The sequence below is a fragment of the Niallia sp. 03133 genome (genome assembly GCF_052663225.1).
This window is the reverse complement of the sequence record NZ_JBQTCY010000004.1, coordinates 1-400,225: the sequence shown is the minus strand read 5'-3', so window position 1 is coordinate 400,225 and position 400,225 is coordinate 1. Positions and strand designations below refer to the sequence as shown.

Below are 400,225 nucleotides of genomic sequence, written 5' to 3'. Positions count from 1 at the left end.
TCTATTCTTTGGATTTGCCCAAAGTATAAGCATTGTAGGGGGCAGTCTTCCATTCCTGGACAATGTTCCAAGCGTTTATTTATTAATCGCTCCATATGTATTAACGATTGTAGCGTTAACAGGATTTATTGGACGTGCTGACGCTCCAAAGGCTGCAGGTATTCCTTATATTAAAGGTAATAGATAATAGACTAATTTATATTAAGATTAGCAGCACATACCAAGGTCATGGTTTGTGCTGCTTTTTTTGAAAGTAGGCTTGAAGAATAAGTCATGACAGCTGCAGAACCATGAGATACAATTTTACTGGTAATTTTGTTTCTAGTGTAGTATTTTTAACAAGATAAAACGGAGGGATGAATATGGGGAAGAATATTATATTTGACTTGCATACACATCATGATCGATGTGGTCATGCAACTGGAAAGATAGAGGATTACATAAAGGCGGCAATCGATAAGGGGCTTCATTATATCGGCATTTCTGATCATTCTCCGCTGTTTTACAGTGACAAAGATCAAATGTGGCCAGGGTATGCAATGGCAAAAAGTGAACTTGGAAATTATGTAAAGGAAGTTTTGAAACTTAAAGAAGCTTACAAAGACAAAATTCATGTATTGCTCAGCATGGAAAGTGATTATATTCCAGAGCATTTCGAATTATATCAAAAAAGCTATCAAAATTATTCTTTTGATTATTTAATAGGTTCCGTTCATTTTGTAGATGGAGTAAGTATATTTGATCGGATGCAATGGGATGGGTTAAATGAAGAAGAGTGTATTAATCTAAAAGATAACTATTACAAGCTTATTCAAGAATCAGCTAGATGTGGTCTATTTCAAGTACTTGCCCATATAGATGCGATGAAAGGATATTACCCAGAATTTTCGAAGATTGACACACCTATTATTGGTGAAACACTTAAAGTTATTGGTGAAGAAGGTGTTGCAATTGAGGTTAATACATCTGGTAAAACGAAAGACTGTGGAGGGTGGTATCCTTCAAACGAAATTTTAGAACGTGCCTTATATTATGGCGTGGATATCTCCTTTGGATCAGATGCCCATACATATGAGCGTATTGGAGAAGATTATTTTGAAGTTCAGAAGCAGTTAAAGGAAATCGGTTTTAAAGAAATGATTTTTTACGTAGAAAAGAAAAGACAGATCGTCACTTTATAATAAAGAAAAGTTGAAATAATAACTTGCGATATAATGAATAAGAAGAGTGAAACGATAAGCTTTATCGGAAGTCCAAAATTAAGAAATAAAAAATTAGTTAGCTTCTTATTAAAAAAAGATGTCAGGTTTTATGACAAAAGTATAGACTTATAGGAACTATTAATTTAATATTAAGAAAAGTTAATGATTCCACTATGGTTATAGGAGAAATATTCTCGAATCAAGTAAAGAACTATCTTGCAGAAAAACGTTTTTCAATAAAATAATAGGAAGAACTTTTTTGCACAAGCAAAGTAAGTAACTATTTTAATCAAAACAAGATACTATTCTTTTGAATAGAAAAACGTTTTTCTAAAAAGAAAACCGGGATAATCGTTTCTGGATAAAGAAAACAAGATACTATTTCTTGTAATAGAAAAACGTTTTTCTATTACAAGCAAAGAAGATTACTATTTTTGAACAAAAAAATGTTTTTCTATAATATAATAAGGAAGAACGTTTCTGTATTAGTAAGGCAAGATATTGTTTTTTAAGCAGAAAAACGTTTTTCTAAAAAGAAAACCGGGATAATCGTTTCTGGATAAAGAAAACAAGATACTATTTCTTTGAATAGAAAAACGTTTTTCTATTATAGGACAAGCAAAGAATCTGTAATATAATAAGGAAGAACGTTTCTGTATTAGTAAGGCAAGATATTGTTTTTTTAAGCAGAAAAACGTTTTTCTAAACCAGAGCAATGCTATCTAAACCGGTAAAGGGTGAGATTATGAAAATAACAATTAAGGATGTGGCAAGGAAAGCAAATGTGTCCATTTCTACTGTCTCAAATGTTATTAACAAAAGCAAAAGGGTAAGTCCAGAGGTAACGGAAAGAGTATTAAAAGTAGTGAATGAGTTTGGGTTTAGTCCTAACGTGATTGCACGCAGTTTAATTAAGAAAGAAACTTTGTCCATAGGTGTGCTAATTCCAGGTATTGAAAATACATTTACATCTAATTTTGTGAGAGTAATTGAAAAAGAACTTTTTAAACATAACTATTCAACATTACTTTGCAATACGGAGCTTGATATGGATATTGAGCTGCATTATTTAAAGTTGATGAAAGAAAAGTATGTAGATGGAGTGGTACTGCTAACTTCTACTTTGCAGCAAATGCATATCGATTTTTTTGAGGAAAATTCTATTCCTGTTGTATTAGCAAGCCTTACCGACAAGAATGGCAGATTTTCCTCCGTTAATATCGATGATTACCAGGCTGGTTATGATGCAGCCCAGTATTTAATTAAATTGGGACATCGGAAAATTGCATGGTTCGGCGGAGATATAAAACATGATCATTCAATTCTAAGGTTTGAAGGATATAAACAAGCACTTGATGATTATGAAGTTGTCTACGAAGAAAATGTTTTTTTTAATGAAGAATATCAAATTAAATCAGGCTATGAGAGAGGAATGGAAATTTTCAGGAAGGAAAACCGTCCTACTGCTGTATTCTGTATCAGCGACGTGATTGCTATAGGGACCATTCAAGCAGCAGAAGAATGCGGACTTCGGGTTCCAGAAGATATTTCGATTATGGGATTTGATGATATTCCAATTGCTGGCGCTTATCGACCTGGAATAACGACCGTTCGACAACCAGTTTATGATTTGGGAGTTCAAGCAGCACAAATGCTGCTACAACAAATTAAGGAGAAAAAAAGCTATAAAAAAGAAGCCAGAATTCTTCCGCATGAAATAATAACGAGGGGGAGTTGTAAAAATATTAAGAAAAATAGTGAATAAAGGATGACCAGTCATTCTTTATTCACTATAATTCGAATATTCCAAATAAACAGAATAATAAAAATTTTTTTAGAAAGAAAAACGTTTTTCTAAATAAAATAACCAAAGTATAAAGGGGGTGTTTATTAAATTTAAATTATCCGTTTGAACTATTGTTCCATTAAACCTGAAAAAAATAAAAGGAGTAGGATAAAAATGAAAAAAATACTAAAAATGTCTTCAATAACAATGATCATTCTGCTTTTACTTGTGGCTTGTAGTAAACCTAATTCATCTGATCAATCTGGGACAAATACAAATGATGGAAATGACACAGCAACACCAACCGACTTAAAGCCAGAGCCTGGTGCAGAATTGCTTTTTTGGACGATGAAAGATCCATTGGTTGAATCAGCAGTGAAAGAATTTGAAGAGAAATACAACATTAAAGTAAATGTGGAAGAAGTGCAAACCTGGGATACTGCTGACCGAGTGAAAACAGATGGCCCTGCTGGATTGGCAGCTGATGTAATTGGTATGGTATCCGACAATTTAGGAGCTACTGTGGACGCTGGCGTTGTAGTGCCTAACGATTATTTTGAAAAAGATACAAGAGAAAATAGTAGTAAAGTTGCTTTAGATGCCTCTTCTTATAAAGGAGTACTTTATGGTTATCCTCGAGATGTTTATACTTATTCGCTATACGTTAATAAAGATTTGGTAAAAGATGCAAAATTAGAAACATGGGATGATATTAAAGCTTTTGCAAAGAAATATAATAACGTTTCAAAAAATCAGTTTGGATTTATGTATGATGCAAAAAGCTGGTACTTTAATTCTTCATTTATTTTAGGATATGATGGTTATATTTTTGGGAAAAATGGTACAGACGTAAATGACATTGGTATTAATAGTGCTGGTGCAGTTAAGGGGATGGAGTTCTATCATTCTCTAAAAGAAATCTTACCACTTAAATTGCAAGATATCAGTAACGATGTCAGATTACATCTGTGGGAACAGGGGAAATTAGCGATAAACATGGATGCTACTTGGAATCTTGGTCCTAATAAAAAAATGCCATTTGAGGTTGAAGTTCTTCCGTTGCCAGAGATGTCGGATGGCAAAACACCAGTAGCTCTAGTAGGTAGTACAGGATATTATGTGACTTCATATACTAAATATCCAAATGCTTCAAGGCTATTTGCGAACTTTCTTACTTCCAAGGAGAAACTAGGAGAACTTTATGAATCCACAGGAAGAATTCCAGCACTTAATGGATTTGAGAATGAGGAAAAGTATAAAAATGATCAAATGCTGCAGGGATTCCTAACTCAAATTAATAATGGTGCTGCACTACCAAATGTTCCGGAAATGAGTAACTATTGGAAAAGTTTAGAATCGGCTACTATGGAAATTTGGGATAATGATGCAGAAGTTAAAAAGACGTTGGATAACGCTGCAGAAGATATGAAAAGCGGAATTAAGACAAGTAAGTAAAAATAGCTCGGATAAATGATATTCATTATATTAAACTAGGTACTTTAGCTTTAGCAGTGTAACAGCAATTTATTTTTAATAAATTATTAAATAGTTTGTGAAATAGCCATAAGTTGGAGTGATAAATGCCAACTTATGGTGACCTCACTATTTATCATTAATGGGGGTTATAGACCATGGCAGGATTGCGTTTTGAGCATGTGAAGAAAAAATATAAAAATGATGCTTATACAGTTAAGGATTTTCATTTAGAAGTGAAAGATAAAGAGTTTTTAGTACTTGTGGGTCCTTCTGGTTGTGGCAAGTCAACAACCCTTCGAATGATAGCTGGGTTGGAGGATATAACAGAGGGAGACTTTTATATTGGGGATAAACTAGTGAATGATCTTGCTCCAAAAGATCGTGACATTGCGATGGTTTTTCAAAATTATGCTTTGTATCCTCATATGACCGTATTTGAAAATATGGCATTTAGCTTAAAACTGCGAAAAGTGCCAAAGAAAGAAATTGAAAAGCAAGTCCATGAAGCAGCAAAAATCTTAGATTTAGACCATCTTTTAAAACGCAAGCCTAAAGCTCTTTCAGGTGGGCAAAGACAGCGGGTTGCTTTAGGACGCGCTATCGTTCGGAATCCACAAGTATTCTTAATGGATGAGCCTTTATCCAATCTAGATGCCAAACTTCGTGTGCAAATGCGTTCAGAAATAAGCAAGCTGCATAAACGTTTGGAAACGACATTTGTGTATGTGACACATGACCAAACGGAAGCAATGACTATGGGAGATAGAATTGTTGTTATGTATAACGGAGAAATACAACAAGTAGCAACACCAACTGACATATATGATTTCCCTGTTAATAAATATGTTGCAGGGTTTATAGGATCACCTGCAATGAATTTTATAGAAGGAACGATTATAGAAGAGGGCTCGAATCTTTATTTTAGTACGCAGGGAGTCAAGGTCCAAGTTTCTAAAAAAGATGACTACATCCTTCGCTCGAAAGGATATGCTGGCCAAGAAGTGATCCTAGGAATCAGACCTGAAGACTTCTATATGGAAGCAATTAATATAGATACTTATGAAGAGTTATCGGCAGAAATTGAAGTAGTGGAAAATATGGGATCAGAGCTGTATTTATATGTTAAAAATAACTCTATTCCTCTAACTGCAAAGGTGAAAAATAAAGGGGAATACAACAGTGGTGATCATATCACATTGGCCATTGATATGAATAAATGCCATTACTTCGATATGGAAACGGAAAAAGCAATAAGATAAAGAAAGCACTGTGTATATTCAATTAAAAAAATTCGGGTTTTTTAAACTCATATTCTATTAAGTAATAACAGTACTTTTCTAATTTAGAAAAACAGGAGTTGAATCTTCATGCTTCAAAATGTAATTAAGTCTACCAAACAATCTAATAACTCCTATCGAAGGAATGCAGCGATTTTATCCATTTTAATGATGGGACTAGGTCAAGTTTATAACAAACAGTATATAAAAGGGATCTTTCTTCTTGCTATTCATGCCTTTAGTATGTATACAGCCATATATCGCCTTCCTTATACACTATGGGGTTTAATAACCCTGGGAGAAAAAGAGATGCACCTAGAAAAAGTAGGAGGGATCTATCAAAGTGTAATGGGAGACCATTCCATTTTGTTAATGGTTGAAGGCCTTATTACGCTCTTTATTTTTTGTATTATCGTATGTATATATATTCTAAATATTAAAGATGCGTATATAGTAGGAAAAAGTCGGGAAGAGGGAATAAAGCCTAATACGATCGTTCAAACAATAAGATATATAACAGAATACAGATTTCCGCAAATTATCTTATCGGTTCCTATGCTTGGTGTATTTTTCTTTACTGTATTGCCAATCATTTTTATGATTTTACTCGCATTTACTAATTATACAAGGGAAAATATGCCGCCTGCTCATTTGGTTGATTGGCAGGGATTTAAGACATTTCTCGATATCTTTAAAATAAAGGCATGGAGTCATACATTCTATGGTGTGATGATCTGGACGTTTATATGGGCTGTTTTTGCGACTCTTTTTCCTTTCATCGGTGGGTTTGGGATTGCATTGTTAGTTCAGAAAAAGGTGATTAAGTTTAAAAAGGTGTGGCGCACCATTTTTATGCTTCCATTTGCAATTCCGATGTTTGTATCTGTACTTATTTTCCGAAATATGTTTAACGGACAATTTGGTCCAATTAATCAGTATTTAGGGTATCTGGGTATTTCGAAAGTACCTTGGTTATCAGATGTTATGTGGGCAAAGTTTACGGTTGTGTTAGTGAATTTTTGGTTGACCTTTCCGATCAGCATGTTAATGATTATAGGGATTTTGACGACTATTTCAGCAGAATTATATGAAGCAGCAGATATAGATGGTGCAAATGGATTTCAAAAGCTTCGTTTAATTACGTATCCTATAGTTATGAAAACAATGGCACCTTTACTTGTTGTTACCTTTGCTCAGAATATAAATAATTTCAATGTTATTTATTTGTTAACAAATGGAAATCCAGCAATTGGAGATTATAAATTTGCAGGGGGCACAGATATCTTACTAACATGGCTTTACAAGCTTTCCATGGAGCAGGGGCAATATAATTTTGCTTCCGTTATTGGAATATTTATTTTTATTATATTATCAATTTTTACTATTTATAGAATAAAGCAAACAAAATCGTTTAAAGAGGAGGATACACACTGATGAAAAAAACGAAATCATTTCTCGATATCTCTTTTAGCTATTTAACTTTAATCATCGTTGCGGTCATCTGTATTTATCCTGCCTTATGGGTAATATTGTCTTCTTTTCGTCCAGGAACGTCATTGTTCAGTGAAACTTTGATTCCTGCTCATTTTACGTTTGATCACTATGTAACACTTTTTAAACAATATCCATTTGGACAGTGGTATTACAATACAATTAAAATTTCGGTAATAAGCACATTTTTCGGTACCCTTTTTACATTGATAACAGGGTATATATTTTCAGTTTTTCGTTTTAGTGGTAGGAAAAACTTAATGAATACTCTGCTTGTTTTACACGTGTTTCCTGGTTTTATGAGTATGATTGCTATCTATATATTGCTTAGCCAGATGAATCTTTTGAATACTCATACTGCACTCATATGCGTTTATGTGGCAGGAGCACCGCTTTGGTTTCTATTCTCGAAAACTTATTTTGACACAATGCCAAAAAGTGTTATTGAAGCTGCCAGAATAGATGGAGCAGGTCACTTAAGGATTTTCACTCAAATTATTTTGCCAATGTCAAAACCATTAATTGTATTTACCTCCCTTATGACATTTAATACAGCATTTACGGATTTTATTTTTTCAAAGCTAATTTTACGTTCACCTGAACAAAAAACGCTTGCTGTTGGTTTGTTTGATATGATTAATGATAAAGTTGCAGGTCAGCTTCCCTTCACATTATTTGCAGCAGGCTGTGTTATGGTTGCCTTGCCTGTAACGTTATTGTTTATGTTTATGCAGCGATACTTGATAGACGGGCTAACAGCTGGAGCTGATAAAGGATAAAAAATAAATTCAATACTGGATGGCTAAAAGCGGTGCAAGCCATATCACATCAAATAAAGGAGGGAAAAGGATAAATGATGAATGATAGTAAAAACCATAAGAAGCATACTACCAAAATTGCAATTATAGGGGGAACATACCTTAAAAGTGTCATGTTGGATTCCGGTCTACTGGAAGAAAAACCTTTTATTATCGAGACTCCTGTAGGTAGATCACCTGAAATATGGAATGGAAGTTCGAAAAACATACCATTTTATTATGTTCATGATCATGGAAGTGGCAAGTTTGTAGAGACTTGGGCTGCTCTCTATCAATTGGGAGTGAAGGAAGTGATTGGGGGGGCGACTGCAGGTGGCATTAATCCAGCAATGAAAACTCGTGATTTTGTTGTTCCTAATGATTTTATTGATTTTAATTTCGAGCGTCCACGCTCACTTCCACACGCTATCTTTAATGATGATGGGTTAATTTTGCCGCGATATACACCTGCAACTGATCCGTATCTTGACGAAATACTTCTTAGTGAGACAAAGAGGCGCTTGGATAAGGATAGTGCTTTCCGCTGATATCCATGTACATAAGGGTGGGGTTGTGGTACAGGCAGCGGGAGGCCGCTTTGAAACACCTGCTGAGATTAGGATGTTCCAGCAAATGGGCGGTGATTTAGTAACAATGAGTATTGGCACCGAAATAGCATATGCAAGAATGGCAGGCATAAATTATTCCTGCTTAGTAATTATATCTAATCCAGCTGAAGGGTTAGGTGACTGGAAGTTTAATAGTTTGTTAGACATTTATCAGTCTCTGAATACGGTGTCTCTAGACGTTTTAGTTTCAGCATTACCTCATATTGCAAATTTGGAAGGGAAGTCCCGAATAGGCGATGAGTTGCGTATCCATCCCTGAAAAGCGATAGGGATAATTACCGGGGAGTTATTTTAAAAGAAAAACGTTTTTCTTTTTTTGGATAGCAGTGGTTAAATTTCAACTTCTCACCTTTATAAAGTTAAAGGAGAATATTAGGAAGGAAATGGTTGCAACATTTCTAATTTGGAGGGTTATTATGCAGCGAGATATAAAAAAAATCATTTCACAAATGACTTTAGAAGAGAAAGCGAGCTTATGCTCTGGATTGGATTTTTGGAAATTGAAGGGGATTGAGCGATTAGGGATTCCTTCGATTATGGTAACAGATGGTCCCCATGGACTGAGAAAGCAAAAAGAAGGAGCAGATCATTTAGGGTTATTTGATAGTGTACCAGCAACATGTTTCCCATCTGCAGTTGGACTGGCAAGTTCATGGAACAGAGAGTTAATAGAAAAAGTCGGGATAGCTCTAGGAGAGGAAGCACAAGCCGAGGATGTAGCTGTCCTTCTTGGACCAGGAGTAAATATAAAACGCTCTCCTCTATGCGGAAGAAACTTTGAATATTTTTCAGAAGATCCGTATCTATCATCTGAAATGGCGGCATATCATATTAAAGGTGTTCAAAGTCAGGGCGTTGGAACTTCTCTGAAACACTTTGCTGTGAATAATCAGGAGCATCGAAGAATGTCAACCGATGCAGTTGTAGACGAAAGAACGCTGCGGGAGATTTATTTGGCTAGTTTTGAAGGAGCTGTTAAGCAGTCTCAGCCATGGACAGTTATGTCGGCATATAATAAGGTAAATGGAACATTCGCTTCGGAAAACAAAACATTATTAAATGATATTTTGAAAGAGGAATGGGGCTTTGAAGGATTTGTTATTTCCGATTGGGGAGCTGTTAATGAGCTTGTTGACGGAATAGCTGCTGGTTTGGAGCTTGAAATGCCTTCAAGTGGCGGAATTGGTGAACAAAAGATTGTAGAGTCTGTAAATAGCGGCAAGCTATCGGAAGAAAAATTGGACCTTGCTGTAGAGAGAATGCTGCGAATTATATTTAGAGCAATGGATCATAAAAAAGAAGATGCAGTCTACGATTCAGAAGCACACCACGTACTTGCAAGGGAAGCTGCAAAAGAATGTATGGTGCTGTTAAAAAATGAAGATTGCATTCTGCCGCTGAAAAAAGAAGGCACTATAGCTGTGATTGGAGAATTTGCCAAAAAACCAAGATTCCAAGGGGGCGGAAGCTCTAATATAAAGCCAACAAAACTAGAAAATATTCTAGATGAAATTCATATTATTGCTGGCGATAATATGAATGTATTATATGCTGATGGCTATAACCTTAAAAATGATGCTATTGATGAAGCAAAAATTAATGAGGCAAAAGAAACCGCAGCTAAAGCAGATAAAGTGATTCTATTTGTTGGGCTGCCAGATCGCTACGAATCGGAAGGGTATGATCGAGAACATTTGCGTATGCCTGAAAATCATCGTCAATTGATTGAATCGTTAGCTCAAGTCAACCGCAATATTATTGTTGTTTTAAGTAATGGTTCTCCTATTGAAATGCCTTGGCTCCCAAATGTAAAGGGAGTGCTTGAAGGTTATTTGGGTGGTCAAGCACTCGGAGGCGCCATTGCTGAGTTGCTATTTGGAGAAGCAAATCCAAGTGGGAAATTAGCGGAAACTTTCCCTAAGCAATTAAGTGATAATCCATCTTATCTCTATTTTCCTGGTGAAGGAGACCAAGTGGAATATAGAGAAGGCATTTTTATCGGCTACCGCTACTACGATACAAAAGAAGTAGAACCATTATTTCCATTCGGTTATGGACTAAGCTATACAAGCTTTGAGTATAGTGATCTATCAATAAGCAACAAAGAAATTCAGGATACAGATCCAGTAACGGTTAGGTTAAAGGTGAAAAATATTGGTGACAGAGCTGGTAAAGAAGTAGTACAGCTTTATGTAAAAGATGTAGAAAGTAGTGTTATTAGACCTGAAAAAGAGCTGAAAGGTTTTGAAAAAATAGAACTTCAGCCAGGTCAGGAAAAACTAGTTACTTTTGCATTAGATAAACGTTCATTTGCTTATTATCATGCTGGAATAAAAGATTGGCATGTGGAAACGGGAGAGTTTGATATACTGATCGGTAAATCTTCTAGAGATATTATTCTTAAAGATAAAATCCTTGTTCAATCGACAAGACCTATAAGCAATCCAATCCATCGAAATTCCCTTGTTGGAGATTTACTTGCAGACCCAGTATTGGCACCATTAACACAAAAGTTTCTAGCGAAAGCAAATGAAAATAATCCGTTAGCAGCAGAAGTAGATGATGAAAGCGAAAATGCTGAAATGATGGCTTCCTTAAATAAATATTTGCCTTTGCGTGCATTAGTTAGTTTTAGCGCAGGTTATTTTACAGAGGAAATGCTAGAAGATATGATAACGCAATTAAATGAAGTATTAACGAAAGAAAAGAATTTAATTGCGAAATGAGGGAAGTGATACAAAATGGAGAAAAAATGGTGGAAAGAAAGTGTTGTCTATCAAATTTATCCAAGAAGCTTTATGGACAGTAATGGAGATGGAATCGGTGATTTAAAAGGAATTACATCAAAGCTTGACTATTTGAAGGAATTAGGTGTTGATGTCATTTGGCTATCACCAGTGTATAAATCACCAAATGACGATAATGGTTATGATATTAGTGACTACCAGGATATTATGGATGACTTCGGAACAATGGAAGATTGGGATGAATTGTTGAAAGAGCTTCATAGTCGTAACATGAAACTTATGATGGATCTTGTTGTAAATCATTCCTCAGATGAACATCAATGGTTTGTTGAATCACGTAAATCAAAGGATAATCCGTATAGAGATTATTATATTTGGAGACCCGGTAAGGATGGACAAGAGCCTAACAACTGGGTATCCGTTTTTAGTGGATCAGCCTGGCAGTATGATGAAAAAACTGAGGAATATTATTTGCATTTATTTAGTAAAAAACAACCTGATTTAAATTGGGAAAACCAAAAATTAAGAAAAGAAGTCTATGATATGATGACATGGTGGCTTGAGAAAGGCATCGATGGATTCCGTATGGACGTTATTGATATGATCTCTAAGGTAGATAGCTTGCCTAGTACAACTAGTGGAAAAAGGTACGACTGGGGAGGAGAGTTCTTTATGAACGGTCCTCATGTACACGAATATTTGCAAGAAATGAATCGGGAAGTACTCTCTAAGTATGACATTATGACAGTGGGAGAGTGCCCAGGAGCAACAACAATAGATGCTAAACAATTCTCAAATAGCGAAGGAACAGAATTAAATATGATTTTTACTTTTGAACATGTTTCTCTAGATTCTGGTCCAAAGGGAAAATGGGATATAACACCCTGGAAACTTGCAGATTTAAAGCATGTGATGACGAAGTGGCAAAAAGACTTAGAGGGGAAAGGCTGGAACAGTCTGTACTTAAATAACCATGATCAGCCAAGAATGGTTTCTCGTTTTGGCAATGATAATCAGTATAGAGTAGAATCGGCAAAAATGCTTGGAACCTTTCTTCATATGATGAAAGGGACTCCTTATATTTATCAAGGAGAAGAGATTGGCATGACTAATGTTCGCTTTGAATTATTAGAGGATTATAATGATCTAGAAATTCACAATATGTACCATGAAAAAGTGACAGTAGGATCTGAAGATCATAATAAAGTGATGGAAGCAATCTATGCAGTAGGTCGTGACAATGCAAGAACGCCAATGCAGTGGGATGAGAGTGAAAATAGTGGATTTACGATAGGAACTCCATGGTTAAAATTGAATCCGAATTATACGGAGATTAATGCAGCGCAAGCTCTGCAAGATCCCAATTCTGTGTTTTATTTTTATCAAAAACTAATAAAGCTTCGCAAAGAAAATGACATTATCGTCTATGGAACTTATGACCTTATTCTAGAAAATCATCCAACTATTTATGCCTATACTCGTAAGTTAGGCAACGAGATATTACTAGTAATATGCAACTTCTCAGAAGAAGCATCACTGTTTGAGTTTCCGGAAAATCTTACATTTGCAGCTTCTAGGCTGCTGATTAACAATTATGAAATTTCTAATGATGATTCACTTGATTCCTCCATTGAATTAAAACCATATGAGGCAAGGGTTTATCTTTTAAGTTAATGAAGAGAAAGAAAAAGGTTAAATGAATCGAAATTCAAAATATAAGTGTTTTACAACTTTGAGTGTTCTTGTTTTCTAGATGATTTATTGATTTTTTCTTGAATATCAATGTATCAGAAGGGAGGGGCAATGAGTAATCTAGAAATAGACATGTTAATAAAGCTTGGATTATCAGCAGTGTTAGGGATGATTATCGGATTAGAGCGCGAATTAAAAAGAAAACCTGTTGGGTTAAAAACAAGTCTTGTCATTTGTATTGTAAGCTGTCTTTTAACCGTAGTCTCGATTGAGTCAGCTTATATGTTTCCTAAAAACGAAAAAATTAATATTACTATGGATCCGTTACGTTTAGCTGCACAAATCGTTTCAGGAATAGGCTTTTTAGGTGCGGGGGTTATATTAAGGAGAGGGAATGACAGTATTTCCGGCTTAACTACTGCTGCTCTTATTTGGGGAGCAGCAGGTATAGGCATTGCAGTTGGTGCTGGATATTATTTAGAATCCATTATCGGAGTAACTTTATTAATAATTAGTGTAAAGTTCATTCCTTTCCTTATGAGCTTAATTGGCCCAAAACAATTACGTGAAAAAGAAATTACATTAAAGCTGCGAGTTGCCAAAAAAGAAAATATAAAATATATCATTTCATTTATACAAGATCAAAAAATTTCAATCAAGAATATTAGAATTAAAGACTTAGAAGGAGGAGAACATCTCATTTATTTAAGAGTTATAGTGGATTATAGAAGAAAAACGACTGATGTTTATTATAATGTTTCTGCAATAAAAGGGATTCGACAAATAGAAATTGAGAATTTGCACTAATATCATTACTTAAATTATCTTTTAGCATGGTATTTGTTTGTTTCTCACGTTATAAAAAAGATAAAGCCATGGATGTTTAAATAATACTAACCCGTGGCTTTGAATAAAAGCTAATAATAAAGAAGGCTAAAGAAATTATTTCATAGAAATAGTATAATTGTATATAGCCATTTTTCCAAAAACCTCTATTCCATCTTCCGATAAACCCCAGGTGAAACACCATACTTTTTCTTAAAAACTTTATGAAAATAAGGATAAACACCAAAGCCGCAGTTTTCTGCGATTTGTTCCAGCGTCAATGTTGTGTACTTCATCTGATTGATGGCAGCCGAGAGACGGATTTCCTGAGCATATTCTATCATCGTTTTACCGAAATTGCTTTTAAACAAATGGACAGACCGAGACACACTGAGGCCAACATGTTTTGCAACATCTTCTATTACTAATCCATTCATGGCATTTTCTTCTATGTATCGCATCATTTGGGTAACAGTAAAAGGGCGGTTAAAGGCAGGAGATGTTTCGGTTATAGCACGCTCCAAAGATAAACAAAGTGCTTGCAGCAAGTAGCTGGAAAGTTCTTTGTTTTTATCGAAGGCTAGCCGTCTTTCTTCCATAATAATGTGGTTCCAAAGATCCAATAAATTTTTATCTAAATTAATTTTAGAAAAGGTTGGTTTGGATGAACGATTCCACCATTCTTTAATCCAATCTCCATCACATAACAAGTGATAGTCACCACTTTTTTGATCTCCTTCAATTCGAATATCATAGAAGTCTCCGGGCTTCACCAAAATAAGATCCCCTTTTTTTATTTCCTTTTTGACTCCATTTACTATTACTTCAGAAGATCCCTCTGTTTGAAGGCGGAAAAGAAAATTAGGAAAGCCTGTTTTATATTGATCAAAGTATGGTGTTATGTGATAAGAATAACCACAATATTTAATAATGTTTTCCACAAAAAATTCTCCTTTAAGGAAATAGCAAAATAGTATATGTTTTTAATTATATCATTTATGTTCAACTTAATGAGATTATTATAAGATGTAATCAGATAAGTTATATGTTTTTGCAGGGAATGAGATAAGCATTTTACGGCATATTTGTCGTCTATTCTGCCAAAACATTACATAATTTTTTCATTGTTTTCATAAGGATGAAATCATATCAAGTCTTTAGATAGGAGGAAACCATATGAAAAAAATTCCTATAGCTGTGCAAATGTATTCTTTACGCAAGGAATGTGAACAGGATTTTGCTGGGACTTTAACAAAAGTAGCGGATATTGGTTTCGATGGAGTAGAACTTGCTGGCTATGGCGGGAGTACATCAAAAAAAGTAAGCGTTTTACTAAAGGATTTGGGTCTTCAAGCTGCTGCAAGCCATGTACCACTTGACGAGTTGCAAAGCAAGCTGCCTCAAGTAATAGAAGATCAGCACATCCTAGGCAGCAGGTATGTTGTATGTCCATATCTTCTGCCAGAACACCAACAGGAGAAAGATTACAAAGAGCTTATCTCCTTTTTAAATATTGCTGGTGAACAGTGTAAGAAGGAAGGGATTACACTTTGTTATCACAATCATGATTTTGAACTGACTGCCCTTTCTGATGGAAGAAAGGCACTGGAAACCATTTTTGACAGTACGAATGAAAGCAATGTACAAGCAGAATTAGATGTATATTGGCTGGCGAAAGCAGGCGAAAATCCGGTAGCTTGGCTAAACCGCTATCAAAAAAGAACACCACTTGTTCATTTGAAGGATATGACTACAGATGAAGAACAATTTTTTGCGGAGCTTGGAACAGGCGGAGTAGATATTGAAGCAATAGTAAACGCTGGAGAGGATGCAGATGTTCAATGGTGGATTGTGGAACAAGATGAAAGTCGCCGAACTCCATTTGAAAGCATCGAAATAAGCATGAATTATCTTAAGAAGAAGCTGAAAATTTAATAAAGCAGCAATTATTTTAGGATATATATTAATAAATATTCATCAATATTAAAAAATTAAGCGCTTACTTTTGATGAGATGCTTATAGAAAGGAACTTTGTTCCAATAAAATTTTAGGAGGAAATAAAATGAGTACATTAAAAATCGCAGTAATAGGTTGTGGAAGCATTGCAAAATATCGTCATATACCTGAATATAATACAAATAAAAATGTGGAAATTGTTGCTGTTTGCGATATTGTTTCCGAACGCGCGGAAGAAATGGCGGCGAAATATGGTGCAAAAGCTTTTACTGATTATAAAGAAGTTTTGGCTTTGGGAGAAATCGATGCAATCAGTGTTTGTCTGCCGAACTACCTTCATGCACCTGTCTCTATTGATGGATTAAACGCTGGCAAACATGTTCTTTGTGAAAAGCCAATGGCGACATCAAAAGAAGAAGCAGAAGCAATGATAGAAGCAGCAAAAACAAATGGAAAATTATTAATGATTGGTCATAACCAACGATTTGTTTCCTCCCATCAAAAAGCAAAAGCAATCATCGAAAGCGGCAAGCTTGGCAAAGTATACAGCTTCAAAACAACTTTTGGCCATGGTGGTCCAGAAGGCTGGAGTGCAGACGGCAAAGCGAGCTGGTTCTTTAAGAAAGAAAAAGCATTTATCGGTGCTATGGGGGATTTAGGTGTTCATAAAGCAGATTTAATGCGCTATCTATTAGGCGAGTTTTCAGAAGTAGGTGCATTCATTGAATCCAATGCAAAAGAAAACTCCGATGTAGATGATAATGCAGTTTGTATTTTACGCACAGAAAGCGGAGTTATTGGAACATTGGCTGCAAGCTGGGCATATGTTGCTGGGGCTGGTGATAATTCAACTATTATTTATGGAGAAAACGGTACGCTTCGATTAGAAGATGATCCCCAATATTCTTTAATAGAAGAATATCGCAATGGAGAAGTGATCAAACATCAGCTTGATAAAATTCAAACAAATGAAGAGGCTGGTCAAACTACTTCTCATGTGATTAATCACTTTGTCGAAAGCATTTTAGATAATAAACAACCATTGATTACAGGCGAAGAAGGAATGAAATCACTGCAAGTTATTTTAGGCGCTATCCAATCCCATGAAACAAAACAAATTGTATCCTTAAAGCAGGAGGTGCGAGTGCAATGAGATTAGGTGTATTTACTGTATTATTTGGGAGCAAACCTTTTGAAGAAATGCTGGACCATGTAAAAGCTGCAGGCCTAGACGCTGTAGAGATTGGCACCGGCGGATATCCTGGCAATGCACATTGCCCCCTTGATGAACTATTAGAGGATGAGCAGAAACGCAAGGACTACTTAGATGCCGTTACATCACGCGGTTTAACCATCAGTGCCTTTAGCTGCCACGGCAATCCAATCTCACCGGACAAAACATTCGCAGAAGAATCGGATGCTACTTTGCGAAAAACGATTAAACTAGCATCACTGCTTGGGGTGCCGGTAGTAAACGCGTTTTCCGGAACAGCTGGCGACAGTGAAGAAGCAAAGCAGCCAAATTGGCCAGTAGTAGCTTGGCCTACAGAATACAGCGATATTTTAAACTGGCAATGGGAAAATAAATTAATTCCATATTGGAAAGAAATCGGCGAGCTGGCAGAGCAGCACCAAGTGAAAATTGGGTTAGAGCTTCATGGAGGATTCCTTGTGCATACACCATATACGATGCTGAAGCTTCGCGAGGCGACATGTGATGCAATTGGAGCAAACTTAGATCCAAGCCATATGTGGTGGCAAGGGATTGATCCAGTTGCAGCCATTAAAATTCTTGGGGAAGCTGGCGCTATCCATCATTTCCATGCGAAAGACACTTATATCGACCAGGATAATGTGAATATGTATGGGTTGACTGATATGCAGCCATACGGCATATTGCAGACACGTGCTTGGACGTTCCGCAGCGTAGGATGTGGACACAGCATGCAAGAATGGTCGGATATGATGAGCGCCCTTCGTTTATATAACTATGACTATGTTGTAAGCATTGAACATGAAGATGCCCTAATGTCAACAGAGGAAGGGTTTAAACGAGCAGTGAAAAACTTAGATGATGTCTTAATCCGTGAACCTAATACCGAAATGTGGTGGGCATAAGGCAAGAAATTAGGAGGAGATCAAATGACAAGCAAAATCTATCAATTAGTAATTGTCGGATATGGCGGCATGGGAAGCTATCACGCTAAATTACTAAAAGATGTTCAAAATATTAACGTTATTGGAACATTTGACATCCAAGAAGAGAAAAGAGTAGCTTCCTTAGCTGATGGATATAAAGCATATGACAGTCTTGCAGATGTTCTGTCAGATGCGACAGTAGACTTTGTTCTTATTGCTACACCAAATGATGTTCATAAAGATATAGCTATCGCGGCATTGCAAGCAAAAAAACATGTTATCTGTGAAAAACCAGTAACAATAAAAAGCAATGATTTAAAAGAAATCATGTATGTGGCAGATGCAAATAATCGCCAATTTATTGTGCATCAAAACCGCAGATGGGACGAAGATTTTCTTACTGTTAAGAAAATATATGATGACAATATTATTGGAAATGCCTTTCATTTTGAATCAAGAGTGCAAGGTGCAAATGGTATTCCGGGGGACTGGCGCCATCTTAAAGCACAGGGCGGAGGGATGCTCCTTGACTGGGGTGTTCACTTATTAGACCAACTGCTGTTTATGGTTGACAGCAAAATCAGTAGTGTCTATTCTAATTTGAGCTTTGTATTAGGGGATGAAGTGGATGATGGGTTCCAATCGATTATCACATTTGAGAACGGTATTACAGCATTAATTGAAGTTGGCACAACAAACTTTATCCAGCTTCCTAGATGGTATGTAAAAGGGACAACAGGAACAGCGATCATAAATGATTGGAACTTGAATGGTAAAATCATTACCCAAAATTTTGGTGTCGAGATAGAAGCACCAAAACCAATTCAAGCTGGAAAAGGGTTGACTAAAACAATGGCGCCGCCTTCTGAAACAGCGATCAGCATTTCCCCATTGCCTAGTTTTGATGCAACGATGGAGAGCTTTTACAGCAATGTTGTTTCTGTCGTAGAAGGAAAGGCAGTGCCAATTGTAAAAAATGAAGAAGTTTTACGTGTATTGCGATTAATCGAAACAATTTTTGTTTCTGCAGAAAGAAACGAAGTAATCAAAAATTTTGATTCGTTAATTGCTATTGCTGAATAATGCAAATTGTACATGTAATCCAATAAATAAAAACGGCGGAGTATTAGAACACCACTTGCTAAGAAAATGTATTACTAGAGGAGAGAAGCTGAAATGATAACAATCTGGAATGAAAATCGTCATGAAAAAAAGAATCCACTTGTTGCAGAAATATACCCAAATGGAATACATGGAGCAATTGCTGGCTTTTTACAAGAGGCAGGATATGAAACAAATACCGCTACATTAGATGAACCAGAACATGGTTTAACAGATGAAGTATTAAATAAGACAGATGTATTAATCTGGTGGGGGCATTTGGCTCATCATGAAGTAGAGGATGAAATTGTGGAAAAAGTGAAGCAGCGAGTATTGGATGGAATGGGATTAATTGTCCTTCATTCTGGTCACTTTTCGAAAGTTTTTAAAGCATTAATGGGAACAAGCTGCGATTTAAAATGGCGGGAAGCAGATGATACAGAGCGCCTATGGGTAGTAGCACCCAACCATCCTATTGTAGATGGAATTGGTGAATATATTGAATTGGAAAAAGAAGAAATGTATGGAGAACATTTTGATATTCCTGCCCCAGAAGAGTTGATTTTCACAAGCTGGTTTGAGGGTGGAGAAGTGTTCCGAAGCGGCTGCACATACGCAAGAGGAAACGGAAAAGTATTTTATTTCCGTCCGGGACATGAAACATATCCAACCTACCATCATGCAGACATTCAAAAGGTTATTGCAAATGCAGTAGAGTGGGCGAAGCCAGTTAAACGGAAACGTCCAGTTTATGGAAATGCACAACCGCTTGAAAAAATATCTGCAAAACAAGTGGAAGTATAATAAAGTAAACTTCCATCAGTGGGGGTTTTCCTCATCCCCCACTGATGGTTAGTTGCACTTATCGGACCTTTACGGGCTGTTATCCCCACCTAGCTTCCTTGATTTCTCGGCATCCCCGAGGTGGGGGTCTTACAGCCCGTAAAGCGTGGGATAAAAAGTAATTGTTTAAAGTAAATCCTCTTGCAAAATGCTATTTGGTATTATGCAAGGGGATTTTTATCTGCTTGCTGGTTCTATGTATTTCCATATATAGAGATAAACATTTACTAATTTCTAAATAAATATTTAGTAAAAAAAGTAAAAATAATTACGTAATAATAAGTGTCTATTACTAGTGAAAATGCAAGATGCATAGTATGGTAGAAAAAGATATGAAAGCGTTTGATAATTAACGTCAATATGCTGCAAATAAGGAGAGGGTCTAATGGTATATCAAGCAGTTGGAAATCGATATGAATCGATGAAATATAATCGGACTGGGCGTTCTGGTTTATTACTTCCGGCAATTTCATTAGGACTTTGGCATAATTTTGGCGGAGTAGACACATATGAAAATGGTCGAGCCCTGCTTAGAAGAGCATTTGATTTAGGTATTACACATTTTGATCTTGCCAATAATTATGGTCCCCCTGCAGGCTCTGCAGAAGAAATGTTTGGGAAAATGTTGAAAACAGATTTTGCTCCTTATCGAGATGAAATGATCATCTCCTCTAAAGCAGGGTTTTATATGTGGCCAGGCCCATATGGAGAATGGGGCTCTAAAAAGAATTTGATTGCAAGCCTTGATCAAAGCTTAAAAAGAATGGGACTTGATTATGTTGATATTTTTTATTCTCACCGTCCTGATCCTGATACTCCATTGGAAGAAACAATGGGGGCGCTTGATCAGATAGTGCGTCAAGGAAAAGCATTGTATGTAGGCATCTCCAGCTATAGTGCGGAACAAACGAGAGAAGCAGTAAAAATCTTAAATGAATTAGGAACTCCCCTTCTTCTCCATCAGCCCAGCTATTCCATGTTTAACAGATGGATTGAAGATGGACTGCAGGATGTTTTAGAGAAAAATGGCGTTGGTTCTATCGCTTTCTGCCCGTTGGCACAAGGTTTATTAACAAATAAATATTTGTCAGGAGTGCCAAGGGATTCGCGAGCAGCAAAACCAACAGGGTTTTTAGGAGAAAATCAAGTCACAGAAGAAATCATACATCGTGTAAAAAAACTGAATGAAATTGCAGGTGAGCGAGGTCAGAGCCTTGCACAGATGTCCCTTGCGTGGGTGCTTCGCGGTGGAAAAGTCACATCTGCTTTAATAGGAGCAAGCAAAGTCAGCCAAATTGAAGATAATGTAGCAGCTTTACAAAATCTTGATTTTAGTAAAGAGGAGCTTGCAAGAATAGAAGATATTTTAAAATCTTAATAGTTAAGTAAGAGGAACGAATCAATGAGTGAATAGGTTCGTTCCTCTATTTAATTTCTGCACTATCTAAAGATTATGCTTCTTTCATTAATTCAGACAAAACATTCCCAATAATCTCTCCAGCTGTTTTTGGTGCAACTTTCGCAGGCAAGCCTAATGCCCATATCGTCTTGATTCCTTTTTCTTTGGCAAAAGCAAAGTCCGTTCCCCCTGGCTTAGAAGCTAGGTCAATAATAAGGGCGTCTTTTGACATGCTGGAGATAATGGAAGCATCTAAAATACAAAAAGGAATCGTGTTTAGGAAAATATTTATTTCTCGAGCTGCAGTGGAAAGATTTTGTACAAACACTGGAATCAAACCCATTTCGATCACACGAGCAGCATCTGCAGGATTTCGAATGCATACATGAACCTTTGCTCCAACTGAAGAAAACAGTCTTGCTGCTGTTATGCCGACTCTGCCAAAACCTAATATCATTACATTTGCATTATGTATGGTAAAGGAAGTATGCTGTATGGCAAGCATTAAAGCTCCTTCTGCAGTAGGGATGGAATTAAATATAGCCACATCATCTCTATTAAACAAAGCAACTAGTTTTCTATTTGTTTCTTTTTGCAGACGATCCAGAAAAGGAGTAATAATCCCCGTATAAAGGATACAATCTTTTTTTGTTTGTTCCACCATTTCTTTTTCCAAAAAAAGATCCGTTGAACAAAAACTAGATTCAATTTTTCCTTTTTCATTAACCCCTGGAACGGGCAAAAGAATCGCATCAAATATACGAAAATCTGTTTGCAAAAGATTTAGATAAAAAACATTTTCTTTTTTAAACTTCCATTCTTCAAAACCAACTAAATAAACGGCTGCTTGCATTTCGGCTAATTTTTTTATTACTTCTACTTGTCGGAAGTCTCCTCCCATGATTAAAATACTTTTTTCCTTTAGCATAAACTTCCTCCTTGCTGCATTTTCTTTATTATAAAGGATACCTACTAAAGTTTTGATCAAAGTGTTTTATATTCTTGTAACATCTTCATATTTACAAAAATTTCTATTTTCACAAAATCGTCAATGTTTATGAGGGTGATTTGTAGTATAACAGAAGAGAGATAATGAAATCTGTATATGTCTGTTTCGCTTTAATAGGGTTAAATACTGGTACAGCCGCCTAACAAATAAGGACAAAAACTAATTCGTAAAAAACAGGCTAACTTTTCCTAGGGGGAATTTCTATGTCATGTACAAAAGAAAATAATGCAGAAGCAATTGCTAATTTAAAAAATACGATGATGTCTTTGCTTGTAAAAAAAGATATACGTTATATAAAAACAAAAGAAATTACAGAACAAGCACATGTAAGCCGCAGTATAATGTTTCAATACTATAAGGATAAATACGCTCTTTTTAACAATATTGTAGAAGAAATGAAAATAGAATTAAAACAAACTGTTGCGAGCACATATCAGGAAAAGAAAGGGGCAGGAGTAGAACAATTAAATAAAGAAATGAATTCTGTACTGCATTTTGTCACAAAAAATCATCTTTTTTTTCAGACATTGATGGATAGAGACGTAGAACCATATGTTGATTTTTATCAATTTTTTCTACAATCGTGTCAAAAAGAAAAGGTAGATTATCCTTCGAAGAAAGGTGATTTCTCGGCATATTATCAGGCTCTTTATTATTACGCGATAAGTTTGTATTGGTTAAAAGACGAATGCCGATTTTCTTCTGACTATATTTGTGAAATGTTTCACAAATATAGATGTGATAAATCGATCTACTGGTTTAAGGAAACGGACATTAGGAAGAAAAAATGCACGAACCCCTGCAGAATTCATTTAGAAGAAGCAATACAAAATGCGTTTATTGAACTAATGATGGAAAAAGAAAGTTATATGTCGATCACAATCTCTGATATTACCAAAAAAAGCAATGTGCGAAGAGCATCTTTTTATAATTATTATGCTAGTAAAGAAGAGTTGTTTAAGGCTATTATTGAAAAAGAGTGCACAGAATTGTTAAAATATTGTGTTGTTGAGAATAAGGGGGAAACTCTTACAATAAAACAAATGGAATGGGTTATTAATCAATTGTTCCTGTATTTATCTGACCATAAAACGATTTTTTATTTTATGGATAAGGATTATGGCGTGCCTAATCTATTAACGGAAATGTTTTATCAATTTAGCGGTTTTTACACACAAGACAGCTTTGAGGAGAAAGGAGATACAAGATTGTATTCGTATTATATAGCTGGAGTATTAATAGCTCTGATTCTGTATTTTGTACATCATCAAATAGAACAGACGCCTAACCTGATGGCACAACAGTTGAGACAATGGATAGAGTTGAATTTTCAGAAGGATCTTTGAAATAGATAGATTTAACAAGGAATAATATAAACTTCCAGGATATTTTTCTAGAAGGAAAGGCCATTTATATGTAAAATAACCATATAAAGCAGGCTTTCGACGAACATTCTCTTTCTTTGTTGTTCTCTTTAATCGGGTACATTTTCGAGTAGCATGAAGTTTGTGCGAGTAAAACTTTGTCTACACTCTGATTTATATGTAAAATAATAATATAAAGTAAAATATCTTTGTGGAGGCATAATGTGGAGTCAAGAAAAGCGGAAAAAAAACCACCTAAAAAACCTATTAAACTGTCATTTATACTTCAATTAATTCTAAATATCTCATTAGTGCTTCTTGCTATTACATTAAGCATATTAATGAGTAAAGAAATGGTTTATTTTATTCATTCCTCGATTTTTCTGCAGGAACATGCTAATTATGAAGTATTGATGGAACGAATATTAGTATTCTTTTTATACTTTGAGTTTATTGCTTTAATAGTAAAATATTTTCAAGAAAATTATCACTTTCCATTGCGGTACTTTCTTTATATTGGGATAACAGCTATGGTGCGATTAATCATCGTGTATCATGACAACCCAGTGAATACACTTTTATATTCATGTGCAATCCTTGTATTAGTGATAAGCTACTATATCATCTCATCCAGATCAAAAAAAGAAAAATTATAACAGGCTGAAGCTTGGCGAATGATACTTTGTCTACACTTTGTATCGATATATTTTACTTATAATAAAAAGGGACAACCCATCCTGTTGTTTTTGATGAGACGGTCCCTTTTTGATGGGGATTGCTAGGAACATATTATACGAAAAAAACTACTTGCTCTCCCGGAAAAGAAAGGATCTATCAAGAATATGCGTCTGAAGGTTGATAAAAAAGCCTAGAGTAGGAACAGAGGAGTAGGGGCTGACTAAATGGAAGGTCAATCATTTCACTTTTTAACAAAATGGCTACCCTGAAAAGTGTGGTGTTCTTGTGAGTAGTCCGCAGCCGGCATACACTTCGCTTTCCATGGGGCGGGCGTCGAGCCTCCTCGGAGCTTTCGCTCCTGCTGCGGGGTCTCGGCTGTCCCGCTAATCCCATAGGAGTCTTCGTGTATGCCGGCTGCTCTGCGCTAAAAAATAGGGATACTGCTTCTTTTCATGTGCCGTGGTGCGAATCTTTATTTGCATAAGTGACTACTCTGAAAAATAAAGACCGCAGTCTGAATACACTTCGCTTCACACGGTGCGAGCGCCGTGCCCGCTTCGTCGTCGTCATACTCCTGCAGGGTTTCGCCTGTCTTGCAATTCTCGCAGACGCCTTTCCAAACCAATAGATATGTGTCTTTAAACGCCTTTCAGCATTTTTATATGAATATATTCAACTATTTTTTCTATCATTTATTGAATAGAATACTTTTTCAGTGGTCACAGCAAAACCGATGAGGAAGGCTTGACAGTTCGTCTGCTACTGTTGTGTGGATTATCTTGAATATTAACATGGTGGTTTTACAGATCCAAAAAAATAAGAAAATGGAACCTATTTCTGCATTTATTCCGTCAAAGCTTTATTCAACCTGTTTATAAACTCTTTTGAAATTCTTGATAGTGCCTTGTTTTTCGGATAAACATAGCCAAAATAATAGGTTTTGTATAATGGCTCTGCAAAATTAATGGTTACATATTCATCGTTGTTGGAAAGTCCTGTCACCGTTTCAAATGAATAATCAAAGCCAATATTAATGGCTGTATTTTTTTCTAATGCATATCGGATGGTTTCGACATTATTGGTAGTAAACAAAATCTCCATATTATTGGCAAGAAAATCAAAATCTTTAATAAAGTTGATAATGCAATGATCATTATATAAAATAATAGGTTGATTTTCCAACTGCACTTCGGTGATGATCTCTTCTTTCGCGAGTGCTGAGTTTTTATTGACAGCAACAATCATATGGCCATCTATAAGTTTATTAAAAACAAGATGCTTATTTTTTTTTATGTCATTGTCTGTGTAGATAAGCAATCCGATATCGACTTCATGCTGATAAACCTTCTCCAGAATCGTTTGTGAATTGTTTTCTTCAATGGATGCTCGTATAAAAGGATATTCTTGTCTAAAAGCAGTAATTAGTTCTACAAGTACTTCCATTGGTCCTGGGAACGTAGCAATCTTAATTTCTCCTTTTAGTGTATTTGTATAATTTTCTGCTTCATCTTTAAACTCTTGTAGCTTTACTAAAACCTGCGCTGCGATATCGATGAGGCGCTGGCCTTCTTCTGTAGGATAGGAGCCATTTCTTGATCGATGAAATAATTCAATATTTAGTTCCTTTTCTAATTTCGTTATGGCTTGGCTTAATGCCGGGAGTGTGATGTTTTGTTTTTGAGCAGCTGCCTTTAAGGAGCCAGTTTCTGCTGCTTCTACGATATAATATAATTGTTCGATATTCATTAAACCATTCCTCTTAGTTCATTATTCCTTAACTAAAGTTAAATATTATTAAATTTACCCTAATCAATATATATACTATAATAATAGTGTTTCCTAAAGTTGGAAAGACTTAAAGGCCTTTAAGTGATGAATAAAAAAATTATTGTTTCATTAAATAGTTAATGTAAACGCTTTAACGATGTTTTGGACAGCAAAGGGGATGTAAGAACGTGAAGGCATTAAGATGGCATAACCAAAAAGATATACGCTTAGAAGAAATAGAAGAACCACAAGCATCACCAGGAAAAGTGAAATTAAAAGTAAAATGGTGTGGAATTTGCGGAAGTGATTTACATGAATACTTAGGAGGACCTATCTTCATTCCGGTTGATCAGCCGCATCCGCTGACAAATGAAGTTGCACCAGTAACATTAGGTCATGAATTCTCTGGTGAAGTGGTGGAAGTTGGTGAAGGTGTCTCCAATTATAAAGTTGGAGATCGGGTAGTGGTAGAACCGATTTTTGCAACACATGGACACCAAGGAGCATATAATTTAGATGAAAACATGGGCTTTTTAGGGCTTGCTGGCGGCGGGGGTGGTTTTTCAGAATATGTTTCCGTAGATGAGGAACTGGTATTCAAATTGCCTGACGAGCTGTCTTATGAGCAAGGCGCTTTAGTAGAACCATCGGCTGTAGCTTTGTACGCAGTTCGTTCAAGTAAAATTCAAGCAGGAGATACTGCGGCAGTGTTTGGTTGCGGGCCAATCGGGCTACTTGTAATTGAAGCATTAAAAGCAGCAGGTGCTACTGATATTTATGCGATTGAAATTTCTCCTGAACGGCAAGCGAAAGCAAAAGAGCTTGGAGCGATTGTCGTAAGTCCTGCAGAATATAAAGATGTCGTAGCAGAATTAGCAAGTCGTACAAACGGCGGAGTGGATGTATCATTTGAAGTAACAGGGGTGCCGGTAGTCCTAAAACAAGCTATTCAATCGACCTGTATTTCTGGTGAAACGATCATCGTAAGCATTTGGGAAAAAGGTGCCGAAATCCTTCCGAATGAGCTAGTTATCAAAGAAAAAACAGTAAAAGGAATTATTGGATATCGTAATGTTTTTCCATCTGTTCTTAATTTGATGAGAAAAGGCTATTTCTCTGCAGATAAACTAGTAACAAAAAAAATCAAGTTAGATAATGTAGTAGAAGAAGGCTTCGAATCACTCATCACGGAAAAAAATCAAGTGAAAATATTAGTTAGTGCAGAATAAAAATTTAAGGTAATTAATGTGTATCGTGAAAGAATATAAGAAAAATCTCGATAAAAACGAGGTTTTTCTTTTTTTTTGAATAAAGATGTATTTTTAATATATATTATTTGTCGTTTATGGTTGCGAATGGTTAAAACACTGAACTGAATAGATGAAAAGTTGTCTTGAAAAAGCTAAATTTAGGGTCTGAACATAATTTGACACAATAGGAATAAAGTCATATATTTTAAGCAAGATTTTTACAATATTAAGTATATTTCGACAAAAAAACAATTTATAGAAAACAAGGATCTTCGATAATGGCAAACTTGTTGAAAGGCAAGGACGCAAAGCTACGGGCCTACAGAAAACATTTTCCAAGGCAGCCGGGCTACCGAAAAGGTTGGATTTTGTGTGGTGCTAGAAGAAAATAAATCTTCTACATGCTATTCGAAGTAACACCCTCCAATCTTTATTGGAGGGTGTCCTTTTTTTACCTGATGAAACCGGTTTTAATTCAAAAGAGGAGAATGATGAAAATGAACGCAAGTAAAATAAAAAGGGTACAAAAAATCAAAAAAACAGATTATGAAATGTTAAATAATATGAATAAGAGTGCTACTGTCATTTATCGGAAAATGTTTAATGAAATAGCTAGCCCCTTTATAGGAAAAACAAAACAGTCTGTTTATATGGAATATAAGGGAATTAAAATGATCAAAAATATACCCTTTTATTCTATTTCAAGTGCAAGCTCTATTAAATATTGGAATTTATCGGTCGGATTTCTGAAAAATGAACAAATAAAGGATATTTGCCAAATTGCACGGATACTCGAATATATTCCCATACACATAGATAATCTAGAAAAACTAATAAATCTTATTGCTTCTCGAATGAGTGAACTGTGCTGCTTAAAAGGAGTAGTTGTACGGATGCAATTGATTCAGGAATTTTTTCATCAGACTTCAAAAAAAAGTTTTCCGCTAAGCAAAACGATAAAAAAAGGAATCTTTCAGCAAAACCAATCATTAGTTGATCTATTTGAACGTGCATTATAATTATAAATCAAAAATGGAAATGAGAGAGGAAGCAAAGGATAAGAAGGAGAGAATTTATATCAATGCTCATAAAATAGGAGGGAGAATAATGAGAAGTATCATATCAAAGGGCAAGACAGTTGAAGATGCATTGAATGTAGGTTTGAAATTATTAAATACATCGATAAATAACGTCAATATTAGAATCATCCAACCCGGAAAAAGGTCAATATTATGGTTTAGATCAAAAAAAGCGGAGGTTGAACTGATGATAAAAGAAGAAATCAAGGAGCTGCAAGTAATAAAAGCACACAATATCAATGAAAAAAAGTGCGATGATAATGATCTATTAGAAAAAACAGAAGCAACCAAGTTCGATTTAGAAGGGAAGGTTTGGGTTAAGGATGGGAAGCTATATGCACAGCCAACTGCAAAAATTATTCCTATTGTAACGTTGGAAAATGGAATTAAGTTGTTTAAAGGAGAAGAGATGATGGAAGGGGAGAATATTCCTCTAATTAAAAGTGGTGAATACTCATTTAGGATAGAAACAGAAACAATAGAAACAACTTGGAATATAAAAATAGATAAAAATAAATTGAACGTAAGCTTAAAGGTTAATCCAGGCTATAAAATAATTCGATCAATTTCAGATTACGAACCTGACAGTACACTAAAAATAAAGCTGAATGAGAAGAAACAAATCGTAAACTCACTAGAATATAAGGCAATTATAAAAAAACTGGAAGAATTAAAAGTCAGCTATGGCATTCAGCAGCCAGAGATAATAAAAGCTATGGAAACCATGGAGCCAGGAGAGTTTGAAATAGCATTAGGCATAATGGCACAAGAGGGAAAACATGGATGGGTAGAAAACAAGGTGAAAACAGAAGTAGAAAAGGGATTTAAGGAAATGGAAAATGGCCAGGTTGATTACAGAGAGATCGCTACTTTTCCGACTGTAGAGAAAGGGGCCATAATTGCTGTTATTCACCCGGCTATACCAGGGAAAATGGGCATTACCGTAACCAATGAACCATTGCCGGCAAAACAAACATTTCCCATCATCCCTAATTTAAGCAATGAAGTAATAATTGTGGATGATAAGGTTATCGCGATGGAGGACGGGAGACCGTCTATTGAAGTAAAAGGACAATTAGTTAAAATATCAATTTGGAAAAAATTAACACAAGAAGGAAATGTGAGCTTAAAAACAGGAAATATTCGCTTTAAAGGGGATGTTGAAATAAAAGGGGATGTTGAAGAGAAAATGGAAGTGGAGGCAGGAGGAAATATATTTGTAAAACAGGCAGTACATCAGTCATCCTTACAAGCTAACGGTTCTATTATTTCGAAAGGAAGTATTAATAATTCAAAACTTATAGCAGGTGAAAATCACTTAATTTTTAATGAATTGTCAATATTACTTCAACAAATTTCTACTACAATAGACAGTATAGTTGTTTTATTAGACCAGGTTATTTCGGCTCCTAATTTTAATAAAGAAAAGTATAATAAAAGAGGACTAGAATCATTAGTTAGGAGGTTAATAGAGAATAGATATGGTCATTTTCCTGTACTTGTAAAAAAGTATGTCCAAATGACAAAAAGCGATGAGTATTTTCATGTTCCTTCTTCCTATATAGGAATAGCTGAATCTTTAAGCAAAGTATTTCTCTCTTTGTCTCCAACATTTGTAGGAATAGATAATATGATGGATTTAGCTGAAAATATAAAAGAACTTCCAGTCATAAACGAAAATAAAGATATGGAAAGTGCTTTTATAAACGTTCCCAGTGTATTTAATAGTTATCTAAACTATTCTGGAAATGTTACTGTCTATGGACAAGGAAGTATAAATACTAGAATTTATGCTGCAGGGGAAATAAAAATTTTAGGTGTATTACGAGGTGGGAAAATATATGCAAAGGAGGGAGCAAACATTAATGAAGCCGGCACAAATAGTGGTATAGCAACCTCTATTATCGTTCCAGTGAATCAAAAAATCATCATAAAAAAGGTTTTGGAAGGAACAACAATTGTGATTGGCAATACTCGATATACATTTAAAGAAGATAAATATCATGTTTACGCAAGCTTAAATAAAAATGAAAAAATAGTAATAACACAGACATGAAAAAGGGAGGATTATGTATAGTGAGGAGGGCGTATTCTGAAAGTCGTTATTGTTGAAAATGACCGCATCATTAGAAAAATGGTAATGTTATACATAAAAAAATGTCCTGAATTTCAAATAGTAGGATCAGTAAAAAATGGAGAAAATTGATAGAAAATATCTTACATGAAAAGCCGGATCTTGTTTTAATGGATTTAGATATCTTATCGAAAGATGGAATCGGTACAATAAAAACTTGCAAAAATATTCAGCCGCTTCTTCATGTGATTTTTATTACTAGTAAAGAACATTACGCTGTGCAAGCATTTGAAATCGGTGCAATTGATTTTATAGTAAAACCATTTAATAATTCCAGATTGTATATGGCATTAGGGCGATTTTTACAATATAGCACGAATAATAAGGTGCGAAAAAGCAAGCTGATATTAAAACAAAAAAATAATCTTATATTTCTCCCTCTAGATGAGGTTATTTTTGTTCAAAAAATTGAAAAAAATTCCTATTTTCATACAAAAAATAAGGTATTTGAATCCAAAGAAACACTCACGACTATTAACCACCTTTTAGACTCCCGTTTTCTTTTGTCACACCGCTCCAATATTATTAATATGGATAAGCTGTTAAAAATTGAAAAGACATCACAGTTATATCTTGCTCATTTCTTCAATTATCATAAAACAGCAAAGGTTTCTAAGTATAAATTAGATATGATTCAAAAATATATGTCGTAATGAATGAATTGCAAAAAAATAACATAAATGAAAAACCCTCTAGCTTCTTTCATAGAAATTAGAGGGTTTATTAAGGTTTTAATGTTGATTCATGATAAATTTTGATTTTATCCCACGCTTAACGGGCAGTAAAACCCCCACTGATGGAAGGTTCACTTTATTACAAAGGGAGTAATGATCTTTACTGAAATGCTCCTATTCAGCTTAGCTTATTTTTGATTCCGTCTTCGCTGATTGATTTGTTTCATCAGCAGGAATTGCTCGTTTCATAAAGAAGGAAAGCAGAATAGCAACAACAACGATTCCAACGGAAATGAAGAAGGCATCATTAATCCCTTCTAGCATCGCTTTCATCTCAATTGCTTTTTTTGCTGCCGCAATCGTTTCGGCGGAAGGCTGAGTGGCTGCATTTCCTATCGATTTCATGGCTTCTTCCGCTAATTCTTTAGCATGTGTTTTTGTGCGGTTGGACATAATGGTAATCATCAATGCAGAACCAATTGCGCCAGAAACTTGCTGTAACGTATTATTCATAGCAGTTCCGTGAGGATTTAATCGTACGGGCACTTGGTTTAATCCATTAGTCATAACAGGCATCATAACCATGGACATTCCAAACATGCGAAAAGCGTAAATAATAATCAATGTTGTGTAGCTTGTTGTCATCGATAGATTGCTGAATAAATAGGTGGTAACAGCGGTAATGCTGATACCAGTAATGGCAAGCATGCGAGCCCCATATTTATCGAATAATTTTCCCGTAATTGGCGACATGATTCCCATAATAATGGCACCTGGAAGCAATAATAATCCAGAGTGCAATGGAGAGATGCCTCTAATTGTTTGGACATACATAGGCATCAGCAGCATACCGGAAAATAAGGTTATGTTAATGATAACCGAAACGCTTGCAGATAATGCAAATAAAGGATATTTAAAAATCCTAAACTCAAGCATGGGATTGTCAATTTTTAATTGACGTACGATAAATAATACGAGCGACAGTAGTCCAATAATCAAGGTACCATATACTTCAAGTTTGTCCCAACCTTTGCTGCCTGCAGAGCTGAATCCATATAACAACCCGCCAAATCCAATGCTGGACAAGACAAGTGAAAGTTTATCTATTCGGATCGCAGCAATTTCTTTTGTTTCTTTTAATTTAAATATAGCAACTAATAAAACGAAAGCGGCAATCGGTGTTATGACATGGAAAAGCATTGTCCATCTATAATGTTCCACAATGTATCCTGACATTGTTGGACCTATTGCCGGGGCAAAAATCATTACTAGCCCAAAAATCCCCATTGCCTTCCCACGCTTTTCAACAGGGAAGTTTGTCAGTAAATAGTTCATGAGTAACGGCAACATAATGGCTGAACCGGTAGCTTGCACCATTCTTGCAGCTAATAATAAGGAAAACAGATTGGAAGCTCCAGCGACGATTGTTCCAAATGTGAATAATCCCATCGCCGTTATAAATAATCTGCGCACAGAATATTTTTGAATCAAAAATGCTGTTGTTGGAATCATAATTCCGTTTACAAGCATATAGCCAGTGACAAGCCATTGCCCAATAGATGCCTCAATATGAAAATCTTTATTGATGGACGGCAAAGCGATATTTAATAAAGTAGAATTTAAGATAGCGACAAAAGCGCCTGCCATTAAAATAACTATAATGCCATAAGACGGTTTTGTTGTATGATTTTCTGCATGGCTAACCATTTATATAGTTCCTCCTTATGAACTGGTGGTTCATTTTTTATACAATTGTTCTAGGCTTTAATAATAATATACCGATAGTATAAAATTTTCAATAGAAAAATTTCGTGAGTCTAATAATATTTTAGGAAGAGAAGAAGGGATGCCGAGATGATTATCAAATAGTGTAGAGGAGGAGTTTGTGTCTTTGTGTCCTAATAGAAAGGCTGTATATATTGTATTTCCCATTTAATTACGGTAATATACGGTTTGGACAAGCAGTCTAATTTTTCTCTAAGGTGATCGAGATGAACAATCGGAAGAAATATGTGTTGAATAAAGCACATGAATTATTTATAGAAAAAGGATTCCATGCAACATCTATACAAGAAATATTAGAAACTAGCGGAATTTCCAAAGGTACCTTTTATAATTATTTCACAAGTAAAAATGAACTCCTCATATCGATTTTTGAAAACGTTTATTTCGAAGTAGGAGAAAAAAGAAAAAGATTGTTAATAGGACAAAATAAAAAAGATATTGATATTTTTGTTAAACAAATTGAAGTATTGATTAAAACTAATGATCAGTTAAAAATTATATCCTTGTTCGAGGAAATATTATTTACTAATGATGATGAATTAAAAAAATTTCTAAAATTAAGAAGGATAGAAGAACTTAAATGGCTGTATAATCGTTTATTGGATATTTGTTCAGTGGATAAAGAACCTTATTTATTAGACTGTGCCATTATGTTGGCAGGAATTCTACACAATCATTTTTTCTATTCTGTTTTGGAAAATGAAGCTGCTCCAGATGTTCAAAAAATTGTCCAATACAGTGTAAATAGAATAATGAATATGACAGAAGAGCTGTCCAAAACAAAAGAACAATTATTGGAGACAAACCTTTTAAAAAAATGGCTGCCAGATGATGGAATAATGAATCTGGATCAAGTGATGGAAAGCAGTACGCAAGAATTAAAAAAATCTATTCGTTTAGATTGTACCTATAAAAGGGAACAATCTAAATATGATCAGTTAATAGAATTTATTCAAGAAGAATTAATGGAAGCTGCAGTACCAAGAAAACACTTGGTGGAATGTGCCCTCCTTACCTTAAAAGATTCATTAAAAGAAAGTAAGTGTTTAAAAGCATTCAATTGCTTTGAAAAAAATGTTTTATTGTTTATTAGCAATAAGGAATAATTTTTGACTTTATGTAAAATAAAATCAATTATTAAGTTTCAACATGCTAGCTTAGTGGAAAGAATGAAGTTAACGAAGTATTTTGGCATACTATGTCGAAAATATGAAAATAGATATAAAATGCTTACAATAATTTTAAGCAATTATATTGTAACAATGTATTTTGGAATGTATGTGAAAATTTGTTAAAAAACAAGTGTATTGTTTGTTTTTCAACAAAGGGAAAATCAACTAAAGTATAAAGATAGAAAGAGGTTAGATGACGTGGATTTATTTTTAGCTATCCTTCCTGCCATTTTTTGGGGAAGTATTATTTTATTAAATGTAAAAATAGGGGGTGGACCGTATAGCCAAACCTTGGGAACAACCATTGGAGCATTGTTGTTTTCTACAGTAGTTTATTTTATCGCCCACCCTCAATTAACACCTACCATTTTTGTTGTTGGGGTTGTATCTGGAATGTTTTGGGCTCTTGGGCAAAGCAGTCAATATAAATCGATCCAATATATTGGTGTTTCCAAGACTATGCCTATTTCAACTGGGCTGCAAATCGTTACTATTACCCTCGTCGGTGTATTAGCGTTTCATGAATGGAACAGTAAGACCACCATCATTTTGGGCGTTACTGCAATCATATTGATTTTATGTGGAATTATTTTTACGTCCTATGATAATAAAACCAGCGAAGATGAAAACAAAGCGTTAAAAAAGGGGATTATTACCCTTCTTATTTCAACAGTAGGCTATGTTGGATATGCTGCAATCGGCCGTGTATTTGGAGTGGTTGGCTGGTCTGCGCTATTTCCGCAAGCGATTGGAATGGTTATTGGCGGTATTATTATTACATATAAACACAAACCCTATAATAAGCATGCTCTCTATAATATTTTCCCGGGCCTTTTTTGGGCGGCAGGAAACATGTTCTTATTTATCTCTCAGCCTAAAGTTGGAGTTGCCATTAGTTTTTCTTTATCGCAAACAGGTGTTGTTATTTCAACATTGGGCGGAATATTCCTGTTAAAAGAAAAGAAAACAAAACGTCAATTAATGTTTATTGGATTAGGAATTATCTTGATTGTTATTGGGGTAGTTTGTTTAGGAATTGCCAAAAAATAATAACAGAAATTTTCGTAAAGCAGAAACAGACGCTAAAACGTTCTTTACTACTAAAGTGAAGGTGACAAGCAAAAAAAATGAAACTTCAGTAAAGAGGATTATTACTATTAATATAGGGTAAATCTATATTATTGATAAATTATTTTATTTATTACTAAAGAGAATGTTTATTTTTAAGGAGGAATTATTTTGTATACAGACCTACAAGAGAAAGTGGTTGTTATAACAGGAGCATCTACAGGACTCGGCCGAGCAATGGCTATACGCTTTGGAAAAGAAAAATGTAATGTCATTATAAATTATTACAGCCATAATGAAGAAGCATTAAAAGTGAAAATGGAAGTGGAGAATGCTGGAGGGAAAGCAGCCGTAATCCAAGGAGATGTATCAAAGGAAGAGGATGTTAAAAACCTTGTAAGTTTTGCAATTGAACAATTTGGAGGTTTGGATATTTGGATTAATAATGCGGGGATTGAAAATTCAGTTCCTTCCCATAAATTACCTTTGGAAGATTGGGAAAAAGTCATCAAAACAAATTTAACTGGAGCGTTTTTAGGAAGCAGAGAGGCCATCAATTATTTTGTTGAAAATAATATAAAAGGAAATGTTATTAACATGTCGAGTGTTCATGAACAAATACCATGGCCTACTTTTGTTCATTATGCTGCAAGTAAAGGCGGAGTAAAACTGTTGACGGAGACATTAGCGCTTGAGTATGCTCCAAAAGGAATCCGCGTGAATAATATTGGTCCAGGTGCTATAAATACACCAATTAATGAAGAAAAGCTTGCCGATCCACAAAAACGCAAAGATGTAGAAAGCATGATTCCATTAGGTTATATTGGAAAACCAGAAGAAATTGCAGCTGTGGCTGTATGGCTTGCTTCCACTGAATCAAGCTACGTTACAGGCATTACCTTATTTGCAGATGGAGGCATGACAAAGTATCCTGCCTTTCAAGCAGGAAGAGGATAAATAGAATTTTAGCAGGTCTTATATCTTGTAGTGGTGCAAATGAGTACATATGTCGAGAATTTAGTAAGACATGTTTTTCAGAAGGGGCTGTCTCAAAAGGTTATTCGTTAATAACGACTTTTAGAGTCAGCTTTTTCTTTCCCTTCACTAAATCAATCCCCCCCTTCTAATGGACAGTGTGCTAGAAAATGCAGCAGTTTTGTCCCATACACTCTTATTTGAATTGAAAATAGATTTAAAAAAATCGTCTCGAAGCCTGAAAATCGACTTATGAGACAATCTCTTTTTTGAAGTGATCTAATAATTTGTACAAGTGGCAGTTCTTTTGTTTTCAACGTTAATTATTGCAGATAGTATTTGACTAGTAAAAGTTTTCATTGGTACAATTAATTATTAGTAAGAAAAGAGATAAAATCTTTTTTGAATAGTTACCCAATACAGGTGGAGATAGAATGGAAATTAATCAGCAAAATCGATTATTGGAAAGTTGGCTGTCTTTTTCACAAATTCAAGCTAATTTGGCAAATGAATTGGAAGATGCTTTACAAGAGGCTCATCAATTAACGTTAAGAGAATTTTATGTGCTACTGTTTTTATCACAATCTCCTGATAAAAAATTAAGGCTGCAGCAGCTGCAGGAAATGGTAGGATTAAGCCAAAGTGCCTTATCGAGGCTTGTTGCGAGAATGGAAGCAAAAAACTGTGGTGCTTTAAAAAGGCATATTTGTCAGGATGATAGAAGAGGCATCTACACATCGTTGACTGATTATGGAGAAGAAAAACTACAAAGAGCAAATGCAACCTTTCATCAGGCACTTGCCGGGGCACTTTCTAAGAATAATCTTCAGCAAGATCTAAAAGAAGTAATGCAGCAATTAACCGAAACCTCATAGAAAGAACAGTTTCAAAGGGATGCCGAATGAACTGTTTTTTTTATCGTCTAGGAAATTATAAACGAAATAGAGTGGTGGATAACTTAGCAGTATGGTCCGCTTTCAGCTCCTGCGCCTATCGCCTATCAAACTTCAGGTCATCTCCCTACGATAAGTCAATATCGATTCGCTATCGCTCATCGTGTTTCCTTTATCACGTTATAACGGGCAGTAAGGTATCGTCTAAGAAATGTGAAGTAGGTGAAAAAACTGCCCGTAAAAACCTGATCGACTCAACTAACCATCAGGGGAAAATCGCCCTGATAGAAGGTTCGTCTTATCTCAGTCGAAGCCCTTCCGAAGTACAGGAAGTACAAGTGCCGATGAAGACATAAGGCCGTGGCGAAGTTAATCGGCCAGTTTGTACGGCGATGATCAAGGCGCTTGCGCTTTTGTTTTTTTTGTGGAAAAAACGAATAATCGTGCTTATTATCCCACACTTAACGGGCAGTAAGACCTCTACTGATGGAAAGGTTCACTTTATATGATTTTGTGTATATCTTAAAATTATTGTTGATAAAGAGTGTGATGGTGAAAGACAAAGTTAAACTATATCTAAAGATCAACCATGTATTTAACATACAGGAGGCTGCTGCTTGACGCACAAATGAAAGAATGATAATTTATATGCATGAGCATGCATTTATAAAAAGAAAGAAGGAATTATAAAATGGAACATTTATTCAGCCCCTATTCTAATAAAGGATTAGCATTAAAAAATCGCGTAGTAATGCCGCCTATGTGTCAGTATTCTGTTTTCAATAAGGATGGGATAGCTACAGATTGGCATTATGTGCATTATGTAAGCAGAGCAATAGGAGGCGCCGGTTTAATTATTATCGAAATGACAGATGTTGAGCCAGATGGACGCATATCTGATTTTGATCTAGGTTTATGGTCAGATGAACAAATACCGGCATTAGCACGTATTGTCGATGCATGTCATCAGTATGGAGCGAAAGTCGGTATTCAAATTGCGCATGCAGGCCGCAAAGCACAAGATGCGGAAATCCCAGTTGCACCATCTCCAGTTGCTTTTGATGAAAATTCAAAAACACCGAGGGAGCTTTCAACAGACGAAGTAAAACAAATGGTGGATAAATTTCAGCAAGCAGTAGAACGGGCAGTTAAAGCAGGTGTTGACACTATTGAGCTCCATGGTGCACATGGCTATTTAATTCATCAATTTCAATCGAAGTTAACGAATAAAAGAACTGACGAATATGGGAAAGACTTAACAAAATTTGGAGTGGAGATAATTTCGGGTGCTAAAAAGGCTATGCCTGAAAACATGCCATTAATCATGCGTGTATCAGCAAAAGAATACGTAGAAGGCGGATATGATATTCACGATAGCATCGAATTTTCCAAAAAATATAAAGAAGCAGGAGTAGATATTTTCCATATTAGCGCTGGTGGGGAAGGACCGATCGCTGCGGCCGGAAAACCAGGTACACACGTAGCTTATCAAGTACCATTGGCTAGAATGTTCAAAGAAAACCTGCAAATTCCTGTTATTGCTGTAGGAAGATTAGACGAACCAGCACTGGCAAATGCAGTCATTGGAAACGAAGATGCGGATTTAGTAGCGGTAGGTAGGGGCATGTTGAGAAATCCATATTGGACATTAGAGGCTGCTGCAAAGCTTCAGAAAGAAACAACTATTCCAAAGCAATATGTATTTGGATTCCCAAATAAATAAACCGAAGTGAATAAATAGAATGTAGAAAAGTATCACCACAAACTGCTGGCTGATAAAAACATCTGTATTTCGTTGCGAGAAGCCTTGAGAATGGAGGAGTCAATTTGGAAATAACCTTAACAGCTATTATTAGAGCCCAACCAGGAAAAGAAAAGAAGCTTCAGAAGCTGTTAAAAAACTTAGTAGAACCGTCTCGAAATGAAAAGGGCTGCATAAGCTACGAGCTCAATGAATCGTTAGAAGAAAATGGCTTGTTTGTATTTTACGAAAAATGGAAAAGCAACGAAGCAATCCAATATCATAATAAAACAGCACATTTTATTCATGTTCAGAAAGAGATGGAGCAGTTGGTAGAATCAACAGAAGTATTAAAACTGAAAATAGTATAATGATTAAATTTCAAGCAGCCAACAAAACTTCTATTCTTCTATAAGTAAGTAGATAGAAAAATAAAGTAAACTTCCATCAGTGGGGGTTTTTCCTCATCCCCCACTGATGGTTAGTTGCACTTATCGGACCTTTACGGGCGAGTTTCAACACCTAGCTTCCTCGATTTCTCGGCATCCCCGAGGTGGGGGTCTTACTGCCCGTTAAGAGTGGGATAAAAGAGCATTTTGACTGCTTTTTTTAGGGAGACAGTGTAATATCTTTAACATATACATATAGCTGTGCTATTGGAGATACGAGTTTTTTTAAAAAGAATAATGGGGATTTTTATGAGCGATGAGAAGAATTAGTAGAAGGAGGAAGGAAGATGGGGAAAGCTCTTGTTTTAGGAGGTACAAGGTTTTTTGGCCAGCATTTAGTTGCATCCCTGCTTGATAAAGGCTATGAGGTGACGATTGCTACAAGAGGGTTAACATCGGACCCTTTTGGTGAACAGGTGAACCGTATTTTTTTTGACAGAAATAATTTTGAAAACTTTATGAATTGTTTTGAAAAAACCAATTGGGATATTGTTTATGACCAAATATGCTACTCTTCTAAAGATGCTTTAGATGCAATTAAAGTTTTTAGTGGGAAAACTAAAAAATATATTTTAACAAGCACATTATCTGTTTATGATGCGTCTCCCGATTTTTTAGAAGAAGAAGATTTTGATCCGTATTCTTATCCCATCAAAATATCCCCACGTGAAGATGTTTCTTATCAAGAAGGAAAAAGGCAGGCTGAAGCCGTATTCTTTCAACAAGCACCATTTGAAGTTGCTGCGGTAAGAATACCGATCGTATTAGGCATAAATGATTACACAGAAAGATTATTGTTTCATATAAAGAAAATCATGGCATCAGAAGAAATCTATTTTTCTAACATACATGCTGCAATGGGATTTATTGATGAAAAAGAAGCGGGCAAGTTTATAGCCTGGGCAGGGGAAAAGAACGTAATAGGACCAATTAATGCATGTTCAAATGGAGTGATTTCGATAAAAAAATTGCTTGAACTGATAGAAGAAAAGACGGAGAAACCGTTTATTCTTTCTAACGAAATGCGAGAAGACAATGTATCTCCATATAATATTAATTCCTTTTGGGCGATGAGCAATAAAAAAGCAAAACAACGGGACTTTTCTTTTACAGACTTAAGCGAATGGCTTCCAAAATTAGTGGAAGAATTAATTCAAAAAACAACAATAAAGTGAAATAGGTTAAGGTGGATATTATTGTCTGCCTTAGCCTTTTTTATTATTTTTTTGCGTTAAGGAAACTTTTTTGTTGATGGTTAATATTATGATAGCAGGGGTGATATTGAATGAAACAAAGTGGGCGTATTCAAAATAAAATTTATGCATATTCCTATATCTTTAAATGCTTAGGCATTATAGGAGAAAAAGAATATCAGGATATTCAAAAAAATTTATTTCATAAGAAAAAAGAAAGATAAACAAATTGAACTTATTCCTCTTCTCATATTTTATGAAGCAAATGCAAATAATTTAATTAAACAATGAAAATAAGGAGGAGATAGGAATGGAAAAAGGTCTTTCTGCATGGCAGTTAGCTATGATGGCATTAGGAACAGTAATAGGAGGCTCCTTCTTTTTAGGAGTAGCGATTGGAATAAAGCAGGCAGGTGTGTCCATTCTCCTTTCCTATATTATCGGAGGAGTATTAGTTTATTTCATTCTCGCTGCTCTTTCTGAGATGACCATTTCGGATCCTGCCCCAGGTTCATTTCGAACATTTGCTGAAAAGGCTTTTGGGGCTGGAGTCGGATTTGTAGTGGGATGGGTTTACTGGACAGGTATCGTGCTTGCAATGTCGAGTGAAGCAACTGCAGTGGCTATTTTATTAAGAGAGTGGATGCCAAATACCAACTTGCTGTTGCTAGGTTCAAGTGTGATTATAACTGTTACGTTATTAAATTTATTAGGAGCTGAACGATTAAGCAAATTGGAAAGCGGTCTCGCTGCAATTAAACTGCTTGCTCTCATCGGGTTTATTATATTGGCTGTTTTACTCATTGTTGGTTTTATGCCTGGGGTTCCAAGAGTGGGAGCGGGTATTTTAACAAAAGAAAATTGGTTCCCTGCTGGAATTAGCGGAATTGCCGGTAGCATGCTGATCGTTATTTTTACATATGCTGGTTTTGAAGTTATTGGGTTGGCAGCATCTGAAACAAAAGATCCTCATAAAACTGTGCCAAAAGCGATTCTTTATACTGTTGTCGTACTTGTTGGCCTTTATATCTTTACTATTGCCGCATTATTGCCATTAATCCCCACTGCGTCCTTAACCGAAGAAATAAGTCCAATGGTAGCAGCGCTAACAAGGTATGGAATCGGATGGGCTGGAGCCATTATTAATATTGTGCTTATAACAGCCATATTATCAACTATGCTTGCTTCCATGTTTGGGCTTGGCAGGATGATTCGTTCTCTTGCTGATGAAGGACATGCCCCGTCTTGGGTTAAAAGCAAAAAAGATGTTCCATATAGAGGAATATTATTTTCAGGGGCAGGAATGCTAGGCGGATTGTTATTAGGAACCTTGCTTCCACAGCATGTGTACGTATTTTTAATCAGTTCCGGAGGATTTGCTTTATTGTTTACGTATGTGGTTATTGTGGCGACTCATTATATTTATCGGAAAAAGGAAGGCTGGCTTCCTGAAAAGAGAGAATTTCCAGGGTATCCTTATTCCTCTTATATTGTGTTAATAAGCTTGCTTGCTATTATTGGAAGTATGCCATTAATAAAAGGACAAGGCGCAGGCCTTGTTGCAGGTATAATATTAATAACGATGTATGCTGCTATTTATTTGATAGTTAGAAAAGTTAAATCTTCATCGAAGTATCAGGTCGGGACACAACAGCAGGAACAATTAACAAATTTTCATGCAAAAATGCAGATGGAAATGGCAGAAGAATTGCATCATAAAAAGAAAGAATAGTCATACCTAACAAAATCTGCAATATAACGTTTTTTTGTTGGAGAAGTAATAGCATGAAGTTCAATGGGAAATATTGTTGCTCTTTTATTCGTATATTTTTAAATGGAATACGTTGCAGCAGAATAACTTGCATTGAAGCGAAGCTAAAAAAGAGGATTCATTAATGAAAATAAGGAGATGGATTCTAGAAACAAATAGTCCATCTCTCTCAATAAAAACGGAGAAATTTCGGTCGTTTTTTTATACTTTTGTAAAGTATTGAAAGTAATATACTATTGTCAAATTACTAGAATAAGGAATGATTCCACCATAATAAGGAAGAGGTTATTTGAGGAAAAAGGAATTCTAACTATAGATGCTGAAAAAAAGGCAGAAACATTGAAATTCAAATAACAGTCACAGGAAAAGGAATGGCGAAAGAACAAATAAAACGTCTTGGTTCCCCTTTGTATACAACAAAAGATCAAGGAACCGGTTTAGGAACGATGGTTTGTTTTAAAATTATACATAATTTTCACGGCAATATAAAAATAAGAAGTAAAATAAATCAAGGTGCCACCTTTGAAATCAGTATACCTTGCCTTTAAAAAAAGAGTAAAGTACAACCATTATGGACAGTACTCTTTTATTTTCTTAAAATGTCTTCAAAAACGTGTAGAGATGAGAAGTGAATATTATTTGGAAGAATCTTGACAGGGGAAATGAGAAGTGATATATTTATCTCGAAATAAAGATATTTTAAATTGAAATATTAAATACAGAAAAACTTGATCATCATTTTAAAGTTTAATGGAACACAATATGGATAGACAAAACAATTAGGGGGAGCAATATGAATGGTTTAAAAGGGGTCCATCATGTTACTGCCATAACAAGCAGTGCGGAAAAAAATTATCAGTTTTTTACCAATATACTAGGAATGCGATTAGTCAAAAAAACAGTGAATCAGGACGATATACAAACATATCATTTGTTTTTTGCAGATGACAGAGGAAATGCTGGAACAGACATGACATTTTTTGATTTTCCAGAAATTCCTCAAGGCATACATGGAACGAATGAAATATCAAAATCATCCTTTCGTGTTCCAAACGACGCAGCAATTGAGTATTGGGTGAATCGTTTTGACAGATATGAAGTAAAACACAGTGGCATAAAAGAACAATTTGGCAAAAAAACACTTTCATTTGTTGACTTTGATGATCAGCACTATCAATTAATTTCAGATGAAAAAAATGTGGGAGTTGTTTCTGGCATCCCATGGAAAAAAGGGCCAGTCCCATTAGTATATGCGATAACTGGTTTAGGACCAATATTTATTCGAATAGCCAATTTTGATTATTTTAAAGAAATGATGGAACAAGTACTCCAGTTTAAAGAGATTGCCAATGAAGGCTCCTTGCATTTATTTGAAGTAGGGGAAGGCGGAAATGGAGCACAAGTGATTGCGGAGCATAATGCTGCACTTCCACCCGCTCGTCAAGGGTTCGGAACTGTCCATCATGTTGCTTTCCGAGTAGAAAACCGCCAAGTGTTAGAGTCATGGATTAGTCGGATGGAAAGTTTTGGCTTCCAAACATCAGGCTATGTGGATCGTCATTTTTTTGAATCCTTGTATGCAAGAGTTGCTCCGCAAATTTTATTTGAATTTGCAACCGATGGCCCAGGATTTATGGGGGATGAGCCATATGAAACACTTGGTGAGAAATTATCGCTGCCACCGTTCTTAGAACCTAAAAGAGAACAAATTGAAAAGCTAGTTCGACCTATAGATACCGTTAGGAGCACAATTGAATTTATAAAGGAATAAAAAGGTAATCTGCAGGGAGAAATTTATTTTCCCTGTGGATTTTTTTTGCTAAAGTTTATGGTATAACAATAAAACACAAATTTTCTATATGTTAATAAGTGCTGAATTAGAAGGCGCAAAATGTTAAAATTTGATGGACAATAAAATTTTCGATAAAATAAAGTGAAACGCCAACAGTGAGTGTGTTCTTTCCCCGCTGTTGGCTAGTTAAACCAATCAGGTTTTTAAGGATAGTTCTTCCCCGCCTTTGCATTTTAGTACTCCAAGCATAGAGGAGGGGGATAACTGACCGTTAAACGTGAAAACAAGTAAACTTACGCAAAGAAAGAGGTCCATTACTATGATAGATCATATCGTCCTTGTAAAATTCAGTGAATCGACAACGGAAGAACAATTACATGAAGTGATAAAGCGTTTTCGAACATTACGTAATAAAATTATGGGCATTATAGATTTGCAGGCAGGTTTAAATTTTGCTGAAAGTGGTAAAGAATACCAAGTTATATTAAAAGTACGCTTTGAAGATCGACAAGCATTGGAACTATATAAGCCAAATCCGGAGCATCAAGCGGTTGCTTCGTTTATTCGAGAAGTTGGCAGAGTAGACAGCATTGTAGTAGATATTGAAATTTAGAAAACCTTGAGGATCGTTCCCAATGTCATCAACTTAACATTCCATAAATTGTAATATTTTAAAAGTGATTGGTTTGGAAGTCTGCTCGACTCCTACGGGAATTGCGAGACAGGTGAGACCCCACAGGAGCGTCTGCGACGAGGAGACTCACCGCTCGCCCCATGGAAAGCGAGCGGTGAGTCTCGGAAAACTTACGTATGCTCCCATTTTTTGTTCGATTTCCAATATATTGAAATTAAGCTTGATGACATTGGGATCGTTCCTGTGAACAGCGATGTTGAAAGGCAGTTTCATCCAACAAGTTTAAAATAATAGTAGAAGATAAGCGTATTTTCAAAGCAAAATATCAAAAAAATATGTCTAAACAGTAAATTAAAGTGATTTAAGTCTTAATTGCTAAAAAAAACTCTAAAATTTTGTCATTCTCACATTTATTTTTAATAAAAAAGTGGTATTATATTAAAGGAGTTAAACAAGGGTCAAATGTTAGATTCAATAGTTTGGTTACTATTATAGAATGCTTTCATACCTTATTACATCTTACTTAAATAAGAAGTACTTAAAAGTTTGCGAATTTTTGTGCACATAATCACAAGAGTTTCCGTGAAAAAAACAAAATTATTTAGGCATAATATGCTTATGGAAAAGGAGAATCAGTATATGTCAGAATCAACTACGCAAACAAAAGCTGAAAACCAACTGACAGCTAGTCAAGATTTATTAGATCAACTGCTTAAGCCAGAAGTCCAAGAATCATTGACAACTTTAATAGAACAACTTCCAAAATTAACAGAGTTGGTAAATGTATTAACAAAGTCTTACGATTTTGTTCAATCTGTTTCTACAGATGACGTACTTAAAAGTGATACGGTTGGCGCTCTTACAGAAGTAATGGAGCCAGTTGTTCATTCTGTTAAAGGTGTTGCAGCGACTGCGATTGAAGCAAAAGACCGTGCTGAAAAAAGCAATGAAACAATTGGTCTATTTGGATTGTTGAAATTATTAAAAGATCCGCAGGCACAAAAATTATTCCGATTTACTCAAAGCTATCTTCAAATCATGACAGAACGTGAACAACAAAAATAAGCATTAGAGGGTAGACACCCATGCAACAAAATTTGCACCATGGCGCATGAAAAGAAGCAGATTCTACTATTTACAGTACAGAGCAGGTTGAATACACGAAGACTCCTGCGGGAAAGCGAAGTGTATTCAACCTGCGGACCCACTTTTCAGGGTAGACAAAATAGATTTTGCAGGACCTGCTGGGTGATCGAAAACCTTTCTATTTCGATGCGTGAAGCTTTGGGAGGAGCGCAGTTACCGTGGTTGAGTAATGAGCATCCGAGTAAAGCGAACAACTAGAAACAAGAGCGTTTGTCGACAGCCAGTAAGCATTATTTTTAATTAGGAATAAGGACGGAGGACTAAACTATGTCAAAACATATCGTTATTTTAGGTGCTGGATACGGTGGACTTTTAGCTGCTCAAAATGTTCGTAAATATTATACGAAAGAACAGGCAAAAGTTACGCTAATCAATAAATATCCAACACATCAAATTATTACAGAATTACACCGTCTTGCTGCTGGAAATGTTGCAGAACAAGCAGTGGCAATGCCTCTTGAAAAACTTTTAAAAGGAAAAGATGTAGACTTAAAAATTGCAACGGTTGATTCTTTTTCTGTAGACAATAAAGAGGTTGCTTTAACAGACGGCTCTACACTTACTTATGATGCACTTGTAGTTGCATTAGGAAGTGTTACAGCATATTTTGGAATCCCTGGTCTGGAAGAAAACAGCATGGTACTAAAATCTGCTGCTGATGCAAACAAAATTTATAACCATGTGGAAGAGCGTATTCGTGAATATGCAAAAACAAAAAAAGAAGAAGATGCTACTATATTAATCGGCGGCGGCGGACTAACTGGAGTAGAACTAGTTGGTGAACTAGCTGATATTCTTCCAAAACTAACTAAAAAATATGGTGTAGACTTTAAAGAAATTAAATTATTGCTTGTAGAAGCTGGACCAAAAATTCTACCTGTTCTTCCGGAAAATTTAATTCAACGAGCAACAGAAAGTTTAGAAGCTCGCGGAGTAAAATTCTTAACAGGCTTACCTGTCACAAATGTTGCAGGCAATGTTGTAGATTTAAAAGATGGTCAAAAAATTGTTACAAATACTTTTGTTTGGACTGGTGGAGTTCAAGGAAATCCATTAGTTGGCGTGTCAGGTTTAGAAGTAAACCGCGGACGTGCAACAGTAAACGATAACTTGCAGTCAACATCACATCCAGAAGTATTTGTAGCTGGTGACAGTGCTGTATATTTCCCTGCAGATGGCGATGGTCGTCCAGCACCTCCAACCGCGCAAATTGCATGGCAAATGGGTGAATTAATTGGATACAATCTTTTTGCGTTCCTTGAAGGCAAATCGCTAGATACATTTAAGCCAGTTAATTCTGGTACATTAGCAAGCCTTGGACGTAAAGATGGCGTGGCGATTATTGGTGCAAATTCTACACCACTTAAAGGATTGCCAGCAACATTAATGAAAGAAGCAAGTAATGTACGTTACTTAACACATATAAAAGGATTATTTAGTCTGGCATATTAAGGACTAAATAGGCATTTAAAAGAGGAATTAGTAGACTTATTTTAAGTAGATTAATTCCTCTTTTCTTTTGGCTGTTTTCTCAAAGTTTGTTGTTTTACACATAAAAAAGTGGGAGAAGAGTACTTAGCAGCCTGAATACATGGAGTCTCCTGTGGGAATGGGAGAAAGGCGAGACACATGCAGGAGCGTTTACGAGGAGGAGGATCGACGCTCGCTAAACAGACGAAGTGTATGCAAGCTGCAAATTTAAAAGCAACAATCTATACGAAAACAGCCTTTCTTTTTTACTCGAGCAATTACCGCCGGATTTTACATAAGTCTCAAAAAAATTTTCACTATTTTACCATTTCGTTTAAAGAACGAAGAAAAATGGTGAAAGGAAGAGATTTGATTTATTTATTCCACATATTTCGCCTGCGATGGCTATTTTTAACGATATATGTCGTTTTTTTCCGCTTTTGAGTGCTTTACATTCCTCAAATACAGGAGTAATATCATCCATAGAAAATAAGTTCTTTAATCGCTGAGTTCAATTAATTGAAACGGGGGACCCATTTTTGTACAATTTTGTACTTGGGGTGAATCCTTTTAAATGTAAAGGTAGGGCAAACTCTCCAACTGCCCGAATCCGACAGCTAACTCCGTAAGCGTTAAGAGAGAGGAAATGATTCTGATGATCGTTTATTACGGCCACGGGGTAATCCTCTGTGGTCTTTTTGTTGGGAAAAAAGGAGAAAAGCTTGATTTTTGTGCAAAATACAAAGAAATAGCAATGTTAAAATTTTAAGTGTTATGTTATTGGAGGAAGCAACATGAATAAAACGGTTATAAAAAGAATGCTAATTGGCAGACCATTAAAAACAAGGGAATTAGGAGACCAAAAATTAAATAAGTTAAAAGCTTTAGCCATTTTATCTTCTGATGCATTATCCTCTGTTGCATATGGAACAGAACAAATTTTGCTCGTATTAGCAGGGGTTGGTGCAATAGCCTATTGGTACTCTATACCGATTGCAGTAGGAGTGCTTGTCCTGTTGACAGCATTAATTTTATCCTATCGACAAATTATTTATGCTTATCCACAAGGTGGCGGAGCCTATGTAGTTTCCAGAAATAATCTTGGTGAAAATGCTGGATTAATTGCAGGAGGTTCATTGCTCGTTGATTATATTTTAACAGTGGCAGTAAGTGTAACTGCAGGAACAGATGCAATCACATCGGCATTTCCTGCTTTGCATCATTATAATGTGCCAATAGCATGTTTCCTCGTTTTGTGCATAACAATACTAAATTTAAGGGGAGTTACTGAATCAGCATCCGTTCTTGCCTATCCAGTTTATTTATTTGTTTTGGCACTAATGATTTTATTGGGAACAGGGCTTTGGAAAATAATGAATGGAGAAGTACCAGAAACATTGCATTCGCCAATTGGCACCGTTGTACCTGGACTCAGCTTGTTTTTATTATTAAAAGCTTTTTCTTCTGGATGTTCTGCTTTGACAGGAGTGGAGGCAATCTCAAATGCAGTGCCAAACTTTAAAGAACCATCTGCCAAAAACGCTGTTCGCACTTTAACAATGATGGGGATCATTCTTGCTGTATTATTTTCAGGAACTACTTTTTTAGCTTATTACCTTGGCATTTCTCCTAAGGTAGAAGAAACAGTTATCTCTCAAATTGCATCAGAGGTTTTTGGAAGAAATGTATTGTATTATTTTATTCAGGTAACAACAGCCCTTATATTGGTATTAGCAGCCAACACAGGATTTGCAGCATTTCCATTACTTGCTGTAAACTTGGCTACAGATAAATATATGCCGAGAATATTCACTATACGTGGTGATCGTTTAGGATATTCGAATGGTATCGTTACGTTAGGTGTAGCTTCCATTCTTTTAATTATCATTTTTGGCGGTAATACGGAAATGCTTATACCCCTTTATGCAGTTGGGGTGTTTATTCCCTTTACTTTATCGCAAACGGGCATGATTCTAAAATGGTTAAAAGAAAAACCAGCTGGATGGAAAGTGAAATTAAGCATTAATTTAATTGGAGCAATTATCACATTTACTGTTTTAGTGATTTTATTTACAACTAAATTTACTCAAGTATGGTCTGTACTTCTATTTTTGCCTATTATCGTTTTTGTATTTCACCATATAAACACTCATTATAATAATGTTGCAAATCAGCTGCGGCTTGAAAAACAACATCAAATAAAAAAACTAGAAGGCAATATTGTCATTTTGCCAATTGCGGGAATAACAAAAGTCGTAGAAAATTCTTTAGCTTATGCAGAATCTGTTGGTGATACGATTATCGCTGTATATGTTGCGTTTGACCGGGAAAGTGAAAAAAGAATGGAAGAAAAGTGGAATGCGTATAGACCAGATATACGTTTAGTGACTCTCCATTCACAATATAGAAGTTTAATAAGACCATTACGGCGGTTTATTGATGTAATTGAAGAAAAGGGAGAAGAAAATAATAACAGTGTAACAGTTATTATTCCCCAGTTTATTACCAAAAAAAGCTGGCATAATATTTTGCACAATCAATCAAGCCTTTTATTAAAAGCACATCTTCTTTATCGAAGAAATGTTATTGTAACTACAGTACCATTTCGTTTTAAAAAATAGAAAATAGCTTAAACTTCTGCAGTACTCATCTTAGAGAGACTGTAGGAGTTTTTTTTCGTCGCCCTCCTAATTATGGATCATTGATCTTTTTTTTACATAATAATTAGATCAATCATTTTCTTTTAATAGTAATCGGAGGAGTCAGTCAATATGAAATGGATAAAAATAATGAAAAAAACTGGAAATCTCTCCCCTCCAGTTTTTTCGTTATAAATAAAAGTTAACCAAATAGGATGCCGCCATCAATAATAACAGCTTGTCCTGTCATATAATCAGAGTCAGAAGAAGCTAGGTAAGAAACAAAGTTTGCTACATCTGCAGGTTCTTCTGTCCGTCCTAATGTAATAGATTCTGAAAATTTCTCAAATGCTTGTCCTTTTTCCATCCCCATATACTCAACCATGCCTTCGTCAATGCGATCCCACATATTTGTGCCAACAATTCCGGGACAATAGGCATTTACAGTGATTTTCGAGGAAGCTAATTCTTGAGCAGCAGCCTGAGTCCAAGCTTTCACAGCAAATTTAGTTGCAGAATATGCACCTAAAAGGCTGTATGCTCGATGTCCTGCAATACTGCAAGCGTTAATAATTTTTCCGCCTGTTCCTTGTTTTTTCATCTGTTCAGCTGCTGCCTGTATGCCAAATAAAGTACCAAATACATTAATTTGGAAAATTTTATGTAAATCCTCTTCAGCAATATTTAGAATAGAATCCACTTGATCAATTCCTGCATTGTTGATAAAAACATCTACTTGTCCATATTGTTCAACCGCTTTATCTACTAATGAAATCATGTCTTCTTTTTTACCTACATTTGCTACAAACGCACTGCTTTCAATGCCTTTTTCAATTAACTCAAGTGAAGTCCTGTTAGCACTTTCCTCATTTATGTCACTAATAACAACTGTAAAACCATCTTTACCAAGACGTTCAGCTATCCCTTTTCCAATCCCTTGACCTGAACCTGTAATAATTGCTACTTTTTTTTCTGTCAATCTAAACATCCTTTCTACTTTAAAATGTCTTACTAATTTCATACCCTTTTCATTTAGGAGTAAACGAATGTATGCAAACATTTATAGAAAATATATTTCCCGAGAAATATGTCGAATTTTAGGGGGGATAAGTTTTTTTTGTTCAGAGATAAGAAAGAATAAAATTTTACAACTTAGATGAGTGTCTAGCTCCAGCGCCTATTGCCTATCGAACTTCAGGTCTTCTCCCTACGATAAGTCAACATCGATTCGCTAACGCTCATCGTGTTTCCTTTATCTCAGTCGAAGCCCTTCCGAAGTACAGGATGTACAAGTGCCGATGTTGCAACAGGACGTTGCGTAGTTAATCGGCCAGTTCGTACGGCAATGAGCAAGGCGCTTGCGCTTTTCTTATGTTCGATTGGATTTAAAATAATAGAAGTTTTTTCTACAGTACGGTATGATAAAGAAGTAATTATTTTTAGATGAAAAGAAGAGAGGGTAAAGGCTTCGTGAAAAGTTCTGCGTTAGCGGCGGAGCGGAAATTTAACCGGCTGCCGATTATTTTGATATTAGGGGCATTAGCAGCATTTGGTCCACTTTCAATTGATATGTATTTGCCAGCATTGCCAGCATTAACAGATGAGTATCATACAACTACAAGTTTGACACAACTTAGTCTATCCTTTTTTCTTATTGGCTTAGCTGGTGGGCAGTTGATTGCCGGCCCGTTAAGTGACAGCATGGGAAGGAAGAAACCGTTATTAATCGGTTTAATTGTCTATACGATTACTTCATTATTATGTGTTTTTAGTCCATCGATCTACATATTAATAGTATTAAGACTTCTGCAAGGCATTGCAGGTTCAGCCGGCATTGTTATTTCTAGAGCAGTTGTAAGGGATTTATACAGCGGCAAAGAATTAACAAAGTTTTTTGCTTTAATTGCCTTAGTAAACGGAGCCGCACCTATCGTGGCACCTGTTTTAGGAGGGCAGTTCTTGCGTTTCAGCACATGGCAAGGCATCTTTATTGTTTTATGTTTAATCGGTTTAGTTATGCTTATTTCTGTTCATTTTCTTCTGCCAGAAACATTGCCTGCAGAAAAGCGAATAATAGGCGGGTTGAAGAATACGGTAATCACATTTAAACGAATCTTAACAAATCGGTCCTTTTTAGGTTTTGCACTTTCGCAAGGATTTATAATGGCTAGTATGTTTTCTTACATTTCTGGTTCTCCATTTGTTATTCAAGATGTTTTCGGTGCTTCTCCTCAATTATATAGCATCATTTTTGCTGTAAATGGATTAGGAATTGTCATTGCAACACAGGTAACTGGAAGATTGGCTGGAAAATATGATGAGAAAAAACTTTTTATTTCAGGATTGTTGATTAACTTGATTGGCGGTCTTCTTTTATTTATTGTTAGTTTGACGGATGGTGGATTATTGATTCATTTGCTTCCATTGTTTTTCGTGGTATCAAGTGTAGGTATTGTTACCACCACTGGATTTTCTATGGCGATGCAAACACAAGGAAAAACAGCAGGAAGCGCTGCTGCATTATTAGGAGTGCTGAGTTTGATGCTGGGTGGTTTTATCTCTCCACTTGTCGGTTTAGGAGAAATTAAATCCTCTATACCAATGACTACAGTAATTTTAGGGTCAGGTTTATGTGCTTTCCTATCTTATTTTGCCCTTAGTAAGCAAAAAATTAGGAAATGATGTTTCTTGTAGCTAAAAATGATTTGCTGGATGTACGATTGTAATTACAAGGTATTACGCAAAAATATAGTGAAAGAAAGGGAGATAAAATAATGAATCTTTTTGAATTAATAAAAAATCGACGAACAATAAAAAAATATAAATCCGATTCTGTGGATCCTGCAAAAGTAAAGAAGTGGCTTGAAACAGCTAGGTTTGCTCCTAACCATAAATTGACGGAGCCTTGGGAAATAGTATTTATTGGGTCAGAGACAAGATCAGAACTAAATCATAAGATGAATTTTGGAAATGCACCAGTATTGTTTGCAGTTCTTTCCCATAAAGGTAGAAATGAATTGGAAAGAGAAGAAAACCTTGCTGCAGTATCCTGTTTTATTCAAAACTTTATGTTGTTAGCATGGGATGAAGGGGTAGGGACTTTTTGGTGTTCAATCGGTGCTTCTGAGAGAGGAAAAAAAGTTTTGCAAGTAAGCGATGAATATGATGTAGTTGGTGTAATTGCTGCAGGCTATCCGGAAGAGATTCCAGCTCCAAAGGAAAGAACAGCTATTGATTTAAAAATAAAACAACTTCAATAAAGCTTAGCAAAGGAATGCAATACTGGAATTAAAAGACATAAAGCAGCCCAAGTAGAAGAATTCCTTTTACAAATGAAATTCTGGTAAATAATTAGAATTTCAATTTTGTAGGAGGTTTTTTTAGGGAGGCTTTTTTTGTTTTCTTTTATCCTTTATTAATATAATAAACAGGGGGAAGCATGGGCATAAATGAATGGGAGGGAGGCAGAGAAATGAATACCTGGAAGTTGGTTTATATTTATACTGTTATTGTAATTATTTGTTCCTTTACACCGATTATAGGTCGGTATATTGCGTTGATTAATACATTAATTCATGAAGTTTGCCATGTAATTGCAGCCATTTTTACAGGGCAGAAACTTAGGTTGCGTCATAAAATAAATTTACATTATGATTCATCAGGCATTGCAATCACTCAAATTGATTCATGGTTAGGCCAAATTGTTGTTGCGTATATGGGATATACAGGTGCGTCTCTTGCAACTTATGGATTTTTTTATTTACTGAGCAAACATTACTATACAGCTATTCTTTATATTTTTTTAACGGTTGCATTTCTTTCCACGATATTATGGATAAGAAATATATATGGTTTTGTTTGGATACTTTCCTTTATTGTCATTGTTTGCTGGATTATTTATAAGGATAATTCTTTTTTTATTGTGAACATAAGTATCTTTTTAAGTTGTGTCATGCTTGTGCAATCCGTTCTAACTGCATTTATCATCTTTAAGACAAGTATTCAGCAAAGGAAACATGCAGGTGATGCAACTGCATTGGCAAAAGCCACAAAAATTCCAGCTGTCATATGGGGTACTCTCTTTTTTAGCCAGTCCGTTTGTATCGTCTATTTTGTTTTCAAGCTGTAGGATGCAAAACTCCTTTAATCTAAGTTTCTTCTAATTTTTGTAAAAGCAATGATATTTTTTATTTCTAACGTTGTTAACGGTTTATTGTCTACTGTAATAATAGGATATCCATCATGATAGTCAGTTAATTCTATTGTGGTGGATGTCTTTTTTCTCTTGAGAATATAATCGACTGAAACATCATATAAATCAGCAATTTGTATAAGTGCACGTAAAGAGGGTTCACGATATCCCGATTCATAACCTGCATATGTACTTTTAGCAATTCCGAGCAAATCAGCTGTTTCTTGCAATGACCAGTTTTTTTGTTTTCTAAGTTCATTTAATTTTTGCAGCAACTGCAACACTCCTATTCTTTTAAATAGAATTATAGCATGAGGAATGGTATATTAAAAGAAAAAAGTACGCAAATTGAATACATATATTGCTTTATTGGCAATGGTCATACTATAATACAACTAAATATAAAATGCGTTTCGCGTACATTTGATATACTGATATTTTAGGAGGGAAGAAATGAAAAAAATATTATTGCTTGCTACAGGTGGAACGATAGCTTCAGTGAAGGGAGAAGAAGGATTGGTACCAGGGATGTCTGCACAAGACCTTCTTCAATATTTTGAAGGCGATTCTGAAATTGTAGATGTTACATGTGAGATTTTGATGAATAGAGATAGTACAAATATACAGCCAGAGCATTGGGGTGTCATTGCAGAGGCAGTTGTGAAAAATTATGATTTGTATGATGGTTTTGTTGTTACACATGGTACGGATACATTAGCCTATACATCAGCAGCATTATCGTATATGCTGCAAGGGCTAAAAAAACCAGTTGTTATTACAGGTTCCCAGGTGCCGATAAGCTTTAAGCAAACAGATGCGAAAAAAAATGTTGCGGATAGTATACATTTTGCAATGGAAAATGTCGGCGGTGTGTTTGTTGTATTTGATGGAAGGGTTATTATTGGGACGAGAGCAGTAAAAATGAGAACAAAAAGCTATGATGCATTTGAAAGCATTAACCATCCATATGTTGCTTCTATCCATCAAAATAAAATTACTTATTTTTGGAATCCTAATGATTCAAAAGATACTTTTAACATCGATACTAGTTTATGCCCGGATGTTTTTTTACTTCAGCTTCATCCAGGAACAAAACCAGAAATATTTGATTATTTAAAAACAGCCTATAAAGGAATAATAATCGAAAGCTTTGGAAATGGCGGACTGCCGTTTGAAGGAAGAAACTTGCTGCCTAAATTGCAGGAGCTTGTAGATGAAGGAATTGCAGTTACAATCTCTACTCAATGTTTGGAAGAAGGAGAAGATTTATATTTATATGAAGTAGGAAGAAAGGTTGCGCAATATGATGTTATTTTATCGGCAGATATGAATACTGAAGCCATTGTTGCAAAGTTAATGTGGGTGCTAGGGAAGACTAATAATAGGAAAGAAATAAAAGAACTGATGGAAAAACCAATTGCATGGGATTTATCAGTTGATTGGGAAAGGGAAAAATAAGATTGAGAAAAAAAATAAACGCAAGAAATATTTGGAATTTATTTTTACTTCATGTCGGAGTGTTTCTTATTGCTGTAAATATTCATTTTTTTTTAGAGCCTAATCATTTCGCAGCAGGGGGACTTGGCGGGTTAAGTATAGTATTAAAAGCACTCTTTCCGATGTATTCGCTTGGAGTACTGATGCTCTCATTAAATATTATTTTATTTATCATTGGTTTTGCTTTTTTAGGATTTCAGTTTGGCATAAAAACCATATATGCAAGTTTTCTACTTACTTTTATGGTTTGGATATTAGGGGAATATTATTCTTTAGGTACAGCGATAAGCCATGACTTATTTTTACAGCTTGTAATTGGTACATTGATTGCAGGTCTTGGATTAGTCATTGTTTTTCAACAAAATGCATCAACTGGCGGAATGGATTTAATTGCCATGATTTTAAATAAATATTTTTCTTTTGATATTGGCAAGGCAGTATTAATAGCAGATTGTACGATCAGTGTACTGGCAATATTTGCTTTTGGGATGGAAAGAGGTTTGTATGCTTGCTTCGGAATTTTTTTTAGAGGAATAGTCATTGAGTATTTTAACAGTCAATTAACGACTACGAAAGAAGTTGTGATTATTAGTGAAAAATGTGATCTCATCCAAGAGTTTATCATTCATCAACTGCAAAGTAGTGCTACTATTCATACAGCAAAAGGCGCTTATTCAGAGGATGAAAAAAAAGTAATAACGATTGTGCTGGAAAGACAAGATTTTATAAAATTAAAACGATTTATTTTTCAAATGGATAAGAAAGCTTTTGTTACCGTTCATAATATGAATGAAGTAATGGGAATAGGATTTAATAAGACTGTAAAAAATTAAGAAAGATGGGGGGGAATCTCCATCTTTTTTAAGTAATATTTTTGACAGGGGATAAGAATTTCAAGCCAGCTGAGTGCCAAGTCTGAAGGATTGCCATCAGTGTGGTCGGATGGCTCCTGTGAGAATAATTTCCATTTTGGTAATAATATGTCCATTATTGTTGTAATACCTCATCATAATGGAATCCCCTAATCAAAATAATAATTTTCTTATCAAAATTCTTCCTCTACAACATAAGGTTCTTTCAACTTGCTTTCTATTTCGTAATTAAACGCTTGCATCTTTTCTGTATTGATAGTTCCAATTAATTTATCAAATCAAATGGGTTGACAATCTGTTCATTTTCTTATAAATTTATATTGAATTAAAGATATATTATTTTGAGATTTATTATCCGGATATTTATTGATGAATAATATATTGTAAATTTTTAAAAAGGAAACCAGTAAATAGTAAGATTCCGAAAATGGAATAAACTAATTGAAATGAATTTGAAAAAAGAAAGGGAGATTATTAATTATGGCAAAAGTATTGTATATTACAGCACATCCACATAACGAAACAGTTTCGTACAGCATGGCAACAGGAAAAGCATTTATTGAGGAATATAAATCAGTTAATCCTAATGATGAAGTGGTTCATATTGACTTGTATAAAGAAAATATACCACACATTGATGCAGATGTTTTCAGCGGCTGGGGAAAATTGCAATCAGGCAGTGCATTTGAAACTTTATCTGCAGAAGAGCAAGGAAAAGTTGCAAGACTAGGTAAATTAAGCGAACAATTTGTATCAGCAGACAAATATGTTTTCGTAACACCTTTTTGGAATTTCTCATTTCCTCCTGTTATGAAAGCATATATTGATTCTGTTGCAGTAGCTGGAAAAACATTCAAATATACAGAGCAGGGTCCTGTTGGTTTATTAACAGATAAAAAAGCAATTCATATACAAGCTCGTGGTGGAGTGTATTCACAAGGTCCAGCAGCAGAACTAGAAATGGGACATAAATATTTAACCGTTATTATGAACTTTTTTGGAGTACCTTCTTTTGAAGGGATTTTTGTTGAAGGACAAAATGCATATCCAGAAAAAGCAGCAGAAATTAAAGAAAATGCAATTGCAAAGGCAAAAGATGTAGCACGCACATTCTAATAAAATAAGTTTTATCTGCAAGCTTCAAATTTTATACTCGTCAAGAATGGCTTACAGTTTAGATTAGATAGAGACTCGATTCTTTTTAAGGAATCGGGTTTTTACTATCTTATAAAGGATAGTATTAAATTGCAACGATAATAAGTTTTAATATCATTTCCATTCCTTTCTAAATATGACTTTTCGTATTTTTCTTTTTTAAAAAGGCTGTTTTCTAAAAGTTTGTTGCTTTTTAATAAGGTGAAAAACCTTTTAGAATGACTGATTTGCCTAAATACACGTAGACTAATGCTTAGATTAGCGAGACAGGCGAGAGGAAAGCAGGAGTGAAACGACGAAGCGGCTCGAGGCTCGCCCCGCGGAAAGTGAAGTGTATTTAGGCTGAGGGCTAAATAACAACAATCTATACGAAAAGTACCTTTAAAAAATCAAACTAATTGAAAATATTTTATCCCACTCTTAAGGGGCAGTAAAACCCCCACCTCAAGATGCTGAGAAATCGAGGAAGCTAGGTGGGGGTTTTACTGCCCGTAAAGATCCGAGGGAGGTAGACAAACTAAGGTAGCCACTTCCTGTGGCAACGTTTGTGTGATCCACATCCTGTGGACCTCAAGCTTTCCATCAGTGGGGGATGAACAAAACCCCCACTGATGGAAGGTTCACTTTATAAAATAGGGATTAAAGGATAGTTAATTTAATCATGGAGATAGATACGATGTTCTTATAAGAAACATAGAAGAATTTTATTTAATTTTTTTAGAAATTCACTTATTATAGTAAAGAGATGAATTGCGAAAAGGAGATAAAATAGTAATGAAAATAGTATACAAATATACGTAAAAGTAGCAATATATACCTATGAAACAATTCAAACCTAAAGATTTTGCAGAATGATTAAATGTTTCTGTAAAAACCCTACAAAGATGGGATAGAGAAGGTGTATTAATTGTTTACCAAAACCCAAAAGGAAAAGTTATCTCCAAAAGAAGAAATGATTCAAGATTTCATTTCGATCATTCATGTATTTAGTTGTAGAATATACGGATTAAGAAAATACATGAAAAGATCGCTGAGGAAAAGTCAAAATGAGAAAAGCTTATTTCGTTGAAATCAAACCAACATGGAATCAACTAACTAAAATAAGCCAAACTATTGGTGTATGTAGGTATGTATACAACTTATACTTGGATAAAAACTAAGAAATGTACGAAAAAGAAGGCAAATTTATGAGTGGATATGACTTCTCTAAATGGCTGAATAATATTCACACGAAGGAAAAGAAACAGGACTTGTGGATAAAAGAAGTCTCAAGCAAAGCAGTTAAACAATCCATTATGAATGGTGACAAGGCATTTAAACTTTTTTTAACGGAATATCTAAATTTCCTAGATTCAAAAAGAAAAAGAATCAAGATGTGGCTTGTTATTTCCCGAAAAACAATAAAACAGACTGGACGATAGAGAGACATCGGGTAAAAATTCCAACTATCGGTTGGGTCAGGTTAAAAGAATTTGGTTATATTCCAAAAGAGGTAATGGTGAAGAGTGGAACCGTATCACACAAAGCAGGAAGTTACTATGTGTCTGTTTTATGCGAAGTAGAAACACCCAAACCTAAAACCGAATTAAACAAAACCGGTATAGCTATTGATTTAGGTATCAAGGACTTTGCCGTGCGAAGTGACGGAGAAACACATTTCAATATCAATAAAACGCCTAAAGTAAAAAAGCTAGAAAAGAAATTAAAAAGGGAACAACGTTCTCTGTCGCGTAAATACGAAAATCTAAAAAAGAAAAGAGGGGAATTTGCTGCTAAAAGGAGAACGAATCTAGACAAAAATATTCTTAGAGTGCAAAAGCTGCATATTCGTTTATCCAATATACGATTGGAATATGTGAAATCTATTGTAAACGATGTGGTGAAAACCAAACCACGATTTATCACAATAGAAGATTTGCATGTAAGAGGAATGATGAAAAACAGACACCTATCTAAAGCAATTGCACAACAATGCTTTTATGCCTTCAAAACATGGTTGAAAGCCAAATGTATACAAAATAGCATCGAACTTCGTCAAGTAGATAGATTCTATCCTTCTTCCAAATTATGTTCGACTTGCGGAGAGAAGAAAGTGAATCTAAAGTTATCGGACCGAGTTTACAGATGCAGCTGCGGCAATACCCTAGATAGAGATAAGAACGCATCGATTAACCTTTTACAAGCGAAGGAATATACCATTTTAACTTAACTAAAGGGTATCTATATACGGTGGGCTACATCGGAATTTACGTCTGTGGAGAGCTATAGCAACGATGGTAGCGAGCAACTGGCGAAGTCGGGTTCGCAGAAGCAGAAAAACTCTAAGAATATACATTTGTATATATTTTTAGTAGCAGAAAGTATGACAACATATATAGAGGGAATTCAAAAAAACTTTAAAAAAAGTCAAGAGAACAGAGGAAGATTACTGATTAACTGTCCTGATAAACCTGGAATAGTTGCAGCGGTTTCTAAGTTTCTTTGTTTAAATGGGGCAAATATATTAGAATCTAATCAATATACAACAGATCCAGAAGGCGGAAGCTTTTTTATACGGATTGAATTTGAGTGTTTAGGATTGCAAGAAAAAAAGCAAGAATTAAAAGAAAAATTTCTTCCCATCGCTGAACAATTTTCGATGGATTGGAAGTTAGTTTTAGTAAATGAATTAAAGAGAACTGCTATTTTTGTTTCTAAAGAACTGCATTGTCTACGTGAGTTGTTGTGGGAATGGCAAGGCGGAGATTTAATTACTGATATTGCTCTAATTATTAGTAATCACGAGGATGCAAGAGAAGTTGTAGAGGGGTTAAATATACCGTACTACTATATTCCTGCAAGCAAAAAAAATCGTAAAGAAGCTGAGGCAAGGCAATTACAGCTGTTAGAAGAATATAATGTGGATTTCGTTATTTTAGCAAGATATATGCAAATACTAACAGAGGATTTTATTGCTGCACATCCTAATAAGATTATTAATATTCATCATTCGTTTTTACCGGCGTTTGTTGGAGCAAAACCGTATAATCGTGCATATGAGCGAGGTGTAAAGCTTATTGGTGCAACGTCTCATTATGTTACAAACGACTTAGATGAAGGTCCAATTATAGAGCAGGATATTATGAGAGTGGACCATCGCGATCAAATAGAGGACTTAAAAAAGATTGGTGCATCTATTGAAAGAAGTGTTCTAGTCCGTGCTGTTAAATGGCATCTTGATGACCGTATCATTGTTTATGGAAATAAAACAATTGTATTTTAAATAATAATATACAAAATAAAGATTTATTAATGCATCCATTTGCCTATCATATTAAAAAACGTGTGTTCTTAATTTTAAAAAGATCATATTTAGCAAGTGGAAGGATTGGCACCTGATTTGAAGTCTTCTTTTCACTGGAAAAATAAAAGGTTATAAATACGAGAGAACAATGCTTTAGAAGGAGCGGTGGTTTTTAACAGACTACTCTTCTTCTAAAGTTTTTTTTCTAAGATTGCGGAGCGTCTGTCTCCGAATATAGTTAATAGTACTTTTTGAAGTCGAATTTTTATTACGTTCGCTAATTGTAAGATTTACTTAATTCAATTAAAAAGAAGTGTCTACCTTGTATTATTCCTCTTTTTTTCACTGTTTTACCTTCCGTTCCAATTGAATACAAGTAGTTTATTATTGCACATATCTATTTCTGAGCTTATTGTTAGGATTTTCTATCTTTGCAACATTTTTTTAAAAAGTGGTTCATGAAATTCATGTTAGTTTAATCCAGGTTTAATTACCTGTAATTTTTTTAATATATTTGTAAAGAAAATTAAATATGATAGCAAACACTCTTTTTTTATAATGAAAAAGAAAGAGAAAATATAGGGAAAAAGCGTAAAATAACTATTATTATATAATTCATTTATACAAAAATATGACTATAGTATTATATACGAAGAGATTAATTGGTAATAGTATAGGTATTAAATAATAATATATTTTCATATTAAAAAGTTATACATAAGCTTAATAGGATATTAGTAGGTAAATTATCGTTGGTTCAAATAGACTAGGAGGTAGAGGAAGATGAAAAGGGTAGTTGTACCAGGTTTCTTTTTAGCAGCGTTATCTTCACCAATACTTGTACATGAAGTGCATGCAAATTCAATAAAAGATGAAGAAATAAAAAAATATGTGGTAGTAGATAAAGGTTCTACACTCAATGTTAGAAAATTACCTTCTACATCTTCTAGTGTAATAACTAAATTGAAAAATGGCGAAGAAGTATTCGTTTCCACGGAAGCAAATGGGTGGTCTAAAATTACCATAAATGGACAGACAGGATATGTTTCATCGGAATTCTTAAAGAAATCAGATGCAAGTAAAAAAATATCAACGGTCAGCAAATCCACAACGTCACAAAAAACGATAGTCAAATATATAAATGTTGATAAGGGATCCAGTTTAAATATGCGTACTAAACCAAGTGATAAATCATCCATTATTGTAAAACTTGCAAAAGGAGTTTCTGTCACATATTACTCCGAATCAAATGGCTGGGCAAAAGTAAAAGTCTATGGGAAAGAAGGCTATGTTGCATCCAAATATTTGTCTAATTCAAAAACATTCTCATCAGATTCTAAAAACACGATAAAACAGAGTTCTTCTATTACTGCTACTACAAAAATAGAAATGAAATATGTAAATGTAGATGGAAACTCATTTTTGAATCTACGAAGCAGTGCTAGTTCAAATGGTAGTATTCTAGCAAGATTGAGTAGGGGAGCAAAGGCAGAGATCCTATCTGAGAAAAATGGATGGTCTAAAATCAAAGTTAATAATAAGACAGGATATGTTTCCAGTCAATATTTATCCTTAAAGAAGCCAGTAGATGATACCAAAAAGCCGGCTGCTGTTAGTTCAACAACCATTATGTATGTAAATGTAGAAAAAAATTCGACATTGAATATGCGCAGCAGCGGAACTTCGTCAAGTAAAATCGTTGCTAAGTTAAAAAGAGGTTTAAAGGTTGAAGTATATTCACAGTCAAAAGGCTGGGCAAAAATAAAGACGGATAATAAGGTAGGCTACGTTAATACAGAGTTCCTCACAAAAAACAAAATAACAGATGCTGCATCATCCGAACCAAATCAACAAAACAGTTCAGGGGATAAAGAGAAGACGACTATTAAATATGTAGCTATTAATAAGGGCACCTCATTGAATGTAAGAAAATCTCCATCTACGAGTGCTGATATTATTAAAAAGCTTACTAATAATACGGAAGTTAGTGTATTATCAGAAAAAAGCGGATGGTCCAAGATTAAAGTGGAAAATGTAACTGGCTACGTAAGTACAAGCTTTTTAAAAGATAAAAAAATCCAATCCGAACCTGAAAATAAACCAAATGAAAATAATACAGATGGATCCAATAATAATCAACCTGCTGAAATAAAAATGTTTGTAAATGTCGCCCAAGGATCCAGTTTAAATATGCGTGAAAAACCATCCACTTATGGAAAAATTATCAGTAAATTGCCGGCAAACACACTGGTAGTAGTTTATTCGGTAGAGAAAGGCTGGGCAAAAGTCTCTGCAAATGGAAATATAGGGTATGTCAGCTCAGAATTTTTAAAAGAAGACTTGGCAAACCCTCCCGCAAGCAATGGATTAGTACATACTAATTATCAAAAATATGGTATTACTTTAGATGAAATGACAGGTATACAGATGGATGCAAATCCACAAACTGATAAAAAGTATAATACATATATAAGAGAAGATGCGCTTGTTTTTAAGACTGCTGATTCTACTAAAGGAACTGTTCTTGGAAACGGCTGGAGATTAAGAGGTGGAGCAGGTACAGAATATTGGGTGACCAATAAAGTGAACAGTGGGGAGCAATTAACGGTTGTAGCTAAAGTGAAAGGATCAGACGGCTATTATTGGTATCAAGTAAATAATACTCAAAGCTGGGTAAGTGCAAGCAAGGAAGATACCTCTTATTATATTAATCCAAAAAACTTTGCTGGCGATAAGGTAAGTTCGATGCAATTTCTAAAATTATCAGAAACGGCAAATATTTATGATATAGAAGTAAATGAAAAAATCCTAGCTGGGAAAGGAATTCTTTCTGGTAAAGCATCTGCTTTTGTTGCAGCTGCAAATGCATATGGAATCAATGAAATTTACCTTATATCCCATGCTTTGCTTGAAACAGGAAGCGGCGCTTCGACACTTGCAAATGGCGTTACGTATAATGGGAAAACAGTTTATAATATGTATGGCATTGGCGCATATGATAACAGTGCCATAACAAGCGGAGCAAAGTATGCTTATAATGCGGGCTGGTTTACACCAGAAGCTGCTATTATAGGCGGAGCGAAATTTATCGCGCAGGGCTATATTAATGCGGGTCAGGATACACTATACAAAATGAGATGGAATCCAAATGCTGCAGGAAACGAAGGAGTAGCGACCCACCAATATGCATCAGATATTGGTTGGGCTGCAAAACAAGTAAGTCAAATATATAATTTATATAACTTATTGAATTCGTATACGATAAAATTAGAAATACCAGAATATAAATAAGTTAGTATAGATAAGATGACTACTTAGAAGTGTGGACAAAGTAATTGCACCATATAATGGTTGAGAAGATAAACCACTATATGGTGAAGTAAATAATAGAATAATAGAAAGGGATAAAGAAAGACTGTTTAATGTAAATAGTTTTTCTTTTATCTCTTATTTTATATTTCTGCTGAGATTAGAATCTGCATGTTGTTAGAGGATGTCAGTGAATGGTCGAATCTCTATTCAGTGAATTTTGTTTTTTTAAAGAGTAAGAAAGTATAAGTTTTCTGAAGTCTGACAAGTGTCTAGCGCAAGCACCCTATCGACTTCAACGCTTCCCTCACCTCGTTTGCGTAGTCAACATCGAATCACTACGTTCTTCGTGTTTCCTTTATCTCACTCGATTCAGTCCAGCTTATTCCGTCGATGAGCAAGGGCGCTTGCGCTTTTTTTATTATGAATGTTCATGGAATTTGAATGATTCTGATTAATTTCAAGGGATTGCACTAATCTTGCATGCAATCTTTTTTTATTTATTTGTCTTGTTCTCTTCCTAAAAAAAATGCGTGTGAATATCCACATGAGAACAAGGATGAGTACAATGATGATCATTAGATTGCCCTCTTCCTTTGAAATTTGTATTTTCTATTTTCATCATACTACATCACAGCTCTCTATTAAAAATAATAGAGAGCTCAGGCTGTCGACAAAACGCTCGATTTCTTCGTTGTTCGCCTTACTTTAGGATGCTCATTACTATGGAATAAGGATGAACGACTAAGTACGTATTAAAGGAAAATCTACTAACTTCGCAACGTCCTTATGTCTTCGTCGATTGACTCGCATCCTGCGAGCCTGCGGCAACGTCGTTCTGACCAACATCCTGTTGCCCTCCGCTCCTCGTCAAGAGCTTCACGCCTCGAAATACAAACCGTTTTCGATCAGCCTGCAGTTTGTGCAAATACTACTTTGTCTACACTCTGAGCATTCGATTAAAAATAATAGAGAGCAGTGTGATGTCTTTTTTCAAAAATAGTTTAGCATTAAAATAGAAGAAGCAATGCAAACCATCTAAAATAGAGTAAAGTGGTTCGCAATGCTTCCTTAGCAGAACATTAATTTTTTACTATACACGAATCAATAGAATAGTTTTCAAAATGGATATCTGGAGTTAGTTCTAAGGCATATTTAGCAAGCTGTTGGCCAAGAAAAGGTCCCATTGTTAATCCAGAAGCCCCTAAACCGTTTGCAGCTATTATTCCTTTATAAACCATGAGTCTGCCGAAAACAGGCAAGAAATCAGCAGTAAATGGACGGAATCCAACCCTTGCTTCCAAAAATGTACTGTTTAATAGCCCTGGTGCATATTTTAATGCTTTATCCATCACTTCTTTCATACCGCCAACTGTTAATCGATAGTCAAAGTTGGTGTTATTTTCATGGGTTGCACCAATTACTAGACGATTATTGTCTAAGGAAAGAATATATTGGTCATGTGGAGGCATAACAACAGGCCAGCTGCTGCAATTTGTATTTGGAATTTGGAGATGGATTATCTGACCTTTTTGCTCTTCTACTTGAAAGGTTAACTGCAAAGGCTGTAATAATGGACCAGCCCAAGCTCCTGCAGTAATAATGGTTTCATCTGCTAAAATCTTTCGATCCTCTGTTTGTACACCAACGATTTTTTTTCCTTCTATAATAAGGGAAGCATTTGCCTGCAAAAACGCGGCGCCAAGTTTTTGTGATGTGCGAATAAGTGCATTGCGCAGTGCGAGGCCGTCAACCCTTGCAGCGCCGCTTACATAAACGGCTCCATATCCGTCAGCGATGGGAGGGAATAGGTTTTGCACCTCCTCGGGACTTATTATTTTAGCCACTCCAATTTCAGGTGCTGTTTCTCTTCTTTTTAATGTACGGTCCAACATGGCTTCTAATTTGCTATAATCTGAATGAATGCTTAACGCTCCGACTTTTGCGTATCCAGTGGAATATTCTTCGTATTTGGCTAAATCTTCTATTAGGGCTGGATAGTATTTTGCTCCTTCGCTAGCCAATAAATACCACCTTTTATTTCTCCTTTGTGAAATCCAAGGGCAAATTATGCCTGCAGCCGCTGCTGTCGCCCTGCCTTCATCTTCTCTGTCTATAACTGTAACAGATGCTCCTCTTTTAGCTAATTCATAGGCAGTGGAGGCTCCTAAAATGCCGCCGCCGATGACTATTATTTTTTTCATGATTTTATTCATCCTAACATGTACGTAAAATATTTTTGATTAACACGATTAGTTGCTGCGTTTTTTATTATAGCTTAAAAATAAAATTCTTCATAATGTCGAATCATGCGAAAAATGTCCTATTATGACAAAAAGCAAAAAAAATGCGGATCTTTATAGTTAATAGGACTTTAGAAGTGTAGGTAACGTTTTCAATTTAGGGAAAGGGTTTTCAAAAGGGGTAATCCATCCTTTTTTTTGGCAAAAAAAGAGTTTGAACAAAATGTGAAAAAAGCAATAAAATATTAATTTGAAACATAACTGTAATATTCCTATTACTTAAATGACAAATTATGATGATATACTTCTATTTGTGACGAAAGATGTTTTAAGAAAAACATCTTAGTCAAAAGCACTACAATGAATAGTTTCTGATGGAAAAACAGATTGAAACTTCTCATTGCTAAGATAGGACATAATTTTATAAACATAAATTCATACATAATAGAACGATTGATAAAGAGACAGTAGAGAATGCAGGGGGAAATGGAATGTTGAAAAAGAAACTAGTGGCGCTAAATACAACAATATTGCTTGGATTGGGTAGTTTTTCCGTCCCAGCAATAAATGCTAATGCAGAAACGCAAGCAAATATCTCGCAGCAAAGATCTGATTTGAAAACTCAAATTTCGGATGCTGAAATTAAAATAGTAGAAGCGCAAGAAAAATTAACAGCATTAAATGAACAAATTAAGCGAGTTGATAGAGCTGTTGAAGAGAACACTCAGCTTATTAAAGAAACAAAAGATAAAATTGCAGCTACAAAAAAAGAAGTTGCTGAATTAGAAGCGGAAATAAAAGAGCTAAAAGAAAGAATTGAAAAGAGAAATACAATCTTAAAAGATAGAGCGCGAACTTTCCAAGAAAATGGGGGAAGCGTAGATTATGTTGATGTATTATTAGGAGCAGCAAGCTTTAAAGATTTCGTGGACCGTGTCGGAGCAGTTGCTACAATTATGGAAGCAGACCAAGATTTAATTGCCAGCAACGAAGCGGATAAAAAGGACTTAGAAGGAAAACAAAGCAAAGTACAAGATAAATTAGTTGGATTAAATGATATGAAACTTGATCTAGAGGAAATGCAAAAGCAAATCCTTGCACAAAAAGAACAAAATGATAAATCGAAAAAAGAATTGCAGCAAAAAGAACAAGAAAATAAAAAATTAAAAGCTAAATTAGAACAAAAAGACAATACACTTGCTTCAAAAGAAAGTGAAATTAAAGCAATACTTGCAAAGAAAAAGCAAGATGAATTGGAAGATTTAGTCAGCTTAACTGTAGGAACAAACAATACAGATTCTAGTGCAGGCACTAAAAGAAAAAGCTCAGAAGAAAATAATAACAGCAGCAATAATGACAAACCGACTGTTGTTAATACAAGCAATGAAAATCCTGGTGGCGGTAAATCAACTGTTATCACAGCAGGGTATAAATATATTGGGAATTCAACTTATAAATTCGGAGGCGGGAGAACAGCTTCTGATATAGCAAATGGACTATTTGATTGCTCTGGCTTTGTTCATTGGGCATATGCACAGGCTGGTTATAATATTGGATCAAGTACAGATGCATTAAAAAACCAAGGAACTAGAGTTTCAGCAAGTGAATTGCAGCCAGGAGATTTAGTTTTCTTTAACACATACAAAACAGATGGACATGTAGGTATCTATGTAGGCGGTGGAAAATTCATCGGTTCTCAAAGTTCTACGGGTGTTGCAATTGCTTCCATGACAAGCGGCTACTGGAAAGACGTATTTAATGGCAGAGTAGTAAGATTCTAATATTTGCAAAATGAGTTGAATAGAAGCATTACCTAAAATAGTGTATAAATTAGGTAATGCTTTTTATTATGCTTAATCAATATATACCCACTATTAAAAATAATATGCAATTGTTTAAGTATTTTTTTATCCCACTCTTAACGGGCAGTAAAACCTCCACCTCAAGATGCGGAGAAATCGATGAAGCTAGGTGTTGAAACTCGCCCGTAAAGATCCGAGGGAGGTACACAAACTAAGATCGCCACTTCCTGTGGCAACGTTTGTGTGATCCACATCCTGTGGAACGCAACTAACCATCAGTAGGGGATGAACAAAACCTCCACTGATGGAAGGTTCACTTTATGGAAATACTGTTTTTAATAATATTTTTTAGAATTAGGAATAAGATAAATAGATAAATCTATTGCTTTCTTAATAAAAATAGTATAGAATCAATAATCGTAATCGTTATGATTTAAATAGGAATGACTTTAGGATTATTGTAAAATTTTTAACATTAAATCGTAATCAATACGAAAATAACAATAAAATCATTAGCAATCCAAAAAATGTTGTCCTATAACATGGGATTAGAGAACCTTTTATCCCACACTTAACAGGCAGTAAGACCCCCACCTCAAGATGCTGAGAAATCGAGGAAGCTAGGTGTTGAAACTCGCCCGTAAAGATCCGAGGGAGGTACACAAACTAAGATCGCCACTTCCTGTGGCAACGTTTGTGTGATCCACATCCTGTGGAACGCAACTAACCATCAGTGGGGGATGAACAAAACCCCCACTGATGGAAGGTTCACTTTATTGCTTGAAAATAATTATGATAGAAATGGGGAAAAAAGATGAAACTATTAAAAACAATACTGGCTGTCTTTTCAGTACTTATTTTAATAGTAGGCTGCAGTAATAATAAAGAGAATTCTGATTCGCAAAATACAAGTCAGAAAGATAAACTTCAAATTGTAACAACATTTTATCCAATGTATGAATTTACGAAAAAGATAGCAGGAGAAAAAGCAAATGTTACGCTGCTAATTCCATCTACTATTGAACCGCATGATTGGGAACCTACACCAAAAGATGTAGGCAATATCCAAAAAGCTGATTTATTTATTTATAATAGTACAGAAATGGAAACATGGGTGCCGGAAATAATAGGAACACTTAATGGTGCAAATGTTACTTTTGTGGAAGCAAGTAAGGGTATTACATTATTACAAGAGGCTGAAGAACAACATGAAGGTGAAGACCACGAAGCGTCTGAAGAGCAGCATTCACATGAAGTTGATCCACATGTTTGGCTAAGTCCCGTACTTGCGCAACAGGAAGTGGAAACTATTACAAAAGCCATTATAAAGGAAGATCCGAAAAATAAGGATTATTATAATCAAAATAGTACGTCATTTTTGCAAAAACTCAAAGATTTAGATTCTAAATATAAAACAGAACTTCAAAATAAAACAAGCAACGAATTTATTACGCAGCATACTGCATTTTCGTATTTAGCAAATCAATATGGCCTTATTCAAGTTCCGATTGCCGGTCTTTCACCTGAACAAGAACCTAGTGCAGCAAAGCTGGCAGATTTAAAGGAATTTGCAAAAGAGCATGCTATTAAAGTGATCTATTTTGAAGAATTGGCATCAACAAAAGTTGCTGATACGTTGGCAAATGAAGTAGGAGCTAAAACAGAAGTGTTAAATCCATTAGAAGGTTTAAGTACGAAAGATCAGAAAGAAGGCAAAGATTATATTTCTGTCATGGAAGAAAATCTTGCTCAACTGAAAATATCTCTGTTTAAATAATGATGTGATATAATAAGGAAGCGTGTGCGAAGATAGGTGATCGCACGCGTTTTCTACATAATATGATACTTATAGGCTTTGTTATCACGTAATAAGCTTACAAAGTCTTAATTGGTGGATGATATAAACAGGATCATATAAATGAAGAAGGAAAGGAGTGTAAAAATTGAAACTAGCAACAGTAAAAAATATTAAATTCGGATATGAACATATACCTGCATTAGACGATGTTTCTTTTGAATTAGAAAGCGGAGAATTTGTTGGAATTACCGGCCCAAATGGTGCATCAAAGTCCACTTTATTGAAGCTTTTATTAGGTTTATTAAAACCGTGGTCTGGCAAAATACAAATAAGCAAAACGAACAGCAGCGGGAAAAAATTGACCATCGGGTATGTTCCACAGCAAATCTCTTCTTTTAACGTAGGGTTTCCAAGTACTGTGTTAGAGCTCGTTCGTTCTGGAAGATATCAAAAAAAGAAATGGTTTCATCGTTTAAAAGAAACGGATCATGAAGCTATAAAACGGGCATTGGAAATGGTCGATATGTGGCAGTTTCGCCATAAAAAAGTGGGAGATTTATCTGGGGGACAAAAACAAAAGATTATTATTGCGAGAATATTGGCATCCGAACCAGATTTATTAGTATTAGATGAACCGACCACAGGAATGGACTCTGAAAGCAGAAAAGGTTTTTATGAATTTATGAAGCATCAAGTTAGTCAGCATAATCGTACGGTTGTTATGGTTACACATGACCAAGATGAAGTGGAGGATTACTTGGATAAGATTATTCATATTGAGAAAGGAGAAAAAGGTGGATGGAAATGTTTGACCTTGAATTCATGCAAAGAGCGTTTTGGGCAGGCGGAATGATCGCTATTATTGCACCGATTATTGGTGTCTTTTTAGTGTTAAGAAGACAAGCTTTAATGGCGGATACCTTGTCTCACATTTCTTTAGCCGGCGTGGCAATCGGTTTCTTTTTCCACCAAAATCTTACTTATTCCAGCATGGTAATTGTAATTGTAGGAGCTCTAGGAATTGAAGTGATGAGGAGAGCGTACAACACGTATTCAGAAGTGTCGGTTGCCATTCTGATGGCGGCTGGACTATCTTTGGCCTTGTTTCTTATGAGCATATCAAAAGGTGGAATAACTGCGAGTGTGGATCAATACCTATTTGGCAGTATTATTACCATTACGAAACAACAGGTTACTGTATTAGCAATAGTTACCGTAATTATTCTGGCTTTTTTTATCATTTTTAAACGGCAGATGTATTTAATGACATTTGATGAAGATACAGCGGCAACCAGTGGTGTCAATACAAATCTATTGTCGGTAGCTTTTAGTATTTTAACAGGTATTGCAATATCCGTTATTATTCCTACAATAGGTGTATTATTAGTTTCCGCATTATTAGTTTTGCCGGCTGCTTTCTCCATTAAGCTTGTAAAGGGGTTTAAATGGGTTTTTATTGCAGCAATATGCGTTGCTGTTTTTAGTATATTTATTGGATTAATTTCTTCTTATCAATTAGGAACACCTCCTGGGGCAACCATCACCTTGTTAATGGTCCTTATTTTAGTAGTAGGATTTATAGTGCAGAAGTTATTTATACATTTTAGAAGAGCAGCAAAACAGAAACTGTATCGAAGAATGGAAGGATAATTAGTGCGCCCTAAAAGTTTTTTGCTTTTGGGGGCGCATTTTTTTGTATTAATACATTGTTTTTTCGTTTTACTTAATAACCTTTTTTATAATTTACAAGGTTATTGGGAAGAGAGCCGTCGTTTAAGTAGGATTTTAAATTAGGAATAAATATATCTTCCACAACGCGTTTGCCGTAATGTGCGGTTGAACCGGAAGTATGCGGTGTGATGATAACATTTTCCATTTCCCAAAGTGGGCTTTCCTTTTGTAATGGCTCTGTTTCAAATACATCTAATCCCGCACCTAATATTTCTCCATTTGTTAAAGCAGCAGCTAAATCCTCTTCTTTTACAATTTCTCCACGGCCTATATTAATAAAAAACGCTGTATCTTTCATTCTGCTAAACTGTTCTTTTTGAAATAAATGATAGGTTTCTTCGGTAAGAGGCAATGTTACTACAATATAGTCACATAGCGGTAGAATAGTATTGAGATCTGATTGTTTATACATTTCGTCAACAAAATCAGCTTCTTTACCGGAATGGCGAACCCCAATAACTTTCATTCCAAATGCTTTTGCTATTTTTGCTGTTTCTTGGCCAATTGCTCCAACGCCAATAATACCGATTGTTTTTTCGTGTATTTCTAGCGTTAATTCCTTGTCATCCCAAATTTTTTGCTGCTGATTTTTGACATATGTATGAATATTTCTTGTTAAACTAAGCATAAGCGCAAAGACAGTTTCTGAAATCGGAAAACTATGCACTCCATTAGCACTTGTTACCCTAATATCTTTAGCAGCTAATTCATCCAATGGCAAGGAATTAACCCCAGCACTCCAACTTTGAATCCATTTCACGTTCCTATTTTCCATTAGTTTTTCGTTATTCCATTTACTCTGCCATCCAATAATAATTTCTGCATCACTCATATGTTTTTCCCAATCATTTGGATCTGTAGAAGCATGAATCTCCCAATCAGGAATAACCGATTTTATTTGATCCAGAAGATCAGGCTTCACAGTATGTGTAATGAATAACTTGCGGTTTGTCATTAATCAACACCTCATTTTCGGAATTTTCCTTCTATTATATTGTATCAAAATATAACATAAAGAAGCGAATAAAAGGGGGACCTAAAAAAAGAAAAAAAGCAGGTTCAACATCTTAATTAAAACTTAAATGCTGGAATCAAAAAAGGAAGGAAAAGGTGGGGAATATTGTCTATTCTCAACAGCCATATAAAAGACAGCACAGCTAATTATTGTATAACAAATAGCTGCACACTGTCCAATATCGTTCTATTTCCTATGTTTTGCTGAATTTATTCTGAGAGCCTCTAAATTACTGGCAGACAATACAGATATCCGTTCACTTAGACGATTTTTCTTCTTAAAAATCCGGAAATCGCATCAATCACTGTTACCATCACGATAATCCCCAATAAAATAATGCCAACTCTATCCCAGTCCCTGGATGTTAATGCAAAAATAAGGGGAGTACCTATTCCTCCTGCACCTATTACTCCAAGAATAGCAGCAGCCCGAATATTAATTTCAAATCGATACAACGTATAGGATAAGAATCCTGGCATAACTTGCGGCAATACGGCAAACCATAACATTTGAAAACGATTCGCACCAGTAGAAATTAATGCTTCCGTCGGTCCCATATCAAGATTTTCGATTTCTTCTGAGAATAATTTTCCAAGCATGCCAATCGAGTGAAGGCCAAGTGCAAGGACACCTGCGAAAGATCCTGGTCCGACAGCTTTTATAAATAAAATCGCCATAACAATTTCAGGAAAAGTACGAATAAAGCTCAAAATGAATTTTCCTGTTCCTGAAATTGTTTTTGCTTTACTCATATTATTCGCTGCCCAAAACGCAAATGGAACGCACAAGAGAGCAGAAATAAATGTGCTTAAAATCGCAATGGCAAGCGTATCTAATAGACCACGAAGCAAATCTTCTCCGTCTGGTAGATAAACATAATCCCAATCCGGATGAAAAATACCGGAAAATATGGCTTTGGATATTAGGCCAGCTGAATCTTTTATTCCATTTAACGGAAATCCTGAAAATGCCCAAACGTAAATGAATGCCAACAACAAGAATATGATGGATCTAAAAATATATTTCTTCTTTGGCTTTTTTACTGTACTTGTTGTATGGCTCATAATAATTTCTCCCGTAACTTTGTGCTTATATAGTCTATTATCAATACAATAAGAAGTGTCAAGATAATGATAGATGCTGTTTTATCATATTCAAGAAAACCAAGCGTTTTATCATAGTATTCACCAATCCCACCGGCACCGACAAGTCCAAGAATAGCAGCAGCTCGGATATTTACTTCGAAAGTATATAAAATATAGCTCGTGAAATGTGCGGTTATTTGTGGGATAACTCCAAAAAATATCCACTGTACTTTATTTGCACCTACTGCTGTCATTGCTTCTAAAGGTCCTGGCTCAATTGACTCGATTGCCTCATATAATAACTTTGCAATAAGACCGATGGAAAATACAGATAAGGCGAGCATGCCTGGCAAGGCTCCTAAACCAAAAATAGCAACAAAAATAGATGCTAGCAGTAAATCTGGTATGGTGCGAATCAAATTAAGAATGAAACGAAATGGATAATAAATAAAAGATACACGAAAGATATTATTTGCACATAAAAGAGCAAGTGGTACTGCAATAATTGCCCCTAAAGTAGTACCGATAACAGCCATTCTTATCGTCTCTAACATAGGTTCCAATATTCTTTCGAAATATTCCCAGTTTGGTGGCCACATTTGTACAAGCAAATCAAACATATTTGGAAATCCAAGGGTTAAATCACTGAAGGAAGAGTCTGTTTTATAAGCACTCCACCATAATAAAAGAACAACTAGAAGCACAGTCCATATGTGTTTTGTTTTTGCGGGAGGCGACGGTGCCATTAATATTGAGTGTTTCTTATCGTTTTTGTTCATACTGGTTCACCCAATAGTTCATCTTTTTTGATTGGCCGTCCATAAATTTCAGCAAATACTTCATCTGTAGCTGCTTCTACAGGTCCGTCAAATACCACCTCTCCCGCACGAAGACCAATAATTCTTGACGCATACTCCTTGGCTAAATCGATAAAGTGCAAGTTAACAACGGTTGTAATGCCGTCTTCTTCATTGATACGTTTTAAGTCATCCATTACTTGTTTTGTTGTAAGAGGATCTAGTGATGCAACTGGTTCATCTGCTAAAATTACTTGTGCTTCTTGGGCTAAAGCCCTTGCAATGGAAACACGCTGCTGTTGTCCGCCAGATAATTCATCTGCTCTTGAATAGGCTTTTTCCAGTATGTTGACACGCTTTAATGCATGCAACGATAATTGAACATCTTCTTTTGGAAATAATCCTAAAATAGTCCGCAGTGTATTATGATAACCGACACGTCCAGACAATACATTGCGTATAACAGAGGATCGTTTTACTAGATTAAAGCTTTGGAATATCATGCCAATATCACGGCGTATTTTTCTTAAGCCTGCGCCCTTGGCAGCTGTAATAGATTGTCCATCAATAAGTATTTCACCCTCTGATATTTCATGAAGACGGTTAATGGAACGAAGGAAAGTGGATTTTCCTGCTCCGGAAAGTCCAACAATAACAATAAATTCCCCTTTATTAATGGTTATGTTTATGTTATTTAAACCTTTTGTGCCATTCGGATAAATTTTAGTTACATTTTTAAACTGTATCAATTGACAACCAACTTTCTGCTGTATTTTCATAGGATATAAGAATAAAGAAATAGTTATGTGGAATTTTCTTTTTCTACGAAAAAATTGATTTATTCTTCATCAATTCTTTCATAGAAAAAAAACTCAACCATTCAAACGAGAAAGACTGAATGGTTGAGAGAAGAAAGGTGGATTCAAAAAAGCAATTAAGCAGTAGCAAGATGTGTTAAAAATTATGTAAATGCCTATTACTAAAAGCGATGCTGAAAGATTTGCCAGTATGTCTCCGCCAAACTAGTATACTACTCAGTCTTTACCTTTTTAGAATACTCACGAACGATATCAAATTTGCTGTCGTCTGATACAACATATCCTTCATGTGTATAGATTTCACTGATGATTTTATGTCCTTCATCGCTTTGGCCAATTTTAATGAACGCATCTTGCAGTTTCTTTTGCCAGTCTTTGTCCATATCGGAGCGAACAGAAATCGTATCATTCGGAATTGCTTCCGTTTTTGCAATTACTTTCGTATCATCAAATACTTTTGGGTAGTCAGCTTTTACAATATTACGTGCGTCTTGGAATACAACTGCAGCATCCACATCCCCATTTAATAGGGAGATAACTGCTTGGTCATGTCCTTTAATATTAACACCTTGTACATCTTTTTGTGGATCGATATGATTTTCTATTAATTTAGCAGCAGGCCATACATATCCAGCGGAAGATGTGACATCCTGGAATGCGATCTTTTTGCCTTTAAGATCTGCAATGCTGTTAATATTAGAATCTTTTTTTACAATGAAAATACTATTATAGAAATCTACTAATTGATCTTTTTGCGTTCCATCATCGTTAATTCCTTTACGCTGTGCTTGAAGAATGACGTCAGCAGCGTTTTTCTGTTTTGCTAAAACATAGGCAGTTGGAGGCAGGAAGCCAACATCCACTTTTTTAGAAGCCATCGCTTCAATGATAGTGTTATAGTTAGTAGAAACACTTACTTTTACAGGAATGCCTAACTCTTTCGATAATAAGCCTTCTAATGGCTTTGCTTTTGCTTCTAACGTTCCCGCATTGGAAGAAGGTACAAATTGAACCGTTAATTCTTTAGGCACATATGCATCTGCTTTTGAGTCTTTTTCATCTTTTGAAGACCCACAACCACTAAGCAAGCCAACTGCCAATGACAAAGTAATACCGAATGCTGCTAGTTTTTTTAACATTTTCCAACCCCCAAGTGATGTTATATTTAATTACATGTAAAAATATATCATAAAATTGTCGGAAAGTGGCAAAAAATTTGTGTGAAAAAATTATTTTTTTTTTGTGAATTTGAAATTTACGGAAGTTTCAAATTTGGTATATTTAACCTATTTGTTGGAATGTTGTATTATCAATAGATGATTGTCTGATATAAACATATATTGTAATATATTTATTAGAAATTATTTGCTTTATTGAATAGTTGGGAAAAAAGGGGAAAATATAAATTCTTCTACTATAATAATAAAAGAGTTGGAAAAGTGAGAATCACTATTCTGAGGAGAGGTGCTATCTTGGTAAATACAAAAATAATCATTTTGTTAACTAGTGATGTCCATGGGAATATATATCCAATAAACTATGGGAATAATGAGCAAGCACATGTAGGATTAGCAAAAGTGGCAGCTCTTATGGAGCAGGAAAGAAAAAAAAATAAACATGTAATCATGATTGATAATGGAGACTTAATTCAAGGCACACCATTAACTTACCATTATGTTAATTTTTTAGCTGAGAAAAAAAATCCGATGATAAAATGTCTAAACATGCTGCAATACGATGCAGCGGTTGTTGGCAACCATGAATTTAATTATGGTTTAAATGTTCTTAAAAATGCTGTTTTTGAATCTAAGTTTCCATGGTTGTGTGCAAACATAGTAGATAGCCGAACAGATGAACCTTTTCTTGGAAAACCATACATAATAAAAAAAATTGGAGCCTTTAAACTGGCTATTGTAGGAATAACAACACATTATATTCCTAATTGGGAAAACCCAAACCATATAGAAGGCTTGCGTTTTAAGGATGCACTATCAAGTGCTAAGGAATGGGTAGCAAAAATAAAAGAAGAAGAAAAGCCGGATATTGTGATAATTTCTTATCATGGAGGGTTTGAACGGGACATACAAACAGGTGAACCAACTGAAGTATTGACTGGTGAAAATCAAGGATACAGTATTTGCAGAGAAATAGATGATTTAGATGTGTTATTAACAGGACATCAACATCGTTCTTTAACTGGATCTTTATTTGGAACGGAGATTATTCAGGCCAGCAATAATGGCCAAATGGTTGGGAAGGTAACCCTTATCCTGAATGAAAAAGGGGAAGTTTTGGAGAAATCGTCTGAATTATTATCGGTTGCAGTTGCTGAAGAAAAGAAAGAAATAATCGAAATTGCAATGGAATATGAAAATAGTACGCAAAAATGGCTGGATACACCGATTGGATTCATTGATGGGGATATGATAGTAGACGACCCATTTGCTATTCGTTTAGAAGACAGCAGCTTAATTGAATTTATTAATAAAGTGCAAATGGAAGCTGCAAATGTAAAGATAGCAAATACAGCTTTATTTAATAATGAATCCCCGGGTTTTAAATCGAACGTAACGATGAGGGATATTGTTTCAAACTATATTTATCCTAATACGTTAAAGGTTCTTGCATTAAAAGCAGAAGATATAAAAGCTGCTTTAGAGCAGACAGCAAAATACTTTACATTAAATGAACAAGGAGAACCTTCTGTAAATCCATCGTTTATGTATCCAAAACCACAGCATTATAATTATGATATGTGGGAAGGGATTGAGTATATACTAGATATTTCAAAGCCAATAGGAAAAAGGGTTGTAAAGCTTCTATTTGAAGGAAAGCCATTAGAAGAGAATAAGGTATATGAAGTAGTCATGAATAATTATCGTGCAGGCGGCGGCGGAAACTATTTAATGTTTCAAAATAAGCCGGTGGTACGTGAAGTTCAATTTGATATGGCAGAGCTTATTGCGAATTATATAATGGAAAGAAAAACAGTGGCTGCAACATGTGATCATAATTGGAAGGTCATTTGGTAGAAAAAGTAGGTTTCAAGCACATTGCTTTATCGACAGTTTGCCGACAGGCAGGATAATATTTTTTATAGGAAAAAGATTGACATATTAGTGCTTTAGTCTTAATATTAAAAAAATTAAGATAATAAAGGAAGTTCTATGTTTTCAGTTTGTAGAAGGCTAAAGCAATTCCATCCAATTATTATGAATTAGTTAATTTTAGAAAGGATGAAACATGGTGACAAAAAGACCTGTAATTGGGATAACGAGCGCGTATGTATTTCATAATAAATTTATGGAGGGTGTCTATACCCACCATGACTATCATAAAACAATTGCTAAAAATGGTGGTCTTCCTATTATTTTGCCTTTTGTTCAGGAAGAACTGGCAGAAGAAATGGTGGAACAATGTGATGCTATTTTATTAAGCGGCGGTGAAGATGTGGATCCATCTATGTATAATCAAGATCCCCATCAAAAATTAGGTGCAACTATTCCATTGCGAGATAAAGTAGAGCTGAATATAGTAAAAGCTGCAATGAAGAGAAATCTTCCTATATTCGCTATTTGCCGTGGAATTCAACTAGTAAATGTTGCACTTGGAGGCACCCTGATTCAAGATATCCCAAGTGTTGTGAAAGATAGCATTAAGCATAGTCAAACAGTTGATCGAAGCTGGGATACACATTGGGTAACAGTAGAGCAGAACAGCAGACTTGCGAATATTGTTGGTGAAGCTGCAGTTCGTGTAAATAGTCTGCATCATCAGGCAATTGACCGTGTGGCGGATGATTTAGCTGTGGTTGCACAAAGTGCGGATGGCATAATCGAAGCAGTAGAGCATAAGAACTATCAAAACTTCTTCCTTGGAATTCAATGGCATCCGGAATCAATGGCTGCAACAGATGAAAAAATGAATCGATTATTTGCAGAATTTGTAAAAAGCGCTAAAAAACAGTTTGTTCAATAGAAACGCAGTATATAAGCATGACAATTATTATACATAATCAGGAAAGTAAACTAACTATATTTCATCGTTCAAAATAATAAGCGATGAATACTAGAGAGTATTAAAAAAGAAAAAAAATTAGTATTACTAAGGAAAATCAGCTAAAATAGAACAGTAACACATATTTTACTCGGAGGTATTTTAGAATGAGCGAAAAAACTTTTACTATTATTGATGAGACAGGAATACATGCTAGACCAGCTACTTTATTGGTTAGCACAGCTAGCAAATTTAAATCTGATATGCAAATTGCATATAAAGGCAAATCTGTTAACTTAAAATCCATAATGGGTGTTATGTCATTAGGTGTTCCACAAGGTGGAGAAATTACTATTTCTGCAACTGGGGAAGACGAAGCAGATGCAGTTGCAGGTTTAGAAAGCGCATTGAAAAACGAAGGATTAGTAGGTTAAGTTTTATCCATAAAGAGACCCTCTCTAAAAAAGAGGGTCTTCCTTATTTTATAGACAGTGGAGAAACGCTTTAAAGAATAATTTTTAGAATAATCAATAAACCCATATACATATATTAAATATATTAAAAATAGATATACACAACTTTATCACAATAGAGACTAATAAGCTGTGTTCATATGAGCTAAGAAAATTGGAGGACTACTGATGATTGTACAAGCTGAAGGAGTAGGATTAAAAAGAAGCGGTAACTGGATTTTGCAGAATATTAATTGGGAAATTAAAAAAGGAGAACATTGGGTTTTATATGGATTAAATGGAGCTGGAAAGACCGCGCTGCTAAATATGCTTTGTGCTTATTATCATCCAACTGTTGGTAATGTTGAAGTATTGGGGAAGGTTTTCGGAAAAGCAGAATTAGGTGGAGCATTACGAAGAAAAATAGGCTTAGTGTCTAATAGGCTACAGCAAAATTTATATGCATCGGACAGTGCCTTTGAAATTATTCTAAGTGGTGCTTTTGCATCAATCGGCTTATATGAGACACCAACAGATGAAATTAGGGAAAAAGCGATTGATTTATTAAAACAGTTAGGGTGTTTTAAGTATGCTGACCGTGCTTATAGCAGTTTATCACAAGGGGAGAAGCAAAGGGTATTAATTGCAAGGGCATTAATGCTTGACCCAGAATTAATTATCTTGGATGAGCCTGCAACAGGGCTTGATTTTCTTGCAAGAGAGCAGTTATTAGAATCAATTGATCAGATGGCAAACAGTAAAAATGCACCAACGATTATTTATGTAACCCATCATTTAGAAGAAGTGCTGCCAATATTCAGTCATTCGTTATTATTGAAAAAAGGAACTGTTTTTGCTAAAGGAAAAACAACAGATATGATGTCCAGTGAAAATTTATCGCAATTTTTCGAATTGCCAGTGAAGGTTATATGGAACAATGGACGACCATTGCTGACACGTTCTTAACTGGAAAAAGAAGAACATGTAATAGATTAAATGCTATAGTGTAAATAATTAATTCTATAAGAAGAAAGAATGCACAAATGATTTCATAAGAAGAATCTCTTGTGCATTTTTATTCACAATTGAACGTTGCGCCTTCACTTTTCTTGCTACTCTTTCCAATCTTCATATACTACCACTCCTCCTGTTAGATCTATTGTATTTCTTTCGCCTTTATAAAGTAATTTTCCGTCTTCTTCTACTAGTAAATTTTCATACGTATACACTTTTTTTCCATTTGGGAGTGTAATAACTACTTTCGCTCCTAAATCTTCTTTAGCGGCTGTGGTTTGGTTGAAATAATGTCCTATTATTAGGTGTACAGTTAAAAAAACAGCTGCTGCTAATAATGTTAATAATACATAAAATTTTGCACCGTATGATTTTTTTTTATGTTCATATTTATCTGAACGTTTCATAGTCTCCTCCAAAAAATCGTGCTAGTTACTTAGCGAAAATAGACTGGCTTAGCCAGTATTTAAAGGGTAATATTACCTTTACTGTTGGAGTTTTACTTTATGTAAAGTCTCTGTTAAATTTAATTGTTAGTTTCTGAATGGTCATGGAATCTACTCGCTTTCCGCGGACGAACCGGCAAGCCACCTTGCTCGTACCCGTCTGAGCTGAGGTCTTGCCAGCCCGTTATTTAAGCAAGAGTCACGCAAATTCCCTTCCAAAAAACAACACGATCGTTTAACAAAGACCTTTAAGCTAATAAAATTAGCACCCTGTCACATGAAAAGAAGCAGTTTTTTTAAGTTTATTGTTGTAGTTGAAGCAGGGAGCGGCCTGAATACACGAAGACTCCTGTGGGATTAGCGAGACAGGTGAGACCCCACAGGATCATGCTCCGAGGAGGCTCATCGCTCGCCCCACGGAAAGCGAAGTGTATACAGGCTGCGGAACCCTTTTTTCAGGGTAGCTTAATTAAAAGAACTGTCATTATGGATAAAAGTTATTAGTAATAAAATTCCCATATTAGTAAAATATGAAACTGCTATTCAAAAGATGATAAAAAACAGCCTTAAAAAATAAATGCAACTAACAGAGTTTTTTTGAAAGAATAAATTTTTTGGAAAAATGAAACATTTTTCCCCTTCTTACGTATTAAAGATAACAATGGTACAAAAGGAGGAGTGATAAGGAAAATTACCAGGTTTTCAATAATTGTTTACTTTTCTAGTTTGATAGCCTTACTCAGATGCTCATTATCCAGTCATAAACCTTTTAGCTCCTCTCAAGGTTTTTTACTCCTCGAAATTTAAACGTTTTTTATTAGCCTGTGTTTTTTTATATTTTAAAAATTTTTCTACACACTGAATACAACATATTAATTTGAAGGAGCTGTCATATTAAAAATCAATTTATGGAAAGAGAATGATGTTTATGGAGTTATTTGGCGCTTCTATTAGTTCCATTTATTTAATTATCTTAATTGTATCGGGAATATGCATTTTTTTAACGTTATTAATAGCGGATGTTTTTAGTGCAGATATTGGTTTCTTTAACCCAACGTTAATCTTGGCATTTTTAACGATTTTATCTGCAAGTGGTTATTTGCTTGAGAAATATACAATAATGAACAGCGTATTCATCTTTATTATTTCTTCAATAGGAGCTTTTCTAGTTGCAGCATGTTTGCATTTTTTTGTATTTATTCCTTTATCAAATGCAGAGGAATCGTTAGTATATAATGATGATTCTTTAAAAGGAAGAGTAGGAAAGGTACTTACCTCCATCCCGAAAGATGGCTATGGTGAAATTATGATTGAGAGTTACAGCGGACATATAGTGAAAACCGCCACTGGTTTTTATAACGAAGAAATTAATGGAAGCAGTACCATTGTTGTAATTGAAGTGAAAAACAATATAGCGTATGTCATTGAACAAGCGGATTTATAAGAGACAAGGAGGAAATAGAATATGCTAGATATTTGGATTATTGTCGGAGTTGTTGTTATTTTATTACTTGCCTTAATTAGTATTTTTATAGCCAAGTATAAAACAGTTGGACCAGATGAGGGATTGATTGTAACAGGAAGTTATTTAGGTTCGAAAAATGTGCATGTAGATGAGGCGGGAAATAAGATAAAAATTATTCGAGGTGGAGGAACTTTTATTCTCCCGGTTTTTCAACAATCGGAGCCTTTAAGTTTATTATCGTCCAAATTAGATGTATCCACTCCTGAAGTATATACCGAACAAGGAGTGCCAGTAATGGCAGATGGAACGGCCATTATTAAAATCGGCGGTTCTATTGGAGAAATTGCAACTGCAGCTGAACAGTTTTTAGGAAAAACAAAACAAGATCGTGAAAATGAGGCAAGGGAAGTTTTAGAAGGTCATTTACGTTCTATCCTAGGAAGTATGACTGTAGAGGAAATCTACAAAAATCGGGATAAATTTTCTCAGGAGGTACAAAGGGTTGCTTCACAGGATTTAGCGAAAATGGGCTTGGTGATAGTTTCTTTTACCATTAAAGATGTCCGAGATAAAAATGGCTATTTAGAATCGCTTGGAAAACCACGAATTGCACAAGTAAAAAGAGATGCTGATATTGCTACTGCTGAAGCGGATAAAGAAACTCGCATAAAAAAAGCCGAGGCCGATAAAGATGCGAAAAAAGCAGAATTAGAAAGAGCAACAGAAATTGCGGAAGCGGAAAAAGAAAATCAAATGAAAATCGCGGACTATAGAAGAGATCAGGATATTGCAAAAGCCCGCGCTGACCAAGCATATGATTTAGAAACAGCTCGTTCAAAACAGGAAGTAACCGAACAGGAAATGCAGATTAGAATTATCGAAAGACAAAAACAAATTGAATTAGAAGAAAAAGAGATTTCCAGAAGAGAAAAACAATATGATTCAGAAGTGAAAAAGAAAGCAGATGCCGACCGATATGCCATGGAGCAGGCAGCAGAAGCAAATAAAAGAAGAGAAATTGCAGAAGCGGATGCGAATCAATATCGTATTGAATCACAAGCCAAAGCGGAAGCTGAAAAAGTACGTGTCGATGGTTTGGCCAAAGCAGAAGCCGAAAAAGCGAAAGGGGAAACAGAAGCAGAAATTATTCGCTTAAAAGGTTTAGCGGAAGCGGAAGCAAAACGGAAAATTGCTGAAGCATACGAACAGTACGGTCAGGCAGCTATTTTAGATATGGTTTTAGATATGCTGCCGGAATATGCAAAACAAGTGGCGAGTCCTTTAGCCAATATTGATAAAATTACGGTTGTGGATACAGGAAGTGATGGCAGTAATGGAGGAGCCAATAAAGTGACTGGGTATGCTACGAATTTAATGTCCACCATGCAAGAATCATTAAAAGCATCTGCCGGAATAGATGTAAAAGAGTTGCTTGAAAACCTATCAGGGAAAGGAAATATCCGCCAAAGCCTTGATGGATTAGCAGATGAAATAAGGAAAAACGAAATGCCAGATAAAATAGAAATATAAAAAACGCTCCAAAAAGTATACACTTTTTGGAGCATTTTTGTTCTTATTTTTTTAAATCTTCGATGGAATTAATGTTCATGTAGGAAGGAACTACTAAACCAAGTTTTGTACCTTCTAAGTTTGTTCCCAAGTCTTCAAATTTACCTTCGAATTTTTTTGCATAGTCAGCATGTGTTGTTGGCAGCCATGCTGATACATGTGCATCTAAGCTTCCGTCCGCAACTCCAGTCCAAAGCGGACCTGCTTCTACTTGACTTAATGTAACTTTATAACCTAAATCGGTTAGAACTTTTCCAACTACATTTGTACTTGCAACTTCACTATCCCATGCTACATAACCGATTTTAATTTTGTCGCCTTTTACTTTGTTGACGCCTTTCGTCCACTCAGCTACTTTGTCTGCATTATCTTTTACCCATTTTGCAGCTGCTTTATCTGGATCCGTCCCTTTTGTAATGTCCAACATGACTTTACCCATCTCGTCTGTATCCCAGTGGAAATTATCTAATACTTGGTAAGCTTCCGGTAAATCTTCTTTTAGTCCTTTGCGAGCAATTGTATGAATATTTTCATCTTTTCCAAATGTCCCTTTTGGATCTTCCAAATATTTTAGATCATAGGATGCAAACATCCAATGTGGAGTCCAGCCAGTTACGATAATAGGTTCTTTTTTATCATACGCTTTTTTTAATGCAGCAGTCATTGCAGCACTTGATCCTTCTACGACTTTCCAATCTTTTAAATCATAATCAGTTAATGCTTGGTTGGATGCTTTCATTAATCCAGCTCCTGGGTCAATTCCAACAATCTTTTGATCAACGGAATCTGCAACTGTTGCATTTTCATCTTTTTTCGATCCACATGCAGCGAGTGCAAGTGTTAAAGCTAGTACTAAAAATAAACTAATAAACTTCTTCATCTTAATTAATTCCCCCACTTTTTTTATTTCCTATATTTTGTGTAATTCTATCAAGAATAATAGCGACAACAACAATAGCTAATCCGGCTTCAAATCCTCGGCCAATTTGTATTTGTGTAACGGCGCGGTAAACATCTGCGCCAAGGCCAGGTGCTCCGACCATTGCTGCAATTACTACCATAGATAGTGCAAGCATGATACTTTGGTTGATACCAGCCATAATAGTAGGCATGGCAAGCGGCAATTGAACTTTTAATAATTTTTGTCCTGTTGTACTTCCAAATGCTTCAGTAGCTTCTGTAATATCACTTGGAACTTGCTGAATGCCAAGAATCGTTAATCGAATAGTAGGCGGCATGGCAAATATAACGGATGCTACTACTCCAGGAACGACTCCTATGTTAAAGAAAAAGATGGCAGGTATTAAGTAAACAAATGCTGGCATTGTCTGCATAAAGTCCAGAACTGGGACAACAATTTGTTTTACTGCATTTTTCTGTGATGCCCATATTCCCATTGGTACTCCTATCAAAATGGAAATGATAACAGAAGAAAGCACTAACGCTAAAGTATTTAACATTGGTTCCCAGTATCCTAGATTGTCTACAACAAATAATCCAACTAACGTAAATAAAGCAATTTTTTTATTGGCAAATTTCCATGCAATTAATGCCAAGATAATCATAAATAAATAGGATGGTATAAATGCTAAAATAGTAACTAAACCTTCTACAACAGTTTCAAGTGCTTCTGAAATACCATCAAAGGCTACAGCAAAAGTAGTGGTTAACCAATCTACGAACGAATCAATCCAATCGGCAATTGGCAGTTTAGGCAATAAGTTTCCCATTAGTTATTCACCTCCGTTTTTAGCTGTTCGGCAGATTCTTCTTGCGTATTAATATTTTCATTATTTCCTGCGAGAGCCCCGATTACTGCACCTCTAACAACAAGTCCTTTTAGACGTTTTTCTTCATCGACAACTGCTACAGGAATAGCTGCAGATGAAACTTGATCAAATAGGTCTGTTAATAGGGTTTCTCCTGGCACTGTTGTAATATCTTCGATCAAGATTTCCTGAATGGATTGATTTTGCTCAATTGCACGTTTTGCATCATCGGCAGTAATAGCTCCAAGCAGTACTTTTCGTTTGTTAACAATGTAAATGCTGGAAATTCCCAAGTCTCTCATTATTTGCAGAGCAACACGCGGCCCTTTCTCTACTTGAACAGATTCAGCACGCTTCATTACATGGTTTGCAGTTAATACTTTTGATAAATCAACATCTTCTACAAAACGTTCTACATAATCATTGGAAGGATTCATTAATATTTCTTCTGGTGTTCCTACTTGAACAATGGATCCATCTTTCATGAGAGCTATTCGGTCTCCAATTCTTAACGCTTCATCTAAATCATGTGTGATAAAAATGATTGTTTTTTCCATATTAGACTGCAAATCTAATAATTCATCCTGCATATCTTTACGAATAAGCGGGTCTAATGCACTGAAAGCCTCATCCATTAGAAGAACGTCTGGATCATTTGCCAATGCTCTTGCAAGGCCAACCCTTTGCTGCATTCCTCCGCTTAATTGATCAGGATATTGGCTTTCATATCCTTCTAAACCAACAAGTTTAAGAGATTCTTCAGCACGTTGTTTTCTAGTTTGTTTATCAATACCTTGAATTTCTAAACCATATTCCGTATTTTCTAGTATCGTTCGATGTGGAAGAAGAGCAAATTTTTGGAATACCATGCTGATTTTTTCTCTTCTAACTTTTCGCAGTTCGTCTTTAGACATCTCTACAATATTTTTTCCGTCAATATAAACTTTTCCAATTGTCGGATCTATTAGACGGTTAAGCATACGGACTAGCGTAGATTTACCACTTCCTGATAAACCCATAATGACAAAAATTTCTCCGGCTTTTACTTCAAAGCTCGCTTTGTTTACACCAACCGTTGAACCGGTTTTCTTTAATATTTCTCCTTTTGAAGAACCGTTATTTAATAAAGTTATGGCTTTTTTACTGTTTTTACCGAAAATCTTTGTAACATCTTCAATTTTAACTTTTACCGTTTCTTTCATATTTTCACCTCATTTAATTCCAAGCCGCATTGCCACCAAATAAGTATAAGACTATTGTCTGTCAAGAGGCAAAGTTGATATTTAGCCAAATTCCTTTGTAAAGTACGTACAGAAAAAACTGAACGTACAGAATTATAAAGATGCTTAGTATTCCTCCTATATGCTCGCAGATGCTTTGTGATATCATCCTTTACAAATCTTTAATTCATGATAATCTAATAAAAGAAAATGAATAATATAAAGCATTTTATCAAAGCTATAAAAGTAAATATGTGTGATCCTAAAAAGACGATAATGCTAGTATTTGTTATATTAACGGTTTTATACACGTATACAGCCAAATTTATCAACCTTTTAGGTATTAAGGAAGAAATTCTTTGAAAATAAACGAAGAGTTTATTTTCTACTGATTATAAATATCATAATATGATGGATGTGAAGTAAATCATGGAAGGTAAAGAGCAGTTAGATCATGCTCGAGAAAGAGTTATTGATGCGATTGCCCAGAATATTAATTTATATGGAGTAACAGATTCGATTGGAAGGTTATACGGGATGTTGCTTTTTCAAGAAAACCCAATGACATTAGATGAAATGAAAGAAGAATTGGGAATGAGCAAAACGAGCATGAGTACATCTGTTCGAACATTATTAGACTTAAAAATGGTTGATAAAGTTTGGAAAAAAGGTGTTCGAAAAGATTTATATAAAGCAGAAGATGATTGGTATCAATCTTTCATTGATTTTTTCACCATAAAATGGCGAGCGGGTGTTTCCATGAATGTATATGCAATGGAAAAATCATTATCAGAATTAGAAAAGTTAATCCAACAAGAGAATGTCGAAGAGGAAATCAAGCTGTCAGCCAAAAAGGATATAGAAAAAATACATCATGCACTTGATTATTATAATTGGTTAAATCGTTTTGTAGATAGTTTGGATTCTCATAAAATATTTAATTTTATCCCAAAGACAAAAGATAAATAAGTTTGAACTTACATCTTTTTTTACTTATGGAAAAGCAGTTAATCAGCTTGTAAAGATGGAAATAATACAATTCACAAAACGCTCGGCATTTGGCCCCTTTATAAGGGGTCTTTTTGTGCACTTCAAAATAAGAAGTTTAGGCATACTTATCTTCTTCTAGTGAAAAAACCTAAAAAATGTGCTTTTGACTATCGCACATTTTGGGATATTTGAATAGGATATACAGAATTAAAAAAAGGAGGTAGTTATTCATGGGTGAAGTTGGTTACGGCGGAGGTTTCGCTCTTTTAGTAGTATTATTTATTCTTTTGGTGATCATTGGTGCTTCTTGGGGCTACGGCGGATTTTATTAATTAGAAAAGTTCATTATTCATTATAAAAAAAGGAGGAATAACGTATGTACGGATACGGATCTGGCTGTGGATATCCTAGCTATGGATACGGTTACGGTTGTTGTGGTTACGGCGGAGGTTTTGCTTTAATCGTTGTATTATTTATTCTTTTAATCATTGTTGGTGCAGCTTGTTTTAAATGGTAAGAAAAAAGCACATGAATAGGATGAGCTTTGTCGGTTAAAATGGTTGAAATGAATGTTCAAATGGAAATTGTTAATGTGTCTAAAAAAGAAGAAGTGGACTGAATTCATCTTTTCAGTCTGCTTCTTCTTTTTGCTTGCTCCATGTTTGATTTATTAAATGGAAAAAAATGTTCTAGTGTTATGAAGAAGTTGTGTATAGACTATATCCACTGTCACTTTTTTTAAATTGGCAATTTCTTTTATTGTATGATGAATCATGCTCGGCATGGTTTCCATTTGTTGAAATGGGCCTTCAAACGGCCATGGACCATCTGTTTCAGCCATCATACGGTCAAGAGGATATTTATAGATAAGATTTCGGATTTCCTCTTCATAAAGTACATCTGGTGTAATAGAAACATAGCATTTGTTATTTATTAAATGCTCAATCGTGGAAGAATCACCTTTAAACCAATGGAATTGTGCATTCATATAATTATGTTTTTCTAATAAACGAAGGGCAATTGGTGCTTCATCATAGATGCTGTGCAGGACAACTGGCTTTGCATATTTTTTTGCCAATTGGATAAATTGTTCTAATAATTCTATATACGGTTCTAATGGAAAGAGAGATGGATTTTCTTTTCGGGCATAGTGGGGAAGCCCCACTTCTCCAATTGCTGTCATATTGTGTTGATGTTCGCTTATCCAATGAAATAATGATGTCAATTCATTATCCTCAGGAAGCAGCTGTTCAGGGTGAAAACCGTAAGCTGTATGAACAAAAGGGTACTTCTCTCGCAAACGATCGTTGATTATACAGGATTTTTTATTCATGGATACAGTAAGGACAGCTTCGAGGGAAGTATCATTCTGCATTTTTTCAATACTGCTCTGTTCATATTGATCAAGGTGGATATGGGCATCTATTATTTTTTTCATTTCATAGTGCCCTCCTGGTTTTGCAATAAGAAATATATCTTCTTTTTCCATTCAAGGAATGATGGTTCAAGCCATAAATTCTCTTCCCTTGGTCTGTTAAAGGGTACTGTAATCTCGGTTAAAATATGTGCAGGACGGTTGGATAAAATAAAAATTCGATCGGATAAGAATAGTGCTTCATCAATATTATGTGTAATAAATAAAACTGTCCGTTTATGCTCTTCCCAAATAGATAGCAGCCATTTTTGCATTTCTAATCGTGTAAATTCGTCCAATGCTCCAAAGGGTTCATCTAAGCATAATAGATTTTCAGCGCTTAAAAGTGCTCGGATAAAAGATACACGCTGTTTCATTCCACCAGATAATACATTTGGATAGGCTTTTTCAAAGGCGCCGAGGCCTGCCTTCCTAAGCATGTTTTTTGCTTTTTGTATATCTTTTTTGCCTTTTAACTCTTGTGCTAAAATAACATTTTCTAATACGGTCCTCCAAGGGAATAAGGATGCCGATTGTGGCATATAGCTGATGTATCCTTTTTTTCCAGTAATGTTTTCTGTTTTTAATTGTATTTCTCCTGAATCTGGTGTCATAATCCCGCCAATTAAATGAAAGAGCGTGCTTTTTCCACTTCCTGACGGTCCTAGAATAGAGACAAACTCACCTTCTTGAATGGACATATTTATTGAGTGTAAAACAGCATTTTCTTCAAAAGACATCGAGATATTTTTGATTTCAAGAAAAGTCATTTTCCTGCCTCCTTTCGAGTTCCTTTAATACAGCATTTTTCCAACAGCCGAATAATAAGGAAAAAGAGCATGCTTAATAGCATAATGGCAAATATGGCTACAAATACTCGGTCAGTCCGAAAGGAAGAAGAAGCTAGTTTCATATATACACCTACCCCTTGTTTTGTACCAAGCCATTCCGAAATTACTGCACCCATTACACTGTATGTTGCGGAAATTTTCAGCCCTGAAAAAATGGAAGGCAGTGCATATGGCCATTCTAATTTCCAAAAAAGCTGGCGTCTATTGCTTCCTGACATTATCATGTAGTGTTTTAATTCATTGGAAGTTTGGCGAAATCCATCAAGGCAGGCAATCGTAATGGGAAAAAAGCAGATTAGTATGATAATGATTAATTTCGGCAAAATGCCAAATCCAAACCAAATTATGAGCAATGGAGCTAATACAATGGTAGGGATATTTTGCGATAAGATGAGCAATGGATAAAAAGATTTGCGCAAAAAAGGAATCCGATGTAAAGCGATTGCCATGCCTAAACCACAAATGGTTGCAATAATAAAACCAAACAATGCTAATTGAGTGGTGGAAAGTAAATGAATAGAAAATGAATTCCAGCTTTGGAACATTTCTTTTAAAATATTTAGTGGGGAAGGAAGAATCCAAGCTTCTATGAGAAAAATATGTACAGCTGCTTCCCAGACAATAAATAAAAGAAGGAGAACCAAAATCGGTCTCCAGCTGTTATTGAACAGTTTTTTCATTATTTATATTTCCCTGTTAGATCTTCCATTGCAATTCCAGTTGGCTGATACAGTACTTTGATTTGAGTGATGACATTGCTGCTGCCGATTTCAATCATTTTTTTATTCATATTGCTGATAATGGAAAACAACTCATCCATATCTCCTTCAATCGTTGTTTCCAAAGGATGAACCTCATATTTAACGCCAGACTCTTGAATTACCTTAATCGCTTCATCTACATATGGGATAACATCTTCTCCATTTTTTGTTTTTGGGATAATTTGAATACTTATTAATGAATTAGCCATCGTTTCTCCTCCTTAATTATTTTGGTAGAAAATCATTTGTAAAGGCAGTCTTAGCATTCAGCTTTTTATCTAACAATTTATTATCATACATCCAATTAGCATAATTTTCCCAAACAGATAACTTTTGTTCTCCCCAGCGAGGAGCATCATCTTGATATTTGGAAGCCAGCCATTCTTGGCTTTTTTTCACTAAGTTTTTATCTAGATCCGGAGCAGCTTTTAATAGAATATTTGCAGCTTCATCAGGATTTTTTATGGAATATTGATATCCTTCAGAAGCTGCTTTTACAAAGGCTTTCACTGTATCCGGATCAGAATTTATCATTTTTTCGTTCGTAGAAAGAACAGGTGTGTAATAATCTAATTTATCGCTGTAGTCCGTTAAGTAAATCATATTTAATTTTTCACCGCGAAGTTCTGCTTCCATGCCTGTCCATCCATAATAAATCCAAGCAAAATCAATATTTTTTTTCACGGCTGTAAAAAAGTCCGTGTCTCCTATATTAACTATATCAACATCGTTTACATTGGCATTTTCTTGCTTCATTAAAGAGGATAATACAGATTTTTCTACCTCTGAACCCCATCCGCCATAAGTTTTACCAGCAAAATCTTTTGGACTTTTAATATTTTTTTCCATTGGTGAAGCAAAACCAGATGTATTATGTTGAATAATAGCTGCAATGGATACTATAGGAACATCTTGCATTCTTGCTTGTGTTATTCCTTCTTGGTAGCTTACTCCAAAATCAGCTTTTCCAGAAGCTACTAATGTATCAGCTCCTGCATCACCTGGTGTGATAATATCAACATCTAATCCTTCTTTTTTAAAATAGCCTTTTTCCTTTGCTACATATAATCCAGTATGGTTTGTGTTAGGTGTCCAGTCTAAAACAACAGTTACCTTTTTTAAGCTTTTTTCTGCATTATCTTTTTTAGAATCAGATGAATTGCTGCAGCCTGCCAGCAGAAGAAGTACAGCTATTAAGAATAGTAGTTTTTTCATTTATGTTACCTCCGTTTATTTTGGAAAAGAAAAAGAATCGAAATCAGTCTATCGTCAAATGTATTCTATTGTATATTTCTGCTTTTATTTTGTTTGCAAATAGAACAAAGTGTTATGGTAGGAAGCAGCTTTCACACAAACAATAAAACATCAAAATAAGCGTTCAAGTTTAAGAACCTGAACGCTTTAAAAACATTAGTATGTAAAAATAGGCGTTTCCTACGCTGGTATAAACCAGATCAGGTTCAAAGGGTTTCTAATCTTATGGATCGTTCTCAACCAGCAACACTGGTTCCCCCACTATAATCTTTCTTATTCATTTCCTATTACATTATAACAGAAAGTAGATCGAATACTATTATTTTAAGGGAATTTCAGTCTGTTTCCAAAGCACGCTTTTCAAATGGAAGATAGGCTTAATAATTCATTATTTCTCTTCTGGTCATGTATTGATAAAATAAAGGAAAGCAATAAGAAGAAGGAGGGAATTGCTGTGATAATCGATTTAATAAAAAATGCAAACCATTTAGTAGTTTTTACAGGTGCTGGGATGTCAACGGAAAGCGGGCTGCCAGATTTTCGATCTGCAAATAGTGGGTTATGGACAAAAGAAAAGAAAGCATATTTATCCAGTACCGAGGCGTTAAATACTCATGTACAGGAATTTGTTGCATTTTATCGAGAAAGAGTATTGGGAATTCAGCAGTTCAAACCTCACAAAGGGCATTATATTTTAGCCAATTGGGAGAAAAAAGGACGATTAAAGCGTATTATCACTCAAAATGTAGATGGATTTCACGAGGCAGCAGGCAATAAAAAGGTGGATGAATTACATGGGACATTACAAAAGCTACATTGTGAAGCATGTGGTGAAGTCTTTTCGAGCGAAAAATATTTGGATCAAGAATACAAATGCAAATGCGGAGGTATATTACGGCCTTCGATTGTACTGTTTGGAGAGATGCTTCCCGAAAAGCCTTTTCTTCAAGCAGAAGAAGCTGCCATCCAATCAGATGTATTTATAGTATTAGGTTCTTCTTTAACTGTTTCTCCAGCAAATCAGTTTCCTCTAATTGCAAAACAAACAGGTGCTAAATTAGTAATCGTGAATGGAGAAAAGACGGATTTTGATAAAATTGCAGATATAGTCATTCATAGACAAATCGGAGAAGTATTAGAAGAATGGGATAAAGCAATCGGATTAGGTACAGATATTGGGTGAAGATAATATTATAGAAGAAACTTGGATAATAGCAGTTAGGTTTCTTTCATTTGCCGCAAAACGACCGCATTCGCTTTTGTATTTGCATTTAGGATTGCAAACTTTTTCGTATCAGGCTAATATTAGGGAATGGACTTAAAATGAAAGCGTAAAAAGAGAGGAAAGTAGCATGTCTAACAATTTTAAAGAAAGTGTACTATCTCGTCGCACATTTGCGATAATTTCCCATCCTGATGCAGGGAAAACTACATTAACGGAAAAATTATTATTATTCGGCGGGGCAATTCGCGATGCTGGAACTGTAAAAGGGAAAAAAACAGGTAAATATGCAACAAGTGATTGGATGGAAATTGAAAAGCAAAGAGGAATTTCCGTTACTTCCAGTGTGATGCAATTTGATTATAAAAACGCAAGAGTAAATATATTAGATACACCTGGGCATCAGGATTTTAGTGAAGATACGTATCGGACATTAACTGCAGTCGACAGTGCAGTTATGATTATTGATTCTGCAAAAGGGATTGAAGCACAAACATTAAAGTTATTTAAAGTGTGCCGCATGAGAGGAATTCCTATTTTTACTTTTATTAATAAGTTGGATCGTCAAGGGAAGTCCCCATTAGAATTATTGGCAGAATTGGAAGAAGTAATGGGAATTGAGTCATATCCAATGAATTGGCCAATTGGAATGGGGAAAGAATTTTTAGGGATTTATGATCGATATTATAATCGAATTGAACAATTTCGTGTGGAGGTTGGCGAAAAATATATTTCGTTAAATGCAGATGGAGAAATAGATGGGGATCATCCAATAAAAAGAGATTCTTTATATGACCAAACATTGGAAGAGATTATGCTTCTGAATGAAGCAGGCAATGAGTTTTCAGCAGAGAAAATTAATAACGGTGACTTGACTCCTGTTTTCTTCGGAAGTGCTCTGAGCAATTTTGGTGTGCAGACATTCTTAGAAACGTATTTAAATTTTGCACCTACGCCACAAGCGAGAAACTCTACTTCTGGAAAAATTGATCCACTTTCAGAAGAATTTTCTGGATTCATCTTTAAAATTCAAGCAAATATGAATCCTGCTCATCGAGATAGAATCGCCTTTTTACGAATATGTTCTGGCAAATTTGAACGAGGAATGTCTGTTCAATTATCAAGAACAGGAAAGCAAATTAAACTAGCGCAATCCACCCAATTTATGGCAGATGACCGAAGTACGGTGAATGAGGCGGTAAGCGGTGATATTATTGGGTTGTATGATCCTGGTTTTTATCAAATAGGAGATACGCTAACCTCGAGCAAGACTTCGTATCAATATGATAAACTACCGCAGTTTACGCCTGAACTTTTTGTAAGAGTAACAGCGAAGAACGTATTGAAACAAAAGCATTTCCATAAAGGAATTCAACAGCTTGTACAAGAAGGAGCAATCCAGTTTTATAAAACGGTTAAAACAGAAGACTACCTTTTAGGTGCTGTTGGGCAGTTGCAATTTGAAGTGTTTGAGCATCGAATGAAGAATGAATATAATGTAGATGTTCTGATGGAGAATGTAGGTTCAAAAATTGCCCGTTGGACTGTGGAGGAAGAAGTAAATGAGAATTTGTCGAGCGGAAGAAGTCTATTAGTTGAAGATCGTTATGGGAAAAAAGCCTTTCTTTTTGAAAATGATTTTGCACTAAGATGGTTTCAAGATAAAAACCCAGAAGTAAAATTATATAATCCAATGGATGCTGAAACGGAATAACCGTTATTAAAATCAGAACGCAATGGACATCTGTTGTAAAAAGAGTTTCCTGGTAGTCAGCTAAACTGACTTGCAGGAAACTCTTTTTTTGGAGGTTGAAAAACAGCAGAGTTGAATTTCCTAATAGGAATCCGATGTTAAGCGCCATATAATAATCAATTCCAAAAAAATAAAAAAAGTATCTAAAAATTATTATTTTAAAAACATGATGATATTACTGCGGTATTTACGAATTAACATATTCTTCAAAAAAATAGGTAAATAAAGGATGTATAAAAAAGAAAAATTGTATGTTCTTGTAGGTTTCAATAAGTGAAGTGTAGGTTTTTATCACTTTAAGTCCAATAATATTCTATTTGAATAATATAAAAAGTAGTCACAATAGTTTTTCTTGCGAGACTATTATAAGTATTCGAAAAAAACATTTGTATTTATCTGAAAAATCGGTATAATAAAAATCAAGTTGTTACAAAAGACGACAAACGGTGTTAGAATTTGTAACAATGACTGGAATTTTAAATGGCATTTCCAATTTATGAAATTTTGATTAGAGAAAAAAGAAGAGATTTTATAATGGAAATGTATATTTAATTAAAATGTGTAGGGGGAATTAGTTCATGAAAAAGAGTTTATCCTTATTATTCAGCGTAATGCTTGTATTAGTGCTAGCATTGACCGGTTGCTCAAGCAAAAGTTCAAGTGATGGCAAAAATAATGGCGCCAAATCATCAGCAAAAAGCATGTTGGAAACTGTAAAACAAAGGGGAACATTAAAAGCAGGTGTAAATGATGCACTTCCTGGATTTGGATACATAGGCTCTGATGGAAAAAATACTGGATTTGATGTTGATATTGCAAGAGCAATTGCTGCAGGTGTACTGGGTGATGCTAATAAAATAGAATTCCGTCCTTTATCTGCAACTGAACGCTTTACAGCTGTTCAATCTAAAGAAGTCGATGTTTTAGTCCGCAATACTACATGGACTACAAACCGCGATGCAGAAGTGGGTTTAAGCTTCGCACCGGTAACATTCTATGATGGACAAGGTATTATGGTGCCAAAAGACAGCGGCATTAAAACATTAAAAGATCTTGAAGGCAAAACTATTGGGGTAGAAACTGGAACAACAACGGAATTGAACCTTGCAGACCAAATGAAAGCAGCAGGAGTTAATTATAAAGCACAAACATTTGACAATGCGGATGCTGTTATTGCTGCATATGAATCTGGTAGCATTGATGCGTGGACAACAGATAAATCTGGTTTAGTGTCTCGTCAATCAACATTAAAAAATCCTGATTCACATGTTATTTTAGATGCTACATTATCGAAAGAACCTTTGGCAGCTGCAGTATTAGATAATGATGAAAAGTGGAAAGATGCAGTAAGCTGGATTGTTTATGCTCTAATTCAAGCAGAAGAATTTGGCATTACTTCCAAAAATGTAGATGAATTCAAAAATAGTGACAACCCTGAGATTCAACGTTTATTAGGCGAAAAAGACAATAATCTTGGAGAGCAGCTTGGATTATCGAATGATTTCGCATATCAAGTAATCAAACAAGTCGGCAACTATGGAGAAATTTATGAACGCAATCTAGGTCCGGATACTCCATTTAAATTAAAACGTGGACAAAATGCACTTTACAAAGATGGCGGATTATTATATTCCATCCCATTCCGTTAAAAATAAAAATTTAATTTAAAGGCCAGAAAGACCTGCTAACAAATGCTTTTTATTAGCAGGTCTATTTTTAAAAATAGACAATATACAGGCAGCATGATTTGAAGGTTGTTGCTGGGATTTTAGCATGAACAAAGGTTTTGCAAGCACCGCTGATACTGCAGTAGTGGGAGCAGGTGCAACTTTTACTAGGAAGGGTGATGATAAAGTGAATAAACAAACAACATCCACTCCTTTATGGAGAAACAAAAAAGCTGTACCAATTATTCTGCAATTAATATTTGTAATCATAGTGGGATTTGCACTTTATTTTATGATAAACAATGTTTTATTTGGATTAGAGCAGATTGGGTTGACATTAGGGTTGGATTATTTAAATTTAAAAGCGTCTTTTCCGATTGCTGAAAGTTTAATCTCTTATACTCCTGACGATCCTTATATCCGGGCATTGCTTGTTGGACTGTTAAATACATTTAAAATATCTGTTTTTGGTATTATTATTGCTACTTTATTAGGCGTTTTTATTGGAATCGGCCGGCTTTCCAACAACTGGCTTATCCAAAAATTGTCCACTGTATATGTAGAGGTTTTTAGAAATACTCCTTTGCTAGTCCAAATTTTCATCTGGAATTTTGCTGTATTTTTACCAATGCCTAAGATTCAAGAAGCTCTTGCAATCGGTCCTTTTTATTTCTCAAACAGAGGAGCAGCGATCCCTTGGTTTACTACATACTCTAATACTTTATTATGGTTTATTATTCTATTCCTATTAATAGTGCTTGCTGTTTTCTTGTTTAAGAAACTAATGAACATGGAAATAAACACAGGGAAAAAAATGCATCCATTTTTATATAGTATTGGTTCATTTATAGCAGGTTGTATTATTGTATTTTTTATTATTGGAAATGGCCCTCTTCATCTAACAGTTCCTAAATTGGAGAATGGAGCTTTTGTAGGAGGAACTTCTTTATCGATTGGATTCTTATCGGTATTAATTGCATTATCTGTTTATACTTCTACCTATATTGCTGAAATAGTCCGTGCTGGGATTATGGGGGTGCCAAAAGGACAAACAGAAGCAGCAAAAGCCCTTGGATTTAAAGGATCTACATCGTTGCGCTTAATTATTTTCCCACAGGCCATTCGTATTATTATCCCTCCGTTAACAAGTCAGTATTTAAATGTTATAAAAAACTCCAGTTTGGCGATGGCGGTTGCTTATCAAGATATTGTAGGGATAGGGAATACAGTGATAAATCAAACAGGACATACAATTGAAACGATTTTAATTATTATTGCAGTGTATTTATTGTTAAGTTTACTAACATCACTGTTTATGAATTTCTTTAATAAAAAATTCCAGTTGGTTGAAAGGTAGTGAGGCAAATTGGATAATATTCAACTTAACAACAGTGAGAACATAGCGAGAACTTCACCAAATAAAGAAATAAAAATGTCGCAGTGGTTAAAAAACAACTTATTTAAAGATTGGAAAAATGTGCTACTTACTATTGTTGCTCTTGTTTTTTCCGTGTATATAATTGCCAGGGTATCCAAATTTGTGTTTACAAGCGATTGGGGAGTTGTAGTAAATAATTTTCGGCTATTAATGGTAGGACAATTTCCAGTAGAGGAAATGTGGAGAGTCTGGACTGCGATTATTATTGCTTCTGTGCTGCTGGGGCTATCCTGGGGATTGTGGAGAGGAATAGTCGGCCATGTATCCATCACTATAGGGTCCGTGTTATTGATATTTGGAGTAATCCCATATACGGAAAGCAGTTCGAAAGTATATTTATTTGCAAGCGTAATCGCTATTGCCATCTTTTATTTCATCGGGAGAAAAGTGTCTGTATTAAAAATTCCTACATTGGTTTTGTGGCTTTTGTATATACCAATTTCACTTGGAATCTTAAATGGTTTTGGAGTGGTTGAGCCAGTCAATTCCAATGTATGGGGCGGTTTTTTATTAACACTAATATTAGCTTCCGTATCGATTATTTGCTCGTTCCCTATCGGATTATTGCTTGCTGTCGGAAGAAGAAGCAAACTGCCGATTATAAAGTACAGCTGTATAGTTTATATTGAGATTATTCGAGGAATGCCGCTTATTATGGTCTTGTTTATTGGACAATTATTATTGCCGATGTTTCTTGGCGGGGTTCAATTAGATAATGTGTTGAGAGCAATGATTGCATTCACTTTATTCAGTGCGGCATATTTAGCAGAAAATATCCGTGGAGGACTGCAGTCGATTCCGAGAGGGCAATTCGAAGCAGCCCAAGCATTAGGGCTAAATAATGTCAAGTTGATGGTTTTTGTTATATTGCCACAGGCATTAAAAGCAGTGATTCCAGCAATGGTTGGACAGTTTATCAGCATATTTAAAGATACTTCCCTTGTTGCAGTTATAGGATTAACAGATTTCTTAGGAATTGCAAAAAAAATAGCGGCAAATCCAGCGTATTTAGGGAAATATCTAGAGCTGTATATATTTGTAGCATTTTTCTTCTTTATTTTCTGTTATTTAATGTCCCATGTAAGTAAACATTTAGAAGCATCATTAGGTGTTGGAAAACGATAAAGGGAGGAATGAAAGAATGGAAAGTGTATTTTCAGTTGAAAAGTTGACAAAACCTCTTGAGGAACGAGAAGATATTATTGAAGTGACAAAATTAAATAAATGGTACGGAGAGCATCATGTCTTAAAAGATGTAGATCTAACAGTGAAACAAGGGGAAGTAATTGTTATTTTAGGACCATCTGGATCAGGAAAATCAACCTTTATCCGTACGATTAATGCGTTGGAAGAGTTTCAAAAAGGCGAAATCGTTGTCGATAATATTGCGTTAACTAATGATTTGAAAAATATTGAAGAAATTAGAAAAGAAACAGGAATGGTATTTCAATCCTTTAATTTATTCCCTCACATGACGATCTTAAAAAATATATCGTTGGCACCAATATGGGTAAGAAAATGGAAGAAATCAAAAGCTGAACAAATTGCAAAAGAACTGCTGGAAAGAGTTGGGATTCCAGAGCAGGCTAATAAATATCCAGGCCAATTATCCGGTGGGCAGCAGCAGCGTGTTGCCATTGCAAGAGCTTTGGCAATGCAGCCGAAAATTATGCTTTTTGATGAACCGACATCTGCACTAGATCCAGAAATGGTGAAAGAAGTATTAGATGTAATGAAAACTCTTGCTGAATCAGGCATGACCATGCTTGTTGTTACCCATGAAATGGGATTCGCCCGTCAAGTTGCTGATCGTATTATTTTATTTGATAAAGGGGAAATTGTTGAAATGGGAAAACCAGAAGATATTTTTGACAATCCACAGCATGAACGAACAAAAGCGTTTTTATCTCAGATTATTTAAAAAGAGCCGAGCAGGCTCTTTTTTTGATATCTGATTGGAGTCAGATAGAATCTCTTTTTTTTTTTCATATATACAATAAATAATTCCATAAAAATGGGAATAATAGAAGGTATAGAAAAGTAGATGGTGATACCAATGAAGGACCAAAGTAAGTTGGAGGCAATAATGTGGAGTATCGCACTGCCTGGATTTAGCCAGTTGTTAATGAAAAAATATTGGAAAGGAACATTATTCATTGCACTTGAAATTATTATTAATGTACAAAGTAATTTTAATGCTGCAATCATGCAAAGCTTTTTATGGGATATTGATGAAGCAATAAAAATAATCGACTTTGAATGGATAATGTTTTATCCGTGTTTATACTTTTTTGCGATGTGGGATGCATATAAAGCCGTGATGGATGAAAAGAATGAATATGCATTTTTACCGTTTGTCTTTTCTGCTTATTTTATTACGGTTGGCGTTATATACTCTACAAAATTAAGGGTATTTAATGTTTTGCTGGGACCAGTATTTTTACCCATGCTTTTTGTAATCCCAGGAATAATTAGCGGTCTTATTCTTAAAAATTGTTTGAGGTATTTAAGGAAAAGGGTCTGAAAATTTTTTTTTGGAATTAAGGTAGGGGATTTTATACATAAGTTGCAATAAAATGTTTCTTCTTTGAGAGAACTATCAAAATTTATTATTGGCATTTAGTGAAATTCTGTATATACTAAAATTAAATTAATTGTATACTTACTCAAAGGGGAGTAGCTTTTAGGGGAACCTAAAACAAAGTCGTCATTTCGTGGTTGCATAACCATCGGCTTTGTTGGCATATAAGTGCTTTGCAAGACCTTTGCCAGACGGCAAAGGTCTTTTTGTGCTTTTTTATTCATAGTAAACAAGAGCAAAAATTAAACCATTGCCGATTAGGAGGTATTCACAAAAATTTTAGGAGGCGATAGAAAAATGGATGCAGGGATGATTTTAGAATACGGATGGGTTCTATTAGTACTTATAGGATTAGAAGGAATTCTGGCTGCGGATAATGCGGTTGTAATGGCAGTAATGGTAAAGCATTTGCCTTCCGAGAAACAAAAAAAGGCATTATTTTATGGGTTGTTTGGTGCTTTTATTTTTCGATTTGCAACTTTATTTATGATTTCTATACTAGCTGAAGTTTGGCAAGTGCAAGCATTAGGAGCATTATATTTACTTTTTATTGCAATCCATAATCTTTTTGGGAAATTTGCACACAAAAATAAAAAAGAAAAAGAAAAGATCAGAAAGCAGTCTTCTTTTTGGATGACCGTTTTAAAGGTAGAACTCGCAGATATTGCATTTGCAATTGATTCCATGCTGGCTGCCGTTGCTTTAGCAATCACGTTAACACCAACAGGCTGGTTTACTGTTGGAGGAATTGATGGGGGGCAATTTGCAGTTATGCTATTAGGTGGAATTATAGGGTTAATCATTATGCGGTTTGCAGCTAATTGGTTCGTAAAGCTGCTGCATACAAGACCTTCATTAGAAACAGCTGCTTTTATGATTGTTGGATGGGTGGGGGTAAAACTTGCTATATTTACATTAGCTCATCCGGCAATTTCCGTATTGAATGAACATTTTCCAGAATCAAAAGGCTGGAAATTAACCTTTTGGATTGTTTTAATTGGTATCACAATAGGAGGATACTTCTTCTCCAACATACCAGGAAAAAGGGTAGAAGAGGCAAAATAATAAATTTAGTCCTTTTTAGAACTTAGTTGGATAAGTCCAAATAAAAAATAATAAAGGAAATTTGCCTAAATCATTTTTCTTTTAAACGAGATACCCATGCTAATCAAATTCGCACCATGGCACATGAAAAGAAGCAGTATCCCTATTTTTTAGCGCAGAGCAGCAGGCATACACAAAGACTCCTATGGGATTAGCGGGACAGCCGAGACCCCGCAGGAGCGCTAGCGACGAGGAGGCTCGACGCCCGCCCATGGAAAGCGAAGTGTATGCCTGCTGCGGACTACTCACAAGAAGAACACCACACTTTTCAGGGTAGAAACCCATGCAACCAAATTTGCACCATGGCATGAAAAGAAGCAGCTTCCACTATTTATAGCACAGAGCAGGTTGAATACACGAAGACTCCTGCTTAGAAAGCGAAGTGTATTCAACCTGCGGAACCCTTTTTTAAGGGTAGCCTTTTTAATAAAGAGAAAGATAAAAGGGAAAAATAAAGAGGAAACAGCTTGCTCTCTTTTATTCCATTCTTATTTTTGCTTACCAGATAACTCCGCTTGTGCTTGCTGCACTAATCTTTTTGTTATTTCTCCACCAACTGAACCATTTGATCTTGATACTGTATCTGAGCCTAGCTGAACGCCAAATTCTTGAGCAATTTCATATTTAACGCTATCTAAATATTGTTCTATTCCAGGTACTAAAAGTTTATTTCTTGTAGCCATTTGTTATTTCTCCTTTATAATAAATTTCACAGAAATATTATCTGTATTAATAGTATGGGGGTTTTTCTTTTGTTCATAAGTGGAAAAATTTCGTAGAATGGAAATAGACTCTCCAATTTAATGCTAAATAAAAGCAGGCTTGCATCATGAATGTTGATTTTATATAGAGAAATACTTTCCATATCGAAGAAATGCTTATATGATAGAATAGTAAAAATTAGAAAGGATTTGTTTAAATGCGGAAAACGCTGAAAGAATTGTTGAATAAATTTACTCCTGCACAAATTATCACAGGGTATTATTTATTGGCAGTGAGCGTTTCAGTTTTATTATTATGTTTGCCAGGCGTTCATAAACAAGGAGTATCTGTATCTTTTATGGATACTGTTTTTACCGCGGTAAGTGCCGTAAGTGTAACAGGTTTAACAGTTATTAATATTTCTGAAACATATAGTACATTAGGTGTTTTTATATTGATGTTTGTTTTGCAATTTGGTGGTATCGGTGTAATGACACTTGGAACTTTTTTCTGGATGCTTCTTCGGAAAAAAATCGGTTTAAAAGAAAGGCAGTTAATTATGCTGGATCATAATCAATCTAATTTATCCGGCTTGGTAAATTTAATAAGGGAAATAATTAAACTTATTCTTGTCATAGAATTAATTGGTGCATTGATATTAGGATTGCAGTTTCATCATTATTTTCCATCCTGGAAGGATGCTTTTTTACATGGATTATTTGCTTCAGTAAGTGCAACAACAAATGGAGGATTAGATTTAACCGGATCATCCTTGCTTCCATATGAAAAGGATTATTTTATTCAGTTGGTACATATTATGTTAATAACATTAGGTGCAATTGGATTTCCAGTATTAATTGAAGTGAAAAAATATCTTTTTCCTAAAGAAAATGTACAAATATTCCGTTTTTCGTTATTTACGAAATTAACATCCTTGACTTTTGGGCTATTGCTGGTTTTTGGAACAATTGCAGTGATAGTTATAGAGTGGAATCATTACTATATAGGAATGAACTGGCATCAGATATTTTTTAATGCAATTTTTCATTCTGCTTCCACAAGAAGTGGTGGTTTATCAACAATGGATTTAAATGACTATTCCTTGCCTACTTTATTGATTTTTTGTTTTATGATGTTTGTTGGAGCTTCTCCGAGTTCTGTAGGCGGTGGGATTCGCACAACTACATTGGCATTAAATATTATGTTTATCTACCATTTTGCGAAAGGAAATAAACATATAAAAATCTTTAAAAGGGAAATTCATGAAGATGATATTATAAAATCCCTTGTCGTCACAATTCTTGCAAGTTTTATCTGCATCATGGCAATAATCTTGCTTTCCATTACAGAAAATGCACCATTAATAAAAATAATATTTGAAGTATGTTCCGCATTTGGAACTACTGGTTTATCCCTAGGGTTAACCCCCGAGTTATCGAGTTTGGGAAAATGTATTATTATTGTTTTAATGTTTATCGGCAGAATTGGCTTAACATCCTTTATCTATATTATTGGCGGAAAAGAGAAAAAAGATAATTTCCATTATCCAAAAGAAAGAATTATTATCGGCTAAAAATAAAAATGTCTTCTAAAGGAAAATTATTGTTTGAATGGTAGCTAAAGTGTCTTGTGACTAATAAATGTCACTTGGTGCTTTAGCTTTTTTGTTGTAAAAATAAGGATGGAATAGGCGTGAAAGTACAAGTGAAAAATAGGGGAGTAAGAATAAGAAGGAGTGAACGTCCAGATGAAACGTAAAGCGGAATTTAACGCTGTTAAGAAATATAGTAAAACCCCTAAAAAAAATGTACAAGAAAGTGAATTTTCAACAGAGTTTAGCCAAGGTGAAAATCCTATGAAAGGTGCAAATCGAAATTCCAATCATGGAAGAGAGGGGAAGTAAAATGAAAGAACAGAAGAAAAAGGACAAAGCATCTACTGTTGAATTCGGAATGGAATTTGGAGATATGAATGCAAATAAATTTTACGATGCAGCAGCAAGCAAACAGGCAATGAAAAACAACAAGCAATCAAAAAACAACAAATAAATAAAAAACGAGGCTTCTCTTAAGTGTTGATCCTTAAGAGACAGCCTTGGGCACATTTCATTCAAATAATTTCGCCTTATATCCTTGAAATAGATTACTCCACTTTTTTTGAAGCTGTTGCAATTTCGTTATTTTTAATTCAATAATAGGCTGGGCAAGTGATGTAATCATACTGCTTGACAACAATAAAGTTAATAAAAAGGAAACAGCGATTATCAAAATAAATGATTTTGGCGGGTTTACTAAATCAGTCATGTCGCTCACCCGAAAAATTCGAACGATAAAACCATGCAGTAAATAAACATATAATGTGTTTTTTCCCAGTTTTGTGAAAAAGTACTGTTTGTTAGGCACACAAGCAAAGAAGCAATAAATCATCATACAGCTTAGTACATAAAAGAAAAGTCGAATAAAAATAGCCTGAAATGGATCTTCTGCCAATGATGAATATGATTTAGAACCAAACAGCCATTGGTAGTTAATGGAAGGGGCATGATAAAAGCCGATAAACACTATAATAAACGTTGTAATAGCAGTTAGTCTCGCTTTTTTTGTTCTAATCCATATAAAATGTTCTTTTTTCATATAAAATCCGATTAAAAATAATGGGAAAAATACAAACGTCCTAGTTAAGCTGAGGTAGCTTGTCGTCCAATCTACGAAACCAACAGATAATCCTAATAGCAATGCAATCACAAGACCAAACACTGGCTTTATTTTTGCAAATAAAAGCAGCATCATATTCCAGAAAAATAAACTGATTAAAAACCATAATGACCAATGCGGGTTTAACGGTTCTACATTAAATGTAGATTTACCGTATAGGAAATAATAAAAAACACTGTAAATTAACTGAAAGATAATATATGGCAAGATTAGTTTTTTTGCATATTTTTGGATGTAGCCTTGTTGGTAAATTCCTTTCGCAAAAAATCCAGAAATTAAAATAAAGGCTGGCATATGAAATGTATAAATAACTTTATATAAAGCATAAATACTATTGCTTTCTTTAATAAATGATTGAATAAAGTGGCCAAAGACGACGAAAAAAATCAACAGGAATTTTGCATTATCAAAGTAATATTCACGCTGCTTCATAAATGTCTCCTTTCTTTCTCTTCCCCCTCTTAAAGCTTCCAACGATAGTTACAGTATTTATTTATAGCACAAAAACAGCAGGAATAATCCTGATTCATTCATCTGTTAAATAATTTTCTTTCTTTCTTCATAACCGACATATAAATGTAAGGAAATTGGAGCATTTGTTATATTGTTTCAGCTGAAACTAAAATTTTGCTTAATATTATCTTCTTTGTAATCTAAAAAACATTTCGGAATTCAAAAATATCTTTTTTTTCTTCTAAAAATGTAGAGGTATTTTTAGAATTTTGTAGAATTATGTAATCACTACGTACTCAAGGAGGCTTAGCAGTGACAGGTGTATCTTATATGAAAGAATTACAGCAGTTGCAAAAGAAACTAAGTGATCTTGAACAAGAAAATCTTTATTTAAGAAAATCTTTGTATAAAGAAGAAAAGATGGAGAAAGTGATTCATACTGCTTTCCAGTCAACTGCTGACGGGTTATTGATACTTGATTTAAACGGTGTTATTTTAGAAGCAAATAATTCTATATGCAACATAATGAGAACTAGCCGAAAAAAAATAATTGGCAGAAATGTAACCCACTTTGTTCCTCATGAACAGCGGGAAGAAATAAGGCAGCATATTTCAGGGTTTAAACAAATGAAAACCTATACAAGTTATGTTTTGCCGATTAATAAGAATGAAGGAGAAATTTGTTTAGAAGTTGCTATTAATAAGCTACCCTTTAACCTTGGTTTTCTTGCAGTTATAAGAAATATGACAAAAGATTGGATAGAGGACAAAAAACAGCAGAAACAAGAAATTCTCTATAATGATTTTTTTACAGAAGCGTTGGATGGCATCATATTATGGAAGGAAACAGGTGAAATAGTGTCAGCGAATGAATCAGCACTTCGCATATTTGAAAGCACCTATGAGGAGCTCATTCAAAAAAAATTCAGCGATTTTATTTATAAAAAAGATGAAAAATATGTTTCTATGATTAAAAAATTATACAGAAACAAGTCAAACCGTGAAGAGCTTATGTTTCTAATGCCGAATGGACAAAAAAAATTGTTGGAGTTTACTACAAAGCTTCATTCCGTTGAAGGACTGCACATGAGCATAATCCGCAATGTATCGGAAAGGCATAAAATGGAAATGGAGTTGCGGGAAAGCAAAAGTATGTTTGAGAATATTTTTGAAGAAGTGTTTGACGGAATTATCATTTGGAATGAGGAATTTGAAATCATTGATATGAACAGGGCTGCTGAAAGAATGCTGCTTCGAAAAAAAGAGGAGCTTGTCGGCTTGAATTTATTAAATGTTTTGCCAAATGGGAAAACCATCAATGAGGATATAAAACCAATGCTTTTAGCCTTAAACTTAAAAAACATGGAGCAAAACAGAGGAATTTATACTGCTTCTTTTATAGAAAAAGAATGGAGCCAATTTGAATTTCGCAATAAGCATAATATCTATTCAGGATTAAGTATTACAACATTAAGAGATGTGACGGAAAATGTTGTATTGGAAGAACAACTTAGAAAGTCATCCACCTTAAATGTTATTGGCGAGCTTGCTGCAGGCATTGCTCATGAGATACGAAATCCGATGACTGCATTAAAAGGGTTTATTCAATTATTAGAAAATAATGATCAAACAGATAACAATAAAATGTATTTTTCTGTAATAAAGTCAGAGTTAAACCGAATTGAAATGATAATAAATGAGTTTCTGCTTTTAGCAAAACCTCAAGTCGTTAAGTTTGTCAAAAGCGATTTAACAAAAATCATGAACGAAACATTGGAATTATTGCATGCTCAAGCAGTGTTATATAATGTTCAAATAAAAAAACTATACGATGATTTCCTTCCCTATGCATATTGTGAACCAAATCAAATGAAAAAAGTTTTCATTAATATTATTAAAAATGGTATTGAAGTTTTGGATAACGGTGGGGAAATCCAAGTGAAAATTGAAAAAACTCCGCTCTTTTTTCATATAATGATACAAGATAATGGGAAAGGCATGAGCAAGGAAAAACTGGCTAGATTAGGAGAACCCTTCTATACAACAAAAGAAACTGGAACTGGTTTGGGCTTAATGGTATCTTATCAAATTATTGAAGAGCATAAAGGAAAAATGGAAATAGAGTCTGAAGAAGGTGTGGGAACTACTTTTCATCTTTATATACCGATAAATCAGGGAGAAGGGAATAATTATTAAGAAAAAAGCTTCGGATAAACGTTGTCTTCTATATAAAAGGTATAATGTAGGGAATAAGAAGTTTTTTTTATTAGATGGCGGAACTTTTAATTTATTCCGTTTGGATTAGATAGACCTTGTTGTATAAGCTGAAGGTCTATTTTTATTTGAAAAAAATAAGATTCAAGTGATAAGCTTGACAAAGAATTATAAATTTTATTATTATCTAATTAGATATTTATCTAATTTAAGGAGGAAACGATGCAGCTCGATCGATTAGTTGCTTTTCATAAGACGATAGGTGATCCGACAAGAATAAAAATTATTTCTTTATTGGCTTCAAAGCCATGGAATGGACAAGCATTGGCTGGAAAACTTGGTTTAACAGCGCCGACTATAACACACCATTTAAAAAAATTAAGGGATATAAATGTGGTTTATGAAAGAAGAGATAAAAACACGATTTATTTCTATTTAAATAAATCGGTTATTAGCCAGCAAGCAGATGTTTTATCCAAATTGTTTCAGAATAAACAAGGAGGGAGTTCGATGGAGATTTCAAATGAAGAAAAAGCAAAAATTATTCAAAATTTTTTTACTGCGGATGGCAAACTTAAAAATATACCAGCACAGAGAAAAAAGAAATTAATTGTTTTTAGGCATATAATACGCGGTTTGTCAGCAGGTCAAAAATATGAAGAAAAAGCAATAAATGAATATATACAACAGTTTTTTGATGATTATGCAACCATTAGAAGAGAATTTATTATCAATCATTTTATGTATAGGGAAAATAATGTTTATGAATTAAATCCAGAAGAAATGTGGGCAACCTAATATGGATGAAAACAACAGCGAACCTCCCTAAAATAAGGAGGTTCGGAGTATAGATAAAATATATTTTTGACAATCTATAAAGAATTAACTGTAATAAGATGGTTTTCTGTCTGCAAAAATAGGAATCATTTTCCGCACTTCTTTTACTTTTTCCAACTCAATGTTGCCAAAAACTATTTCCGTTCCTTCTCCTGCCTCTATGATTACTTCTCCCCAAGGATCAATAATCATGCTGTGTCCTGCAAACACATTATTTGGGTCTGTGCCACTGCGATTACAGGCAATAACATAACATTGATTTTCAATAGCCCGTGCAATCAGCAGAGAGCGCCAATGTGCTAAACGAGGCAAAGGCCATTGGGCAACAATAAACAGTGCTTCCGCACCTTTTGTTGTATGTGTGCGAATCCATTCAGGAAAACGAATATCATAACAAATCATCCCTGCAAAATGGTGATTATCCAATGAAAATAATCCATTCGTATTACCGCTTTGCAAATAGATATGTTCATCCATCAACTGGAATAAATGTAATTTATCATATGTATGAACAACTTCCCCGCGATTATTAATAATAATCAAGGTATTATAAATTCCATCCGTTTTTTGATTGGCAATGGACCCGCCAATAAGATGAACATGGTAATCTAAAGCGATTTTTTGCAAAAAGGAAATCGTTTTTTGTGCATTTTTATCTGAAATTTCATTAAGGCGCTTTAAATCATACCCTGTTGTCCACAATTCGGGAAGAACGATAATATCTGGTTTATCAAGGCAAGCTTCCTTTATTTTTTGTTCTGCAACGGAGAAATTCGTTTTTGGATCACCAAAGGAAATATCCATTTGAATAATGCTGATCGATATAGTCATTATTTACACCCTCTATTCCTATTTAGTCAATTACTATAATAATAATCAATTCTCTTTTACAATATGGTATCAGATTTTCGACATACGCTCACTTTACTAGTTTCTTGCATACATGGATGCTCCTTTCCAGGTGAAAGAGGATGAACAAATAAGTACGAATTTAAAGGAAAATATACTACCTATATTTATGTTCTTCGTCCATAGACTTGCATCTCTCATGTCTGTGGCAGCGTCATACTGACGAATATGAATATCCTGCTAAGACATTATAGCTTTTGATACCAAACGTTTGAGATTTACCTGAAGTTGGGAAAATACTTTACCAATACTCTGAAAGCATAGCATATTAATTTTTTTCATTTACACGCTCCTGCTTTCGTTATATCATAAAAATCAAGATAATTAAATATTTTTTGAAAAATAGGTTGCTGCAAATATAACCATGCTAAGCAATCGTGCTGTTTAGCTTTTTTAAAGAATGGCACAGTTAAACGATAATGTTTTTTTGGGGAAGGGAATTTGCGAGGCTCCTGCGGAAATCGAGCGATAAGCTTCGGAAAACCTATTTACATTCATTTTTTAACAATGCTTATTTTCAGGGTAGACATCCATGCTAATAAAATTCGCACCATGGCGCATGAAAAAAGCAGTCTCCCTATTTTATAGTACGGAGCAGCCGGCATATACGAAGACTCCTATGGGATTAGCGGGACAGACGAGACCCCGCAGGAGCAAAGCTCCGAGGAGGCTCGTCGCCCGCCCCATGGAAAGCGAAGTATATGCCGGCTGCGGAACCCTTTTTTCAGGGGAGCCTAATGAATAGAAGAAGGTGGAAAGATGAAAGTTTATTCTCAATCAAAATTATTGGAAAATTTACCTGAACAATTTTTTGCATCCCTTGTTTCCAAAGTTTCTAAGTATGTGGAACAAGGATTTGACGTGATTAATTTAGGACAAGGAAATCCTGATCAGCCAACACCTCCTCATATTGTGAAGAGTATGCAGCAGGCTGTGGCAAAACCAGAAAATCACAAGTATTCACCATTTCGAGGATATACCAAACTCAAAGAAGCAATTGCCAACTTTTATCTTAAAGAATATGGCGTGAAATTGGATGCTTCTTCAGAAGTAGCAATTCTTTTCGGTGGAAAGGCTGGATTGGTAGAAATTCCTCAATGCTTATTAAATGCCGGAGATACTGTATTAGTGCCTGACCCTGGCTACCCAGATTATGTATCGGGTGTTGCTCTTGCGAAAGCGGAGATGCATATGATGCCATTAAGAGAAGAAAATGCATTTTTGCCAAATTACGAGGAACTAAATAAAGATATATTAGATAAAGCAAAGTTAATGTTCTTAAATTATCCCAACAATCCAACAGGTGCTGTCGCAACACAGGCATTTTTTGATAACACCGTTCAATTAAGCAAAGACCATGATATTTGCATCGTCCATGATTTTGCATATGGAGCAATTGGATTCGATGGAAAAAAACCGATCAGTTTTTTACAAAGTGAAGGTGCAAAAGATATTGGAATTGAAATATATACATTATCAAAAACATTTAATATGGCAGGTTGGCGTGTTGGTTTTGCCGTTGGGAATGCAAGTGTAATAGATGCAATTAATTTATATCAAGACCATCTTTATGTAAGTTTATTTGGAGCAGTGCAAGAAGCGGCAGTCACTGCATTAACCAGTTCCTTGGATTGTGTAGAGCAGTTAAACAGCTGTTATGAAAGCAGAAGAAATGTTTTTGTAGATGGCTTAAAAGACATCGGGTGGGATGTGAATGCTCCTGCTGGCTCCTTTTTTGCTTGGTTAAAAGTACCAGAAGGTTTTACTTCGGAAGAATTCACCGATTATCTATTAGATAAAGCTAATATCGCTGTAGCGCCAGGCGTTGGGTTTGGCGAATTTGGGGAAGGCTATGTTCGGGCCGGTTTGTTAACATCAGAGGAAAGGCTATTGGAAGCTGTTAATCGACTAGAGAAACTGCCTATTTTTCACAGCATTTCTGCAGCCAGTGCAAAAAAGTAAATCGACTTTTTAAGAAGTATTGAATTCTATTAAAATGAAAGCTGCTATCTTTTGTTAGCAGTTTTTTCATTAAAATAGAAGAAAGAGAATCTTTTCTAGTCAGTCAAAAAGATGAAAACCCTTTCAATTTTATAGCTATTCATGACTAGTTTTGTAAAAATACATGTCGAAAGCAGAGTAATTCGATGAAGAATACAGTTAAATATACCTATTTTTAGAAAAAAATTGTCTAATATTGCGAATCTATTTACTTTTATATAAATTCTTGTAATAATTCATCAAGTAAACTAATTTTAGGTAACTAATTAGTATTTTTGAATGGATTAGGAGGAAATGTGGTGCGATGTAAGGAGAAAGAGATAATACTTGCTATTCAAAAGAAAAGGGAGGTTATGATAATTTCTGCAAAAGAGACGGGATATACAAGCCCTGAAACGATTAAACATAGCCAAGAGTTGGATGAGTTAATTTTTGAATACCAAATTGCTTATCGGCAAAAGAAGGCAAAAAGATTGTTTGTAAAGGAGTTACATAAACAGTCGATGATCGTGTGGCCAAAACACCTTGTATATAAACATGGAGATATTATGAAATCTTATAATTAATAATATTTAACAAGTAATATAATATGTATTAATTGATGATAGGGTTTATTCATATTTTATATTTAATAATAGATGTTTTGTTTAAATCCTTTTCCTTTATATTATTATGGAATGTAAAATTACAGGAGTGTAAAACATGTTCAAAAACGATGGGAATAACCTTCATGTCATGAAGGGGAAGGGCAGATTATTGATAAAGTTTTCAAATCTATGCCCTTTTATTTTGTTTATTCTTTTGAATAGAAAGTCATCTTACCGATTTTTTAAACTTCAAGATAATTTCCTCGTATATTAAATTCACTTTAATCATGTTTATCTTATACATGGAAAAAAGGAAAAAGGACTACTATATTAGCCTAATCCCCTCCCGAAAAAAAGTGTTATTCAGCTATTGGCAAGATAATATCTACTCTTGTTCCATGATTTTTTTTGCTTGATATAAATATTTCTCCATTAAAGGATTGAATAATTCTTTTGCAAACGATAAGACCTAATCCTGTTCCGGTATCTTTAGATGTATAAAATGGTTCAAAAACCTTTTTCAACTGCGCATTAGAAATTCCCACACCGTTATCGGATATGGTGATTATAACCTCCTTGTGATGAGCGGCGGCAGATAAACTTAAATCACCGCCATTTACCATTGCTTCAAATGCATTTTTGGAAATGTTTAATATAACTTGTTTCAGTTGGTCAGATGTACATAAAATAGGGATTTTTCTTTCTACAATAGAAAAATTGCAATTAACATTATGAAAATTTGCTTCAGATTGTATTAAAGGCTTAAGCTCTGAGATAATTGTATGTAAATCAATTATTTCTTTCTTTAAAGCGGTTGGTTTTCCTAAAAAAAGAAACTGGCTGACGATTTCATTAATTCTATTGATTTCTGTTTGAATGATAGAAAAATAAAATTGATCTTCATTTGATGTATATTTTTCCGTTAATAATTGGATTAATCCTTTTATTCCCGTCAAAGGGTTTCGAATTTCATGTGCTGAACTTGCTGCTAGCTTACCGACTAATTCTAGTTTCTGAAGTTCATTTTGTTTTTGTTCAAACTTCGTTTTTTTGCGCAGCAAATAAAATTGAAGCAATAAAAAAACTAAATGGCTGCATACTAGACAAAAAAATAGAAAGATGCTGCTTTTTTTAATAATAGTAGCTTTATTGATCTCTTTAATTTCCACTTGTATCTTCCAAGGAAGATGATCAATAGGGACAGAAATGGTTTTTTTGTTTGAAGCAATATAAGCATTTACATTCATGATGCTTTCATTATTAGCATTAAGGATGGCTATATTTTCATTAGGAGTTAGGATTCTCATAATATTTAATAAATAGTCCACTCGTAAGTATACAACTAGTATATACTCTAACTTTTTATTTGCATTCATTATTGGTTTTGCCAACCCTATTACTATTTGACCATTGTTTAACATTTGCTGCTTATTGGATATAACAGTGTCTTTGGTTTTAATGACCTCTTCCAAATAATCTGTATTAGAGATAGATGCAATGTTATTATCAGAACCGGTTAACACGCTGCCGGAAGAATCTAATAAATATATTCCTCCGTATGTCGATTCCTGTTTTAGTACATTTTGAAGGAGTTTTTGCGTTTTTTTCCATGATTCTTTATTTGTTTCTAGTGAGATGCTTAATGTATTTAATGATGAAACCGTTTTATTAATAAAGGAATCCCATTGTTTTTGATGGATTGTTCCAATCCAGCTTGCATTATTTCTTTGTCGTTTTATTTCTTCTTTTATGCTTTTATCTATATAAAAATAGGATGCAATTAAAACAGGTAAAACAGCTATTAAAATGTATTGTACGATTAATTGATTTATTTTCATTTTTTGTTCTTCTCCACAAAATCCTACTCTTTTTAAAGGCAAAAGGATATTTTTTTGAATATAGATTGTTGTCTAGATCCAAGATACATAAACGTGTCTGCTTAATCTGCCAGCCCTTATAATGGCCCAAAACGTTTGTGCCACTTTATTCCACTTTTAACGGGTAGTAAGACCTTCACCTCAAGATGCTGAGGAATCGAGGAAGCTAGGTGGGAGATAACTGCCCGTAAAGGTCCGATATTAGGTACACATACTAAGGTTGCCACTTCCTGTGTGTGGGAACGTTTGTGTGATCCACATCCTTTGGACCGCAACCTTTCCATCAGTGGGGGAGGAAGGAAATCCCACTGATGGAAAGGTTCTCTTTATTATAGCATGGAAAAAGGAAAGCACAATCTGCGCATAAAGCATCTACCAAGTTAGTATTATTTTTATATAAGGCTCTGTTAAACGGTAATGTTGTTTTAGGGAAGGGAATTTGCGAGACCCCTGTTTAAAAAACGGGCAGGCAAGACCCCGCATAGAGGTACGGAGGCCATTTGCCGGTTCGTCCCTAGAAAGCGAGCTGATTCCCTGACCATTTAAAATCAACACTGAAATTTAACAGAGCCTTATATAAAGGAAGGTTGACATTTTAACTGCAGAATTGACTTCAAAAAGAGAAATTAGTATAATTAATTTGAATTCAAGACAATTTATACTAAAAGGAATGAATAGGAAATGAGTAATGAAGATATTAATCAATCGTTAAAACTATTTATTGTTTTATCAAGAGCCTATCGGGCGATTAATGAAAATGTGAATAAATTAATTCAAACATATGGACTAAATCCAACTGAATTTGCAGTAATGGAATTGCTGTATCATAAGGGAGACCAGCCTTTACAGCAAATTGGCGGCAAAATCTTACTGGCAAGCGGCAGTATCACATATGTTGTAGATAAATTAGAAGAAAAAGGCTACTTAAAAAGGGTGGCATGTCCATCTGATCGAAGAGTAACATTTGCCCAAATAACGGATGCGGGAAAAGAAATGATCGAATCGATTTTTCCTAATCACGAGGAAAAAATACATGAACTAATGTCTGAACTGTCAAAGGAAGAAAAAGCGACAGTAATTGAATTGGTAAAAAGATTAGGGCTTTCTATTGCAAGCAAATAATAAGATATAATATGAAAATTTTCAACTATATCATTTTTACAAAGAGAGGGAATAGGGCGACTATTTTCCTCTTTTTGATTTGTAAAATAAATCGTGTATAAATTATATTTATAAAATAGTTTGCAGGAAAATGAAGAGACAATGTGTAATATGTATAGGGATATATAAAGTGCCAATTCTTAAAAGGCTGCCCATTAGGGACGATATTTGAGAAGCAATCTGCAGGGATAAACGAAGTCATTTATACAAAAATAGTTTGGGTGAAAAATACATATATTATCTGTATGCGAAATCAAATGGAATAGTGGAGGAGAAGTGAAATGAAATTCTCAGAATTTGCTTATGAAAGACCACAAATAGAAAAGATTACAAAAGAGTTTGAAAAACTATTAGCAAAGTTTAAACAAGCGTCCAATGAAATGGAGCAAATAGAAATAATAGAACAGATTAATAGTATCCGCAATGATGTAGCGACAATGTGCAATATATGTTATATCCGTCATTCAGTTGATACAAATGATGCTTTTTATCAAAAGGAACAGGATTTTTTGGATGATTTTTCTCCACAAATAGAAGGATTGATTACTAAATATTACGAGGAGCTTGTTCAATCGCCATTTAGAGAAGGATTAGAAAAAAAGTGGGGAAAACAGCTGTTTGCTTTAGCAGAAGCTCAGTTAAAAGTCTTTTCAGAAGAAGTTGTTCCATTGCTTCAGCGGGAAAATAAGCTGTCAACTGAATACACAAAACTGCTTGCATCATCGAAAATTATGTTTGACGGTGAAGAAAGAACATTAGCTCAAATGGAGCCGTTTACCCAATCAAATGATCGTCGTATTAGAAAAGAAGCAAACACTGCAAGATTCGCTTTTTTTGCCGAAAATGAAGAGACATTAGATCGAATTTACGATGATATGGTAAAAGTGCGTACGGAAATTGCGAATAAGCTAGGATACAATAATTTTGTCGAATTAGCATATTATCGTATGTATCGAACAGATTATAATGCAGACATGGTCGCTAATTTTAGAAATCAAGTACATCAATTTATTGTTCCTATAGCTACAGAGTTAAAAAAGAGACAGAAGAAAAGGATAGGAGTAGAAGAATTAAAATACTATGATGAGTCGCTAAACTTTTTATCTGGAAATGCTGTACCAAAGGGTGACCCTGATTGGATCATTGAAAATGGGCAAAAAATGTATGATGAATTATCAAAAGAAACGGGTGCTTTCTTTTCTTATTTAAAAGAAAACGAATTAATGGATTTAGTAGCCAAAAAAGGAAAAGCCGGTGGTGGCTATTGCACCTTTATTGAAAACTATAAAGCACCATTTATCTTTTCAAATTTTAATGGAACATCTGGTGATATTGATGTCTTAACACATGAAGCAGGCCATGCTTTTCAAGTGTACAGCAGCGGTAAATTTGATATCCCGGAATATTATTGGCCTACATATGAAGCAGCAGAAATTCATTCTATGAGCATGGAATTTTTTACGTGGCCGTGGATGGATTTATTCTTTAAAGAAGATGCGGATAAATATAAATTTGCTCATTTAAGCTCCGCACTCTTATTTTTGCCTTATGGTGTTTCAGTAGATGAATTTCAGCACTGGGTGTATGAAAATCCAGAAGCATCACCGATAGAAAGAAAACAAGCATGGAGAAATATTGAAAGAAAATATATGCCTCATAAGGATTATGATGGCAATGAATTTTTAGAAAATGGTGGGTTTTGGCAAAGACAGCTTCATATATATACTTCTCCTTTTTATTATATTGATTATACGCTTGCTCAAATTTGCGCATTTCAATTCTGGAAACGATCAAGAGAAAATAAAGAAGATGCATGGAATGATTATGTAAAACTTTGTGAATTAGGAGGCAGCCTGCCATTTACAGAGCTTGTTAAAGAAGCGAATTTATTATCTCCATTTGAAGAAGGATCCATTGAATCTGTTATTGGAGAAATAGATAAGTGGCTGGGTTCTATAGATGATACGAAACTGTGATAATAATTTCCGTACTTATAACGCTGTCTGCTTTAACTAATAAAGAACTGACTCAACGAGTCAGTTCTTTATTTATGATTAAGGAAAGTCGTAGTTTACATTATATTTTTACAGCATCACCTTTCGTGTTCCAATGTTTCTTCCACGATAAATTTGCTATCATTAAAATACCGAAAGCGGCTAAACCAATGAAGGAAAAGGTAAGGAATCCTGATGAATATGTACCTGTAACCTGTTTTAATGTACCTAAAATATTCGGAAGGAAGAAGCCGCCGATTCCACCAGCTGCACCAACAATCCCAGTTACCATTCCAATTTCCTTTTGAAAGCGCTGAGGAACTAATTGGAATACTGCGCCATTTCCCATTCCTAAACACATCATACCAATAAAAAGTAAAGCAATAACAAGGCCAAGAGCAGGAAGAAGGCTAACGCCCATCATGCATATTGCTGCAATAATAAACAAAGTGGATAGTAATTTGACTCCTCCAATTCGGTCGGCAATAAAGCCGCCAACTGGTCGGAAAAAGCTCCCAGCTGCAACACATAATGTAACAAAATCACCAGCTTGTACGGAAGTCAACTGATATTCATCTACAAAGAAAATACTTAAAAAGCTTGCTAATCCAACAAAGCCGCCAAATGTTACCCCATACAGAAGACAAAAGAACCATGTATCTTTAAATTTAAACACATTGAAATAATTAGCGATAGGCTCAGGCTTTGGCTGAGAAGGTGCGTTTTTCGCTAAAACAGTAAACAATATAAAAACAATGACTAAAGGTATAAGAGCAAATCCCATTACACTATGCCAGCCAAAATGCACTGCTAAACGAGGTCCAAATAATGTTGCGATTAACGTTCCACTATTACCGGCACCAGCAATTCCCATTGCCAACCCTTGTAAATGAGGCGGGTACCAACGGCTCGTCATAGGCAAAGCAACAGAGAAGCTAGCTCCAGCTACTCCTAATAAAATGCCGATTGCATATAGTTCAGGAAGAGACTTACCTGCTAAAAATCCCCAAATCAACGGGATCATCGAGACTAACATTCCGATAGTCGCAGTTTTTTTTGGTCCAATTCGATCCGTTAAAATACCTAAAACGATCCGGAAAAAAGAGCCTGCTAATGTAGGAATCGCAACAATAAATCCTTTTTGTGCTGGTGTTAAACCAAACTCTTGAGAAATAAATACACCCAGTGCACCAAGCATAACCCAAATCATAAAACTAATATCAAAATACAAAAAAGACGAGAGCAGTGTTTTCGGATGTCCAGTTTTTCTTAATTCAGATAATTTCATTTTTATATCCTCCTTGGTATTTAATAATGCAAGCAATAGGGACAATTATGTCATCCAATATTACTTTAAAGTGGTAAACTAATAAATAATTTACATGTTTTGATTATAGTAGAGGGATGATATTTGGAAAAGGTTTGTGTAAGAATATCTGACGTAGTATTTTTTGAACATTTGCACAGTGGAAAAAATATAAAAAAAGTACATAAAGAATAAATGCTGTTGTAATAACATTTTAAGCGGTTTCAAGGAAAGTATATTGTTAGATTATCTGACATGTTTATTTTCCGAAAATTTAAATTATGAAATAATAGAAATCATGTATTCTATTTATTACATTTAATTATTGAAAAAAGCAGGGGGTTATAAGTGATGGTGAAACAGAAACTTGTAGTAATAGGGAATGGGATGGCAGGAGTAAGGTGTGTGGAGGAAATCATAAAAAATGACCCTGAAAACACATTTCAAATCACTATTATTGGAAGCGAGCCTCATGCAAATTACAATCGGATTTTATTATCTTCTGTTTTACAGGGGGATATTTCCATCCAAGATATTATATTAAATGACGATATTTGGTATAAAGAACACTTTATTACTCTTTGCAAAGGGGAAAGTGTCATCAAAGTTAATCCAACTGAACAATATGTCTTAACAGATAAACAAAACAAACTATTGTACGATAAGCTTATTTTTGCTACAGGATCTTTGCCATTTGTGCTGCCCCTTCCAGGAAGCTCAAAAGAAGGAGTTATTGCATTTCGAACGATTGAGGACTGTGAAAAAATAATCGATTCTTCGAAAAAATATAAAAAGGCAATGGTCATCGGTGGTGGCTTGTTAGGACTGGAAGCAGCGAGAGGGCTCCTTAATCTTGGAATGAAGGTTGACGTCGTGCATAATGGAGAATATTTAATGCAAAGGCAATTAGACAAAACCGCATCTAAGCTTTTGCAAAAAGAGCTTGAATTCCAAGGCATGAATTTTTTGTTAGGAAAGCAATCAGAAGAAATCCTAGGAAGCACTCGTGTGGAGGGAATTCGCTTTAATGATGGAACTGAAAAGGAAGCGGATTTAATTGTGTTTGCGGTTGGAGTTATTCCGAACATCAAATTAGCGAAAGAAACTGGACTGGAAACAAATAGAGCGATTATTGTAAATGATTATATGGAAACTAGCATCCCTAATATTTATGCTGTTGGGGAATGCGTAGAACATAGAGGAATGGTTTATGGTCTTGTGAAGCCCCTTTACGAGCAAGGGCAAGTTTTAGCGCAAAGAATCTGCGGAATCAATGGAGAACCATACAAAAGCTCCATTCTTTCTACTAAATTAAAAATATCCGGCATCGATGTTTTTTCTGTTGGAAACGTATACGAAGGGGAAAATACAAAATCAATCAAAGTTTTTGATGAAGTGGATGGAGTTTATAAAAAAGTTTTATTGGAAGATGATCAAGTCGTTGGAGCTATTTTATTTGGAGATACAAGATTAAGTGCAAAAATACAGGACATGGTGCTGAAGAAAAAAGATATACATCAATTAGATAGACAGGAATTGTACCAAATGAAAGAGGATGGAGCAAATTCATTTGCTGCAATGCTTCAAAGCGAGATGATTTGCAATTGCAACGGCGTGACAAAAGGTAACATTATAGAAGCAGTACAAGAAAAAGAGTTAACAACAGTAGAGGAAGTAAAGCAATGTACAAAAGCTTCCGCTTCATGCGGCGGCTGTAAATCCTTGGTTGGAGATTTATTGCACTATATTCACAGTGGTGACTTTCATGAGAAAATTGAAAAAAAATCGATGTGTGATTGTACGTCTTTAACAGAAGAAGAAGTAGTGCATGAAATGCAAGTTCAAAATATTATGTCGGTTCAAGAGGTAATGACGAAGCTCCATTGGAAAAATGTTGGCGGCTGTTCAAAATGTGCACCCGCACTTCAGTATTATTTAGGAATGATTTATCCTGAATATGAAAATGTTCAAGGAGTATTCTATGAAAATGAAAATATAAATGCCATTATGCAAAATGATGGCACATACACAATCATTCCTCAAATGCATGGAGGAATGACGAATGGAGAACAATTACAAAAAATAAGCGATTGTATTAAAAAATATAAGATTGATCAAGTAGCTGTCACAAGTGAACAAAGAATCCACTTAATGGGCATTGCAAAAGAACAGCTGCTGGATATATGCCTTCAATTGGATATGCCATTAACTTCTACATTTGGAAACACTGTTCACCCGATTAAAACATGTATTGGAGAGCATATTTGCACATGTGAGAAACAAAAATCGCTGCAGTTAGCTGTTCAACTGGAAAAACAAACTGCCTCTCTCCCTACTCCTTACCGTGTGAAAATGGGAGTTTCATCCTGCATGCATAATGGAGCAGGTTCTACAACAAAAGATATCGGCATAATTGGCATTGCTAGAGGATGGGAAATCTATGTCGGCGGCAGCAGTGGAAGGGATGCACGAGCAGGAGAATTATTATGTGTTGCATCGAAGGAAGAAGAAACGATAGAAATCATTGCTGGATTTATTCAGTACTATCGAGAAACAGCGAATTATTTAGAAAGAACTTGGCAGTGGATAGAAAGAGTGAATTTAGTTCATATTAGAGAGGTTTTATTCGATCAAGATATTAGAAGACTTTTAATAAATCGATTAGAGAAAGAAATGCAGGTAAGAAAAAGCTATGTGGAAAAGACTTTACTATAAAGTGAAGCTTTCCATCAGTGGGGGGTTCTTCATCCCCCACCTAGCTTTCTCGATTTCCGGGCATCTTGAGGTGGAGGTTTTACTGCCAGTTTAGAGTGGGATAAAAGTGTTCCGTATTTTTAATATGCAGCATAGCAGCAATTGAATATACAATCGGCATTATATAAACGCGTGTCATTCCAAGCTAGGGTCAAGGATAGGGTAAGTCCGATGATGGAATAATCATTCAACAAGCATCATGCTAGTTTCGTAATTAAATCTTAGAATGAAAGAGAGGAAGTATGATAATGACGGAAATGTTATTAAAGTATTTTCGAACACAACAAAAGGAAGCTCAATCAGAAAAAAGATTCAATACTCAATGTCCGTTTTGCAGTATGCAATGTAAAATGCAATTAGTGGAAGAATCCATCGTTTCCCGAAAAAAATATACAGTGACGGGGATAGACAATCCAACATCTGAGGGTCGTTTATGCATAAAAGGTTTGAATGCACATCAGCATGTTTTTCAGCATGACCGAATTAAATACCCCTTATTAAAAGTGAATGGTGAGTTTGTACGCATCACATGGAGGGAAGCGTTAAATACTATCAAGCAAAATTTCACGCAAATTCAAAAAGAGGATGGGAAGAATGCGTTGGCGGTATATGGGAGCGCCTCTATTACCAATGAAGAAGCTTATTTATTAGGAAAGTTTGCACGTGTTGCATTGCAAACAAAGTATATTGATTATAATGGACGCTTATGCATGTCAGCAGCTGCAACGGCGGCAGCTCAAAGCTTTGGTATGGATAGAGGATTAACGAATACATTGGCAGAAGTTCCTTTTACACGGGTCATTATTTTAGCCGGAACAAATATTGTAGAATGCCAGCCAACGATTATTCCATATTTTGAAAAAGCAAAGGAAAACGGTTGTTTTATTATTGCGATTGATCCTCGTGAAACAGCAACAACGAAATTAGCTGATTTACATTTAAAGGTAAAACCAGGAGCAGATGCTGCATTAGCAAATGGACTTTTAAAAGTAATCTTGGACGAAAACTTAGTAGATGAAACGTTTATTAAAGAAAAAGCAACTGGATTTGAAGAAGTGAAACAATATATTTCCACCCTTGATCTAAATGAAATTGCCGAATGGACTGGTGTACCTGTCCAAGCAATCTATAAAGCTGCAACGAAATTTGCCAAAGAAGAATCAGGAATGATTTTTACAGCTAGAGGAATAGAACAGCAGACAGATGGAGTAGCGGCAGTTAGGAACTTTTTAAATATTGTAATTGCCACTGGAAAAATTGGAAAGATGTATTCCGGCTATGGTGCCGTTACTGGACAAGGAAACGGACAGGGAGCAAGAGAACATGGCCAAAAGGCGGACCAATTGCCTGGATATCGCAGTATCGAAAATGAAGAACATCGAGCTTATATTGCAGATGTATGGGGAATAAAGAAAGAAGATATTCCTAGAAAAGGTGTATCCGCATATGAAATGTTTGAAAAAGCAGATCAAGGTGAAATAACGGGAATGTTTCTTATGTGCTCCAATCCAATTGTTTCTAATCCAAATGCCAATCTTGTCAAAAGAGCATTAAAGAAATTAAAGTTTTTCGTTGCAGTGGATATGTTTGTTTCGGAAACGGCAAAACTAGCAGATTTAATATTGCCTACATCCTCCTATCTCGAGGACGAAGGGACGATGACAAATTTAGAAGGCAGAGTCATGCTGCGGGAAGCAAGTCGTCCATGTCCAGGAGAGGTAAAGCATGACTGGCAGATTATTTGCGAAATAGCAAACGTACTTGGAAAAGGAGAGTACTTTTCTTATACAAAAGCAGAGGACATATTCAATGAGTTGAGAAAAGCAAGCAAAGGAGGAATTGCAGATTATTCTGGCATAACTTATGAGCGAATAAAAAAAGAAAAAGGAATATTATGGCCATGTTCTGATACAAATCAAAGTGGAACTGCACGGTTATTTGAAAATGGCTTTGCACATGAAGATGGAAAAGCGAAGATGGTGGCAGTGGAAAATATACCGGTTGTTCCAAAAGAGAGCATAAGCATGGAATTTCCGCTGTATTTGACGACAGGAAGGGTTATGGCGCAATATTTAACCGGCGTACAAACTCGAAAAAGCGCTTCTTTATCTGCAAGAAACTTTGAATCCTATATGGAGATTCATCCAGCAACAGCTGAGAAATATAATATTTCAAATAATGTATTGGTGAAAGTGGAGTCAAAACGGGGTAGTATCGTAGTAAGAAGCAAATGGTCAGATAAAATTAGACAAGATACAGTATTTGTACCTATTCATTGGGCAGGGTCTCAAAATGTAAATATATTAATCGCTGGAGATTTGGATCCTACTTGTAAAATGCCTGGATTCAAAGTAAGTGCTGTAAAAGTAAGCTCTTTATAAAATAAAAATTCAAAATAATAACTGCACACTTATGTCGTAAATAAAGACATAGTGTGTTTTTTTTTTTGAATTTCATTTTCTTCCTATTTTCCAGAAAAAAATGATGTGATTTTCTAAAAAAAAATGAGTTTTGAAAGGGGATACAATGTGAATGTTTCAATGTTTTTTTAAATTTGTATTTTTCGAAAAGAAAAAAAATTTCAAAAAAGTGTGTCAGAAAATATAACAAGTATATTAAAAACATCTTTTAATTATGATAAAGTGAATTAAACAAGTATTTGAAAAACATCTTTTAATGATAACAAGTTAAGGGAGTTTTAAAGGGGAGGCATTTTGATGAGCACAAAGAAATTAGTTCTTGTAGGAAATGGGATGGCCGGGGTAAGGGCAGTGGAGGAAATATTAAAAATATCAAAAGAACAATTTGATATTACTATTTTTGGAAGTGAACCTCATCCGAATTATAATAGAATTTTATTATCAAAGGTATTGCAAGGGGATACTGAAGTAAAAGATATTACATTAAATGATTGGGATTGGTATAAAGAAAATAATATTACGCTACATACTGGTGAAACAGTAACAAAAGTAGATGCTGAGAAGAAAGTAGTCATCACCGATTCTGGCAGAGTAGAAGCTTATGATGAACTTATCTTGGCAACTGGATCAGTGCCATTTATGCTTCCTATTCCTGGTGCGGACAAGGAAGGTGTTACAGCTTTCCGTGATATAAAAGACACGGATATTATGCTGGAAGCTTCCAAAAAGTATAAAAAAGCAGCTGTTATCGGCGGGGGATTGCTCGGATTAGAAGCAGCAAGAGGATTGTTAAATTTAGGAATGGATGTAACTGTCATTCATCTTGGACCTTTTTTAATGGAGCGTCAGCTTGATCCGACTGCTGGAAGCCTTCTACAAAAAGAGTTGGAAAAACAGGGGATGAAGTTCTTATTAGAAACACAAACAGAACAATTTTTAGGAAATGAGAGAGTAGAAGGATTAAAGTTTAAAGATGGGTCAACATTGGATGCAGATTTGGTTGTAATGGCAGTGGGAATTAAGCCAAATATTGAATTAGCAGTCAACAGTGGTCTCGCAGTTAATCGTGGAATTGTAGTAAATGACTACTTGCAAACAGATATACCACATATTTATTCCGTTGGAGAATGTGCTGAGCATCGTGGCATACCATATGGACTAGTTGCACCTCTTTATGAGCAAGCGAAAGTATTAGCAAATCATATATGCGGGCAAATTGCTAAACCTTATGAAGGATCGGTATTGTCAACGCAGTTAAAAGTATCAGGTGTAGAAGTATTCTCAGCGGGAGATTTTACAGAAGATTCAGAGAAAAAAGCTATTAAAGTATTTGATGAACAAGATGGAGTCTACAAAAAAATTGTGCTGAGAGGGAATCAAATTGTTGGAGCTGTGCTTTTTGGTGACAGCAGTGAAGGAAATCGTTTATTTTCTATGATTCAAAAAGAAGCAGATGTTTCTGATACGGAAAAAATATCGATTTTGCAGCCAATTGGGCAAGAGTCTGGAACAAGTTTAGTTGCAAGCATGACTGCTGATGAAATTATTTGCGGCTGTAACGGTGTATCAAAAGGAACGATTGTGGAAGCGATACAAGCACAAGGTTGTTCTTCTGTAGATGAAATAAAAGCATGCACAAGTGCTTCTCGTTCTTGTGGAGGCTGTAAACCACTAGTTGCAGAATTATTGCAGCATACACTTGGTTCCGATTTTGACGCAGCAGCTCAAAAAGAAGCAATCTGTGGTTGTACAACTTTATCAAGAGATGAGGTTGTAGAAGAAATTAGAGCGAAAGGCTTAACACATACAAGAGAAGTAATGAGTGTTCTTGGATGGACTAGCCTAGAAGGATGTTCGAAATGTCGCCCAGCGCTCAACTATTATTTAGCAATGGTAAATCCAATAGATTATAAGGATGAGAGAGAATCTCGATTTGTGAATGAACGCATGCATGCAAATATTCAAAAAGATGGTACCTATTCTGTTGTACCACGCATGTACGGTGGAGTTACAAATGCAAATGATTTAAGAAGGATTGCAGATGTAGCAGATAAATATGAAATACCATTAGTTAAAGTAACTGGTGGACAGCGCATCGACTTAATTGGAGTGAAAAAAGAAGATTTGCCGAAAGTATGGGAAGACTTAGATATGCCTTCAGGATTTGCATACGGAAAATCTTTACGTACTGTTAAAACATGTGTTGGTGAACAATTCTGCCGTTTTGGAACACAAGATTCAATGGGACTTGGAATTCGATTAGAGAAAAAATTTGAAGGGTTGCAAACACCTCATAAAGTAAAAATGGCAGTATCTGCTTGTCCAAGAAGTTGTGCAGAGTCAGGATTTAAAGACATTGGTTTCATTGGCATCGACGGTGGATGGGAGCTATATGTTGGTGGTAACGGTGGTACACATGTTCGTGGTGGAGACTTATTGTATAAAGTGAAAACAGAAGAAGAAGTAATGGAAGTAACTGGAGCATACTTACAATATTATCGTGAAACTGCAAACTATCTAGAACGAACTTCTGCATGGATTGATCGAGTTGGCTTAGCGCATGTTCAATCAGTTCTTGATGATAAAGAGAAACGAAAAGAGTTAAATGCACGCATGGAAGAAACGTTATCGGTGTATAAAGATCCTTGGAAAGAAATTATTGAAAGCAAAAAAACGACAAAAGAATTATTTGAAAATGTAGTATTGTCTTAATGATGATGGCTAATAAAAGGGGGACTAATACAGATGGTGAATAAAGAAATAACGAAGGTTTTAGTGTGCGGGCTAGACGAGCTTCCAAGAAGTTTAGGAAAGACTGTTCAATTTAAAGATAAAGAAATTGCTGTTTTTAGATTGTCTGGAGGATCCATACGAGCAGTAGAAAACCGTTGTCCACATAAAGGCGGTGTGTTAACAGAAGGCATTGTCAGTGGTGAGTTTGTATTTTGTCCAATGCATGATTGGAAAATATGTTTAGAAGATGGAAAGGTACAAGAACCGGATTCAGGATGTGTGAAAACATACAAAACAACTCTGGAAGAAAATAATGTCTACCTTTTAATGGAAGAATAAACTATTAATCTAACAATATCAGCATTTGTAAGGCATGATAGGATTTAGAAGTGAAAAATTCATTTTCTCTTTATATCAATAAAATGGTATAGTAGTTTCAAAACTTATTGATATGGAGGTACTGCATTGAAACGATTAGAAGGAATACGAATAGCATTAGCAGGGCAGCGTAAAGCGGAAGAACTTTGCAAATTAATCATTAATTTAGGGGGTATTCCGCTTCAGCGGCCAGCACAAGGAACGATTTATTTAGATGATTCCAATTTAGAAGAAGATATAAAACAATTAGTGGCAGGAAATTATGATTGGTTTATTTTTACTACAGGAGTTGGAACAGAAACACTTTATAAAACGGCTGAAAGAATAGAGCTTGGTGAAGCGTTTATTACCACGATACAAGCAGCAAAAGTGGCAGCAAGAGGATATAAAACCGTTAATATGCTGAAGCGTTTAAATATTGCTCCTCTTGTTCGAGATGATGATGGAAGCACTGTCGGATTAGTAAGATCTCTAGCCTCTCATGATTTGAAAGGGTGCAAAGTAGCACTTCAACTTCATGGGGATCCGGCTCCTAGATTAATAGAGTTTCTGCAGGAACAACAAGCAGAATTCAAAGAAATTCTTCCATATAAGCATATTCCGCCAAATGAAGAGGTATTAGAAAAGCTAGTGGCAGAAATTCTTCATGGAGAAGTAGATGCAGTTAACTTTACCAGCACCCCTCAAGCACGCTTTTTATTTTCCTACGCGAAAGAAAAAGGGGTTTATGACGAAATGCTAAAAGCTTTTTCTAATCATGTAATAGCTGTAGCTGTCGGAAAAGTTACTGCTGCTGCACTCCGAGAAGAAGGAGTGGAAAGGATGGTTATTCCGAAAGAAGAAAGAATGGGAAGCGCCATTATTGCATTAGAACAGTTCTATAAAGAGGAATACCAAAAAAGTTGATTGCGCTTTTGCTCATAGAAAAAAGTAGTTTGACAATGATGATGATGTAAGATATTGGTGAAAAAGTGAATGCCACCCCTTACTTATTACAAATAAAAGTAAAGGTGTAGAGAGGATGACTGCTATGCAGAAAGGAAAAGTTTATTTAGTAGGTGCAGGTCCAGGAGATGCTGAATTAATTACGGTTAAAGGTTTAGAAGCGATTAAGAGAGCAGATGTCATTCTTTATGATCGGCTGATTAATCCAAATCTATTGAACCATGCACAAACGGATTGTGAATTCATCTATTGCGGAAAACTTCCAAATAGGCATTTCCTAAGACAAGATGTAATCAATAGTCTTTTAGTTGAAAAAGCATTAGCAGGAAAGACCGTTGTCCGTTTAAAGGGGGGAGATCCTAGTGTTTTTGGTAGAGTAGGAGAAGAAGCCTTAGCAGTAGCGGAACACAATATTGAGTTTGAAATGGTTCCAGGGATCACCTCTGGCATTGCAGCTCCTCTTTATGCTGGCATTCCTGTAACACATAGAGACTGCGCAGGTTCTTTTGCCATTGTGACTGCCCATGACAAGACACCAAATGGAAAACCGGACATTGATTGGGCAGGACTTAGCAGCAGCATTAAAACAATTGCCTTTTATATGGGAGTGAAAAATTTACAATACATTTGTGATAACCTTATTAAGCATGGAAAATCACCAAATACTCCTGCCATCATAATTCAATGGGGAACGTACGGCAGACAAAAAAGTGTAGAAGGTACATTAGACACAATCGTTGATCTTGCCCAAAAAGAAAATATAACAAATCCTGCAATTACTCTTGTAGGTGAGGTTGTTGCAGCAAGGGAAAGAATAAGCTGGTTTGAGAAAAAAGCTTTATTTGGTCGTCAAATGGTACTGGTTCGAACAGGGACAGAAGAAAGTAAATTAGCTCTTGAGTTAAAAGAAAATGGAGCAGATGTTATTGAATTCCCAAAATGGCGAAAAGAAAAGGCTTATTTTGAACCAACACAGTTAAATAATCTCCGATCTTATGATCAAATATTATTTGCTTCATCAGAAGCAGCAAATGACTTTTTTGACATTTTATCAGAGAATAAAAAAGATCTCCGACTTATAACAGCAGAGTTATATGGCACATCTGTAAAAACAATAAAAGCACTAGAAGCAAAAGGTTTAACAGGATTTTACATTTCTGAAAGAAAAGCAGTTGGAAAGCTCTTAATAGTTGGTGATCAACAGGTAATTGAAGAGGAAGAAAACTATAAGGATAACTTTGGAGAAGTTGATTTATTTATCACAAGCTTTAAATCGATTGATTCGAAGTTTACGCCGATTATTCAGCGTCAGTTAGAGGAATCTGAGATTGATACATTGGTGTTTCCTAATAGTAAATCTGTTCATGTTTTTAAGAAGCAATCTAGCCGTTATGGTATGGGAAATTTACCGGAAACAGTACAAGTTGTATGCATGGGAACAAAAACAAAAGAAACAGCGGAGGCATGCGGAATTTTACCAAATAAAATTCCAGCTAAACCGACAATCGAGGCTTTTATAGAGTGTTTGAAAGAGGAATACCAGTTAGTCAATATATAAAAAGAAGAGGGTAGACAAACCCTCTTCTTTTATTTATTTTGGTTAACAGTAATAGCTGCATTTTTTTCTGCTTCAATTAGAATAGTTTCTTCTTTTAATATCGCTGTTAATCTTGTTGTTTCTGGTTCGTCTAAAATAAAGTCAGCCAAATTATCTTCTAAATGCTCTTGAATTACTCTTCTTAATGGGCGGGCACCAAAACTAGGATGTGTGCCCAATTCTACTAATTTATCTTTTACGTCAGCTGTTATGTTTAACGAGATATTTTGTTCTTTCAACGTAATTGCCAACTCTTCTAATAATAGATCGGTAATCTGTAAAAGATGTTGTTTTTCTAACGATTTGAATTCGATGATTGCATCAAATCGGTTAAGAAACTCAGGTTTAAAGAAGCTTCCTAAAGACTGTAGCAAATTGCTTTCTTCCATTGCTGAATTATTCTCAAATCCAACTACAATATTTTTGTGTCCGACACTTGCATTGCTTGTCATAATAATAACAGAATCTTTAAAGCTTACTGTTCTTCCTTGGCTGTCCGTTAATCGTCCGTCTTCTAGTATTTGCAAGAAGATGGATTGAATATCCGGATGCGCTTTTTCGATTTCATCTAAAAGAATGATGCTGTATGGGTTTCTTCTTACTTGTTCCGTTAATTGGCCAGCTTCTTCATGTCCCACATATCCTGGCGGTGAACCGATGATTTTGCTAATGCTGTGTTTTTCCATGTATTCACTCATATCCAAGCGGATCATGCTGTCTTTGCTGCCAAACAATTCTTCTGCTAATGTTTTCGTTAACTCCGTTTTTCCTACTCCAGTAGGGCCGACAAATAGGAAGCTTCCGATCGGTCTGTTTTTAGCTTTTAAGCCTGCTCTGCTGCGTTTAATTGCTTTAGCCACTTTCTTAACAGCTTCATCCTGCCCTATAACTTTTGCAGCTAAATGATCTGCTAAATATTTCATCTTTTGCTGTTCATCCTGCTGCAGTTTTCCTACAGGAATACCAGTTTTCTTTTCAATTAACTGCTGGATTAATAATAATTCGACAATCGGTTTTTCATCAGTGTTAGGGTTATTTAAAGCTTTTTCTAATGCTTGTTCTTCATTTCGCAGAGCAGCTGCTTGTTCGTAATTCTCTTCTTTCAACGCAAGCTCTTTTTCCTTTGCGATGCTTGCTAATCTAGCATCTATTTCCTCTGTATTTGTATAGTTGGAGGAAAGATTCATTTTCGAACCTGCTTCATCTAATAAATCGATCGCTTTATCTGGTAAGAAACGATCTTGAATATATCGACTAGACAATTCAACGCAAGCGTTAATTGATTCATCTGTATATATAACTTCATGGTATTGTTCATATTTATCTTTAATTCCTTGTAAGATCGCAATTGCAGCTTCAACAGAGGGTTCTGCCACTTGAATAGGCTGAAATCTTCTTTCTAATGCTGCATCTTTTTCAATTTGACGATATTCCTTTAGTGTAGTAGCGCCAATTATATGAAGTTCTCCACGTGCTAGAGCTGGTTTTAAAATATTTCCTGCATCCATAGAACCTTCTGCAGAACCGGCGCCCACTAGCTGGTGAATTTCATCAATAAACACAATGACATTTTTTCTTTCCTGAATTTCATGAATAATCTGTTTCATGCGTTCTTCAAATTGTCCGCGAATACCTGTATTTGTAACAAGCGATGCTACATCTAATAAATAAATTTCTTTATTTTTTAATTTTTTTGGTACAGATCCTTCAACAATTTTTAATGCCAAGCCTTCTGCAATGGCAGTTTTCCCTACTCCAGGCTCTCCGATTAATACAGGATTGTTTTTATTTCTTCTATTTAATATTTCAATTACACGTTCTATTTCATTTTCTCTTCCAATAACCGGATCAATTAATCCAGCTTTTGCAAGGTTATTTAAATTTTTTCCGAATTTTTCAAGTATTGTATTGTTTCCTGAAGGAGCTTGGTTAGCTGACTTCATTGCCCCTGTTTGGCCATTAAATGATTTAAATAAATCATCAAAAGGGGAAGGTTGAGAAAAAAATGAATTAGGATTAGCTGTCATTTTTTGCTTTTCTTTTTGATAACAAGTATGACAAAGGTTTAGTTGATGCTCTTCATTATTCAATACAAATCGTACACTTACACTTGCGTTATTTTCTTGACAAAATTGACATTTCATTTAAATTTCCTCCTTTTGAATTTGATCAAATTTGACCTTTCATAATGTTATTATACTTTGACCTTTTTTGATCTTCAACTTTTTTGCTTATAGAAAATAATGGAAAAATAATTTTTGTACAAAGGAAGATCAAACATTATAGGCTGTTTAAATATAGTTTTCTAATTCTTGAGACAAAACTTTGTTCTATTATGTAAAAATAAAAAAAATAAAGCAATAAAAAAGCTCGTCTTTGTTTGTCTTCTTTTACATATAGTGTAAGTAGGGAGGGGAATATGTGAAAAACAAATGGAGTGCAGCCTTTCAGTTAGCTGCTGTTTATGTTGGAACCGTTGTTGGTGCCGGCTTTGCAACAGGGAAAGAGATTGTAGAATTCTTTTCCCAGTTTGGGGTTATTGGCTTAATCGGCATTCTAATCAGCGGCACTATATTTGCCTATTTAGGTTCGAAACTTATGAGAATATCAGTAAAATTAAAAGCTAGATCTTATCAAGAGTTTACTATTTTTTTATTCGGGAAAGTAATAGGAACATTTATAAATAGTATTATGCTTATTATGTTAGTCGGAGTTTGTGCAGTCATGCTGTCAGGGGCAGGAGCTGTTTTTGAAGAACAATTGGGGATAAGTAAAGGGATTGGAGTCATATTTACAATTAGTTTATCCTTGATTGTCATGATGGTAGGCATGAAAGGGTTATTTGCTGTTAATACATTCGTTGTCCCTATAATGATTAGCTTTAGCTTTATTTTATTTTTTTTATCGGTTCAGCTTCCAGAATTTATAGTGCATATTTTTGCTTTTACAAATAATAGTGGGTGGAAGTCTATTGCTGCACCGTTTTCCTATACCGCTCTTAATTTATCGTTGGCTATAGCAGTTCTGGTGCCGGCTGCTTCTGAAATTGGAGATGATGAAACGGTTAAATGGGGAGGAATAATTGGTGGGATTGCTTTAATGTTCATCTTAATATCCAGTCATTTTACGTTAATAATGCTTCATGATGTAGATGGTTATGCAATACCAATGGCTACTATAATGAAAAATTTGGCTCCACAGCTTTCATGGATATATATATTAGTTATTTATGGAGAAATTTTCACTTCAGTCATTGGAAATGTTTATGGTTTGGAAAGACAATTAAGCGGCTATATAAAACTTCCCAGTATACTTATTATTGTGTTTATTTTTTTCATTTCCTATATGATTAGCTTTATTCATTATGGAACACTTCTTTCTTTTTTGTATCCTTTATTTGGTTATATTAGTTTAGTTTTTTTATTGATCTTATGGATAAAGCCTATTCCACAAGATCAATGGTAAGCTTAATAAAAAAGCGTCATATAATGAAGGAATGAGCCCATCTTTTATCCCACTCTTAACGGGCAGTAAAACCCCTAATGTCATCAAGTTGAACTTCAATTTATTGGAAATAGATTAAAAAGTGGAATAAGCGTTAGGTTTTCCGAGGCTTACCACTCGCTTTCCATGGGGCTACGCTTGAGCCTCCTCGTCGCAGACGCTCCTGTGGGTGTGGGGTCTCGCCTGTCTCGCAATTCCCATAGGAGTCGAGCGGACGCCTCTCCAAACGAACAATTTTTTTATATTAGTACAATTTATGGAATCTTAAGTTGATGACATTGAGTAAGACCCCTACCTCAAGATGCTGAGAAATCGAGGAAGCTAGGTGTTGAAACTCGCCCGTAAAGATCCGAGGGAGGTACACAAACTAAGGTCGCCACTTCCTTATGTCTTCGTTTCTGTGATCCACATCCTGTAGACCTCAAGCTAATCAGTGGGGGATGAACAAAACCCCCACTGATGGGAGGTTCACTTTATGACGCTTAAAGGGATAACAGATGTTTAGTTAATTAGAGCTTGTAATGGAGAAGGAATACGGCCTCCACGATCAATTAATTTTGCAGAGCTGAATGGATTTACACCCATAACTGGAGCTCGTCCTAATAGTCCACCAAATTCAACAATTTCTCCTTCTTTTTTACCTGGTACTGGTATAACTCGAACAGCTGTCGTTTTTTTATTAATCATACCTATAGCGGCTTCATCAGCAATAATTGCAGATAAAGTTGCTGGTGATACTTCCCCAGTTAATGCAATCATATCAAGACCAACAGAGCATACACATGTCATTGCTTCTAGTTTGGATAAGCTCAAGCTGTCATCTAAAATACCGCGAATCATTCCGTTATCCTCGCTGACAGGAATAAACGCGCCGCTTAATCCACCTACATAAGAACTAGCCATTGCACCGCCTTTTTTAACTGCATCGTTCATTAAAGCAAGGGCAGCGATAGTGCCATGTGTTCCAACACGTTCTAATCCAATTTCCTCTAATATTTCGGCAACACTATCATTAATAGCATTTGTAGGTGCAAGGGAGAGGTCCATAATACCGAAAGGAACACCAAGTCGTTCGGCTACCACTCGACCGATTAATTCACCTGCACGGGTAATTTTAAAAGTTGTTTTTTTAATGATATCGGATACTTCGCCAAGGTCTGCTTCCGGGTATTTCTTCAATGCATTCAAGACAACTCCAGGACCGCTGACTCCTACATTAATAACAACTTCGCCTTCTCCAGCACCATGAAATGCACCTGCCATAAATGGATTATCTTCAACTGGGTTGCAGAAAACAACCAGTTTAGCACAGGCAATTCCATTTTTGTCTTTCGTTTTTTCGGCAGCTTCTTTAATGATTTCCCCCATTTGTTTCACAGCATTCATATTGATTCCTGTTCTAGTAGTAGCGACAGAAACGGAAGAACAAACGCGGTCCGTTACAGTTAAGGCTTCTGGAAGTGCATCCAATAATGTTTGATCACCTTTTGTAATTCCTTTATGAACAAGTGCAGAATAGCCGCCAATAAAATCAACATTTAATGTTTTAGCTGCTTTATCCAATGTTTTAGCTAACGTAATGGCTTGTTCCACTGTTGCATTCCCAAGTATTTCAGCGATTGGGGTAATAGAGATTCGTTTATTAATAATAGGAATACCATATTCTTTCTCAACAGCTGTTGCAACTTCTGTCAGCTTACTTGCATAGGAAGTTATTTTTTGATAGACTGCTTCATTTAGTTTGTCAAAATCTGAATTTGCACAATCGTATAAACTAATTCCCATTGTTACTGTTCGGATATCAAGATTTTCCATTTGAACCATATTAATGGTTTCCATCATTTCGTTTAATGCAATTTTCATTCTTTTCCCTTCTTTCTTACACCCGATGCATAGATTTAAAGATTTCTTCTAACTGAATGTTAATTTTTAAATGAAGCTCATTGCCTAAATGATCAAATTGACTGCGCAATTCATCCAAATTCTCATTATTTGTTACATCAACCAACATCATCATGGTGAAAAAATCTTGTAATATCGTTTGACTAATGTCCAGAATATTAATGTTATTCGTTGAAATGACTGTTGTCACTTTACTTATAATACCAACTTGATCCTTACCGATCACGCTTACAACTGCACGTCGCTGCTGCATACTTTCACCTCATTTTTAATATTGCTTTGTTAAAAGTATTTGCTGTACTTTTACTGATACATAAGACAACAATATCTTTAACAAAATAGATGGTTTTCATTAGAAATTTATTTTCATATAGTAAATTGCTTATGATCGACACGCATCATTTAAAAAGCAGGCCAGTTCTATTGTATAAGGAAATGAAAAAAAGACTGGATTTCTCCAATCTTTTCGGTCAGTTATCAGCTAGAATAACGAATCATTACGTAATGTATGTATTAGTTACTCTCCTGTCCTTTTACCTGAGATTGTGAATCCTTCGGTGCCGTAATGTACGGTCTCTCCAGAAGCTGCTCCCGTTATAGTTTAATCCATAACGTTCATCGCGTGCCATTTGTATATGAAATATATTGTGATGTTAACAGTTTTTGCCTTATTGGTCAACAACAAAAAAAGTACAATTTCAAAAGTGGCCATTTTGCTGTTGTTGCTTATCTAGTATGAAATAACAGAATCAAAAAGGAGGGAGGATAAAAACAGAAAAAAAGATTAACCTACTTAATGAGAAAGGAGGGATTATATGTCTAAGTCACAACGAGAACAAGAAAGAGAATGGACAGTTCGAAAGCAAAAACAAAAACCGCACGGGAAAGTAAAAACAAAAAAAGAACTTGCTGAATAAAGAGAAATAAATCATAAAGAGTTGAAAAGAGTGTCTTCCGTATTTTTACTGATTTTGGGAATAGTATTTGCCAAAACGCCAATAATTAAAGAAAGAAAGAACATTAGATTTGGAAGGGGACAGTCCACAGAGTGGAGAGTCCCCGAAGATAGTAAATTGTTTACGTTTAAATATAGAAATAGACACTTATTTAATAATTTTATAGTTTTTATGATTCACAACAGTTCTTTGTTCTAATTCAAGATCACGATAATTGTTCATATAGGTTAAATCGACAATTACGGAGTTCTCATTTACTTTTTCGACTATGCCTTGTAATCCTCTAAACTCAATTATATTCCCAACCTCGGCTCTTTTCACTAACATCCACTCCTTAAATTCCAAATATTATATAAATTCTGTAGTTATAGTTTGCACTAAAAGAATTTATTCGTAAAGAAATATGGTGCCTGGTTGCAGCATACGTGCGCTACACTATTTTTTTGCATTGCTGCAATTTACACATTCACAAACATTAGCTTTATCTAAGGATACATGCTTTGAAATATAGACGTATTGGTCAGCATGCAGTTTGTACTACTTGCTTTCACTCTTATGCTTGTATGTGTTTTAATAACAATATAATATATGTATAATATGATAATAAAAGATAAAAGGTGTTTTTCTTGTCTGAATAATCTAGTAATTAAATGAAAGTGCTTATGATATTGGAAAATAGTATAACATATTAATACCCGCTATAGGCAATTCTAGCTGCTTTTTCTTTTAATTTGCATCAATAAATATTAGCATACTAAGAGTGTCTGTTTACGAAAGTGAGATGACATGGCGTGAGTTTTTTGTGTTATCAATACAAACTAGTTAAATTGAAAAATATTATAGCATAATATTTTTATGTATGATAAAACGGAGCTTTAGACGGATAAAAATGAAATCGAATATCTTTAGTTGAATTCCTATTTTTTTTGGAAGTTTTGCATATTAATTAAAGGAGATAAAAATGGAAAAAGATACTGTTAAAAAGATTCTAGAACAACTAAAAAGTGGAGAAATAGAAGAAGTAATCATTAAAAAAGAAGAATTCTTATCCTTTCGTGAACATCTTGTAAAAAGGGAGGATTTTAAACATTACCGTGGAGTAGCGGAACGAGGTGGAGATGTCACATACCGCTATTTACAAAAGCCAAGAAGTTAAACAAAATTAGCCTATTAATTAAGCGTTTAGACTGCGGACAATAGGCTTTTCTCGCTCAGATGCTCATTCCCCCGCTCCTGCAACTCTTCTCTTTATATTAACCCAAACATGATCAATCAGCCTGAAAGTTTATTAGATCGTGCTTGTCTGACCTTTCAGACTGCTGATAACCGTTTTTTCTCCAGCTATAAGAAACATGTAGAACAGTGCAATGGTTTTCTATTCCACCTTACCGGTATGTTTAGCATAAAGTCTTCTTCATGCTTTGTAAGGATAGGTTGCTGCTGTGCTGGATAGACCTTGTCTTTAAATAAGCTGATTCTCCGGATAAACTTCTATTTGCTAAGTTTAGTTAGTAGATTTTGCATATTCTTTTAATGCTTTTGTAATTCCTTTTTTTGTTTCTTCATCATTTTTCCCTTTATATCCATATAGAAAGTAATCAGACCTTATTTTTTTCCAGCTAATATTTCCAGGTATAGAAAATTCTTTATCGTTTAATATAAAAGAAATAAAGAATAAGAGGTTTTCATTCTTAATAGGTAAATCCAATTCAGATGTAAATTTTAAACCGTTTGGGCTAACATCAATGATTGTTGCTTTACCTATTTTCGATATTTCACCTTCCCTATTTTGGAAGGAGAGTGTGGCCGTAATTGGCTCTTTAAATTGAAAACGGAATGGTTCGTGTCTTTTATAATGCATCTTTTTCACCAATCTTTTTACCTTATAATAGGATATTACTGGCAGGTTGTCGACCTTCGTTTTGTCACTTGTATGGATTTTAGGATGGATATACCTTTGTCATCGGTTAACAAAGTGTTTTTTTCGATTAGATGTTTGCTGACTGGCCGATTAACATAATATATGACAACTTCGTTAATTTTCATGGAATATTTTCTGTATATAAACAATTTTTCATTGTTTCCGTAAAGAAGAAATGCTATTCTTTTTTTGAGATGTCATTTTGCAAAACTTAAATACCTACATACTTATTATAATTCTCTTACATTTTTTTGCTTTTTTTGAAGAAAATATAATAGTCGAACAAAAGATGTGACAAGATAATTTTCTATAAACTTAACATCTTTTTATCTAATGGTTTACAATTGTAACTATTAAATTATATATTAGTTATGGGTTAAACAATTCTTGACTATTATATAAGGTTGTTTAAGTTTCAAAAATAATATAAAGCAGTACATCTTATTTAATTATTTATAAAGGAGTTTGATTTTTCAATGGTAGAAAAACAATTTAAAGTTACAGCTGATACAGGTATTCATGCTCGTCCTGCTACACTTTTAGTACAAGCAGCAAGCAAGTTTGATTCTGAAATTCATTTAGAATACAAAGAGAAAAAAGTAAATCTTAAATCTATTATGGGTGTTATGTCTTTAGGTATTGGTCAAGGTGCAGATATTAAAATTAGTGCTGAAGGCAGCGATGAACAGGATGCTATTAATGGTTTAGCAGATACTTTAAGCAAAGAAGGCTTGGCAGAATAATGAGTTTTTTAAAGGGAATTGCAGCATCCAGCGGAATTGCCATCGCAAAAGCATATCGTTTAGTTGAACCAGATCTTTCTTTTGAAAAAACTTCCATAGATAATGCTGAAAATGAAATTAATCGTTTTCAATCTGCATTAGCAGTTTCAAAAGAAGAATTAGGGGCTATTCGCGATAAAGCAAATCAAGAGCTTGGTGCTGACAAAGCAGCTATTTTTGAAGCGCATTTATTAGTTTTAAGTGATCCTGAATTAATCGCACCTATCGAAGATAAAATTAAGACTGAAGCAGTCAATGCTGAATTTGCATTAAAAGAAACAACGGATATGTTTATTACTATGTTTGAATCAATGGATAATGAATATATGCAAGAACGTGCAGCTGACATTCGAGATGTAACGAAGCGTGTTCTTTCTCATTTACTGGGTGTACACTTGGCTAACCCAAGCATGATTTCTGAAGAAGTAGTTGTAGTTGCAGAAGACTTAACACCTTCTGATACTGCTCAATTAAATCGCCAATTTGTTAAAGGGTTTACAACAGATATTGGAGGAAGAACCTCCCATTCTGCCATCATGGCTCGTTCTTTAGAAATTCCTGCTGTTGTTGGAACGAAAAAAGCAACAGAAGAAATTAATAACGGTGATTTAGTGATAGTGGATGGATTAAATGGGGAAATCCATATTAATCCAACTCCTGAAGTCGTAGCTAGCTACGAAAAAACAGCTGAACAATACGAACAGCAAAAAGCAGAATGGGCTAAATTGGTAAATGAAAAAACAGTCAGCGCTGATGGGGTTCATGTTGAATTAGCAGCAAATATTGGAACACCTAATGATTTAGAAGGTGTGGTTAACAATGGTGGTGAAGCTGTTGGGTTATACCGTACTGAATTCTTATATATGGGAAGAGATCAGCTTCCAACAGAAGAAGAACAGTTCGAATCCTATAAAGCCGTTCTAGAAGGAATGCAAGGCAAGCCAGTTGTTGTTCGTACTTTGGATATTGGTGGAGACAAAGAACTGCCATATTTAGATCTTCCAAAAGAAATGAACCCATTCCTTGGTTTCCGTGCTATTCGTTTATGTTTAGAAGAGCAGGATATTTTCCGTACACAATTAAGAGCGCTGCTTCGTGCAAGTTCATACGGAAACTTGAAAATAATGTTCCCAATGATTGCAACATTAAATGAATTCCGTGGTGCAAAAGCGCTACTTGAAGAAGAAAAAGCAAACTTGCTTGCAAGCGGTACAAAAGTTGCAGATGAAATTGAACTTGGAATTATGGTTGAGATCCCATCTACAGCTGTTCTTGCAGATCAATTCGCAAAAGAAGTTGACTTCTTTAGTATTGGAACAAATGATTTAATTCAATACACAATGGCTGCAGACAGAATGAATGAAAGAGTGTCCTACTTATACCAACCATATAATCCATCTATTTTGCGCCTGATTAAAATGGTGATTGATGCAGCACACAAAGAAGGCAAATGGGCTGGTATGTGTGGAGAAATGGCTGGAGATGAAACGGCAATTCCTTTATTGTTAGGGCTAGGTCTAGATGAGTTCTCTATGAGTGCAACATCGATATTAAAAGCTAGATCACAAATCTTAAATCTTTCTAAAGCAGAAATGGAAGAATTAGCAGCCAAGGCATTGCAAATGTCCACAACGGATGAAGTAATGGAAGCAGTAAAAGCTGCTGCAAAACTTTCTTAAATAAAATGTTTAATAAAAAGAATAATGGGTAAAAATAAAGTAAGCACAGGCGCTTAAGTTGTTAAGTTGCTCAAGCTATTCTCATTTTCCCCTTATTTTAAGAGGCAGTCCTAAAAAAGGTCAGAATGCTCGCTTTTGTTTTATGACTAAAAGCAGCAAGTTCAAACCAATTGGGATTGCCCCTTTTTTTTGTCTTCATAAAATAAATTCTTCTTATTTTAAACTTTAAATTATGCTAAGTTATGTTCATAAATGAGCGTAAAGTTTGTGTAATCATCGGTTATTCATGCTATGATAAAATAGAACTACATAAATTGACATTTATCCCACTCTTAACGGGCAGTAAGACCACCACCTCAAGATGCTGAGAAATCAAGGAAGCTAGGTGTTGAAACTCGCCCGTAAAGGTCCGATAAGTTCAACTAACAATAAGTGGGGGATAAAGGCCCCACAATGATGGAAGGTTCACTTTATACTATTAGATTGGAGTGTGCGTTTTATATGTTATCACAGGAAAATAGTACGATTGGCTTTATTGGAACAGGCGTTATGGGCAAAAGTATGGCGAAAAATCTATTGAATAGCGGCTACCCTGTTATTGTATATAACCGAACAAAACATAAGGCAGACGAGCTGCTTGCATTAGGAGCAGAATGGGGAAGCACTCCAAAAGAAGTGGCGCAAAAAGCCAATATTATTATTACAATTGTTGGCTACCCTGCAGATGTTGAAGAAGTATATCTAGGAGAAAATGGAATAATTGCAAATGCAAAACCAAACAGTTATACCATTGATATGACAACATCTACCCCTAGTTTAGCTAAAAAATTGTATGAAGAAGGAAAAAAACAGCAAATTCATGTTTTAGATGCACCAGTGTCTGGCGGTGATGTTGGAGCGAAAGAAGCAAAGCTCTCTATTATGGTCGGCGGAGATACGGATGCATTTACAGAACTAAAACCTGTGTTTGAAATGTTAGGAACAAATATTGTGTATCAAGGTGCTGCAGGAGCAGGGCAACATACGAAAATGTGCAATCAAATCGCTATTGCCTCTAATATGATTGGGGTTTGTGAAGCAATAGTCTATGCAGAAAAAGCAGGGTTAAATCCTGATACTGTTTTAAAAAGCATATCCACTGGAGCAGCAGGAAGCTTCTCATTAAGTAATCTAGCACCAAGAATGATAAAAGGAGATTTTGCACCAGGCTTTTATATCAAACATTTTATTAAAGATATGAAGATTGCCCTAGAAGAGGCCAAAGCAATGGAAATGGAAACGCCTGGCCTACAGCTTGCAGAAAGCCTGTATAGCCGTTTATCCGCACTAGGTGAAGATGAAAGTGGAACACAGGCTCTGTATAAATATTATCAACAATACAGCAATACGCTATAAAGTGAACCTTCCATCAATGGGGCTTCTTCCTCCCCCTACAGATGTTTAGTTGTGGTCTATATGAAGTGTGGAGATCTTAGTTTGTGTACTTGAGGTGGGGGAGGCTTCCTGCACATAAGAATGGGAAAATAAAAGCTGCAAGCAAAAATTTTTTAATCATTTTGCTTGCAGCTTCTTTAGTAAAACTTATGCGTTGTATTCTTTTAAGTATTTTTCTAATCTGTTGCATGCTTCTTCTAAAGTATCCATTGAATAAGCAAATGAGATGCGAAAGAACCCTTCGCCTAGGGACGAGAAAGCACTCCCTGGGACAGTTGCAACCTTTACTTTATCTACTAAATCTAAACAAAATTCAAAGGAGTTCATATGACCAAAAGGAATTTGGATAAGAAAATAAAATGCACCGTCTGGCATGATTACATGAAGTCCCATGCTTTCTAGTCGATTGAAAATATAATTCCTTCTTTTTTTATACTCCTCATTCATGGGTAAAGCATCGTTTATTCCCACTGTGAGTGCCTGTAATGCCCCCATTTGTGATATGGAGGAAGCGCATGTCACGTTATATTGGTGCACCTTGAGTATTTCTTTGCATATTGATTCAGGAGCGTATAGCAGCCCTATTCGCCATCCTGTCATGCTGTGTGATTTAGAAAGACCGTTGATTACGATTGTTTTTTCTCTAAGCATGCTTGCAATCGAAATATGTTTTTGATCATATACTAATTCACTGTATATTTCATCCGCTAAAATAAAAATATCTTTGTCTGTCAATAATTTTGCTATATCCTGCAACTCTGATTCGTTTAAGCTTACACCTGTTGGATTGGAAGGGTACGGCAAAACGATGCATCTTGTTTTATCGGTAATATAATCTTTTATTAAATCGGCAGTAAAGCGAAAAGCATTATCTCGTATATCTACATAAACAGGTGTAGCTCCGCATAACTTTATGATAGGCTCATATCCAGGATATACAGGTCCAGGAAGAATAACCTCTGCACCATGCTCTAATATTGTTCGAAAAGCTATATCGATCGCTTCACTGGCACCAGTCGTTACGATCACTTCTGTTTCCGGTTGATAATGAAGATTATATTTTTTTTCAACAAAATCAGCAGCAGCTTTTCGAAGAGTAATATCTCCAGCATTATGCGTATAAGTAGTAAAATTTTCATCAATGGCGGCTTTTGCAGCTTCTTTTATATGATCAGGTGTTGGAAAATCTGGTTGTCCCACCGTTAAGGAAAGAATATCTTTATTTCCAGCAACCATATTAGAAAATTTTCTTATTCCTGATATTTCAATATTTTTAACCCGTTTATTTACCAAGTGTTCCATAGTATCCTCCTGAAAAGTCTAACTTATTAAATTTCGTTTAACATGATTATTGGATCAAATAATACAGTCATTATTGTTGATAGGGCAGAAAAAGTGTATTTTCAGGCAGCTCTCCTAACAAAATTCCAGGAGAACAAGCAGTATTCTGCATTTAGTAAATCCAGTGATATTCAAAAGTTTTACGAAAAATGACTTTACTTTATCATATCAAATAAGTAGTAGCATGAAAATGCAGGTAGAAAGAAAAAAGAGTACAAAATAAAGAGATGTCTCCTTACTTGTACTCCAGTTATTCCTGTAAAGTAGCTAATTATGCTTCTTATCAAGTGTTAATAGCCGTATTCCCAATCAATTTCTTTATTCAGCCAAAAAGCTGGTTCGTTTGAATAAGATTTACATGTATTGTTATGATTGTTATTTTCTTTATCTGTATTTTTTTTCGTCTGTAAATTTTGAAAAGTAGCTGCATCAATATTTTCGAAAAAAGAAACAGATAAATCTTTTTTAATAAGGATTCCTGTGCCTCTCAACATTTGTTTTTTGCACCTCTTCTTTTAACTGCTTTGTTATTTTTTAAAGCGTCTTTCCATAATTATAGTATTCTTTCTTTTATAAAAGGTCTAGTTGTTTGTTACATTATTCACTAAATAGTAATAATTAAATATTAAATGAAGAGAAATAGTTCTAAAGGAAATAAGTATCGTATGTAAAAAGATGCTATTTAAGTGGTTATTTTGTGCAAGTAAGGGTTGTTTGATTATTCTTTTCCATTTATTATGTACAACAGGAGGGGAATAAAATGGATGTAAATGTAATAAAAGAAACAGAGATAGAAGAGAAAAATTATGCAGGGTTTTGGATAAGGTTTGGAGCGAGTGTCATTGACACCATTATTCTTGCCATTCCATTGTTTTTTTTAGGAAGTTTTTTCTTTTCCTTATTTTTAGGACCGTCTTCCGAAACTATATCTTTTTTTAATAATCCTAATAATTTTGAACAAGAATTAACAGAAGAACAACTGATGGCTTTAGTAGTACCGATGCTTTTAGCTTTCTGTGGAACAGCAATTATTTGCCTTGTTGTCAATGCTCTGTATTTTGTGATATTCCAATCATCTAAATGGCAGGCGACAATTGGGAAAAAAATACTAGGATTAAAGGTTATGACAGTAAGTGGAGATAAAATTTCCTTTTGGAGAAGTCTAGGGAGATATTTACTATTAAGCTTTTTATCTGGGATATTATTTATTGGATATTTAATGGCAGCATTTACTGAAAAAAAACAGGCTCTACATGATTTGATAGCAGGTACAGTTGTGATGAAAACGAAATAATTCAAAAAGGCGGAAGGGAGATGCTGAATGGAGCATCCAAATAACAATCATACACTGAAAAAGAAAGGTTTTGCCCTGTTTTTTTCACTACCTGTATTATCTTGGGCTTTATATGATGCAGCTAATACAATCTTTTCTTCGAATATAAATACGATTTTTTTTCCATTGTATTTACAAGAAGCAGTTGGATCAAATGAAGTTCAAAGTCAAATTGCCAGTACATTTATTTCTTATGCGAATGCCTTCGCTAGTTTTTTATTAGTCATTTTTTCTCCGTTATTTGGTGTAATGATGGATAGATCAGGAAAGAAAAAGAAATATATCGTAGTATTTACCTTATTAACCGTTGTTTGTACAGCAGCCATGGGAATTTTTGCACAAACGGTCTTTAATAAAACGATTGCGTCTATACCGCTATCTTTAGTATTCGTGATTATTTTATTTGTTTTGGCGAAATTTTCCTATCATTCTAGCCTCGTATTTTATGATAATATGATTTCTGATTTGGGAACAAAAGAGCAATTGCCTGTTATTTCTGGATTTGGTGTTGCAGTAGGATATGTAGGGACGCTTATTGGGCTGCTTGTTTATTTATTTATAGAGGGTAAAGTTTATTCTCAAGCTTTTATGCCTACTGCCTTTTTATTTTTGCTTTTTTCTTTTCCATTGTTTTTATTTATAAAAGATTCACCAAAGGAAATGGCAGCAAAGCAATCTTTCCTTTCTGGATATAAAGAAATATACGATACATTTTTACAAATTAAAACATATCGCAATATTTTTATCTTTATGCTTGCCTATTTCTTCCTTAATGATGCAATCGCTACAACTATAGCAATGATGGCTGTATATGCAAAAGCAATCGTCGGATTCAGTACTGGAAAGTTTATCCTTCTTTATTTAGTGTCGACTGTTTCAAGCATTTTAGGCTCCTTAGTATTTGGTTATATAACAAAAGCAAAAGGGGCATATAATGCTATTAGATATGTGGGCATATTATTGGTGACTGCATTGCTGATCGCAACATTTGCTTGGAATGAGATCTTATTTTGGGTTGCTGGAAGCATGTTCGGTATAGCATTAGGGAGTATGTGGGTAACGACAAGAACTTATATTGTAGAAATAACCCCAGAAGATAAAAGAGGACAATTTTTTGGGTTGTTTGCTTTTTCAGGGAAGGTTTCCTCTATTATAGGGCCGCTTTTATATGGAAGCATTACATTAATATTTGCAGATTTAGGGGATTTAGCTAGTAGAATGGCTTTAGGGTCTTTAATTATTCTAACGGTTGCAGGACTTGCTATTCACGCCATTATTCCTAAGATAAAAGCAGAATAATCAATTCTTATTTCTTCCTATCATTGTTCGGTTTTTCAAGAAGTAAGAAATCTCATAAAAGCTTGAAGCTTGTGAAATTTAAAAGCAGGATGCTCCTGCTTATTTTTTTTAAAAATAACTAGTTTCTCTTTAGTTTAAATAGGAATGGCCGATAAAAAGATTATAATGGAGGCAGCATGCATGTAAAGAGAATGTCAGCTTTTTCTCGTCTTTCGTAGTTGATTCTGGGTTCTTGAAGCTGTTCATTTGGAATACGTAAATTGTCAAATTCTTTTAAATCATGAAAATTAATGCTGATGGGTAAAAGCATCCGAGTAAAGCAAGTCAGTTTGCCGTCTGCCTATAAATTTGGCAATCTTGTATCATATATATGAAGGAGAAAGCGAAAAAATATGAAAAATGATAAAGGGATCTTATTAGAAAGCGGTACAAATGAACTGGAAATTGTTGAATTTTCGATTGGAGATAATAAGTTTGGGATTAATGTCATTAAAGTAAAAGAAATTATTAATCCAGTTTCTATTATTCAAATTCCCCACTCCCACCCCAACGTGGAGGGCATTATGGAATTGAGGGGAGAAGTGCTACCAGTAGTAAATTTAGCAAAATCGCTTGGTTTTGCACCATCCTACACCCCCGAAAAAGATAAATTTATCGTTTCTGAGTTTAATAAAATGAAAATTATTTTTCATGTTCATAATGTTTCACAAATACATCGTATTTCATGGGAAGATATTGAAAAACCTTCAGATATGTATCAAGGTTCTGACAGCCAAATTATTGGTGTTATAAAACTAAATGGAGAAATGATACTATTATTGGATTTTGAAAAAATAGTGGTAGAGATTAATCCGAATTCAGGCATTAACATACAGCAAGTGAAAAAATTAGGGAGAAGAGAAAGAAGTTATAAACGATTAGTTGTGGTTGAAGATTCGCCATTATTAAGAAAATTATTGCTTGATACGCTAACAGAAGCTGGATTTAATCAAATAGAACTTTTTGAAAATGGCCTTGAGGCACTCAACTTCTTACAAAAAACGACAATAGAAGGAAGAAGGGTGGAGGATGTAGTAGATTTAATTATTACAGATATTGAAATGCCGCAAATGGATGGCCACCATTTCACCAAAAGAATAAAAGAAGATGCAGCACTAGCTCATTTGCCGGTTGTAATTTTTTCTTCTTTAATAACAGATGATTTAAGACATAAGGGGCAGAGAGTTGGAGCTGATGCACAAGCAAGCAAGCCGGAAATAGCTGAATTAATTCAATTGATCGATGGTCTAATTGGATAATCATAGAAATAGATAGTTAAAGGGCCTGATCTCACAAATGAAAGTATATTACAAACTTAGTTAATATACATTTTTTGTGGGTTTGACCCTTATATAATATAACCTATTATGAGGAAGATCTAGTAGCTTTCCCCTAGTTTTTTGAATACTGGCTTTACATACTTCTTTTTTCTTATTTGATTGTCTTGCTCTGGCTCTTTAATTCCAGTGTATTGGATTAGGAGTTTTTTTGCTTGATTTAACGAAATGGTTGATTTAGGATTGCGAACGTCATTGCTCAATGACCCTAAATGAGGTAGTTCTTCAAAATCTTTTTTTGTAGGAGGCAAATGGAACATATACTTACCGCATTCGATTAAAATATCGGATTGCTGTTGACTGTTTTTAGGATTACTGGAAAAATGCAGTCCAAGTTTTTTTGCTTTACCTTCATTCATAAGTTTTTTTAGACTATCATGTTTTAATTTATATAGAAATTTTGGATCTGTTGCTGTTTTAGCATGACGATTTACGACAAAAATTGCTTGTGAAAGGTTGTCAACAGTCGGGTTTAAATGGGTTTGGTATTGAGGATACCTATTCATTAGCTTTATACTCCTTTCAAATAGTATGTAGAATACAAGCTATTATACTATTTTTACGGAAGAAATGAAATGGCAGAATTATTTTTTACTTGTCTTAAGAACAGAGGGGATAAAATGGATCGGAAAATAAAGTTTTTGATCAATCCGTTATATTTGCTTCAACCTTTGATTATGTAATTAATTGAATAAATTGCTTAACTTCATCAAAAGAAATGACTCTTTTCGTAAAGATTGTTGTTATTTAACCCACAGCCTGAATACACTTCGCTTTCCGCGAGCCGAGCGCCGAACCGCTTCGTCGTTTCACTTCTGTTTTCTTCTCGCCTGTCTCGCGCTAATCTATGCTGAGAGTCTACGTGAATTCAGGCTGCACAGTACTTCTAAAGGTTGTTCAACTTATTAAAAAGCAACAATCTTTTAGAAAACAGTCAAAGAAATAGATAAATAAGATAAAAATTTCCAATAAGTATCCGTATTTTTTATCATTTAGATGCATAAAGATTAACTAAAGAACTTTTTATGAATGTAATGGCAGATGGGGACAATAGAGCGAATAATAATCACTGCTGTCATCACATCTTCACATTAAAATTAGGTAAGTTTGTATTCGTATACTTATATGCTAATTTAACATCCCTTTTTGGTTAAAATCCCCTTTTTTGAAAGAGAGTTGTCTTTATGTAAATGTATTCGAGTAACAAGTGTCAGCCGATAACCAGAGTGGGGAGAGGCCCCCACCACTACATAAAGGTGATTCTTATTTAATGCTGATTGCTCTTGATTTTAAAGCAATCCATGATTGAATAAATCTCTTTTTATTTACTTTCACATTTTTTTTTCCTGATAAAGGATCATTTAAAAACACATAATTTGCATTAAATCCAACCATTACTACTGCATGTAAATCTAAAGGTGTATTGATTATTTTTCCTTTATGCTCCCAGGACTCCCATCTATCTGGGAGACGGTAATCACCAGTTGTCCATACAACAATTGGAAACCCCTTTTTCACATGATTTTCAAGGGCCGAGAAAGGCTGATTTGTTAAATTAATTTCGCGATTAGGAAGATAATGGTTAACTAATTCCTCCATCGGTTTATCAAAAACGGCATATCCTGCATTTTTTCCAGTCATATCTCCAACAAATCCAATAGAAGGGTCTCCCCATTTTAAAATATTTCCATGTTTTTTTAAAAGGGGATCATTATCTTTTTTGATTTGTTTGTATAAATCCATTTTTGAAATAGTTAATCCTGCATAATGTAAAACCATGGTTAAGCTTGTAACTTCACAGCCATACTTTAATTCAGGGTTTTGTTTAATCAATGGAACATCTAATAAAATTGTTTGATTAGGAGTGAGTACTGGTTGTACTTGTTCTCCATCCATTTGAGAAGAATGCATTAAATTGTCAAATGACTGTATTTTTTCCATTAAATATACTGAAAATAATGGGTAGATGAAAATAGTAAAAAAAACTAACTTTAATGGATGCATATATTTCCTTCCTTCATATGCTGACTCCTGTTATTAGTGTCTTCTATAAAGAGAGCAATATGATATAACATTATTTCCATCCTTTGAGAAGTAACATTTATTAGAAAGGACTTTTTTGATAGGAAACCAAATTAAAAAAACTGTGTTTTTTCAGTTGGCTCAAAAATAAGCAAATCTTGTATAAATAAAGCAGATAAAACATTAATATCACATATTTAGGAGGATTTTTATGTTATAATAAGTCATTATTTAGAGGGAGGCCTTCAAAATATGGATGCTTTGGATATTTTGACAGATTTAGATAATGTCATCCCTTTTTTTCAAGCGATATTTAGTGCAGATGAACATAAGGTGATTGGATATGAAATATTAGGACGATATAGAACACATAATTCCATTGAAAGTTTAGGCCCTTTTTTTATGGACGAAGGAATTCCAGAAGAATATAAACAAGAAGTGGATCATGTAGTTCTGACGAAAGCTTTGGATAAAGCAGTGGAGCTTGATAAAGATGTTTTGCTTTTTATAAATAGGGATGCGGATTTGCTCATGCAGGATGATGGAGAAGTTTTTTTGCAAATGCTGTTATCCTATGAGGAAAAAGGGATTTCATTAAACCGTATAGTGTTGGAAATCTCCGAGAGAAATTATAAAGGGCAGTCTGATCATTTAGATCATCTTCTTATTTATTATCGAACATATGGAATTAAAGTTGCCATTGATAAGATGGGAAGTGATAGCAGCTATTTGGATCGAATTGGCGAATTGGCGCCAGATATATTAAAAATTGATTTATTGGCGCTTCGTTCTACATCTACTTCCCATACTTATCAAAATGTATTATATTCTCTTTCGATGTTAGCACGTAAAATAGGTGCAACATTATTATTTGAAAACATTGAAATGGTTTATCAACTGCAGTTTGCTTGGAAAAATGGCGGAAGGTTTTATCAAGGCTACTATTTGCATTACCCAGAAGAACAGTTTGTTGATCGACATATTCGAAAAACAACTTTACGAAATGAATTTCATGAATTTATTTCGTATGAAAAAAAGAAATTAACAGGGATTTTTCAATTAACCGAATCCTTCCAGTCACATATACAGGAACTATTGGGGAAGTATCGGAAATACAGCACATATGAAGAATTGCTTGAATTCTTAACAATTGAGTTATCAGATGTCGCTTTTAGAATGTATGTTTGTGATGAAGATGGCTTTCAAAAATCGGAGAACATTTTTAAAGAAGATTCCGATTGGATCTTACAATCCCACTATAAAAATAAAAACTGGAGTTGGCGTCCATATTTCCTAGAAAATATTATTCGGATGCGAAATGAAAAAAAGGGGATTCTTTCCGATTTATACAGTGATATTGAAACAGGAGAAACGGTTAGAACTTATTCCTTTCCGTTAAATAGTCATGATTATTTATTTATTGATTTATCGTATAATTTCTTAGACAAAATGGATGTATTATTAAATTAGTATCTTAAACTCGCTCTGTAAAGCTTCTGAGAAGTCAGAATTTTATGAGAGGGAGTTTTTGTACTTAATTTAACGTTTTACTTCTTATAAATAGGGGAAAATAAATAGTACTAATTATTTTGTCAGTTTATAGAGTAATTTTTCGAACGAATGGTCAATTAAAATGAAGGAAAATATTGATACTATAGAAGGAGATAACTTGAACCTTTCCATCATTGGGGGTTTTCTTCATCCCCCAATGATGGAAAGCTTGCGGTCCACAGGATGAGGATCACACAAACGTTGCTACAGGAAGTGGCGACGTTTGTGTACCTCCCTCGGACCTTTACGGGCAGTTGTTATCCCCCACCTAGCTTTCTCGATTTCTCAGCATCTTGAGGTGAGGTCTTACTGCCAGTAAAGAGTGGGATAAATGGGAAAGGGAGAGTAAAATGGGAAAACTAGTTGTAAAAATAGTTGTAATGGCAATTATTATCCTCAAGCCAACTCACTCGTTTGCAAACGATACTTTATCAACCAGAGAAGATGTAATGAGCTTTTTAGAAGATGCATTTTATGCACAAGTTTCCTTAAGTGAAAAGAAAAGAAGCTTACATGACGTCCATAGAGTATTAAACCCTTTCTTTACAAAAGAATATCAAGTATTATTTTTAAAGGAAAATTTAATAAAAGAAAATAACAAATATTTTACGTTTGGCAGTGATTTTGCTGCTTACTCTATTCCGTATTTTCAATTTTCAGAGCATACGCAAGTGAATGTGGGAAAAGATAAAGTGTATGTGTACGAGCATTTTAATGCATCTAAAGATGGACCAGTGGCTTATGATAGTCATTATGAAGGAATATTAATAGAAAAAATAAATAGCAAATGGAAAGTTTCAAAATTATTGAATGATGAAGAGATTTCCACTTATTTAGCGAAAAATCCTATACAAAATACAAGCTTATCTACATTTTATTGGGAAAGTTATTTAACAACGTTAGTTTTTTATAATGATGTGGTGTTTTTTTCAAACTTTAATGCTACGGATTTAACGAAACTAAATAACCAGGTTGGTTTTCAGGACAATCAATACCAACGCAAGATGCCAAATCCTGCCCTCTTTTAATGGGAAATATGTCCCGAATATTGGCGTTTCCTAAAAATTCCTATTTGTGTATTACGTTAAATTTGAAAAAAGGGAAGCTTTTGCCTTTATCGGAACATTACTATTCTTTTTAATCAGAAAAACCTAAGACTTGCTGAAGCTGCTCTAAATCAAATCCAGTGATGACTTTATCCTCAATAACGAAAGTTGGCGTGGAATAAGACTGGTATTTTTTTATTAGTTCATTTTTTGCTTTCGTATCTTGTTGAATATTCTTTACTTCAAATGAAAATCCTTTGTCTTGCAAAAATAGCTTTGCATATTCACAAGGAGGACAATCGGGCTGCGTATAGATCGTAATTTTTTTCATTTTGGTTAAATTCCCCTCTTGAGTATGATAGTATCATCATACTCATTTCCTTTCTTTATTTCAATCATCCTCTAAAGAGTTTGAATATTCACAGTAAAAAATAAATAAAAAAAGATTAGTAAATTTTACACTTTTACTTGGACAAACTACTAACAATCTTTTATTCTGTTATTATTGGCATTTACACATATTGAACTTTAACTTTAAATTTAAAAAAGGAAAGTGTATAGAAACATGCTAATAGTGAAACCTAATGGTAATATATAGGTTTTTTTGAAAGGAGAGAGAGCATGTCACAACTTCAAGGTATTTTGACACGTTTGAAAAATTTACAAGAACAATCCACTGGGGGAGAACCAACTCAACGTTTTTTTGAGGTGAATGGTGAAAGAAAATGTCAAGTAACCTTCCATCCAAAAACCGTTACATTTGAATTGGAAGTATACAATGATAAGGAAAAACCGAAAAGATATCAATTTGACAATATTGATATGATTACGATCGAAATTTTTGATCTAATTCAATAAATGTGTAATGGAGCTGAAAAGCTCCATTTTTTTATGAGATAAGAAAGTATAAGTTTTTGGAAGTCAGAGAAGTGTCTAGCGCAAGCGCCCTATCGACTTCAACGCTTCCCTCACCTCGCTTGCGTAGTCAACATCGACGCTTACGCTCTTCGTGTTTCCTTTATCTCACTCGATTCAGTCCAGCTTTTTTCGTCGATAAGCAAGGGCGCTTGCGCTTTTCTTATATAAAATACATAAAATAAAGCTTGGCTGAAAATGCTAATAGTTGAGGTGAGAAAATGGTCCCTTTTGTAACATGCCCCCAATGCTTTAAACAGGAATCTCTAGAGCATGTATTAACAGCACAATCTAATCAAAATATAATTTACCATTGCCCAAATTGTGACTATATAAAAAGGAATATTGAAACAAGTAAAGGTTAAAAAAAGCATCTTGCCGAAAACTATGTTAAGATATTTATGTAAAAATAAATGAATTGAGGGGTTTTCGGCTATGATCAGCATTCACAGCGGAGAATTTTTAGGCAGCTCATTAAAGGAATTGATGATCCCGTCAGAGTGTGTTGCCCATGTGCAAATTGGAAATAATTTAGAACATGCATTATTAGTACTAACAAAAAGTGGATATTCGGCAGTGCCTGTACTTGATCCATTCTATAAACTGCATGGATTAATTAGCACAACCATCATTACAGAGAAAATTCTCGGGTTGGAAAGAATTGAGTTTGAAAAATTAGAAACGACCAAAGTACAGGAAGTTATGAAAACAGATCTACCGAGAGTGAATAGTAATACCTCCGTTTTGGAGACAATAAAATTTTTAGTGGATCATCCTTTTGTTTGTTTAGAAGACAATGAAGGGTTTTTTGAAGGGATTTTAACTAGAAGCACTATTTTGCAGCGATTGAATGGTCATTTACAAAAATTAAATCATCAATAGGAAAAATCATTTCTTTCGTGCTTTTTTTCTTTTGAAATCGCTTCCTTTTGTTGTTTGTTGTATTATGCTTGATAGAAGATTCCTTTTAAGAGGAGTCTTTTTATTTTTCTATAAATATGCAGGCATCAATAGATGTATTAAGATATACTAATTAAAAAAAGTAAAGAGGAAATCAAAGATGTCAACAATTACAGAACTGCAGTTATTAACTGTGTTAGCTCAAGAAATGAATATGAGAAAAGCTGCAGAAAGGCTTTTTGTCACACAGCCAGCTTTGTCCCAGCGCCTGCAGACAATTGAAAAAGAATGGGGGGCTAAATTGTTTATTCGTTCACAACGAGGCTTGTCATTAACGGCTGCTGGTGAATTAGTCACTAAATTTGCTGCTGAAACAATAGAGAAAGAAGAAGAAGTAAGGGAAGCGATGTTTGCTTTAGAAGAGGAAGTACATGGAACGCTTAAAATTGCTGTTGCCAGCATTGTTGGTCAGAATTGGCTTCCATCCGTATTAAAAAGATTTGTCGCCAAATATCCTCAAGCAAAAGTATCACTTGTCACAGGATGGAGCAGTGAAATATTAAAATCCATTTATGACGATAATATTCACATCGGAATCATTCGAGGATCTTCAGACTGGAAAGGTGCAAAAATGTATTTATTTGATGATCCTCTGTATCTTGTTGATACCGAAATCTCAAGCCTTGATCAATTATTACAAACAGATAGGCCCTTTATCCAGTTTAAAAGTGATTCAAATTATTACGAGGAAATCCAAGTATGGTGGCATCGTCAGTTTCAAACACCACCTAAAAAAACAATTGTTGTCGACCAAATTGAAACATGCAAACAATTATCCTTCAACGGAATTGGCTATAGTATTTTACCATCCATCGCAATAAAGGATGCAGATCAAAACTTATTTAAAATACCATTGTACAATGAGAATAAGGAGCCGATAAAAAGAGAGACATGGCTTATTGGATATGAAGCTTCTTTCCAATTAAAGCAAGTACAAGCATTTTTAGAAATTGTCAATGAATATATTTCAGACCAGCCATTTAATCACAGCTTATTAAAAGAGAAATAATGGGAATTTATGAAGGGAGATGTCTTTTAAAAAAATAAAAGGAAGAATCTTGCGCTGATATAGAAGTTCGATTGAATTTTTGCTTGTTTTCATTTCTTTTGTTTGGTAAAGTAATTTCGAGTATATACATAATGGAGGTAGAAACAATGAAAATGATGGATGCAAATGAAATAATTTCATTTATTCAAAATAGTAAAAAATCAACACCTGTAAAAGTTTATGTAAAAGGTGATTTAGCTGATGTAAACTTTGGAGAAAACGTACAAGCTTTTATTAGCGGAGATTCAGGAGTTGTTTTTGGCGAATGGACAGAAATTAACGCAGCAATTGAAGCGAATAAAGGAAAAATTGCAGATTTTGTTGTAGAAAATGACCGTAGAAATTCGGCAATTCCACTTTTAGATATGAAAAATATCAATGCTCGTATTGAGCCAGGTGCTTTTATTCGCGATCAGGTAGAAATCGGAAATAATGCAGTTATTATGATGGGTGCAGTTATTAATATCGGAGCTGTAATCGGAGAAGGTTCTATGATTGATATGGGAGCGATTCTTGGTGGTCGAGCTACTGTTGGAAAAAATTGTCATATTGGAGCAGGAGCTGTGTTAGCAGGAGTTATCGAGCCTCCATCTGCAAAACCTGTAATCGTGGAAGACGATGTACTAATTGGAGCAAATGCTGTGGTAGTAGAAGGCGTTACGATTGGAAAAGGCTCTGTTGTAGCTGCTGGAGCGATTGTACTAGAAGATGTACCAGCAAATACATTAGTGGCTGGAGCACCAGCTCGAGTTATTAAAGAAATTGACGAAAAAACAAAATCAAAAACAGAAATTATGCAAGAACTTCGTCAGCTATAAAAAGGAAACAAAAGCGTGGATAAAGCAGCATTTCGAACATGTGATAAAAAAGTATGAAATGAATCGTCCAGGCGGAATAAGAGAACTTTACTTTCGGGACGTGACTTCTATCAAGAATAATGATTCGAAGAAGTAATCAAAGAAAGTAGTGGGAAGATTGAGTCTGGAGCGTGGATAAAAGTCCGCGCTTTTGTTTTGCATGAAACGAAGAAATATTGCAAAACAAAGAAAAGCGTTACAAAAAAGGAGGCAGTTATGGGAGAGAGTGCCAGCTTTATAAAAATTCGGAGAGACTTACATCAAATTCCGGAGCTTGGATTTCAAGAAGTAAAAACGCAAGCGTATTTACTTGATTATATCCAAACATTACCTGCTGACAGAATGGAAATAAAAACATGGAAAACAGGCATTTTTGTTAAAGTAGCGGGATTCAATTCTTCTAAACTTATTGGATACCGAGCTGATATGGATGGATTGCCTATGACAGAAGAAACTGGGCTGCCATTTGAATCCACTCATCCAAACAAAATGCATGCATGTGGCCATGATTTTCATATGAGCATTGCGTTAGGTGTATTAACAGAGCTTATGAACAATCCTATTAAAGATGATGTACTCTTTATCTTTCAACCGGCAGAGGAAGGTCCTGGCGGAGCAGAGCCAATGCTTAAAAGCGATATTATGCAAGAGTGGAAGCCAGATATGATCATGGCATTGCATATTGCGCCAGAGTATCCTGTTGGAAAGATTGCATTAAAGCCTGGCCTGCTGTTTGCAAATACATCGGAGCTCTTTATTGATCTAAAAGGAAAAGGAGGACATGCGGCTTATCCTCATCAAACAAATGATATGGTCGTTGCCGCATGCAGTCTGGTGAGCCAGCTTCAAACGATTGTAGCAAGAAATATTAATCCGCTTGACAGTGCTGTAGTAACAATAGGTAAAATTACGGGCGGATCTGTTCAAAATGTTATTGCGGAAACTGCAAGATTGGAAGGGACAATGCGCACTCTTTCTAGTGAATCAATGGAATTGGTTAAACAGCGGGTTCAGTCGCTTGTTAAAGGAATAGAAGTGGGCTATAACTGCGAATGCACCATTGATTTTGGCTGCGGCTATTATCAAGTTTATAATGAAGAACTGCTAACAGAAGAGTTTATGAAGTTTGTTGCAGATCATACAGAGACAAGTGTAATTGAGTGTACCGAAGCAATGACAGGGGAAGACTTCGGCTATATGCTAAAAGATATTCCTGGGTTCATGTTCTGGCTTGGAGTGGATTCACCATATGGTTTGCATCATAATAAGCTAAATGCGAACGAAGAGGCAATTGGAACCGCTATTTCTATGATAACGAAATATATACAGTATAAAGGAAACTAAAAGAAAAAAGCCTTCGATAAGTTAAATAATTCTTATCGAAGGTATTGATTTATTTCCTCAAACAAAAAATAGACATGTTATTTTGGTGCTAAAATAAGCTGGGAAGGTGCAAATTTGATGTTAGTGCGGTCAAGTTCTTCTTTTATCTCTTTCCGAAGTAATCGTTCGATTCCTACTTGTTCATTATTAACGGTTTTTGCAATAATTCGAATAGTAATAGTTCCTGTTCCTAATGTTTGAATACCAGCTACATTTGGGCCGTCTGTTATAAGAGGATTTTGCTTTTTTATAGAATCACAGACTTTTTGCAATACATTAAGTGTTTGTGGGATATCATTTTCAGTAGAAATCATTACATCTACAAGAGCCTGCATGTCCCCTCTCGACTGGTTGCTTAGGGTAGTAATTTCACGATTTGGTATATAGTTTAGGGTGCCATCACCTGACCGGATTTGGGTTGTTCGCAAGCCTACTTGTTCAACTGTCCCGGAATAATTTCCTACAATAACATTGTCGCCAACATCCAACTGTTTTTCCAATAAAAGAAAAAAACCAGTTACAACATCACTTACAAGACCTTGTGCACCAAACCCGACTGCCAATCCGACTATTCCTGCTCCAGCCAAAATTGCAGTTGCTTGTATGCCAAAGGTTTGAAGAATCGTGACAACTAATACAAAAATTAGCAGATAAGAAACTAGATTTTTGGTTAAACTTTCTAAAGTAAAAGCTCTGCCCTTTGATATGGAGTTTTTTTCTTGAAAAGATAAAAATAATCTTGTAATGAATGCAGAGGCCAGTTTTTTAATCATTATGTAAATGAGAATAATTACAACGATTTTTAAAAAGGTAACGCCTGCTTTTATAAGGAGGCCTTCCCAGTCTAAATTAATTAAGTCTTTTCCATATGTGTTAAATTCATCCATTTTTTCACTTCCTTGTTGTATATAAATTGAAAAATTTTTGATGTGCAAGTCATATTATTTTATTCCCCTTCTTCGTTTTGATAAACTTATGATTGAAAAATCCTTTTATCGTTTATACTAAGAAAGACTTGAATAAGAATAGACGATAGAGAAAAAATTTTTGTTTACTTTAATAAAACAAAAATAAAATATTTTCTTTAAACAGTTGATAATGACTAGTTTTTTAAATTAATTATTATTTAATGTTGACTATAAATACTAAACGTTTTATAATGATATTCATTGAGAGATAACAACAAATGAGTTCATACATATTCTCATTTAAATACAATTACATGGAGGGATTATCAATGCCAGAACGTATGGTAGGTAAACAAGCACCAAGATTTGAAATGGAAGCAGTATTTGCAAATAAAGAATTTGGAAAAGTAAGTTTAGAAGAAAATATAAAAAACGATAAATGGACAGTATTATTCTTTTATCCAATGGATTTCACTTTCGTTTGTCCAACGGAAATTACTGCATTATCTGACCGTTATGATGAGTTTGAAGACCTTGATGCAGAAGTAATTGGTGTTTCAACTGATACAATTCATACACATCTTGCTTGGATTAAAACAGATCGTAAAGAAAATGGTCTAGGAGATTTAAAATATCCATTAGCTGCTGATACAAATCATGTTGTTTCACGTGAATACGGTGTGTTGATTGAAGAGGAAGGTATTGCACTTCGCGGATTATTCATTATCAGTCCAGAAGGCGAATTAATGTACTCTGTTGTAAACCATAATAATATTGGCCGTGATGTTGATGAAACATTACGTGTTCTTCAAGCACTTCAAACTGGTGGACTTTGCCCAGCAAACTGGAAACCAGGTCAAGCAACATTATAAGAATCATAAAAAAGGGGGACCTAACGATTTGCTGTTAGGTCTTTCTTTCAATCAAAGTAGGGTATTAAAGGATTTTTAGGCGTTACAGTATAAAAGCAGTATATTTTGGCTAAATTCTCTTTAAAATGTTTGATTACAAGCTATAGCTGAAATGAAAAACTTGGGGGTCAATAGATATGAAATTACGTGAACAGATGCCAGAACTTGCTGGAGCAACAGAATGGTTAAATGGAGAACTTTCTAAAGCTGACTTAGTTGGAGAGAAGCCAACTTTAATTCACTTTTGGTCTGTAAGCTGCTACTTATGTAAAGAAGCTATGCCGCAAGTTAATGAATTTAGAGATAATTACAGCGATAAATTAAATGTCGTAGCTGTTCATATGCCGAGATCCGAAGAAGATTTAAATTTAGAGCAAATCAAAAAAACGGCAGAAGAGCATGGGATTACACAGCCAATTTTTGTTGATAGTGGTCATAAATTAACAGAAGCATTTGAAAATCAGTATGTTCCTGCTTATTATGTTTTTGACAAAGAAGGAAAGCTGCGACATTTCCAAGCTGGTGGAAGCGGAATGAAAATGCTGGAAAAACGTGTGAACCGCGTTTTGGATGAGACAGCTAAAGCAGCAGAAGCAGCTGAATAAGCTTAATATGCAAAAGCGAGGAGATGATTCCTTGCTTTTTTTGCTTTTATAAACTAATTTAAAAAGTTTCTTAAAAAATAAGTGGAAAAATATTTCGAAAACCGTTATATTAAAAATGCGGATTTTTTGTCATATAATTGGAAGTGTTAATGTATATTTTAGACAGAAGAGGGGGAACGTACGTTTGAACACTTTTAAAAAATTAAAAAGTTTTTATTTGCCATTTAAACAATATTTTATCTGCTCTTTATTCTTTTTAGTAATCGTAACATGTATTACAGTAGTATATCCAATTATTTTACAATTAACAATTGATGATGTAGTGAGAGAAGGAAAATATCATTGGATACCCTATTTAGCAATTGGATTTATACTGATTATGATTTTGAAAGGAATAGCTACATATATACAACAGTATACTGGTGATTTATTTGGAATCAGCTCCGTATATCAATTAAGAAATTCTTTATATGAAAAACTTCAATACCTTCCTTTTAGCTACTATGATAATGCGAAAACTGGAGATTTAATGTCTAGATTAACAGCAGACGTTGAGGGATTCCGCTTTTTTTTATCTTATGGCTTTTCTGAATTGCTTCGATTTATCCTACTAATTGCAGTAAGTATTACGATTATGTGTTATTATTCAGTCCCTTTAACAATTGCTTCGTTGATTACCTTGCCCTTTTTAGTTTTTGTAACATTTAAATTTGATAAGGCAGTCCATCCAGCTTTTCGGCTTATACGAAAGTCCTTTGGTAAATTAAATACGAAAGTACAGGAAAATATAAGTGGAATCAACACAGTCAAGTCTCTTTCGAGGGAAGACTTTGAAGTGAAGACATTTAATGACTTTAATGGAGATTATAAAGAGCAGTATTTATTTACTTCGGATATATGGTCAAAATATTTTCCTCTTATGGAGTTTTTGGGAAATTGCAGCGTTGTTTTCCTGATTTCGTATGGTGGTTTTTTAGTAATAAATAATAATCTTCAATTAGGAGAGCTTGTTGCTTTTTATAGTCTACTAGGCTATATTATATGGCCAATTATGAATTTAGGGTTTGTTATAAACCAATTTTCCCAAGCAAAAGCTTCTGGAGAAAGACTGCTGGAAATTTTAGAAGAAGATAATATTATTGAAAATCGAAAAAAAGCTGTTTTTACAAAACGTTTAAATGGAACAGTGGAATTTAAAAATGTGTCATTAAAATATGCAATGAAAGAAGAGGATGCGCTTTCGCATATTAATTTTAAAGTATCTAAAGGAAAAGTAGTTGGATTAATTGGTGGTACAGGTTCTGGCAAAACAAGTATTACACAGCTATTAACAAGGTTTTATGAAGCTACAGAGGGCGAAGTGAAAGTTGATGGTATTAATGTCGAACAGTATGATATCCATGCGTTAAGGAGTAATATAGGCGTAGTTTCGCAAGAATCTTTTTTATTTTCTTCTACTATTAAGAGCAATATTGCTTATGGAAAACCAGATGCTACAATGGAAGAAATTATAGCTGCGAGCAAAAGAGCGCAAGCACATGACTTTATAATGGAGCTACCTGATGGATATGATACGATGCTTGGTGAGAGAGGTATGGGACTTTCCGGAGGTCAGAAGCAAAGAATCGCTATTGCAAGAGCGATTTGTGTTAATCCGAGTATCTTGATTCTAGATGACGCCACAAGTGCTGTAGATATGGAAACAGAGTTTATTATTCAAAAAGAATTAAAAGAAGTGATGAAAAATAAAACAACATTTATTATTGCACACCGTATTTCTTCGATCAAGCATGCGGATGAAATACTAGTTTTAGAAGATGGAAGAATAGTAGAAAGAGGTCTGCACACAGAATTGATTACACAGCATGGCTCATACAAAAGAATTTATAATATTCAATTCCAAGATCAGCAAAAAGTTGCTGAGATTCAAGCACAATAGGGGGAATGCGCTGATGGCATTAAAGAAAGAAAAGCTGCAGGATCATGTGATGAATCGATTTAACTACTCAACGGATGACGTAATTGAAAAACCCTTTAACTGGAAGCAAATGTGGCGTTTATTAAGCTATATGAAGCCGTATCAAAAAAAACTATTGCCACTATCATTTGCCACAGTTTTAATTACAACATTTGTACGATTAATTATTCCTATTTTAATTGGCATATATGTTTTAGACATGGCAATAAAAAATAAGAATGGCAGCCAGCTATTGAGTTTAGTAATACTTATTGCCGCATTATATATCATTTCTTATATTGCGAACTACTTTCGAATAAAATGGATGAATGCATTAGGCCAAAATGTTATCTATGATATTCGAAAGCATTTATTCACACATGTACAAAAATTGTCCCATCGATTTTTTGATGAACGTTCAGCTGGGTCCATACTCGTAAGAATTATGAATGACATTAATTCGCTGCAAGAACTGTTTACAAATGGCGTTATTAATCTTTTAATGGACATTATATTATTAGTTGGGATATTTTGTATACTACTTACATTAAGTCCGGAATTATCTCTTGCTGTTCTGATTATTATTCCGATTATGTTTTTTATTTCTACTGCTTTACGAAGAAAAATAAGAAGGTCTTGGCAAGCTGTTCGGTTAAAGCAAGCAAAGTTAAATTCCCATTTAAACGAAAGTATTCAGGGAATAAGGGTTACACAGTCATCCACCCAGGAAAAAGCAAATATGATGTTTTTTGATGGAATAAATAATGAAAACTTTGAAAGTTGGCGACATGCATCTAAACAAAATGCCATGTTTCGCCCCCTTGTTGAATTAACCAATGCAGTAGGAACTGCTGTGTTAATATGGTATGGTGCCTACTTGCTGAAAACAGATATGAGTATTGGTGTTTTTGTTTCCTTTGCCTTTTATTTAGGTATGTTTTGGGAGCCTATTTCCCGGCTTGGTGTAGTATATAATCAATTATTAATGGGGATGGCATCGTCTGAACGAATTTTTGAATTTTTAGATGAGCGTCCGAATGTGTCAGAAATAGAAAATCCAATCGAGCTGCAGGAAATGAAAGGGGATATTCAGTTTCACCATGTCGAGTTTGCGTACAATGCAAAGCGTAAAGCATTGAATGGGATTGACCTGGAGATAAAAGCAGGTCAAACAGCAGCATTAGTTGGGCATACAGGATCTGGGAAAACAACCATCGCCAATTTAGTCAGCAGATTTTATGATCCGACTAGCGGTTTTATTACAGTGGATGGAATAGAAATAAAATCTATTTCTTTACAGTCTTTGCGCAGTCAAATTAGTATTGTGCTACAAGATACTTTTATTTTTTCAGGAACGATAATGGAAAATATCCGTTTTGGAAAACCTGATGCTACAGACGATGAAGTAATGGAGGCAGCAAAAGCAATCGGAGCACATAGCTTTATTGATAGGCTTCCGAATAAATATTTTACGGAAGTAGAAGAACGTGGGAATATACTTTCCGTTGGGCAAAGGCAGCTATTGTCTTTTTCAAGAGCATTGTTGGCAAACCCAAGAATATTAATTTTGGATGAAGCAACTGCGAGTATCGATACAGAAACAGAAGTAAAAATACAAAAAGCATTAAAAACATTATTAAAAGGAAGAACTGCTATTATGATTGCCCATCGACTTTCCACTATACGGGAAGCTGATAAAATTATTGTATTGGATCATGGAAGCATAATGGAAGAAGGCTCCCATACGGAATTAATGGATAAAAAGGGGATTTATTATCATTTAGTGGAAGCGCAATTCAAAATGCTGCAGGTGATGTAAAATATGGGGATTTTGGTTAATCTAGGCGAACAAAGAAGAAATTGAGCGTTTTTCGCCAGTCTTAACACACTGCTTTGATATAAACGGTGTGTTTTTTTGCATTACTAGCTGTAATCATTCAAAGATCACCTATTCTTTTCATTCTTGGAGATAAGCAATAGTAAACAGTTCTCTAGGATGAAGGGAATATGTTACTATTAAAAAGTATCTTTAAACAAAAAGTACATATACTAAGCGAACGATTGTATGGAGGATTTTACTTTTGAAGAAAGAATTTGCAGTAATTGGTTTAGGAAGATTTGGCGGCAGCATTTGCCGAGAATTAGTCGAACTTGGTATGGAAGTAATGGCAATTGATAAAAACGAAGAAAGAATAAATGAATATGCAAATATTGTTTCCCATGCTGTTATGGGCAATTCTGTTGATGAAAATGTTTTAAAAAGCTTGGGTATTCGAAACTTTGAACATGTTATTGTAGCAATAGGAGAGGATATACAAGCAAGTATTCTTACCACACTTATCTTAAAAGAGCTAGGTGTGAGCAATATAACGGTTAAAGCCCAAAATGACTATCATGAAAAAGTGTTAAAAAAAATTGGAGCAGATTCTATTGTACATCCAGAGAGAGATATGGGGATTAGAATTGCCCATAATATTGTTTCTAATAATGTGTTAGACTATTTGGAGCTATCAGATGAACATAGTATTGTAGAAATAAAAGCAAGCAATAAATTAGATGGATTTACAATGCTTGATTTAGATATCCGAGCAAGATACGGAATTACCATTGTTGCTATTAAAAGAGATAACGAAATTATTGTTTCTCCACAGGCTTCTGAGCCAATCAAAGAAAAGGATGTATTAATAGTAATTGGAGCAGATTCTGATATTAACCGTTTTGAGAAAAAAGTGATGATGTGAATGAAAGGAAAAAAGCACGCAGCTGCGTGCTTTCAGATTGTGTTTTTCTTTTTGTTATACTTCCATAATAATTGGAAGTATCATCGGTCTGCGTTTTGTTTTTTCATATAAGAAAGGTGACAGTGTCTCGATAATTTCATTTTTAATTTCAGACCATTGTGTTGTTTTGCGTTCCATTACTTTATTTAAATGCTTATTAATCAGGCTTTGGGCATCATTTATTAAATCACCTGATTCACGCATATAAACAAATCCTCTTGAAATAAGATCAGGACCTGCTGCAATTTTAAAATCTTTCATGTTGATGCTGACAACAACAACAACTAAGCCTTCTTCTGAAAGGATGCGGCGGTCGCGCAATACAATATTTCCAATATCTCCAATTCCGCTTCCATCTATATAAACATTGCCAGAAGGAATCTTGCCGGCTACATGTGCCGTATCATTGGAAAGAGCAAGAACTTCTCCGTTATCCATAATAAAGCAGTCTTCTTCTTTTACACCGCAATCAATAGCAAGCTGTGAATGCATTTTTTGCATTCGGAACTCCCCGTGGATTGGCATAAAGAATTTTGGCTTCATTAAACGAAGCATTAATTTTTGTTCCTGTTGTCCACCATGTCCAGATGTATGAATATTATTTAATGGTCCATGGATAACTTCTGCCCCTGCACGATAAAGCATATTGATGGTTCTATTTACACTAATCGTGTTTCCTGGAATTGGGGATGAAGAGAATATAACCGTATCGCCAGGAATAATTTGAATTTGACGGTGTGTTCCATTGGCTATACGTGACATAGCTGCCATAGGCTCTCCTTGGCTACCTGTACAAAGAATTGTTACTTGATTTGCCGGCAGGCGATTAATTTGCTGTGGTTCAATAAACGTTTCTTTAGGTGCTTGTATAAAACCTAATTCCAACCCAATGTTGATTGCAGCTTCCATGCTTCGTCCAAATACTGCAACTTTTCTTCCGTGTGCTACAGCAGCATCTGTTACTTGCTGTAATCGATAAATATTAGATGCGAAAGTAGCAAATATGAGTCTGCCATCTGCTTTTCTAAAAATATCTTGAATGCTGTCGCCTACCAGTCTTTCAGATATTGTAAAGTTCGGCACTTCACTGTTAGTACTGTCTGATAAAAGACAAAGGACGCCCTCTTTACCTATTTCTGCCATTTTCGTTAAGTTTGCAGGCTCTCCAACAGGGGTGAAGTCAAATTTAAAATCACCAGTGTGAACAATTTGTCCAGGCGGTGTTTTTACAACAATCCCGTAAGAGTCCGGAATACTATGTGTAGTTCGGAAAAAGGAGACTGAAGTTTTGCGGAACTTAATAATATCCTCTTCCTGTATTTCATGCAATGTTGTTTGTCTTAATAGTCCATGTTCTTCTAATTTATTCCTAACTAATGCAAGAGCAAGCTTTCCGCCGTAAATGGGGATATTTACTTGTCTGAGAAGATAAGGAATACCACCAATATGATCTTCGTGACCATGTGTGATAAATAAGCCTTTAATTTTGTCTACGTTCTTCACAAGAAAACTATAATCTGGAATAACATAATCAATTCCTAAAAGCTCGTCTTCTGGAAATTTTATCCCTGCATCAATAAGAATAATTTCATCCTGAAACTGAACACCATATGTGTTCTTACCGATTTCCCCTAGACCTCCTAGAGCAAATACAGCTGTTTGATCGTTTTTTACAAATTTCATTTATTCAATCTCCAATACTGTAAAGTCTTCATTTAATTGTTCATATTCTAAAAATGCACCGTCAACTTTTGTTACAAATTCAATATTATAAGGTTTATCTCCTAATTTGGTTCTAACATCTCTTTCCGAAATGCCTTCTACATAAATCGTTTTTGTTTTTTCTCTTACAGGCACTTCCATTTTTGAAACTTGGTAATATACTTTAAAAATCATAAAAAATCGCTCCTTAATAGTATTATCTAATTATATTATATAAAAAGTTAACATGTTTTTCATGTTTTTTCTTTTAATAGCAAAACAAGGATAAAAATAGAATCAAAAATTATTGTCGTTGTTAAGGAGAGTGCTCGTTTAGATCCCATTCACAGAGTTCTTTATTAAGATGGACAATTTGCCAACAATCCATAACAAGGAGGCTGGTGGCAAGTAAATTATTTAGTAACTTTATCATTATAATATCAGAAAATATCTTTAGACAGATAACTCTCTTTAGCTCTGACGTACAGAATGTCCTAGTGCCTGCTTTGCTTCATGGCCGAAGGATGTAAGTCAATCGGATGTTTTGTATTTACGTATTTAGACGATTTTCCTGTAACCGCTCATTAAGCCGTACAGCGACCTATCGATTTTAAAGAACTCCTCATCTCGACTAGGATAAGTCAAGCACTAACTCGATAACGCTATTTGTGTTGCCTTTATTTTTGCATGGTACACTTGTTTGTATGATTCTCATACAGTAGAACCCCGCTTTTTTGTCGATAGCCAAGGGCTCTTGTACTTCCCACATGCCTTATAAGACGCTCTCAAGAAAAGATGGGAGCATTGTGGATATCTCAAATAGGGAATATGTATTTTACAATAATAAACCTATATTCTATTTGGATGCAAAGAGAAGTATAGGTGAAAGTAATCGCTTTTATATTAAAAACAAAAGGTCGGACCCCCAGCCACAAATACAATAATAATAATGAACTCTATCATTCATTATTATCTTCATGGTGGCATGTGGGGCCTGACCTTAATGGATAACTTCCGAAATGTTTAGGCAATTGTTTTTTTTCTTAATAAGTCTTTCCACTGTTTTAAGAGCTTTTTTCTTAGCTTTTTCAACATAGTGGATCATCTCCTTACTTATATTTTAAACCATTCTTGTCCAATGTAAAGAGTTCTCCCTTAAATAATCACATAATTTGTCCAAAAATAGTTTATTCACAATAATAAAATGGATGATTTAACGAGTGGATAAATGAAAATTAAACCAACGAAATAACAGCTTTATTATCAAATCGGATGCCTTTATAGAATAGTATGCTGTGATTCATCTCGAAAGAATAAAGGAATAATTGTTAGAGTCTATGCTGTCTTTGCTTAAAGTGTATAGATAATAAAATACTGTTCATAATCTATGCTGCTAATGGAATATTTTATATAATTAGTATATGAAAAAATAGAAAAAATTATCATGGGAAAATTTAGAAGAAAGAAAATAGGCGGGGATAAGCTAAACAAATACCAAAATAGCGTGGTTATTTGTCTAGCTTTGTTTCCGTTCATCCGCAGACAAGAGTGTTTACTATCTATTTTCTTAGGGATTTTATCTTTCAATCGCTATAGCGTCTTCTATAGGGTTTAAAGGAAATTGTTGATTGATATGGTCATAAAACATAACGCCGTTCAAATGGTCAATTTCATGTTGAAAAACAATGGCTGGCAATCCTTTAAGTCGCAGTTTTACTTCGTTATTTTGCAAATCTGTTCCTTTAATAGCAATTCTTGCGTAGCGGGGAACGAAACCTGGAATTGACTCGTCAACAGACAAACAACCCTCTCCAGATGTTAAATACGATTTTTCTACAGAATGGCTGATAATCTTCGGATTAAATAGACTGTAGCTATATTGTTTTCCAGTTTCATCTTTTACATGAACAGCAATCATTCTTTTGGAAACATTTATTTGTGGAGCAGCTAGGCCAACTCCTCCTCGAAGTCCATATTTCTCTGCTGTTTCGGGATTTTGGCTGTTAATGAGAAATTCCATCATGCTTTCAAGCGTTTTTTTATCTTCTTCACTTGCTGGAAGAGATACTTCTTCCGCTATTTTTCTTAATGTGGGGTGTCCGTCACGAATAATATCCTTCATCGTTAACAAACTTATCACTTCCTTTATACAAACATTCCATACAGTTTAAGTCTAACAGACAAATGCTAAAAAGTTAATGAAAAAAGTCGCAAGTATTTTTATAGAAAATAAACGACAATTGCTAGAATAAGTAATATAAAAGAGGACAAGTTCATAAATTGAAATAAGAAATTGAACAGCAGTTGATAGAAAGAGAAAGGAGATTTTATTTGGCTGGTTTGAATAAAACCTGCAAGGAATTCTCTCAGCATTTTTAGTGAGTAAATAAATCAGTGTAATGAAATGTATTTGTAAAAATACAATAGAATATATATAGTTGGATAGAGAGTGAGGAGGAGAAAGGTTGAAAAAAGTGAAAGTGATTCCAGTCTTTGGGATGATGATGTTAACCATGTTTTTATCAGGCTGTTTTAATTTTCAAACCCCTAGTGAAAAAATTTATAAAAAACTAGAAAAAGTAGTTTCTGCTGAAAAAGAATTTGAGCAGCAGCAAGAGCCATTAGTAGCTTTAGAGAAAAAGGAGCAAGTATTATATACGCAAATTGTTTCTCTTGATTTAGATAAAATGGATGAGATTACGAAGCTTTCGAATCAAGCACTTGCTTCTATTCAAAAAAGAAAAGAATATATGGAAAATGAAGTAGAAAGTATAAAAAAATCAAAAGAGACTTTTGAAACAGTTAAGGTAGATATAGAAGATTTAAAAGATAAGCAATTAAAAACAAAAGCAAACGAACTCTATAAAAAAATGATGACCCGATATGAAATCCACGAGGAGCTGTATAAAAATTATTCAACAGGCCTTCAGGATGATGAACAATTATACAAAATGTTTAAAAATAAAGAGTTGAATATAGATGAATTAGAAGCACAAATCAAAAAAATAAATGAAATATATGAGAAGGTACTTCAAAATAATAAAGAATTTAACGCAATTACAAAGGAATACAATAACTTAAAAATAGATTTCTATAAAGAGGCAGGGATAGAAATTAAGGTTCAAGACAAAAATAAAAAATAATGAAATAAAGCAGGTATTCAAATAGAATCGACACTGTAAAGTATGAAGTGGAGAAAGGAAAAAGACAGATGCTTCCTCTAGTCTTAATTTTCTTGTGTCAGACTCTAATAGAGTGCCTTTTTTTTGCTTGTAAAATTTTAACGTATTTTGTTTCATTTTTTGAAAGAGAATTATTAAACAGGGAGGATATAAATGAAGCCTATTTGTTCGCGAGAAATAACATATTCTAGCGGGTACATAATATGGAATAGGGTGAAAATCCCGATATAACAGCATTCGACATGATATGTAAAAAAATTCAAATGATTATTTTTATTATAACACAGTTAACAATAGTAACAACTGTATAATACAGATGCGGATTAATTATTAGTACAGATAGCAAAATAGGAAAAATAAAACAAGAAATTTAACGAAAAAAACATAGTACTTTAAGATTGACGGATAATAATTATCTATATTAAACTTATACATGTATTAAAAGTTGTATTAATAATTTATATTGGTTTATTGATACAGAATATACGGATACCGAATTATTTATAAGACGTTTTTTCTAGCAACTTTTGTGGAAAACTGTATAGGTATGGTTAAATTATATTGATTTAAGTGGTTAAGAGGATTGAGAAAGCGTTCTCTATTGCTTGGTTAGTATGACACGACACAATAATTTTAAGTTAGAGATGGAATTAGTCTTTTAAAAAGAAAGGAAAGGGTGGCTTAAATGGCTTCTAAAACAAAGAAGGCACAGTTAGATGTGAAAGCACAGCTTGAACAAGTGGAAAATCAATTCCAAACACTTCAGATTTTAAATGAAGAGGGCGAAGTTGTTAATGAATCTGCAATGCCTGACCTAAGTGATGAGCAATTACAAGAGCTTATGACTCGCATGGTATATACACGTATTCTTGATCAACGTTCGATCTCTTTAAACAGACAAGGTCGCCTAGGGTTCTATGCACCAACAGCAGGTCAAGAAGCTTCACAATTGGCTTCACAATTTGCGTTGGAAAAAGAAGATTTTATTCTTCCAGGATATCGTGATGTTCCTCAGTTAATCTGGCATGGACTTCCGCTGCATCAAGCATTTTTATTCTCTCGCGGACATTTCTTAGGAAACAAAATGCCAGAAGGAGTAAACGTTATTTCACCACAGATTATTATTGGTGCACAATATGTTCAAACAGCTGGTGTTGCTTTAGGAATGAAAAAACGTGGTGCACAAGCAGTTGCTATTACTTATACAGGTGATGGTGGTGCTTCTCAAGGGGATTTCTATGAAGGAATTAACTTTGCTGGTGCATTTAAAGCTCCTGCAATTTTTATCGTTCAAAACAACCGTTTTGCTATTTCTACACCTGTTGAAAAACAATCTGCTGCAAAAACAATTGCACAAAAAGCAGTTGCTGCAGGTATTCCTGGAATTCAAGTAGACGGTATGGATCCATTAGCAGTTTATGTTGCTACTCGTGAAGCGCGTGAAAGAGCAGTAAACGGCGAAGGACCTACATTAATTGAAACATTAACTTACCGTTATGGTCCACATACAATGGCTGGGGATGACCCAACTCGCTACCGTACAGCAGATCTTGACAGCGAATGGGAAAAGAAAGACCCATTAGTGCGTTTCCGTAAATTCCTTGAAAATAAAGGCATTTGGAATGAAGAAAAAGAAAATGAAGTAATTGAACGTGCGAAAGATGAAATTAAAGAAGCAATCAAACTTGCTGACGATGCTCCAAAACAAAAAGTTACAGATTTAATGAATATCATGTATGAAGAGCTACCAGCGAACTTAAAAGAACAATATGAAATTTATGCTGCAAAGGAGTCGAAGTAAGCCATGGCGCAAATGACAATGATTCAAGCAATCACTGATGCGTTACGCACAGAACTACGTAACGATCCGAACGTATTAGTATTCGGGGAAGACGTTGGTGTAAACGGCGGTGTATTCCGTGCGACAGAAGGTCTGCAAACTGAATTCGGTGAAGACCGTGTATTTGATACTCCATTAGCTGAATCTGGAATTGGTGGTTTAGCTGTTGGTCTTGGTTTACAAGGCTTCCGTCCAGTACCTGAAATTCAATTCTTTGGATTCGTTTATGAAGTAATGGATAGTATTTCTGGTCAAATGGCACGTATGCGCTATCGTTCAGGAGGACGTTATAATTCACCTGTTACAATTCGCTCCCCATTTGGCGGTGGAGTTCATACGCCAGAACTTCATGCGGACAGCTTAGAAGGATTAATGGCACAACAACCTGGTTTAAAAGTTGTTATTCCATCTACACCTTATGATGCAAAAGGATTATTGATTTCCGCTATTCGCGATAACGATCCAGTTATCTTCTTAGAGCATATGAAATTGTATCGTTCTTTCCGTCAAGATGTACCAGAAGAAGAGTACACAATTCCTTTAGGAAAAGCGGATGTAAAACGTGAAGGAAACGACTTATCTATTATTACCTACGGAGCAATGGTTCAAGAATCCATTAAAGCTGCTGAAGAGTTGGAAAAAGAAGGTTTTTCTGTAGAGGTAGTTGATTTACGAACAATCAGCCCACTTGATATCGAGGCAATTATTGCATCTGTTGAAAAAACAGGAAGAGCGGTTGTTGTTCAAGAAGCCCAAAAACAAGCTGGTATTGCAGCTAATGTTGTAGCTGAAATCAATGATCGTGCGATTCTTAGCTTAGAAGCGCCAGTGCTTCGTGTTGCTGCACCTGATACAGTATTTGCATTCACTCAAGCGGAAACAGTATGGCTTCCAAACTTTAAAGATATTATTGAAACAGCTAAAAAAGTTTTAACTTTCTAATATGTCTTGTATTTTTGGATAACATGAAAAATTCGATAACAAAATCGTAATAACTGTAGGAGGTTGAATTACATTGGCTTTTCAATTTAGATTGCCGGATATCGGTGAAGGAATTCACGAAGGCGAAATTGTAAAATGGTTTGTAAAACCAGGCGATAAGGTTCAAGAAGATGATGTACTTTGTGAAGTACAAAACGATAAAGCAGTAGTAGAAATCCCATCTCCAGTTGAGGGTACTGTAGAAGAAGTACTTGTAGATGAAGGAACTGTAGCGGTAGTTGGCGATGTGTTAATTACATTTGATGCTCCTGGATATGAAAACCTTCAATTTAAAGGTGATCACGGTGATGGAGAAGAAGCTCCAAAAGCGGATGCAAAAACAGAAGCGCAAGTTCAATCAAGTGCTGAAGCTGGTCAAGATGTAAGCAAAGAACCAGTTGAAGCACCAGCTGCTGAAGCTGTTGAAGTAGATCCAAACAAAAGAATAATTGCGATGCCATCCGTACGCAAATATGCTCGTGAAAAAGGAGTGGAAATTCGCACTGTTTCAGGATCAGGCAAAAATGGAAGAATTACAAAAGAAGATATTGATGCATTCTTAAGCGGTGGTGCAAAAGCAGCAGCTCCTGCACCGGAAGCGGCTCCTGCTGAAACTGCAGCTCCTGCACCGGAAGCACCAGCAGCAGTTTCAATTCCAGAAGGAGACTTCCCAGAAACTCGCGAGAAAATGAGCGGAATCAGAAAAGCTATTGCTAAAGCAATGGTTAACTCTAAACATACTGCTCCACACGTAACATTAATGGATGAAGTAGAAGTATCCAAATTAGTTTCACATCGTAAAAAATTCAAAGAGGTTGCAGCTGCAAAAGGAATCAAATTAACTTTCTTGCCATATGTCGTTAAAGCATTAACAAGCGCGTTAAAAGAATTCCCAGCACTAAATACATCTCTTGATGATGCTGCTAGTGAAATCGTTCATAAACATTATTACAACATCGGAATTGCTGCTGATACTGAAAAAGGACTATTAGTTCCTGTTGTTAAAAATGCTGATCGTAAAGGCATCTTTAATATTTCAAATGAAATCAACGAACTTGCAGTAAAAGCTAGAGATGGAAAATTGGCTCCAGCTGAAATGAAAGGTGCTTCTTGCACAATTTCAAACATTGGATCTGCTGGTGGACAATGGTTTACTCCTGTAATCAACCATCCTGAAGTGGCTATTTTAGGAATTGGCCGCATTGCTGAAAAAGCAATCGTTAAAGACGGAGAAATTGTTGCTGCACCTGTACTGGCACTTTCTTTAAGCTTTGACCACAGAATGATTGATGGAGCTACAGCTCAAAATGCAATGAATCATATTAAACGTTTATTGAACGATCCAGAACTATTGTTAATGGAGGCGTAAAAACATGGTAGTTGGAGATTTTCCTATTGAAACAGATACTATAGTCATTGGTGCAGGTCCTGGTGGATATGTTGCAGCTATTCGTGCAGCTCAATTAGGACAAAAAGTAACCATTGTAGAAAAAAACGTTCTTGGCGGAGTTTGCTTAAATGTTGGATGTATTCCTTCTAAAGCATTAATTGCTGCTGGACATCGCTATGAAACAGCTAAACATTCTGATGACATTGGAATTACAGCGGAAAATGTAAAAGTGGACTTTTCAAAAGTTCAAGCTTGGAAAGCTGGAGTTGTTAAAAAGCTTACTGGCGGAGTTGAAGGACTTTTAAAAGGGAATAAAGTGGATATTGTAAAAGGCGAAGCGTATTTTGTCGATGCAAACACTTTAAAAGTTATGGATGAAAAATCCTCTCAAACGTATACATTTAAAAATGCTATTATTGCAACTGGATCTACTCCAATTGAAATTCCAGCATTTAAATATTCAAAACGTGTTCTTGATTCTACTGGTGCTCTTGCATTACAAGAAATTCCAGGGAAAATCGTTGTAATTGGCGGAGGTTATGTAGGTACTGAATTAGGTGGTGCTTATGCTAGCTTCGGAACACAAGTTACAATCTTAGAAGGTGCTGACGAAATCCTTGGTGGATTTGAAAAGCAAATGTCTGCATTGGTTAAACGTAACTTAAAGAAAAAAGGCGCAGATATTATTACGAAAGCTATGGCTAAAGGTGTAGAAGAGTCTGACACTGGTGTTGTTGTAACATATGAAGCAAAAGGCAAAGAAGAAAAAATTGAAGCTGATTATGTATTCGTAATGGTTGGTAGAAAACCAAATACAGACGAATTAGGTCTAGAACAAGTTGGCGTTGAATTAGCTGAACGCGGACTTATTAAAACAGATAAACAATGCAGAACATCTGTAAGCAATATTTATGCGATTGGCGACATTATTGAAGGACCGCCGCTTGCACATAAAGCTTCATATGAAGGCAAAATTGCTGCAGAAGCAATCGCTGGACATCCTGCAGAAATTGATTATCTTGGAATTCCTGCAGTTGTATTCTCTGAACCGGAATTAGCTACAGTTGGTCATACAGAAAAATCAGCAAAAGAAGCTGGAATTGAAATCATTGCTTCTAAATTCCCATTTGCTGCGAATGGCCGTGCATTAGCCCTTAACCAAGCAGAAGGCTTTATGAAGCTAATAACTCGTAAAGAAGATGGTCTTGTAATAGGAGCACAAATTGCGGGCCCTAGTGCATCTGATATGATTGCTGAGTTAGGTTTAGCAATTGAATCAGGAATGACAGCAGAAGATTTAGCTATGACAATCCATGCTCATCCAACACTTGGAGAGATTACAATGGAAGCAGCTGAAGTTGCAATCGGAAGCCCAATTCACATCATTAAATAATGTAGTTGAAAAACCCACTAATATTAGTGGGTTTTTTATTGTTGGAAAAAGAATAAAGAGGTGTTTAGAATTTGTATTTTTAAAGCCTTTTAAGGTCGTAGGCTGAGCCGCTTAATCCGTGAGGGTATTTTTTCGAGTGAGTGCAGATTTTAGTCTTATATGAGCTGTTTATCCCACTCTTAACGGGAGTAAAACCCCCACCTCAAGATGCAGAGAAATCGAGGAAGCTAGGTGGGGGATAACTGCCAGTAAAGATCCGATAGTGCAACTAACCATCAAAACCCCTACTGATGGAAGGAGGACTTTATGGAATTATCCTTGAGTCTTGAAACAGGATTAATGGTAGACTAATTTGGGTATTAGTAGGATAATCAATTATTTTACAAATTATTGTATTTTTAGAATTGAAAGCGTTTGTTAAAGACCGACCTTTTTTAAAAGGCAAAAATATTAAAAGGTTGTTCGTCATATACTATATTATATATCTTCTTGCGGTAGAAAAAAGGTGCAATGCTAAGTTTAAAAGGTGGTGAAGTTCCTTGAAGATTTATACGGCAATTCTTTTACAGTTAATTTTATGGAGCGGATATTCCGTTATTGAATGGCTGTCAAAGCATGATTTAGTTATATATAAAATTTTAATGTTTGGAGTCTTTTTATATTTAGCTGTAACGGTTGGCAATTATATTATAAAATCACCAAGGAAAACGATGTTTGCTACCTTTGTTAGTCTTGCCATCTATGGTTCTTTTCAAATGATTATGAATATAATGACGTACACATAAAACGAAACTGCAATCAAATTAGGCATGTCTCAATAGCTAGACTTTCCAAAATCATCTATTTTTACTCGATTATTAGGAAGACTTGTATTGGTCATGCCTATACTTATTTTTTAGGTAGATAAATCTTTTTCTATTGTGAAAAATGGACTATTCTATTTTACGCTTCTTCTTTTTTGGAATCTTCGTAAAATAACTTGCAACAATAGTAGATACCGCAAAAAGAAAGACGAAAATGCAAATAAATGTAAATAACAAAGGGATTGGATGAAAGATTGTCTCTTGTTTTAAAGGAGATTGAAAGCGAATTACTGCTGGATATTGATAATCATCCTGTGGCAAAGCTACTTTTTGCTCAGCGAAAGGGATAGGACCACCAAACACTAATGTGTTTTTTTGATCTAGTGGTTTTTTTTCTATATATTGTTTAAATAAAAATGGAGAAATAAAACTAATAATAAGACTTATCACAGCAATTATAAATACTTTCTTCATTGAAAAAACTCCAATCAAATAATTAAGGCACTTTATTAATGAAAGAACAAAAGGCTATGCATTATCGTTAAACTTCCTTGCTGCACAGCCCTTTAAAGTTAGTGTGAAAATGATTAAAACATAGGGAAGAACTACCTAACGAATGAATTAACTTTATCCCACTCTTAACGGGCAGTAAGACCCCCACCTCGGGGATGCCGAGAAATCGAGAAAGCTAGGTGGGGGGGAACTGCCCATAAAGGTCCGATAAGTGCAACTAACCATCAGTGGGGGATGAGGAAAAACCCCCACTGAAGGGAGTTTTCTTTATTAGGCAGTCTGTCCGCAGTTTCGAACTATTTGAAATGATTCAAGCCCCTGCGTCAATGAGCAAGGGTGTTTCTGGGTGCTTGAGTTCCTTATCGAATGGCGCGATGTTCTTTAATGACCCGAAGCTTTTTGAAATCATAATCTTCTGGTCCTTGTACAGGTAATCCAGCTTCCATATTTCTTTTTATATATTGCAAATTATCTTCTGTGATGATTTCACCAGGAATAAAGATAGGGATGCCTGGTGGATATACCATGATAAATTCAGCGATTACTCTTCCGACAGAATCATTAAAATCGATCAATTCTGTTTCTGAATAAAAGGCATCTCTTGGCGTTAATGCTAATACAGGAATCTTTGGCAGCATGACTTTCGCTTCCACTTTTCCGCCTTGATTATAATATTGTTTAGAAAGCTCTTGTAATGCATGAATTAAAATTTCAGCTTCTTTTTCTGTATCACCAGGTGTAATAATACATAAAACATTATATAAATCAGACATTTCCACTTCAATATTATAATTTTTCCGCAGCCATTCTTCAGCATCATGTCCAGATAATCCTAAATCCTTTACGGAAATGATCAATTTTGTTGGATCATAATCACAAGCAATATGTGATTCTACTATTTCTGAGCCAACACAATATAAGTGGTCGATTTCATTAATTTGTTGACGAATGCTTTGTGCAAGCACAATGGTTTTATCAAGCAGTTGTTTTCCTTCTGTTGCTAAACGCTTTCTAGCTACATCTAGTGAAGCAAGCAATAAATAGGAAGTACTAGTTGTTGTCAGCATACTAAGAATCGTTTGTACTCTTTTATAATTTACAAGTTTCCCTCTTACATTAAGAATAGAGCTTTGAGTCATGGAGCCGCCAAGCTTATGTACGCTTGTAGCAGCAATGTCAGCGCCTGCCTGCATGGCAGATAAGGGCAATTCATCGTGAAAATGGATGTGAACTCCGTGCGCCTCGTCAACAAGCACCGGAATCTCATAAGAATGTGCAAGTTCAACAATCTTTTTTAAATCAGCAGAGATGCCAAAGTAAGTTGGATTAATAACTAATAAACCTTTTGCATCTGGATGCAGCTCTAAGGCATGCTGTACAGACTCTATTGTAATTCCATGTGAAATACCTAAATTTTTATCTATTTCAGGATGTATAAAAACAGGAATGGCACCTGCAAAAATAATTGCAGACATAATAGATTTATGCACATTTCTTGGGACTATAATTTTATCTCCTGGTCCACAAACACTCATAATCATCGTCATAATGGCGCCACTTGTACCTTGAACAGAAAAAAATGTATGATCTGCTCCGAATGCTTCTGCCGCCAAAATTTGCGCTTGCTTAATAATTCCTTTTGGCTGGTGAAGATCATCAAGTGGTCCGATGTTAATTAAATCGATTGAAAGGGCGTTTTCCCCGATAAAATTTCGAAATTCTGGATCCATTCCATTTCCTTTTTTATGTCCAGGAATATGGAATTGAACAGGGTCTTTTTTTGCATGCTCCAATAAACCGTGATATAACGGTGTTTCGTGTTGTGACAATTTATTTACACACCTCTTTATATTTTAAATAGTTATTTTTCATTGCTCCATTTAACATAATGAATCCATAAAACAAATGAATTATAGCATTTTTTATTTTCTTTGCATACAATTAGTTTTTACTATCTGTGAAAGAATTATTTTACCCTATCTTGTTGAGGAGAAAACATTTCATTTTGCAAAGAAAACCAGAACATGTTTTACATAAAAAGATTCATCCTCTACAATATTAAGTATATAATTTAAAGCTTTAAGAAAAGGGTGTTAAAATGGAATATCAATATCCGATTGATATCGATTGGACAACGGAAGAAATAGTAGCTGTTATTAAATTTTTTGAATGTGTTGAACAAGCATATGAGAAAGGAATCAAAAGAAATGTATTAATGGATCATTATCGACTTTTTAAAGTCATAGTTCCTGGTAAATCTCAAGAAAAAAACGTTTGTGACGAATTTGAGGAAAGCAGTGGCTATTCTTCCTATAGAACGATTAAAAAAGCTAAAGAGACAGAAATAGATGCAATCATCAAAATGCCATAATTACAATTGACTTCCCTGATGCTTCTGTTTATTCTGTGGTGAAGTTTGGGTTAAGAATACTATATCTCATAAAGAGTGTCGAAAAAATATATAAAGGAATTTACAGGCTGAATGAAAACCATTCGTCCATCAAGGAACGGAACGACCCTCATTGAGGTGCGGATTTTTTGCTGATGAGCACCTCAATAAATGGGAAGTTGCGAAAAGAACAAATGTTTTTCAACAGCTTAAGGTGCGCTGCAGCTTTTAACAGTGCTCCAATTGTTTTATCGATAATTGATAGAGAGGAAGAAGCGTGTCGAATGTACTTTCAACAACCTGCATAAATGCTTTTCCATCCGCTAAAATAGCATCATCTGCCTCAATATGCCTCCCTACTAAAAATTCGGCTTTTTTAACATCTCTGAATCGAGCCAATGAATTTTCCAGATCTATCTCTTTTAAGCTGACAGCTCCTTTTTTCATATGATCAAGGGAAATGACGAAATCATTTGGTATGGTTGTTTTCAATGTTTGCATATTTTTTAAAAATGTTTCTGCGATTTCTTTTTTATGCGGCAATTCATAAATATAAGCCAGCCAGATAAATACATGATCATCAAATAATCCGATTTGAAAATGCGGATGCTGTTTGTACCCCCGTTTATTAGCTGCAAGCGCCAGCCAAGTATCTTTAGGAGGATTCACGGTTCTTCGTGCATGTCTTGCTATATGTAAAAATATTTCATTTCCTAATTTTACAGAAAGATCGGCGGCAGCTTTTCGGCCGATTTCCTGAAATTTAGGCTGTATCCGCTCTTGTATTGCACGCATTCTTTCATCGAGGCCATCTATGGTAAAAGTATTGAAATCTTGTGAATTAAATCCTTCAAACTGCATGATTTAAGCTCCTTTAGTAAGTTTATATATGGTAAGAATGGGTATAAAATAACAAGCAGAACAAGCAGGCAACCATGAATAGTTTGCTTTTTCCTCATTGCCTTTATCGATCTAACCCTAATACATAGGAAGGTATGTTTGCTTTTGCATGGGGGAGTTAGATGAATTGTACCCGCCGCTTTTCAGCTTGTTTTTTCCCATTTAGGCATCGAAGAGGTATCTTTATGATTTACCAGTGAATAAGCAGTAATTTATGTTCAAGCTTGTTGTTCAATAGTTTACCATATATAGAAGTTTTATCCCACTATTAAAAGGCAGCAAGACCTCCATCTCAAGATGCTGAGAACTCGGAGGAAGCTAGGTGGGGAGGAAGAAAACCCCACTGATGGAAAGGTTCACTTTATAAAATGAAAGTGGACTTTTAGGTTATAACACATATTTGTTGCAAGGAATGTGATTTCAACATATGATAAAAGAAATCATTAGAAACATAAGTCGATGGAAGGGGTGTACTGTCAGTGAAACAATTAATGAATTTAGCGAAGACGAAAGACGTGGAAAGAGAAAAAAGAGCTGTTCTTCGATTAGAAATGGACTATGAGTTGGCTACTTTATTTGATGCTATGAACGAAAAGAATGAAATGCAAAAAAAGGAAAGTAAGCAAAAGCTTGAAAAAATTAGACAGGAGCTTCTGAGACTTAAAGCGTTATAATGTAATAATCGTGGATAATCATAAATGCAATCGGCAGGAATTTGCCGGGAGTATTTATGATTTTTACTTTCATCTGATAGTGAGTTTCTTGTCTATAATGGATAATGTTGGAGAAAAATTACTTGATGCATGATAATCATTACAGTAAGCTAAACTATAAATGAAGAATTTATAAAAAGGCAGGCAGGAGTCTTACATAGAAAAAACGAATTAAGGATGGGGAATATGACTAATTGGCGTGAAGTGGATGCAATTGCAAAAGAATGGATTAAAGAAGCTGGAGAAAGAATTAAACAATCTTTTTCAAAAGAGCTTTTGATAGAAACAAAATCAAATAAAAATGATTTAGTTACAGAAATAGATAAAGCAACAGAAGATTTTCTTATAAAAAACATTAATCAAACATTTCCAAATCATCGAATTTTAGGCGAAGAAGGATTATCGGAAGCTGTGGAAGATTTAAAAGGAGTCGTGTGGATTATTGATCCTATTGACGGCACGATGAATTTTGTCCATATGCAGCGGGATTTTGCCATCTCAATTGGCATATATGAAGACGGTGTGGGGAAAATAGGATTAATATATGATGTAGTGGCTGATGAACTTTATCATGTAATAAAAGGAAATGGTGTATATATGAATGATATTCCATTAGCGCCTTTAAAAGAAACTAGTGTTGAAAAAGGAATAATTGGTTTAAATTCAACATGGGTAACAGAAAATAAGCGGATTGATCCAACCATCCTTGCACCTTTGGCTAGAGATGCGAGAGGGACAAGGTCATTTGGGTCAGCATGTTTAGAACTTGCTTATATAGCATCTGGTAGAATGGATGCCTATATTACCTTGAGACTTTCTCCTTGGGATTATGCTGCAGGAAAAATTATGATAGAAGAGCTTGGCGGAATGGTAACTTCTTTGCGAAATGAAAAGTTAAATATGCTGACACAAAATTCATTTTTTGCTAGTAAACCAGGGCTGCATCAAGAAATATTGGAAAAATATTTAAATAATGGTAAATGGTAAAAATATTTTTTCAGGCAATAGTGCGTTGAGCTAGTTCAGCTCCCTACTATTGCTTTTTTGCCATCTAGGAAATAATGAAATTTCTGGACTTATTGGTAGCATCAAATGTAGTAGATCAGTATCAAAGAATGAAACTAAGTCTTAATAAAAGTAAGCTGACTATGAAAGTTAGAATGAGGTATACAAATGAAAATCGCCATGTTCTGTGAACCGCAGCTAACCATCAGGGAGGCAAGCATTCCCCTGATGGAAGAGTGGGCCTTAACTCTGTCTAGCCCTTCCGAAGTGTGGAATATATGATTGCAGTTGTTTCAATAGATTTAAAAGATGCAAGTTAGTCAAAGGCTGGCGAGTAGTTAATAAGGCAATATGTACGCAAATAAATCAAGGCATTTTCGTTTTTGTTAAATCAAGGGGATTTTTGCAGCAGTTCTTTTTTCCTTAGCTTTCGTTTCTTTCGCAGGGCTAATAAAAGAGTAGCTGAAAATAAAATAAAGAAAATAGCAGCTCCTCTATAGCTGCGCTCTACAATGCATATTCCTGTGCTCAGAAAAGAAGATACAGTAAAAATGATATAATAATAAAATGGGCCAATTTCTTTCTCCATAAATTGCTTCCTTTCCGTTTATTGGTAAAAAATAGCGGATGTTGGTAAAAATAACGGTTCCAATGCATCTTTTTTTATTTTACAATAAAAACACTTTAGGTTTCTACTATATTATATGGTATAATGACTCAGTTATAATGTGTAAAATAGTGAAAAATAGATAGACCATTTAGGTAGGAGTGAAATTTTTGAAAATTAGAGAAGATATTCGTAATATTGCTATTATTGCCCACGTTGACCACGGGAAAACAACGTTAGTGGATCAGCTGTTAAAACAGTCTGGTACTTTCCGTACAAATGAGCATGTAGAAGAGCGTGCAATGGATTCAAATGATCTAGAAAGAGAACGCGGTATTACCATTTTAGCAAAAAATACGGCGATTCAATATAAAGATAAGCGCATTAACATTTTGGATACACCTGGACACGCTGACTTTGGCGGAGAAGTAGAACGTATCATGAAAATGGTTGATGGAGTATTGCTTGTTGTGGATGCATATGAAGGCTGTATGCCACAAACTCGTTTTGTGCTGAAAAAGGCATTAGAGCAAAAGTTAACGCCGATTGTTGTTGTGAACAAAATTGACCGTGACTTTGCACGTCCTGCAGAAGTAGTGGATGAAGTAATTGATTTATTTATTGAATTAGATGCATCGGAAGAACAATTAGAATTCCCTGTTATTTATGCATCTGCAATTAATGGTACTGCAAGTGTGAATCCGGAAAAACAAGATGAAAACATGCAATCATTATATGATGCAGTTGTTGATCATATTCCTGCGCCAGTTGACAACCGTGAAGAACCATTACAATTCCAAGTAGCACTTCTGGACTACAATGATTATGTTGGAAGAATTGGGATTGGCCGCGTATTCCGTGGAACAATGAAAGTTGGACAGCAAGTTGCATTAATGAAGCTTGACGGAACGGTAAAACAATTCCGTGTAACAAAAATCTTCGGTTTCTTTGGATTAAAAAGACAAGAGATAGAAGAGGCATACGCTGGTGATTTAATTGCAGTATCTGGAATGGAAGATATCAACGTTGGAGAAACAGTATGTCCATTTGATCATCAAGATGCACTTCCAGTCCTTCGTATTGATGAGCCAACATTGCAAATGACATTTTTAGTAAACAACAGTCCGTTTGCAGGAAAAGAAGGTAAGTATTTAACTTCAAGAAAAATTGAAGAAAGATTACGTGCACAATTAGAAACTGATGTAAGCTTACGTGTTGAAAATACAGATTCACCGGATGCTTGGACAGTATCTGGCCGCGGTGAACTTCATTTATCCATCCTAATTGAAAACATGCGCCGTGAAGGTTATGAGCTGCAAGTATCGAAACCAGAAGTTATCGTTAAAACAATTGATGGTGTTCGCAGTGAACCAGTTGAACGTGTACAAATTGATGTCCCAGAAGAACATACTGGTTCTGTTATGGAGTCAATTGGTGCTCGTAAAGGGGAAATGCTGGATATGATCAATAACGGAAATGGACAAGTACGATTAATTTTTAACGTACCAGCCCGTGGACTGATTGGTTATACAACAGAATTCCTAACATTAACACGCGGATATGGCATCATTAACCATACATTTGACAGCTACCAGCCAATGGCTTCTGGTCAAGTCGGCGGACGTCGTCAAGGGGTGCTAGTAAGTATGGAATCTGGGAAATCATCTACCTACGGCATTATGCAAGTTGAAGACCGCGGAATTATCTTTGTTGAAGCAGGAACAGAGATTTACGAAGGAATGATTGTCGGCGAACATACTCGTGAAAACGACATTACGGTAAATATTACAAAAGTGAAACAAGCAACAAATATCCGCTCTGCAAACAAAGACCAAACTGCAACAATGAAGAAACCAAGAATTATGACATTGGAAGAATCTTTAGAATACTTAAATGAAGATGAGTATTGTGAAGTAACTCCTGAGTCCATTCGTCTGCGCAAAAAAATTCTGAATAAATCAGAACGTGAACGTGTAACGAAAAAGAAAAAATTAGCAGAATAAGATAAAATAGAAGCTGGCTTCATATATTAAGTAGTTCAGTTTTTGTTAAGATACAATAGAAACAGCATAATTTTAGACCAAATCGAATAGTGATTTGGTCTTTTGCTTTTGTTGCTATAACAATTGAATAAGTGAATAAAGGATTTAGTGGATAGGGGTAGGGCAAAGAAGGGATGAAAAAAAGAACTTGTATAAGTTTACAGGCTCTTAAAAAAAGTTCGCTCTCTTCGTCACCCCCCGTTTTTTGCGGTGCTCATTACCCAAAAACGGTAGCTACGCTCCTCCAATAGCGATTGTAATACTAGGTTCTTCTACAGCATACCAATTAAGAAAGGCAAGCGAAAAAAAGGAAGTATATTGTATGGGGCATCACAACACTACTATGGTAGCAATCGCACCATTCTTATCTTTTTCAATAGGTTTAACATATGCATTTATTGTTGAAAATAATTAGGCAGCACTGATTATGTAGTATTTATTTCCAATTATTTGTATCATTGGACTTATTCTATTATTGGTAGGTACCTTTAAGAAAAAGGAACAGAATATTTATCCCACTCTTAACGGGCATTAAAACCTCCACCTCAAGATGCAGAGAAATCGAGGAAGCTAGGTGGGGGTTAGTTGAAGCAAGATTTTTAAATGTAATGAAAAATGCTTGGATATAAACTGCACCTCCAATTGTTAGCCACAATTCATTCAATTGGAGGTGCATTTTTACTAAGATAAAATAATGTGAATTTTTGATTCTCTCAAACGTTATTTGAACTACTTATCTATATAGCCAAACATCTTTTTGTATGGTGCAAGCTGACCAAGGAGCTTCCGCTTTTCTTGTTGTCACCATTCTTCTTCTGTTATTTTGCTGCGGTATAGGACGAAATTGCCTGAGTCTACCCGTTTTTGTGTATTTTCAGTTATTCTTGTATCGCATTTTTTACACATATACGTATGGATTGGCCGATTTCTAAGTCTTTTTGCTTGAAAAGAGTTTTCATCTATATCTTCAATTGTATCGCAGATTACACATTTTACTTTCAATTCTTGCCACCTCTAATCAAAAAAATATCAAAACTGATTATAGGCTATTATAATATAATTACGTAAAGAAAACGAGTTTAATCCCGCAAGCGATTATTGGATTGTTCGTTTTGATCTTTTTGTAAATCTTTTTCTTCTTTACGATTTAATTTTTCATCAGGATTTTTTACATTCGTTTTAGGATTTGGGTTTATCATATCTGCAGGAACCTCAGGCATCAACCTGCCTGTAATATCAGCCAGTTCATTAAAGATTCCTTGAATTGGTTTTCCGTTCTTAATATCTTCTGAAATTTCTTTTAGTCTTGCTGTTACATCGGGGTCTGCTACAATCATAGCATAAGCTCCATTTGGATCATTTTTTAAACTTTCTGCAACGGAATATTTAATGGATCCTACTTCTGATCGATCAAGATTCGATTTTATATCAATTCCAACAATGGCATATTTTCCAAGTACGATTGCTGTTGCATCATTAACATTTGGAATGCTTGTTGCAAGGGAGACAAGCCTTTCCGAGATATCTTGTCCGGTTTTTCGGTCTACTTCTGTAATATTGGTGTTTTTAACATTCATTAAATGCTGTTCTGATCGATTAGATTGAGACTCATTATGATTATTCACGTTGGCACACCCAACAAGAAGCAGCATAAAAATCAGGGTTAAGGCAGCTTTTTTCATATGGATACCTCCAAAAATAGTTCTTTTTCACGCTTTTTTTACACTTCCTCTGTTTATTGTGCAAAATATCTTCTATCTTTATGCGGTAAAACATATATTTAACCAAGGTTTCTTTCCGTTAAGCGGATAATGCAAGCAATATATGACGTTGAAGCAGGAGGCATCGGTTTGAGTAAAATATACGTTTTAGATACGAATGTCTTGTTACAAGATCCCTATTCCATTTTTTCCTTTGAAGACAATGATGTAGTGATTCCAGCAGTAGCTTTGGAAGAAGTTGACAGTAAAAAACGATATATGGATGAAATTGGGAGGAACGCAAGACAAATATCCAGATTAATTGATAAGCTAAGAGAAGTAGGAAAATTACATGATAAAATCCCGCTTGAAAATGGTGGAACACTGAGAATCGAATTAAACCATCGTTCTTTTCATCAGCTGCAGGAAATATTTGTGGAAAAAACAAATGACAATCGAATATTAGCAGTTGCCAAAAATTTATCGACAGAAGAAAAGAAAAAAGAAAATGGACGAACTGTTATTTTAGTCAGTAAAGATACATTGGTCCGTGTAAAGGCAGATGCAATCGGGTTAATATCAGAAGATTTTTTAAGCGATAGAGTCGTAGAAAATGATCATCTATATACCGGCTTTGCAGATATACAAGTAACGCTGGATTTACTAAATAAATTTTACGAAAAAGGGAAATTGGCTATTTCAGAAATAGGAAATGGAATGTATTATCCTAATCAGTTTTTAATTTTAAAAGATGTTTTAGGCTCTTCCTCATCCGCATTAGGAATGGTAGATTCATCTCGAAAGTATGTAAAAAAACTTGTCTTTGACCACGAACATATTTGGGGAATTAGACCGCGAAATGTCCAACAAACGATGGCAATGGAATTACTCTTAAAAAAAGATTTGCCTTTGGTTACGCTGATTGGAAAAGCCGGAACTGGCAAAACATTGTTGGCATTAGCATCTGGACTAATGCAAACAGAAGATTTTGGAGATTATAAAAAGTTGTTAGTTGCAAGGCCGATTGTACCTATGGGCAAGGATTTAGGGTTTCTCCCAGGAGAGAAGGAAGAGAAATTGAGACCATGGATGCAGCCAATATTTGATAATCTGGAATTTTTGTTTAATACAAAAAAACCTGGTGAACTAGAAGCCATTCTTGCTGGGATGGGATCAATTGAGGTTGAAGCATTAACATATATCCGCGGGAGAAGTATTCCGGATCAATTTATTATTATTGACGAGGCGCAAAATTTAACAAAGCATGAAGTGAAGACCATTTTAACAAGGGTTGGGGACGGCAGTAAAATTGTATTGATGGGAGATCCTGAACAAATTGATCATCCTTACTTGGATGCATTTAATAATGGTTTATCTTATGTGGTGGAACGATTTAAAGATCAGCAAATTGCGGGTCATGTTAAACTGGTAAAAGGGGAACGTTCAGGTTTGGCGCAGCTTGCTGCAGATCTTCTTTGAAAATTAATTTACAGCAAAAAAATATCAGTGGGAGATATGCATTTAAATGCAGATGATGTTTATAAATGCAGAAAACTCCCGCTGTGGGATTTACCTTACTTGGATGCCTTGAATATATTTAACTGGCCTTTGCTCTATTCCTTTATTGCGTACATATAAGTGGACTGGTCCATCTTCTTGAATGGCTTTGCCTTGCCTGCAGAACAATAAGTATATTTCATCCAATAATAATAGAGGAAAAGCTACTTCATCATTCTTTGTATGTATAATGATCTCTTCTGCATCGGGAAATGGTTCAGCATGAGATATAAAAGGAGCAAGCGGCATAAAATAGGTTCCTTTTAGCAAGTCTTCTTTTTTATCTGTTATTTTATTCGCTCTTACCGGAGGGATTGCGGCTCCTTCTGTTATTTCTTTGTCCCAATGACGTGAGATTTCTTTTGTATAAGTCACCAGGGCATCTTCGTTTGGTGATGAAGCAAATAGTTGATTTTCGGTTATTTTTCGTGCATCAAAGATCCAAACGCTTGGATCTATGGTAATGTGAAATGCAACAGCGCCTTTTATTGGAATAATAGGTTCCATTTTTTCCTCCTATAACATTTGTTGATTAAAATAGTTCAAATGAAAAAAAGAAACGCTTTCATTTGATTGCGAAATAAAAATAATTGTTCCTTTAAAGAGCTTGGAATATATTTAGTATAGCTTTAAGCATTTGTCCTGTCATTGTTTTTGTGTAGCAGAAAGTAAGAACGAATAAAGCTTATTCATTTATTGTTCTTGCATTTTTTCTAGGTTGAGTTTAAACTTTATAGAAAGGATAATCGCTCGGAAACGGGGGGATAAGGTTGACTTCTGAAATGATTATTAATCATAAAGAAAAAGCAAATGCATTATTAAAAGCAGATGCAAACAAAATATTGAAGCTTATTAAAGTACAGATGGAAAATTTAACAATGCCACAATGTCCTTTATATGAAGAAGTTCTGGATACGCAAATGTTCGGCTTATCCAAAGAAATAGATTTTGCCATTCGTCTTGGTTTAGTGGAAGAAACTATTGGCAAAAAAATATTAGACGAGTTGGAAAAAGAGCTGTCTGCTTTACATGAAGCTTCTATAAGAAAATAAAAAGTAAACTCAAACAAATGCCAGTCTTGTTTGAGTTTTTTTTAGTAGCAATGCAAAAAACGGTTTAGAAGAGACAGACAAAAGAAGATTGACTATAATAAAGAGATGAAATGTTTTTTCATGAAAAGAGGAAGGAACAGTCTATGTTATAGAGTGTATTAGAAAATGAGCATCCGAGCAAGGCGAATAACGAAGAAATCGAACGTTTGTCGGCAGCCTGCAGCCTATTTTTCTTCTTTTGTTTGGCAGGAAATTACATAACAATAGAGAATGTATAAAGCAACGTAGAAATTAAAAGGGAAGCGGTTTTATGTTTAAAAAAATTTTAAAATCATATGATTATTCCTTAATTATTGTGATGATAGTATTATCTATTTTCGGATTAATTATGGTTTACAGTGCCAGTATGGTAAGTGCAGTGCAATATTATGAACATGACAGCAGTGATTTTTATTATAAAAAGCAGTTATACCATTTAATTGTGGCGGGATTTGTGTTTATAATAGCAGCGCTTTTTCCATATAAAGCATTTCTTAGCAACAGGCTGCTTGTTCCAATGGTGTTTATGTCGTTAATTGGATTATTTGGATTATTTGTTTTAGGACATGTTGCAGGAAATGCACAAAGCTGGTACCAAATAGGAAGCTCTAGTCTGCAGCCAGCAGAATTTGTAAAGCTCGGAGTTATTATTTATTTGTCGGCGGTTTATGCGAAAAAACAGTCTTATATTAATGAGTTTAACAAAGGAGTAGCACCACCTATCGTATATTTACTGTTTGTTTGCGGGCTTGTTGCTATTCAGCCTGATTTTGGAACAGCAGCGATTATTTTCCTTATCGGATCAACTGTTATTATTTGTTCTGGAATGAATCTTCGCAATCTATTAAGATTAGCAGTTATTGGAGCTGCAACATTGGTTCCTTTTCTATTGATTTTCAGCAAAGAGATATTTTCAGCTAAAAAACTGGATCGAATTTTTGTGTTTTTAGATTCTCCTTTTGCTCATGAAACAGCTTCCGGATATCAAATGAGCAACTCGCTGATTGCAATCGGAGGGGGAGGATTAAAAGGAGTAGGGCTTGGACAAGGTATTCAAAAATTAGGTTATTTAACCGATGGTCATACCGACTTTATCATGGCGGTAATTGCAGAAGAACTTGGAATTTATGGAGTTGTTTTTGTTATTGGATGTTTAAGCTATATTGTATTAAGAGGGATTTACATCGGTTTGCGATGTAAAGATTCGTTTGGCAGCTTGCTGGCAATAGGGATTTCAAGCATGATCGGCATTCAATCATTTATTAATATTGGAGGTGTCTCAGGAGTTATTCCTTTAACAGGAGTTCCCCTGCCGTTTGTCAGCTATGGAGGGTCGTCCCTTGTAATTTTAGCCATCAGCATGGGGATGTTGGTCAATATTTCCATGTTTGTTAAATATGAAAAGGTATATAAAAACAGCGCGGAGAAAGTAGCATCAGAAATACCAGAACAGCCAAAGAATAGATTTTTGCAAAACAGATATTAGATGTCTGTCATTTGGTTGTGATGTCAATATTTTTCAACTATTGGAAGCTTATCGACAATATTTTCGTATTACCGTGTAAAGACTTGGATGAAGGGAATTTATCCCACTCTTAACGGGCAGTAAGACCCCCACCTCGGGGATGCTGAGGAATCGAAGAAGCAAGGTGGGGGATTACTGCCCGTAAAGGTCTGATAAGAGGTACACAAACTAAGGTCGCCACTTCCTGTGGCAACGTTTGTGTGATCCACATCCTGTGGACCGCAAGCTTTCAATCAGTGGGGGATGAAGAAAACCCCACTGATTGAAAGGTTCGTTTTATCATGATTGCATAATGAACAGTTGAATATGGCTAACAACAACCAAAGAAGCGAACATATGTCTACAGCCAAATAAAAAGTATGAACTATTTTAACCGAAAGATAGCTATATTTTTATTAAGTAGATGGGGTGTTTTGAATGGTGCAGCAAATTAAAAAGGTACTTGTAGCAAACAGAGGGGAAATTGCAATTCGTATTTTTCGAGCATGCAGTGAAGTCAATATAAGAACTGTTGCGATCTATTCGAAGGAAGATTCGGGCTCCTACCATCGGTATAAAGCAGATGAGGCTTATTTGGTTGGAGAAGGAAAAAAACCAATTGATTCTTACTTGGATATAGAAGGCATAATCGATATTGCAAAAAACAGCGACGTAGATGCTATTCATCCAGGTTATGGTTTTCTTTCAGAAAATATTCAATTTGCGAAAAGGTGTGAAGAAGAAGGGATTATTTTCATTGGACCTGAAACTCGGCATTTAGATATGTTTGGAGATAAAGTGAAGGCAAGAACACAAGCTGTGATCGCTAATATACCAATAATTCCTGGTTCTGACGGACCAATCGGTAAGGTAGAAGAGGTAGAAATGTTTTCTAAGCAGCATGGCTTCCCTATTATCATTAAAGCGTCTCTCGGTGGAGGCGGAAGAGGGATGAGAATTGTTCGTGAGCAAAAAGAGTTAAAGGAAGCATACGAGCGTGCAAAGTCGGAAGCGAAAGCTGCATTCGGAAACGATGAAGTGTATGCGGAAAGATTCATTGAAAATCCAAAGCATATTGAAGTACAGATTATTGGTGATAAACATGGGAATCTTATTCATTTGTATGAAAGAGACTGCTCGGTTCAACGTCGCCACCAAAAGGTAGTCGAAGTGGCTCCAAGTGTTTCGATTTCAAATGAATTAAGAGAGCGGATTTGTGAGGCTGCGATAAACTTAATGAAAAATGTGTCCTATGTAAATGCAGGTACTGTAGAATTTTTAGTTGCCGACAATCAGTTTTATTTTATTGAAGTAAATCCACGTGTACAAGTGGAGCATACCATCACAGAAATGGTTACTGGCATTGATATTGTGCAAACCCAGCTTTTAGTAGCAGAAGGATACGATATTCATTCAAAAGAAATTGGCATTCCAGAACAAGACAGTATTATTTTAAATGGTTTTGCCATACAGTCTCGTGTTACAACAGAAGATCCACTGCAAAATTTTATGCCAGACACGGGTAAAATCGTGGCATATCGTTCCGGCGGCGGTTTTGGTGTTCGATTGGATGCGGGAAATGCATTTAATGGCTCTGTAATCACTCCCTATTATGATTCCTTGCTTGTAAAAGTATCTACATGGGCTTTAACATTCGAGCAAGCAGCAGCTAAAATGAGAAGAAATTTAAAGGAGTTTAGAATTAGAGGAATAAAAACCAACATCCCTTTTTTGGAAAATGTAGTAAAACATCCGAAATTTTTAAGTGGAGAATATGATACTTCTTTTATTGATACGACACAAGAATTGTTTTTGTTTCCGAAAAGGAAAGATAGAGGAACAAAATTGCTTCAGTATATTGGAAATGTTACAATCAACGGTTTTCCAGGCATTGAGGCAAAAAAAAGACCAGTATTTGAATCGCCGAGAGTTCCTTCCATTTCTTCTGATTTAATTTATAAAGACGGGACAAAACAAATTTTAACAAACCATGGTGCAGAAGGATTAGTGCAATGGGTGAAAAATCAAAAAGAAGTGCTTCTGACAGATACTACTTTTCGTGATGCCCACCAATCCTTATTAGCTACAAGGGTACGAACAAAAGATTTGCACCATATTGCGGAGCATACAGTAAAGCTTTTGCCTGAAATGTTTTCTTATGAAATGTGGGGAGGCGCAACATTTGATGTTGCTTATCGTTTTTTAAAAGAAGATCCGTGGGATCGGTTATTAACGCTTAGAAAACAAATGCCAAATGTATTGCTGCAAATGCTCCTGCGATCTTCCAATGCGGTTGGATATAAAAATTATCCTGATAATGTTATTCGAGAATTTGTGGAGAAATCAGCGCATGCAGGTATTGATGTATTTCGAATTTTTGATAGCTTAAACTGGGTAAAAGGCATGGAAGTAGCGATTGATGCAGTGAGACAATCGGGGAAAATTGCTGAAGCAGCGATTTGTTATACAGGTGATATTTCAGATCCGCAACGAACAAAATACAATTTAGACTATTATAAAACGATGGCAAAAGAACTGGAGAGTCAAGGAGCTCATATTTTATGTATAAAGGATATGGCAGGGCTTTTAAAACCGCAATCTGCCTATACATTGATTTCAGCCTTAAAAGAAACGGTTGAATTGCCGATTCATCTGCATACACATGATACGAGCGGCAATGGTATATTTACATATGCAAATGCTATAAAAGCAGGTGTTGATATCGTGGATGTAGCTGTCAGTTCCATGTCTGGATTAACTTCTCAGCCTAGCGCAAATTCTTTATTTTACAGTTTGGAAAACACAGACAGACAGCCAAATCTTAATATTGATCATTTGGAGCAAATTTCGCATTACTGGGAAGATGTCCGCAAATATTATCATGATTTTGAGAGCGGCATATTGGCCCCGCATACGGAAGTATATAAACATGAAATGCCAGGTGGTCAATACAGTAATCTGCAGCAGCAGGCAAAAGCAGTTGGTTTAAGTGAGAAATGGGATGCAGTAAAGAGAATGTATACCATTGTAAATAAAATGTTTGGCGATATTGTGAAAGTAACCCCATCTTCAAAAGTGGTTGGCGACATGGCTTTATATATGGTGCAGAATGAATTGACAGAAGAAGATGTGTTGAATAAAGGAGCAAATATGGATTTTCCTGATTCCGTTGTAGAATTTTTCAGCGGGTATTTAGGGAAGCCGGTCGGCGGTTTTCCAAAACAGCTGCAGAAAATCATCTTAAAAGGCAAAAAGCAAATAGATGTCCGTCCTGGAGAACTGCTAGAACCTGTTGATTTTACCCATATAAAAGAAACATTATATAAAGAAATCAACCGACCAATTACTATTTTTGATGCCATTGCATATGCTTTATATCCTCAAGTATTTTTAGAATATGAAAAAACAGTGCAATTGTTTGGTGATATTTCTGTCTTAGATACCCCAACTTTTCTATATGGATTAAGACTCGGGGAAGAAATAGAAGTAGAAATTGAAAAAGGAAAAACATTGATTGTGAAGCTTGTTTCGATCGGACACCCTCAAGCAGATGGAACGAGAGTGGTTTATTTTGAACTAAATGGGCAGCCTCGTGAAGTGGTGATAAAAGATGAGAGTATTAAAGCCACCGTTCAGTCGAAAGTGAAAGCGGATATGAAAAACCCTCGTCATATTGCTGCTTCCATGCCTGGTACAGTTGTGAAAGTATTGGTAGAAAAAGGAGAAAAGGTGGAAAAAGGCGATCATTTAATGATTACCGAAGCTATGAAGATGGAAACAACAGTCCAATCTCCTTACTCTGGTTATGTGAAAGATATTTTTACGCAAAATGGAGAGGCGATTCAAACAGGAGATTTATTAATAGAGCTGTCTAAATAATAAGAAAAGCGAAAGCGTCTTGCTGAAAGGCGTACGAACTGACATGCTAAGTACGCAGTGAAGGAAATTCGACTAACTGCGCAATATCCTGTTGCAACGTCGATTGACTCGAATCCTTCGAGCCTGCAGCATCGCTTGCTTTTGTATATCTTGTACCTCGGAAGGACTTTTGACCCAGATAAGGTGAACCTTCCATTAGGAGATGTTCTATCCTTTGATGGTTAGTTGAGTCGATCGGCGCTAATGCTAGACAATTATCTAAATAGAGGTACAAATTCTTATATTAAAGGGAGACATATCATACGATTAAGTGTATGTTTTATGTCTTCTTTTTTTGTAAGATCAGCGTACTATGTCAAATACTTTTTTTATTTTTTGGGTAAGACAAATACACCTATCTTATTATATTACCAATTAATGGATAATAATGAAAGCAACTGACAGGAAATTCTATGAAAGCTAACCACCACTTCTCAAGTCTGAAGTAGTGAACCTCGCTTCAATACTGTAGGGATGCAATCTGGCATGAGTACAATCTTTTTATTACATTAACGTACAATTCGCATTTACAGGACGAGGCGGATAATGCTGATCTCCTAGGTCTTAGAGCCTCCAGAAAGTTGTTCCGATCTCCCCTCGACCTCAGAAGTAGTGGTAGCTTTATTTAGATTTTTTTTAAGCAGCTAACGTTTGTATTTTAGGAGTTAATAAGCAAGTGTAGCTTAGTTTTTTGTTTATTTCATGCATGATATTAAAATCTGGTTGCTTAGAAATAAACGGTTTTTTGTCGCGTAACATGGCAAAAGCAATTTTAAGAAACTTATTTCCTAATGCAATAAACACTTTTCTTGCGTGTTTACCTTTTTCTTTCAAGCGCTGTACAAACGGTAATAGGTCTTTATTATGCATAGAAAGGCATCGTCCAACGTTGTATATAATATAGCGTAAATGTGGGTTACCTTGTTTGGAGATACGTCCAAAATAGCCTTGTCCTCCACCTGATTGTTTCATAATCGGATTCGTTCCAGCCTTTTTTATGATTTGGTTTGGATTATCGTAATGAGAAACATCCCCCATTTCGCTATAAAGTTCAGCCGCTGAAACAAGGCCAATACCCGGAACAGTAAGAAGGAATTTCCCATCCGTTTCAAGAAGGAGAGGTTCAATCTCCCTTTCCAAAGCACTTATGTTTTTGTTCAATCTTTCTAGGTCTTGGAGTTTCATTTTCAGGATTAATCTCTCTGAGTTTAACGCTTGAAGAGATTGGGAAAGCGCTTGATTAGCCGCGTATAAAAGTTTTTGGATGGCTTCTTTACGCAATTTTAAATTGTGTTCTTTTGAAAGTTTTCTCAGCCCCAATTCTCCTAATTCAAGAATATAAGAGGGATGCGGGTAATGATTCATAAAATACAGGGAAGACTTCCCCCAAAAGTCACTAAAGATTTTAACCTTTTTTCGCTTATTCCCCTCTTCAACAGCATATCCCTGGTACTCACGCCAAATATGGTCCATGAGTACCCTAATTTCCATTTGAAGAGTAGAACGTTTTCGAATTTCCTGTCTCCTTGCCCGTGTGAGCGTAAGAAGTTGTCATTGAATGCCCTTGGCTAAGGTGAATTCTGTACCCTTATTATTCATAATAGCGTGAGCTATGGCGACAAGGTCTATGTCGTCTGTTTTACACCAGTTTAAAGCACTGGCACGTTCTTCAAAAGTGGTATAGGCATTTAAGATTTGAACACCAAAGCCTTTGTCGCCTAGAAGACGAACAATATCTTCGTAATAATGACCAGTTGCCTCAACCCCAAGAAAAATACGTTGGGCGTTATGATCTTTAATTGCTTTATTAACCTTTGAACACAAGCAAGATATACCATCTGCATTTACTGAAAAGAAAAAGGGTGTTTCAATTACATCCCAAAATAGTTACAGATTAAGGCTTTTTGATGCAGTTTCGCTGCATCTATGGCTACAATTAATACTTGTTCGAGATTTACTCCTCTTAGTTGATCACGAAAACGACTTCCTTTTTTACCTTGAATATGATACTGTTTTGTAGTCCCCATGTGACTTCAACCTCCGATATATAGTGTGTGGGTGGTTAGATTGAAGTTCCCCGTCAGGTACTTTTATCTTACTTGAAGTCGCTGGGGATTTTTTGTGTTTATTAATGGTAATTACATTATTTCATACACCAGAAAGTATAATTTTTTGGAAGTCAGAGAAGTGTCTAGCTCCAGCGCCCTATCGACTTCAACGCTTCCCTCACCTCGTCTACGATAAGTCAAGCACGAATGCGCTATGCTCTTCGTATTTCCTTTATCTCACTCGATTCAGTCCAGCTTATTCTGTCGATGAGCAAGGGCGCTTGCGCTTTTCTTGCTGTATTATTAATAGAGCATAATAGGCTGTTTATGATTATTAGTCAAATGGTTAAATATATTTTGCTGTTAAGCAAAAAACTTATATAATAAAAAGGAAGAAATGTGTCGATATTTGAATTTTAATGGATAATAAACTTTAGTTCTTAAAGACTGGAAAAAGATTAACCGTATATTCTTATGCAGCTTCATTGTGATCTTAAGGATAACTTTTTGCAAAAAGATGCAGAAAAATAGTAGAAAATATGGTTTAATAACAGAAGGGCTGTTTTTCATCATTTTTATATTGTAAATTGTGAAAATCGGCACAAAAGGAAAATATTATGAATGATTTCATTTACATTTGGTAATCAATGATTAGTTGCCATGTTTTTATATAAAAGGGAGGAAAAAACATATGGCGAATTCAAGGGCTTATTCAGAAGCTCAAATAAATGGGGAAAATCTCCAAGAAACATCTGTATGGAAAGATTTTTTAGCATTGATAAAAATTGGCATTGTTAACAGCAATTTAATTACCATTTTTACTGGATTGTGGCTAGCGCTTCATTTCTCTGGAGAGAAGTTCTTGGCAAATATTGATAGTATTCTATTTACACTAATAGGATCAGCCTTGATTATTGCTGGCTCTTGTGCATTAAATAATTATATTGATCGTGACATAGATCCATTAATGGAACGTACAAAATTAAGACCAACCGTAACAGGAAGAGTGAATTTAAAAAAAGTAGCACTTTTAGGGTTTGGTTTTATTGCAGCAGGAACGGTGTTTTTATTATTAACAACCATTACAGCAGCTGTTATTGCTTTAATAGGTGCTTTCAGTTATGTTGTTGTTTATACAATGTGGTCTAAACGAAAGCTTGTTTCCAATACTGTTATAGGCAGCTTTTCAGGTGCAGTTCCACCGTTAATTGGCTGGGCAGCCGTAGATCCAAGTTTGGATGTAATGGCATGGAGTTTATTCTTAATTATGTTTTTTTGGCAGCCTCCGCATTTTTATGCTTTAGCAATCAGAAGAGTGGAAGAGTATAGAGCAGCAGGCATCCCGATGCTTCCTGTAGTAAAAGGGTTTAATACGACAAAAAAACATACGTATGCATGGATCATTGCTCTTTTGCCGCTGCCGTTTTTATTAACATCATTAGGCGTTCCTTTTTTAATCCTAGCTACTCTATTAAACATCGGCTGGATTGCAACTGGCATGTATGCAAGCAAAAAAAAGGATGAAATAAAGTGGGCTACAGCAATGTTTGTTTATTCTCTTCAATATATGACCATTTTGTTTGTTGCAATGGTTATTGTTACTTTGATATAGAAACGATACAATAAGTAGGAATGATAGCGCTAGGCTGTCATTCCTTCCGTTTTATTATCCTGATTGACATTAATTTCTATTGTAAGCTGTCACTAATCAGGCGCTTGCTTTTACTTTTAAAATTATACGATGTAGTGAGGTTTTGATTATGGAATTTACTTTGCCGGTTTTACCAACAATAAGTACATTTTTTATTGTTCTAAGTGCTGTTTTTGTTGCGATAGGATGGAACTTAATATTAAAAAGAAAAATAGATGCACATCAAAAGGTTATGTTTTTTGCTGCTGTTTTTGCAGTAATCTTTTTTGTCATTTACGCATCTAGAACCATTTTTATAGGAAACACCTCATTTGGAGGTCCTGAGGACATAAAAATATATTATACGATATTTCTTATTTTTCATATTACACTTGCTACGGTTGGAGCAGTGTTGGGGATTATCATGCTATATACTGGCTATAAAAAACAGTATGCAAAACACCGGAAATTAGGACCAACTACAAGTTTGATTTGGTTTTTCACTGCGATCACGGGTGTTGCAGTATATTTATTATTATATGTATTCTATCGTGGAGGAGAAACAACTTCTGTCATTAAAGCAATTTTGGGCTTTTAGCATATCTATTAATAAATGTATACTATTTAGTAAATGATGGACATATAATGATAGAAATAATACTAGAGAGGAGGACAACCTCTGAAAACCCTTATCAGAATTTTAGTTATTATTTCTATATTAATTGCTATTGGTTTTTATTTGAATATATCAGATAAAAACAAAGATTCAGATGCATTGGTAGAGGATGGGAAAGATCCTAAAATAACCGATAATATGGCAGGGAAGTCAGACAGTCAAAATAATAGTCTTCCTGTACCATCGAAGGGTTTAGGAAGCTTCATTGGCAGTGATGCTGAAAAATTAGTAAAAGAGTATGGAAAACCCACTAGAATAGATCCATCTTCCTATGACTATGACTGGTGGATATACAATAAAAAAGATACGGAATATTTCCAGGTTGGAGTACAGAGAAATAAGGTTGTTACAATCTTTGCAATCGGTGAAAATGCGGATATTTCTCCATATAAAATTGGACAAGAAGTAGGAGATATTTATACAAAAACACCGATTGAAACAAATATTAGCTTTAATTATGAAGGGTCTTCCTATCGCTTTGAACTCTCAGAGGACGAAATGAATAATCGCCCGCTTGTTCGTATTGGCGATTTTTATGCGCAATTTTACTTTGATAAATTTACAGGAACGTTATCTAGTATCAGATATATGGATGCCAAAACTTTATTGCAGCTGCGTCCATATGAACTTGTGTACAGAGGGGAACTAGTGGAAACTGCTTCAACAGTAGAAGATTCAGAGGAAGTGGAAAAAGGAAGCGAAAAGCAGATTTTGGATATGACAAATGTGCTCCGCAAAAGATTTAACTTAAAAGAAGTTCAATGGGACGAACCTACTGCAAAAGTAGCATTAGGGCATAGTGAAGATATGTATGATACAAAATCGTTTTCTCATACCTCCGAAAAATATGGAGATTTAGCTGAAAGATTAAAAAAGGGACAAGTTTTTTATAAAGCTGCTGGAGAAAATATTGCAGCCGGCTATACAGATGCTGGTGCTGTAATAGAAGGATGGCTTAATAGCAAAGGTCATCGGGAATGTTTGCTTAATAAAGATTTTACCTACTTAGGTGTAGGGGTTTATAAAAAATATTATACACAAAATTTTATAGAGAAATGGTAAAAGAGCTGTCTGAAGCTTTAATCTGTTCTGTTTTTTATAGAAAATATAGAACGGAAGGTTAAAATTTTTTCAGGCAGTTTTTTACTATGATCTATTTGGGTTAAAGTATGGAATGGTTATTTTATCCCACTCTTAACGGGCAGTAAGACCCCCACCTCAAGATGCTGAGAAATCGAGGATGTAGGTGGAGGATAACTGCCCGTAAAGTACCAAAGGAGGTACACAAACTAAGGTCGCCACTTCCTGTGGACCGCAAGCTTTCCATCAGTGGAGGATGAAGAAAACCCTCATTGATGGAAAGGTTCACTTTATATACACATATTTTACCCAGTCGTCATATGGTAATATAGGCAGCTGTAACACATAGAGGTGAACAAAAATGGAAAAGAAAAAACTTCATCCTTCCGTAGAAGAGTTTAAGACCTTTGTGAAAGGAAATCCAAAAATTATTCAAGAAGTGAGAAGTAGAAAAACGACATGGCAAGAATTATATGAGGACTGGTACTTATTAGGAGAAGAAGATGCCAGATGGGATCCATTTCGTGAAAGCAAAGCATCTAATGAGCAACAGTCAGATTCAACGAAAACGGTCTCGATGTCCTCTGTAATGAACTCATTAAAAAACATGGATCAAAATCAGCTCCAAGGGTATATTGCTAATTTAAGCCAGGCCTTAGGAACGATTCAAGGAGTTATTTCTCAATTAGCTCCAAATGGAACTAGCAGTACAAGTACAAAGCAAAGCAGTGGGGAGAAACAGCCAACTGGACCTTTTTCGTTTCGAAAAGATTAAGAAAGGGGCTTTTCGATGAGAGCTGAAATAAAAGAATTTATTTCGCAAAATCATGAATTGCAACAATTTATTCGGGAGCAGCCCTATTGGTATCGGAAATTAACTAGAAATCCAAATGATTTGCAATCATTTGAAGCAGCTTCTTTGCATTATTATAAAAAAACAATCCCTCATCATGTAGAGAAATTTTCAAATGGAGTGCAAATGGCATCCATGATGGTTAGTATGTTTCAAGCAATGAATTCACAGTCTTAAAATCTTTAAATAGAAATCCTTTCTTTAAATGTGTATAGTTAATGGATAAAAAATGTAAATCATGGAGTAAAAAGAAACATTGCAGCGAATACTAAGAAAAAATTATCAGGAGTGTTTCTATTGAAGAAAATACTGATTACTAGTATTCCTGTCGTGTTTCTTTTATTTGCCTGCAGCGATGATATTCCAGATCCAAAAGTAAAGCCTAAAACAGAGTCGGCGCATGAGCATAGAATTCCTTTACAGGCTGTACAAGCATCCTCAGCTTCAAACAATAGGGAGTTTTCGGTTAAGCATATAGTAAAGGGAAACGCTGTTTATATAGAGTGTAAAACAACTTCTGTTTCATTCCGTAAAAATAGTGAAAAAAAACAGGCGAAAATTATACTTAAAGTGGATCATAGGTTAGTAAATGAATATCGTTCTGCTGCATTTGTTGTGCGAAATTTAAAGCCAGGGAATCATAAAATCTCTCTTGAGGTTGTAAATGAAGCAAATGAATCCTATCATTTAGGCAAAGAATTCATGGTCACCATATAATAAGGAGTGCCATTACAAACACAACCCTTTTCTTTCCAAGCCTTTTCAAGTAAAATAAAGGTGGAGGTGAGCGAATACGTGCTTGCTACAACAGAAATCCTGCTAATTGAGGAAGAGGCAAAGGCAATTGCTGAGATGATTATAGCGTCAGACGTTGCAGAACAATATCGTATTTGTTTGTCCAATTTAAATACAAACAAAGAGACAAAGCAAAAGATTTTTGCTTTTAATACAATGAAAGTGCAATATGAAGAGGTTCAGCGTTTTGGACGATACCATCCAGACTATAAAAAGGTTATGATGGAGATCAGACAGTTAAAACGCGAAATGGATCTCGATACACATGTTGCAGCATTTAAATTAGCAGAAAATAATTTCCAGAAGCTGCTGGATGAAGTAAGTGTCATAATTGGGCGTTCAGTATCCGAATTCATTAAAGTGCCAACTGGAAATCCTTTTTTTGACGAACTTTCAGGATGCAGTTCTGGCGGATGCGGTAGTGGAGGCAGCTGCAGCTGTTCTGCGTAATGCGTAAATAAGAGAGGTGGCGAAAGCATCTAGCAAAATAAAAGGCTTTCGTCACCATTTTTATATAAATGAATAATGAAGTAGTATATAGTGAATGTTTGTTTCATCGCAGGCAGGCTAGTCATAAAAGCCTCAGCCGACTATTACATATACATTATTAATGATAAAAATGCCATAAGAATTTGCCAATCAGTATGGTTTGATGAACCAAAGGAAAGTTGGTGGATAGATTGAAAAAGCTTCATGAAACACAGAAAATAGAAGACAATACGAGCACAGATGAAAATAGAATATTTTTTCCACCGGATATTGAGAAATTAAATGATATGGGAGGTGGAGGAATCAAACATAAAAACATAAAGATCGATTCATTGCCTAAAGGAATTAAATATATTGGCTATTTTATTTTTGGAACTATTATTCTTTCTATTTTTCTAGTAGTAGCTTTGAATTTTCTTTTTTAAGTCCCTGATGCAGAAATGAAACATATAACGATTCCATCAGGAAAAAATAAAGATATGTAGAAGGAGTTAATCATGTTAGGGCAGCGACAAGGTATTATTGTTTGGATGTATTCCTTAAAGCAAACAAAAATGTTAAGAAGATTTGGAAATGTACATTATATATCAAAAAGATTAAAGTATGTTGTATTGTATACAAACCAAGTGGAAGTAGAACAAATTATGGAAAAAATAAGTTCCTATTCTTTTGTGAAAAAGGTAGATCCGTCTTATAAACCTTTTCTGAAATTGGAATTTGAAAATTCAAAACCAGATAAAGCAAAGGAATATGATTATAAGATGGGTATATAAAGCTGGAGATAATCCGGCTTTTTATCTTTTTTAAGGCTTTAGCTCGAAAAGATGGGGGAACAATAAGAATCTTTCGTTCAAGATTTATCAATATGAAAAAATTTTAATAATAAAAAAACCTGTAAGCAAATGCTCACAGGGTCCTTCTACATCCTCTATAAGGAAAGAAGGAAAAGGGAGAGGAGAAACCGGAGGAAGAACTTATGGGGAAACGTAAGTCTTCTCCGCGGTTGGCAACAACATCCTCGAATAGATGTTGTTAATAGAAGTATCTCCAGCATTTATTTCCCTTATACATGAAATTCATTTTTTATCTTTCGAAAGGAACAATAAAAACACTCCTAATTTTTTTAATTGGAAAAAGGTTGGAGCTGAATTTTTTCTTAAAAAAGAAATAATCATGCTGTTTTATTTAAAGAAAGCTTGTTGCAATGATGATAAAATGATTATTCTGATAACAAATGGGAAAGAAAGTTGGCTCCCCTTTTTGTTTATGGTAGGATAGGGAAGGTAAAGTTCAAGTTCATTAAGGATTCAGTGGTGATAAAAATGAGAGTAGTTTCTGGAATAAATAAAGGAATTTCTTTAAAAGCTGTACCTGGGAATTCCACCAGGCCCACAACGGATAAAGTGAAGGAAGCCATTTTTAATATGATCGGCCCTTACTTTGATGGAGAAGTTGGGTTAGATCTGTTTGCAGGCAGCGGCGGACTTGGGATTGAGGGATTAAGCAGAGGTTTATCAAAGGTTGTTTTTGTGGATCGTGACGGAAAAGCAATTTCGACTATAAAAAGCAATCTGGCAGCATGCAATTTAGAAGAAAATGCGGAAGTTTACCGCAATGATGCAGACAGAGCGATGAAAGCATTAATAAAAAGAGAACGCAGCTTTGATTATATATTTTTAGATCCTCCATACAAAAAACAGCAATTGGAGCGTATACTTACAACCATTGATAAAGAAAATTTATTAGAACAAGATGGTGTGATTGTATGTGAGCATGGTTCAGAGGTAGCATTGCCTGAATCCATTGGTCGACTTTGCCAAAAAAAGCATGAGAAATATGGAATAATAGCAGTTTCAATTTATACATTGTCAATGGGTTTGGAGGAATAAGAAGGATGGCAAGTATTGCAGTATGCCCTGGAAGTTTTGATCCAATTACATACGGCCACATCGATATTATTAAAAGAGGCGCGAAGGTTTTTGATCAAGTTTTTATTTGTGTTTTGAATAATTCAAGCAAAAAGCCATTTTTTTCTGTGGAAGAGAGATTAGCTTTAATTAAGGAAGTAACAAAGGATATTCCAAATGTAAAGATTACATCTTATGAAGGATTATTAATCGATTATGCAAAAAGTATTCAAGCAAATGCGATCATCCGTGGGTTAAGAGCGGTTTCTGATTTTGAATATGAAATGCAGATAACATCAGTAAACCGTGTATTAAGTGATGAAATCGAAACCTTTTTTATTATGACCAACAATCAGTATTCTTTTTTAAGCTCCAGTATTGTAAAAGAAGTAAGTAAATACAATGGTGATATTTCAGAATTGGTTCCTTCTGTTGTCGAACAGGCATTAAAAAAGAAATATGACTCGTTAAACAATCGTAAATAATTACATAGTGAGAGGGTGTCGACGCGATATTAATCATAAATAATGGATAAAGTCGTCGACACCCTTTTTGTCTTGCTTAGGAGAATGGTTTATATTCCTAGACAGGTTTTTTTCTGCGGGGAAGCCGGCTAAAAAGAATTAGAATATAAAGGCATAAAAAGATAATAGTTATCATTGGTCCAACATTTGTTGACATGTAAAATACTTCCTCTACCCAAGAGATTTTTATATGGATAAAATCAGGAACGGCGATAGTTGGCTTTTCATCACCCAAGAAATGAGTAGTAAACGTATTCCAGCCTAAAAAAGTATACAAGCCGGCAAAACTTGCTTGTAAAATTCTCGCAAAGAAAAAAGGTTTAAAACGAATATCTGTTTGTGCAAGAATGCTGGCAACTTGTGCTTGTACACTTAATCCGCTGAAACCTAAAATAATGCTAGTCAGAATGGCCTGATGCATAAATGCAGCAGTTTCCACATCACTCGTTAACTTGCTGCCAAGAGTAATTTCAAAAACACCGGCAATGAACGGGATGCTTAAATCACTTGAAAACTGAAAGACATGCAAAATCATCTCAATGAATTTTCCTAAAAAAGAGGTAACATGTAAATGGAACAAAAGACGATTAATGACTGAAAAAAGGATGATAAATCCGCCAACCATTAATAAGGATTGAATGGATGAAGAAACGGCATCTCCAAGTAGTTTACCAAGTGGGCGTTTATCATTTATTCTTGTTTCATGGAGTTCATGCAGCGCTCTGCGAATGGAAGGTCTTTTTATTTTAGTTTCTTTTTTATTTGTCTGTTCTGCTTTCCCGTAAAATCGCATGCATAGTCCAACAGTGAAATTCGCTAAGTAATGAGCAATGGCCAATAAAAATCCTAATTTCGGATTATGAAAAAAGGAAGCAGAAACTGCTCCGATAATAAACATTGGATTAGAAGCATTGGAAAAAGAAACGAGTCGTTCCGCTTCTATTTTCGTAAGCTGCTTTTCCTCTCGTAGACGAGCGGTCAGTTTCGCTCCAGTTGGAAAACCAGATACCATGCCCATTGCCCAAACAAATCCGCCAACACCAGGGACTCGGAAAAGCGGACGCATGACAGGCTCCAATAAAACCCCTAAAAAACGAACAACCCCAAAGCCGATTAACACTTCAGATAAAATTAAAAAAGGAAGCAATGACGGAAATACAATAGTCCACCATGTATTGAGACCATTTTTGGAAGCATCGACAGCAACTGCGGGAAAGGATATTAAGGCTAATGCTAGGAGAGATGCAGCCAATGCTAACATGACGGTTTTTACTTTTGCACGATTCAAAAAATGATTCCCTCCTTTTATGTGGCAAAAATCCTGAATCTGCAACGATAACTGCAGATAATAAACAGCCGAAAAAATTTATTTAAGACGTTGGGTAAAAAAATAATGGAAGGTTCACTTTATCCCACTCTTAACGGGCAGTAAGATCCCCACCTCAAGATGCTGAGGAATCGAAGAAGCTAGGTGTTGAAACTCGCCCGTAAAGATCCGATAAGTTTAACTAACCATCAGTGGGGGATGAAGAAAACCCCCACTGATGGAAAGGTTCACTTTATCGTAAAATCGATTATCTCGTCCTACTTATCCCCCTATCATTCAATATACTCATACCAGAAAAAAAAAGACCATAAGATTAATAGAACGAAGAAAATGAATGGAGGGTTTAGGATGCAGCCTCCAAGGATAGGGTTGGCCTTAGGTTCGGGTGGTGCAAGAGGATTTGCTCATATTGGCGTAATTAAGGTGCTAAGAGAAGCAGATATTCCAATTGACTACATTGCAGGAAGCAGCATCGGTGCAATTGTGGCCAGTCTATACGGGGCGGGATTAGATGTAGAAAGGCTATATGATTTATCGAAGTTTTTTAAACGAAAATTTTTTTTGGATTTTACCGTTCCTAGAATGGGGTTTATCGCAGGGAATAAAGTGAAAGAACTTATTCGTTTATTTACATTTGGGAAAAATATTGAGGATTTGGATATACCCGTTGCCATTGTAGCTGCTGATTTATTGTCAGGAGAAAAAGTGGTTTTTACAGAAGGACCTATTGCGGAAGCGGTTCGAGCCAGCATCTCTATTCCGGGCATTTTTGTACCAGAGAAAATTAAAGGACGTTTATTAGTGGATGGTGGAGTGATTGATCGAATACCAGTGTCGGTAGTAAAGGATATGGGAGCTGATCTCATTATAGGAGTAGATGTTGCCAATGTGAAAATAACAACTGAAATCACGTCAATATATGATGTGATTATGAGAAGCCTTGATATTATGCAGATGGAATTAGTTAACAACAGGGAAATTGCCAGTGATTGTATGATACGCCCACAGGTAGAAATATTTAATAGTAAAGCATTTACCAATTTGAAAAAAATAATTGAGCTGGGGGAAGAAGAAACCAAAAAGCATCTGGATGATATAAAAGAATTAATCCGTACATGGCAAGTTGATAAACAGCAGTAGTCGTACATTTCTATTCAGAGAGTAATGCTATTTTCTCCATCCGAAAATAGTTGGATGGAGAAAAATAAAAAAGCAAATGAACTCTGGGAGCCGTTATTTCATGATGGGGGGTTGTTTGTATTCTAATTCACCTAGTTTATACTGATTGGAAAGCGGAGCTCCGAGAGCATAAATAGAAGAGGCTTTAATATCCAAGTCCATTTGGTTATGTTGAAAAGCAGAAAGTTTGCTGACAACAGGCAATAGGAACTCTTGTTTTTTTTCTTTTAAATAGGATCTGCCAGCTTTTGTACTCCCTAATAAACGAATAAAAGCAGGTTCAGGATTTTTCATTTCGTTTTTTTTCGTATTCGTCAGAATATGCAAACATACTCGCTGGAGTCTAGTCCATGTATAGCGTTTTGTCTTTAGCTCTGTTAGAAACTGATGAAAAGATGTTGATTTTTTTACAGCAGCTAGCAGTCTATTTTCCAAGCCTTCCTCTACTTCGTATATTTGAGACAAATCTTCTTTTGAAATTTGCAATAAACGAAATTTTAGATAAGTCCAGTAGTTTTCCCAATGATGAAAGCAGTTATATTCTTCTCGATACTCTGTCAAAATTTTCGCGGTTGCTTCAGGTACAAATGGAAGAATCTTTTGCATCATCTCTTTTTCCTCTGACAGCACATTGCGGATGCTCGTGGCACTTGCAATATGACCGGAATGAAAATGCTGGTCATGGTAATCTGCCTGACTCCGGGAAATCGTATGTAGCTCCATAGGATAAGACATGGAGCAAACAGTTTTTACATATTGGAAGCCTAAAATATTATTTGGCTTTGTTAGGTCAACATAGGATGTATTGTGTTCTTTTCCAATCGTTTGAAAAGAAAGAGAAGCAGCTTTTGGGAAGCTGTTTCCTTTTTCTAAGTTTTTTTTCAGCAGTTCTGAATAAATAGTTTTATTTTCTTCTATTAACTTGTATGAGTCAATAAATGCTTGAATATCGCCAGATTCACTTCCAAAGCATAGGTAATCACACTTTATGCTGTGAAGAAGAGAAACAGCTCCCTTAGAAAATAATTCTGCATGCTGTGTGGCAAAAGCATAGGGAAGCTCCAATACTAGATCTACTCCATTTGTAATTGCCATTTCTGTTCTATGCCATTTTGACACAATGGCTGGTTCGCCTCTTTGCAAAAAAGGACCGCTCATTACAGCAATGACAATGTCTGCTTTTGTTTGTTCTTTCGCCTTTTGTATATGATAGATATGACCATTATGGAAAGGGTTATATTCAACGATAATGCCAACAGCTTTCATGTATAAATTTTCTCCTTTTTTTCATTCCTGAAAAATGGAAAGAATCAGGAAGAGAGGTTAGATAAATAATAAAAATAGATTCTACTTAAAAAAGAATACAACAACAAATCAGAAGAAGCCACCCTCCTATAAAATTTGCAGAAATAATTTATCGAAGGAAGTATTTTTCTTAAATTGTATAGCTTTTAAAAAAACTTCTATGGTATTTGTACAGATGTTTGTTGAAGTTGAAGAAGGGATGAACACATGATGTTACTATACTATGACGTTTAAATTGCACAAAGGTTGCATTTCTTATTTATAAGAGTAAAATAGATAAGAAATGCTGGATATGATCAGATGATTGTCTTCAAACGCTGTAAAGAAAAAATATTGACAAATAATTATATGAAAGCTATAATTACCTTTGTTGCCTTGGGGTGATATATATGAAATGGACGTTAAGCCAGTTGCAAAAATACCGAAGTAAGGAAATGCCTATTAATGAAACAATAAATGCGGAGGGGATCAAAACAGTTGATCCGACTATCAGACATGTATCACCGATGCATATTACTGGTCGAACAGATATTGATTCTACAAAAGTGACTTTTCATTTGAAAATAGAAGGGTCTCTCGTATTGCCTTGCTCTCGTACTTTAGTAGACGTGGATTATCCAATTAATGTTGAAACAACAGAAACTTTTCTCTTAAAGGTTTCCGATTACGAAACAGATGTAGAGGAAGTTCATCAAGTAAATGGAGATGTGATTGACTTAATGCCAGTCATTGAGGAAATTCTTTTACTTGAAGTACCTATGCAAGTTTTCTGTGAAGATAGCAAAGAAGAAGGAGCTCCTCAATCTGGAAATGATTGGGAAGTTATCCAAGAGCAAGAGAAAAAGGACAAAGTGGATCCTCGTCTTGCTGGGCTTGCTAAGTTTTTTGAAAACAAGTAACGAATGCCCGATTAATCGTTGGCAGACAAAAGAAACATTTGAGAATAGATTTTTCTGCTCTCATTACTTTCTTAATACTCTTTAAGGAGGTGGGAAGAATGGCTGTACCTTTTAGAAGAACATCTAAAACTGCGAAAAGAAAACGTCGTACACATTTTAAATTACAAGTGCCTGGTATGGTAGAATGCCCTAACTGTGGTGAAATGAAACTTGCTCACCGCGTTTGCAGCGCTTGCGGAACTTACAAAGGTAAAGAAGTTGTTAGCAACTAATTTTCCTTTTGAATGAAAAGCACATGGACTATGTTCCTGTGCTTTTTTTCGTTTATTTATTTAAATAAAATGGGGGAATTTAGATGATAATTGTCAGCTCTTGTTTAGCAGGTCTAATGGTGCGTTATAACGGAACACATAGCCTGAATCATAAAATACAGCAGCTAATTCATGAAAAAAAAGCGATGGCAGTTTGTCCTGAATTGCTGGGAGGGTTTCATACTCCGAGAGAACCAGCTGAAATAGTAGGAGGAGATGGCCAAGACGTGCTAAATGGAAGAGCGCAAGTGATGGAGCAAAGTGGAGCGGATGTAACAGCTCTTTATATCGGTGGGGCATATAAGACATTAAAAATAGCACAAGAGCTTGGTGCAACAATGGTAGTTTTAAAGGAAAGCAGTCCATCCTGCGGGAGCTCCTTTATTTATAACGGTGCATTTGAGGGAAAGAAAATCGAAGGAATGGGTGTTACGACAGCTTTATTGCAAAGCAATGGCATAAAAGTTATTTCAGAGGAGGAACTTACCTATCTCCTCAAATAAATGAATAAAGACTAGCTTTTTAGGATATAGCAATAAATGTTTTTTTATATTCCGGCATGATATCAGTCTATCTTTTCTAGTAGATGCATATGTATGAATAAAAAACACTAGGAGGGATTTACTGATGTCGACAACAAGACAAGATGCCTGGTCAAAAGATGAAGATATACTGCTGGCTGAGATAGTGCTGCGTTTAATTAGAGAAGGCGGAACACAGCTCCAAGCTTTTGAAGAGGTTGGAAAATTATTAACTAGAACAAGCGCTGCATGTGGGTTTCGCTGGAATTCCTATGTTAGAAAACAATATAAATCTGGAATTGAATTAGCAAAAAAACAGCGGAAATTGCTGAAAAAAGCCAGCATGCTGGTAGAAGAAGAGGAAAAGGAAGCGCCTGTTCCTGTATATACTGAACAAATAGAAGCAAAAAAAGATTTTGAGGAAGTACTTATCTATTTAAAAGAAATATATTATAAATCATTAAAATGGGAAGAGCAGAATGATAATAGCGAATCTAAAGAAAAAACTTTGCTGTTAGAAGAAAAAGTGACTCAATTATCTGCAGAAAATACAAAGCTGCAAAAAGAACTAAATGTAATAGAAGAAGCGTATAAAGCGTTAGTGGAATTAATGGAGAAGGCAAGACAGATGGTTGTTTTAAAGGAAGAGGATAAGCAGCAGAAGGTTTAGAAATGTTTGTTCCAGCAATAGCTGTTCATTAAGACGAAGGAATCACGAAGCGGTCAAAGTCTGCTCTCGGATTCCTTTTTTATTCCTTCTCCTGTTTATGAAAAGGAGAAAAACATAAGAAGAAAGAAATCTTTTCTTAAGGTGTCCACATATAAGGTGTATCCGGATTATCTTTGATCGGTGCAAAATGAAGTTTTTCCCAAAAAGAATGAGAATGATTAAAAGGATATGTTTTGATTGGTTTATTAAATTGTTTAGCAAATGAAATAAACGCTTTTCCTAATCCTTTTTGCTGGTATTCTGGCAAAATTTCTACTTTGCGCAATTCCACACAATCTTCTTGTAAGAATCCTTCCTGCGCAGGATGTTCCAGCACCATTCTGCCGATGAGTCTATCTTGTTCATACATCCCAAAAAAAGAAGAAGAAAGGGAATTTTCCACTAAATCTGTTTGTAATTCAGCTGTAATAGATAAAGGGTCTTTCGATTTCTTATTAAAGTCTTGAAACTCTTCCAATGTTTTATAATTAATTGCCAGTTTCTTTACAATTGTATTCATCCTAATCCTCCTAACCATTTTAAAAGAAAAAAAGGAAACGTTTTCATAATTATTATATTATACATTTTCCTTTTTTGCTCTTTTTAAACACCATATTGCTTAAAAATAGAAGAAGGGGGAATTTTTCTTATATGAGAGGCTTTCAAATTTCTTCGTTGTTCTCATCTTAATTTGATCAGTATGAAGTTTCTGCCATTACTGCCTTTCTGAGATCTACAAAATTTTACTTTATGTTTAATATTAAAGATAAACATTTTCTTCGATTAATGGTAATATGGAACTATCAAATGTTCACATAAAATGAATGAGTAGAGGTTTAATAATGAAAATCGGAATTATTGGCGGTGGAGCAATTGGACTTCTCTGTGCTTTTTTTCTAAAGAAAAGCCATGATGTAACCGTATATGTACGATCAGAGAAACAACTGAAGCTGCTGCAGCAAAAGGGAGTAGCCTATAAAAGAGGAGTAGATATTGAACAAACAATTGTCCGTGCAGAGTCAGTAGACAATTGGTCAGCAAACGAAGATTTAACGATTGTGACAGTAAAGCAGTATCAATTAGAACCTGTCTTTAAACAAATCAAGCAGCATCATGATCATATAAAAGGACTGCTATTTCTTCAAAATGGCATGAGTCATTTAAATATCTTGCAAACGCTATCTACAAATCGCCTGATGGTTGGCGTTGTCGAGCATGGAGCGGTAAAGATAAATGAACATACTGTTCACCATTTAGGAATTGGCGCGATAAAGCTATCTGCACTGCATCCTGTTATGGAACCAATGTTGAAAAAGCTTATACAAGAGGCTGATGCTTCTTTTTTAATAAAAGAGGAACAGAATTATTTATTTATGATGAAAAAGAAGCTGGTTGTTAATAGTATTGTGAATACATTAACTAGTATTTTGCAGGCAAGAAATGGGGAGCTTTTGCAAAACAAGTTCTATTTTCCTTTGATGGAAGCTTTTATGTCAGAAATAGCCGCAATACTTTCATTAAACAAGGAAGAAAAAGATCAATATTTTTCTTATGTACTGGATGTAATAAAACAGACGGCAGACAACAAATCGTCTATGTTAAAAGATTTGGATGAAAAGAGACGTACAGAAGTTGATAGCATTTTAGGGTATCTATTGGAAGAAGCAAACAAAAAAAAGATAAACGCTTCCTTAACAAAAACATATTATTTTATGATAAAAGGGAAGGAGACGGAGCAGGAAGGACTGGGGAAATGATTACGATCACAACATCCATTATAAGCTTTTTTATTATGTTTCCAATTATTTGTTATTTCCTTGTGTTTATTGTGTGCAAACAATGGACAAGAAAACATCGGCTTTCTGTACATCTCGCTTTAGATGTCAGTACCATTTTTTTTATTATTTCTGTTCACTTTTTAATGGAATCAATCTGGGGAAAGTCTTATTTATCCTACATAATCCTCACTATTTTAATGATTGGCATAATCCTCGTTTTTTTACATTGGAAAATAAAAGAAGAAATCAATTATAAAAAAGTTTTCCGCGGCTTTTGGAGAGTAAATTTTCTGTTGTTTTTTTGCACGTATTTACTCTTAATGGTCTATGGATTGATTTATTTTATGCTAACATCGGTTGCTTTCTCGTCATAGGAAGCTAAAGGTTCACCATAGCAAACATGCAAATGAGATGATAGGCAGAGCAGAACTAAATAAAGGTGGTTGAGCCGATAAAACCATCTGTGAACAGTTGGCTACATATAAAGAATACGGCTTTCCGATGTCATTTCTTCCTGTGGAAAAAAGCGTAGTTCCATCCCAATTTTCATAATATAAGAAAGTATAAGTTTTCTGAAGTCTGACGGGTGTCTAGCGCAAGCGCCCTATCGACTTCAACGCTTCCCTCACCTCGCTTGCATAGTCAACATCGACGCTTGCGCTCTTCGTGTTTCCTTTATCTCTTCAAGGAACACAAAACTAAAACCGCCACGTCCTTATGTCTTCGTTTGTGTAATCCACATCCTGTGGACCTCAGCTTTTTACGTCGATGAGCAAGGGCGCTTGCGCTTTTCTTAAAGAAAATCATGAAATCCCAAGCAAAGTTTTTTTCCTTTTAATTTAGGGGATGATATACTCTTTATGTATGCAAAGATTGGATAAATGGTATCTTGTGCATAATCAAAGCAGCCAAAGGCGGTTACTATTATATATAAAGAATGATTAATTATTAAAGGGTATGCATTATCATTTGACATAAATGAAATCTAGTGTTTAAAAAGGGGAGTACATAAATGGAGATGATAAATCTCTCGTTGCAGACGGCGAATAAGTTTGTGACAGATTATTGTTTGCAAACAAAGGGGATCATGAATTTTTTTCATTATTCTTTCCGTGATAACAGCAGTTACGAAGAAAGAATAAAGGAATTAAAAACGCGTCAGTTTATGAGGACTGAAGCAGCTGATTATATCGAGAAATATATGAAGAAATTTCCTTCTTCACCATCTGTTCAACAATCAATAAAGAAACTTCGAAAAAAAGATAGTGTTGTTGTGATAGGTGGTCAGCAGGCAGGGATTTTAACTGGACCGCTTTATTCCATCCATAAAGTAATCAGCATTACTTTGCTGGCAGAGGAAAAGGAAAAAGAATTGGGTATCCCGGTTGTTCCGATATTTTGGATTGCTGGAGAGGATCATGATTATTTAGAAATAAACCATCTTTATACCCCTGGTAAAGAAAAAATGGAAAAAAAGGTTTATTCACAAAAAGTCATCGATAAGAGAATGGCTTCCGATATTCCATTGGATAAGAAAATTTGCTTCGAATGGATAGAAGGTATTATCGAATGCTATGGCGAAACGGAATTTTCTCATTCTTTGTTGAGCTTTTTAAAAGACGGAGTGGCTCAATCGGAAACATTCGTGGATTTGTTTAGCTATATAACAATGGGGCTTTTCAAAGAATATGGCTTGCTGTTAGTTGATTCTGGAGATGAAAATTTACGCTTATTAGAAAAAGAAATATTTTTAAAGCAAATCGAACATGCAGAAATGCTTGCTGAAAGGGTAATAGAACAGCAGGAGATTGTGAAAAAAGCTGGTTATCCCCTTGTCATTGAAATGAGTGAAAATCCCGCCAATCTTTTTTATTATGATGAAGATAAAAAAGAAAGAGTGCTGCTGCAGTTTGATGCCCGGCAGAATATGTTTATCGGAAAAGATGGAACGGTTCAATACAGCAAAGAACAATTAAAGGAAATCGCGAGCGAATTCCCCAACAAATTAAGCAACAATGTTGTTACGAGGCCAATTACACAAGATTTACTATTTCCAACCTTAGCTTTTATCGGGGGGCCCGGCGAAATAGCCTATTGGGCTGAATTAAAAAAAGCTTTTGAGTGTCTAGGGATAAAAATGCCTCCAATCGTACCGAGATTGAATATTACCCTGATGGAGCGTTGTGTGGAAGCAGATATGGCAGAATTGCAGTTAGATATTTCAGAGGTCATTGTCTCTGGAACAAAAGAAAAATGCGATCAATTTTTAGATTCTGTAGGGAATGAAAAAATCAGAGAGATATTAAACCTTGTAAAAGAAAATATCAAAGAGAATTATTCGCGGTTAGAAGAGGAAGTGGCAAAAGATGTGAAAGGGCTGCTGCCACTTTTAAAAAAGAATGAAAACTTCTTAATAAAGCAATTGGATTTTATGGAAATGAAAGTAGACGATTCAGTTAAACAAAAACATGAAGTGATTGTCAATAAATTTAATCGAATTGAACGAAATATGAAGCCAGACGATTCTCCACAAGAACGTATATGGAATATTACGTATTTTCTCAATAAGTATGGCTTGGATTTTTTAGATGAGTTAATGAAGTTTTCCATGGAGTTTGATGGAAATCATAAGGTCATAAAATTATAGCTTTTTGGGAAAGGTTCTCTATTTGGGAGCCTTTCTTTTTTTTGGGGAAGAAAAGAGAAAGGATGTTTTCCTTCTACTCATCCTTTATTTAAGGATAGGTGGATAAACAGAAAAAAGAAGAATCCTTTATCTCACTCTTAACGGGCGGTAAGACCCCCCACCTCAAGATGCCTAGAATTGAGGAAGCTAGGAGGGGATAACTGCCTGTAAAGATCCAATTGGATATATTATTTTTATTTTGGCTGTTTTTTAAAAGTTTGTTTCTTTTTATTAAGTTGAAAAATCCTTTAGAATTACTGAGCAGCCTGAATATACGTAGACTCCTGCGGGACGAGCGACGAGGAGGATCGGCGCTCTCCCCCTGGAAAGTGAAGTGTGGGTTAAATAACAAAAATCTATACAAAAAGAGCCTTCTTTTTAATCCGAAGTAGCCAACACCATCACTTTTATGGTGTGAGGAGAACGAATAAACAGGCTAAAAGTAGAAAGAATACGAAAAGGAAGAAGATTCCTTTTTAAAAATTATACTATTTTTCTTGCAGGATAATATGTAAATAGATAGAATCTAATATATAAGTGGAGGAAAGTGGGGGAATGTGGTACATTGAGGTTAGGAAGTGGGGGTAGCAGGTATGTTTATGGGCGAATATCATCATAATGTTGATACGAAAGGCCGTTTGATTGTGCCTGCAAAATTTAGGGAGGACCTTGGAGAAACCTTTATTTTAACCCGCGGACTGGATCAATGTTTATTTGGCTACCCATTAAATGAGTGGAATATTATTGAAGAAAAATTAAAAGCACTTCCTCTTACGAAAAAAGACGCTCGAGCTTTTACCCGTTTTTTCTTCTCGGGAGCAACAGAATGCGAACTAGACAAACAAGGGCGCATCAATATTGCCTCCCCGTTATTTCAATATGCGAAATTAGAAAAAGAATGTGTTATTTTAGGGGTTTCCAATCGTATAGAAATTTGGAGCAAAAATCTATGGGAAGATTATTTTTCCGAATCAGAGGATTCTTTTGCCGAAATTGCAGAAAATATGATTGGGTTTGATATTTAAAGTTTTTACTGCAAATCAATCTTCCCATTTTGGAGTGCTTTCACCGATAAATTAGGGAAAGTGGAATTTGTGTTAGGGAAAAAGCATCATTTGCTCAAAAATGGTGGAAATCTTTATCCCACTCTTAACGGGCAGTAAGGCCCCCATCTCAAGATGCTGAGAAATCGAGGAAGCTAGGTGGGGGATAACTGCCCGGAAAGGTCCGAGTGAGAGGTACACAAACTAAGAACGCCACTTCCTGTGGCAACGTTTGTGTGATCCACATCCTGTGGAACTCAACTAACCATCATTGGGGGATGCGGAAAAAAAACCCAATGATGGAAGTTTACTTTATAGACATTCCATACATACACATAATTTTATGAAAAAACTATAGACAGGTGGACAACATGTTTAATCATACTACTGTATTACTTAATGAAGCGGTCGATGCTTTAAATATTCGGCCAGATGGAATTTATGTTGATTGTACCCTTGGAGGTGCAGGTCATAGTGAATTGATTCTTTCTAAACTATCAGATAAAGGAAGATTAATCGCTTTTGATCAAGATGATATTGCGATTGCCAATGCAGAAAAAAGGCTGGAGGCGTCAAAAGAAAAATTAACGATTGTAAAAAGCAATTTCGTCCATTTGCAAGATGAGCTTCACAAGCTGGGCATCTTTCATGTTGATGGCATTTTGTACGATTTAGGCGTTTCTTCACCGCAATTAGATACACCAGAACGTGGTTTCAGCTACCACCACGATGCACCGCTTGATATGCGGATGGATCATGATGGAGACGTAACGGCATATGATGTAGTTAATTCTTGGAGTTATGAGCAGTTGGTGAAAATCTTTTTCCGCTACGGCGAAGAAAAATTCTCGAAACAAATTGCGAGGAAAATTGAGGCAGCAAGAAGTGTTCATCCAATTGAAACAACAGGTCAACTGGTGGAGTTGATTAAAGAGGGCATTCCAGCACCTGCAAGACGCAAAGGGGGGCATCCGGCAAAAAGAGTATTCCAGGCAATCCGCATCGCTGTAAATGATGAGCTGGGAGTATTCGAATCATCGTTGACGCAAGCAATTTCTTTGTTAAACAAAGGGGGACGGATCAGTGTCATTACTTTCCACTCTCTAGAAGATAGAATTTGCAAAGCAACGTTTAAAAAAGCCAGTGATCTGCCAAATTTACCGCCTGGCCTGCCAGTAATACCAGACGAGTTTAAGCCGGAACTAAAGCTTATTTCAAGAAAGCCGATTATTCCGTCACAACAAGAATTAGAAGAGAACAATCGAGCAAGATCCGCTAAACTGCGTATAGCAGAAAAAATATTATAGGGAATCTAGGAGGTAATAACATGAGCAATTTAGCTAGAAAGCTTCAAGAAGAAAATTATCAAAGTGAACAGCAGCAGCATACGGTTAAAAAGGTAATTAAACAGACAAACGCATTATTATCTCCTGGAGAAAAGGTGCTTGGTGTAGCTTTTGCAGCGCTTCTCTGCTTTGGTGCAGTAAAAATGGTCGGCAATCAAGCGGATATTTATCAAGTGAATAAAGATATCCAAATTGCTCAAAGCTCGATAAATAAAATGGAAAAATCAAATAAAGAATTGGATATTGAGGTAAAAGATTTAAGCAGCTATGAAAGAATTAGACAGGTAGCAGAAAAATTAGGATTGACATTTAGTAAAGACAATGTGAAGGTTGTGCAATAATGATTCGAAAACAGCCAAATATTAATCTTGGAGCAGCCATTTTGTTTTTACTATTTTGTCTGCTCTTTTTTGTTTTGATTATCCGATTTTTCTCCATTCAGGCAACAGGAGAGGTTTCTGGAGCAGTGCTTGCAGCAAAAGCAGAAAAAAAATATACTTCGGAAAAACGTCTGGAAGCAAAAAGAGGAAGCATTCTTGACCGCAAAGGTGAGGTGATTGCAGAAGATGCATCTTCGTACAAACTTGTTGCAATTACAGACAGCAGCTTAAGTGAAAATGATCCAAAGCACCCAGTTCATGTGAAAGATCCAGAAAAAACGGCAAAAGAGCTGGCCAAGTATATTGATTTAGAAGAGTCGGAGATTTTTAGAATATTAACAAAAAAGGGAGCGAAACAAGTAGAGTTTGGCAGTGCAGGAAGAGATCTTTCTTATGAAGCAAAAAAGAAAATAGAAAATTTAAACCTTCCAGGCATTGCGATTGTAGAAGGGCAAAAGCGCAATTATCCGAATGGAACGTTTGCTTCCCATGTCATCGGCTTTGTTGAAGAAAAAGAAGATGAACAAACCGGCAAGTATACTGAAACAGGAAAGCTCGGTGTAGAACAAAGCTTAAATAAATTATTGACTGGCACAGATGGCTATATGACCTATAAACGGGATATATGGGGCTATATTCTTCCTAACAGCAAAGAAGATGTAGTTCCAGCCAAAAATGGGGATAATGTGTATTTAACGTTAGATAAAAAGATTCAATCCTTTTTAGAAAATACAATGACCAAAGTAAATAAGGAATATAATCCCAAAAAAATAATCGCCATTGTTGCCAACCCGAAAACAGGGGAAATTCTAGCAATGAGCCAACGACCAACCTTTAATTCTGCTACAAGGGAAGGAATCAATCAAACCTGGCATAATGAAGCGATCGAAACATCCTTTGAGCCAGGTTCTACGATGAAGATTTTTACCCTTGCAGCAGCAGTGGAAGAAGGCGTTTTTAATCCAGATGGCAAATATAAATCCGGTTCATACAAGGTAACAGCAAATTCAATACCTATTCATGATCATAATCGAGTGGGATGGGGAACTATTACCTACTTAGAAGGCTTGCAGCGTTCTTCTAATGTTGCATTTGCAAAAATTGCCAAAGAAAAATTAGGGTTTGAAAGCTTAAGAGAGTATTTAACCAAATTCGGGTTGGATCAGCCAACAGGCATTGATTTGCCCCATGAAGCAAACAGTTCGATTGCTTTTACATGGCCGGTTGAAAAAGTAACAACCGCTTACGGACAAGGAACTGCTTTGACGCCTATTCAGCAAATCCAGGCAGTAACAGCCATTGCAAATAACGGCAAAATGGTCAAGCCTCATGTAATTGATAAAATTGTGGATAGCAACACAAATAATGTGGTGAAAAAAACAGCAACTGAAGTTGCCGGCTATCCAATTTCTGCAGCAACTGCAAAGCAAGTCCGCGATTATTTGGAAACGGTTATCACCAGCAAAAATGGAACAGGTAAAAAATATAAGATTGAGGGATATGATGTGGCAGGGAAAACTGGTACTGCATCCATTCCTAAAAGCGGCGGAGGCTATATGACTGGGGAAAGCAACTATGTCTTTTCCTTTATGGGGATGGCGCCGAAAGATGATCCAGAATTAGTGATGTATGTAGCTGTCCAGCAGCCAGAGCTGGAAACCGGTAAAGTAGGATCTGATCCTGTATCAGAAATATTTACTTCTGTGATGAAAAGCAGCCTGCAGTATATGGAAATAAAACCATCCGCTAAACCATCTGTTACTCAGTCGCTTAACGTTCCAGATGTAATAGATCTTTCCTTAAATGAGGCAGAAAAAGTATTAAGAAATCATAGCTTGCAGACAGTAGTAATTGGTAAAGGAGATACCATCACCTCCCAATTGCCACAAGCATCTGAATCGTATTTAGAAGGTGGAAAAGTGCTGTTGCAAACAGATGGAAAAGCAACCATGCCAAATATAAAAGGCTGGTCATTACGAGATGTGTTAAAAGTAACGGAATTAACGGGAGTAAAATTAAAAACAAGCGGCAGCGGATATGTAAGTTCACAAAGCATAAAAGCTGGAACCACAGTAAAAGGAAATGAAACATTAACCATTAAATTGAAAAAAATGGAGTAAGGCTGGAAACGCACTTTTAACAAGTGCGTTTTTTTACATGGTAGAAGGCGAGGAACGCATGAATATATGAGAGACTACAGGAACACTGAGAAATGAAATAAAACAGACAAAAATAATGTAAGAAATGCAAAAAAAGACTGAAATCGACCAAAAACTCAAATAGAAAAAGCTTTCAATTACTACCTTCTCCACACCCTCTCTTCCTTCACACCACTGCTAATACACTTCTTTGAAATGGCGTTCTATTCAAAGTAGTACAAGCATATATTGGAACGAGCAAGTTTTAAAGGAGGTTCTTTCTATTATGCGGGTATCAAACGTAACCGTTCGAAAACGGTTAATGATAGCATTACTATCAGGGATATTGATATTTTTTATTATTGATTTGCGATTGGCATATGTTCAGTTTTTTTTAGGAAATGAATTAACAGCAAAAGCAAAAAGCCTATGGAGCAGACAAATTCAATTTGAGCCGCAAAGGGGAGAAATCGAAGACAGAAATGGAGTGGCGCTTGCAACGAATATAAGTGCACCCACTATCTATATTGTTCCAAGGCAAATTAAAGATCCAGCTGGCGCGGCTGAAAAATTGGCAGGAGTGCTTGAAGCGGATAAAGAATCCATTTATAAGGAAATCATCAAAAAAGAAATGAGTGTACGCTTGCCGGAAGGTAGAAAAATATCTCATGAGAAAGCAAAAAAAGTAAGAGCATTGGATATAGATGGAGTATATATTGGAGAGGATTCAAAAAGGTCGTATCCTTTTGGCAATTATTTGTCCCATGTTTTAGGATTTGCAGGAATCGATAATCAAGGATTAATTGGATTGGAATTAGAATATGATGATGCATTAAAAGGAAAAAAAGGATCTGTTCAATATTATTCAGATGCAAAGGGACAACGGATGAATGATATGGCAGATGATTATGAAGCACCAAAAAATGGGTACAATTTGAAACTGACAATTGATACTAAAATACAGACCATTATGGAAAGAGAGCTGGATATCGCGGAGCAAACATATAATCCAGACTCTATTATCGCCATCGCGATGAACCCAAAAACAGGTGAAGTGCTTGGCATGTCCAACAGACCTGGTTTTGATCCTGCAGATTTTAAAAATGTTTCACCAGATATATACAACCGCAACCTTCCGATATGGAGTGCTTATGAGCCGGGATCAACCTTTAAAATTATTACTTTGGCAGCAGCATTGCAAGAAGGAAAGGTTGATTTGCATAATGACCACTTCTATGATCCAGGTTATGCAGAAGTAGGGGGAGCTAAACTAAAATGCTGGAAGCGGGGCGGACATGGATCTCAATCGTTTTTGGAAGTAGTGCAAAACTCCTGCAACCCAGGTTTTGTCAAACTCGGTGAGAGATTAGGAAAGGATAAATTGTTTCAGTATATCCGCAACTTTGGTTTTGGCGAAAAAACGGGTATTGATCTTCAAGGAGAGTCGAAAGGAATATTGTTTAATTTAGATAAAGTAGGTCCAGTGGAGCAGGCGACAACTGCATTCGGACAAGGGGTTGCTGTTACGCCGATTCAGCAGGTTGCAGCTTTATCCGCTGCAATTAATGGGGGAACACTTTATACGCCATATGTGGCAAAAGAATTAATTGACCCCGTCACAAATGAAGTGGTTATGGAGAAAAGTCCAGTTGCAAAAAGAAGGGTTATATCGGAAGAAACATCCAAAAAAGTCAGAGAAGCATTGGAAAGTGTTGTCGCCCAAGGAAGTGGGGGAAAAGCCTTTGTAGAAGGATATCGTGTCGGCGGAAAAACAGGTACGGCGCAAAAAGCTTCTGGGGGGAAATATTTAGAAAATAACTTTATTGTATCGTTTATCGGTTTTGCCCCAGCAAATGATCCTCAGCTGGTTGTGTATGTGGCAGTTGATAACCCGAAAGGTACCGTTCAATTTGGTGGAGTAGTTGCTGCGCCAATTGTCGGGAAGATTATGGGAGACAGTCTTCGGGCCATGGGAGTAAAAGAACAAAAAGGTCAGCTGGAAAAAAAATATAAATATCCGGATACTCCTTTAATAAAAGTTCCAGATTTTGTTGGAATTGATAAAAAAGAAATCAGCGAAATATTTCTTAACTTGAAAATTGATTCAAGCGGTAGTGGAGATACAGTCATCAAACAATCACCAAAACCAGGGTCCAAAGTAAAGGAAGGATCTACGATAAGAATATATTATAATGATTAAAGGGCGGCGTCTGCACCGCCTTTTTATCATATAATCAGGAATAGACAGATAAAGTGAACCTTCCATCAGTGGGGGTTTTACTGCTCGTTAAGAATGGGATAAAAAGATGACGACTTTCCAAATGGAGCGTTGATATTCGAAAAAGAAGCGGAAAAATAGCAGCCAATGATCATGCCAGACAAAAAATAATAATCAGCATAGCGAAATTTCAACATATCATGTAAAATAAATAGGCTATGAAATTTGTTTTGCTCGGGAATATGCATTCATTTTGGTATAATAGATATCATGTTTAGGCTTAACGAGTAAATACATATGGAGTTACAGAAAAGAGGAATCTAGGAAATGCAATTAAAACAACTACTAAAGAGTTTACAACCGTACACGCCTTATATAGGGGAAGACGTTGATATATTATCAATCGAAAATGATAATCGCAAAGTAAAACAAGGCAGTTTATTTATTTGTATTAAAGGGTTTACAGTAGATGGACATAATTTTGCACAAAACGCATATGAAGCTGGAGCTGTTGCTGTTATTGCAGAAAAATCGTTAAATCTTCCTATTCCTGTGATAGTGGTCAAAGATACAAAAAAAGCAAGCAGCATTTTAGCAGATGCTTTTTACAGCCATCCAACACAAAAGCTGCAGCTAATTGGCATTACAGGAACTAATGGAAAAACCACAACTAGTCATCTTGTGGAAGCAATCTTAAAAGAAGCGAAGCAGAAGACCGGCATCATTGGCACCATGTATACGAAGATAAATGACGAAATACAAGAAACAAAAAATACTACTCCAGAGCCGGTTGCGCTGCAAAAGATTTTTCATCAAATGATCGAATCCGGCGTTGAGACGGCTGTAATGGAAGTTTCCAGTCATGCACTCGTGGAAGGCAGAGTTTTTGGCTGTGATTATGATGTGGCTGTTTTTACTAATCTTTCACAAGACCATTTGGATTACCATGGTACGATGGAAGACTATAAAAGAGCAAAAGGCCTATTATTTACACGCTTAGGCAATACATTTTCGGCTGAAAAACCGAAGTATGCGATTTTAAATAATGATGATACTTGCAGCAAAGAATACAGTGAACAAACAACAGCACTGGTCCTTACATACGGGATTGACAATGATGCAGATGTTTCAGCTGAAAATATTAGCATTACTGCTTCAGGAACTAGTTTTCTTTTACATACACCAATAGGAGATTATCCTGTCTGCATCAAAATGGTTGGCAAATTCAGTGTTTATAATGCACTGGCAAGTATAGCGACAGGAATTGTCTGTGGAATCCCGATTGAGTTGATTATTACAGCGATTGAAAAAGTAGAAGGCGTCTCCGGAAGGTTTGAAACCGTGGATGCAGGACAGGATTTTTCTGTTATAGTCGATTATTCCCACACGCCTGACAGTCTGGAAAATGCATTGAAAACAGTGAAACAGTTTGCTGAAGAAAATATTTATGTGGTAGTGGGCTGTGGCGGTGACAGGGATAAAACAAAACGTCCGCTAATGGCAAAAATTGCTTGTGAAAACGCAACACATGCCATTTTTACAAGTGATAACCCAAGAAGTGAAGACCCTATTCAAATCTTGAATGATATGGAAGCAGGAGTCATAGGAGAAAGCTATAAGGTGATAGAAGACCGAAAAAAAGCCATCTTTTATGCGGTGAATAAGGCAAAAGCAAAAGATGTTCTATTAATTGCTGGGAAAGGGCATGAGACCTATCAGCAGATTGGCGCAGACGTTTTTGATTTTGATGACCGTCTTATAGCAAAAGAAGCGATTGAGGAGCGAAAAAATGGAACTGTCCTATAAGCATATCGCACAAGCCATTCCCGATGCAAAGGGATATGGAGATGACCATATAGTATTTCAAACAGTTTCGTTTTATGCCGATGTAAAGCAGCCGAAAGGGCTGTTTGTGCCGTTATTTGGCAGCGTATCTAAGGAACTGAAAGAAGCCATTGCAAATGGTGCAATTGGGGCAATTTGGGAAAAAGGAACGAATATTCCTTCATATACTCCAAATCATTTCCCAATATTTTATACAAATGATTTAAAGAAAGGCTTAAAAAAAATGATCGAAATTTACGAAAAGCAACGAATGGAACAAAGCAACCAAACAAAATTTATCTATCAAAAAGAAACAAGTCTGAATAAAGATATGGCAACATATGATATAGCTGTACTAGCAGAATTTTTACATTCCTATACAGCAAAAGATCAGAAAGGAGGGGAATAAAATGCTGGAGCAAGTTATCTTTTTCACGATTTTATTGAGTTTTTTAATCACGGTATTAATTTCTCCCATTATTATTCCTTTCTTAAGAAGATTAAAATTCGGACAAAGCATAAGAGAAGAAGGGCCAAAATCACATCAAAAAAAATCGGGAACACCGACAATGGGAGGTGTCATGATTCTTTTATCAGTTGTGGTAACAACATTGGTTATGACAAGCAAGTTTTCGGAGCCGACAATCAAAACGTATTTATTGCTGTTTGTTATGCTTGGTTTTGGTTTGCTGGGATTTTTAGACGATTTTATTAAGGTGGTAATGAAACGAAATTTAGGCTTAACTTCGAAACAAAAATTATTAGGTCAAATTATTGTTTCGGTTGTTGTCTATTTTGTTCTAAAGCAAACTGATTTTTCAACAGCGGTTCATATTCCATTTGTGGATAAAAGCTTCGATTTAGGATGGTTTTATGTTCTGTTTATTATTTTCTGGCTCGTAGGCTTTTCTAATGCTGTTAATTTAACAGACGGTTTGGATGGATTAGTGTCTGGAACTGCTGCTATTAGCTTTGGGGCGTTTGCTGTTTTAGCATGGAGCCAGTCTCAATATGAAATTAGCATATTTGCAGTAGCAATTGTTGGAGGAGTGCTTGGATTTTTAGTATTTAATGCACATCCGGCAAAAGTATTTATGGGAGACACTGGTTCACTTGCACTTGGAGGTGCTATTGCTGCTATAGCTATTCTAACTAAATTGGAAATTATCCTTATTCTTATAGGCGGAGTATTCGTTATTGAAACGCTCTCTGTTATCCTGCAGGTTATTTCGTTTAAATCAACAGGCAGAAGAATATTTAGAATGAGTCCATTGCATCATCACTATGAGCTGGTAGGCTGGTCGGAATGGCGTGTGGTCGTTACATTCTGGAGTGTTGGGCTGTTATTTGCAGTATTAGGAATTTATATCGAGGTGTGGTTGTAAATGAAACAAATAAAAGATTATTATCACAAAAAGATTTTAGTGCTTGGGTTAGCAAAAAGTGGTGTAAGTGCAGCAGCATTGCTGCATAAATTAGGGGCCTTTGTTACTGTTAACGACAGTAAGCCGCTAGATGAAAATCCGGAGGCGCAAGGATTGCTGGAACAGGGGATTACCGTTATCTGCGGAAGCCATCCAATTGAGTTATTAGAAGAAGGATTCCAGTTGATCGTGAAAAATCCAGGGATTCCATACTTTAATCCAATGATTAAAGGTGCGATGGAAAAAGGGATTCCCGTTATAACAGAAGTGGAGCTTGCATATCGTATTTCGGAAGCTCCATTCCTTGCTATTACAGGTTCCAACGGAAAAACGACTACGACTACTCTTTTATTTGATATGCTCAAAGCAGACCATAAAAAACCGCTGATTGCCGGAAATATTGGAATGGTTGCATCGAGTGTCGCTCAAGAAGCTGACAAAGACAATCAAATGGTGATTGAGCTTTCATCCTTTCAGCTAATGGGAATTGATCAATTTAAACCGAAGATTGCCATTATCACTAATATTTATGATGCTCATCTCGACTACCATGGAACACGGGAGGAATATGCCAAAGCAAAAGGCAATATTACAACAAACCAAGATGCAAATGACTTTTTAATTGTAAATGTAGAGCAAGAGGAAGTGATGAACATCGCCCGCAGCAGCAAAGCGGCGGTTATTCCTTTTTCTGCTGTACGACCATTAACGTTTGGTGCGTATGTGAAAGACGGCGGAATTTATTTTCATGATGAAAAAATAATGGATGTAAATGATATCGCCTTGCCTGGAGCGCATAATTTGGAAAATATATTATCTTCTGTTGCCGCAGCTAAATTAACAGGTGTCAGCAATGAAAGTATCTTTACAGTATTGAACACCTTTAAAGGTGTAAAACACCGCCTGCAATATATTGATGAAATTAACGGACGCAGATTTTATAATGATAGCAAAGCAACGAATATATTAGCGACTAAAAATGCACTTGCGGCTTTTGATGCACCAGTTATTCTCCTTGCAGGCGGATTGGACCGCGGCAATGAATTTGACGAACTGCTTCCTTCGCTTAAAAGTGTAAAAGCAATGATTACATTTGGCCAAACAGCTGAAAAGATGGAGAATTTAGGAAGACAGGCTGGAATAAAAAGCATTCAACGTGTCGATAATGTGGAAAAAGCCGTACCTGCTGCTTTTAGTTTTTCAGAAAGCGGGGATGTCATTCTTCTTTCACCAGCATGTGCCAGTTGGGATCAATATAAAACTTTTGAAGTCAGAGGAGACATTTTTATCAATGCGGTGCATAAGCTTAAATAAGGGCTTGTCATGCTGATAGATCGTTGTTTTTGGAATAGAGTGTAAATGGCCATACAACACGAAAACGAACTTGCTATTCTACTTTTTACATTTTAGACGAAAATAAAAGTTCTTGAGTCTTTTGCAAGCCCAAATACTTGCAACTCGAGGTGTGGTAGAAGTGCCGACAAAAAAAGCGACTCCAGATATCATTTTAATCATCCTTACTTTTACACTGCTCGCTATCGGATTAATTATGGTGTACAGTGCAAGTGCTGTATGGGCGGAGTATAAATTTGATGATTCCTTTTTCTTCGCTAAAAGGCAAATCCTTTTTGCAGGAGTTGGAATTGTTGCCATGTTCTTTATTATGAATATTGATTATTGGACTTGGAGAACATGGTCGAAAATGATTGTAATTATTTGTTTTGTATTATTAGTGCTTGTATTGATACCGGGAATTGGAAATATAAGAAACGGTTCACGAAGCTGGATAGGGGTAGGGGCATTTTCCATTCAGCCGTCCGAGTTTATGAAAATGGCAATGATTGCTTTTTTAGCGAAATTTTTATCGGAAAATCAAAAAAAAATTACTTCCTTTAAAAAAGGACTCCTTCCAGCATTGGGAATTGTTTTTTTAGCATTTGGCATGATTATGCTGCAGCCAGATTTAGGAACTGGAACGGTGATGGTTGGGACAAGTGTTGTGATGATTTTTATCGCTGGAGCCCGAATACGACATTTTGTTTTTCTTGGTTTAATTGGATTAGGTGGGTTTGTTGGTTTAGTTGCTTCTGCACCTTACCGCATGAAAAGAATCACTTCTTTTCTTGATCCATGGTCAGATCCATTAGGAAGTGGATTTCAAATTATTCAATCGTTATATGCCATAGGGCCAGGGGGATTATTTGGATTAGGACTAGGAGAAAGCAGACAAAAGTTTTTCTATTTGCCTGAACCTCAAACAGATTTTATTTTTGCCATTCTTTCAGAAGAGCTCGGATTTATTGGCGGTTCACTCATTTTGCTTCTTTTTGCCTTGTTATTATGGCGGGGTATAAGAATTGCTTTGGGCGCACAAGATTTATTTGGAAGTTTTCTAGCGGTTGGCATTATTGCAATGGTTGCCATTCAAGTAATGATCAATATTGGCGTTGTTACTGGATTAATGCCGGTTACTGGAATTACTCTGCCTTTTTTAAGCTATGGAGGATCTTCCTTAACATTAATGCTTGTTGCCATTGGAGTATTATTAAATGTCAGCAGATATTCTCGATATTAAGAGCCAGCTCCCCATCGGAGCTTCTTTTTTTTGAAAAAATAAACCCCCGCTTCAAGATGCTGAGAAATCGAGGAAGCTAGGTGGGGATAACTGCCTGTAAAGATCCGAGGGAGGTACACAAACTAAAGTCGCCGCTTCCTGTGGCAACGTTTGTATGATCCACATTCTGTGGACCTCAAGCCTTCCATCAGTGGGGATGAACAAAACCCCCACTGATGGAAGGTTTACTTTATTATACTGGATAGGTTGTTCATATGACATTTTTTACGATTGTCACAGAATGAAAAAGCGAACCCGTATATGAACATAGAATCAATACCTTTTAAATAACGCTTATTCTTTAGATAAAACCGTTTTAATTAGATGGAGTATGTATTACAATTTGTTTTCATTTCTGTTGTTTTATACGAAAAGGTTTAAAATATAGTACAATGAGGTACGTCTATTAGGGGCATTGAGCATTTTAATAGGTATAGTAAATTACATATGCGTTATTTCATTTGCTTTAGAAGCGTTTATTTTTTTGATTGTAAACGGACAGTTTGTTTCCAACTGAAGGGAATTTTTCCTTTTCCGTATTCGTTTTTATGATATAATGAAAATTTAAAAAGAGCTTGCTATAGCTGTTTATATCGAAATAGAGAAGGATTTCAGGCAAAAGAACAGAACACTATAGTGAGAGGAATCTTTGAAAAATGCTATTTTTGCCAAGTTTAAATGAAAATAGGCTTGCGGGCAATATAGCTTTTTATTTGATGAGGTGAATATTTGTGGAAAAAGGAAAGATTGTTTCCATAGAAGATCGAATTCCAAAGTTAAAACAACAGCGTCGGAAAAAAGCAAATCGCCGACTCATTTTATTGCTTTTGATTTTTTTTCTGTTAATAATATGTATTATTTATTTCCAATCACCCTTAAGTCATGTGAGAAATATTGAAATAACTGGGAATAGATTAACAAAACAAGAAGCAATAACAAAGTTAAGTGGAATAACCGAAAATACAAATATGTGGAAAATAAACAAAAAGAAAGTGGAAGAAAGCATCAATAAATCTCCGGATATAAAATCGACAAAAGTAGCGACAGTATTCCCTAATACAGTAAGAATTTCCGTGACAGAATACAAAAGAGTTGCTTATTTATTAAAAGGGATTAAATATGTGCCGATCATTGAATCAGGAAAAATGCTGGCGGATAGAAGCATGGAGGAAACACCTTCTGATGCCCCGATAATTGTTGGTTTTAAGGAAGATAAGGTTTTAAAAGTAATGGTGAATGAATTAGAAAAACTTCCGAAAGATGTTTATAATAGTATATCTGAAATACAATATACACCAAAAGATACAGATTCCTATCATGTGAACTTGTTCATGAATGATGGCTTTGAAGTTGCCGCTTCCTTACATACATTTTCGGAAAAGATGGAGCATTATCCTTCTATTATTAGTCAATTAAATCCAAAAAAGAAAGGGGTCATTGATTTAGAAGTAGGCTCGTATTTTAAAGAATATAAAAAAGAAGGGGAAAAAGAAGATTGAAAAAGAAAGTGAAAGGAAGCCATGTCATCTTTTCCTTTGTTTTTCTTATTTTAGGATTCATTGTTTCCTTTGCGTATCAACTTGCAGAAGAAAAAAAGGAGAAGCCAGAAATAACGGACAGCCAGTTTAAAAAAGACTTAGCATTGCGCAATGAGCTAATCAAACAAGAAGAAACCAATAATAAATTGCAGCATGAATTAAAAAATGTACAATATCAATTGCTTGACTTTGAAAAAGAAATGTCGAGTGAAACGAAAACCTTTTCAGATTTAGCCGAAGATGCAGAAAATTATCGGATGTATTTAGGAAAGGTCCCGGTTAAAGGGGAGGGTGTTGTTATTACGCTTGAAGATGGAGATTACAACCCCAAAGATGAAAATGTCAATCATTATCTTGTTCATGAACATCATGTATTTCAAGTGGTAAATGAACTGTATATCTCTGGAGCGGCTGCAGTTAGCATAAATGGACAGCGATTAACACATCGTTCTTATATTCTCTGTAATGGTCCGGTCATTGAAATTGATGGATACCAGCATCCTGCCCCATTTGTAATTTCAGCAATAGGGGACAGTGAGGTGCTGGTAGGTGCAATAAATATCCATGGGGGAGTAAAGGATATTTTGGTAAATGAAAATATTAAATTCACTGTGGAGAAAAAAGAAGAAATAGCAATGGAGCCTTCCATTGGAAATTAAATAAATTCGTTTTCTTTAAATTTTAAGAAAAAAGGAAATGCTTAGAAGTTTACCTGTGATATTATATAAATTATTTAAATAGAAGGATGAAAGTATGGTAAAGTGTGGATAAAAAATTTGTCATGATGACAATGATAACCTTAATTATTGGATTTATGATTGCTGTTCTATTTCAAACTGTGAAAAAGCCAGAGGTACGAGATACAAGAGACAGCTGGCAATTAAGAGAAGATATGTTAAAGGAAAAAGAAGTGAAGTTTAAGCTGCTCAATGAGATTCGTTCAACAAATGAAAAACTGGATCAATATAAAAATGACGAGACAAGAAGCAAAGAGCAGGCATTAAAAGAAACAATAGCAGAATTAAAAGAGGAAATGGGGCTTGCTGAATATAGTGGGCCGGGAATTGTCATTTCGATAGAACCTGTTAATGAAGAGCTGCTACTAGGAGAAGAACCTGGTAAAGTTACTGCAGATCTATTAAAAAGGCTCATAAATGAGCTAAATATGTATGGAGCAAAAGAACTTGCGATAAATGGGCATCGCTATATAAATACAACCGCAATCAGGGAAGTAAATAATGTGACAAAAATAGATGGATATCCATTGAAAGATCTTCCGATAGAAGTTAAGGTGATTACGGAAAGCAAGAAAAGCGCAGAGAAATTATTCAATCGAATGAAGGTGTCAAAATCTGCAGATGAATTTTTTATTTATAATCTCCTATTAAATATAAAAAAACCAGCAGAAAAAATGACTGTGCCAGCATATGAAAATACAGTTACCATTCGATATATGGATCCAGCAGCAGATAAAGAAGGGGGCGATTCTTAATGTGGCTGCCTGTTTTTGGCTTGGCTATTGGCATCGTCCTTGGATTATTAACAGATATAACGATACCGGAAGAATATGAAAACTATTTATCCATAGCTGTTCTTGCAGCACTTGATACATTGTTTGGAGGAATTCGCGCCCACTTGCAGAATATTTACGATGAAAAAGTATTTGTATCTGGATTCTTTTTTAATATTTTATTAGCAGCAAGTTTAGCTTTTCTCGGTGTACATCTTGGTGTAGACTTATATTTAGCAGCTATTTTTGCTTTTGGTGTTCGTTTATTTCAGAACATCGCAGTGATTAGAAGAATTATTTTAACAAAATGGGAAAGCAAACGTGAAAAAGTGCAAAAAAAATAGTTGATAAAAAAGGGAATGCATTAGTTTTGGCGAATAATTAAATAAAAATAAATTAAAGTTGTTTCGGGGGACAAGCATTCTTGATGATTAGTAAGATCTCCAAAACAATATAACTATTCGTTAAATATATATTTGTTGTTCACTTATATTTAAAATGCAAAAGGAGGTGCCCGAGAATGAACAGCAATGAATTTTATGTTAGCCTAGACATCGGTACATCCAGCGTAAAAGTAATCATTGGCGAAATGATGAACGAATCTTTAAACATTATTGGAGTAGGCATCGTTCCTTCTGAAGGTTTGAAAAAGGGTTCTATTGTGGATATAGATGAAACAGTTCATTCCATTCGAAAAGCAATTGAACAAGCGGAAAGAATGGTCGGTGTATCAATTAATCAAGTGATTGTTGGCGTTTCGGGAAATCATGTTAGTCTGCAGCCATCCCATGGGGTTGTTGCAGTGTCAAGTGAAAATCGTGAAATTACAATTGAGGATGTAATCAGGGTAAAGGAAGCAGCACAAGTTGTCTCCATTCCGCCGGAAAGAGAAATAATTGATATCATTCCAACACAGTTTATTGTTGATGGATTAGATGAAATCACTGATCCAAGAGGAATGATAGGCGTCCGTTTGGAAATGGAAGGAACTATCGTCACTGGAAGTAAAACTATTTTACATAACACCTTAAGATGTGTAGAAAAAGCGGGACTTGAAATTGTTGATATTTGTTTGCAGCCATTAGCAGCTGGTTCATTTGCTTTATCTAAGGATGAAAAAAACCTGGGAGTTGCTCTCTTGGATATTGGTGGAGGTTCAACAACCATTGCTGTATTTGAGAACGGCTTCTTGAAAACTACCAGCGTACTTCCTATCGGAGGAGACCATATAACAAAAGATATTTCCATCGGTCTTCGTACAACAACAGAAGATGCCGAGAAAATAAAAATAAAATATGGCTATGCTTTTTATGATCATGCATCTGAAGAAGAAGTATTCAGTGTTCCAATGATTGGCAGCGATCAACATCAACAATTTAATCAACTGGAGATTTCTGATATCATAGAAGCTAGAATAGAAGAGTTGTTTGAATTAATTGTTGATGAATTAAAGAGATTACGAGTATATGACTTGCCTGGTGGTTTTGTATTAACAGGCGGTGTCGCTAATACAAAAGGAATATTGGAATTAGCGCAGGATATGTACCAAAATCGAGTTAGAATTGCCATTCCTGATTATATTGGAGTAAGAGAGCCACAATATACTACTGCTGTTGGTTTAATTAAATTCTCCTATAAAAATAACAAACTTCAAGGTGGTAATATTCATCAGGCAGTGCCAGTAGCTGCAGCTGAAAGCAAAGAGAAAAGAAGCCAAAAGCAGGTGCCGCAAAAACCTATATATGAAAAACAGGCATCAGAAAAAGGGCCGTCTAAATTTAAAAAGTTTATGGGATATTTTTTCGATTGAGAAAATGAAAATGGTAATAGGAATATGATTGAATGGAATATTTAACTCCATATCACCAAAGATGTTGACAGTTCGATACTGCTGAATATCGACGAATTAGGAGGATTTGTCATGTTAGAATTTGATACAAATATAGATTCTTTAGCTACGATAAAGGTCATAGGTGTTGGCGGCGGCGGAAACAATGCTGTTAATAGAATGATTGAACATGGTGTTCAAGGTGTAGAGTTTATTGCAGTAAATACAGATGCACAAGCATTGAATTTATCTAAAGCGGAAGTAAGAATGCAAATTGGCGGGAAATTAACAAGAGGGTTGGGAGCTGGTGCCAACCCAGAGGTTGGAAAGAAGGCTGCTGAAGAGAGCAAAGAACAAATTGAAGAGGCGCTTAAAGGCTCTGATATGGTGTTTGTTACTGCTGGGATGGGCGGTGGAACAGGAACTGGTGCAGCGCCGGTTATTGCTCAAATTGCTCGTGATCTAGGTGCATTAACAGTTGGCGTTGTAACAAGACCGTTTACATTTGAAGGAAGAAAACGTTCTACACAGGCTGCTGGAGGAATTTCGGCAATGAAAGAAGCGGTTGATACTTTAATTGTTATTCCAAATGACCGCCTGTTGGAAATTGTAGACAAAAGCACGCCGATGCTTGAAGCTTTTAGAGAAGCAGATAACGTATTGCGTCAAGGTGTACAAGGCATCTCTGATTTAATTGCTACACCTGGATTGATCAACTTGGACTTTGCTGATGTGAAAACGATTATGGCAAATAAAGGTTCTGCATTAATGGGAATAGGTGTTGCAGCAGGTGAAAATCGTGCTTCTGAAGCAGCGAAAAAGGCTATCTCGTCTCCATTGCTGGAAAAATCTATTGATGGAGCACAAGGTGTATTAATGAATATCACCGGTGGTACAAATTTAAGCTTATATGAGGTGCAGGAGGCGGCAGATATTGTCGCATCTGCATCTGACCAAGAAGTAAATATGATTTTTGGTTCTGTCATTAATGAAGAATTAAAAGACGAAATTGTGGTAACAGTAATAGCTACTGGCTTTAATACTGAAGTACCAATCTCGCCTTCTCCAAGACCTTCATTTGGCGGGGTAAAACCTAATAATACTCCAGCAAATTCAAGGGAAGTAAAAAGGGAAGAACAGCAACAACCAACTACGAAGGAAACGACGAGAAGGGATTCAGTACCGCAAGGTGAAGAGACCCTTGATATACCTACTTTCCTTCGCAATAGAAATCGTCGCAGGTAAAAGACCCTCATTAAGCAGTGGTTAATAAAGTGAATAATAACTAATTTAAAACCTAGGAGTGGGACAGCTTCTAGGTTTTTTTTTCTATTCATTGAAATGAATAGACATATAGTCATTCTCCATTTGGTTTTCCTGAAGGTTTCCTGAGAATGTCGAATCTTTCTAAGGATATTGTTTGAAAAATAAACGACGAGTATTTAATATATCCTGGGAAATAAGAGAGTGAATATTATTCTTTTTACTAAAAAACTGACAATTGAAGAATAGAATAAGAAATTTTCTTATACCGATAAATAATGACAAAATCTGTTCCGAATAGAGAAAACTTCTGTTTTTTTGATTACAGAAAGTGACACACTTTCATAGACAATGTACGTTATACTTTTTCGTAACAGATTAATAGAGTAAGAAAGGATGTATAACAATTTTTGCTGAATATTTTATCCCACTCTTAACGGGCAGTAAAACCCCCACCACAAGATGCTGAGAAATCGAGGAAGCTAGGTGGGGGATAACTGCCCGTAAAGATCCGATAGAGGTACACAAACTAAGGTCGCTACTTCCTGTGGAAACGTTTGTGTGGTACACATCCTGTGGACCTCAAGCCTTCCATCAGTGGGGGATGAACAAAACCCCCCACTGATGGAAGGTTCACTTTATGAAAAAGGGTGCAGAACTGCTCCAACTTACATGGAAACAAGCTTGAATTTATGCTTCGTACTTTGTTTTTCATCTTACTAAGAATAGTATTGCTTCGCTCGCACCATCTTTATAAGGTTTTGAGTTTTGTCCTGAGAGGAGGCTAGAATGTTTGGCCATTTATTTAGATGTAATTTGGCTTTTGAATTTATTATTTGACAGTCTGCTACTCTACTTAACTGCAATTGTATTAAAAAGAAACGCTCGAATTTGGAGAATTATTTTAGGTGGTTTTATAGGAAGTCTGATTATTTTGTGTGCTGTTACCCCTCTCAGAGATTACACCAGTCATCCTGTTTCTAAATTATTATTTTCGATCGTGATGATATTAATTGCTTTTGGATATAAAAAATTCCGATATTTTATTAGTGGTCTTTTGACTTTTTATTTTGCTACTTTCTTAATTGGAGGCACATTGATAGGAGTTCATTATTTTATTCAATTTGATTTTCAGTTAACCTATTCCGTTTTAAATGCAAGTGTAAAAGGATTTGGAGATCCGATCAGCTGGCTGTTTGTTTTGCTTGGCTTTCCACTTGCATGGCATTTCTCCAAAAAGAATGTAGAGGGCATAGAAATGACCAAAATAAAATATGACCAAATAGTAGAAGTTGGTTTTCGGCTTGCGAATCAACAATTTTCACTAAGGGGGCTAGTAGATAGTGGAAATCAAGTCTATGATCCTATCACGCGAGTACCGGTGATGTTTGTATCGTTAAACAGCTTAAATTCAGAGATTCCAAAGGATTTAATTGTTTTTACGGAGAATGCGGATGCTGTTATTTATGGGGAAAAATCGGTCTCAGAAGAATGGGAATCGAAAATGCGTATTATTCCGTACAAAGTGGTCGGCAAGGAGCATCAATTAATTATTGCAATTAAGCCAGATGATCTTTTTATTACCATTGATCATGAAATAATCGCAGTTGAAAAAGGGCTAATTTCATTCACCAAGCAGCAATTATCATCCGATGATTCTTTTGATTGCATTGTGCATCCGAAAATGCTGACAGGCAAAAAGATGATAAATAATGAAAAGGTCAGTTAATACACTATACTCTTAATATTCATCATTTAGAAGGAGGACAATTATGAAAAAATTAAAGCTTCGCCTCACCTATTACTGGTATAAATTGTTGATCAAATTAGGGATTAAATCAGATGAAGTATTTTATATTGGCGGAAGCGAAGCATTGCCACCTCCGTTAAGCAAAGAGGAAGAAGAAGAATTATTATTAAAGCTTCCAAAAGGAGATCCAGCGGCGCGTTCAATGCTAATCGAAAGAAATTTGCGATTGGTTGTTTATATAGCAAGAAAATTTGAAAATACGGGCATCAATATTGAAGATCTAATCAGCATTGGCACAATTGGTTTAATTAAAGCAGTCAATACATTTAATCCAGAAAAAAAAATAAAATTGGCTACATATGCTTCAAGATGTATTGAAAACGAAATACTTATGTACTTAAGAAGAAATAATAAAATCCGATCTGAAGTTTCCTTTGATGAACCTTTAAATATTGATTGGGATGGAAATGAATTGTTGTTATCGGATGTCATGGGAACGGAAGATGATATTATTACAAAAGATTTAGATGCAAGTGTCGATAAAAAGCTATTGATAAAAGCGCTTCATCAACTATCTAAAAGAGAAAAACAAATTATGGAGCTGCGCTTTGGGTTAGGAACAGGCGAGGAAAAAACACAAAAAGATGTAGCAGATATGCTTGGGATTTCTCAATCCTATATCTCCCGTTTGGAAAAAAGAATCATAAAAAGATTAAAAAAAGAATTTAATAAAATGGTGTAAAAAAGATTCAAAAAAAGGAATTTTGAGCATATCCATACATTTGGATTCGATAAATGCTTGTGAAGCAGATAAGCAAACGGATCAAAAAACAATCGATTTTTTTTTCAAATTTTTTAAATGGCTTTAAAAAATATTTTTGCAGAAAAACCTTGTTGAATAAGTAAGCAACAAGGTTTTTTTTCTGATTCGAAAAAAATGCAAAATTCGTTCATGCATATTTTTCCTTCTCAAGGAGATACTGTTTTTTGAACAGCAGCTCCTATGAGGAGGGAAATAGATTGACTCGAAATAAAGTAGAAATTTGCGGTGTTGATACATCAAAGCTTCCAGTATTAAAAAATGAAGAAATGAGACAGCTCTTCAAGCAAATGCATCAGGGAGATATAACCGCTAGAGAAAGTCTAGTGAATGGAAATCTTCGCCTTGTTTTAAGTGTTATTCAGCGATTTAATAATAGGGGCGAATTTGTCGATGACTTGTTTCAAGTTGGTTGTATTGGTCTAATGAAATCTATTGATAATTTTGATTTAAGTCAAAACGTAAAGTTTTCCACCTATGCTGTCCCGATGATCATTGGGGAAATACGACGTTACTTGAGAGATAATAATCCAATTAGAGTATCAAGATCTCTAAGGGATATTGCCTACAAAGCACTGCAAGTAAGGGAGCGTTTGATGAGCAAAACATCCAAAGAACCGACAGCTGAGGAAATAGCAAAGGAGTTGGATATCCCGCATGAGGATATTGTATTTGCCTTAGATGCTATCCAAGATCCGGTTTCCCTTTTTGAACCGATCTATAATGATGGTGGAGATCCAATTTTTGTGATGGATCAGTTAAGTGATGAAAAAAACAAGGATATTCAATGGGTAGAAGAATTAGCGTTAAAAGAAGGTATGAGAAGACTAAATGATCGTGAAAAGCTCATATTGCGAAAGCGGTTTTTTCAGGGTAAAACGCAGATGGAAGTGGCAGATGAAATTGGTATATCACAAGCTCAAGTTTCACGATTAGAAAAAGCTGCTATCAAACAAATGAATAAAAATATACAAAGTTGAATTATTCATAATGTAAAATATATTTATCCCACTCTTAACGGGCAGTACCCCACCTCGGGGATGCCGAGAAATCGAGGAAGCTAGGTGGGGATAACTGCCCGTAAAGGTCCGATAAGTGCAACTAACCATCAATGGGGGATGAAGAAAACCCCCACTGATGGAAGGTTCACTTTATTGTATTTAGGCCAATGGAAAGCAACTGTCAGCCTAAATACATTTACATATGAAATAGGAGAGTCCAATAAATAATTCTTTGTCTACAATCTAAGGCTGCCGAATACTGGCAGTCTTTTTGCGTGTTATTTAAGGCTGATTTCTAAAAGCTTGATTCCTTTTATTAAGATGGAAAACCTTTTAGAATGACTGAGCAGCATGAATAAACGTAGACTCTCAGCAAGGATTAACCGAGACAGGCGAGATGCGAGAAGAAAGCAGGAGTGAAACGACGAAGCGGCTCTAGGCTCGCCATGCGGAAAGCGCAGTGTTTCCAGGCTGTGGGTTATATAATAACAATCTATATGAAAAGAGCCTATTAAATAATTTTATGGTCATTGATTGGTACTAATTTTTATCTCAACCATCATATAATGTCTATAAGTGATGTACGTTTAATCTGCGATATAAAGGGCGGGAGTGAAGCATGATGAAAATATCCGATTTTCAGATTAAAGACGTTGTGAATGTTGCCAACGGAAAAAAATTAGGCAATATAGGTGATATTGACATAAATTTACAGACTGGAAAAATCGAATCCATTATTATCGGAGGACCGGGAAAAGTTCTTGGTTTTTTTGGACGAGAAGCAGATATTGTCATTCCATGGAGTAATATATTAAAAATAGGGGAAGACGTTATTTTGGTGCGATATCATAATCACTTGGCATTGGCCGAAGACGAAGTATAACAAATCATGATTTTTTGTGACCAAATTATATGGACTATGGTACACTATAAAAAAACAATGAGGTAATAAAAATGGATCCTTTTACTTTAAAAGAAGAAGCATTTTTTATGATTGATGATTGGTGTAGGCTATTTCCCAATCTAATAGCTGGATTCTCTACTAAAAATGGAGGGAAAAGCAAAGAAGACTGGGAAAGTTTAAACCTTGCCTTTCATGTAAATGATGCAAATGATACGGTAAGTGCCAATCGTAAAATATTAGCTGAAAAATTGAAATTTCCATTGGAAAAATGGGTTGGAGCAGAACAGACTCATAAAACAAAGATTAAAGTAATAACAAAGGAACATACAGGCAGGGGATCTGCTGATTATGAAAGTGCTTTTTCGGATACAGATGGATTTTTTACTAGTGAAAAAGGCATTTTATTGACATTATGCTATGCTGATTGTGTTCCGTTGTATTTTTTTCATCCTAAATCGGGTGCAATTGGCGCTGCGCATGCCGGATGGAAGGGCACCGTACTGGGCATTGCCAAAGAAATGATTGACGTTTTTGCTGCACATCATATAAAAGCGGATGAAGTATTAATGGTTATAGGTCCATCTATTTCTCAAGCGAATTATGTTGTGGATGACCGAGTGATAGTAGAAGTGGATAAATTGGTGCAGGCAACCGAAGAGAAACCGTATTATTCCGTGTCTCCGAATCAATATGCATTAAATTTGCAGCAGCTTAACAAGTATATTGCTGTAAAAGCGGGTATAGAAGAAAAGAATATACAAATAACTAATTATTGCACCAGCCATCATCAGGACTATTTTTTTTCCCATCGCCGGGATAATGGGAAAACAGGAAGAATGATGAGTTTTATTGGATGGAGAGAGGATGTTATTGTTTAAATGTTGGTGAAAGATAATTTTGAAAAAATCGAAAAAAATATAGAAGAAGCATGTGTGAAAGTAAATCGTCCAAAGAATGATATTACCTTAATTGCAGTGACAAAATATGTTACAATAGAGAGAGCACAAGAAGCATTAGAAGCAGGTGTGAGGCATTTAGGAGAGAATAGGGAAGATGGCCTCCTAGCTAAATTTGAAATATTAAAGGACAAGCCTGTATGGCATTTTATCGGCTCATTGCAAACGAGAAAAGTAAAAAGTATTATAGATTATGTTGATTACATCCATTCCCTTGATCGTTTAAGCTTAGCAAAAGAGATACATAAACGTGCTGATAGAACAATAAAATGTCTTGTGCAGGTGAACACTTCACAAGAAGAAACGAAACATGGATTGGCACCTGAAGAAACAATCAATTTTATAAAAAATCTAGCCGAGTATACAAATATACAAATCGTTGGATTAATGACGATGGCGCCATTTACAGATGATGAAGCACAACTGCGCAGCTGTTTTCAAACATTAAAGCGGCTGCAAACTGAAATTCAAGCAATGCATTTAGATTACGCGCCATGTATAGAGCTTTCTATGGGAATGTCGAATGATTACTCGATTGCTATCGAAGAAGGAGCAACCATGATAAGAATTGGAACTGCTTTAGTAGGAAACGAGAAATAGGAGGCTGAAAAAAATGAGTTTAAAGTCAAAAATAAAAACATTCTTTTTTTTAGAAGATGAGTATGATGAGGAACAAGAAAGGTATGAGGAAGAAGCAGAACCTGTAAAAAATTATAATCAGAATCAATATCAACAGCAGCAGCATGCTTCCCACCAGCAACAGCAGTCGTCGCAGCAGAAGCAAAACGTGGTTAGTCTGCAAAGTGTACAAAAATCATCGAAAGTATTTTTAGTAGAGCCTCGTGTTTATGCAGAGGCGCAGGATATTGCAGATCAGCTGAAAAATAGACGTGCTGTTGTAGTCAACCTGCAGCGCATTGAAAAAGATCAAGGAAAAAGAATAGTGGATTTTCTTAGTGGAACCGTATATGCAATTGGCGGAGACATCCAAAAAATTGGAACCGATATCTTTTTATGTACGCCTGATAATGTAGAGGTTTCAGGGAATATTTCCCAAATTCTGCAAGAAACTGAATTTGAAAATACGAGGTGGTAGCACTTAATGGACATATTATTTAGTATTATTATAAAATTAATCACATATTATTCTTATGCATTAGTTATTTTTATTTTAATGTCTTGGATTCCAAATGCAAGAGATACTGCATTCGGAGGCATTTTAGCACGTATTTGCGAACCGTATTTAGAGCAATTTAGAAGGTTTATACCGCCGATCGGCATGATTGATATTTCTCCAATTGTGGCTCTTTTTGTTTTACAATTAGCAAGAAGTGGTGTAATTCAATTATACAGTTGGCTTATTTAATAACTGTGGAAAAAGGCTAGTTGCTGCTGGCCTTTTTTTATTGGAAAAAAGAGGGGGGTTAGCAAATGACGATTTATCAGCATTTTCGACCAGAAGAAAAGGACTTTATCGACCAAGTGCATGCATGGAGAAATGATGTCGAAAATACGTATGCACCAAAGTTGACTGATTTTTTGGATCCAAGAGAACAAAAAATTGTGAGTATGATTATCGGACAAAACATGCCGATTAAATTTGGTTTTTCTGGGGGCGCAGAAGAAGCAGAGCGAAAAAGAGCAATAATTTATCCGGATTATTTTGAAGTGGAACAGGATGATTTTCAGCTTGCTTTATTGGAAATTGATTATTCTAGAAAATTTATTACGATAGAGCATCCACAAGTACTTGGCAGTGTCATGTCAATGGGATTAGCCAGAGGTAAATTTGGTGATATTTTAATCAAAGAGGGCAGAATTCAGCTGATTGTTTGTGAAGAGATGAAAGATTATGTACGTCTGCAATTAGACTCTATAGGCAAAGCAAAAGTACAGTTGAAAGAGGAAGATTGGGATAATGTCCTGCAAACGGAAGAAAATTGGACGGAAACAAGTACAACCTTATCATCTTTGAGGTTGGATGCTGTTATAGCAGGCATTTATAATATCTCAAGGCAAAAGGCGCAATTATTTATTACCCAAGGGTTAACGAAGGTGAATTTTTCTCCTGTGGAGCAAGTGGCTTTTATTTGCGAAGAAGGAGACGTACTCTCTGTTAGAGGACAAGGCAGATCCATTCTAAAAGTAATAGAAGGCAAAACAAAAAAAGATAAATGGAGAGTCGTGATTGGCAAGATTAAATAACCGTATTGATAATTTTCAGGCACTGGCAGGAAAGTTGACAAGCTTCTCTCGCTTTTTAGACTGACCGAAAACATTTACTGTACTTTCCAAAAAGAGTAGTTTCTTTCCACTCTAACTATGTTACAATATTTTCATCGGTAATTATTTTGTCTCTCTTCCTCTTTTTTTGCCGTATTTTCTAAAAAAAATGAAGGAATTACATTAATCCTGTCGAATTGAAGTAAGATGATACATAAGACATAATGAAAAGAAATTGAAGCTTGGGAGGTGGCATTATGCCATTAACACCGTTAGATATTCACAATAAGGAATTCAGTAAAGGTTTTCGTGGATATGATGAAGATGAAGTAAATGAATTTTTGGATCAAGTAATCAAGGATTATGAAAACATTATTCGTGAGAAGAAGGCGATGGAAGAAAGACTAAGCGAATTAACCGATCGAATTGGTCATTATAATAATATAGAAGAAACATTAAATAAATCCATTGTTGTGGCCCAAGAAGCTGCAGAAGAAGTAAAACGCAATGCGCAAAAAGAAGCGAAATTAATCATTAAAGAAGCGGAAAAAAATGCTGACCGCATTATTAATGAATCGCTGTCAAAGGCTCGCAAAATTGCACTGGAAATAGAAGAACTGAAAAAACAGTCCAAAGTTTTCCGCACTCGTTTTAAAATGCTGATTGAAGCTCAATTAGATATGTTAAATAATGACGATTGGGATCATCTGTTAGAATATGAGTTGGATGCATCTGAGTTAAATTCATCAAATTAACGATCAAATCTTGACGAACGGTGTTATTTTAGCCTATAATTTTGTAACAATAGTATATTCATGTTTGCGTGGACAGGGACAGTACAATGACGAAAAAACTTATATATAAGCGAGTCAGGGTTGGTGAGAGCCTGATATAAGTCGAAATTGGAAAATCACCCTTGAGTACCTTTTTTGAAAATACAAGTAGGAAAAGGCGGTTCATTACCGATATAAAATGCTCAAAGTGGATGGAATATCGTTCTGTCTATAAGGGTGGTACCGCGGGATAAATCAAACCTTCTCGTCCCTTTTATGGGATGAGGAGGTTTTTTGTTGTGTTCTGATTAACAATTTACTTATCAGGACTATAATAGGAAAGAAGTCTTTCAACCTTATAGATAGCAGATTTAAGGGAAAGCTGCATGAATACAAAGAGAATATTTTTATTGGAGGAAAAAAATGGAATACAAAGATACATTGCTTATGCCAAAAACAGCATTTCCGATGAGAGGAAACCTTCCTAACCGTGAGCCGGATATTCAGGCTGAGTGGAAAGAGATAAATATTTATGAAAAAGTGCAAGAACGGACAAAGGACCGTCCGAAGTATATTCTGCATGATGGACCTCCCTATGCAAACGGCGATATTCATATTGGCCATGCACTAAATAAAATTTTAAAAGATTTTATTGTTCGTTATAAATCAATGACTGGTTTTAATGCACCGTATGTTCCAGGCTGGGATACCCATGGCTTGCCAATTGAACAAGCTCTTACAAACAAAGGGGTAAAACGAAAAGAAATGACCGTTGCAGAGTTCCGAAAACTTTGCGCAGAGTATGCACTTGGCCAAATCGACAGTCAAAGAGAACAGTTTAAACGCTTAGGTGTTCGCGGCGACTGGGAAAATCCTTATATAACATTAAAACCGGCTTATGAGGCGCAGCAGATTAAAGTGTTTGGTGAAATGGCGAAAAAAGGATATATCTACAAAGGTTTAAAACCGGTATATTGGTCTCCAACAAGTGAATCGGCATTAGCAGAAGCTGAAATTGAGTACAAAGATAAACAGTCACCTTCTATATATGTTGGCTTTAAAGTAAAAGAAGGAAATGGTGTTATTGGAGACGATGTTCAAATCGTTATCTGGACAACAACTCCATGGACCATCCCAGCAAATTTAGGAATTTCCGTTCATCCAGAATTGACGTATGTAGTAGTGGCAGAACAAGGTAATAAATATTTAGTTGCCAAAGACTTATTAGATACAGTAAAAACAGAAATAGAGTGGAAAGAAGCAGCGATTGTACAAGAAGTGAAGGGTTCTGAACTGGAGAATATAAAGGCAGTACATCCTTTATATGATCGCGAATCCCTTGTTATGTTAGGGGAGCATGTGACAACAGATGCAGGTACAGGCTGTGTCCACACTGCTCCAGGACATGGGGAAGACGATTTCCTTGTGGGGCAGAAATATGGCTTGGAAGTATTATGTCCAGTAGATGATAAAGGGGTCATGACATCAGAAGCTCCTGGATTTGAAGGGTTATTTTATGATAAAGCAAATAAACCAATTACAGAAAAATTAGAAGAAGTTGGTGCGCTGTTAAAATTAACCTTTATCACACATTCTTATCCACATGATTGGAGAACCAAAAAACCAGTTATTTTCCGTGCGACTGCGCAATGGTTTGCTTCCATAAAAGATTTCAGAAATGAACTTTTAAATGCAGTAAAAGAAACACAATGGGTTCCGGCATGGGGAGAAACAAGACTCTTTAACATGGTTCGCGACCGCGGCGACTGGTGTATTTCAAGACAGCGTGCTTGGGGCGTGCCAATTCCTGTATTTTATGCAGAAAATGGAGACAGCATAATTACAGATGAAACAATTGAGCATATCTCTAGCCTGTTTAGAGAGCATGGTTCAAATGTATGGTTTGAAAAAACAGCAAAAGAATTATTGCCAGAAGGGTTTACGCATCCAGGAAGTCCTAACGGTACATTTACAAAAGAAACAGATATTATGGATGTTTGGTTTGATTCAGGTTCTTCTCATCAATCTGTGTTGGAAGAAAGAGCAGAATTGCAACGACCTGCAGACCTTTATTTAGAAGGATCTGACCAATATCGCGGCTGGTTTAACTCTTCTTTATCGACAGCTGTTGCCGTAACTGGAAAAGCTCCATATAAAGGAGTTTTAAGCCATGGCTTCGTTCTGGATGGAGAAGGCAGAAAAATGAGTAAATCTCTTGGCAATGTTATGGTGCCGGCTAAAGTAATGAACCAGCTTGGAGCGGATATTCTTCGTTTATGGGTAGCCTCTGTTGATTTTCAATCGGATGTTCGTGTTTCTGATGCTATTTTGAAGCAGGTAACAGAGGGATATCGTAAAATTAGAAATACATTCCGCTTCCTTTTAGGGAATTTAGCCGATTTCGATCCGGAGAAAAATGGTGTAGCTTATGATGATCTTCGAGAAGTAGATCAATTTATGATGGTTAAACTCAACAATTTAATTAAAAATGTACAGGAATCATATGATAAGTTTGAATTCTCTACGATTTATCATGCGATTAATAATTTCTGCACACTGGATTTAAGTTCGTTCTATTTAGATTTTTCTAAAGATGTATTATATATTGAAGCAGCGGATAATCAAGAAAGAAGAGCGATTCAAACGGTATTATATGAGAGCTTATTAAGCTTGACAAAATTAGTAGCACCAATTCTTCCACATACAGCAGATGAGGTTTGGAGCCATATTTCTTCTGTATCAGAAGAAAGTGTACAGTTAACGGATTTCCCTGAATATAAAGATCTTCAAAACAGTGATGCTCTATTAGAAAAATGGAATAAATTCATGCAGCTGCGTGATGATGTATTAAAAGCTTTAGAAGAAGCGCGCAATCAAAAAGTAATTGGCAAATCATTAGCAGCGAAAATTACCCTTTATGTTAATGAAGAAACAAATGAACTGTTAAATTCAATCCAAGAGAATTTAAAACAATTGTTTATTGTTTCCGGTTTTGAAGTAGTTGGTGATTATGAAGTGGCACCTGAAGATGCATTGAAGCTAGAACATGCTGCCATTATCGTGTCAAAAGCAGACGGTGAAACATGTGAAAGATGCTGGACTGTTACTACAGATGTTGGAGCTGACGAAGACCATTCAACTTTATGTGCTAGATGTGCATCTGTTGTAAAAGAAAACTACAGCGAATTGGCATAAACAATAATATACAAGTTAAATTTGACTGCCTGAAGAGCCATGATGATTTTTGTCATGGCTCTTCATAGTGAAGACAAAACAATTTTCGTACTAACGTCGCAACTTCAAAAATTATAGTGAATTCCATGTTCTTTTGCTTCCTATTCTATAGAAAGAAAAAGAATTTTTATAAAAATACTTCCACCTCCGTTAATTGTTGTTATGACTGTTAAAAGTTTAGTTGGTTTTTCGTCTGTACTCTGGAAAAACTATTTTTAAGGATCATATTTACAATTTACAACAACCTAGAACGGAGGATGGCGTATGACAACTACTTTAGAAAAGCTTTATACAGAACTCCGTATGACACAAATAGAATTAGCAGCAACTTTAAGAGTGAGTAGAGAATCAAAAATTAACCAGTTTATAGAGGCAGAACTACACGATGTAGAAGAGTCGATGAAAAAATTAGAAAATGGCAGTTTTGGAACATGTGAAATTTCTGGTGAACTGATACCAGAAGATATTTTATCCATTATTCCTACCATTAAATCAAAAAAGGATTTGAAAGAATTGCAAACCTATTATCGAAAGTCCCTGCACTAGAACTACAATCAGGATAATATGGAAAAATGAGTGTTATATGAAAAAAATAAGTAAAAGAAAATTAATGCTAAAAAGGTATTCCTGTCATTATGTTGAAAGCATGGAAAGGATAACTATCGTTTTTATGCAGTTTATGCTAAAATGCTAAAGGAGACTCGAGAAATGGAGGTAACTTTAGTGTTTTATTACATAATTGCACTTTTCGTTATAATAATTGATCAATGGACAAAATGGTTGGTTGCTAAAAATATGGAACTTGGAGAAAGCATTGAAGTAATTAAAAATGTTTTTTATATTACTTCCCATCGAAATTCGGGAGCAGCTTGGGGAATTTTACAAGGGAAAATGTCATTTTTCTATATCATTACATTATTAGTCATAGCAGGAATTTGCTATTTTATTCAAACAGGCACTAAGGGGAAAAGATTATTCGGCGTTTCGCTAGGATTAATTTTAGGCGGTGCACTAGGCAATTTTATTGACCGCATCAGGCATCAGTATGTAGTTGACTTTATTAATACGTATATCTTTCGTTATGATTTTCCGATATTTAATATTGCTGATTCAAGTTTAGTAATCGGTGTAATATTATTGTTAATTGTCATGCTGAGGGAGGAAAGAGAAGCAAAAAAGGAGAAAAAAAATGGAAAAAAGGGAATACATCATTCAAGATGAGCAAGTAAATGAAAGAATAGATAAAATAGTATCGATGTTTGAAAAAGACTGGTCGCGCACTCAAGTTCAAGCATGGATAAAAGATGGACATGTTACCGTAAATGGCCATGTTGTGAAAACAAAATATAAAGGGGTATTAAATGATGTAGTCATAATCGATATACCAGAACCCACTGAATTGGATGTGGCCGCCGAAGAGATGGATCTGGACATTTATTATGAAGACAGTGATGTTATTGTTGTCAATAAACCTAAAGGAATGGTCGTTCATCCTGCCCCTGGTCATGTTTCCGGTACACTTGTCAATGGTTTAATGGCTCATTGCAAAGATTTATCCGGTATTAATGGAATAATGCGCCCTGGTATTGTCCATCGTATTGATAAAGATACTTCGGGTTTATTAATGGTGGCAAAAAACGATGCAGCACATGAAAGCTTAGTCAATCAACTAGTGGAAAAAACAGTGACACGAAAATACAAAGCATTAGTCCACGGGTCGATTCCACATGACTACGGCACAATAGATGCACCGTTGGGGCGTGATGCAAAAGATAGACAAAGCATGACAGTAGTCGATAAGGGGAAACATGCAGTAACCCATTTCCATGTAATAGAAAGATTGGAAGGGTTCACGTATATTGAATGTCAATTGGAAACAGGCAGAACTCATCAAATTCGTGTGCATATGAAATATATCGGCTATCCATTGGCAGGCGATCCAAAATATGGACCGCGCAAAACATTAGACATCGGCGGTCAAGCGCTGCATGCAGGAATATTAGGGTTTAATCATCCAAGAACAGGTGAATATAAAGAGTTTGAAGCACCATTGCCTTTATACTTCGACAATCTATTAAGTAATTTGCGCAATAATCGTTGACAGGCTGCTTTGTTTATACTATTATTGTGTTAGTTTAATAATAAGTCCTTTAAATCAATCCCGTGAGGTTGAGAAGGAAACGGATTAGCAAATTTTGGCAAAGTATTATGCTACTAGTCTGTCCTCTCATCCAAAACGGTTGAGAGGATTTTTTTTGTAGAAAGGTGTTTAGATACATGTCACAAAAAGCACTTGTACTAGATAATCAGGCAATTAGACGGGGTTTAACAAGAATAGCCCATGAAATTATTGAAAGAAACAAAGGGATAGAAAATTGTATCCTTGTAGGTATTCGTACAAGAGGGATTTATATTGCTAATCGATTAGCAGAAAAAATTTCTCAGATAGAAGGAAAAAAAATCACTGTAGGTGAATTGGATATTACATTATACCGAGATGATTTATCGAAAAAAACAAATAATCAGGAACCACTTGTAAAAGGTTCTGACATTCCGACAGAAATACAGGATTTAAAAGTTATATTGGTGGATGATGTATTGTATACAGGAAGAACTGTTCGTGCAGCGATGGATGCGTTGATGGATATTGGAAGACCTTCTTCTATTCAACTGGCCGTGCTGGTGGATAGAGGCCATAGAGAACTTCCAATCCGCGCAGATTATGTTGGCAAAAATATTCCAACGTCCAGTTCGGAAAAAATTGTGGTGGAATTGGCTGAAGTGGATGGCCATGATGAAGTAAATATATTCGAAAATTAAATAACCCTTTTAAGAGCAGTTCCGTGAGACTGAGAAGGGGTGATGATAGGAAGGACCTTATTCCCTCCTGCCTAAAACCTCTTAGATGTCCAACAAATAAGGGGTTTTTTATTGCAAAAAGAAACATACTAACATTATACAAAAATTGTATCTTTGTAACAAACGAGGGAAACTATTATGAATACGAACAAACCACTATTAGGAATTAACGATAAACCAACTTCTTCTCAATGGATTACATTAAGTTTACAGCACTTATTTGCAATGTTTGGAGCAACAGTATTAGTACCATATTTAATCGGACTAAGTCCTGCGGTCGCTTTAGTTTCAAGTGGACTAGGAACACTGGCTTTTCTTTTTATTACAAAATTTAAGGTTCCGGCATACTTAGGTTCGTCCTTTGCCTTTATTGCACCTGTTATAGCAGCAAAACAATTAGGCGGGCCAGGTGCTGCTATGATCGGAACATTTATTGCAGGCATCGTTTACGGTATTGTAGCGCTGCTAATCAAAAAAGCAGGTTATCGCTGGATAATGAATTTACTTCCGCCGGTTGTTGTAGGTCCAGTTATTATGGTTATCGGATTAGCATTGGCAAGTACAGCAGTAAATCAAGCAATGAATAATCCAGCAACAGGGAAGTACAATTTATTATTTTTCTCTGTAGCATTGGTAACGTTGCTTGCAACTATCTTATTTACGATATTCGGAAAAGGGGTGTTCAGCTTTATCCCTATTCTTGCAGGAATTATTGTAGGATATCTTTACGCACTGGCTGTTGGAGTGGTTGATTTTAAGCAGGTGCTAGATGCAGATATATTTGCAATGCCAGATTTTATCTTCCCGTTTGTAGACTATAAAGTGAATATAAACGCCGCTATACTGGCTCTTTTTGTACCGGTAGCGATCGTTACATTAACTGAACATATTGGACATCAGCTCGTGTTAAGTAAAGTAGTAGGCAAAGATTATATAAAAGATCCCGGGCTGCACCGAAGTATTTTAGGGGATGGAACAGCAACGCTTATTTCTTCTCTTATTGGCGGACCGTCAAAAACTACTTACGGTGAAAATATTGGAGTATTGGCCATTACGAAAGTCTATAGTGTTTATGTGCTTGCAGGGGCGGCAGTGCTAGCCATTGCTTTCGGTTTTATCGGAAAAATTACCGCTTTAATTAATTCGATCCCTGCACCAGTAATGGGCGGAGTATCTATCTTGCTATTTGGAATCATTGCGTCATCTGGTCTTAGAATATTAATAGAAGCTAAAACAGACTTTAGCAAAAATCGCAATTTAGTGATTGCTTCTGTTATTCTTGTTACAGGTATTGGAGGAGCATCCATCCATATCGGCGACCAGTTTAAATTAGAAGGCATGGCACTGGCAGCAATCATTGGAATTATTCTTAATATCCTTCTTCCAGGGAGGGAAAAAGCGAAAGAAGATTTATTTGGAGAATAAAAATGCAAAACTAAATAAGGATACACCTTTTAAAAAAGTACAGAGAGACTTATAAGGGTGTTGAAGGTTTAAGATCCTAGTCATAAGTGGTTTTAAAATAAGTTTAAAACAGCTTATACAGGTGTGGAAACACTTCAACTTTTGACACCCATTTCTGCAGCAGGGTGTCTTTTTTACAAGATTTACAACAAGAAGCCATTAAAGATTGATTGATAAAAGGAGGCAATATAATGGAAAACTTATTAACAACAGCAGAATTATCGGTTGAAGACATCAAAGCAATCCTGCATGATGCACAAAATTTTGCAAACGGGTCCCAATGGAAGCCGGATAAGCAAAGCTTTGTAGCCAATCTTTTTTTTGAACCGAGCACAAGAACAAAATGCAGCTTTGAAGTGGCTGAGAGAAAGCTGGGACTTGAAGTTGTCCCGTTCGAAACGAGTGCTTCCAGCGTTGTTAAAGGGGAAACATTATACGATACAGTACGCACCTTGGAATCAATTGGTGTAAATGCAGTAGTTGTGAGACATCAACAGGACAATTTTTTTCAGGAACTCGTGGGAAAAATAAATATTCCTGTCATTAATGCAGGAGATGGTTGCGGAAATCACCCAACCCAATCTTTATTGGATTTATTAACGATACAACAAGAGTTTAAAAGCTTTGAAGGGTTGAAAATCAGTATTATCGGCGACATAAGACACAGCCGAGTTGCAAGATCAAATGCAGATGCTTTAACAAGACTCGGAGCAAAAGTTGTATTCTCCGGACCGGAAGAATGGTTTGATGAAAAGATGCTGACTGGTGCTAATTATGAAGAACTTGATTCAGCTATTGAAACTTCTGATGTTGTTATGCTTTTAAGAATTCAGCATGAACGCCACAGCGAAAACGCAGTAGAGATGACGAAACATGATTATCATCTGAAATATGGATTAACCGTGGAAAGAGAAAAAAGAATGAAACCAGGAAGCATTATTATGCATCCTGCACCAGTAAATCGTAATGTGGAAATAGCAGATGAAATAGTAGAATGCGACCGATCAAGAATTTTTAAACAAATGCAAAATGGTGTGTTTGTTCGCATGGCAGTATTAAAAAGATCACTACAAAAAGTTGAAGGAGGAAATTTGCATGTCAATAATAATAAAAAATGGCCAATTGCTTACTAATACAGGTGAAATTGTAATAAAGGATATTTTAATTGAGGATGGAGAAATCAAAGAAATAGGCTCTAATATTTCTAATAAAGCAGAAGAAATAATCGACGCAGAGGGAAAATTGGTTGCACCAGGATTTATCGATGTACATGTTCATTTAAGGGAACCAGGGGGCGAAAAGAAAGAAACAATTGCAACTGGAACAATGGCTGCTGCAAAGGGTGGATTTACGACAATTGCAAGCATGCCAAATACGAGACCTGTTCCGGATACAGTGGAACATCTACATAGTCTCAATGAGCGCATTAAAGAAACTGCCCATGTGCATGTTCTTCCGTACGCTTCCATTACGATTAGGCAACTTGGAGAAGAATTGACAGATTTTGCTGCCTTAAAAGAGTTAGGCGCATTTGCTTTTACAGATGATGGGGTTGGCGTTCAAGAAGCTGGACAAATGCTTAAAGCAATGAAACGTGCTGCAAGCTTAGACATGGCAATTGTTGCACATTGTGAAGATAACAGCTTAATCAATAAAGGGTGTGTACATGAAGGGGAATACTCAAAAGCAAACGGATTAAATGGAATTCCATCCGTTTGTGAATCCGTACAGATTGCAAGAGATGTTCTTTTGGCTGAAGCAGCAGGCTGCCATTATCATGTTTGCCATATAAGTACAAAAGAATCTGTCCGTGTTGTAAGGGATGCGAAAAAAGCTGGCATCCGTGTTACTGCAGAAGTTTCTCCACACCATTTATTATTATGTGAACATGATATAGAAGGAAAAGATACGAACTTTAAAATGAATCCTCCATTAAGAGGAAAAGACGATCGTGATGCTTTAATCGAAGGGCTGCTTGATGGAACGATTGATTTCATTGCAACAGATCATGCACCACATACAGCAGAAGAAAAAGCCCAAGGAATAGAAAGTGCTCCTTTTGGAATTGTTGGTTTAGAAACAGCTTTTCCATTATTGTATACACATTTTGTGAAGACAGGAAAAATGAGTCTATTACAATTAATCGACTTTTTAACAAAAAAACCGGCTGATACATTTAATCTTGCAGCAGGCAGGCTGGAAGTTGGAAAACAAGCAGATATTGTCATCCTTGATTTAGAAGAAACAGAAAAAATTAATCCGGAAACATTTTTATCAAAAGGAAAAAATACACCATTTACAGGATGGGAATGCCAAGGGTGGCCAACCGCTACACTAGTTGACGGTAAGATTGCATGGAGAAAGGAAAGTGTGAACGCATGAAAAAACAATTAATTCTTGAAGATGGAACTGTGTTTATTGGCGAAGGCTTTGGCGCAGATACAAACACATTTGGAGAAGTAGTATTTAATACAGGAATGACAGGCTATCAAGAAATATTATCTGATCCGTCTTATTGTGGACAGATTGTAACGTTAACTTATCCTTTAGTAGGGAATTACGGAATCAATCGCGATGATTTTGAGTCGATAACACCTGCCATTCAAGGATTTATTGTAAAAGAGGTGTGCGATTTTCCATCCAATTGGAGAAACGAGCTTTCACTTGATGAATACTTTAAACAAAAAAATATTCCAGGCCTTGCAGGAATTGATACAAGAAAATTAACGAGAATCATCCGACAGCATGGAGCATTAAAGGGTGCGATCTGCAGTGTGGAAGAAGATGTTAATACTGTTGTAGAAAAACTACAAAGCACCACATTAAGAAACGATCAAGTCCAACAGGTTTCTACAAAAAAAGCTTACCCAAGTCCAGGTCGTGGACATCGTGTGGTGCTGGTTGATTATGGAATGAAACACGGCATACTTCGAGAATTAAACCAACGGGATTGTGATGTCATTGTAGTACCATACAACACTACATCAGAAGAAATATTACGCTTAAGTCCAGATGGAATTATGTTGTCAAATGGACCTGGAGATCCTAAAGATGTGCCAGAATCAATTGAAATGATACAAGGTGTTTTAGGTAAGGTTCCATTATTTGGAATTTGCTTAGGGCATCAATTGTTTGCCCTTGCAAGTGGAGCAAACACAGAAAAAATGAAATTTGGACATAGAGGTTCGAACCATCCTGTCAAAGATTTACTAACAGGAAAAGTTTCCTTAACAGCTCAAAACCATGGCTATACAGTAGAAGAGGAATCTATTAAGCAGACAGATTTAGAAGTAACTCATATTGCATTAAATGATGGAACAATTGAAGGATTACAGCATAAACAATATCCAGCATTTACTGTTCAATACCACCCAGAAGCATCACCAGGACCAGAAGATGCAAACTATTTATTCGATCGATTTATTTCGTTGATTTTATCACATAAACAGGAAGGTGCCGCATATGTCAAAGCGTAAAGATATCAAAAGTATACTAGTAATTGGATCAGGACCAATCATTATTGGACAAGCAGCAGAATTTGACTATGCAGGAACACAAGCTTGTATGGCATTAAAAGAAGAAGGATATCGCGTAATCCTTGTCAATTCCAACCCAGCAACCATAATGACAGATACAGAGATTGCTGATGCCGTTTATATAGAACCAATAACACTTGAGTTTGTCAGCAGAATTATCCGTAAAGAAAGACCAGATGCGATCCTGCCAACACTAGGAGGACAAACAGGGCTAAACATGGCAGTTGAGCTATCGGAAGCAGGCGTGTTGGAAGAATGCGAGGTAGAGGTGCTTGGAACAAAGCTGTCTGCGATTCAACAAGCAGAAGACCGTGATCTTTTCCGCACCTTAATGAACGAACTAAACGAACCAGTGCCTGAAAGTGAAATTATTCATAATATGGACGAAGCAAAAGCGTTTGTAGAAGAAATAGGCTATCCAGTAATTGTCCGCCCAGCCTTCACTTTAGGGGGAACAGGTGGAGGAATCTGCCATAATGAAGCGGAATTAGTGGAAATTGTAACTAGCGGTTTAAAAAACAGTCCTGTTACACAATGTCTATTAGAAAAAAGCATCGCTGGCTTTAAAGAAATTGAATATGAAGTAATGCGTGACAGCAATGATAATGCCATTGTTGTGTGTAATATGGAAAACATTGATCCGGTCGGCATTCATACAGGCGACAGCATCGTTGTAGCACCAAGCCAAACATTAAGTGACCGTGAATACCAATTATTGCGCAATACGTCTCTAAAAATTATCCGTGCACTGAAAATTGAAGGCGGATGTAACGTACAGCTTGCGTTGGATCCTGATAGCTATCAATACTATATTATCGAAGTAAACCCGCGTGTTAGCCGCTCATCTGCACTTGCAAGTAAAGCTACAGGCTATCCGATCGCAAAGCTAGCTGCAAAAATTGCTGTAGGATTGACATTGGATGAAATGATGAATCCAGTTACAGGAAAAACATATGCAAGCTTTGAGCCGGCACTGGATTATATAGTAAGTAAAATTCCACGCTTTCCTTTTGATAAATTTGAGTCTGCCAAACGTAACCTGGGCACCCAAATGAAAGCAACTGGGGAAGTTATGGCAATTGGAAGAACGTTTGAAGAATCCTTATTAAAGGCAATACGTTCCCTTGAAGCAAAAGTCTATCATTTTGCTTTAACATCTGGTGACGAGATCAGTGATGAACTATTGGAAAAAAGAATCCGCAATGCTGGAGATGAACGATTGTTCTATATTGCAGAGGCATTAACAAGAGGGGTATCCATTGAAACTATACATGAATGGAGCAAAATTGACTTATTCTTCTTAAAGAAAATGGAAGGCATTATTTTGCTCGAAAAGGAATTGGCTGATAAACCGTTTGATTTAGTGCAAGCAAAAAAAGCAAAAGAAAAAGGATTTGCTGATATACAGTTGGCAAAACTTTGGAATTCAACAGAGCTTGAGGTTTATAACTGGAGAGCAGAGAACAAACTTGTTCCTGTGTATAAAACAGTAGATACATGTGCAGCAGAATTCGAATCTGAAACGCCTTATTTCTATGGAACATACGAAGAGGAAAATGAATCCATTGTGACAGATCGAAAAAGCATTGTAGTACTCGGTTCAGGACCTATCCGAATTGGCCAAGGAATTGAATTTGATTATGCAACCGTTCATTCAGTATGGGCTATAAAAGAATCTGGCTATGAAGCAATTATCATCAACAACAATCCAGAAACTGTTTCAACAGACTTCAGTATTTCAGATAAATTATATTTTGAACCATTAACAATTGAAGATGTTATGCACATTATTGATTTAGAAAAGCCTGAAGGGGTTGTTGTGCAATTTGGCGGACAAACTGCCATCAACTTGGCAGAACAGTTAGTGAAGCGCGGAGTGAAGATTTTAGGAACAACATTGGAAGATTTAGACCGTGCAGAAGATCGTGATAAGTTTGAGCAGTCTCTTCATGATTTAGGAATTCCGCAGCCTGAAGGAAAAACTGCTTTAACAGTTCAAGAAGCTGTTGAAGTAGCAAAAAATATTGGCTATCCAGTTCTTGTACGTCCTTCATATGTATTGGGCGGAAGAGCGATGCAAATCGTTTATAAAGAAGCGGAATTAATTCCTTATATGGAAAATGCGGTAAAAGCCAGCCCAGGACAGCCGATCTTGATTGACCGTTATTTAACAGGGAAAGAAATAGAAGTGGATGCTATTTGCGACGGAAAAGACGTTGTCATTCCAGGAATTATGGAGCATATTGAACGTGCTGGTGTTCACTCTGGTGACTCGATTGCAGTATATCCACCACAAAGCTTGTCGAATGAAATAAAACAAACGCTAATTGATTATACAACAAGGCTTGCAAAAGGATTAAACATTGTCGGCTTGCTTAATATCCAATATGTTATTTCAAAAGGCGAAGTATTTGTGCTTGAAGTAAATCCACGTTCAAGTAGAACTGTTCCTTTCTTAAGCAAAATAACGAATGTGCCTATGGCTAAAATTGCCACAAAAGTTATTTTGGGAGAAACGCTTAAAGGTCTTGGATATACTTCTGGGCTGGTTCCCGAAAAAGATGGTGTCTTTGTAAAAGTACCGGTATTCTCTTTTGCCAAATTACGTAGAGTTGACATTACACTTGGACCTGAAATGAAGTCAACAGGCGAAGTAATGGGGAAAGATATTACATTAGAAAAAGCTTTATATAAAGGCCTTATTGCATCAGGCATGAAAATTAAAACAATTGGAACTGTCTTAATGACAATTGGAGATAAAGATAAAGAAGAAGCATTGCTTCTGGCGAAAAGATTTACAAATATCGGATATAGTTTAATGGCGACAAGTGGAACAGCATCATTTTTAGAGAAAAATAATATTCCGGTAAAAGTAGTAGACAAAATTGGCGGAGAAGGTACAACGCTAATCGATGTAATCCGCAATGGTCAGACACAATTTGTCATCAACACCTTCTCAAAAGGCAGCCAGCCGGCACGGGACGGTTTCAGAATTCGAAGAGAATCTGTTGAAAATGGCATTCCATGTTTAACTTCATTGGATACTGCAGAAGCGATTTTACGAGTGGTAGAAAGCATGACTTTCTCTGCAGAAGCGATGAATGATGGACAAAAAAATGTGGAGGCAGTACTGTCATGATTAAAAACGAATTATGTACGGTTGTAAATCATACGGAAATAGCCGAAAATATAATGGAGCTCACCCTTAGAGGTGAGCTTGTTCATGAAATAGATGAGCCGGGAAAATTTGTGCATATAAAAGTTGGAGATACGTTTGAGCCATTGCTAAGAAGACCGATCAGTATTTCCAAAATTGATCAAGCAAATCTCACTTTTACGATGATTTATCGAAAAGAAGGCAGGGGAACACAGCTTTTAGGTGAAAAAAAAGCTGGAGAATTAGTAGATGTTTTAGGACCGCTTGGAAACGGATTTAAAGTGGAGGAAGCCGCAGCTGGTGAAACAGCCCTGTTAGTTGGGGGTGGAATAGGAGTACCTCCATTGTATGAATTGGCACATCGTTTAACAGCAAAAGGTGTAAAAGTGATTACAGTGCTTGGATTTCAAACGTCTTCCGTTGTTTTTTATGAAAAGGAATTTAAAGCATTGGGAGACACTTATGTAGCAACAGTGGACGGAACACATGGAACAAAAGGATTTGTAACAGATGTCATCGCACAACAAGAGCTGCAATTTGATGTGTTATTTTCCTGCGGACCGACGCCGATGCTTCGCAATCTTGAAACATCCTTTCCTGATAAAAGAGTATTTATCTCGTTGGAAGAACGAATGGGCTGTGGTATCGGTGCCTGCTTTGCATGTGTTTGTCATAAAGCAGATGATCCAACAGGATTTACTTATAAAAAAGTTTGTACAGATGGGCCTGTATTTAAGGCAGGGGAGGTAGTAATATGAATCGATTACAAGTTGAACTTCCTGGTTTAAGTTTAAAAAATCCAATTATTCCTGCATCCGGCTGTTTTGGATTTGGACGAGAATTCAGCAATCTTTATGATTTAAGCGAACTCGGGGCCATTATGATTAAAGCGACAACAGCAGAACCTAGATTTGGCAACCCGACTCCACGAGTGGCTGAAACAACTTCTGGCATGCTGAATGCCATTGGCCTGCAAAATCCTGGATTAAAAAAAGTAATAGGAGAAGAGCTGCCATGGCTGGCTAATTATGATGTACCTATTATCGCAAACGTTGCAGGTTCATTAGAAGAGGACTATGTGGAAGTGGCAAAAGAAATATCAAAAGCACCAAATGTAAAAGCTTTAGAATTGAATATATCTTGTCCGAATGTAAAAACAGGAGGAATTATGTTTGGAACCATTCCAGAAGTAGCTGAAAATCTGACCAGGAAAGTAAAGGAAGTTTCCGAAAAGCCTGTATATGTTAAGCTTTCTCCTAATGTCACCAATATTGTGGATATGGCAAAGGCAGTGGAAGCAGGCGGTGCAGACGGAATCACGATGATTAATACTTTGCTTGGAATGCGATTGGATTTAAAAACGGGCAAGCCGATTTTAGCCAATAAGACAGGTGGTTTATCAGGTCCTTCTATCAAACCAGTTGCTATTCGAATGGTATATGAAGTAAGCCAGGCGGTTGATTTGCCGATAATTGGCATGGGAGGCGTGGCATCGGCAGAAGATGTGCTGGAATTTTTCTATGCAGGAGCAAGTGCTGTAGCAGTTGGAACTTCCAACTTTGTTGATCCGTTTATATGTCCTAAAATTATCGCTGAATTGCCGGCATTATTAGATAAATATGGGATCAAACATATTTCAGAATGTACAGGAAGGAGCTGGGGCAAACATGAACAACTCGCTTATCATCGCCCTTGATTTTGCAGATAAAGAGGAGGTTTTTTCTTTTCTGCAAAAATTTAATGGGGAGCAATTATTTGTAAAAGTGGGAATGGAGTTATTTTACAAAGAAGGCCCGAGCATCATCCAACGATTAAAAGAGCAAAATCATCAAATTTTCCTAGACTTAAAGCTGCACGACATTCCAAATACAGTAAAAAGCGCAATGAAGAATATGGCGGGACTTGGGGTAGATCTTGTCAATGTGCATGCTGCAGGTGGAATCAATATGATGGTAGGGGCATTAGAAGGATTGGAAGCAGGAACAGCTTCTGGCCAAATCCGACCTCGCTGCATTGCGGTGACCCAATTAACCAGTACATCAGAAGCGCAAATGCAAAACGAACAGTTAATCAAAGTGCCGCTGATGGATTCTGTCTTGCATTATGCAAGCATTACAAAACAGGCAGGCCTTGATGGAGTAGTATGTTCCACATTGGAAGCGGCAAGCATTCGTAAGCAATTAGGAAGTTCTTTCTTAACCGTAACGCCTGGAATACGATTAGAAACAGATAATGTACAAGACCAAGTACGTGTAGCTACACCACAGACAGCAAGAAACAACGGGGTTTCTGCTATAGTGGTCGGCAGATCCATAACAAGAAGCGCTAATCCATATGAAAGTTATGTCCGTTTTAAAAATGAATGGGAGGGTGTTGCAAAATGAAACAAACAATAGCAGAGCAACTATTAAAAATTCAAGCTGTTTTTTTACAGCCAAATAATCCTTTTACATGGGCTTCAGGAATAAAGTCACCTATATATTGTGATAATCGTTTAACTCTTTCTTATCCAGAAGTTCGCAAAGAAATTGCAAATGGACTTGCAAGCTTAATTAAAGAGAAATTTCCGGAAACAGAGGTCGTAGCTGGAACTGCTACAGCAGGAATACCTCATGCAGCATGGGCAAGTGATGTGCTTGAACTTCCAATGTGTTATGTTCGTTCAAAAGCAAAAGAACACGGCAAAGGAAATCAAATTGAAGGTAAAGTAGAAAAAGGACAAAAAGTAGTAGTAGTAGAAGATTTGATTTCCACTGGCGGAAGTGTCATAACAGCAGTAAACAGCCTTCGTGATGCAGGATGTGAAGTATTAGGCGTAGTCTCTATTTTTACATACGAGCTTCCAAAAGGAAAAGAGCTATTGGCTGATGCAGATGTAAAGGTATATTCGTTAACAGATTATTCTTCCCTATTAGAAGTGGCGCAAAAATGCGGTTATATTAAAGAGGAAGATTTAGCAAGCTTACAGGCTTGGAAAGAGAACCCAGCTGAATGGGCAGGTAAGTAAAATAGTTTTCATTGGAAAGTAGAAAAAATGATGGGTGCATCACTTGCTTTTTAGAAAAAGTATAGGGTGCACCTTTTTGTAAAAAAAGAAGTTTACTAAATGTTCAGCCCTGAAGTTGAGGTTGATATTCCAAGTATGTTGGATCGCATTCTATCCTATTTACGCTGTGTATAATTGGATTGTCGGAAAACCTGCAGCTTGAAAAGTTTAAAAGTGGGTCACTTGTTTATAGTGGAAATCATCTCGTGGAATTGGTTGCTTTATTATCGCAGAAGACCATTCTTTCTATTTGCAGCAAAGAAGACAGAACGTGGATAAATGCTTCATGCATAGTAGAATTTTGTAAATGCTTCTCATAGTAGTAGTGTAGATGCCTTGCTATATCTTCCTTTGCTTCAAAATCAAAATGGTAAAAATCGATAATAGGGAAATATAGTGCATCTCCTATCGGAATTAATGTGCCAAATACGATTTCTCCTTGTTTAGGAGGGATTGCGAGAGGTTCATATACTATGACATCAAGCGTTTTTTCTTCCAAAATATCTGTAACGATAAGGACACGATCATTATATTTATATCCAACATGATAAAATTTAGGTATTGCCTTATCCCATTCCCTTAGCCATGATAAAATCATTGGTTTTTTGTGCAGCAAATGTGTATTTTTAAAAATAAAGTTTTCAATAAAGTGATCGCTTTGCTGGGTATGACACTGATATAGAAGCTGCCACCAAAATAAATTATCCAGCAAATCATTTTGTTTTTCCTTCATCACATGATGATCCTCCACAAATTCATTCAATAATGGCAGAGCCTCTTCTAAATAGTGGCTCCAAGCATAAGTTTTTACATAGTCCGCCACTTCATTTACCATCACACTTCGTAAATTTTCAGAGATAGGATAATCATTTCGAAATTTCTTTGTGTTCGTTTCTGATTGAGTAAATGTGACAATATTATTTCTTATTTTCATCATAACCAATCCTTTCATTTATGTTTCTAAGCTTATTCGACAGAATTTTCCGATTTCCTTTGTTTTTTTCATGAATGAATATAATGTTAACAAAATGTTCAATCTTTCATACTGGATTGTTTTGTATCCTTTAATAAAAGGCTTTGTTAAATTTCATTGTTGATTATTGAATGGTCAGGGAATTTACTATTTAGAAAGGAAATAGGATATGTTTTATAAATCTCGTATTGAATCTACTGAATTAAGAATTTTATCTTTTTTAAATAGGCGAATGAATTTGTCTATCGAAGATAAACAACACTACTCCAATTTAAAAAAAGGATAAGCAGGGGAGGAGGAGTTTGATTCTTTTACAAAAAAATTAACCTGTAAATGCATCATATTAAACGACGTGCTTTTAAAGATCAATAAAAAGACGGTTCAATTTGACTCTCTCCTTATCACGCAAGAAGCCATTTATTTATTCGAAGTAAAAAATTTTGAAGGGGATTTTTATTATGAATCTGATAGATTATATACATTATCGAAGTTGGAAGTAATGAATCCACTACATCAATTGAGTAGTGGTGAATCATTGCTGCGTCAACTGTTGAACAGCCTAGGATATCGTATTCCTATTGAGGCATTTGTTGTATTTATCAACTCCGAATTTACCCTCTATCGATCTCCTCTCAAGAAGCCTTTTATATTTTCAACTCAATTCCATCGCTTTATGCAAAAACTTGATGCAATTCTTTCTAAACTAAATAAAAGACATAAAATGCTGGCAGACAAGCTGCTATCTCTTCATCTCGATGAATCTCCCTATAACCAATTGCCACCTTTCCATTATGATCAGCTTAAAAAGGAGCTTACTGTACTGCATGTGGATCATTTTCCATTGTAGAAGAAGGAAGAAAGTGCATCTGTCAAAAGTGCTTGCATGAAGAAGCAGTAGAAAGTGCCATTATAAGATGTGGAGAGGAGTTTAAGCTGCTTTTTCCCGAAGGAAAGATTACAACCACAGTTATTTATGAATGGTGTAAAGTTATTTATAGTAAAAGGAAAATAAGAAGAGTATTAGAAAAATATTTTAAAAAAGTGGGAACAAATTGGGGGTCTTATTATGAATAAAAAAAGAATCAGGACCAAAAAGACAGGAAAGAGAGAAGTTTTTGTCCGATAAAAAGGGAATCAGGACAAAAACAAAGTATAAAATAGCGATTCTTTCTGAGAGTATATTGTATAGGACACCGTTCAAACAAGCAAGTTAATTGTAAATGATATCCCAAACTTATTATCATAAAGTGAACCTTTCCATCAGTGGGGGTCTTACTGCCCGTTAAGAGTGGGATAAAAAAAATTAAGCTGCCAACGAATTGGCAGCTCAATTTTGTTACCTTAATGAATAAACCAAATCCCCCCACCTCTTCCAAAAATAGATAAGGTGAGGGACATGTGATATATCAGCAATCTACTTGTAAAAGGTAGTTAGGAAAGGCGGACCCTCTCCTCCCATTTCAATGTTTTTCTTTCTTTAAAGCAATAACTGTTTCTTCATTTGGTGTTACATAAATTGTTTGCTGATTATCATAAATGACTAAGCCTGGCTTTGCTCCGCTTGGTTTTTTTACATGCCGGACCAATGTATAGTCGACTGGCACGGAGCTGGAAAGTTTCGCTTTGCTATAATAGGCAGCTAGATTTGCCGCCTGCATAATCGTTTCTTCTGAAGGCTCTTTGCTGCGAATGACAACATGCGATCCAGGAATGTCTTTTGTATGCAGCCAGATTTCATCACGTGCAGCAAGCTTATTCGTTAAATAATCATTTTGTTTATTGTTTTTGCCAACTAATATTTCTGTGTGATCATCTGCATAATATTGATCTAAAACAGGTTTGGTGTTTTGCTGTTTTTTTGTTTGTTTTTTCTGTCTTTCTCTTAAATAGCCTTCTTCCACTAACTCTTCGCGAATTTCCTGAATATCTTTATGCGAAGCAGAGAGAATCTGCTGAAGCAATGTTTCAAAATAAAGTAATTCTGCTTCTGCAAGATGAATCTGCTCTTTAATAATTTCAATCGAATTTTTTGCTTTTTGATATTTTGTAAAATATTTTTGAGCATTTTCAGATGGCGACAGCCTTGGATCAAGCGAGATGGTAATCATTGCTCCTTCAGGGTGATAGTAGTTGACTACATCTGCTTTCGACATCCCTTTTTTAACAGCATAGAGGTTTGCTGTTAAAAGCTCTCCTAATAATTGATACTGATCTGCGTTTTCAGCGTCAGCAAGTGATTTTTGCAGCTTTGTAATTTTTTTCTTATTTTTATCCCGTTCATTGACAATAAATCGTTCTAAATCATTGCTTTGCTGTTTGACACGGTCACGCTCCGCTTTGCCAAAATAAAAACGATCCAGCATGTGGCTTAAGGAAAAAAAAGATTTTGTTTCACCATTCACATAAAGCAACGGCTGAAAATAAAAGTATTCTTTCTCTGATGTAATCATAATAGAAGGTTCATACGATTCTTTTTTTATCGTTTCCATTTGTTTGATAAATGCTTTTGGCAAGGTTGCCCTGTTGGCTATTTCAGCGCGAAATAAGATTTCTTTAGCAAGAAGAGGTGAGATTCCAGAGAACTGTTGAACAATTTGTTTATCCAGTTTACCACTGTTAAAATCTATGACTTTTAGAAAATCTTCTTCTCCTGCAGTTAATGGATCAAGCTTATTTTGAGCTGGAGGTGCTTTATATTCGTAGCCGGGAAGAATGGCCCGGTGGCTGTTAACCGCATAAGATACATGCTTGATACTGTCTAGAATGGTATTTTTCTCTTGATCAACTAAGATGATATTGCTGTGCCGTCCCATTATTTCAATCATGAGCTTTTTATAAGAAATATCACCAATTTCATTTCTTCCTCTTATTTCCAATACGATAATACGATCATTTCCTATTTGATATATATTTTCCAAAAAATAACCTTCCAAATGTTTACGCAATAACATGCAAAACATTGGAGGCTCTTTAGGATTCTCATATGTTTCCTCAGTTAATTGAATTCGTGCATAGCTGGGATGAACGGATAACAGCAGCTTTTGATTTCGTCCATTTGCCCGTACAACAAGTACAATTTCATTGGAAAATGGCTGCTGCACTTTATTAATTCTTCCACCTTTTAAATTTTGCAATAGTTCAGTGGTCATTGCTTTTGTAAATAAACCATCAAATGACATGATAAACATCCTTTTCTTTTTTGTGCCAATAGAAGACAAAGGTTCTATTAGTATCAGGCTGTCGACAAATGCTAGTTGCTTTCCCTGCTAGAATGCTTATTACTTAAGCCTAATAGTAATAAGCATCTCCCATGGCTTTACGCTTCAAAAGAAAAATCCTTTTCGATCATTCTGCAATTTGTTCGTAACACTACACTTGTCTACACTCTAATTTCTATTATAATGCATCTTTTCTATTGTCTAAAACATAATGCTTAAACTTATCTCATCACAGTCAGCTTTCATTTGTAAAAAAATCAGCCGCTACCATTTTTCTATTTGTCCATATTGGCTAGATGCTCGTGACATAAGACCATTATGATTGGGTGTAGAGGTTTGAAAAGCAGCCTCGTTGTTCAGTTTTCTTATGCATCTCGAAGCCGAACAAGCCGCTTCCGCTTTTCTAATAATAATAGCATTTTTTCCTCTTTGGTTGAATATGATTTCTTTAGAGTGGTGTTGGGACAACTTTGCAGGTTGGTTTATGCTTGGCTATTGTTCAGAACAACTACGTTTTTTCTTCGCCTTTGTTAAAGCAGAAGATGCCTTTCTGTTACACCTGACTTTGTCTAATCGGGAGAAGCAGTGAGTTTGTGCTTTTATTTGGCGCGTTGAATTGAAAAAGGGGGAAGTGAGATGGCCGGATGAACTATCATGAAATGAATGAAAAAGAAGTGGAACGAACATTAAATACTGATTTTTCGGCTGGGCTGACAGAGGATGATGTAAATAAGCGGAGAAAGCAGTTTGGAAAAAATGAATTGGCTGAAGGAGAAAAACAATCTGCCCTGCTTTTATTTTTCAGCCAATTTAAAGATTTTATGGTTCTTGTCCTGTTAGCAGCAACATTGATTTCAGGACTTTTAGGGGAATATATTGATGCTATTGCAATTATCGCAATCATCATTTTGAATAGCTTTCTTGGCTTTTTCCAAGAAAGAAGGGCCGAAAAGTCCTTATCTGCATTGAAAGAGCTTTCGCAGCCGCAAGTGCAAGTATTAAGAGGAGGGGAATGGATAAAAATACTTTCGAAGGAATTAGTTCCTGGAGATATTATCAAATTTTCCAGCGGAGATAGGATTGGAGCAGATGTTCGAATTATTGAATCTAGAAGCCTGGAGGTAGAAGAATCTGCTTTAACTGGGGAATCTGTGCCCGTACCAAAATCTATATTACCAATTAAAAATATAAATTTAACACTTGGGGATATGGAAAATATGGGGTTTATGGGAACGATGGTATCTAGAGGAAGTGGAACAGGTGTTGTCATTGCAACCGGGATGAAAACAGCAATGGGACAAATTGCCGATCTATTGCAAAATGCAGAATCCCAGACAACTCCTTTGCAGCGAAGATTAGAACAGCTTGGGAAAATTTTAATTGTGACTGCTTTGTGTTTAACTGTACTTGTTGTGGCTATAGGGGTGCTGCAAGGCAATGATTTGTATGAAATGGTGCTCGCAGGTGTATCGTTAGCGGTTGCAGCCATTCCAGAAGGTCTGCCTGCCATTGTAACAATCGCTTTATCCCTTGGCGTCCAAAAGATGATTCGAAAAAACGCCATTGTCCGCAAGCTCCCAGCTGTTGAAACATTAGGCTGTGCCAGTGTGATCTGCTCTGACAAAACGGGTACACTGACACAAAATAAAATGACTGTTACAAAGGTTTGGAGCAGCGGCAAAACATGGACTGTTGACGGCGCAGGATATGAACCCCAAGGAAAATACTATCAAGATAATATAATCATTAATCCTAGAAAAGAAAAAGTGCTTCAGCAGCTGCTTACATTTGGCATGCTCTGCAACCATGCGGAAATATTGCAAAAACAGGGAGAATTTGTGTTAAATGGAGATCCGACTGAAGGTGCAATGCTTGTAGCAGGAATGAAAGCAGGGTACACAAGAAGTCAATTATTAAATCAATTCACCATAATCAACGAGTTTCCCTTCGATTCTACACGAAAAATGATGAGCGTGGTCATTAAGGATTCATCCGGCAGACAGTTTATAGTGACAAAAGGAGCACCAGATGTTTTAGCAGGTAAAAGTGTATCCATTTTAATGGGAAATAAAACACTGCCGTTTTCAAGTGATTTTAAAAAAATGGTCCAGGATGCAATCAATGGATTAGCTTCTCAAGCCCTTCGCACTATTGCGATCGGATATAAAGAAATATCTCCAAATACGATTATTCTGCATGAAACAGAAGCAGAAAAAGAACTGACTTTTATAGGACTGCAAGGGATTATTGACCCTCCAAGAGCTGAAGTGAAAAAAGCGGTAAAAGAGTGTAAAGACGCCGGCATTAAAACGGTAATGATTACAGGAGACCATGTAATTACTGCAAAAGCAATTGCAATGCAGCTGGGCATAGCGAATAAACGGTCAAAAGTGTTAGAAGGGAAAGAACTTTCTATGATGAATTTATCCCACTTAGAAGAAGTAGTGGATGATGTTTCCGTTTTCGCAAGAGTATCTCCGGAGCATAAATTAAAAATCGTGCAAGCGTTCCAAAATAAAGGACATGTTGTGGCGATGACGGGTGATGGAGTAAATGACGCTCCTGCCATTAAAACGGCAGATATAGGCATAGCAATGGGGATCACTGGTACGGATGTTGCAAAGGAAGCTTCTTCCTTAGTTTTAATGGATGATAATTTTGCGTCCATTAAAGCTGCCATTATTGAAGGCAGAAATATTTATGAAAATATACGCAAATTCATCCGCTATTTATTAGCATCGAATGTTGGGGAAATTTTAGTTATGCTGTTTGCTATGATCTTGGCACTGCCCCTGCCCCTTGTTCCAATCCAGATACTTTGGGTCAATTTAGTAACGGATGGTTTGCCTGCAATGGCGTTGGGGCTCGACAGACCAGAAGATAATGTGATGAAAAGAGACCCAAGAAGTCTTAGTGAAGGAGTATTTTCAAGAGGGTTAGGCTGGAAGGTTGTATCACGTGGTTTTTTGATTGGTATATCAACAATACTAGCATTTATTTTTGCCTATAATAACAACCCAGACAATTTGGAATATGCCCAAACCATTGCATTTGTAACATTAGTAATGGCACAATTGATTCATGTATTTGATTGTCGCAGCGAAAAATCCATTCTTTCCCGCAATCCTTTTGGAAATATATATTTAGTGTTTGCTGTTATTTCGTCTTTGCTGCTCGTATTAGTGGTGCTTTATGTTCCATTTTTACAACACATTTTTCATACTCAGGCTATCCTTGCAAAGGATTGGCCGATGGTAATCGGCTTGGCATCCGTACCAACTTTTTTACTTGCAGGTTCATTTTTGTTAAGTAAATCAAAATAAAATATGTTATAATCCAAAAGGTATAGAGGCACTCTATACCTTTTGTTTTATTTTTGTCTAGGAAATTATAAACGAAATAGAGTGGTGGATAACTTAGCAGTTTGGTCCGCGTCCAGCTCCGACGTACAGAATGTACTAGTGCCGATGTTGCAACAGGCTCGCAGGATGCGGGTCAATCGACGTTGCAACAGGACGTTGCGTATTTAGTCGATTTTCCTCTTTTGCGTACTTAATCGGCCAGCACCTATCGCCTATCAAACTTCAGGTCATCTCCCTACGATAAGTCAACATCTACGCTTGCGCTCATTGTGTTTCCTTTATCTCAGTCGAAGCCCCTCTAGTTTGTACGGCGATGATCAAGGCGATTGCGCTTGTTCTTAATAATGGAAATAAATTTCTAAACGTAGAATAATGTCTAGCTCCGGCCTTGCAACAGGCACGAAAGTAGGGGGTCAATCGTCTTCAAGGATGACCAAGGCGATTGCGCTTTTCATATTAAAAATGGATGTGTGAAGAATGGTTAAAAGCATGACTGGTTTTGGCATAAGTCGAAAACAATTAGAAGATATAAGTGTAACAGTGGAAATCAAAACGGTAAATCACCGCTTTTGTGAACAGGTTATTCGAATGCCTAAACAGTTTATAATAATGGAAGAAAAAATAAAAAAGACCATTTCAAAATGGATACATAGAGGTAGAATTGAAGTGTTTATTACCCTTGAAGGGGAACGGCTTAAAAATCAAAAAATAGTTGTCGACTATTTGCTTCTTGACCGCTATCATCAGTTATTAACGGAAATAAAAAACCGATATTTGCTGCAAGACTCCATTTCCCTTGATGATTTATTAAAAAAGGAAGACTGCTTTCAGGTCGTTGATGAGGAATTGGACATAGAAGAAATAGAGAAGATTGTCCTTGCTGTTGCAGAAGAGGCTGTCATCGAATTAAATAAGATGAGGACAGCAGAAGGCGGCGCTCTCCAAAAGGATATCCTGCATCTTGCAGGACTGTCTGAACAGTCCGTTTCCCGTCTTCAGCAGTTTGCTCCACAAGTCATCACGTTATATCGGGAAAAAATAAAAGCAAAATTAGAAGACTATTTACAAGATAAGATAGAAGAGTCTAGACTATTAGCAGAAGTAGGAATATTTGCCGATAAAGCAGACATAAATGAAGAGTTAATCCGTTTAACAAGCCATATTCAGCAGTTTTACAATATTCTTCAAGGAAGTGGGCCAGTCGGTAGAAAACTAGATTTTCTTCTTCAAGAAATGAACAGAGAAGTAAATACTATTGGCTCCAAAGCAAATTCTGCAGACATTAGCAAAGAAGTGGTAGAATTAAAAAGCTTTTTGGAAAAAATAAAAGAACAAATACAGAACATTGAATAAAGTCGAGTTTAGAATATTATATGCTCGTCAAAAATAAAAAAGTAGGATTGGAGAAAAAACATGTCCATCAAGTTAATAAATATTGGTTTCGGTAATATTGTTTCTGCAAACCGAATTATATCGATTGTAAGTCCTGAATCTGCTCCAATTAAACGTATTATCCAGGATGCACGGGATCGAGGCTCTCTTATTGATGCAACATACGGAAGAAGAACAAGAGCTGTAATCGTCATGGACAGCGACCATGTCATTCTTTCGGCTGTTCAGCCAGAAACGGTTGCACATCGATTAAATGATCGCGATGAAATTATGGATGAAGGGTAGGAGAATATAGTGGTAGATAAAGGGCTGTTGATTGTACTGTCAGGACCTTCCGGTGTAGGAAAAGGGACAGTGCGCAAACAAATTTTTTCACAACAAAATAATTCATTTGAATATTCGATTTCTATGACAACTAGGCTTCCACGCGCGGGAGAAGTGGACGGGATTGATTATTTTTTCAAAAAAAGAGAAGAGTTTGAAAAGCTGATTGAAAAAGGCAAATTACTGGAGTATGCAGAATTTGTCGGCAATTATTATGGTACACCTGTCGATTATGTAAGAGAAACAACGGACAAAGGGAAAGATGTTTTTCTGGAGATAGAGGTCGAAGGTGCCAAACAAGTACGGGAGAAATTCCCGGACGGCTTATTTATTTTCTTGAGTCCCCCTAGTTTATCAGAGTTAAAAAACCGCATTGTAACGAGAGGGACAGAAACGGAAGAAATAATCAACAATCGAATGAATGTTGCAAAAGAAGAAATTGAAATGATGCATCTATATGATTATGTGGTAGAAAATGATACAGTAGAGAATGCATGTGAAAAAATAAAAGCAATTATTATTGCAGAACACTGCAGAAGAGAAAGAGTAGAACCAAAATACAAAAAAATGCTGGAGGCCAACTAAATATGTTATACCCATCTATTGATTCATTAATGACTAAAATTGATTCTAAATATTCTTTAGTATCTGTAGCAGCGAAAAGAGCGAGAAAAATGCAACTGAATGCAAAACCGCAATTGGCTAAATATGCTTCTCATAAAAATGTTGGAAAAGCATTAGAAGAAATTCATGCGAATCAATTAACATACCGTGTCAATCTAGACGAAGCGGAAAAAGGCGAATAGTCCTTCGAAATAATTTAAAGAAACGAAAAAGAAAGACTGGATCAGTAGAGAAACCTCTCCTAGCTGATCGGTCTTTTTTCATGAAAGCAGACAGTGCTTATCGTGCTGAATTTTGAGTAAATAACACTTTGTCTACACTCTCGGCTGTTCTGTATCGTTTTCCTTTTCTTAGCTGCAAGTAGAAAAGAAACAGCGGAAAGGGCCAGGAATATTTTGTTTAAAGAAAAGATGAAAAATCTCTGTTTTTTTTGCATAATAAAAGAAGCAAAGCATGTGAAATGGGGGAACAAAATGTTAAAGGGCAAAAAGATTCTATTATGTATAACAGGTGGAATTGCTGTATATAAAATGTGTACATTAACGAGCAAATTAACGCAAAAAGGTGCAATAGTGAAAGTAATCATGTCAGAAGCAGCAACTGAATTTGTTGCTCCATTGACATTTAAAGCACTTTCGAAAAATGAAGTATTTACGGATACATTTGATGAAAAGGATGCGAAAGTAATTGCACATATTGATTTGGCGGATTGGGCAGATTTAATTCTTGTAGGACCTGCAACAGCCAATACTATTGGAAAGCTGGCGAATGGGATAGCAGACAATATGGTAACAACTACCTTGCTTGCTGCTACAGCTGATGTTTGGATTGCACCGGCTATGAATGTTCATATGTATGATCATCCTGCCGTTCAGAAAAATATTCTTACTTTATATGAGTATGGGTATCGGTTCATTAATCCAGGGGAAGGTTACCTTGCTTGTGGTTATGTCGGAAAAGGAAGATTAGAAGAGCCGGAAATTATTATTGAACATATGGAAGAACATTTTACAAGAAAAAAACAATTTTTAGAAAATAAAACCGTCTTGATTACAGCAGGACCAACTAGAGAAAAAATTGATCCTGTTCGTTTTATTTCCAATCGTTCGACCGGGAAAATGGGGTACAGCATTGCCGAACAGGCTGTCCGTCTAGGTGCTGATGTTATCCTTGTAACTGGACCGACTGCCATCTCTCCTCCAAATGGAGCAAAGGTAATAGCAGTCGAAAGCGCAGAAGAAATGTACGAGGCTGTAATGGATAATAGCAGCTCAGCTGATATTATTATTAAAACAGCAGCTGTAAGTGACTATAAACCTGTACAAACATATGATCATAAAGTGAAAAAGCAGCTGGGATCTGAAGTGATAGAGTTTACTCGAACAAAAGACATTCTTGCTGATTTAGGAGCAAAAAAAACAAAACAAGTCCTGATTGGATTTGCAGCAGAAACACAAAACATGGAAGAGTATGCAAAAGATAAATTAAAAAGAAAAAATGCAGACATGATTGTGGCGAATAATGTCAACAGCAAAGACTCTGGTTTTGGAACGGATACAAACCGTGTAACATTTTATTTGAAAAACGGAGAAAAAAAAGAATGGCCGTTATTGTCAAAAGACGAGGTTGCCTTTCATGTGCTGGAACATGCTTTTTCATTGAAAGAAGATGATAAGAAATGACCGTTGCCAAAGTTATTGTAGATGTGCCTGCAAAGCAGACAGATAGAGCCTTTGATTATCTCATTCCTGAACACTTGGAAAACATCATACAGCCAGGAATGCGTGTCATTGTGCCGTTTGGTCCAAGAAAAGTGCAAGGTTTTGTCGAATCCATAGAATCCGATTCACCTTTTCATTCCTTGAAAAAAATAATAGAGCCAATGGATCTTGTTCCTGTTTTAAATAAGGAGCTGCTTCTGCTGGCAGATTGGCTTTCTGGACAAACGCTTTGCTTTAAAATCTCTGCTTTGCAAGCAATGCTGCCGCCAGCATTGAAGGCAAAATATCAGCGGAAAATAAAGCTGGCTGGAAGAGACGGCCTTCATGAGCTTTCGGAAACTCTCTATTCATTATTTAATGGAAAAGAAGAAGTACTATGGGAAGAGGCAATAAAAACTGCTTCCCTTACTTCTATTCAAAAAGAGGTGAAAAATGGGAAGTTGGAAGTTGTTTATGAAGTCCAGTCCCGTGCAAACAAAAAAAAAGCAAAGCATATCTATTCCCTGCTAAGTGCCGAACAATTACAAGCAGCGGCTGATTCATTAAATAAGCAAGCTAATAAACAGCAGCAAATATTAGAATATTTTATGGAGAATAACGAAGCAGTCGAACAGAAACAGTTATTAAGTCTTTTAAAAACATCTAATTCGGTTGTCAAAGGATTGATAGAAAAAGGGGTCCTTGCAGAAAAAGAGTTGGAAATATACCGGGATCCATACAAAGAGCGTGCATTTGAAAGAACGTCTCCTTTGTTATTAAAGGAAGAACAGCAGCTAGCGATTGAGCCAATTCTCGATACCGTTAATCGTAACAAGCATGAAGTATTTTTATTATATGGAGTAACAGGAAGCGGAAAAACAGAAGTATATTTGCAGTCCATTGATAAAGTATTAAAAAAAGGGGAAGAAGCAATCGTATTAGTGCCTGAAATAGCGCTGACTCCTCAAATGGTTCATCGATTCAAGGGCCGATTTGGAGATAAGGTGGCAGTTATGCACAGCGGACTTTCGGTCGGAGAAAAATATGATGAATGGCGTAAAATACAAAGAAAAGAAGTGCAGGTAGTGGTAGGGGCACGTTCTGCAATTTTTGCTCCATTTGAAAACCTAGGTATTATTATTATTGATGAAGAGCATGAAATGACCTATAAACAAGAAGAAAATCCGAGATATCATGCAAAGGAAGTTGCGATAAAGCGTGGCTTAACCCATCAATGTCCTGTTATTTTAGGAAGCGCTACTCCTTCTTTAGAAAGCTTTGCACGTGCACAAAAAGATGTGTTTACATTACTAACATTAAAAAAGAGAATGAATGATAATCCATTGCCTGCTGTTGAAATTGTTGATATGCGAGAAGAACTCCGTGAGGGAAATCGTTCCATGTTTTCAAGAGTGCTATTGGAAAAGCTGAAGGATCGAATCGAAAAAAAACAACAAACGGTTTTATTTTTAAATAAGAGGGGCCATTCCTCTTTTGTTATGTGCCGAGATTGCGGATATGTTGTAAAGTGCCCGAATTGCGAGATTAGTTTAACATACCATCAGTATAATAATCAGATGAAGTGTCATTATTGCGGACATGAAGAAGTTACTCCAAGTAATTGTCCAGAATGCAGCAGTGAGCATATTCGATATTTTGGAACAGGAACGCAAAAAGTAGAGGAGGAACTTGCTAAAATTTTGCCGGAAGCAAGTGTTATTCGAATGGATGTAGATACAACCAGCCGCAAAGGAGCCCATGAAAAATTATTAAAGCAATTCCAAGACGGCCATGCAGATATTCTTTTAGGCACCCAGATGATTGCTAAAGGACTGGATTTTCCAAAGATAACGCTTGTAGGTGTATTATCAGCAGATACCATGCTTCATTTGCCTGATTTTCGTTCATCAGAAAAAACATTTCAGCTGTTAACCCAAGTGAGCGGGCGAGCTGGCAGGCATGAATTAGAAGGTGAAGTTATTTTCCAAACATATACGCCAGAGCATTATAGTATTGAGCTTGCTAGCCAGCAGGATTATGATAGATTTTACCATAGTGAAATGATGATAAGAAAGAGCCACGCCTATCCACCTTATTACTATATTACACTTATAACTGTAAGTCATGAACAATTAATGAAAGTTGTTTCCGTAACAGAACAGATTTCACAGGTTGTAAGACAAAAGCTCTCTCCTAAAACGGTGGTCTTAGGACCAGTTGCTTCCCCAATTTCCAGAATAAAAAATAGATATCGGTATCAGTGTCTGATAAAATACAAACAGGAACCTAACTTAAAATCGGTATTAAAAACGGTATTGGATCATTATCAAGGCGAAATAAGCACAAATGGTTTGCAAATTTCGATTGATGTCAATCCTTATATATTAATGTAGAAAACAGGAATTGTTATTTGGATTCAAAAAGAGGAGGCTAATTAGCAACTGCGCTGAAAAAGTGTTTTATAAGATGAATGTTAGGTGAAATCTGTATTTCATAAGTATTCACTTTATCAGTGGCCTCTAATTAGCTGATCCTCTCCTTGATTTGCTTGTATTCTAAAGACAAAACGTTTAAAATAAAATGTTGGTTTATTAATGATTGTAAAAAATGTTTGGAGGAAATGAAGTGGCAGTAAAGCAAATTGTACTGTTTCCCGCTGAAATTTTAGAGAAAGCATGCGAAACAGTTACAGTATTTGATAAAAAATTAGCAAAATTATTAAATGATATGTATGATACGATGATTGAATTTGATGGCGTAGGGTTGGCTGCACCTCAGATTGGAATTGGAAAAAGAATAGCGATTGTGGATATCGATGATGATACGGGAACAATTGAATTAATTAATCCCGAGTTAATAGAAGCAGATGGAGAACAGCTGGGCCCAGAGGGATGTTTAAGTTTTCCGGGAGTGTATGGGGAAGTGAACCGTCCATTTTCTATTAAAGTAAAAGCTCAGGATAGAAAAGGAAAAACCTACTATATAGAAGCAGAGGATTTTTTAGCAAGGGCTATTCTTCATGAAATGGATCATTTAGATGGGGTGCTGTTTACTGCAAAAATTACACGCTATTTAGAGGAAGATGAGCTAGAAGGAGTGGAAGCAGAATGACAAGGATTATATTTATGGGGACACCGGATTTTTCAGTGCCGGTTTTGCAGCAGATACTAAAGGACGGCTATGATGTAATTGGAGTAGTAACACAGCCAGACCGTCCAGTTGGCAGGAAAAAAACATTAACGCCGCCTCCTGTAAAAGTAGAAGCAATCAAGCATAACATACCTGTTTACCAGCCGGAAAAGATCCGAAAATCAGAAGAACTAGCCGAAATTATTCGTTTAGACCCGGATTTAATTGTGACGGCTGCTTTTGGACAAATTCTTCCTAACGAATTATTGGAAGCACCAAAGCATGGATGCATTAATGTACACGCATCCCTTTTGCCTGAACTAAGGGGCGGAGCACCTATTCATTACAGCATCATTCAAGGGAAAGAAAAAACGGGAATTACGATTATGTATATGGCTGAAAAGCTGGATGCAGGTGATATTTTAACACAGGTGGAAGTTCCTATTGGTGAAGAAGATACGGTTGGAACACTCCATGATAAATTGAGTGCAGCCGGCAGCTCACTTCTATCGGAAACATTGCCAAAGCTGTTGGAGGGTGGTCTTACGCCTATTGCTCAAAATGAAGAGGAAGCAACTTTTGCTTCTAATATAAAACGTTCGGATGAAAAAATTGACTGGGCGATTTCTGGAGAAGAAATTTATAATAAAATCCGCGGCTTGAATCCATGGCCTGTTGCTTTTACAACCTATCAAAACGAAGTGATAAAGGTATGGAATTCGAAAAAGGTGACAAAACCTCATGATGCAGCACCGGGAACCATCGTAGAAATTCAAAAAGATGGTGTGCTGGTTTCAACAGGCAATTCTACATGCATTAAAATAACAGAGCTTCAGCCAGCAGGAAAAAAGAAAATGACAGCAGAAGTATTTTTACGCGGAGCAGGGACAAAAATGCAAGCAAACGAAGTATTAGGAGCAGAAAATGACCAGTAAAAAAAATGTTCGGGAAACCGCATTGGATATTATAGAAACAATCAACAATAATCAGGCATACAGCAATTTATTATTAAATACAAGCATCAAAAAAAATGAACTCCCGTCAAAGGATATAGGGCTTTTAACAGAATTGGTCTATGGAACGCTGCAAAGAAAGATGACGCTGTCTTATTATTTAAAGCCTTTTTTAAAAAACAGCCATAAACTGCAAAGCTGGGTGCTGTCATTGCTGCAATTGACTTTATATCAAATTCTTTATTTAGACCGAATTCCAGATCATGCTGCTATTCATGAAGCGGTCGAAATAGCAAAAAAAAGAGGTCATAAGGGTATTTCCGGTTTGGTCAACGCTGTTTTAAGAAATATTCAACGACAAGGGGTTCCATCATTGGAAACTGTAGAGGACCCTATTGAAAGATTAGCAATAGAAACGAGTCATCCTGTCTGGCTGGTAAAAAGATGGGTAAATCAACTTGGTCTGGAAGAAACAAAAAAAATGTGTGAACTAAACTTGGAAGCACCTATCCAAACAGCACGGGTAAATACAACGAAAATATCCAGAGAAGAATGTTTATCCTTGTTAGAGGAAGAAGGGTATATAGCCGCAGCAAGTATTGTAGTGCCTGAAGGAATTCAATGTTTAAAAGGAAATTTAGCCAATTCAGCATGTTTTCAAAATGGATTACTGACTATACAAGATGAAAGCTCTATGCTTGTTGCTTATGCTTTGGATGTTGCCGAGCCTTTGGACATATTGGACGCATGTGCAGCACCAGGAGGAAAATCAACACATATAGCAGAGAAAATGAAGAATGAAGGACAGGTGCTATCTGTTGACCTTCATCAACATAAAGTAAAACTTATCCGTCAAAATGCAGACAGATTAGAGCTTCACAATATTGAAACAAAAGCGATGGATTCAAGGAAACTGGAGGAAGTGCTGGAAGAAGGTTCTTTTGACCGCATATTGCTTGATGCTCCTTGTTCTGGATTAGGTGTGATGAGAAGAAAGCCGGATATTAAATATACAAAAGAAGAAAAGGATATAGACCGGCTGCATACGATACAGCTGCAGCTTTTGGAAACAATGTCTTCTTTATTAAAAAATGGCGGCTTAATGGTATATAGCACTTGTACGATTGATACAGCAGAAAACGAAGAGGTAGTAGAACAGTTTTTAGAGAAGCATCCTAATTTTTATAAAGATACAACATTAGCAGAACGCATGCCGGAAAGTGTGCATTCCTATGTAAAACAGCATGAGCTGCAAATTTTACCGCAATATTTTGGATCAGACGGCTTTTATATGGCCGCATTAAGAAAGCAGGTGTAGGAAATGGAACAAATAAAAACAACAAAAAAGCAAGCAGATATAGAAACAATGCCATCTATCTACTCATTACAATTACACGAGTTAAAAGACTGGTTAAAAAAGAACAATGAAAAAGCATTCCGAGCGGACCAAATTTTTGAATGGCTGTATAAGAAGCGAGTAGCAAGTTTTGAGGATATGTCGAACCTTTCGAAAGGGTTAAGAGAATTATTGACAGATCATTTTACAATTACCACATTAAAAACGATAATAGAACAAACATCAAGTGACGGCACCATTAAATTTTTGTTTGAACTGCATGACGGATATTCCATTGAAACGGTTTTAATGAGACATGAATATGGCAATTCTGTATGTGTAACGACACAAGTAGGCTGTCGAATTGGCTGTACGTTTTGTGCATCAACTCTTGGAGGATTAAAAAGAAATTTAGAAGCAGGAGAAATTGTGGCACAAGTCGTAAAAGTACAGCAGGCGCTTGATAAATCAGATGAGCGAGTTAGTTCGGTTGTAATTATGGGAATAGGAGAGCCATTTGATAATTTTGACCATATGTTAAGCTTCTTAAACATTATCAATCATGATCAGGCATTAAATATTGGGGCTAGACATATTACCGTTTCAACAAGCGGCATTGTTCCAAAAATTTACGAATTTGCCGATCAAAATATGCAAATTAATTTTGCTGTTTCCTTGCATGCGCCTAATACGGAGCTAAGAAGTCGTTTGATGCCGATCAATAGAGCATATAAACTGCCGCAATTGATGGAATCTATTCGATATTATGTGGAAAAAACCGGACGAAGAGTAAGTTTCGAATACGGATTATTTGGAAATGTTAATGATCAAGTAGAACATGCAGAAGAATTGGCTAAACTAGTAAAAGGAATTAAATGTCATATTAACTTAATACCAGTTAATTATGTACCAGAAAGAGATTATGTTCGAACACCTAAGGACCAAATCTTTTTATTTGAAAAAACATTAAAAAAACATGGTGTGAATGTAACCATCCGCAGAGAGCAAGGATCCGATATTGATGCTGCTTGTGGACAGCTGCGTGCGAAGGAGCGACAAGAAGAGACGAGGTGACAATTTTGAAAGAAATTTTCATGACGGATAAAGGAAAAGTGCGTCAGCATAATGAAGACAACGGGGCCATTATCTTTAATAAAAGCGGTCAGCGCCTTGCCATCGTAGCAGATGGCATGGGCGGGCACCGTGCAGGTGATGTTGCGAGCCGGCTTACGGTTGAAAAATTAACAGAGCTTTGGACAGAAAACCATCATATTTCTACTGCTGATGAAGCGGAAAACTGGCTGCTCACGCATATTAAACAAGTAAACCAGTATGTGTTAATGTATGCCTTGGAACATCCGGATTGCGACGGAATGGGAACAACAATTATTGGAGTGATCAGTACAGAAAATTTCTCGACAATTGCTCATGTAGGGGACAGTCGTTGTTATTTATATAATGAGGACGGTTTTAAACAACTTACGGAAGACCATTCCCTGGTAAATGAATTAGTTAGAATGGGGCAAATTTCAAAGGAGGATGCAGAGCATCATCCAAGGAAAAATGTTGTATTAAGAGCTTTAGGAACAGATGAAAACTTGGCTATTGATATAATAACGATCATATTTGAGCAAGGGGATTTAATCGTTATCTGTTCAGATGGTTTATCCAATAAAGTGACAGAAAATCAGATGGTTGAGGTTTTGCAGCGGGAAGATTCACTTGAAACAAAGGCAAGAACTTTAATTCATACTGCAAATGAAAACGGCGGAGAAGACAATATAACGATTGTTATTTTAGAATACGCTAATGGGAATCAAGCGGGTGAAGCAAAATGATGATTGGCAAAAGGATAAGCGGTCGTTATAAAATACTTGATATGGTTGGCGGAGGCGGTATGGCAAACGTCTATTTGGCTCATGATATGATTCTTGACCGTGATGTCGCTGTAAAAATGCTTCGTCTTGATTATGTCAATGATGATGAGTTTGTAAGACGATTTCATCGAGAAGCACAATCTGCCACAAGCTTAACTCACCCGAACATTGTCAGTATTTATGATGTAGGGGAAGAAGACACCATTTATTATATTGTCATGGAATATGTAAATGGCTATACATTAAAACAATACATACAAAAACATTCTCCAGTTCCTGTAGAAACAGCAATTGAAATAATGAAACAATTAACATCAGCTATTTCTCATGCCCATCAAAATAATATCGTTCACAGAGACATCAAACCACATAATATTTTAGTTGATAAACAAGGAAATGTAAAAATAACGGATTTTGGAATTGCAATGGCATTAAGTGCAACGAGCATCACACAAACAAATTCAGTGCTAGGTTCTGTTCATTATTTATCTCCTGAACAGGCTCGAGGCGGTATGGCAAATAAAAAATCCGATATTTATTCACTTGGAATCGTGATGTTTGAATTATTAACTGGCAGGCTTCCTTTTTCTGGAGAATCAGCTGTATCGATTGCGTTGAAGCATTTGCAGTCAGAAACGCCAAGTATAAGAAGGTGGAATGAAGAAATTCCTCAAAGTGTTGAAAATATAGTATTAAAAGCAACAGCGAAAGACCCCTTTCACCGCTATTCAAGCGTAGAAGAAATGGGAGAAGATTTGCAAACAGCACTGAATCCAGAAAGAAAAAATGAACCGAAATTTGTTTCACCTATTGATGTGGAAGCAACAAAAGCAATCCCTATTATAACAAATGACAGACCATATCCAAATCTGGATGAAACAATTATCCATGGTAAAGAAGATACGAAACAGGTAAACAAGCAAGAAGCTCCAAAAAACAAGAAGCAAGATACGAAAAAGCCGAAAAAGAAAAGCAAAAAAGTAATAGTCTTATTAGTATCCGTGTTTCTATTTTTGTTATTAGCAGGCGTTTTTGCTGTGACTGTACTTCCTGATCTTTTAATTCCAGAAGATGTGGCAATTCCTGATGTTTCAGGGGAGGAAATGGATGAAGCGATTGCATCACTGGAATTAGCTGGATTTGTAATTGGAGAAACAGTTCCTTTAAATGATGAAAAAGTAAAAGAAGGCGCCGTTATTCGAACGAGTCCGAAAGCGGGCAGGAAAGTTAAAAAAGGACAAGAGATAGATATTTATCAAAGCCTGGGGAAAGAAAAATATGAGCTGGATAATTATATTGGACAACAATATGAAGATGTTGTGAATCAGCTTGAAAAAGAAGGGTTTAAAAAAATAAACAAGGTAGAGCAGTTTGATGAAAATCAGCCTTCTGGAACAATACTTTCTCAAAATCTTTCAAAAGGGGAAGAAGTAGTGCCGGAAGATGCAGACATCGAATTTACCATCAGCAAAGGTGCAGAATATGTCAGGTTATCCGATTTAACTGGTTATACGAAAAAAGAGGTAAACGACTATGTGAATTCTGCCGGTCTATCTGTAGACTTTAAAGAAGAATATAGTGATACGGTGGATGAAGGAAAGGTGGTTTCCCATTCACCTGAAGCTGGTTTAAATGTAAGAAAAGGATCCCGTATTTCGATTGTTATTTCAAAGGGAGCAGAAACAATTCCGACGAAAGAGGTAACAGAGGAAATTACGATACCATATGAGCCTGCAGAAGAAGGAAAGCCGCAAGAAGTAATTATCTTTGTACAGGATCTGGATCATAATATGACGGAACCGTACGATACATTTACTATTAATGAAACAACAAAAAAAACAATCACTTTACGAGTTTCAAAGGATGATAAAGCAGGTTATAAAGTGATGCGAGATACAAATGTAATTCTTGATCAAGTAGTCCCATATCCAGATTAAGGAGCGTAGCTATTTATGCCTGAAGGCAAAATTATTAAAGCGTTAAGTGGATTTTATTATGTTCTAAGCGATGGAGTTGTCACCCAATGCCGAGGGCGTGGAGTTTTTCGGAAAAATAAAGTTACTCCATTAGTAGGAGATGAAGTAGTTTTTCAAGCTGAAAACGAAACAGACGGCTATATTTTGGAAGTGAAAGAACGAAAAAATGAATTAGTTAGACCTCCTATTGCTAATGTAGATCAAGCTATCCTTGTTTTTTCAAGTGTTGAGCCAGAATTCAGCACGGCATTATTGGACAGGTTCCTTGTATTAGTTGAATATAATCGAATTCAACCAATAATATGTATGACCAAAATGGATTTAGCTTCTGCTGAGCAGGTGGAAAAGATGAAAAAATATGCAGCCCATTATGAAGAAATTGGCTATCCAGTTATTCTAACATCATCGGAAACTGATGAAGGAATTCATTTGTTTACCCCCTATTTAAAGGGGAAAATTTCTGTGTTTGCTGGTCAATCTGGTGTTGGCAAATCCTCTTTATTAAATGCTATTCGACCAGAATTAGAATTAAAAACAGATGAAATTTCTTCCCATCTTGGCAGAGGAAAACATACAACACGTCATGTTGAACTCATTTCCATAGATGATGGGCTAGTTGCAGATACTCCTGGTTTCAGCTCATTAGAGTTTACGGAATTGGAATTAGCGGATGTAAACTATTGTTTTCCAGAAATAGAAAAAGCGAGCGAAAACTGTAAATTTAGAGGCTGTTTGCATCTTTCTGAACCAAAATGTGCAGTGAAAACAGAGGTGGAAGCAGGAGTAATTCCGGATTATCGATACGAGCATTATAAGGATTTTCTGCAGGAAATAAAAGAGCGCAAACCAAAATATTAGGTTTTGGCGCAGGATAAGGCAAACTTTAAGGCTGTTCTCACAGCCTTAAAGTTGCCCAGTAATTATTTTTCAAAAAACTGCAATTTGTAGAAATACTACACTCATGGGCATTAATGCTAATGCTCTTTTTTTGTATCATAAAATAATCATTTAAAATATAAGTTATGTAGGAGGGACAAGAATGAATATTCATATCATGGCAGGGGGACCAGAAAATTACATACCAGACCTTGCGCGCTACTCGAACGATGAGTCTGTTTGGATTGGGGTGGATCGAGGGGTTCTGTATTTATTAAAAAGGGATATTCCAGTAAAAACAGTGTTCGGTGATTTTGATTCAGTAAATGAACAAGAATGGCAAGAAATCATGGAGCATTCTTCCACCATAAATAAATTCAATCCAGAAAAAGATGAAACGGATATGGAATTGGCACTTAATTGGGCAGTAAAGAGACGCCCGGATACCATTCGTTTGTTTGGAGCAACTGGCGGACGATTGGATCATACAGTGGCAAATATTCAACTATTGTTAAAAGAAATAATGGGAGACTCCCACATACATATAGAAATAATTGATAAACAAAATATCGTATCTATCGTAACAGAAGGAACGCATACATTAAAAAGACAAGCGGATTATCCATATGTGTCATTCTTTCCGTACAGTACAAATATAGTAGGCCTAACATTGAAAGGTTTTAAATATCCTTTAAATGACCGGCATATTCCCGTCAGCAGTACACTATGTATTAGTAATGAACTTATTAGCGATTATGGTACTTTTTCTTTTACCAAAGGCATATTAATGGTAATAAGAAGTCATGATTAAGTATTATTTAAATAAAAAAAGTACTTATTTTTTGTTTTTGAATAGGATGTTAATGGTGTTACTGGTTTAATTTAGAGCATTAAGGAGGGACAGTATTCATGAGATTTTATACCATTAAATTGCCGAAATTTTTAGGAGGACTTGTCCGTGCGATGTTAGGAACATTTAAAAAAGAATAAAGGCGCTTGCACTTTGTTTCACAGACAACCTTTTACAATGTTTCGCTGAGGGAAAGAGAGAAGACCATGCTTTCCCTTGTTTTTAATGCGTAGTAAAAGAAAAAATGCATTATACAATCGATTATCCACAATCAATTGATAATGAAACCTTTCCGTTGTTCTATTTATAGCGATGTGAATTTTCTTAATAAAATATAAATAAAATAAAAAAGGACATAAAAATGTCCTTTTTTTGCTAAATAGTATTAGCTTGCCGTCTATTTAAGTTTTAAAGAATTTTATGTAGAAATAGAACTACGTAAAATTCAAAGTTGATCGAGACGTTTCGTATTCGATAAGAAATGAATAATTTTTGAACTTAGACGGGTGTCTAGTTCAAAAGTACTGGATGTACAAGTGACGGCGCTGCCACAGAATGTGGAGCTTCCGCATTTCTAATTATACGCGTTCAACTTTACCAGATTTAAGAGCTCTTGCAGAAACCCAAACACGTTTAGGTTTACCGTCTACTAAAATACGAACCTTTTGAAGGTTTGCTCCCCAAGTACGCTTGTTAGCATTCATCGCATGGGAACGAGCATTACCTGTAGTTGTTTTTCTACCAGTTACAACACATTTACGTGGCATGTATATTTCCCTCCTTATAACCAAAACTCTAAAAAAGAGTTTTTAAATTCATCGTTAGCAAATTAATCTTGAGAAATATGCTAAATAATCCTCATTAAAGATACTTTAATAATTTATCACACAACTACCTTGATTGCAATAGCTGTTATCAAAGCTTTCAAGAAAATTTCCTTGACATGGTATTTCTTCCTTTGTTTTATAAGAATTATTAGATTGATATATATTAGGTAGAGAGCTTGTATTTATTAATATGGAGAGTGATGATGGTCATCGGGTTAATATTCAAAGACGTCTTCCGCATTTCTTTGTAGCTAGGAAGGTTATTAGCCAATTTGGTACGGAGGTTAAAATAGCAGCCTCCGTACCAAATTGTCATATGCTTGTCACCGACAAGCAGACAACTTCCCCTTTTCAATTGTCCAACTGCTAATGAACTTCGCCCTTCTTCTTACGATAAGTCAACATCGAATCACTACGTTCTTCGTGTTTCCTTTATCACGTTTAACGGGCAGTAATTATTGCTAATTGCATAAAGTAAGGATATTAACTGCCCGTAAAAAACCTGATCGACTAAACTAACCATCAGGAAGAAAACCTCTCCTGATGGAAGGTTCGTCTTATCTCGTACGAAGTGCTCCGAAGTACAGGATGTACAAGTGCCGAAATTGCCACAGGACGTGGCGTACTTATTCGGCCAGTTCATATGCAGCAGCTAATCTGGCGTTTCCGCTTTTCTTTTTTAACTATCGCTTTTAAAAATTATTATGTTATAGTAAAATGTCAGTAGTCAAGGAGCAATACCGAAGGGGGAAAACTCATGTCCATTGAACTCAAAACAAATTTCGGACAAATAGATATTTCAACAGAAGTAATAGCTACTATTGCAGGTGGAGCAGCAATTGACTGTTACGGTATTGTTGGAATGGCTTCTAAGAATCAAATTAAAGACGGCCTGACTGATATTTTACGTAAGGAAAACTTTACGCGTGGAGTAATTGTTCGAAAAGTAAATGAAGAAGTGCATATTGATATGTACATCATAGTTAGCTATGGGACGAAAATCTCCGAGGTAGCGCATAATGTTCAATCAAAAGTGAAATATACACTTAATAAGACGGTTGGGCTTGCTGTTGACTCGGTTAATATTTACGTTCAAGGAGTTCGGGTAACGAATCCCTAGTGAGGAGGAAACATTGTGTCAATTACAGTTTTAGAAGGAAAGCGTTTTGCCCAAATGGTTATTCAAGGAGCAAACCATTTATCCTCTAATGCTAAATATGTAGATGCATTAAATGTTTTTCCTGTGCCTGATGGCGATACTGGGACAAATATGAATTTGTCGATGACATCTGGTGCTAAGGAAGTTCAAAATAATATTCAATCACATATCGGAAAGGTAGGCCAATCGCTTTCTAGAGGTTTGCTGATGGGAGCAAGGGGAAATTCAGGTGTTATTCTTTCTCAATTGTTTCGTGGATTTTCAAAGTTCATTGAACAGAAAGAAAGCATATCTGGAAAAGACTTTGCAAATGCTTTGCAATTTGGGGTTGAAACTGCATATAAAGCAGTAATGAAGCCAGTAGAGGGAACGATTTTAACAGTAGCAAAGGATGCTGCTAAAAAAGGTGTTCTATCAGCGGAAAATAATGACGATATTATAATGATTATGGAAGATGTAGTAAAAGAAGCAAATGCTTCGTTAAGCAGAACGCCTAATTTATTGCCAGTGCTAAAAGAAGTGGGAGTAGTAGACAGCGGTGGTCAAGGCCTTGTATTTGTATATGAAGGTTTTCTTGCGGAGCTTAAAGGGGAACAGCTGCCAGATACAGTGAAAGCGGTTGTATCCATGAATGAGCTTGTTAATGCTGAACATCATAAAAATGTTCACAGCTACATCAATACGGAAGATATTGAATTTGGATATTGTACAGAGTTTATGGTTCGTCTTGAAATAGACAAACTAGAAAATAGAGCCTTTTCAGAAGAGGATTTTAGACAACAATTAAGTCAATATGGAGATTCTTTATTAGTCATCGCAGATGATGAGCTTGTTAAAATACATATTCACTCAAATCAACCTGGAGAAGTATTGACTTTTGGTCAAAGCTACGGCAGCTTAGTTAAAATGAAAATTGAAAATATGCGGGAACAGCACAGCAGCTTAGTGGAAGGTGGAGAAAAAGAATCCTTTGATTCAACACCTGTATCAATAGATAATAAACCAAAAGAGTACGGCATTGTTTCAGTTTCCATGGGGAGTGGAATTGCAGAGCTTTTCCGCAGCATAGGTGCTGATAGTGTTATTGAAGGCGGACAAACAATGAATCCAAGTACAGAGGATATTGTTAAAGCGATTCAAAATGTCAACGCAAAAAAAGTATTTATTTTGCCAAATAATAAAAATATTATTATGGCAGCCGAACAAGCAGTTGATGTATTAGGAGAAAACGTTGTCGTTATACCGTCAAAAACGGTTCCTCAAGGCATGGCTGCATTGCTTGCCTTTAATCCATCGAATAAGTTGGATGGCAATACAAAAAGTATGACATCTGCTATGGATCATGTGAAAACTGGTCAAATAACCTATGCGGTAAGAGATACAAATATTGATGGTCTTCAAATTGTAAATGGAGACTTCATGGGCATTTCGGACGGTAAAATAGTGGTGAAAAGCAAAGAAAAGCTAGAAACTGCCAAAAATTTATTAACAAAAATGCTGGATGAGGATGCAGAAATTTTAACGATAATCAAAGGGGAAGATGCATCTGACGAAGAAGTAGAAACACTTGCTGCCTTTGTTGAAGAGGAATTTGATTATGTAGAAGTGGAAGTTCATGATGGCAAACAGCCATTATATGCTTTTATTTTTTCAATAGAATAATCTTGGAGAAGAAACTGTATGCTGTCGTAAAAGAAAGCATACAGTTTTTTTTATTGACAATGAAAATATAATAGGGAAAAAGGAAATACATTTCCTTACAGAGTGAAGAAAAAGTAGTATTTGCACAAACAGCAGGATGATTGAGACTTGAAGGATGCAAGTCAATTGACGAAGACATAAGGCAGTAAAGAAGTTAGTCGATTTTCTTTGATTGCGTACTTAGTCAACCATCTTCTATTACTAGGTAATTAGCATCCGAATAAGGAGAACAGCGAAGAAATCGAGCGTTTGTCGACAGCCTGAAAAGAAATAAATTGCATGAACAAATAGACAAAAGAAAGAAGTAAAATAAGATAGGCATATGGTATGATTAAAGGAAAAGAAATGATAAAGTGAACCTTTTCCATCAATGGGGGTTTTCTTCATCCCCCACTGATGAAAAGCTTGCGTTCCAAAGGATGTGGATCACACAAACGTTGCCACATGAAGTGGCGACTTTAGTTTGTGTACCTAATATCGGACCTTTACGGGCCGTTATCCCCATCTTACTTCCTCGATTTCACAGCATTTTAAGGTGGAGGGTGTACTGCTCGTTAAGAGTGGGATAAATTAGCTCCATTAAATTAGAATAGTCATTACTTTAACTATTGAATGAATTTATATTTATATACTTATTGCTTTTTTATGTAATTTGAACGTTTTTACTTAATGGGAAGGGAGAATAAAAGAAATGAAATTTAAAAGTGTATTTGATATTATTGGTCCCGTTATGATTGGTCCTTCCAGTTCGCACACAGCAGGAGCTGTACGGATTGGCAGGGTGGCTAGAAGTTTGTTTGAAAGACAGCCGAAATGGGCGCATATTCATTTTTATGGCTCCTTTGCTGAAACGTTTAAAGGACATGGAACGGATATTGCCATAATCGGAGGTTTGCTGGATTTTGATACATTTGAGGAAAGAATCAAAAATTCCCTGCAAATTGCACAAGAAAATGGCATGAATGTATCCTTTCATATAGAAGATGCCATCCCGTTGCACCCCAATACAGCAAGAATTCATATTGGGGATGAAAAAGGGGAATTGGAGCTTGTAGGTCTATCTATTGGTGGAGGGAAAATTGAGATTACCGAACTTAACGGGTTTCAACTTAAATTATCAGGCCATCATCCAGCAATTTTGGTAGTGCATAATGATCGTTTTGGTGCGATTGCGAAAGTAAGCAATATATTAGCAAAATATGAAATTAATATCGGTCATATGGAAGTAAGCCGAAAAGAAAAGGGAATGCTTGCATTAATGACAATTGAAGTAGATCAAAATATTGAGGAAGCAATATTAAAAGAAATAGAAAAATTGGATTCTATTGAAAAAGTAACAAGAATTGTTGAGTAAGTCTTGCTAGGAGGGATAGATATGTTTCGTAATGTGGCAGAATTAGTAGAAGAGGCAAAAAAGAAAAGATTGCCAATATCTGAATTAATGATACTGCAGGAGATGGAAGCAACCGGGAAAGAAAGAAGAGAGATTATTGCACAAATGGATATTAATTTAAGCGTTATGGAACAAGCGGTAGAACGGGGGTTAAATGGTGTGCACTCTTATTCTGGGTTGACAGGCGGAGATGCTGTACTGCTTCAAAGTTATATCGAAAAAGGAAATTACATTTCTGGAGAAGTGATATTGGATGCAGTGAGCAAAGCTGTTGCGACGAATGAGGTGAATGCAGCGATGGGAACTATTTGCGCGACCCCAACCGCTGGATCAGCAGGAGTAGTGCCAGGCACTTTATTTGCAGTGAAAAATAAATTAAATCCAACAAGAGAACAGATGGTGGCATTTCTATTTACGGCAGGAGCATTTGGATTAGTTGTTGCAAATAATGCAAGCATTTCTGGAGCAGAAGGGGGCTGTCAGGCAGAAGTTGGATCAGCTGCCGGCATGGCGTCAGCTGCTATTGTGGAGATGGCAGGGGGAACTCCAGAGCAAAGTGCTAATGCAATGGCCATTACATTAAAAAATATGCTTGGATTAGTTTGTGATCCGGTTGCTGGGTTAGTAGAAGTACCGTGTGTAAAAAGAAATGCAATGGGAGCGGCTAATGCGATGATTGCTGCAGATATGGCCCTTGCAGGTATTACGAGCCGAATACCTTGTGATGAAGTGATTGACAGCATGTACCGGATTGGATTGTCGATGCCTGCTGCGTTAAAAGAAACAGCGCAAGGCGGATTGGCAGCAACACCAACTGCACGCAGATTAGAAGCAGAAATCTTTGGGAAAGCAGTGCAGTAAAGTGAATGACGTATTGAATCAAACAATAGACAATATAAAAGGCATCGGTTCAGAAACAAAAAAACAATTAGAAGATATGAACATTCAGACGATACATGATCTGCTTGAATACTTTCCGTATCGATACGAAGACTACCGACTGCGCAGCCTAGAAGAGATTAAACATGAAGAAAAGGTGACGGTAGAAGGGAAGATTCATAGTGAACCGTCCCTCGTTTTTTACGGGAAAAAGCGATCAAGATTAACAATTAAACTATTAGTGGAGAATTATTTAATCAGTGTTGTGTTTTTTAATCAGCATTATTTAAAAAGTAAACTTGCCGTTAATCAAATTGTTACGGTAACTGGAAAGTGGGACCAGCATAGGCAGACAATTAGTGCAAACCATTTGCAAATTGGCAGCAATCAAAAAGCCCAGGACTTTGAACCGGTATATACAGTAAAAGGAAATATTACGGTTAAGGGATTAAGAAAGTTTATTTCTATCGCTTTATCACAATATAAAGACAGCATTGAAGAAATATTTCCAGATTCTTTATTATCTAAATATCGTCTCCTTCCAAGAAAAGAGGCTCTACATACGATTCATTTTCCAGCAAGCAGAGAAGAATTAAAACAAGCTAGGCGCCGTTTTGTTTATGAAGAATTTTTGCTGTTTCAATTGAAAATGCAGGCATTGAGAAAATATGAACGGGAGCACTCCCGAGGAATCATACAGCAATATAAATTAGAACTATTAAAAGAGTTTATTGATAGCCTGCCATTTCCGTTAACGAATGCGCAAAAAAGAGTTGTAAATGAAATCTTAAAAGATATGAAAAGTCCTTTTCGGATGAATCGACTTTTACAAGGGGATGTTGGTTCAGGAAAAACAGTTGTTGCAGCAATTGTTCTCTATGCTACTATTCTTTCCGGCAATCAAGGGGCATTAATGGTCCCAACGGAAATTTTGGCAGAACAGCATGCAGATTCATTGCAAAAAATGTTTGAGCCTTTTGGCATTGTATGTGCCTTATTAACAAGTTCAGTAAAAGGCAAAAAAAGAAAAGCTTTATTGCAAGCGTTGAAAGAAGGTAATATTCACGTGTTAATTGGTACACACGCCCTTATTCAAGAGGAAGTGGTATTTCAATCATTGGGATTGGTTATTACCGATGAGCAGCATCGCTTTGGGGTGAATCAGCGAAGGGTGCTCCGGGAAAAAGGAGAAAATCCAGATGTCCTCTTTATGACAGCAACCCCTATTCCGCGAACACTTGCTATCACGGTATTTGGGGAGATGGATGTCAGCATCATTGATGAAATGCCCGCAGGAAGAAAAAGCATTGAAACATACTGGGCTAAACATGAAATGCTGACTAGGATTTTGCAATTTATGGAGAAGGAACTTTCCCAGGGGCGGCAAAGCTATGTCATTTGCCCCCTTATCGAAGAATCAGAAAAACTCGATGTTCAAAATGCATTGGATGTACATGCATCCCTTTCAACTTTTTTTCAAAACCGCTACGAAGTGGGACTAATGCATGGAAAACTGCATCCCGATGAAAAAGACGACATAATGAAGAGGTTCAGCAGCAATACGATTCAAATACTTGTCAGCACAACGGTAGTGGAAGTTGGCGTAAATGTGCCAAATGCTACCTTTATGCTGATTTATGATGCAGAACGATTCGGGTTATCCCAGCTTCACCAGCTTCGCGGACGAGTAGGACGTGGAGATGTCCAGTCGTATTGTGTTTTAATGGCAGATCCAAAAACAGATGTCGGCAAAGAACGAATGAAAATTATGACCGAAACAAATGATGGATTTGTACTCAGTGAAAAAGACTTAGAACTGAGAGGACCTGGGGATTTTTTCGGCAAAAAACAAAGTGGACTGCCAGAATTTAAGATGGCAGATATGGTTCATGATTATCGAGTTTTAGAAACTGCCAGAAATGATGCAGCAATGCTCATTCAGTCATCAGCATTTTGGGAGGGGGCTGAATATAAGCATCTGCGGAAATTATTGACAGAAACAGGCGTATTTACTGGAGAAAAATTAGATTAATATACATGGATGAAACGAATAGAAAACAGATGCCTTCCGCTTTTCTTGTTGTCCAGCAGAAGGCGCCCAGCGGCTAATGAACTTCACACTTCTCCTTACGATAAGTCAACATCGAATCACTACGTTCTTGTGTTTCCTTTATCACGTTTAACGGGCAGTAATCTAGTGCTAAATAAATGGATGAAGGTTAAAAAACTGCCCGTAAAAACCTGATCGGCTCAACTAACCATCAGGAAAGAGCACCCTGATGGAAGGTTCGCCTTATCTCATACGAAGTGCTCCGATGTACAGGATGTACAAGTGCCGATGTTGCTACAGGACGTAGCGTTCTTAATCGGCCAGTTCATACGCCGCTAAACGGGCGTCTTCCGCTTTTCTGTGTAGAGGCAAACTTCAACTTGCAATCTACTTTTTTTTTTTATATACTACTATTAGTACCTAGTCTTAATATCATGGACGGTGATGCAAATGAGAAGAAATAAAAAGGAACGTCAGCAGCTCCTGCTTGGAACAATAAAGGAGACTCCTTTTATTACAGATGAAGATTTGGCAGAAAAGTTCTCTGTTAGTGTGCAAACCATTCGCCTTGATCGTTTGGAATTATCGATTCCTGAATTAAGAGAACGGATTAAAAATGTTGCAGAAAAAACATTCGACGATGAAGTGAAGTCATTGCCACTAGAGGAAGTAATAGGAGAAATCATCGATATGGATTTAGACAGGTCAGCTATTTCCATATTTGAAGTAAATAAAGAACATGTTTTTAAGCGTAACGGCATCGCGAGAGGACATTATTTATTTGCACAAGCAAATTCATTGGCTGTAGCACTTATTAACGTGGATTTTGCCCTTACTGCAAAAGCGAATATTCATTTTACACGATCTGTTAAATTGGGAGATCGAATCATAGCAAAAGCAAAAGTGGTTAAAATAGATGCAGAGAATGGCAGAACATTTGTAGAGGTAAATAGTTTTGTTAACTCAGAACGAGTCTTTAAAGGCGAGTTTGAAATGTATCGTGCAAAAAATAATGGTTAACAGGAGATACGGATATGAAAATTGCAATAGATGCAATGGGTGGAGATCACGCACCGAAAGAAATAGTTTTAGGAGCGGAAAAAGCGGTCCAGGCATTTAATGATTTGGAGCTTATTCTCGTAGGGGACGAAAACCAAATCCAAACTTATTTAACGAACAGGGAAAGAATCCAAATCATTCATACGGATGAAAAAATCCTTTCAACAGATGAGCCGGTGCGTGCCGTCCGCAAAAAAAAGAATGCAAGCATGGTGCTTGGCGCTAATCAAGTAAAAGAAGGAAAAGCAGATGCCTTTATTTCTGCTGGGAATACAGGTGCCTTAATGGCTGCAGGACTATTTATCATTGGAAGAATTGATGGAATTGAGCGTCCAGCCCTTTCCCCTACCTTGCCAACAATTTCCGGAGATGGATTTTTATTATTAGATGTTGGTGCCAATGTAGATGCTAAAGCCAATCATTTGGAACAATATGCAATAATGGGAAGTATTTATACTGAAAAAGTTCTGGGCATTGAAAATCCAAGAGTTGGATTATTGAATATTGGAACAGAAGAGACTAAAGGAAATGAATTAACGAAAAAAACATTTGAACTTTTACAGCAAAACAACCATATTCATTTTATCGGAAATGTGGAAGCAAGAGAGTTGTTGGATGGAATTTGCGATGTTGTTGTAACAGACGGTTTTACTGGGAATATGGTATTAAAGACGATAGAAGGAACGGCTTTATCCATGTTTAAAATGTTAAAATCCGCGCTTACAAGCAATCTGAAAACAAAGCTTGCTGCAGGTATTTTAAAACCGAATTTAAAAGAGCTCCGGAATAAGCTTGATTATTCCGAATATGGCGGTGCTGCGCTGTTCGGTTTAAAGGCGCCTGTTATTAAAGCGCATGGTTCTTCTGACAGCAATGCGATTTATAATGCCATCAGACAGGCAAGAGAAGTCGTACAGTCTGAAGTAATCAATACAATTAAATCAGCAGTTGAGATTAAAAAAACAAAAATATAGAAGATTGAAAAATATTATTTCAAATTTTTACATACTATAGCATATCTTTTAAGGTAGAAGCAGGATCAGTAAAAGGATAGAAGAAAGGACGTATCTTATTTATGGGTAAAATTGCATTTGTATTTCCAGGTCAAGGTTCTCAAACAGTCGGAATGGGAAAAGAGTTGGCTGAACATTATGAAGCAGCATCATCTCTTTTTAAAAAAGCAGATGAGAAGCTGAATTTTCCGTTAAGCCAATTGATTTTCGAAGGTCCAAAAGAAGAATTGACATTAACGTATAATACACAGCCAGCGCTTTTAACGACAAGCATGGCGCTACTTGAGCATTTTAAACAATATGGCGTAAAAGCAGATTATGTTGCAGGACATAGCTTGGGAGAATACTCTGCACTTGTGGCAAGTGGTGTTTTGACTTTTGAAGATGCGGTGTATGCGGTGCGTAAACGTGGTGAATATATGCAAGAAGCAGTGCCGGCAGGAGAAGGTGCAATGGCTGCCGTTTTAGGATTAGATCGAAAAATTTTAGCAGAAGTAACGGAGGCTGTTACAAAAGAAGGACATTCTGTACAGTTGGCAAATTTAAATTGTCCTGGACAAATCGTTATTTCTGGTACAGCAAAAGGAATTGAATATGCTTGTGAAAGGGCAAAAGAAGCCGGCGCTAAAAGGGCAATTCCTTTAGACGTAAGCGGACCGTTTCATTCGGAACTAATGAAACCTGCTGCAGATAAATTTTCGGAATGTTTAGAGGCGATAAGCATGGAGGATGCAAAGATTCCTGTTATTGCGAACGTCTCTGCAGATACGGTGGAACAAAAGGAGACGATACAGAAACTTTTAATTGAACAATTGTATTCCTCCGTATTATGGGAAGACTCTGTGAATAAAATGGTAGAATTAGGTGTGGATACATTTGTTGAAATCGGACCAGGCAAGGTGTTGGCAGGGTTAGTGAAAAAGATTAATCGAAATGTGCGGATTTTCTCTGTTTATGATGAAGAAACGAGCAAATCAGCTGCTGCTGCAATAAAGGAGGGAAATTAAGATGAAATTAGCTGGGAAAACAGCATTAGTAACAGGTGCCTCTAGAGGCATCGGCAAGTCAATCGCATTAGAGCTTGCAAAACAAGGTGCTAATATCGCTGTAAATTATGCTGGAAGTGTCGATCGTGCAAACGAAGTCGTTCAAGAAATAAAAGCAATAGGAAGAGAAGCGATTGCGATACAATGTGATGTATCAAATAGTGATTCTGTTGCAGATATGATTAAGCAAACGCTTGATGCTTTTGGCACGATTGATGTTTTAATAAATAATGCAGGCATTACAAAAGACAATTTATTAATGCGCATGAAGGAATCTGAGTGGGACGATGTAATTAACACGAACCTTAAAGGGGTTTTCCTTTGTACAAAAGCTGTTACCCGTCCAATGATGAAGCAAAGAAAAGGCCGCATTATTAATATTACGTCTATTGTTGGCGTAACTGGAAATCCTGGGCAAGCAAATTATGTTGCAGCAAAAGCAGGAGTAATCGGTTTTACAAAAACAACAGCAAAAGAGCTTGCTCAAAGAAACATTACAGTTAATGCGATTGCACCAGGTTTTATCACTACAGATATGACGGATAAGCTTTCTGATGATGTGAAGCAAGCAATGCTTAGTCAAATTCCTCTAGGAGCCTTTGGAAATCCTGAAGACATTGCAAATGCCGTTGTTTTCTTAGCATCAGATGAAAGTGGGTATATTACTGGCCAAACATTGCATATAGATGGTGGTATGTATATGTAATCATAAAAAGTGGCTTAAATTTCGGTGTTAAGCCATTTTTAATAGAACTGTAAAAAAAAGAGCATTTATTATTTGATAAAAATACTCTATAATGCATTTGAGAGGAGGTGAATAGAAAATGGCAGATGTATTAGAACGTGTAACTAAAATCGTTGTTGATCGTCTTGGTGTAGAAGAATCTGAAGTGAAACTTGAAGCTTCTTTTAAAGATGATTTAGGTGCAGACTCTCTAGATGTAGTAGAACTAGTAATGGAATTAGAAGATGAGTTTGATATGGAGATCTCTGACGACGACGCTGAAAAGATTGCTACAGTAGGTGACGCTGTTAATTACATAAGTAATCGTTAAGTCGCAACTTTAAAGCTCCGTTTACAGCGGAGCTTTCAGTGTGTAGTTAATGTGAATTTTAATCACTTTTCAGAAAGTCTGACAAGGTGTTGATTATCCTTCGCAAGAATGATGATACAGTGAACCTTCCATCAGTGGGGGGCTTCATCCCACACTGATGGAAAGCTTGCGGTTCACAGGATGTGGATCACACAAACGTTGCCACAGGAAGTGGCGACATTAGTTTGTGTACCTCCCTCGGACCTTTACGGGCAGTTATCCCACACCTAGCTTCCTTGATTTCTCAGCATCTTGAGGTGAAGGCTTACTGCACGTTAAGAGTGGGATAAACGCTTGGAAAGAAAAAACTTTCCAAGTTTCTTTGCGTTTTTTATGTTTTATACTTAAACTTGAAATGGATATGCAAACTTAGGGCTAAGGTGGAGGCAAAATGCGAGGCAGTGGAAAAGAAAAAAGAACAATTCGTCCAAATGATAAAAAAATAAAAGAATTACAACAAAAAATTGACATTCCTTTTAAGAATGAAAAATTATTAAAACAAGCTTTTACCCATTCATCATATGTGAATGAGCATCGTAGAAAACCGCATGAAGATAACGAAAGACTTGAATTTCTAGGAGATGCAGTGTTAGAACTGACTGTTTCACAATTCCTGTTTAAGAAATATCCAATGATGAGCGAAGGAGAATTAACAAAGCTGCGGGCTGCCATAGTATGCGAACCATCTCTTGTTACCTTTGCAAATGAACTGTCTTTTGGCAGTTTTGTATTGTTGGGAAAAGGAGAAGAAATGACTGGCGGCAGAACAAGACCTGCATTGCTGGCAGATGTTTTTGAAGCATTTATTGGTTCTCTTTATTTAGATCAAGGAATGGAAACAGTAATAAATTTTTTAGAGAAAGTCATTTTTCCGAAAATAAATGCCGGTGCTTTTTCTCATGTGATGGATTTTAAAAGTCAACTTCAAGAATATGTACAGCGGGATGCTTTTGGTATTATTGAATATCGAATATTAATGGAAAAAGGACCAGCGCATAACAGAGAATTTGTTTCCCAAGTATTTTTAAACAGCAAAGAACTTGGAACTGGTACAGGACGTTCAAAAAAAGAAGCAGAACAGCACGCGGCTCAAATGGCTTTATCCATGCTGAAAACGGAAATTCCGAGCAAAGATAAACCTGCAAAAAAGGAACAAGCGTGCAGAGAAGAGAAAGACAAAAATTTGTAATTCTTAATCACCAAAATAGAAAACAACAGGAAAAAACACGCAGAAGAACTGGGGGTGAGGAAGATGTTTTTAAAAAGGTTGGACGTAATAGGATTTAAATCTTTTGCTGACCGGATTTCTGTAGATTTTGTACCAGGGGTAACTGCGGTTGTTGGTCCGAATGGAAGTGGAAAAAGCAATATTACCGATGCGATTAGATGGGTTCTGGGAGAACAATCAGCAAGATCACTAAGGGGCAGCAAAATGGAGGATGTAATTTTTGCTGGAAGTGATACACGAAAAGCTGTGAATTTTGCAGAGGTATCTTTAACATTAGAAAATGAGGATCATTTTCTTCCGTTGGATTTTCATGAAGTAAGTGTAACAAGAAGAGTATTCCGTTCTGGAGAAAGCGAATTTCTTATTAATAAACAAACTTGCCGATTAAAAGATATTATTGATTTATTTATGGATTCTGGTTTAGGAAGAGAAGCATTTTCCATTATCAGTCAAGGGAAAGTGGAAGAAATCTTAAACAGTAAAGCGGAAGAGCGCCGTTCCATTTTTGAAGAAGCAGCAGGTGTTTTAAAATATAAAACAAGAAAAAAGAAAGCGGAAAGCAAGCTGGTCGAAACAGAGGAAAACTTAAATCGTGTAAACGATATTCTGTTTGAATTAGAAGGCCAAGTTGAACCGCTTAAGATCCAAAGCTCCATTGCAAAAGATTATCTAGAGAAAAAAGAAAATTTGGAACAAATCGAAGTAGCACTAATGGTTTACGATATTGAAGAAGCACATAAAAAATATGAACAAGTCTCAAAACAGTTGACAGCGTATAAAGAAGATGAATTAAAGCTGTCTTCCTTGCTGCAAGGGAAAGAAGCAAAAATGGAAGAAACAAAAAACCATATTGCTGCACTAGATGAATCAATTGACGAACTTCAACAAGTGCTACTGCTGGCTAGTGAAGAGCTGGAGAAGTTAGAAGGAAAAAAAGAAGTTTTAAAGGAAAGAAAAAAGAATGCAACTCAAAACCGTGAACAGCTCGAAAAAAACAGATATGAGCTGGAGTTAAGGGTGAAGGAACTAAAAGCAGAAAAAAGCAATCAGCTCCTATTAGTAGAAAAGCTTCAAGCAGAAACGAAAAAAATTAATGAATCACTAAAGAAACATGATACAGCACTTCATTTATTTAATGAGAATTTAGAAGAAAAAATTGATACATTAAAAAGTGATTATATTGAGCTTTTAAATGAACAGGCAGCAGTTAAAAATGAAATAAACTATATAAAACAGCAGCTGGAAAATTATGACCGGCGGACAATGCAGCTGGAAGCAGATAATGCAAAATACACGACGGAAAGACAGGAAATACAAGAGAAACACCAAGCAATGATGCAAAGGCAGAAGCAGCTGTCAGAAGAACTGGATCTTGTGGAGGCTTCATTGGCGGAAAAGCAAGCGTCCGTTCATGATATACAAGAAAAGCTGCAAAAAATTGAAAAATCAATGTATCAATCATATCAATTTGTTCAACAGGCAAAATCTCGAAAAGAAATGCTGGAAGAATTAGAAGACGATTATGCAGGGTTTTTTCAAGGGGTTAAAGAGGTTTTAAAAGCGAGAGGCAAATCATTAGACGGAATTCATGGTGCAATTGCGGAGCTAATGCAAGTACCGAAAAAATACAGTATTAGCATGGAAATTGCCCTTGGAGGAAGCATGCAGCATATTGTGGTGGAAAGCGAACAAAATGGACGTCATGCAATTTCTTTTTTAAAGAAAAACAATTTTGGCCGTGCTACCTTTTTGCCAATGAATGTAATAAGGGGAAAATCACTGGCTGAATCACAGCTTCGTTTAATCCAAAATCATTCATCTTTTGTTGGAATTGCGGCAGATCTTATTAGCTGCGATTCCAAATATACGGATATTATGCGCAATTTATTAGGTAATGTTGTAATTACAAAAGATTTAAAAGGCGCCAATGAAATGGCGAAGCTTTTGCAGTATCGCTCACGATTCGTTACTTTAGAAGGGGAAATTGTGAATCCAGGCGGTTCCATGACAGGTGGTGCCATCAAACAAAAAAGCGCTTCTATTCTAACCCGTAAAGGGGAGTTGGAAGACTTAAAAGCAAAGATTTTTGAGATGGAAAAAACCTCCCTAAAATTAGAAGACCAGCTAAAAAAGGGGAAGCACACGCTGCAAATAGAAGAGGAAAGCTTGGAAAAAATTCGTGTTCATGCAGAGGATCTTCGTTTTCAAATGCAATCAAGAAAAGATGATTTAAAGGAAATAGAATTCGAAGAAAGAACAATGAATGAAAAATTATCTTTGTATGACCGCAATAAAGCAGACTTTATTCAAGAAAATCAAACATTAAAAAGCAGGCAAGATGAGTTAATCCATTCGTTGGAAACAATGAAGCAAAAAATTGCACAAGTGGATCAGGAAATAGCGATTTTAACAGATAAGAAAAATAAACAAAACTTATCGAAAGAAACGGTTGTAAAAGAAATGGGAGAATTTAGGGTGCAATTTGCTGCTATAAAACAGCAGTTGACACATGAAGAAGAGAGGCTTTCCCTTCAAACAAAAGAATTAAAAGAAAATGAAGAAAAATGGGCAAATGTAAAAGATGATTTAGAATTGTTGTCTTCTGAAATGACGACAAGCCATTCTGGGGAAGAATATTTAGAAAGTGCTGCCGCCCAAAAGCTAGCAGAAAAAAATGAAACGATTAAGCTTATTTCCATTAGGCGGGAAGAAAGACTTGAACTGCAGATGACAATGGAAGAATTGGAACTGGATACAAAGGAACAGCGACGTATTCACCGTGGATTAGTACAGGCTTTAAATGATGAAGAAGTAAAATTGAATCGCATTGATGTGGAGCTGGATACTAGACTTTTGAACCTTCGCGAAGAGTATATGATGACATTTGAAGGAGCAAAAGAAGAATTTCCTTTGACAATTGAAGTTGATGAAGCACGCAAAAAGGTCAAGCTGATAAAATTAGCGATTGAAGAATTGGGAACGGTCAATTTAGGTGCGATTGAAGAATACGAAAGAATTTCCGAGCGCCATGACTTTTTGCTAGAGCAAAAAACAGATTTAGAAAACGCTAAGGATACTCTCTACCAAGTGATTGATGAGATGGACGATGAAATGAAGAAAAGATTTGAGCAAACATTTAATGCAATAAAAGCTCATTTTGAACCGGTATTTCAAGCATTATTTGGTGGAGGACGTGCTGATCTGCGTTTAACTAATCCTGAAGATCTTTTAAACACAGGCGTTGAAATTGTCGCTCAGCCTCCGGGGAAAAAACTTCAAAACCTAGGGCTTTTATCAGGTGGAGAAAGAGCATTAACTGCGATAGCACTATTATTTTCTATTCTAAAGGTTCGTCCAGTGCCATTTTGTATTTTAGATGAAGTGGAAGCAGCTTTAGATGAAGCAAATGTATTCCGATTCAGTTCTTATCTAAAGTCTTACAGCAGTGAGACTCAGTTTATTGTTATTACCCATCGAAAAGGCACAATGGAAGAAGCAGATGTACTTTACGGTGTTACCATGCAGGAATCTGGTGTTTCCAAATTAGTATCTGTTAGATTAAGCGAAATGGACAGCCTTGTTGCGAACTAACCAATCTTTTCGGCACTGATATCCTGTTGTCTTTTAGATAAATGGATGCTAAAAGAGTCACAGGACAACTGCAGAAAAACTGCCAATACACAGATTATCGCACATAGGAACGTGCAAGATAAAAGAAACTTCCATATTAATCAAATTTGTGCCATGACGCATGAAAAGAAGCAGTCTCCCTGTTTTTTAGCGCAGAGCAGCCGCCGGCATATACACGAAGACTCCTATGGGATTAGCGGGACAGCTGAGACCCCACAGGAGTGCTAGCGACGAGGAGGCTTGGCGCCGCCCCATGGAAAGAGAAGTGTATGCCGGCTGCGGACTACTCACAAGAACATCACACTTTTCAGGGTAGCCTATTAATAAATTAGACCAGTCTGTATGGCAAAGATCAAAGGAGCATGAACTTTTCAAAAAGTATTAGAATTTATCAATTCACGTTAGATTACTTTTTAGCTTCAGCGCCTAGCCCCTTGCGAAAGATAACCTCCGGAATCTAAACATAAAGGAAACTTTGAGTCCAGAGAACATTATTCTTCCAGATTGAACAAGGTGTTTGAGCTTTACAGAAAAGGTAAGGAAGTATATTTTTTTGAACTTAATCAGTGTCTAGCTCCAGCGCCTACTGCCTAACGTACTTCAGGACCCCTCCCTACGATAAGTCAACATCGATTCGCTATCGCTCGTCGTGTTTCCTTTATCTCAGTCGAAGTCCTTCCGAAGTACAGGATGTATAAGTGCCGATGTTGCCACAGGAAGTGGCGAACTTAATCGGCCAGTCCGTATGGCAATAATCAAGGTGCTTGCGCTTTTCTAAAGAAAGAAGGGATAATATGAGTTTTTTTAAAAAGTTAAAAGAAAAAATGTCGCAGCAGACAACTGCTGTTTCGGAAAAATTTAAAGATGGCTTATCGAAAACAAGAAATAACTTTTCGGAAAAAATGAATGATCTTGTTTCACGCTATAGAAAAGTAGATGAAGATTTCTTCGAAGAACTGGAAGAAATTTTAATTGGTGCGGATGTTGGCTTTGACACGGTGATGGAGCTAATTGATGAATTAAAAAAAGAAGTAAAGCGAAAAAATATCCAAGATCCAAAAGAAGTACAATCTGTTATTTCGGAAAAACTTGTCAGCATTTATGAAAATGGCGATGATTCTTCTTCAGCTATTAATGTGCAAAAGGATGGATTGACGGTAATTCTATTTGTTGGGGTAAACGGTGTTGGAAAAACGACAACAATCGGAAAACTTGCCCATCAATATAAATCGCAAGGTAAAAAGGTGCTGTTGGCTGCTGGCGATACTTTTCGGGCAGGCGCCATTGAGCAGCTTGAAGTATGGGGTGAACGAGTAGGAGTTGAAGTCATTAAACAAGTAGCAGGGTCTGATCCAGCAGCAGTAATGTATGATGCTGTGCATGCAGCGAAATCACGTAATGCAGACATTTTATTATGTGATACTGCTGGCCGCCTGCAAAATAAAGTGAATTTAATGAATGAGTTGGCAAAAGTAAAAAAAGTAATTGAAAGAGAAATTCCAGGAGCTCCTCATGAAGTATTATTAGTGCTGGACGCAACGACAGGGCAAAATGCGCTTGTGCAGGCTAAGACATTTAAAGAAGCGACCAATGTAAATGGCATTGTCTTGACTAAATTAGACGGAACAGCAAAGGGCGGCATTGTATTAGCGATTCGCAATGAACTCCATATTCCAGTTAAATTAGTAGGATTAGGAGAAAAAATGGATGATCTGCAGCCATTCGATCCAGAAAAATATGTATACGGATTATTTTCTAATTTAGTGGAAGAAACAGAAGAATAAAGGAAACTTAAAATGGGTTTCTTAATGCACATTGATGTGCAGTTATCCTATTGCTTAAAAGCTGATTGCAGATAGATGCAGTCAGCTTTTTTATGGTTATAAGTTTAAGAATAACCCTTAAAAGTTATTGTTTTTTTGTTGATAAAAAAATAAAAAAGGAACCATACTAAAAACAATAAAAATGTTCTTAAGGAGTAGATCTTAATGTTTATTGAAATCATTGTTATATCGGTTATCGTATATGGTATTTTTCTTGCTGTAAAAGGTCATAAAATACAATATCATGCATTTTCAAAATTAGGAGCAACATTGAAAAATCGAGAGTGGGTTCAAAAAGAATCAGAGCAACTTCTAACAACGGAAGAAGAAGTTCTATTTTTAACTAGTTTATCCGGCATTAGAATGAAAATTATTGGAGTGTTATTAATCGCCATTCCATGCAGTCTACTAATGTTGCTGAATATGTTCTAAATAGAAAATAAATGGATGGAAGAATAGAGGTTTATCCATAACAGCAGAGTGTAGCCCTATCCTTTTCTAATCCTCTTTGTTTGTCCACACCTCTACATATTTGTTTTATCCATTCAACTCTAACATCTAAATTTCAGTAACACATTGTTGCTCATTTCAAAATAACGTAAATTTCCCCATAGCTTTGTAAAGATAAAATCTTGACATATAATGATATACTGTGTAGAATAATCGATGTAAAGGCTTTTGACTTAACATGGGGGTATTTTCGATGCTTGAAAAAACAACACGAATGAATTATCTTTTCGATTTCTATCAGTCGTTGTTGACACCAAAGCAACGAAGCTATATGTCTCTTTATTATTTGGATGATTATTCTCTTGGTGAAATTGCCGACGAATATGATGTAAGTCGTCAAGCAGTGTATGATAATATTAAACGTACAGAAACCATGCTTGAGGAATATGAGAATAAATTATTACTCCTTCAGAAGTTTCAAGAGCGTACAGTACTTTTTGCGCAAATGAAAGAGTTGTTAAAAAACGATACTCCTTCGGTTTCAGCGTTGCAGAAAGCAATATTCGAGCTGGAGAAATTAGATTAAGGAGGCGGCATAATGGCATTTGAAGGTTTAGCTGACCGACTGCAGAATACGATTCAAAAAATTCGCGGAAAAGGGAAAGTAAATGAAGCGGATGTAAAAGAAATGATGCGTGAAGTCCGACTTGCATTGCTGGAGGCGGACGTTAACTTTAAAGTTGTTAAAGAATTCGTAAAAAAAGTTAGTGAACGAGCAGTTGGACAAGAAGTGCTGAAAAGTTTAACTCCTGGGCAGCAAGTTATTAAAGTAGTAAAAGAAGAGCTGACTGAATTAATGGGGGGAGAACAAAGCAAAATTGCTGTTTCCAATCGTCCTCCTACGGTTATTATGATGGTTGGATTGCAAGGGGCAGGAAAAACCACCACTACCGGAAAGCTCGCTAATTTGCTGCGCAAACAATACAATCGAAAACCACTCCTTGTTGCGGCAGATATTTATCGCCCAGCTGCAATTAAACAGCTGGAGACATTAGGAAAACAGCTTGATTTCCCTGTGTTTTCTCTAGGTGATCAAGTTAGCCCTGTGGAAATTGCCAAACAAGCTATTGCAAAAGCAAAAGAAGATCATCATGATTATGTTTTAATTGATACAGCAGGTCGTCTTCATGTTGACGAATCTTTAATGGATGAATTAAAACAAATCAAAGAGCTTTCAAAACCAGATGAAATCTTTTTAGTTGTGGACGCAATGACAGGACAAGACGCGGTAAATGTTGCAGGCAGCTTTAATGAGCAGCTTGGACTTACTGGTGTTGTGTTGACAAAATTAGATGGTGATACTCGAGGCGGAGCAGCACTTTCTATCCGTTCCGTTACAAAAACACCGATTAAGTTTGTCGGTCTGGGAGAAAAAATGGACGCTTTAGAGCCATTTCATCCAGAACGAATGGCTTCCCGTATTCTCGGAATGGGGGATGTTTTGAGCTTAATCGAGAAGGCTCAGTTGAATGTGGATGAAGAAAAAGCGAAAGAGCTTGAAAAGAAAATGAAAAATGCTTCATTCACTTTAGACGATTTTCTTGATCAGTTAGGGCAAGTAAAAAATATGGGCCCGCTAGATGAACTCTTGAAAATGATGCCTGGAGCGAATAAAATAAAAGGTTTAAACAATCTCCAAGTGGATGAAAAACAAATTGCTCATGTGGAAGCGATTATTCGTTCAATGACCATGAAGGAAAAAGAACATCCAGAAATTATCAATGCGAACAGACGGAAGCGCATCGCTAAAGGAAGCGGAAGAAGTGTACCTGAAGTAAACAGGCTGTTAAAGCAATTTGATGATATGAAAAAAATGATGAAGCAAATGACCAATATGGGTCAAAAAGGAAAGAAAAAAGGCGGCTTTAAATTGCCTTTTAATCCATTCTAAACAAGGAAAAACCGCAAGATTTGGTGATTTTGAACAGAATGTAGAGTCTGACAAGAAAAAACACTTTACAAACTCGTAAACAATTGATAATATACTATCTTGTGTGAAACTATTCGGAGGTGCAATTTTAAATGGCAGTAAAAATTCGTTTAAAACGTATGGGAGCAAAAAAATCTCCTTTTTATCGTATTGTAGTAGCAGATTCTCGTTCACCACGTGATGGACGTTTCATTGAAACAGTAGGAACTTACAATCCAGTAGCAGAGCCTGCTATCGTGGATATTAACGAAGAAAAAGCGCTACAATGGTTACAAAATGGTGCAAAACCATCTGATACAGTTCGTAACCTTTTCTCTAACCAAGGTATTATGGAAAAATTCCACAATATCAAAAACGGCAAGTAATTAGTACTGGTAAATGAAAGAGCTTATAGAAACGATTGTTAAGCCCCTTGTTGATTTTCCAGATGAAGTTACGGTGCATGTTACGGAAGAGGATAATCGAATCATTTGCTTGCTTTCTGTCAACAAAGATGACATGGGAAAAGTAATTGGAAAGCAAGGGCGGGTTGCTAAGGCAATTCGAACGGTTGTTTACGCAGCAGGATCATTACAACAGAAAAAACTAATTGTCGAGATTAGTGAGTAGAATAAAGGAGGAGGGGAAACCCTTCTCTTTTTCTAATAAGATAAGAAAGTATAAAATTTTTCAACTTAGATTAGTGTCTAGCTCCAGCGCCCTATCGACTACAACGCTTCCCTCACCTCGTCTACGATAAGTCAACATCGAATCACTACGTTCTTCGTGTTTCCTTTATCTCACTCGATTCAGTCCAGCTTATTCCGTCGATGAGCAAGGGCGCTTGCGCTTTTCTTGTAGTATCAGAATTTTTGTGTTTTACATTAGATAAATGTCTAGCTTCAGCACCCAGCGTCTATTGAACTTCGCTCTCCTCCTTACGATAAGTCAACATCGAATTGCTTACGCTCCTCGTGTTTCCTTTATCTCATACGGAGTCCTTCAGTTCATACGTCGCTATACGGGCGCTTGCACTTTTCTAGGAGGAAGGAAATGAAAATACTTCAATCCGTCTCAGTTAAGCAAATTTTAACAGAAGCAACTAAAGAAAAATTATTAGAAAAATATAAGCAAAAGTTAATGGAAATTGAAAAGGAATGCCAGCAGCTCCGGTTTGAAGAAAAAAAACAATTGCATAATTTGCAGTTGTCTCCTAATAAAATAAAAAACTATTATAGCAATGAAATAAAAAAAAGACTAAAAAAAAAGCAAAGCATGGAGTTCCTAGTGGATCAAATACATATACTACCATTGGGCAGTGAGCTGAAAGAAGAAGAAGTAACCGCGTTAGTAGAGGTTAAACCAGGAGATGATTGGAATGATGCTATTTCTTCTAAAACAATTATCATAAAAGATGGAGTAATAGATGAAATACGTTAGAGGTGATAAAAATGGAAAAATGGTTTAATGTAGGAAAAGTTGTGAATACTCATGGAATAAAAGGGGAAATTCGTGTTATTTCACGTACAGACTTTCCGGAAGAAAGGTATAAAGTAGGCAATCCTATTTATTTTTTTCAATCAGATAAAGCAGTGCCGATGCAATTAACAATCAAAAGCCATCGTGTACATAAAAATTTTAATTTATTAACATTTGAGGGATATGATAATGTTAATAATATAGAATTTATGAAAGGTGGTTTATTAAAAGTTCCAGAAAGCTTTTTAGGTGAACTGCCGGAAAATGAATATTATTTCCATGAAATAATCGGCTGCTCAGTCCAGACGGTAGATGGAGAAGAACTTGGTGTCATTACTGAAATACTTACTCCAGGAGCCAATGATGTTTGGGTCATTAAAGGGAAAAATAAAAAGGAATTGCTTATTCCATATATTGAAGAAGTGGTAATGAAGGTAGATGTAAAAGAAAAAATCGTCATTATTGAGCCAATGGAAGGGCTGTTGTCTTAATGAAAGTAGATGTACTGACACTTTTTCCAGAAATGTTTGAAGGAACCTTTAACAACTCTATTCTAAAAAAGGCAAAAGAAGCAGAAAAGGTTCATTATAATGTGGTGAACTTTCGGTCCTATTCGGACAATAAGCATCAATCGGTAGATGACTACCCGTATGGGGGAGGAGCAGGCATGGTTTTAAAGCCTCAGCCTATATTTGATGCTGTAGAATTATTAAAAGAACAGAGCAATACATCGCCCCGGGTTATATTAATGTGTCCTCAAGGCGAAAGATATACACAAAAAAAAGCAGAAGAGCTTGCTCAAGAAGACCATCTGATTTTTATTTGCGGCCATTATGAAGGGTATGATGAAAGAATAAGAGAACATTTAGTCACCGACGAAATTTCAATCGGCGATTATGTGTTAACAGGCGGTGAACTTGGAGCTATGGTTATAATTGATAGTGTGGTTCGCCTTTTGCCGGGAGTATTGGGAAAGGAAGCTTCACATGTTAATGATTCATTCAGTACAGGTTTGCTTGAACATCCCCATTACACTCGTCCTGCAGATTTTAGAGGAATGAAAGTTCCTTCCACATTGCTTTCTGGAAATCATGCACATATTGAGGAATGGAGAGAAATAGAATCTCTTCGAAGAACAATCGAAAGACGCCCTGATTTGTTAGAGAACTATCCGCTAACTGAGAAACAGTTAAAACTAATAGAAGAAATTAAGAAAAGCAATGATTAGTTATTGATGTTGTTGTTTTTTTATGTTAAGATATCACTTGTGGCTTAATCCGAGATTTATCGGAAAAAGTCTTAAAATGATGTTCCGCTGCAGGGTTTAATGGTAAGTGCAAGAGCGTCTGTTGGAAGGAGTTGAAAACGATGCAAAAATTAATAGAAGAAATCACAAAAGAACAACTTCGTTCAGATCTTCCTACGTTCCGTCCTGGTGACACTGTACGTGTACACGTGAAAGTTGTCGAGGGTACTCGTGAGCGTATTCAGGTATACGAAGGTGTTGTGATTAAGCGTCGTGGTGGTGGAATTAGCGAAACTTTTACAGTACGTAAAGTTTCTTACGGAGTAGGCGTTGAACGTACTTTCCCTGTTCATACACCAAAAATTGCGAAGCTTGAAGTTATTCGCCGCGGTAAAGTTCGCCGTGCTAAACTTTACTACCTACGTAACCTACGTGGTAAAAAAGCTCGTATTAAAGAAATTCGATAATTGTTACCAAAAAGGGGCTTGTTCCAGCAACAAGCCCTTTTTTACTTTAATGAAACTATTAATAAAACAGAATTAACGGAAGTGGGCTACATTCAACTCAGGATGTACAAGTACCGATGGTAACTGCAGACCTGAAGGATGCAATATAGTCGATAGTCCATTTTTAGACCACTTAATCAATCAGTCCGTGCATCAATAAACAAGGCACTTGCGCTTTTGTTTTTATAACATTATTGAAATTTTACTTCACCCTATCGTTTCGATTAAAATAGTAGTGGAAAGAAGATTGTTTTTTTCGCAAAACCGATTATGTATATGCATTCAGGAAAAAGTGATAGACTGCATCTATAGTTGGAAAGAAACGTATGAAGAATGGTCTTCAATACGAATAACAAGGATTGGTGAACAAGATGGCAAAGAAAAAGAAAAATGAAGCTTGGGAATGGGGCAAGGCACTGATAATTGCTGTGCTTCTGGCATTTGTAATACGATATTTTTTATTTGCTCCAATTGTTGTGGATGGAGAGTCCATGATGCCTACACTACATAACCAAGATCGAATGATTGTAAACAAATTAAATTACAAAATCAGTGCACCGAAACGTTTTGATATTATTGTCTTTCATGCACCGGAGGGAAAGGATTATATTAAAAGAGTAATTGGGCTGCCTGGTGATTCTGTCGAATACAAAAATGATACATTGTATGTAAACGGCAAAGCATACGAGGAGCCATATTTAGATGAATATAAAAAGCAGGTTACAGATGGTCCTTTAACAGAATCATTTACTTTAGAAGAAAAAACCGGCCGTAAAACAGTGCCGAAAGGGGAACTGTTTGTAATGGGTGATAATAGAAGGGATAGCAAGGACAGCAGACATATCGGCACTATTCCTTTTGAGAAAATATTAGGAAATACAAGTGTTATTTACTGGCCAGTATCGGACATAAAAATAATTAAATAAATAGACAGTCATTAAGAGAACCGCTTATTTTAATCGAAGGTTTTGAGGTGGATGGGACAAGTGTCTTTTATTGACCAAAACTCTTTTCAAAAGACAGTTTTCTAAAAGTTTGTTACTTTTAATTAGTTGAAAAACCTTTTAGAAATACTGAGCATCCTAAATACACGTAGACTCTCAGCACAGATTAGCGAGACAGGCGAGAAGAAAGCAGGAGTGAAACGACGTAGCGGCTCGAGGCTCGCCCCGTGAAAAAGCGAAGGGTATTCACCTGTGGGTTAAATAACAACAATCTATACGAATAGAGCCTTTCAAAAGTTATTTTTCCTATGAATGCACTTAGATTTATAGTTAAGCAAGTTAGTAATAGAGGTGATAATTTTGACAATACAATGGTTTCCTGGGCATATGGCAAAAGCAAGAAGACAGGTGACAGAAAAACTTAAGCTAGTTGATATTATTTTTGAACTAGTGGATGCTCGTATACCGCAATCATCCCGAAACCCGATGATTGATGAAATTATTCAGCATAAACCAAGATTAGTGCTGTTAAATAAGGCAGATATGGCAGACAAAGAGAAGACGAAAGAATGGATCCGATATTTTCAAAACAAAGGGATCAAAGCCTTGGCCATTAATTCACAAGCTGGTGTCGGAATGAAAGAAATTACGGCACTTGCAAAAGAAGTGTTAGCTGAAAAGTTTGAGCGCATGCGTGCAAAAGGAATTCGGCCACGTGCCATTCGAGCTATGATAGTCGGCATTCCAAATGCAGGGAAATCAACACTGATCAATCGATTAGCTAAAAAAAATATCGCAAAAACCGGCAATACTCCTGGCGTGACAAAGGCACAGCAATGGATTAAGGTTGGAAAGGAATTAGAACTTTTAGATACACCTGGAATTCTTTGGCCAAAATTTGAAGATCAAGAAGTTGGTTTGAAGCTAGCATTAACTGGAGCCATTAAAGATACTATTTTAAATTTGCAGGATATTGCAGTTTTCGGATTGCGCTTTTTGGAAAGGGAATATCCAAATCGTTTAAAAGAAAGGTTTCAGCTGGAAGAAATACCAGAAGACATAGTAGAACTTTTTGATAAAATCGGACATGTGCGCGGATGTTTAACAGGTGGAGCCATTGTTGACTATGATAAAGTGACAGAATTGGTCATTCGTGAAATAAGAGGAGAAAAACTAGGACCTCTTACCTTTGAAAATGCTGCTGATATGGAAGCGAAGCAGGAAACAAATGGCTGAACAAATAAGAGGGGGGTCTTGATCATTGTATGTTCATGATCCCTTTTTTTGTCTAATAGGGAGAAGCTTAGTACCATGCGTTTAGAATGCAAAAAAGCTGCCGATATAAAGTAAACCTTCCATCAGTGGGGGTTTTACTGCCCGTTAAGAGTGGGATAAATAGAAAGAGGTGTACGAGGGAAATGAAAGCAGCAACAACAAAAGAAATAAAAGATAAATTAGAAAGGATTTTAGATATAAATGATCCTTTTATTCAAGAAATAAAGCAGGATGGAAGAAAAGGCGTTCAAAACCTTTTTAAAGCTTGGCAGAACAAGCGAGAGAAGGAACGGGAACTTCATCAGCGATTTGTAGAACTTAATACATATGAGAATCAACTAAGAAGCCAAGGCTTTTCCTTTATAGCTGGAATTGATGAAGTAGGGAGAGGCCCGCTTGCCGGTCCAGTCGTAACGGCTGCAGTTATTCTGCCGGAGACTTTTTATTTGCCAGGCATAGATGATTCTAAAAAATTGTCGGAAAAAAAGAGAGAAGAATTTTTTGGAAAAATTCAAGAAGAAGCAGTTTCAATAGGAATCGGAATGATCCATGCAGAAGAAATTGATCAACTAAATATTTATGAAGCAACAAAAAAAGCGATGCTGCAAGCAATAGCCAAATTAGCTGTAAATCCGGATTATTTATTAATTGATGCAATGAAATTAATCACCCCCTATCCAAGCCAATCCATCATTAAGGGTGATAGTAAAAGCGTTTCTATAGCAGCAGCAAGCATCGTAGCAAAGGTAACTCGTGACAAAATGATGAAAGATTTAGATAAAGATTATCCTGCCTACCATTTTGCAAAAAACATGGGCTACGGAACAAAGGAGCATCTAGAAGCACTGGAAAAAGAAGGAATAACAAGCTACCATCGCAAAAGTTTTTCACCTGTAAAAGAAATGACGTTATCAATAGATAAATAAGGAGGGAGAATATGAGCTACTCTACTGGTTTTATTCAGCAGCTGTTTAATCAAGAGACTGGCTTTCCTAATCGACCGCTGTCATTAAGACCAGGTGTAATTGTTTATGGTAAAGTAATCAGCTTATATCCAAATCAAATTGCTGAACTACAAGTAGGTCAGCAAAAGCTAAATGCCAAATTATCGATTCCACTAACAGTGAACGCCGACTATTGGTTTCAAGTCAAGAAAGGACAAGAATTGCCAGAATTAAAAGTGTTATCTTCTGTAAAGGACTCAAGCAAGGAAAAAAACAATACGATCGAATCCCTATTGAAGGAGCTGTCTCTTCAAAATACAAAACATACGAAAACATTAATTGCATCTTTTCTTAAGGATCAACTTCCAATATCAAAAGAGATCCTACTAAGAGCGGACAAATGGCTAACTGGGGGCAGCCAATTGCCGAAAGAAATAACCGTACTTAAGCATATGGTGCTAAATGAGCTGCCATTTACAGAGGCAGTGTTTAGTAGTTTTATGCAATTACAGACTGGTAGATCTTTTTCCGAATTGCTACATGCTTTAAGTATTGAATTAAACGTTTATTCTATTAAGAACAACCCATTAGAAAATTTGCTATCCAGCTTCCATGCGGAAACTTTTTCAAATATGGAAGAAAGCAATCAAATAAAGCAGCAATTAGCTAAGGTGATAAATAGGATGGGATTTTCCTATGAATCGGAGCATCTTCTGTCGATAAATGATACAACAAAAGTATCAATGGAAACAGAGCAGTTAAAACCGCTTTTGCTTGAGTTGTTAAAAACAAGTATTCCTTTATCAACCAAAGAAATAGCATCCCAATTAGTAGATAAGCTGACAGGCTTGCAGCTGTTATCACAAGAAGCAGGACCACTGCTGCAAGTAGTTATTCAAATACCAGTATCATTTGCTGGCCATTCTATGGATGTAACTGTTCAATATAATGGAAAAAAAACAAAAGATGGCAAGATTGATAGCAGCTATTGCCGCATTCTTGTTTATTTAGATTTAAAGCATTTAAAAGAAACGATGATTGATATGCATATTCAAAACAGGATAATGAATATGACAATATGGAATAATACCCCTCTTGCTCCTTTAATTGTCGACAAGTACTCTAATATTCTGAAGGAAAAAATGAAACAAACAGATTATACGTTATTAACTATTAGCACAAAGCCGTTTTCTGACAAACGATTAAACGAAATGAAAGAAATACCTTCTATCCATTTCGGAAATTCCTTTTATAAAGGAGTGGACATAAAAATATGAATGAACATGGTGAGAAAAATAAAAGAAAAGAAGCAATTGCACTTCGTTATGCTCACAATCGAGAAGCACCGTTCGTATCAGCAAAGGGAAAAGGGTTTGTTGCTGAATCCATTTTGGAAAAGGCAAAAGAAAATGGAATTCCTATACAAGAAGATCCTTCCTTAGTGGAGCTGCTAGCAAAGCTGAATGTACAAGAACAAATTCCGGAAGATTTATATCAAGCAGTTGCTGAGGTGTTTGCGTTTATTTATAAAATGGATAAAGAATGTGGAGAGAGTAATAAATGATAGGGAGCATGCTTGCTCGATGCTCTCTCAGGCTGTCGACAAATGCTCGCATGTCTTAACTCATTACTCTTCTCTACTCTTTTCGGGAACTCTGATCCTCCCTAGGATTCGCCTCGAAATGGAATGTTTTCAATCAGTCTTATTGTTTGTGGGTAACTATTTCGCTGCAGTCATTTTTATGAGGAAAAAGGAAAGAAGCAAGTCTATAAAACATATTTGTATTGTAGAAGTCTTTTTTGTAGACAAAGAAAGTTTAATTCTTATAAAATGAAAGCGTAATCATATAAGAATTTCCCAAATATTCTTTTTAAGTAGAATAAATTATTAAAAAAAAGAATATTAAGATAATGGAAATGATACTTTTAAAAGAGAAGCAACTATTTAGGGATTGTGGAAACAGGATGGAATTGGCATGCATTTTTGAATGAGGGATTAGTTCTAGGGAAGAAAAACAAAAAAAGAAGGGGTGTGAAAATCTTGAATATTCATGAATATCAAGGAAAAGAAATTTTGGCGCAAAATGGGGTAGCTGTGCCAAAGGGGATAGTTGCATTCACCGTTCCAGAAGCAATTCAAGCGGCTGAAATGCTAGGTGGAAATAGCTGGGTAGTAAAAGCTCAAATCCATGCTGGCGGGAGAGGAAAAGCCGGAGGAGTAAAGGTTGCAAAAACAAAGGAGGAAGTAAGCAAATATGCGGAATCTATATTAGGAAGCACCCTAATAACACATCAAACAGGACCGGAAGGCAAGAAAGTTAAGCGTTTACTTGTAGAAGAAGGATGTCAGATAATAAAAGAATATTACATAGGAATTGTTGTCGATAGAGCAACATCCCGAATTGTACTGATGGGTTCAGAAGAAGGTGGAACGGAAATTGAGGAAATAGCAGAAAAGCAGCCTGAAAAAATTTTTAAAGAAGTAATTGATCCTATCCTTGGCTTAACACCCTTTCAAGCAAGAAGACTTGCTTTTTCTATTCGCATCCCCAATAAGCAAATAAATAAAGCGGTCCCCTTCATGATCGGCTTATATGAAGTGTTTGTAGAAAAAGATTGCTCCATTGCTGAGATAAATCCACTTGTTTTGACAGAGGGAGGAGAAATTTTAGCATTGGATGCTAAATTGAATTTTGACAGCAATGCCCTATACCGACACAAAGACGTTGTTGCATACAGAGATTTTGAAGAAGAAGATACGAAAGAAATCGAAGCTTCAAAATACGATTTAAGTTATATTTCTTTAAACGGAACGATAGGCTGCATGGTAAATGGAGCTGGTTTGGCAATGGCTACAATGGATATCATCAAGCATTATGGCGGGGAGCCAGCAAATTTTTTAGATGTTGGGGGCGGTGCTACACCACAAAAAGTAACAGAAGCATTTAAAATCATTTTATCTGACCAACATGTGAAGGGTATATTTGTGAATATATTCGGAGGCATTATGAAGTGCGATATTATTGCAGAAGGGATTGTGGAAGCTGCAAAGCAAGTAAGTTTAGAGGTTCCGCTAGTTGTTCGGCTGGAGGGAACGAATGTGGACCTTGGTAAAAAAATTCTCCTTGAATCGAAGATGGATATTATCACAGCTGAATCTATGGCAGACGGTGCTCAAAAAATTGTTTCACTTGTTCAAAGGAAGGGAGAAGAAAAATGAGTATTTTTATAAATAAAGAAACAAAAGTACTTGTACAGGGAATTACTGGATCTACAGCTCTTTTTCACACAAAACAAATGATGGAATACGGCACCAACATTGTCGGTGGAGTAACTCCGGGGAAAGGAGGAACGGAAATAGAGGGCATTCCTGTGTTTCATACTGTGAAAGAAGCTGTGCAGGCTACCAATGCAAATGCATCGGTTATTTATGTACCAGCACCTTTTGCTGCTGACGCAATTGTAGAGGCGGTAGATGCAGAATTGGATTATGTTATTTGTATAACAGAGCATATACCTGTTTTGGATATGATAAAAGTAAAGCGTTTTATGGAGGGAAAGAAGACAAGATTAATTGGTCCCAACTGTCCAGGTGTTATTACTCCCGGCGAATGCAAAATTGGCATTATGCCAGGATACATTCATACTAAAGGACATGTTGGGGTTGTTTCCCGGTCAGGAACATTAACATATGAAGCAGTTCATCAATTGACACAAGCAGGAATCGGTCAATCAACTGCAGTTGGCATTGGTGGGGATCCTGTTAATGGTACAGATTTTATTGAGACATTAAAAGCATTTAATGCAGATAAGGATACGTATGCGGTCGTTTTGATTGGAGAAATTGGAGGCACGGCAGAAGAAGAGGCAGCTCGATGGATCAAAAAAAATATGAAAAAGCCAGTTGTAGGGTTTATTGGCGGAAGAACAGCACCTCCAGGCAAAAGAATGGGGCATGCTGGCGCGATTATTTCAGGGGGAAAAGGAACAGCTGATGAAAAAATCAGCGTTTTAAATGAATGTGGCATTAAAGTTGCAGAAACACCTGCCGTAATGGGTGCTGCATTAATAGAGGTTTTAAAAGAGCATTCCATTTACGATCAATGCAAAACATACCATCCATCCCTTAATTAGAAAAATTCCCAAGAAGAGACAACTGCTTTTCTTGGGATATTTTTGTTTGCAAAACAGTCAAAGAAAATACGATTATTTTTTTGAAGAATGAGAAAAATCTATTCAAATAATAACAAAAATCTTATAATAAAAAGGATAATTCCTTATTTATTTCCTCATGTTTATTCATTAGATGGTATACAATTATAAATTCTTCCATTATATAAGTCCCATTTTCAGAAAGGAAGGAAAGCACGTTGGAGAAATTAAAAGAAAAATTAGTCTTGCTTCACCACTGCAGGGGGATTAGTTGGAAAAACATATACCTTCTGTTAAAAACGGATCCTTCTCTTCAAACGTTGTATTCTTCTCAAAAGATTTCCTCATCAGCTTTTTCATTAAAAAGAGAAATAATAGAAGATTTTCATTCCCCTATGATTCGCGAACAAATTAGCCAATATGAACATAACGGAATAACTGCCATCACTTATTTTGATACCTGTTATCCACCTTTTTTAAAAGAAATATATCAGCCTCCATGGGTTCTATATGCCAAAGGGGATCTCTCCTTATTAACAGTAGAAAAGAAGCTGGCTATCGTCGGATCCCGCCTTGCCACTAATTACAGTCAAAAGACATTGGATAAAATAATACCTGAATTAATCAAACAGAATATCATAATTGTTAGTGGTTTAGCAGCAGGTGTAGATACGATAGCACACAAATCTACGATTGCAAATGGAGGAAAAACAATTGGTGTTATAGCAGGCGGGCTATTTCACATCTATCCAAAAGAAAATAAAATGCTGGCAAGTGAAATGATGAATGAGCATCTAGTATTATCCGAATATCCTCCATTAAGCAGACCAAATAAATGGCAGTTTCCAATGAGAAACCGAATTATTAGCGGAATATGCGATGGAACGCTAATTGTCGAAGCAAAAAGAAAAAGCGGATCTTTAATAACGGCAAATTATGCTGTTAACGAAGGCAGAGACGTATTTGCCATTCCAGGAAGCATCTTAAGTCCATATTCTGCTGGGACAAATGATTTAATAAAGGCTGGTGCAAAGCCGGTAAGCAAAGCAAATGATATTTTAGAAGAATGGAATTTTTAAGATAAAAGGAAAATAATTGTATTTCTTTTAGTGAAAGTACATGGTACGATATACTCATTGGAAAAAATAAGGAATTATTCAGAGTGAAAAACAAATGTTAAATGACGATTCTGACCTTTCAACTTTTTGTAAATAAAAAGGAAAAAATTAATACTTTTTTAAAGGGAAAAATAAAAAAAGGTTGCTATTTTTTGAAATTTGTTATACATTTTGCAACAGATGATAAAATTAAAGCAATAAAACTTCATGAGAAAAAATTAGTTGAAAACGTTTTCTGCTTAGCGTAATATTTGACAAGTGGAAACATAGTATACAATAATAGTGAATATTTATAATCCCTCTAAGGAGGACAGTTAATGTCAGATTTTCTTGTAATCGTAGAGTCGCCAGCTAAGGCAAAAACGATTGAACGTTATTTAGGAAAAAAATATAAAGTGAAAGCATCTATGGGTCATATTCGTGATTTGCCTAGGAGCCAAATGGGTGTTGATATAGAAAAAGAATACGAACCGAAATACATAACGATTCGTGGTAAAGGCCCCATTTTAAAAGATTTAAAAACAGCAGCTAAAAGAGCAAAAAAAATATATCTTGCAGCTGACCCCGACAGAGAAGGGGAAGCAATTGCATGGCATTTGGCGAAGAGCTTGAATGTAGATATCGATTCAGATTGTAGGGTTGTATTTAATGAAATTACGAAGGATGCTATTAAAGAGTCCTTTAAACATCCGCGGCCAATAAATATGGATTTAGTAGATTCCCAACAAGCACGAAGAGTGCTCGATCGATTGGTTGGATACAATATTAGTCCATTATTATGGAAAAAAGTGAAAAAAGGCTTAAGCGCCGGCAGAGTGCAGTCTGTAGCAGTTCGTCTAATTATTGATAGGGAGCACGAAATTAAACAATTTGTTCCAGAAGAATATTGGACAATTGAAGGCAGCTTTTTAAAAGGAAAAACAAATTTTGAAGCAGCATTTTATGGTGTTAATGGTAGCAAGGTAGAGCTGAAATCAGAAGACGAAGTAAAAGAAGTGCAAAAGTTAATTAAAGGAAATAAGTTTACTGTTTCTAAAGTGACAAAAAGAGAGCGAAAACGCAACCCTGCAGTTCCTTTTACTACTTCTTCACTTCAACAAGAAGCTGCCCGTAAATTAAATTTCAGAGCAAAAAAAACAATGATGCTTGCACAGCAGCTTTATGAAGGAATTGATTTAGGCAAAGAAGGAACAGTCGGATTAATTACCTATATGAGAACGGACTCAACAAGAATATCCGAAGTAGCACAAGGAGAAGCTTTTGAGTATATTACGAAAAATTACGGCAGTGAATACACAAAAGCGGATAAAGGCAAAGAAAAGAAAAATGCAAATATTCAAGATGCCCATGAAGCTGTTCGGCCAACTAGTACAACAAGAGAACCGAGCATGCTAAAGGAGCATTTATCAAGAGATCAACTCCGATTATATAAACTAATATGGGAAAGATTTATCGCAAGTCAGATGGCACCTGCTATTATGGATACGATGAGTGTTGATTTGCAAAATGGAGAAGTATTATTCCGTGCAACAGGTTCAAAAGTGAAATTCGCTGGGTTTATGAAAGTATATGTAGAAGGAACGGATGATGCAGTGGAGGAAAAGGATCGACTGCTTCCTGATTTGATTGAAGGAGACGAAGTCATTAATAAAGACTTTGATCCGAAACAGCATTTTACACAGCCTCCTCCAAGGTACACGGAGGCAAGACTGGTAAGAACGCTTGAAGAGTTGGGAATTGGCCGTCCATCAACCTTTGCGCCAACCTTGGATACTATTCAAAAACGTGGATATGTAGCATTGGAGAATAAACGATTTATTCCGACAGAACTGGGAGAAATTGTCTTAGAACTAATTTTAGAATTTTTCCCAGAGATATTAAATGTTGAGTTTACAGCCAACATGGAACAAGATTTGGACAATATTGAAACAGGAAAAGTGAATTGGGTTAAAATAATTGATGAATTTTATAAAGTTTTTGAGCAAAATTTATCAAAGGCTGAAAAAGAAATGCAGTCAGTGGAAATAAAAGATGAACCAGCTGGAGAAGACTGTGACCAATGCGGAAGCCCAATGGTATTTAAAATGGGGCGCTATGGCAAATTTATGGCATGCAGTAATTTTCCTGATTGCCGAAATACAAAAGCAATTGTAAAAGAAATCGGTGTTAAATGTCCTAAATGTCATGAAGGAAATATCATTGAAAGAAAAAGTAAAAAACGCAGAATATTCTATGGGTGCGATCGTTTTCCAGAGTGTGAATTTATTTCTTGGGATAAACCAATTCAGCGTCCATGTCCGAAATGTGAAGGAATGCTTGTAGAGAAAAAGCTGAAAAAAGGAATTCAAGTTCAATGTGTAAGCTGCGATTATAAAGAGGAGCCTCAAAGCTAGGAGTGAGCATATGCCCGCTCTTAAGGCTGTCGACGAATGCTAGATTTTTTTTTACTAGGATGCTCATTACTGGGTAACAACGGATGAACAACAAAGTACGCAACTTACTCAACCGTGGATAATCGACTAACTTCGCCACGACCTTATGTCTTCGTCGATTGGCTTGCACCCTTCAAGTCTCGATCAGACTTCAGCTAGTGCAAATACCATTTTGTCTACACATGAAAAGAGTGAGCATATGCTCGCTCTTTTCATGTGTAGACATTGTTTTTTCTTTTGTGAAAATATATGTTACACTCCTTGAAGCAAACATAAAATGAAAAAATCAATAAAAATAAATTTAATATAGTCTAAACTTTAATTAAAGCAATTCATAGTGTAAAATGCTATAGGACATATTTTTATCCCACGCTTAACGGGCTGTATGGCCCCCACCTCGGGGATGCCGAGAAATCGAGGAAGATAGGTGGGGGATAACAGCCCGTAAAGGTCCGATAAGTGCAACTAACCATCAGTGGGGGATGAGGAAAAACCCCCACTGATGGAAGTTTACTTTATAAAATGAATACGTATCATATATAAAGATCATATATTATAGTAGTTGGAGGATTATACATGCTAGAAACACAAAACTATGTAAATGTTATAGGTGCAGGACTTGCAGGCAGCGAGGCTGCATGGCAATTAGCAAAAAGAGGAATAAAGGTGCATTTATATGAAATGAGACCAGTTAAGCAAACCCCGGCACATCATACGGACAAATTTGCTGAACTTGTTTGCAGTAATTCTCTAAGAGGAAATGCATTAACAAATGCAGTTGGAGTATTAAAAGAGGAAATGAGAAACTTGGATTCTGTCATCATTGAATCTGCGGATTTTTGTGCTGTTCCTGCAGGAGGAGCGTTAGCAGTAGATAGACATGAATTTGCTGGAAGAGTAACAGAAAAAGTGAAAAACCACCCAAATGTAACCGTCTTTAATGAAGAGGTTACGGAAATTCCAGAAGGTCCTACTGTCATAGCTACAGGTCCTTTGACAAGTGAAGGTCTGTCAAAAAGCTTAAAGGAGCTGACAGGAGAAGAATATTTATACTTTTATGATGCTGCTGCTCCTATTATTGAAAAAGACAGCATAGATTTAAATAAAGTTTATTTGAAATCTCGCTATGATAAAGGGGAAGCTGCCTATTTAAATTGCCCGATGACGGAGGAAGAATTTGAACGATTCCACGAAGCGCTGATTTCAGCAGAAGTGGTTCCTTTAAAAGAGTTTGAAAAAGAAGTATATTTTGAAGGCTGCATGCCAATTGAAGTAATGGCTGGAAGAGGAAAAAAAACCATGCTGTTTGGTCCAATGAAGCCAGTTGGTCTTGAAGATCCTAAGACTGGAAAACGACCGTTTGCAGTTGTGCAACTTCGCCAAGATGATGCGGCAGGCACATTATATAATATTGTAGGTTTTCAAACACATTTAAAATGGGGAGCGCAAAAGGAAGTGCTTCAATTGATTCCTGGATTGGAAAATGCAGAAATCGTCAGATATGGTGTAATGCATCGCAATACTTTTGTTAATTCTCCTAAAGTATTAAAAGCAACCTATCAATTTAAAAATCGCAATGATTTATTCTTTGCCGGTCAAATGACTGGAGTTGAAGGGTATGTAGAATCAGCTGCTAGCGGGCTGGTAGCTGGGATAAATGCAGCCAGAGTAGTACATGGGGAAGAACCATTAGTTTTTCCAGCAGAAACGGCAATTGGAAGCATGGCGAAATATATCACAACAACCAATGCGAAGAATTTTCAGCCCATGAATGCAAATTTTGGACTTTTTCCAGAGTTGCCTGTTAGAATCAAAGGGAAAAAAGAAAGATATGAACAACATGCTAACAGAGCATTGGAAACAATTCAGAACTTTGTGAAAAATACGTAAATTAATTGCTTGTGTATACAAAGTATGTTACTATAATGAAGCCGTCTGTGAGGTGAAATATGTTATCAAAAGAGCCCACTTCATTACAGCAGTTTATTGAATACTTACAAATAGAAAAAAATTGCTCGCCTTATACAATTGAATTTTATCAACATGATATAAATCAGTTCTTTCTTTTTATGTCCAATCAACTAATCAGTGAATTAGATGATGTAGATTCATCTGTTGTCAGAATATATTTAACAGACTTATTTAATAGCCAGCTTGCTAGAAAATCTATTGCCCGGAAAATATCCAGTCTGCGCAGCTTTTATCGGTTTTTAGTAAGAGAAAAACTGGTAGAAGCGAATCCTTTTTCAACTATCTCGATTCCGAAATTAGAAAAGAGATTGCCGGATTTTTTTTATGAAGAAGAAATGCAGCAGCTTTTTTCGTCATGCGATTCTTCTACTCCGTTAGGCAAAAGAAATAAGGCAATTCTTGAATTATTATATGCAACAGGAATTCGTGTTGGAGAATGTACGAAAATACAATTAAAAGACATTGATATGACTATTTCCACCGTTTTAGTGAAGGGAAAAGGAAAAAAAGAGCGGTATGTTCCATTTGGAAGCTTTGCGCATGCCGCGTTAGAATCTTACATAAAAGATGGAAGATCAAAGTTGATGAAAAAAAATGTTGATCAGCACACCTTTCTGTTTGTGAACTATAGAGGGGGAGCTTTAACCGATAGAGGCATTCGGGATATATTAAGCAAAATGATAAATGCCACATCTTCACATGGGAAAATTCATCCTCATAAACTTAGACACTCATTTGCAACACATTTATTGTCAAATGGTGCTGATATGAGAACGGTTCAAGAATTATTAGGTCATGCATTTTTATCTTCAACCCAAATATATACACATGTAACAAATGAGTATTTAAAGAAAACATATATGTCCTTTCATCCAAGGGCATAGTTTAGATTGTTAAAGGAGGAAGTTTTTATGGCTGAATTACCACAATTTCATGCAACGACAATATTTGCAGTTCAACATAAAGGAAAGTGCGCCATGTCTGGCGATGGTCAAGTAACTTTTGGAAATGCAGTCGTTATGAAGCATACAGCAAAAAAAGTTCGAAAGCTTTTTAACGGAAAGGTAATTGCAGGCTTTGCTGGATCAGTTGCTGATGCCTTTACACTATTTGAACTATTTGAGGGCAAGCTGGAAGAGTATAATGGGAATTTGCAGAGAGCTTCGGTTGAGCTGGCGAAACTTTGGAGAAGTGATAAAGTATTGCGCAGGCTCGAAGCGATGCTCATTGTAATGAACGAAACGGATATATTGTTGGTTTCGGGAACTGGTGAAGTAATTGAACCGGATGATGGAATTCTTGCTATTGGATCAGGTGGAAATTATGCTTTATCGGCTGGCAGAGCATTAAAAAAATACTCAGGTGACCAACTTTCCGCTTATGAAATTGCAAAAGCTGCATTGGAGATTGCTGGGGATATATGCGTGTATACAAACAATAATATTATTGTGGAAGAATTATAGGAGGAGGATTTACTTGATGAATAATAAAACAAGCTTAACACCTCGTCAAATTGTAGAACGTCTCGATCAATATATTGTTGGACAAAAAGATGCAAAGAAAGCAGTGGCAGTAGCATTAAGAAATCGTTATCGCCGCAGTTTATTAGATGAAAAGCTACGAGATGAAATTAGTCCGAAAAACATATTAATGATGGGGCCGACCGGTGTTGGTAAAACGGAAATTGCAAGACGTATTGCCAAAATTGTCAGCGCTCCTTTTGTTAAAGTGGAAGCGACTAAATTTACAGAAGTCGGATATGTAGGCCGTGATGTGGAATCAATGGTTAGAGACCTTGTGGAAACATCAGTAAGATTAATAAAGGAAGAGAAAATGCTCCATGTAAAAGAAAGAGCAGAAGTGGCAGCAAATAATCGAATTATTGATTTATTAGTGCCTTCCTCTTCTAAAAAGCAATCAAACTACAAAAATCCACTTGAAATGCTTTTTGGCGGTGGTAATACGGAAACAGAAACAGAAGAGTCTGCTGTAGAAGAAACGAATAAATATGAAAAGCGAAAGATAATTAAAGAGAAACTTGCTTTGGGAGAACTGGAGAATGAACAAATAACGGTTGAAATGGAAGAACAGCAGCCTTCTATGTTTGATATGCTCCAAGGATCGGGAATGGAACAAATGGGCATGAATATGCAAGATGCATTAAGCAGTTTTATGCCAAAGAAAAAGAAGAAAAGAAAGCTGACAGTTAAAGAAGCAAGATCTGTCTTAACAAACGAAGAAGCACAAAAACTAATTGATATGGACGAAGTAGCACAAGAAGGGGTACAGCGTGCTGAACAAATGGGTATTATTTTTATCGATGAAATTGATAAGATTGCCAGCAAAAACAATGGAAGTTCTTCAGCAGATGTTTCAAGAGAAGGGGTTCAAAGAGACATTCTGCCAGTTGTAGAAGGATCAACCGTTGTAACAAAATATGGTTCTGTTAAAACAGACCATGTCTTATTTATTGCTGCTGGAGCTTTTCATATATCAAAACCATCTGATTTAATCCCGGAGCTTCAAGGCCGTTTTCCTATTCGTGTGGAACTTGCGAAATTAACAATTGAGGATTTCTACCGCATTCTTGTAGAACCGGATAATGCATTGATTAAACAATATCAAGCTCTTTTATTGACAGAAGGTATAGAAATAGAATTTTCTGACGATGCTATTCGTAAGATTGCAGAGGTTGCATATGAAGTGAATCAGAATACGGATAATATCGGTGCAAGAAGATTGCATACTATACTGGAGAAATTACTGGAAGATTTATCATTTGAAGCGCCTGAAATAACGATGGACAAAATTACAGTAACTCCGCTGTACGTTGAAGAAAAACTTGGGGCTATCTCACGGAATAAAGATTTAAGCCAATTTATACTATAATGTACTAGCGAAAAAAGTAATCAACTCCTGAAAATTTACAATAAATATGTACGGTATCACACTAGGATAAACATAATTGAATAGTTTTGGTTTTAGTTAATAGGAGGAAAAAAGAATGGATTTATTGTCAAAAACAAGAAAAATTAATGCAATGCTTCAAAAAGCAGCAGGTAAGCCTGTAAATTTTAAAGAAATGTCAGAAACATTAAGTGAAGTAATTGAAGCGAACATATTTGTTCTCAGCAGAAGAGGAAAATTATTAGGTTTTGCTGTAAACCAACAAATTGAAAATGATCGAATGAAAAAAATGTTGGAAGATCGTCAATTTCCTGAAGAATATACGCAAAGCTTATTTAACATACAAGCAACATCTAGTAATTTAGATGTAGACAGCGAATACACAGCGTTTCCTATTGAAAATAAAGAGCTATTCCAAAAAGGTTTGACTACTATTGTTCCTATTATTGGAGGAGGGGAAAGGTTAGGTACTTTAATCTTAGCCCGTCTTAAAGAGCAGTTCCAGGATGATGATTTAATCTTGGCTGAATATGGGGCAACAGTAGTTGGGATGGAAATTCTGCGTGAAAAAGCAGAAGAAATTGAAGAAGAAGCTAGAAGCAAGGCTGTTGTACAAATGGCCATCAGTTCATTATCGTACAGCGAATTAGAAGCAATTGAACATATTTTTGAAGAGTTGAATGGCAATGAAGGTTTATTAGTAGCTTCTAAAATTGCGGATCGCGTTGGTATTACAAGATCCGTTATAGTAAATGCTTTGCGTAAATTGGAAAGTGCGGGTGTAATTGAATCCCGTTCCCTAGGAATGAAAGGTACGTATATAAAAGTGCTTAATGGAAAATTTCTTCTTGAACTAGAGAAACTTAAATCTAATTAACACCAAATAGTCAAATAGATGGGGATTTCTATTTTTTTGTTAGATTTTTCTATCGTTAAACAAACAAGGATATCTTTAAACTAAATATCTTCCAGATAGAACAATAGCTGCTAAAGCAGAATATTAAAGAGGAAGATTTATAGTATTCAGATTTTCCTTGTTTTATTATGTTTATATATTAAAATATCTACATGTCTTCGTCTTTTATCTAAGTCTCCATTTTTTTAAAACTTCATTTCCTGTTCTATTTTCATCAAATTTCGACAACTTCTACTTTTTTTCATTTACATTACAAAAAAAAATTGTGTTTATTTGATAAGAAAAAAATATAAAAGTAGTTCTTACGTACTATGATGATGGTATCCCCTTTTTTGGAAAAATAAAAATAAAATCCAAAATGATTTTAAGAATATTTTCATTCTAATGTTAAAATAGGACTATTGGATTATTAAAATTCTCCTTATGTCCATAGACATCTTATTTCAAATTCATTACAATTAAAGACATCATGTTCTATTTTCGTCATATAATTGCATTATTCTACAAAAATATTACAAAAGATTTCCATTTTTGAGGTGTACTATGAAACTTTTTTCTAACACAATAACTAATTTAGAAAACGCATTAAATTATTCCAATATGAAACAAAAAGTAATTGCTCAGAATATAGCAAACGTTGATACACCAAATTATAAGGCAAAAGAAGTCAGCTTTAAGAAATCTTTAACAAGTGCTTTAGAAGCAAATAAGACAGAAGCAAAACATATGGATTTTACGAGGACAAACTCAGAATTTGTTGCTTCTAAAAAAAATGATACATACAGCAACAGTGGCAATAGTGTGGATGTGGATAAAGAAATGACAGACCTTGCTACAAATCAAATTTATTATAATGCATTAATCGAAAGAATTAATGGGAAATTTAATACGCTGGAAAATGTGATACGAGGAGGAAAATAACATGTCTATATTCCATAGCATAAATACAACCGCTTCGGCATTAACAGCACAAAGGTTAAGAATGGATGTTGTCTCGTCTAACATGGCGAACGCCGAAACTACAAGAGGGAAGCTCGTTAATGGAGAATGGGAGCCATATAGAAGGAAGTCAGTTGTTCTTCAAGCACAAGAAGAGAGAAAATCTTTTTCCTCTTATTTACAGTCAGCAAGCAATGACAATGGAAGTATGGGTGGTGGTGTAAAAGTTTCGCGCATAGTAGAAGATGGAACACCATTTGAGCAAGTCTATGATCCAGAGAATCCAGATGCTAATGAAGATGGATATGTTCAATTGCCCAATGTGGATCCATTACGCGAAATGGTAGATTTAATGAGTGCTTCCAGATCCTATGAAGCAAATATTACAGTCCTTAATTCATCGAAAAGCATGTTAATGAAAACATTAGAAATTGGTAAATAAAGGTGGTTTTTTAAATGGCGATTAATCTTTCAACGGTATCATCAGCATTGCCGATGATGAACACAAATGCTAAGACAGCTACAAGCGCATCAGAAACGCAAAAAAGCTTTTCCTCTTTTTTAAAGGATTCTCTTAATGCAGTAAATAAAGCACAAAATGATTCTGATAATTTAACAAATAAATTAGCGAATGGTGAAAACGTAGATTTATCACAAGTAATGATTTCTTCTCAAAAAGCAAGTATTACGATGCAGGCAACAATAGAAATTCGCAACAAAGCGGTTGAAGCATATCAAGAAATGATGAGGATGACGGTTTAATTATTGAATGGTTATTTTCTTTTATCAACATTTAATTAAGGCTAGTAAGCTCGCTGTAGATAGGAAAGGAATTGGTTTAGAGGCAACTGACTATATAGTTTGATGGATGGAATACAAGTTAAGATTTACAACATTCTTACGTCTTCGTTTGTGTGATAACACCTTGTGACCATGTCTAGCCATCAGTGGATAAAGACCCTTTTGATGGAAGTTTTGAATTATTCCATACTTAAAACGGTCAGTAAGCTGTTTAGAACAAAAAGGAAAGGGCAAATAGGCACCCTGACTGTATAGATGTGATGAAAGGAAAACTAACTATGGTCGCTGCGTCCTTACGTCTTCATTTGTCGATTCATATCCAATAATCCTCATCTACCCATTAGTGAAGTCTTATTAACAGTAACCGGGGGAAAAGAATGAAAGAGAATATACAAAAGTTTTTAAATCCATTGAAGGAATATTGGGTTAAACGTTCCAATACGCAAAAGACTTTGCTGATTAGCAGCATTCTTTTGCTTGTGCTTATTATTGCAGGAGCCTCTTATTTTTTTTCAAGAGAAAATTTAGTGCCTTTATATAGTAATCTATCACCTTCAGAAACAGGATCCATTAAAGAAAATTTAGACAGTAAAGGAATTTCTTCAGAAATATCTGATGGTGGAAAAACGATTAGCGTACCCGAAGAATCCGTTGATACATTGAAAGTAGAGCTGGCGGCTGAAGGCATTCCGAAATCAGGCAGTATCGATTATTCCTTTTTTAGTCAAAATGCAAGCTTTGGCATGACAGATAATGAGTTTAATGTATTAAAATTAGATGCAATGCAAACAGAGATTGCTAATTTAATAAAAGGGATTGACGGTATAAATGATGCAAATGTTATTATCACTTTGCCAAAAGAGGGTGTTTTTGTATCTGATAATAAGGGAGAAGCTTCTGCTTCTATTGTTTTGAATACGAAAGCTGGTTATACCTTCTCCCAAAATCAAATAAAAGGGTTGTATACACTCGTGTCCAAAAGTGTACCTAACCTTCCTACTGATAATATCGTCATTACCAATCAAAACTTTGAGTATTTTGATTTAAATTCTGAAACAAATTCTGCAAATGATACTTTTGTTTCTCAAAACAATGTAAAAAAACAAATTGAGAGAGATATACAAAGACAGGTGCAAAGTATGTTAGGGACACTTATGGGCCAAGACAAAGTTATGGTTTCCGTCACTGCTGATGTTGATTTCACACAAGAAAATCGTGAGGAAAATATAGTAACGCCAGTAGACGAGGAAAATATGCAAGGCATTGCTGTAAGTGCCCAAAAGATTACGGAAACCTATACAGGTGAAAATGCTGCTCAAGGCGTACCACAAGCAGAAGAAAACACCGATACGACTACATACAATTCTTCAGATGGTTCAGGAAATGGAGATTATGAAAAGATTGAAGATACGGTAAACTACGATGTTAACCGTATTAAAAAACAAATAGTAGAAAGTCCATATAAAATAAGAGATTTGGGGATTCAAGTTATGGTAGAGCCGCCAGTGGCTGATGATGCTTCTTCCCTTCCACAGGCAAGAATTGATGATATGACGAATCTCCTTGGAACAATTGTTAGAACTACTATTGATAAATCTACCACGAATGGACAAATAACAAACGCGGATTTAAACAATAAAATTGCAGTCTCTGTTCAACAGTTTAATGGAAAGGCAGTTGCGTCAGCACCTAAAGCAACGGCAATTCCATGGTGGATATATGTAATAGGCGGAGTATTGTTGGCTGTTATTGCTTTATTAATCTTCTTAATGATCAGAACTCGTAAAAAGAAGGAAGTTGAGAAGGAAATCGAAGAGATCATCCAGCCGGTTTCGATTCCTGATGTCAATGATGAAAAAGATTCAGATGGAACTGTAAGAAGAAAACAATTAGAAAAAATGGCAAAAGAAAAACCAGAAGATTTTGCCAAGCTTCTTCGTACATGGATAACAGAGGACTAAGGAGAGTCAAGAAATGGCAAGAAGAGATGCAAATGAATTAACAGGAAAACAAAAAGCAGCGATTCTTCTTATATCGTTAGGACCTGATGTAGCTGCTTCTGTATATAAACATTTAAGTGAGGAAGAAATAGAGAAGCTTTCATTGGAAATATCAGGTGTGAAAAAGGTGGAGAATTCTTCAAAAGAAGAAGTGTTGGCAGAGTTTCATCATATAGCTTTAGCTCAGGATTATATCTCACAAGGTGGGATAGGATATGCAAAAACAGTGCTGGAAAAAGCTTTGGGAACGGAACAGGCTTCCATTATATTAAATCGACTAACTTCTTCCTTGCAAGTTAGGCCTTTTGACTTTGCAAGAAAGGCTGACCCTAGCCAAATTTTAAATTTTATACAAAATGAACATCCGCAAACTATATCGCTGATTTTGTCCTACTTAGACCCAACCCAGGCTGGACAAATATTGTCAGAACTTCCACAAGAGATGCAAGCGGATATTGCAAAGAGAATAGCCATTATGGACAGCACATCCCCAGAGATAATTAATGAAGTAGAACAAGTGCTAGAAAGAAAACTATCAAGTACTGTCACGCAAGATTATACACAAACAGGTGGTATTGAAGCTGTTGTTGAAGTACTAAATGGTGTAGACCGGGCAACGGAACGAACGATTTTAGACGCTTTAGAGATCCAAGATCCAGAATTAGCAGAAGAGATCAAGAAAAGAATGTTTGTTTTTGAAGATATTGTTACATTGGATAATCGAGCAATACAACGAATTATCCGTGATTGTGAAAATGAAGATCTTATGCTTGCGCTTAAGGTTTCCAGCGAAGAAGTGAAAGAAATTGTTTATAGCAACATGTCAACAAGAATGGTGGAGTCCTTTAAAGAAGAAATGGAATTTATGGGCCCGGTTAGACTAAAAGATGTAGAAGAATCACAGTCAAGAATTGTTGCCATTATTCGTCGTTTGGAAGATGCAGGTGAAATTGTCGTCGCTCGTGGCGGAGGAGATGATATTATTGTCTAGATTAATCAAATCAAAATGGGCAAATCAAGATCAATCCGGAGAAAAAGTCATTTCGATTAAATATTTAGAGTCATTTGAAGGGAAAGATTATTCTTCAAATGTGGAATATCAAAAAATAGTTCAAAAAGCAAATCAAGAAGCAAATCAACTTTTGAAGGACACCTACGACCAAATAGAATACGAAAAAGAAAAGCTTTTATCAGAACAACAATGCTGGGAAAACGAAAAGCAGCAGTTAATAGAAGAAGCAAAAGCAAATGGATATCAAATTGGCTTAGAACAAGGCAGAAATAATGGATACGAAGAATATCGCAATCATATCCAATTGGCTAAAGAAGTGATAGATTCTTCGAAAAATGATTATCATACTTATTTGCAATCTGCAGAAAAAACGATTTTACAGCTTGGAGTAAAAGTGGCAGAAAAAATTATAAGCAAGACCATTTCAGCAGACAACGAGCATTTTTTAGAAATAGTGAAAAAAGTTCTGAAAGAGTCAAAAAATCAAAAAGACATTGAATTGCATGTTCATCCAAATCATTTTCAATATGTACTTTCAGAAAAAGAAGAACTATTAAATTTATTTCCAATGCAGCCAAATTTGTTTATTTTTCCAAATGAATCTATTTCAGAAAATGGCTGTTTAATAGAGACTGCTAATGGAAGAATTGATGCCAATATTGATACACAGTTAAAGATGATTAAACAAAAGCTGCTTGATTTATTGGAGAGTGAATAAAAATGAAAGCAGCAGAACTCCTTTCCGAAATTGATACAATTGATTCTTTTAAAAGATATGGAAGAGTAAAAAAAGTGGTCGGATTGATGATTGAATCCCAAGGGCCGGAAAGTTCAATTGGGGATGTATGTAAAATTTATATTGGAACTAAAAATAAACGGGTAATAAAAGCCGAAGTAGTTGGCTTTAATGATGAAAGTATTATCCTGATGCCCTATACAACAGTTCATGATATATCGCCAGGATGTTTTGTCGAAGGTACATCGGAGCCATTGGCAATAAAAGTAGGTGCAGGACTAATAGGCAAGATAGTAGATTCGCTGGGAGATCCTTTAGATGGTTCTCCACTTCCCAAAGGACTTAAGCAAGTCCCAATTGATCAAGATCCACCAAATCCTCTGAAAAGGCCACCTATTTCCACCCTTATGGAAGTAGGCGTACGTCTAATTGATGGACTGCTTAGTGTTGGGACAGGACAGCGTTTAGGTATTTTTGCAGGAAGTGGAGTTGGAAAAAGCACATTGCTTGGCATGATTGCCAGAAATACGAAAGCAGATTTGAATGTTATTGCCTTAATAGGGGAAAGGGGAAGAGAAGTCAGAGAATTTATTGAGCGGGATTTAGGTCCTGAGGGATTAAAACGATCGATTGTAGTCGTAGCAACCTCTGATCAGCCTGCTTTGATGAGAATTAAAGGGGCATACACAGCTACTGCAATTGCGGAATATTTTCGGGACAAAGGCTTAAATGTCATGTTGATGATGGATTCTGTCACAAGGGTTGCGATGGCACAGAGGGAAATAGGACTGGCAGTTGGAGAACCGCCTACAACGAAAGGCTACACTCCTTCTGTATTTGCAACATTGCCAAAACTGCTAGAAAGGACTGGAACAAATGAATATGGGAGCATCACCGCTTTTTATACAGTTTTAGTAGATGGTGATGATATGAATGAACCGATAGCCGATACAGTTCGAGGAATATTAGATGGTCACTTTGTAATGGATAGGGAATTGGCTAATAAAGGCCAGTATCCTGCAGTCAATATACTGAAAAGCATCAGCAGGGTAATGAATCATATCGTTTCTAAAGAACACATTAGAGCAGCGGAAAGGTTAAGAGACTTATTAAGTACGTATATGAATTCAGAAGACTTAATTAATATAGGTGCATACAAAAAGGGATCTTCTAAAGAAATTGACACAGCTATTACACTTTATCCCTCCATTTTATCTTACATAAAGCAGGGTACAGATGAAAAGGTTTCAATGGAGGATAGTTTTCATTCGTTAAGATCATTAGTGGGAGCAGGAGATTAATATGATGGGCTATGCATTCAAGTTCGAAAAAATATTAACGATTAAAGAAAGAGAAAAGGATGAGGTTGTAGCTATTTATAATCAAGCCGTGAAAAGATTTGAAGATGCGGCAGAAAAACTATATGAACTGTTAAAGAAGAAAGAAGATCTAGAAGAATTTCAGGCGGAAAAATTGGAAAATGGACTTTCGGTTCAAGAAATAAGACACCATCAGCATTTTATAATTAATTTAATAAAAATGATTGAACATAGTCAAAAGATAGTCGTAAATGCTAGAAATTCTATGAACTTTTATCAGGAAAAACTAATGGAAAAAAATATAGAAGTGAAAAAGTTAGCCAAAATGAAAGAAAAGGATGTTATGAAATTTATCCAGCTTGAAAAAGAGATGGAAGCAAAACAAATGGATGATATTTCCCTTCAACAGTATATGCAGCCAGGAAAGCTAGGTGGCTAAATGGATAATTTTATAGATAAAAAAAAGAAATCATTTAATTTCTTTCAACGATTTTTATTAGTAATTGTTATTCCAATGGTATTTGCCATTGTTGTTGTCTTGTTATTGATGATTTATTCCGGTGCAAATGTGTTGGAAAAAGGAAAAGAACTGGCAAATAATATTCCTTTTTTACACGCAGAAAAAGCCTCCAAAGAAGAAAAAGCTGAAAATAGCAGTAAAACAATACTGGAGCTTGAAACGAAATTGTCCGATCAAAAAAAACAGATTGCCAAACTTCAGTCAGAATTGGAAGGCAGTGAGAAGGAAACAGAAGCTGTTCAACTCGAAAAGGAAAAATTGCAAATAGAGCTGGAAACATTACAAAAGGATCAAGAACAAACAGAAAAAGCATTTGATGATATTGTTAAAACATACGAAACGATGACTGCAAAAAGTTCAGCAGCGATTCTTGGAAATATGAATGAGCAGGAAGGCTTAAAAATATTAGCTGCTTTAAAGCCTGTAACACTTGCTCCAATATTAGAGAAAATGGAACCAGCAAAAGCAACCAAATATACCGAGCTTTTATCGAAAACAAGTACTACTGGTGATTTAGAAGCAAATAGTGACTCGTCGGATAATACAGAATCCAATGAATAATTCGTAAAAACTAGATTAATAGTCAAGTTTTGGAAGGAGGTGAAAAAATGCAAGTAGGCATCAATAGAAAGGAAATTTCACCTTATCAATCAAATGCTGCACTTTTTCAGTCGCCTGCTAATTCTCAAAAGTTTAACTTGTTGTTTAACACGTTAGCAATGGTGAAAGGTTCAGGTCCAATTGAACATAATCTTTTGATACAAGATGAAGAAAATAATCATTCGTTATCTTCCATATTGCGAATTTTAACGAACGCTGAGCCTTCACTAACAGGTGTAAATATAAATGCTGATCCAGAAAGTGACGATAATTTTCAAGTGAAGGAAAGGATCCTGCAATTATTGCATGATGCTGCAGGTGATGACTATCAGGATTTATTGGATATGGATGATCCATCTATCCAGTTGGATCAAATTATAGAAAAAGCATATTCAGCTGTTACAGATAAGCTTTATGATTTTTTAAGTACATTTCATTTTGAACAAACAAACAATCAGATGTTTGCAGATACAGAATTTCCTAAATTGGTAGATACAATAAAAATATTGCTAATGGTTGGAAAAGAAACATCATTATCAAATAAACAAGAGGAAGTTCCTGATATAGTTGAATCTTTAACAAATTTGATTGTAAATTTATTGAATCAAACGAAAGTATCCGAACAAGAGAAACGACAAAACAACCAAACTTTTGAAAAGAAAGAACGTACTTTTTATCCGGATTCAATTCAAGGTGGAAAACGAAAAATTCTAGAAGGTAGCACAAAGGGAATTCCAGCGATCAATCTGGAAGTTTCTTCTCAACAGATTGACTCTTTATTAAAAGATCAAAATAGGATGATAAACAACAGTTCCGCTCATTTTATTGAGAAAATAACTGACACGAATGGAATGAAAGGTTCACATAATAATGAAAAAAAGGTCGATGCGATCTTTTCCAATCTAAATGAAACCAATAAAGATCGAATCAATAAACTGGATGAACTGATAGGACAACTTGCAGCTCTTCCATATATTGCAACTGATAGGAAAGAATATAGCCCAGAAATAATGGCAGATCAAAAAAATATCAAACAAATATTGATTTCTATTAAAACTTTGTTGGGTGAACTGCTTGATACAACAAGGTTAAATGAATTACAAACAATGGAACCGGAAAAAGCTGAAGTAATTAATTTACATAATGATAATTTAGAGAAACAGCCGAAGAATCCATTACATTTAATTACACCAGCAGAATTACTAACTAAATTGGTACAGAGAGAAACAACTAAACCATACGTTCAGGAAACAGAAGCATCAAATGGAAAAAGCGGCCCAAAGGGTAACAGAGAGGAACAGACGAAGGATTCTGTCCGGTTGTTGGCGGCAGCAGAATTAATAGAGTTATTAGTCAAGGATGGACTTGATCAATCAATTATTCAACAGAGTGAAAGCAAAGATATTAATAGTAATTCGGTGGATAAAGCAGGAAAACAGCCGAATGACCTAGTAGATCAATTATCAGCTCAACAAGTAGAATTTTTATTCGGTAATAACAACAACGAAATATCGAACAAACAACCAGGATTATTGGAATTGGAACATACACAAACAGGCAAAACAGAAGCGATAAAGCAAGAAGTGAGCAACACAAAGTTTAGTGGTTTGGCTCGACATATTGATTCGATTAAACCTGAATATCCTTCTAATGTTCAATCAGTTCTGCTTTTCGATGATAAACAAAGGAAGTATGTAAATAAGCTGGGAAATGAGGTAGCTATTAGTGCAAGAAAGGGAGATACTTCTTCGATTTCTAAAAATATAAAATCATTAGTTTCCAGCATTATAGATAATCTGACTTCGATTACAAATCAAGCGGGAAAACCAAAAGAAATTTATCCCAAATTGATAAATCCAATTTTAATGGAGTCATTGCAGAAAAAAGCAAGTAATGAATCTACGTTTGCTTCTTTCTTTAACGTTAACCAAGAGCCGATTGCTGAAAAAAAGAAAATCGATACAACATCATTTCCAATCGGACAATTGCAAACGTCTTTTTCGGCTAAACAACACCCATTGCTTGTATTAAGTTCCAACGGCAACCCTGTTTCAAGCAATCAACTGGAAGAACAGCTGCAAAAGATTTTTGCCAATGCATCGTACATGAAAAATGGAGATAGTCAAAAATTCATATTAAGACTTGCTCCAGAACATTTAGGCACCATTAAAATAGAGGTGTTCCAAAATGAAGGTGCGATTGTCGCGAAAATTTTCACAGCTACTGCTGAAGCGAAAGAATTGTTGGATTCTCATCTTTCGAGTCTAAAGCATGGATTAAGTACTCAAAATATAGTGGTTGATAAAATGGAAATAGTATATACACCAGCTGGACAGCAGGACAAAATGGGCAGAGAACAGCAATCACAGCAGCAGCAACAGCAACAGCAAAAACAAGAGCAAGAAGACACTTCACAACAACAACAAAATAAACAGAAGAAGTCTTTTTTAGAAGAGCTTTTGAATATGGAAACATAAATTAGGAGGTGAAGAGTTGACGAATACAATTGATTCATCCTTATATTTAGCTAATTATAAGGAAAATAAACCAACTACTGGAAGTTCAAATTTAGGAAAAGATGATTTTTTGAAAATTTTAATTACACAGCTGCAGCATCAAGATCCTTCTAATCCAATGGAAGATAAAGATTTTATTGCACAGATGGCAACATTTTCATCTTTGGAGCAAATGACGAATATGAATACAACCATGAATAATTTTATTTCGCTTCAAACCCAATCTAATCTTATTTCCTACAGCCAATTTGTCGGAAAAGAAGTTAATTGGAATAAAATGGAAACAGACGGTTCAGGAAACGAAATAAGTACTTCTGGCATAGGAAAAGTAGTATCTGTAGCATACAAAGATAATACTGCTGAATTTACATTAGAGGATGGTTCGAAACTTAGCCCTGCCAATATCTCAAGCATGAAACAAGATGAAAATAGTCTTGTGACAGCAAGCCAAATGGTAGGAAGAAAAGTTGCTTATTTGGATGTAAATAAAAACGAACAAAGCGGTGAAGTAACTTCTGTTTCTTTAAAAAATGGCATGATTTATTTTACATTAAAAGATGAATCGAATAGTCAGATCACCTCTAAACAAATTATTAAAATTGAATAGGAAGTGATTTTATGGATAAACAGATTTATCCTGCTTATAAATCACAAGCTGTTATCCGTAATGGCATAAACGCATTTAAGGCAAATAACAATAAAGCGGCTTCCTTTTCGACCTATTTACAGCAGTCCATTCATTCGGTTGATAAACTGAACATCAGCAAACATGCCAGTCAACGTTTACAACAAAGAGGCATTGTTATAGATGAAGCAAAATGGAAGCAAATAGAAGGGAAAATAAATGAGGCAAAACAAATGGGTGTTAAAGAATCGCTTGTTCTATTAAATAATGCAGCACTCATTGTAAGTGCCAAAAACAATACAGTGATAACGGCAATGGATCGTGACGAAGCATCACAGCAAATATTCACCAATATTAATGGAACAATAGTATTAAATTAAAAATATGGCTGGACCTAAATGGAGGCCGAAAGCTGCGGAATGATGGAAGCAGCTAATTTGAAGGGAGAAAATTAAATGTTACGGTCATTATATTCTGGTGTAAGTGGAATGAAAAACTTTCAAACAAAACTTGATGTGGTTGGTAATAATATTTCCAATGTTAATACGTATGGATTTAAAAAAGGAAGAACAACTTTTAGCGACTTAATCAGTCAAACAACAGCTGGTGCAACAGCGCCAGGTGCAACAACAGGTGGGATAAACGCAAAGCAAATTGGTTTAGGTTCCCAAATGGCTTCGATTGATACTATACATACTCAAGGAAGTATGCAAACAACAGGAAGAACACTTGATTTAGCTGTATCAGGTGATGGTTATTTTGTAGTACAAGCTCCTGGATCAACTACCCCTTACTATACAAGAGCAGGAAATTTTTATTTAGATGCAAGTAGAAATATAGTTACATCAAGTGGATTACAACTTGCAGGTGCAGGAACAATTCCAGCAACAGCGCAAAGTTTTAGTATTGGTGCGGATGGAACAGTTACGTATATTGACAATACTGGTGCAACAAAAAATGCTGGTACAATTCAATTGGCAAAGTTCGCGAATCCTGAAGGACTAACTAAAGTAGGAGGAAATACATTTCAAGTTTCAGGAAACTCTGGACCTGCTGCGTTAACAAATCCTGGTACAGGAGGAGTAGGATCTATTAACAGTGGATACTTAGAAATGTCAAACGTAGAACTTTCAGAGGAATTTACCGATATGATTGTTGCTCAAAGAGGTTTCCAATCCAATACAAAAGTTATTACAACATCTGATGAAATTTTACAAGAACTAGTTAACTTAAAACGATAGTAGAAGGAGGATCAGAGGCTAAGAAAAGGAAATTTTCATAGTCTCTGAAAAAATAACAGTGATAAATGTAACTCGATTAAATGGGAAAATGTTCAAACTAAATGCCCTGTTTATTGAAACAATTGAATCATTTCCAGATACTACTATTACGTTAGCAAATGGAAAAAAATATGTTGTGAAGGAAACAGAACAACAAGTTTTAGATTCTGTAAAAGAATTTTATCAATCTGTTAGCCTTTTCGGATTACCGAATTTAGGAGAGAACGGGAATGAAGAATAATAAAGTCGTAATGATCATGCTGATTTTGATACTTGTGATAGCAATCGTTGGCACTGGCGCATTTCTCTATCTATCAAAATTTGCAGGAGATCATAAAAAAAAGGAACCAACCATTGATGAAGTGCTAGAGGAATCTGTCGATGTTCCTGAAATCACCACAAATTTAGCAAGTGATAATTTTATTAGAATAACATTTAAGATACAAACAGACAACAAAAAGGCAAAAGAAGAGTTGGAAAAAAGAGATTTCCAAGTTCAAAATATTATTATACAAGAACTTTCAGAAAAAACGAGCAACGATCTAAAAGGGAAAAAGGGTCAAATAGGATTAGAGAATGAGTTGAAAAATAAATTAAATGAACTGATGCAAAACGGAAAAATAGTTCAAGTTTACATTACTAATTCTCTTCTTCAATAAAAGTGGGACAAGGTGAATCCTCTATCAGGAATGGTTTTTATTCATTGATAGAGGATGAAATCAGACCTTTAAAAACAATGGTCTTTCCATATTCAGCTATTATGGAGTAGACGGTTCCATGACCGGTAGTGTGGGATAAGGATGACGGAGGTGAGACATTTTGTCTGGAGATGTTTTGTCCCAAAATGAAATAGATGCTCTTTTATCAGCATTATCTTCTGGAGAAATGGATGCAGATGAATTAAAAAAAGAGCAGTCAGAAAAAAAAGTGAAAGTTTATGATTTTAAACGTGCATTACGATTTTCAAAAGACCAAATACGAAGCTTAACACGTATTCATGAAAATTTCGCTCGGTTATTGACTACTTTTTTTTCAGCGCAATTAAGAACTTATGTTCAAATTACTGTTACTTCTGCGGATCAAATTCCATATGAAGAATTTATTCGCTCAATTCCGAAAATGACCATTTTAAATGTTTTTGACGTACCGCCATTAACAGGAAGAATATTAATGGAAGTGAACCCAAATATAGCTTATGCTATGATGGATCGAATGATGGGCGGAAGAGGAACAAGCATAAATAAAGTGGAAAATTTAACGGAAATAGAATCAAAAATTATATCTAATACATTTGAGAATGCCTTTGACTATTTGCGAGAAGCAATGGAAGAATTAGTGGATATAGAACCAGTGTTATCTGAATTTGAAGTTAATCCACAATTTCTGCAAATGGTTTCACCGAACGAAACAGTTGTCGTAATTTCGTTGAATACTACGATTGGAGACACAAGCGGAATGATAAATATATGTATTCCGCATGTAGTGTTAGAGCCGATTATTCCCAAACTTTCAGGGCATTATTGGATGCAGACAGAAAAAAAAGAACCAGTCCCGGAATTAACATATCGGTTAGAAAAAAATATAGAACAGTCTGTCGTGCCGCTGGTTGCTGAGCTAGGAACATCTGAAATTTCTATTCAAGATTTTTTAATGATGGATATTGGCGACGTGATTGAAATGAACCAATCGATTGATCAGCCCTTGCTTATTAAAGTTGGTGACATTCCTAAATTTGTAGGGCAGCCGGGAAAAGTAAATAAAAAAGTTGCTGTTCAAATATTAGAGGCTTTAGAGAGGGGGAAAGAAGATGGCAAGTAAAGACATGCTTTCACAAGATGAAATAGATGCATTATTAAGAGGCGATGATTCGGACAAGCTGAATGAGCTAATGGTGCACGATTATCTGTCTGCTATTGAACAAGATGCCTTGGGGGAAATTGGGAATATTTCTTTTGGGAGTTCTGCAACTGCACTTTCTACATTATTAAATCAGAAAGTGGATATTACAACACCAAGTGTTGGAGTGGTTTCGAGAAACAAACTGATGGAAGAATTTCCACATCCATATGTTGCCATTCGTGTGAATTATACAGAAGGTTTTTCTGGCATGAATTTATTGGTTATTAAACAATCTGATGCTAGCATTATTGCAGATTTAATGCTAGGTGGAGACGGTGCAAACCCATCGGAGACGATGGATGAAATCCAATTAAGCGCTGTTCAGGAAGCAATGAACCAAATGATGGGTTCAGCGGCAACTTCTATGTCTACTATTTTTAGTAAAAAGGTAGATATATCGCCGCCATCTATTGATCTTCTTGATTTAACACAAGGTGAAGGGACCGATAAAATACCACATGATGATATTTTTGTAAAAGTATCCTTTCAACTAAAAATAGGAACTTTAATTGATTCTAAAATCATGCAATTGCTGCAATTGCCTTTTGCAAAAAGCTTAGTAGACGGATTAATGAATGTAAATAATCAAACTGAAGAAGTTTTCAATACTCCTAAAGTAGATTATAATTCAGGATATGAGCCAAAAGAACCAAAACAGAAGTCGGTGATTCCTACTAATGATGCTGATGAAAGAACTTATAGTAGGCATCAAAAAGACTTTAAACAACGGGACGCGCAGCAGACTATACAGGAACCGCAACATTTTGGAACAGCTTCTTCTTTTGGAGGTCAACCTAATGTGCAGCCTGCTGTTTTTTCTAATTTTGAACCTTTTACTCCAAAAGAACCAGAAACGAAAAATTTAGAAATGCTTTTGGATATTCCATTGCAAGTGACGGTTGAATTAGGGAGAACAAAACGTTCAGTGAAAGAAATATTAGAGCTTTCATCAGGTTCTATTATTGAACTTGATAAACTAGCAGGTGAGCCGGTCGATATACTCGTTAATAATCGACTTGTTGCACAAGGTGAAGTAGTCGTTATTGATGAAAATTTCGGGGTGAGAGTGACCGATATTGTCAGCCAAAGCGATCGATTAAATAAATTAAAATAAAATTATCTGGGGGTAGAGAGTAATGGCACAAAAGATTTTAATAGTAGATGATGCAGCATTTATGAGAATGATGATTAAAGATATTCTCTCAAAAAATGGCTATGAAATAGTAGGTGAAGCTGCAGATGGGGCTCAAGCTATCGAAAAATATAAGGAAAGCCAGCCTGACTTGGTGACAATGGATATTACCATGCCCGAAATGGATGGAATTACTGCATTAAAAGAGATTAAAAAAATCAATCCAAATGCAAAGGTTATAATGTGTTCTGCGATGGGACAGCAAGCGATGGTAATTGATGCTATTCAGGCAGGTGCAAAGGATTTTATTGTAAAACCATTTCAAGCAGATCGTGTATTAGAAGCAATTAGTAAAACATTAGGTTAATTTAAAAAATAGAGGGTGCCGTTAGTGAGTAAATTAAAGTTTTTATTTACAAGTTCACTACTCATCATTTTTCTGCTAGGCTTGAATCATCAAGCCTATGCAGAAAAACTTGATAACAGTGTGGATGAATGGTTAAAGGATTCAAATAATACAGAGAATAAGTCGGAGCAAAATGCCGAAAAAAAGAATATTAACAATGTTTCAACAAGTGTTGGACTAACATTTCTTGATTTTATAAAAATGATTTTTGCAACAATATTTGTAGTAGCAATAATTTATATCATTCTTAAGTTTATTAATAAACGAAACCATGTGTATAAAAGTTCACAAATAATGGAGAACTTGGGTGGTGCCACGCTCGGTGCTAATAGATCCATACAAATAGTTAAAATTGGAAAAAGGCTGTTAATTGTAGGAGTAGGAGAAAACATACAGCTTATTAAAGAAATTGATGATGAATCGGAATATAACGAAATATTAGAAACTTATAATCGTAAAGTCGATCAACTAGTGCAGCCAAGCGATATTGTGACAAAGGTCATGCATGCTGTCCAAAAACAGCCTGCAAACATAAAGAATAAAGATTCATTTGCAGGGTATTTAAAAAAACAATTACAAGATATATCAAAAGAGCGTAAGGAATTATTGAAAGAAATTGAAAAGAAAGGGTCAGAAAAAAATGAATGAATTTTTACAGTTTTTTAATAACAGTACACCTGAAAATGTTTCTACATCAGTACAGCTGTTATTATTATTGACGGTCCTTTCTTTAGCACCAAGTATTTTAATTTTAATGACATGTTTTACTAGAATCGTTATTGTTCTTTCCTTTGTCAGAACAGCGCTTGCAACGCAACAAATGCCGCCCAATCAAGTAATTATTGGCCTAGCCTTGTTTTTAACCTTTTTTATTATGGCACCAACCTTTCAGGAAGTGAATGAAAAAGCGTTAACTCCCTTGTTTCATGAAGAAATAAATATAGAGCAGGCGTATGATAATGCAGCTATTCCTTTTAAGGAGTTTATGAGCAAACAAACAAGACAGAAGGACTTGGCTCTCTTTTTGCAATATTCTCAAGCTGAAGCACCAAAATCTGTACAAGATATTCCTTTGACAGCATTAGTTCCTGCTTTTGCTATTAGTGAATTAAAGACAGCGTTTCAAATAGGGTTTATGATATTTATTCCATTTTTAGTGATCGACATGGTTGTGGCGAGTATATTAATGTCAATGGGAATGATGATGCTTCCACCTGTAATGATTTCCCTGCCATTTAAGATATTATTATTTGTTCTGGTGGATGGGTGGTATTTAGTCGTTAAATCTTTATTAGAAAGTTTTTAAGAAGGTGAAAAAATATGTCTTCCGAAATGGTTATATCAATTGCCGAAAACGGCATATTAACAGTGCTTGTTGTCAGTGGACCATTACTGATCATTGCTTTAGTGGTCGGTTTAGTCATAAGTATTTTTCAGGCAACCACACAAATTCAAGAACAAACGCTGGCATTCGTCCCAAAAATCGTTGCAGTACTATTAGGTGTCATTTTTTTTGGGTCGTGGATGCTTAGTCATATGCTATCTTATACAGCAGATATATTTTCCAATCTGACAAGGTTTATTGGTTAGAGCAATGATTGAACTTTTACCAAAATTTCCTGCATTTTTACTTATATTTATACGTGTAACATCTTTTTTTCTTATGATTCCGTTATTTTCTTATCGGACAATTCCTTCATCTCATAAAGTTGGTTTAGGTTTTTTTCTTTCCGTTCTTATGTTTATTAATATGGAACCACCTTCACTTATCATTGATGGAGCCTACTATTTGCTCATTTTAAAAGAAGCGCTTGTTGGATTATTAATTGGATTTTTAGCATATATGCTATTTTCTGCCATCCAGATTGCTGGAGGCTTAATTGACTTTCAAATGGGTTTTGCAATTGCCAACGTCTTGGATCCGCAGACTGGTGTTCAAAGTCCTCTTACTGGTCAATATTTAAATACCATTGCTTTATTTTTTTTATTAACAGTAAATGGTCATCATTTATTGATGGACGGAATATTTTACAGCTACCGTTATATTCCGCTTCAACAAGCATGGATAGAATTTGGAGACGAAAATTTAATCGGTTTTTTAGCAAAATCATTTGCACTTATGTTTGCAATAGCGTTCCAAATGTCCATTCCGGTAGTTGCAAGTATATTTTTAGTGGATGTTGGGTTGGGAATTGTTGCTAGAACGGTTCCACAATTAAATATATTTGTTGTTGGGGTTCCAATTAAAATTATTGCTGGATTAATTATTTTGATGATTGTAATGGGTGTGTTGATGGCATCTGTTTCTCATTTGTTTTCTACGACTCTAACAGCGATGAGAGAAATGATGAATTTAATAGGTGGTTCATAAAATGAAACGTTTATCCTTGAATTTACAATTATTCGCTGGAGAAAAAACAGAAAAAGCAACTCCTAAAAAAAGGAACGATACACGTAAAAAAGGACAAGTTGCAAAAAGCCAGGATGTTAATACCGCAATTGTAATGCTTGGTGTTTTTGCTGTTCTTCATTTTACTGGCGGAAATATGATGAAAGAATTTGTTGCTTTAATGAACTATTCTTTCCAAGAATTTATGTTAATGGAATTATCCGAGGGAAATATAAAGGATATTTTCCTTCAGATAATAAAAGAAATGGCATTGCTGTTAAGTCCCATATTGATAGCAGCAGTTGCTGCTGGACTTCTTGCAAATTATATGCAGGTAGGAGTGTTGTTTACGGTTGAACCAATTCAATTTAAGTTGGAAAAAATAAATCCAATATCAGGAGTTAAACGTATCTTTTCCTTACGTTCAATCATTGAATTGTTAAAATCCATTCTCAAAATAAGCATTATTGGAGTCGTGACTTTTTCCATTCTATGGTCCCAATTTAGCGAGCTGCTCGTTTTATCCCATAAATCTGTCTATGATGCGTTAATAACTTTAGCAAAGTTGACCATTCAGATGGGACTATATGCATCTGGATCCCTATTGTTTTTATCCCTGCTTGATTATTTGTTTCAGCGGTATGATTACGAAAAAAATATTAGAATGTCTAAGCAAGACATTAAAGATGAATATAAAAATATGGAGGGAGATCCTCTCATAAAATCAAAAATAAAACAGCGTCAAAGAGAAATGGCAATGCGGCGAATGATGCAGGAAATCCCAAAAGCGGATGTGGTTATAACTAATCCTACGCACTATGCTATCGCATTAAAATACGAAGAAGATAAGTATGATGCCCCTTATGTGATAGCGAAAGGGATAGATTTTGTCGCTCAAAAAATAAAATTGATAGCAAAAGAAAATGACGTGGTAATGGTAGAAAACCGTCCATTAGCTAGGGCTTTATATAGTCAAGTAGAAGTAGGGGATACGGTCCCAGAAGAATTTTTTAAAACGGTTGCTGAAATTATTGCTTTTGTATACCGTACAAGGAACGAAAAAACATTTTAACCATTTTATTGCTGATCATGTGGATAATCCATACAATAAAAAATTTGTGTTATATGTTGTGATTTAGTTAGGAGCGAAACATATGTCTGGTAGAGATCTTACCGTATTATCGAGTGTAATTTTAATTGTTGCGATGCTGATTATTCCTTTTCCAACATGGATATTAAGCTTTCTCATATTGATAAATATTACATTGGCATTATTAATCTTGCTATTAACAATGAGTATGAATGAGCCTTTAGAATTTTCTATTTTTCCCTCTATATTATTATTAATGACATTGTTTCGTTTAGGTCTTAATGTGTCTACAACGAGATCCATTTTATCAACCGGAGATGCAGGCGGCGTAGTACATACATTTGGAACATTTGTAGTTGGAGGAAATATTGTAGTAGGTTTAGTAGTCTTTTTTATATTGGTTATCATTCAATTTATTGTCATAACAAAAGGATCTGAACGTGTATCAGAAGTTGCGGCAAGATTTACATTAGATGCAATGCCCGGGAAGCAAATGAGTATTGATGCTGATCTAAATGCTGGCATAATCTCTGAGCATGAAGCAAAGTCACGCAGGGAAAAAGTAAGCAGAGAAGCTGATTTTTATGGCTCCATGGACGGTGCAAGTAAGTTTGTTAAGGGGGATGCGATTGCTGGGATCATTATTGTGCTGATTAACTTGATTTTTGGCATCATAATAGGAATGACCCAGCTAGGCATGTCTATAGGGGACGCGGCACATAATTTTTCCTTAATGTCCATAGGGGACGGTATTGTCAGTCAAATACCTGCTCTTTTAATTTCTACAGCAACAGGTATTATAGTAACAAGAGCAGCGTCTGATGGAAATCTAGGGTCAGATATTACAAATCAGTTATTTGCGTATCCGAAAATGCTGTATATTGCTGGTGGAACTATTCTTTTATTAGGCTTATTCACGCCAATTGATGATATCTTAACGATACCAATTGCCGGTTTGCTGGCATTTGGGGGGTATAATTTATCAAGAGTACCAAAACAAAATGTGGAACAACTGCAAGGTATGGAAGAAGAACTTCAGACAGATGAGTTAAAAAGCCCAGAAAGTGTTGTAACTTTGTTAAATGTAGATCCAATTGAATTTGAATTTGGATATGGCTTAATTCCTCTCGCTGATGCAAATCAGGGTGGTGATTTATTGGACAGGGTCGTCATGATTAGACGACAGTTGGCGATTGAATTAGGGCTTGTTATCCCAGTAGTTAGAATAAGGGATAATATTCAACTGCAGCCTAACGAATATCGTTTAAAAATTAAAGGAAATGAAATGGCTCGAGGAGAACTGCTTCTGGATCATTATTTAGCAATGAGCCCTGGAATAGAAGACGATTCCATTGAGGGTATTGATACGATCGAGCCTTCCTTTGGTTTGCCGGCTAAATGGATTACGGAAAAAACGAAAGAGCAGGCCGAAATATTTGGATATACAGTCGTCGATCCTCCATCTGTTGTTTCCACGCATATTACAGAAGTGATAAAAGCAAATGCCCATGAATTATTAGGCAGACAAGAGACAAAGCAATTAGTAGATCATGTTAAAGAAACCTATCCTATTTTAATAGAAGAAGTAACACCAAATCCTTTATCGATAGGAGACATTCAAAAGGTAATGGCAAAATTATTAAAAGAAAATGTTTCTATTCGAAACTTGCCGATTATTTTTGAAACATTAGCCGATTTTGGAAGATTATCGAGTGATACAGATTTGCTTACAGAGTACGTAAGACAAGCATTGGCTCGTCAAATTACTAACCAGTATTCAACTAACGGAGAGTCATTAAAAGTAGTTACTTTATCTGGAAAAGTGGAAAAATTAATAGCGGATAATATTCAACAAACAGAACATGGAAACTATTTGGCGATTGATCCTAGCTTGTCTCAATTAGTATTAGAAAATCTTGCAGCACAAGTGGATCAACTATCTGTTATAGATCAAATGCCAATTGTCTTATGTTCGCCAGCTGTAAGAATGTATGTTAGACAATTAACAGAAAGATATTTTTCTCAAATTCCTATATTATCTTATAACGAGTTAGAGGCAAATGTAGAAGTGCAAAGTGTCGGGGTGGTGAATATAGAGTGAAAATAAAAAAATATACAGCTTCAAGCATGCCAGAAGCAATGAAAAAAGTCCGGACTGAATTAGGGAATGAAGCGGTCATTTTACATTCAAAAGTAATCCATACAGGTGGATTTTTAGGATTATTTAAAAAAAGAAATATTGAGGTGCTTGCGGCAATTGATCCGGACTCAAATAGGGAAGCAAGACAAACAAAGAAGGAAAAAATTAGTTCCATTCCAAATTTATTTGAGAATAAAACAGCAAAAGATAACGATGTTTCATTAACTAAGCACGCTGAGTTTTCAACAGAAAAAGTGCTAAAACAGTTGGAACAGTTAAATGGTTTTGTTCAAGAATTTGTGCAAAATGAAAAGATAAGCACAGCAGCATTGCCAAATCCAGTGCAGCAGGTGATCGCTTGTCTGGAAAAACAAGGTCTGGATAAACAGCTGCTGATAAAGATAACAAGAGAGCTAGTCGGGAAATGGTATAAAGAAGGAGCAGACAAATCATTTAACGAAGTGCTATTTTGGACAAAAGAATACTTATATCAAGAAATTTCCTCTTATTCCTTCGGGGAATTATCGTTATCCAAAAGATTTGTGAATGTGGTTGGGCCAACAGGCGTCGGAAAAACAACCACATTAGCTAAAATGGCTGCTGATATTATGTTGAAGCATCATAAAAAAATCGGATTTATCACTACTGATACCTATCGTATTGCTGCGATTGAACAATTAAAAACATATGCAAATATTTTAAATGTTCCGCTGGAAGTATGCTATAACTTGCAGGACTTTGAATCAGCTGCAAAAAAACTAGAATCTTGCGATGTTATTTTAATAGATACAGCAGGAAGAAACTTCCGAAATAAACAATACGTTGATGATTTAAAGAAAGTGGTTGATTATAAACGAGAGATGGAAACACTGTTGGTGCTATCATTGACAGCAAAACAAGAGGATATGGAAGAAATATATCAGCAATTTTCAACGATTGATATTAATCAATTTGTCTTTACTAAAATGGATGAAACATCCACATACGGCAGTATGGTTAATTTGATTGTTAAATATCAAAGGGGTGCTGCGTATTTAACAACAGGACAAAATGTTCCCGATGATATGCTAGCAGCTAATCCAGAAATTATTGTAAATAGAATAATTGGAGTCGATTAAAATGACAGATCAAGCTGCAATTTTAAGGGAAAGATTCCATCATGTCCACAAGCATAATCAACATAAAACAATTGCAGTTATTAGTGGAAAGGGAGGAGTGGGCAAATCTAATTTCTCTCTTAATTTTTCCCTTTCGCTAATAAAAAAAGGGTATTCCGTTTTGTTGATTGATATGGATATCGGAATGGGCAATATTGATATTTTAATGGGAACCAGTTCTAAATTTACTATTGTCGATTATTTTGAAAATAAGGCTTCTTTTTCAGAAATTATCAATGAAGGCCGAGCCGGAATTCGCTATATAGCAGGTGGATCTGGCTTATCGAAATTTGTGACTATGGCAAAGCATAAAATGGAACGATTTTTTTCTGAATTTACAGTATTTCTTAATCAATATGATTACGTCATTTTTGATATGGGTGCTGGCATAAGCAGTGAATCCCTTCATTTTATTCTCTCTGTCGATGAAGTAATCGTTTTAACTACACCAGAGCCAACATCTATAACGGATGCCTATGCAGCAATGAAATTTATCCATCTGCATAAAGAAGATATTCCTTTTTATTTAGTTGTAAACCGAACATTCACTTTCGATGATGGAAGAGAAGCATTTCAAAAGCTTACATATGTTTTAAAAAGATTTTTAAACAAAGAAGCGATTGAATTAGGGATAATTCCAGATGATCAGCATGTTATGAAGGCGGTTAGGAATCAAATTCCTTTTATTATTTTTAATGAAAAGTCAACAGCTGCTAAAGCTTTATTCGAATTGACCGATAGATATTGTAAACAACAGTTTTCAGAGCCTAAAATAAAAAATAAGGAAAATTTTGTGACAAAATTAAAGAGTTTTCTGTTTGAAAGGTAGTGCGTTTACATGGAGAAAATAAAAGTTCTAATTGTGGATGATTCGGCATTTATGCGAAAATTAATTGCCGATTTTCTCTCTGAGGATTCTCGCATTACAGTAATAGGTGCTGCTAGAAATGGTGAAGATGGTATTCAAAAAATAAAAAAATTGCAGCCTGATGTTGTTACATTAGACGTGGAGATGCCTGTATTGGATGGACTTCAAGCATTAAAGCGTATTATGGCAGAAAATCCAGTTCCTGTCATCATGTTGTCAAGTACAACAAAGGCAGGAGCAGATAATACCATTCAGGCGATACAAATGGGAGCAATTGATTTTATTGGCAAACCCTCAGGATCTATATCGCTAGATTTATATAAAGTCAAACAGGAATTGGTAGAAAAAGTAATATTCGCAAGTGAAGTGAAACTTAAAACGATATTAAATATACCTTCTGATGCAAAAAGTACTATTAATCTTGATTCTTCTTATAGTAATATAGAACTAATAAGACGTGAAAATGTAAGTCTAAAGCCTTTCTTTCAATCGCAGTGGAATAAACATACAGAAAAACTTATTCTTATAGGAACATCGACAGGTGGACCAAGAGCCCTTCAGCAAGTGTTGTCAAAGCTGCCTAAGGATATTAATGCTGCTATATTAATTGTGCAGCATATGCCTCCTAATTTTACAAAATCACTAGCCAACCGATTGGATTCGCTTTCCTCTATAAAAGTGAAAGAAGCGGCAGATGGAGAGCTTATTCAAAAGGGTGTTGCATACATTGCTCCTGGAGGGTTTCATTTCAAAGTAAAAGCAATCGGAAAAAATATTGCAGTACAATTAGATCAGTCAAAGCCGGTTAATGGGCATAGGCCGTCTGTAGATGTACTTTTTCAGTCGGTAAGTTTAGTGCAGGATTATGCGAAAATTGTGGTAATTATGACAGGAATGGGATCAGATGGTACGAATGGGTTAGTGGAATTAGTACAATCAAGTGAAATCAAAGCAATTGCTGAATCACAAAAAACTTCCATTGTATTTGGAATGCCGAAAGCTGCTATTGCAACAAAATATATTGATGAAATACAAAATGTAGAAAAAATTGCACAAACAATAATGAAATATGTATAACGCCAAGGGGTGTGAAGCAATTGGAAATGAATCAATATTTAGAGGTTTTTATAGAAGAAAGCAAGGAACATATACAGGCTTGTAATGAACATTTACTAGAGTTAGAAAAAGAGCCGGGGAATTTGCAAATAGTGAATGAAATATTTCGCTCTGCACATACATTAAAAGGGATGTCTGCAACGATGGGCTATGAAGATTTAGCCAGCCTAACCCATCAAATGGAGAATGTTTTGGATGCTATCAGAAATCAAAAAATCGCCTTTTCCCCGGTAATACTGGATGTTATCTTCTTGGCGGTTGATGATTTAGAAGCAATGGTAGAATCAATTGCAAGTGGTGGAGATGGGAAAAAAAATGTAGAAGCAGTAGTAAAACAATTAATTGCAATTGAAAAGAATGAATCAACAGAAACAGATTCAGCGCTTCAGGAAACTGCTGCTGCAATAGTGGAAGTAATAAAACCAATTACAAATTATGATGAATTCGAAACTACAATCCTACAGCAATCCTCTGAACAGGGATTTAATACATACGAAGTTAGCGTACATTTAAAGCAAGACTGTCTATTAAAGGCTGCACGAGTTTTTATGGTATTTGAATCTTTGGAGTCTTTAGGAGAAGTAATTAAATCGAACCCTCCTGTGGAGGAGCTGGAAGAAGAAAAATTTGATTTGCAATTTATGGTAACGTTTATTTCCAAAGAAGACGGAGAGACAATAAAATCAAAAGTTATGAATGTATCAGAAGTTGAAAAAGTGGACGTAATCCCTTTTTCTTCGTATAGTCTTTCTACGCTAAAGACTCATGAAAAGGAAGAAAAAGTTACGAAACAAAAACAGGAAGAAAACTTACCAGAAGTAAATGAAATGGAAGCAGGAAAAGAAGATGATGACGGAAAACAAGGCACAATGGCGAAGCAAGCGAGCAAAACAATCCGTGTCAATATCGAACGTTTAGATATATTGATGAATCTTTTTGAGGAGCTCGTGATTGATAGAGGAAGATTAGAACAGATATCTCAAGATTTAAAAAATCAAGAGCTGCATGAAACCGTCGAAAAAATGTCTAGAATTACTGGTGACTTGCAGAATATTATATTAAACATGAGAATGGTTCCAGTTGAAACGGTTTTTAATCGCTTTCCAAGAATGGTTCGTCAACTAGCAAGAGATCTAAATAAAAAAATCAATTTAGAGATTATTGGTGCAGATACAGAGCTGGATCGCACGGTTATTGACGAGATTGGCGATCCTCTCGTACATCTCATTCGAAATGCATTGGATCATGGAATAGAAACACCAGAAGTCCGAAGAGCAAATAATAAGAACGAAGAAGGAACCGTTGTTTTAAGAGCCTATCATAGCGGCAACCACGTCTTTATTGAGCTGGAGGATGATGGGGCCGGAATAAATAAAAAGAGAGTATTAGAAAGAGCGGTAGATAAAGGGTTAGTATCAAAAGAAGCTGGAAATAGTTTAACAGATTCGCAAATTGCCGAATTAATTCTTGCGTCAGGTTTTTCTACTGCGGAAAAAATATCTGATATCTCTGGACGAGGTGTAGGATTAGATGTTGTAAAAAGTAAAATAGAATCTATTGGAGGAACTATCACTATAGATTCTCAAGAAGGAAAAGGCTCTTTGTTTTCCATTCAATTGCCGCTTACACTTTCTATTATTTCCGTTATGCTGGTGGAAATTCAGGAAGAAAAGTATGCAATACCGTTGTCTTCCATAATTGAGACTGCTATTGTTTCGAAAGAAGATATACTTCAGGCGCATAATCAAACTGTTATTGATTTTCGCGGAAAAGTAGTGCCGCTTCTTTTCTTAAAGGATATCTTCGAAGTTCCGATAATGAACGAAGAAGATGAGTTTTATTCTATCGTTATTGTTAGAAAAGGAGAAAAGCTGGCAGGACTTGTGGTCGATTCCTTTATTGGGCAGCAAGAGGTTGTATTAAAATCACTTGGCAGTTATCTATCAAATGCTTTTGCTATTTCTGGTGCTACTATTTTAGGTGATGGACAAGTGGCTTTAATTGTCGATTGTAATGCACTAATCAAATAACGGGCTGCTAACAGATAATAGGGTGGAAGAAAGGAATGAAGGAGAATGGTAGAATCTGTTTCAACAGAAGTGAAATTAATTATCTTTGAGCTAAAGGGAAAAGAATACGCAATTCCCGTAAATCAAGTGCGATCAATAGAAAAAATCATGCATATTACCCGAATTCCAAATATTGCTCCTTTTGTGAAAGGTGTTATCAATCTTCGCGGTGTTGTTACACCGCTGATTGATTTGAGAAAGCGATTTGATTTGGAGGAAAAAGAATATACAGAGCGTACACGCATCATCATCGTCGCACTAGCTGATATAGAGTTAGGGGTTATTGTGGACGCTGCAAATGATGTTGTGGATGTGGATACAACTCATTTTGAACCGTCTCCAGAGGTTGTCGGCGGGGCAGAAATAGATTATATTAGCGGTGTCGTTAAATTAGAAAAAAGATTGTTGATTCTTGTTGATTTAGAAAAGGTTTTTGATCGGGAAGAATTAAAAAACTATATTAAAAGTGAAGGATAAGTGATGGCATTTACAGATAAAATCAATTCATTGCACTTGGATGTTTTAAGGGAAATTGGAAATATTGGCGCAGGACATGCAGCAACCTCCCTTTCTAAATTACTAAATAAAAAAATTGATATGAACGTTCCAAATGTTCGAATTGTTTCCTTTGACGAAATGATGGACATGGCAGGTGGAGCAGAAAATATTGTAGCAGGCGTTTTTTTAAGAATAGAAGGCGAGGCTCCTGGAAGCATGTTTTTTATGCTTCCAATAGAGCAGGCAACAAATTTTATTAAAGATATGATAGGGGACGCAACTATTCAGCTGAATACACCACCTTTTGATGAATTAGCATTATCTGCACTCCAGGAACTTGGCAATATTTTATCAGGATCCTATTTATCTTCTTTATCTGATTTTACTAATTTATCCTTGTATCCTTCTGTCCCAGCACTAGCAATCGATATGGTTGGTGCAATTATTAGTTACGGACTTATAGAATTATCACAAGTCAGTGATTATGCAATTGTTATTAATACTGCATTAAATGAGGAAGAAGACTCTTTCCCTGAAAGTGTCAATGGTCACTTTTTCTTGCTGCCAGATCCATATTCATTTGATATTTTGTTTGGAGCTTTGGGAGTGACCGTTGATGAATGAGCAACAAACTGTTGTTAAAGTGGGCATTGCTGACATGAATACAGTTCAAGTCCCTGAAGTAATAAGAACTTCCGGTTTGGGATCTTGTGTCGGAGTTGTTTTATATGATCAAGTAAGAGGAATGGCAGGATTAGCCCACATTATGCTGCCGGATTCTTCCTTATCGAAATCAGGACCATTAAACATTGCTAAATTTGCAGATACTGCTATCATCAAGTTGGTCCAAAATTTGGAGATGCTAGGAGCAAAAAAAACGTCATTAAAGGCCAAAATTGCAGGTGGCGCTCAAATGTTTCAATTTACTGGTACAAGCGATATTATGAGAATTGGACCTAGAAATGTGGAAGCTGTAAAAAAAGAGCTGCAGTGCTTAAATATTCCACTTTACGGGGAAGATGTTGGAGGCAATAGCGGCAGAACGATTGAATTTAATCCAAAAACCATTGAGTTAACCATCAGGACAGTAAACAAAGGAACACAAATTATTTAACAGACATTAAAAATGAATAGCAAATAAAAAGGGATGTTCCAAAAAAAAATGCTGAACCCCGTTACTTATTTGAAAGTCGCCCATCAGCGAATGGAAACAAATAGGTAAGGGGTGCATCCAATGGGACATCCCTTTTTTGGAATAAAAGGACGGAGCTGCGCGCATTGAAATTACAACCGCGTCTTTTTTACTTTTCCATTTCCAGATATGAATATAAATACCTGAAAGTTTCTAATGAAAAAAATATTTGGTGTTTATATAGGGATATTTTACTATTTTTTAAAAGTTAATAATGAATAAAGTCTCTTCAATACTATTTTGGTAAAATCAAAAAGAGACTATTCAATCTTTGATCTTTTTTGGACTGAGCTGAAAATAATAATTTATCCCACTCTTAACGGGCAGTAAGACCCCCACCTCGGCGATGCTGAGGAATCGAAGAAGCTAAGTGGGGGATGAAGAAAACCCCCACTGATGGAAAAGTTCACTTTATATTAGAACAATAGATTCAAAGATGGAAAGAAATTTGATATTATTCATTACGAAGCACACTGTCAAAATAGTTGGATATAATAGATGAAGGAAACGGCATGTTTTTTTCGTTTTCTGAACAATTATTCAGTAAGAAATCGCTGAAATGAGAGTATATAGAGAAATTTGAAATAGTTTTTCTGAAGGCAAGGAAAACACAATAATATAGATAAGTGGAAATGTTGTTTTTAGGAGGAAATATCATGGGAAATGATTCAACTGCAGAGGATAAAAACGCATGGTATTTGTGGGTTGCTTCACGTGATAAGGAAGCAGGAAATATATTAATAAAAAAGTATATGCCTTTAGTAAGTTTTCATGTTCAAAGAATATCTGTTGGACTACCCAAAAGTGTATCTAGAGAAGAATTAAATAGTCTTGGTTTAATGGGTCTTTATGATGCATTAGAAAAATTTGATCCGAAAAGAGATTTGAAATTTGATACATATGCATCTTTTCGAATTAGAGGAAGCATTATTGATGGATTAAGGAAAGAAGATTGGTTATCTAGAGGCACAAGGGAGAAATCAAAAAAAATAGATGCAGCAATTGAACGGCTTGAACAGCAAAAAATGAGAAATGTTACAATACAGGAAATAGCTGATGAATTGAATCTTAGTCCTGAAGAAGTTTCTTCCACCATGAACGAGCATTTTTTTGCCAATGTACTTTCTATTGATGAACAATTAAATGATCAGGAAGAAAAAGAGGGGCCGTGCTTTGTCATTCGAGATAACAAAAGGGAAATTCCGGAAGAAAAACTGCTGAAAGATGAATTAATTCAAGAAATGGCTGCTATGATTTCCCTTTTAAATGATAAAGAGCAGCTTGTTATTAGTTTATTTTACAAAGAAGAGCTGACATTAACTGAAATAGGACAAGTAATGAACTTATCCACCTCAAGAATATCACAAATACATTCCAAGGCAATATTTAAATTAAGACAATCATTAGAGAAAGTAATATAAAATCAGAGTGTTGCCTCAATAATATATTTGCCAAGCGGGGAATATAGGAAACGAAGCGAGAAAGCAGATGAAATAGCATAATTTACAGTAGATAGAGGGATAGATTTGATTACTTTTTTATTAATTTTAAGTTTTATATTTAATATTTTGGCTTTTTTATTCATTGCACTTCTGTTTGTAAGGCAAAATCGTTTTGTTTCACTTGAAAAACAACAAAAACAATCTATGGAAGAAGTCGAAAATCTCATTGCTGCATTTATTGTAGAAATGAAAGAAGAAAACGAACTGTTTCTTCAAAAAATGAAAATTACAGAAAAAAGAAAAGCAGCCCCGAAAAAAGAGAAGGAAAACATAGAAAAGCTTTCTTTAGTTTCTTTTGAAAAAGAGCACCCTGAAATAAATATGCTCCCATCAAAAAAACAGGCAGCAAATGTTTATAAAAAAACAATAGACATGAAGCAGGAAGAAAAAGAGGATGCAGGGGAATTATTAAATTTAATTTACCCTTTGGAAAAAGAAGATCCGAAAGAAAAATCATTATTGGAAAAGGTATTAGATTTAAAGGAACAAGGGAAAAACACAGAAGAAATTGCTAAGATTTTAAATAAAGGGAAAACAGAAATAGAATTATTCCTGAAATTTAGACAAAAAAATCATGAATAACTTGATTGTCATGTTTACATATGCTATATTAACAAATGGTGTTAATACACACGCTTTTGGATTTAATCAATGGTGCTGTAAGATTACAGTTTTGATTAAAAATGAAAAAAGCGGAGGAAATAAAAACCATTAGGAGGAACAAACATGTCAGTTATTTCAATGAAACAATTACTTGAGGCTGGTGTACATTTCGGTCACCAAACTCGCCGTTGGAACCCGAAAATGAAAAAATTCATTTTTACAGAGCGTAACGGCATCTACATCATCGACCTTCAAAAAACAGTTAAAAAGGTTGAGGAAGCTTATAACTATGTAAAAGAACTTGCTGGTAACGGCGGAACTGTTCTTTTCGTAGGAACAAAAAAACAAGCACAAGATTCAGTTAAAGAAGAAGCTATTCGTTCTGGTCAATACTTTGTAAACCAACGTTGGTTAGGTGGAACTTTAACAAACTTTGAAACAATTCAAAAACGTATTTCACGTTTAAAAGACATTGAAAGAATGTCTGAAGACGGCACTTTTGAAGTACTTCCGAAAAAAGAAGTAGTTCAATTGAATAAAGAGCTTGAGCGTTTAGAAAAGTTCTTAGGCGGAATTAAAGATATGAAAAAAATTCCAGATTGCTTATTTATTGTTGATCCACGCAAAGAGCGCATTGCTGTTGCGGAAGCTCATAAATTAAATATTCCAATTGTAGGTATCGTTGATACAAACTGTGATCCAGACGAAATTGATGTTGTTATTCCTGCGAATGATGATGCAATCCGTGCTGTTAAATTATTAACTGCAAAAATGGCAGATGCTATTTTAGAAGCTAAACAAGGTGAAGAAGTAACAACTGCTTAATTTTAAAATAAGTAGTTTGATAAAATGAAAATCCTAGTATTGATTTTCTAGAATTACTATACGCCAAGTTTGGGGTCTTATAAAAAAGGTGATAAAGGGCATCCCTCTTATCACCTTTTTTTAAAGAATATTGCTTAAAACAGAAATGAATTGGTTAAAAAAATAGTACATAATTATACAAGGAGGCTAACTACTATGGCTGTAACAGCTCAAATGGTTAAAGAACTACGTGAAAAAACAGGTGCTGGAATGATGGACTGCAAAAAAGCACTTACTGAAACAAATGGTGATATCGAAAAAGCAATCGATTTCCTACGTGAAAAAGGAATTGCAAGTGCTGCTAAAAAATCTGATCGCATCGCTGCTGAAGGTACAACTTTTATCTCAGTAAACGGAAATGAAGCAGTTATTCTTGAAGTGAACTCTGAAACAGACTTTGTTGCAAAAAATGAAGGCTTCCAAGTGCTTGTTAAAGAGCTTGCTGACCACTTACTGCAAAACAAACCAGCATCTGTTGAAGAAGCTCAGTCACAAAACATCACGGATGGTACAACAGTTGAATCACATATCAATGCAGCAATTGCAAAAATTGGTGAAAAACTTTCTCTTCGTCGTTTTGAAATCAAAACAAAAACAGACAACGATGCATTTGGTGCATACCTTCACATGGGTGGACGCATTGGTGTGTTAACAGTGCTTGAAGGAACTACTGATGAATCAGCTGCAAAGGATATTGCAATGCACATCGCGGCGCTAAACCCTAAGTATGTTTCTCGTGACCAAGTGTCTCAAGAAGAAGTTGAGCATGAAAGAGAAGTATTAACTCAACAAGCATTAAATGAAGGAAAACCAGAAAAAATCGTTGCTAAAATGGTTGAAGGCCGTTTAGGTAAATATTTTGAAGATGTATGTGTACTTGATCAATCTTTCGTTAAAAATCCTGATCAAAAAGTACGTCAATTTGTTGAATCAAAAGGTGCAACTTTACGCGAATTCGTTCGTTATGAAGTAGGAGAAGGAATTGAAAAACGTGAAGATAACTTCGCTGAAGAAGTAATGAACCAAGTAAATAAAAAATAAGCAATTAAATTTAAAAAGCTTTTTATAGGGAACACGCTTGTGTTCCCTATTTTTCAAGATATTTTAAATAGGCGGAGGTTTCCATGATTAGTCCAAAATATAAACGTGTTGTTCTTAAATTAAGCGGTGAGGCATTAGCAGGAGAGGCTGGATTTGGCATTAATCCGGCAGTAATTAAAAATGTAGCCGAACAAGTTAAAGAGGTTGCTGAGCTGGGTGTTGAAGCAGCAGTTGTCGTAGGCGGTGGAAATATTTGGCGTGGTAAAATCGGAGAAGAAATGGGCATGGACCGTGCAAACGCCGATTACATGGGAATGCTTGCTACTGTAATGAACTCTTTAGCATTACAAGATAGTTTAGAACAATTGGGAATTGAGACCCGAGTACAAACTTCTATTGAAATGAGACAAGTTGCAGAACCATACATTAGAAGACGTGCCATTCGCCACTTAGAAAAAAAACGTGTTGTCATTTTTGCAGCTGGTACAGGAAACCCTTATTTTTCAACAGATACTACTGCTGCACTCCGTGCTGCGGAAATTGAAGCAGAAGTAATATTAATGGCAAAAAACAATGTAGATGGAGTATATTCTGCCGATCCAAGAGTGGATAAAACAGCAACCAAATTTGAAGAGCTGACTTATTTTGATGTAATTAAAGATGGGCTTGCTGTTATGGACTCAACAGCATCGTCTCTATGCATGGATAATGATATTCCTTTAATTGTGTTTTCAATCATGGAAAATGGCAATATTAAAAAAGCTGTTATGGGTGAAACAATCGGAACTTTAGTAAGGGGGAAAAAATAATGCCGAGTCAAGTTATTTCTCAAACAAAAGAAAAAATGAATAAAGCAATACAAAGTTATTCTCGCGAGTTAGCAAGCATACGTGCAGGACGTGCAAATGCATCCCTTTTGGATAGAATATCAGTTGATTATTATGGAGCTCCAACACCTGTCAATCAACTAGCAGGAATTAGTGTTCCTGAAGCAAGATTGCTTGTTATCCAGCCATATGATAAAACGGTGCTGGGGGAAATTGAAAAGGCAATTTTAAAATCAGATATTGGATTAAATCCTTCTAACGACGGAAGTGTAATCCGTTTGTCGATTCCTATGTTAACGGAGGAACGCCGTAAAGAATTAGTGAAAAATGTAAAAAAAGAATCAGAAGAAGCAAAAGTAGCAATCCGTAATATTCGCCGTGACGGCAATGATGATTTGAAAAAATTAGAAAAGAACGGTGACATTACGGAAGATGCACTTCGTGGCTACAATGATGATATTCAAAAATTAACAGATGAATTCATAAGCAAAGTGGATGCTCTTACAAAAGAAAAAGAAAAAGAAATATTAGAAGTTTAACTTTGAATGTAGACAAGACTCATTTTTTTGCTAAACTTTCAGAAGTATTGCTGCTAAAAGGTGTATTAATCCTCCGATAAGGGGAAGTCCTGAAGAAAGTGAGCGTTTGTCAACAGTCTGAACCCTCTAAATTTTAGGGGGTTTTTTAGCTATAGGCATATTAAACAAAATGATAGTTGCTTAAGCTATCCAGTTTCCTTTAAGATATAAAGGGAAACTTCTATTAGACTATTTTTGTTAAGTTATCAAGGTATATAGTGATAGAAGATAAGAGAGGATTTATTTTGGAGGAGCTATTTGTATGTTTAACAAGCTAATGTTTTGGAAGAAGAGAGCTGTGTCTTCTAATCTCCAAGAACGGATGGCATTACTGAAGCAACAATCCATTCCAGAACATGTTGCAATTATTATGGATGGAAATGGCCGTTGGGCAAGTAAGCGAAAGCTGCCAAGAATTGCTGGACATCATGAAGGAATGAAATGTGTAAAAAGAATTACAAAATTGGCAGATGAATTAGGGGTAAAAGCATTAACACTTTATGCATTTTCAACGGAAAACTGGAAAAGGCCAAAAAAAGAAGTAGAATATATTATGTCATTGCCTGAACAATTTCTCGGCACTTTTTTGCCTGAATTGATAGAAAAAAATGTTCGAGTAACTTCAATCGGATATACGAAACAACTGCCTCCCCATACATTAAAAGCTTTGGAGGATGCGATTGAAAAGACGAAAAACAATACGGGCCTTATTTTGAATTTCGCTTTAAACTATGGCAGCAGATCAGAAATAGTTCAAGCTGTGAAAAATATAGTGAATGATTGTGAAGGCAAGAAAATAGATGTGGATGATATTACACCAGATCTGTTTTCGACTTATCTGATGACATCAAATTTATCGGATCCTGACTTGCTCATTCGTACAAGTGGAGAAATTAGAATAAGCAACTTCATGATGTGGCAGTTAGCTTATACAGAGTTATGGTTTACAGATGTATTGTGGCCAGACTTTAAAGAAGAACATTTAGTTGAAGCTATTGAAGTATTCCAAAACAGACAAAGGCGTTTTGGAGGAGTCTAATAAGGGTTGTGAACTATAAATGAAACAGAGAATAATTACAGCGGTCATAGCAGCGGCTATTTTTCTTCCTATTGTTATTATTGGAGGACTTCCATTAGTTCTTTTTACATTTTTATTGTCTGCTGTAGGATTGTTTGAACTATTAAGAATGCGGAAAATTAAGCTTCTCTCTTTTCCTGGATTGCTATCTTTACTAGTTATATGGCTTTTTATTTTACCAAATGACTATCAAACATTTTTTACATTCATTCATTTAACAAAAATGGAGATTGGTTTATTTGCTGCACTTTTGTATTTAACGTATATGGTAGCTTCTAAAAATCAATTTTCAATTGATGATGCGGCGTTTTCTATTTTAGCGGTAATTTACATGGGAGTTGGTTTTCACTTTTTTATAGAAGTGGGAGATACTAAACTATGGTTACTTTTCTACTCGCTGTTCATCATATGGGCAACAGATTCAGGCGCCTATTTTATAGGAAGGGCTTTTGGGAGAAGAAAGCTGTGGCCTGAAATCAGTCCAAATAAAACAGTGGAAGGCGCGATCGGAGGAATAGTTTGTGCTGTTATCGTTTCTGTTCTATTTAGTGCTTTTGGCTACATAGAATGGTATATAATAGCAGTTATAACGATTATCCTATCAGCATTTGGACAAATTGGGGATTTAGTGGAATCTGCATTGAAAAGACATTATGAAGTAAAAGACTCCGGAAAACTATTGCCTGGGCATGGTGGAATATTAGATCGTTTTGATAGTTTATTGTTTGTATGGCCATTACTATATTTTATCTTTGATGCTTTCTCGTTAATTTAACCTGTTTTTTGCATTAGAAGAAACGTAGGTAACATATATAATGGAGAGTATAGGTATTGTAGGAGTGAGGTAGTGAAGTATATTAGTTTATTAGGTGCAACAGGATCTGTTGGAATGCAGACGCTGGATGTAATAAAAAACAATCCAGAAAGCTTTCAGCTTGTTGCATTCTCTGCTGGTAAAAATATAGAATTAACAAAAAAAATTGTAGCAGAATTTAAACCATTTCTTGTCTCTGTATCGGACAAAAAAGATTATCTTATGTTAAAACAAGAGTTTCCTGGCATTTCTTTTTCCTATGGACAAGAAGGATTAGTAGAAGTTTCTGTCTATCATAAAGCGGATATACTAGTTAATGCTGTTTTAGGCAGTGTAGGGCTTCAGCCAACATTAAAGGCGATAGAAGCAATGAAAACAATTGCTATTGCCAATAAAGAAACATTAGTCACGGCAGGACATTTAGTAATGGATGCGGCGAATAAAAATAATGTAGCAATCCTTCCAGTAGACAGTGAACATTCCGCTATTTATCAATGTTTGCAAGGAGAATATGAAAAGAACATAGAACGGCTTATTATTACGGCATCTGGCGGGAGTTTCCGTGATTTAACAAGAGCGGATTTACAACATGTTACATTACAAGATGCTTTAAAACACCCTAATTGGTCAATGGGGGCAAAAATAACCATTGATTCTGCTACCATGATGAATAAAGGATTGGAAGTAATCGAAGCACATTGGTTATTTTCTCTCGCATACGATAAAATAGATGTATTGCTTCATAAAGAAAGCATTATTCATTCTATGGTAGAGTTTCAAGACAGCAGTGTTATGGCACAGCTAGGTTCACCTGATATGCGAGTGCCGATTCAATATGCACTAACATACCCTGATCGTTTGCCGATGCACTCTGCACAAAGATTAGATTTAGCAAGTATTGGCAAACTTCATTTTCAAGAAATGGACTTAGATCGCTTTCGTTGTCTAGCGTTTGCATATGAAGCTGGAAGACTCGGCGGCACATTGCCAACAGTCTTAAATGCAGCAAATGAAATAGCTGTTGCGAAATTTTTATCCGGTGAAATTAGCTTCCTGCAAATAGAAGAGCTGATTGAAAAGGCGATAAGCAATCATCAAAATATAGCAAACCCAAGCCTGGATGTAATCCAAGCTATTGATTTAGAAACAAGAAAGCGAGTAAGCACACTCCTATAAAAAGGTGGTTATATTTTGAATACAGTAGTGGCGTTTATTATTATCTTTGGAGCATTAGTATTTTTTCATGAGTTGGGTCATTTTATTTTTGCGAAAAGAGCTGGCATTCTATGCCGTGAATTTGCTATAGGATTTGGGCCGAAAATCTTTTCGCAAAAAAAGGGAGAAACAACCTATACGATTCGCCTATTGCCTTTAGGTGGATTTGTTCGAATGGCCGGCGAGGATCCAGAAATGGTGGATATAAAAGCTGGACACCGAATTGCTCTGTTATTTGATAAAGAGGAACAAGTTTCCAAAATTATTATTAACAATAAAGAAAAATATCCGAATGCACGAGTGATAAACGTAGAAGAAGCAGATTTGGAGCAGGAGTTATATATTAAAGGATATGCTGAAGACGATATAAATGAAAATCTTGTTGCTTTTCCGATAAAAAGAAATGCAGTTATCGTGGAAAATGGGATAGAATCTCAAATTGCACCAATTGATCGTCAGTTTGCAAGCAAAACATTAGGACAAAGAACATTGGCAATTGTCGCTGGCCCATTGATGAACTTTGTTTTAGCATTTGTCATTTTTGTATTAATTGCCTTATTGCAAGGAATTCCTTCCAATGAACCGAAGCTTGGCAAGTTAATTGAGGATGGAGTGGCTTTGCAAGCTGGTTTAAAACAAGGAGATACAATTGTAAGTATTGATGGAGAATCCGTAACCAGTTGGAAGGAAACGGTAAAGATTATTCAAAAGAGTCCCGGAGAAGATTTACAATTGACTGTATTGCGGAATGGCAAGGAATTAAATATAGATGTAACACCAAAAGCAACAAAAACAGAAGATGGCAAAACAATTGGACTGATCGGTGTGTATAGCCCAATGGAAAAATCACCACTTAAAGCAGTAAAATACGGGGCTACTGAAACATATACGTGGACGAAAGAAATAATTGGAGCCGTAGGAAAGCTTGTAACTGGGCAGTTTTCTATTGATGCATTGTCTGGACCAGTAGGAATTTATAAATCAACGGATACAGTGGCACAATCAGGTATTTATTATTTAATGAAGTGGGCAGGTATTCTAAGTATTAATCTAGGGATTATGAATTTACTTCCGTTTCCAGCTTTGGATGGAGGCCGACTAATGTTTTTTGCCATTGAAGCTGTGCGAGGAAAACCAATTGATCGACATAAAGAAGGGATCGTTCATTTTGTAGGATTCGCACTATTAATGTTATTAATGATTGTGGTAACTTGGAATGATATACAGCGATTTTTCTTGAAATAGACCAAATGCAAAAGTGGGGGACATAGCATCCCTCACTTTTAGTTAATAATTTTTTCCTGAAAGCAGAAAACCATTTTATATTGAGGTGCAAATAAATGAAGCAAAGTAGTATGTTAATACCAACACTAAGAGAAGTGCCGGCAGATGCAGAAGTGAAAAGTCATCAACTTCTTTTACGTGCTGGCTATATCCGCCAAAATGCAAGTGGTATATATTCATATTTACCATTAGCCAATAAAGTGTTAAAAAAAATCGAACAAATTATTAGAGAAGAAATGGATGCAGCAGGTGCAGTAGAATTATTAATGCCTGCAATGCAGCAAGCTGAATTATGGAAGGAATCTGGAAGATGGCATACATATGGCCCTGAATTAATGCGATTGAGAGACAGACATGATCGTGAGTTTGCATTAGGTGCTACACATGAAGAGGTAATCACAAGTTTAGTGCGTGATGAAATAAAGTCCTATAAACGTTTGCCGCTGGCGCTTTATCAAATTCAAACAAAATTCAGGGATGAAAAAAGACCGAGATTTGGCATTTTACGCGGCCGTGAATTTATTATGAAGGATGCATATTCTTTCCACTCGTCACATGACAGCTTGGGGGAAGTATATGATGCAATATTCCAAGCGTATTGTAATGTTTTCGAACGCTGTGGATTAAATTACCGTGCTGTTATTGCCGACAGTGGAGCAATGGGTGGAAAAGATACCCATGAATTCATGGTATTATCAGATGTTGGAGAAGATACAATCGCTTATTCAACAGAATCTTCTTATGCAGCCAATATTGAAATGGCCCCTGTAGTTGCAGTTTATGAGAAAGCGGACAAGCCGCTCAATGATTTAGAAAAAGTAAAAACAGAAAATCAAAAAACAATTGAGCAAGTAGCTTCCTTTTTTAATACTACTGCTGATCAATGCATTAAGTCTTTATTGTTCAAAGTAGATGAAAAGCATGTATTAATATTAGTGCGTGGCGACCATGATGTGAATGACATTAAAGTCAAAAATTTACTAGAAGCAGTTAGTGTAGAATTAGCTGATGCATCTGAAACATCAAGCATCTTAGGCTGCAGTGTTGGATCATTGGGACCAATTGGGGTGAAGGATGTAGAAATAATTGCTGATCATGCTGTGAAATCCATTGTAAATGGTGTATGTGGTGCAAATGAAGAGGACTTTCATTATATCAACGTAAATGCCGAGCGTGATTTTGTGGTCACTCAATATGCGGATCTTCGCTTTATCCAAGAAGGAGATGTGTCTCCAGATGGTGCAGGTACCATTGTTTTTGCAAAAGGAATTGAAGTTGGTCATGTTTTCAAATTGGGAACACGATACAGTGAAGCAATGGGTGCTACTTACTTAGATGAAAATGGACGTACACAACCACATATTATGGGCTGTTACGGAATCGGTGTTTCTAGAACGATGGCTTCCATTGTCGAACAGTTTAATGATGAGAAAGGTATTGTTTGGCCAAGTCATATGGCTCCGTTTGATGTTCATTTAATCCCTGTTAATATAAAGGATGAAACACAAACAGCATTAGCAGATAAATTATATCAACAATTTAAATCAAATCGTTTCGATGTACTGCTGGATGACCGTGCAGAGCGTCCAGGTGTTAAATTTGCAGATTCTGATTTAATTGGACTGCCGATACGCGTAACAGTTGGGAAAAAAGCTGCAGAAGGCATCGTAGAAGTAAAAGTAAGAAGCACTGGCGAAGTGTTGGAAGTGCATGAAGATAAACTGATAGAAACGATCACAAATCTATTAAAATAAATAGAGATAAAAAAAGAGTTGCTTCATATGATATGAAATCCTAATTAGTACTTTTGTATATGGTATTAGCAGTTGCCATATACAAAAGTTTTGGTTGGAGGCATATCTGGAACGGCTCTTTTTTGGATTTAATAAATTCAAAAAAGCAGCGCAAGCATAATGCATCTTTTACTTCAAACTAACCTTTCAACATATCATAGTGATATTGGAAAAAGTTAAAGAGTGAATGAGAGTGGCTTTGGTCATGTATTATATGGTAAAGTATAGTGTTGTATTTTGGAAAAGCTATATTCCTCCTATTTTTTGTGGAGAGAATAAGAAAGACTTTATCCCACTCTTAACAGGCAGTAAAACCCAAGTAAAACCCCCGCCTCAAGATTCCGAGAAATCGAGGAAGATAGGCGTTGAAACTCGCCCGTAAAGGTCCGATAAGTGCAACTAACCATCAGTGGGGATAAGGAAAACCCCCACTGATGGAAGTTTACTTTATGCTATAATTATTTTTATCCCACACTTAACGGGCAGTAAAACCCCCACCTTGGGGATGCTGAGAAATCGAGGAAGCTAGGTGGGGGATAACTGCCAGTAAAGGTCCGATAAGTTCAACTAACCATCAGTGGGGATGAAGAAAACCCCACTGATGGAAAGGTTCACTTTATGCTGCTTCCTGTAATAGCTTGATAGATAAAGGGGATAAACGGAAAGGAAGGAGAGGGGAAATGAGCGATATACAAGGAAAATTGGAAAGGTTTCAACTATTGCTGCAGCAATTGCAATTGACTGATGACCAATTTGTTTCTTATTTTCATCAAGCAAAGATAGATAAAATAACGATTGAAAAACGGGCGAAAAAATGGCATTTTCATTTTCTGTTTGACAATATTCTTCCATTTCAAGTGTATCAATTATTTACTAAAAAGTTGATCAGCAGTTTTTCGCATATTGCTTCTGTCACTTTTTCAATAAATGTACAAAATGCCATAGCAACTGAAATGTTGATTAAAGACTACTGGTCTGCATGTATTGAACAAATGCAGGGTATATCTCCTCCGCTTATAAAATTATTAAATGAGCAAGTTCCGAAAGTACAAGGAAATAAAATAACCATTCATGTACGAAATGAAATGGAAGGCCTGGCAATAAAAAGAAAATATGCACAGATGATTACTGATTCCTATCAATATTTCGGTTTTCCACTTTTTGTATTGGACACAGAAATTCAACAAGAAGCCTCCAATACGGAATATGAACAATTTCTGCAAGCAAAACAGCTAGAGGATCAGGAAAGAGGGAAGCAGGCGCTTCTGGATATTCAAAAAATGGAAGCTGACAAAGAAGCGAATGATGCGAATATTCCATCAGGGCCGCTAACAATTGGACTGACTATTAAAGATGACAGTGATTATCGCAGACTCGAAGAAATTATAGATGAAGAAAGGCGGATAACCGTCGAGGGGTATGTATTCCATGCGGAAACAAAGGAATTGCGAAGCGGAAGAACCCTTTTAACCTTCAAAATAACAGATTATACGAGTTCAATTTTAGTAAAAATGTTTTCGCGTGATAAAGAAGATGCAGCGCTCTTTCAATTAGTGAAAAAAGGGATGTGGCTAAGAGCACGGGGAAGCATTCAAAATGACACCTTTGTACGTGATTTAGTTATGATTGGCAATGACTTAAATGAAATTAAGCCATTAGAACGGAAAGATACAGCAAAAGAAGAAAAGAGAGTAGAACTTCATCTTCATACTCCTATGAGTCAAATGGATGCTGTATCGTCGGTCGGAAATCTTGTCGCACAAGCGAAAAAATGGGGCCATAAAGCTATTGCGATTACAGACCATGCGGTGGCGCAAAGCTTCCCGGAAGCATTTGGAGCCGGGAAAAAGAATGATATAAAAATATTGTATGGTGTGGAAATAAATTTAGTAGATGACGGAGTTCCGATTGCCTACAACGAAAAAGATATACCGTTAGATGATGCCACATACGTTGTATTTGATGTCGAAACAACAGGTCTTTCTGCTGTGTACAATACAATTATAGAACTAGCAGCAGTCAAAATATACAACGGTGAAATTGTTGACCGGTTTGAATCATTTGCCAATCCACATCACCGTTTATCTGCCACTACGATAAACTTAACCGGAATAACAGATGATTTGGTTCAAGATGCACCGGAAATAGATATCGTTCTGCGGAAATTTGTAGAATGGACAGGCGACAGTATTCTTGTTGCCCACAACGCATCATTTGACGTTGGATTCATCAATGTTGGATACCAAAAAGCAGGTTTGGCAAAATCAACAAATCCAGTTATTGATACATTAGAGCTGGGAAGATTTTTGTATCCCGAGCTAAAAAACCATCGATTAAATACGCTGGCGAAAAAATTTGATATTGAACTGACACAGCATCACCGTGCCATATATGATGCAGAAGCAACCGGATATCTCGTATTAAAAATGCTGAAAGATGCTAATGAAAAAGGCATTACAAATCACAATCAGCTTAACGATAATATGGGCCAGGGAAATGCGTATCAGCGTGCCCGTCCTTATCATTGCACTGTTCTTGCTCAAAATGACACTGGGTTAAAAAATCTGTTTAAATTAGTATCCATTGCTCACCTAAACTACTTTTACCGCGTTCCCCGCATTCCACGATCTGTTTTACAGAAATATAGAGAAGGATTATTAATCGGATCTGCTTGCGATAAAGGAGAAGTATTTGAGGCTATGATGCAAAAAGCTCCGGAAGAAGTGGAAGATGTTGCTCCATTTTATGATTATATTGAAGTAATGCCAAAAGAAGTCTATGCCCATTTAATAGAAATGGAGCTGGTACAGGATGAAAAGGCATTAGAAGAAATTATCACGAATATAACGAAATTAGGCGAAAAATTGGATATTCCTGTTGCGGCAACTGGAAATGTTCATTATGTTAATCCAAACGATAAAATCTACCGAGAGATATTAGTAGGTTCACAAGGCGGAGCAAATCCTTTAAATAGGCATAAACTGCCGGATGTTCATTTCCGTACAACAAATGAAATGCTTGACTGCTTCCGTTTTCTTGGGGAGGAAAAAGCAAAAGAAATTGTTATCACAAACACGAATAAAATTGCCGACATGATTAACAGCATTAAGCCGATTAAAGATGATTTGTACACACCAAAAATCGAAGGCGCAGATGAAGAAATGCGTGAGATGAGTTATGAAATGGCACGCAGAATATATGGGGAAAATCTTCCGGAATTAGTTGAAGCTAGACTGGAAAAAGAATTAAAAAGCATCATAGGGCATGGATTTGCCGTTATTTATTTGATTTCGCATAAGCTCGTGAAAAAATCACTCGATGACGGCTACCTTGTAGGTTCACGTGGTTCTGTCGGTTCTTCTTTTGTAGCAACCATGACAGAAATAACAGAAGTAAATCCATTGCCTCCTCATTATGTTTGTACAGAATGCAAGCACTCTGAATTCTTTAATGATGGCTCCGTCGGTTCAGGATTTGATTTGCCGGATAAAGACTGCCCAAATTGTGGAATCCCTTATAAAAAAGATGGACACGATATCCCGTTTGAAACATTCCTAGGTTTTAAAGGAGATAAGGTACCCGATATAGATTTGAATTTTTCCGGAGAATACCAACCGAAAGCTCATAACTACACAAAAGTGCTGTTTGGAGAAGAATATGTATACCGCGCTGGAACCATTGGTACAGTTGCAGATAAAACAGCATACGGTTATGTAAAAGCATATCAGCAGGATAATAATTTGCAAATAAGAGGAGCTGAAATTGATCGCTTGGCTTCAGGCTGTACTGGGGTAAAAAGAACAACAGGACAGCATCCAGGTGGAATTATTGTTATTCCAGATTACATGGATGTTTATGACTTCACCCCAATTCAGTTTCCGGCAGATGATCGAAACTCAGAATGGAAGACAACTCATTTTGATTTCCATTCCATTCATGATAACGTATTAAAACTAGATATTCTTGGACATGATGATCCGACTGTTATTAGAATGCTGCAGGATCTTAGCGGAATTGATCCAAAAACAATACCGACAGATGATCCGGAAGTAATGAAAATTTTTAGTGGAACAGAATCGCTTGGTGTTACATCCGAACAAATTAACTGTAAAACAGGTACATTTGGAATACCGGAATTTGGAACGAAATTTGTTCGCCAAATGTTAGAAGATACAAAACCTACTACATTTTCTGAGTTAGTCCAAATTTCTGGATTGTCCCATGGAACAGATGTATGGTTAGGCAATGCACAAGAACTGATTCATAATAATATCTGCAACTTAAGTGAAGTTATTGGCTGCCGTGATGATATAATGGTGTATTTAATATATCAAGGCTTAGAACCATCTTTTGCTTTTAAAATTATGGAAAGCGTTCGAAAAGGAAAAGGTTTGTCCGACGATATGGAAGAAGAAATGCGCAAAAATGAAGTGCCGGAATGGTATATTGATTCTTGTAAAAAGATAAAATATATGTTCCCTAAGGCGCATGCGGCCGCATATGTTCTTATGGCTGTTCGTATTGCGTACTTTAAAGTACATCATCCATTGCTGTATTATGCTGCATACTTTACAGTTCGTGCAGAAGATTTTGATGTAGATGCAATGGTAAGAGGTTCACAAAGCATAAAGGCTGTAATAGATGAAATCAGCGGAAAAGGGCTAGATGCTTCTACAAAAGAGAAGAACTTATTAACTGTTATGGAACTTGCTTATGAAATGGTAGAACGAGGATTTTCATTTAAAAAAGTGGACCTATATAAATCAAGTGCAACTGAATTTATCATTGAAGACAATACCTTAATACCACCATTTAATAGTATTCCGGGATTAGGTACAAACGCTGCTTTAAATATTGTCCGTTCAAGAAAAGACGGAGAATTTTTATCGAAAGAAGATCTTCAGCAGCGAGGAAAAGTATCCAAGACTATTATGGAGTATCTGGATAACCATGGTTGTTTAGGCGATATGCCGGATCAAAACCAGCTGTCCCTATTTTAACTTCCTGTGATTTCTTCGCTTGAAAAGGACGGGAAACCTTATAACAGCGCAGTTCCATTTGCATAAAATATTTGGTTATGGTATAGTTTATTTGGAAATACTAAGGATAACTTTCGCAAAAAGAGAGTGGGGAAACCCACTCTTTCGTATTGTGTATGCCTTTTTTTAGTGGCAGCATGATAATGAATAGCTAATTTCCTATTTATTCGGATACTTATTTACGAAAGATTATTTGTTCCTTGCTTAAGGAGGGAAAAAGTTGAGCAAAGTAACAGAATTAGTAGAAGAAATGGTACTGCCTATCTTAGAAGATCTGCATTTAGAATTAGTCGATATTGAGTATGTAAAAGAAGGTCCTAACTGGTTTTTACGCGTGTTTATTGATAAAGATGCTGGTGTTGATATAGATGAGTGTGCAGCAGTTAGTGAAAAACTTAGTGAAAAGCTGGATGAAGTAGATCCGATTACAGAAAACTATTTTCTTGAAGTATCTTCACCAGGAGCTGAGAGACCGCTAAAAAAGGATAAAGATTTTGAAAAAGCAATTGGAAAAAATGTATATGTAAAAACATATGAACCAATTGATAATGAAAAAACGTTTGAAGGTATTCTTGCAAGCTTTGATGGAACGAGCTTATCCATAGAAATCAAAGTAAAAACCAGAAAAAAAATAATTCAAATTCCGTATGATAAAGTTGCAAAGGCTCGTCTAGCTGTAACTTTTTCTTAAATTGCTTTAATGCTGCGGTGCCAATCCTGTAAAAAGCGTGTAGATAAAAAGATGATGTGATTTTTATTTGCTAGTATATAAATGGTAAAGGGTGATCGTGGCAATACCATCCATATTTTTTAGAGATTAAAGGGGGATACAATCTCATGAGCAGTGAATTAGTAGATGCTCTTGTATTGCTTGAAAAAGAAAAAGGGATTTCTCGCGATGTTATCATCGATGCGATTGAAGCAGCCCTTGTATCGGCATATCGTCGTAACTTTAATCAAGCACAAAATGTTCGAATTGATTTAAATTTAGGATCAGGAACAATGCGCGTATTTGCTCGCAAAGAAGTGGTTGATGAAGTGTTTGATCCGCGTCTTGAAATTTCATTAGAGGATGCACAAAAAATCAACCCGAACTACGACGTAGAAGATGTAGTAGAGTTGGAAGTTACACCAAAAGATTTTGGCCGTATTGCTGCTCAAACTGCTAAACAAGTAGTTACACAAAGAGTGCGCGAAGCGGAAAGAGGCATTATTTACTCCGAGTTTATTGATCGTGAAGAAGATATTATGACAGGAATTGTTCAACGCCAAGACAGCAAATTTATCTACGTAAGCTTAGGTAAAATAGAAGCTATATTGCCTGCGAATGAGCAAATGCCTAATGAGTATTATAAACCGCATGATCGCATCAAAGTATTTATAACAAAAGTAGAAAAAACAACAAAAGGTCCACAAATTTTCGTTTCGAGAACACATCCTGGTCTTTTAAAACGATTATTTGAAATGGAAGTTCCAGAAATTTTTGATGGAACTGTTGAAATAAAATCAGTTGCACGCGAGGCTGGCGACAGATCAAAAATCTCTGTTCATTCCGAGAATGAAGAAGTAGATGCAGTAGGTTCATGTGTTGGACCAAAAGGAACACGTGTGCAAACAATTGTAAATGAATTAAAAGGTGAAAAAATTGATATCGTGAAATGGTCCGCCGATCCAACTATTTTTGTTGCAAATGCACTTAGTCCTTCAAAAGTACTAGAAGTAATGGTGAACGAAGAAGAGAAAGCAACTACTGTTATTGTTCCAGATTATCAATTATCGCTGGCAATCGGAAAAAGAGGACAAAATGCCCGTCTGGCAGCTAAATTAACTGGTTGGAAGATTGATATTAAATCAGAATCAGAAGCAAGGGAAGTTGGAATCTATCCAACAGAAGCATCTCTTTTAACTTTTGATGATGAAATAGAAGATGAAGAATTTCATTTGAATAATGAAGATCTTGATTAATTGAGGTGAATGTGTGTGAACAAACAAAAAAAAGTTCCAATGCGTAAATGTGTTGCTACCGGTGAAATGAGACCGAAAAAAGAACTAGTTCGCATCGTTCGCTCGAAGGAAGGACAGGTTTCTGTGGATTTAACTGGAAAGAAATCCGGTCGCGGAGCATATCTTTCAATGGATAAAGAAGCAGTACTTTTAGCCAAGAAAAAAAATATTCTTTCCAGCCAGCTAGGAAGTGCAATTGATGACGAGGTATATGAAGAGCTGCTGGATATAATAGATAAGGGGAATAGACAATCCAAATGAAAGAGAATCAATGGATGTCATTACTTGGCTTAGCAAATCGAGCACGGAAGATTACCTCAGGTGAGGAACTAGCCGTTAAGGAAATTAGAAGCGGAAATGCAAAACTTATTATATTATCAGAAGATGCGTCAGAAAACACGACAAAAAAAATTACTGATAAATGTAATTCGTATGCTGTGCCGGTCAAGATGGTCCCAAATAGAGCATTATTAGGACAATCAATCGGCAAAGAAGCAAGAGTAGTTGTCGCTGTTTTAGATAATGGATTTGCAAAAAAACTTTTAACGCTGCTCGATTAATTCTAGCGGGGGTGAAATGATGAGTAAAATGCGAGTTTATGAATACGCAAAAAAGTTTAACATTTCAAGCAAGGATGTTATTACGAATTTAAAAAATATGAATGTAGAAGTTTCTAATCATATGACAACACTGGAAGAGGACGCAATAAAAAAATTGGATAATATATATAGTAAAGATACAAAAAATAACCAAAATAAACCAGAGCAAACTGTACCTTCTAAAAATATTGCAGATCAATATGAAGAAGAAAGTGATGCAATGGTAGAAAAGGGGAAAGTAAACAACCCTGTGAAGAATACTAAAGAGAATAAACCATTTAATAATAAAACAAAAACCAACAATCGCAATAATAATAATAATAAAAACAGCAATAACAACCGCAAGGGGAAACAATATCAAGCTCCTGCAGCACCACCTGCTCCTAAAAAAGAGAAAGAGCTTCCTGAAAAAATTACATTTACTGACTCATTAACCGTTGGAGAGCTTGCAAAAAAATTACACCGTGAACCATCTGAAATTATTAAAAAATTATTCATGCTTGGTGTAATGGCGACGATTAATCAAGACTTGGATAAAGATTCTATTGAATTGATAGCAAGTGAATACGGAGTAGAAGTCGAAGAAGAGATTCAAATTGATACAACAGATTTGGAAGTATATTTTGCTGATGATGAAGAAGCAGAGTTAGTGGAACGTCCATCTGTTGTTACCATTATGGGGCATGTAGACCATGGGAAAACAACATTGCTTGACAGCATCCGAAACACAAAAGTAACTGCTGGCGAAGCAGGGGGGATTACACAACATATTGGTGCTTATCAAATTGTTGAAAATGGAAAAAAGATTACGTTTTTAGACACACCAGGACACGCAGCATTTACAACAATGCGTGCACGCGGTGCAAAAATAACAGATATCACCATTTTAGTAGTAGCTGCAGATGATGGTGTAATGCCTCAAACCGTTGAAGCGATTAACCATGCGAAAGCAGCAGAGGTTCCAATTATTGTCGCTGTGAACAAAATGGATAAACCATCTGCTAATCCTGATCGTGTGATGCAAGAATTGACAGAACATGGTTTAGTACCTGAGGCATGGGGTGGAGAAACTATATTTGTACCTCTTTCAGCACTTTCAGGCGAAGGAATTGATACATTGCTGGAAATGATTTTGCTAGTAAGTGAAGTAGAGGAATACAAAGCAAATCCGAATCGCAATGCTGTTGGTACAGTAATTGAAGCTGAGCTAGACAAAGGTAAAGGATCTGTAGCAACATTGCTTGTGCAAAACGGAACATTAAATATAGGAGATCCAATTGTAGTGGGCAACACATTCGGACGTGTGCGTGCCATGGTGAACGATTTAGGACGCCGAGTAAAAAGCGCTGGCCCTTCTACTCCTGTTGAAATTACTGGATTAAACGAAGTACCTCAAGCCGGAGACCGCTTCGTTGTATTTAAAGATGAAAAATCTGCGAGACAAATAGGTGAAGCCCGTTCAACACAGGCAATTCAAGCACAAAGATCTGAAAAAACGCGAATCAGCCTGGATAATTTATTTGAGCACATGAAGCAAGGGGAAATGAAGGATCTTAATATCGTATTAAAAGCCGATGTTCAGGGCTCCGCAGAAGCTCTTGCTGCAGCACTTTATAAAATCGAAGTAGAAGGGGTAAATGTAAAAATTATTCATACAGCAGTTGGTGCTATTAATGAATCAGATATTACCCTTGCTGCTGCATCGAATGCCATCGTTATTGGATTTAATGTTCGTCCAGATGTAAATGCAAAAAGAGCAGCTGATGCGGAAGAAGTAGATGTGCGCCTGCACCGTATTATTTATAAAGTAATTGAAGAAATTGAAGCAGCGATGAAAGGAATGCTTGATCCAGAATTCCAAGAGAAAATTATCGGTCAAGCAGAAATTCGCCAAACTTTCAAAGTATCTAAAATTGGTACAATTGCCGGTTCTTATATAACAGACGGGAAAATAACAAGAGACTCAGGCATTCGCTTAATTCGTGATGGCGTTGTTATTTTTGAAGGGGAAATTGATGCACTTAAACGTTTTAAAGACGATGCAAAAGAAGTAAGTCAAGGCTACGAATGTGGAATAACCATAAAGAACTTCAATGATGTAAAAGAAGGCGACATCATCGAGGCTTATATTATGGAAGAAATTGAGCGTAAATGATAGTTGGTCTATTGACCGTTGAATGTATCATTTATGATGCACATTCGTTAAAAGAAAAGCGGGCAGTACTTCAAAGAGTGACAGCCCGCTTAAAACAAAAATATAATATTTCTGTATCCGAGGTTGACTTTCAAGATACATGGCAACGAACAAAAATTGCTATTGCAGCCGTTGCTTCTGCACGATTGTCCGTAGAAGTAGAGTTGCAGCATGCAATAAAGTTTATTGATTCTTTTCCAGAAATAGAAAGAACCATTACGGATATAGAATGGCTTTAATAAAACGAGGTGAAATAAGATGAGCCTTAGACCAAATCGTGTTGGAGAGCAAATGAAAAAAGAACTTGGCGAGATTATTAGTCGAAAGATTAAAGATCCACGCATAGGGTTCGTTACCGTAACAGATGTTAACGTTTCTGGAGATCTTCAACTGGCGACTGTTTATATTTCTGTTCTAGGAGATAAAGAGCAGCGTGAAAATACGTTAAAAGGCCTTGCGAAAGCAAAAGGGTTTATCCGTTCAGAAATTGGACAGAGAATCCGCTTGCGCAAAACTCCTGAAATTTCATTTGAATTTGATGAGTCGATTGATTATGGAAATCGTATTGATACTTTGCTTCATCAAATTGCAAAAGATGATCATTCAGAAGACAAGTGATGTAAATATAAACGAAGAGGGTGGCTCCGCTTATGTACATTCCAAATCCATGCTAAAAGCTTTTTTAGTATAGATGGAATGTGATATGTGGGGACGCCCCTTTTTTATCCATATCAAATATTGAATAAAAGGAAATAATGAAGAAAAGGAGATAGAAAGATGGAAGGAATTTTGCCTTTATGGAAACCAAAAGGAATGACCTCACATGACTGTGTTTTTAAGCTTCGAAAAATCCTCCATATGAAAAGAATTGGACATACAGGAACTCTGGATCCAAATGTTGATGGAGTACTTCCAATTTGTATTGGCAGGGCTACAAAAGTTGCAGAATACATTACAGATGCTGGAAAAACATATGAGGGTGAAGTAACTTTAGGGTATTCGACAACAACTGAAGATAGTTCAGGAGAAATAGTGGAACAAAAAAAGATTAAAGAAACGATTACAAGAGAAATAGTGGAAAATGCTTTTCAATCTTTAACAGGTGTCATTACACAAACCCCACCAATGTATTCAGCTGTGAAAGTAAATGGAAAACGATTATATGAGTATGCAAGAAAAGGAATAGAAGTGGAACGACCATCCAGAGAAGTGACGATTTATTCCCTTCGATTATTAGATGATTGGGACAATTTATCAGGGGAGCAGATTTCTTTTCGGTTTACGGTTGATTGCAGCAAAGGCACTTATATTCGTACGCTAGCAGTAATGATGGGAGAAAAGCTTGGATTGCCGGCGCATATGTCGAAACTAACAAGAACCCGTTCAGCTAATATGACGAAATCATCTTGTTTAGCATTTGCAGAAATAGAAGAAAAAATGGCAGATGGTTCATTAGCGGAATTTTTGCTGCCCATAGAAGAGGCAGTTTCTTATTTGCCGAAATTTCAAATAAATGATACATTAGCAATGAAGGTTCGCAATGGAAGTGTACTGGATACACCAGCATCGTTCATTTCAATTGTGGAACCAATTGTGATGGAATCAGAACAAGGGGAAGCATTAGCAATTTATGTTCACCATCCTACAAAACCTGGGAAAATAAAACCAAGTAAAATTTTAAAAGTGTTAGATTAACAGGTGATTATTATTTTTTCCTGAAAATATTATATATATAGCTAGAAAAGGTGAGTAGTGTAATGGAAGTTGTAAGAATTAATTATCCTGAAAACTTGAACAATAAAGAGTTTCCGCCTATAGTTATGGCGTTAGGCTTTTTTGATGGAGTTCACTTAGGGCATCAGAAAGTAATAGGAGAAGCAAAAGCACTTGCAGATCAAAAGGGATGGAAAAGCGGAGTACTTACTTTTGATCCACATCCATCCGTCGTATTGGGAAATGATTCTAGACGCATTGACCTTATTACATCTTATGAAGCAAAAGTTGCAGAAATCGAAAAGCTTGGAATGGATTATTTATTTATTATCCATTTTACAAAGGATTTTGCTAATCTTCTCCCAGAAGATTTTGTAGATCAGTTTTTAATTCGTTTGAATGTTGTTCATGTTGTAGCTGGATTTGATTATACATATGGTAAGCTGGCAAAAGGCACCGCTGAAACATTAAAACAGCATGGGCAGGATCATTTTGAAACAACGATCATTAATAAAGAAACATACCATGGGGAAAAAGTAAGCTCCACTTTAATTCGTTCCTATATACTAAAGGGGGACATGGAATATATACCCTCCTTGCTTGGAAGGTATTACAGCATCCAAGGAACCGTGATTCATGGAGATAAACGGGGAAGGACTATTGGCTTCCCAACAGCTAATATCGATAGTGACAATTTCTTATTGCTTCCTCCTCAAGGAGTATATGCAGTTCGTATAAAAGTGGATGGTTCTTGGCATGATGGAGTATGTAATGTCGGAACAAAACCAACATTTCATCCAGATGAAACAGCTCAATCAGTAGAAGTGCATATCTTTCAGTTTGATCAAGTGATATATGGAGAAAAGGTGGAGCTGGAGTGGCATATCCGCATAAGAAGTGAAAAGAAATTTAATGGTATTGAGGAATTAGTTCATCAAATTGAAAAAGATAAACAAACGGCAATAGAATACTTTAGAAAAAATCTGTAGTATGTAGTTCTTATACATATTAATGATGGATGGAATAAGTGATTTTATCCCACTCTTAACGGGCAGTAAGACCCCCACCTCGGGGATGCCGAGAAATCGAGGAAGATAGGTGTTGAAACTTGCCCGTAAAGGTCCGATAAGTGCAACTAACCATCAGTGGGGGATGAGGAAAAACCCCCACTGATGGAAGTTTTCTTTATAAAAGCAAGATAATTTGGTGGAAGAAATGGAAAAAAGAATGATTGATTTTCTTGCTTTTTTTTATAAAAAAGGTTATTCTTATAAACGTACTAAAAACAACCTTTGCTTGGCAAAATCGAGTCACCAACGTTTTGCTCGGTAAATGGGGATTAGTGTAATAGGATATAGGAGGTGAAACAGGATGGCAATCACTCAAGAACGTAAAAACGAACTTATTAATGAGTACAAAACGCATGAGAACGATACTGGATCTCCAGAAGTTCAAATCGCTGTCCTAACGGAGTCAATTAATAATTTGAATGATCATTTACGTACACATAAAAAAGATCATCACTCACGTCGTGGTCTTTTGAAAATGGTAGGTAGACGTCGTAATCTATTAACTTACCTACGTAATAAAGACGTTCAACGTTACCGTGTTTTAATTAACAAACTTGGTTTACGTAGATAGTTTAAAAAAGCGGGATACTTGTTCCCGCTTTTTTATTGTGTAGGAAAGGTACAAACAGAGAAACTACAATAGTTCAAAATAGACTTAGTACTTATAGATAATAAAAACAACTTAAAGATTACATAAACACCTAGTTTTTAAGTAACACAAAATGTGTATACTATAAGAAAAGCGGAATCGCCTTGAAAGCTGGGAAAAGCACTGGAGAGCCAACAGAAGAAGTCGTACTTTGACTTCAGATGATGGATCGAAGTAATCGAGCAGCTAGGCGAAGGAGCTGGAAATAAAGAAAAGCGGAATCGTCTTTAAAAATAAAATCAAGTAGGTTTTAGGTAGTACTTTTTTTAAGCCAAAACCTCTAACAAGTGAATAAGCAGAGAGGGGTTTATAAATGGGACAAGAGAAACATGTGTATTCCATTGACTGGGCAGGAAGGAAGCTTTCAGTCGAAATAGGACAATTAGCGAAACAAGCAAATGGTGCAGTATTAGTAAGATATGGTGATACAGCTGTTTTAAGTACTGCAACAGCTTCAAAAGAACCGAAAAATTTAGATTTCTTCCCGTTGACAGTGAACTATGAAGAACGTTTGTATGCAGTAGGGAAAATACCTGGCGGCTTTATTAAAAGGGAAGGCAGACCTAGTGAAAGAGCAATTTTGGCCAGCCGTTTAATAGATCGTCCAATTAGACCATTATTTGCCGACGGTTTCCGTAATGAAGTGCAAGTAGTAAGTTTAGTAATGAGTGTGGATCAAGACTGTTCAACAGAAATGGCAGCAATGTTTGGATCGTCATTGGCGCTTTCTGTATCAGATATTCCTTTTGGCGGACCTATCGCTGGAGTTTACGTTGGCCGCATTGAAGGTGAATTTGTTATTAATCCAACAGTAGAACAAGCTGAAAAAAGTGATATTACCTTGGCTGTTGCTGGAACAAAAGATGCGATAAACATGGTGGAAGCTGGCGCAGATGAAGTTCCAGAAGAAGTAATGCTTGAAGCTATTATGTTTGGTCACGATGAAATTAAGCGACTAATTGCATTCCAGGAAAAAATTGTGGAAGAAATCGGCAAAGAGAAAACGGAAGTTAAATTATATGAACTAAATGCAGAAATTGAAGCAGATGTACGTTCACTTTGTGAAAAAGATATGCTTGAAGCAATTAGAGTTCAAGAAAAACATGCAAGAGAAGCGGCAATTAAAGAAGTAAAAAATGCTGTTGTAGAAAAATACGAAGCAGAAGAAGTGAATGAAGACGAATTAAAGCAAGTAAAACAAATACTTGATAAATTAGTGAAAAATGAAGTACGCCGTCTCATTACTGAAGATAAAGTAAGACCAGACGGGCGTGGTTTAGAAGAAATTCGTCCTTTATCCTCTGAAGTAGATTTATTGCCTAGAACGCACGGTTCTGGTCTGTTTACTCGTGGACAAACGCAAGCGTTGAGCATCTGTACATTGGGAGCATTAGGAGATGTTCAAATATTAGATGGTCTTGGTGTAGAAGAAGAAAAACGCTTTATGCACCATTATAATTTTCCAAACTTTAGTGTTGGGGAAACCGGACCAATGCGCGGACCTGGACGTCGTGAGATTGGGCATGGAGCACTTGGTGAAAGAGCGCTGGAACCTATTATTCCGTCTGAAAAGGACTTTCCTTATACTATTCGACTTGTATCAGAAGTGTTAGAATCGAATGGATCTACTTCTCAAGCTAGTATTTGTGCAAGCACACTTGCCATGATGGACGCTGGAGTGCCGATTAAAGCTCCTGTTGCCGGCATTGCGATGGGATTAATTAAGACTGGAGAATTTTACAGCATATTAACAGATATTCAAGGGATGGAAGATCACCTTGGGGATATGGACTTTAAAGTTGCTGGAACAGAAAAAGGTGTAACAGCACTTCAAATGGATATTAAAATTGAAGGATTATCCAGACAAATTTTAGAAGAAGCTCTACAGCAGGCTAAAATAGGTCGCATGCAAATTTTAGATTCCATGTTGAAAACAATAAACACTCCAAGAGAAGAATTGTCTTCCTACGCTCCAAAAATATTAATGATGGCTATTAATCCAGATAAAATCCGTGATGTTATTGGACCAAGTGGAAAACAAATTAATAAAATTATTGAAGAAACTGGCGTAAAAATTGATATAGAACAAGATGGAACGGTATTCATTTCATCTGTTAACGATGAAATGAATAAAAAAGCAAAACAAATCATTGAAGATATTGTCCGTGAAGTAGTTGTAGGACAAATGTATCTTGGAAAAGTAAAACGAATTGAAAAATTCGGTGCTTTTGTTGAAATCTTTAATGGAAAAGATGGCCTTGTACACATTTCCGAACTGGCAGAAGAGAGAGTTGGAAAAGTAGAAGATGTTCTTGCCCTTGGTGATGAAATACTTGTGAAAGTAACAGAAATAGATAAGCAAGGCAGAGTGAATCTTTCACGTAAAGCAGTATTGCGCGAGCAAAAAGAACAAGCCGAAGATGCAAAAAAATAATTTGCTAATTCATTTTAGCAAGAGTGTATATCAACAAATATAAAGGGCTGACTCTAAAGAAGCTTAAATTAACTTCTTTTTATAAGAGTCAACCTTTTTTGTTTCATAAGAATTAATAGCTATTATTTTTAAGCATGAAATTGAATTAGCCTTGAGTGGCAACATTCTGTAATGTACTTTTTTAAAAAGGAAGTTTTCAGTATATTTAGGAGCTTTCGTTCTACCTTGTCCCCCTTAAACATAAAAATTTAAGGAGGAGGGGAACTAGAATGAGAAAAATGATTCCTTTAATTTGCATCTTGCTTATTTCTTGGGTTATTGTTAATAATCCGTTGTCCAATACATATGTAGATCGTTTAAAAGAAAAGAATGTCGCCGTTGGAGCAAATAAAAATGCTTTGTACGAGGAAATAAACGAGAAAGCAAATGATTATCGCATAGAACCGGAAGACGCAAAAATTGATCCAGTTTGGAAAGCAATACCAGGAATAAACGGGTTAGAAGTCGATGTCGATGCCTCCTATAAAAGTATGAAGGCTTCTGGCAAGTTTAATGAAAAAAAGCTCGTTTTTAAACAGCTTAAACCATCCATTCACTTAAAAGATTTGCCGCCAACACCTATCTATAAAGGGAACCCAAACAAACAAACGGTTAGCTTTATTATTAATGTAGCTTGGGGAAATGAATACTTGCCGGATATTCTTGCAGTATTAAAAAAACATCATGTAAAAGCGAGCTTTTTTTTAGAAGGAAGATGGACACAAAAAAATCCTGAGTTGGCAAAAATGATAGTTGAGGCTGGGAATGAAGTTGGCAACCATTCTTATACACATCCAGATATGAGTAAAATTAGTCCGCAGCAAGCAAGAAATGAAATGATCAAAACAAACGATGTAATTAAAGCAACAACAGGAAAAAAAATAACTTGGTTTGCTCCTCCGAGTGGAAGTTATAATAATGATACAGTACAGATAGCTAATGAAAATAAAATGGGTACACTTATGTGGTCGATAGATACAGTAGACTGGAGGAAGCCAGCGCCGGATGTATTAATACAACGGGTGGTAGGAAAAGTTCATAATGGAGCAATGATTTTAATGCATCCTACAGCATCAACGACTAGTGCGTTACAAGAATTAATTGAGCAAATTCAAGCAAAAGGGCTTGAAATAAACACAGTTTCAGAAATGTTAAGTGAAGAACGAAATGTGGTAAATTCAAAATAAAAAGAAAAACGTCTGATGATAACTCGTTTATTTTCTATTTTTTCTTATTAAGGAAACAACTTTTTGGTAAAAATAAAAGGAATGAGATATACTAGCAATCGCATACGTTTATATAATTGGCAAACAGAACAGGAGGAACCTACATGATTAAGAAATATACTTGCCAAAATGGAGCACGAATTGTATTAGAAAATATACCGACCGTTCGCTCTGTTGCAATTGGTGTATGGATTGGAACAGGTTCTCGTAATGAGGATGAAAAAAATAATGGTGTTTCCCATTTTTTAGAGCATATGTTTTTTAAAGGGACAAAAACAAGAAATGCTAGAGAAATTGCTGAGTCTTTTGACAGTATTGGTGGTCAAGTAAATGCGTTTACTTCAAAAGAATATACTTGCTATTATGCTAAAGTGTTAGACACCCATTCCGATATTGCTTTAGAAGTGTTGGCTGATATGTTTTTTAACTCAATATTTGAAGAAGAAGAGTTGAAGAAAGAGAAAAATGTCGTATATGAGGAAATAAAAATGTATGATGATACACCGGATGATATTGTTCATGATTTGTTAAGTCAGGCAGTATTTGAAAAGCATCCTTTAGGATATCCGATTCTTGGAACAGAGGAAACATTGGCAACATTTAATGGGAATACACTGCGACAATATATGCATGATCATTATACACCTGAAAATATTGTTATATCTATTGCTGGAAACATCGAGGAATCATTTATTAAAGAAGTAGAGAAGTATTTTGGACACTATACTGCTGGAAGCAGCAATCTAGACATATACAAACCTACTTTTCATGCAAGCAAACTTTCCCGAAAAAAAGAAACAGAACAAGCACATCTTTGTCTAGGGTATGAAGGCTTAAAAGTTGGACACGAAGATATGTACAGCCTTATTACTTTGAATAATATTTTAGGCGGGAGCATGAGTAGCAGACTGTTTCAAGATGTCAGAGAGCAAAAAGGGCTTGCTTATTCTATTTTCTCCTATCATTCGGCATTTCAAGACAGCGGGATCGTTACTATCTATGGTGGCACTGGCGCAAAACAATTGGATGATTTATTTGAAACGATTCAGACAACATTAAACAATTTAAAAAGAGATGGGATAACAGAAAAAGAACTAATCAATAGCAAAGAACAATTAAAAGGAAGTTTAATGTTAAGTTTAGAAAGCACAAACAGTCGAATGAGCCGTAACGGGAAAAACGAACTAATGTTAGGGAAACACCGTTCATTAGATGAAATTGTTGATCAAATTGACAGTGTTTCCATCGAAGGCGTCAACAAAATGGCCCATCAAATTTTCACTGATAGTTTCTCAGTTTCACTCATAAGTCCAGATGGCATTCTGCCTAAATCTATAAATTAAAACAATAAAAGTTACTGCTAAAAAATCTACTGACAACTAGTCTAAAAGATAACTCCAGAAAATATGATGATAGAAATAATATAAGAAGGAGACAAAATCATGAGATTAAGTGAATTAAGCGGCAAAGAAATAGTAGATGTTAAAAATGCAGCAAGATTAGGTGTTTTAGGGCAGACTGATTTAGAAATTAGTGAAAAAGATGGGCAAATAAAAACATTGTTAATTCCGTCACTAAAATGGTTTGGTTTAAAAAGGACTGGCGGCGAGCTGCGTGTTCCTTGGTCGCAAATCAAAAAAATCGGAAGCGATATGATAATTATCGATATTCCGGAAAATGATGAATGAGAGCATTCCATAAGAATAAAGCAGCGAGGCGACCCATTCTGAATAATGGGTCGTTGCTTTTAATTATTCTTATGGAGCTTTTTTTTACTAAATGTAAATATCATCCGTTCTTTTTTCCTTCAATCTCCACGTTTTATGTTTTTTCATTTATCCCACTCTTAATGGGCAGTAAGACCCCGACCTCGGGGATGCCGAGAAATCGAGGAAGCTAGGTGTTGAAACTTACCCGTAAAGGTCCGATAAGTGCAACTAACCATCAGTGGGGGATGAGGAAAAACCCTCACTGATGGAAGTTTACTTTATTTTTAAAGGAAGTAAACACCTCTCCTTTTTTCATTCATAAAATAGTCAGAATCTAGAGAACTGTTTTTTTCTTCTCTGTCCGTCTTACTCGGATGCTCGTTATCCAGGTAAAAGCGAATGAACACTCAACCAAGGAAAATCGACTAACTGCGCGACGGTCTTATGTCTTCGTCGATTAATTTGTATCCTTCAACTCTCGATCGCCTAATGTTTGTGATTACGATACTTTTCTACATTCTAACCCTTTTCGTTCTTAAAGGGTTCTTTCTATTTTTTCCGGTAAATTAATGAAAGCAACTCACCGAAAAGACTGTCATCACATAAGATGTTGAAGTAGTGAATGATTAGTTATTAGTGGATTTTTATAAAAAGAAGGTGAAATGATTCATGCTGACAGGGGTGAAGATCGCTGTTATTGGCGGTGATGCTAGACAGCTCGAAATTGTAAGGAAGCTAACGGAGCAACATGCATTACTTTCTTTAATTGGATTTGAACAACTAGATCACGCCTTTACTGGTGCTACGAAAGAAAAGATCGAAGGCGTAGATTTTTCTAAGATGGATGCAATTATTCTTCCTGTAAAAGGAACCAACCTTGACGGACAGGTAGATACGATTTTTTCAAACGAAGAAGTGTTTTTAACAGAGGAGCTGCTGCAGAAGACACCAGCACATTGCATCGTTTATTCAGGCATTACCAATAGTTATTTAGATAGTATTATATCAAAAACAAATCGTTCCCTCGTACAGTTATTTAACAGAGATGACGTAGCCATTCTTAATTCCATTCCGACAGTAGAAGGTACGATTATGATGGCAATACAACATACGGATACAACCATTCATGGCTCCAAACTGATTGTTTTGGGACTTGGACGTGTAGGGATGAGTGTAGCAAGAACATTTCATGCACTCGGAGCAAAGGTAAAGGTAGCAGCAAATCAAAGCGACCATATTGCACGGATCATTGAAATGGGACTAATACCGGTACAATTAGAGGATTTAGAGAAAACGGTTGGAGATATTGATATTTGCATTAATACTATTCCCCATTTAGTTGTCACATCCAATGTAATTGAAAAAATGCCATTGCATACGTTAATTATCGATCTTGCCTCAAAACCAGGGGGGACGGATTTTCCGTATGCAGAAAAAAGAGGCGTGAAGGCGCTATTGGCACCAAGCTTGCCTGGTATTGTAGCACCTAAAACAGCTGGAAACATTCTTGCAGATGTTTTATCACAGTTATTACAAGAAGGATTGCAAAAGGGAAAGGAGCAATCAAAATGAGCTTAAAAGATAAAAGAATTGGCTTTGGCATCTCTGCCTCACACTGTACGTATGCAGAAGTATTTCCACAAATAGAGAATTTAGTAAGCTTGGGGGCAGACGTTGTTCCCGTTGTGACGGGGAATGTGCAACATACAGATACCCGTTTTGGCAAAGGATTTGAATGGATCAGCAAAATTGAAGAATTGACAGGAAATGAAGCAATCGATAGCATTGTAAAAGCAGAACCTCTTGGACCGAAAATTCCTTTAGATTGTATGGTAATCGCTCCTTTAACTGGAAACAGCATGAGCAAATTTGCGAACGCGATGACAGATAATGCAGTATTAATGGCAGCTAAGGCAACATTACGCAATCAAAAACCGATAGTTTTGGGGATTTCAACCAATGATGCACTTGGATTAAATGGTGTAAACTTAATGCGGTTAATGGCCACAAAAAATATTTACTTTATTCCATTTGGCCAAGACGATCCAATGAAAAAGCCTAATTCTATGGTAGCAAGAATGTCGCTGCTTTCTGAAACAATTGAAGCTGCACTAGAAAGCAGACAAATTCAACCAGTAATAATCGAAAGATTTCAAGATTAATAAGAAAAGCGGAAGCGCCTTGGTAATCTCCGAACGGACTGGAAGTGCTTTGACTGAGATAAGATGAAACTTCCATCTGGGGGCTTTTCCCCTGATGGTTAGTTGAATCGATCGGCCATATACGGACAGTTAGTCATGATGAAAATTTGTTGTCTTTATTAAAACAAGTTTAATATGAAAAAGCAGCATTACTGTTCGTTAATGGTGGATACAGGAAACACGAAGAGCGAAAGCAAATCGATGTTGACTTATCGCAGGGAGGAGATCTGGAGTACGAAAGGAGATAGGCGCTGGTCGCCTAAATACGCCACGTCCTGTGGGGATACATCGGAGCTATACATTTATCCCACTCTTAACGGGCAGTAAGACCCCCACCTCGGGGATGCTGAGAAATCGAAGAAGCTAGGTGGGGGATAACTGCCCGTAAAGGTCCGATAAGTTCAACTAACCATCAGTGGGGGATGAAGAACCCCCCCTGATGGAAAGGTTCACTTTATCTAATTTAAGATATTAAATCTAATAATATAGAAAATGAAGAAGAATGTTTCTGCTATACTTATCTTTTTGAAAGAATCCGAAAAAAAGGTTCTGTTCATATGGCTTGAATATGTTAAAATAAAGAATATTCATTGATGACGGCTAATTTGTCGCCGTCATTATTATACAATATAGAGAATTTTCACCTTGGAAGGGGAGCCTTTAAATGGAGCAAAAAAAAGGATTTAACGTAGCAGTAGTAGGAGCAACTGGCGCAGTAGGGCAGCAAATGATTAAAACATTAGAAAACAGAGATTTTCCAATAGCTAAATTAACTCTTTTGTCCTCCAAGCGTTCGGCTGGGACAAAGGTTACTTATAAAGGTAAGGAAGTAATAGTAGAAGAAGCAAAACCTGAAAGCTTTAAAGGGATTGATATTGCATTATTCAGCGCAGGTGGAGGCGTTTCGAAAGAGTTGGCTCCACACGCAGTGGAACATGGAGCAATTTGTGTAGATAATACAAGCGCTTTTCGCATGGATGAAAATGTTCCGTTAGTTGTTCCGGAAGTAAATGAAGAGGATTTGCATAAACATAACGGAATTATAGCCAATCCAAATTGCTCAACTATTCAAATGGTTGTAGCGCTACAGCCGCTGAAAGAAAAATATGGTCTTTCAAAAGTGCTTGTTTCTACTTATCAAGCAGTTTCAGGTTCTGGTGCTGCAGCAGTGGAAGAGCTGAACAGCCAAACAAAAGCAATTATTCAAAATGAAAGCTTTGAACCAAAAATTCTGCCAGTAAAAAGTGATAAAAAGCATTATCAAATCGCTTTTAATGCTGTTCCGCAAATTGATGTATTTACAGAGAATGGCTTTACTTATGAAGAAATGAAAATGATCAATGAAACAAAAAAAATAATGCATGATAAAGAATTAAAAGTGGCAGCAACTTGTGTCCGCATTCCTGTTGCAACTGGCCATTCTGAATCCGTTTATTTTGAAATTGAAAATCAGGATGTATCGGTTGCAGACGTAAAAGAATTGTTAAGTTCAGCATCGGGTGTTGTTTTACAGGATGAACCTGAAAATCAAATTTATCCAATGCCGGCAGATTGTGTTGGATCAAATGATGTCTTTGTAGGACGAATCCGCAAAGATCTAGATGCGAAAAATGGTTTCCATATGTGGGTCGTTTCTGATAATTTATTAAAGGGTGCCGCATGGAACTCTGTTCAAATCGCCGAGAGTCTAGTGAAATTAGGTATTGTTAAATAAAGAAACCATCATGGACAGAAGCAACAAAGTGGTACTCTCTGCTTAAAATATAAATAGATGGATGTATTTCAGTAAGTATTTTTTCCTTCTTATGAAGAAACAGTCTATACTATTTATGTGGATAGAAAAAGAGGGTCTATACAGCAAAGGACAGGGATCCCAACTGAAATTATTGTGATGATTTAAACTTGCCAAGTTGGGATCTGTTCTAGAAATAGAATAACCCTCACAGTAAGCACTTGTTAAAGTGTATAGAGGTGTTTGTGATGAAAATAATCGTACAAAAGTTCGGCGGAACATCGGTGCGAGATGAAGAATCCCGCGAAATGGCAAAAGAACATATTCAAGATGCACTATTTCAAGGATATAAAGTAGTGGTGGTTGTATCTGCAATGGGGCGAAAGGGAGAACCATATGCAACAGATACTTTATTATCCCTTGTCGGAGGAGCAGATAATAGACTAAGCAAGCGGGAAAACGATTTACTATTATCGTGCGGTGAAATTATCTCCAGTGTAGTATTTACTCAATTATTAGTAGAAAACAAAATAAAAGCTACTGCTTTAACTGGTGCGCAAGCAGGCTTCTTAACAAATGATGATTATAATCAAGCAAGAATTATTGAAATGGATTGTACTCGTGTTCAAAAAGAGTTGGAAATATATGATGCAATAGTTGTTGCAGGATTTCAAGGGTCTGCCCCTAATGGTGATACTACAACATTGGGCAGAGGTGGAAGCGATACATCAGCTGCTGCTTTGGGAGCTGCTTTAAATGCGGAAGTAATTGATATATTTACAGATGTAGAAGGCATTATGACTGCAGATCCCCGCATTGCAGAAAATGCAAGACCGTTATCTGTGGTAACTTATACGGAAGTATGCAATATGGCTTATCAAGGAGCAAAAGTGATTCATCCGAGGGCCGTTGAAATTGCCATGCAGGCAAAAGTCCCAATCCGAATACGGTCAACTTATTCCAAAGGACCTGGAACACTCGTTACATCCATCAGCCCAGAAAAAATGGGCAGTGATATAAAAGAAAGACCTGTAACAGGAATAGCCCATGTCGCTCCTGTAACACAATTAAAAGTTTTTGCAAAAAAAGATCAATATGATTTGCAGGCACAAGTTTTTAAGGCGATGGCTAATGAGGAAATTAGCGTTGATTTTATCAATATATCTCCAAATAGTGTTGTGTATACAGTGACAGATGAAATGTCTTCCAAAGCAATTTCCATACTTAAACAAATGGACTATGATCCAGTTGTGGAAAAAGGCTGTGCGAAGGTTTCTGTAGTTGGAGCAGGCATGGCTGGTGTACCAGGCGTAACATTTAAAATTGTTACAGCTTTATCCAAACAGGGCATTCGCATATTACAATCTGCCGATAGTCATACAACCATTTGGGTACTTGTGAAGCAGGAAGATTTAATAAAAGCAGTAAATGTTTTACATGATGCATTTGAATTAGAAAAAGAAACGTTACAATAAAACACAACTAGATTGAAAATAAGAATAGGAGTGGAACGATGGGTTTATTTGGTAGGGTATCAACGGCCATGATCACACCATTTGATGCAAAGGGACATATTGATTTTCCAAAAACGACACAGTTGATTAATCATTTGATCGAGAACGGAACTGATTCGCTTGTAGTAGCTGGAACAACTGGTGAATCTCCAACATTATCGAAACAAGAAAAGATTGCTTTATTTAAACATGTGGTTGAGGTAGTGGAAAAGAGAGTTCCCATCATTGCAGGAACAGGTAGTAATAACACATATGATTCCATCGAATTAACAAAGCAAGCAGAGCAAATTGGAGTAGACGCTGTTATGGTAGTAGGTCCATATTATAACAAGCCAAATCAAGAAGGATTGTATCAGCATATAAAAACGATTGCTGAAAATACAACACTTCCCGTTATGATTTATAATATTCCTGGGCGTTCAGTAGTAAATATTGAACCAGAAACAATCATCCGTTTATCAGAGATTGACAATATTGTTGCGGTAAAAGAGGCTAGCGGAAACTTGAATGCAATGACAAAAATAATAGCTGGTACCTCTGAGGATTTCTGTCTATACAGCGGTGATGACAGTTTAACATTGCCAATCCTTTCAATTGGTGGAAATGGCGTTATTTCTGTTGCTTCCCATGTAATTGGAAATGAGATGCAAGAAATGGTTGTTTCTTTTCTTGATGGAAATACAGAAAAAGCAGCAAAACTACATCAACAATTACTTCCGATTATGTCTGCCCTGTTTATGGCGCCGAACCCTGTGCCATTAAAAACAGCACTTCAGCTAAAAGGATTTGATGTGGGATCTGTTAGATTGCCGTTAGTGCCATTAACAGAGAAAGAACGTACAAAACTAGCTTCGTTTCTTTAATTTATCCCACTCTTAACGGGCAGTAAGACCCCCGCTGATGGAAGTTTACTTTATAAGAGAAGCAAGAACCAATTGTTGATAAATAAGGATAGGTTATGGCTGGCTATTGATAATATTTTTATTAGCTAGAATTTCGAATAATGATTATATGTTTAAAAAAGCCAACTATTGTAAATAATAGTTGGCTTTTTTGGGAGAAATTAGAAAGAAATTACTTAATGCAAGATAATGTATCATAAAAATTTATACACATTAAAGTTTTGGTTACTTTGTATAATTTTTTGTCGTTTTTTTAGTAAAAAGAAACAATGACATGCCGAATATTTCACGTTAATATGTAAGGAAAGATAACATAAAATTTTTTTAAGGCAGTTGAAAATTCTGAATTTTATGATTGGGAGGGAGTTAAAAGGATGAAAGAGAATAAGGTAAATAAGAAGCCTTTTTATAAAGGAATGTTCTTTCAAATTATGGTTGCTATCGTTGTTGGGATATTAGTCGGCTATTTATGGCCGAATATTGGGAACATGGTAAAACCTATTGGCGATGGATTCATAAAGTTAATTAAAATGATTATTGCACCACTAATTTTTGGAGTTGTAGTAGTCGGGATTGCGAAAGTCGGCAATATTAAAACAGTAGGTAAAATTGGAGGAAAGACACTACTTTATTTTGAAATTGTCACAACATTTGCATTAGTTATTGGTTTGGTTGTTGCTAATCTAATGAATCCAGGTGTTGGATTAAATATCGATCCTTCTACATTAAGTACAAGTGATGTGGATGCTAAAACAGGTGGTTCACACTTGCCGAGTGAAGGTGATTTTTTCCTTAATATGATTCCTGATAGTGCAGTTGGAGCGTTTGCCAATAACTCTATGCTACAAGTACTATTAATATCTTGTTTATTTGGAATAGCACTAGTTCACATTGGGGGCCGTACATCTGATTTATTAATCGATGTGTTAGAAAATGTAAATAATGTTCTCTTTAAAATTATGGGTTACATTATGCAATTAACCGTAATTGCAACATTTAGTGCCATGGCGTTTGCTGTAAGTCAATATGGATTAAATACGTTAGCTTCTTTTGGAAAATTGTTTATTGCAATGACAGTTGCATGTCTAGCTTTTGTATTTGTATTAGCTGTTATTTTTAAATTATTTCTAAATTTAAGTTTATGGAAACTAATTAAATTTATTCGTGAAGAAATTATGCTTTCGTTTGCTACTGGATCAACTGAAGCAGTAATGCCACAGTTGATGAAAAAATTTGAACAAGCTGGCTGTGATAAAGCAGTTGTTGGATTAGTTGTACCAACTGGATACTCTTTTAATTTGGATGGAGCATCTATTTATTTGTCCATTGCGCTAGTATTTTTAGCACAAGCAACTGGAATTGATTTAAGCTTGGGAGATCAATTATTTATGTTAGGTGTCCTGCTGCTTACATCAAAAGGGATGGCAGGTATTCCAGGTTCTGCCTTTGTAGCACTATCAGCTACAGCTGCTGCAACCGGTTCTATTCCTGTTGCAGCGGTAGCGTTAATGCTAGCTCCAGATCGATTTATGGGGAATTATCGTACAACCGTTAATATTATTGGCTACGCAGTAGCTGCATTTATTATCGCAAGATGGGAAAACCTACTTGATCAAACTCGTGCCAAAGAAGTTCTAGATGGAAAAGTTAGTGTAGATCAGTAAAACGAGAAAGTAATTATCGCCTTTTTTCAGAGGTTGAATAAATCGAAAATAAGAGAATCCTGAAGGAGAAATACTCCCTCGGGATTTTTTTGATTCATTAGAAATGGAAGATATGATTTTAATAAGGATCCATCTATATCCGAACTTGATCAATGGGATTTTGCAACAGCAAAACCTTTATTTTAGTTGAGGAGATATTTACTAGGAAGGAATTGTTAGATTTTCTCACAAATAAATCTTGTCTATCTAATTAACTTCCTTTATTATAAAAAACGTATATAATTTTGAAATCTACTGAATTTCCTGTATTAAGCAGAAAACTATTTACAAAAAAATTTTCTCCTTTTAATTTTCTTTTAAATAAAAACAAATTCATAGTTGGAAATCATTCATAAATATATACTGAATTTATCGCACGGAGGAAAGTAAGATGGATACAAAAAATACGTTGCAAAGAAAATTGCTGCCTAGACATATCAGCTTAATGGCGATGGGTGGAGCAATTGGAACAGGAATATTTAAAGGAAGTGCAGAAACTGTATCTTTAGCGGGGCCAGGAGTAGTTGTTACATATTTGTTTGCTGGATTATTATTACTCGTAGTAATGGCATCAATCGCGGAGATGGCAATTGTTTATCCAAATACAAATATGAAGGGATTTATTCAAAAAGCTTTTGGAAATAAGATGTCCTTCATTATTGGTTGGCTATATTGTATTCTTTGGCTGGCTGTTTGTATTATTGAAGTCGTTGTAGCCGGAAGTTTTTTGCAGTACTGGCTGCCATCCATTCCTTTATGGCTATTAAGTTTATGCTGCACTGTCCTGCTTATTGGCGTAAATATGATGAATGTAAAAAATTATGGAGAGTTTGAATTTTGGTTTGCCGGCATTAAAATTGGTATGATTATTGTTTTTATTATCTTAGGAGCATTTATTTTATTTGGGATAATTCCAAGTGATCAAACCAATTATTTAGAAAACTATGTAACCCATGGTGGTTTTTTTCCAAACGGCTGGACATCTATTTTTGCTGCATTATTAATTGTTATGTTTTCATATGGTGGATCAGAATTAATTGGTGTTACAGTAACAGAAGCAAAAGATGTAGAACATGTTTTGCCAAAAGTTATTAAAAGCTTTATTTTCCGCATTATATTATTTTATACATTGCCGATTTTAATTATCTGTGGCCTTATTCCTTGGAATGAGCTAGGTGATCAATCAAGTCCGTTTGTTCAAGTATTATCCATGACTGGACTTCAAGGGGCAGACCATGTAATGAATTTTATTCTAATTATTGCTGTGCTTTCTGCTGCAAACTCGGGAATTTACGGATGTACAAGAATGATGTATTCTTTATCTGCAGAAGGGGAAGGACCAAAAGCGTTTGCCAAGGTATCTAAAAATGGTGTACCAATATATAGTTTAATCGCAATGTCCATTGTATTGCTGTTAGGGTCAATGATTGCTTTTGTTGCACAAAATCAAGTGTTTACCATTTTAATGGCATTCCCAGGATTTATTGTTTCCATCGTATGGGTCAGCATTTGTCTAGCTCAGATAAAATTGCGAAAAACATATCCATGTGAACCCAGCTTTAAATTATGGGGATATCCTTATTTGCCAGCATTAACTGCTGTGTTATTAAGTTTTATTTGCTTAACATTTGTTCTAAATGAAGAAAATAGAGTTAGTATTATTGCTTGTATCGTCATTATAGCTGTTTTAATTATTATTGCTTTATTTAAATTTAACAACAAAAAATAATAGAAGAGTACCCAATTTTTATGGGTGCTTTTTTTATGGGAAGGCTCTGTTAAACGATAATGTTGATTTTGGAAGGAAATTTGCGAGACTCCTACGGAAAAACGGGCTGGAAAGACCCCGCAAGGAGGTACGACCGAGGAGGCTTGCCAGTTCGTCCGCGGAAAGTGAGTGAATTTCCTGACCATCATAAATCAACACTGAAATTTAACAGAACCTATGGAAAAAAGAGTAGAAAACCGGAAAACCATTTCTTTTCCGTTGTTTCTCCTTTCTTTCTTGTTTTGAATTTTTAGACGATCCGCTTTCGCGATTTGCATCAGATTTTTATAAAATAGCGGATCAAATATTCTATTTCGAAATAGATGTTTATGATAAATTGTTGTAAAGTTTTTCTAACTTAAAGTATAATAATCATAACTGATCACTGGTCGGACTAACTCAACATAGGAGGAAACAAAAATTGAAGAAAAATGAAAAGATAAAGCTGGTTGCCCTCGGAGGAGTAGGGGAGAACGGAAAAAATATGTTTGTTGTCGAAGTGGACGAGGACATATTTGTAATTGATGCTGGCTTAATGTATCCACAAAATGAAATGCTTGGAATTGATATAGTAGTTCCGGATATTTCCTATTTAAAGCAAAATGAAGAAAAAGTAAAAGGGATTTTCTTAACACATGGCCATGAGGACCATATTGGCGGATTGTCGTATATTCTAAGAGATCTTAATGTGCCAGTATATACAACGCGTCTAACAGCAGAACTGGCAAAAGAGAAGATGAAAGAGCAGGATTTTAAAGAACAAGCTCGTTTTGAGATTATTACAGCTGCATCCGTTCTTCATTTCTCTTCTGCAACGGTTTCTTTCTTCAAAACAAACCATAGCATTCCTGACAGCATTGCAATAGTCATTCAAACATCAGAAGGAGCAATTGTTCATACAGGTGATTTTAAATTTGACCAAACTGCAGGTGAATTATACAAAGCTGATTATGGCCAAATGGCGAAAATCGGGGATAAAGGGGTATTGTGCCTACTGTCTGATAGTACTGATGCAGATAAACCAGGATATTCTACTTCTGATGCAATTGTGAGACAAGAGCTTATTCATTCTTTTTTACATACAAAAGGAAGAATTATTGCTGCATGCTTCGCTACTGATCTAAATAGAATTCAACATATTTTTGATGCTGCTGTCAAATCCAATCGCAAAGTTGCTATTATGGGGAAAAACTTGCATCGTGTTTTAAATATAGCGTTAAAGCATCAATATTTGCTGGTGGAAGAAGAAGTTATTATTTCTTTTAATGAAATACAGCAATATCCTTCTGATCAGGTTGTTATTTTAACAACAGGAACAAAAGGCGAGCCGATTGAGGCCCTTCAAAAAATGGCGAAAAAAAATCATAAACAAGTATTAATCGGAGAAGGAGATACTGTTTTATTCTCTACTAGTACTCTTCTTGGCAGCGAGGTATTTGTTTATAAAACAATCGATATGTTATATCGGGCTGGAGCGACTGTTTTATCTGGAAATAAAACATTTAATAGTTCTAATCACGGAAGCCAAGAAGAGCTCAAGTTTATGATTAATATGATGAAGCCGAAATTCTTTTTGCCTATTCATGGAGAGTATCGGGTATTAAAAGCGCATGCAAATCTTGCAGAAGAATGTGGAATTCTATATGAAAATATTCATATTCCAGAACATGGTGAATTTGTTGAATTAAAAGACGGCAAGCTGCGTGTTGCAGGCAAAATTCCTGCCGGTAATGTATTAATTGATGGCAGTGGAATTGGAGATGTAGGAAACATCGTATTAAGGGATCGCAAGCTATTATCCCAAGATGGTATTTTAACTGTAGTTGTTACATTAAATAAAGCAGAAAGAATGATATCTGCTGGTCCAGAAATTATTACACGTGGATTTGTTTATGTTCGGGAGTCAGAAAAATTGTTAGAAGAAGCTGCTGATCGTGTAAAAGATATTGTTGAAAAAAGCATAAGCAAAGACAGTTTTGATTGGACAGGTATTAAACAAGATATTCGCGATTGCTTAAATCAGTTTTTATATGAAAAAACTAGACGCCGACCAATGATACTTCCAATAATTATGGAAGTAAAACCGGTTAAAAAATAGGCTTTGTTAAACGATCATGTTGTTTTGGGGAAGGGAATTTCCGAGACACTCCTGCTTAAAAAAACGGGTTTGCAGGACGGGTACAAGCGAGCGATAAGCTTCGGAAAACCTATTTACATTCATTTTTTTAACAATGCTTATTTTCAGGGTAGATACTCATGCAACAAAAATTTGTACTATGGCACATGAAAAGAAGCAATATCCCTATTTTTTAGCGCAGAGCAGCCGGCATACACGAAGACTCCTATGGGATTTAGCGGGACAGGCGAGACCCCGCAGGAGTGAGCTGCACCCCAATTATTGGACAGGTAAGCGAAGTGTATTCTGACTGCGGTCTTTATTTTTCAGGATAGCCAGAAAATAAAAAAGAAATATAAAACATTTCTGAAACAACCGACTTTATTATAGCTCGGTTGTTTTTTTGATCCGCATGAAATTCCTTTCCTAACTCCATACTATAAATAAAGGATGTATGGAAAGGGGAATGAAATGATGACAGATAATAATGACCAACATAATGCGGAAGAACAACAGCCAAAAGAAGATAAACCATCTGGATTAATGGAGAAGATACAAGCATTAGGACAGACGAATGTTCCACAGCTTTCTCAAGACTCGACAATCCACTGCTTAACTATTGTGGGTCAAATTGAAGGGCATCTACAACTGCCGCCGCAAAATAAAACAACAAAATATGAGCATCTTATTCCACAAATTGTGGCAATCGAACAAAATCCGAAAATTGAAGGAGTGCTTGTTATTCTTAATACCGTTGGAGGAGATGTTGAAGCAGGACTTGCTATCTCTGAAATGCTTGCATCATTATCAAAGCCAACCGTTTCTTTAGTATTAGGAGGAGGGCATTCCATTGGAGTTCCAATTGCTGTTTCCTGCGATTATTCTTATATTGCGGAGACTGCAACCATGACGATTCATCCTATTCGTTTAACAGGACTTGTTATCGGCGTGCCGCAAACTTTTGAATATCTGGATAAGATGCAAGAAAGAGTTGTTAAATTCGTAACAAAGCATAGTAAAATAAGTGAAGAGGAATTTAAAGATTTAATGTTTGCAAAGGGCAATTTGACAAGAGATATTGGTACAAATGTAATTGGCATGGATGCTGTTACATCTGGACTTATCGATGGTGTAGGCGGAATTGGGGAAGCTATGACAAAATTAAATGAGTTGATTGATTTAAAGAAAGAAGAGAATGAAGGAATGGTACAATGATTATGTATACGTTAATGCCTCAAGAGTTGATGTTCCCAATCAACCAGGAGATTTTTGATAACCAGGTTGTTATTGATTATGAAGGAATTTCTTTATTAGTGCAGAAAAAAGAATCAAATGAATACGAGGTTCTTCGTATTTTAAGTACAGACCCGAATCATTATTTGCATGCACCTGTACAGCCTGGATCAAAAATTCCTTTCATTTAAGCTCTAATCTTCCGTTTATGATATAATATAGTCACGTTAAAAGAGCAGCCAAAGGATAGGCTGCTCTCCTTGTTTAAAAATAAATTTGTTATAGATTTTTAAGCAAGCAAAGAATAATGAGGTTGAGAAGCGAGAGAAAAAGCTTAAGTTAAACTAAAGAGCGTCAGGTGATAAAATGGTTAAAAAGAAAAGAAGGAAAACACGGCAAAAAAAACAAATAAAAAAAACCCTGCAATATGAGCTTGGGGCATTAATTATTATTACACTAGCATTTATTTCTATTTTACAGCTTGGTGTTGTTGGAAAAACGATGGTATTATTTTTTCGTTTTTTTATGGGCGAATGGTATATGCTCAGCTTGCTTGGATTGATTGTTTATGGCGGTTATCTAATGTGGAAGAGAGAAAAACCATTTCTTTTTCATACAAAATTAAACGGAATTTATTTGATAGTCAGTTCTATATTACTATTAAGCCATGTAACTTTATTTAATCTACTTTCAAGTCAGGGCAGATTTGAAAATCCGAGTGTTATTTATAATACATGGGAGCTATTTTGGCTGGAAGTGAATGGCGGTTCAAGGCCCACAGATCTTGGGGGAGGAATGATAGGGGCAGTGCTTTTTGCCTTGTTTCATTATTTATTTGATACTGCTGGTACAAAAATAATAAGTTTTATCGTTATTATTATTGGTGTCATGCTGCTGACAGGAAAAACAATGAGCGGGGCATTCAGGAGATCCATGCTTGCCATTTGGAACTTTGTATCTCAGCAATGGAGTGCTTTCCTAGAAGATATACAAGAATGGAAAGAATCGAAACAAGAGAAAAAGCAAAAGAAAAAAGAAGAAAAGCAAGCGAAAAAAGAGCAAAAAAAAGAGGAACAACGAGAACAAGAGGCAGCTTCTCTCATTGTTAATCCACCTCAGGAACAACAAGAAGAAACATACATACCAGAACCGATCATTTCCACTTTTGTCGAGAGAGCATATGAAAGTACACCAGAAGATATACAAGAAAGTGTGCAATCGGAAAATGGAGAAGAGGAAGAGGCTGTTGTGCCGATTACCTTTACAGAAGTGGAGAATGTAGATTATGAATTGCCTCCATTAAAATTATTAAAACTTCCAAGAAAAACAGATCAAAGTGGAGAATATGAGCAAATACATGCAAATGCAGCGAAATTAGAACGCACCTTTCAAAGTTTTGGGGTAAAAGCAAGAGTTACAGAAGTTCATCTTGGACCAGCGGTAACAAAATACGAAGTGCATCCGGATGTAGGAGTTAAAGTAAGTAAGATTGTTAATTTAAGTGATGATTTAGCTTTAGCTTTGGCAGCAAAAGATATTCGGATGGAAGCACCGATTCCTGGTAAATCCGCAATTGGAATAGAAGTGCCGAATTCCGAGGTAGCAGTTGTTTCTTTACGGGAAGTATTAGAAGCGAATAAAAATGAAAAAGCAGATGCCAAGCTTCAAATAGCATTTGGGAGGGATATTACAGGTAATGCAATATCAGCTGAACTGAATAAAATGCCTCATTTACTGGTAGCTGGTGCTACAGGAAGCGGGAAGAGCGTGTGTATCAATGGGATTATTACAAGTATCTTAATGCGTGCGAAACCACATGAAGTGAAGATGATGATGATTGATCCAAAAATGGTGGAACTGAATGTTTATAATGGCATTCCTCATTTGCTTGCACCAGTTGTAACAAATCCTAAAAAGGCATCACAAGCATTGCAAAAAGTGGTTAGCGAGATGGAAAGAAGATATGATTTATTCTCCCACACAGGTACGAGAAATATTGAAGGATATAATGAGTATATAAAAAGGAACAATGCAGAAGAAGATGAAAAGCAGCCATTATTGCCATATATTGTCGTGATTGTGGATGAACTTGCTGATTTAATGATGGTGGCATCCTCTGATGTAGAAGATGCGATTACAAGGCTTGCACAAATGGCTCGCGCTGCTGGCATTCATTTAATAATTGCCACACAAAGGCCATCTGTTGATGTTATTACAGGGGTTATTAAAGCCAATATTCCTTCTCGTATTGCATTTGCTGTTTCTTCCCAAACTGATTCAAGAACGATTTTGGATATGGGAGGGGCTGAGAAATTGCTGGGTCGAGGAGATATGCTGTTTTTCCCTTATGGCGCAAGTAAGCCTGTCAGAGTGCAGGGCGCCTTTCTATCAGACGAGGAAGTAGAAGAAGTAGTCGATTTTGTCATTGAACAGCAGAAAGCGCAATATCAAGAAGAAATGATTCCAGATGAAATAACAGAAAAAACTGGTGCGGTTGAGGATGAACTATATCACGAAGCAGTAGAATTAATTACAGAAATGCAGACTGCTTCGGTCAGTATGCTGCAAAGAAGGTTTCGGATCGGATATACGAGAGCGGCGAGATTGATTGATGAAATGGAAGCAAGAGGAATTGTTGGACCATATGAAGGCAGTAAACCAAGAACAGTATTGGTCTCAAAAGCTTCTGAAGAAATGAACCTATAACCCTGGATTATACGAATGGCGAAATATGTTATACTAATTAGAGTTTTTTGTATGAATAAGAAATAATCTATCTATGTAAATAGTAAAAAATCTATACTGAAATACTAAATATTTTACAGAAATAAACAGTTGTTTGGGTGCCTTTTATAGATAGCTGTTTGTTTCTGTTTTTTTTGACTAAAATCAGTAAACTCTATTTATTTATTGTAGAAAAAGTGTTATAGTATTTTCGATTAGTAGGAATGATTGAACATCAGAGGTCTGATGTCTTAGAAATTATTTGGAGGAAGCTCACATGCTTATCAAACCCGATAATAGACATTTATATTTGCAAGTGGTCGATCGACTAAAAAACGATATTGAGAAAGGGATTTATAAAGAAAAAGAAAAATTCCCATCTGAATACGAACTTGCAAAAAGATTAGGTGTAAGCAGAGTCACTTTAAGAGAGGCTTTACGAACATTAGAAGAAGAAAATGTCATTATAAGAAGACATGGTGTTGGTACATTTGTTAATAGCAAGCCTATGTTTAAATCTGGCATAGAACAATTAAATAGTGTAACCAATATGATACGGCATGCTGGCATGAATCCTGGTACTATTTTTTTAAGCTCAAATACTCAATGTTCAACTGAAGAAGATATTCGTCGTTTTTCTTGTTCAGAAAAGGAAGAATTTTTGGTAATTGAAAGAGTTCGAACAGCAAATGGCGAACCAGTAGTTTATTGTATAGACAAACTGCCTAATAAGCTATTGCCTGAAGGTATTTCCTGTGACAAGGAATCGATTTTTCAGCTGCTGGAATCTATTACACATATAAATATTACATACGCTATTGCTGAAATTGAACCGATAGGCTACCATGAAAAAATTTCTCCAATCTTGCAATGTGAACCAGAAACAGCATTGCTTGTATTAAAGCAAATGCACTTTGATGAAAAAGACGAACCAATTCTTTATTCGGTAAATTACTTTAGGGCCGATAAGTTTAGTTTTCAAGTGTTAAGAAAACGAATCTATTCATAAACTGCGGAGCTTATCGTATATGCATTCTTGCTAGTACAAATAAAACAAAATATTAGGGGGTACAAACCTTGAAAAAGCGTAAATTTGGTTTAGCGTTGTCTCTAGTGCTTGCTGCTGGGACTGTTTTAGGGGCTTGTGGGAAAAAAGATGATAATGAAGGATCATCTAAAAAAAGTGCATTCAACGTTGCAATGGTTACTGATGTTGGCGGTGTCGATGATAAATCATTCAACCAATCAGCGTGGGAAGGCTTGCAAGCATTCGGTAAAGCAAATGGTCTGGAAAAAGGGAATGGTATCGACTATTTACAATCACAATCAGATGCAGATTATGCAACAAACTTAAATAGCTTAGTTCGTCAAAAAAATGACTTAGTCTTCGGAATTGGATTTATGATGTCTGGAGCAGTGGAAGAAATTGCAAAACAACAAACAGATGCTCATTTTGCAATCGTTGACTCTGTTATTAATCTACCAAACGTTGCGAGCATCACATTTAAAGAACAAGAATCTTCTTTCTTAGCGGGACTTGCTGCTGGTAAAGCGACAAAATCGAATAAAATTGGTTTTATCGGCGGAGTAGAAGGCGAAATTATTGATCACTTTGAAGCTGGCTTTGTAGATGGAGTTAAAGCTGCTAATCCAAAAGCAAAAGTGGATGTACAATATGCTGGGGCTTTTGATAAACCAGAGGTTGGTAAAACAATTGCAAGCAAAATGTACGCTTCAGGCGCTGATGTAGTATTCCATGCTTCAGGCGGTACTGGCGCTGGGCTATTTACAGAAGCTCGTGAACTGAAAGAAAAAGATCCTTCTAAATATATTTGGGCAATCGGAGTTGACTCTGATCAATCTTCAGAAGGTGTAGTTGGAGATCATAATGTTGTGTTGACATCAGCTTTAAAAGGTGTGGCTGCCGCAGTACAAGATATTTCTACAAAAGCGAAAGAAGACAATTTCCCTGGAGGACAATCACTTGTTTATGGTCTGAAAGAAAATGGAGTAGGTCTTTCTGAAATCAACAAAGAAGTAGAAAACAAAGCAGAAATCGATGCACTTGTTAAAGAATGGACAGATAAAATTAAAAACGGTGAGTACACTGTTCCTGATAAACCTGCTAAATAAGGATTATTCATATGTATTCAAAGAACTAAACAAATGATGGTTTTTTGAACAACTTCTATTAGCATTATGAATTTGACAGGAATAAGTGGTTTGCTTAGCAAACACTTATTCCTTTTTTTTTGGCTAAAGTTAGAATTTTAACTAAAAAATAGAAGAGTTATTCTGTTTTTTATAGAAAATTTTAATATATTTTATGATAGCAATGTAAAGATACATGAGAGAAATACCTTTATTAATCAATTATTCTGCCAATTCAATAGAAAACAATAGTGCTTCTGTTTAAGCGTTTTTGGAATATAGAAGGAGTGAAAAAGATGGAATATGTAATTGAGATGCTGAATATTCGCAAAGAATTTCCAGGAATC

At 35.8% G+C, this 400,225-nt stretch carries 358 protein-coding genes, 3 pseudogenes, 5 riboswitches and 1 other annotated feature; of the genes and pseudogenes, 305 read left to right on the top strand and 56 right to left on the bottom strand.

All coding sequences use genetic code 11. From position 1 onward, the window contains the following. From ACTYBU_RS08265 to ACTYBU_RS08210, 12 genes and pseudogenes are all read left to right on the top strand, one after another. Nucleotides 1-187 (top strand): annotated as a pseudogene (locus tag ACTYBU_RS08265) (ABC transporter permease); the annotation flags it as partial. 175 nt (nt 188-362) lie between these two features. After that, nucleotides 363-1,181 carry a histidinol-phosphatase gene (locus ACTYBU_RS08260; RefSeq protein WP_445488761.1) on the top strand — a complete coding sequence of 273 codons (819 nt, stop codon included), beginning with the start codon at nt 363-365 and terminating at the stop codon, nt 1,179-1,181. 766 nt (nt 1,182-1,947) lie between these two features. Then, complete coding sequence (locus ACTYBU_RS08255; RefSeq protein ID WP_445488759.1) at nt 1,948-2,967, top strand: LacI family DNA-binding transcriptional regulator; 1,020 nt, start codon at nt 1,948-1,950, stop codon at nt 2,965-2,967. A gap of 195 nt (nt 2,968-3,162) precedes the next feature. Next, a complete protein-coding gene (locus ACTYBU_RS08250) occupies nt 3,163-4,443 on the top strand; it encodes a sugar ABC transporter substrate-binding protein (RefSeq protein WP_445488757.1) in 1,281 nt (426 codons plus the stop codon). A gap of 176 nt (nt 4,444-4,619) precedes the next feature. Next, the gene (locus ACTYBU_RS08245; RefSeq protein ID WP_445488755.1) at nt 4,620-5,723 is read left to right on the top strand and encodes an ABC transporter ATP-binding protein; all 1,104 of its coding nucleotides are present in this window, start codon (nt 4,620-4,622) and stop codon (nt 5,721-5,723) included. A gap of 108 nt (nt 5,724-5,831) precedes the next feature. Then, nucleotides 5,832-7,175, top strand: a complete 1,344-nt coding sequence (locus tag ACTYBU_RS08240; protein ID WP_445488753.1) for an ABC transporter permease subunit — start codon at nt 5,832-5,834, stop codon at nt 7,173-7,175. Then, a complete protein-coding gene (locus tag ACTYBU_RS08235) occupies nt 7,175-8,011 on the top strand; it encodes a sugar ABC transporter permease (protein ID WP_445488751.1) in 837 nt (278 codons plus the stop codon). Before ACTYBU_RS08240 ends, ACTYBU_RS08235 begins: the two co-directional genes overlap by 1 nt. A gap of 74 nt (nt 8,012-8,085) precedes the next feature. Next, nucleotides 8,086-8,577, top strand: coding sequence for a phosphorylase family protein (locus ACTYBU_RS08230; RefSeq protein ID WP_445488750.1), 492 nt, complete (start codon nt 8,086-8,088; stop codon nt 8,575-8,577). Nucleotides 8,578-8,602: 25 nt separating this feature from the next. Beyond that, nucleotides 8,603-8,917 carry a phosphorylase family protein gene (locus tag ACTYBU_RS08225; protein WP_445488748.1) on the top strand — a complete coding sequence of 105 codons (315 nt, stop codon included), beginning with the start codon at nt 8,603-8,605 and terminating at the stop codon, nt 8,915-8,917. A gap of 157 nt (nt 8,918-9,074) precedes the next feature. Beyond that, a complete protein-coding gene (locus tag ACTYBU_RS08220; protein WP_445488746.1) occupies nt 9,075-11,384 on the top strand; it encodes a glycoside hydrolase family 3 C-terminal domain-containing protein in 2,310 nt (769 codons plus the stop codon). A gap of 15 nt (nt 11,385-11,399) precedes the next feature. Further along, entirely contained in the window at nt 11,400-13,079 is a 1,680-nt protein-coding gene (locus ACTYBU_RS08215; RefSeq protein WP_445488744.1) for a glycoside hydrolase family 13 protein, read from the top strand. 129 nt (nt 13,080-13,208) lie between these two features. Continuing rightward, nucleotides 13,209-13,904 (top strand): MgtC/SapB family protein, encoded by a 696-nt coding sequence (locus ACTYBU_RS08210; protein ID WP_445488743.1) that lies wholly within the window; start codon nt 13,209-13,211, stop codon nt 13,902-13,904. A 185-nt stretch (nt 13,905-14,089) separates the two neighbouring features. Here the strand turns inward: ACTYBU_RS08210 and ACTYBU_RS08205 are convergent, their stop codons facing one another. Continuing rightward, nucleotides 14,090-14,863, bottom strand: a complete 774-nt coding sequence (locus ACTYBU_RS08205; protein ID WP_445488741.1) for an AraC family transcriptional regulator — start codon at nt 14,861-14,863, stop codon at nt 14,090-14,092. A gap of 235 nt (nt 14,864-15,098) precedes the next feature. Here ACTYBU_RS08205 and ACTYBU_RS08200 point away from each other — a divergent pair, with 235 nt between their 5' ends. The 6 genes from ACTYBU_RS08200 (at nt 15,099) to mgrA (ending at nt 21,340) form a co-directional block, all read left to right on the top strand. After that, the gene (locus ACTYBU_RS08200) at nt 15,099-15,857 is read left to right on the top strand and encodes a sugar phosphate isomerase/epimerase family protein (protein WP_445488739.1); all 759 of its coding nucleotides are present in this window, start codon (nt 15,099-15,101) and stop codon (nt 15,855-15,857) included. Between the two features lie 128 nt (nt 15,858-15,985). Beyond that, complete coding sequence (locus ACTYBU_RS08195) at nt 15,986-17,032, top strand: Gfo/Idh/MocA family protein (RefSeq protein WP_445488738.1); 1,047 nt, start codon at nt 15,986-15,988, stop codon at nt 17,030-17,032. Then, complete coding sequence (locus tag ACTYBU_RS08190) at nt 17,029-17,997, top strand: sugar phosphate isomerase/epimerase family protein (RefSeq protein WP_445488736.1); 969 nt, start codon at nt 17,029-17,031, stop codon at nt 17,995-17,997. The genes ACTYBU_RS08195 and ACTYBU_RS08190 overlap by 4 nt, the downstream gene beginning before the upstream one ends. Before the next feature lie 24 nt (nt 17,998-18,021). Continuing rightward, nucleotides 18,022-19,101 carry a Gfo/Idh/MocA family protein gene (locus tag ACTYBU_RS08185; RefSeq protein WP_445488734.1) on the top strand — a complete coding sequence of 360 codons (1,080 nt, stop codon included), beginning with the start codon at nt 18,022-18,024 and terminating at the stop codon, nt 19,099-19,101. 93 nt (nt 19,102-19,194) lie between these two features. Further along, nucleotides 19,195-19,923, top strand: coding sequence for a ThuA domain-containing protein (locus ACTYBU_RS08180; RefSeq protein WP_445488733.1), 729 nt, complete (start codon nt 19,195-19,197; stop codon nt 19,921-19,923). A gap of 424 nt (nt 19,924-20,347) precedes the next feature. Beyond that, nucleotides 20,348-21,340, top strand: coding sequence for an L-glyceraldehyde 3-phosphate reductase (gene mgrA / locus ACTYBU_RS08175; protein ID WP_445488732.1), 993 nt, complete (start codon nt 20,348-20,350; stop codon nt 21,338-21,340). Between the two features lie 73 nt (nt 21,341-21,413). Here the strand turns inward: mgrA and dpsA are convergent, their stop codons facing one another. Beyond that, nucleotides 21,414-22,289, bottom strand: coding sequence for a dipicolinate synthase subunit DpsA (gene dpsA / locus ACTYBU_RS08170; protein WP_445488730.1), 876 nt, complete (start codon nt 22,287-22,289; stop codon nt 21,414-21,416). A gap of 284 nt (nt 22,290-22,573) precedes the next feature. On the opposite strand from dpsA, the gene ACTYBU_RS08165 reads away from it, so the two are divergent. Together ACTYBU_RS08165 and psiE are read left to right on the top strand one after the other, a co-directional pair. Further along, on the top strand, nt 22,574-23,716 hold the full coding sequence (locus ACTYBU_RS08165) for a TetR/AcrR family transcriptional regulator (protein WP_445488729.1): 1,143 nt from the start codon (nt 22,574-22,576) through the stop codon (nt 23,714-23,716). A 242-nt stretch (nt 23,717-23,958) separates the two neighbouring features. Further along, nucleotides 23,959-24,390, top strand: a complete 432-nt coding sequence (gene psiE, locus ACTYBU_RS08160; RefSeq protein WP_445488727.1) for a phosphate-starvation-inducible protein PsiE — start codon at nt 23,959-23,961, stop codon at nt 24,388-24,390. Between the two features lie 865 nt (nt 24,391-25,255). Here the strand turns inward: psiE and ACTYBU_RS08155 are convergent. Beyond that, a complete protein-coding gene (locus ACTYBU_RS08155; protein WP_445488725.1) occupies nt 25,256-26,158 on the bottom strand; it encodes a LysR family transcriptional regulator in 903 nt (300 codons plus the stop codon). A 209-nt stretch (nt 26,159-26,367) separates the two neighbouring features. Here ACTYBU_RS08155 and ACTYBU_RS08150 point away from each other — a divergent pair, with 209 nt between their 5' ends. From ACTYBU_RS08150 to ACTYBU_RS08135, 4 genes are all read left to right on the top strand, one after another. Then, entirely contained in the window at nt 26,368-27,408 is a 1,041-nt protein-coding gene (locus tag ACTYBU_RS08150) for a 2,3-butanediol dehydrogenase (protein ID WP_445488723.1), read from the top strand. 291 nt (nt 27,409-27,699) lie between these two features. Then, nucleotides 27,700-27,786: riboswitch (cyclic di-GMP riboswitch) on the top strand. A 140-nt stretch (nt 27,787-27,926) separates the two neighbouring features. Continuing rightward, nucleotides 27,927-28,448, top strand: coding sequence for a hypothetical protein (locus ACTYBU_RS08145; RefSeq protein ID WP_445488721.1), 522 nt, complete (start codon nt 27,927-27,929; stop codon nt 28,446-28,448). A gap of 88 nt (nt 28,449-28,536) precedes the next feature. Beyond that, entirely contained in the window at nt 28,537-30,564 is a 2,028-nt protein-coding gene (locus ACTYBU_RS08140) for a flagellar assembly protein A (protein WP_445488719.1), read from the top strand. 146 nt (nt 30,565-30,710) lie between these two features. After that, nucleotides 30,711-31,295, top strand: a complete 585-nt coding sequence (locus ACTYBU_RS08135) for a LytR/AlgR family response regulator transcription factor (protein WP_445488717.1) — start codon at nt 30,711-30,713, stop codon at nt 31,293-31,295. 204 nt (nt 31,296-31,499) lie between these two features. Here ACTYBU_RS08135 and ACTYBU_RS08130 read toward each other — a convergent pair whose 3' ends face one another. Then, nucleotides 31,500-33,023, bottom strand: a complete 1,524-nt coding sequence (locus ACTYBU_RS08130) for a DHA2 family efflux MFS transporter permease subunit (protein WP_445488715.1) — start codon at nt 33,021-33,023, stop codon at nt 31,500-31,502. Between the two features lie 284 nt (nt 33,024-33,307). Between ACTYBU_RS08130 and ACTYBU_RS08125 the strand changes: the two genes are divergently transcribed. From ACTYBU_RS08125 to ACTYBU_RS08055, 15 genes are all read left to right on the top strand, one after another. Next, nucleotides 33,308-34,207, top strand: a complete 900-nt coding sequence (locus ACTYBU_RS08125; protein WP_445488714.1) for a TetR/AcrR family transcriptional regulator — start codon at nt 33,308-33,310, stop codon at nt 34,205-34,207. 264 nt (nt 34,208-34,471) lie between these two features. Beyond that, a complete protein-coding gene (locus ACTYBU_RS08120) occupies nt 34,472-35,323 on the top strand; it encodes a GRP family sugar transporter (RefSeq protein ID WP_445488788.1) in 852 nt (283 codons plus the stop codon). Between the two features lie 189 nt (nt 35,324-35,512). Beyond that, a complete protein-coding gene (locus tag ACTYBU_RS08115) occupies nt 35,513-36,298 on the top strand; it encodes an SDR family oxidoreductase (RefSeq protein WP_445488713.1) in 786 nt (261 codons plus the stop codon). Nucleotides 36,299-36,750: 452 nt separating this feature from the next. Further along, on the top strand, nt 36,751-37,191 hold the full coding sequence (locus ACTYBU_RS08110) for a MarR family winged helix-turn-helix transcriptional regulator (RefSeq protein ID WP_445488711.1): 441 nt from the start codon (nt 36,751-36,753) through the stop codon (nt 37,189-37,191). 709 nt (nt 37,192-37,900) lie between these two features. Further along, the gene (locus ACTYBU_RS08105; protein WP_445488710.1) at nt 37,901-38,932 is read left to right on the top strand and encodes an NADH:flavin oxidoreductase/NADH oxidase; all 1,032 of its coding nucleotides are present in this window, start codon (nt 37,901-37,903) and stop codon (nt 38,930-38,932) included. A 104-nt stretch (nt 38,933-39,036) separates the two neighbouring features. Continuing rightward, nucleotides 39,037-39,321, top strand: a complete 285-nt coding sequence (locus ACTYBU_RS08100; RefSeq protein ID WP_445488708.1) for a putative quinol monooxygenase — start codon at nt 39,037-39,039, stop codon at nt 39,319-39,321. A 365-nt stretch (nt 39,322-39,686) separates the two neighbouring features. After that, nucleotides 39,687-40,574 (top strand): NAD-dependent epimerase/dehydratase family protein, encoded by an 888-nt coding sequence (locus ACTYBU_RS08095; RefSeq protein WP_445488706.1) that lies wholly within the window; start codon nt 39,687-39,689, stop codon nt 40,572-40,574. Between the two features lie 110 nt (nt 40,575-40,684). Next, nucleotides 40,685-40,816, top strand: coding sequence for a hypothetical protein (locus tag ACTYBU_RS08090; protein WP_445488704.1), 132 nt, complete (start codon nt 40,685-40,687; stop codon nt 40,814-40,816). Between the two features lie 86 nt (nt 40,817-40,902). Next, the gene (locus tag ACTYBU_RS08085) at nt 40,903-42,324 is read left to right on the top strand and encodes an amino acid permease (RefSeq protein ID WP_445488702.1); all 1,422 of its coding nucleotides are present in this window, start codon (nt 40,903-40,905) and stop codon (nt 42,322-42,324) included. 377 nt (nt 42,325-42,701) lie between these two features. Further along, a complete protein-coding gene (locus tag ACTYBU_RS08080) occupies nt 42,702-42,911 on the top strand; it encodes an ATP-binding protein (RefSeq protein WP_445488786.1) in 210 nt (69 codons plus the stop codon). A 245-nt stretch (nt 42,912-43,156) separates the two neighbouring features. Next, nucleotides 43,157-44,134, top strand: a complete 978-nt coding sequence (locus ACTYBU_RS08075; protein WP_445488700.1) for a ring-cleaving dioxygenase — start codon at nt 43,157-43,159, stop codon at nt 44,132-44,134. Nucleotides 44,135-44,474: 340 nt separating this feature from the next. Beyond that, entirely contained in the window at nt 44,475-44,768 is a 294-nt protein-coding gene (locus ACTYBU_RS08070) for a Dabb family protein (RefSeq protein WP_445488698.1), read from the top strand. A 660-nt stretch (nt 44,769-45,428) separates the two neighbouring features. Beyond that, nucleotides 45,429-45,854, top strand: a complete 426-nt coding sequence (locus ACTYBU_RS08065; protein ID WP_445488696.1) for a DUF1641 domain-containing protein — start codon at nt 45,429-45,431, stop codon at nt 45,852-45,854. Nucleotides 45,855-46,202: 348 nt separating this feature from the next. Further along, the gene (locus ACTYBU_RS08060; RefSeq protein WP_445488694.1) at nt 46,203-47,387 is read left to right on the top strand and encodes an NAD(P)/FAD-dependent oxidoreductase; all 1,185 of its coding nucleotides are present in this window, start codon (nt 46,203-46,205) and stop codon (nt 47,385-47,387) included. A 511-nt stretch (nt 47,388-47,898) separates the two neighbouring features. Next, nucleotides 47,899-48,053, top strand: a riboswitch (cyclic di-AMP (ydaO/yuaA leader). A gap of 146 nt (nt 48,054-48,199) precedes the next feature. After that, nucleotides 48,200-50,026, top strand: coding sequence for an APC family permease (locus ACTYBU_RS08055; RefSeq protein ID WP_445488692.1), 1,827 nt, complete (start codon nt 48,200-48,202; stop codon nt 50,024-50,026). 220 nt (nt 50,027-50,246) lie between these two features. On the opposite strand, the gene ACTYBU_RS08050 is transcribed toward ACTYBU_RS08055, so the two are convergent. Beyond that, a complete protein-coding gene (locus ACTYBU_RS08050) occupies nt 50,247-51,023 on the bottom strand; it encodes an acetoin reductase (RefSeq protein ID WP_445488690.1) in 777 nt (258 codons plus the stop codon). Nucleotides 51,024-51,487: 464 nt separating this feature from the next. Between ACTYBU_RS08050 and ACTYBU_RS08045 the strand changes: the two genes are divergently transcribed. The 3 genes from ACTYBU_RS08045 (at nt 51,488) to ACTYBU_RS08035 (ending at nt 54,173) form a co-directional block, all read left to right on the top strand. Continuing rightward, entirely contained in the window at nt 51,488-52,726 is a 1,239-nt protein-coding gene (locus tag ACTYBU_RS08045) for a multidrug effflux MFS transporter (RefSeq protein WP_445488688.1), read from the top strand. 92 nt (nt 52,727-52,818) lie between these two features. Then, entirely contained in the window at nt 52,819-53,304 is a 486-nt protein-coding gene (locus ACTYBU_RS08040; RefSeq protein WP_445488686.1) for a nitroreductase family protein, read from the top strand. A gap of 212 nt (nt 53,305-53,516) precedes the next feature. Continuing rightward, nucleotides 53,517-54,173: a M50 family metallopeptidase gene (locus tag ACTYBU_RS08035; protein WP_445488684.1), complete on the top strand. Its 657-nt coding sequence runs from the start codon at nt 53,517-53,519 to the stop codon at nt 54,171-54,173. 14 nt (nt 54,174-54,187) lie between these two features. Here the strand turns inward: ACTYBU_RS08035 and ACTYBU_RS08030 are convergent, their stop codons facing one another. Further along, nucleotides 54,188-54,511 (bottom strand): helix-turn-helix domain-containing protein, encoded by a 324-nt coding sequence (locus tag ACTYBU_RS08030; RefSeq protein ID WP_445488682.1) that lies wholly within the window; start codon nt 54,509-54,511, stop codon nt 54,188-54,190. Between the two features lie 178 nt (nt 54,512-54,689). Between ACTYBU_RS08030 and ACTYBU_RS08025 the strand changes: the two genes are divergently transcribed. The 7 genes and pseudogenes from ACTYBU_RS08025 (at nt 54,690) to ACTYBU_RS07995 (ending at nt 64,334) form a co-directional block, all read left to right on the top strand. Continuing rightward, the gene (locus tag ACTYBU_RS08025; RefSeq protein WP_445488681.1) at nt 54,690-55,694 is read left to right on the top strand and encodes an asparaginase; all 1,005 of its coding nucleotides are present in this window, start codon (nt 54,690-54,692) and stop codon (nt 55,692-55,694) included. Nucleotides 55,695-55,696: 2 nt separating this feature from the next. Further along, on the top strand, nt 55,697-56,566 hold the full coding sequence (locus ACTYBU_RS08020; RefSeq protein WP_445488679.1) for a YitT family protein: 870 nt from the start codon (nt 55,697-55,699) through the stop codon (nt 56,564-56,566). Between the two features lie 519 nt (nt 56,567-57,085). Then, nucleotides 57,086-57,721 (top strand): FMN-dependent NADH-azoreductase, encoded by a 636-nt coding sequence (locus ACTYBU_RS08015; RefSeq protein ID WP_445488678.1) that lies wholly within the window; start codon nt 57,086-57,088, stop codon nt 57,719-57,721. A 967-nt stretch (nt 57,722-58,688) separates the two neighbouring features. Then, a pseudogene (locus tag ACTYBU_RS08010) lies at nt 58,689-58,829 on the top strand (IS607 family transposase); the annotation flags it as partial. Beyond that, a pseudogene (locus ACTYBU_RS08005) lies at nt 58,807-59,969 on the top strand (RNA-guided endonuclease InsQ/TnpB family protein). The pseudogenes ACTYBU_RS08010 and ACTYBU_RS08005, both read left to right, overlap by 23 nt. Before the next feature lie 153 nt (nt 59,970-60,122). After that, nucleotides 60,123-61,022 carry a formyltetrahydrofolate deformylase gene (purU, locus tag ACTYBU_RS08000; RefSeq protein WP_445488676.1) on the top strand — a complete coding sequence of 300 codons (900 nt, stop codon included), beginning with the start codon at nt 60,123-60,125 and terminating at the stop codon, nt 61,020-61,022. An 804-nt stretch (nt 61,023-61,826) separates the two neighbouring features. Next, nucleotides 61,827-64,334 carry an SH3 domain-containing protein gene (locus ACTYBU_RS07995; RefSeq protein WP_445488675.1) on the top strand — a complete coding sequence of 836 codons (2,508 nt, stop codon included), beginning with the start codon at nt 61,827-61,829 and terminating at the stop codon, nt 64,332-64,334. Nucleotides 64,335-65,434: 1,100 nt separating this feature from the next. Here the strand turns inward: ACTYBU_RS07995 and ACTYBU_RS07990 are convergent. Further along, on the bottom strand, nt 65,435-66,556 hold the full coding sequence (locus ACTYBU_RS07990) for an NAD(P)/FAD-dependent oxidoreductase (protein ID WP_445488673.1): 1,122 nt from the start codon (nt 66,554-66,556) through the stop codon (nt 65,435-65,437). A gap of 530 nt (nt 66,557-67,086) precedes the next feature. Here ACTYBU_RS07990 and ACTYBU_RS07985 point away from each other — a divergent pair. From ACTYBU_RS07985 to ACTYBU_RS07970, 4 genes are all read left to right on the top strand, one after another. Then, nucleotides 67,087-68,376 carry a coiled-coil domain-containing protein gene (locus tag ACTYBU_RS07985; RefSeq protein ID WP_445488672.1) on the top strand — a complete coding sequence of 430 codons (1,290 nt, stop codon included), beginning with the start codon at nt 67,087-67,089 and terminating at the stop codon, nt 68,374-68,376. Between the two features lie 835 nt (nt 68,377-69,211). Next, nucleotides 69,212-70,174: a metal ABC transporter substrate-binding protein gene (locus ACTYBU_RS07980; protein ID WP_445488671.1), complete on the top strand. Its 963-nt coding sequence runs from the start codon at nt 69,212-69,214 to the stop codon at nt 70,172-70,174. A gap of 166 nt (nt 70,175-70,340) precedes the next feature. Beyond that, nucleotides 70,341-71,048 carry a metal ABC transporter ATP-binding protein gene (locus ACTYBU_RS07975; RefSeq protein ID WP_445488669.1) on the top strand — a complete coding sequence of 236 codons (708 nt, stop codon included), beginning with the start codon at nt 70,341-70,343 and terminating at the stop codon, nt 71,046-71,048. Next, on the top strand, nt 70,994-71,845 hold the full coding sequence (locus ACTYBU_RS07970) for a metal ABC transporter permease (protein WP_445488668.1): 852 nt from the start codon (nt 70,994-70,996) through the stop codon (nt 71,843-71,845). The genes ACTYBU_RS07975 and ACTYBU_RS07970 overlap by 55 nt, the downstream gene beginning before the upstream one ends. A gap of 73 nt (nt 71,846-71,918) precedes the next feature. Here ACTYBU_RS07970 and ACTYBU_RS07965 read toward each other — a convergent pair whose 3' ends face one another. The 5 genes from ACTYBU_RS07965 to ACTYBU_RS07945 form a co-directional block, all read right to left on the bottom strand. Next, complete coding sequence (locus ACTYBU_RS07965) at nt 71,919-72,881, bottom strand: D-2-hydroxyacid dehydrogenase (RefSeq protein WP_445488666.1); 963 nt, start codon at nt 72,879-72,881, stop codon at nt 71,919-71,921. Between the two features lie 320 nt (nt 72,882-73,201). After that, on the bottom strand, nt 73,202-74,005 hold the full coding sequence (phnE, locus tag ACTYBU_RS07960) for a phosphonate ABC transporter, permease protein PhnE (RefSeq protein ID WP_445488664.1): 804 nt from the start codon (nt 74,003-74,005) through the stop codon (nt 73,202-73,204). Beyond that, on the bottom strand, nt 74,002-74,805 hold the full coding sequence (phnE, locus tag ACTYBU_RS07955) for a phosphonate ABC transporter, permease protein PhnE (protein WP_445488662.1): 804 nt from the start codon (nt 74,803-74,805) through the stop codon (nt 74,002-74,004). The genes phnE (ACTYBU_RS07960) and phnE (ACTYBU_RS07955) overlap by 4 nt, the downstream gene beginning before the upstream one ends. Next, nucleotides 74,802-75,572, bottom strand: a complete 771-nt coding sequence (phnC, locus tag ACTYBU_RS07950; RefSeq protein ID WP_445488661.1) for a phosphonate ABC transporter ATP-binding protein — start codon at nt 75,570-75,572, stop codon at nt 74,802-74,804. The genes phnE (ACTYBU_RS07955) and phnC overlap by 4 nt, the downstream gene beginning before the upstream one ends. A gap of 281 nt (nt 75,573-75,853) precedes the next feature. Further along, nucleotides 75,854-76,780, bottom strand: a complete 927-nt coding sequence (locus ACTYBU_RS07945) for a phosphate/phosphite/phosphonate ABC transporter substrate-binding protein (protein ID WP_445488659.1) — start codon at nt 76,778-76,780, stop codon at nt 75,854-75,856. Nucleotides 76,781-77,113: 333 nt separating this feature from the next. On the opposite strand from ACTYBU_RS07945, the gene ACTYBU_RS07940 reads away from it, so the two are divergent. The 4 genes from ACTYBU_RS07940 (at nt 77,114) to ACTYBU_RS07925 (ending at nt 81,055) form a co-directional block, all read left to right on the top strand. Beyond that, the gene (locus ACTYBU_RS07940; RefSeq protein WP_445488658.1) at nt 77,114-78,673 is read left to right on the top strand and encodes a bifunctional metallophosphatase/5'-nucleotidase; all 1,560 of its coding nucleotides are present in this window, start codon (nt 77,114-77,116) and stop codon (nt 78,671-78,673) included. Between the two features lie 214 nt (nt 78,674-78,887). After that, nucleotides 78,888-79,619: a gamma-glutamyl-gamma-aminobutyrate hydrolase family protein gene (locus ACTYBU_RS07935; RefSeq protein WP_445488657.1), complete on the top strand. Its 732-nt coding sequence runs from the start codon at nt 78,888-78,890 to the stop codon at nt 79,617-79,619. A gap of 185 nt (nt 79,620-79,804) precedes the next feature. Then, nucleotides 79,805-80,071: a phosphocarrier protein HPr gene (locus ACTYBU_RS07930; protein ID WP_445488655.1), complete on the top strand. Its 267-nt coding sequence runs from the start codon at nt 79,805-79,807 to the stop codon at nt 80,069-80,071. 207 nt (nt 80,072-80,278) lie between these two features. Then, on the top strand, nt 80,279-81,055 hold the full coding sequence (locus tag ACTYBU_RS07925; RefSeq protein ID WP_445488653.1) for an ABC transporter ATP-binding protein: 777 nt from the start codon (nt 80,279-80,281) through the stop codon (nt 81,053-81,055). Nucleotides 81,056-81,201: 146 nt separating this feature from the next. Here ACTYBU_RS07925 and ACTYBU_RS07920 read toward each other — a convergent pair whose 3' ends face one another. Next, nucleotides 81,202-81,510, bottom strand: a complete 309-nt coding sequence (locus tag ACTYBU_RS07920; RefSeq protein WP_445488652.1) for a hypothetical protein — start codon at nt 81,508-81,510, stop codon at nt 81,202-81,204. A gap of 958 nt (nt 81,511-82,468) precedes the next feature. Here ACTYBU_RS07920 and ACTYBU_RS07915 point away from each other — a divergent pair. Further along, a complete protein-coding gene (locus ACTYBU_RS07915; protein WP_445488650.1) occupies nt 82,469-82,993 on the top strand; it encodes a hypothetical protein in 525 nt (174 codons plus the stop codon). A gap of 21 nt (nt 82,994-83,014) precedes the next feature. Further along, nucleotides 83,015-84,544: an SPFH domain-containing protein gene (locus tag ACTYBU_RS07910; RefSeq protein ID WP_445488649.1), complete on the top strand. Its 1,530-nt coding sequence runs from the start codon at nt 83,015-83,017 to the stop codon at nt 84,542-84,544. Nucleotides 84,545-84,587: 43 nt separating this feature from the next. Here the strand turns inward: ACTYBU_RS07910 and ACTYBU_RS07905 are convergent, their stop codons facing one another. Genes ACTYBU_RS07905 through proV form a run of 3 tightly spaced genes read right to left on the bottom strand, consistent with a single transcriptional unit; the run spans nt 84,588 to nt 87,554 of the window. Continuing rightward, a complete protein-coding gene (locus tag ACTYBU_RS07905; protein WP_445488647.1) occupies nt 84,588-85,463 on the bottom strand; it encodes a glycine betaine ABC transporter substrate-binding protein in 876 nt (291 codons plus the stop codon). Nucleotide 85,464: 1 nt separating this feature from the next. Then, nucleotides 85,465-86,313 (bottom strand): ABC transporter permease, encoded by an 849-nt coding sequence (locus tag ACTYBU_RS07900; RefSeq protein WP_445488645.1) that lies wholly within the window; start codon nt 86,311-86,313, stop codon nt 85,465-85,467. After that, complete coding sequence (gene proV, locus ACTYBU_RS07895; protein ID WP_445488643.1) at nt 86,313-87,554, bottom strand: glycine betaine/L-proline ABC transporter ATP-binding protein ProV; 1,242 nt, start codon at nt 87,552-87,554, stop codon at nt 86,313-86,315. Before proV ends, ACTYBU_RS07900 begins: the two co-directional genes overlap by 1 nt. Nucleotides 87,555-88,001: 447 nt before the next feature. Between proV and ACTYBU_RS07890 the strand changes: the two genes are divergently transcribed. The 3 genes from ACTYBU_RS07890 (at nt 88,002) to ACTYBU_RS07880 (ending at nt 89,079) form a co-directional block, all read left to right on the top strand. Beyond that, on the top strand, nt 88,002-88,541 hold the full coding sequence (locus ACTYBU_RS07890) for a GbsR/MarR family transcriptional regulator (protein ID WP_445488642.1): 540 nt from the start codon (nt 88,002-88,004) through the stop codon (nt 88,539-88,541). Nucleotides 88,542-88,792: 251 nt separating this feature from the next. Continuing rightward, on the top strand, nt 88,793-88,894 hold the full coding sequence (locus ACTYBU_RS07885) for a YjcZ family sporulation protein (protein ID WP_445488640.1): 102 nt from the start codon (nt 88,793-88,795) through the stop codon (nt 88,892-88,894). A 44-nt stretch (nt 88,895-88,938) separates the two neighbouring features. Further along, nucleotides 88,939-89,079 carry a YjcZ family sporulation protein gene (locus tag ACTYBU_RS07880; protein ID WP_445488639.1) on the top strand — a complete coding sequence of 47 codons (141 nt, stop codon included), beginning with the start codon at nt 88,939-88,941 and terminating at the stop codon, nt 89,077-89,079. A gap of 153 nt (nt 89,080-89,232) precedes the next feature. Here the strand turns inward: ACTYBU_RS07880 and ACTYBU_RS07875 are convergent, their stop codons facing one another. Genes ACTYBU_RS07875 through ACTYBU_RS07855 form a run of 5 tightly spaced genes read right to left on the bottom strand, consistent with a single transcriptional unit; the run spans nt 89,233 to nt 92,803 of the window. Then, a complete protein-coding gene (locus ACTYBU_RS07875; protein WP_445488637.1) occupies nt 89,233-90,000 on the bottom strand; it encodes a TatD family hydrolase in 768 nt (255 codons plus the stop codon). Then, on the bottom strand, nt 89,997-90,746 hold the full coding sequence (locus ACTYBU_RS07870) for an ABC transporter ATP-binding protein (RefSeq protein ID WP_445488635.1): 750 nt from the start codon (nt 90,744-90,746) through the stop codon (nt 89,997-89,999). Before ACTYBU_RS07870 ends, ACTYBU_RS07875 begins: the two co-directional genes overlap by 4 nt. Further along, nucleotides 90,743-91,507, bottom strand: coding sequence for an ABC transporter permease (locus tag ACTYBU_RS07865; RefSeq protein ID WP_445488633.1), 765 nt, complete (start codon nt 91,505-91,507; stop codon nt 90,743-90,745). Before ACTYBU_RS07865 ends, ACTYBU_RS07870 begins: the two co-directional genes overlap by 4 nt. Next, entirely contained in the window at nt 91,507-91,797 is a 291-nt protein-coding gene (locus tag ACTYBU_RS07860; RefSeq protein WP_445488631.1) for an MTH1187 family thiamine-binding protein, read from the bottom strand. The genes ACTYBU_RS07865 and ACTYBU_RS07860 overlap by 1 nt, the downstream gene beginning before the upstream one ends. Nucleotides 91,798-91,813: 16 nt before the next feature. Continuing rightward, the gene (locus tag ACTYBU_RS07855; RefSeq protein ID WP_445488629.1) at nt 91,814-92,803 is read right to left on the bottom strand and encodes an ABC transporter substrate-binding protein; all 990 of its coding nucleotides are present in this window, start codon (nt 92,801-92,803) and stop codon (nt 91,814-91,816) included. Between the two features lie 199 nt (nt 92,804-93,002). Next, nucleotides 93,003-93,112: riboswitch (TPP riboswitch) on the bottom strand. Nucleotides 93,113-93,296: 184 nt separating this feature from the next. On the opposite strand from ACTYBU_RS07855, the gene ACTYBU_RS07850 reads away from it, so the two are divergent. The 8 genes from ACTYBU_RS07850 to ACTYBU_RS07815 all read left to right on the top strand — a co-directional run bounded on the left by ACTYBU_RS07850 (nt 93,297) and on the right by ACTYBU_RS07815 (nt 102,568). Further along, on the top strand, nt 93,297-94,025 hold the full coding sequence (locus ACTYBU_RS07850) for an NAD-dependent protein deacylase (RefSeq protein ID WP_445488627.1): 729 nt from the start codon (nt 93,297-93,299) through the stop codon (nt 94,023-94,025). A 169-nt stretch (nt 94,026-94,194) separates the two neighbouring features. Further along, nucleotides 94,195-95,778 (top strand): peptide chain release factor 3, encoded by a 1,584-nt coding sequence (locus ACTYBU_RS07845; protein ID WP_445488625.1) that lies wholly within the window; start codon nt 94,195-94,197, stop codon nt 95,776-95,778. A 617-nt stretch (nt 95,779-96,395) separates the two neighbouring features. Then, the gene (locus tag ACTYBU_RS07840; RefSeq protein ID WP_445488623.1) at nt 96,396-97,466 is read left to right on the top strand and encodes a transporter substrate-binding domain-containing protein; all 1,071 of its coding nucleotides are present in this window, start codon (nt 96,396-96,398) and stop codon (nt 97,464-97,466) included. A gap of 124 nt (nt 97,467-97,590) precedes the next feature. Further along, entirely contained in the window at nt 97,591-98,841 is a 1,251-nt protein-coding gene (locus ACTYBU_RS07835) for an amino acid ABC transporter permease (RefSeq protein WP_445488621.1), read from the top strand. Between the two features lie 9 nt (nt 98,842-98,850). Then, nucleotides 98,851-100,047: an amino acid ABC transporter permease gene (locus ACTYBU_RS07830; RefSeq protein WP_445488619.1), complete on the top strand. Its 1,197-nt coding sequence runs from the start codon at nt 98,851-98,853 to the stop codon at nt 100,045-100,047. A gap of 16 nt (nt 100,048-100,063) precedes the next feature. Continuing rightward, entirely contained in the window at nt 100,064-100,843 is a 780-nt protein-coding gene (locus tag ACTYBU_RS07825; protein ID WP_445488617.1) for an amino acid ABC transporter ATP-binding protein, read from the top strand. A 123-nt stretch (nt 100,844-100,966) separates the two neighbouring features. Further along, nucleotides 100,967-101,446, top strand: coding sequence for a hypothetical protein (locus ACTYBU_RS07820; protein ID WP_445488615.1), 480 nt, complete (start codon nt 100,967-100,969; stop codon nt 101,444-101,446). Nucleotides 101,447-101,581: 135 nt separating this feature from the next. Next, a riboswitch (yybP-ykoY riboswitch) is annotated at nt 101,582-101,717 on the top strand. Between the two features lie 83 nt (nt 101,718-101,800). Beyond that, nucleotides 101,801-102,568 (top strand): TerC family protein, encoded by a 768-nt coding sequence (locus ACTYBU_RS07815; protein WP_445488613.1) that lies wholly within the window; start codon nt 101,801-101,803, stop codon nt 102,566-102,568. Nucleotides 102,569-103,095: 527 nt separating this feature from the next. Here the strand turns inward: ACTYBU_RS07815 and ACTYBU_RS07810 are convergent. Next, nucleotides 103,096-103,290: a small, acid-soluble spore protein, alpha/beta type gene (locus ACTYBU_RS07810; RefSeq protein WP_445488611.1), complete on the bottom strand. Its 195-nt coding sequence runs from the start codon at nt 103,288-103,290 to the stop codon at nt 103,096-103,098. Nucleotides 103,291-103,526: 236 nt separating this feature from the next. Between ACTYBU_RS07810 and ACTYBU_RS07805 the strand changes: the two genes are divergently transcribed. From ACTYBU_RS07805 to ACTYBU_RS07795, 3 genes are all read left to right on the top strand, one after another. After that, nucleotides 103,527-104,882, top strand: coding sequence for a TrkH family potassium uptake protein (locus tag ACTYBU_RS07805; protein ID WP_445488609.1), 1,356 nt, complete (start codon nt 103,527-103,529; stop codon nt 104,880-104,882). 174 nt (nt 104,883-105,056) lie between these two features. After that, the gene (locus ACTYBU_RS07800) at nt 105,057-105,212 is read left to right on the top strand and encodes a hypothetical protein (RefSeq protein WP_445488607.1); all 156 of its coding nucleotides are present in this window, start codon (nt 105,057-105,059) and stop codon (nt 105,210-105,212) included. 1 nt (nt 105,213) lies between these two features. After that, a complete protein-coding gene (locus ACTYBU_RS07795) occupies nt 105,214-105,357 on the top strand; it encodes a hypothetical protein (RefSeq protein ID WP_445488605.1) in 144 nt (47 codons plus the stop codon). A 57-nt stretch (nt 105,358-105,414) separates the two neighbouring features. On the opposite strand, the gene ACTYBU_RS07790 is transcribed toward ACTYBU_RS07795, so the two are convergent. Further along, entirely contained in the window at nt 105,415-106,455 is a 1,041-nt protein-coding gene (locus ACTYBU_RS07790) for an acyltransferase family protein (protein ID WP_445488603.1), read from the bottom strand. 333 nt (nt 106,456-106,788) lie between these two features. On the opposite strand from ACTYBU_RS07790, the gene ACTYBU_RS07785 reads away from it, so the two are divergent. Together ACTYBU_RS07785 and ACTYBU_RS07780 are read left to right on the top strand one after the other, a co-directional pair. Continuing rightward, nucleotides 106,789-108,672, top strand: a complete 1,884-nt coding sequence (locus ACTYBU_RS07785; protein ID WP_445488601.1) for a PAS domain S-box protein — start codon at nt 106,789-106,791, stop codon at nt 108,670-108,672. Nucleotides 108,673-108,912: 240 nt separating this feature from the next. Continuing rightward, the gene (locus tag ACTYBU_RS07780) at nt 108,913-109,488 is read left to right on the top strand and encodes a DUF2087 domain-containing protein (protein ID WP_445488599.1); all 576 of its coding nucleotides are present in this window, start codon (nt 108,913-108,915) and stop codon (nt 109,486-109,488) included. An 84-nt stretch (nt 109,489-109,572) separates the two neighbouring features. Here the strand turns inward: ACTYBU_RS07780 and ACTYBU_RS07775 are convergent, their stop codons facing one another. Next, nucleotides 109,573-110,358, bottom strand: coding sequence for a carbon-nitrogen family hydrolase (locus ACTYBU_RS07775; RefSeq protein WP_445488597.1), 786 nt, complete (start codon nt 110,356-110,358; stop codon nt 109,573-109,575). An 837-nt stretch (nt 110,359-111,195) separates the two neighbouring features. Here ACTYBU_RS07775 and ACTYBU_RS07770 point away from each other — a divergent pair. Together ACTYBU_RS07770 and ACTYBU_RS07765 are read left to right on the top strand one after the other, a co-directional pair. Next, complete coding sequence (locus ACTYBU_RS07770; RefSeq protein WP_445488595.1) at nt 111,196-112,398, top strand: pyridoxal phosphate-dependent aminotransferase; 1,203 nt, start codon at nt 111,196-111,198, stop codon at nt 112,396-112,398. A gap of 338 nt (nt 112,399-112,736) precedes the next feature. After that, nucleotides 112,737-113,003, top strand: coding sequence for a Spo0E family sporulation regulatory protein-aspartic acid phosphatase (locus ACTYBU_RS07765; protein ID WP_445488593.1), 267 nt, complete (start codon nt 112,737-112,739; stop codon nt 113,001-113,003). Between the two features lie 380 nt (nt 113,004-113,383). Here ACTYBU_RS07765 and ACTYBU_RS07760 read toward each other — a convergent pair whose 3' ends face one another. Further along, on the bottom strand, nt 113,384-114,862 hold the full coding sequence (locus ACTYBU_RS07760; RefSeq protein ID WP_445488591.1) for an ATP-binding protein: 1,479 nt from the start codon (nt 114,860-114,862) through the stop codon (nt 113,384-113,386). 720 nt (nt 114,863-115,582) lie between these two features. Here ACTYBU_RS07760 and ACTYBU_RS07755 point away from each other — a divergent pair. Both ACTYBU_RS07755 and ACTYBU_RS07750 read left to right on the top strand, forming a co-directional pair. Beyond that, nucleotides 115,583-116,023, top strand: a complete 441-nt coding sequence (locus ACTYBU_RS07755) for a MarR family winged helix-turn-helix transcriptional regulator (RefSeq protein ID WP_445488589.1) — start codon at nt 115,583-115,585, stop codon at nt 116,021-116,023. A 320-nt stretch (nt 116,024-116,343) separates the two neighbouring features. After that, on the top strand, nt 116,344-118,038 hold the full coding sequence (locus ACTYBU_RS07750; RefSeq protein ID WP_445488587.1) for a M3 family oligoendopeptidase: 1,695 nt from the start codon (nt 116,344-116,346) through the stop codon (nt 118,036-118,038). 100 nt (nt 118,039-118,138) lie between these two features. Here the strand turns inward: ACTYBU_RS07750 and ACTYBU_RS07745 are convergent, their stop codons facing one another. Next, nucleotides 118,139-119,344: a nitrate/nitrite transporter gene (locus ACTYBU_RS07745; protein WP_445488585.1), complete on the bottom strand. Its 1,206-nt coding sequence runs from the start codon at nt 119,342-119,344 to the stop codon at nt 118,139-118,141. A 369-nt stretch (nt 119,345-119,713) separates the two neighbouring features. Between ACTYBU_RS07745 and nirB (ACTYBU_RS07740) the strand changes: the two genes are divergently transcribed. From nirB (ACTYBU_RS07740) to cobA, 6 genes are all read left to right on the top strand, one after another. Continuing rightward, a complete protein-coding gene (gene nirB / locus ACTYBU_RS07740) occupies nt 119,714-122,077 on the top strand; it encodes a nitrite reductase large subunit NirB (RefSeq protein ID WP_445488583.1) in 2,364 nt (787 codons plus the stop codon). Nucleotides 122,078-122,364: 287 nt separating this feature from the next. Continuing rightward, nucleotides 122,365-124,497 (top strand): assimilatory nitrate reductase catalytic subunit NasC, encoded by a 2,133-nt coding sequence (gene nasC, locus ACTYBU_RS07735; protein WP_445488580.1) that lies wholly within the window; start codon nt 122,365-122,367, stop codon nt 124,495-124,497. A gap of 336 nt (nt 124,498-124,833) precedes the next feature. Further along, the gene (gene nirB / locus ACTYBU_RS07730) at nt 124,834-127,248 is read left to right on the top strand and encodes a nitrite reductase large subunit NirB (protein ID WP_445488578.1); all 2,415 of its coding nucleotides are present in this window, start codon (nt 124,834-124,836) and stop codon (nt 127,246-127,248) included. A 33-nt stretch (nt 127,249-127,281) separates the two neighbouring features. After that, the gene (gene nirD / locus ACTYBU_RS07725; protein ID WP_445488576.1) at nt 127,282-127,608 is read left to right on the top strand and encodes a nitrite reductase small subunit NirD; all 327 of its coding nucleotides are present in this window, start codon (nt 127,282-127,284) and stop codon (nt 127,606-127,608) included. A 126-nt stretch (nt 127,609-127,734) separates the two neighbouring features. Then, nucleotides 127,735-128,553, top strand: coding sequence for a uroporphyrinogen-III synthase (locus tag ACTYBU_RS07720; RefSeq protein WP_445488574.1), 819 nt, complete (start codon nt 127,735-127,737; stop codon nt 128,551-128,553). Between the two features lie 124 nt (nt 128,554-128,677). Then, the gene (gene cobA / locus ACTYBU_RS07715; protein WP_445488572.1) at nt 128,678-130,150 is read left to right on the top strand and encodes a uroporphyrinogen-III C-methyltransferase; all 1,473 of its coding nucleotides are present in this window, start codon (nt 128,678-128,680) and stop codon (nt 130,148-130,150) included. Between the two features lie 29 nt (nt 130,151-130,179). On the opposite strand, the gene ACTYBU_RS07710 is transcribed toward cobA, so the two are convergent. Then, entirely contained in the window at nt 130,180-132,333 is a 2,154-nt protein-coding gene (locus ACTYBU_RS07710; RefSeq protein ID WP_445488570.1) for an AAA family ATPase, read from the bottom strand. Between the two features lie 277 nt (nt 132,334-132,610). Here ACTYBU_RS07710 and ACTYBU_RS07705 point away from each other — a divergent pair, with 277 nt between their 5' ends. After that, complete coding sequence (locus ACTYBU_RS07705; protein WP_445488568.1) at nt 132,611-133,654, top strand: YkvI family membrane protein; 1,044 nt, start codon at nt 132,611-132,613, stop codon at nt 133,652-133,654. Between the two features lie 540 nt (nt 133,655-134,194). Here ACTYBU_RS07705 and ACTYBU_RS07700 read toward each other — a convergent pair. Beyond that, nucleotides 134,195-135,556, bottom strand: a complete 1,362-nt coding sequence (locus ACTYBU_RS07700; protein ID WP_445488566.1) for a PFL family protein — start codon at nt 135,554-135,556, stop codon at nt 134,195-134,197. 16 nt (nt 135,557-135,572) lie between these two features. Continuing rightward, nucleotides 135,573-135,848, bottom strand: coding sequence for an ACT domain-containing protein (locus ACTYBU_RS07695; protein WP_445488564.1), 276 nt, complete (start codon nt 135,846-135,848; stop codon nt 135,573-135,575). Nucleotides 135,849-136,110: 262 nt separating this feature from the next. Then, nucleotides 136,111-136,187: riboswitch (glycine riboswitch) on the bottom strand. 223 nt (nt 136,188-136,410) lie between these two features. On the opposite strand from ACTYBU_RS07695, the gene ACTYBU_RS07690 reads away from it, so the two are divergent. Next, a complete protein-coding gene (locus ACTYBU_RS07690; protein ID WP_445488562.1) occupies nt 136,411-136,512 on the top strand; it encodes a DUF6254 family protein in 102 nt (33 codons plus the stop codon). Nucleotides 136,513-136,698: 186 nt separating this feature from the next. Here ACTYBU_RS07690 and ACTYBU_RS07685 read toward each other — a convergent pair whose 3' ends face one another. Further along, the gene (locus tag ACTYBU_RS07685) at nt 136,699-136,872 is read right to left on the bottom strand and encodes a YkvS family protein (protein ID WP_445488560.1); all 174 of its coding nucleotides are present in this window, start codon (nt 136,870-136,872) and stop codon (nt 136,699-136,701) included. Nucleotides 136,873-137,512: 640 nt separating this feature from the next. Here ACTYBU_RS07685 and ACTYBU_RS07680 point away from each other — a divergent pair. Then, entirely contained in the window at nt 137,513-137,707 is a 195-nt protein-coding gene (locus tag ACTYBU_RS07680; protein ID WP_445488558.1) for a hypothetical protein, read from the top strand. A 348-nt stretch (nt 137,708-138,055) separates the two neighbouring features. On the opposite strand, the gene ACTYBU_RS07675 is transcribed toward ACTYBU_RS07680, so the two are convergent. Continuing rightward, nucleotides 138,056-138,412 carry a PilZ domain-containing protein gene (locus ACTYBU_RS07675; RefSeq protein WP_445488556.1) on the bottom strand — a complete coding sequence of 119 codons (357 nt, stop codon included), beginning with the start codon at nt 138,410-138,412 and terminating at the stop codon, nt 138,056-138,058. A gap of 536 nt (nt 138,413-138,948) precedes the next feature. Here ACTYBU_RS07675 and ACTYBU_RS07670 point away from each other — a divergent pair. The 3 genes from ACTYBU_RS07670 to ACTYBU_RS07660 all read left to right on the top strand — a co-directional run bounded on the left by ACTYBU_RS07670 (nt 138,949) and on the right by ACTYBU_RS07660 (nt 142,328). Then, nucleotides 138,949-139,215 (top strand): phosphocarrier protein HPr, encoded by a 267-nt coding sequence (locus ACTYBU_RS07670; protein ID WP_445488554.1) that lies wholly within the window; start codon nt 138,949-138,951, stop codon nt 139,213-139,215. Continuing rightward, a complete protein-coding gene (gene ptsP, locus ACTYBU_RS07665; protein WP_445488552.1) occupies nt 139,215-140,933 on the top strand; it encodes a phosphoenolpyruvate--protein phosphotransferase in 1,719 nt (572 codons plus the stop codon). The genes ACTYBU_RS07670 and ptsP overlap by 1 nt, the downstream gene beginning before the upstream one ends. A gap of 501 nt (nt 140,934-141,434) precedes the next feature. Then, nucleotides 141,435-142,328, top strand: a complete 894-nt coding sequence (locus ACTYBU_RS07660; protein ID WP_445488784.1) for an NAD(P)-dependent oxidoreductase — start codon at nt 141,435-141,437, stop codon at nt 142,326-142,328. 186 nt (nt 142,329-142,514) lie between these two features. On the opposite strand, the gene ACTYBU_RS07655 is transcribed toward ACTYBU_RS07660, so the two are convergent. Both ACTYBU_RS07655 and ACTYBU_RS07650 read right to left on the bottom strand, forming a co-directional pair. Then, nucleotides 142,515-143,669 carry an aminotransferase A gene (locus ACTYBU_RS07655; RefSeq protein ID WP_445488550.1) on the bottom strand — a complete coding sequence of 385 codons (1,155 nt, stop codon included), beginning with the start codon at nt 143,667-143,669 and terminating at the stop codon, nt 142,515-142,517. A 329-nt stretch (nt 143,670-143,998) separates the two neighbouring features. Then, complete coding sequence (locus tag ACTYBU_RS07650) at nt 143,999-144,202, bottom strand: hypothetical protein (protein ID WP_445488548.1); 204 nt, start codon at nt 144,200-144,202, stop codon at nt 143,999-144,001. 266 nt (nt 144,203-144,468) lie between these two features. Here ACTYBU_RS07650 and ACTYBU_RS07645 point away from each other — a divergent pair, with 266 nt between their 5' ends. The 3 genes from ACTYBU_RS07645 (at nt 144,469) to ACTYBU_RS07635 (ending at nt 147,638) form a co-directional block, all read left to right on the top strand. Further along, nucleotides 144,469-145,002, top strand: coding sequence for an RDD family protein (locus tag ACTYBU_RS07645; protein WP_445488546.1), 534 nt, complete (start codon nt 144,469-144,471; stop codon nt 145,000-145,002). 27 nt (nt 145,003-145,029) lie between these two features. Then, nucleotides 145,030-146,340 (top strand): MFS transporter, encoded by a 1,311-nt coding sequence (locus ACTYBU_RS07640; protein WP_445488544.1) that lies wholly within the window; start codon nt 145,030-145,032, stop codon nt 146,338-146,340. Nucleotides 146,341-146,732: 392 nt separating this feature from the next. Next, complete coding sequence (locus ACTYBU_RS07635) at nt 146,733-147,638, top strand: chemotaxis protein (RefSeq protein WP_445488542.1); 906 nt, start codon at nt 146,733-146,735, stop codon at nt 147,636-147,638. Between the two features lie 119 nt (nt 147,639-147,757). Here the strand turns inward: ACTYBU_RS07635 and ACTYBU_RS07630 are convergent, their stop codons facing one another. Together ACTYBU_RS07630 and ACTYBU_RS07625 are read right to left on the bottom strand one after the other, a co-directional pair. After that, a complete protein-coding gene (locus ACTYBU_RS07630; protein WP_445488540.1) occupies nt 147,758-148,222 on the bottom strand; it encodes a YkyB family protein in 465 nt (154 codons plus the stop codon). A 757-nt stretch (nt 148,223-148,979) separates the two neighbouring features. Further along, nucleotides 148,980-149,720, bottom strand: a complete 741-nt coding sequence (locus ACTYBU_RS07625; protein ID WP_445488538.1) for a C39 family peptidase — start codon at nt 149,718-149,720, stop codon at nt 148,980-148,982. Between the two features lie 270 nt (nt 149,721-149,990). Between ACTYBU_RS07625 and ACTYBU_RS07620 the strand changes: the two genes are divergently transcribed. Both ACTYBU_RS07620 and ACTYBU_RS07615 read left to right on the top strand, forming a co-directional pair. Continuing rightward, entirely contained in the window at nt 149,991-151,208 is a 1,218-nt protein-coding gene (locus ACTYBU_RS07620) for an EAL-associated domain-containing protein (RefSeq protein ID WP_445488536.1), read from the top strand. A gap of 431 nt (nt 151,209-151,639) precedes the next feature. Then, nucleotides 151,640-152,317, top strand: a complete 678-nt coding sequence (locus tag ACTYBU_RS07615) for a DUF3993 domain-containing protein (RefSeq protein WP_445488534.1) — start codon at nt 151,640-151,642, stop codon at nt 152,315-152,317. Between the two features lie 109 nt (nt 152,318-152,426). On the opposite strand, the gene ACTYBU_RS07610 is transcribed toward ACTYBU_RS07615, so the two are convergent. Continuing rightward, on the bottom strand, nt 152,427-152,666 hold the full coding sequence (locus ACTYBU_RS07610; RefSeq protein WP_445488532.1) for a glutaredoxin family protein: 240 nt from the start codon (nt 152,664-152,666) through the stop codon (nt 152,427-152,429). A gap of 290 nt (nt 152,667-152,956) precedes the next feature. On the opposite strand from ACTYBU_RS07610, the gene ACTYBU_RS07605 reads away from it, so the two are divergent. The 5 genes from ACTYBU_RS07605 (at nt 152,957) to ACTYBU_RS07585 (ending at nt 157,459) form a co-directional block, all read left to right on the top strand. Continuing rightward, nucleotides 152,957-153,193: a YkuJ family protein gene (locus ACTYBU_RS07605; protein WP_445488530.1), complete on the top strand. Its 237-nt coding sequence runs from the start codon at nt 152,957-152,959 to the stop codon at nt 153,191-153,193. A 492-nt stretch (nt 153,194-153,685) separates the two neighbouring features. Further along, the gene (gene cbpB / locus ACTYBU_RS07600; RefSeq protein ID WP_445488528.1) at nt 153,686-154,132 is read left to right on the top strand and encodes a cyclic-di-AMP-binding protein CbpB; all 447 of its coding nucleotides are present in this window, start codon (nt 153,686-153,688) and stop codon (nt 154,130-154,132) included. A gap of 178 nt (nt 154,133-154,310) precedes the next feature. Then, nucleotides 154,311-155,219 (top strand): LysR family transcriptional regulator, encoded by a 909-nt coding sequence (locus ACTYBU_RS07595; RefSeq protein ID WP_445488526.1) that lies wholly within the window; start codon nt 154,311-154,313, stop codon nt 155,217-155,219. A gap of 146 nt (nt 155,220-155,365) precedes the next feature. Further along, on the top strand, nt 155,366-156,076 hold the full coding sequence (dapD, locus tag ACTYBU_RS07590) for a 2,3,4,5-tetrahydropyridine-2,6-dicarboxylate N-acetyltransferase (RefSeq protein WP_445488524.1): 711 nt from the start codon (nt 155,366-155,368) through the stop codon (nt 156,074-156,076). 255 nt (nt 156,077-156,331) lie between these two features. Continuing rightward, a complete protein-coding gene (locus ACTYBU_RS07585) occupies nt 156,332-157,459 on the top strand; it encodes an N-acetyldiaminopimelate deacetylase (protein ID WP_445488522.1) in 1,128 nt (375 codons plus the stop codon). A 77-nt stretch (nt 157,460-157,536) separates the two neighbouring features. On the opposite strand, the gene ACTYBU_RS07580 is transcribed toward ACTYBU_RS07585, so the two are convergent. Further along, nucleotides 157,537-158,385, bottom strand: coding sequence for a mechanosensitive ion channel family protein (locus ACTYBU_RS07580; protein ID WP_445488520.1), 849 nt, complete (start codon nt 158,383-158,385; stop codon nt 157,537-157,539). 350 nt (nt 158,386-158,735) lie between these two features. On the opposite strand from ACTYBU_RS07580, the gene ACTYBU_RS07575 reads away from it, so the two are divergent. The 5 genes from ACTYBU_RS07575 to ACTYBU_RS07555 all read left to right on the top strand — a co-directional run bounded on the left by ACTYBU_RS07575 (nt 158,736) and on the right by ACTYBU_RS07555 (nt 164,620). Beyond that, the gene (locus tag ACTYBU_RS07575; RefSeq protein ID WP_445488518.1) at nt 158,736-159,278 is read left to right on the top strand and encodes a peroxiredoxin; all 543 of its coding nucleotides are present in this window, start codon (nt 158,736-158,738) and stop codon (nt 159,276-159,278) included. Between the two features lie 176 nt (nt 159,279-159,454). Next, on the top strand, nt 159,455-159,922 hold the full coding sequence (locus ACTYBU_RS07570) for a TlpA family protein disulfide reductase (protein WP_445488517.1): 468 nt from the start codon (nt 159,455-159,457) through the stop codon (nt 159,920-159,922). 184 nt (nt 159,923-160,106) lie between these two features. Next, nucleotides 160,107-161,861 carry an ABC transporter ATP-binding protein gene (locus ACTYBU_RS07565; protein WP_445488515.1) on the top strand — a complete coding sequence of 585 codons (1,755 nt, stop codon included), beginning with the start codon at nt 160,107-160,109 and terminating at the stop codon, nt 161,859-161,861. A 13-nt stretch (nt 161,862-161,874) separates the two neighbouring features. Continuing rightward, a complete protein-coding gene (locus tag ACTYBU_RS07560) occupies nt 161,875-163,698 on the top strand; it encodes an ABC transporter ATP-binding protein (protein ID WP_445488514.1) in 1,824 nt (607 codons plus the stop codon). Nucleotides 163,699-163,960: 262 nt separating this feature from the next. Then, complete coding sequence (locus tag ACTYBU_RS07555) at nt 163,961-164,620, top strand: potassium channel family protein (RefSeq protein ID WP_445488512.1); 660 nt, start codon at nt 163,961-163,963, stop codon at nt 164,618-164,620. Nucleotides 164,621-164,674: 54 nt separating this feature from the next. Here the strand turns inward: ACTYBU_RS07555 and rnjA are convergent, their stop codons facing one another. The 3 genes from rnjA to def (ACTYBU_RS07540) all read right to left on the bottom strand — a co-directional run bounded on the left by rnjA (nt 164,675) and on the right by def (ACTYBU_RS07540) (nt 168,491). Continuing rightward, nucleotides 164,675-166,342 carry a ribonuclease J1 gene (gene rnjA / locus ACTYBU_RS07550; RefSeq protein WP_445488511.1) on the bottom strand — a complete coding sequence of 556 codons (1,668 nt, stop codon included), beginning with the start codon at nt 166,340-166,342 and terminating at the stop codon, nt 164,675-164,677. Then, the gene (locus ACTYBU_RS07545; RefSeq protein ID WP_445488509.1) at nt 166,343-166,555 is read right to left on the bottom strand and encodes a DNA-dependent RNA polymerase subunit epsilon; all 213 of its coding nucleotides are present in this window, start codon (nt 166,553-166,555) and stop codon (nt 166,343-166,345) included. 1,381 nt (nt 166,556-167,936) lie between these two features. Beyond that, nucleotides 167,937-168,491 (bottom strand): peptide deformylase, encoded by a 555-nt coding sequence (gene def / locus ACTYBU_RS07540; protein WP_445488508.1) that lies wholly within the window; start codon nt 168,489-168,491, stop codon nt 167,937-167,939. Nucleotides 168,492-168,834: 343 nt separating this feature from the next. Between def (ACTYBU_RS07540) and ACTYBU_RS07535 the strand changes: the two genes are divergently transcribed. The 6 genes from ACTYBU_RS07535 (at nt 168,835) to ACTYBU_RS07510 (ending at nt 175,931) form a co-directional block, all read left to right on the top strand. Beyond that, the gene (locus ACTYBU_RS07535) at nt 168,835-169,503 is read left to right on the top strand and encodes a YkyA family protein (RefSeq protein WP_445488783.1); all 669 of its coding nucleotides are present in this window, start codon (nt 168,835-168,837) and stop codon (nt 169,501-169,503) included. Nucleotides 169,504-170,227: 724 nt separating this feature from the next. Next, nucleotides 170,228-171,343 (top strand): pyruvate dehydrogenase (acetyl-transferring) E1 component subunit alpha, encoded by a 1,116-nt coding sequence (gene pdhA, locus ACTYBU_RS07530; RefSeq protein WP_445488506.1) that lies wholly within the window; start codon nt 170,228-170,230, stop codon nt 171,341-171,343. A gap of 3 nt (nt 171,344-171,346) precedes the next feature. Next, nucleotides 171,347-172,324, top strand: coding sequence for an alpha-ketoacid dehydrogenase subunit beta (locus tag ACTYBU_RS07525; RefSeq protein ID WP_445488504.1), 978 nt, complete (start codon nt 171,347-171,349; stop codon nt 172,322-172,324). Nucleotides 172,325-172,397: 73 nt separating this feature from the next. After that, nucleotides 172,398-173,732 (top strand): dihydrolipoamide acetyltransferase family protein, encoded by a 1,335-nt coding sequence (locus tag ACTYBU_RS07520; RefSeq protein ID WP_445488502.1) that lies wholly within the window; start codon nt 172,398-172,400, stop codon nt 173,730-173,732. Between the two features lie 4 nt (nt 173,733-173,736). Next, complete coding sequence (lpdA, locus tag ACTYBU_RS07515) at nt 173,737-175,146, top strand: dihydrolipoyl dehydrogenase (protein ID WP_445488500.1); 1,410 nt, start codon at nt 173,737-173,739, stop codon at nt 175,144-175,146. Nucleotides 175,147-175,685: 539 nt separating this feature from the next. Continuing rightward, nucleotides 175,686-175,931, top strand: a complete 246-nt coding sequence (locus ACTYBU_RS07510) for a hypothetical protein (protein ID WP_445488498.1) — start codon at nt 175,686-175,688, stop codon at nt 175,929-175,931. Nucleotides 175,932-176,078: 147 nt separating this feature from the next. On the opposite strand, the gene ACTYBU_RS07505 is transcribed toward ACTYBU_RS07510, so the two are convergent. Together ACTYBU_RS07505 and ACTYBU_RS07500 are read right to left on the bottom strand one after the other, a co-directional pair. Continuing rightward, complete coding sequence (locus ACTYBU_RS07505; RefSeq protein ID WP_445488497.1) at nt 176,079-176,423, bottom strand: hypothetical protein; 345 nt, start codon at nt 176,421-176,423, stop codon at nt 176,079-176,081. Nucleotides 176,424-176,821: 398 nt separating this feature from the next. Further along, nucleotides 176,822-178,291, bottom strand: a complete 1,470-nt coding sequence (locus ACTYBU_RS07500) for an aminotransferase class I/II-fold pyridoxal phosphate-dependent enzyme (protein ID WP_445488495.1) — start codon at nt 178,289-178,291, stop codon at nt 176,822-176,824. A 269-nt stretch (nt 178,292-178,560) separates the two neighbouring features. On the opposite strand from ACTYBU_RS07500, the gene ACTYBU_RS07495 reads away from it, so the two are divergent. Then, entirely contained in the window at nt 178,561-178,833 is a 273-nt protein-coding gene (locus tag ACTYBU_RS07495; RefSeq protein ID WP_445488494.1) for a UPF0223 family protein, read from the top strand. 246 nt (nt 178,834-179,079) lie between these two features. Here ACTYBU_RS07495 and ACTYBU_RS07490 read toward each other — a convergent pair whose 3' ends face one another. Then, nucleotides 179,080-179,712, bottom strand: coding sequence for a YktB family protein (locus ACTYBU_RS07490; RefSeq protein WP_445488492.1), 633 nt, complete (start codon nt 179,710-179,712; stop codon nt 179,080-179,082). Nucleotides 179,713-180,230: 518 nt separating this feature from the next. On the opposite strand from ACTYBU_RS07490, the gene ACTYBU_RS07485 reads away from it, so the two are divergent. Continuing rightward, complete coding sequence (locus ACTYBU_RS07485; RefSeq protein WP_445488490.1) at nt 180,231-180,425, top strand: hypothetical protein; 195 nt, start codon at nt 180,231-180,233, stop codon at nt 180,423-180,425. Between the two features lie 225 nt (nt 180,426-180,650). Next, nucleotides 180,651-181,451 (top strand): inositol monophosphatase family protein, encoded by an 801-nt coding sequence (locus ACTYBU_RS07480; protein WP_445488488.1) that lies wholly within the window; start codon nt 180,651-180,653, stop codon nt 181,449-181,451. Between the two features lie 409 nt (nt 181,452-181,860). On the opposite strand, the gene ACTYBU_RS07475 is transcribed toward ACTYBU_RS07480, so the two are convergent. Continuing rightward, entirely contained in the window at nt 181,861-182,058 is a 198-nt protein-coding gene (locus tag ACTYBU_RS07475; RefSeq protein WP_445488486.1) for a hypothetical protein, read from the bottom strand. Between the two features lie 188 nt (nt 182,059-182,246). Here ACTYBU_RS07475 and typA point away from each other — a divergent pair, with 188 nt between their 5' ends. Then, nucleotides 182,247-184,079, top strand: coding sequence for a translational GTPase TypA (gene typA, locus ACTYBU_RS07470; RefSeq protein WP_445488485.1), 1,833 nt, complete (start codon nt 182,247-182,249; stop codon nt 184,077-184,079). An 840-nt stretch (nt 184,080-184,919) separates the two neighbouring features. Here the strand turns inward: typA and ACTYBU_RS07465 are convergent. Both ACTYBU_RS07465 and ACTYBU_RS07460 read right to left on the bottom strand, forming a co-directional pair. After that, nucleotides 184,920-185,120 carry a YlaI family protein gene (locus ACTYBU_RS07465; RefSeq protein ID WP_445488483.1) on the bottom strand — a complete coding sequence of 67 codons (201 nt, stop codon included), beginning with the start codon at nt 185,118-185,120 and terminating at the stop codon, nt 184,920-184,922. A 77-nt stretch (nt 185,121-185,197) separates the two neighbouring features. Continuing rightward, nucleotides 185,198-185,800, bottom strand: a complete 603-nt coding sequence (locus ACTYBU_RS07460; RefSeq protein ID WP_445488481.1) for a YhcN/YlaJ family sporulation lipoprotein — start codon at nt 185,798-185,800, stop codon at nt 185,198-185,200. A 168-nt stretch (nt 185,801-185,968) separates the two neighbouring features. On the opposite strand from ACTYBU_RS07460, the gene ACTYBU_RS07455 reads away from it, so the two are divergent. Beyond that, nucleotides 185,969-187,297, top strand: a complete 1,329-nt coding sequence (locus tag ACTYBU_RS07455; RefSeq protein ID WP_445488479.1) for a PhoH family protein — start codon at nt 185,969-185,971, stop codon at nt 187,295-187,297. 90 nt (nt 187,298-187,387) lie between these two features. Here ACTYBU_RS07455 and ACTYBU_RS07450 read toward each other — a convergent pair whose 3' ends face one another. Beyond that, nucleotides 187,388-187,882: a peptidyl-prolyl cis-trans isomerase gene (locus ACTYBU_RS07450; protein WP_445488477.1), complete on the bottom strand. Its 495-nt coding sequence runs from the start codon at nt 187,880-187,882 to the stop codon at nt 187,388-187,390. A 263-nt stretch (nt 187,883-188,145) separates the two neighbouring features. On the opposite strand from ACTYBU_RS07450, the gene ACTYBU_RS07445 reads away from it, so the two are divergent. The 3 genes from ACTYBU_RS07445 (at nt 188,146) to pyc (ending at nt 193,849) form a co-directional block, all read left to right on the top strand. Then, nucleotides 188,146-188,427: a YlaN family protein gene (locus ACTYBU_RS07445; RefSeq protein WP_445488476.1), complete on the top strand. Its 282-nt coding sequence runs from the start codon at nt 188,146-188,148 to the stop codon at nt 188,425-188,427. A gap of 310 nt (nt 188,428-188,737) precedes the next feature. Beyond that, entirely contained in the window at nt 188,738-189,952 is a 1,215-nt protein-coding gene (locus ACTYBU_RS07440; RefSeq protein WP_445488474.1) for an FtsW/RodA/SpoVE family cell cycle protein, read from the top strand. Between the two features lie 456 nt (nt 189,953-190,408). Then, nucleotides 190,409-193,849 carry a pyruvate carboxylase gene (gene pyc, locus ACTYBU_RS07435; RefSeq protein WP_445488472.1) on the top strand — a complete coding sequence of 1,147 codons (3,441 nt, stop codon included), beginning with the start codon at nt 190,409-190,411 and terminating at the stop codon, nt 193,847-193,849. Between the two features lie 675 nt (nt 193,850-194,524). On the opposite strand, the gene ACTYBU_RS07430 is transcribed toward pyc, so the two are convergent. From ACTYBU_RS07430 to ACTYBU_RS07420, 3 genes are read right to left on the bottom strand one after another with little or no spacing between them, the layout of a single operon-like run. Beyond that, nucleotides 194,525-195,379 carry a transposase gene (locus ACTYBU_RS07430; protein ID WP_445488471.1) on the bottom strand — a complete coding sequence of 285 codons (855 nt, stop codon included), beginning with the start codon at nt 195,377-195,379 and terminating at the stop codon, nt 194,525-194,527. Between the two features lie 60 nt (nt 195,380-195,439). Next, a complete protein-coding gene (locus ACTYBU_RS07425) occupies nt 195,440-195,712 on the bottom strand; it encodes an IS110 family transposase (RefSeq protein WP_445488469.1) in 273 nt (90 codons plus the stop codon). A 47-nt stretch (nt 195,713-195,759) separates the two neighbouring features. Beyond that, nucleotides 195,760-195,915: a hypothetical protein gene (locus tag ACTYBU_RS07420; protein ID WP_445488467.1), complete on the bottom strand. Its 156-nt coding sequence runs from the start codon at nt 195,913-195,915 to the stop codon at nt 195,760-195,762. Between the two features lie 712 nt (nt 195,916-196,627). Here ACTYBU_RS07420 and cyoE point away from each other — a divergent pair. The 11 genes from cyoE (at nt 196,628) to coaD (ending at nt 203,851) form a co-directional block, all read left to right on the top strand. Beyond that, entirely contained in the window at nt 196,628-197,548 is a 921-nt protein-coding gene (gene cyoE, locus ACTYBU_RS07415; RefSeq protein WP_445488465.1) for a heme o synthase, read from the top strand. Nucleotides 197,549-197,696: 148 nt separating this feature from the next. Beyond that, complete coding sequence (locus ACTYBU_RS07410; RefSeq protein WP_445488463.1) at nt 197,697-198,164, top strand: DUF420 domain-containing protein; 468 nt, start codon at nt 197,697-197,699, stop codon at nt 198,162-198,164. Nucleotides 198,165-198,305: 141 nt separating this feature from the next. Further along, nucleotides 198,306-199,304, top strand: coding sequence for a CAP domain-containing protein (locus ACTYBU_RS07405; protein ID WP_445488462.1), 999 nt, complete (start codon nt 198,306-198,308; stop codon nt 199,302-199,304). A 379-nt stretch (nt 199,305-199,683) separates the two neighbouring features. Further along, nucleotides 199,684-200,097 (top strand): YlbD family protein, encoded by a 414-nt coding sequence (locus tag ACTYBU_RS07400; protein WP_445488460.1) that lies wholly within the window; start codon nt 199,684-199,686, stop codon nt 200,095-200,097. Nucleotides 200,098-200,112: 15 nt separating this feature from the next. Further along, on the top strand, nt 200,113-200,352 hold the full coding sequence (locus ACTYBU_RS07395) for a YlbE-like family protein (RefSeq protein WP_445488458.1): 240 nt from the start codon (nt 200,113-200,115) through the stop codon (nt 200,350-200,352). A 120-nt stretch (nt 200,353-200,472) separates the two neighbouring features. Then, nucleotides 200,473-200,892: a hypothetical protein gene (locus ACTYBU_RS07390; RefSeq protein WP_445488457.1), complete on the top strand. Its 420-nt coding sequence runs from the start codon at nt 200,473-200,475 to the stop codon at nt 200,890-200,892. Between the two features lie 78 nt (nt 200,893-200,970). Further along, entirely contained in the window at nt 200,971-201,420 is a 450-nt protein-coding gene (locus ACTYBU_RS07385; protein WP_445488455.1) for a YlbF family regulator, read from the top strand. Nucleotides 201,421-201,650: 230 nt separating this feature from the next. Next, nucleotides 201,651-201,884 carry a hypothetical protein gene (locus ACTYBU_RS07380; RefSeq protein ID WP_445488454.1) on the top strand — a complete coding sequence of 78 codons (234 nt, stop codon included), beginning with the start codon at nt 201,651-201,653 and terminating at the stop codon, nt 201,882-201,884. A gap of 72 nt (nt 201,885-201,956) precedes the next feature. Next, entirely contained in the window at nt 201,957-202,232 is a 276-nt protein-coding gene (locus ACTYBU_RS07375) for a YlbG family protein (RefSeq protein WP_445488452.1), read from the top strand. Nucleotides 202,233-202,781: 549 nt separating this feature from the next. After that, on the top strand, nt 202,782-203,348 hold the full coding sequence (gene rsmD, locus ACTYBU_RS07370; RefSeq protein ID WP_445488450.1) for a 16S rRNA (guanine(966)-N(2))-methyltransferase RsmD: 567 nt from the start codon (nt 202,782-202,784) through the stop codon (nt 203,346-203,348). A gap of 5 nt (nt 203,349-203,353) precedes the next feature. Continuing rightward, the gene (gene coaD / locus ACTYBU_RS07365) at nt 203,354-203,851 is read left to right on the top strand and encodes a pantetheine-phosphate adenylyltransferase (protein WP_445488449.1); all 498 of its coding nucleotides are present in this window, start codon (nt 203,354-203,356) and stop codon (nt 203,849-203,851) included. Between the two features lie 97 nt (nt 203,852-203,948). Here coaD and ylbJ read toward each other — a convergent pair whose 3' ends face one another. Further along, nucleotides 203,949-205,178: a sporulation integral membrane protein YlbJ gene (gene ylbJ, locus ACTYBU_RS07360; RefSeq protein ID WP_445488447.1), complete on the bottom strand. Its 1,230-nt coding sequence runs from the start codon at nt 205,176-205,178 to the stop codon at nt 203,949-203,951. A 387-nt stretch (nt 205,179-205,565) separates the two neighbouring features. Here ylbJ and ACTYBU_RS07355 point away from each other — a divergent pair, with 387 nt between their 5' ends. Beyond that, nucleotides 205,566-206,357 carry a patatin-like phospholipase family protein gene (locus ACTYBU_RS07355; RefSeq protein ID WP_445488445.1) on the top strand — a complete coding sequence of 264 codons (792 nt, stop codon included), beginning with the start codon at nt 205,566-205,568 and terminating at the stop codon, nt 206,355-206,357. A 93-nt stretch (nt 206,358-206,450) separates the two neighbouring features. On the opposite strand, the gene ACTYBU_RS07350 is transcribed toward ACTYBU_RS07355, so the two are convergent. Then, nucleotides 206,451-207,662, bottom strand: coding sequence for a nucleotidyltransferase (locus tag ACTYBU_RS07350; RefSeq protein WP_445488443.1), 1,212 nt, complete (start codon nt 207,660-207,662; stop codon nt 206,451-206,453). 428 nt (nt 207,663-208,090) lie between these two features. Between ACTYBU_RS07350 and ACTYBU_RS07345 the strand changes: the two genes are divergently transcribed. The 4 genes from ACTYBU_RS07345 to ACTYBU_RS07330 all read left to right on the top strand — a co-directional run bounded on the left by ACTYBU_RS07345 (nt 208,091) and on the right by ACTYBU_RS07330 (nt 210,102). Further along, the gene (locus ACTYBU_RS07345; RefSeq protein WP_445488442.1) at nt 208,091-208,600 is read left to right on the top strand and encodes a YceD family protein; all 510 of its coding nucleotides are present in this window, start codon (nt 208,091-208,093) and stop codon (nt 208,598-208,600) included. A gap of 98 nt (nt 208,601-208,698) precedes the next feature. Then, nucleotides 208,699-208,872 (top strand): 50S ribosomal protein L32, encoded by a 174-nt coding sequence (gene rpmF, locus ACTYBU_RS07340; protein WP_016200993.1) that lies wholly within the window; start codon nt 208,699-208,701, stop codon nt 208,870-208,872. A gap of 83 nt (nt 208,873-208,955) precedes the next feature. Further along, entirely contained in the window at nt 208,956-209,414 is a 459-nt protein-coding gene (locus ACTYBU_RS07335; RefSeq protein ID WP_445488440.1) for a DUF523 domain-containing protein, read from the top strand. Nucleotides 209,415-209,538: 124 nt separating this feature from the next. Further along, entirely contained in the window at nt 209,539-210,102 is a 564-nt protein-coding gene (locus ACTYBU_RS07330; RefSeq protein WP_445488438.1) for an RsfA family transcriptional regulator, read from the top strand. A 136-nt stretch (nt 210,103-210,238) separates the two neighbouring features. Here the strand turns inward: ACTYBU_RS07330 and ACTYBU_RS07325 are convergent, their stop codons facing one another. Next, nucleotides 210,239-210,661: a GNAT family N-acetyltransferase gene (locus ACTYBU_RS07325; RefSeq protein WP_445488436.1), complete on the bottom strand. Its 423-nt coding sequence runs from the start codon at nt 210,659-210,661 to the stop codon at nt 210,239-210,241. Between the two features lie 322 nt (nt 210,662-210,983). Here ACTYBU_RS07325 and ACTYBU_RS07320 point away from each other — a divergent pair, with 322 nt between their 5' ends. From ACTYBU_RS07320 to pyrE, 44 genes are all read left to right on the top strand, one after another. After that, a complete protein-coding gene (locus tag ACTYBU_RS07320) occupies nt 210,984-211,898 on the top strand; it encodes a 2-dehydropantoate 2-reductase (protein ID WP_445488434.1) in 915 nt (304 codons plus the stop codon). After that, nucleotides 211,895-212,293, top strand: coding sequence for a DUF3397 domain-containing protein (locus ACTYBU_RS07315; protein ID WP_445488432.1), 399 nt, complete (start codon nt 211,895-211,897; stop codon nt 212,291-212,293). The genes ACTYBU_RS07320 and ACTYBU_RS07315 overlap by 4 nt, the downstream gene beginning before the upstream one ends. Nucleotides 212,294-212,931: 638 nt before the next feature. After that, the gene (gene bshC / locus ACTYBU_RS07310) at nt 212,932-214,566 is read left to right on the top strand and encodes a bacillithiol biosynthesis cysteine-adding enzyme BshC (RefSeq protein ID WP_445488430.1); all 1,635 of its coding nucleotides are present in this window, start codon (nt 212,932-212,934) and stop codon (nt 214,564-214,566) included. Between the two features lie 632 nt (nt 214,567-215,198). Beyond that, on the top strand, nt 215,199-215,630 hold the full coding sequence (gene mraZ, locus ACTYBU_RS07305; RefSeq protein ID WP_445488428.1) for a division/cell wall cluster transcriptional repressor MraZ: 432 nt from the start codon (nt 215,199-215,201) through the stop codon (nt 215,628-215,630). A gap of 389 nt (nt 215,631-216,019) precedes the next feature. Further along, nucleotides 216,020-216,955, top strand: coding sequence for a 16S rRNA (cytosine(1402)-N(4))-methyltransferase RsmH (gene rsmH, locus ACTYBU_RS07300; RefSeq protein WP_445488426.1), 936 nt, complete (start codon nt 216,020-216,022; stop codon nt 216,953-216,955). A 20-nt stretch (nt 216,956-216,975) separates the two neighbouring features. Further along, nucleotides 216,976-217,335, top strand: coding sequence for a cell division protein FtsL (ftsL, locus tag ACTYBU_RS07295; RefSeq protein ID WP_445488424.1), 360 nt, complete (start codon nt 216,976-216,978; stop codon nt 217,333-217,335). After that, nucleotides 217,335-219,494 (top strand): penicillin-binding protein, encoded by a 2,160-nt coding sequence (locus ACTYBU_RS07290; RefSeq protein ID WP_445488422.1) that lies wholly within the window; start codon nt 217,335-217,337, stop codon nt 219,492-219,494. The genes ftsL and ACTYBU_RS07290 overlap by 1 nt, the downstream gene beginning before the upstream one ends. Nucleotides 219,495-219,798: 304 nt before the next feature. Then, entirely contained in the window at nt 219,799-221,712 is a 1,914-nt protein-coding gene (locus tag ACTYBU_RS07285) for a stage V sporulation protein D (protein WP_445488420.1), read from the top strand. A 345-nt stretch (nt 221,713-222,057) separates the two neighbouring features. Continuing rightward, nucleotides 222,058-223,536, top strand: a complete 1,479-nt coding sequence (locus tag ACTYBU_RS07280; protein ID WP_445488418.1) for a UDP-N-acetylmuramoyl-L-alanyl-D-glutamate--2,6-diaminopimelate ligase — start codon at nt 222,058-222,060, stop codon at nt 223,534-223,536. Then, nucleotides 223,520-223,963 (top strand): hypothetical protein, encoded by a 444-nt coding sequence (locus ACTYBU_RS07275; RefSeq protein WP_445488416.1) that lies wholly within the window; start codon nt 223,520-223,522, stop codon nt 223,961-223,963. Before ACTYBU_RS07280 ends, ACTYBU_RS07275 begins: the two co-directional genes overlap by 17 nt. A 1-nt stretch (nt 223,964) precedes the next feature. Further along, nucleotides 223,965-224,939, top strand: coding sequence for a phospho-N-acetylmuramoyl-pentapeptide-transferase (mraY, locus tag ACTYBU_RS07270; protein WP_445488414.1), 975 nt, complete (start codon nt 223,965-223,967; stop codon nt 224,937-224,939). Next, nucleotides 224,940-226,292: a UDP-N-acetylmuramoyl-L-alanine--D-glutamate ligase gene (murD, locus tag ACTYBU_RS07265; RefSeq protein WP_445488412.1), complete on the top strand. Its 1,353-nt coding sequence runs from the start codon at nt 224,940-224,942 to the stop codon at nt 226,290-226,292. 160 nt (nt 226,293-226,452) lie between these two features. Continuing rightward, nucleotides 226,453-227,553 (top strand): stage V sporulation protein E, encoded by a 1,101-nt coding sequence (spoVE, locus tag ACTYBU_RS07260; RefSeq protein WP_445488781.1) that lies wholly within the window; start codon nt 226,453-226,455, stop codon nt 227,551-227,553. A 770-nt stretch (nt 227,554-228,323) separates the two neighbouring features. Further along, nucleotides 228,324-229,091: a cell division protein FtsQ/DivIB gene (locus ACTYBU_RS07255; protein ID WP_445488410.1), complete on the top strand. Its 768-nt coding sequence runs from the start codon at nt 228,324-228,326 to the stop codon at nt 229,089-229,091. Then, complete coding sequence (locus tag ACTYBU_RS07250; protein ID WP_445488408.1) at nt 229,088-229,789, top strand: DUF881 domain-containing protein; 702 nt, start codon at nt 229,088-229,090, stop codon at nt 229,787-229,789. The genes ACTYBU_RS07255 and ACTYBU_RS07250 overlap by 4 nt, the downstream gene beginning before the upstream one ends. Nucleotides 229,790-229,911: 122 nt before the next feature. Next, complete coding sequence (locus tag ACTYBU_RS07245) at nt 229,912-230,622, top strand: DUF881 domain-containing protein (protein WP_445488406.1); 711 nt, start codon at nt 229,912-229,914, stop codon at nt 230,620-230,622. After that, nucleotides 230,622-230,984, top strand: a complete 363-nt coding sequence (locus tag ACTYBU_RS07240) for a small basic family protein (protein WP_445488404.1) — start codon at nt 230,622-230,624, stop codon at nt 230,982-230,984. Before ACTYBU_RS07245 ends, ACTYBU_RS07240 begins: the two co-directional genes overlap by 1 nt. A gap of 176 nt (nt 230,985-231,160) precedes the next feature. Beyond that, nucleotides 231,161-232,450: a cell division protein FtsA gene (gene ftsA / locus ACTYBU_RS07235; RefSeq protein WP_445488402.1), complete on the top strand. Its 1,290-nt coding sequence runs from the start codon at nt 231,161-231,163 to the stop codon at nt 232,448-232,450. Between the two features lie 111 nt (nt 232,451-232,561). Then, nucleotides 232,562-233,713 (top strand): cell division protein FtsZ, encoded by a 1,152-nt coding sequence (gene ftsZ, locus ACTYBU_RS07230; protein ID WP_445488400.1) that lies wholly within the window; start codon nt 232,562-232,564, stop codon nt 233,711-233,713. Between the two features lie 811 nt (nt 233,714-234,524). Then, complete coding sequence (spoIIGA, locus tag ACTYBU_RS07225) at nt 234,525-235,460, top strand: sigma-E processing peptidase SpoIIGA (RefSeq protein ID WP_445488399.1); 936 nt, start codon at nt 234,525-234,527, stop codon at nt 235,458-235,460. 43 nt (nt 235,461-235,503) lie between these two features. After that, nucleotides 235,504-236,223, top strand: a complete 720-nt coding sequence (gene sigE / locus ACTYBU_RS07220; protein WP_445488397.1) for an RNA polymerase sporulation sigma factor SigE — start codon at nt 235,504-235,506, stop codon at nt 236,221-236,223. Between the two features lie 278 nt (nt 236,224-236,501). Further along, entirely contained in the window at nt 236,502-237,281 is a 780-nt protein-coding gene (sigG, locus tag ACTYBU_RS07215; RefSeq protein WP_445488396.1) for an RNA polymerase sporulation sigma factor SigG, read from the top strand. 84 nt (nt 237,282-237,365) lie between these two features. Continuing rightward, complete coding sequence (locus tag ACTYBU_RS07210; RefSeq protein WP_445488394.1) at nt 237,366-237,530, top strand: hypothetical protein; 165 nt, start codon at nt 237,366-237,368, stop codon at nt 237,528-237,530. A 391-nt stretch (nt 237,531-237,921) separates the two neighbouring features. Further along, nucleotides 237,922-238,185, top strand: coding sequence for a YlmC/YmxH family sporulation protein (locus ACTYBU_RS07205; protein WP_445488392.1), 264 nt, complete (start codon nt 237,922-237,924; stop codon nt 238,183-238,185). Nucleotides 238,186-238,256: 71 nt separating this feature from the next. Then, nucleotides 238,257-239,084 carry a peptidoglycan editing factor PgeF gene (pgeF, locus tag ACTYBU_RS07200; protein ID WP_445488391.1) on the top strand — a complete coding sequence of 276 codons (828 nt, stop codon included), beginning with the start codon at nt 238,257-238,259 and terminating at the stop codon, nt 239,082-239,084. Then, a complete protein-coding gene (locus ACTYBU_RS07195) occupies nt 239,085-239,762 on the top strand; it encodes a YggS family pyridoxal phosphate-dependent enzyme (protein ID WP_445488390.1) in 678 nt (225 codons plus the stop codon). It begins immediately after the preceding gene. A 13-nt stretch (nt 239,763-239,775) separates the two neighbouring features. Further along, nucleotides 239,776-240,258 (top strand): cell division protein SepF, encoded by a 483-nt coding sequence (locus ACTYBU_RS07190; RefSeq protein ID WP_445488388.1) that lies wholly within the window; start codon nt 239,776-239,778, stop codon nt 240,256-240,258. A 6-nt stretch (nt 240,259-240,264) separates the two neighbouring features. Beyond that, nucleotides 240,265-240,528 (top strand): YggT family protein, encoded by a 264-nt coding sequence (locus tag ACTYBU_RS07185; protein WP_445488387.1) that lies wholly within the window; start codon nt 240,265-240,267, stop codon nt 240,526-240,528. Between the two features lie 65 nt (nt 240,529-240,593). Then, nucleotides 240,594-241,367, top strand: coding sequence for a YlmH family RNA-binding protein (locus ACTYBU_RS07180; protein ID WP_445488385.1), 774 nt, complete (start codon nt 240,594-240,596; stop codon nt 241,365-241,367). Nucleotides 241,368-241,642: 275 nt separating this feature from the next. Next, on the top strand, nt 241,643-242,140 hold the full coding sequence (locus ACTYBU_RS07175) for a DivIVA domain-containing protein (protein WP_445488383.1): 498 nt from the start codon (nt 241,643-241,645) through the stop codon (nt 242,138-242,140). Nucleotides 242,141-242,200: 60 nt separating this feature from the next. Continuing rightward, nucleotides 242,201-242,434 (top strand) — a binding site (T-box leader). 147 nt (nt 242,435-242,581) lie between these two features. Beyond that, nucleotides 242,582-245,353 carry an isoleucine--tRNA ligase gene (gene ileS, locus ACTYBU_RS07170; protein ID WP_445488381.1) on the top strand — a complete coding sequence of 924 codons (2,772 nt, stop codon included), beginning with the start codon at nt 242,582-242,584 and terminating at the stop codon, nt 245,351-245,353. Nucleotides 245,354-245,656: 303 nt separating this feature from the next. Then, nucleotides 245,657-245,938: a hypothetical protein gene (locus ACTYBU_RS07165; protein ID WP_445488379.1), complete on the top strand. Its 282-nt coding sequence runs from the start codon at nt 245,657-245,659 to the stop codon at nt 245,936-245,938. Between the two features lie 162 nt (nt 245,939-246,100). Continuing rightward, the gene (gene lspA / locus ACTYBU_RS07160) at nt 246,101-246,613 is read left to right on the top strand and encodes a signal peptidase II (protein WP_445488377.1); all 513 of its coding nucleotides are present in this window, start codon (nt 246,101-246,103) and stop codon (nt 246,611-246,613) included. Continuing rightward, entirely contained in the window at nt 246,582-247,493 is a 912-nt protein-coding gene (locus ACTYBU_RS07155; RefSeq protein ID WP_445488376.1) for an RluA family pseudouridine synthase, read from the top strand. The genes lspA and ACTYBU_RS07155 overlap by 32 nt, the downstream gene beginning before the upstream one ends. Before the next feature lie 176 nt (nt 247,494-247,669). Beyond that, on the top strand, nt 247,670-248,212 hold the full coding sequence (gene pyrR, locus ACTYBU_RS07150) for a bifunctional pyr operon transcriptional regulator/uracil phosphoribosyltransferase PyrR (protein ID WP_445488375.1): 543 nt from the start codon (nt 247,670-247,672) through the stop codon (nt 248,210-248,212). Nucleotides 248,213-248,389: 177 nt separating this feature from the next. Further along, a complete protein-coding gene (locus tag ACTYBU_RS07145; protein WP_445488373.1) occupies nt 248,390-249,676 on the top strand; it encodes a solute carrier family 23 protein in 1,287 nt (428 codons plus the stop codon). 230 nt (nt 249,677-249,906) lie between these two features. After that, a complete protein-coding gene (locus ACTYBU_RS07140; RefSeq protein ID WP_445488371.1) occupies nt 249,907-250,848 on the top strand; it encodes an aspartate carbamoyltransferase catalytic subunit in 942 nt (313 codons plus the stop codon). Further along, nucleotides 250,811-252,097 carry a dihydroorotase gene (locus tag ACTYBU_RS07135; protein WP_445488370.1) on the top strand — a complete coding sequence of 429 codons (1,287 nt, stop codon included), beginning with the start codon at nt 250,811-250,813 and terminating at the stop codon, nt 252,095-252,097. Before ACTYBU_RS07140 ends, ACTYBU_RS07135 begins: the two co-directional genes overlap by 38 nt. Next, the gene (locus ACTYBU_RS07130) at nt 252,094-253,191 is read left to right on the top strand and encodes a carbamoyl phosphate synthase small subunit (RefSeq protein ID WP_445488369.1); all 1,098 of its coding nucleotides are present in this window, start codon (nt 252,094-252,096) and stop codon (nt 253,189-253,191) included. Before ACTYBU_RS07135 ends, ACTYBU_RS07130 begins: the two co-directional genes overlap by 4 nt. After that, nucleotides 253,178-256,390 carry a carbamoyl-phosphate synthase large subunit gene (gene carB, locus ACTYBU_RS07125; RefSeq protein ID WP_445488367.1) on the top strand — a complete coding sequence of 1,071 codons (3,213 nt, stop codon included), beginning with the start codon at nt 253,178-253,180 and terminating at the stop codon, nt 256,388-256,390. Before ACTYBU_RS07130 ends, carB begins: the two co-directional genes overlap by 14 nt. After that, nucleotides 256,390-257,166, top strand: a complete 777-nt coding sequence (locus ACTYBU_RS07120; RefSeq protein WP_445488779.1) for a dihydroorotate dehydrogenase electron transfer subunit — start codon at nt 256,390-256,392, stop codon at nt 257,164-257,166. The genes carB and ACTYBU_RS07120 overlap by 1 nt, the downstream gene beginning before the upstream one ends. Beyond that, complete coding sequence (locus tag ACTYBU_RS07115) at nt 257,163-258,104, top strand: dihydroorotate dehydrogenase (protein ID WP_445488365.1); 942 nt, start codon at nt 257,163-257,165, stop codon at nt 258,102-258,104. The genes ACTYBU_RS07120 and ACTYBU_RS07115 overlap by 4 nt, the downstream gene beginning before the upstream one ends. Beyond that, nucleotides 258,076-258,792, top strand: coding sequence for an orotidine-5'-phosphate decarboxylase (gene pyrF, locus ACTYBU_RS07110; protein WP_445488363.1), 717 nt, complete (start codon nt 258,076-258,078; stop codon nt 258,790-258,792). Before ACTYBU_RS07115 ends, pyrF begins: the two co-directional genes overlap by 29 nt. Beyond that, a complete protein-coding gene (gene pyrE / locus ACTYBU_RS07105; RefSeq protein ID WP_445488361.1) occupies nt 258,789-259,415 on the top strand; it encodes an orotate phosphoribosyltransferase in 627 nt (208 codons plus the stop codon). Before pyrF ends, pyrE begins: the two co-directional genes overlap by 4 nt. Before the next feature lie 238 nt (nt 259,416-259,653). Here pyrE and ACTYBU_RS07100 read toward each other — a convergent pair whose 3' ends face one another. Continuing rightward, nucleotides 259,654-260,406 carry a hypothetical protein gene (locus tag ACTYBU_RS07100; protein ID WP_445488359.1) on the bottom strand — a complete coding sequence of 251 codons (753 nt, stop codon included), beginning with the start codon at nt 260,404-260,406 and terminating at the stop codon, nt 259,654-259,656. Between the two features lie 358 nt (nt 260,407-260,764). Between ACTYBU_RS07100 and ACTYBU_RS07095 the strand changes: the two genes are divergently transcribed. Next, a complete protein-coding gene (locus ACTYBU_RS07095; RefSeq protein WP_445488777.1) occupies nt 260,765-261,274 on the top strand; it encodes a nuclease-related domain-containing protein in 510 nt (169 codons plus the stop codon). Between the two features lie 32 nt (nt 261,275-261,306). Further along, nucleotides 261,307-261,501, top strand: a complete 195-nt coding sequence (locus tag ACTYBU_RS07090; RefSeq protein ID WP_445488357.1) for a hypothetical protein — start codon at nt 261,307-261,309, stop codon at nt 261,499-261,501. Nucleotides 261,502-261,887: 386 nt separating this feature from the next. Here ACTYBU_RS07090 and ACTYBU_RS07085 read toward each other — a convergent pair whose 3' ends face one another. Next, entirely contained in the window at nt 261,888-263,606 is a 1,719-nt protein-coding gene (locus ACTYBU_RS07085) for an Rqc2 family fibronectin-binding protein (protein WP_445488355.1), read from the bottom strand. Between the two features lie 683 nt (nt 263,607-264,289). Between ACTYBU_RS07085 and ACTYBU_RS07080 the strand changes: the two genes are divergently transcribed. From ACTYBU_RS07080 to spoVM, 16 genes are all read left to right on the top strand, one after another. Then, nucleotides 264,290-266,968: a calcium-translocating P-type ATPase, SERCA-type gene (locus ACTYBU_RS07080; RefSeq protein ID WP_445488354.1), complete on the top strand. Its 2,679-nt coding sequence runs from the start codon at nt 264,290-264,292 to the stop codon at nt 266,966-266,968. Between the two features lie 516 nt (nt 266,969-267,484). Continuing rightward, nucleotides 267,485-268,360, top strand: a complete 876-nt coding sequence (locus ACTYBU_RS07075) for a YicC/YloC family endoribonuclease (RefSeq protein WP_445488352.1) — start codon at nt 267,485-267,487, stop codon at nt 268,358-268,360. 60 nt (nt 268,361-268,420) lie between these two features. Continuing rightward, the gene (remA, locus tag ACTYBU_RS07070; RefSeq protein ID WP_443481463.1) at nt 268,421-268,684 is read left to right on the top strand and encodes an extracellular matrix/biofilm regulator RemA; all 264 of its coding nucleotides are present in this window, start codon (nt 268,421-268,423) and stop codon (nt 268,682-268,684) included. A gap of 9 nt (nt 268,685-268,693) precedes the next feature. Next, nucleotides 268,694-269,308, top strand: coding sequence for a guanylate kinase (gene gmk, locus ACTYBU_RS07065; RefSeq protein ID WP_445488350.1), 615 nt, complete (start codon nt 268,694-268,696; stop codon nt 269,306-269,308). 2 nt (nt 269,309-269,310) lie between these two features. Continuing rightward, nucleotides 269,311-269,529 (top strand): DNA-directed RNA polymerase subunit omega, encoded by a 219-nt coding sequence (gene rpoZ, locus ACTYBU_RS07060; RefSeq protein WP_445488348.1) that lies wholly within the window; start codon nt 269,311-269,313, stop codon nt 269,527-269,529. 291 nt (nt 269,530-269,820) lie between these two features. Then, complete coding sequence (coaBC, locus tag ACTYBU_RS07055; protein WP_445488346.1) at nt 269,821-271,029, top strand: bifunctional phosphopantothenoylcysteine decarboxylase/phosphopantothenate--cysteine ligase CoaBC; 1,209 nt, start codon at nt 269,821-269,823, stop codon at nt 271,027-271,029. Then, a complete protein-coding gene (priA, locus tag ACTYBU_RS07050) occupies nt 271,026-273,440 on the top strand; it encodes a primosomal protein N' (RefSeq protein WP_445488344.1) in 2,415 nt (804 codons plus the stop codon). Before coaBC ends, priA begins: the two co-directional genes overlap by 4 nt. A gap of 232 nt (nt 273,441-273,672) precedes the next feature. Beyond that, nucleotides 273,673-274,158, top strand: a complete 486-nt coding sequence (gene def / locus ACTYBU_RS07045; protein WP_445488343.1) for a peptide deformylase — start codon at nt 273,673-273,675, stop codon at nt 274,156-274,158. Then, nucleotides 274,155-275,111 (top strand): methionyl-tRNA formyltransferase, encoded by a 957-nt coding sequence (gene fmt, locus ACTYBU_RS07040; protein WP_445488341.1) that lies wholly within the window; start codon nt 274,155-274,157, stop codon nt 275,109-275,111. Before def (ACTYBU_RS07045) ends, fmt begins: the two co-directional genes overlap by 4 nt. Continuing rightward, on the top strand, nt 275,101-276,447 hold the full coding sequence (gene rsmB / locus ACTYBU_RS07035; RefSeq protein WP_445488340.1) for a 16S rRNA (cytosine(967)-C(5))-methyltransferase RsmB: 1,347 nt from the start codon (nt 275,101-275,103) through the stop codon (nt 276,445-276,447). Before fmt ends, rsmB begins: the two co-directional genes overlap by 11 nt. A 3-nt stretch (nt 276,448-276,450) precedes the next feature. Continuing rightward, nucleotides 276,451-277,539: a 23S rRNA (adenine(2503)-C(2))-methyltransferase RlmN gene (rlmN, locus tag ACTYBU_RS07030; protein WP_445488338.1), complete on the top strand. Its 1,089-nt coding sequence runs from the start codon at nt 276,451-276,453 to the stop codon at nt 277,537-277,539. A gap of 5 nt (nt 277,540-277,544) precedes the next feature. Continuing rightward, nucleotides 277,545-278,303, top strand: a complete 759-nt coding sequence (locus ACTYBU_RS07025; protein WP_445488336.1) for a Stp1/IreP family PP2C-type Ser/Thr phosphatase — start codon at nt 277,545-277,547, stop codon at nt 278,301-278,303. Next, the gene (gene pknB, locus ACTYBU_RS07020; protein ID WP_445488334.1) at nt 278,300-280,279 is read left to right on the top strand and encodes a Stk1 family PASTA domain-containing Ser/Thr kinase; all 1,980 of its coding nucleotides are present in this window, start codon (nt 278,300-278,302) and stop codon (nt 280,277-280,279) included. Before ACTYBU_RS07025 ends, pknB begins: the two co-directional genes overlap by 4 nt. 15 nt (nt 280,280-280,294) lie before the next feature. Then, on the top strand, nt 280,295-281,176 hold the full coding sequence (gene rsgA, locus ACTYBU_RS07015) for a ribosome small subunit-dependent GTPase A (RefSeq protein ID WP_445488332.1): 882 nt from the start codon (nt 280,295-280,297) through the stop codon (nt 281,174-281,176). Between the two features lie 181 nt (nt 281,177-281,357). Then, nucleotides 281,358-282,005 carry a thiamine diphosphokinase gene (locus tag ACTYBU_RS07010; RefSeq protein ID WP_445488330.1) on the top strand — a complete coding sequence of 216 codons (648 nt, stop codon included), beginning with the start codon at nt 281,358-281,360 and terminating at the stop codon, nt 282,003-282,005. Between the two features lie 98 nt (nt 282,006-282,103). Then, nucleotides 282,104-282,184: a stage V sporulation protein SpoVM gene (gene spoVM, locus ACTYBU_RS07005; RefSeq protein ID WP_032088878.1), complete on the top strand. Its 81-nt coding sequence runs from the start codon at nt 282,104-282,106 to the stop codon at nt 282,182-282,184. Nucleotides 282,185-282,622: 438 nt separating this feature from the next. On the opposite strand, the gene rpmB is transcribed toward spoVM, so the two are convergent. Then, nucleotides 282,623-282,811, bottom strand: a complete 189-nt coding sequence (rpmB, locus tag ACTYBU_RS07000; protein WP_090758060.1) for a 50S ribosomal protein L28 — start codon at nt 282,809-282,811, stop codon at nt 282,623-282,625. A gap of 817 nt (nt 282,812-283,628) precedes the next feature. On the opposite strand from rpmB, the gene ACTYBU_RS06995 reads away from it, so the two are divergent. The 107 genes from ACTYBU_RS06995 (at nt 283,629) to ACTYBU_RS06465 (ending at nt 399,860) form a co-directional block, all read left to right on the top strand. Beyond that, on the top strand, nt 283,629-283,991 hold the full coding sequence (locus ACTYBU_RS06995) for an Asp23/Gls24 family envelope stress response protein (RefSeq protein WP_445488328.1): 363 nt from the start codon (nt 283,629-283,631) through the stop codon (nt 283,989-283,991). Between the two features lie 15 nt (nt 283,992-284,006). Continuing rightward, nucleotides 284,007-285,692, top strand: coding sequence for a DAK2 domain-containing protein (locus ACTYBU_RS06990; RefSeq protein WP_445488326.1), 1,686 nt, complete (start codon nt 284,007-284,009; stop codon nt 285,690-285,692). Between the two features lie 730 nt (nt 285,693-286,422). Continuing rightward, a complete protein-coding gene (sdaAB, locus tag ACTYBU_RS06985; protein ID WP_445488324.1) occupies nt 286,423-287,085 on the top strand; it encodes an L-serine ammonia-lyase, iron-sulfur-dependent subunit beta in 663 nt (220 codons plus the stop codon). 21 nt (nt 287,086-287,106) lie between these two features. Beyond that, complete coding sequence (gene sdaAA / locus ACTYBU_RS06980) at nt 287,107-287,985, top strand: L-serine ammonia-lyase, iron-sulfur-dependent, subunit alpha (RefSeq protein WP_445488322.1); 879 nt, start codon at nt 287,107-287,109, stop codon at nt 287,983-287,985. A 1-nt stretch (nt 287,986) separates the two neighbouring features. Further along, complete coding sequence (gene recG / locus ACTYBU_RS06975) at nt 287,987-290,035, top strand: ATP-dependent DNA helicase RecG (RefSeq protein ID WP_445488320.1); 2,049 nt, start codon at nt 287,987-287,989, stop codon at nt 290,033-290,035. A gap of 468 nt (nt 290,036-290,503) precedes the next feature. Beyond that, entirely contained in the window at nt 290,504-291,073 is a 570-nt protein-coding gene (gene fapR / locus ACTYBU_RS06970; RefSeq protein ID WP_445488318.1) for a transcription factor FapR, read from the top strand. Nucleotides 291,074-291,087: 14 nt separating this feature from the next. After that, complete coding sequence (plsX, locus tag ACTYBU_RS06965; protein WP_445488316.1) at nt 291,088-292,086, top strand: phosphate acyltransferase PlsX; 999 nt, start codon at nt 291,088-291,090, stop codon at nt 292,084-292,086. Between the two features lie 101 nt (nt 292,087-292,187). After that, nucleotides 292,188-293,132, top strand: coding sequence for an ACP S-malonyltransferase (gene fabD, locus ACTYBU_RS06960; RefSeq protein WP_445488314.1), 945 nt, complete (start codon nt 292,188-292,190; stop codon nt 293,130-293,132). A gap of 1 nt (nt 293,133) precedes the next feature. Further along, nucleotides 293,134-293,877, top strand: a complete 744-nt coding sequence (fabG, locus tag ACTYBU_RS06955) for a 3-oxoacyl-[acyl-carrier-protein] reductase (RefSeq protein ID WP_445488312.1) — start codon at nt 293,134-293,136, stop codon at nt 293,875-293,877. Between the two features lie 118 nt (nt 293,878-293,995). After that, complete coding sequence (locus tag ACTYBU_RS06950; protein ID WP_445488310.1) at nt 293,996-294,226, top strand: acyl carrier protein; 231 nt, start codon at nt 293,996-293,998, stop codon at nt 294,224-294,226. A 430-nt stretch (nt 294,227-294,656) separates the two neighbouring features. After that, complete coding sequence (rnc, locus tag ACTYBU_RS06945) at nt 294,657-295,454, top strand: ribonuclease III (protein ID WP_445488308.1); 798 nt, start codon at nt 294,657-294,659, stop codon at nt 295,452-295,454. A gap of 63 nt (nt 295,455-295,517) precedes the next feature. Next, entirely contained in the window at nt 295,518-299,084 is a 3,567-nt protein-coding gene (smc, locus tag ACTYBU_RS06940; RefSeq protein WP_445488306.1) for a chromosome segregation protein SMC, read from the top strand. A gap of 833 nt (nt 299,085-299,917) precedes the next feature. Then, nucleotides 299,918-300,907: a signal recognition particle-docking protein FtsY gene (ftsY, locus tag ACTYBU_RS06935; RefSeq protein ID WP_445488304.1), complete on the top strand. Its 990-nt coding sequence runs from the start codon at nt 299,918-299,920 to the stop codon at nt 300,905-300,907. A 204-nt stretch (nt 300,908-301,111) separates the two neighbouring features. Continuing rightward, entirely contained in the window at nt 301,112-301,378 is a 267-nt protein-coding gene (locus ACTYBU_RS06930) for a hypothetical protein (RefSeq protein WP_445488302.1), read from the top strand. A 271-nt stretch (nt 301,379-301,649) separates the two neighbouring features. Then, on the top strand, nt 301,650-301,982 hold the full coding sequence (locus ACTYBU_RS06925) for a putative DNA-binding protein (protein ID WP_445488774.1): 333 nt from the start codon (nt 301,650-301,652) through the stop codon (nt 301,980-301,982). A gap of 12 nt (nt 301,983-301,994) precedes the next feature. Beyond that, nucleotides 301,995-303,347, top strand: a complete 1,353-nt coding sequence (ffh, locus tag ACTYBU_RS06920; protein WP_445488300.1) for a signal recognition particle protein — start codon at nt 301,995-301,997, stop codon at nt 303,345-303,347. 131 nt (nt 303,348-303,478) lie between these two features. Further along, nucleotides 303,479-303,751 (top strand): 30S ribosomal protein S16, encoded by a 273-nt coding sequence (rpsP, locus tag ACTYBU_RS06915; RefSeq protein ID WP_443481432.1) that lies wholly within the window; start codon nt 303,479-303,481, stop codon nt 303,749-303,751. A gap of 13 nt (nt 303,752-303,764) precedes the next feature. Continuing rightward, complete coding sequence (locus ACTYBU_RS06910) at nt 303,765-303,995, top strand: KH domain-containing protein (protein WP_445488298.1); 231 nt, start codon at nt 303,765-303,767, stop codon at nt 303,993-303,995. A 423-nt stretch (nt 303,996-304,418) separates the two neighbouring features. Continuing rightward, nucleotides 304,419-304,805 (top strand): YlqD family protein, encoded by a 387-nt coding sequence (locus tag ACTYBU_RS06905; protein WP_445488296.1) that lies wholly within the window; start codon nt 304,419-304,421, stop codon nt 304,803-304,805. 11 nt (nt 304,806-304,816) lie between these two features. Continuing rightward, on the top strand, nt 304,817-305,335 hold the full coding sequence (rimM, locus tag ACTYBU_RS06900; RefSeq protein WP_445488772.1) for a ribosome maturation factor RimM: 519 nt from the start codon (nt 304,817-304,819) through the stop codon (nt 305,333-305,335). After that, nucleotides 305,335-306,072 (top strand): tRNA (guanosine(37)-N1)-methyltransferase TrmD, encoded by a 738-nt coding sequence (trmD, locus tag ACTYBU_RS06895; protein WP_445488294.1) that lies wholly within the window; start codon nt 305,335-305,337, stop codon nt 306,070-306,072. Before rimM ends, trmD begins: the two co-directional genes overlap by 1 nt. 140 nt (nt 306,073-306,212) lie before the next feature. Next, the gene (rplS, locus tag ACTYBU_RS06890; protein ID WP_445488292.1) at nt 306,213-306,557 is read left to right on the top strand and encodes a 50S ribosomal protein L19; all 345 of its coding nucleotides are present in this window, start codon (nt 306,213-306,215) and stop codon (nt 306,555-306,557) included. 410 nt (nt 306,558-306,967) lie between these two features. Then, nucleotides 306,968-307,522 carry a signal peptidase I gene (gene lepB / locus ACTYBU_RS06885; RefSeq protein WP_445488290.1) on the top strand — a complete coding sequence of 185 codons (555 nt, stop codon included), beginning with the start codon at nt 306,968-306,970 and terminating at the stop codon, nt 307,520-307,522. 378 nt (nt 307,523-307,900) lie between these two features. Then, nucleotides 307,901-308,776 carry a ribosome biogenesis GTPase YlqF gene (gene ylqF / locus ACTYBU_RS06880; RefSeq protein ID WP_445488289.1) on the top strand — a complete coding sequence of 292 codons (876 nt, stop codon included), beginning with the start codon at nt 307,901-307,903 and terminating at the stop codon, nt 308,774-308,776. Nucleotides 308,777-308,958: 182 nt separating this feature from the next. Then, nucleotides 308,959-309,741, top strand: a complete 783-nt coding sequence (locus ACTYBU_RS06875; protein ID WP_445488287.1) for a ribonuclease HII — start codon at nt 308,959-308,961, stop codon at nt 309,739-309,741. 11 nt (nt 309,742-309,752) lie between these two features. Beyond that, the gene (locus tag ACTYBU_RS06870; protein WP_445488285.1) at nt 309,753-311,036 is read left to right on the top strand and encodes a hypothetical protein; all 1,284 of its coding nucleotides are present in this window, start codon (nt 309,753-309,755) and stop codon (nt 311,034-311,036) included. After that, on the top strand, nt 311,033-311,323 hold the full coding sequence (locus ACTYBU_RS06865) for an EscU/YscU/HrcU family type III secretion system export apparatus switch protein (RefSeq protein WP_445488283.1): 291 nt from the start codon (nt 311,033-311,035) through the stop codon (nt 311,321-311,323). Before ACTYBU_RS06870 ends, ACTYBU_RS06865 begins: the two co-directional genes overlap by 4 nt. A gap of 477 nt (nt 311,324-311,800) precedes the next feature. After that, nucleotides 311,801-312,979 carry an ADP-forming succinate--CoA ligase subunit beta gene (gene sucC, locus ACTYBU_RS06860; protein WP_445488770.1) on the top strand — a complete coding sequence of 393 codons (1,179 nt, stop codon included), beginning with the start codon at nt 311,801-311,803 and terminating at the stop codon, nt 312,977-312,979. Then, on the top strand, nt 312,976-313,893 hold the full coding sequence (sucD, locus tag ACTYBU_RS06855; protein WP_445488281.1) for a succinate--CoA ligase subunit alpha: 918 nt from the start codon (nt 312,976-312,978) through the stop codon (nt 313,891-313,893). The genes sucC and sucD overlap by 4 nt, the downstream gene beginning before the upstream one ends. 236 nt (nt 313,894-314,129) lie before the next feature. Further along, entirely contained in the window at nt 314,130-314,990 is an 861-nt protein-coding gene (gene dprA / locus ACTYBU_RS06850; RefSeq protein WP_445488279.1) for a DNA-processing protein DprA, read from the top strand. Between the two features lie 356 nt (nt 314,991-315,346). Next, nucleotides 315,347-317,422 carry a type I DNA topoisomerase gene (gene topA, locus ACTYBU_RS06845; RefSeq protein WP_445488277.1) on the top strand — a complete coding sequence of 692 codons (2,076 nt, stop codon included), beginning with the start codon at nt 315,347-315,349 and terminating at the stop codon, nt 317,420-317,422. A gap of 615 nt (nt 317,423-318,037) precedes the next feature. Then, nucleotides 318,038-319,351, top strand: coding sequence for an FADH(2)-oxidizing methylenetetrahydrofolate--tRNA-(uracil(54)-C(5))-methyltransferase TrmFO (gene trmFO / locus ACTYBU_RS06840; protein ID WP_445488275.1), 1,314 nt, complete (start codon nt 318,038-318,040; stop codon nt 319,349-319,351). Nucleotides 319,352-319,410: 59 nt separating this feature from the next. Beyond that, a complete protein-coding gene (gene xerC / locus ACTYBU_RS06835; protein ID WP_445488273.1) occupies nt 319,411-320,316 on the top strand; it encodes a tyrosine recombinase XerC in 906 nt (301 codons plus the stop codon). A 27-nt stretch (nt 320,317-320,343) separates the two neighbouring features. Next, on the top strand, nt 320,344-320,895 hold the full coding sequence (hslV, locus tag ACTYBU_RS06830) for an ATP-dependent protease subunit HslV (protein ID WP_445488271.1): 552 nt from the start codon (nt 320,344-320,346) through the stop codon (nt 320,893-320,895). 16 nt (nt 320,896-320,911) lie between these two features. After that, the gene (gene hslU, locus ACTYBU_RS06825; RefSeq protein WP_445488269.1) at nt 320,912-322,321 is read left to right on the top strand and encodes an HslU--HslV peptidase ATPase subunit; all 1,410 of its coding nucleotides are present in this window, start codon (nt 320,912-320,914) and stop codon (nt 322,319-322,321) included. 115 nt (nt 322,322-322,436) lie between these two features. Beyond that, on the top strand, nt 322,437-323,216 hold the full coding sequence (codY, locus tag ACTYBU_RS06820; RefSeq protein ID WP_445488267.1) for a GTP-sensing pleiotropic transcriptional regulator CodY: 780 nt from the start codon (nt 322,437-322,439) through the stop codon (nt 323,214-323,216). 582 nt (nt 323,217-323,798) lie between these two features. Further along, nucleotides 323,799-324,176 carry a flagellar basal body rod protein FlgB gene (gene flgB, locus ACTYBU_RS06815; RefSeq protein ID WP_445488265.1) on the top strand — a complete coding sequence of 126 codons (378 nt, stop codon included), beginning with the start codon at nt 323,799-323,801 and terminating at the stop codon, nt 324,174-324,176. 1 nt (nt 324,177) lies between these two features. Further along, nucleotides 324,178-324,636 (top strand): flagellar basal body rod protein FlgC, encoded by a 459-nt coding sequence (gene flgC, locus ACTYBU_RS06810; RefSeq protein ID WP_445488264.1) that lies wholly within the window; start codon nt 324,178-324,180, stop codon nt 324,634-324,636. 14 nt (nt 324,637-324,650) lie between these two features. After that, a complete protein-coding gene (fliE, locus tag ACTYBU_RS06805; protein ID WP_445488262.1) occupies nt 324,651-324,956 on the top strand; it encodes a flagellar hook-basal body complex protein FliE in 306 nt (101 codons plus the stop codon). Between the two features lie 416 nt (nt 324,957-325,372). After that, entirely contained in the window at nt 325,373-326,956 is a 1,584-nt protein-coding gene (gene fliF / locus ACTYBU_RS06800) for a flagellar basal-body MS-ring/collar protein FliF (RefSeq protein ID WP_445488260.1), read from the top strand. Between the two features lie 13 nt (nt 326,957-326,969). Beyond that, complete coding sequence (gene fliG / locus ACTYBU_RS06795) at nt 326,970-327,986, top strand: flagellar motor switch protein FliG (protein WP_445488258.1); 1,017 nt, start codon at nt 326,970-326,972, stop codon at nt 327,984-327,986. Beyond that, nucleotides 327,979-328,725, top strand: a complete 747-nt coding sequence (gene fliH, locus ACTYBU_RS06790) for a flagellar assembly protein FliH (RefSeq protein WP_445488257.1) — start codon at nt 327,979-327,981, stop codon at nt 328,723-328,725. The genes fliG and fliH overlap by 8 nt, the downstream gene beginning before the upstream one ends. A 2-nt stretch (nt 328,726-328,727) precedes the next feature. Then, nucleotides 328,728-330,044 (top strand): flagellar protein export ATPase FliI, encoded by a 1,317-nt coding sequence (gene fliI, locus ACTYBU_RS06785; RefSeq protein WP_445488255.1) that lies wholly within the window; start codon nt 328,728-328,730, stop codon nt 330,042-330,044. Nucleotides 330,045-330,048: 4 nt separating this feature from the next. Beyond that, nucleotides 330,049-330,501 (top strand): flagellar export protein FliJ, encoded by a 453-nt coding sequence (fliJ, locus tag ACTYBU_RS06780; RefSeq protein ID WP_445488768.1) that lies wholly within the window; start codon nt 330,049-330,051, stop codon nt 330,499-330,501. Further along, nucleotides 330,502-331,143, top strand: coding sequence for a MotE family protein (locus ACTYBU_RS06775; RefSeq protein WP_445488253.1), 642 nt, complete (start codon nt 330,502-330,504; stop codon nt 331,141-331,143). A 47-nt stretch (nt 331,144-331,190) separates the two neighbouring features. Next, entirely contained in the window at nt 331,191-333,659 is a 2,469-nt protein-coding gene (locus ACTYBU_RS06770) for a flagellar hook-length control protein FliK (protein WP_445488252.1), read from the top strand. Between the two features lie 16 nt (nt 333,660-333,675). Beyond that, entirely contained in the window at nt 333,676-334,305 is a 630-nt protein-coding gene (flgD, locus tag ACTYBU_RS06765) for a flagellar hook assembly protein FlgD (protein ID WP_445488250.1), read from the top strand. Between the two features lie 11 nt (nt 334,306-334,316). Continuing rightward, complete coding sequence (locus tag ACTYBU_RS06760; protein ID WP_445488248.1) at nt 334,317-334,703, top strand: TIGR02530 family flagellar biosynthesis protein; 387 nt, start codon at nt 334,317-334,319, stop codon at nt 334,701-334,703. A gap of 75 nt (nt 334,704-334,778) precedes the next feature. Then, nucleotides 334,779-335,564, top strand: coding sequence for a flagellar basal body rod protein FlgG (gene flgG, locus ACTYBU_RS06755; RefSeq protein WP_445488246.1), 786 nt, complete (start codon nt 334,779-334,781; stop codon nt 335,562-335,564). A 58-nt stretch (nt 335,565-335,622) separates the two neighbouring features. Then, nucleotides 335,623-335,844: a flagellar FlbD family protein gene (locus ACTYBU_RS06750; protein ID WP_445488244.1), complete on the top strand. Its 222-nt coding sequence runs from the start codon at nt 335,623-335,625 to the stop codon at nt 335,842-335,844. Beyond that, nucleotides 335,834-336,262: a flagellar basal body-associated protein FliL gene (gene fliL, locus ACTYBU_RS06745; protein WP_445488242.1), complete on the top strand. Its 429-nt coding sequence runs from the start codon at nt 335,834-335,836 to the stop codon at nt 336,260-336,262. The genes ACTYBU_RS06750 and fliL overlap by 11 nt, the downstream gene beginning before the upstream one ends. 160 nt (nt 336,263-336,422) lie before the next feature. After that, nucleotides 336,423-337,421, top strand: coding sequence for a flagellar motor switch protein FliM (gene fliM, locus ACTYBU_RS06740; protein ID WP_445488240.1), 999 nt, complete (start codon nt 336,423-336,425; stop codon nt 337,419-337,421). Then, nucleotides 337,411-338,616: a flagellar motor switch phosphatase FliY gene (fliY, locus tag ACTYBU_RS06735; protein ID WP_445488238.1), complete on the top strand. Its 1,206-nt coding sequence runs from the start codon at nt 337,411-337,413 to the stop codon at nt 338,614-338,616. Before fliM ends, fliY begins: the two co-directional genes overlap by 11 nt. Nucleotides 338,617-338,638: 22 nt before the next feature. Next, the gene (locus ACTYBU_RS06730) at nt 338,639-339,001 is read left to right on the top strand and encodes a response regulator (RefSeq protein WP_445488236.1); all 363 of its coding nucleotides are present in this window, start codon (nt 338,639-338,641) and stop codon (nt 338,999-339,001) included. A 24-nt stretch (nt 339,002-339,025) separates the two neighbouring features. Continuing rightward, the gene (locus tag ACTYBU_RS06725) at nt 339,026-339,688 is read left to right on the top strand and encodes a flagellar biosynthetic protein FliO (protein ID WP_445488234.1); all 663 of its coding nucleotides are present in this window, start codon (nt 339,026-339,028) and stop codon (nt 339,686-339,688) included. Then, nucleotides 339,681-340,346 carry a flagellar type III secretion system pore protein FliP gene (gene fliP, locus ACTYBU_RS06720; protein ID WP_445488232.1) on the top strand — a complete coding sequence of 222 codons (666 nt, stop codon included), beginning with the start codon at nt 339,681-339,683 and terminating at the stop codon, nt 340,344-340,346. The genes ACTYBU_RS06725 and fliP overlap by 8 nt, the downstream gene beginning before the upstream one ends. 14 nt (nt 340,347-340,360) lie before the next feature. Next, entirely contained in the window at nt 340,361-340,630 is a 270-nt protein-coding gene (gene fliQ / locus ACTYBU_RS06715; protein ID WP_445488230.1) for a flagellar biosynthesis protein FliQ, read from the top strand. A 4-nt stretch (nt 340,631-340,634) separates the two neighbouring features. Beyond that, nucleotides 340,635-341,411, top strand: a complete 777-nt coding sequence (gene fliR, locus ACTYBU_RS06710) for a flagellar biosynthetic protein FliR (RefSeq protein WP_445488228.1) — start codon at nt 340,635-340,637, stop codon at nt 341,409-341,411. A 1-nt stretch (nt 341,412) separates the two neighbouring features. Then, entirely contained in the window at nt 341,413-342,501 is a 1,089-nt protein-coding gene (gene flhB / locus ACTYBU_RS06705; protein WP_445488227.1) for a flagellar biosynthesis protein FlhB, read from the top strand. Between the two features lie 82 nt (nt 342,502-342,583). Continuing rightward, entirely contained in the window at nt 342,584-344,620 is a 2,037-nt protein-coding gene (flhA, locus tag ACTYBU_RS06700; protein WP_445488225.1) for a flagellar biosynthesis protein FlhA, read from the top strand. Continuing rightward, the gene (gene flhF, locus ACTYBU_RS06695) at nt 344,617-345,777 is read left to right on the top strand and encodes a flagellar biosynthesis protein FlhF (protein ID WP_445488224.1); all 1,161 of its coding nucleotides are present in this window, start codon (nt 344,617-344,619) and stop codon (nt 345,775-345,777) included. Before flhA ends, flhF begins: the two co-directional genes overlap by 4 nt. A 1-nt stretch (nt 345,778) precedes the next feature. Beyond that, entirely contained in the window at nt 345,779-346,645 is an 867-nt protein-coding gene (locus ACTYBU_RS06690) for a MinD/ParA family protein (RefSeq protein WP_445488222.1), read from the top strand. Nucleotides 346,646-346,654: 9 nt separating this feature from the next. Beyond that, nucleotides 346,655-347,761 (top strand): protein-glutamate methylesterase/protein-glutamine glutaminase, encoded by a 1,107-nt coding sequence (locus ACTYBU_RS06685; protein ID WP_445488220.1) that lies wholly within the window; start codon nt 346,655-346,657, stop codon nt 347,759-347,761. 20 nt (nt 347,762-347,781) lie between these two features. Then, nucleotides 347,782-349,830 (top strand): chemotaxis protein CheW, encoded by a 2,049-nt coding sequence (locus ACTYBU_RS06680; protein ID WP_445488766.1) that lies wholly within the window; start codon nt 347,782-347,784, stop codon nt 349,828-349,830. Nucleotides 349,831-349,875: 45 nt separating this feature from the next. Further along, nucleotides 349,876-350,346 (top strand): chemotaxis protein CheW, encoded by a 471-nt coding sequence (locus ACTYBU_RS06675; RefSeq protein WP_445488218.1) that lies wholly within the window; start codon nt 349,876-349,878, stop codon nt 350,344-350,346. Between the two features lie 3 nt (nt 350,347-350,349). Next, nucleotides 350,350-350,991, top strand: coding sequence for a chemotaxis protein CheC (locus ACTYBU_RS06670; RefSeq protein WP_445488764.1), 642 nt, complete (start codon nt 350,350-350,352; stop codon nt 350,989-350,991). Continuing rightward, nucleotides 350,984-351,481, top strand: a complete 498-nt coding sequence (locus ACTYBU_RS06665; protein ID WP_445488216.1) for a chemotaxis protein CheD — start codon at nt 350,984-350,986, stop codon at nt 351,479-351,481. The genes ACTYBU_RS06670 and ACTYBU_RS06665 overlap by 8 nt, the downstream gene beginning before the upstream one ends. A 734-nt stretch (nt 351,482-352,215) precedes the next feature. Next, nucleotides 352,216-352,980 (top strand): FliA/WhiG family RNA polymerase sigma factor, encoded by a 765-nt coding sequence (locus tag ACTYBU_RS06660; protein ID WP_445488214.1) that lies wholly within the window; start codon nt 352,216-352,218, stop codon nt 352,978-352,980. A 105-nt stretch (nt 352,981-353,085) separates the two neighbouring features. After that, on the top strand, nt 353,086-353,643 hold the full coding sequence (locus ACTYBU_RS06655; RefSeq protein ID WP_445488213.1) for a hypothetical protein: 558 nt from the start codon (nt 353,086-353,088) through the stop codon (nt 353,641-353,643). Continuing rightward, a complete protein-coding gene (locus ACTYBU_RS06650) occupies nt 353,636-353,776 on the top strand; it encodes a hypothetical protein (RefSeq protein WP_445488211.1) in 141 nt (46 codons plus the stop codon). The genes ACTYBU_RS06655 and ACTYBU_RS06650 overlap by 8 nt, the downstream gene beginning before the upstream one ends. Nucleotides 353,777-353,787: 11 nt before the next feature. Beyond that, nucleotides 353,788-354,489, top strand: a complete 702-nt coding sequence (gene rpsB, locus ACTYBU_RS06645; RefSeq protein ID WP_445488209.1) for a 30S ribosomal protein S2 — start codon at nt 353,788-353,790, stop codon at nt 354,487-354,489. Nucleotides 354,490-354,684: 195 nt separating this feature from the next. Continuing rightward, the gene (tsf, locus tag ACTYBU_RS06640) at nt 354,685-355,569 is read left to right on the top strand and encodes a translation elongation factor Ts (RefSeq protein WP_445488207.1); all 885 of its coding nucleotides are present in this window, start codon (nt 354,685-354,687) and stop codon (nt 355,567-355,569) included. Between the two features lie 83 nt (nt 355,570-355,652). Further along, the gene (gene pyrH / locus ACTYBU_RS06635; protein WP_445488205.1) at nt 355,653-356,378 is read left to right on the top strand and encodes a UMP kinase; all 726 of its coding nucleotides are present in this window, start codon (nt 355,653-355,655) and stop codon (nt 356,376-356,378) included. Beyond that, nucleotides 356,378-356,935: a ribosome recycling factor gene (gene frr, locus ACTYBU_RS06630; protein ID WP_445488204.1), complete on the top strand. Its 558-nt coding sequence runs from the start codon at nt 356,378-356,380 to the stop codon at nt 356,933-356,935. Before pyrH ends, frr begins: the two co-directional genes overlap by 1 nt. 301 nt (nt 356,936-357,236) lie before the next feature. After that, nucleotides 357,237-358,013, top strand: coding sequence for an isoprenyl transferase (locus ACTYBU_RS06625; RefSeq protein ID WP_445488202.1), 777 nt, complete (start codon nt 357,237-357,239; stop codon nt 358,011-358,013). A 19-nt stretch (nt 358,014-358,032) separates the two neighbouring features. Further along, the gene (locus ACTYBU_RS06620; RefSeq protein ID WP_445488201.1) at nt 358,033-358,827 is read left to right on the top strand and encodes a phosphatidate cytidylyltransferase; all 795 of its coding nucleotides are present in this window, start codon (nt 358,033-358,035) and stop codon (nt 358,825-358,827) included. A gap of 72 nt (nt 358,828-358,899) precedes the next feature. Next, a complete protein-coding gene (gene dxr / locus ACTYBU_RS06615) occupies nt 358,900-360,042 on the top strand; it encodes a 1-deoxy-D-xylulose-5-phosphate reductoisomerase (protein ID WP_445488199.1) in 1,143 nt (380 codons plus the stop codon). A 15-nt stretch (nt 360,043-360,057) separates the two neighbouring features. Next, on the top strand, nt 360,058-361,326 hold the full coding sequence (gene rseP / locus ACTYBU_RS06610; RefSeq protein WP_445488197.1) for an RIP metalloprotease RseP: 1,269 nt from the start codon (nt 360,058-360,060) through the stop codon (nt 361,324-361,326). A gap of 95 nt (nt 361,327-361,421) precedes the next feature. Continuing rightward, nucleotides 361,422-363,119: a proline--tRNA ligase gene (locus ACTYBU_RS06605; protein WP_445488195.1), complete on the top strand. Its 1,698-nt coding sequence runs from the start codon at nt 361,422-361,424 to the stop codon at nt 363,117-363,119. A 719-nt stretch (nt 363,120-363,838) separates the two neighbouring features. Next, entirely contained in the window at nt 363,839-368,158 is a 4,320-nt protein-coding gene (locus ACTYBU_RS06600) for a PolC-type DNA polymerase III (RefSeq protein WP_445488193.1), read from the top strand. Between the two features lie 259 nt (nt 368,159-368,417). After that, the gene (rimP, locus tag ACTYBU_RS06595) at nt 368,418-368,888 is read left to right on the top strand and encodes a ribosome maturation factor RimP (protein WP_445488191.1); all 471 of its coding nucleotides are present in this window, start codon (nt 368,418-368,420) and stop codon (nt 368,886-368,888) included. Nucleotides 368,889-369,034: 146 nt separating this feature from the next. Continuing rightward, on the top strand, nt 369,035-370,162 hold the full coding sequence (nusA, locus tag ACTYBU_RS06590; protein WP_445488190.1) for a transcription termination factor NusA: 1,128 nt from the start codon (nt 369,035-369,037) through the stop codon (nt 370,160-370,162). A gap of 9 nt (nt 370,163-370,171) precedes the next feature. After that, nucleotides 370,172-370,462 (top strand): RNase P modulator RnpM, encoded by a 291-nt coding sequence (gene rnpM / locus ACTYBU_RS06585; RefSeq protein WP_445488188.1) that lies wholly within the window; start codon nt 370,172-370,174, stop codon nt 370,460-370,462. Next, nucleotides 370,459-370,761 carry a YlxQ family RNA-binding protein gene (locus ACTYBU_RS06580; protein ID WP_445488186.1) on the top strand — a complete coding sequence of 101 codons (303 nt, stop codon included), beginning with the start codon at nt 370,459-370,461 and terminating at the stop codon, nt 370,759-370,761. The genes rnpM and ACTYBU_RS06580 overlap by 4 nt, the downstream gene beginning before the upstream one ends. A 19-nt stretch (nt 370,762-370,780) precedes the next feature. Next, entirely contained in the window at nt 370,781-372,955 is a 2,175-nt protein-coding gene (gene infB, locus ACTYBU_RS06575; RefSeq protein ID WP_445488185.1) for a translation initiation factor IF-2, read from the top strand. Beyond that, nucleotides 372,952-373,233, top strand: a complete 282-nt coding sequence (locus tag ACTYBU_RS06570) for a DUF503 domain-containing protein (protein ID WP_445488183.1) — start codon at nt 372,952-372,954, stop codon at nt 373,231-373,233. Before infB ends, ACTYBU_RS06570 begins: the two co-directional genes overlap by 4 nt. 19 nt (nt 373,234-373,252) lie before the next feature. Further along, the gene (gene rbfA / locus ACTYBU_RS06565) at nt 373,253-373,612 is read left to right on the top strand and encodes a 30S ribosome-binding factor RbfA (protein ID WP_445488182.1); all 360 of its coding nucleotides are present in this window, start codon (nt 373,253-373,255) and stop codon (nt 373,610-373,612) included. A 159-nt stretch (nt 373,613-373,771) separates the two neighbouring features. Further along, the gene (gene truB, locus ACTYBU_RS06560; protein WP_445488181.1) at nt 373,772-374,689 is read left to right on the top strand and encodes a tRNA pseudouridine(55) synthase TruB; all 918 of its coding nucleotides are present in this window, start codon (nt 373,772-373,774) and stop codon (nt 374,687-374,689) included. A 62-nt stretch (nt 374,690-374,751) separates the two neighbouring features. Then, nucleotides 374,752-375,696, top strand: coding sequence for a bifunctional riboflavin kinase/FAD synthetase (gene ribF / locus ACTYBU_RS06555; RefSeq protein WP_445488180.1), 945 nt, complete (start codon nt 374,752-374,754; stop codon nt 375,694-375,696). A 382-nt stretch (nt 375,697-376,078) separates the two neighbouring features. Further along, nucleotides 376,079-376,348, top strand: a complete 270-nt coding sequence (gene rpsO, locus ACTYBU_RS06550; protein WP_101175791.1) for a 30S ribosomal protein S15 — start codon at nt 376,079-376,081, stop codon at nt 376,346-376,348. A gap of 391 nt (nt 376,349-376,739) precedes the next feature. After that, a complete protein-coding gene (gene pnp, locus ACTYBU_RS06545; RefSeq protein WP_445488179.1) occupies nt 376,740-378,860 on the top strand; it encodes a polyribonucleotide nucleotidyltransferase in 2,121 nt (706 codons plus the stop codon). 269 nt (nt 378,861-379,129) lie between these two features. Beyond that, complete coding sequence (locus ACTYBU_RS06540; protein WP_445488177.1) at nt 379,130-380,086, top strand: polysaccharide deacetylase family protein; 957 nt, start codon at nt 379,130-379,132, stop codon at nt 380,084-380,086. A 143-nt stretch (nt 380,087-380,229) separates the two neighbouring features. After that, the gene (locus ACTYBU_RS06535; RefSeq protein ID WP_445488176.1) at nt 380,230-381,468 is read left to right on the top strand and encodes a M16 family metallopeptidase; all 1,239 of its coding nucleotides are present in this window, start codon (nt 380,230-380,232) and stop codon (nt 381,466-381,468) included. Between the two features lie 99 nt (nt 381,469-381,567). Beyond that, entirely contained in the window at nt 381,568-381,813 is a 246-nt protein-coding gene (locus tag ACTYBU_RS06530; RefSeq protein ID WP_445488174.1) for a YlmC/YmxH family sporulation protein, read from the top strand. A 690-nt stretch (nt 381,814-382,503) separates the two neighbouring features. After that, entirely contained in the window at nt 382,504-383,406 is a 903-nt protein-coding gene (gene dpaA / locus ACTYBU_RS06525; protein WP_445488173.1) for a dipicolinic acid synthetase subunit A, read from the top strand. Continuing rightward, nucleotides 383,403-383,996 carry a dipicolinate synthase subunit B gene (gene dpaB, locus ACTYBU_RS06520; RefSeq protein WP_445488172.1) on the top strand — a complete coding sequence of 198 codons (594 nt, stop codon included), beginning with the start codon at nt 383,403-383,405 and terminating at the stop codon, nt 383,994-383,996. Before dpaA ends, dpaB begins: the two co-directional genes overlap by 4 nt. Before the next feature lie 703 nt (nt 383,997-384,699). Beyond that, the gene (gene asd / locus ACTYBU_RS06515) at nt 384,700-385,749 is read left to right on the top strand and encodes an aspartate-semialdehyde dehydrogenase (RefSeq protein WP_445488170.1); all 1,050 of its coding nucleotides are present in this window, start codon (nt 384,700-384,702) and stop codon (nt 385,747-385,749) included. Nucleotides 385,750-386,015: 266 nt separating this feature from the next. Further along, nucleotides 386,016-387,242 carry an aspartate kinase gene (gene dapG, locus ACTYBU_RS06510; protein ID WP_445488168.1) on the top strand — a complete coding sequence of 409 codons (1,227 nt, stop codon included), beginning with the start codon at nt 386,016-386,018 and terminating at the stop codon, nt 387,240-387,242. Between the two features lie 38 nt (nt 387,243-387,280). Further along, nucleotides 387,281-388,144 carry a 4-hydroxy-tetrahydrodipicolinate synthase gene (dapA, locus tag ACTYBU_RS06505; RefSeq protein ID WP_445488166.1) on the top strand — a complete coding sequence of 288 codons (864 nt, stop codon included), beginning with the start codon at nt 387,281-387,283 and terminating at the stop codon, nt 388,142-388,144. A gap of 413 nt (nt 388,145-388,557) precedes the next feature. Further along, nucleotides 388,558-389,847, top strand: a complete 1,290-nt coding sequence (locus ACTYBU_RS06500) for a cation:dicarboxylate symporter family transporter (protein WP_445488164.1) — start codon at nt 388,558-388,560, stop codon at nt 389,845-389,847. A 430-nt stretch (nt 389,848-390,277) separates the two neighbouring features. Continuing rightward, nucleotides 390,278-391,615: an amino acid permease gene (locus ACTYBU_RS06495; protein WP_445488162.1), complete on the top strand. Its 1,338-nt coding sequence runs from the start codon at nt 390,278-390,280 to the stop codon at nt 391,613-391,615. 460 nt (nt 391,616-392,075) lie between these two features. Then, the gene (locus ACTYBU_RS06490) at nt 392,076-393,752 is read left to right on the top strand and encodes a ribonuclease J (protein WP_445488160.1); all 1,677 of its coding nucleotides are present in this window, start codon (nt 392,076-392,078) and stop codon (nt 393,750-393,752) included. A 492-nt stretch (nt 393,753-394,244) separates the two neighbouring features. Then, nucleotides 394,245-394,985, top strand: a complete 741-nt coding sequence (locus ACTYBU_RS06485; RefSeq protein WP_445488762.1) for a ClpP family protease — start codon at nt 394,245-394,247, stop codon at nt 394,983-394,985. After that, the gene (locus tag ACTYBU_RS06480) at nt 394,982-395,194 is read left to right on the top strand and encodes a YlzJ-like family protein (protein WP_445488158.1); all 213 of its coding nucleotides are present in this window, start codon (nt 394,982-394,984) and stop codon (nt 395,192-395,194) included. The genes ACTYBU_RS06485 and ACTYBU_RS06480 overlap by 4 nt, the downstream gene beginning before the upstream one ends. Nucleotides 395,195-395,369: 175 nt before the next feature. Beyond that, on the top strand, nt 395,370-397,709 hold the full coding sequence (locus ACTYBU_RS06475; protein WP_445488156.1) for a DNA translocase FtsK: 2,340 nt from the start codon (nt 395,370-395,372) through the stop codon (nt 397,707-397,709). 295 nt (nt 397,710-398,004) lie between these two features. Further along, the gene (locus tag ACTYBU_RS06470) at nt 398,005-398,736 is read left to right on the top strand and encodes a GntR family transcriptional regulator (RefSeq protein ID WP_445488154.1); all 732 of its coding nucleotides are present in this window, start codon (nt 398,005-398,007) and stop codon (nt 398,734-398,736) included. A 68-nt stretch (nt 398,737-398,804) separates the two neighbouring features. After that, the gene (locus ACTYBU_RS06465) at nt 398,805-399,860 is read left to right on the top strand and encodes a BMP family lipoprotein (protein ID WP_445488153.1); all 1,056 of its coding nucleotides are present in this window, start codon (nt 398,805-398,807) and stop codon (nt 399,858-399,860) included. Nucleotides 399,861-400,225 lie beyond the last annotated feature (365 nt).

What these genes read in the sequence shown, in the direction of transcription:
- rnc (WP_445488308.1), top strand. Translation starts at nt 294,657, where the DNA reads ATGCGAGGCAGTGGAAAAGAAAAAAGAACAATTCGTCCAAATGATAAA.
- ACTYBU_RS07710 (WP_445488570.1), bottom strand. Translation starts at nt 132,333, where the DNA reads ATGAAATGTCAATTTTGTCAAGAAAATAACGCAAGTGTAAGTGTACGA.
- ACTYBU_RS07180 (WP_445488385.1), top strand. Translation starts at nt 240,594, where the DNA reads ATGACGATTTATCAGCATTTTCGACCAGAAGAAAAGGACTTTATCGAC.
- ACTYBU_RS07585 (WP_445488522.1), top strand. Translation starts at nt 156,332, where the DNA reads ATGGGAGAGAGTGCCAGCTTTATAAAAATTCGGAGAGACTTACATCAA.
- ACTYBU_RS07985 (WP_445488672.1), top strand. Translation starts at nt 67,087, where the DNA reads ATGTTGAAAAAGAAACTAGTGGCGCTAAATACAACAATATTGCTTGGA.
- flgB (WP_445488265.1), top strand. Translation starts at nt 323,799, where the DNA reads ATGAAACTTTTTTCTAACACAATAACTAATTTAGAAAACGCATTAAAT.
- ACTYBU_RS07335 (WP_445488440.1), top strand. Translation starts at nt 208,956, where the DNA reads ATGATAATTGTCAGCTCTTGTTTAGCAGGTCTAATGGTGCGTTATAAC.
- ACTYBU_RS07190 (WP_445488388.1), top strand. Translation starts at nt 239,776, where the DNA reads ATGAGTTTAAAGTCAAAAATAAAAACATTCTTTTTTTTAGAAGATGAG.
- ACTYBU_RS07320 (WP_445488434.1), top strand. Translation starts at nt 210,984, where the DNA reads ATGAAAATCGGAATTATTGGCGGTGGAGCAATTGGACTTCTCTGTGCT.
- ACTYBU_RS07605 (WP_445488530.1), top strand. Translation starts at nt 152,957, where the DNA reads ATGTCACAACTTCAAGGTATTTTGACACGTTTGAAAAATTTACAAGAA.
- ACTYBU_RS06950 (WP_445488310.1), top strand. Translation starts at nt 293,996, where the DNA reads ATGGCAGATGTATTAGAACGTGTAACTAAAATCGTTGTTGATCGTCTT.
- ACTYBU_RS08190 (WP_445488736.1), top strand. Translation starts at nt 17,029, where the DNA reads ATGAGATTAGGTGTATTTACTGTATTATTTGGGAGCAAACCTTTTGAA.
- ACTYBU_RS07155 (WP_445488376.1), top strand. Translation starts at nt 246,582, where the DNA reads ATGGAAAAAAGGGAATACATCATTCAAGATGAGCAAGTAAATGAAAGA.
- ACTYBU_RS07275 (WP_445488416.1), top strand. Translation starts at nt 223,520, where the DNA reads ATGGAACTGTCCTATAAGCATATCGCACAAGCCATTCCCGATGCAAAG.
- nirD (WP_445488576.1), top strand. Translation starts at nt 127,282, where the DNA reads ATGGTGAATAAAGAAATAACGAAGGTTTTAGTGTGCGGGCTAGACGAG.
- ftsY (WP_445488304.1), top strand. Translation starts at nt 299,918, where the DNA reads ATGAGTTTTTTTAAAAAGTTAAAAGAAAAAATGTCGCAGCAGACAACT.
- phnE (WP_445488664.1), bottom strand. Translation starts at nt 74,005, where the DNA reads ATGAGCCATACAACAAGTACAGTAAAAAAGCCAAAGAAGAAATATATT.
- ACTYBU_RS06660 (WP_445488214.1), top strand. Translation starts at nt 352,216, where the DNA reads ATGGGAAATGATTCAACTGCAGAGGATAAAAACGCATGGTATTTGTGG.
- ACTYBU_RS07925 (WP_445488653.1), top strand. Translation starts at nt 80,279, where the DNA reads ATGATTGTACAAGCTGAAGGAGTAGGATTAAAAAGAAGCGGTAACTGG.
- ACTYBU_RS07330 (WP_445488438.1), top strand. Translation starts at nt 209,539, where the DNA reads ATGTCGACAACAAGACAAGATGCCTGGTCAAAAGATGAAGATATACTG.
- pdhA (WP_445488506.1), top strand. Translation starts at nt 170,228, where the DNA reads ATGGCTTCTAAAACAAAGAAGGCACAGTTAGATGTGAAAGCACAGCTT.
- purU (WP_445488676.1), top strand. Translation starts at nt 60,123, where the DNA reads ATGACAACATATATAGAGGGAATTCAAAAAAACTTTAAAAAAAGTCAA.
- ACTYBU_RS07185 (WP_445488387.1), top strand. Translation starts at nt 240,265, where the DNA reads ATGGACATATTATTTAGTATTATTATAAAATTAATCACATATTATTCT.
- rsgA (WP_445488332.1), top strand. Translation starts at nt 280,295, where the DNA reads ATGCCTGAAGGCAAAATTATTAAAGCGTTAAGTGGATTTTATTATGTT.
- ACTYBU_RS07905 (WP_445488647.1), bottom strand. Translation starts at nt 85,463, where the DNA reads ATGAAGAAGTTTATTAGTTTATTTTTAGTACTAGCTTTAACACTTGCA.
- fliR (WP_445488228.1), top strand. Translation starts at nt 340,635, where the DNA reads ATGATTGAACTTTTACCAAAATTTCCTGCATTTTTACTTATATTTATA.
- ACTYBU_RS07100 (WP_445488359.1), bottom strand. Translation starts at nt 260,406, where the DNA reads ATGAAAGGATTGGTTATGATGAAAATAAGAAATAATATTGTCACATTT.
- ACTYBU_RS07690 (WP_445488562.1), top strand. Translation starts at nt 136,411, where the DNA reads ATGTCTAAGTCACAACGAGAACAAGAAAGAGAATGGACAGTTCGAAAG.
- rbfA (WP_445488182.1), top strand. Translation starts at nt 373,253, where the DNA reads ATGAGCCTTAGACCAAATCGTGTTGGAGAGCAAATGAAAAAAGAACTT.
- rlmN (WP_445488338.1), top strand. Translation starts at nt 276,451, where the DNA reads ATGGAACAAATAAAAACAACAAAAAAGCAAGCAGATATAGAAACAATG.
- ACTYBU_RS07630 (WP_445488540.1), bottom strand. Translation starts at nt 148,222, where the DNA reads ATGAATAGGTATCCTCAATACCAAACCCATTTAAACCCGACTGTTGAC.
- fabD (WP_445488314.1), top strand. Translation starts at nt 292,188, where the DNA reads ATGGGTAAAATTGCATTTGTATTTCCAGGTCAAGGTTCTCAAACAGTC.
- ACTYBU_RS07525 (WP_445488504.1), top strand. Translation starts at nt 171,347, where the DNA reads ATGGCGCAAATGACAATGATTCAAGCAATCACTGATGCGTTACGCACA.
- ACTYBU_RS06500 (WP_445488164.1), top strand. Translation starts at nt 388,558, where the DNA reads ATGAAAGAGAATAAGGTAAATAAGAAGCCTTTTTATAAAGGAATGTTC.
- ACTYBU_RS07865 (WP_445488633.1), bottom strand. Translation starts at nt 91,507, where the DNA reads ATGAAAAAACTGTTCAATAACAGCTGGAGACCGATTTTGGTTCTCCTT.
- ACTYBU_RS07640 (WP_445488544.1), top strand. Translation starts at nt 145,030, where the DNA reads ATGGAGCATCCAAATAACAATCATACACTGAAAAAGAAAGGTTTTGCC.
- pknB (WP_445488334.1), top strand. Translation starts at nt 278,300, where the DNA reads ATGATGATTGGCAAAAGGATAAGCGGTCGTTATAAAATACTTGATATG.
- ACTYBU_RS07760 (WP_445488591.1), bottom strand. Translation starts at nt 114,862, where the DNA reads ATGAAAATAAATCAATTAATCGTACAATACATTTTAATAGCTGTTTTA.
- ACTYBU_RS07430 (WP_445488471.1), bottom strand. Translation starts at nt 195,379, where the DNA reads ATGGAAATTAGGGTACTCATGGACCATATTTGGCGTGAGTACCAGGGA.
- pyrR (WP_445488375.1), top strand. Translation starts at nt 247,670, where the DNA reads ATGTCACAAAAAGCACTTGTACTAGATAATCAGGCAATTAGACGGGGT.
- ACTYBU_RS07755 (WP_445488589.1), top strand. Translation starts at nt 115,583, where the DNA reads ATGAGTAATGAAGATATTAATCAATCGTTAAAACTATTTATTGTTTTA.
- ACTYBU_RS07175 (WP_445488383.1), top strand. Translation starts at nt 241,643, where the DNA reads ATGCCATTAACACCGTTAGATATTCACAATAAGGAATTCAGTAAAGGT.
- ACTYBU_RS07810 (WP_445488611.1), bottom strand. Translation starts at nt 103,290, where the DNA reads ATGGCTACAAGAAATAAACTTTTAGTACCTGGAATAGAACAATATTTA.
- ACTYBU_RS07700 (WP_445488566.1), bottom strand. Translation starts at nt 135,556, where the DNA reads ATGAAAATTGCATTAAACGAAATGATGGAAACCATTAATATGGTTCAA.
- ACTYBU_RS07930 (WP_445488655.1), top strand. Translation starts at nt 79,805, where the DNA reads ATGAGCGAAAAAACTTTTACTATTATTGATGAGACAGGAATACATGCT.
- ACTYBU_RS07165 (WP_445488379.1), top strand. Translation starts at nt 245,657, where the DNA reads ATGACAACTACTTTAGAAAAGCTTTATACAGAACTCCGTATGACACAA.
- fliP (WP_445488232.1), top strand. Translation starts at nt 339,681, where the DNA reads ATGAATGAATTTTTACAGTTTTTTAATAACAGTACACCTGAAAATGTT.
- ACTYBU_RS06910 (WP_445488298.1), top strand. Translation starts at nt 303,765, where the DNA reads ATGAAAGAGCTTATAGAAACGATTGTTAAGCCCCTTGTTGATTTTCCA.
- ACTYBU_RS08250 (WP_445488757.1), top strand. Translation starts at nt 3,163, where the DNA reads ATGAAAAAAATACTAAAAATGTCTTCAATAACAATGATCATTCTGCTT.
- ACTYBU_RS07475 (WP_445488486.1), bottom strand. Translation starts at nt 182,058, where the DNA reads ATGGAGAAAGAAATTGGCCCATTTTATTATTATATCATTTTTACTGTA.
- ACTYBU_RS06930 (WP_445488302.1), top strand. Translation starts at nt 301,112, where the DNA reads ATGTTTATTGAAATCATTGTTATATCGGTTATCGTATATGGTATTTTT.
- pnp (WP_445488179.1), top strand. Translation starts at nt 376,740, where the DNA reads ATGGGACAAGAGAAACATGTGTATTCCATTGACTGGGCAGGAAGGAAG.
- fliL (WP_445488242.1), top strand. Translation starts at nt 335,834, where the DNA reads ATGAAGAATAATAAAGTCGTAATGATCATGCTGATTTTGATACTTGTG.
- ACTYBU_RS06870 (WP_445488285.1), top strand. Translation starts at nt 309,753, where the DNA reads ATGAGCTACTCTACTGGTTTTATTCAGCAGCTGTTTAATCAAGAGACT.
- ACTYBU_RS07010 (WP_445488330.1), top strand. Translation starts at nt 281,358, where the DNA reads ATGAATATTCATATCATGGCAGGGGGACCAGAAAATTACATACCAGAC.
- ACTYBU_RS07580 (WP_445488520.1), bottom strand. Translation starts at nt 158,385, where the DNA reads ATGGATGAATTTAACACATATGGAAAAGACTTAATTAATTTAGACTGG.
- ACTYBU_RS08125 (WP_445488714.1), top strand. Translation starts at nt 33,308, where the DNA reads ATGAACAATCGGAAGAAATATGTGTTGAATAAAGCACATGAATTATTT.
- ACTYBU_RS07625 (WP_445488538.1), bottom strand. Translation starts at nt 149,720, where the DNA reads ATGCATCCATTAAAGTTAGTTTTTTTTACTATTTTCATCTACCCATTA.
- codY (WP_445488267.1), top strand. Translation starts at nt 322,437, where the DNA reads ATGGATTTATTGTCAAAAACAAGAAAAATTAATGCAATGCTTCAAAAA.
- hslV (WP_445488271.1), top strand. Translation starts at nt 320,344, where the DNA reads ATGGCTGAATTACCACAATTTCATGCAACGACAATATTTGCAGTTCAA.
- ACTYBU_RS06485 (WP_445488762.1), top strand. Translation starts at nt 394,245, where the DNA reads ATGACAGATAATAATGACCAACATAATGCGGAAGAACAACAGCCAAAA.
- ACTYBU_RS08195 (WP_445488738.1), top strand. Translation starts at nt 15,986, where the DNA reads ATGAGTACATTAAAAATCGCAGTAATAGGTTGTGGAAGCATTGCAAAA.
- ACTYBU_RS06865 (WP_445488283.1), top strand. Translation starts at nt 311,033, where the DNA reads ATGAATGAACATGGTGAGAAAAATAAAAGAAAAGAAGCAATTGCACTT.
- ACTYBU_RS08220 (WP_445488746.1), top strand. Translation starts at nt 9,075, where the DNA reads ATGCAGCGAGATATAAAAAAAATCATTTCACAAATGACTTTAGAAGAG.
- ACTYBU_RS07655 (WP_445488550.1), bottom strand. Translation starts at nt 143,669, where the DNA reads ATGGAACACTTGGTAAATAAACGGGTTAAAAATATTGAAATATCAGGA.
- ACTYBU_RS07675 (WP_445488556.1), bottom strand. Translation starts at nt 138,412, where the DNA reads ATGCATTATAAAAGACACGAACCATTCCGTTTTCAATTTAAAGAGCCA.
- ACTYBU_RS07085 (WP_445488355.1), bottom strand. Translation starts at nt 263,606, where the DNA reads ATGTCATTTGATGGTTTATTTACAAAAGCAATGACCACTGAACTATTG.
- ACTYBU_RS07130 (WP_445488369.1), top strand. Translation starts at nt 252,094, where the DNA reads ATGAAAAAACAATTAATTCTTGAAGATGGAACTGTGTTTATTGGCGAA.
- ACTYBU_RS07795 (WP_445488605.1), top strand. Translation starts at nt 105,214, where the DNA reads ATGAAAGAACAGAAGAAAAAGGACAAAGCATCTACTGTTGAATTCGGA.
- ACTYBU_RS07490 (WP_445488492.1), bottom strand. Translation starts at nt 179,712, where the DNA reads ATGCAGTTTGAAGGATTTAATTCACAAGATTTCAATACTTTTACCATA.
- ACTYBU_RS06470 (WP_445488154.1), top strand. Translation starts at nt 398,005, where the DNA reads ATGCTTATCAAACCCGATAATAGACATTTATATTTGCAAGTGGTCGAT.
- ACTYBU_RS07840 (WP_445488623.1), top strand. Translation starts at nt 96,396, where the DNA reads ATGAAAAAGAGTTTATCCTTATTATTCAGCGTAATGCTTGTATTAGTG.
- ACTYBU_RS07080 (WP_445488354.1), top strand. Translation starts at nt 264,290, where the DNA reads ATGAACTATCATGAAATGAATGAAAAAGAAGTGGAACGAACATTAAAT.
- ptsP (WP_445488552.1), top strand. Translation starts at nt 139,215, where the DNA reads ATGAGTTTTTTAAAGGGAATTGCAGCATCCAGCGGAATTGCCATCGCA.
- ACTYBU_RS07820 (WP_445488615.1), top strand. Translation starts at nt 100,967, where the DNA reads ATGGTGATACCAATGAAGGACCAAAGTAAGTTGGAGGCAATAATGTGG.
- ACTYBU_RS08045 (WP_445488688.1), top strand. Translation starts at nt 51,488, where the DNA reads ATGAAAAGAAGAGAGGGTAAAGGCTTCGTGAAAAGTTCTGCGTTAGCG.
- ACTYBU_RS07145 (WP_445488373.1), top strand. Translation starts at nt 248,390, where the DNA reads ATGAATACGAACAAACCACTATTAGGAATTAACGATAAACCAACTTCT.
- frr (WP_445488204.1), top strand. Translation starts at nt 356,378, where the DNA reads ATGCCGAGTCAAGTTATTTCTCAAACAAAAGAAAAAATGAATAAAGCA.
- pyc (WP_445488472.1), top strand. Translation starts at nt 190,409, where the DNA reads ATGGTGCAGCAAATTAAAAAGGTACTTGTAGCAAACAGAGGGGAAATT.
- ACTYBU_RS07880 (WP_445488639.1), top strand. Translation starts at nt 88,939, where the DNA reads ATGTACGGATACGGATCTGGCTGTGGATATCCTAGCTATGGATACGGT.
- ACTYBU_RS07835 (WP_445488621.1), top strand. Translation starts at nt 97,591, where the DNA reads ATGAACAAAGGTTTTGCAAGCACCGCTGATACTGCAGTAGTGGGAGCA.
- nirB (WP_445488583.1), top strand. Translation starts at nt 119,714, where the DNA reads ATGGTGAAACAGAAACTTGTAGTAATAGGGAATGGGATGGCAGGAGTA.
- dapA (WP_445488166.1), top strand. Translation starts at nt 387,281, where the DNA reads ATGGGTTTATTTGGTAGGGTATCAACGGCCATGATCACACCATTTGAT.
- fliJ (WP_445488768.1), top strand. Translation starts at nt 330,049, where the DNA reads ATGGGCTATGCATTCAAGTTCGAAAAAATATTAACGATTAAAGAAAGA.
- ACTYBU_RS06540 (WP_445488177.1), top strand. Translation starts at nt 379,130, where the DNA reads ATGAGAAAAATGATTCCTTTAATTTGCATCTTGCTTATTTCTTGGGTT.
- ACTYBU_RS06650 (WP_445488211.1), top strand. Translation starts at nt 353,636, where the DNA reads ATGAATAACTTGATTGTCATGTTTACATATGCTATATTAACAAATGGT.
- ACTYBU_RS08040 (WP_445488686.1), top strand. Translation starts at nt 52,819, where the DNA reads ATGAATCTTTTTGAATTAATAAAAAATCGACGAACAATAAAAAAATAT.
- ACTYBU_RS06475 (WP_445488156.1), top strand. Translation starts at nt 395,370, where the DNA reads ATGGTTAAAAAGAAAAGAAGGAAAACACGGCAAAAAAAACAAATAAAA.
- ACTYBU_RS06685 (WP_445488220.1), top strand. Translation starts at nt 346,655, where the DNA reads ATGGAGAAAATAAAAGTTCTAATTGTGGATGATTCGGCATTTATGCGA.
- ACTYBU_RS07610 (WP_445488532.1), bottom strand. Translation starts at nt 152,666, where the DNA reads ATGAAAAAAATTACGATCTATACGCAGCCCGATTGTCCTCCTTGTGAA.
- ACTYBU_RS07620 (WP_445488536.1), top strand. Translation starts at nt 149,991, where the DNA reads ATGGATGCTTTGGATATTTTGACAGATTTAGATAATGTCATCCCTTTT.
- ACTYBU_RS07395 (WP_445488458.1), top strand. Translation starts at nt 200,113, where the DNA reads ATGAGAGCTGAAATAAAAGAATTTATTTCGCAAAATCATGAATTGCAA.
- flgC (WP_445488264.1), top strand. Translation starts at nt 324,178, where the DNA reads ATGTCTATATTCCATAGCATAAATACAACCGCTTCGGCATTAACAGCA.
- ACTYBU_RS06495 (WP_445488162.1), top strand. Translation starts at nt 390,278, where the DNA reads ATGGATACAAAAAATACGTTGCAAAGAAAATTGCTGCCTAGACATATC.
- ACTYBU_RS06760 (WP_445488248.1), top strand. Translation starts at nt 334,317, where the DNA reads ATGGATAAACAGATTTATCCTGCTTATAAATCACAAGCTGTTATCCGT.
- fliG (WP_445488258.1), top strand. Translation starts at nt 326,970, where the DNA reads ATGGCAAGAAGAGATGCAAATGAATTAACAGGAAAACAAAAAGCAGCG.
- ACTYBU_RS07245 (WP_445488406.1), top strand. Translation starts at nt 229,912, where the DNA reads ATGATGACAATGATAACCTTAATTATTGGATTTATGATTGCTGTTCTA.
- ACTYBU_RS07825 (WP_445488617.1), top strand. Translation starts at nt 100,064, where the DNA reads ATGGAAAGTGTATTTTCAGTTGAAAAGTTGACAAAACCTCTTGAGGAA.
- ACTYBU_RS08095 (WP_445488706.1), top strand. Translation starts at nt 39,687, where the DNA reads ATGGGGAAAGCTCTTGTTTTAGGAGGTACAAGGTTTTTTGGCCAGCAT.
- ACTYBU_RS07885 (WP_445488640.1), top strand. Translation starts at nt 88,793, where the DNA reads ATGGGTGAAGTTGGTTACGGCGGAGGTTTCGCTCTTTTAGTAGTATTA.
- ACTYBU_RS06580 (WP_445488186.1), top strand. Translation starts at nt 370,459, where the DNA reads ATGAAAGAGAATCAATGGATGTCATTACTTGGCTTAGCAAATCGAGCA.
- ACTYBU_RS08015 (WP_445488678.1), top strand. Translation starts at nt 57,086, where the DNA reads ATGGCAAAAGTATTGTATATTACAGCACATCCACATAACGAAACAGTT.
- carB (WP_445488367.1), top strand. Translation starts at nt 253,178, where the DNA reads ATGTCAAAGCGTAAAGATATCAAAAGTATACTAGTAATTGGATCAGGA.
- ACTYBU_RS08200 (WP_445488739.1), top strand. Translation starts at nt 15,099, where the DNA reads ATGAAAAAAATTCCTATAGCTGTGCAAATGTATTCTTTACGCAAGGAA.
- flgG (WP_445488246.1), top strand. Translation starts at nt 334,779, where the DNA reads ATGTTACGGTCATTATATTCTGGTGTAAGTGGAATGAAAAACTTTCAA.
- murD (WP_445488412.1), top strand. Translation starts at nt 224,940, where the DNA reads ATGAAACAAATAAAAGATTATTATCACAAAAAGATTTTAGTGCTTGGG.
- fmt (WP_445488341.1), top strand. Translation starts at nt 274,155, where the DNA reads ATGACAAGGATTATATTTATGGGGACACCGGATTTTTCAGTGCCGGTT.
- ACTYBU_RS08245 (WP_445488755.1), top strand. Translation starts at nt 4,620, where the DNA reads ATGGCAGGATTGCGTTTTGAGCATGTGAAGAAAAAATATAAAAATGAT.
- dpaB (WP_445488172.1), top strand. Translation starts at nt 383,403, where the DNA reads ATGAGCTTAAAAGATAAAAGAATTGGCTTTGGCATCTCTGCCTCACAC.
- ACTYBU_RS06625 (WP_445488202.1), top strand. Translation starts at nt 357,237, where the DNA reads ATGTTTAACAAGCTAATGTTTTGGAAGAAGAGAGCTGTGTCTTCTAAT.
- ACTYBU_RS08130 (WP_445488715.1), bottom strand. Translation starts at nt 33,023, where the DNA reads ATGGTTAGCCATGCAGAAAATCATACAACAAAACCGTCTTATGGCATT.
- ACTYBU_RS08075 (WP_445488700.1), top strand. Translation starts at nt 43,157, where the DNA reads ATGAATGGTTTAAAAGGGGTCCATCATGTTACTGCCATAACAAGCAGT.
- proV (WP_445488643.1), bottom strand. Translation starts at nt 87,554, where the DNA reads ATGAAAGAAACGGTAAAAGTTAAAATTGAAGATGTTACAAAGATTTTC.
- rnjA (WP_445488511.1), bottom strand. Translation starts at nt 166,342, where the DNA reads ATGAAATTTGTAAAAAACGATCAAACAGCTGTATTTGCTCTAGGAGGT.
- ACTYBU_RS06775 (WP_445488253.1), top strand. Translation starts at nt 330,502, where the DNA reads ATGGATAATTTTATAGATAAAAAAAAGAAATCATTTAATTTCTTTCAA.
- tsf (WP_445488207.1), top strand. Translation starts at nt 354,685, where the DNA reads ATGGCTGTAACAGCTCAAATGGTTAAAGAACTACGTGAAAAAACAGGT.
- rimM (WP_445488772.1), top strand. Translation starts at nt 304,817, where the DNA reads ATGGAAAAATGGTTTAATGTAGGAAAAGTTGTGAATACTCATGGAATA.
- ACTYBU_RS08090 (WP_445488704.1), top strand. Translation starts at nt 40,685, where the DNA reads ATGAAACAAAGTGGGCGTATTCAAAATAAAATTTATGCATATTCCTAT.
- ACTYBU_RS07815 (WP_445488613.1), top strand. Translation starts at nt 101,801, where the DNA reads ATGGATGCAGGGATGATTTTAGAATACGGATGGGTTCTATTAGTACTT.
- ftsZ (WP_445488400.1), top strand. Translation starts at nt 232,562, where the DNA reads ATGTTAGAATTTGATACAAATATAGATTCTTTAGCTACGATAAAGGTC.
- ACTYBU_RS07750 (WP_445488587.1), top strand. Translation starts at nt 116,344, where the DNA reads ATGAAATTCTCAGAATTTGCTTATGAAAGACCACAAATAGAAAAGATT.
- ACTYBU_RS07860 (WP_445488631.1), bottom strand. Translation starts at nt 91,797, where the DNA reads ATGGCTAATTCATTAATAAGTATTCAAATTATCCCAAAAACAAAAAAT.
- fliQ (WP_445488230.1), top strand. Translation starts at nt 340,361, where the DNA reads ATGTCTTCCGAAATGGTTATATCAATTGCCGAAAACGGCATATTAACA.
- ACTYBU_RS07315 (WP_445488432.1), top strand. Translation starts at nt 211,895, where the DNA reads ATGATTACGATCACAACATCCATTATAAGCTTTTTTATTATGTTTCCA.
- lpdA (WP_445488500.1), top strand. Translation starts at nt 173,737, where the DNA reads ATGGTAGTTGGAGATTTTCCTATTGAAACAGATACTATAGTCATTGGT.
- ACTYBU_RS06925 (WP_445488774.1), top strand. Translation starts at nt 301,650, where the DNA reads ATGCTTGAAAAAACAACACGAATGAATTATCTTTTCGATTTCTATCAG.
- rsmD (WP_445488450.1), top strand. Translation starts at nt 202,782, where the DNA reads ATGAGAGTAGTTTCTGGAATAAATAAAGGAATTTCTTTAAAAGCTGTA.
- ACTYBU_RS07495 (WP_445488494.1), top strand. Translation starts at nt 178,561, where the DNA reads ATGGAATATCAATATCCGATTGATATCGATTGGACAACGGAAGAAATA.
- rsmH (WP_445488426.1), top strand. Translation starts at nt 216,020, where the DNA reads ATGTTTAATCATACTACTGTATTACTTAATGAAGCGGTCGATGCTTTA.
- dpaA (WP_445488173.1), top strand. Translation starts at nt 382,504, where the DNA reads ATGCTGACAGGGGTGAAGATCGCTGTTATTGGCGGTGATGCTAGACAG.
- ACTYBU_RS06535 (WP_445488176.1), top strand. Translation starts at nt 380,230, where the DNA reads ATGATTAAGAAATATACTTGCCAAAATGGAGCACGAATTGTATTAGAA.
- ACTYBU_RS06620 (WP_445488201.1), top strand. Translation starts at nt 358,033, where the DNA reads ATGAAACAGAGAATAATTACAGCGGTCATAGCAGCGGCTATTTTTCTT.
- rpmB (WP_090758060.1), bottom strand. Translation starts at nt 282,811, where the DNA reads ATGCCACGTAAATGTGTTGTAACTGGTAGAAAAACAACTACAGGTAAT.
- fliE (WP_445488262.1), top strand. Translation starts at nt 324,651, where the DNA reads ATGGCGATTAATCTTTCAACGGTATCATCAGCATTGCCGATGATGAAC.
- ACTYBU_RS07205 (WP_445488392.1), top strand. Translation starts at nt 237,922, where the DNA reads ATGATGAAAATATCCGATTTTCAGATTAAAGACGTTGTGAATGTTGCC.
- ACTYBU_RS07945 (WP_445488659.1), bottom strand. Translation starts at nt 76,780, where the DNA reads ATGTTAAAAAAACTAGCAGCATTCGGTATTACTTTGTCATTGGCAGTT.
- trmFO (WP_445488275.1), top strand. Translation starts at nt 318,038, where the DNA reads ATGCTAGAAACACAAAACTATGTAAATGTTATAGGTGCAGGACTTGCA.
- ACTYBU_RS07545 (WP_445488509.1), bottom strand. Translation starts at nt 166,555, where the DNA reads ATGATTTTTAAAGTATATTACCAAGTTTCAAAAATGGAAGTGCCTGTA.
- nusA (WP_445488190.1), top strand. Translation starts at nt 369,035, where the DNA reads ATGAGCAGTGAATTAGTAGATGCTCTTGTATTGCTTGAAAAAGAAAAA.
- topA (WP_445488277.1), top strand. Translation starts at nt 315,347, where the DNA reads ATGTCAGATTTTCTTGTAATCGTAGAGTCGCCAGCTAAGGCAAAAACG.
- ACTYBU_RS07560 (WP_445488514.1), top strand. Translation starts at nt 161,875, where the DNA reads ATGGCATTAAAGAAAGAAAAGCTGCAGGATCATGTGATGAATCGATTT.
- ACTYBU_RS08035 (WP_445488684.1), top strand. Translation starts at nt 53,517, where the DNA reads ATGAATACCTGGAAGTTGGTTTATATTTATACTGTTATTGTAATTATT.
- ACTYBU_RS06770 (WP_445488252.1), top strand. Translation starts at nt 331,191, where the DNA reads ATGCAAGTAGGCATCAATAGAAAGGAAATTTCACCTTATCAATCAAAT.
- ACTYBU_RS06600 (WP_445488193.1), top strand. Translation starts at nt 363,839, where the DNA reads ATGAGCGATATACAAGGAAAATTGGAAAGGTTTCAACTATTGCTGCAG.
- ACTYBU_RS07440 (WP_445488474.1), top strand. Translation starts at nt 188,738, where the DNA reads ATGTTTAAAAAAATTTTAAAATCATATGATTATTCCTTAATTATTGTG.
- ACTYBU_RS08155 (WP_445488725.1), bottom strand. Translation starts at nt 26,158, where the DNA reads ATGAATATCGAACAATTATATTATATCGTAGAAGCAGCAGAAACTGGC.
- pyrF (WP_445488363.1), top strand. Translation starts at nt 258,076, where the DNA reads ATGAACAACTCGCTTATCATCGCCCTTGATTTTGCAGATAAAGAGGAG.
- ACTYBU_RS07845 (WP_445488625.1), top strand. Translation starts at nt 94,195, where the DNA reads ATGTCTAACAATTTTAAAGAAAGTGTACTATCTCGTCGCACATTTGCG.
- ACTYBU_RS08110 (WP_445488711.1), top strand. Translation starts at nt 36,751, where the DNA reads ATGGAAATTAATCAGCAAAATCGATTATTGGAAAGTTGGCTGTCTTTT.
- pgeF (WP_445488391.1), top strand. Translation starts at nt 238,257, where the DNA reads ATGGATCCTTTTACTTTAAAAGAAGAAGCATTTTTTATGATTGATGAT.
- ACTYBU_RS07890 (WP_445488642.1), top strand. Translation starts at nt 88,002, where the DNA reads ATGGAAGGTAAAGAGCAGTTAGATCATGCTCGAGAAAGAGTTATTGAT.
- fliF (WP_445488260.1), top strand. Translation starts at nt 325,373, where the DNA reads ATGAAAGAGAATATACAAAAGTTTTTAAATCCATTGAAGGAATATTGG.
- rpsP (WP_443481432.1), top strand. Translation starts at nt 303,479, where the DNA reads ATGGCAGTAAAAATTCGTTTAAAACGTATGGGAGCAAAAAAATCTCCT.
- ACTYBU_RS07460 (WP_445488481.1), bottom strand. Translation starts at nt 185,800, where the DNA reads ATGAAAAAAGCTGCCTTAACCCTGATTTTTATGCTGCTTCTTGTTGGG.
- rpmF (WP_016200993.1), top strand. Translation starts at nt 208,699, where the DNA reads ATGGCTGTACCTTTTAGAAGAACATCTAAAACTGCGAAAAGAAAACGT.
- xerC (WP_445488273.1), top strand. Translation starts at nt 319,411, where the DNA reads ATGTTATCAAAAGAGCCCACTTCATTACAGCAGTTTATTGAATACTTA.
- mraZ (WP_445488428.1), top strand. Translation starts at nt 215,199, where the DNA reads ATGTTTATGGGCGAATATCATCATAATGTTGATACGAAAGGCCGTTTG.
- ACTYBU_RS08070 (WP_445488698.1), top strand. Translation starts at nt 44,475, where the DNA reads ATGATAGATCATATCGTCCTTGTAAAATTCAGTGAATCGACAACGGAA.
- ACTYBU_RS07635 (WP_445488542.1), top strand. Translation starts at nt 146,733, where the DNA reads ATGAAAAATGATAAAGGGATCTTATTAGAAAGCGGTACAAATGAACTG.
- ACTYBU_RS07910 (WP_445488649.1), top strand. Translation starts at nt 83,015, where the DNA reads ATGCTAGATATTTGGATTATTGTCGGAGTTGTTGTTATTTTATTACTT.
- ACTYBU_RS07770 (WP_445488595.1), top strand. Translation starts at nt 111,196, where the DNA reads ATGAAAGTTTATTCTCAATCAAAATTATTGGAAAATTTACCTGAACAA.
- spoVM (WP_032088878.1), top strand. Translation starts at nt 282,104, where the DNA reads ATGAGATTTTATACCATTAAATTGCCGAAATTTTTAGGAGGACTTGTC.
- ACTYBU_RS06875 (WP_445488287.1), top strand. Translation starts at nt 308,959, where the DNA reads ATGAAAGCAGCAACAACAAAAGAAATAAAAGATAAATTAGAAAGGATT.
- priA (WP_445488344.1), top strand. Translation starts at nt 271,026, where the DNA reads ATGACCGTTGCCAAAGTTATTGTAGATGTGCCTGCAAAGCAGACAGAT.
- ACTYBU_RS08105 (WP_445488710.1), top strand. Translation starts at nt 37,901, where the DNA reads ATGGAACATTTATTCAGCCCCTATTCTAATAAAGGATTAGCATTAAAA.
- ACTYBU_RS07410 (WP_445488463.1), top strand. Translation starts at nt 197,697, where the DNA reads ATGGAATTTACTTTGCCGGTTTTACCAACAATAAGTACATTTTTTATT.
- asd (WP_445488170.1), top strand. Translation starts at nt 384,700, where the DNA reads ATGGAGCAAAAAAAAGGATTTAACGTAGCAGTAGTAGGAGCAACTGGC.
- trmD (WP_445488294.1), top strand. Translation starts at nt 305,335, where the DNA reads ATGAAAGTAGATGTACTGACACTTTTTCCAGAAATGTTTGAAGGAACC.
- ACTYBU_RS08055 (WP_445488692.1), top strand. Translation starts at nt 48,200, where the DNA reads ATGAATAAAACGGTTATAAAAAGAATGCTAATTGGCAGACCATTAAAA.
- ACTYBU_RS06605 (WP_445488195.1), top strand. Translation starts at nt 361,422, where the DNA reads ATGAAGCAAAGTAGTATGTTAATACCAACACTAAGAGAAGTGCCGGCA.
- ACTYBU_RS07355 (WP_445488445.1), top strand. Translation starts at nt 205,566, where the DNA reads ATGCAGCCTCCAAGGATAGGGTTGGCCTTAGGTTCGGGTGGTGCAAGA.
- sucD (WP_445488281.1), top strand. Translation starts at nt 312,976, where the DNA reads ATGAGTATTTTTATAAATAAAGAAACAAAAGTACTTGTACAGGGAATT.
- ACTYBU_RS07995 (WP_445488675.1), top strand. Translation starts at nt 61,827, where the DNA reads ATGAAAAGGGTAGTTGTACCAGGTTTCTTTTTAGCAGCGTTATCTTCA.
- ACTYBU_RS08140 (WP_445488719.1), top strand. Translation starts at nt 28,537, where the DNA reads ATGAGAAGTATCATATCAAAGGGCAAGACAGTTGAAGATGCATTGAAT.
- ACTYBU_RS07075 (WP_445488352.1), top strand. Translation starts at nt 267,485, where the DNA reads ATGGTTAAAAGCATGACTGGTTTTGGCATAAGTCGAAAACAATTAGAA.
- ACTYBU_RS08065 (WP_445488696.1), top strand. Translation starts at nt 45,429, where the DNA reads ATGTCAGAATCAACTACGCAAACAAAAGCTGAAAACCAACTGACAGCT.
- ACTYBU_RS07505 (WP_445488497.1), bottom strand. Translation starts at nt 176,423, where the DNA reads ATGAAGAAAGTATTTATAATTGCTGTGATAAGTCTTATTATTAGTTTT.
- coaD (WP_445488449.1), top strand. Translation starts at nt 203,354, where the DNA reads ATGGCAAGTATTGCAGTATGCCCTGGAAGTTTTGATCCAATTACATAC.
- ACTYBU_RS08235 (WP_445488751.1), top strand. Translation starts at nt 7,175, where the DNA reads ATGAAAAAAACGAAATCATTTCTCGATATCTCTTTTAGCTATTTAACT.
- plsX (WP_445488316.1), top strand. Translation starts at nt 291,088, where the DNA reads ATGAAAATTGCAATAGATGCAATGGGTGGAGATCACGCACCGAAAGAA.
- ACTYBU_RS07670 (WP_445488554.1), top strand. Translation starts at nt 138,949, where the DNA reads ATGGTAGAAAAACAATTTAAAGTTACAGCTGATACAGGTATTCATGCT.
- ACTYBU_RS07915 (WP_445488650.1), top strand. Translation starts at nt 82,469, where the DNA reads ATGATGTTTATGGAGTTATTTGGCGCTTCTATTAGTTCCATTTATTTA.
- remA (WP_443481463.1), top strand. Translation starts at nt 268,421, where the DNA reads ATGTCCATCAAGTTAATAAATATTGGTTTCGGTAATATTGTTTCTGCA.
- ACTYBU_RS06690 (WP_445488222.1), top strand. Translation starts at nt 345,779, where the DNA reads ATGACAGATCAAGCTGCAATTTTAAGGGAAAGATTCCATCATGTCCAC.
- ACTYBU_RS07285 (WP_445488420.1), top strand. Translation starts at nt 219,799, where the DNA reads ATGCGGGTATCAAACGTAACCGTTCGAAAACGGTTAATGATAGCATTA.
- ACTYBU_RS07875 (WP_445488637.1), bottom strand. Translation starts at nt 90,000, where the DNA reads ATGAAAAAAATAATAGATGCCCATATCCACCTTGATCAATATGAACAG.
- ACTYBU_RS07805 (WP_445488609.1), top strand. Translation starts at nt 103,527, where the DNA reads ATGCGGAAAACGCTGAAAGAATTGTTGAATAAATTTACTCCTGCACAA.
- mgrA (WP_445488732.1), top strand. Translation starts at nt 20,348, where the DNA reads ATGGTATATCAAGCAGTTGGAAATCGATATGAATCGATGAAATATAAT.
- ACTYBU_RS08240 (WP_445488753.1), top strand. Translation starts at nt 5,832, where the DNA reads ATGCTTCAAAATGTAATTAAGTCTACCAAACAATCTAATAACTCCTAT.
- nasC (WP_445488580.1), top strand. Translation starts at nt 122,365, where the DNA reads ATGACGGAAATGTTATTAAAGTATTTTCGAACACAACAAAAGGAAGCT.
- ACTYBU_RS07325 (WP_445488436.1), bottom strand. Translation starts at nt 210,661, where the DNA reads ATGAATACAATTGTAAAGAAACTGGCAATTAATTATAAAACATTGGAA.
- ACTYBU_RS07920 (WP_445488652.1), bottom strand. Translation starts at nt 81,510, where the DNA reads ATGAAACGTTCAGATAAATATGAACATAAAAAAAAATCATACGGTGCA.
- fliY (WP_445488238.1), top strand. Translation starts at nt 337,411, where the DNA reads ATGGCAAGTAAAGACATGCTTTCACAAGATGAAATAGATGCATTATTA.
- ACTYBU_RS07115 (WP_445488365.1), top strand. Translation starts at nt 257,163, where the DNA reads ATGAATCGATTACAAGTTGAACTTCCTGGTTTAAGTTTAAAAAATCCA.
- rpoZ (WP_445488348.1), top strand. Translation starts at nt 269,311, where the DNA reads ATGTTATACCCATCTATTGATTCATTAATGACTAAAATTGATTCTAAA.
- pyrE (WP_445488361.1), top strand. Translation starts at nt 258,789, where the DNA reads ATGAAACAAACAATAGCAGAGCAACTATTAAAAATTCAAGCTGTTTTT.
- ACTYBU_RS08180 (WP_445488733.1), top strand. Translation starts at nt 19,195, where the DNA reads ATGATAACAATCTGGAATGAAAATCGTCATGAAAAAAAGAATCCACTT.
- ACTYBU_RS07650 (WP_445488548.1), bottom strand. Translation starts at nt 144,202, where the DNA reads ATGTTGAGAGGCACAGGAATCCTTATTAAAAAAGATTTATCTGTTTCT.
- ACTYBU_RS07855 (WP_445488629.1), bottom strand. Translation starts at nt 92,803, where the DNA reads ATGAAAAAACTACTATTCTTAATAGCTGTACTTCTTCTGCTGGCAGGC.
- hslU (WP_445488269.1), top strand. Translation starts at nt 320,912, where the DNA reads ATGAATAATAAAACAAGCTTAACACCTCGTCAAATTGTAGAACGTCTC.
- ACTYBU_RS07480 (WP_445488488.1), top strand. Translation starts at nt 180,651, where the DNA reads ATGACTAATTGGCGTGAAGTGGATGCAATTGCAAAAGAATGGATTAAA.
- cobA (WP_445488572.1), top strand. Translation starts at nt 128,678, where the DNA reads ATGCAGAAAGGAAAAGTTTATTTAGTAGGTGCAGGTCCAGGAGATGCT.
- smc (WP_445488306.1), top strand. Translation starts at nt 295,518, where the DNA reads ATGTTTTTAAAAAGGTTGGACGTAATAGGATTTAAATCTTTTGCTGAC.
- ACTYBU_RS07450 (WP_445488477.1), bottom strand. Translation starts at nt 187,882, where the DNA reads ATGGAACCTATTATTCCAATAAAAGGCGCTGTTGCATTTCACATTACC.
- rsmB (WP_445488340.1), top strand. Translation starts at nt 275,101, where the DNA reads ATGACCAGTAAAAAAAATGTTCGGGAAACCGCATTGGATATTATAGAA.
- ACTYBU_RS07290 (WP_445488422.1), top strand. Translation starts at nt 217,335, where the DNA reads ATGATTCGAAAACAGCCAAATATTAATCTTGGAGCAGCCATTTTGTTT.
- ACTYBU_RS07800 (WP_445488607.1), top strand. Translation starts at nt 105,057, where the DNA reads ATGAAACGTAAAGCGGAATTTAACGCTGTTAAGAAATATAGTAAAACC.
- dapG (WP_445488168.1), top strand. Translation starts at nt 386,016, where the DNA reads ATGAAAATAATCGTACAAAAGTTCGGCGGAACATCGGTGCGAGATGAA.
- ACTYBU_RS07280 (WP_445488418.1), top strand. Translation starts at nt 222,058, where the DNA reads ATGCAATTAAAACAACTACTAAAGAGTTTACAACCGTACACGCCTTAT.
- ACTYBU_RS08060 (WP_445488694.1), top strand. Translation starts at nt 46,203, where the DNA reads ATGTCAAAACATATCGTTATTTTAGGTGCTGGATACGGTGGACTTTTA.
- sigE (WP_445488397.1), top strand. Translation starts at nt 235,504, where the DNA reads ATGAAAAAATTAAAGCTTCGCCTCACCTATTACTGGTATAAATTGTTG.
- ACTYBU_RS07595 (WP_445488526.1), top strand. Translation starts at nt 154,311, where the DNA reads ATGTCAACAATTACAGAACTGCAGTTATTAACTGTGTTAGCTCAAGAA.
- ACTYBU_RS06730 (WP_445488236.1), top strand. Translation starts at nt 338,639, where the DNA reads ATGGCACAAAAGATTTTAATAGTAGATGATGCAGCATTTATGAGAATG.
- ACTYBU_RS07400 (WP_445488460.1), top strand. Translation starts at nt 199,684, where the DNA reads ATGGAAAAGAAAAAACTTCATCCTTCCGTAGAAGAGTTTAAGACCTTT.
- bshC (WP_445488430.1), top strand. Translation starts at nt 212,932, where the DNA reads ATGGAGATGATAAATCTCTCGTTGCAGACGGCGAATAAGTTTGTGACA.
- ACTYBU_RS07870 (WP_445488635.1), bottom strand. Translation starts at nt 90,746, where the DNA reads ATGACTTTTCTTGAAATCAAAAATATCTCGATGTCTTTTGAAGAAAAT.
- ACTYBU_RS07660 (WP_445488784.1), top strand. Translation starts at nt 141,435, where the DNA reads ATGTTATCACAGGAAAATAGTACGATTGGCTTTATTGGAACAGGCGTT.
- ACTYBU_RS08210 (WP_445488743.1), top strand. Translation starts at nt 13,209, where the DNA reads ATGAGTAATCTAGAAATAGACATGTTAATAAAGCTTGGATTATCAGCA.
- dapD (WP_445488524.1), top strand. Translation starts at nt 155,366, where the DNA reads ATGAAAATGATGGATGCAAATGAAATAATTTCATTTATTCAAAATAGT.
- phnE (WP_445488662.1), bottom strand. Translation starts at nt 74,805, where the DNA reads ATGAACAAAAACGATAAGAAACACTCAATATTAATGGCACCGTCGCCT.
- ACTYBU_RS06530 (WP_445488174.1), top strand. Translation starts at nt 381,568, where the DNA reads ATGAGATTAAGTGAATTAAGCGGCAAAGAAATAGTAGATGTTAAAAAT.
- ACTYBU_RS07195 (WP_445488390.1), top strand. Translation starts at nt 239,085, where the DNA reads ATGTTGGTGAAAGATAATTTTGAAAAAATCGAAAAAAATATAGAAGAA.
- ACTYBU_RS06905 (WP_445488296.1), top strand. Translation starts at nt 304,419, where the DNA reads ATGAAAATACTTCAATCCGTCTCAGTTAAGCAAATTTTAACAGAAGCA.
- cbpB (WP_445488528.1), top strand. Translation starts at nt 153,686, where the DNA reads ATGATCAGCATTCACAGCGGAGAATTTTTAGGCAGCTCATTAAAGGAA.
- ACTYBU_RS07570 (WP_445488517.1), top strand. Translation starts at nt 159,455, where the DNA reads ATGAAATTACGTGAACAGATGCCAGAACTTGCTGGAGCAACAGAATGG.
- ACTYBU_RS08255 (WP_445488759.1), top strand. Translation starts at nt 1,948, where the DNA reads ATGAAAATAACAATTAAGGATGTGGCAAGGAAAGCAAATGTGTCCATT.
- ACTYBU_RS07645 (WP_445488546.1), top strand. Translation starts at nt 144,469, where the DNA reads ATGGATGTAAATGTAATAAAAGAAACAGAGATAGAAGAGAAAAATTAT.
- ACTYBU_RS07240 (WP_445488404.1), top strand. Translation starts at nt 230,622, where the DNA reads ATGTGGCTGCCTGTTTTTGGCTTGGCTATTGGCATCGTCCTTGGATTA.
- fliI (WP_445488255.1), top strand. Translation starts at nt 328,728, where the DNA reads ATGAAAGCAGCAGAACTCCTTTCCGAAATTGATACAATTGATTCTTTT.
- flhA (WP_445488225.1), top strand. Translation starts at nt 342,584, where the DNA reads ATGTCTGGTAGAGATCTTACCGTATTATCGAGTGTAATTTTAATTGTT.
- rnpM (WP_445488188.1), top strand. Translation starts at nt 370,172, where the DNA reads ATGTGTGTGAACAAACAAAAAAAAGTTCCAATGCGTAAATGTGTTGCT.
- dpsA (WP_445488730.1), bottom strand. Translation starts at nt 22,289, where the DNA reads ATGCTAAAGGAAAAAAGTATTTTAATCATGGGAGGAGACTTCCGACAA.
- ACTYBU_RS07745 (WP_445488585.1), bottom strand. Translation starts at nt 119,344, where the DNA reads ATGAAATTATCTGAATTAAGAAAAACTGGACATCCGAAAACACTGCTC.
- pyrH (WP_445488205.1), top strand. Translation starts at nt 355,653, where the DNA reads ATGATTAGTCCAAAATATAAACGTGTTGTTCTTAAATTAAGCGGTGAG.
- ribF (WP_445488180.1), top strand. Translation starts at nt 374,752, where the DNA reads ATGGAAGTTGTAAGAATTAATTATCCTGAAAACTTGAACAATAAAGAG.
- ACTYBU_RS08085 (WP_445488702.1), top strand. Translation starts at nt 40,903, where the DNA reads ATGGAAAAAGGTCTTTCTGCATGGCAGTTAGCTATGATGGCATTAGGA.
- ACTYBU_RS08145 (WP_445488721.1), top strand. Translation starts at nt 27,927, where the DNA reads ATGAACGCAAGTAAAATAAAAAGGGTACAAAAAATCAAAAAAACAGAT.
- rplS (WP_445488292.1), top strand. Translation starts at nt 306,213, where the DNA reads ATGCAAAAATTAATAGAAGAAATCACAAAAGAACAACTTCGTTCAGAT.
- ACTYBU_RS07780 (WP_445488599.1), top strand. Translation starts at nt 108,913, where the DNA reads ATGCAGCTCGATCGATTAGTTGCTTTTCATAAGACGATAGGTGATCCG.
- ACTYBU_RS07350 (WP_445488443.1), bottom strand. Translation starts at nt 207,662, where the DNA reads ATGAAAGCTGTTGGCATTATCGTTGAATATAACCCTTTCCATAATGGT.
- ileS (WP_445488381.1), top strand. Translation starts at nt 242,582, where the DNA reads ATGGAATACAAAGATACATTGCTTATGCCAAAAACAGCATTTCCGATG.
- ACTYBU_RS08165 (WP_445488729.1), top strand. Translation starts at nt 22,574, where the DNA reads ATGTCATGTACAAAAGAAAATAATGCAGAAGCAATTGCTAATTTAAAA.
- cyoE (WP_445488465.1), top strand. Translation starts at nt 196,628, where the DNA reads ATGGCGAATTCAAGGGCTTATTCAGAAGCTCAAATAAATGGGGAAAAT.
- infB (WP_445488185.1), top strand. Translation starts at nt 370,781, where the DNA reads ATGAGTAAAATGCGAGTTTATGAATACGCAAAAAAGTTTAACATTTCA.
- truB (WP_445488181.1), top strand. Translation starts at nt 373,772, where the DNA reads ATGGAAGGAATTTTGCCTTTATGGAAACCAAAAGGAATGACCTCACAT.
- ACTYBU_RS07990 (WP_445488673.1), bottom strand. Translation starts at nt 66,556, where the DNA reads ATGAAAAAAATAATAGTCATCGGCGGCGGCATTTTAGGAGCCTCCACT.
- ACTYBU_RS07345 (WP_445488442.1), top strand. Translation starts at nt 208,091, where the DNA reads ATGAAATGGACGTTAAGCCAGTTGCAAAAATACCGAAGTAAGGAAATG.
- ACTYBU_RS08230 (WP_445488750.1), top strand. Translation starts at nt 8,086, where the DNA reads ATGATGAATGATAGTAAAAACCATAAGAAGCATACTACCAAAATTGCA.
- ACTYBU_RS06665 (WP_445488216.1), top strand. Translation starts at nt 350,984, where the DNA reads ATGAATGAGCAACAAACTGTTGTTAAAGTGGGCATTGCTGACATGAAT.
- ACTYBU_RS06570 (WP_445488183.1), top strand. Translation starts at nt 372,952, where the DNA reads ATGATAGTTGGTCTATTGACCGTTGAATGTATCATTTATGATGCACAT.
- ACTYBU_RS06670 (WP_445488764.1), top strand. Translation starts at nt 350,350, where the DNA reads ATGGCATTTACAGATAAAATCAATTCATTGCACTTGGATGTTTTAAGG.
- flhB (WP_445488227.1), top strand. Translation starts at nt 341,413, where the DNA reads ATGAAACGTTTATCCTTGAATTTACAATTATTCGCTGGAGAAAAAACA.
- ACTYBU_RS08260 (WP_445488761.1), top strand. Translation starts at nt 363, where the DNA reads ATGGGGAAGAATATTATATTTGACTTGCATACACATCATGATCGATGT.
- nirB (WP_445488578.1), top strand. Translation starts at nt 124,834, where the DNA reads ATGAGCACAAAGAAATTAGTTCTTGTAGGAAATGGGATGGCCGGGGTA.
- ACTYBU_RS06995 (WP_445488328.1), top strand. Translation starts at nt 283,629, where the DNA reads ATGTCCATTGAACTCAAAACAAATTTCGGACAAATAGATATTTCAACA.
- ftsA (WP_445488402.1), top strand. Translation starts at nt 231,161, where the DNA reads ATGAACAGCAATGAATTTTATGTTAGCCTAGACATCGGTACATCCAGC.
- ACTYBU_RS07790 (WP_445488603.1), bottom strand. Translation starts at nt 106,455, where the DNA reads ATGAAGCAGCGTGAATATTACTTTGATAATGCAAAATTCCTGTTGATT.
- ACTYBU_RS07575 (WP_445488518.1), top strand. Translation starts at nt 158,736, where the DNA reads ATGCCAGAACGTATGGTAGGTAAACAAGCACCAAGATTTGAAATGGAA.
- ACTYBU_RS06480 (WP_445488158.1), top strand. Translation starts at nt 394,982, where the DNA reads ATGATTATGTATACGTTAATGCCTCAAGAGTTGATGTTCCCAATCAAC.
- ACTYBU_RS08215 (WP_445488744.1), top strand. Translation starts at nt 11,400, where the DNA reads ATGGAGAAAAAATGGTGGAAAGAAAGTGTTGTCTATCAAATTTATCCA.
- ftsL (WP_445488424.1), top strand. Translation starts at nt 216,976, where the DNA reads ATGAGCAATTTAGCTAGAAAGCTTCAAGAAGAAAATTATCAAAGTGAA.
- fapR (WP_445488318.1), top strand. Translation starts at nt 290,504, where the DNA reads ATGAGAAGAAATAAAAAGGAACGTCAGCAGCTCCTGCTTGGAACAATA.
- ACTYBU_RS07420 (WP_445488467.1), bottom strand. Translation starts at nt 195,915, where the DNA reads ATGGGGACTACAAAACAGTATCATATTCAAGGTAAAAAAGGAAGTCGT.
- ACTYBU_RS06675 (WP_445488218.1), top strand. Translation starts at nt 349,876, where the DNA reads ATGGTAGAATCTGTTTCAACAGAAGTGAAATTAATTATCTTTGAGCTA.
- sdaAB (WP_445488324.1), top strand. Translation starts at nt 286,423, where the DNA reads ATGAAATTTAAAAGTGTATTTGATATTATTGGTCCCGTTATGATTGGT.
- ACTYBU_RS07965 (WP_445488666.1), bottom strand. Translation starts at nt 72,881, where the DNA reads ATGACAAACCGCAAGTTATTCATTACACATACTGTGAAGCCTGATCTT.
- rpsB (WP_445488209.1), top strand. Translation starts at nt 353,788, where the DNA reads ATGTCAGTTATTTCAATGAAACAATTACTTGAGGCTGGTGTACATTTC.
- ACTYBU_RS07695 (WP_445488564.1), bottom strand. Translation starts at nt 135,848, where the DNA reads ATGCAGCAGCGACGTGCAGTTGTAAGCGTGATCGGTAAGGATCAAGTT.
- ACTYBU_RS07970 (WP_445488668.1), top strand. Translation starts at nt 70,994, where the DNA reads ATGGAAATGTTTGACCTTGAATTCATGCAAAGAGCGTTTTGGGCAGGC.
- fabG (WP_445488312.1), top strand. Translation starts at nt 293,134, where the DNA reads ATGAAATTAGCTGGGAAAACAGCATTAGTAACAGGTGCCTCTAGAGGC.
- sdaAA (WP_445488322.1), top strand. Translation starts at nt 287,107, where the DNA reads ATGTTTCGTAATGTGGCAGAATTAGTAGAAGAGGCAAAAAAGAAAAGA.
- lepB (WP_445488290.1), top strand. Translation starts at nt 306,968, where the DNA reads ATGGCAAAGAAAAAGAAAAATGAAGCTTGGGAATGGGGCAAGGCACTG.
- coaBC (WP_445488346.1), top strand. Translation starts at nt 269,821, where the DNA reads ATGTTAAAGGGCAAAAAGATTCTATTATGTATAACAGGTGGAATTGCT.
- ACTYBU_RS08185 (WP_445488734.1), top strand. Translation starts at nt 18,022, where the DNA reads ATGACAAGCAAAATCTATCAATTAGTAATTGTCGGATATGGCGGCATG.
- ACTYBU_RS07980 (WP_445488671.1), top strand. Translation starts at nt 69,212, where the DNA reads ATGAAACTATTAAAAACAATACTGGCTGTCTTTTCAGTACTTATTTTA.
- ACTYBU_RS07375 (WP_445488452.1), top strand. Translation starts at nt 201,957, where the DNA reads ATGTTAGGGCAGCGACAAGGTATTATTGTTTGGATGTATTCCTTAAAG.
- ffh (WP_445488300.1), top strand. Translation starts at nt 301,995, where the DNA reads ATGGCATTTGAAGGTTTAGCTGACCGACTGCAGAATACGATTCAAAAA.
- rpsO (WP_101175791.1), top strand. Translation starts at nt 376,079, where the DNA reads ATGGCAATCACTCAAGAACGTAAAAACGAACTTATTAATGAGTACAAA.
- ACTYBU_RS08025 (WP_445488681.1), top strand. Translation starts at nt 54,690, where the DNA reads ATGAAAAAAATATTATTGCTTGCTACAGGTGGAACGATAGCTTCAGTG.
- ACTYBU_RS07680 (WP_445488558.1), top strand. Translation starts at nt 137,513, where the DNA reads ATGGAAAAAGATACTGTTAAAAAGATTCTAGAACAACTAAAAAGTGGA.
- ACTYBU_RS07900 (WP_445488645.1), bottom strand. Translation starts at nt 86,313, where the DNA reads ATGGGAAACTTATTGCCTAAACTGCCAATTGCCGATTGGATTGATTCG.
- mraY (WP_445488414.1), top strand. Translation starts at nt 223,965, where the DNA reads ATGCTGGAGCAAGTTATCTTTTTCACGATTTTATTGAGTTTTTTAATC.
- ACTYBU_RS07615 (WP_445488534.1), top strand. Translation starts at nt 151,640, where the DNA reads ATGGGAAAACTAGTTGTAAAAATAGTTGTAATGGCAATTATTATCCTC.
- ACTYBU_RS07135 (WP_445488370.1), top strand. Translation starts at nt 250,811, where the DNA reads ATGTCAATAATAATAAAAAATGGCCAATTGCTTACTAATACAGGTGAA.
- ACTYBU_RS07140 (WP_445488371.1), top strand. Translation starts at nt 249,907, where the DNA reads ATGGAAAACTTATTAACAACAGCAGAATTATCGGTTGAAGACATCAAA.
- ACTYBU_RS07775 (WP_445488597.1), bottom strand. Translation starts at nt 110,358, where the DNA reads ATGACTATATCGATCAGCATTATTCAAATGGATATTTCCTTTGGTGAT.
- lspA (WP_445488377.1), top strand. Translation starts at nt 246,101, where the DNA reads ATGGAGGTAACTTTAGTGTTTTATTACATAATTGCACTTTTCGTTATA.